We start from the raw sequence: 461373 nt of genomic DNA, 5'->3' as shown, positions 1-461373 counted from the left end.
ACCTGCGCGGCGCCACCTGGTTTGCGCCGCGCTTTGTGGTGGAGGTGTTCTATCGCGGCATTGGTGGGCAACAGTTGTTGCGCCAGGCATCGTTCAAGGCGCTGCGCCCGGATAAGCGCATTGCCGATCTGGCCGACAGCGATGCCGGAAATGGCCCGGCTACACCGTCCTCTGCCAGGCGTTCGGCAACAACGCGTGCTGCCAAAGACTCAGCAACGCAGGCGCCCAAACGTGCAGCGACGCGGGCAACAGCGCCTGCGCGCAAATCTGCGGTTGCCACACCTTCCTCGGCTGCGCTGCCGACGCTGTCCAGCCCGACCAAGCTGATCTACCCGGATATCCGCGCGACCAAGGGCGATGTCTGGGACTATTACCAGGCGGTGATGGATCACCTATTGCCGCAGATCGTGGGACGGCCGCTGTCCATCATCCGCTGCCCCAGCGGCGCCGAAAAACCATGTTTTTTCCAGAAGCACCATACTGCCGGCTTCGAGCGTGTGAGCTCGGTCAAGCTGACCGAAGAGACCGGAACCAACGCGTATTACCTGGTGGTTGAAGACGCGCCTGGCCTGCTGGAACTGGTGCAATTCAATGCGTTGGAATTCCACCCCTGGGGCTCGCATGCGGACCGCCCGGATGTGGCCGACCGGGTGGTCTTCGATCTCGATCCCGGCCCGGACGTGCCGTTTGCCGAGGTCAAACGCGCGGCCAACGATATTCGCAAGCTGCTGGCGCAGCTGGAGCTGGAATCGTTCCTGCGTGTGTCTGGCGGCAAGGGGCTGCACGTGGTGGTGCCCCTGAACCCCGGCTGCGATTGGGAGGTGACCAAGCGTTTCGCCAAGGGATTTGCCGATGCCCTGGCGCAGGCGCAGCCGCAGCGGTTCATCGCCACTGCCACCAAGCGGCTGCGCAACAAGCGCATCTTCGTGGACTACCTGCGCAACGGCCGTGGCGCCACTGCGGTTGCGTCCTATTCGTTACGCGGCCGCCCCGGGGCGCCAGTCGCGTTGCCGCTGGCGTGGTCGGACCTGTCCAAGCTGCAGCGCGCCGATGCATTCACCTTGCGCGATGTCCCGGAGAAGCTGCGCCGTCGGCGCAAGGACCCCTGGGCAGACATGGACGGCATCCGGCAAAACCTGGCGCGCTGGGCAGAACAGGACCAGGACTGATGTGATGCGACGCAGAGAATTCCGGCGTGCCGCCGCGCGGCGCGGCCGGTAGCGAAATCGCCGTGCGACGCAGGCGCTTCGCAAGGTCCTCACGCATTCCAATACTGCTTGCGAGGCGGTCTTCGCCGGTTCGGCGCTGCTCGCCTGTACCTGACGAAGAGCCCGCATCGCTGCGGGCTCTGCGCCATCACCGCGGCAATCCTACGCCGCAGTGTCGTCCAGCAGCGGCATCAGCTGTGATTCCAGCAGGGCACGACGCCATTGGCCCAGCGCCGCAGGCCAGCTGCGTTGTTCCATCAGGGTTTCCAGGTGGCGGCGCGAGGCCAGCAGGCCGTCCGGCAGGCCGAGTTCGCGGCTACGCTGCGCCACGGCGTCCTGCAGCCGTTTGAGTACGGCCTTGTTGCCGTCGGTGGCAGCCTGCGCCAGCGGCGCGTGCTCTTCATCCGGCAGCGGGATGTTGAGCGCATCCCACACCGCGTTGGCAAGCTTGCGCGGCGCCTTGGGGAATTTATCGAACTGGCGCAGCAAGGCTTCCAGGTCGGCGGGCGGAAACCGCGCCAGCTGGCTGGCCAGTTCGTTGTCCAGGATCCAGCTGCGCGGTCGATCGCTCTGCCGCGCCTGCAGGTCGCGCCAACGCAGCAGGCGCAGCAGGCGTCGTTGCGCGGCCGGTTCCAGGAACTGTGCGGCACGCAGGCTCACATGCGGCCAGCGCTCGCCATCGTCGTGCTCCACCGTGGCGAGCAGGCGCTCGGCATCTTCGGCCAGCCACTCCAGACGGCCCTGCTCGGCGAGGCGGCGGGTGAGCGCGTCGTGGATCGCAAACAGATAGCGCACGTCGTCGGCGGCATATTCCAGTTGCGCCGGCGACAGCGGGCGACGCATCCAGTCCGAGCGTGTCTCGCCCTTGGTCAGCAAGGTGCCGGTGACTTCCTGCACCAGTTTCTGGTAGCCCATGCCGCCGCCGACACCGGCCAGGGCCGCGGCGATCTGGGTGTCGAACAACGGCCGCGGCAAGGCGCCACACGCGCATTTGAACGTGACCAGGTCTTCGCTGGCGCTATGCATCACCTTGACGATGTCGGTGGCGGTCAACCACTCCTTGAGCGCCGCGTTCATGCCGGGGATCAGCGGGTCGATCAGCAGGATCTCATCGCCGATGGCCATCTGCACCAGGGCCAGCTGCGGCCAGTAGGTGCGCTCGCGAATGAATTCTGTATCCAGGCCGATGCGCGACGGTCGCGCTGCCTGCAGGCGGTCAGTCAGCTCGGAGGGGTGGATGATCCAATGGGGCACGTGATTTCCGGCGGCGGCAAGGGTTTGCGCAGAGCGCGCAGAATAGCCTAACGTCGCGATCGCCTGTCGTGCGGCAGAGCACTGGAAGGAGCAGGTGGTGGGTGAGTGCGGTGACCGGATGGCAGCGTGGGCAATGGTCGCGCTGAGGGCGACTGGCAAAATTCCTGCGCAGCCAGCAGGCGGGCGCGGCCGCGGTGCGGAATCGGCATCTGGCACGCCTACGCTCCGGTTCCTGCGCGCCCGCCTTGCCCGCCCGAGCGCTGCTCGCTGCGTTTTGTTGGCCGCTCTTAGCCTGTGCGCCTGTTCGCGCACGCCGACGCCCGCGCCTGCGGCTGCGCCGCAACCGGCACCTGCCGCCGTGCCGAGCAAGCCGAACGTTTCCATCGGTGGCGAAGAATCCGCCGAAACCGTGGCGCAATGGCAACCGCCGGTGGTGGAGTTGGGCGACGAGCCCCTGGCGCAGGTGCGCAAGCGTGCCGACCAGGCATTGCGGGAAGACCGCCTGTATCGCGACGCCGGCGATGCGATCCCGTTGTATCTGGCGATCCAGCAGCGCGCCGGTGGCAAGGATGCAGCCAGCCGGCGTGGCCTGGAGCAGGCGCGTGGCCGGTTGCTCGAACGCGGCGCGGCGCTGATCGCACAAACCGAGCGCCAGGACGACGCGTTGGAGCAGGCGCGTGAGGTGGCCTTCGTCGCGCTTGCCCTTGCGCCACAGGACCCGAAGGTGCGCGCACTGCAGCGCGAGGTGGAAACCGCGCAGCGCGTGCTGGCGTTCAACCGCGCCGGCGAAGAAGACCTGCGCGGCGGGCGGCTGGGCGAAGACGGCAATGGCGCGCTGGTGAATTTTCGCGATGCCGCGCAATTGGATCCCGACAACCCGCGCACCCGGCAGGGCCTGGCCGCCGTGGAAAGCGGCCTGCTGGAGCGCGCCGAACAGGCGGCGCAGGCGAGCGACTTCATCGGTGCCCGTTACTGGCTGCAGATGGCGGGGCAGGTACGCGATCGCGCGCCTACCATCGCCGATGCGCGCGCGCGGGTGGAACGCGTGCGCCGGGCGCAGATCGCGGCGTTGCACGACGCCGGTCTGCACGATCTGACCTCGCCGCGCGGGCTCAAGGCGGCCGGCGAGAAGCTTGCCGAAGTGTTGCGCATCGCCGACCCCGGAGACCCAGTGGCCGGCGATCTGCGCCGCCGGCTGGAACTGGCCACGCATTACGGCAGCTTCCGTCCCGGGCAGGTGTTCACCGACGGGCTCAAGGTCGGCGGGCGCGGGCCGCAGATGATCGTGGTGCCGCATGGCGCATTCCAGATGGGAGCCGGCGATGCGGAGCCGGGCGCTTCCGACAACGAGCGCCCCGCCCATTACGTGCGCTTCGCACGCGGCTTTGCGTTGTCGATCACCGAGGTCACGGTTGCCGAGTTCCGCCAGTTCGTCGATGCCACCGGCGCACGCCCGCGTGCCACCCGGCGTGGGCATTCGGTGGTTTACGACGAGCGCAGCGGCAACTTCATCCGCCGCAGCGGCGTGGATTGGCAGTCCGACTACAACGGCGCCCAGGCCGCGCCCAACAGCCCGGTGATGCACGTCAGCATTCGCGACGCCGAAGCGTATGCGAGCTGGCTGTCGGAACAGACCGGCCGCCATTACCACGTGCCCAGCGAGGCCGAGTTCGAGTATGCGGTCCGTGCCGGCACCACCGGACGTTACCCGTGGGGCAACGCGGGCTCGCCGCCGGCCGACGCCGGTAATTTCACCGGCGGCAACGACGTTTCGCGCAGCGGCCGGCACTGGAACAACGGCTTCGTCGGCTACGGCGATGGCTTCTGGGGTCCGGCGCCGGTCGGCAGTTTTCGCGCCAACGCCTGGGGTCTGCACGATATGGGCGGCAACCTGAGCGAATGGGTGGCCGACTGCTGGCACGCCAGCTACCGGCGTGCACCGGCCGATGGCGCTGCCTGGTACAACCCGGGCTGCCGGCAACGCATGATCCGTGGCGGCAGCTGGGCCAATTCGCCGCAACAGACGCGCGCGGCTTGGCGGCAGTCGCAGGATTCGGACACCACCAGTGCCCGTATCGGCTTTCGCGTGGCACGCGGAATCTAGCGACGACCTACGGCGGATGGGCGCGTCGATCGTGCGGTTCGTGACTGCAGGCTTCGGCTTGCCGTCGCTGTCGCCGCGAGCGCTTTCGGCTCGGCCCTAAAATCTGGGGACGCCTTGGCGGGGGCGTGTTCGCTCCGACAGAGTCGGCTCGGGGCGCGGCTAGGCGAGAAAGGCATCTGTCGTGCACGACGAGAAACTCGGCCAAAAGAGCGCTGCAGTCGCGCGAGCGCCTCTGGGGATCGAGGACCCGCGGACGGCGGGCGCTTCCATCCAGCAACGTTCCGAGGACGACGAACGCAAGCGAAATTTCCGAGGCGGCAATCCCCGGCCGTTAGCGGTGCAGTGGGCGCTTGCAGGCGATGCGCCGCGCTGACCAAGCGTTGTGCGCAAGGTGGGGTTCAGTTGGCTTAACAGCGATGAACACCGCGTGCATGCGCAGTGAAACCGGCCGTGTCTGCTGTGGTCAAATCGCAACCGCTATCAAGGGACTGCCGTCATGGGCATGGGGATCAAAATGTTTCGTTGGGTGATTGCGATCTTGCTGATCGGCGGCAGCGGCTATGCCGTGGCGCGGCATCTGCAGGACAGTAATACGGCTGGGCATTACGGCTCGGTCGAAGTTCTCCGCCCGGAAGGGACGCCCAAGGCGATGGTGATCCTGCTGCCCGACAGCGCTCATCCGCAAGACAGCCAGAAGCTGGCCGACCTGCTGAGCGACGATGGCGCGCTGGTGGCAGTGGTCGACACCGCCAACTATCGTGAACACGTGCGCTCGCACCAAGCCGCCTGCAGCTCGCTGGCCGACGATGCCGAGCGACTGGGCAAGAAATTGTTGCGCGCCGAACACGTCGATGCGTTCCTGCCGCCGGTGCTGGTGGGGCAGGGCGATGGCGCGGTGCTGGCGCGTCAGGCGGTGGCCTCGGCCGCGCCCGACGTGCTGGGCGGCGCGGTGGTTGCCGACGCCGGCACCAAGGATCCAGGCCTGGCGTGCTCGCGCGATCTGCCCAATGCCAGTCAGGGCTTCCTGGACGATCTGGCCGATGCATCCAGCCCGATGCAGATCGCAGCGGCCACACGCGGGCACTTCCTGGCTGCGCAGTCGCAGGGCCTGGGCGACCTGCCGCTAGTGGAACTCCACGCACCTGGCAGCGACCGTCTGGTGGTGATGTTGTCCGGCGATGGCGGCTGGCGCGAGCTGGATAAAGGCATTGCCGCGCAGTTGCAGCAGCAGGGCGTGTCGGTGGTGGGCTGGAATAGCCTGCGCTACTTCTGGGGCAGCCGCACGCCGCAGCAGGTCGGGGCGGATCTGGATCGGGTGATCGCCAGCTATCGCCAGCGCTGGCATATCCAGCACGTTGCCCTTGTTGGGTACTCGTTCGGTGCCGATGTGTTGCCGTTCGCCTATCCGGAACTGTCGCCCCAGCAACGCGCTTCGGTGCAGTTCGTCAGCCTGCTCGGCCTGGGCCACGAGGCCGACTTCAAGGTGCGCGTCGGTGGCTGGCTGGGCTGGCATAACGACGCCGAGCGCGATGTGGAGCCGGCCATCCAGGCGCTGGACGCGCACCGCCTGCAATGCATCTACGGCAACGAAGAAAAGGACACGCTGTGCCCGGAGCTGCGCGCACGTGGCGTGCAGGTGCTGGCGCGTCCGGGTGGGCATCACTTCGACCACGATCCGGTGGTGCTGGCCAATCTGCTGATGGAGGGCTGGCAGCATGCAGCGCAGACGCCGATCGCGGAAACAGCAAGCCGCTCCTGAAGCCGCTTGCAACCGGCGAAGCGTTGCATAACGTTTTCTGGATCGGTTGATCGACAAGCGGTGATCGCCAATGAGCACCTTCCTGCGAAGGTGCTCAACATTGAAGTGCTGCTGGCGGCCCTGCTCCAGCGAAATCGCGGACTCGCCCGACCCTGTGGCGTGTTTCGAAGGCGCTCTCTCTGGCACCGCGCCTATCCTTGTGGCACTCCGTGCAATGGGCACCTTCGAAGAGTTCATGTCAGCGCTTAGCGCCGACATTGCTGCAGGAGCGACGGCGCTGCGCATGGCTTGCGGTCAGCTTTCGCCAGACTCCACACGCACCTGGATGCTGCCATCGGCCAGCTGCGCGCGCAGGCGTTCGCCCGTGACCACCTCGGCGGCGCTGCGCACCACGCTGCCGTCGGCAGGGCGGGTCACGATGGCGTAGCCGCGCGCGACTGTGGCCAGCGGGCTGACCGCTTCCAGCGAGCGTGCAATGCTGCGCAGTTGCAGCTGATCATGCTGCAGGCGGCGTTGCATCGCCGCCTGCGGGTGCAGTGCCCGCAGGCGTTGCTGCAAGCCGGCCAGCTGGCGTTGCGGGTTGTGTGCTTGCAGCTGCGCTTGCCCACGCTGTACACGCGCCTGCAAGCGTTCGAGCACCTGCGTCATGCGCGCACGCAGCTGGCGACCGGCGTCTTGCTGGCGGCGATGGAGCAGTTGCAGGCGCGCCTGCGGGCTCTGCGCACGCAGCCGCAGTGCCAGTCTGTCTGCGCGTTGCATGGCATTGCCCAAGGCGTGTTGCTGCAGTTGGGTCATGCGTGCCTGCGCGCGCCGCACGCGCGCGACCAGCTCGCGTTGATCGGGCACCAGCAATTCGGCCGCGACCGAGGGCGTGGGCGCACGCACGTCGGCCACGAAATCGCTGAGGCTGAAGTCGGTCTCGTGGCCGACTGCAGACACCACCGGCGTCTGCGCGGCGGCGATCGCGCGCGCCAGGCGTTCGTCGTTGAAGGCCCACAGATCTTCCAGCGAGCCGCCACCGCGGGTGATCAGGATGACGTCGTAGCGCCCGGAAGCATCGGCGCGTTGCAGCAGTGAGGTGATCTGTGCGGCAGCGCTGTCGCCTTGCACCAGCGAGGGCAGTAGATCCACTTCGAGCAGCGGAAAACGCCGCGCCAGCACGCTGAGCACATCGCGCACCGCCGCGCCGCTGGGCGAAGTGATCACCGCCAGCCGCTGCACATGCGCAGGCAGTGCCTGCTTGCGCTCGGCATCGAACAGGCCTTCGGCGGCAAGACGCGCGCGCAGTTCGTCGAAGGCGCGACGCAGGGCGCCTTCGCCGGCTTCTTCCATATGGTCGAGCACCAGCTGATAGTCGCCGCGCGCTTCGTACAGGGTCAGGCGCCCGCGCGCGAGCACGCGCAGGCCTTCGCGCGGCTGAAATTTCAGCCAGGTGCTCTTGGGCTTGAACATCGCGCAGCGGATCTGCGCGCGCGCATCCTTGAGTGTGAAATACAGATGTCCCGACGCGGGACGGGTGACGCTGCTCAGTTCGGCTTCCACCCACACCAGCGGGAAGCTGCCTTCCAGCAGGTCGCGCGCTAGTGAATTGAGCTGGCTGGGAGTGAGGATCTGATCGTTGCGGTCGGCCATCGCTGCATTATCCCGTAGCGACGACGGTCATGGGTGATCGGCTGCGAATGCCGATGCCGCCGGTGGCTGCGCCGATCGCGTGCACGTGCAGGCCGCAGCTGCTGCATGCGCGACGCGTGCGGGTCAGAGGTCGTGTTGCGCCAGCGCCCAGCCAACGTGTTCGCGCACCAGCGCCGAGTCGTCGTGGCGACGCGCTTGCAGTGCGGCCAGGACCTCTGGCGTGCCAGGCGCATTGCCCAGGCCCACGGCAATATTGCGCAACCAGCGCTCGTGTCCGCTGCGGCGGATCGGGCTACCCTCGGTGCGGCGCAGGAATTCGTCCTCGTTCCAGGCGAACAACTGCGGCAGCGTGGCCACGTCCAGGTCGTTGCGGGCGCGGAAATCGGCTTCGTCGGTGCGCTTGGCGAACTTGTTCCAGGGGCAGATCAGCTGGCAGTCGTCGCAGCCGAAGATGCGGTTGCCGATCGGCTTGCGCATGTCTTCGGGAATTGCGCCGTCGTGTTCGATGGTGAGGTATGCGATGCAGCGGCGCGCATCCAGCCGGTAGGGCGCGATGATGGCTTGCGTCGGGCAGATATCGATGCAGCGCGTGCAGGTGCCGCAATGCGCGGTGGCGGGCGTGTCGATCGGCAGTGGCAGGTCGAGGTAGATCTCGCCGAGAAAGAACCACGAGCCGCCATGACGATCGATCAGGCAGGTGTGTTTGCCGATCCAGCCCAGGCCGGCATTGCGTGCCAATGCGCGCTCCAGCACCGGCGCCGAATCGACGAACACGCGGAACCCGAATGGGCCGATTTCGCCCTGGATGCGCTCGGCGAGCTTCTGCAGCCGGTTGCGCATCAGCTTGTGATAGTCGCGCCCCAGCGCATAGCGCGCCACATAGGCGCGGTTGCCGTCGTGCAAGGTGTTCCAGGCTTCGGTGTCGTCCTTGCGGCCGTAATCCATGCCAACCGACAACACGCGCAGGGTGCCGGGAACCAGTTCCTGCGGGCGCGAGCGTTTGTCGCCGTGCTGGGCCATCCAGTGCATGGTCCCGTACAGTCCTTCCTCCAGCCAGCTACGCAGATGCACCTCATCCTCGCCCAGCTCAATGCCGGTGATGCCGCACCGTTGAAAGCCGGCTTCGCGCGCAAGCACGCGAATGCGCGCAGCGGCATCGGCAGGGTCGGGGTGGGCAAGGGCGGCAGACATGGCGACAAGTATAGAATTCCCGGCATGTACGCACCGCTCGATCTTTACGACACCACCGCCGCGCGCACGCTCGATGCGCAGGCCACCACGCTGCTCGGCGGCGACGGCTACACCCTGATGCAACGCGCCGGGCAGGCGGCCTGGCAGTGGTTGCTGGAGCGCTGGCCGCAGGCGCGCCGCATCGTGGTGGTCTGCGGCACCGGCAACAATGGGGGCGACGGCTATGTGCTGGCGCGCCTGGCACACCGCGCAGGGCGTCAGGTGCGCGTGGTGCACCTGCCCGAACACGGCCCCGGCTCGGATCTGGCGCAGCGCGCCTGTACCGACTACCTCGCCGTCGGTGGGGCAATCGAATTGTTTCCGTATCCGCTGGCGCAGGCCGATGTGATCGTCGATGCGCTGTTCGGCATCGGCCTGAATCGCGCACCCGATGATGCAACCGCCGCCCTGATCGACGCCATCAACGCGGCGGGCGTGCCGGTGTTTGCGCTGGATGTGCCCAGCGGCATCGATGCCGACCATGGGGTGGCCTTCGGTGCGGCGGTACGCGCAGCACTGACCTTGCAGTTCATCGTGCCGCATCTGGGGCTCTACACCGGCGATGCGCTGGAACATGCCGGCGAGCGTCAGATCGCCGCGCTGGAGGTGCCGCTTTCAGCGTTCGACGGGCTCACGCCAGCCGCACACAGTTGGAATGGCGAGGCCCTTGCGGCGCAATTGCGCCCGCGTCGCCGCAACACGCACAAGGGCGAATCGGGGCGGGTGCTGTGCGTGGGCGGCAATCTCGGCAGCGGTGGCGCGATCATGCTGACCGCCGAAGCGGCGTTGCGCAGTGGCGCCGGGTTGGTGCAGGTCGCAACGCGCGCCGAGCATGTCACGCCGCTGCTGGCGCGCTGCCCCGAAGCGATGGCGCGTGCCGTGCAGGCCGATGACGACATCGCCACATTGGCCGAGACGGCAGATGCAGTCGCGCTCGGGCCCGGGCTAGGGCAGGACGCCTGGGCGCAGGCGTTGTGGCGTGCGGCGCTGGGCGCCGCTAAGGCAGTGGTGATCGATGCCGATGGGCTGAATCTGCTGGCCTCCACCAACGTTGCAGCGCATGGTCCGCGCATCTTGACGCCACATCCGGGCGAAGCCGGTCGTCTGCTTGGCCTTTCGACCCGACAGATTCAGCGCGATCGTCCGGCTGCTGCCGCTGCACTCGCAAAACGCTACGACGCCGTGGTGGTGCTCAAGGGCGCCGGCACCGTGGTCGCGTCGCCAGGTCACTTGCCGCGCATCATCGATGCGGGCAATCCCGGCATGGCGGTTGGCGGGATGGGCGATCTGTTGACCGGCGTCATCGCGGCATTGCTGGCGCAGGGCTTCTCGCCGTTCGATGCCGCCAGCCTTGGCGCCTTGTTGCACGCCTGTGCCGGCGATGCGGCCGCGCACGCAGGCGAGCGCGGCCTGCTACCCACCGACCTGCTTGCCGAGCTGCGCCGCCTCGCCAACGCTGGAGCCATCGCATGATCGACCTCAACGGACAGCTGCACGACGTGCAGGCCACCGAAACCCTGGGCCAGGCGCTGGCCGCCGTTCGACCGGCCAGCGCGGTGGTGCAGCTGCATGGCGACCTGGGCGCGGGCAAGTCCACGCTCGCGCGCGCGCTGCTGCGTGCGCTCGGTGTCACCGGACCGATTCGCAGCCCCACCTACGCCTTGGTCGAACGCTATCCGCTGGCAACCGGCGATGAAGCCTGGCACCTGGACCTGTACCGCATTGGCCATGCCGGCGAGCTGGATTTTCTCGGGCTCGACGAGGGCAGTGCGAGCTTGTGGCTGGTCGAATGGCCGGAGCGCGGTGCTGGCGTGCTGCCGCCAGTCGATCTGGACGTTGAACTGGCCGTGGCTGGCGAAGGCCGCAGCGTTCGTTTGCTGGGCCGCAGTGCGATCGGGCATGCCTGGATGGAAAGGCTGTCACGGCAGCCCCAGTTGCAGGCCTTTTTTGCCGCCGCACGAGAAGAATGAACGCCAGGTTATGGATTATTAAGGGAAATTGCCTTGCAATTCACACAGTTGGATGCTTGAATCCAGCGCCATGACACCGGGGATCCGCCAGTTCTGTCTTTCCGCCCTGACCGCCAGCTTGAGCCTGGCGGTTTTTGCTGCATGGGGCGGCGAAATCAAGGGGGTTGGCGTCAGTACCGGGGCCACCGGGACCCGTGCAGAAATTCAACTGGCCGGCAGCGGCGGCTTCAAAACGCTCTCGCTGGCGAACCCGACGCGCCTGGTTGTCGATTTTCCCGAATCCTCGGGCATGCGCGGTCTCAAGCTGCCGTCCGCTGCCGGATTGGTGACCTCGGTACGCACCGGTCAGCCGGTGCCTGGCACATTCCGTGTGGTGTTCGAACTGGCAACGCCGGTGACGCCGCTCAAGCCGCAGATGCAGACGCTGGGTAGCGTGTCGACATTGGTGATCGAATGGCCTGGCGATCCGGCGCCGGCGGCGGCCTCCGCCGTTGCTGCGGCTGCACTGACGGCAGCCCCGGCGCCGCGTCCGCTCAATGCGCAGGCCGAAGCTGCACGCGCAACGGCCGCCCTGGCCGCATCTGCGCAACGTGCCTCCTCGGTGCCGCCGTCCCAGCCGTCGACTCCGCCGCCTGCACCGTCTGTGCCGGCATCGGCGCTGCCCACTGTCACTCAGGCCCCGGTACCGACCACTGTCGCTACCGGTGTGCCGACGCCTCGGCCTGCCACCTCCGGTGCACCAGCGCCGACCGGCGTTGCCGGCAACACGCCGAACCGTGCCGCCGGGGCCGCTGCCAACGTTACGTCCGGCGCGGTGGTGGCGGGCAGCAGCGCATCTGCAGCTGCCATCTTGAATGGCGGCAGCGCACCGATGGGCGCAACCTCCGGTAATGCCGCGGCAAATGCCCCCAATAGCGCCTCGAGCGCGGTGGCTGCTGCAGGCGACGACGACCTGCCGCCGCGCCCCGTGCTGCCAAGCGAAGCGTCGCGGGTCAAGATGGCGCCGGGCATGCGGCCGTTGATCGTGGCGATCGACCCGGGCCACGGCGGCCAGGACCCGGGCGCCATGGGTCCCACCGGCAAGCGCGAGAAGGACGTCACCCTGGCGGTCGGCCGTGAACTGGCACGCCAGGTCAACGCCACGCCAGGCATGAAGGCCTACCTGACCCGCGATACCGACGTGTTCATTCCGTTGCCGATGCGTGCGCAAAAAGCCCGCGCCGCCAAGGCCGACATCTTCATTTCCATCCACGCCGACGCCGCCGAAAACCGCAGCGCCACCGGCTCCTCGGTGTACGTACTGTCGACCAAGGGAGCCTCGTCGCAACGTGCGCGCTGGCTGGCCGACAAGGAAAACGCGGCAGATCTAGTTGGCGGCGTGCGCCTGCAGCAGACCGAAAGCACCCTGGCCAACGTGTTGCTGGACCTGGCTCAGAGCGGCCATATGAAGGCCTCCGAAGATGCCGCCGGCCATGTGCTTGGAGGATTGAAGCGCATCGGCAACAACCACAAGCCGCAACTGGAACGCGCCAACTTCGCGGTGCTGCGCACCTCCGACATGCCGGCAATGCTGGTGGAAACCGCCTTCATTTCCAATCCGGACGAGGAACGCCGCCTGATCGATCCGGCTTATCAGCGCAAGATCGCTGGCGCCGTGCTGGACGGCATCGATACCTTCTTTACCCGCCAACCGCCGCCAGGCACGTTGTTCGCAGCACGTGCGCAAGCCGAAGCCGATGCAGTCGGCACCGTGGCCGGCGGCAGCCGCTGACCCGCTCGGCTATCATTCCGCACTGATTCCTTAGATGACGGCGACTGTGCGCCGCCGGATTGCCGTGCCGAGGTCTGTCTTGCCTGTCACACCGCCGATCTACCGCGTTTCGCGCGTGCTGCAATGGAGCGTGCGCTGATGGCGATCCGCCAGCTGCCCGAGATTCTGATCAACCAGATCGCTGCCGGCGAAGTCGTCGAGCGGCCCGCATCGGTGGTCAAGGAACTGGTCGAAAACGCACTCGACGCCGGCGCCACGCGCGTGGATATCGAGCTCGAGGAGGGCGGCGTCCGGCTGATCCGCATCCGCGACAACGGGGGCGGCATCGCCCCGGACGAACTACCGCTGGCCGTGTCGCGGCATGCCACCAGCAAGATCGCTTCGCTGGACGACCTGGAAACCGTCGCCACGCTGGGCTTTCGCGGCGAAGCCTTGCCGTCGATCGCCTCGGTCAGCCGCTTTACCCTGACCTCGCGTCGCCACGACGCCGAGCACGGCTCCGCATTGGAAATCGACGGCGGTCGCCTGGGCGAGGTGGTGCCGCGCGCGCATGCGCCGGGCACCACGGTCGAAGTGCGCGAACTGTTCTTCAACGTGCCGGCGCGGCGCAAATTTTTGCGTGCCGAACGCACCGAACTCGGCCACATCGAAGAGTGGTTGCGTTCGTTGGCACTGGCGCGGCCGGATGTGGAATTGCGCGTCTCGCACAACGGCAAGCCGTCGCGTCGCTACAAGCCGGGCGATCTGTATTCGGACGCGCGGCTGGGCGAAACCCTCGGCGACGATTTTGCGCGCCAGGCCTTGCGCGTGGACCAAAGCGGTGCCGGTCTGCGCCTGCACGGCTGGGTTGCGCAACCGCATTACTCGCGTGCCAGCACCGACCAGCAATACCTCTACGTCAACGGCCGCTCGGTCAGGGACCGCAGCGTGGCGCATGCGGTGAAGATGGCCTACGGCGATGTGCTGTTTCATGGCCGTCAGCCGGCCTATGTGCTGTTTCTGGAGCTGGACCCGGCACGCGTGGACGTCAATGTGCACCCGGCCAAACACGAGGTGCGTTTCCGCGAAGCGCGGCTGATCCACGATTTCGTCTATCGCACCCTGCAGGATGCCTTGGCGCATACCCGTGCCGGCGTCACGCCAAACAGTATCGGCAGCGATGGTGCCGGCGACCCAGGGGCGACCGCTGGCGGGCTGGGCAACATTGCTGGCAGCGGTGTTCCGAACCACGGCAACGCACCTGGCAGCAGCGGTAGCGGCTACAACTACCCGAGCTGGACGCCTTCGCAAACGCCGCTGGGACTGCGTGTGGACGAGGCGCGCGCCGCCTACAGCGCGCTGTACGCGCCGCCGCCCAGCAGTGCGCAGCAATCGGCAGGCATGCCGAGCATGGCCGGCACCGGGTTGCCGGCAACTGCGCAAGACAGCGGTGTTCCGCCGCTCGGTTATGCCGTCGCGCAGTTGCACGGCATCTACATCCTGGCCGAAAACGCCGAAGGCTTGATCGTGGTCGACATGCACGCGGCGCATGAGCGCATCGGCTATGAGCGGCTCAAAAATGCGCACGACAGCATCGGCCTGCACGCGCAGCCCTTGCTGGTGCCGATGACGCTGGCAGTGGGCGAGCGCGAAGCCGACACCGCCGAGCGCGAAGCGGAGACCTTGGCCACGCTCGGCTTCGAGATCACCCGGGCCGGCCCGCAGTCGCTGCACGTGCGCAGCATTCCCGCGCTGCTGGCCAATGCCGAGCCGGAGGCGCTGCTGCGCGATGTGCTGGGCGATCTGCGCGAGCATGGTCAAAGCCGCCGCATCGCCAGCGCACGCGACGAACTGCTCTCCACCATGGCGTGCCACGGTGCAGTGCGCGCCAACCGCCGCCTCACCGTGCCTGAAATGAACGCGTTGCTGCGCGATATGGAAGCCACCGAACGCTCGGGCCAGTGCAACCATGGCCGACCGACCTGGGCGCGGTTTACGCTGAGCGATATCGATCGTTGGTTTCTGAGGGGGCGTTGATGGCAGTGCACGGGGGGAAGGGCTGGCTGCTCGGCATGCTGGTCGCAGCGGCGTTAGTCGGTTGCGGGCGCGATGCGCCACCGCCGGCTGCGCCGGTCGCACTCGACAAGACATTTCTGGCCGACACCGCCGCCTGGCGCGAAGCGCGGCTGAAGGAACTGCGCGCGCCCGATGGCTGGACCAGCCTGGTTGGCCTGCATTGGCTGTCGCTGAAGGCGCATTACATCGGCAGCAGCGCCGGCAGCGGTATCAGACTCGCGGTAGGCCCACCGAAGATGGGCATGGTGTCCACCGAGAACAACGCGGTCTGGTTCGTGCCCGAGCGTGGTGCCGCGCTGACCCTCGATGGCAAGCCGCTGACCAGCCGGATCCGCTTCCAGTCCGATCGCGATCCGCAGCCCACCCTGATCCATTTCGACCAGGGCAAGGGCGTGTTGAGCCTAATCCATCGCGGCGACCGGTATGCGCTACGGGTCAAGCATGCCGACGCGAGCTCGCGCACGCACTTCGCGGGTCTGGACTATTGGCCCTTGGATCCATCCTGGCGCATCAACGCGCGCTATGTGCCCAACTCCGTCGGCAAGACCATCCCGATCGTCGACATCGTCGGGATCAGCAGCGAGCAGCCGAACGCGGGCGCGATCGAGTTCGAGCGCGACGGCAAGACCTACCGATTGGAAACCATCGGCGAGCCAGGGCGGCCGATGTTCGTGGTATTCGCCGACCGCACCATCGGTCACGGCAGCTATCCGGCTGGACGTTTTCTGGATCTGGACGTGCCCGATGCCTCGGGGCATGTCATCGTCGATTTCAACCGCGCCTACAACCCACCATGCGCGTTCACCCCATTCGCCACCTGCCCACTGCCGCCGCCGGAAAACCGCATCGATCTGGCGGTGTCGGCAGGCGAGAAGGCCTACAAGGTGCCGCACTGACATGCGCGCCATTCACATGTGCGGAGAAGCCTGGTGACCGGGCGACGGACCACGTTGACGCGCCAGCGGATTGCCACCTGGTGCAGCAGCGCGCTGCTTGGCCTGGCCTTGTGGAGCGGCGCGCTCGTACCGGTGTGGGCGCGCGGTGCCGGCCACGCGCCGGCAGGCCCGCCGGTGCCGCTGCTGTGGAAGGTCGATGGCAAGGGCGGCACGCTGTATCTGCTGGGCTCGTTTCATGTGCTCAAGCCCAGCGACTACCCGTTATCGCCGGATGTGATGCAGGCCTTCGCCAAGGCCGACCGTCTGCTGTTCGAATTGCCGCCTGACGATGCGCAATCGCCCGAGCTGGCCAGTCGCATGCTGCAGGCGGCGCGGCGCACCGACGGGCGTACGCTGCAGGACACGCTGGATGCGAAGACCTGGCAGGCGCTGAGCGCCTACGCGCGCAAGTACGGCATGTCGCTGGCGAGCCTGCAGCCGCTCGAGCCCTGGTTCGTAGCGCTGACGATCAGCCTGGCGGAGATGACCCGGCAAGGCATGGACCCGAACGCGGGGCTGGACCATTACCTGATGGAACAGGCGCAGGCGCGCGGCAAACCGGCCGACGGCCTGGAGCGCGCCGCCGAGCAAATCGCCTTGCTCGACGGCATGTCGCCGACCGAGCAGCATCAGTTGCTGGAAGAGTCGCTGGACGAGGCCGATGCCACCGACCAGCTACGCCAGCTGCATGCAGCCTGGCGCAATGGCGATGTGCATACGCTGTCCACGCAGATGGCCGAAGACATGCGCCGCCAGTATCCGGCGCTGTATCAGGACATCAATGTCGAGCGCAATGCGCGCTGGGTGCCGCGGCTGGAGCAGCGGCTCGGCAAGGGCGGCGGAACCACGCTGGTGGTGGTCGGTGCGCTGCATTTGCTGGGCAATGACGGGGTAGTAGAGCGTCTGCGTGCGCGCGGCTACCACGTGGAGCGGATCTGCTCTGCCTGCACAACGCAGGCCGGCCACTGATTGGCTGCGCCTGGGAGCCTGAGGCTCCTGGCGCAGCGTTCGGTATCTGAAACGGTCGACATCACACCGCGACCAGCCGTCAGCTGGCATGGCCGGCGCAGCGGAGCCGGGGTGTCCGAGCAGCGCCTGAGGATTCCGGCACCGGCCGCACCTGCCTGGCGGCTGCGCAATGGCGTGTTGTCTATTAGCCGCGGTTGCGGGCCTTGCCGGTCGTGCCGTGATTGCCGCCAGCCGAGCCATGCGTGCCGGTTCCCATCGGGCCGCTGCCCAGGCCGCTCGCCCCAGGCGGGCTCGGCGGTGTGCCCGGGCCACCCGGGCGGCCGAAGCCGGCGCCGAAGTTGCGCTGGAACTCCTGCCACAACTCCAGGTTGCGCTCGGTCAACTGGTTCATCATCGCCCACGGGGTTTGCCCGAGCAGGTTGCCCATCTGCTGACGGAACTGCTGCTGCTGATCCAGGAACACCTGCATGCTGCGCTCCAGGTAATTGCCCATGAAGCCCTGCAGCGAGTCGCCATAAAACCGGATGATCTGGCTCAGCAACTGGGTGGAGAGCATCGGCTCGCCGTCCTGCTCGCGGTCGGCGATGATTTGCAGCAGCACTGCGCGGCTGAGGTCCTCGCCGCTCTTGGCATCGCGTACTTCGAATTCTTCGCCATCGATGATCAATTGGCGCACATCTTCGATGGTGATGTAGCTGGAGATTTCCGTGTCGTAGAGACGGCGATTGGGATACTTCTTGATGATGCGAAGTCCGGCCATGGAACGTTCACCCACACTGATAGTGCGCGCAGGATGGCGCACCGCAGCAGCGCTTGCAACAGCCAAAAGGCCTTATTTGCTTAAGCGGACACATTAAAAATGTTGCGCAGCATGGTTTTTGAGCAAAATCCATGCTGCACCGCAAAGTTGCAGCAAACGTTACCAGCCCATGTGGTGGCCGCCGTTGATGTCCAGATTCGAGCCAGTGATCCAGGCAGCCTCTTCCGCAACCAGAAACGCCACCGCGTAGGCGATCTCTTCCGGACGGCCCAGGCGTCCGGTGGGGATATCGGCCACGATCTTGGCGCGCACTTCTTCCGGAACGGCCATCACCATGTCGGTGGCCACATAACCGGGCGAGACCGTGTTGACGGTGACCCCGAATGCCGCGTTCTCGCGCGCCAGCGAGATGGTGAAGCCGTGCATGCCAGCCTTGGCGGCGGCGTAGTTGGCCTGGCCATACTGGCCCTTGAGCCCGTTGATCGAGCTGATCTGGATCACCCGGCCCCAGCCGCGTTTACGCATGCCCTCGATCACCGGGCGGGTCACGTTGAAGACCGAATTGAGGTTGGTGTTGATGACCTCGTGCCACTGCTCGGCACTCATGCGGTGGAAGGTGGTGTCGCGGGTGATGCCGGCGTTGTTGACCAACACCTCGACCGGCCCCAGCGATGATTCGACGTCTTCCACCAGCGCGCGCGCATGCTCGGACGAGGCGACATCGCCGCGAAACAGCGCGACCTCGTACCCTTGCGCCTGCATGCGCTGCTGCCAGTCGCGTGCCTTTTCTTCGTTGCGGAAGTTGCTGGCGACCCGGTGGCCCTGGTCGGCCAGGCGCTTGCAGATGGCAGTACCGATACCGCCGGTGCCGCCGGTGACCAATGCGACGCGAGATGTCATGACGACTCCAATCAACAAGTGAGGCTGAGGGCGATTCGGGTGCGGGACTGCTGCGCCCGGACGCCGGTGCTGGGCCGCAATTCTAGTCACGCTGGAGGCCGGATGCGCGCGCATCGAGGCCCAGCTGGCGTTGGCGTGGAAGCAGCCGTGGCGAAAAATGCTGCACGGCGTGCTGCAGCAGGGTTTCCACGGCTGCACGCCGCGGCAGCGCGTCGGCCTGTTGGCCCAAGGCGACCCAGGCGGCGTGCAGGGCCGGCAGTGGATCGGCGTCGTCCAGTGCGGGTGCATCGTGTGACTTGGACAGCTTGCGGCCGTCGCGATCCAGCATCAGCGGCAGGTGCAGGTAGCGCGGCTGCGGCAGGCCCAGTGCGCGCTGCAGCACCATCTGGCGCGGGGTGGAGTCGAGCAGGTCGGCGCCGCGCACCACATCGGTGATGCCCTGCGCCGCATCGTCCACCACCACTGCCAGTTGGTACGCCCAATACCCGTCGGCGCGGCGCAGCACCACATCGCCCACCTCGGCGTAGACATCCTGCAGCACCGGTCCTTGCAAGGCGTCCTCGAAGCCGACCGGCGATTGCGGCGGCACCCGCAGGCGCACCGCACGGCGCTCGCCCAATGGCGCGAGGCAGGCGTGGTGGATGCCGCCCATGCCGGCCAGATCGGCCCGGCTGCAGCTGCATTCGAATGCCTGGCCGGTTTCCAGCAGCTGAGTGATAGCGTCGGTGTAGGCCGCATCGCGCTCGGACTGCCGCATCACCGGCAGGTCCGAGTGCAGCCCGAATGCGGCCAGCGTGCGCAGCTGACGTTCGCTGGCGCCGGGTTCGGCACGCGGCGGGTCGATGTCTTCGATGCGTACGCACCACTGCCCACCGGCATGCCGGGCCAGCAGCCAGCTGCCGAATGCAGCCAGCAGGGAGCCGAAGTGCAGGGGGCCGGTGGGCGAGGGCGCGAAGCGGCCGAGATAAGGGGGCGATGGCATGGGCAGCTGAATCGTCGGTCAGGTGCTTGCTTGATTTCAAGCCGCAACACCCGCAGATCCGCACCAGTTCACCCCGCATCCGTGGAGCCATCGCGCCATGTTCAACCGCATTTTCCTGTTCCTGCTGACCAATCTTGCGGTGCTGATGCTCGCCGGCATCGTCATGTCGTTGCTGGGCGTCAATCCCGCGCAGATGAGTGGCCTGTTGGTGATGGCCGCCATCTTCGGTTTCGGCGGCTCGTTCATTTCCTTGCTGCTGTCCAAGTTCATGGCCAAGCGCAGCACCGGTGCGCAGGTCATCACCGAGCCGCGCACGCCGACCGAGCGCTGGTTGCTGGAGACCGTGCGCCGCCAGGCCCAGGCTGCCGGCATCGGCATGCCGGAAGTAGCGGTCTACGACGGCCCGGAAATCAACGCGTTCGCCACCGGCGCCAACCGCAACAACGCCCTGGTGGCGGTGTCCACCGGCCTGCTGCAGAACATGGACCAGGATGAAGCCGAGGCGGTGCTTGGCCACGAGATCGCCCACGTGGCCAACGGCGATATGGTCACCATGGCGCTGCTGCAGGGCGTCCTCAATACCTTCGTGATCGTGCTCGCCCGCGTGGTCGGCGGCATTATCGACAGCGCCTTGTCGGGCAACCGCGATGGCGGTCGTGGCTTTGCGTACTACATCATCGTGTTCGCGCTGGAGATGGTGTTCGGCCTGTTCGCGACCATGATTGCGATGTGGTTCTCGCGGCGCCGCGAATTCCGCGCCGATGCCGGTGGCGCGCAGTTGGCCGGCCGCAGCAAGATGATCGCTGCACTGGAGCGGCTGTCGCTCAACCATGGCCAGAACACCTTGCCCTCGCAAGTGCAGGCGTTCGGCATCTCCGGTGGGGTGGGCGAGGGCTTGCGCCGGCTGTTCCTGAGCCATCCGCCGCTCACCGAACGCATCGCTGCGCTGCGCGCCGGCAGTGGTAGCGCCATGTAAGGGGGCGGATCTCCGGCTGCCTGGCAGGCAACAAAAAACCCGCGCAGTGCGGGTTTTTTGTTGCTTAGCGAGGTTGCGAACGAGCGGGCGCGCCGGCTTTCAGCCGAACTCGTAATTCATCAATGGCCCGGTCGGTGCCACGAAATCGCCCTGGACGTAGTCCACTCCGGCACTGAAGAAGCTGCTCATCGACTGCGCATCGGCGACGAACTCGGCCATTGTCAGAATGCCGGCCGGCTGCGCCCGCGAGGTGATTTCGCGAATCTTTTCCTGGCTCTCCCGCGCCGAGGCGATGTCGCCGGTGATGCCGCGATCCAGTTTGAGGAAGGCCGGGTGGAAATGCGCCAGCAACTGGAACGAATCCAGACCCGAGCCGAACTGCTCCAGCCCGACCTTGCAATCCATCGCCGACACCGCCGCCAGGAACTGCTGCGCGTTGCGCAGGTGCGTAAACACCTTCGACTCCGGCGTCTGCAGCCACAGCCGTTCGCCGGGGACACCGTAAACCGCCAATTGCTCGCGGATGGTGTCGATCATCTGCGGGTCCGAGAACGAGTTTGGCCCGATGCGTACCAGCAGATGGGTCTTGTGCCCGGCACGTTGGCGTTCGCCCAGTTGCCGGATGGCCCGCGCCACCACCCAGCGGTCGATTTCGGTGACCAGGTCGTGCTCTTCGGCGATGGCCATGAACGCGTTCGGCGACATCATTTCGCCATTGCGTTCCAGGCGCAGGAAGGCCTGGTACAGCTCCAGCGGCTCGCCTTGCAGGTTGAGCACCGGCTGGTAATGCAGCAGGAAACCGTCGCCGACCAGCGCTTCGCGCAGCTGCTCGACCCAACGTTCGATGCGTTCTTCTTCGGCCCGATCCGCCGCAGCCGGGTCGTAGATGCTGACCGCGTTGCCACCGAGCTCGGCAGTGGTGCGCACCGCCTCGGTGCCGCGATTGAGTACCTGGCCGATGCTGGCGATCTTTTCGCCGATCTGCACGCCGCCGATGCTGACCGTCACCGTGGCCGAGCGCGTCCCCACGCTGACCACGTGCTGCGCGAACGCATTGCGCACGGTTTCGGCCAGCGCATGCGTGCGCGCGTAATTTCCGTTCAACAGCAGGGCGAAACTGTGTTCGCCGAAGCGCGCGGCCAACACGCTGTCGTCCAGCACGCTCGCCACATGCGCGGCAAGCGCAGCAATCAGCGCATCTGCCGAATCCAGCCCGAACTCCGGAAGGATGCGTGCGTAGTGATCCGGCTCGATCAGCAGGAAGCCGGATTGGCCCTCGCTGCGGCCGGCCTGTGCCACGGCCTGTTCCAGCGCCACCATGAAGGTGGGGCGATTGAGCAGGCCGGTGACCTGGTCGCGCTGGCGCAAGTCTTCGACCTCGCGCGCCAGTTCCGGGTCGAACTCCTCGCGGCGCCGGAACACCACCTGGATGCACGGCTCGCCTTCATAGGTGGCGGTGGCGAACTCCATCGTGGCCGGGAAGGTGTCGCCTTCCACGCGGCGTGCATCGAGCTTGTACTGTGCCGGCGGCGGTTCGCCCTTGGACATCGCCTTGAGCAGCTGTTTGAAATCGTCGACGTACTGCGCGGCGATCATGTCCAGCAGCGAGATGCCTTCGACATCGTCGAACGACTCGAAGCCGAACATTTCCAGATAGGCATCGTTGGCACGGATATGCATGCCTTCATGCACGTAGGCGATCGGGTCGCGCGAGGATGCGATGAGTGCGTCGCAGCGGCGCTCGGTCTCGCGCATCTGCGCTTCGATGCGGCGCAGTCCGCGGCGGGCCTGCAGGTCGTCCCATTCCGAGCGCACCAGTGCAAGCAAATGCGCGGGGCGGTGGCGCAATGCGATGGCGCGCACCCCGTGCGAAGCGGCCTCGACCAGGGCGTTCTCTTCGATCCGCTCGGCCAGCAAGATGATCGGGATGTCCTTGCCGCTGCCCGCAATCTGGGTCTGCAAGGCGCTCATGGGGATCTGCTGCGCCTGACCCAAGATGGCCAGATCGATCTGGCCCGACAGCATGCTGGCCAGTTCCTCCTGGCTTTGCGGTCGCGATGGACGCACCGCAATGCCGCCATTGCGCAGCGCGGTGACGATGGTCTCCGCACTCTCCACGCTGTCGTCGACGATCATCAGGCGGAGGGTGAGATCTTTGCCTTTTTGCATGCGCGGCTCCCTAGAGACGGGCTTTAATACACGAAGGGGTTTGACACGTCCATGTGTGTGGAGCATGCCGCATCAAGTGTGAGACGTAGAACAATATTTGCGCGTGGAAGATGCCTTCTGGCGCGCATCGACCGTTTTCACTGCGTGCTGTCCATGCCGCGACGGCGCGTTCAAGGCGCCTGACCTGATCGGTGGGCGAGCCCCCCGCCATCGCCGTTACGCCACGCTCCCCGCCGCATGGCCGGACGCCCACGCCCACTGAAAGTTGTAACCGCCAAGCCAGCCGGTGACATCCAGCACCTTGCCGATAAAGTACAGGCCTGCCACCAGGCGCGACTCCATGGTCGCACTGGAGACCTGTTGGGTATCGACCCCGCCCAGGGTGACTTCAGCTGTCCGATAGCCTTCGGTGCCGCTGGCGATCAGCGGAAAGCTGCCGAGCAGCTCGGCGGCGGCTGTCAGCTGCGGCGGATCCAGCTGACGCACCGGCTTGTCTGGCAGCCAGAGCTCGCACAAGCGTTGCGCAAACCGTTTCGGTAGCACGTCGGCCAGCACGTTGCGCAGCTCGGTGGCGCCGCGTTGCTGCTTTTGTTCGCGCAGCCACGTCGCTGCATCGCGACCGGGCAGCAGATCCAGCCGCAAATCGTCACCCGGCTGCCAATACGAGGAAATCTGCAGGATCGCCGGGCCGCTGACCCCACGATGGGTGAGCAGCATGGAATTGCGAAAGCTGACTCCGTTGCACTGCGCCTGGACCGGCAACGCCAGCCCGGACAACGCTTGCAGACGCTCCTGATGCTTGCCGCTCAATGTGAGTGGCACCAGCCCGGCGCGGGTGGGCAGCAGCGCATGGCCGAACTGCTTGGCCAGGGTATAGCCGAAGCCGCTGGCCCCCATGCTGGGAATCGACAGCCCGCCGGTCGCCACGATCAACGAGTGCGTCTGCACGCACCCCTGGCTGGTCTGGACCTGGAAGCCGTCGCTGCCGCGCTGGACCGACAGCACGTCGCACTGGGTGCGGATCTGCACGCCGGCCGCATCGCATTCGTCCAGCAGCATGCGCACGATCTGCTTGGAGGAGATGTCGCAGAACAACTGGCCCAGCTCTTTCTCGTGATAGGCGATGGCATGCCGTTCGACCATCTCCACAAAATCCGCCGGGCTGTAGCGCGCCAGGGCGGATTTGCAGAAATGCCGATTGGCCGAAATGAAGTTGCCAGGCGTGGTGCCGGTGTTGGTGAAATTGCAGCGCCCGCCACCGGACATCAGGATCTTCTTGCCGACCTTGTTGGCATGATCGATCACCACCACCTTGCGGCCACGCTGGCCGGCAGTGAAGGCGCTCATCAGCCCGGCAGCGCCGGCGCCGATGACCAGCACGTCGCAACGCATGCTCATTCGGCCGGGGCTTGCCGCACCATCGGGGTCAGGGTGACGCTGCCGTGGTCGGCCAGCATCTGCACTTCGCCGTCCTGGATGATCACGTCGAACCGCATGCCGCGCTGGATCAGTGCGCCCAGCGCTTCGGTGGCCTGCGAGTCGAGCTCGATCACGCGCAGATTGCGGTACCGGCCCATGGCGTTGGCGTGCTTTTTCCACCAGGTTTCGGTGGCCTGGCCGCCGTAGCCGATGACCACCGCCTCGCGCGAGCGGTTGCAGGCCTTGCGCACGCGGCTTTCGTCCGGCTGGCCGAGGTCGATCCACAGATCCGGGTCGCCGGTGTAGTCGCGCCGCCATAGGTCCGGCTCGTCGTCGTTGCTGAGGCCACGGCCGAATTCCAGACGATCGTCGGCAAATAGCGCGAACGCCAGCAGCCGCACCATCAGGCGCTCGTCGGTCTCGGAAGGGTGCTGGGCCAGGGTCAGCGAATGGTTGGCGTAATAGCCGCGGTCCATGTCGCTGATCTGAAGTTCCGCCCTGCGGACGGTGGCGGTGAGGGCCATCAGGATGCCGGTTGCAAAGGGCGCCTATGATACGCGGCCGGTTCATGCGCCGGGTGTTGCCCGCATCTGGCAGAGGTGCGTCGTCGGCCGGGCCTGGGCTGGCTGACAGCTGGATGGTGCGAGCAAGGGCAGGGTGGGCTTGGCTCAGAGGCCGGTTGGCTGCAAGGGCCACGGCGGGGCGACAGGCGCTGAGGCGCGGTCCAGGACGTCGCGGACCATGGCCGGGCAGGTGTCGTTAACGGCCCCCATGATCTGCGCAGCTGTGGGGGCGTCAGGCAGTGGCATCCGGTCAATTGGGATGGGGACAGTCCCGACAGGCCGTCGGATTGGACCCGACTGCAAAAGATTTGACGCAGGGTGTCGCTTTTTGCAGAAAACACGAGTACTGTGCACGCACTGTGTTTGCAAGGGTCACCGTGAATCGTGGCCTGGTGCAGCCGGATCGTTACAGATCTCGCTTCATCGTTCCGCTTTACCAACGCCTGCAACTCAGTCTCAGCTCCGGCTTTTCGGACGCTGCGATTTATCCATCAATAGTTCAGGAGTTAGTAAATGTCAGAGCGTCAGAGCGGTACCGTGAAGTGGTTCAACGATGCCAAGGGCTTCGGCTTCATCACCCCGGAAAGCGGCCCGGACCTGTTCGTGCACTTCCGCGCCATCCAGGGCACCGGCTTCAAGTCGCTGCAGGAAGGCCAGAAGGTCACCTTCGTCGCCGTGCAGGGCCAGAAGGGCATGCAGGCTGACCAGGTGCAGGCGGTCTAATCCGCCTGCAACCTTAGGGTTGCCAAAAACGCCGGCCGTGCAAGCGGCTGGCGTTTTTTATTGTCTGCACGACAGGCGGTCAGCCTCGCTGGCGCGTCCACCAGGCGCTGCTTGCGCACAGCGACGACGCCTGGATCGGTAGGATGTGCGCTTTCCGCGCGCAGCTATCTCATGATCACTGTCCACCATCTCAATAATTCCCGTTCCCAGCGCGTGCTGTGGCTGCTGGAAGAACTGGCGCTGCCTTACCAGATCGTGCGCCATGAACGCGACCCCAAGACCATGCTGGCGCCGCCGGCGCTGCGCGCGATCCATCCGCTGGGCAAATCGCCGGTGCTGGTCGACGGCGATCTGGTGGTGGCCGAATCTGGGGCGATCCTGGAGTACCTGACCGAGCGCTACGACACCGAGTGCGCGCTGTCGCCATCGCCGCGGCCGCTGGATTCGCCCGAGCGCCTGCAGTTTCGCTATTGGATGCATTACGCCGAAGGCTCGGCGATGCCGCCGTTGCTGATGACGCTGATCTTCGGTCGCATCCGCAGCGCGCCGATGCCGTTCTTCGCCAAACCCATCGCACGTGCGATCGTGGACAAGGCGATGTCGGGTTTCGTCGGGCCGCAGCTCACCTTGCATCTGGATTGGATGGAGCAGTCGTTGCAGGCCGGCAACTGGTTCGCTGGCGAACGCTTCACCGCCGCCGACATCCAGATGAGCTTCCCGGTACAGGCGGCGGCCGCACGCGGCGGCGGTCTGGAGAAATACCCGCGTTTGCACGCGTTTCTGCAGCGGATCCAAGCGCGTCCGGCGTATCAGGCTGCGTTGAAGAAAGGCGGCCCGTTCGAGCTGATGGGAAGCAAGCCGGCCAATTGAGGCATCGGGGAGTAGGGAGAGCGGGGTGCGAGTAGGTGGGCGGGACTGTGCTTCGCCCGCTGTCTGCTGCTACGACATGGCGTCTCTCATCGCCATGTATTCCCTCATTCCGGATCCGAATGGCTACCCAGCGACACCGTCGTCGGTATCGCTGCCCATCAGCCGTTCGCAGCAGTCACTCAATCCCCAGCGACGTCAGGGCGGATTGCGCTTCAGGGCACCCGGCACTGGCGCACAAACTGCAGCGTATCGTTCAGCACCTGCGAGCGCTCGGGCGATTTGCGCAGCGCCAGCAGGATGCCGAGATGGCCCATGCCGGGGTAGACCTTCAGTTCGGCACTGCCGCCTTCGCGCTTGAGCGCCTGCTGCAGCGAGACGCTGTTCTGTAGTTCGACCACGCGGTCGGCATCGCCATGCAGCAGCAACATGGGCGGTTCGTCGCCGCCGACGTAACGCACCGGTTGCGATTGCCGTTGCGCTGCCGGCGCATCGCCGAAGATTTCGACCAATTCGGGATCGGTCATCGGCATGAAGTCGTACGGCCCGGCCAGGCCCACCACGCCGCACAACTGGTGAGGTTTGAGACCTTGCGCCTGCAGCCAGCGGGCATCGGTGCCAAGCAACGCGGCCATATGCGCGCCTGCCGAATGACCCATCACCGCGAGGCGATTCGGGTTGCCGCCGTACTCGTGCGCGTGGCGGTAGCTCCATGCGGTGGCGCCTGCCGCGTCGGACATGAAACCGTGTAATCCGACCTGCGGATACTTGCGGTAGTCGGCCACCATCGCTACCACGCCCTGGCGCGCAAGTGCGCGGCCCACCCAGCGATAGTTGGCGCGTGAACCGCGCTTCCAGGTGCCGCCGTAGAAAAACACCACCACTGGCGCGTCGCTTGCGCCGCGCGGCTGGTAGACATCCCGCGCCAGGCCGTGCGCGGAATCGAACACCTGGTCGCGATGCTCGACAATGCCCGATCGGCTGGATGCGGCATTGATGCCACCAAAAAAGACGCTGCTGCAGGCCGTCATGGTCAACGAACCGAGCAACAGGAGGGCAGGACGGAACCAGCGGGAAGCGCGCGAGGGCATGGGCAATATCGGTACGGGGGCAGGAAGGGTGGTGGGGACCAGGGACGAACGCAACAGGCCGGCAAGTGCAGACCAGAGAGTGGCGTCCCGGCAACGTTCGCCTCTGTCTGGTTCGCATCTGATCGGCAGCCGGCGGCCATTAGCCGCTATCGCACGTCGCAAGCATGTGCAGGACGAGCCCGCTCGGCACGCGCCAAGCGAGTGAAGATACGGTACGCACGCAGCGCCGGATGCGGCTTCGCCCATGTCAGGTTCACTGCCGGTGGCCTAGGCTTGCCGGCATGACACATTTGCACTTCGATAATCGTCTGCGTCAGCAGCTGCCCGCCGACCCGGAAGAGGGGGCACGCCGGCGCGAGGTGGGTGCGGCCTGGTCGTCAGTCTTGCCGACGCCGGTCGCCGCTCCGTACCTGATCGCGCATTCGGCGGAGATGGCGCAGGTGCTGGGCCTGGAGGCGGCCGAGATCGCCAGTGCGCAGTTCGCCCAGGTGTTCGGCGGCAACGCGCTGTACCCGGGAATGCAGCCTTGGGCGGTCAACTACGGTGGGCATCAATTCGGGCATTGGGCCGGACAGCTTGGCGACGGGCGGGCGACTTCGCTGGGCGAGGCGATCGGAACCGACGGTGGGCGCTACGAATTGCAGCTCAAGGGTGCCGGCCCGACGCCGTATTCCCGCGGTGCCGATGGGCGCGCCGTGTTGCGCTCGTCGATCCGCGAATTCCTGTGCAGCGAGGCCATGCATCATCTGGGCGTGCCGACCACGCGTGCGTTGAGCCTGGTCGGCACTGGTGAGGCGGTGGTGCGCGACATGTTCTACGACGGCCACCCGCAGCGCGAGCCGGGCGCGATCGTGTGCCGGGTGGCGCCTTCGTTCATCCGTTTCGGCAACTTCGAATTGCCCAGCGCACGCGGCGATATCGCATTGCTGAAGCAGTGGGTGGATTTCACCATCGCCCGCGATTTCCCGGCGTTGGCCGGTGCCGGCGACGCGCTCTACGCCGACTGGTTTGCGCAGGTCTGCGAGCGTACCGCGGTGATGGTGGCGCACTGGATGCGGGTCGGGTTCGTGCATGGGGTGATGAATACCGACAACATGTCGATCCTCGGTCTGACCATCGACTACGGCCCGTATGGCTGGGTCGACGACTATGACCCGGACTGGACGCCCAACACCACCGACGCGCAGGGGCGGCGCTATCGCTTCGGCACCCAGCCACAAGTGGCCTACTGGAACCTGGGCCGGCTTGCCCAGGCGCTGGCGCCGCTGTTTGCCGACCAGGCCCTGCTGCAATATGGGCTGGATCGTTTTCGCGATACCTACCTGGCGTGCGACCGGCGCGACACCGCCGCCAAGCTGGGCTTGGCAGAGTGTCGCGACGAGGATCTGCAGCTGATCGACGCGCTGCGCGCCCTGATGCGCGAATCCGAGATGGACATGACGCTGACCTTCCGTGGGCTCATCGACCTGTCGCCCGAACATCCGGACCCCGCGCAGCTGCGCGACGCCTTTTACGACGAAGACAAACGCCTGGCGGATGCGCCGCAGCTGCAGCAATGGCTGCAGCGCTATGCCGCGCGCCTGCAGCAGGATCCGCTGTTGCCGGAAGAGCGGCGCGCGCGCATGCGCCTGGCCAACCCGCGCTATGTGTTGCGCAATTATCTGGCGCAGCAGGCGATCGACCGTGCCGAGCAGGGTGACCCGTCCGGGGTGCAGGAGTTGCTGGAAGTCATGCGCCGCCCTTACGACGATCAGCCCGGGCGCGACGCATTTGCGGCGCGGCGGCCGGACTGGGCACGCGATCGCGCCGGGTGTTCGATGCTGTCGTGCAGTTCCTGACGCGCTCAGATGCAGGTATGCCGTAAATCCGGCGTGGATGGCGTGCGCAGCCTAGAATAGGCGCAACTCCACCGGCCACCACGCCACCGCCCTCATGACTGACTGCAGCCGCTGCGCCGGCACCACGACTTCCGGACCCAACCATTGGTCAGAGCGGATTCGCGACATCGCCGATTTCCCTAAGCCGGGCATCGTCTTCAAGGACATTACCCCGTTGCTGTCGGACGGCCCGGATTTCGCCTCTGCGCTGGACGAAATGGCGCAGCCGTGGCGCACCACGCCGCTGGATGCGGTGCTGGGTATCGAGGCGCGCGGTTTCATTCTGGGCGCTGCCCTGGCGCGCGAACTGCGGACCGGCTTCGTGCCGGTGCGCAAGCCGGGCAAGCTGCCGGGGCGCACGCTGATCCAGGAATACGCGCTGGAGTACGGCACCGATCGCATCGAAATGCATGAGGATGCGCTGCCACGCGGGGCGCGCGTACTGATTGTCGACGACGTGCTGGCCACCGGCGGCACGCTGCGTGCGGCCTTGGGGCTTGCTGCCCAACTCGAACTGGAAGTCGTTGGCGCAGCCGTGCTGGTGGAATTGCAGGTGCTGCAGGGTCGCCAGAAATGGGCGAACGATGTGCCGCTGTTGGCGACACTTTCTTACTGAGTCCAAGCGCTGGAAGCGACCCTGGATGCGTGGACGTGCGCGCATCCAGGATTGCTGCTGCTGAAACATAGGCGGCCGGCGCGACGCCGGCCGCGCTGCGTTCAGAGCTTGCTGACCCGAAACCGGCGTCCCTTGATCTTGCCTGCGTGCAGATGTGCCAGCGCCTTGGCGACCTGCGCGCGGGCAATGGCCACGTAGGAGCGGGTAGGGTAGATGGCGATCTTGCCGATTGCCGCGCCCGAGAGCCCGGCTTCGCCAGTTAGGGCGCCCAGGATGTCGCCGGCACGCAGCTTGTCGGTCTTGCCGCCATCGATGCGCAAGGTGGTCATTGCCGCCTGCGGCAGTTGCGCCGGGCGCGCGGTGGCCAGCGGCGCACGCGACCACTTCAAGGGTTGGCCCTGTTCGGCTTCCAGTGCCTGCGCGCGGGCAGTTTCGCGCGGGGTGACCAGGCTCAGCGCCAGTCCATGCTTGCCGGCACGTGCGGTACGGCCAATGCGATGGCGGTAGGTTTCGGTATCGGTGGGCAGCTCGTAGTTGACCACCGCCGAGAGGTCTTCCACGTCCAGCCCGCGAGCGGCCACGTCGCTGGCCACCAGCACGTTGCAGCTGCGGTTGACGAAGCGCACCAGCACTTCGTCACGGTCGCGCTGTTCCATGTCGCCGTGCAGCGCGAGTGCGGAGAAGCCGAACTCCTGCAGCGAGCCAGCCACCTCGTCCACTTCCTTGCGGGTATTGCAGAACACCACGCTGGACTCGGGATTGAAACGCAGCAGCAGGCCGGCAACGGCCTTTTGCCGATAGGTCGGGTCGACCTCGAAGAACTGCTGATCGATCTCCGGTGCGCTATCGGCGCCTTCCACCGTGACCTCAACCGGCTCCTTCAACAGCTCGCGTGCGAGCGTGCGGATACTGTCCGGGAACGTGGCCGAAAACAGCAGGCTTTGGCGGTGTTTGTCGCAACGGCCGGCAATCTCGCGGATGGGTTCTTCGAAGCCCATGTCGAGCATGCGGTCGGCCTCGTCCAGCACCAGCGTGCGCACGCCGCCCAGATGCAGGGCGCGTTTGCGGGCCAGTTCCTGGATGCGACCGGGCGTGCCCACCACCACTTGCGGGTCGTGCGCTTCCAGCGAGGCCAATTGCGGGCCCAGCGGCATGCCGCCGGTGAGCACCACCAGCTTCATGTTGGGAATGCCGGTGGCGAGCTTGCGCAGCTGCTTGCCGACCTGGTCGGCCAATTCGCGGGTGGGGCAGAGCACCAGCGCCTGTGCGCGGGTCACTGCAGGGTCGAGCTTTTGCAGCAGGCCAAGCCCGAACGCGGCGGTCTTGCCGCTGCCGGTCGGCGCCTGGGCGATGACATCGAGCCCCTGCAGGATCGGCGGCAGGCTTTGCGCCTGGATGGGAGTCAGGACGGTGTAGCCAAGGGCGTCGATGCCGGGGGCCAGGGCCGGCGACAGCGGCAGCGCGGAGAATTCGTTCATGGCGCATTTTAGCCCGGGATTGGGGAGTAGGGATTCGGGATTCGTCACCGTGACAGCGTGCGCTTTTGCCAATCCCGAATCCCCAATCACCAATCCCGTACAATTGCGCCATGCCTTTAATCACTCTGCAAAGCGTCGACTACAGCGTCGGCGGCCCCTTGTTGCTGGAAAAAACCGACCTCACGATCGAGCCGGGCGAGCGTATCGCCTTGATCGGCCGCAACGGCGCCGGCAAATCGACCTTGATGAAACTGATCGCCGGCGAGCTCAAGCCCGACGACGGCGAAGTGCGCGTGCAACAGGGCGTGCGCATCGCGCGGCTGGAGCAGGAGGTACCGCAAGGGACCGGCGGCAGCGTGTTCGACGTGGTGGCCGATGGTCTGGGCGAGTTGGGTCATTGGCTGGCCGAATTCCATCAGCTCAGCCATGCCGAGGTGTTCGACGCCGATGCGTTCGGCAAGGTGCAGGCCAAGATCGATGCGGCCGACGGGTGGGCGCTGGATCAACGCGTCACCGAGACGCTGACCAAGCTGGAACTGGACGGCGATGCGGAGTTCGCGCGGCTGTCCGGCGGTATGAAGCGACGCGTGCTGTTGGCGCGTTCGCTGGTGTCCTCGCCGGATGTGCTGCTGCTGGACGAACCGACCAACCATCTGGATATCGAAGCCATCGATTGGCTGGAAACCTTCCTGAAGGGCTGGAGCGGCAGCGTGCTGTTCGTCACCCACGACCGGCGCTTCCTGCGTGCGTTGGCCACCCGCATCGTCGAGATCGATCGCGGCCAGGTCACCAGCTGGCCGGGCGACTGGGCCAACTACGAGCGCCGCCGCGAGGAACGGCTCAATGCGCAGGCGCAGGAGAATGCGCGCTTCGACAAGTTGCTGGCGCAGGAAGAGATCTGGATCCGTCAGGGCATCAAGGCGCGGCGCACCCGCGACGAGGGCCGCGTGCGGCGCCTGGAATCGATGCGCAACGAGCGCGTGCAGCGGCGCGAGCTCACCGGCAACGTGCGCATGGAAGTCTCGCAGGGCGAGTCGTCCGGCAAGAAGGTGATCGAGGCCAAGGAGGTTGGCTTCGCGTTCGGTGCGCGCACGATGGTCAAGGATTTTTCCACCATCATCCAGCGTGGCGACCGCATCGGCCTGATCGGCCCCAACGGCAGCGGCAAGACCACCTTGCTCAAGCTGTTGCTGGGCGATCTGCAGCCGCAGCAGGGCGAAATCCGCATCGGTACCAATCTGCAGATTGCGTATTTCGACCAATACCGTTCCACCCTGCGCGAAGACTGGAGCGCGATCGAAAACGTAGCCGAAGGCCGCGATTTCCTGGAAATCAACGGCAAGCGCAAGCACGTGCATGCCTATCTGCAGGATTTCCTGTTCACGCCCGAGCGCGCGCGGGCGCCGATCACGCGCCTGTCCGGTGGCGAGCGCAATCGCCTGCTGCTGGCACGCCTGTTCGCGCAGCCGTCCAACCTGCTGGTGATGGACGAACCGACCAACGACCTGGACGTGGAAACGCTGGAGCTTCTGGAAGAATTGCTGGGCGAATACAGCGGAACCTTGTTGCTGGTCAGCCATGACCGCGACTTCCTCGACAACGTGGTGACCTCCACGCTGGTGATGGAGGGCGATGGCCTGATCGGCGATTACGTCGGCGGCTACAGCGATTCGCTGCGCCAGCGCCGTACGCCGGTCGGCAATGCGATGGCGATGGCCAAGGCATCGGCCACTGCGGTGGCGACCGCGCCCGTGGCTGCAGTGCCGGCGGACACCGCTCCCAAGCGCAAGCTCAGCTACAAGGATGCACGCGAGCTGGAGCAACTGCCGGCCCTGATCGAGACGCTGGAGCAGCAAGTGGCCACGCTCACCGAGGCGATGAACGAGCCGGCCTTCTATCAGCGCGACAGTGCGGCGATGGCGGCCCACACCGCAGCATTGGCCGATGCGCAAAAGCACCTGGATGCGGCGTACGCGCGCTGGAGCGAGCTGGATAGTTGATCGTCGGTCGGCACGCGCAATGCGTGCCGTTCGCGCGTCTGGCGCGACGAAGGGCGATGGTGGTCTGCCATCGCGCCTGGATGCAGGCCGATGCGGGTGCGTGGCGATCCGTGTTCGCCGGAAATACCAGCGCTGATCGACCGCGCCGCGCGGTGCCTACATCGCGAGCGCTCATCAGGTCGGTGCGGGCGGCATGCAGGCAGCCATCGCTTCTGCACGGGGCATGTGGTGCCGGCGCCAGGCGTGTCCGCTCGGCCGGCTGCGCAGGCGTGCTGTTGGCTGCTCTCAGTCGCAGGCGCTTGCGGGCGCAACGAACGCCGCAAAGGTCAGCCCGCGTGCTGCCCAGGCGTTGGCGACTTCATCGAGGATGTCCAGCAAGGTGTCGCGGTCGTTGGGTGCCGTGCTGGCCAGCGCCTGGGCGCCGTCGATGAGCAGCGCATAGCCATGTGGCGAAGGCAGCCACGCCAGGTCGCGCAGGGCATCGCTGAGCGCGTCCCAATTGCGGCCGAAGCTGGCCGGGAAATCCAGTTGCGTGGCCAGGCGCATCAGCAGCATGCGTTTGTCGCTGCAGGCGGCCAGATCCACGCGCACGATGCGTAGGCCGGCATCGCGCGCAAGCGCTGCCATGGTGTCCAGATCGTCGGTCTCGGCCTGATACACCCCCGACTGCTGCGGATCGGACAGATCCAGCGCGAAGTCGCCAGCGTTCATGGTGCCTGGTCCGGGGTCGGGCCATCGAAGGCCTTGAAGCTCTGGTAATGATCGTCGCTGTAGTACCACGCCTCGGGCGGAGTGCCGCCGGTGACGATGCGGCGCGCGCCGCGATCCGGGCTGCCGGGGGTATCGACAGTGTATTCGCGGTAATAGCCACGCGGGCGTTCGGGCAGGCGATGCTCGCGGTTGCCGAACACGCCGCCATCCTGCGGATGCGGAAACGGGCCGCCGCGCTGGATCAGCACGATGGTGGCCATCGCCTCGGTCGGCAGAAAGGCGGGCAGACGCGGCACCTCGCGCGTCGGCGTGTCCGCGGCGATCGGGGCGTTGAGTTGCGGCGCGAACTGCGGCTTGGGCGTCTGCATCGCACGCATGCCCCACAGGCCGGCGACGAGCAGCGCGATGGCGACAACGAGCAAAGCGGGCTTGCGCATGAAGACGGTCCGAAATGGGTACGGCAGAGCAAGTATGCCGATGCGCGACTGTGTCGACTTTGAACGTGGCCGGCGCCGGGACGGTTCACGCCCAAGTAACCGGGACCTGGTGCAAGGTGTGCGGCGAACATCGTGCGGCATGCGATGGGATGAAGTTTCCCTGCCAGCACCCTTGGTAACCGCTGCCGCCGTCCTTACCATTCACCCCGCAACGCCCGGTCTTCGCCGGGCGGCAAGTCCAGGAGATACGCATGGCTTACACCCTTCCGCAGTTGCCCTACGCCTACGACGCGCTGGAACCGAACATCGATGCGCAAACGATGGAAATCCATCACACCAAGCATCACCAGACCTACATCAACAACGTCAACGCGGCGCTGGAAGGGACCGAGTACGCCGATCTGCCGATCGAAGAACTGGTCTCCAAGCTGAAGAGCCTGCCGGAAAACCTGCAGGGCCCGGTGCGCAACAACGGCGGCGGCCACGCCAACCATTCCCTGTTCTGGACCGTGCTGTCGCCCAACGGTGGCGGCGAGCCCAAGGGCGAGGTCGCCAAGGCGATCGACAAGGATCTTGGTGGTTTCGAGAAATTCAAGGAAGCCTTCACCAAGGCCGCCGTCAGCCGCTTTGGCTCGGGTTGGGCGTGGTTGAGCGTGACCCCCGACAAAAAGCTGGTTGTGGAAAGCACCGCCAACCAGGACAGCCCGCTGTTCGAGGGCAACACCCCGATCCTGGGTCTGGACGTGTGGGAACACGCGTACTACCTGAAGTACCAGAACCGTCGCCCGGAATACATCGGCGCGTTCTACAACGCCGTCAATTGGGAAGAAGTCGAGCGCCGCTACCACGCCGCGATCGCCTGAGGTCCTGCACCGGCGCCAGGCACTGCCTAGCGCTGTGACAGCGGCACCCAACGTACAAGGCCGGGAGCGATCCCGGCCTTGTACGTTTACTGCGCTGTGGATAGGTGCGCTGTGGGTAGGAGCGACCCCGGTCGCGAGAGGCTTTGCAGGGAACGCTCCTCGCGCTCAGGCGCGCGCCTACAGTTGCGGCGCGGATTGGCTTGGTACCGAACCGAAACGCACAAGGCCGGGAGCGATCCCGGCCTTGTACGTTTACTGCGCTGTGAGTAGGTGCGCTGTGGATAGACCCCGGTCGCGAGAGGCTTTGCAGGGAAGCCTCCGTGCTCGGGCGTGCTCCGATGTCTGCCGGGCAGCGGTAGTGCGAACGGGTCGATCAGAACTTGGCGTCGAACTCGCGGGCGTAGCCGGTGTTGACGATGACCTTCTGCAACGCGTCGCTGATCTTGATGTTGCCGGCCACGATTTGCTGCGTCTCAGGGCCCATGTTGTCCATGCGCGGCGGGGTGGCGCCCTTGTAGTCGCAAACGCGGCCACCGGCCTCGCGTACCAGCAGCACACCAGCGGCGATGTCCCAGGCTTTGACGCCCGCTTCGAAATAGGCGTCGGCGCGGCCGCAGGCCACATAGGCCAGGTCCAGCGCTGCCGAGCCGGTGCGGCGCACGTCTTCGGCCTGCACCAGCAGCGCATCCACGCACTTGAGCTGCGCACTGGCGCGCGCACGCTCGCGCGGCGGGAAGCCGGTGTGGACCATTGCGCCTTCCAGATCCTTGCGCTCTGCGATACGGATGCGGCGGTCATTGAGCACCGCGCCTGCGCCGCGGCTGGCAGTGAACAGCTCGTTGCGCAGCGGGTCGAAGATCACCGCATCGGTCGGTTCGCCATTTTCCACCAGTGCGATGGACACGCAGTAGTGCGGGAAGCCGCGCAGATAATTGCTGGTGCCGTCCAGTGGATCGATGACCCAGGTGTAGCGGCCACTCTTGCCGCCCTGCACGCCGCCTTCTTCGCCGAACACGGCGTACTCGGGGTAGCCGCGCTTGAGTTCCTTGATGATGACCTTCTCGGCATCGGCATCGACTTCGCTGGCGTAGTCCATGCGGCCTTTCTGCACCACATTGAGCGCATCGAGCTTGTTGATGCCGCGCAACAGCACATTGCCGGCGAGGCGGGCGGCTTTGACCATGACGGTGACGGCGGGTTTCTGCATGGTGAAAGCTCCCGTGAAGGCAGAATCGGACAATGGCGAAGGTAAAAGAGCGGTCCGGCGCGAAAGCCGGCCGCGCAGTTTACCATCTACGGCCGAACAGCTTCCCGATCTCCGTTCATGTCCGTCAGCCAGCGCATCCGATTTGTTCTTGTGGGTACCCAGCATCCAGGCAACATCGGCGCTGCAGCGCGTGCGATGAAGACCATGGGGGTTTCGCGCCTGGTGCTGGTGGCACCGGAGCGCGCACTCGACGAAGACGCCTATCGGCGCTCGGCCGGCGCAGAAGACGTGCTGAGCCAGGCGCCGATCTTCGCGACACTGGGCGAGGCGGTGGCCGACTGCACGCTGGTGATTGGCTGCACTGCGCGCGCGCGCCGGGTGGCGCTGGAAGAACTGCTGCCGGACGAGGGCGCGCAGCGTGCCCTGGCCAAGGCGGGCGAGCCGGCCGAGGTGGCCTTCGTATTCGGCCGCGAGCGTACCGGTCTGACCAACGACGAGCTGCAGCTGTGCCACGCCGCGGTCCACATTCCCTCCGATCCGCAGTTCAGTTCGCTCAATCTGGCCGCGGCCGTGCAGGTGCTGGCGTACGAGGTGCGACTGGCGCAGCTGGCGGCAGGCGAGGCCGAACGCGCGCCGGCAGCGGCTCCGGGCTTGCGCGACGGGCCGGCCAGCCACGCACAGCTGGAAGGGATGTTCGGCCAGCTGGGCGACACGCTGGACGAGATCGACTTCCACAAGGGCCGTGCGCCGGAGTCGGCGATGCGCAAGTTGCGCCGGTTGTTGCTGCGCGCAGAGATGACCGAGCAGGAGGTGCGGCTGATTCGCGGCATCCTGTCCGATGCGCAGCGCATGGCCATGCTTGCCAAGCAGGCCGGAAACTGACGTCTGTCACATCTTCGAAGATTCGGCTAGGCTGTCCGCGGCTCTAGGGGAGTGTCCGTTTTGCGCGGTCTACGATGGTGTCTGATTGCCTGCTGGCTGATTGCCGGGGCAGGCTTGGCCGTGACGGCTGCGGCAGCGCCTTCCTCGGTCCTGGTGCTTGGACGGATCAGCGATGATCCCGCCAGCCATTACGAGCAGCTCAAGCCCTTGCTGGATTACGTGGTGCCGCGCATGCGCGAGGTCGGGATCCGCCGCGGCGAAATCCTGATGGCGCCCGATGCGCGCCAGATGTCCAGCTATCTGCGGCGCGGCCGGGTCGATTGGGTCAGCGAAACGACCGGTGCGGCGATGCTGCTGGAGCAGCGCGGCAGCGCGCACCCCTTGCTCATGACCGAGCGTGGCGGACTGCGCGACTTCCACACGGTGTTCTTCGTGCGCCGCGACAGCCCGATCCAGTCGCTGTCGCAGTTGCGCGGCCATACCCTGGCATTGCAGAACGCCTCGTCCACCAGCGGCTACCTGCTACCGGTGCTCGAACTGCTGCGCAACGGCATCGCATGCGATGTGCTGCTGTCGGCCGACGACACCCCGGCACGCGGATCGGCCGGCTATCTGATGGTGGGGTCGAAATTGAACGTTGCCGCGTTCGTGCACAAACATCTGATCGACGTGGGCGCGCTCAGCAACGTCGATTGGGACGACGAACGCCACATGCCACCGGTGTTCAAGCGCGATTTCCGCATCGTGCACCGCACTGCGCCGGTGCCGCGCGCGGTGGAAATGGTGCGCGCAGGGATGGACCCGGCCGTGGAGCAGCGTCTGCGGGTGGTGTTGCTGCAGGCCGCCTCCGACCCCAAGGCGGGCCCGGCGCTGAAGCGCTTTTTCGACACTACCGGGTTCCATCCGCTGGATCCCGCTAGCCGCCGACGTCTGCAAGAGTTGAGCGCGGGCGTGCAACGCGTCAGGGATCACGTGGAATGACTCAGGTGCGCTTCGGCTTGCAGGCACGCTTTCTCTTGGTGATGGCGCTGACGCTGCTGCTGGTCGGTGCGATCCTGGCTTCGCTGCTGCAGCGACAAAGCGCGATGCAGCGCGAGGTGCGCGGCTTGAGTGCGCAGATCCTGCACGAGCTGTTCGATCGCAGCCTGCGCACGCGCGGCGAAACGCTGGCGACCGAGCTGGCTTCCGGCTTGGCCAACCCCTTGTATTACTCGGACCTGGGCGCGGTGGGTGCGCTGGTGCGCAATGCCTCGCGCCAGCAGGTGGTGAGCTATGTGCTGGTGTTCGACCGCCATGGCCGGCTGGTGCACGACGGCACGCCGACCTTGCAGCGTTACGGGCAGGCCATGACCGATCCGCTCGCCGCCAAAGCGCTGGCGGCGCAGGCGATGGTGTTGCAGTCCTCGCCGGAGGTGCTGGATGTGACGGTGCCGATCAAGATCGGCGACCAGCGCATCGGTGGCGTGCGCGTGGGCATGTCGCGCGAGCGGGTGCGCAAGATCGAATCCGGCGCCAATCTCACCCTGGTGCAGAACCTCAACGCCATCGGCAAGCGTGATCTGGGCTGGTTGCTGGTCCTGCTGGCTGCGCTGGTCGGGCTGGGCGTGTTGCTGGCCATCTACGTGCAGCGCACGCTGGTGGCGCCGATTCGGTTGCTGGCGGCAGCGGCAAGGCAGATCGAACGGGGCGACTATGCGGTGCAGCTGCCGCCGCACCCCCGCAACGACGAGATCGGCGAGTTGATTTCCGCGTTCGGGCGCATGAGCGAAAGCATCGCCCGGCACGACCGCGAAGTGCGGCACATGGCCTACACCGACGCGTTGACCGGGCTGACCAACCGGCTGGGCTTTCGCGAGGGTCTGGATCATCTGCTCCACACCGCGCGCAGCACCGACAGCAAGCTGGCCTTGCTGTTTGCCGATATCGACGACTTCAAGCGCGTCAACGACACGCTTGGCCATGAGGCCGGCGACGAGGCCTTGCTGCAGTTCGCCAGCCGCATCAGCCGCGCAGTTGCCGCGCTGGGCGGCGACGATGCGATTCTGGCGCGCTTTGGCGGCGATGAGTTCGTGATCCTGCTGCAGAGCGGCGATGTCAGCCTGCTGGCGGCGCAACTGGCCGACCGGCTGGTGCACGAACTGAGCCGGCCGTTGAACGTGCAGGGCCGCGAGGTGTTCCTGGGGACCTCGATCGGCATCACGCTGTTCCCCGATGATGCGCGCGATGCCACCGCGCTGCTGAAGAACGGCGACATCGCCATGTACCAGGCCAAGGTCGCCGGCAAGAACTGCCATCGCTTCTACAGCCGCGCCGCCGATCACGCGGTGGAGCGCCGTGTGCACATGGAGCACGAGTTGCGCGGGGCCTGGGAACGCGACGAGCTGCGCCTGGTCTACCAGCCGATCTACCGCACCAGCGACCGTGTGCTGGTGGGCGTGGAGGTGCTGCTGCGCTGGCAGCATCCGGCGCTGGGAACGATCGCGCCGTCCACCTTTATCGATATTGCCGAGCAGAGCGGCCTGATCGAAGTGATCGGCCCCAAGGTGCTGCGCGCGGCCTGCCTGGAGGCGGCGCAGTGGCCAGTGGTGGGCGAGGGTTTGTTCGTGTCGGTCAATGTTTCGCCGCGGCAACTGCGCAGCGGTGCGCTGATCGACACCGTGGCCGGGTGCCTGGCCGAGTCGGGGCTGCCGGCCGCGCGCCTGCATCTGGAGCTGACCGAGACCGCGGTGATCGGCGACGAGATGATGGCGGCCAGCCTGCTCGACCAACTGCACCGCACCGGCGTGAAGGTATGGCTGGACGATTTCGGCACCGGCTTCTCCGGCTTGAGCCATCTGCGTCAGGTGCCGGTGGACGGGGTCAAGATCGACAAGAGTTTCGTTGCCGACCTGCAGCGCGACCCGGACGATCTGGCGCTGACCACCGCGATCATCAACATGGCGCACTCGCTGGGAATCACTGTGGTTGCCGAAGGCATCGAGCAGGAAGCGCAATTCAATCTGTTGCGCGAGCGCGGTTGCGACCTGGGGCAGGGCTATTGGTTCAGCAGGCCGTTGAGCCCGGCCGATATGGTCAAGCTGATCGCGGCGGGGTGAGTGCCCTCGGAGCGCGCCTGAGCGCGACCGGGCGTTACCGGTAAAGCGCCATCGCGCCCGGGTGCGCTCCTACGACCGGTTGCGCTGAGGTCCGGGCGGTTACAGCGGCCGCTTGCCGGTATCGCCGGGGATTTCACGCACCAGCCGCGGGACCAGGTAGCCGGACAGGCGGGCAGCCAGCTCGGCATGCAGCGCGCGCGCGCGCGCATCGTCCACCTCGAAATGCGCCACCCCGGCGACCCGGTCGAGCTGATGCAGGTAGTAGGGCAGCACGCCGGCGGCAAGGCTGCGCTCGCTCAGCGCCGCCAGCGCATCCACGCTGTCGTTGACGCCACGCAACAGCACGGCCTGGTTGAGCACGTGTGCGCCGGTATCGCGCAGCCCCTGCACGGCGGCGTCTACCGCGGGGTCGAATTCGTTGGCATGGTTGGCATGCAGTACGAACGCCACCGGCCACGGCAGGCTGCGCAGCCAGGCTTGCAGTGGCGCATCCACGCGCTCCGGCAGCACGATCGGCAGGCGGCTGTGGATGCGCAGGCGCTTGAGATGCGGGATGGCCGCCAGGGCGTCGGTGAGTTCGACCAGCTTGGGTGTGGCCAACGAGAGCGGGTCGCCGCCGGAAAGCAGCACTTCCTCGATGCCGGGGTCGGCGGCGATCGCGGCCACCGCTTCACGCCAGCTATCGCGCGCAGCGGTCTCTTCGGCATACGGAAAGTGGCGGCGGAAGCAGTAGCGGCAGTGCACCGCGCAGCTGCCGGTGGCGATCAGCAGGGCACGGCCGCGGTATTTCTGGATCACCCCGGCAGCGGTCCGGGCGGCGGCATCGCCCACCGCATCCAGGCCGAAGCCCGGCACCGGCTGCATTTCCGCATCCAGCGGCAGCACCTGGCGCAGCAGCGGGTCGTGCAGGTCGCCATGGCGCATGCGCGCCACGAAGGCGCGCGGCACCCGCAGTGGAAACTGGGCGGCGGCGGCAGCGCTGATTGCCGCCGCTTGCGCATCCAGGCCCAGCAGCTGCAGCAGCACGCGCGGGTCGCGCACGGCGTCGCGCCACTGCTGTTGCCAGCGCGCTGGCTGCAGGGCGGGGGGCGGGGATGGCTGTAAGGCGAGGGGGGCTGCGGTTATCATGTGCGGTCACAAAACCAAATGCCCGCCGGTTGCGGCGGGCGCCCCATTCTAATCCGACCTGCTACCGCGTGGCGGGTCGTGGTCTTATCGAGGAGCTGCACCATGGCCACTGTTGGCATGAACGACGTCAAGAACGGCATGAAGATCCTGGTCAACAACGAGCCGGCGGTCATCACCGAGACCGAATACGTCAAGCCGGGCAAGGGCCAGGCCTTCACCCGCATGAAGTACCGCTTCATCAAGTCCGGTCGCGTGGTCGAAATGACCATGAAGGCGACCGACGATGTGGAAGTGGCCGACGTGGTCGATACCGACATGCGCTACCTCTACAGCGATGGCGAGTACTGGCACTTCATGGACCCGGAAACCTTCGAGCAGGTGCAGACCGACAAGGCCGGCATGGGCGGCGCCGACAAGTGGCTCAAGGGCGAGGAAGACTGCATCGTGACCTTGTGGAACGGCACCCCGATCTGGGTGCAGCCGCCGAACTTCGTCGAGCTGAAGATCACCGAGACCGATCCGGGCGTGCGCGGCGACACCTCCGGCGGCGGCGGCAAGCCGGCCACGCTGGAAACCGGCGCGGTGGTGCGCGTGCCGCTGTTCGTCAACCAGGACGAGATCATCAAGGTCGATACCCGTTCGGGCGAATACTCGGCGCGCGTCAAGTAATCCAGATGCGCCTGGGACGCCGGTCCGGTCGAGCAGTACGCAGCGCCAGTGTCCTGACGACGCCAGGAGCAGCCGAAGAAACGACTGCGCCGTTGCCAGGCTTGGGCGGCCGGTGTCTGGAATCTGCATGGGCCACGCGTGCACTGCCGGTCCCGTGCGCCATTGGCTCGCACCTGACGGCCGCGTGCGTCGCGTTGCTGGCCGGGCTGAGCGGCCTGCTGGCGGCGTGTCCGGTGCTTGCGCAAACCGCCGCCGCCACTGCCTGCGACGCGCAAAGCGTGGCGGCGGTGGCAGCTGGTGCGGTGTCCGGCGCCGCAGGGGCGGTGCCGGTCGACCATGCCGTGGCACAGACCTGCAAGCCGTGGCCGTACGACCCATCGATACGACTGGCGGCCATTGCGTTCGCCAGCGATGCCACCACCGAGGCAGGCGAACGCAACCTTGAGTTGCGCGTTGCCATGCTCGATGCCCGCACTGCCCAGGTCGTCGCCTTGTACATGCAGGACATGGGCGAAGATGCCGGCTTCGAACTTGCTGCCGACAGTCTGCGCCTGGATACCGCACGCTATGACCTGGCGCAGGGCGTGCGTGCGGTTGGCGTGGTGGTGCACAGCGTTGCGCGCGGGCCCAGTTGTCCGGATTTCGACAGCAACGATGCATTGACCTTGCTGGTGCGCGAACAGCGCCGGTTGCGCCCGGTGCTGCAGCGGGATCTCACTGTCTGGCGGCGGGTAAAAGGCGAACCGTGCAACTGGGGCGCGACGGGTGTGGTGACCGAACGCGGCACGCTCACCCTGTCGATGGACGCGCCGGTCCACGCGGGCTATACCGACATCGCAGTCACTGCCAACCTGGTGACTTCCACCACCGTCGAGGATGCAGACGACATCGAGCGCACGCACCGCCAGCGCCAGGTGCTGCGCTACGACGGCACGCGGTATGCGCCTGTGTCACGCTCCGACGACTCCTGGCCGTTCGGCAACTAACTTCAATGGATCCACTCATGACCAACGCTCCGCCCGAACCCTGCGACCTGCTGATCGAGGCCGGCTACGTCGTGCCGATCGAACCGCATGCGGTGGTGCTGGAAGACCACGCGGTCGCGGTCAATCACGGCGTCATCGTTGCCGTGCTGCCGGCTGCCGAAGCACGCACGCGTTTTGCGCCCAAGCAGACCGTGTCGCGGCCCGATGCGGCGTTGATCCCGGGCCTGGTCAATGCGCATACGCACAATCCGATGACGCTGCTGCGCGGCGTCGCCGACGACCTGCCGCTGATGGTGTGGTTGCAGCAGCACATCTGGCCAGTGGAAGCGGCGGTGATCGGGCCGGAATTCGTGGCTGATGGCACCACGCTGGCAATCGCCGAAATGCTGCGCGGTGGTACGACCTGCGTTAACGAAAACTACTTCTTCGCCGATGTGCAGGCGGCCGTCTACAAGCAGCACGGCTTCCGTGCGCTGGTGGGCGCGGTGATCATCGATTTCCCGACCGCATGGGCATCTTCGGACGACGAATACTTCGCGCGTGCCGGCGAACTGCACGACCAATGGCGCGACGATCCGTTGATCAGCACCGCGTTCGCGCCGCATGCGCCGTATACCGTGAACGATGCCAACTTCGAACGCGTACGCATGCTGGCCGACCAGCTCGACATCCCGGTGCATCTGCATACGCACGAAACCGCGCAGGAAGTGGCCGATTCGATCAAGCAGTACGGCCAGCGCCCGCTGGCGCGGCTGGATCGCCTGGGCCTGGTCAACGACCGCCTGATCGCGGTGCACATGACCCAGCTCACCGATGCGGAAATCCATCTGTGCGCCGAGCGCGGCGTCAGCGTGGTGCATTGCCCCGAATCCAATCTCAAGCTCGCTTCGGGCTTTTGCCCGGCATGCGCGCTGCAGCGTGCGGGCGTGAATCTGGCCATCGGCACCGACGGCTGTGCCAGCAACAACGACCTGGACATGTTCAGCGAAAACCGTACCGCCGCCATTCTGGCCAAGGCCGTGGCCAACGATGCGACCGCGCTGGACGCGGCGACCACGTTGCGCGCAGCCACGCTGGGCGGCGCGCGCGCACTGGGCTTCGGCGACAGGATCGGTTCGATCGAGATCGGCAAGCAGGCCGACCTGATCTGCGTGGATCTGGCCGCACTGGAAACCCAGCCGCTGCATCATGTGCTGTCGCAGCTGATCTACGCGGCTGGCCGCCATCAGGTCACCGATGTGTGGATTGCCGGAAAGCCCAAACTGGTGCAGCGCGAGCTCATCGACATGGATACCGCCGCCCTTCTCGCCAATGCGCGGCAGTGGCGCGAACGCATCCGCACCGTCCGCGCCTGAGCGCGCGTCACCGCATCACGGAGCCCCCGCATGAATTTGAATACGCACGCCAAATCCAGCAATTTCCATCAGAGCGAGCTGGATAAATTCGCCGCACTGGCCAACCGCTGGTGGGATGCCGACGGCCCGCAGAAGCCGCTGCATGCGCTCAATCCTGTGCGTCTGGAGTATGTGTCCGCGCGGCTGGAACTTGCCGGTGCGCGCGTGCTCGATGTCGGCTGCGGTGGCGGGTTGCTCAGCGAATCGATGGCACGTCTGGGCGCGCAGGTGACTGCGATCGACCTGGCGCCGGAACTGGTGAAGGTGGCGCGTCTGCACAGCCTGGAATCGGGCGTGCAGGTCGACTATCGCGTGCAATCGGTGGAAGACCTGGCCGCCGAACAGCCGGGCAGCTTCGATACGGTGACCTGCATGGAAATGCTCGAACACGTGCCGGATCCGACCGCGATCATCCGTGCCTGCGCCAGCCTGCTCAAGCCGGGCGGCAAGCTGTTCCTGTCCACGCTCAATCGCACCCCTGCCGCGTTCGCGCTGGCGGTGGTGGGCGCCGAATACATCGCGCGCCTGCTGCCCAAGGGCACGCACCACTACAAGGATTTCATCAAGCCGGCCGAGCTTGCGGCGTGGCTGCGCAACGCCGGGCTGCAGCTCGAAGACGTCAGCGGCATGCTGTACGAGCCGTGGCGCAATCGCGCCCGCCTGTCCTCGCGTACCGAGGTGAATTACCTGGCGTATGCGGTGAAGCCGTGATGGGCGGGGATTCGGGAATCGGGAATCGGGAATCGCAAAGGCGGTTGGCTGAGGGTTTGAGATTTTCTCGTTTCGGGTGGAGTGCATGCAGTTGCATGCCCGTGGCGCTGTGGTGAGTTTCCCGCGTGCGGCGTTGTTCGATCTGGATGGCACCTTGCTGGACAGCGCGCCGGACATGCTCGCGACAGTCAACGCCATGCTGGATGCGCGTGGGCGTGCACCACTTGCGTTGGCGTCGCTGCGCCCGGTGGTTTCCAAAGGTGCGCGTGCGATGCTCGGCGTGGCCTTTGCCGAGCTCGATGCCGCGGCGTGCGCGGCGCTGGTGCCGGAATTCCTGCAGCGCTACGAAGGCCTGATCGGCACGCAATCGCAGCTGTTCGATGGCATCGAACAGATGCTGGTGCGGCTGGAGGATGCCGGCTGCGTGTGGGGCATCGTCACCAACAAGCCCGAATATCTGGCACGCCTGATCCTGCCGCAGTTGGGCTGGGAGCAGCGCTGCGCGGTGCTGATTGGTGGCGACACGCTGGCCGAGCGCAAACCGCATCCGTTGCCGCTGGTGATAGCCGCAGAACGCATCGGCGTTGCACCTGCGCAATGCGTGTATGTGGGCGACGATGAGCGCGACATCGTGGCTGCGCGCGCGGCGGCGATGGCGTCGGTCGCGGCGTTGTGGGGCTATCGTCTGGACGACGACGACCCGACGCACTGGCAGGCCGATGTGCTGGTCGAGCAGCCGCAGGCACTTTGGAATGCGGCAACGTGGCCGCAGATCTGATCTTTCTTCGTATTTTTCCGGACCCGCCATGAGCCAATCCAGCGCGCTCGACAGTTTTCTCGACAAGTGGGCCACCCGCTGGCCGGAATGGTCGGTTGCCGAACCGTTCGTGCCCGAGCCGCAACGCCGTCTGGCAGTTGCCTGGTTCGCGTTGCTGCAGGAATGGGAAGACATCATGAATATCGCCGGCGACCCGTTGCCGGCCGATGCCAAGCTGGCGTGGTGGCAGCAGGAGCTGCGTGACTGGTCCAGCCAGCGCTCGCGCCATCCGTTGGGGCGCGTGCTTGAACCGGTGCGTGCGCCGTGGTCACAGCTGGCCGACACCTTGCCGGCCATGCAGGCCGCGCGCGTCCAGCCACAATCGCTGCAGCACGCGCTAGGGGCACTGCGCACGTTCGCCGAGGCGGTGATTGCGGTGGAAGCGGTGCTGTTCGCACGGGCACGGCCTGGCGATGCCACTGCGGTGGCGGTGCAATGGCTGGATGCACGCCAACGCGTGGCCGGCGACGGCGCAGCGCCCGGTGGCGTTGCCACGTCCGCCTGGCGCACGCAGCTGTTGCAGGCCTGGCCGCGCAAGGTCGCGTTGGCGCGGCCGCACCGGGTGTGGTCGCGTCTGGCACGGCTGCGCTTGCAGCGCGAGCTGGCGGGCAAACCTGCGTACCCGCCGCCGATGCAACAGCTCTGGCATAGCTGGCGTGCCGCCAGCGGCACCGATTAAGCGGCGCCGGTACGTCAGCTGCGTGCGCAGCATGCGCGTGTGTGGCGTGACGGGCGCGGCGGCCCAGTCTGTCGTGTTCGGAGCGGGCCGATTGGCAGCACAGCGCTAAGGTAATGACAGCGCCAATCGTGCGTAGGCCTTGCGACGCAGTCAGGCCGTTCGCACGCCCTCTTATCGGCAGCCGGTGCGCTGCCGTTGTCGCGGCCGAGACGATCGAGTGCCGCGCGACGCCACGCACACGCAGGGATCCCGGCAGGAATTCCAGCTCGTCGCGCGAGGCCGCAAGCACGGGCAATGCCCGGCTTGCGGCGCAGTTGCGGCGAAGCATCGACTCAATTGGCCGCGCCGGGACCGCTATTGTTGTATTCGTAGAAACGGTTGGCCGAATTGGTGCAGTTGCTGCTGCAATACGGGCGGCCGACCGTTGATGCATTCCATGGCGCGGTCTTGCGGATATGGCTGCCCAGGGTCGAGTCACGTACCGTCACCTGGCCGTTGGGCGAAGTGCCGTTGACGTAAGAGCTCAGGCTGCCGACGCTCTCGTCCCACGCACGTCCAAGATAGGTGTTGTTGTCCGGGGAGCTGGAGACACCGGTAAAGCTGCTGTTGATCGCCAGAAATCCGTAGCTGCTGCCAGGACGCGTGCTGGGCGCAAAAATATAGCCGCCGCGGCTGCTGCCCAGGCGTGCGCCGGTGGAACGGATGGTGGCGCCATCGAAAACACCGACGCCGGAGCCGAAGATGAAATCGACATCGCCTTCGATGGTGCTGCTCTTGAAATACGCCCGGATCACATTGGACGCGCTGGTCGCGCTGATCAACAAGGTGTCCTGGTTGCCGGTCACCAGGACATCCTGGAAGTTGGCCTTGTCGCCACGCACAGCCAGCGCCACCGCCGATTGATTGTTGTCGGTGTAGGTGCCTTCCACATAGTTGTTGTCCACGCGCAGGTGGCGCGCCTCGAAATTCGCCGCGCGCACCGTGAACGTCGCGCTGTTGGAGGTGCCAACCGTGGTCGCCGACGCATTGCTCGCACACGGGTGGCTTGCGGTGCCGGCTGGCTTGGGAGTGGGGTTGGCATTGTTGAAGCGGATGACGGTGTCGCCGGTATTTGTGCCCAGCCCGAACAGCGTCAGCGGTGGCGCATTGTTCGGCACGCAGACCAGCTCGGTGTAAGTGCCCGCCTTGATGCTGATATAGCGACGTGTGGTGCCGCCGGCAGCCACGGCAGCGTCGATGGCAGATTGCACGGTGCGGTAGCGTGTTGAGCCGTCGGCCGCCACTGCGTAATCGGCACTGAGTAGGGCGACACCTGCGGTGGGGTTCCAGTTATCGGTCACCAATGCGCTGATCGGCCCGGCTTTGGCCAAGGCTTTGGCGATCGTATAACTGCTCGCTTCGCTGCTGGTGAGTTGCGGCCGTGTGGCAGTGCCGGTCAATGCCAGCGCAGTGGCGCTAACAAGGCTCAGCACTGCGGCAGCGAGACAGGTCGAACGGATGTGCGTTGCAGACATGTGGTGGCGCTCTCTCAGAAGGGGACGTATGCGCAATACGCTGCAGATGCCGGCAAGCCAGGAGCGACGACGACGCCGGTGCGCGCTCGCCTGATAAACGATCGCAACAGGTGTCCGGCCGCTTCAGGATTCGGAAGCAATGCAGCGCAGGTGCAACGACGGTCGTTGCCATGCGCGGTTCTCGTTCGTGCCGCACCAGCGGCCGGCCGATCCTACTGCCGTGTTCGTTTTTCGGCTGATGACGTATCGGCCAATGTGCCGGAACTGCGAATCGGTCACGCTTTGCGGGCCGGTACTGGCGCTACAGGCCATGTCGCACGCCGACCATATTGCGGTTGCACAATGACGGCGATTCGAGATGCGTCCTCACATGCCGTGGGCGCAGGGCCTTTCAGACTGACTCACCCGCGTACGCGCGCATGTCAGGAATCGAAATGGCAGACACCAAAGAGTTGCAGGAAAAATTCTGGAAGGCGCTCAAATCCGATCGCACCGTGATGCTGGGCCTGGACGGTGTCGAAGACGGTCATGCGCGTCCGATGACCGCACAGATCGAAGGCGATAGCGGTGGACCGATCTGGTTCTTCACATCCAAGGACAACGCGCTGATCGCCATGCTGGGGCAGGGCCGCCGCGTCATCGGCGCCTTCAGCAGCAAGGGCCACGATTTGTTCGCCAGCATCAGCGGCTCGCTGCGCGAAGACACCGATCCGGCCATGGTCGACCGGTTGTGGAATCCATATGTCGCTGCGTGGTACGAAGGCGGCAAGACCGATCCGAACTTGGCGCTGCTGCGCCTGGACGCCGACCATGCGCAGATCTGGCTCAACGAGTCGAGCCTGCTGGCAGGGATCAAGGTGTTGTTGGGCGTCGACCCGAAGAAGGATTATCAGGACAAGGTGGTGGACGTTCCGCTGCGCTGAAATCTGGGGCGCACGCGCCACCGTCAAGGTGGCGTGTGCGCGCTGGTTGCGCGATTTGCTCCGCTCACCGCTGTGCGACGGCCGCATTGCCACGCTGGCCCGCCAAGCGGAGCGTGCCGATGCGCGTGCATCACTTCAACTGCATCTCCACCTGTCCGCTGGGCGGCCATCTCATGGACGGACGTACGCCAGGCGTCCTGGATCGCGGCCATCTGTGTTGCCATTGCTTGTTGGTGGAAACCAGCGCCGGGTTGGTACTGATCGATACCGGTTTCGGCCTGCGCGATGTGGCCGAGCCACGTGCGCGCCTGAGTCGGTTTTTTCTGGCCCTGGTCAAGCCGGATTTGCGCGAGGAGATGACCGCAATCCGGCAGATACAACGGCTGGGGCTGGACCCGCGCGATGTGCGGCACATCGTGCTGACCCATCTGGATTTCGACCACGCCGGCGGGCTGGACGACTTTCCGCATGCGCGCGTGCACCTGATGACGAGCGAACGCGATGCCGCACTGGCACAGCGCACCTGGATGGATCGCCAACGCTTTCGTCCGCAACAGTGGTCTACGCGCGGGCAGTGGCGCACCTACGACGGTGCAGCAGGCGAGCGCTGGATGGGGCTGGAGTGCGTGCGCGACCTGCATGGATTACCGCCAGAGCTGCTGATGGTGCCGCTTCCCGGGCACACGCTGGGTCATGCCGCGGTTGCGGTGCACACGCCGGCACGATGGCTGCTGCTGGCAGGCGATGCATATTTCTTCCATCGCGAAATGGATCCGGACGCGCCTTACTGCACGCCAGGGCTGCGCGCGTATCAATGGATGCTGGAGAAGGACCGCGCCGCGCGCTTGAGCAACCAGCAGCGCCTGCGCGTTCTACGGCAACAGCATGCAGGTGAGGTGGAGGTGTTCTGTTCGCACGATGTGAGCGAGTTCGAGCGTATTGCCGGGCAGCCGGCCCGCCTGCCGAGCAGCGCCTTGCTGCACGCACCCACACCGCAGTGATCCGCGCTTCACCACGCGCCGACGCACCGCAGCGCGATGATCTGCCACCGGCACAGCTCGCTTGCGTGATGACGCCATTCCAGGAGATTGAACATGCAGCAGATCGAAATTGGCCAGATGGTATTTCTACGCGATGGCGAAGTCGGCGTCGGTGCCGTCCGCGACATCCGCAACGATGGGGACGAACTGGTCATCAATATCGAAAATGGCGGCGACTTCGTGCTGCCTGCCTCGGTGGTGCGTGATGTGCACTCGGGAAAGGTGATGCTGGATGTCGACAAGCTTCCCGATGATGTACGCAACGCCTTACGTCATCCGCATGACAACGAACTGCAGACCAGCACCTATGCCGCCAGCAACACGCAGGATGGGGCATTGAAGTGATGGATTGATTGCGATTTGCGCGGTGTGACTCCTGGTCAGCACACGCCGCGCAGTTCAGTCCGGCAGCAAGAACGTGCGCGGCGCGATGTCGGCAGGCCCTGCCAGCGACGCAGGTTGTTCGGCTTCGTCTTTCAACTGCACGCCAGAGAGTCTGCGGCGAAATGCCTCGCGCAGCAGATACGCTAATTTGTGGGTCGCCTCGGCGTAACTCAGTCCTTCGGCGCGAATGTTGGAAATGCAGTTGCGCGCTGCATCGGTGAGCCCGACGCGGGGCGTGTAGGTGAGATACAGGCCCAGGCTGTCGGGCGAGCTCAGGCCCGGCCTTTCGCCGATCAGCACGATCACGGCGCGCGCGTTGAGCAGTTCGCCGACCTCATCGCCGATCGCCACGCGCCCTTGCGCCACCAGCACCGCCGGCGCGAGCGACCAGCCTTCCCGAGATGCCAGTGCATCGATCTGGTCTAGCATGCGCGCGGCATGCCGATGCACGGCCAGCGCAGACAGTCCATCGGCGATGACCACCGCAACATCCTGTCCGCCGCCATGCACGGCCGTGAGGCCGCGTAGCTGGGCGGCGGCATCTTCGGCCAGGCGCCTTCCCAGATCGGGACGTTGCAGATACTGATGACGATCGGTGGCAGCGCTCTGCAGCAGGATGCTGCTGCGCCCGCGTTGCTCCAGCGCGGCCTGCAGCGGTGCCGGGTCGAAGGCCAAATGCACCGCGTCGCGTGCCTGCGCATGCGCCAGCTGGAACTCCAGGTGCGCGTCCGTAGGCAGGCTGGTCCCCACCCGGCCCAGCGCAATGCGCGCGGGCGTCAGTTGGCGCAGGTGCGCCCAGGCATCGCGGGGCGGTGTGGAGGGTGCGCTCATGGCGCCGCTCTACCCCTGGCCTGTGCCAATGCAAGCCGAAATGGCGCCGGTACCTCGCTGCCAAGCTCGAAGCGGCCATCGCGCAGCCGCAGGATGTCGTGCTGCTCCAGCCACCGTTCGAACTCGGGTGCGGCGCGCAGGCCGAGTGCCTGGCGCGCATACAGCGCATCGTGAAACGAGGTGGTCTGGTAGTTCAACATCACATCGTCCGAGCCGGGGATGCCCATGATGAAGTTGATGCCGGCAGTGCCGAGCAGGGTGAGCAACACGTCCATGTCGTCCTGATCGGCTTCGGCATGGTTGGTGTAGCAGATGTCGCAGCCCATCGGCACGCCGAGCAACTTGCCGCAGAAGTGGTCCTCCAGCCCGGCGCGGACGATCTGCTTGCCGTCGTAGAGATATTCCGGCCCGATGAAGCCCACCACGGTGTTTACCAGCAGCGGTTTGTAGTGGCGCGCTACCGCATAGGCGCGCACCTCGCAGGTCTGTTGATCCACGCCGTGGTGCGCATTGGCCGACAACGCGCTGCCCTGGCCGGTTTCGAAGTACATCACGTTGTCGCCGACGTTGCCGCGACGCAACGACAGGCCCGCTTCATACCCTTCCTGCAGCAAGGCCAGGTTGATGCCGAAGCTGGCATTGGCCGCCTCGGTGCCGGCGATGGACTGAAACACCAGATCCACCGGCACGCCGCGGCCGATCGCTTCGATGGTGGTGGTGATGTGCGCAAGCACGCACGATTGCGTGGGAATCTGATACCCACTGATCACCGCATCGAGCATGCGCAACAGGGCCGTGGTTGCGGCCAGGCTGTCGCTGGCCGGGTTGATGCCGATCACCGCATCGCCGTTGCCGTACAACAAGCCGTCGAGCACGCTGGCGGCGATGCCGGTGGCATCATCGGTGGGGTGGTTGGGCTGCAGGCGTGTCGACAGGCGTCCGCGCAACCCCAGCGTGTTGCGAAAGCGGGTGACGACCCGCGTTTTCTGCGCCACCAGGATCAGGTCCTGCACCCGCATCAATTTGGACACCGCGGCCACCATTTCCGGCGTCAGGCCGGGTGCCAACGCGGTCAATGCAGCTTCGTCGGCCTGCGCACTCAGCAGCCAATCGCGAAAGCCGCCCACTGTGAGATGCGCCACGGCGGCAAATGCAGCGGCATCGTGCTGGTCGATGATCAGCCGGGTGACTTCGTCTGCTTCATACGGCACCACTGCTTCGTCGAGGAAGTGCCGTAGCGGCAGATCGGCCAGCGCCATCTGTGCGGCCACGCGCTGCAGACCGGAGTCGGCGGCAAGACCGGCCAGCTGGTCGCCGGAGCGCGCAGGCGTGGCCTTGGCCAGCAGCTGCTTCAGATCGGCAAACTGAAAGCGTTCGCCGCCTGCGGTGAAGGCAAACCCGCTCATCCGGCGCTGGCCACAGGCGTGTGTTGCGTGCGCAGGCTCAGGACGCAACACGCCGCGCCGAACAGCAGCAGGCCCAGGAAGATCAATGCCACGATCGGGTTGAACCACACCATCGCCACCAGGCACACCAGTGCCAGCAGCAGCGCAATGGCCGGCACCACCGGGTACCACGGTGCGCGGAAACTACGCTCCAATCCCGGTTCGGCGCGACGCAGCCTGAACAGGCTGAGCATGCTCATCACATACATCACGATCGCGCCGAACACCGACATGGTGATCATCGCTGCGGTCAACGACATGCCCTGGATCTTGACCACGCTGTCGCTGCAGATAGCAGCAATGCCGATGACGCCGCCAGCCAGGATGGCGCGATGCGGCGTGCGAAAACGCGAGAGCCTGGCCAGCCCATGTGGCAGGAAGCCGGCACGCGCCAGCGCAAAGAACTGACGCGAATAGCCCAGGATGATGCCGTGGAAACTCGCCACCAACCCGAACAAGCCGATCCACACCAACATGTGCAACCAGGTGGAACTGTTGCCGACCACGGCCTTCATCGCCTGCGGCAGCGGATCGTTGATGTTGGACAGCTGGCGCCAGTCGCCGACGCCGCCGGCAAACACCATCACGCCCAGCGCCAACACCACCAGGGTGAGAATGCCGGCGATGTAGGCGCGCGGAATCGTGCGCCTGGGGTCTTTGGCTTCTTCGGCCGCCATCGCCGCGCCTTCGATCGCCAGAAAGAACCAGATCGCAAACGGGATCGCAGCGAAGATGCCGGAAATGGCGGCCGGCCCGAACACGTCGCTGCCGGCCCAGCCATTGGCCGCGAAGCGCGCCACGCTGAAACCCGGTGCCACCACGCCCATGAACACCAGTAGTTCGATCACCGCCAGCAAGGTCACGATCAGCTCGAAGGTGGCTGCAATCGCCACGCCGACAATGTTCAAGCTCATGAAGACCAGGTAGGCGCCAACCGCTGCAAGACGCGGATCGAGCGTGGGGTACTGCACATTCAGATACGCGCCGATCGCCATCGCGATAGCCGGCGGCGCGAAGACGAATTCGATCAACGTGGCCAGGCCGGCCAGCATGCCGCCATAGGTCCCGAACGCGCGCAGGCTGTAGGCGAAGGGCCCGCCCGCATTGGGAATGGCGGTGGTCAATTCGGTGAAGCTGAAGATGAAACAGGTGTACATCACTGCGACCAGCAGCGTGGTCACCAGAAAGCCGAGCGTACCGGCGGTGCCCCAGCCGTAACTCCAGCCGAAATACTCGCCTGAAATCACCAGCCCCACCGCGATGCCCCACAACTGCCAGGTACCCAGGGTCGGTTTGAGGTGCTCGTTGCGCATGTCGCACATCTCCTGCAGTCGGGGGAGGGGAGATGAAGCACGCCCGACGCCGAAGCGACGGACCGACCGTCGGCAGCCCAAGCGTCCACCTGCAGCGACGCACGACGGTCGTTTCGGTTATACCGCAAAGCCCGCTGGCGGACACAAGCACGACGGGTAGGTCGCCGCCGACCGGGTGTGTAGCGTTCCGGCGCAATGGTCGTGGGTTGCGTTTTTTCTTCTGTCGTCGCAGGGTGTGGCCCGTTGTTAAATCGAGGGGGCCTGATCCAGTGGTCGCGATGCATCAAATAGTGGGGTCATCGCAGAATGACTCTGCAGCCGCACGCTAAGGCGGATCGGGATCATGGTCCATCAACGGGGCGGGGATGCGACCATTCGGTGTCATCCCGCTGACGACTGCGCCGGTAGTCGGGGCGCGCCGGTTCTGTCACGGTCCAGCGGGCTGCATGAACTCGATGGAAATATGGTCGGGACCGGACACGTAGGCGGTGAGCGTTCCTGTTCTCGGACCTCCCGGAATCGGCAGCGGCTTGCCCTTCGCCTTCCATCCGGCCGCCTCGACACGGCAGATGGCCGCATGGATGTCCCGGACGGTCAGCGCCAGATGGGCGGCCCCGATCGCACCCGCGCTGTCCGGCGACTGCCCATTCCGACGACCTTTGGAATATTGCAGCAACTCGACGATGAATCCGTCCGGAGCCTTCACGATTGCCGTTCGCACGCTCGGATCATCCACGCCGGTGACCTGATGCAGGAAATCGCCGCCCATCTGTGCCTGTCGTTCGAGCGTAAACCCCAGGGCCTCGGTCCAGAACCGGATCGCCTCGTCAAGAGATGAAACGGCAAACCCGATGTGATCAACGTTGGCCACGCCTGCATTGCTATCCACTGTTGCGGCTCCGTTCCAGTACGTCCGGGACGCGATAATTTGTGTGAGGGAAACTCGAGTCAGCAGAAGACCGGGCTGGCCAAGCAGGCTCTTCTAGGAAGCGTAGAACAGCGTCTTCAATGCCACCGCACGTCAAAGAGGCGATCTTTCGAACGCTCTACTTCGTCCGCTCAAGCACCAGCAACGGATCGATGCGGGTGTCGAACCAGTTCATCCCCCAATGCAGATGCGGCCCGGTGGCACGCCCGGTGGCACCAACCGCGGCAATCACCTGGCCTTGCTCGACCCGGTCGCCCACCTTCACGTCGATACGCGACAAGTGCAGGAAATTCGAGCTCACCCCGAAGCCGTGATCCAGCAGCACCGTGCCGCCGGTGAGATACAGGTCCGGCGCCGCGAACGTCACCACGCCGGCAGCCGGTGCCTTCACCGGGGTGCCGGTGGGCACGGCGATGTCCATGCCCGAATGGCCGGCGCCCGGCTGGCCGTTGTACACGCGTGCATTGCCGAAGCGGCCGCTGATACGTCCCTGCACCGGCCAGATGAAGGGTTGGGCGAAATCGGTGCGTGCGTCATCGCGGTCGCGCGCCGCCGTGACCTGCGCCTGTTCGCGTTTGATGCGCGCGGCAATTTCGGCCGGCGGGTTGACCGTCTTCGGCGGCACGCCATTGACGCGTTCCACCGGCCAGTCGCGCGGCGTTACTGCGATGCTCACGGTGCGCGTGCTGCCATCGGGTTGGGTGATCTGCACCTGCAAGGGCCCGGTCGCATCGCGGCCGATCCCGAACACGACGCTTCCATAACCGCTCACACGCAAGCTGCGGCCGGCATATTGCACCTTGCTGCCTGCTGGCACCTTGCCGATCACCAGCGCGCCTTGCGACGCGCTTTGCGGAAATACGACATCGGTTGCGGCGGCCGCACCCTGCGCTTGGGCGCGACCTGCAACCAGCGCGGCCGGCGCCAGGATCAACCAGGCGCCAAACAGGGCTGCGCGCATCAGCGGTCGAAGGTCAGGCGCTGGCCGGCAGCGCTGCCCACCAGCTGTTCGCCATCCCACACCTGCTGGCCGTTGACCCACGTCGCAGCGATGCGCGAACGGAAGGTGGTGCCCTCGAATGGCGACCAGCCGCACTTGGACAGCACCTGCTCGCGCTTCACGGTAAACGGGGTGTTGTCGATCATCACCAGGTCGGCGAAATAGCCTTCGCGCAGGAAGCCGCGCTCCTGCACATCGAACAACTGGGCCGGCGCATGCGCGAACTTCTGCACGATACGGGTGATCGGCAACTTGCCTTCGTGCACCAGCTCCAGTGCCGCGACCAGCGCGTACTGCACCAGCGGCAGGCCCGAGGGCGCCTGCGCATAGGGCTTTTGCTTTTCTTCCCAGGTGTGCGGGGCGTGGTCGGTGGCGAGCACGTCGATGACATCTTCGGCCAGCGCATCGATGAGCGCCAGACGATCTTCGGCGTCCTTGATCGCGGGGTTGCACTTGATCAGGTTGCCCAGTCGTGCGTAATCGCTGCGATCGAAGCGCAGAAAGTGGATGCAGGTCTCGGCGGTAATGCGCTTGCGCAGCTTGCCATCGGCATCGACCAGCGGGCCGGCTTCGAACAGCGACAGCTCGTCGGCGGTGGAAATGTGCAGCACGTGCAGGCGGGTGTTGTGCTTGCGCGCCAGCGAGACCGCCAGCTGCGAGGACTTCAGGCAGGCCTGACGCGAACGGATGTCCGGGTGCATCTCCGGTGTCAGCGCATCGCCATACTTTTCCTTGTACTGCGCCATCGTCGCGTCGATGGTCGGGGTGTCTTCGCAGTGGGTGATGATCGGCGTGGGTGCGTCGCGGAAGATGGCGTCCAGCGTTTCCGGGTTATCGACCAGCATGTTGCCGGTGGAGGCGCCCATGAACACCTTGATGCCCGGTGCAGTCTTGGGGTCCAGCGACTGGATGTGGGCCAGGTTGTCGTTGCTGGCACCCATGTAGAAGCCGTAGTTGGCCCAGGCGCGCCCGGCAGCGGCGTCGTACTTGGCCTGCAGTGCGGCGGCATCCAGGGTCGGCGGATTGGTGTTGGGCATGTCCATGAAGCTGGTCAGGCCACCAGCCACCGCGGCGCCGGATTCGGTCGCGATGTCGCCCTTGTGGGTCAGGCCAGGTTCGCGGAAGTGCACCTGGTCGTCGATCATGCCTGGCAGCACCCAGCGTCCGGCGGCATCCACGACGGTATCACCAGGGGCAGGGGCGATCTTGCTGTCGATCTTGGCGATGCGGCCGCCCTCGATCAGGAGATCGGCGTCGAACTCCTTGCCTTCGTTGACCAGGCGGGCATTGACGATGACGGTTCGGCTCATGGATGGGGTCCTTTGCAGCTGCAGGAAGAAGACGGGGAGGGCGAGGCGGGTGCATCGGGCACCGGATCGAATCCGCCCGGATGGAAGGGATGACAGCGGCCGAGCCTGCGCGCGGCAAGCCAACTGCCGCGCAGCGGGCCGAAGCGGCCGATGGCGGTCATCGCGTAGTCCGAGCAGCTTGGTGCAAAACGGCAACGCGGCCCGAGCAGGGGGCTGATGACGAGCTTGTAGACGCGCAGCAGCGCGATGAGCAGGCGTGAGATCACTTGCCAATGATATGCCACTTGCATTAATAGGTGGTTGCCGGGGGTCCGCGGGGTACGTTATAAAGGCCCGCTTTCCCGGGCCCCGGGGGAACCAAGGATGAGCGTTTCGTGGCTGCTAAAAAACCTGCAAAAAAGGCCGTAGAGGCCGCCAAGAAGTCCGCCAAACCCGTTGCGAAAAAGGCAGCGACGTCCGCTGCTGCGAAACCGGCCGCAAAACCGCCGACCAAGCAGCCGGCTGCCAAGAAGGCACCCGCGAAGAAGGCACCTGCGAAGAAGGCCGCTGCCAAGCCGGCGCCGGCTTCCAAGACCACCGCGTCCGCAGCCCCCAAGTCAGTGAAACCCGTCGCCAAGAGTGCTGCCAAGCCGGCGGCGAAAAAGGCAGCTCCGGCTGCCGCCAAACCGGCTGCCAAGCCGGTGGCGTCCAAGTCCGTACCGAAGCCGGCCACCAAGCCGGCTCCGGCCAAGTCAGTCCCGGTCAAGGCTGAAAAGCCCGCGCCCGCACCGGTCCCCAAGGCCGTCCCTGCGAAGCCGGCAAAGCCTGCGACCCCGTCATCTAAGAATCCCGTGCCCGTTTCGAAATCTTCCGCAAAAACGCCAACCAAAACCGAAGCCCCCGCCAAGCCTGCTGCGACCCGTCCGGTCGGCAAGGTGGCCGTGGCCGTGACGTCCAAGCCGTCCAGCGCGGCTCCCAAGACCAAGTACAAGGTCGTCGAGTACAAGACCGACGAAGCAACCGGTCGCCCGATCCTGCCGCAGGGCTACAAGCCTTCCGCGGACGAGGAGTACATGAACAAGTTGCAGCAGGAATATTTCCGCCAGCGTCTGCAGAGCTGGCGCAACGAGATGGTGGAGGAATCCAAGCAGACCATCGAAAACCTGCGCGAAGAAGTGCGCGACATCGGCGACGAAGCCGAACGTGCCACCCGCGAGACCGAAAACTCGCTGGAACTGCGTGCCCGTGATCGCGCCCGCAAGCTGATTTCCAAGATCGACAGCACGCTCAAGCGTCTGGAAGACGGTGACTACGGCTACTGCGTGGACACCGGTGAAGAGATTGGCCTGGACCGCCTGGAAGCGCGTCTGACTGCCGAGCGCACCATCGATGCCCAGGAGCGTTGGGAGCACTTGCAGAAGCAGCAGGGCGACTGATCGTCCGCCTGGCTCACCGAAAGACCCCGCCATGTGCGGGGTTTTTTATGGTCGCCTGATTCGTTGTATTGGCGCCTGGCCGAGAGTCAGGCAGCGCCCATTGGCGAGACGCCGCCGCACGCAGCTGCATGCGGCACGTGAGCGCGGTCCGCAACACGAGCCCCTTGCCACCACAGCGGCGCAGTGGGCACCGGCAATCACGCGATCGCGCCGCTCACTGCAGATCGCGCAGGTCCAGCTTGCGCAGGCGCGGCGCCTTCCAGGCGGTGGTGGCCACCACGCCCAGGGTGACGCAGCCGCCGATGACCACCGCCGGCACCAGGCCGACCAGGCGCGCCATGACGCCGTCGTAGAACGCGCCCAACTCGTTGGACGAGCCGATGAAGATGCCGTTGATCGAAGACACCCGGCCACGCATGGCATCGGGGGTGGCCAACTGCAGGATGGTCTGGCGCACCACCACCGAGACGCCATCGCACATGCCGTACACCAGCAGGATCGCCGCTGACAGCCAGAAATGGCGCGACAGTCCGAAGGCGATGGTGCAGAGCCCGAAGCCGGCCACCGACAGCAGCAGCACGCGTCCGGCATTGCGCTGCAGCGGGTGCCGCGCCAGCCACACGCCAACCACGATCGAACCCAGCGCCGGCGCACCGCGCAGGATGCCCAGGCCTTCCGGGCCGTAGTGCAGGATGTCGTGGATGAAGGCCGGCAACATCGACACCGCGCCGCCAAGCAGGACCGAGAACATGTCCAGCGCCATGGCGCCCAGCATGATCTGGTTGGACAGTACGAACTGCGCGCCTTCGGCGATGCTGCGGAAGATCGGCGCACGCGGGCCGGCGCTGACCGGCTCGCTGACACGTAACAAAGCCAACGCCAGGATCGCCAGCATCGCCACGCTGGCGGCGACCCCGTAGGCCAGGCCCTTGCCGCCCCAGCCGACCAGCACGCCGCCCAGCGCCGGGCCGATCACCATGCCGGCCTGGAAGGTGACGCTGCCGATGCTGGCGCCGCGTGCGAATGCGTCGCGCGGCAGCGCCCGTGCGAACAATGCGTTGTAGACCGGCGACAAGAAAGAGCGCGCCGCGCCGGTGAGCGAGATGGCGGCATAGATGGGCCACACGCCTTTGACCGGCAGCCAGCCTTGCGTGATCGCCAACAGCAACAGCGCGGTTGCGACCAAGCCCAGCACGGCGACCATGCCCAGCCGGCGGCGCGGCAGGTGATCGACCAGGTAGCCGGCAAAGGGGGCGATGCAGAAGAACGGCAGGATTTCCGCCAGGCCGATCAGCCCCAACGAGAGCGGGTTGCCGGTCATTTCGTAAATATGCCAACCGACCGTCACCGCGACGATCTGGTAGGACAGCATCGCCGCCACGCGGTACAGCAGCACCAGGCCGAAGCCTGGATGGGCGAGCAGCGTCCGCAGCGAATCGGCGGGCGATGGGGCGGGCGTGCTCACTGCTGCGCGCGCGCGGTATCGCGGATGAAGGCCAGCATCGCTGCCACGCCGTTGCTGCGGGTCGGCGACAGATGCTTGGCCAGGCCGATCCCGGCGATGTAGTCAGGCTCGGTAGCCAGGATCTCTTGCGCGCTACGCCCGGAATACACGCGCAGCGCAAGGTAGATCAGCCCGGAGACAATGGCCGAATCGCTGACGGCATGGAAATCCAGCCGCTCGGCGTTGCCCTCCGGCACGATCCAGACCATCGATTGGCAGCCGTGCAGGCGGTGCTCTTCGGTTTTCCACTGTTCCGGGAAGGCGGGCAACTTGCGGCCAAGGTCGATCAGGTACTGGTAGCGCTCGGACCAGTCGCCAAAGAAGGAAAATTCCTCGGCAATGGCGGCCTGCGCCTCGGTAGCAGTCGGTTCAAGCGGGAAGGGGGAGGTGGTCATCTAAAAATCCAGAATCAATTCGATCAAGTCCCTCTCCCGCGGGGCGAGAAGGCACGGTGTGCGCCACTGGCACCTGGCCTTGGAGCGCTGTGGCCACTGCATCTTTCACCAGGTGCCAGGGCGGGGCAGCCTGCGAGGGCCGTCGGTCATTCTTTCTGGCTGGCGCGTGGCGACGCGTTTGCCATGACCGACGGTTGATTGTCGCCGCAGCGCACCCTCATCCGCCTGCGGGGGCACTTTCTCCCGCAGGAAGACGAGAGAAGGATCAAGCACGCTTCCAACGCACGCCCTGCGGCGTGTCTTCCAGCACGATACCCTCTTCGGCAAGTTGCTTGCGGATGGCGTCGGCGCGGGCGAAATCCTTGGCTTTCTTCGCCGCGCTGCGTTCTTCCACCAATGCGGTGATGCGTGCATCGTCGCCGGCGTCGGTGCCGCGCGAGAACCATGCAGCCGGGTCTTGTTGCAGCAACCCCAGTGCCATTCCGGCACCGAGCAACTTGGCGCGCGCCGCATGCAGCTCGATCATGCGCGCCGATGCTTGGCCGCTTTGCATCAGGTCGCTGCGCAATGCACGCGCATCGGAGGCGATGCTTGCCATGACGGACAAGGCCAGCGGCGTGTTGAGATCGTCATCCAGAGCGGACTCCACCTCGGCGGGAATCGTCATGGATACCGCCAGATCGCTGCCGCTTTCGGCTTCCAGCGCAGCCAGATCCCGCAACGTTCCATACAGGCGGTCCAGCGTGTTCTTGGCCTGCTCGATCAACCCATCCGACCAGTCCAGCGGCTGACGGTAGTGCGCGCTCAACAGCGCATAGCGCAGCGCTTCGGGCGGATGCCTGGCGATGAGCTCGTGCACGGTTTCGATATTGCCCAGCGACTTGCTCATCTTCGCGCCGCTGAAATTGAGCATGCCGTTGTGCAGCCAGAAGCGCGCAAAGGTGGCACCGCCATGCGCGCACTCGCTCTGCGCAATCTCGTTTTCGTGATGCGGGAACTGCAGGTCCACACCGCCGGCGTGGATGTCGATGGTCGGCCCCAGATGGGCGGCGGCCATCGCCGAGCATTCGATATGCCAACCCGGCCGGCCGCGGCCCCAGGGCGATGGCCAGCCGGGCAGGTCGTCGCTGGAGGGTTTCCACAGCACGAAGTCGCCGGGGTCGCGCTTGTATGGCGCCACGTCCACGCGCGCGCCGGCCAACATTTCGTCCGGGTCGCGCCGCGAGAGCTTGCCGTAGTCCTCGAAGCTGGAGACCAAAAACAGCACGTGGCCTTCCGCGGCATAGGCATGCCCAGTGGCGATCAGCTGCTCGATCATCGCCACGATCTGCGGGATGTGCGTGGTGGCCTCCGGTTCGATGTCCGGTGGAGCCACGCCGAGCGCTGCCATGTCCTGCCGGTAGATCGCCGCGAAGCGGTCGGTGATCGTCGAAATCGGCACGCCCTGCGCCTGCGCGGCGGCGTTGATCTTGTCGTCCACGTCGGTGATGTTGCGCGCGTAGCGCAGCGCGCCGTAGCGTCGGCGCAGCAACGCGGCAAGCACATCGAAGACCACCGGGCCGCGAGCGTTGCCGATATGCGCGTAGTTGTAGACGGTGGGACCGCAGACGTACAGGGTGGGGCTGGACGGATCGAGCGGCGCAAACGGCTCGACCCGCCGCGTCAGGTTGTTGTGCAGGCGCAGGCTCATCGGCATCCGAAAAAGGGCAATCGCGCGATTCTAGCCCGTTGTGGCGGGATGGCGAATCGCCAGCCCGACGATGGCCACCGGATGGGTTGCGTTCAGCCCAGGCGGCCGCAAGCTCCATACACTTACGTACTGCCTGGCTGCGCGTTCCCGGTACTGATGCGACCTTCTCCGTTCTTCATGCTGCTGTGTACGTTTGCCGGGCAAGTGATTCCGGCGTATGCGGCAGAGCCCGACCCCAAGAACCGGGTCGTGGTGATCGAGAACGTGAAACTGGATTATGCGCAGGTGCTCAATGTCGAGCCGGTCTACCAGACGCTTCGCGCCACGCGTATCGAAGAGCAATGCGAAGCCGAGCAGGCGGCACAGGCTGCGGCAGCGCCGGCCGAGGACGAGGGCCGCATCAACCGCATGGTCGATTCGGTCAAGGAAATGTTCTCACGTCGCCCCGAACCGGCCGCGCCCGCTGCGGTGCCGCCGACCAGCACGCGGCGCAACTGCAAGGTGGTGGAAGTGCCGCGCGAGTTCCGCCGGCCGATCGCCTTCGACGTGGACTATGTCTACAAGGGCACCAAATACCGTTCGCGCCTGCCCGAAGATCCGGGCAATCGGCTGCGCATCCGGGTCTCGGTGACGCCGTACATTCCCGACGCCATCGTCGCGCCGCCGCGATGAGATGCGCAGCGGTTGCGCCGTGCCCACATGCGTGCGAGGATTCGCGCCCTATGCAAGCAAACGCCTTTCAGCACGACACCAGCGCCGCCCGGATGGCCTCCGGCATGACCTCGCGTGCCCGCCGACCGGAATCCCACATTTCCGCTGGGTAAGCCGGGGCGTCTGCTGTTCCGACGTTGAAGACCCAGCCCCCAGGCTGGGTTTTTTCGTTTTGGCGTCACAAAAGTTTCAACGGCAAGAAACGCGCATGTCGCGCACCCCGTCGCTCCTGGCGGACCAACGCAGCAGTAGCACGCAGCAAAGGATCGATCGATGTCACTGAAGCACTTCTTGAACACCCAGGACTGGAGCCGCGCCGAGCTGGACGCGCTGTTGACCCAGGCCGCGTTGTTCAAACGCAACAAGCTGGGAAGCGAGCTGAAGGGCAAGTCGATTGCGCTGGTGTTCTTCAACCCGTCCATGCGCACCCGTACCAGCTTCGAGCTGGGCGCATTTCAGTTGGGCGGGCATGCGGTGGTCTTGCAGCCGGGCAAGGATGCGTGGCCGATCGAGTTCAATCTGGGCACGGTCATGGACGGCGACACCGAAGAGCACATCGCCGAAGTGGCGCGCGTGCTGGGGCGTTATGTCGACCTGATCGGCGTGCGCGCGTTTCCGAAATTCGTGGACTGGTCCAAGGACCGCGAAGACCAGGTGCTCAAGAGCTTTGCCAAGTATTCGCCGGTGCCGGTGATCAACATGGAAACGATCACCCACCCATGCCAGGAGCTGGCGCATGCGCTGGCGCTGCAGGAACACTTCGGTACCCAGGATCTGCGTGGCAAGAAGTACGTGCTGACCTGGACCTACCACCCCAAGCCGCTGAACACAGCGGTGGCCAACTCGGCGCTGACCATCGCCACGCGCATGGGCATGGACGTGACCCTGCTGTGCCCGACGCCGGACTACATCCTGGATCAGCGCTACATGGACTGGGCCGCGCAAAACGTGGCCGAAAGCGGTGGCTCGCTGCAGGTGAGCCACGATATCGACAGCGCCTACGCCGGCGCCGATGTCGTCTACGCCAAGAGCTGGGGTGCGTTGCCATTCTTCGGCAACTGGGAGCCTGAAAAGCCGATCCGCGACCAGTACCAGCATTTCATCGTCGACGAACGCAAGATGGCGCTGACCAACAACGGCGTGTTCTCGCACTGCCTGCCGCTGCGCCGCAACGTCAAGGCGACCGATGCGGTGATGGATTCGCCCAACTGCATCGCCATCGATGAAGCCGAAAATCGCCTGCATGTGCAAAAGGCGATCATGGCGGCGCTTGCTTCGCAAGCGGGAATCGGGAATCGGGATTAGAGAATCGCAACAGCAACACACTTGGCCCCCACATTTACGTACTAAGGAACAATGATGAGCGCTGCTTCCACCAATCCCGAATCCCGAATCCCGACTCCCGGCACCAAAGACATCGTTCTCGCGTTTTCCGGTGGTCTGGACACCAGCTTCTGCATTCCGTATCTGCAGGAGCGCGGCTATGCGGTGCACACCGTGTTTGCCGACACCGGTGGTGTGGATGCCGAAGAGCGTGAGTTCATCGAGAAGCGCGCCGCCGAATTGGGCGCGGCCAGCCACGTCACCGTGGACGGTGGCCCGGCGATCTGGGAAGGCTTCGTCAAGCCGTTCGTGTGGGCGGGCGAGGGGTACCAGGGCCAGTACCCGTTGCTGGTGTCCGACCGTTACCTGATCGTGGATGCTGCGCTCAAGCGTGCCGAAGAATTGGGCACGCGCATCATTGCGCATGGTTGCACCGGCATGGGCAACGATCAGGTGCGTTTCGACCTGGCAGTGAAGGCGCTGGGCGACTACCAGATCGTGGCGCCGATCCGCGAGATCCAGAAAGAGCACACCCAGACCCGCGCCTATGAGCAGAAGTATCTGGAAGCGCGTGGTTTCGGCGTGCGTGCCAAACAGCAGGCCTACACCATCAACGAGAACCTGCTGGGCCTGACCATGTCCGGCGGCGAGATCGATCGTTGGGAAGCGCCGGGCGAGGGCGCGCGCGGCTGGTGCGCGCCGCGCAGTGCTTGGCCGAGCGAGGCGTTGACGGTGACGCTGAAGTTCGTCGAAGGCGAAGCGGTGGAACTGGACGGCAAGCCGCTGCCGGGTGCCAAGATCCTGGCCAAGCTCAACACCTTGTTTGCGCAATACGGCGTGGGCCGCGGCGTCTATACCGGCGACACCGTGATCGGTTTGAAGGGCCGCATCGTGTTCGAAGCGCCGGGCCTGATTTCGCTGCTCACCGCGCACCGTGCACTGGAAGATGCGGTGCTGACCAAGCAGCAGAACCGCTTCAAGCCGGACGTGGCGCGCAAGTGGGTGGAGCTGGTGTACGAAGGCTTCTATCACGACCCGCTCAAGAGCGATATCGAGGCGTTCCTGAAGTCCTCGCAGTCCAAGGTCAATGGCGAGGTGACGCTGGAAACTCGCGGCGGCCGCGTCGATGCGGTGGCGGTACGCTCGCCGCACCTGCTCAACACCAAGGGTGCGACCTACGCGCAATCGGCCGACTGGGGCGTGGAAGAAGCGGAAGGCTTCATCAAGCTGTTCGGGATGAGCTCGACGCTGTACGCGCAGGTCAACCGCTGAGCAAAAGCCCCTCTCCCCCGGGGAGAGGGGCTTGGGGTGCCGCAGAAACCTCCAAGATCGATCATGACGAACGCGTCGCCACGCGCCAGTCATGGGGAACTACTGCAGCATTGCGTCCATCGTTCTCCATCTGGGCACGTGGCGACGCGTTCGACCTGGTTGCTTCGCGAAGTTTCGTGAGGCGCCCCTCATCCGCCCCTTCGGGCCACCTTCTCCCGGTGGGAGAAGAGGGTCACTGCGATGGAACCCATGCCCGCATTACGCATCAGTACCGACAAGCAGGAACTCGATCTGCCGTTGATCCATCGCTTCCTCAGCGAGCAGGCCTATTGGTGCCTGGGCATCCCGCTGGACACGGTGCAGCGGGCGATCGCCGGCTCGCTGTGTTTCGGCGGTTATTGCGCGGGCGTAGGGCAGGTGGCGTTCGCGCGCGTGATCACCGACGGTGCCACCTTCGGCTATCTCGCCGATGTGTTCGTGCTCGATGCACACCGTGGGCGCGGCTATGGCAAGCAACTGGTGGCAGCAGTGATGGCCCATCCGCATCTGCAAGGTCTTCGTCGCTTCATGCTCGCCACCTCCGATGCGCATGCGCTGTACGCACAGCACGGCTTCGCCGCGCCGGCACGGCCGCAGGCGTTGATGGAAATCGCCTATCCCGATCTCTACCGCACCACCACCACGGCTGCCTGACCCACATGACTGACCTGCTCACCTCCACGCTCGACCACCTGCAGGCGCTGGTGGCATTCGACACCCGCAATCCGCCGCGTGCGATTGCCGCGCAAGGCGGCATCTTCGATTATCTGCGCGCGCAGCTGCCGGGGTTCCAGGTCGAGGTGGTCGATCACGGTGCAGGGGCGGTGAGCTTGTACGCGGTGCGCGGCACGCCGAAGTACCTGTTCAACGTGCATCTGGATACCGTGCCGGATTCGCCGCATTGGAGCGCCGACCCGCACGCGATGCGGCGCCTGGACGACCGCGTGGTGGGCCTGGGCGTGTGCGACATCAAGGGCGCGGCGGCGGCGCTGGTTGCCGCGGCCAATGCCGGTGACGGCGATGCCGCGTTCCTGTTTTCTTCGGACGAAGAGGCCAATGATCCGCGCTGCATCGCCGCGTTCCTGGCGCGCGGCGTGCCGTACGAAGCTGTCCTGGTGGCCGAGCCGACCATGGGCGAAGCGGTGCTGGCGCATCGTGGCATCAGTTCGGTGCTGATGCGGTTTGCCGGGCGCGCAGGGCATGCATCGGGCAAGCAGGACCCCTCGGCCAGCGCGCTCCATCAGGCAATGCGCTGGGGCGCAAATGCCTTGGACCATGTGCAATCGCTGGCGCATGCGCGCTTCGGCGGGTTGACCGGATTGCGCTTCAACATCGGCCGCGTCGAGGGGGGCATCAAGGCCAACATGATCGCGCCGGCAGCCGAAGTGCGCTTCGGCTTTCGTCCGTTGCCGTCGATGGACGTGGATGGACTGCTGGCAAGCTTTGCCGGCTTCGCCGAACCGGCGGCAGCGCATTTCGAAGAAACCTTCCGCGGGCCGAGCCTGCCGTCGGGCGACATCGCACGCGCGGAAGAACGCCGCCTGGCCGCACGCGATGTGGCCGATGCGCTGGACCTGCCGATCGGCAACGCAGTGGACTTCTGGACCGAGGCCTCGCTGTTTTCGGCCGGCGGCTATACCGCGCTGGTGTATGGTCCGGGCGACATCGCCCAGGCGCACACCGCCGACGAATTCGTGACGCTGGCGCAGTTGCAGGGTTACGCCGAATCGGTCCATCGCATCATCAACGGTTCGCATTGAACCGACACGCGCCTGGCGCTCCCTTTCCTCTTTCGAACACGGCAATGTCCCCTTCCGCACAACCCCACAAACAAACCCGCCAGACCATCGTGCGCCTGCTCTCCAGCATGGCCAGCGCGAAGGAAATCAGCCAATACCTCAAGCGGTTTTCGCAGCTCGATGCCAAGCGCTTTGCGGTGGTCAAGGTGGGGGGCGCAGTATTGCGCGACGATCTGGACGCGCTGACCTCGTCGTTGTCGTTCCTGCAGGAAGTGGGGCTGACCCCGATCGTGCTGCATGGCGCCGGCCCGCAGCTGGATGCAGAGCTGGCCGCCGCCGGCATCGAAAAGCACACCGTCAACGGACTGCGCGTGACCTCGCCCGAAGCCTTGGCGATCGTGCGCAAGGTGTTCCAGGCCTCCAACCTGAAACTGGTGGAAGCGCTGCAGCAAAACGGCGCGCGTGCGACCTCGATCACCGGTGGCGTGTTCGAGGCCGAGTATCTGGATCGCGACACCTACGGCCTGGTCGGTGAGGTCAAGGCGGTGAATCTGGCGCCGATCGAAGCCAGTCTGCATGCCGGCTCCATCCCGGTGATCACCAGCCTGGGCGAAACGCCCAGCGGGCAGATCCTCAACGTCAATGCGGATTTTGCCGCCAACGAGTTGGTGCAGGAGCTGCAGCCGTACAAGATCATCTTTCTCACCGGCACCGGCGGCCTGCTGGATGCCGATGGCAAGTTGATCGATTCGATCAACCTGTCTACCGAGTTCGACCACCTGATGCAGCAGCCGTGGATCAACGGCGGCATGCGGGTGAAGATCGAGCAGATCAAGGACTTGCTCGATCGCCTGCCGCTGGAATCGTCGGTGTCGATCACCCGGCCGTCGGACCTGGCCAAGGAACTGTTCACCCACAAGGGCTCGGGCACGCTGGTGCGGCGCGGCGAGCGCGTGCTGCGCGCCACCTCCTGGGACGAACTGGATCTGCCTCGCCTGAAGTCGCTGATCGAATCCAGCTTCGGCCGCACGCTGGTGCCGGAGTATTTCGAGACCACCACGTTGCTGCGCGCGTATGTCAGCGAAAACTACCGCGCGGCGGTGATCCTGACCGACGAAGGCCAGTTCGGTGCGGGCAGGCTGACCTATCTGGACAAGTTCGCCGTGCTCGACGATGCGCAGGGCGAAGGTCTTGGCCGGGCAGTATGGAATGTGATGCGCGAAGAGACCCCGCAGCTGTTCTGGCGCTCGCGCCATAACAACCAGGTCAATATCTTTTACTACGCCGAATCCGACGGTTGCATCAAGCAGGAGAAGTGGAAGGTGTTCTGGTACGGGCTGGAAAACTTCGAGCAGATCCAGCATTGCGTTGCGCACTGCGCAACGCGTCAGCCGACCTTGCTGGGCTGACTGCGATGAGCGTCGTCACCTTGCCAGCACGTTGGCGCGAACAGCCGTACATGCGTGGACGGCATGCGAGCCTGGAGCCGCTGCAGACAGCGCATGCCGATGGGTTGCGTGAGGTGGTGGGCGACGGCGCGCTATCGCGGCTGTGGTACACCAGCGTGCCCGCACCGGAGCAGGTCGAGGCGTATATCGCTGCGGCCCTGGCCGCCTGCGCCGTTGGCGCAGCGTTGCCATATGCGGTGCGCGATGCGGCCGGCGACATCGTCGGTTGCACGCGCTACTACGCGCTGGATGCCGCAGTGCCCAGGCTGTCGATCGGCTACACCTGGTACGCACCACGCGTGCAGCGCAGCGGCGTCAACACCGAAACCAAGCTGATGCTGCTGCAATACGCCTTCGAAACATTGGGGTGCCTGAGCGTGGTGTTCGAGACCAGCTGGTTCAACCATACCTCGGCGCGGCTGGGCGCAAAACAGGACGGCGTGCTGCGCAACCACGCCCGCCACGCCGACGGTACGCCGCGCGATACCGTGGTGTTTTCCATCATCGATACGGAATGGGCCGGGGTCAAACGCCACCTGCAGTTCCGCCTGGAAGCAAACGCATGACTGTTGAACAAAAGACCATCGGCATTGTCGGCGCCCGCGGGCATACCGGCTCGGAATTGATCAAACTGGTGGCGGCGCATCCGCAGCTGCACTTGAGCTTCGTGTCCTCGCGCGAGCTGGCCGGGCAGCCCGTGGCCGAGCATAACGATGCCTACCAGGGCCAGCTGCGCTACGAGAACCTGGATGCGGACGCGGTGGCCGCCAAGGCGGCCGACGTGGTGATCCTGGCGCTGCCCAATGGCAAGGCAGAGCCCTTTGTCGCCGCGATCGACGCGGCAGCGCCACAGACGCTGGTGATCGATCTGTCGGCCGACTATCGCTTCGATCCGGCCTGGTACTACGGCTTGCCTGAGTTGACGCGCGGCAGTTACGCCGGGCAAAAACGTATCAGCAACCCGGGCTGTTATGCCACCGCGATGCAGCTGACCATCGCGCCACTGCTCGACCAGCTGGCCGGGCCACCGCAGTGTTTCGGTGTCTCCGGGTATTCGGGCGCGGGTACCACGCCTTCGGACAAGAACAATCCTGCGTTGCTCTCCAATAACGTGATGCCGTATGCGCTGACCAACCACATGCACGAGCGCGAGGTGTCTGCGCAGCTTGGCGTGCCGGTGGAGTTCATGCCGCACGTGGCGCCGCATTTCCGCGGCATCACCATGACCGTCAACCTGTGGCTGCAGCAGCCGCTGACGCGCGAGCAGATCCAGGCGCGTTATACGCAGCGTTATGCCGACGAGCCGTTGATCGAAATCGTCGACGAGGCGCCCTGGGTGAGCCGCATCGCCGGCAAGCACGATGTGCAGATTGGCGGAGTAACGCTGGCGCCCGGCAACAAGCGCGTGGTGGTGGTGGCGACGCTGGACAATCTGCTCAAGGGTGCGGCAACGCAGGCGATGCAAAACCTCAACCTTGCGCTGGGCTGGGACGAGTTGATGGCAATTCGGTGATGCGAGTCCCTCGCAACAGCCTGCACATCCATGTGCGGGGATTTAACGAAGCGAGTCCCTCGCAACAGCCCGCGCATCCATGTGCGGGGATCGAAACTGGACGACTTACTCGAGACGCTTTCCGATGACCAATCTGTTGTGGCAAAAACCTGGCGTTGCCGTTGACGCCAAGATCCAGAGTTTCCTGGCCGGCGACGATGTGATCCTGGATCGCGAATTCTTCCTGTACGACATCGCTGCCAGCAAGGCGCATGCGCAGGGGCTGCAGCACATCGGCATCTTGTCGTTGCAGGAGCTGGGCGGCTTGAGCGAACAGCTCGACCTGCTGGCCGCCGATTTTCGCAGCGGCGCCTTCGTGCTCGATGCGCAATACGAAGATTGCCACTCCGCCATCGAAGCGCGATTGACCGAGCGTCTGGGCGATGCAGGCCGCAAGATCCACACCGGGCGCAGCCGCAACGACCAGATCCTGGTCGCCACGCGGCTGTGGCTGAAGGACAAGCTGCAGCGCGTTGCCACGCTCAGCGCGGAGATCGCCAAGGTGGCGTTGGACCGCGCACAGGCCGAGGCCGGGCTGCCGGTGCCCGGTTATACGCACATCCAACGGGCGGTGGTGTCATCGGCCGGGATGTGGTGGGCGGGCTGGGCGGAAGCCTTCATCGACAACGCCGTGCGCGCCGACGACACCGTCCGCTTGGTCGACAGCAACCCGCTCGGCACCGCTGCAGGCTATGGCGTGAATCTGCCGCTGGATCGTGCGCATACCACCGCCGAACTGGGGTTTGCACGCCTGTTGGTCTCGCCGATCTACGCCCAGCTTTCGCGCGGCAAGTACGAACTGGCCGCGCTCGAAGCGCTCGGCAGCGCCACGCTGGATCTGCGCCGCATCGCCTGGGATCTGTCGCTGTTCACCAGTGGCGAATTCGCGTTTGTCGCCTTGCCGGCCCAATACACCACCGGCAGTTCGATCATGCCGAACAAGCGCAACCCGGACGTGATCGAGCTGATGCGCGCAACGCATGCCAGCGTGGCGGCAGCGCGCACCGAGATCGAACAGCTGCTGTCGCTGCCGTCGGGTTATCACCGCGATCTGCAGAGCAGCAAGGGCGCGATCGTGCACGGCTTTGGCCGCGGACTTGCAGCGCTGGAACTGCTGCCGGCCTTGCTGGCCAATCTGGAATGGCGCCCGGACAAACTGCGCGCAGCCATCGATTCGGGCATGTATGCCACCGATGTGGCAGTGGAAGCCGCGGTAGCCGGCGTGCCGTTCCGCGAGGCCTACAAGGCCGCAGCGCAGGCCGCCGAGACCGCAGGGCAGGGACGCACGCCGGAAGGCAGCCTGGCTGCGCGCGTGTCGCCCGGTGCGGCAGCCGACCTGCAACTGGATGTGCTGCAGGCGCGCTGGCAGGCGCTGCGCGCATGACGACCCGCTATCTGGTGCTTGCGCTGCGCAAGCCGGGGTTTCCCGCCGATGTGGTGCAGCCGCATCTGGACTTTCTCGATGCATTGCGCGCCGCCGGGCAACTCGAGCTGACCGGCGGCTTCAGCGATCGCAGCGGTGGCGCGTATGTGCTGGTCAACGTGGCCACGCTTCAACAGGCGCAGCAGATCGTTGCGCGCGACCCGCTGGTGCTGCGCGATGCCTCTGCATTGACCGTGTATGAGTGGAACACGCACTGAGGACGCCATTGCCATGAGCACGCCTGCCAGCACGTTGTCGCCGTTTACCGAGCAGGCGCTGCCGCCGTGGCGCCGTGCGGTGCTCAAAGTCGGCAGCAGCCTGCTCGCCGCCGATGGCGGTGGCCTGTCCCCGCGCTTCGCGCTGGGTCTGGCGCAGTTCGTTTCCGCCAATCTGGCAGCCGGGCGCGAGCTGGTGATCGTCTCGTCGGGCGCGGTGGCCGCTGGTCGCGCCATCCTGCCCAAAGCGGCGGATGTCGGCGCGCCGATCGCGGCGCGGCAGGCACTGGCCGCCTTGGGCCAAGCGCAGCTGATTGCGTTATGGCAGCGCTTTTTCGAGCTGCCGGTGGCGCAGGTACTGCTCACGCATGACGACCTGCGCAACCGTCGCCGCTATCTCAACGCGCGTGCCACCTTGGGCGAGTTGCTGCGGCTGGGTGCGCTGCCGGTGATCAACGAAAACGACACCGTCTCGGTGGATGAGTTGAAGCTGGGCGATAACGACAACCTGGCCGCGATCGTGGCTGCGCTGGTCGATGCCGACGCGTTGTTCATCGCCACCGACATCGATGGGTTGTATAGCGCCGACCCACGCAGCAATCCGCTGGCGCGCCCGCTCGACGATGTGCCCGAGCTCACCCCTGAAGTGCTGGCGATGGCCGGCGGCAGCGGCAGCAACGTGGGGACCGGCGGCATGCGCACCAAACTGGAAGCCGCTGCAAAGGCCGGTGCGGCCGGCATCGAAACCTATCTATTCAACGGCCGAAGTGGCGAGGTGGTGCGCGCCCTGGCGCAGGACCGCCTGCGTGGCACACGCATCCACGCCGCGCGCACGCGCATCGCTGCGCGAAAATACTGGCTGCGGCACGCACCGGTGGAAGCGGGTGCGATCCTCATCGACGACGGCGCCGCAGCGGCCCTGACCGGCAAGGGCGCCTCGCTGTTGCCAGGCGGCGTGGCCGGCGCGCAGGGCGATTTCCGTCGCGGCGACATGGTGGAGATTCGTCTGCGCGACACCGCGGGCGACCAGTGTCTGGCACGCGGCGTCAGCCAGTATTCGGCCCTGGATATCCGTCGTATCGCAGGCCGCCACTCGCGCGAGATCGAGAACGTGCTCGGCTACAGTTACGGCGAAAACGTGGTGCATCGCGATGATCTGGTGGTGTTGTAGCAGAGATTCGACATTTGGGATTGGGGATTCGCAACAGCGTGTGCACTGCGTCCCTAGACCTCTGCCTCTTCGTCCCAGTGACTGACCCCTGGTAGTGATAAAATCGTGTCGCCCGCTTTTGCCAATCCCTAATCCCGACTCCCCAATCCCGGCTCCCAAATGACCATCAAAACGCTCGCTCTGCAATGCCGTGATGCCGCGCAGGTGGTGTCGCAATTGTCTGCACCGGCCAAGCATGCCTTGCTGGACGCGATGGCGGCCGCGCTGGAAGCCGATGCCGCGGCGATTTTGGCCGCCAATGCGCGCGATCTGGAGGCCGCGCGTGCCAAGGGCACCGGCAGTGCCATGCTCGATCGGCTGGCGCTGGACGACAAGCGCCTGGCCGGAATCGCGGCCGCACTGCGCGAGGTGGCGCAGCTGCCCGACCCGGTGGGTCGGATCACCCGCGAAGATGTGCGCCCCAACGGGATTCGCGTGCAGAAGGTGCGTGTGCCGCTGGGCGTGATCGCGATGATCTACGAGGCGCGGCCCAACGTCACGGCTGACGCTGCGGCGCTGTGCATCAAGGCTGGCAATGGCGTGATCCTGCGCGGTGGCTCGGAGGCGATCCATTCCAATACCGCCATTGCGCGCGCACTGCAGCGGGCCTTGCGCGAGGCCAATGTGCCGGACGCGGCGCTGACCCTGGTCGAGGATCTGCGCCGCGAGACCATGCTGGAACTGCTGCAGCTCAGCGACATCGTCGATCTGGCGATTCCGCGCGGTGGCGAAGGCCTGATCCGGTTTGTCGCCGAGCACGCGCGCGTGCCGGTGATCAAGCACTACAAGGGGGTGTGCCACCTGTTTGTGGATGCATCCGCCGATATGGAGCTTGCGCTGCGCCTGCTGATCGATGGCAAGGCGACGCGGCCGTCGGCCTGTAATTCGCTGGAGACCTTGCTGGTGCATGCAGGCATCGCCGAGCGCTTCTTGCCGCTTGCCGCGCAGGCATTGCGCGAACGCAAGGTGGAACTGCGTGGCGATGCGGCGACGCAGGCGGTGCTGCCAGACATCGCTGTTGCCAGCGACGACGACTATGCCGCGGAATTCCTGGATCTGATTCTGGCCATCCGCGTGGTGCCGGATCTGGACACGGCGCTGGCGCACATCCGCCAGTACGGCTCGGACCACACCGAAGTCATCGCCACGCAGGATGCCGACAACGCCGAGCGATTCGTGCAGTCGCTACGCTCTGCGGTGGTGATGGTGAACGCCTCCTCGCGCTTTTCCGATGGCGGTGAACTGGGCCTGGGCGCGGAGATCGGCATCTCCACCACACGCCTGCATTCCTATGGCCCCATGGGCCTGGAAGCGCTCACCGTGGAGCGCTTCGTGGTGCGTGGTCAGGGGCAGATACGACATTAACGACACGGAACGAATCTGACGCAGCTGTAGCACTGGGAGATGGATGCCCAGAATTACGCCGTTGTCTTTTCGCCTCCTAGTACAGTGCGGACCCATCGGTCGTCCATAGGGGACACGAAGCCCGTTCCCGATAGCCACACCTTTTTTCCTTCCCGATCCCACTTTTCCATTTTTTCTCTGAACTTTTCGGGGTAGTGGTTCGCTCTACAGGCAATGTTGCACCAAGGGTCGCAAACGTATATATCAGCGTTCCATTCCGTCATGTCCGATGGCAACGGGCCTGCACCCGGTACCGGCCCGATAATCGCGGTGGTGTGAGTCCTTCCACCCAGGAACGCAAGGCGCGCAATCAAATTATGGTCTTGCTGTAGTTGATGAACGGCCAGTACAGCCAATTCGCCGCAGTTATGGGCGTTGCCGTACATTGCCGATGACACTATATCTTCCTCTAGACTATCTACTTCATTTCGCATGCGCTCGATTTCGCGGGTCGCGTTGTAAACCCGTAGAGCTTCTTCGTACCCTTCATTTTTGCGCTTGTTGCTTGATTTTAAGCGCGGCTTTTTATAATACCCGGATCTGACGGATCGCATGACCTGCGTTACCGCGCTGAGGTTGGATGTTTGACTAGCGCTTCTACTACTATTCAAGCTTCGCAGCCCTTCTAGTCGGCTGTCTGCCCGGTCCGGGTTGCTGGTGTAACGCGAACTATTGCCCGTAGCCTGCGGGTGAGGCGGAGAGCTTTCGTTATAAGTGATTCTTCCTGAATTGCCACGCTCGATTGAGCCGCAGAGACCCATATCTAAGTACCTCGATTGCTTGACGGAATTCTATGATCTATAAAAATGTGGTCTGCGGCGGATGAAATGCGAATAAATTGCCAAGTGTGCGAATCGAGAATTTTATTTTAATCTTGATGCTGGGATTCGATATCCTACTATTTAATTCCCAGCCAAGTATATGCGCCGATCATTTTCAATCATTGAGCCTCGTTGCTGGGGGTTTTGGGCGAATTACTGTTCTAAGCGAGTGTCAGGCTGCTTGGCTTATCAAGCAAAGATAGGTGCTGTTTTCCGGCAACGCGAGCAAGGCAGCGTCGGTGTACCACTGATGCTTACCATCAACGAAGGGGGCATTTGCCGCATCGCTTGCTTAAGTGCGATCTAGAACACGCCACGAACCAGTCGCCGCATCGCCCGCTTGCGCGCATAGCTTGCCGCACGCATCCATCTGAAAGGGGATTGCGCGCTCGAGTCATCTGTCAGGCAATCGATGACTCGACTATTTCCGTATGGAAGTTGCTTAATTTCGGCCCGCCAGACCCGGGTAAGGCCACCCACGACCTTTGACACTCCCCTGGGCCGCCGACGCCTGCCTACAGTAGATGACTGCCCGCACTTTCGGAGTCGTCCATGCGCCGCCTTGCCGCCTGCCTGCTAGCCACCGCCATTGCCACCGCCACCGGCACCGCGATGACGCAAACCTCGCCGATGACGCCGGACATCACCGGCAAGCCGTTCGTGGCTGCCGATGCGAACAACGACTACATCAAGCGCGAGGTGATGATTCCGATGCGCGATGGGGTCAAGCTGCACACGGTGATCGTGCTGCCGAAGGGCGCCAGGAACGCACCGATCATGCTGACACGCACGCCTTACGACGCCAGTGGCCGCACCGAACGGCTGTCCTCGCCGCATATGAAGGACCTGCTGTCTGCCGGCGACGACGTCTTCGTGGAAGGCGGCTACATCCGTGTGTTTCAGGACGTGCGCGGCAAATACGGTTCCGAAGGCGATTACGTGATGACGCGCCCGCTGCGTGGGCCGCTTAATCCCAGCGAGGTCGACCATGCCACCGATGCCTGGGACACCATCGACTGGCTGGTGAAGAACGTCAAGGAATCCAATGGCAAGGTCGGCATGATCGGCTCGTCCTACGAAGGCTTCACCGTGGTGATGGCACTGACCAACCCGCATCCGGCGTTGAAGGTGGCGGTGCCGGAAAGCCCGATGATCGACGGCTGGATGGGCGACGACTGGTTCAATTACGGCGCGTTCCGCCAGGTGAATTTCGATTACTTCACCGGCCAGCTCAGCAAGCGCGGCAAGGGCGCCGGCATCGCGCGTCAGGGGCACGACGATTACAGCAACTTCCTGCAGGCCGGCTCGGCCGGCGACTTCGCCAAGGCCGCAGGTCTGGAGCAATTGCCGTGGTGGCACAAGCTCACCGAACACGCCGCCTATGACGCGTTCTGGCAGGAGCAGGCGCTCGACAAGGTAATGGCGCGCACGCCGCTGAAGGTGCCCACGATGTGGCTGCAAGGCCTGTGGGATCAGGAAGACATGTGGGGGGCGATCCACAGCTACGCGGCGATGGAGCCGCGCGACAAGCGCAATACGCTCAACTACCTGGTGATGGGCCCGTGGCGCCACAGTCAGGTGAACTACGACGGCAGTGCGTTGGGCGCGCTGAATTTCGAAGGCGATACCGCGCGCCAGTTCCGTTCCGAGGTGCTGCGCCCGTTCCTGGACCAGTACCTGGTCGATGGCGCGCCCAAGGCAGACACGCCGCCGGTGTTCATCTACAACACCGGCGAAAACCATTGGGACCGCCTCAAGGCATGGCCGCGCAGTTGCGACAAGGGCTGCGCCTCGTCCAGCAGGCCGCTGTATCTGCAGGCCGGCGGCAAGTTGTCGTTCCAGCAACCGGTGGCCGGGCAGGCGGGCTTTGAAGAGTACGTGTCCGACCCCGCCAAGCCGGTGCCGTTCGTGCCGCGCCCGGTGGATTTTGCCGACCGCGCGATGTGGACCACCTGGTTGGTGCACGACCAGCGCTTTGTCGATGGCCGCCCTGACGTGCTGACCTTCGTCACCGAGCCGCTGACCGAGCCGCTGCAGATCGCCGGTGCCCCCGAAGTGCATCTGCAGGCCTCCACCAGCGGCAGCGACAGCGATTGGGTGGTGAAGCTGATCGATGTGTATCCGGAGGAGATGGCGTCGAACCCGAAGATGGGCGGCTATGAGCTGCCGGTGTCGCTGGCGATCTTCCGCGGCCGCTACCGCGAGAGCTTCAGCACGCCCAAACCCCTGGCTTCCAATCAGCCGCTGGCATTCCAGTTCGGCCTGCCAACCGCCAACCACACCTTCCAGCCGGGCCACCGGGTGATGGTGCAGGTGCAGTCCAGCCTGTTCCCGCTGTACGACCGCAACCCGCAGACCTACGTGCCCAATATCTTCTTCGCCAAGCCCGGCGATTATCAGAAGGCCACGCAGCGGGTGTACGTGTCCCCCGAGCAGCCCAGCTACATCAGTCTGCCGGTACGTTGAGCGCGCGGGCGCCGCGTGCCGGCGGCGTCCACGCATCTTCCAGAAACTGCGGGCGGCAGGCTACCCAGGCGGCGGCCAGCTGCACCAGCAGGCAGATGACCAGGAACACGAACGGGGAGGTCCAGCCGCCGCTGTGCGCGTGCAGCCAGCCGAACAGGAACGGCCCCAGGCAGCTCACCGCATAGCCCACGCCCTGCGAGAAACCGGACAGCGCGGCCGAACCGGCCGCCGTGCGGCTGCGCTGATTCACCAACACCAACGCCAGCGGAAAGGTGCTCGGCCCCAGGCCGAGCAGGGTCACCCACAGGACCGGTGCGGCCAGCGGCGCCCACACAGCCCGGCGAACGCGACCAGGTGGCAGGCTGCGCATAGCAGCACGATCGGAAACGGATTGCGCATGCGCACCGCCAGCGCCGGCATGGTCAGCGCGCCGACCATGCCCAATGCCGCGAACAACGCCACCATGGTGCCGCCGAACGCAGGCGATGCACCGGCTTCGCGCAGCAGCGTCGGCAGCCAGGTGAACATGGAATAGGTCACCAGCGAGGTCATGCCGAAGGTCACCGCCATGCTCCAACCCAGCGCCGTACGCGCGACGCGGCCTTCGGCTTCGGGCGTGGGTGTGACCGGTGCCGGGCCGGTGGCGCGGATGCGCCGATGGTTGGCGTGCACCAGGGCCCACGCCGCCGTTGCCAGCAGGGCCGGCAGCACCCACGCCACCATCGAACTACGCCAACCCAGCGCATCGGCCACCGGCACTGCCAGCAGGGCCGGCAGCAGCGTGCCGACCTGCAGCACGGTGATATACAGCGTGCTCACCCGGCCCACGCGGTCGCCGAAGTAACGCTTCACCAGCGGCGGCAGCACCACGTTACCCATGCCCATACCGGCCAATGCCACCAGCGAGCCGACCAGCAACCCGGCGGTGCCCGGCAGCAGCGGGCGCAGCACCAACCCCAGCGTGGCCAGCGCCATCGACAACAGCGCCACGCGCAGCAAGCCGAAACGGCGCAGCAATGCGGGCGTTGCCACGCCGGTGAGTGCGAACGCTGCGGTCGGCAACATGCCGAGCGCACCCATGGTGGGCGCGCCGAAGGCGTACTCGTCGGCAATGCGTTCCAGCAGCGGCGTCAGCGACGTCACCGCGGTGCGCAAGTTGAATGCGGACAGCAGGATCGCGGCCAGCACCAGGCCGCGACCACGCAACTGGGCGGACGAAGAAGACGCGGCAGTGACAACAGACATGACAGACCATCCGCGTCGCGCACGTGCAACGACGCCTGAAAACACAAAACCGGCGCAAGGCCGGTTTGTGTTTTGAAACTGGTCGGGGAGACAGGATTCGAACCTGCGACCTCTACGTCCCGAACGTAGCGCTCTACCAGACTGAGCTACACCCCGAAGGAGCCGCGTATGTTACATAGGGAATGGGGAATCGGCAAGCATCTGATGAAATTATTTTACTGAGGCGGCTCGCCACGCTCGGGCTCGCGTGCTTCGAACCACATGCCGTTGAGCACCGCGGCCAATGCCGCCAGGCCGGTGCCAAGTATCCATGCGAAATACCACATTGGTGTGCTCCTCGAATCGTTGAACAGGATGATGGCGGTGCGCGGTGCGCGGTGCGGCAACGGCAGCGCAGGCACTGCGATCGCTGCCGCGGCGCTCAGTACGCGTTGGGATTGGCCGTGACCGCATCGTCGGTGACCTTGCCCTTGAGCACGCGATACACCCAGCTGGTGTACGCCAGCACGATCGGCATGAACACGGCAGTGGCCAGCAACATGATCCACAACGTCAGACGGCTGCTGGATGCATCCCACACCGTCAGGCTTGCGCTTGGCGCGCTGGAAGAGGGCAGCAGGAACGGGAACAACGCAAAGCCCACCGTGAACACGATGCCGACGATGGCGCTGCCGGAGGCGATGAAGGCCAGGCCGCCGCGCCGCAGGCGTAAGCACACCGCGCTCATCGCAAGCCCGGCCAGGCCCACCAGCGGCGCCATCAATGTGGCCGGCATGCTGCTGTAGTTGTGCAACCAGCCGCCCGCGGCGGTGAGCGCAGCGGTCTTGCCGAGCGGGTTGGTGGCCGCATCGGTGGCCAGCACCGAGGTCACCGCATAGCCGGGCAGACCCAGCGCCACCCATGCGCCGCCTGCTGCAAACAGTGCCAGCGCACACAGCGCGGCGATGCCGCCGAAACGTGCCGCGCGCTCGGCCACCGGTCCATCGGTCTTGAGCACCAGCATCGCGGCGCCATGCGCGAGCAGCATCGCCACGCTGAGCAAGCCGGCGAGCAATGCGAACGGCGTCAGCAACCCGAACAGGTTGCCGGTGTAGAACGTGCGCATGCTGTCGTCGAAGTGGAACGGCACACCCAGCAGCACGTTGCCGACCGCCACGCCCATGATCAGCGCCGGAATGAAGCCGCCGACGAACAACGCCCAGTCCCAAGTGCTGCGCCAGCGCGGACTCACCAGTTTGCCGCGGAACTTGAAACCGACCGGGCGCAGGATCAGCGCGAACAGGATCAGGAACATCGCCAGATAGAACCCGGAGAAGCTCACTGCATACAACGGCGGAAACGCGGCAAAGATCGCGCCGCCGCCCAGGATCAACCACACCTGGTTGCCTTCCCAGACCGGGCCGACGGTGTTGATCACCAGTCGGCGTTCGGCATCGTTGCTGGCGACGAACGGCAGCAGCGCGCCCACGCCCAGATCGAAGCCGCCCATCACCGCGTAGCCGGACAGCAGCACGCCGAGCAGCAGCCACCAGATCACGCGCAGGGTCGTGTAATCGAGCAATACGAAATCCATGATGTCTCTCCTTTGCTTACGGTGCGCTGCCGGCCACGGCACCGGAACTCAGCGGTGCGTGACGCGACGGGGCATGGTCCTGCAGGGCGGCGGGCAATGCGTTGGGCGGCATCGGTGGGAACAACACCTCCGGTCCCTTGTTGATGGTCTTCAGCGACAACTTGATCGCAATCACCAGCAACGTCGTGTACAGCGCGGTGAAGCCCACCAGCGTCATCACGATCTCGTAAAGGTCCAGCCCCGAGGCGGCGTAGAACGTGGGCAGCACACCTTCCACCGCCCACGGCTGGCGGCCGTATTCGGCAACGAACCAACCGCATTCGATCGCGATCCACGGCAGCGGCAACGTCCACAGGGCCAAGCTCAGGAACCAGCGTTTTTCCTGGAAGTTGTGCTTGCAGGCAAACCAGAAGGCGATAGCGAAAAACGCGATGAGATACATGCCGATGGCGGCCATGATGCGGAAGGTCCAGAACAGCGGCAGCACGCGCGGTACGGTGTCCATCGCGGCCTGGGCAATTTGCTCCGGCGTGGCGTTGCCGATATCGTCGCGATAGCGCTTGAGCAGCAGGCCGTGGCCCAGGTCCTGCCAGTGTGCATCGAAAACCTTGCGTGCTTGGGCGTCGTTCTTGTCGGCGCGGATGCGTTGCAGTGCGCCGTAGGCGATCTGACCGCCGCGGATGCGGTGTTCGGCACGGCCGACCAGTTCGAGAATGCCTGGAATTGGCTCATCCAGCGAACGCGTGGCGATCAAGCCCATCAGGTACGGAATCTTGATGGCGTAATCGTTGCGATGGGTGGTCTGGTTCGGAATGCCGAATGCAGTGAAGTCGGCCGGTGCGGCTTCGGTTTCCCACATCGCTTCGATGGCGGCCAGTTTCATCTTCTGGTGTTCGCTGGCGGCATAGCCGCTCTCGTCGCCCAGCACCACCACCGACAGCGACGACAGCAGGCCGAACGCTGCCGCCACCGCAAACGAACGCCGTGCCATTTCAATATGCTTGCCTCGCAAGAGATAAAACGCACTGATCGACATCACGAACACCGCGCCCAGCACGTAGCCGGCACTTACCGTATGCACGAACTTGGCCTGCGCCACCGGGTTGAACAGCACTGCCACGAAATCCACCACTTCCATGCGCATGGTGTCGGGGTTGAACACCGCGCCGGCCGGATTCTGCATCCAGCCGTTGGCGATCAGGATCCATAACGCAGAGAAGTTGCTGCCCAGCGCCACCAGCCAGGTGGTGATCAGGTGCTGTATCTTGCTCAGGCGATTCCAGCCAAGAAAGAACAGGCCCAAGAAGGTGGCTTCCAGAAAGAACGCCATCAGTCCCTCGATCGCCAGCGGCGCACCGAAGATGTCGCCCACGTAATGGCTGTAGTACGACCAGTTCATGCCGAACTCGAATTCCATCACGATGCCGGTGCCGACACCCATGGCGAAGTTGATGCCGAACAGCACACCCCAGAACATGGTCATGCGCCGCCAGATCTGCTTGCCGGTCATGACGTAGACACTTTCCATGATGCCCAGCAGGAACGACAGACCCATGGTGAGCGGTGGAAAGATGAAGTGGTACATCGCGGTGACTGCGAACTGCAGCCGCGACAGTTCGACAACTGTCGAGTCGATCATGGCGGGTGGGCCTGGTTGAGGGTCGGTAAGGAATGTGGCGATCATCTGCCGCCATCGCGCCGGCCGCGTTGATCCAAATCAATGCGGTCCTGAACAGGTGCGTCACACTGTCCATCCCCGACCGGGAGGCGGCGACTTACAATCGCGTGCAATGCGCAGTCTTCAGAAGAGCGACGTGAGCCAGCCCAGCGTGCAAGCCAGCGAAACGCCCGCCCAGCGCCGTCAACGCGGCCACTGGCTGGATGCGCTGGCCGCATCTGCCAGGCGCGCGCAGCGGCTCGCCGGCGTGGCGGTAGCGTTGTCGGGTGCGTTGCTGCTTGTGCAATCGGCTGCGATCGCCTGGCTGGTAAAGGCGGTACTGGTGCAGCACCTGGCAATGGCGCAATTGCGCAACGTGGGCGCGGGGTTGCTGGTTGCGCTGATCGGGCGCGCGCTACTCAATGCCTGGGCGCAATCGTTGACCGGCGATGTGGCCGACGTGGCCAAGCGCGAACTGCGCGCGCGCATTGCGCAACGCCTGGTGCAGCACGGGCCGCTCTGGTTGCGCCGGCAACGCAGTGGCGAACTGGGCGAGTTGAGCCTGGCGCATACCGTTGCGCTGGAGGGCTATTTCGTCGGCTACCAGCTCGCTCGCATCGAAATGGTGCTGGTGCCGCCGCTGATTCTGATCGCGGTGTTTTCGGTCGATTGGGTGGTCGGGTTGGTGTTGCTGCTCACCGCGCCGCTGATTCCGTTCTTCATGATGCTGGTGGGGTGGGGCGCCGAGGCCGCAGGGCGCGAACAACTCGGCGAACTGGCGCGCATGGGCGGGCATTTTGCCGATCGCCTCAAGGGCCTGGGATTGCTGCGCGTGTATGGCCGCGGCCAGGCTGAATTGCAGGGCATTGCCGCCGCTGCCGAGGGCGTGCGCGAGCGCTCGCTGAAGGTGTTGCGCATCGCATTCCTGTCCTCCACCGTGCTGGAGTTTTTTGCCTCCGTCAGCGTTGCGATCGTGGCGCTGTACTTCGGCTTGAGCTATCTGGGCATGCTTCATCTGCACGGTATGCCGTCGCTGGGTGCCGGCATGTTCTGCCTCTTGCTGGCGCCGGAATTCTTCGCACCGCTGCGGCGCTTGGCCGCGCATTACCATGACCGCGCGAACGCCTTGGCTGCCGTGGCCGAAGCCGAGCGCTTGCTGCAGGGTTTCCAGCCGGATGCCGCCGCGCACACCGCCGTGCTGCCCGCACGTGCCCTGGAGCCGGCGCAAGCGCATGCGCCCTTGTTGCAGGCGCGTGGATTGGCGCTGCGTCCTGCCGGCGCGCCGCAGGTGGTGGTCCAGGAGTTCGCACTGACGCTGGAGCCCGGCCAGCGCGTTGCGGTGATCGGTGCCAGCGGCAGCGGCAAGAGCACGCTGCTGGAAGGGCTCGCCGGTTGGCTTGCACCCGAGGCGGGCAGCGTGGCCGTGCGCCCGGGGGCGCGCATTGGATATGCCACGCAGCGGCCCTACCTGTTTCACGCCAGCATTGCCGACAACCTGCGCCTGGCCGACCCGCAGGCCAGCGATGCGCGCCTGCACGCGGTGGCCGAGGCGGCGCAGGTGCTGCGCTTTACCGCGCACTTGCCGGCCGGCCTGGACACCGTGATCGGCGAGCGTGGCTTTGGTTTGTCCGGTGGCGAAGCCCGCCGCGTGGCGTTGGCGCGATTGTTGTTGCGCGAGCCGGAGGTGTTGCTGCTGGACGAACCCACCGCCTTTCTGGACCCGGACACCGAAGCGGAATTGCTGCGGACGCTGGGCATCTTTGCGCGCGGCCGTGCGGTCGTTCTGGCGACGCATAGCGCTGCGGCGATGCGTTGGGCCGACACGGTGATCGATCTGCGCGGCGTGCCGGTCACGCTGGAGGCACCATGAGCCGCCCCCAGCCTGATCGTTTGCGCGATGTGTTTCGTCTGCATGCCTGGCGCCTGCTGTTGTCGGCAGTGCTGGTGCTGGTCACCATGCTTGCCGGTGTCGGCCTGCTGGGCTTGTCCGGCAGCTTCCTGACCGCCGCTGCGCTGGCAGGCGTTGCCGGCATGGGGACCGGTTTCAACTTCTTCTCGCCGTCGGCCGGCATTCGCGCCTTGACCTTCGCGCGTATCGTGTCGCGTTACGGCGAAAAGTTGATCGGGCACGATGCCACCTTGCGCATCGCCCGCGATCTGCGGGTGTGGTTCTTTCGCCGCGCCTTGCCGCTGGCGCCCGGGCGATTGTCGGCCACCCGGACCGGCGATCTGCTGGCGCGGTTGATGTCCGACATCGGCGAGGTCGACGGCCTGAGCGTGCGCGCGTTGGCACCGCTGGCCGCATTGCTCGGCATCTGGTTAGGTGGTGTCGCCGCCGCTGCGCTGATCTATCTCCCCGCTGCGTGCTTGTTGCTGGTGCTTGGCATGTTGATCGGCGGGCTGGTGCCGTGGCAGGTGGCACGTGGCGGCGCGCAGCGCGAGCAGTTGCGTGCACAGCAGCGAACGGCCTTGCGCACGCAGGCCTTCGAAGGCCTGGAGGGCGCGGCCGACCTTGCTGCGGTCGACGCGCAGGGCGCCTGGCTGCAGCGCAGTGACGCCGCCGCCGCCGCCGTCACCGGCGGCGATCGCATCCAGCGCAGACGGCTGATCACAGGCAACCTGCTGCATGCGCTCTGCGGCGGGCTGGGGCTGGCCAGCATGCTGTGGCTGGCACTTGGCGCGGCCGAACGCGGGCTGATCGCCGCCGAGCTCGCTGCGGGGTTGGTGTTTTTGACCATGGCGTTGCTGGAAGTCTGGGCCGGTGCAGGGCTGGCATTGCAGGCGCTGCAAAGCGCACGCGTTGCCGCCAGGCGCCTGCAGGCCATCGTCGATCAAGCGCCATCGGTGAGCGATCCGGCGCACGCGATCGACGTGCCGCGCACCGGCACGTTGCAATTGCAGCAGGTGTCGTTTGCCTGGCCCGGTAGCGTGCGCCCGGTGCTGCACGCGCTCGATCTGACCCTGGCGCCGGGCGAGCGCATTGCCATCAGTGGCGATAGCGGCAGCGGTAAAAGCACAGTGTTGGCGTTGTTGCTGCGCCTGTGGGATCCGCAGGCCGGGCAGCTGCGCTACGCGGGCATCGACCTGCGCCACCTCGCACAGGCGCAATGGCACCAGCGTATCGCCTGGCTGCCACAGAACGCGCCGGTGTTTGCCGGCAGCGTGCGCGACAACCTGCTCATCGGCGACGCCGCTGCCGATGATGCCGCACTGTGGCAGGTGCTCCAACAGGTGCGCCTGGGCGCGTGGGCCAGCGCGAACGACGGTCTGGACACCTGGGTTGGCGAAAACGGCGCCACGCTGTCTGCCGGCCAGGCGCGCCGGCTCGCCCTCGCGCGGGCACTGCTGCGCGATGCCCCGATCCTGTTGCTCGACGAACCCACCGATGGTCTGGACGTGGATACCGCCCACGCGCTGTTGGTCGACCTGGCCGCCGCACTCGGCGAACGCTCGCTGGTGATGATCACCCACGACGCGCTGCCGCCCGGTGTCGTGCAACGGCATTACCGGATGCGTGAGGGAACGCTGGAGTTGCTCGACCAGAACGCATAGCCGATCACCGAGGTCCTCGAACGTGGTCACAGGGTGGGCGTTGATCGCCGGGCCGCGCGTTGTTGATCGCGTTCAATCAAACAGCACCGCAAGCGCGGCCATCAGATCGGTCTCGGTCACTGCCAGTACCAGTGCACTGACATTCAACGCTACCGTGAGCCAGAACCTCAGCTGAAACGCCGCCTTGCTGCACTTGTGCCGGTAGATTTCCTGCGCCAGCAATGCACCTGGCCAGCCACCGATCAGCGCCAGCAGGTGCAAGCTGGATTCGGGTATGCGCCATTGATTGCGTTGCGCGGCCGACTTGTCCATCGCATAGATCAGCAGGGTGACCAGGCTGGCCGCCGCGTACCAGAGCGGGACGATCACCGGTACCACGTGCATCAGCGTGGCCGCCGCCAACGCGAGCATCGACACCGCAGCCAGCGTCTTGCGTGGCAAGCCGCTGCGACGCTGTTCGGTCCTGGCGGCGGTGGTACGGTCTGCCCACCGCACTTGCGTGGCATTCAGGCGTTTGTGCGCATCGCGTTCGATTGCATACGTGATGATCTCCCCATCGCGCGGGCGACGCGTCTGCCGTGCAAATGCGCTGATATGGACGAATGCGCGGTCGCCACCACCATGGGGCGTGACGAAGCCAAAGCCCTTGTGATCATTCCAGTCGCTGAGACGTCCCTGATAGCGCATTCGCGTTGCTCTGTTGGATGGTGTGGCTTGCCGGTGCGATCTGCGCGCATATCACGCATCAACTGCCCAGCCGGAAAAAACAGCGGTGACGGTCGTCATCTTCCAGCAGCATCGGCCGAGATCCGGCGGCGCAGAGCGACGTTCAAGGAACTCAACAGTCCTGCAAAAAATCGCGGACCGCTGGGCCGAAGCGGGCGAAATCGACCAGGAACGCGTCATGGCCTTGCGGCGAATCCAGGCCGATGAAGTGCGCATCGGCGCCGCCGGCACGCAGGCCGTCGGCAATCTGCTCCTGCTGCTGCACCGGGAACAGGATGTCGGTGTTGGCACCGATCGCCAGCGCACGCGCGATGCGGATACGCGCCAGGCCGGCAAGCACCGTGTCGGCGGTCGAGACGCCGGTCTGCGGCTTGGCGGAGGCGGGCAGGGCATCTGCATGGGCGTGGTCGATGGCAGAGTCGGTAGCCGGTTGCTCGTCGACATGCTCGGCCAGGTCGAACCAGTCCATCGAGCGGCTCAGGTACAGATAGCAGTTGGGGTCGAAGAAGCGCACGAAGCGGCGCGCGTGGCCTTCCAGATAGCTTTCCACCTGAAATTCTAATCCGAACGGATCATCGGCCGCCTGCTCGGAATCCAGTCGCACGCGGCCGAAACGGCCGTCCCATTCCAGCGCCGAGCGATAGGTGATCACGCCGAGCTTGCGCGCCATGCGCATGCCCGACTCCGGGTAGCGGGCATCGTCGTAGTGGCCGCCATTCCAATGCGGGTCCAGCCGGATCGCCTCGCGTTGCAACGAGCGGATCGCGATCGAAAACGGCAATGCCTGCGCGCTGCCGGAAATATTGATGTGGCTGCGCGCGATGCCGGGATGACGCAGCAATAGCGCCAGCGCGGTCATGCCGCCCATCGAGTTGCCGATCAGGCAGGCCAGTTGCGCGATACCCAGTGCGCGCACCACATCGGCTGCGGCATCGGCCACGTCTTCGATCGACAAATCCGGAAAGCTGAGGCGATACGGCGCGCCGGTTGCAGGGTTCACCGAGGCCGGCCCGGTCGAGCCCTTGCAACTGCCCAAGGAATTGACGCAGACCACGAACCAGCGTGCGGTATCGATCGGCTTGCCCGGGCCCAGCATTGCTTCCCACCAGCCCGGCTCTGGGTTGGCCTGGTGTGCCGCCGCGTGCGCATTGGGCGACAGGCCGGTGACGATCAGGATCGCGTTGCTGCGATCTGCGGCCAGCGTGCCCCAGGTCTCGTACGCCACGCGTGCCTGATGCAGCACGCCACCGCGCTTCATCGGAAACGGCGAGGGCAGGGCGTGGTACAGCGTGCCGGCAGGGATGAATTCAGTCATGGGCCAATTCTAGCTGGCACTGCGCGAGGGTGCTGGGGCATGTGAGATGGGAAATACACGAAGCGAGGGGCGCTCATTTGATACGCGATTAGGCTGCTGGCCGGCGGTGCGTACATTCGTCTGCATGCGCATGTAGACAACGGAACATCCGGCTCAGCAGGCAATCGCAAACGCCGCTCGATCTGTGTCGATGCAGGCGTGATGTACCTTCAGTACAGCGGCATGGCTGCACGAAGATCGAGTGTTTGCCCGCATCAGTTAGGTCGATGACCTCGCCCATCACACGCAATGCGTCAGCCATCAGCGGCCGATCACCAGTTCCACCGGCGCGGCCGCAGGCAGTGCGACCGTCACCGGAGCGCTCTCCACGTCATCGGCCTGGCGCATGGCGTTGCCGCTGCGCGAGAGCCGTGCCAGCAGTTGTACGTTGTCCAGCGACGACAGCGTGCGCGTCGGCATCGGGCTGTCGCCATCGTCCAGCGTGATGGTCAATGGAAGCTCGCGCAGCGCGTGTTTTTCCACCGCCACCGGCATCGGCGTGTCGGCCGCGCGCGCGATCACGAACACGCTGGTATCGCCGGGCAGTCCGGCGCGCTTGGCGAATTCGGCATCCAGCGTCACGCGCACCTGGATGGGTTTGCCATTGGCTGCAGCGGCGGTAGGCGCAGCCGGTGCCTGGATCGGCTCGAGCCTGGCGTCGTGTCGGGCGGCATTGATCTGTTCGAGCAGGCCGGGGCGGGTAGAGGCATCGACCACACGCAATAGCGGCTCCCATGTCGCACTGGCCTTGGCCGGCTCACCGGCTTGGCGCTGCACCACCCCCAGGAACCAGCGCGCGCGTTGGTGGTCCGGTTGCACCGCCAGCGCGTGTTCGAGCAGGCGCATGGCTTCCGGGTCCGGGCGGCCGCTGTCGTCGGCAAGCATGCGCGCCTGCGCCGCGGCGACCAGCACGTCCGCTTCGTCCGGACGGAGTGCGACCGCGCGTGCGAAGGCATCGCGCGCTTCGGCAAATTTCTGCTGGCTGGACAGTGAGCGCCCCAGCAACACCCAGCCCTCGGCCTGTTCGGGGTGACTGGCCAGCGCCGCGCGCAGCTGCACGATGGCTTCATCCAGCGAACGTGGCGTGGCCGGGCGATTGGTCGGCTGCGTAATGGCGCCAGGCGTTCCGACCAGCCAGTACAACGCCGTGCTCGCGGCCAGCAGCAACACTGCCACGCTTGCGGCCAGGCCGCGCGCTTCGCGCCACAGCGGGCGCAACACCACGCCGAAGGCCAGTAGCGCAATCACGATCCCCGCGACGATAAAGCCGGCCATCACCACTCCTGCTCATCGGCAGGCACGACAGGCGCGGCCACGCTGCGTTTGCGTACCACCCGCACCACGGCGCCCGCGCCCAGCAGCAACACCAGCAGCGGACCGAACCATAGCAGCCAGGTGCGCGACTCCACCCGCGGGCGATACAGCACGAACTCGCCATAGCGCGCGACCAGGAACTGGCGGATCTGCGCATCGCTGCGGCCCTCGTGCATCAGTGCCAGCACCTCGCGGCGCAGGTCCTGCGCAATCTGCGCGTTGGAATCGGCCAGCGACTGGTTCTGGCACTGCACGCAGCGCAACTCGGCGGTGAGTGCGTGAAAACGCGCCTCCTCTTCGGCCGAGGCATAGCGCAGCGGCGCCGGGTCGCCGACCGGCTGGGCGAATGCCAGCCATGGAAGTAACACTAGCGTCAGTAGCCAGCGGATCATTGTTTGGCGTGCAGGTCCGGTGCGGCGGTGGGCGAACGTTCGATCTTGCTCAGCGCCGGAATCAACTGGGTGTCGATGATGGATTGGGTCAGCATGCCGCTGTACTTCCAGCGCACCACGCCACGCCCGTCGACCAAGAAGGTTTCCGGCGCGGCAGCAATGCCGAAATCGATGGCGGTGCGGCCATCCTGATCGGCGACCACCAGCAGATACGGGTTGCCGAGTTGTTCGAGCCAGCGCAGCGCATCGTTGCGCTCGTCCTTCCAGTTGTAGCCGATCACGCGTACGCGCTTGGTCAGTGCGAAGCGGCTCAATACCGGGTGTTCTTCGCGGCAGGCCGGGCACCAGCTGCCCCACACGTTGATGATGTACGGCGCGCCGCGCAATTCGCGCGCATGCACCACGATGGCCGGGTCGTGCAGCAGCGGCAGCGCGAATTCCGGCGCCGGTTTGCCGATCAACGCAGAGGGCAGGGCATCGCGATCGTCCTGACCGGAGCGCACCACCGCGTAGACCAGCAGCGCTGCCAGGGCGAGCAGCAGCACGATGGCGCCCACGAGAACCGCAGTGGGCAGGCGGGGCGAACGTGACTCAACCATCTTGGATCTCCGGAGAACGACGAAAACGCCGGTCGGCCGCGGTCACCAGGCCGCCAAGTGCCATCAGCAGCGCTCCCAGCCAGATCCAGCGGACGAACGGTTTGAGGTGGACACGCACCGCCCAGGCCTGGTTGCCCAGCGGTTCGCCAAGGGCGACATACAGGTCGCCAAACGGGCCAGGACGAATCGCCGCCTCGGTCAATGTCTGGCCACCGCTGGCGTAGCGGCGCTTTTCGGCCTGCAGCGCGCCCACCGGCGCATCGTCCTTGAGCACCTGCAGGTTGGCACGGTCGGCCACGTAATTGGGCCCGCGCAGTTCTTCCAGCCCGTCGAAATGCAGGGCATAGCGGCCGATCTGCACCTGTTGCCCGGGCGCCAGCGCCACTTCGCGCTGCAGGCTCAATCCCTCCACCAGCAGGGCACCGGACAGGAACACCGCAACGCCCAGGTGCGCCAGTACCATGCCCAGCATCTCGGCGGTGAATCTGCGCCCCTTGGCCGCCCGCCGCGTCCACAGGAACCGCGCGGTGCCCAGCAGCACCCAGGCTGCACCGGCGACACCGAAGGCGGCTTTCAACTGTCCCTGCGGCGCGACCAACCAGGCCAGCACGCCGGCCGCCAGCGCCAGGCCTGCCCACGGCGCCAGCATCGCCAGCGGCCGCGAGGCCTGTTCGCGCTGCCAGCGGGTGAGCGGGCCGAACGGCAGCAGCGCCACCAGCGGCGCCATCAGCACCACGAACAAGGTGCCGAAGTAGGGCGGGCCGACCGACAACTTGCCCAGTCCCAACGCATCGGCGAGCAGCGGGTACAAGGTGCCCAGCAACACCATGGCGCAGGCGCAGGTGAGCAGCAGGTTGTTCAACAGCAGCAAGGTTTCGCGCGAGCTGCCGGCGAATGCGCGACGCGGATCGTCCGCCACCGACAGAAGCGGCGCGCGCAGGGCATACAGCAGCAACGAACCACCGACCACGGCCAGCAGGAATACCAGAATGAACAGCCCGCGCGACGGGTCGGCGGCGAACGAATGCACGCTGGTCAACACGCCCGAGCGCACCAGGAAGGTGCCCAGCAGCGACAGCGCGAAGGCGGCGATTGCCAGCAACAAGGTCCAGCTGGCGAAGCTGCCGCGCTTTTCGGTCACCGCCTGCGAATGCAGCAGTGCGGTGCCCACCAGCCACGGCATGAAACTGGCGTTCTCCACCGGGTCCCAGAACCACCAGCCCCCCCAGCCCAGCTCGTAATACGCCCACCAGCTACCGAGCGCGATGCCCACGGTGAGCATCGACCAGGCGACATTGGTCCACGGCCGCGTCCAGCGCAGCCAGCGCGCATCCATACGGCCTTCCAGCAGCGCGGCGATGGCGAACGCGAACGGCACCGCAAAGCCGACGTAGCCGCAATACAGCATCGGCGGATGGACGATCAGCCCCGGATCCTGCAGCAGCGGATTGAGGTCGCCACCTTCCGGCGGCACCGGAAACAACCGCGCAAACGGGTTGGAGGTGAACAGCAGGAACGCCAGAAACCCAATACTCACCAGCGCCATGACGCCGAGCACGCGCGCGATCACATGCGCCGGCAGCTGCCGCGACCAGATCGCCACCGCGCCGGTCCACAACGCCAGCACCAGCGTCCACAGCAGTAGCGAGCCTTCGTGCGCGCCCCACACCGCCGAATAGCGGTACATCACCGGCAGCAGGCTGTTGGAATTCTCGGCGACGTAGCGCACCGAAAAATCCTGCACCAAGAAGGCGTGCGTCAACACGGCAAAGGCCGATGCGATCAGTGCCAGCTGCACCAGCGCTGCCGGCCGCGCCACGGCCATCCAGCTGCTGCGTCCGCGTTGTGCGCCTGCCAGCGGCACCACGGCCTGCACCAGCGCCACCAGCAGGGCCAGCACCAGCAGGAACGTCCCGAGTTCAGGAAGCATCGGGTCGGCGCGTTGTCGAGCGTGGGTCCGTGCCACGACGGCAGGTGCATTGCAGGGTCCGCATTACTGCAGCCGTTGCACCTGCTTGCCAACGCACGGCGACATCGTTAGCCACGCACCCGCCGCGCAAGCCACCTGTCTGCAGGAATGCCGATCTCCTGACACACGCCATCAATGCAGCTCCCCAGCCTGGCCCGCAGCGGCCGGCACATCGTGCTTGCGATGCGCGCTGCCCATCTTGTCGGCGACTTCCTTCGGCATATAGGTTTCGTCGTGCTTGGCCAGCACATCTTCGGCGACGAAGATGCCGTTCTGCATGCGGCCGGTGGCCACCACTGCCTGCCCCTCGCGAAACAGGTCCGGCAGGATGCGGTCGTAACTGACGGGCAATTGCGCATCGCCATCGGTGACGCGGAATTGCGCTTCCAATGCGCCGGAGGCGCGTTTGAACGAGCCTTTTTCGACCATGCCGCCAAGCCGGAAGCGCGAATGCGCGCCGGCATCGCCACGCAGCACTTCCGAAGGCGTGTACAGGTAGGCCACGTTGCGCTGCAAGGCCATGGCCACCAGCGTGGTTGCCAGCCCGCCGGCCAGCACCAAGGCCAGCACCAGCCACAGGCGGCGGCGACGTTGCGGGTTCACCGGATCAACTCCGCAGCGCTGGGCACCGCGCGCTTGCGCTCGCGCAGACGGCGCGCCTGGGCGGTCTTCAGGGCGCGACGTACCTGCCAACGGCCGGCGATCAGATCCCACAGCAGCACCAGCACGAACACCGCATAGGCGGCGATGACGTAAGGCAGGTAGCTCATGCCGCACTCTCCTGCGCATCGCGCACGATCCAGGCCTTGCCCGCCTCGCGGCGCAGGTTGTCGGCGCGCGCGCGCGTCAACAGCGACCCGACAAACCAGAACTTGGTGCCGATCACCATCAACCACAGCGGCAGCAGCATGCTTGCGTCGATCGTGGACGGCCCAAGCAGGCGGATGCTCTGGCCCTGATGCAGCGAATTCCACCACACCACCGAATAGCGGATCACCGGCAGCAGCGCCACCCCGACGATGGCCAGCAACGCCGCCGCGCGCGCCGCCTGACGGCGGTCGTCGATGGCGTGATACAGGCCGATCACGCCCAGATACAGAAACAGCAGGATCAATTCGGTGGTCAGGCGCGGGTCCCAGTCCCACCAGGCACCCCACATCGGTTTGCCCCAGATGCTGCCGGTCAGCAAGGTGATCACGGTAAACGCAGCGCCGATCGGCGCGCACGCCATCGCCAGGATCTCGCAGATTTTGATGCGCCAGATCAACGCGATGGCCGCATACAGCGCCATCAGCCCGAACACGAACAGGCTCATCCACGCGCTCGGCACATGGATGTAGAGAATACGAAAGCTGTCGCCTTGCTGGTAATCCGCCGGCACCGCGAACAAGGCCTGCCAGATGCCCACACCCAGCAGCAACGCGGCCAGCGCGTAGCACCAGGGCGCCCAGCGCGCAGTAAAACGGTCGAAGATCGGGGGCGATGCGAGTTGGTGGAACCAGCGGACGACGACGTTCATGCGATGGCAGTAGCCTTTGGAATGGCATTGGCTCTCGAAACAGCAACAACGCGTTGTGCGGGGCGTGCTATCGACAATGCATCGAGTGCAGCGCTCAACTCAACGAAATGCGGATCGCGGCCGCCGCAGCCAGCGGTGCCAGGACCACGCCGATCACCAGTCCGGCGCCCAACAACAACAACGCACCCACCGCATCCTGCCCTTGTCCGCTGGCCGCCACGCTGCCGGCACCAAACACCAGCACCGGCACGTACAGCGGCAACGCCAGCAATGCCACGAGAATACCAGAGCGCTTCATCGTCACCGTCAGTGCTGCAACGACAGCGCCGAGCAGGCTCAGGAGCGGCGTTCCCAGCGCCAACGATGCCAGCAGCACCGGTAATTGGTCATGCGGCAGGTGCAGCAATTCGCCCAGCAGCGGCGTCACGGCAATCAGCGGCAGCGCACTGGTCGCCCAATGCAGCAGCACGCGCACTGCGATCAACCAGGCCAGCGGCACCGGTGCCAGCAGCCACTGCTCCATCGAGCCGTCTTCCACATCGCTGCGGAACAAGGCGTCCAGCGACAGCAGGCCAGCCAGCAACACCGACAGCCACAGCACCGCCGGCGCGGCCTGCGCAAGCAGGTCCGGGCGTCCGCCCAGTCCCAACGCGAACAACACCACGATCAGCAATGCGAACAGTGCCGGCTGCAATGCATCGCTACGGCGTCGCCACAGCAGGTGCAGGTCGCGGGCAAGCAGGGCGCGGGCCGCCTGCCAGAGCGAGGGTTGCGGCGAATGCGTGCTCATGCCGCTGCCTCCAGCGTGAGCATGCGGGTGCGCACCGGTGGCGCTGCATACGCACCGTGCGTGGTGACCAGCGCCGCGCCACCGCCGCGCAGATGCGCGGAGATCATTCGGTTAACCAGGGTGATGCCATCCAGATCCAGATTGGCGTACGGCTCATCCAGCAACCAGAGCGGCGCCGGCGACAGCCATAGCCGTGCCAGCGCCAGCCGCTTGCGCTGGCCAGCCGACAATTGCCGCACCAGTGCATCTTCGTAACCGGCCAGGCCGACGATCGCCAGCGCGCTGCCGGGCATCTGCTTGGCGCGACGGCCGTGCAGGCCGCACAGGAAGTGCAGGTTCTCCAGCGTGCTGAGGTCGGCCTTCAGGCCGGGCAGGTGGCCGAGGTAGGCCATGAAGCGGCTGCGGTCGCCGCGCTTGGCGGTCTTGCCATCGATCTGGATCTGCCCGCGCTCCACATGCAGTAGGCCAGCCAGCACGCGCAGCAACGTGGTCTTGCCGGCGCCGTTGTCGCCTTGCACCAGCAACGCTTCGCCGGCATCGACATGGAAATCCAGCGGGCCAAACACCGGCTCCTCGTTGCGGCTGAAGGCCAGGGCGTGCGCGGCCAGCAGCGGCGGTGCGGTGTGCAGCGGTTCGATCATCGGTGCAGCAGGCTCGGGTCGCAGGACGGCATGGGGGAAGGGCCGGGGCAGGCACGCGCCGGACCGGGCGCGCATTGTAGCGACGATGGTGGCATGCCGGGGACGCCTGCGGCAGCGCCGCAGGCGCCGCGATGTGTCAGGGAACGCTGTTTTGCAGCGTCCGGGCGCAACCGGCTGGCGGCTTTGCGTACACTCGCGGTCCCCCGTTTCTTGTCCGGACAGGCACCATGCCCCTCACGACCAAGCTGCCCAAGGTGGGCACCACCATCTTCACCGTCATGTCGCAGCTGGCGGCCGAGCACGGCGCGGTCAATCTGGGTCAGGGCTTTCCCGATTTCGCGGTTCCGCAGCGGCTGGTCGACGAACTGAGCAAGGCCATGGCGGCCGGCCACAACCAGTATCCACCGATGACCGGCGTGGCCGCGTTGCGCCAGGCCATCGCCGGCAAGGCACAGCGCTGCTATGGCGCGCAGGTCGATGCCGACACCGAGATCACCGTCACCAGCGGTGCTACCGAGGCGATCTTCAACGCCATCCACGCGGTGGTGCGCGCCGGCGAAGAGGTCATCGTGCTGGACCCGGCCTACGACTGCTACGAGCCGGCGATCGATCTGGCCGGCGCACGCGCCGTGCATGTGGCGCTGCACCCGCAGACCTTTGCGGTCGACTGGGCTGCGCTACGCGCCGCGATCACCCCCAAGACGCGCCTGTTGATGATCAACTCGCCGCACAACCCGTCCGGCGCGATGCTGTCGGCCGCCGACATGCAGACGCTGACTGAGCTGTTGCGCGGCACCGACATCTTTTTGCTGTCCGATGAGGTCTACGAACACATCGTGTTCGACGGCCGCCGCCACGAATCGGTGCTGCGCTGGCCGGAACTGCGCGAGCGCGCATTGGTGATTTCCAGCTTCGGCAAGACCTACCACTGCACCGGCTGGAAGATCGGCTACGCCATCGCACCGCCGGCGCTCACGGCCGAATTCCGCAAGGTGCACCAGTACAACACCTTCACCAGCTTCGGTCCGGCCCAGCACGCCTTCGCTGCGATGATCCGCGACGAGCCCGAACACGACGAGCAACTGGGCGCGTTCTACCAGGCCAAGCGCGACCGCTTCCGCGAACGGCTGCTGACCACGCGCTTGAAGCCGTTGCCTGTGCCCGGCGGCTACTTCCAGCTGGTGGACTACTCAGCCATCAGCGATCTGCCCGATACCGAATTCGTGAAGTGGCTGACGATCGAGAAGGGCGTGGCCGCGATCCCATTGTCGCCGTTCTACCAGAACGCGCCTGCAGGGCAGCGCCTGGCGCGGCTGTGCTTTGCCAAGAACGATGCGACGCTGGATGCGGCGATCGAGCGCCTGCAGAAGCTCTGACGGGCGGGGATTCGGGATTCGGGATTGGCAACGGCGGCGCGCTGTTCGTTGCTTTGAATCCACACGAAACCGATAGCACCAAGCCGCCCGACATCCGCTGTTTCGAATCCCGAATCCCGCCTCCCAAATCCCGCCTCTCTATGAACGACCTGCGCATCTCCCTGATCCAAGGCGACACCCGCTGGCATGACCCGGCCGGTAACCGCGACTATTACGCTGCGCTGCTGGAGCCGCTGGCCGGGCAGACCGATCTGGTGATCCTGCCGGAAACCTTCACCAGCGGGTTCTCCAACGACGCCATCGACAAGGCCGAAGGGATGGACGGGCCGACCGTGGCGTGGGTGCGTGCTCAAGCCGCACGCCTGGGTGCAGCGGTGACCGGCAGCGTGCAGTTGCGTACCGACGCCGGTGTGTTCAACCGGCTGCTCTGGGCCACGCCCGTTGGATCGCTGCAGTACTACGACAAGCGCCACCTGTTTCGCTTCGGCAACGAGCATCTGCGTTATGCGGCCGGGCGCGAGCGGCTGACGGTGGAATGGAAGGGTTGGCGGATCAATCCGCAGGTCTGCTACGACTTGCGGTTTCCGGTGTTCTGCCGCAACCGCTTCGATGTCGAACGCCCCGGGCAGCTGGATTTCGATCTGCAAGTGTTCGTCGCCAACTGGCCGTCCGCCCGTGCCTATGCCTGGAAGACGCTGCTGCGCGCACGCGCGATCGAAAACCTGTGCTTCGTGGCGGCGGTCAACCGGATTGGCATCGATGGCAACCAACTGCATTACGCCGGCGACAGCGCGGTGATCGATTTCCTTGGTCAGCCGCAGGTGGAAATCCACGAACGCGAGCAGGTGGTCACCACCACCATCAGCGCAACTGCGCTGGCCGAGCACCGCGCCCGTTTTCCCGCGATGTTGGATGCAGATCGGTTCGAGATTGGGGATTAGCGATCCGGGATCGGCACAAGCTGCTGCCGGGCAGTTGCAAGCCCGGCCGCTGTCGCCAATCCCCAATCCCCAATCCCGGCTACTGAGCCAGCTTGATCTCGTAGATCTTCGGCCAGCGCTTTCCGGTGACGAACAAGCGATCGTGCTCGGCGTCGTAGGCGATGCCGTTGAGGACATCGTTGGTGGGGTCGGTCAAGGTGTTGGGGTCTGGCACCAGTGCCTTGAGGTCGATCCAGGCGATGACCTTGCCGTTGGCCGGGTCGATGCGTGCGATGCGGGTGGTCAGCCACACGTTGGCCAGCAACTGGCCCTTGACCCATTCCAGCTCGTTGAGGTTGTCCAGCGGCTTGCCGCGGGCGGTGACCTTGATGCTGCCGATCTGTTTCAGGCTCTGCGGATCCAGCCGGCGGATGTTGGCGGTTCCGTCGCTCATATAGAGCTGGCGATCATCGCTGGTCAGCGCCCAGCCCTCGCCGGAATAGGTGAATTGGGTACGCGGTGCCAGCGTGGCCAGGTCGTAGACGAAGCCGCGCTGATTGCGCCAGGTCAGCTGGATCAGGCGATCCTTCCAGGCCACGATGCCTTCGCCATAGAAAGGCGGCGGCGTATTGACCTGCTGCAGAACGTTGCCGCTGTCCAGATCGACCTTGCGCACGCTGGACCGGCCCAGCTCGCCGGTACTCTCGTAGAGATGCCCGTCCAGATAGAACAGGCCTTCGGTAAAGGCAGCGGTATCGTGCGGATAGGCCTTGACGACGGTGTAACCCTGGGTGGGAATCGCCTCGCCGCAGTGGGCGAGGGCGGGCAGCAGCAGTGCGCTGGCGAGCAGGCTGTAGACGATGCGTGGCATGCGGCAATCATCCCATGTCGCGGCCGCAGGCGGCAGCTCTGTTGCCCTGTCGGACTTGGCTAAGACCCCGCTGAACAAACGCCTGCGCCGCGCTGGAATCTTGTCGCGGCTGCCACATCGGCGCTGCTAGTCTCGCGCCACGTCCACCACTGGCACTGCTCACATGATCAAGTCACTTTCGCTCATCGCGCTGCTTGGCGCCGCCACGCTGGCTCCGCAGGCGCAGGCCGCCGGCAACATCGATTGCCAGCTGTCGTTCAACTTGTCCGGCTGGTCGGTGTTCTACAAAACCGCCAGCGGTACCGGCACCATCAAGTGCGATAACGGTGCGGTCATTCCGGTCAAGATCTCCAGCAAAGGCGGTGGCCTGACGGTCGGTAAATCCAAGATCGTCGGCGGCCGCGGCACCTTCAGCGGTGCCTATAGCCTCAACGACCTGTTCGGCACGTATGCCGCCGCCGAAGCGCACGCGGGCGTCGTGAAGTCCAGCACCGCACAGGTCGTCACCAAGGGCGATATCTCGCTTGCGCTGGCAGGCACAGGCGAGGGCGTGGACCTGGGTGTCAACGTGGGTAACTTCGTGATCGAGCGTCGCAAGTAAGAGCGGTAACAAGCTGAGCGAGCTGTCCCCGGATGGGCGTGCACTGCGCGCCCAACACCGGAGTGCACAGGTGGCAGGTGTCGATGTCGAGCAACGGTCGTGCCCACCCGAAGGCCGCGCAGTCGTGGGGCCGAGCCAGGTCGCAGCATCGGATCGCGCTCATTCAAGCGGTGCGTGCAGTGTCTGCATCGCGATGGCGCTGCAAGGGGGGTGGCTTTCGTTAAACGACTGCACGACCGGATACGCGGCAGCTTCTCTGCTTCAGTCGATGTCCTATACCGTCCTCCACATAAAAACGGCCCTTTGCAGGGCCGTTTTTTATACGCGGATCGGTTGACGCTCAACGACCGCGATTACCGCCGCCGGGAGGACGACGATTGCCGCCGCCCGGCGGACGGCCGCCGGGGCCACGCGGTGCGCCACCCGGGCCGCGAGCGCCGCCACCGGGACCGCCGGGGCCACGGTTGGCAGACGCGGGGCCGCGATTACCACCCGGACCCGGTCGCCCACCGCTCGGGCGACCAGCAGGGCGTGCGGCACCGTACGGGCTGAAGCCCGGGTTGGCGTGATCGGAGGGGAAGCTCGGTGCGTTGCCCGGGTGGCCATACGGGTGCTTGCGTTGCCCCTGGCCCTGCGACTGACCCTGTCCGCCGCCAGCGCCGCGTCCCGGACCACCCGGGCGGGCGCCGCCTGGACCGCCAGCGCCCGGTCGCGCACCACCCGGTCCTTTCTTGGCATACGGGCGTGCCTGACCGGTGCCCGGGCCGCTCGGGCCGGCATTGCGGTGGCCGCTCGGGCCGGTGCTCACGCCATCGGGCACATACCAGCTGCGGAACGCGGCCGGGTTGCCGTCTGGCAACGCGCCGCGGTCGCCCTTGGCCGGGCCGCGCTGCTTGAACGGGCGCTGCTGCGATTGCTTGGCGGCCGCTTCGCCGCTCACTGTCAGGCCGCCCCTGAAACCGCCGGGCTTGCCGCGACTGCCACGGCCGCGATCTTCGCGCAAGTTGTCGAAACGCCGCAGTTCGCGGCCTTCATCTGCGCCTGAGGTCTGGCCGTTGACGTAGGCATTGCTGCGGCCATCGCGTGAGACGTGCACGGTCGACTTGGCGGCGCGGCGCTGACCGATCACAGGCTGCAGGGTCAGTGCCGACGGCGCGCCTTCTTCCAGTTTCAGTTCGGCGCGCAACGCGTCGACCTTGTCCTGCGCCACTTCCACCGAGTGCCCGCGCAGCAGCTCGCGCGGCAGCGAAATCTTGCCGTAACGGCTGCGCTTGAGGCGGCTGACCTGGCAACCCTGCGATTCCCACAGGCGGCGCACTTCGCGGTTGCGGCCTTCCTTGACCACCACGCGGAACCAGTCGTGCGAGTCGGTACCGCCGATGCGTTCGATCTCGTCGAATTTGGCGCCACCGTCTTCCAGCAGCACGCCGCGCGACAGGCGCTCGATGATGGCATCGGAGACTTTTTCTTCGCCTTCCGGCGCACGCACGCGCACCACGTATTCGCGCTCGACCTCGTAGGAGGGGTGCATCATCGCGTTGGCCAGCTCACCGTCGGTGGTGAGCAGCAGCAGGCCGGTGGTGTTGATGTCCAGGCGGCCAATGGCGATCCAGCGCGAGCCCTTCAAAACCGGAAGCGACTCGAACACGGTCGGGCGGCCTTCGGGATCTTCGCGCGTGGTCACTTCGCCTTCGGGCTTGTTGTAGATCAGCACGCGCGAGGGCTCGGTCAGCGCGCTGGCCACGAAGCTGCGGCCGTCCAACTCGATCTTGTCGCCGCTGCGCACCGACATGCCGGTCTGCGCGACGGCGCCATTGACCTTGATCAGGCCGTCGGCGATGCGCTGTTCCAGCGCGCGGCGCGAACCCAGGCCGGCCTGGGCCAGCACCTTGTGCAGGCGCTCTTCCAGCTTGGGCGCTTCGGGCGCGCTGTCGCGCTTGAGAGAAAGCTTGTTCAACGACAGCTTGCGGGGGGTGTCACTCATGTGTCTGGCTCCGGCCGCCGCGTTGCGGGTCGGCCTCTGGGTCGGAATCGGCTTCGTCAACAGCCACGGTCGTCGTCGCGACGGCGTTGTCTTCGTCTTCGTTCACTGCATCCGCGCGCGTTCCCGGCGCGGTGTCGGGGTCGCCCTCACGGGCGTCGTCTGGGTCCTGCGTGTTCTTCTCGTGCGCCGAGCCATGCTCGGGGTGTTGCGGTGTCTGGTCGTTTACTGCGTCGACCGCTTCGGTGTCGATCGCCTCATCGAGACCGTGGTGTTGCTGGTCGACTGCGGCATCGTCAGGCGATTGCTGTGCATGCTGGTCGGCGTCGGCGTCACTTTCAATTTCGGTATCGCGCTCGGCGTCGGCCTCGTCCATTTCCAAACTATCTTGCAAAGCGCCGGTGCCGCTGTCGTCAGCCGCAGCGCCAGCTTCCACATCCGCGTCGGTACCGCCAGCATCCGCATCGTCAGCACCCGTATCGCCGCCCTCGGCGTCAGCCTGATCTGCATCGGCCTGATCCCGCGCCGCGTCCATCGCTGCCGCCGCGGGCACGGCGCCATCCAGTTGCCCGTCGCGGTCCAGCGGCAGCTGCGGTTCCAGCTCGGCGATGTCCTTCAACTCAGACAATGGCGGCAGCTCGTCCAATCGCTTGAGCCCGAAGTAATCCAGAAAGCCCTTGGTGGTGCCGAACAGGGCCGGCTTGCCGGGCACGTCGCGGTGGCCCACCACGCGGATCCATTCGCGCTCTTCCAGCGCCTGGATGATGTTGCTGCTGACGGCCACGCCGCGCACCTGCTCGATCTCGCCGCGGGTAATCGGCTGGCGGTAGGCGATCAGCGCCAGGGTCTCCAGCGTGGCGCGGGTGTACTTGGTGCGGCGCTCGGTCCACAGCCGGGCGACCCAGCCATGCACATCGGCCTTGACCTGGAAGCGGAAGCCGGAGGCCACTTCGACCAGTTCCACGCCGCGCTCGGCGCAGGCCTCGCGCAGCAGTTCCAGCGCGTGCTCCACGCTGCCGGGCGGTGCCGGCTCTTCTTCCGGAAACAGGCCCTGCAGTTGCGCCAGCGTCAGCGGCTGGCTGCTCGCCAACAGGGCGGCTTCGATAATGCGGGTGATCAGCGCTTGATCCATTCGGTGATCGGCTTCAGATAGGTTCGTTGGCGGCATCGCTATCGTCGAATTCGCTGGAGAATTGCAACGGCGCATTGGTATTGCCCAACGCCAGCGACTTCACGTAGATCGGCGCCAGCGGCGCTTCCTGCACGATGTCCAGCAACTGCTCCTTGGCCAGTTCGAGCAGCGCCAGGAAGGTGACCAGCACGCCGAGCTTGCCTTCTTCGGCAGTGAACAGCGATTCGAAACGGTAGAACTTGCCATCGTCCAGGCGGCTGAGCACATCGCCCATGCGCTGGCGCACACTCAGCGCCTCGCGCTTGATCGCATGGCCGGTGAACAGCTCGGCGCGTTTGAGCACGTCGTACAGCGCCATCAGCATTTCTTTCAGCTCCACCGGCGGCGGCAGCTTCACCGCTGCGCGCTCGGGCAGATGCGCCTGCACCGGCGCGCTGTCGCGGCCCATGCGGGGCAGGGTGTCCAGATCCTCGGCGGCCTGCTTGAAGCGTTCGTATTCCTGCAGGCGGCGTACCAGCTCGGCGCGCGGATCTTCTTCTTCGCCATCCTGGCTGGGAGGGCGCGGCAACAGCATGCGCGATTTGATCTCGGCCAGGATTGCCGCCATTACCAGATATTCGGCTGCCAGTTCGAAGCGCAGCTCCTGCATCACATTGATGTAGTCCACATATTGCCGGGTGATCTCGGCGACGGGGATGTCCAGGATGTCCAGGTTCTGGCGGCGGATCAGATACAGCAGCAGGTCCAGCGGGCCTTCGAAGGCATCCAGGATGACTTCCAGCGCATCCGGCGGGATATACAGATCCTGCGGAATCTGCAGCACCGGTTGCCCATGCACCACCGCCAGCGGCATTTCCTGCTGCTGTGGCGGCGCGCTCGTGGCTGGCGGAGTCGCGACGTGCGCGAGTTCGGAATTCATCAGGTCGACATCGGTCTTGCGGTCGCCGGCGGCGGTCTTAAGCCGCGCCTGCAGGGCTTTGCCTTGAGTTATTGCGATCAATGTCGTGCCTGTGCCGGCACGATCCCACAAATCCACATACAACGTCCGCCGCGTGGCATGCGGCGACGGAACAGCGAGGAGGTCGTCTACGCGGACCGGCGGTGGGCAGCGAATCGGTCGTCGGGAAGAGCGCTGCGCCTGGGCCGACGGGCCGCTGCGTCCGGTTGCGTGTGCAGTGGTGCCAAGGGTAATGCGTGCGCGGGGGCGGTGTCCAGCGCCGACGCGGCTAGAATCGGTGCGGTGATCTTCCAGTCTTGGGCGAGGTGGCGTGTGTGGTACGTAATCGAGGGATATGACCGGGCCGACGCAGTGGCGGCACGGCAGCAGGCGCGGCCGGCGCATCTGGCGCGTCTGCAGGCGCTTGCGGCTGCTGGGCGGTTGCTGGTGGCGGGCCCGTGTCCGGCCATCGACGCCGAAGATCCAGGTCCGGCCGGTTTCACCGGCAGCGTCGTGATTGCCGAGTTCGACGCCCTGGAGGATGCGCGCGCCTGGGCCGATGCCGACCCCTATGTGGAAGCGGGCGTGTACACGCGCACCGAGGTCCGCCCATTCCGCCGGGTATTGCCATGAGCCGGGTCGAGCAGATCCGCGCAGCGTTGCAGGCGGCACTGGCGCCCACCGAACTGGACGTCGTCGACGACAGCGCGCGGCATGCCGGCCATGCCGGTGCGCGCGACGGGCGCGGGCACTTCAATGTGCGCGTGGTCAGCGCCGCATTCGTCGGCAAGCCGCCACTGGCACGGCATCGCGCGGTGTACGCCGCGGTGGGCGAGATGATGCAGACCGATATTCATGCCTTGTCGATCGAGGCCTTCGCGCCGGGCGAGGTTGGCTGAACGTCGCGGGGAACGCCGGCGGTCGTACCGGGCCATCTGCTGTGATCAGAACTGCCGGGCTCAGCGGTGATTGCCTTCTCGGCAGCGAGCGTCAGGGTGCAGCCGGCAAGGCCGCGGGAGTGCCGGTGCAGGCGCCGGTCCGTGCGGTCCTGGCAAGACTGGATTGACCAGCAAATCGTGACCTGCATCCTGCTTCGCATGTGGACGCATGGGTGCATATTTGTTGCGACGCAGCACGTTGCTTCACGTGCTCCTCACCCGCAGCTGATTGATCTGTAAGCGTTTTCACGCATGTGAAGATAGGGGTTTACGCCTCTGTATGAAAACGCTTACAGTCCGCGCCAGTTTTGGGAAGTCGGTCGCGGAGGGCGACACGAATGGCCAAGGGTGCGGTCACCATCAAAGATGTCGCTCGGGAAGCGCAGGTCTCCGTCGCAACGGTGTCGCGTGCGCTCAACGGGCACGACAACGTTGCCGGACCGGTGCGCCAGCAGGTGCTGGAGGTGGCCGAGCGGCTGCGCTACAGCCCGCATGCGGCCGCGCGCAGCCTGAGCAGCCGGCGCTCGCAGACCCTGGGCGTGGTGCTGCCGGACTTGTATGGCGAATTCTTTTCCGAATTGATCCGTGGCATCGACGGCGCAGCGCGCGCGGCCGGCCAGCACCTGTTGGTGTCCAGCTACCACGGCGATCCGGAAGCCCAGGGCAGGGCGCTGCGCTCGATGCGCGGGCGCGTCGATGGCCTGCTGGTGCTCTCGCCCTACGCCGAGCAGCCGGGGTTCCTCACCGACAACCTGCCGCAGTCGTTGCCGACGGTGTTGATCAATGCGCACCTGCCCGGTGCCGACTATCCGGTGCTGAGCATCGACGACCACGCCGGTGCCATGGCCATGACCGAGCACCTGTTGCGGGCCGGGCACCGCCGCATCGCCTTCATCGGTGGCCCGGCGCTGAATTTCGATGCGCGCGAACGCCTGCGCGGCTTCCGCGATGCGCTTGCTGCGTTCGGTGCGCAGGCGCAGGGCGTGGAATACCCGGGCGACTTCGACGAAGCCTCCGGCCACCGCGCCGGGCTGGCGATGCTGGCGGCCGGCGCGTTGCCGGATGCGGTGTTCGCCGCCAACGACATGACCGCGCTGGGCTGCCTGTACGCGTTTGCCCAGGCCGATGTGTCGGTGCCTGGCGACGTGGCGCTGGCGGGTTTTGACGACATTCCGCTGGCCCGCTTTGTCCATCCCGCGCTGACCACCATGCGGGTGAGCATCGCCCGGCTGGGCGAGCAGGCGATGACCCGGCTGATGCGCCTGGTCGAAACGCCTGACCGCGATGACGGCATCCGCCAGTTGCTGACGCCCGAGCTGGTGATCCGTGCCTCCTGCGGTGCCGGCCAATCGGCTCACTGACCTTTCCGGCCACGCGTTTCCGGGCCGACCTTTTCGCGGACGTCCTGTCCGCTCCCGCTGTCCCCGCAGCGGCTGTTCCTGCACCACTGCACTGCCACAACAACAATCTGTACCGATCCCTGGAGGGACGACCATGCGCCACCACCACCCCCATTCCGCCCGTCCGGCGCGCAAGCTGCTCAGCTGCGCGCTTGCCAGCTGCCTGCTGCTCGGCGCCGCTCCGGCCTTCGCACAGAGCACCGCTGCGACCATCCGCGGGCAGGTCACCGTCGATGCCGCACCTGCCGCCCAGGCGCAGGTCACCGCCACCAATCTGGCCACCGGCCTGACCCGCACCGTGCAGGTCAGCAATGGCGGCTATTCGGTGGGCGGCCTGCCGCCGGGTTCGTACCGCATCGATGTCACCGCCAATGGCCAGACCAGCTCGCAGAACGTCACCGTGCAGGTCGGCCAGACCGCGACCTTGAACCTGGGCGTCGGTGGCGAACCGGCCACGGCCGCCGGTGGTAACGCCACCACGCTGGATGCGGTGCAGGTGAAGGCGCCGCCGGTGCTGGTGGAGACGCGCACCTCCGAGAACGCCACCTACATTTCCAACGTGCAGATCCAGAACCTGCCGCGCGCCACGCGCAACTTCCTGGAGCTGGCCGACACCGTGCCCAACGTGCAGTTCACCCGCGATGCCAACGGCACCACCAAGGTGCGCACCGGCGCCACCTCGGCCGAAGGCACCAATGTCTACATCGACGGTGTGAGCCAGAAGAACTACGTGCTCACCGGCGGCGTGAGCGGCCAGGATTCCAGCCGCGGCAACCCGTTCCCGCAGTCGGCGATCGGCGAATACAAGGTCATCACCTCCAATTACAAGGCCGAGTTCGACCAGGTCAGCGGCGCGGCCATCGTGGCCTCGTCCAAGTCCGGCACCAACGATTTCCACGGCAGCTTCTTCTGGGACACCAGCAACGACAGCTGGCGCGAGGAAAGCCCGCTGGAGAAGAAGGCCGGCGTGCGCGACGACTTCGAAGAAACCCAGTACGGCGCCACCTTCAGCGGCCCGATCCTCAAGGACAAGGCGCACTTCTTCATCGCCTATGAAGCCAAGGAATACACCACCCCGAACGTGGTGATCCCCGGCTCGATCTATTCGGACCGCGTCGACCAGTTGCCGGCCCAGCTGCAGCCGCTGGTGGTGACCTCCAGCACGCCGTTCAAGGAAGACCTGTACTTCGGCAAGATCGACTGGACCATCGGCGAAAACAACCTGTTCGAGCTGACCGGCAAGTACCGCAAGGAAGACGAGCTCAACGACGTCGGCCGCACCTCGACCTACGAGCACGGCAGCATCAACGGCCAGGAAGAAAAGCGCGCCAACCTGCGCTGGCAGTACAGCGGGGCCAACTTCCTCAACGAAGCCAACCTGAGCTACGAAAGCGCGTTCTGGAACCAGGCGCCGATCAACAACGGCAATGGCTACATCCTCAGCTACGCGCCGGCGCGCGGCAACGAGACCGACATCCTGGCGGCGGGCGCCGGCAGCAGCTTCCAGCGCAAGGGGCAGAAGGGCTGGACCTTCCAGGACGACCTGACCTTGAACAGCCTGGAATGGCACGGCGCGCACACCGTCAAGATGGGCGTGAAGTTCAAGAGCATCGACCTGGATTCGACCCAGTTCAATCCGGCCAACCCGCAGTACTACTACAACATCCTCACCGACGTGCAAACACCGTACCGCGTGCGCTTCGGTGCGCCGCTGGTGGAAGGTGGCGGTTCGGTGGTGTCCAAGAACAAGCAGTACGGCATCTACCTGCAGGACGACTGGGAGGTCAACGAGCACTGGACCTTGAACCTGGGCGTGCGCTACGACTACGAGCAAACCCCGGCATTCCTGGATTTCGTGACCCCCTCGGATGTCGCCAGCGCGCTGCAGAACTGGCCGAACCTGCGCAACGCCAACTACAACATCAACGACTTCATCAGCACCGGCAACAACCGCAAGGCGTTCAAGAATGCCTGGCAGCCGCGTCTGGGCGCCTCCTACGACCTGTTCGGCGATCAGGCCCACGTGATCTATGGCGGCGCCGGTCGTGCCTATGACCGCAACATCTTCGATTACCTGGCACTGGAGCAGCTCAACAACTCTTTCAAGTCGTATAGCTACTACTTCACCAGCGCCAACAACCCCGCTTGCCTGGGCGACCCGTGCACGGCCTGGAATCCGGCGTACAACAGTCAGGATGGCTTGAACACACTCACGGCCAACAGCACCGGCGGTGGCGGACGTGAGGTCTACCTGATCGACAACAACCTCAAGACCCCGTACTCCGATCAATTCAGCATCGGCATGCGCAACATGGTGCCGTTGTGGGGCCAGGACTGGTTCACCGATGTCACCCTGAGCCGCATCGAAAGCCATGACGGTTTCGCCTTCGTGCGCGGCAACCGCCTGCCGGACGGTTCGTTCTTCCAGCCGGGCACCACCTCCGGCGTGCCGACCGACGGCCCGAATGGCTATAGCGCCATCGTGCTGGGCACCAATGGCGTGGAAACCCGCAACAACCAGCTGGCCTTGCAGGTGGAAAAGCCCTTCGACGAAGAGTCCGGCTGGGGCTTGACCGTGGCCTACACCTATTCCGATGCGAAGGAGAACCGGCAGTTCGGCGAGCACTATGCGCTGGACCGCGAACGCATCCAGGACTATGGCTGGCGCGAGGCCGGCGGCATCCCCAAGAACCGCCTGGTGGTCACCGGCATCTACGAGCTGCCGTATGAGGTCAAGCTGTCCGGCAAGCTGTCGCTGGCCAGCCAGACCGCGCGCTATGGACAGAATTGCCTGGCCGGCAACGACCAGTGCGAGATCATCCAGTTCAAGCCGGATGGCACGCTGGGCTACAAGGAATTCAGCATTGCCGCCAATAAAGAGTGGGACACCGGCGGTGGTGTCAAATTCAATGTGCGTGCGGATATCCTCAACGTGTTCAACTGGGTTAATTACGCCACCTTCAACGGCGATACCGGAACATTGCAGGACTTGAACACGGCTTACGGCACACCGACCGGTGTGCTGGCGTCGCCGATGCGTACCTTCCGTCTGGCCTTCGGCCTGAACTGGTGAGGTGCTCGACCGCCCTGGCCGCAACGCCAGGGCGGTCGAACTCGGCGCCTGGATAGGGTAGGTTGGCGTGTCAGATGTAATCGATTACACACGTGGGGGGCGGATGGACAGGGGCAACACGTCGCGATGGTTGACGATTCCACTCTTGCTGGGCGCGCTGGTCTTGGCGTCGTGCAAGCAAGCCGAGGAACCCAAGGTGGCCGAAAAGAAGGCACCGGTCAAAGTCATCCTGGTTGAGGCGCAACTGCCGCCCAAACCGGTCAAGCCGCCGCTGCCGCCGCTGTTTTCGGACATCGAACGCCGCACATTCCAGTTCTTCTGGGACACCACCAACGAGGTCAACGGCCTGTCGCCGGATCGGTTTCCGTCGCGCCCGTTTGCCAGCATTGCGTCGGTCGGATTCGCGTTGACCGCCTATCCGATCGGCATCGAGAACGGGTGGGTCAGTCGCAATCAGGCAATCGACCGCACCCTGACCACGCTGAAATTCTTCCGCGACGCGCCGATGGGTCCGCAGAAGACCGGCCGGGCCGGCTACAAGGGCTTCTACTACCATTTTCTGGACATGCAGCAGGGCAACCGCTATGACAGCTGGGTTGAACTGTCGAGCGTGGACACCGCACTGCTGATGATGGGCGTGTTGTTCACCCAGTCGTACTACGACGGCGACGACCCGCGCGAAAAGGAGATCCGCCAGATCGCCGACACGCTGTACAAGCGCGTGGACTGGCGCTGGTTGCAACAGCGCGCGCCGCTGATCTCGATGGGCTGGTTCCCCGAGAGCGGCTTCATCAACCACGACTGGATGGGCTACAACGAGGCGATGATGCTGTACATCCTCGCGCTGGGCTCGCCAACGCATGGCGTCGACCCGGACGCCTGGACCAGCTGGACCCGCACCTACAACAACGACTGGGGCGTGTATCAGGGCCAGGAATACCTGTCGTTCGGCCCGCTGTTCGGCCACCAATACAGCCATGTCTGGATCGACTTCCGCGATATCCAGGACCAGTACATGCGCGAACGCGGCATCGACTACTTCCTCAACAGCCGCCGCGCCACGTTGGCGCAGCGCGACTACGCCATCGACAACCCGATGAAGTGGAAGGACTACGGCGAAAACGTCTGGGGCCTGACCGCCAGCGACGGTCCGCAGAACACCAGCCAGGAATACCGCGGCGAGCAGCGCCAGTTCCGCCATTACTCTTCGCGCGGCGCCGGTCTGCGCGAGAATTTCGACGACGGCACCATCGCCCCGACTGCGGCGATCTCCTCGATCGTGTTCGCCCCGGAAGTGGTGATTCCTGCCACCCAAGAGATGCACAAGCGCTATGGCGACTTCCTGTATTCGAGCTACGGGTTCCTGGATTCGTTCAACCCCAGTTTCAACTACGACATCCCGATCAAGACCGGGCGCATGGTGCCGGACCGTGGCTGGGTGGCCAGCGACTACATCGCCATCGACCAGGGCCCGATCCTGACGATGATCGCCAACTACCAGAACGAATTCGTCTGGAACGTGATGAAGAAGAACCCCTACATCCGTGCCGGTCTGGAACGCGCCGGCTTCACCGGCGGCTGGCTCACTCCGGAGGGCGAGCCGCAGCCGGCGCCGCAGAAGGACGAGCAGAAGGCCGCCGCGCGCGCGCTGGGCATGGCCGAATCGCGTGCCGCCGCCGCCCAGGCCCAGCAAGACCCCTCGCAACGCCAGAAACCCGAGTAATCCGTGCGCCTTTTGAAACTGTTGATGTTGGCCGTCGCCCTGTGTGCAGGTGCGACGGGATGCGAACGCTCCGATCCGGGCAAGACCACGGTGCGCTTCTGGGCGATGGGCAAGGAGGCCGAAGTGGTCGCCGAGCTGGTGGCCGATTTCGAAAAGCAGAACCCCACTATCCACGTGGATGTGCAGAACATCCCGATGACGGCGGCACACGAAAAACTGCTGACCGCCTTTGCCGCCGATGGCCTGCCGGATGTGTGCCAGCTCGGCAACACCTGGCTGCCGGAGTTCGCGCTGCTGGACACGTTGGAGCCGATGCAGCCGTACGTGGCGCGCTCCAGCGTTGTCGACCCGGCCGATTATTTCCCCGGCGTGTGGGACACCAATCTGGTCGATGGCACGCTGTACGGCGTGCCGTGGTACGTGGACACGCGGCTGCTGTTCTACCGCAAGGACTTGCTGCGCGAGGCCGGCTATAGCGAAATGCCCAAGACCTGGGCCGAGATGGAACAGGTGATGGCCGCGATCAAGCGCAAGGTCGGCCCCGACCGCTACGCCATCCTGATGCCGCTCAACGAATTCGAGCAGCAATTGTCGTTCGCGCTGCAGCAGGACGACCGCCTGCTGCGCGACCACGACAATTACGGCAACTTCCGTGGCGCCGGTTTCCGCAAGGCACTGGGCTTCTACGACAACATGTATCAGCAGGGCTGGGCGCCCAAGGTCTCAGAGACCCAGGTCTCCAATGTCTGGTACGAATTCTTCAACGGCTATTACGCCTTCTATCTGTCCGGCCCGTGGAACGTGCGCGAGTTCAAGCTGCGCCAGCCGCCGGGCATGGAAGGCAAGTGGGGCACCGCGCCGTTGCCGGGGCCCACTGGCTTGGGTGCCGGCATCGCCGGCGGTTCCAGCCTGGTGATCTTCAAGTCCTCGCAACACAAGGACGCCAGCTGGAAGCTGATCGAATACCTGTCCCAGCCGCAGGTGCAGGCGCGTTTCCACGCCATCATCGGCGACCTGCCGCCGCGTCGCAGTACCTGGAAGCTGCCTTCGCTGGCCAACGACGAACTGGCGCATGCCTTCGGCGATCAGCTGGAGCGGGTCAAGGCCACGCCCAAGGTGCTGGAGTGGGAGCGCATCGTGCAGGAAATGCGTCTGGTCACCGAGCGTGTGGTGCGCGGCGGGCAATCGCACGAAGCCGCCGTGCAGGAACTGGATCAACGCGTGGACGAAATCTTGGCCAAGCGCCGCTGGATCTTCGAGCAGGAGGGCGGGCATGTCGGCCCGGCCGGTGACACCGCTCCGCCGGCAGTGAAGCCAGCGGCAGCAGGCACCACCGCGCCAGCTGCCGCAGCGGATCAGGGAGCCGCACGATGATGAAGCGCAATTCCGTCGCCGGCTGGGTCTTTGCCGCGCCGTCGATCATGGTGCTGGGCATGTTCTTCGGCGTGCCGGTGTTCGCCGCGCTGGTGCTCAGCGTGACCGACTTCGACCTGTACGCACTGGCCGACAGCAGCCATCTGCGCTTCGTCGGCCTGGGCAACTACATCGACCTGCTGCAGACGCCGCTGTTCTGGAAGTCGTTGTGGAACACCACCTACTTCGTGCTGCTGGGCGTGCCGATGTCGATCGGTGTGTCGCTGGGCGCGGCCCTGCTGCTCAACGCCAAGGCCTCGCGCTTCAAGGCGCTGTTCCGCACCGCCTTGTTCGCGCCAGTGGTGACCACGCTGGTAGCGGTGGCGGTCATCTGGCGCTACCTGTTCCATATCAAGTACGGCCTGGTGAACTTCGGCCTGAGCCATCTGGGCATCGCCCCGATCGACTGGCTGGGCGACCCGCGCTGGGCGATGCCCACCATCATGCTGTTCGCGGTGTGGAAGAACTTCGGCTACAACATGGTGATCTTCCTGGCCGGGCTGCAGGCGATCCCGCAGGACTTGTACGAGGCCGCGCGCATCGATGGCGCTTCGCGCTGGAAGCAGTTCCTGCACATCACCTTGCCGATGCTCGGCCCGGTGCTGATGGTCGTGGGCGTGATCACCATTTCCGGCTACTTCCAGCTGTTCGCCGAACCCTACGTGATGACCCGCGGCGACCCGCTGCAAAGCACCGTCAGTGTGCTGTATTTCATGTTCGAAGAAGGCTTCAAGTGGTGGAACCTCGGCCGCGCGTCGGCGGTGGCGTTCCTGTTGTTCCTGATCATCCTGGCGGTGACCACCGTGATGCTGCGCTTTGGCCGCAAGAAGGACCTGATATGAGTCGTGATGTCGGCGAGTCGCGCTGGAATGCCGTGCTGATCAACGGCGGCCTGCTGGCGCTGGCGGTGATCAGCCTGGCACCGCTGCTATGGATGCTGTCGGTGTCGTTCATGCCCACTGGCGAGGCCAGCCGGTTTCCGCCACCGATGCTGCCGTCGGCGTTCACCACCGCCAACTACCACGAGCTGTTCGCGCGCACCGGCATGGCGCGCAACTTCGCCAACAGCTTGCTGGTGTCCGGGCTGATCACGCTCGGCTCGCTACTGGTCAACACCATGGCCGGTTATGCGTTCGCCAAGCTGCAGTTCGTCGGCCGCGAGCGCATCTTCAAGATCCTGATGGCCGCGCTGGTGATCCCGGCGCAGGTGGCGATGCTGCCGCTGTTCCTGCTGATGAAGCAGTTGCACCTGGTCAACAACATCGGCGGGGTGGTGGTGCCGGCGCTGGCCACGGTGTTCGGCATCTTCCTGGTGCGTCAGTACGCGCGCAGCATTCCGGATGAATTGATCGAGGCCGCGCGCATCGACGGTGCCAGCGAGATGCGCATCTTCTTCCAGATCGTGTTGCCGATGCTCAAGCCGGTGCTGGTCACCTTGACCATCTTCACTTTCATGGGTTCGTGGAACGACTTCATGTGGCCGTTGATCGTGCTGACCGACCAGGAGCAGTACACCTTGCCGGTGGCGCTGGCGGCGCTGTCGCGCGAGCACATCATGGATGTGGAATTGATGATGGCTGGCGCAGTGGTGACGGTGATTCCGGTGCTGCTATTGTTCCTGGCGCTGCAGCGTTACTACATCCAAGGTCTTCTGCTGGGGAGTGTGAAGGGGTGAAACCAGTGTTCCTGCGACTGTGTGCCATGGCCGCTTTCGTCACGTCTGCGGGCGCGGCGCAGGCGCAGGAGCGCGTGCTCGACGGCTTCAACGACATCGGTGCCTGGCGCCTGGTGGTGTCCAACCAGGTTAGCGGTTCGCTGCGCCCGGTGGCCACGCCCTCGGGCGGGCATGCGCTGTGCCTGGACTACAACTTCAACGGCGTGTCCGGCTATGTCGGCATCCGTCGCAATTTGCCGATCACCTATCCGGACAATTACCGGATGTCGTTCGCGGTGCGCGGCGAGTCGCCATCCAACGACCTGCAGCTCAAGCTGATCGACGCAAGCGGCGACAATGTCTGGTGGGTCAACCGGCCGGGCTTCAACTTCCCGAAGAACTGGACAACGTTCAACTACCGCAAGCGCAACATCGAGAAGGCCTGGGGCCCAGGTCAGGACAAGCAACTGCGCAGCAGCGCCGATGTGGAGTTCACCATCTACAACAAGGTCGGCGGCAAGGGCACGGTGTGCTTCGACCGGCTCACGCTCACGCCGCTGCCGCCCGAAGACACCTCGCCGTTGCAGGCCAAGGCCATCACCGACACCGCGCCCGCGTTGGAACAGCGCCTGGCCGATGGCAAGCCGGACACGTTCTGGCTCAGCGGCGCGGTCAAGCAACAGACGGTCACGCTGGATCTGGGCAAGGTGCGCGAATTCGGCGGCGCCGTGGTGCAGTGGGTGCCGGGTCTGCAGGCCTCGCAATACGTGGTGCGCTCCTCCAGCGACGGACGGAGCTGGCGCGACCTGCGCACGGTCACTGCCGGCGCGGGCGGCACTGATTGGTTGGCGCTTCCCGATACCGAAGCGCGCTACCTGCGTTTCGATCTCAAGGACGGCCCCAATTGGCGCTACGGTATCAAGGAAGTGCAGCTGCAGCCGCTGGCATTCGCCGCAACGCCCAATGACTTCATCAAGTCGCTGGCCGCGCAACTGCCGCGCGGCAGCTATCCGCGCGGCTTCTCCGGCGAGCAGCCGTACTGGACCATCCTGGGCCTGGATGGCGGCACCGAACAGGGCCTGATCGGCGAGGACGGTGCGGTGGAAGTGGGCAAGGGCGGTTTCAGCATCGAGCCGTTCGTGGTTACCGGCGGCAAGGTGCTGCACTGGTCCGATGTCAGCAGCGAGCAAAGCCTGCAGGACGATTACCTGCCTATTCCCAGCGTGGATTGGCACCACGACCTGATGAATCTGCGCGTCACCGCCTTCGTGCAGGGCACCCCCGATCAGGCGCAACTGGTCGCGCGTTACCAACTGCACAACACCGGCAAGGATGCGCGCGAGTTCACCCTGGCGCTGGCAGTCCGGCCATTCCAGGTCAACCCGCCGGCGCAGTTTCTCAACACCTTGGGTGGCGTCAGCCGCATCGACCAACTCGCAGTGGATGGTGGCCAGGTCAGCGTCAACGGCAAGCCGCGGGTGTTCGCTGCACAGCGGCCGGATGCCGGCTTTGCAAGCGCCTTCGACAGCGGCATGGACGTCAGCCATCTCACCGCGGCCACGCCGCCGACGGTGACCCAGGTCAAGGACGAAACTGGCCTGGCATCGGGTGTACTGCTGTATCGCTGGAAGCTGGAGCCCGGCCAACGCCGCGAAGTGGCCCTGGTCATTCCGCAAACCGGCGCCGCGCAGCTGCCGGCTGGCTTCGATGCCGACAAGGCGCAGCAGCAGGTGGCGCAGCAATGGCGCAGCAAGCTCGATCGGGTGCGCATCAGCGTGCCGGCCGAAGGCAAGCCGGTGGTCGATACCTTGCGCACCGCGCTGGCGCATATGCTGATCTCACGCATCGGTCCACGCCTGCAGCCGGGCACACGCTCGTATTCGCGCAGCTGGATCCGCGACGGCGCAATGATTTCCGAAGGACTGTTGCGGCTGGGTCGCGAAGACGTGGTGCGCGACTACGTGGATTGGTTCGCGCCATACCAGTTTGCCGATGGCATGGTGCCGTGCTGCGTGGACGACCGCGGCAGCGACCCGGTGCCGGAGAACGACAGCCACGGCGAGCTGATCTACAACATCGCCGAGTACTACCGCTATACCGGCGACAAGGCCTTCCTGGAAAAGATGTGGCCGCATGTCACCGGCGCCTACGACTACATGGAAAGGCTGCGCGCCAGCGAGCGTACCGAAGAAAACTTCATGCGCAACCCGGCTTTCTACGGAATGATGCCGGTGTCGATCAGCCACGAAGGCTATTCGGCCAAGCCGGTGCATTCGTACTGGGATAATTTCTGGGCACTGCGCGGTTACAAGGACGCGGCGATGCTGGCCGGGGCGCTGGACAAGCCAGAGGAAGCGGCACGCTTCAGCGCCGCACGCGATGAATTCAGTGGCGATCTGGTGGCATCGCTGGGCGCGGCCGTGCGTCAGCACAACCTGGATTTTCTGCCGGGCTCGGCGGAGCTGGGCGACTTCGATGCGACCTCGACCACCATTGCGTTGACGCCAGGCGGCGAGCAGCAACGCCTGCCGCAGGATCTGCTGACCAAGACCTTCGAGCGTTACTGGAAGGAATTCTCCGACCGTCGCGACGGCAAGCGCGAATGGAAGGACTACACGCCCTACGAGTGGCGCAACGTGGCCGCATTCGTGCGCCTGGGCTGGCGCGATCGCGCCTGGGACGCGACCGCGTTCTTCTTCAAGGACCGCGCTCCACAACCCTGGAACCAGTGGGCCGAAGTGGTCTCGCGCACGCCACGCACGCCGTTCTTCGTCGGCGACCTGCCGCATGCCTGGGTCGCCTCGGACTTCGTACGCTCGGTGCTGGACATGTTCGCCTACGGCCGCGAATCCGATGCCAGCCTGGTTATCGCGGCCGGCACGCCGACGCGCTGGTTCGAAGGCAAGGGAATCGGTATCGCCGAACTGCGTACACCGTACGGGCGCCTCAACTACACCTTGCAACGCACCGACAAGCAATTGGTGCTGCAGCTGCAGCCCGGGCTGATCCTGCCGCCGGGCGGTGTGGTGCTGCCGTGGCCGTATCAGGGTACCCCGGGCAAGGCCACGATCAACGGCGAATCGGCTGAATGGCAAAACGGCGAGCTGCGCATCCAGCAACTGCCGGCCAACGTGCAAATCGATGTGCCCAGCGCGGTGCGGCGGGCCGAGCGCGCCACGCAATGAGGCAGGCGTGGCGGCCGTCCCGGGCAGCGCCAGCACGGCGAGGTTCCGACGGGCTGCTCATGTGGGTTGCACTGCTGCTGTTCTCCACTGGCGTGCAGGCCGGGCAGGGCGTTCCCTCCGTGCAGCGCGGCAATCGTGAGCAAGTAGCGAACACCGTGCAGTCATCCGCCACAGCGTCGCGTGAAATGACCCTTGTCACGCTCAACCTGCACCACGATCGCGATGACTGGCCGGCACGACGCGCTTATATCGCCAGGGAACTCAAGCGACTGGCGCCGGACGTGATTGCGTTGCAGGAAGTGATCGAGCGCCGCGGCAGCGTGGAAAACCAGGCCGCCTGGCTCGCGCGCAAGCTCGGTTACGACTACACCTTCGCCTCGGTCGATCCGGTCGGCGCACCCAAACGCTACGGCAATGCGTTGCTGAGTCGCCGCAAAGTGCTGGCCACCCACCAGCGCCTGCTGCAGCCGCTGGACGATTACCGTGTCGCCGCGCATCTGCAGGTGGATGTCGATGGCCAGCCGGTCAACATCTACGTCACCCATCTCAACGAACGCGCCGACGCACGCGGTGCCGGCATACGCACGCGCCAGGTGGCCGATCTGCTGGACTTCATCGCCTCCAACAGCGCGCAGGCGCCGGTGGTGATCGCCGGCGATTTCAATACCGCCGCCGATACGCTCGATCTGCAAGCGCTACGCAAGGGCTACGGCGACAGCTACGGCAGCGTGCATCGCAATAGCGACGCCACGGTCAGCACCTTGAACATGCACATCTTCGACAGGCCTGCACGCATCGACCATGTGTTTTTCCAGCAGAACCGACTGCTGGCCCGCGAAGCCCGCATCCTGTTCGAGGCGCCTTATGCCGAAGGCCGCTGGGCATCGGATCACTATGGTGTGTGGGTACGCCTGCAGCTTGCGCCGGAGCATCCGGCAAGCAACCGGATGCCGTAGGAGCGCACCCGGGCGCGATGGGATTTACCGTAAGGCCTATTGGCCCGGGTGCACTCCGACGAACGGTCTGGAGCTGGCGGCTTCAGTGCCGCAGTACTCACCCGTGCAGACGATTGAAGATTTGCACCCCGGCCAGCCACACACCGGCCATGCTGCCGAAATTGGTCAGCAGAAATGTCAGCACCACCCGCGAGACGCGGTTGCGGTACCAGCCGCGCAGCGTCTGCGCGTCGTCGCGCAATGACAGAAAGTCGCCGTAGGCCGGCTTTCGCATATGCACTTCGACCAACGCGGCGAATGCACCGGTCGGCACGCTCAGGCGAAATGGCTTGAACGGCGCGACGACCGCGGCGGTGAGAATGCTCAACGGGTGGCTACCGGCCAGCAAGCAGCCGAGCGCGGCCATGCCGCCGGTATACATGGCCCACTGCATCAACAGGTCCGCGCCCATGCTCAGGCCGCCACGCCAGAACCCGATGCCGATGCCGGTGATGATGACCGCCAGGATGCTCAGCGTGATCCACGGAATACGCTTGCGCTGCTGCACGTATTCCAGCGATTCGCGCAGCGGGCCGGGCGCGGCGGTGTCCTGTTCCAGATGGCGCGCAAGTCCGGCCAGATGTCCGGCGCCAACCACCGCCAAGATCTCGCGCTGCTCTGCGCCGACTTCTTCGCGCAGACGCGTGGCCATGTATTGGTCGCGCTCGGCAATCACCGTCTCGTACAGCTCCGGACTTTCGCTGGCGAAGTCGCCGAAGCTTGCCTCGAGCATGTCGCCTTGCTTGAGCTTTTCGATTTCCTCCTCGCCCACCTCATCGGCAGCGAACAGGCCGCCGAGCAATCCCCCGGCCAGTTTCATCTTGCCGAAAAACCCCAGCCGCCCGGACGCACGTTTGAAGGTCAGGCCAACCTCGCGATCGATCAGATGCACCGGCAAGCCCTGCGCGCGTGCCAGGTTCACCGCCTCCTTCAATTCCGCGCCCGGTTCGATGCCCAGTTGTTTGGCCAGGCGGCGCTGGTACGCGGCAAGCGCCAGATTCGCGGCGAACAAGGCCACACGGCCCTTGCGGATCACCTGCACCAGATCCAGGCGGGCGAGGGCGTCGGGATCGCTGAGCGCCTGCAGGCGCTGCGCGTCCAGTTCCACCGCTACCGCGTCGTAACGCCCGCTGCCAATCGCCCGTTGCACGGCGGCAACGCTCGCCAGCGACACGTGCGCGGTGCCGAGCAAGGTATAGCGCACGCCGTCGCGTTCGACGATGCGATGCGGCTGGCCGGACAGCGCATCGTCCAGAACGTGGGGGGGCTGCTCAGTCATGGGGCTTTTCATCAGAAGGAGGGGCGGTGTCGCCGGAGCTGAGCGCGCGTTGCATCTGCACGCCGTCCAGCCAGCGACCGTGTTTGCGGCCAATTCCGTTGAAGACTCCGACCGTGCGAAATCCAAAACGTTCATGCAAGTGTCGCGATGCCAGATTGCCGGCATCGCCAATCACCGCGATCATCTGGCGGAAGCCGCGCTGCTCGCACACCGCGATCAGCTCGCCCAGCAGGGCTTTGCCGATGCCGCGGCCCTGCATCGCGCTGGCCAGGTAGATCGAGTTCTCCACCGTCCAGCGATATCCGGCGCGCGCGCGAAATGCGCTGGCATAGGCATAGCCCGCGACCACGCCATCGAGCTCTGCCACCAGATAGGGGTAGCCTGCATCCACGATCGCGCTTACCCGCGCGCGCATTTCATCGAGCGATGGCGCGTTGTATTCGTAGGTATTGACCCCGGCGATCTGCTCGGCATAAATCGCAGTGATCGCCGGGATGTCCGCATCGCGGACTGCACGCAGCTCCAATGGCATGCGTCAGTCGATGTAGCGCTTGAGCAGATCGCCGTACGCATCGATGCGACGGTCGCGCAAAAACGGCCAGATGCGGCGCACATGTTCGCTGCGTTGCAGGTCGACATCGCAGATCAGCACGGTCGGATCCTGGCCGGCTTCGGCAATGAACTCGCCCTGCGGCCCCAGCACATGGCTGTTGCCCCAGAACTGGATGCCCGAGGCGCCCAGCGGCGAGGGCTCATGGCCGACCCGGTTGCACGACAGCACCGGCACGCCGTTGGCGACCGCATGGCCGCGATGGCTGAGGATCCAGGCATCGCGCTGGCGCTCCTGCTCGGCCTGCTGGTCGTCCGGATCCCAGCCAATCGCCGTGGGGTAGAGCAGCAGTTCCGCACCGGCCAGCGCCATCAGGCGCGCCGCTTCCGGATACCACTGGTCCCAGCACACCAGCACGCCCAGGCGGCCCACCGAGGTATCGATCGGCGTGAAGCCCAGATCGCCCGGAGTGAAATAGAACTTCTCGTAGAAGCCCGGATCGTCGGGGATGTGCATCTTGCGGTACTTGCCGAGCAGCCGGCCGTCCTTTTCGAACACCACCGCGGTGTTGTGATACAGGCCGGCCGCGCGGCGCTCGAACAGCGAGGCGACCAGCACCACGCCGTGCTGCTTGGCCAGCGCGCTCAAGCGCTCGGTGCTGGGGCCGGGAATCGGCTCGGCCAGGTTGAACTCGTCCACCGACTCGTGCTGGCAAAAATACGCACCGTTGTGCAGTTCCTGCAACAGCACCAGCTTGGCGCCCTGCGCGGCGGCTTCGGCCACGCGCGATGCGATGACGGCCAGGTTGGCCTCGGCGTCGCCGTGGTTGCGCTCCTGGATCAGCGCGACGGGAAGGAGATGACGGGTCATGGCAGCATCCAACGTAAGTGGCGCACTAAGGTAGCGCGCCATGGCGTAACACCGGCCTGCCGGCCGGAACAGGAAGCCGCGCGCGGTCTGTGCGGCCGCGACGCAGGCGAGGTTCGCAACTGCGCTTAGGCCGCGAGCAGGCCGGCCGGCAATTGCATGGTCAGGCAATGCAGGCTGCCGTTCTGCCAGATCAGCGCACGGCACGGCACCGGCACGATCTCGTGCTGCGGGAATGCCTGCGCCAGCACCGCCTGCGCGGTTGCATCGGCCGCATCGCCATAGGCCGGCATCAGCACTGCGCCGTTGACGATCAGGAAATTGGCATACGACGCAGCCAACCGGCGGCCTTCATCGAGGATGGGCTGTGCCCACGGCAGCACAAACAGCCGATATGGCTGCCCGTCGGCCCTGCGCAGCGCGGCCAGTTCGGCCCCCATCGCCTGCAGTTCGACGTAATGCGAATCGCCGGGCACGTCGCAGCCCTGATAAACGATCGCATCCGGGCCGGCAAAGCGCGCCAGCGTGTCGATATGCGCGTCGGTATCGTCGCCTTCCAGGTAGCCGTGATCCAGCCACAGCACGCGCTCTTGCGCCAGCCACGTGGCCAGATCGCTGCTGAGCGATTCGCGCGTGCGCTGCGGATGCCGCTCATGCAGGCACTTCCAGGTGGTCAGCAGGGTGCCGGCACCATCGGTCTCGATGGCGCCACCTTCCAGCGCGAAGTCGATGGTCTCCACCTGCGCCGGCACGAACACTTGCGCGGCATCCAGCGAACTCACCAACTGATCGTCCAGGCTGGCTTCGAACTTGCCGCCCCAACCGGTGAAACGGAAATCCATCAACCGGAAGCCGGCTTCCTGGCGCAGCGTGATCGGGCCCGAATCGCGCAGCCAGGTGTCGTTGTACGCGGCGATCACGAAGCGCACGCGCGTCATCTCCACCCGCGCCGAACGCAGCCGCGCCTCGGCATAGATCTGCAGGTCGTCGTCGGCCACGCAGATGACCACCGGCTCGAAGCGGGAGATCGCCGTGACCAGCGCAATATAGGTCTCTTCCACGTCGGCCAGGCGCTCGGCCCAATCGGTGCCGGCATGCGGCCACGCGAGCAACACGGCGGATTGGGGTTCCCACTCGGCGGGAAAGCGAAGACGGTCGGTCATGCCAGGCAAATACTCATCTTGGTGTGCAGGCCATCGCCCGCTCGTTCATCGATATCCCGCACGTGGATGCGGGCTCTTGCAATCCAGTCGCCGATCGCCGCGCCGGCCTTGTAACAGCATCGCAGCAACGCATGTCCGGCTGCTGACGGACCCGGTGCACCTTGCGATGCGAATCGTGACGGCCGGCGTGCGAAGACCGGATGCCGAAACCTCCGGTCGAGCCGTCACCGACGCCTCAGCGGATCGGCGGCTTGGGCCCAATCTCGTTGGCATCGGCCTTGTTGGCCACCACGTCGATCACCTTGCTCTTTTCGAAGTACACGGTGAAGGCCGGATACACCCAGCGATGGATGGTCGGCCACTGGCGCTTCTGGCCGCCACGTGGGTCGAGCTTTTCCTGTGGCGCGCCGTAGCGGCCTTCGACCTGGCTCATGCTCTCGCCGCGCAAGGGCAGGGCAGCGGCAGGCTTCTGCTGTGCGCGGTCGACCAGCAATGTATCGGCCGAAGCGACGGCACTGATCCCCATCAGCGCGATTGTCAGTACGACCGGCGGCATCACAAACAAACGGTTACGCATGTCATCTACTCCCCAGTGGACAAGATTTCAGATGGTGATTACAGCAAAAAACGACGACAGGCGCTGTTGCGACACGGCTGACCTGACGGGCCGCGATTGCCCGGGCGCCCCGGCCCAGGGACGGCGATGTCCTGCGTGGGCAGGCCGGCGTAGATCCGTATGCAACCACGATGAAGCAGCGGCCAAGAAAAAACCGCCCGGAGGCGGCTTTCTCGGGTCTTGCACGCGCCGCGAAGGCTTAGCGCTGACGCGCCTTGAAACGCGGGTTCGACTTGCAGATCACGAAGACCTTACCGCGGCGGCGGACCACCTTGCAGTCGCGGTGACGGGTCTTCGCAGACTTCAGGGAGGACAGGACTTTCATGGCACACCTCGGCGTAAACGGTTGGATTCGATGGAAGAGTGCCCACGGTCGAGGGTGCACCCGGAATTAAGCCGGCGATTCTAACCGGCTTTTCGTCGTGCTTTCAAGTGGTTGCAGCGCGATCGCTGCGAGCGGCGCTACACTACGCGCTGATGACCTTCCGGAAACCTGAATGACCGACCTGTCGCCCGTTCTCACCATCGATGGCCCTTCCGGTGCCGGTAAGGGCACCGTGAGCCGGATCGTGGCCGCCCGGCTGGGCTGGCATTACCTCGATTCGGGTGCACTGTATCGCGCGGTGGGTGTGGCGGCGAGCTGGGCCGACCTGGATGTCTCCGACCCGGCAGCGCTGGTGCGTTGCACCTTCGACACCAGGGTGGAATTCGACGATGCGGGCGAGGCAGGGCTGCGCGTGCTGGTCAATGGCGCAGATGCGACCAGTGAGCTGCGCCTGGAAACTACGGGCGCGCTGGCCTCGGCCATTGCCGCCATTCCCGAGGTGCGCAGCGCCCTGAAAGAGCGCCAACGCGCATTCAGGCGCGCCCCCGGCCTGGTTGCCGACGGGCGCGACATGGGCACGGTGATCTTCCCCGATGCGGCCTACAAAGTGTTTCTGACCGCCAGTGCCGAAGAACGTGCGGGCCGTCGCCATAAACAGTTGATGGAAAAGGGTGTTTCGGTTATCTTTGACGACCTGCTGCGCGAGATCATGGCCCGTGATGCCCGTGATGCGCAGCGGGTGGTGGCGCCATTGCGGCCGGCCGAAGACGCCGTGCTGATCGATACCAGCGGAATGGGAATCGAAGATGTCGTCCAGCGTGTGGTCGGGTTGCTCGCAGACCGTGCGCCGTCGTAAGCGTTTGGCAAGCGGGTTTGTCCCGCCGACCGTAAGGCGTTCCAAAGCTCCGTCGCGCATCCTGCGTGGCGGTTCTATGACTTCCAACCGACTCGCTTTCCGGAGTCGACCAACAGGCTGGGCGGTTCGCATCTGTCGCACCCCGACAATCGGCGCCCGTGTGTTCAACTGAGTAAATTCAAATGACAGAATCTTTTGCAGAACTGTTCGAAGCCAGCCAAGCCAATCTGGCGAAGCTGAAGCCGGGCTCCATCGTCACCGGTACCGTCGTGGAAGTCCGCGGCGACGTGGTGGTGATCAACGCTGGCCTGAAGTCCGAAGGCATCGTGCCGATCGAGCAGTTCCGTAACGACGCTGGCGAGATCGATGTCGGCGTAGGCGACCAGGTCAAGGTCGCCCTCGATTCCATCGAGAACGGCTTCGGCGAAACCGTGTTGTCGCGCGAGAAGGCCAAGCGCGCGATGGTGTGGGACGAGCTCGAAGAAGCGTTGGAAAAGAACGAAACCATCACCGGCCGCATCAGCGGCAAGGTCAAGGGTGGTTTCACCGTGGACATCAAGGATGTCCGCGCGTTCCTGCCCGGTTCGCTGGTGGATGTGCGCCCGGTGCGCGACCCGGCCTACCTGGAAGGCAAGGAACTCGAGTTCAAGCTGATCAAGCTTGACCGCAAGCGCAACAACGTCGTTGTCTCGCGTCGTGCAGTGGTCGAAAGCGAGCACTCGGAAGAGCGCGAGCAGCTGATGGACAAGCTGCAGGAAGGCGCGATCCTGAAGGGTGTCGTCAAGAACCTGACCGACTACGGCGCGTTCGTGGACCTGGGCGGTATCGACGGCCTGCTGCACATCACCGACATGGCCTGGAAGCGCGTGCGCCATCCGTCCGAAGTGGTCAACGTCGGCGACGAGCTGGACGTGCGCGTGCTGAAGTTCGATCGCGAGCGTAACCGCGTCAGCCTCGGCCTGAAGCAGCTGGGCGAAGATCCGTGGGACAACATCGCGCGTCGTTACCCGGCCAACAGCCGCGTGTTCGGCAAGGTCTCCAACGTCACCGATTACGGCGCGTTCGTCGAGATCGAGCCGGGCGTCGAAGGCCTGGTGCACGTGTCGGAAATGGATTGGACCAACAAGAACGTCAACCCGTCCAAGGTCGTGCAGGTCGGTGACGAAGTCGAAGTCATGGTCCTGGACGTGGACGAGGAGCGTCGCCGTATCTCGCTGGGCATGAAGCAGGTTGCCGCCAATCCGTGGGAAACCTTCGCTGCCACCCACAAGAAGAACGACAAGGTGTCCGGTCAGATCAAGTCGATCACCGACTTCGGCATCTTCATCGGTCTGGACGGCGGCATCGACGGTCTGGTGCATCTGTCCGACATCAGCTGGAACACCACCGGCGAAGATGTCGTGCGCAACTACAAGAAGGGCGACACGCTGGAAGCCGTGGTGCTGGCAGTCGATCCGGAGCGCGAGCGCATCAGCCTGGGCGTCAAGCAGCTGGAGCAGGACCCGTTCGGTCAGTACATGGCGTCCAACCCGAAGGGCTCGAAGGTCGAAGGCGTGGTGCGTGAAGTGGATGCCAAGGGCGCCACGATCGACCTGGCCGATGGCATCGAAGGCTACGTCGCTGCACGCGACATCGCCAACGAGCGCGTCGACGACGCCACTCAGCACCTGAAGGTCGGCGACAAGATCGAAGCCAAGTTCGTGGGCATGGACCGTAAGGGCCGCACCCTGCAGCTGTCGATCAAGGCCAAGGACGATGCCGAAATGCGCGAAACGTTGGAGGACTACCAGTCCGCCTCCGCGTCGGGCGGCATGACTCAGCTGGGCGCGCTGCTGCGTGCACAGTTGAACAACAACAAGTCCGAGTAAGCGCGTAGCGCTCGCAAGAGCGTAATGGATCGGCCCGGGCTTGCCCGGGCCGATTCCGATGTGTCAGTCGAAAAAAGCAAGTCTTCCCATGACCAAGTCCGAATTGATTGAAATCCTGGCGCGACGCCAAGCGCATCTGAAGTCGGACGACGTGGATCTGGCAGTGAAGTCGCTGCTGGAAATGATGGGGCAGGCGCTCTCCGATGGCGATCGGATCGAAATTCGCGGGTTCGGCAGTTTTTCGCTGCATTACCGTCCGCCACGTCTGGGACGTAATCCCAAGACCGGCGAGTCGGTCGCGCTGCCGGGCAAGCATGTTCCTCACTTCAAGCCGGGCAAGGAATTGCGTGAGCGGGTCAGCTCCGTGGTGCCCGTGGATGTGGTCGATACGGCTGACTGAAGCCCGTCTGGCGCTGCGTTTATGTCGTCTCGGTTAAGCTAGTCTGCTTCCCGACGGAGTCTCGCCATGAAGGTGCTTCGCTTGCTGGTGATGTTGGCCTTCCTGTTGGTCGGTCTGATCATCGGTGCGGTCAATTCCCAAGACGTCACGCTCGACTTCCTGTTCTCCAGCGTGCATACCAGTTCAGGCGTCGCGATCATCGTCGCGCTGCTGGTCGGTGTGTTGATCGGTGCCGGCATGGTGCTGGTCAGTGTGGTCATTCCCCTCTATTCCAAACTGCGCCAGGCCAACAAGGCTGTTGCGGTCAGTCGCGCCGACGCCAGGCCTGTCACGCCTGCGACCGTCGAGCCGCGCCCCATCGATGGACTGTAACGACGTATGGACTTTCTGACCGAGTGGATCTGGTTCTTCCTGTTCGTGCCGCTGGCTGCGCTAGGTGGCTGGATCGTGGGCCGTCGTGGCGGCCAACGCCATGGCGACACGCAGGTCAGTCGTCTTTCCAGTACTTATTTCCGTGGGTTGAACTATCTGCTCAACGAGCAGCCGGACAAGGCGATCGAGCTGTTCTTGCATATCGCCGAACTGGATAAGGAAACCTTCGAGACCCAGGTCGCGTTGGGGCATCTGTTCCGTCGCCGTGGTGAAGTGGACCGTGCGATCCGCCTGCACCAGGGCCTGGTGCAGCGTGGCGACCTGACCGATCAGCAGCGCGTCCAGGCTCTGCTGGCGCTCGGCGAGGACTACATGAAGTCGGGTCTGCTGGATCGTGCCGAAACGGTCTTTACCGAGTTGGCGCAACTGGACCAGCGTGCGCCGCAGGCGCTGCGCCATCTGATCGGCATCTATCAGGCCGAGCGCGATTGGGAAAAGGCGATCGACAACGCCACCCGCTATGAAGAAGTGACCGGCGAGCCGATGGGCAAACTGATCTCGCAATTCGAATGCGAACTGGCTGATCGCTATCGCGGCCTGGGCAAGACCGACGATGCGCTACAAGCCATCGCACGTGCCTACCAGGCCGATGGCACCTCCGTGCGCGCCGGCATTCTGGAAGGGCGCATCGAAGCCGAGCGCGGTCACGACGAAGCGGCAGTGCGCGCTTTCGAACGGGCGGCCCGGCATGATCCGGAATACCTGCCCGAGATCATTCCTGCATTGATGGCCGCGTATCGACGGGTCGGCGATATCGCTGGGGCGCGCAACTTCCTGTCGGAGATGACCGAGCACTATCGCGGCATCGCTCCGGTGCTGGCGCTGACCCAGTTGATGGAAGCCCAGGATGGCGTCGCGCCTGCGCTGGCCTATCTTGGCCGCCAGCTCAAGGATCGGCCGTCGGTGCGTGGTGAGTCGGCGTTGATCGATCTCACCCTGGCCGAGGGAAGCGACCCGGTCGGCACCTTGCAGGACCTCAAGCACATCACCGACCAATTGCTAGTGCGCAATCCGAGCTACCGATGCACGCGCTGCGGCTTCGGTGCCAAGACGCATCATTGGCAATGCCCGAGCTGCAAGGAATGGGGTACGGTCAAACCGCTGTTGAACTACGCGGTGGTCTGATGGCGTGGCTGTGGTGCGCGCTGCACCTGCTGGTCGCGGCACTGGGGACCTGGGGGCTGCGGCGCTATGCCTTGCACCGCCGCCTGCTCGATCATCCCGGTGAACGGCGTAGCCACGTGGTCGCTACCCCGCGCGGCGGCGGTATGGCAATTGTGGCGGCGATCTTGCTGGGCTGCGTTGCAGCTTGCGCGCTGTGGCCGACGTCGCGGCTGACGGTCTGCTGGTTCGCAGCGGGCCTGATCGCCGTGGCCGGCGTAGGGTGGTGGGACGATCATCGTCCGCTTTCGGCAAGGCTGCGGTTTTCGATTCACCTGGCCGCTTCGGCGGCATTGGGCGCCTTGGTTTGGCATGACACGGGCAGCGTGTGGGATGGATTGCTGACTGCCGCTGCGTCCGTGGTATTGATCAATGTCTGGAATTTCATGGATGGCATCAATGGGCTGGCCAGCACCCAGGCGGCGTTGGCCGCGCTCGGATTCTCGCTGGTGGCGCCTGCCGGTTGGTCGTGGGCAGGTCTGGCGGTTGCAGCGGCGTGCCTTGGGTTTGTGCCGTTCAATTTCCCACGTGCACGCATCTTCATGGGCGATGGCGGCAGCGGTGCGCTCGGCTATGTACTGGCGGCGCTATTGGCGCTGAACGTAGCGGGTGGTCAGGTGAGCTGGTGGATCAGCTGGTTCCCGTTGACGGTCTTTCTTGTAGACGCCGGCTTCACACTGCTTGCTCGCATGCTTTCCGGGCAACGCTGGTGGGAGCCGCATGCCCAGCACGTCTATCAACGTCTGGCGCGCCATCTTGAGACGCACGTCCCGGTAACGTGCGTTTATTTCGCTTTCAGCCTCATTGCCGTCTGCTTGTACCTGTTAATCCGTCATGATCCGTTCTGGCTGCAGGTGTCCGGCGCGCTGGCATGGGGCATGGGCACCACTGCAATCTGGCATTTTCTGCGCGATGGATTGCGCAATTCCTGACTAATGGACTTTTATGATTTCCTGGCGTGACCGTTTGACCAAGGCCCTGCCGCAGATAGCGGTCGTGGTACATGATCTGCTGATGGTGTGGGTATGCTGGCAGCTCCTGCATGCCGGCCGCTACTCGATGCTACGCGACGCGCCGGATCTGCCGCTGTGGGACTGGCGCACCGCGGTGGTGCTGGTGGCGCAGGGCCTGGTGTTCTGGAAGATGGGGTTGTATCGCGGGTTGTGGCGCTTCGCCTCGGTGCCGGACCTGTGGAACATCTTCAAGTCGAGTTTTCTCGGATTGGTCGCGATCGTGCTGGCGTTGGCGTACGACCGTCTGGATGGCGTGCCGCTGTCGGTGCTGGTGGTCTATCCCTTTGCGTTGTCGGCCATGCTGGGTACGCCGCGTCTGCTGTATCGCGCTTGGAAGGACTACCAGATCGCGCATTCCGGTGATGCGGGGCAGCGCGTGCTGATCCTCGGCGCCGGGCGCGCCGCCGAAGGGTTGGTGCGCGATCTTCGCCGTACCGGCGCGTTTGTGCCGATTGGCTATCTGGACGATGCCAGTAACCTGCATGGCGCCAAGATCCAGGGCCTCAATGTGCTGGGCAATCTGGACCAGGCCGCCGCGATCGCCAAAGAGACCGCTGCCAAATTGCTGGTGATCGCGATCCCATCGCTGGATGCCTCCGGCATGCAGCGCGTGGTGGCGATTTGCGAAAGCACCGGCCTGCCGTTCCGCATGGTGCCCAAGTTGATCAACGTGCTGGAGGGGCGCTCCTTGCCGGGCGAGTTGAAGGAGGTCGCGATCGAGGACCTGCTCAACCGCAAGCCGGTCACGCCCGATTGGCGCCTGATCCGCGACTGGCTGACCAACAAGACCGTGATGGTGACCGGCGCCGGCGGTTCGATCGGTTCGGAAGTCTGCCGCCAGTGCGCACGCCATGGCGCGCGCCGGATCGTGCTGCTGGAAATCGACGAGCTGGCGCTACTGACCATCGACTCGGATCTGCGCCGGCTGTTTCCGGATATCGAAGTGGTGCGCGTGTTAGGCGATTGCGGCGACCCGGCGGTCGTGGCGCATGCGTTGAATACTGCCACGCCGGACGCGGTCTTCCATGCGGCTGCGTACAAGCAGGTGCCGTTGCTGGAAGAGCAGTTGCGCGAGGCGGTGCGCAACAACGTGCTGGCGACCGAGAACGTGGCGCGCGCCTGCCAGCGGGCACGTATCGAGACGTTCGTCTTCATTTCCACCGACAAGGCGGTCGAGCCGGTCAATGTGCTGGGCGCAAGCAAGCGCTATGCAGAAATGATCTGCCAGAGCCTTGACGCGCGCGATGCGCCGACGCGCTTCATCACGGTGCGCTTCGGCAACGTGCTGGATTCGGCCGGCAGCGTGGTGCCGTTGTTCCGCGAACAGATCCGCCAGGGCGGGCCGGTGACCGTGACGCATCCGGATGTCACGCGTTACTTCATGACCATCCCCGAAGCCTGCCAGTTGGTCATCCAGGCGGCTGCATCTGCATCGCATGGTGCGATCTATACGCTGGACATGGGCGAGCCGGTGCCGATTCGCTTGCTTGCCGAGCAGATGATCCGTCTGGCCGGCAAGCAGCCGGGCAAGGACGTGGCGATTCTCTATACCGGCCTGCGGCCGGGCGAGAAGCTGCATGAGACGCTGTTCTATTCCGACGAAGACTATCGTCCCACCGCGCACCCTAAGATTCTGGAAGCCGGTGTGCGCGAGTTCTCGCATGAGCAGGTGCTGCAACTGGTGACGCGCTTGCGTGAGGCCGTTAACCGCTATGACATCAACGCGATGGAGACTGTATTGGGTAGCCTGATGCCGGATTTCGCGGCTGCTCGACGGAAAGTCGACGCGCGATCTGATACGGTCGTTCCATTCCCCGCACGTGAGGTCAGAAGACTGTAATGAGCCAGCGTATTCGCAAGGCCGTATTCCCCGTCGCAGGTCTTGGGACCCGCTTTCTTCCGGCAACCAAGACAGTGCCGAAAGAAATGCTGCCAATCATCGACAAGCCATTGATCCAGTACGCCGTCGACGAAGCCATCCAGGCTGGTTGCGATACGCTGATCTTCGTTACCAACCGCTACAAGCACTCCATTGCCGACTACTTCGACAAAGCCTATGAGCTCGAGCAGAAGCTGGAGCGCGCAGGCAAGCTGGAGCAGCTGGAGCTGGTGCGCCATGCATTGCCCGAGGGCGTTCGCGCCATTTTTGTCACGCAGGCAGAGGCGCTCGGCCTGGGCCATGCGGTGTTGTGTGCCAAGGCCGTTGTCGGTGACGAGCCGTTCGCGGTGTTGCTGCCGGACGATTTGATGTGGAACCGCGGCGATGCCGCGCTGACCCAGATGGCCAATGTGGCCGAAGCCTCGGGCGGCAGCGTGATCGCCGTGGAAGACGTGCCGCACGACAAGACCGCCAGCTACGGCATCGTTTCCACCGACGCGTTCGACGGCCGCAAGGGCCGCATCAACGCGATCGTCGAAAAGCCCAAGCCGGAAGTCGCGCCGAGCAATCTGGCCGTGGTCGGTCGTTACGTGCTGAGCCACAAGATCTTCGACCTGCTCGAAGCCACCGGTGCAGGCGCGGGCGGCGAAATCCAGCTCACCGATGCGATTGCCGAGTTGCTGAAGGAAGAGCAGGTCGATGCCTTCCGTTTCGAAGGTCGCCGTTTCGATTGCGGCGCGCACATCGGCCTGATCGAAGCCACCGTGCATTTCGCGCTTGAGCACGAAAAGCATGGCGGCCCAGCGAAGGAAATCCTGCGCAATGCACTGGCCCAGGCCGACGCGCGCGGCTGAGTGTTGCCTGATCGCTGTTTCCACGAACGACGCCAGCTGGCGTCGTTCGTCGTTTAGGGGCTTGTCGTATGCCTTGCCGCGCCGGCAGAGCTCGGCTTGGCAAGCCCAAGCGGGGGCAGAGATGCGCACCCTGATGCAGGCTGGGGCCGCGCAAGTGCCGCTAGAATCCGGGCATGAGCCAACCTGCCGAATCCAGTGAACTGATCAACGTGGTAGTGCTGCTCGGCGCTGCCGTGGTGGCAATTCCGTTGTTCCGTCGTCTGGGCCTGGGCTCGGTGTTGGGTTATCTGGCAGCGGGACTGGCAATTGGTCCGTTCGGGTTGGGCCTGTTCAACGAGCCGCAAGCCATCCTGCATGTGGCCGAGTTGGGCGTGGTGATGTTTCTGTTCGTGATCGGGCTGGAAATGCGCCCCTCGCACCTGTGGAGTTTGCGCAAGGAAATCTTCGGACTCGGCACGCTGCAGATCGCGGTCTGCGCGCTGGTGTTGACCGGCGTCGGCATCTTGCTCGGCTTTGCGCTACCGGTGGCCTTCGTGGCGGCGTCCGGTTTCGTGCTGACATCCACTGCCGTGGTGATGCAGCTCTTGGCAGAGCGTGGCGACGTCGCCTTGCCGCCGGGGCAGAAGATCGTGGCGATCCTGCTGTTCGAAGACCTGTTGATCGTGCCGCTGCTGGCGATCGTGGCCTGGATGGGGGCCAGCGGCGACCCGCAGGCGGCATCGCAGCGTTGGCAGGGAATCGGCATCGGTCTGGCCTGCATCGCCGGCTTGCTGGCGGCCGGGCGTTGGCTGCTCAATCCCTTGTTCCGCATCCTGGCCGCATCCAAGGCGCGCGAGGTGATGACGGCAGCAGCATTGCTGGTAGTGCTGGGCGCCGCGCTGTTGATGCAGGTGGGCGGTCTGTCGATGGCGATGGGGGCGTTCCTGGCCGGCGTGCTGTTGTCCGAGTCCACGTTCCGGCATCAGATCGAAGCGGATATCGAACCTTTTCGCGGCATCCTGCTGGGGCTGTTTTTTCTCGGTGTCGGCATGAGCCTGGACTTGCGCGTGGTGGCGGCGGACTGGCGCCTGATCGTGGTGGGCGTGCTGGCCCTGATGGTGGGTAAGGGCGTGTGCATCTATGCGGTGGCGCGGCTGATGCGCAGCGACCATCGCCAGGCGCTGGACCGTGGTGTGCTGATGGCGCAAGGCGGCGAATTCGCATTCGTGCTGTTTGCCGCCGCGTCGGCATCCGGCGTCATCGATGCCCAGGTCAATGCCAGCCTGACCGCGATCGTGGTGTTGTCGATGGCACTGACGCCGTTGTTCGTGCTGCTGCAACGGCGGCTGACGCCGGCGGCGGCGGTCTCGCTGGATGGCGTGGAAGCAGCCAGTGGCCAGACCGGCAGCGTGCTGATCATCGGCTTCGGGCGCTTTGGACAGGTGGCCAGTCAGTCGCTGCTGGCGCGCGACGTGGATGTGACCATCATCGATAACGACATCGAGATGATCCAGAGCGCGGAAGAATTTGGTTTCAAGATCTACTACGGCGACGGCACCCGGCTCGATGTGTTGCACGCCTCCGGCGCGCACAGCGCACGTGCGATTGCGGTGTGCGTCGACAACCAAGAGGCGGCCAATCGCATCGTCGAGCTGGCAACGCGCGAGTTCCCGCATGCCAAGCTGCTGGTGCGTTCGTACGACCGCCAGCATTCGCTGCAGTTGGTCGCTGCGGGAGTGGATTACCAGATCCGCGAGACCTTCGAGTCGGCGGTGCTCTTCGGCAAAGTGGCGCTGGTGGAGCTGGGGGTGGACGAGGACGAAGCCGGCATGATTTCGCGTCAGATCCGCCGCCGCGATGCCGAGCGTTTCGAACTGGAGATTGCTGCCGGCGATGCACGCGCCGGAGCCAAGCTGATGTATGGCAACACCGTGCCGACCGCGCCCCGGCCCACGCCGTTCACGCGGCCGCGTCGCGGCAGCCGCACGTTGAATCCCGATGCGGTGCCGCAGGCTGAGCCAGCAGAGACACAGACGCGCGACTAAGGGCGGCCCACAAACCCGCTGCGCAGGCGCTCCGCGGCATGGCCAGTGCGCGATGCGGAGCGCCAGTCGTCCGGTGCGATAGCCGCGATTGGACGACTGCTCGCTAGGTCTTGTTGGCCGCCAGGAGCGGGCACACACGCCTGCGCAGGCGTCGGGTGCGCCACCCCTGCTCTACGCGGTACGGATCGCTCGTGCGCTCCGGCTCCTCAGTGCGCCCACATCCCGCCAAAGATTGACGGGACGTTCTGGCAGGCGCGCTCACCGATGCCTACTAGCCATGCTTGCGCTGGGCGGCGGCGAAGGCTTCCAACTGCTCGGGCGTGGCGTCTTTCTGATGCTGCTGTTTCCACTGGGCAAATGGCATGCCGTAAACGGCTTCGCGCGCCTGTTCCTTGGTCATGGCCTGGCCTTGCGCTTCGGCCGCTTCGCGGTACCAATCGCCCAGGCAGTTGCGGCAGAAGCCGGCGAGAATCATCAGGTCGATGTTCTGCACATCGGTACGGTCCTGGTTGAGATGCTGCAAGAGCCGGCGAAATGCTGCCGCTTCGATCGAAGTGGTGCTTGAATCGGTGCGTGAGGTGGTGTCGGTCATGGCGGAATCGGGGACAATAGACGGCCTTCGACTCTACACCTGACGCCCCATGACCGCTTCTGCGCCAGCCGCCTCCGCTTCGGCCCGCCTTCTCGATGGTCGCCGCATTGCCGAGGAATTGCTCGACGGATTGAAGCTGCGGGTGGATGCGCGGCTGGCCGCCGGCAAGGCGCGACCCGGGCTGGCGGTGGTGCTGGTCGGTGGCGATCCGGCATCGTCGGTGTATGTGCGCAACAAGCGGCGCGCGGCCGAGAAGGTCGGCATCGAAGCCTTCGATTACGACCTGCCGCAGGGCACCAGCGAAGCCCAGCTGGCGTCGCTGATCGATGAGCTCAATGCCGACCCCAAGATCCACGGCATTCTGATCCAGCTGCCGCTGCCGGGCATCCCCGATGCCAACCGGCTGATACAGCGCATCGACCCGCGCAAGGACGTGGACGGATTCCATCCGCAGAATGTCGGGCATCTGGCCTTGCGCGAATTCGGGCTACGCCCGTGCACGCCGCGCGGCATCGTGACCTTGCTCGGGCATACCGACCAACCGGTGCGCGGCCGCAATGCCACCATCGTGGGGGTGAGCAACCACGTGGGCCGGCCGATGGGGTTGGAGCTATTGATCGCCGGCTGCACGGTCACCAGTTGCCACAAATTCACCCCGCCCGATGTGCTGGAAGCGAGCGTGCGCAATGCCGACATCCTGGTGGTGGCGGTGGGCCGCCCGGGCCTGATTCCGGGCGAATGGGTCAAGCCGGGCGCGGTGGTGATCGATGTCGGCATCAACCGGCTCGATGATGGCCGCCTGGTGGGCGACGTCGGCTTCGACGCCGCCGCGCAGCGCGCGGCCTGGATCACCCCGGTGCCGGGCGGGGTAGGGCCAATGACCGTGGCAACGCTGATGCAGAACACCATCGAGGCCGCCGATGCCGCCGGGAGTGGGGATTCGGGATTGGGGATTGGTTAACCGCAGCGGCCACGCGCACGCGTCGGCCCATCCGGATTGCATCCGAGATCGGCCGGCCATCGGCATCCTGACAAACAAGCGAACGGCGAACGGTGCAGGGCCCGCCGTTGCGAATCCCGACTCCCCAATCCCGGCTCCAATGCGTTAAAATGCCGCGCTTCCCCAAAACTCGGGTCCGCCGATGCTACGCATCCAGGCTGAAGCTCTCACCTACGACGACGTTTCGCTCGTCCCCGCTCATTCGATCGTCCTGCCCAAGGACGTCAGCCTGGAAACCCGGCTGACGCGCGACCTGCGCCTGAAACTGCCGATTCTGTCGGCGGCAATGGACACAGTGACCGAACACCGTCTTGCGGTGGCCATGGCCCAGCTGGGCGGCATCGGCATCATCCACAAGAACCTGACCCCGCAGCAGCAAGCCGGCGAAGTGGCTCGGGTCAAGAAGTTCGAGTCCGGCGTGATCACCGAGCCGTTCACCGTCAGCCCGGACACGACCATCGGCGAAGTGCTGGCACTGACGCGCGCGCGCAACATCTCCGGCGTGCCGGTGGTGGATGGCAGCGAACTGGTCGGTATCGTCACCAGCCGCGACATGCGCTTCGAAAAGAAGCTCGACGATCCGGTCCGCCACATCATGACCAAGAAGGACCGCCTGATTACCGTGCGCGAAGGCGCCAGCGATGAGGAAGTGCTCGAGCTGCTGCATCGCAACCGGATCGAAAAGGTCCTGGTGGTCAACGACAGCTTCGAGCTGCGCGGCCTGATCACGGTCAAGGACATCCAGAAGAAGACCGACAACCCCAATGCCGCCAAGGACAGCGCCAAGCGTTTGCTGGTGGGCGCGGCGGTGGGCGTGGGCGGCGATACCGAGCAGCGCATCGAGCTGCTTGCCGCAGCCGGCGTGGACGTGGTGATTGTCGATACCGCGCATGGCCATTCGCAGGGCGTGATCGATCGCGTGGCGTGGGTCAAGAAGACCTATCCGCAGTTGCAGGTGATCGGCGGCAACATCGTCACCGGCGATGCGGCATTAGCGTTGATGGATGCCGGTGCGGACGCGGTCAAGGTCGGCGTGGGCCCGGGTTCGATCTGCACCACGCGAGTGGTTGCCGGCGTGGGCGTGCCGCAGATCACTGCGGTGGACATGGTGGCCGAAGCGCTGCAGGACCGCATCCCCTTGATTGCCGATGGCGGCATCCGCTATTCCGGCGACATCGGCAAGGCGCTGGTGGCCGGTGCCTCGACGGTGATGGTCGGCGGCCTGTTGGCCGGTACCGAAGAAGCGCCGGGTGAGGTCGAACTGTTCCAGGGCCGCAGCTACAAGAGCTACCGCGGCATGGGCAGCCTGGGTGCGATGGAGAAGGGGTCCAAGGACCGCTACTTCCAGGATGCCTCCGATGCCGACAAGCTGGTTCCCGAAGGCATCGAGGGCCGCGTGCCGTATCGCGGGCCGGTCGGCGGCATCATCCATCAGCTCATCGGTGGCCTGCGCGCGACCATGGGCTATGTGGGCTGCGCCACCATCGAAGACATGCGGACCAAGCCCAAGTTCGTCAAGATCACCGGCGCCGGCCAGCGCGAAAGCCACGTGCACGACGTGCAGATCACCAAAGAGCCGCCGAACTATCGCGCCGGGTAACCGGGAATGGGGAATCGCGAATCGGGAATCGTAAGAGCCCGCCGCCTCCTCATCCGATAGCGGTCGGCGCTGCGTTTGCTGTTGCGATTCCCTCATCCCGATTCTCGATTCCCGGCTCTCAATGACCAACATCCATACCGACAAGATCCTCATCCTCGATTTCGGTGCGCAGTACACCCAGCTGATTGCGCGGCGTATTCGCGAGATCGGGGTCTACTGCGAGATCTGGGCGTGGGATCACGATCCGTCGGAGATTGCCGGTTTCGGTGCCAAGGGCATCATCCTGTCCGGCGGCCCGGAGTCGACCACGTTGCCGGGCGCACCGGTGGCGCCGCAGGAAGTGTTCGATAGCGGCCTGCCGGTGTTCGGTATCTGCTACGGCATGCAGACCCTCGCCGCGCAATTGGGTGGTGCGACCGAGGCAGCGGATCAACGCGAATTCGGCCATGCCGAAGTGGACGTGGTGGCGGCAGATGCCTTGTTCTCCGGCCTCACCGACCACGCCGGCGCCTCGCGCCTGAATGTATGGATGAGCCACGGCGACCACGTGTCGCAGGTGCCACCGGGCTTCACCATCACCGCCACGACCGACCGCATTCCGGTGGCGGCCATGTCCAACGAAGCCAAGCGTTGGTACGGCGTGCAGTTCCATCCTGAGGTGACGCATACCTTGCAGGGCCAGACCTTGCTGCGCCGCTTCGTGGTGGATGTCTGCGGCTGCCAGACGCTGTGGACCGCGGCCAACATCATCGAGGACCAGATCGCGCGCGTGCGCGAACAGGTGGGCGACGATGAAGTGATTCTTGGGTTGTCCGGCGGCGTCGATTCGTCGGTGGTGGCCGCGCTGCTGCACAAGGCGATCGGCGACAAGCTGACCTGCGTGTTCGTCGATACCGGCTTGCTGCGTTGGCAGGAAGGCGACCAGGTGATGGCGATGTTCGCCGAGCACATGGGCGTCAAGGTGATTCGCGTCAACGCCGCCGACCGTTATTTCGCCAAGCTGGAAGGCGTCAGCGACCCGGAAGCCAAGCGCAAGATCATCGGCAACCTGTTCGTGGAGATCTTCGACGAAGAATCCAACAAGCTGGCCAATGCCAAGTGGCTGGCGCAGGGCACGATCTATCCGGACGTGATCGAGTCGGCCGGCAGCAAGACCGGCAAGGCGCACGTGATCAAGAGCCACCATAACGTCGGTGGCTTGCCCGAGCACATGAAGCTGGGCCTGGTCGAGCCGTTGCGCGAATTGTTCAAGGACGAGGTGCGTCGCCTTGGCGTGGAACTCGGCCTGCCGCGCACCATGGTGTATCGCCACCCGTTCCCGGGCCCCGGCCTGGGCGTACGCATTCTGGGCGAGGTGAAGCGCGAGTACGCCGAGTTGCTGGCCAAGGCCGACGCGATCTTCATAGACGAACTGCGCAAGGCCGACCTGTACGACAAGACCAGCCAGGCCTTCGCCGTGTTCCTGCCGGTGAAGTCGGTCGGCGTGGTCGGCGACGCCCGCGCCTACGAATGGGTGATCGCGCTGCGCGCGGTGGAGACCATCGACTTCATGACCGCGCATTGGGCGCACCTGCCGTACGACTTCCTCGGCACCGTGAGCAACCGCATCATCAACGAACTGCGTGGTGTGTCGCGCGTGGTCTACGACATCTCCGGCAAGCCGCCGGCGACGATCGAGTGGGAGTGATCCCGCGTGCGGCACTGCCCGGCACGGTCTAGCAAAATGTCCTGAGACCCGCGTAACTGCGGGCTTTGGGTTTTTGGGTCTGGCAAGTTCGGGTAGTGTTTTAGCCAGCGAAAGCTCCGTTGGGCGGGCTTTTGCTTCTGTGCTTTACGCTGCTCTACCAATTATCTCGTGAACACGGTCTTGCCCTGGGTGCGACCGTCGATCATGTTGCGGATCGCGTCGCGGGCTTCGGTCATCGGCACCACCGCTCCGACTTCGGGGGCGATGTTGTTGCGGATGACGAATTGCATCATGGCCTTCATTTCCTCAAGCGTGCCCATGATGGTGCCGCGGATGTCGATCTGTTCGACGAGGATGCGCAGCACGTCGGTTTCGGCGATGTTCCCGGTGGTGATGCCGTTGATCACCAGGACGCCACCGCGCTTGACCGCCTTCAGGCTGTCTGCCCATGTCGCCGCGCCGATGTTGTCGACGACTGCGTCAACGCGGCGTGGCAAGGCCTCGCCATGTCGCAATACCCGGTTGGCGCCAAGGCGTTCGGCAATGGCGGCCCCTTCATCATTGCGGTGGTGACCCACACTTCGAAGCCGGCAGCACGGCCCATCGGTATGAGCGCCGTCGACATACCGCCCGAAGCGCCCTGTACGAGAAGCGTCTGCCCCGGAATCAACCGTGATTTGGTAAAGAGCGAGCGATAGGCCGTGAGCCACGCGGTGCCGAGCAGCGAGGCGTGAAGCGGTGACAAACCGTCAGGAATAGGGACCGCGTTGCGTTTCGGGACGGCGACATAATCGGCCATCGTCCCGGGCACGAGTTCGCTGATAACGTGCCAGTGCGGGTCGAGGGTCTCGTCGCCTTTCCAGTCGTCGCTGCCCAGTACCGGATAGAGCACGACGGGCGTGCCGTCTTCGAGCACGCCTGCGGCATCGTTGCCCAGGATCATCGGGAAGGGGATCGGCTGCTCCTGGGAGGTCATGCCGCGCAGGGTGAAAATGTCGTGCCGGTTAAGGCTGGCATGGGTCACCTTCACGCGTACCCAGCCCTCTTGCACGATGGGCTCGGGGCGCTCTCCGACGACGACGGAGGCAAGCGGGTCGTCGACGTTGGCTTCTTTGGCGTAGACGGCAAACATGGTCGTTCTCCTTCAGTCGGTTGGACGTTTTGTGCCGCGCGCACGTGAAGTCGAAGTGAGCGCTGGCGCAAGGTTTGCCCTGCGGTACCGCAGTTGAAATCTGGCTTCCATGGGTCCAGCTGATGAGCCCTGCGCCCTAGCGGGTTCCTTGGTGCTCGAGATGGCGTCGGAAGCAGCCAAGCGAATGGTCGTTGACGATGCCGACCGCCTGCATCCAGGCGTGGATGATGGTCGGTCCGACGAACTTGAAGCCGCGTCGCTTCAGTTCCCTGGAGATGTTCTCGGACAGTGGCGTACTGGCCACCAGGCTTACACCGTCACCCAGGATGGGAACGCCAGCCGTGAAGGACCAGCAGAAGGCCGAGAAGTCTTCGCCGCGATCCTGCATGTCGCAGTAGATTTGCGCGCCCTTGATGGTGGCTTCGATCTTGGCCCGCGCACGCACGATGCCGGGGTTCGCCATCAGCCGCTCGATATCCTGCTCGTCGAAAGCGGCGACCTTGACCGGATCGAAACCCGCGAAGGCAGCGCGAAAGGCTTCGCGCTTGCGCAGGATGGTGATCCAGGCCAGACCTGCCTGGAACCCTTCCAGCATGAGCATCTCCCAGAGCATCCTTGGGTCGCGCTGGGGCACGCCCCATTCGGCATCGTGGTAGTCGCGCATCAGCGGGTCGTTCTGGGCCCAGCTGCAGCGTTCGCAAGATGGGTTCTCAGGCATGGTGTTGGCCTCTCTTCAATCAATCCGCGGGCTGGCATTGGGCAACCACTTCATCCACCGGCAAGGGGAGGTGAGCGGCGCGCTTGCGGGAATACCGCAAAGCCATGCCTACACCGTCCTGATCGTGCCGCCATCGATGACGAACTCGGCGCCGTGGATCGCCGCCGCACGATCGGCAGCGAGGTAGGCGATAAGATCGGCCACCTCTTCAGGTTCGGCTGCGCGCCCGATCGGGATACCGCCCAGGGCATCGAGCACAGACTGACGCGCTTGCTCGATCGTGCCGCCAGATTTGCTGAGCGTTTCCAGAAAGTCCTGCGTGGCCTCGGTCATGATCCAGCCCGGTGAGACGGCATTGACCCGCACGCCCTTGGGGCCGAGCTCTTTGGAAATCGACTTGCTGTAGGTCCGCAGCGCGGCCTTGGCGGCGGCATAGCCTGTCGTCGACTCGGGCAACGGCAGAACCGACTGAATCGAGGTGATGTGCACCACAACGCCGCTGCCACGCTCCAGCATCTGCGGAATCAACAGCCGATCGAGTCGCACGGTCGCCAGCAGGTTGAGGTTCAGTTCGGCAAGCCAGTGCTCGTCCGTCAGCGCGGCGAAACCTCCGGCTGGCGAAGAGGAGCCACCGACGACATGAGCCAGGATGTCGACGCCGCCAAGCCGCTCAAGCGCCGCCGTGGCAAACGCCTGGCCGCCTTCCGCGGTCGTCAGGTCGGTCTGCACGTATTCGACGCCTCCGATAGGGGTGTTGATCGTGCGAGCCGCGGTGATGACACGGGCGCCGCCAGCGAGGAAGCGCTCGACCGTGGCACGGCCCAGCCCCTTGGTGCCACCGCTGACGAGCACGCGCTTGCCGGCGAATTCGGTCGGATCTGCCTTCATGCCCATACCCTTGTCTCCAGGGTCTTGATGGCATCGTTGACCATCGTGAAACGATAGGTGAAGCGCAGCGGGCTACCGGGGAAGTCGCCATGGGTGGGGCCTTCGAGGACCACGACGCCGTCCTCTTCACGCACGGTATCGGGCTCGAAGATCGCCTTCACCGCGATCCCTTCTTCCTCGAGCAGTTGGCGGATTCTGGCCTGCCCCACGTATTGCTTGCCGTTGTCGATGAAAACGGCGTCCTCGTGGAAGTGTTTCATCATGCCGTCGAGATCGAGACGGATGTTTGCCTCGATGTAGTCGGCGATCGGGTTGGGTAGCTTGATTGACATGGTCATCTCCTCGGCGGTGATGGCGTCAATTTAGCGGTGGACTTTTCGCCTGATAAGCCAGATAAAGGCGCATGGAGTATCACGGAAAGCGGGATAATGACGCGTTATTCGCTGATCGAGCTTGAAGCGGTTCTCGCCATCGTGCGCTGCGGCTCGTTTCGTGCGGCGGCACTGGAACTGGACATGTCAACCACGGCTATCAGCAGCGCGGTAGGCAAGCTCGAGCGAGACCTTGGCGTGCGGTTGTTCAACCGCACCACGCGCAGCGTCTCGCTTACCGATGCGGGGCGGATGTTCGTCGACCGCATCAAGCCTGCCTTCGAGGGCATCCAGAATGCGCTGAACGCGGTGCGCTCCCATCAGGAGACGCCATCCGGTACCTTGCGCATCAATGCTTTTGCCACCGCCGCGCGGGAGATCATGGCGCCGCTGGTGTTGAGCTACCTGCAGCGCTATCCGCTGGTGCATGTCGACATCGTCACCGAGGGGCGACTGGTTGACGTGGTGGCGGCGGGCTTCGATCTGGCCGTGCGCAGCGCCGATCTGGTGCCCAGCGACGCGATCGCCATACCGCTGGGGCAGAGGCGGCGCATGTCGGTGGCTGCCTCTCCCGCCTTCTTCGAAAACCGGGCTATCCCGAAAGTCCCGCAGGATCTGCTCGCTTACCCCTGCGTTCGCGGTCGGCTTCCCGACGGTACATTGCTCAGGTGGCGGTTCGAGAAGGGCGGTGAAGAGCTGCAGCTGGAGGTCCAGGGACCGATCACGCTCGACGAGGCGTCGCTGGCGCGGATCGCGGTGGCCAATGGTGTGGGCATCGGCTATTTCATGGAGGCCGATATCCGCGAAGACATCGCCGCAGGGCGGCTCGTGCGCATCCTCGAAGACTGGACGCCGCCGCTCGCGCCGCTGTGCCTGTATTACTACAACCGGCGCAATTCTTCTGCGGCCTTCCAGGCCTTCATCGCGCTGGCACGTGACTACACGGCCGGACGGCTTGCGTAGCCCGCTTCGGCATCACGTGCGTCTAGTCCTGGAACTTGTGGATGGTGCGCCGACCTCTCCGTGTTGGAGCTGCATCCCGGACTTGCCATCCTTCTCACTGCTCCGTGGCGTTCTCGCCGTCTAGGCCCGGACCACGTCCGCTCCAGACGCAGGCAGGTCGGGCTAGAGCGGACGCTCGCCAAGGCTCCAACTCGGTCCCTCGAATGCATGACCGGCTGGAACCCGGCTTCTGGCGTTATAGCGTTGGATCCAACCCGGGTACGCGGCAGCGGGTCGGCTGACTTGGTCGAGTTCGGCCAGGTCCTCGCTCGAAAGCGTCAGTTCCAGCGCTCCGAGGTTCTCGGTCAGTTGCTCGGGGCGTTTGAGGCCGACGATGACGCTGGTGACCGCCGGACGAGAGAGCAGCCATGCGAGCGCGATCTGGGCAGCGGTCGCGTCATGCCGCGCGGCCACGGTCTTCAAGGTGTCGATGATGTCGTGCACCCGTGTTTCGTCAACCGGCGGAAAGGCGATCGACGCGCGGCGCGCGGTGTTGTCTGTGTGACCATGGCGATCGAACTTGCCGGAGAGCAGTCCGCCGGCCAGCGGACTCCAACATAGCAGGCCGATCTGTGCATCCATGACCGCAGGCACCAGCTCATGTTCGATGTCCCGCCCCGCGATGGAGTAGTAGGCCTGAAGGGAGGCGCACCGCGTCAATCGCCGCCGCCGTAGACGTCCGCTGTATCGATGAAGTTGATGCCGGCATCGAGGGCCTGGTCGACGATGGCGTTCGTCTCCTGCTGCGACAGGCGCCCAATGGCTGCACCCGCAGGCGTCGTGGCACCACCGAAGGTCATGCCGCCGAGGCAGAACTTCGACACGAAAAGACCGGTGCGACCAAACTGGGCGTAGTGCATGAGAGGTCCTCGCTGCCGTAGGGAAGAGGATCGCAGGACACGGGGAGATCACATTATCGAGCGGCAGCCCTCTCCAATCCATTATCGAAGCGACGCATTTCATCATCCACCGGCCAGGCATGGACCCTGTTCGACGCCTTCTCGCTGCTCCGCTTCGGCAGCCTGCTGACCACGCAGGGATGCGCAGGGGCGCCGGACACGGCGTTCCCATCCTGTCGGTAGACGGAGATGCTGGTGAGTGCACCCGCAACAATCTCACGCGTGCCGTCTGCCAAGCGAATATTGAAAGCTGCCGTGGTACGAGACACTGACGTTAGCCTGTCGCTGCCCGGCCGGCTCGCTGTATCTCCCACGAATGCAAGACCTGTGCTGCTGACGGCAGAGGCCTATGCCCATCACGGCCACTTCTTCAAGGATGTGGATTCGGAGCTCTGCCGAGGATGGGGTTGAACGAACTCAGCTGCTTTCGGCCATTGCCGGCGGACAACCCATCATTCCAAGGTGTTGATCCGATCCGGCGGGGTTTTCGTTGGCTTGGAGAAAATCCACTTCCTGCCCTCCCGCCTCCGGTCCGGTGGCGGGGTAGGCGAGTGTGTGTCATGCAAGCATCGGCACGGAGTGATCGCAGCTGCGTGCGCCGCTGGCGTTCTGCTCCCAACGCAGGTCGCCTGCATAGCGCTGCGCCATGCGGCCTTCGTCGTCCAGGGCGAACAGGTGCAGCCAGCGATTGTCGAACAGGGCGCGGACCTGCGGGTGGCGTTCGAGGATGGTGGCGATCGCTTCGGGCGGTGCTTCGATCAGCACGGAGAGCCGCAGCGGCTCGTGGGTCAGGCGTTGGCCGTCATGCACCGATTGCCACGGCAACCCGGTGCGCAGGATCCCGCCGTTGCCCTCGACCACACCGATGCCGCCGGTGACGTTGTGCAGCAGCTTGTTGCCGGCACCAAGACTCTCGGGCGCGACGGTGGATCCGTAGTACTGCAGGCTGATCCAGCTGGCGACGACGACCGGTGCGGTCAGGATCAACTCCAGCACGCCGAAGCCGTCGTCGTAGCGCCAGTCGTAGTCGTGGAGGAAGGCGCGTCCGGCCAGATCGCGCCCGGCAGTGCGCGAGCGCGTTGCGGCGATGAAGGCCTGGCAGCCGGCAAGTGCCCATTCGGGGCGAATCTCGGCCCAGTCGCGGGCACGATGTGCGATGTCCTGGCTGCGATGCGCGCGGGGCAGGCGCACGGCACGTTCCCCGCGCGCCAGCGCCCCGGCTGCGGCCAGCCACTGCCTCGCTTGGGCGAGATCGTCGGCATGCCCGGGCGAAGGGTGATCGGCGGTGTAGAGGGTGACCGCATCGGTCGTGGTGTCGTGCAGTGCAGCCAGGAATAACGTGTCGGCGGGAATGACGATGCCGCGTGCGGCAAGACCGGCGCGCACCTGGCTATCGTTGAGCAGCGAGGCGAGCAACCGCGCGTTCACTTCGCCCGAATAGCCGCCGCATGCGCCGCAGTGCAGCGCGCTCGCATGAGGGTTGTTGACCACTTTCGCACCATGGCCGGCGAGTACCACCAGCCGGGCGAAGCCGCCGGTGAACGACATCGCCTTGAGGATGCGCGTGGCCATGGTCAGCCGGGTCTCCAGGTCCAGCCCGTCGGCAGGGCGTGGCGCTGGCTCGTCCGGTGCATGCGGGCGGGCCAGCGCCAGCCCGTCGCGCAGCAGCTTGGCAACGTAGATCGGGCCGGTGGCCTCGACGAAGGCGAACGAGGAAATGGCCGCCAGCTTGAAGCGGCCCCAGGCGCGCTTGGCACGTGCCGCGATCCGTGCGCTGAGGTCGGAGGCGGCTGCCGACGACGTTGCATCTCCCGCGCAGGTGGTCACACCTGGCGTGAGCAATACGGGCAGGCGCGCTTCGACCACGTCCGAGGCAAACCGGCGATGCCCGATGCCCAAGCCGAAAAACCCTGCAAACCCGAGGGTCTGGATGCCCGAATCGAGGCTTTCCAGCGCCCGGCGGAAGACTTCCGAGCGCACATCGATGCAGAACGCCATTTGCAGCTTCACACGCCCAGATGCGACCTGGGCCGGCGATGGCGCGGCCAGCACGGCGTTGAGCTTGCGCTGCGCGGCACGTTCGGCCGCTTCCTGCAGGATGCTGTCGATGACATCGTCCGACGTTGCAGCGACCGGCTCGGCGTAGGCGGCAACGGCCCTCTGCCAGCCAGGCACCAGCGTGCAGGCGCCGTTGCCCAGCAGCGCGGCTTCCCAGAGCAGGCGGATGGCGAGCAGATCGGTGACGCATGCATCGGTTGCGCCGCTCAACTCTGCCTGCCAGAGCCGATACCGGGCGAGCTGGCCCCAGCCGCCCAACGTGGTCAGCAAGCGGTGGAAATAACCGTCCAGTGCGTCCTGCGAAAGTCCCAGGCGAGCGACGCAGTCGCCGATGGCGTCTTCGGCATTGGCTGGCGCCTCCGCCACATACCGTGCGAAACCTGCCAGGCCGGCGATTTCCGGAGTCAGATCGTGGGTCGCGATGATCCGCCAGGTGCTGTAGGCGCCACCGGACTGGCCGACCGCCCAGAGCGCCTGGCCCTGGTCGAAATAGCCGGCTGCCCAGTGACCGATGCGCTCGTTGACGATGCCGGGCCAGTCGACCGCATCCGCGTCGCGGGCCAGCTCGGCGACCGTGGGGAGCGCCTGCGGGGCAGGGCGTGCGGCTTGGACCGTCTGTTTCAGTGCGGGCAAGTTCGGCGGCCGCAGGGCTGCCGGCGCGTTCTGCAAGGCGGCTTGCAGATCCTGCTCGGCGATCTGGCCGGACTGTAGCCGCTCTGCATACCAGGACCGCGGCATGGTGATCGCGATACCGGACGCGCGCCGCAGTCGCGCCCCCGCCATTTCCAACGGCTCGCTGGCCTGGCCGAGGAAGGGGTTGACCGCAACGCTGGAGGCGAGCGGCCACAGCGGCGGGATGGCGCGTGCCGCACGTTGGGCGGCGGCGATGATCACATCGTGGGACAGGGACACAGGCATGGCGGTGGGCGTGGTGGTCATCAGCGTGGGGGCCTGGGGTGAAGGGGTTCAGGAGGTCTTGCGAATGGACCAGCCGCCGAGCAGGCGATCGATCGTGGCGTTGGCATACAGCCCATTGGAGAGGTGGACGCGGAGCCCGGCAGCCGCGGGGTGCGAGGCCCAGAGCGGGAACAGCGCCTGCGCCACCGCCACCAGCCCGAAGCTCAGTACCGCAAGCGTCATCAGCGTCCATTCCAGCCGCCCCGGTGCGGGCGTGCCTGGCAGCACGCCGGCCGTCAGCCATTCGGCAGCGGTCTGCAGCGCGAAGTAGCCGATCGCTGCGGCACTGGCGTAGATCGCCGTCCTGCGGGTAAGAGGGCGTGGCGCGGCATCGGCAAGGCCCTGGGCCAGCAGGTAGGCGACACCAAAGATCAGGATCGCGCCCAGTGCCAGCGCCTGTGGCGACTTGTGCTCGAAGCCGAAGGTGAACCCGAAGGCAGTGCCGATGCCGATATAGATCGCCAGTGCGATCAAAAATGCGCGGCCGACCGCCGACCCGTTCGGAACGGCGACCGGCCCGGGCCGGCGGATGGCCGCCACCTGCTCGACCGCTCGGCCGGAGGCCAGGAACGCGTGCGCCTTGTAGAGCGAGTGCGCCACGATGTGCAGCAGGGCCAGCGGGAACAGCGCCAGACCGCACTGGAGCATCATGAATCCCATCTGCGCGACCGTCGACCAGGCCAGCGAGGTCTTGACCGCCGGCTGGGTCAGCATCACCAGTGCACCGAACAAGGCGGTGAACCCGCCCAGCATGGCCAGCACGGCGAGCACGCCGGGGGCGGCGAGCATCAGGTCGGCAAAGCGGATCAGCAAAAAGCCGCCGCCGTTGACCACGCCGGCGTGCAGCAAGGCCGATACCGGCGTGGGCGCTTCCATCATCTCGGTGAGCCAGCCGTGGGTCGGGAATTGCGCCGATTTCAGCACCGCCGCGAGTGCGATCAGGGCGGCCGCCGCGACCAGCGCCCAGGAGTGCTGCCCGCGCGCGGCCAGCGCATTGATCGCGGCGATATCGGTCGTGCCCATGCTTTTCCAGATCAGCACCGCGCCGCAGGTCAGGGCGATACCGCCGGTGGTGGAGAACACGCGCTTCTTGCGTGCGGCGCGCTGCGCCTCGACGCGCTCGGGGTAGAACAGCAGCAGGCGATGCATCGCGATGCTGGTGGCGATCCAGGCGATGACGACCTGGACCAGGTTGCCGGCCTGCACCAGCAGCAGCACCGCTGCCAGCGCCATGCACAGCCAGCCGGTGAAATAGCCCTGGCGTGCCTCGCCGTCGAGATAGGTGCGCGCGTACCGCACCACGATCCAGCCAACGAAGGCCACCAGCAGGAGCATCGTCACGCTGACCGCGTCCAGCCGCGCGGACAGGCCGATATCGCCCCATCCGATCAGCGGGCTGGCGCCGGTGCCTCGCAAGAGCACCAGCGCCAGCGATGCGATCGCGATGCAGAGCGCGCCGAGCGCGGCGCCTTCGGCGAGGAGGGGAATCTTCAGTGGAGGCCGACCGCCGCGCCCCAAGGCGACGACAGCGGCGGTCAGCAACAGGAGTGGTGCGAACAGTGGGAGTAGATAGAGCGACAAGGCAATCCCCTAAGAACGAACGTGGTGGCGGGCCGCGCCACGATAGCGATCGGTGGGGTTGGATAAAAATTCATTGTTCTTGCGGATTCGTTCGTTATTATCGAACGATATGGCCGCCTTGAACTACAACCATCTGCGCTACTTCTGGGCGGTCGCGCACGACGGCAATCTCACCCGTACTGCCGAGCGTCTCAACCTCACCCAGTCGGCGCTTTCGGTGCAAATCCGCAAGCTGGAGGAGCGCCTGGGCCATGCGCTGTTCGAACGCCGCGGGCGACAACTGCATCTGACCGAGGCCGGGCAGATCGCGCTCGACCATGCCGATGCGATTTTTGCCACCGGCGATGAGCTGCTCGGCACGCTGCGGCAGACAGGTGCGGCGCGGCAGGCGCTGCGGGTCGGCTCGCTTGCCACGCTGTCGCGCAACTTCCAGATGGAATTCCTGCGGCCGCTGCTGGGCCGCACCGACATCGACCTCATCCTGCGTTCGGGCAGCGCGGGTGAACTGCTGCGCGCACTGGAGGCGCTCAATCTCGACGTGGTGCTGCTGAATCGGGCACCTGCCGGCGACGCGCTGTCCCCCTTCGTCACTCACCGGCTCGCGGAGTACCCGGTCAGCCTGGTGGGGACGCCGGATCGCCTGGGCCATGCGGCCAGCTTCGCCGACCGCCTTCGCAGCCACCCCATCATCCTGCCGACGGTGGATAGCAGCGTGCGCATCGGCTTCGACGCATTGGCCGACCGGCTGGGCGTGCGGCCGCAGATCGTGGCGGAAGTGGAGGACATGGCGATGATGCGACTGCTTGCCCGCGAGGACATCGGCCTGGCGGTTCTTCCGCCGATCGTGGTCAAGGACGAGATCGCCGCTGGCGCGTTGATGGAAGGCGATCAATTGCCGGACATCGTGGAGACCTTCCATGCGGTGACCATGTCGCGACGTTTCCCGAATCCTCTGCTCCGGCTTCTGCTGCAGCCCTCGACCAGGCCAGACAGCCCGTAATACTGCTCGGTTGCCATCTGCGGGCAGGCATGCAGACCCATGCATTGACAGGGGGCGCCAAGCCGCTGCAGTGCGGTCTTGAACGCAAGGCGCGCGTGCAGCCGCACCGCCGAAGCGCAGGCGCGCGGGCTCGAGCCGGATCGACCAGCCGCATTGCTAGGCGGGGATGAGGCTGGTCAACGCGAAGTTGGGGTCGGCGGCTTGCTGCGGCGTCGGCGAGCGTCCCAGTTCGAGCAGCTTGCGGGCCGCCAGATGATCCTGTGGCCGATTGATCGAGTCCACGGCGCAGAGTTCGCCATCGACGTAGTAGAAGAGGGAGAACGTGCTGGTCGCCAGGTCGCCGCGCACCACCGCCTGCGTGTGGCCTGCGGCAAAGCCGGCCATTTGCAGCCTGACCTCGTACTGCTCCGACCAGAACCAGGGCAACGCAGGGTAGGGGCGATGCTCGCCCAGCAGTGAGGCGGCAGCGGATTTGGCTTGTTCGATTGCATTCTGGACCGACTCCAGCCGCAGCAAACCGCTGCCTGCACGCTGCCGCACCGTGCAGTCGCCGGCACCGACGATGCCGGGGCTGCTACTGCGTGCGCACGCGTCCACGATCAATGCCCCGCGATCGCAAGCCAATCCGGCCTGCTGGGCCAGTTCGCCGTTGGGGATGACGCCGATCCCGACGACGACCAGGTCTGCCGGGAACACGCGCCCGTCCGCGGTGTGGACGGCAGTCACCACGCCGCGATTGCCGCTCAATGCGCTGACGTTGCTGCCCAGTTCGATGGTCGCGCCGTTGTCTCGATGCAGGCGAAGGAAGAAGTCCGCCAGTTGCGGGCTGACGACGCGCGCCATCAGCCGATCGGCCGCCTCCAGCACAACGACCTGCTTGCCGAGCCGCCTGGCGATGGAGGCGAATTCCAGCCCGATGAAGCCGCCACCGATCACCACCACCTGCGAGGTGTGCGGCAGGATCGCGGCAAGCGCGCGAGTGTCGGCCATGTCGCGCAACATGCAGACATGGCCGAGCCCGGCGCCTGGGACCTCCAGCCGGCGGGCGCGTGCGCCGGTGGCAAGACACAGCCCTGTGTAGCCCAGGGTGCTGCCGTCATCCAGGTGCAGCGTGCGGGTGGCGTGTTCGATGCGCATCACCCGGGCGCTGGCATGCCACTGGATGCCCTTGCGGTTCAAGGCCTCGGGTGCGCGAATGTACAGCTGGGTGTCGCTCACCTCGCCCAGCAGAAACCCCTTGGAAAGCGGTGGACGGTGATAGGGCGCGCAGGGCTCGTCCCCCAATAAGACGATGGAGCCCGTATAGCCGCCGCTGCGCAGGGATTCGGCGGTCTGCAGGCCCGCCTGACCCGCACCGACGATGACCATGCCGCTCATCGCGCACCTGCCGTGCGCAGGCTCATGTCTGCCGATCCGGAAAGCGTACGGTCATGTCCGATGTCGGTACGAGCTGGCACGCCAGGCGGCTGTTGCTGCGCCGTTCGGCCGCCACGCTGTCGAGCATGCCGGCCTCCATGTCTAGCAGTGGCAGGTCCTGGCCGCCGGCCTCCACGTAGCAATGGCAGGTGGCGCACGCACAGGAGCCGCCGCACTGCGCTTCGATGCCATCGATGCCGTGATGCATGGCCCCTTGCATCAGGGTCCATCCCGGCGCGAGGTCGACCGCCACGGTCTCGCCGCTCGGTTCGATATAGGTGATGGTGGGCATGGTCGCTTCCTAGTACGCGCGCATGGGCAGATGCGACAGCCCACGGGTGATGCTGTTGGGAATGCGTTGCACCGGCCCGGTCAGCGTGAAGTGGTCGATGTAGCGGGCCAACGCTGCGAATGTGGCCATCCCTTCCAGCTTGGCGAGCGCCTGGCCTGCGCAATTGTGCGTCGCCAGCCCAAATCCCAGGTGATCGACGGGATTGCGCTCGATGTCGAAGCGGTCCGGTTCCGGATAATGGCGTTCGTCGCGATTGGCCGAGGCATAGCTCACGATCACCCGCGCGCCTGCGGGAAGCACGACACCTTCGCCCAGATCGACCTGGCGGGTAGTCACGCGCGAGAGGTGCTGCAGCGGGCCGTCGATGCGGACGATTTCCTGGAAGGCGGCAGATGCCTTGCCCGGATCCTGGCGCAACCTTTCCCACTGCTCGGGATGTTGCGCGAACTGCCATAGCCCATTGCTGATGGCATTGATCGTGGTGTCGAAGGCGGCGATGACATAGCCCTCCATCAGGCCGATGGCCGCTTCGCGCGGGATCTCGCCGCGCTTGCCGGCGGCGGCGACCGTGGAACCGAAGCCACCGGGCGTAAGCCGATCGCGGTCGTAGGTGTCGGCGACGAACGCCCGCATCGCTTCAAGGCGTGGCAGGGCCGCGCGCATGCGTAAGGAGTCCGGGCCACAGGCATCGAAGCAGCCGGCGGCCAGCGCCGCCAGTTCGCCGCGCGCTTCTTCCGGCCATCCGATCAGATCGAAAATGACATTGACCGGCAGATCGTGGGCGACGTCGCGTACGCCATCGAACTGCTCGCGCTGCTGCAGGCTTCTTGCCAGTTCGTCGGCGCGTTGATGGATGGTGTCTTGGACGTGCTGCAGATGGCGTGGACCGAGACGTTCGGTGAACAGCTTGCGGGTGCCACCGTGCATGGGCGGATCGACGCAGATCAGCGCGTGTTCCCACTGCTTGTTGATGACCGGATTGAGCCCGGCGCCCTGCGCGGACGAAAATGTCTGCCAATCCATCAGCGCCTTGCGCACCTGCTCGTAGCGGCCCAGGTAGTAGAGGTCATAGGTGCGCAGGTAGGCGGCAGGCCCGAGATTGCGCAGTTCGGCATAGAGCGGGTAGGGGTCGTGCAACGCGTCGTCGGTAAACAGATCGATATCGCTGCTGATGCGACTCAAGGCATTCATGCGGTGCCGCCTCCGGCTGGTGGTTCGTACCCGACATGGGCACGCGCAGCTTAGAGAGCGCGACGGCGGCAGCGCTTGGCGAGCGACGAAGCAAACTTGACCAGGAGCGAAATCGGCATCCAGCGCTGCACGCTAACCGGCGTTTGCGCCGTTGCGGTAGGCACGTGCGCTGCTGCCGAAGCGTTTGCGGAAGCAGCGGCAGAAATGCGAGACGTCGCTGAAGCCTGCCTCCAGCGCGATCTCGCCGATGGGCGCGGCGACCGGATCGCGCAGGCGCTCGGCCACCCACTGCAGGCGCTGTTCGAGCACATACGCACCGAGGGAGGTGTGCGCGGCAGCGAACAGCAGTTGCACATAGCGGGGCGTGATGCCGAAATGCTGGGCGATGCTCTGCGCACCAAGCCCCGGATCGGCGAGATGCTGATGCACATGCTGGCGCAGGCGCGCCTGCCAGGTGAGCGCGGTGCTCCTTCCCGAATGCGTGCCGGCAGCCGCAGGCCAGGTCAGCGCCAATAGGGCACAGGCGGTGGTCAGCAGCGTCGAAACGTGCTGCCCGGCGCCGAGGTGATCGAGATGCGCGATGAAATTGCCGAGCAACTGGAACTGTTCGCCGCGATAAGCGGTGGCGCTCTGCGCAGCCAACTGATCGGCCAGATCGGTGCCGGGCAGGTAGAGCACGCGTGTGCGGTGATCGCGGCTGCATTCGATGCGATACGGATCGCGCGCGCGCAACACGACCAGTTCGCCGGCTTGCAAACGCGCCTGCCGGCCATGCTGATAGACGTCGCAGCTGCCATGCTCGTTGCGCATCAGGTAGACGCCATCGTAGTTGCTGCTGCGCCTGGAATCGATCGCCACGGGAGTCGACTCGACGGTGGTCAGGTGCATCGAACCGAAGCCTCGCCTCTGCATGCGCGCGCAGAAGCGTTGCGATGCCGGCTCGATCTCCATGTTGTCGAAGGCCGTTCTTACCAGGTCTTTCCAATAGCGCAGGCGCGCGCCGGCTTGGATCGCCGTGGTGTCGAACAGCTCGGTGGTTGGCATGGCGACGTCCTCCGGAACGGAAGCAACGGCTGGCTGACCCGGGGCGGGTCGCAAGATGATGCACGCGATTGCGCCCCTGTCGTTTTGCGGCGCATCAATCTGCAGGTTGGCGAGCGGCTGGCTGATTCCGCGGGGGTGAGATCCACATGCCGTGATGGGATGCACCCATCACGAATTCCACGTCAGTGGAACATTGCGGTGATGCCCACATTGAGGGCAAAGCCGCCGCAAACCAGCCATGCAAACAGAATGGCTGCAAGCGCCAGCGGCCTGATGCCGGCCTTGCGGATGGCCGAGACGTGCGTCGTCAATCCCAGGCCGGCCATGGCCATCGCCAGCAGGACGGTATCGATGTCGATCGCCTGGTGCACCAGCGTCGGTGGCAGCAACGCCAGCGAGTTGAGTCCAGCAACCGCGATGAACCCAAGCGCGAACCAGGGCATCACGACGCTGCCGGGCTGCGTGCGCGCGTTCTGGTCGGTACCGCCATCGCACTTTGAGGGATCTGCGTGCTGTCCCCTGGTTCGAGAAAGATAGGCCGACAGGGCGATAAGAAACGGCGCCAGCAGCATCACCCGCACCATCTTGGCGATCACTGCGGTATTTGCGGCCTGCTCGCCAATGGCGCGACCCGCAGCGACCACCTGTGCCACTTCATGGATGGTGGAACCGGCAAAGACGCCGTATGCCGCCGGCGACAGGGCGAACCCGCGGGAGTGCGCGACCAGGTGATACAGCACCGGGTACAGGAACATCGCCAGCGTGCCGAACACCACCACCGTGGCCACCGCGACCATCACCTGTTCGGCGCGGCCGCGGACGACGGGTTCGGCGGCCATCACGGCGGCTGCACCGCAGATCGAGCTACCCGCACCGATCAGCATCGCCGTGGTGCGGTCCAGGCCGAACACGCGCATGCCAACGAAACAGGCAAGGCCGAAGGTACTGCACAGCACCGCCGCGTCGATGGCAACACCAGTCCAGCCGACGTTGCCGATGTCCTGGAAGGTCAGGCGCAGGCCGTACAGGACGATGCCCAGCCGCAGCAGGGTAGCCTTGGAAAAACGCACGCCCGGGTCGGCGTTCGCAGCCAGGCGCGGATAGAACGTGTTGCCGGCCAGCATGCCGAGCAGGATGGCCAGGGTCAGCGCGCTGACGCCGTTGGCCTGCAGCCCGCCGATCTTGCCCAGCTGCATCGACGCGCCAGCCAGCAGGCCCGTCAATGCAAGACCGGGCACCAACTGGCGCAGGCGCCGGGTGGCCCCAGCGGCATGGCCTTGCAAAAGGTTGGGTGGGGCAGGTGTGCTGTACATGGTGGTTTCATCGCAACGCGCGGCAGGCAGGAGCGCACTGTGGACTGCCCGGAACTATCCAACAAACGGATAATTTCGTTATAACCTAGCGATAAAACAGGTAATCGATAGCTCCATGCGCCTGACCCTGCGGCAGCTCCTGATCTTCACGGCCGTGGCCGATACCGGCAGCACTACTGCGGCCGCAGAGCGTGTGGCGCTGTCGCAGTCGGCTACCAGCGGTGCGCTCAATGAACTGGAGAGCCTGCTCGGCGCGCAGCTGTTCGACCGCATCGGCAAGCGTTTAATGCTCAACGACAATGGCCGTGCATTGCTGCCGCAGGCCAGGGCAGTGCTCGATGGCGTGCAGCAGATCGAAGGCCAGTTCGGCCTTGGGAGTGCCGCTGCCGCGGCTGCGCCGTTGCTCACGCGCCTTCGCGTGGGGGCCAGCACCACCATCGGCAACTATGTGTTGCCGTCGCTGATTGCCAGCTATCGAAGCGCGTGGCCGGGCGCGGCGGTGGACGTGGTCATCGGCAACACACGCGAGGTGGCCGCCGCGGTGAGCCGGTTGGAGGTGGATATCGGCTTGATCGAAGGCCCGTGCCATGAGGCAGACCTCCAGGTCGTGCCTTGGCGACAGGACGAGCTGGTGATCGTGGCGGCACCGACGCATGCATTGGCGCAGGCCGCCATGCAGGCACGGGTTCCGTTGAAGGCCTTGCGACAGGCGCACTGGCTGCTTCGCGAGCCCGGCTCCGGCACGCGCGAGGCGGTAGAACGGGTCTTACTGCCGCACCTGCATCATCTGCACAGCGATCTGCAGCCGGGCAGCACCGAGGCGATCAAGCAGGCGGCGGCAGAAGGACTGGGACTGGCCTGCCTATCGCTGTGCGCGGTGCAGGACCTGGTGACGCTGGGCAGGCTGGTGATTCTGCAGACCACCTTGCCGCGGCTGACCCGGCGCTTTTACCGGATCCAGCACCGGCAAAAACGTCTGTCGGGCAATCTGCAGCGCTTCGTGGCGCATTGCGATCTGCATGAGCTGCGCGCTTGCTGATGGATGGCCGACATGCCGAGCCTGGGTCGGATGCCATGATCTATCGTCACGCTGGCCACTGCGCACGCTTCGCAGACCAGCAACGCATAGCCGATGTTCGGCCTGCCTCGACGTGGCTTGATGTTGCAACGCATGGCCGGCGCCCTTGCCGCGCCCAAAAAAAAGCCGCGCAGTGCGCGGCCTTGATGCAGGAGCCGAACTGAGATGCTCCTCAGCGAACCTTAGCCAATGCCACGCGGGCGTCGGCCATGAACTTCTGTGCTTCCTGGGGTGTCGCCAGGTTGGCGGCGAGCTGGCTGAGCACCTGCTCGATGTCGCTGGAGGCGTCCCAGGCTTCATCGCACAGCATGCCGGCGATCGGGCCGAGGTAGTTCAATGCGACCGATTCCAGTGCACTGCGAACGCGCTCGTCGGGCCCGGCGTTGTCGCCACCGGCGACCGGCGCCGCACTCGCGCTTGCGACAGCTGCGGCAGGTGCCGGTGTCGGGGCAACCGGCGCACGCACCGGCGACGGTGCGCCGCCGAGATCCTGTTCAAAACCGCCCATCAACCACTGCCGCGAGTCGTCGCTCAACAGCGAGGGTTTGCCCAGGCCCGCCCCGGGGTCGGCCTGGAAGCGCGCCTTGGCCGCGTTGACCATGGTGAGGCGTTGCACCGCCTCGTCATTGCGCAGCATGCGGAACACCACTTCTTCGATCTGCCCGCTGTTGATGCGGACGATGCAGGAGTGGTTTTCCTCGGTGACGATGAACAGAAAGCCGGACGCCTTCTTCAATGCCAGCGCTTTGAGCTCGCGCAGGATCTCGATCAGCGGACGGAATTCAGTGGACATGGCGTCTTCCTTGCAGCATCAGGTACGGAATGGGTGACAGCGACTCAGCGTTTGCTGAGGCGCTCCATGGCCAACCGGACGCTGTTGGACAAGCGGGAGATGGCGCGCGCCAGCGTACCGATTTCATCTTTGAGGTTGACCTCTGCGATGGTGTGGTTCCACTTGCCCAGGCTCAGCTCTTCGGCCACGGTGGTCAAGTGCTGGATCGGGCGCAACACGCGGCTCCAGATCAAGGCCCACTGCAGGCCGAGCAACAAGGCGCAGACCAGCAGACCGATGCCGGCGATCCACAGCGACTGGCGCACAATCACGCCATTGACGTCGCTTTTGGGATAGGCCGAGACCAGGGTGAAGCCCCAATCGGGTACCTGTTCCTTGGTGACGACCCAATCATCCGGGGTGTCCTTGACGATACGCTCGATGGTGGCGGTATCGGTGGTGGCGCCGGTGGTGGACTGGAAGCGCAGCTTGTTCTTGCTGTCGAACACGGCAATGAAGCCGGAGTCGAGCACGCGACGGCTGCTGACCACGTTTTCCAGCGCCTGGGTGTCTGCCTTGTAACCGACGTACCACGCACCGATCACGCGCTTGTCGTTGCCGGCAAAGATCGGCTCGTAGCCGGTGACGTACGGGTTGCCGAGAATATCGACCACGCCGTAGAAGCTTTCCCCGTTACGCAGCTTGGCAGCGGCCTGGCCGTTCGGATCGAGCACGGTGCCGATGGCGCGGCTGCCGTCGTCCTTCTTGACGTTGGTGGAGATACGCACGAAGTCGTCGCCGGTACGCGAGAACAGCGTTGCGGTACCTTCGTGGATGGCGGTGACCTCGTCCACCAAGGTGAAGGCATTTGCCTGCGAGCGCTGGCCCAGCAGCAGGTCATTGGCGCTACGATCGGCAACGCGGACGTCGCCGCCAACGCTGGGAGCGCCTTCCTTGTTGGCTTCCCTGCGCAGCTGGCGCATGGAGGAATTGACGCGGTCGAGCATCATCGCGCGGGTGACCGCGAACAAGGTCTGCAAGGACACCGACTGGCGTTCGATCGCGTCGCCGGCTTCGAACTTGACCCGGTTCGCTTCGGTAATGGCCAGAATGACCGTCAGTGCCACCACCACAACCAGCACCAAGGCCAGCACCGGCAACAGCAGGCGCACCCGCAAAGAGTGACGAAGCATCGCAATTCCCCTGAACGCGTTTAAATGAGTGAGTCGAGTGCCGCCGCAGCGCAGTGCGGCGGTTGGACGTAGCCGTTATCGGCTGCCGAACCAGATGCTGAAGCGGCCCCCATGCCGCTTGGCGGTGCATACGATAGCGTAAGCCGATCGGTTTGAGCGTGCGGAGCTATCGCGCGTGTCGCCTCGCGTTCAAGAATGGTCGACCGCGTAGCAAAAGCCGCCGCTGGCTGGGCCCAGGATGGGCGAGCCGCCGCTCAGGTCTCCAGCGACAGGATCCCCCGCCGCAGCGCGACGGTGACCGCATGGGTGCGATCGCGCACGCCGAGCTTGCCCAGGATGTTCTTCATATGGGCCTTGACGGTTTCTTCGGAGATGCTCAAGGCACTGCCGATCTGCTTGTTGGAGCAGCCGGTGGCGACCAGGTTCAGCACTTCGGTCTCGCGCGCGGACAGGGCATCGTCGAGCACATGGGCGGCGATGTTTTCGGCAACCGAGGCCGGCACGTGCCGGCGCTGGCCGCGGCGCACGTCGCGGATGGTGTCGACCAGCTCGCGGCGCAGCGCGCTCTTGAGCAGGTAGCCGCAGGCGCCTGCCTGCAGGGCGCGCACCGCGCGCACGTCGCCGGTATAGGTGGTCAGCACGATGACCTTGGCGGCGGAGTCGACCTGGCGGATGCGCTGGATGGCCTCGACCCCGTCCACGCGTGGCATCTGCAGATCCATCAACACCACGTCCGGGCGCAGGCGGATGTAGCAGGCTACTGCCTGCTCGCCGTCTTCCGCTTCGCCGACCACGCGCATGTCGTGCTCGGCGGCGAGCATGGCACTGAGCCCATCGCGCAGCAGCGGATGGTCGTCTACCACCAGCACCCCGGTTGGTCGGGCCATCTCAGCCATTGGAACTCTCCGTGGGTCGTGCGGTGTGAAATGGCCACCACCACCGCTTGGCGCGCAGGTAGGCGGCACGGGCGGCCAGGGTGATCTGGATTTCGGTGCCGCTGCCGGGACGCGACCACAGCTGCATCTTGGCGCCGATGCGCTGCGCGCGTTCCTGCATGCCGGTCAGGCCCCAGTGCCCGGTGCGGGCGTGGCCGTGCAGCACGTCCGGGTCCAGGCCGCGGCCATCGTCGCGGATGCGCAGCGTGAAGTCACGAGAACCGTAACGCAGTTCCAGCGCGATGGCGGTGGCGTTGGCGTGCCGGTCGGCATTGGCGAGCGCTTCGCGCCCGAGTTGGAACAGCTCGTCGGCCACCAAGGGACGCAGGCGCATGGGCCGGCCTTCGACGCAGACCTGCAGTGCGGCCGTTGGCGGCGGCATGGTGGCGTTGCGCGCCCGTTGCAGGGCGGCGGCCAGGTCTTCGTGCAGGGACTGGCTGTCGCGCAAGCCGTTGACGCGGTCGCGGCCTTCGGCAAGCGCGTTTTCGGCCAGATCCACCGCCTGTTCCAGCTCCAGCCGGCGCGGATCGTTCCAGGGAAGCGAGCGGCTGGCAGTATGCAGCCGCAGGATCAGCCCCTGGGTGCCCTGCAGCAAGGTGTCGTGCAATTCGCGGGCGATGCGTTCGCGTTCGCGGTAGCGCTCTTCCAGACGCGCGCGCAGGCGCCCGGCCACCTGCCGGGTCCGCATGCGCCAGGCAACGCCCAGCGCCAGTAGCGACGCCAGCGCGCAGCAGGCCTTGAACTGCCAGGTCTGGATGAAGGCCGGTTCGATGACGAAGGCCAGGGTGTCGCCGCGTGCATTCCACAGGCCGTCGTTGTTGGCGGCCGCAATACGGAAGCGGTAACGCCCCGGTGCAAGGTTGGTATAGAAGGCCTCGTTGCGGTTGCCGGCGTCCTGCCAGCGTGCATCCACCCCCTCCAGCCGGTAGCGGAACCGCACGCGCTCCGGGCGGGTGAGGCTGATGGCGTCGTAGCCGATGCGCAGACGGTCGGTCCACTTGGGCAGGTGCAGGCCGTCCTGACGCGGGTAAGGCCGGTCGTTGGCAACCACCTCGGTGATGAAGACCTTCGGCGCGGTCGGGTTGCGATAGGTTCGCTCGGGGTCGAGCCAGGCCAGGCCCTGGTTGGTGGTGAACCAGAGCAGGCCATCGGCCGCGGCGATCGCGGTCGGCACCGGGGTGGCCTGCTGGGCGACGCCGGGCAGGCCATCCATGATGTCGTACAGGCGCAGCGTGGGGCTGACCAGGCCGTTGCGCAGGCTGCGCAGCAATGCCTGCCGGCCGATTTGCACGACGCCACGATTGCCGTTCAACCAGAAGGTGTCGTGACGGTCGCGCGCGATGCCGGTGATGCCCTGCAACACCGGATTGGCCTGATCGGCCACCTGCTGGAAGCGGCCATCGCTGCCGAGCACTGCCAGCCCGCTTTCGCCGGCCACCAGGGTGAGGGCTGCGCTGCGCCAAATGGCGGTGATCGGGCCGACCGACAAGCCGTTGTTGGCGGTGTAGTGCTGCACCTGCCCGCCACGCAGCACGCTGAGCTCGCCTGTGACGCTGCCTACCCACAGCGCGCCATCGGGCGCGGCCACCAGGACCGAACAGGGTTGGTCCTGCAAGCTCGCAATCGGCTGCCAGCGATGGCCGTCCCAGCGCTGCGGGCCGCTGGCATCGGGACACGCCCAGGGCGAGCCCTGGGCATCGACGGCAAACGCGCGGATCGATCCGGTGCGCGCATCCTGCGGCAGGGGCAGGGAGTGAGTGCGGCCTGCGTGCAGGCGCAGCAGGCGGTTGTCGCCGAGCAACCAGCCGTTGGCGTTGGACGGCACCTGGAGCACGCCGACAGGCGCGCCGCGTTGCAGGGCCTGGATGCCGGTCCGCGTCAATGCCAGCTGGCGCTCGTCGCGCAGGACCGCCAGCAACACCGGTGCACTTGGCGTGGCGACGGTTGCAAAGACCGCCACCGCCGTGGTCTGGCCGGGCAGCAATGCCGCCAGCGGCAGCAGGGCCCGATGGCGGAAGCGGTTGAGCCCCAGATTGGTGCCGGCCCAGAGGTTGCCTTCGTGGTCTTCCAGCAGCGGGCCGGCAGTGGAGGAGGTCAGACCCTGCAGCGGGCCATAGCGTTCGAGCACCGGCGCCGGCGATGTGGGTTGGGCGACACGGAACACCCCGCCTGCGATGTAGTCGCTGCCCCACAGCGCGCCATCGCGCATGAAACGGATGCGGTGCGCGAACAAGCCGGGAAACTGCAGCCGGTTGCGTGCCACGGCGGGTAACACCACGCCATGCGCATCGGTGAGCGCGAACACGCCGCGGTGCGGATCGGCGACCCAGATCGCGCCGCCCGGGTGCTCGGCCATGGTGGTGAAGTGCCCGACCTGCTGGCCACTGGATTCGAAGCGTCGTGCACCCGGTTGCAGCGACAGGATGCGGCTGCCATCGCTCACCCACAAGATGCCGCGGCGATCGCGCAGCAGCCATTGCGCGCTGGATTCCGGGTAGCCCCAGTCGGCACCGGCGCGATGCCAGCGTTGTCCGTCAAACCAGCACAGCCCGCCATCGATGGCGGCCCACAGACGGCCGCTGCCATCGCGCTCGATGCGGAAGACCATCCCATCCGGCACATCCTTGCCGGGGACGAAATGGGTGAGATGGCCGTCGGCCAGGCGATCGATGCCGGCATTGAAATAGCCGATCCACGCGCCGTCGTCGGTGGTCAGCGACAGTGCGGTCATGTTGTGCGATGCATAGGCTTCGCCCTCCGGCGCTGCCTGCCGGGTGAAGTGTTCGCCGTCGAACTTGAACAGCCCGAAGCCAGTCGCCAGCCACAGCGCGCCGCCATCGGCTTGCTGGATGTCCCAGATGTCGGCCGGCGCACCGCGCTCGATGCTCCAGGCCGTGTGGTGGAACTGCAGCAGCCCGTCGCGAGTCGCGGCGATGCTGGCTGCGCAGGCAGGACGACAGAGCAGGAGTAGCCACCACAGCGCCACCACCGCTGCCGCGCGCAAGCGCGACAAGCAAAGCGAATGGATGACGGACGCATGCGGCATCGCATCATTGTCGGGCGGGATCGGGGGAAGCACCACCACCTCTTTCGGGGGAGGGACGTGCGGGAAGAATTCGTTTAGCGACTGACTCAGGCCGCGCGCGTGATGCGCGAACCGTAGGGCGGCGCGCAACGCCTCGGCATGCTGCAGCCTCACTGCACCGCGTTGCGGTTGCGGTTGCTTGGCGGTCGCCGCGACGCGCTGTTGCATGTTGATCGCGATATTGAACAACCGCGCGCCGTCTGATCAGCGCGATGTGTGGCGATGCGTCTGCGCTCTCTGGATCGCACTGGCACTGCACCGGGGCATGACGCCGCGCTCGATCGAACGCGCATTGCATCCAGGCCGCTGCCCGTGGCGAAGACGTGCAAGCGCTCCCCCGAAAGAGGGAAAGATTCGCCTCACCATCAGGGGTAGGGCAACGAGGCTGTCCCCGGCACCATGCGGTCATTCCCCCCGGAGACGCCCCGTGGCACCTCTGACTGCCATCGCTTGCCCCGAGACGCGTGCTGCAGGACGCATGCAAACGCAGGCGCCGCGTGTGCGCGCTGTTGCGCGCGCAATGCAGTACATCGACACGCATCTGTACGAACCTGTCAGCGTGGCGCATCTCGCGCAAGCTGCCTGTCTGAGCCGCTTCCATTTCGCCCGCGTATTTCGCGATGCGGTCGGCGCCAGTCCAATGGAATACCTGCGTCATCGTCGGCTCGAACGTGCCCAGGCGATGTTGCGCGAAGGCCGCCACACCATCAGCCAGATCGCCACCGATCTGTGCTTCTTCGATCAAAGCCACTTCGTTCGCAGCTTTCGCAACGCCACCGGGTGCACGCCGGCGCGTTTCGCCGCGCAGACGGCGATGGAGACATGCGGGGCTGCACACATGCCCTCATCGCAGCGGCGCGGCGATGAATCGGTGTCACTTTCCATGGAGCAACCCGCATGACCACTGCAATTGCCGTGCCCGGCACATCCTTGCTATCGCCTGGCGATCACACCCTGATTCTGATCGACCATCAATCGCAGATGGCGTTCGCCACGCACACCATCGACATTTCGGCGCTGCGCAACAATGTGTCCTTGATTGCAAAGGGCGCCAAAGGCTTCAAGGTGCCGGTGATCCTGACCACCGTCGCAGAAAAATCGTTCTCCGGCCCGTTGTTCCCGGAGTTGCCGGACATCTTTCCGGATGAGCCGGTATTGGATCGCACCAGCATGAACGCCTGGGAAGACCAGGGCGTGATCGATCGCATCAACGCACTCGGCAAGCAGCGTCTGGTGATCGCCGGTCTGTGGACCAGCGTGTGCATCGTGGGCCCGACACTGTCGGCGATCGACCAAGGGTTCGAGGTGTACGTCATCACCGATGCTTGCGGCGACGTGAGCGACGAGGCGCACGAACGTGCCGTTATGCGCATGGTGCAGGCCGGCGCTGCGCCCATGACCAGTGTGCAGTACCTGCTGGAATTGCAGCGCGACTGGGCACGTAGCGACACCTATGCGCTGACCACCGGCATTGCACGCGCGCATGCTGGCGGCTACGGGATCGGCATCCAGTACGCCAAGAGCATGTTCGGTGCGCAGGAAGGCGGGCATTGAACCTATCGGCACCACGTGGCACCGCCGGACTTTCGTCAGCGTTGCTGATGCTGCGCATCGCCGGCGGCGGCTTCCTGCTGCCGCATGGGCTGGGCAAGTTGCTGGGCTGGTTCGGTGGACCGGGCCTGACCGGGTTCGCCGCCGAGTTGCAGCAGTTCGGCCTTCCATCCGCTGCACCGTTACCGCTGCTGCTGGCCCTGATGCAGACCCTCTCCGGGCTGGCGGTCTTGCTGGGAATGTGGACGCGTGCCAGCGCCGCATTGGCAGCGCTGTTCATCGCAACCACCGTGCTGGTTGCCATTCCCAACGGATGGTTCTGGATGCACGGCGGCATGGAGTATCCGCTGATGTGGATGGTCGTCTTGCTGTCACTGGCTGCAGTCGGTGGTGGCGACTGGTCGCTGGATCGTCTGCGTAGGCGCGCGGCATGAGCCCCACTGCGGGCAATCACGATGCCGGTCGACGCTTGTGGATGCAGGGCGCCGCAGCCGGTCTTGCGTTGGGTGCATTGCCGGCTGCCTCGTCTGCGTCAGGGAAGTCTCCCATGGTCGATCTCGTCGTTCGCAATGCGCGCATTACCACGCTCGATCCGCGCCAGCCCAGTGCCACTGCCATCGCCGTTGCCGATGGACGCATCGTGGCAGTCGGCGACGATGCGCAGATCATGGCCTTGGCGCAGGGCATGCGCACCATCGATGCGCAGCGGCGGCGGTTGCTGCCCGGCCTCAACGACAGCCACACCCATCTGATCCGTGGTGGTCTGAACTACAACCTGGAGCTGCGCTGGGATGGCGTGCGCTCGCTGGCCGACGCCATGGCCATGCTGAAGGTGCAGGTCGATCGCACGCCAGCGCCGCAGTGGGTGCGCGTGGTTGGCGGTTTCACTGCGCATCAGTTCGCTGAAAAGCGCCTGCCCACGCTCGAGGAGATCAACGCCATCGCGCCGGACACGCCGGTGTTTCTGTTGCATCTGTACGACCGTGCCTTGCTCAATCGTGCCGCGCTGCGAGCCTGCGGCTACGACAAGACCACGCCGGATCCGCCGGGCGGGCGCATCGAGCGCGACAAGTTGGGCAACCCCACGGGGTTGCTGCTGGCCAAGCCCAACGCGTTGATCCTTTACGCAAGTCTGGCCAAAGGCCCGCGTCTGCCGCTGGAATACCAGGCCAATTCCACTCGCCATTTCATGCGCGAGCTCAACCGGCTCGGGATCACCTCGGTGATCGACGCCGGTGGTGGTTTCCAGAATTATCCGGAGGATTACCAGGTCATCGAACAGCTGCACGCAGCCGGCCAACTGAGCGTGCGCATTGCCTATAACCTGTTCACCCAGAACAAGGGCAGGGAGGTCGAGGACTTCCGCGGCTGGACCGACTTACTGCCGGTGCGCAAGGGCGATGACCTGCTGCGTCACAACGGCGCCGGCGAGATGCTGGTGTTTTCCGCGGCAGACTTCGAACAATTCAGCGAGCCGCGCCCAGAGCTGCCGGCGGCGCTGGAGCCCGAGCTGGAGCAGGTGGTGCGGCTATTGGTGGAAAAGCGCTGGCCATTTCGTATCCATGCGACATACGACCAAAGCATCGCGCGCATTCTCGATGTCTATGAAAAGGTCAACGCCGACATCCCGTTCGACGGCCTGCATTGGTTCATCGACCATGCCGAAACGATTACCCCGCGCAATATCGACCGCATCCGCGCCTTGAACGGCGGCATCGCCGTGCAGCATCGTATGGCCTACCAGGGCGAGGCGTTCGTGCAGCGCTACGGTGTGCAGGCTGCAAAACAGACGCCGCCAGTGCGACGCATGCTCGCAGCGGGAATTCCGGTCGGCGCAGGCACCGATGCCACGCGCGTGGCCAGCTACAACCCGTGGGTGGCGCTGTCGTGGCTGGTCACCGGCCGCACGGTGGGCGGTCTGGCCCTGTATGGCGAGGACAATCTGCTCGATCGCGAACAGGCGTTGCGCTTGTGGACGCAGGGCAGCGCCTGGTTTTCCGGCGACGAGACCCGCAAGGGCACCTTGGCGGTAGGGCAGTTGGCCGACTTCATCGTGTTGTCTGACGATTACTTCCGCATCGACGATGCGGCCATCGCCGACATCACCAGCGTGCTGACCGTGCTGGGCGGGCGTGTTGTGCATGGCGATGGCGACTTTGCCGCGCTCGCTCCCACGCTGCCGCCTGCCATGCCGGACTGGTCGCCGGTGAATCGGTTCGGCGGCTATCAGGTTGGAGGCGCGGTAAGCGGGCTGTCCGCTGCAACGCACACGCATGCACACGGCCACGCGTGTCGTGCCCACGGCGCGCACGCGCACGCCGGGCAACATGCGGTCCCCACCGATGATCTACGTAGTTTCTGGGGCGCCTTGGGATGCGCGTGCTTCGCGTTCTGATGGCGGTATCGCCAGCACATCTGCGTGCCTGTGCGTTGCGCGCGGCACACCTGTGCGTTGTCTGTTTCGTCCCATTGCCTGGAGCCTTGCCGCGATGACTGTTTCTGCCGCACCTGCCGAAGGTGGTGCCTGGGCGCCGCTGCGTGAGCCGGTCTTCCGTGCCTTGTGGCTGGCGATCCTGGGCAGCAACGTCGGTACCTGGATCAATGATGTCGCCGCGTCCTGGGTGATGGCCGAACAGACCGGCTCGCCATTGATGGTGGCGGCGGTGCAGTCGGCCACCACCTTGCCGGTGGTGCTATTGGCACTGGTCGCCGGCACGCTGGCCGACATCGTCGACCGTCGTCGCTACCTGCTGTTGACCCAGGCCTGGATGCTGCTGGTGGCCGGTATGCTCGCGTTATTGGCGCATCTGCAGTTGCTGACGCCGTGGGTCTTGGTGGCGCTCACCTTTGCAATGGGCGTGGGCGCAGCAATGGCGATGCCGGCGCAGGCAGCGATCGTGTCGGAACTGGTGCCGCGCCCGATGCTGGCTTCGGCGGTGGCGCTCAATTCGATCGGCATGAACATCGCGCGATCGATCGGCCCGGCCGTGGGTGGGCTGATCGTGGCGCAATTCGGCCCGCCGTGGGCCTTCCTGCTCAACGGGCTGACCTTTGGGATGATGCTGTACGTGCTGTGGCGGTGGCGCCGCGATGTGCGTGCCTCGGCGCTGCCGCCGGAGAGCTTTGGCGCAGGCCTGCGCGCAGGGTTGCGCTACGCCGCGCGCGCCGGTCGCCTGCAGGCGGTGCTGATCAAGGCTGCCGGTTTTTTCGTGTTCGCCAGCGCGTTGACGGCGCTGCTGCCGCTGGTGGTCCGCCGCGATATGCAGCTGGGCGCTGGCAGCTACGGCATTTTGCTGGGCTGCATTGGCATGGGCGCAATCAGCGGCGCCTTGCTGTTGCCGCGCCTGCGTGCGCGCTACGACCGCGATCTGCTGGTGTTCGTTGCCACCCTGGTGTGCGCCGCATCGCTGCTGGGGTTGGCGTTGGCGCGGCTGATTGGCGTGTTGTGCGTGGTGATGGTGGTGAACGGTCTGGCCTGGATCACGGTGCTGTCGTCGTTGCAGATCGCCGCACAGACCGCCGTCCCTGCGTGGGTGCGTGCGCGTGCATTGTCGCTGTACATCGTGGTGTTTTCCGCAGGCATGGCCAGCGGCTCGCTGTTATGGGGTGCGTTGGCGCAACGCACGTCGATTGCGACAGCACTGCAGATCGCCGCTGCCGGTGCAGTGATCGCCGCGCTATTGGTCAAACGCGCGCGGATTGCCGGAACCGAACAGCTGGACCTCGCCCCCGGCGGACATTGGCCTGCACCTGCGCAAACCGATCGCGTCGAGCACGACCGCGGCCCGGTGCTGGTCACGGTGGAATACCGTATCGCTGCCGAGGCACGCGTCGCGTTCTTGCAGTTGATGACGCAACTGGGCAACGCGCGCCGCCGCGACGGCGCCGTGGTCTGGGGCATTGCCGAAGACGCTGCAACGCCGGGTGTGCAATTGGAATACTTCATCGTCGCCTCATGGCTGGAGCATCTGCGGCAGCACGAACGCGTCACCGGCGACGACCGCCAATTGCAGGAACAGATCCGCGCCCTGCATCACGGCGAGCGCGCGCCGGTGGTGCGCCACTTCGTCGGTGGCGGCGGTGCTGCGCTGCCGCCGCACGCGCACTCGGATATCTGATGCCATGAATTGGAAGTTCATCAGCGGTGTCGCGCTGGGTGTGGCAATCGGCTTCGGCTGCCGTGTGGCTGGCATTCCATCGCCTGCACCGACGGCCTTCGTCGGTGCGCTGCTGGTGCTGGCAATGACGTGCGGCTATGCACTGGCCGACCGCTTTCTGGCCCGGCGCGCGGCGAAGAATCTAGAGCATTGTGGCGGACCCAGCGGCCGCGTTGGCCGGCAGGGCGATGCATGAGCCTGGCAGTGCTCGGGGTCCTGCTCGCATTGGCGATCGGCATCGGCTGCCGGTTGCTCGACTTGCCGTTGCCCGCTCCGCCACGTCTGACCGGTGCATTGCTCGTCGTGGCGATGAGCGTGGGGTTCCTGCTGGCCGACTGGTTGCTGCGCTGAAGCGCCACGGTGTCGGGAGCATGCGGCGTGCCCTAGAGCGGCGAGCGCATGATGCCCTCAGCCAACCAAGATCTCGATTGAGCCTGAGAAGCGCAGCGAACAGCAACGACTCTCACCGTCAGGCAGACCTGGCCGGTGTGCGAATCGGGAACACTGGCAAGGTGTAGGTCCTAGCGCAGCGCCTGTCCGGGCGTGAGCTGTGCTTGCGCGATCACTAGCGCCAGATCAAAAAAGGCCGGCTCTGTCGAGCCGGCCTTTCGCCGATCCATCCAACTTCGATCAGGCTTTTGCGAACGCCAGCAGATCCTTGTTGAACTGGTCCGCATGGGTCACGGTCAGGCCGTGCGGCGCGCCGGCATAGATCTTCAATTCTGCATTCTTGATGATCTTGGCCGACATCTTGCCGGACGCATCGATCGGCACGATCTGATCGTCGTCGCCATGGACCACCAGCGCCGGCACATCGATCTTCTTCAGGTCGGGCGTGTAATCGACTTCGGAAAATTCCCTGATGCAGTCGTACTGACCCTTATGCCCACCCAACATGCCCTGCAGCCAGAACGCATCGCGCATGCCCTGGGTGACCTTGTGGCCATCGCGGTTGGCGCCGAAGAACGGCGTGGTCAGGTCCTGATAAAACTGCGAACGATCCTTGGCCACACCGTCACGAATGCCGTCGAACACGCTCATCGGCAGGCCGCCCGGATTGGTCGGGCTCTTGACCATCTGCGGCGGCACGGCGCCCACCAGTACCACCTTGGCCACGCGCTTGCTGCTATGGCGGCCAACGTAATGCGCCACTTCGCCGCCGCCGGTGGAATGGCCTACCAGGATCGCGTCCTTCAGATCCAGCGCCTCGATCACCGCGGCCAGATCGTCGGCGTAGGTGTCCATATCGTTGCCGTCCCAGGTCTGCGACGAACGGCCGTGGCTGCGGCGGTCATGCGCAATCACGCGGAAGCCGTGCTGGCCCATGAACAACATCTGCGCATCCCAGGCATCGGCGCTGAGCGGCCAGCCGTGCGAAAACACGACCGGTTGGCCCTTGCCCCAGTCCTTGTAGAAAATGTTGGCGCCGTCGGGACGTTTGACGAAATTGGACATCTGCTTGACTCCGTGAGTGGACGAGTGGGGCGAGGAGGTGGATGGCATGCGCGTGGCCGCGGCAGCGCTGGCGAGATGTGGCAGCGATAACGCTGCCACGGCTGCCGTGCCGGAAATGAGAAATTGGCGGCGCCCGGCATCGGCCGGATACGTCTCGAACGGATCCATAAGAACTCCTGCAGGCGAGGGCATGCAGCCCGGCGGTCGCATGCGCGCGTTGGCGCGTCATGCAAGGCATGCCTACGCAGCGCAAGGCCACTGCAGGCAAAAGACACACCGGTGCATGCGCCAAGTAGAGCGCGTGGGGCACGAGGCAGATTGCACATGCGTGCGCAGTGCGCGAACTGGCGCGGAATGTGGTCGATTCGAGCGATGCGCAGGCCGTAATGGAAGAAACGTATACATGCGCACAGCGCTGGCGACGGGCTCAAGCGGTAGCGTGATGTTTCGCTCTTCAATCACCTCACCGAGCACCTGTCTGGTGCGGTGTGCTCACCGTTGGCAGCATGGATCCCGACATCGAGCCTACATGGGAGGTACTTGCGGCGTGTCCTGCGAGCGGCGAGGGCACCGCCACCTCGAGTCAGTCGAGTCTGCTGCAGAGAGCGTGTCCAGCCATCATCGCAGGACACGCTGGGTAAGCTCTCAAGCATCACCAACAGCGATGGTGCGCATTGAAGGGAAGAAAGCGCGACGTCGTCTTCCAGCTGTCCGGGCGATGCGAAACAATTGATCGAACGCCGGTGCAACACCCGAGCCGATGCCGCATCTCAATGCAGCGCGGTATCCCACAGCAGCTTCAGATTGAGGCATACGATCACCGCCGCGATCACCCACGCGATGCGTACCAGCCACGCTGGCGCTACCAGCGCGCCCATCAATTGCCGGTCGGACACGAAGCGCACCAGCGGAATCACCGCAAACGGCAGCTGCATCGACAACACCACCTGGCTGAGTACCAACAACCGTGCGGTACCGGCTTCGCCATACAGCCAGGTCACGATGACCACCGGCACGATGGCGATACCGCGGGTGAGCAAGCGCCGTATCCACGGCGGCAGGCGTAATTGCAGGAAACCTTCCATCACGATCTGCCCGGCCAACGTTGCGGTCACGGTGGAGTTGATGCCCGAGGCAAGCAGCGCCACCGCAAACAGCGTCGAGGCCAGGCCGACGCCCAGCATCGGCGCCAGCAACGCATGCGCCTGTTCGATCTCCTGCACGTCGGTGCGGCCCTGCGCATGGAACACCGCCGCAGCCAGGATCAGGATCGAGGCATTGATGAACAACGCGAACATCAACGCCACGGTGCTGTCGGTGACCGCCCAACGCAGCGCCGATTTCCGGCCGACATCGGTCCGCGGATACGCGCGCGTCTGCACGATCGAGGAATGCAGATACAGGTTGTGTGGCATCACCGTCGCCCCGATGATGCCGATCGCCAGATACAGCGCCTGCGAGTCGGTGACCACCTGCGCACGCGGAATGAAACCGCCCAGGATCGCCGCAACCGGCGGTGCGGCCAGCGCGATCTGGATGCCGAAACACACGAAGATGATCAGCAGCAGCGCGATCACGAAGGCTTCCAGCGCGCGGAAGCCGCGGTTCATCAGTAGCAACACCAGCACCACATCCACCGCGGTGATGATCGCGCCCATGGTGAGCGGGATCCCGAACAACAGCTTCAGCGCAATCGCGGTACCGATGACCTCGGCCAGATCGCAGGCGATGATGGCCAGCTCGCAAATGCCCCACAGCGCCAGATTGACGCCACGCGGATAGCGCACGCGACAGGCCTGCGCCAGATCCAGCCCGGTCGCGATGCCCATCCGCGCCGACAAACCTTGCAGCACGATCGCCATCAGGTTCGACAACAGGATCACCGACAGCAGCAGGTAGCCGAACTGCGAGCCGCCGGCCAGATCGGTGGCCCAGTTGCCCGGGTCCATATAGCCCACCGACACCATGTAGCCCGGTCCCAGGAAGGCCAGCAGGCGGAACCACCAATGGCCGCCCTTGGGCACGGAGACGCTGGCCTGGTGGTCGCCCAGGCCGCCGGTGGCGGTGGCTGGCGATGGCGCTGAGGCGGCGGTGTTGGCGGACATGCACTCGGGTCGAAACGGGTTAAACGCATGATATAGCAGTTGCTATGCTGTTGAGCATTGGCAATTTGAATCGTATTGATCTGCCGTGTGCTTCAAACTATGCGCCCGGCATCGACGCCGGCGACGATGACGAGGACGAGGGTGGGCAAGAGCGAAAAGGTGGAAGCGGCCGCGCCGGTCCTGATCGATGCGCAGGTGCACATGGAGAGCTTCCGTCAGGTACGCGAAGCGCGCCGCGCCGAGCTGGTCGAAGACTACGTGGAGCTCATCTCCGATCTGCTGGTGGATGGCGGCGAGGCACGTCAGGTCGATATCGCGGCGCGCCTGGGTGTGGCGCAGCCCACCGTGGCCAAGATGCTCAAGCGGCTGGTGCGCGATGGGTGGGTCGTGCAGCGTCCCTACCGTGGGGTGTTCCTGACCCCGGCCGGCGAGGCCCTGGCCGCCTCCAGCCGGCAGCGCCACCAGATCGTGGAGCGCTTCCTGCTTGCGCTTGGCATCGACGAAGCCACCGCGCGCCGCGACGCGGAGGGCATCGAACACCACGTCAGCGAAGCCACGGTTGCCGCGTTCGCCGCGTTCCTGGACCGCCAGGGCGGTGCGGCCACGTGAGTGTGCCCATTGATGCGCCGACCGAAACGCCGCACGCGGCGATCGATGAGCACTGGATGCGGCATGCCTTGCAGTTGGCCGAGCGTGCCGAGCGCGACTATGACGAAATCCCGGTCGGCGCGCTGCTGGTCGATGCGCAAGGCAACGTGCTTGGCGAAGGCTGGAATTTCAATATCGCCAGCCACGATCCCAGCGCGCATGCCGAAATCGTGGCAATGCGCGAAGCCGGGCGCCGCCTGGCCAATCACCGCCTGATCGGCTGCACGCTGTACGTCACCCTGGAGCCGTGCGCGATGTGCGCGATGGCGATGATTCATGCGCGGATCGCGCGCGTGGTGTTCGCCGCCAGCGATCCCAAGACCGGCGCCTGCGGCAGCGTCTTCGACCTGCTTGCCGACCCGCGCCACAATCATCGCGTGCAGGTGTGCGGTGGCGTGCTTGCGGCCGAGGCGAGCCTGCGGCTGACCAATTACTTCAGGGCCAAGCGCGGCAAGCCACCACTTGCGCCCTGAGCGACGTGGCCGCGGTATGATGCGCGCCCTCTTCAGCATCCGGCCGGCGACGGCCTCCACAGGACGGCGACATGGCAGAGAACCTTGCAGGCAACGACCGACTGATCTGGATCGATCTGGAAATGACCGGCCTGGATACCGATCGCGATTCCATCATCGAGATCGCCACCATCGTGACCGATGCGCAGTTGAACGTGCTTGCCGAGGGGCCGGAACTGGCCATTGCGCATCCGCTGGAAACCCTGGAAGCGATGGACGAATGGAACCGCAATCAGCACCGCCGTTCGGGTCTGTGGCAGCGCGTGCTCGACAGCCAGGTGACCCACGCGCAGGCTGAAGCGCAGACGGTGGCATTCCTGAGCGAGTGGATCCGTGCCGGCGCCTCGCCGATGTGCGGCAACTCGATCTGCCAGGATCGCCGCTTCCTGCACCGTCAGATGTCGCGCCTGGAACGCTATTTCCATTACCGCAATCTGGACGTGTCCACCATCAAGGAACTCGCGCGACGTTGGGCGCCCTCGGTGGCGAACGGGTTTGCCAAGAGTTCGGCGCATACCGCCCTGAGCGATGTGCGCGATTCGATCGACGAGTTGCGCCACTACCGTCAGTTCATGGGTGCGCTCGGTGGCGATGCTGCGGCGGGTGTGGAGGGCTGAGCGTTGGCCACGGCGTTGTTGCAGGGTGTTGGCGTGTCGCCGGTGTCCCATTCCAATGGCACGCAAGCGTGCGCCAGTCGACTCCTCAGCCGACTGCGCGGGGTGCAGGCCACTCGATGGCGACCCATCCAACAAAAGCATCCGACAAGAAAGGCATCAACAAAAAGGCCGCATCGTTCGATGCGGCCTTTTCTGCCTTTCCATCACGCCATTGTGTACGTCAGCGCGCCAACGAAGGCCCCTTGCTCAGGTCGCCATCGTCTGCGATGCCTTTCAGCAACAGGTCGGAGATCGGCTTGCCATCGGCATCGTGGTGATACACGTGCAGGTCGCGCTGCGGGTAGGGGATGTTGAGTCCGTTTTCCAGCAACTGGTTGCGGATCTGCTCCAGTGTGGTGCTCTTGGCAGCGCCGAAATTGCCGTTGGTCGCATACGCGAACAACATCAGGTCCACCGTACTCTCGCCCAGGTTGGTCACCTGCACGAATGGTGCAGGCGACTCCAGGATGTTCGGGTTGTCCTTGGCGATCTGCAGCAACAGCTGCTGCGCCTTCTTCAGATCGTCTTGGTAGCCCACGCCGACCGTCACTTCCAGGCGGCGGTTGGGCAGGGTGCTGTAGTTGACGATGGGGGCGGTGGTAATCGTGCTGTTTGGCAGGGTGATCATGCGTTCGTCGAACGAACGGATCCGGGTCTGGAAGATCCGGATCTCGTCGACGATGCCTTCCTGCCCGGCGATCAACACGTGGTCGCCATCGCGCATCGGCCGCAGCACGATCAGCATCACGCCTGCGGCGATGTTGGACAGCGAATCCTTCAGGGCAAGGCCGACCGCCAGGCCTGCTGCGCCGAGCACTGCGATCAGTGAGGTCGGTGGCACACCGATCTGACTCAATGCGCTGACGAAGACCAGCACCAGCAACAACGCGTACATCACGTTGCGCAGGAAATTGGTCAGCGTGATCTCGACGCGTGCGCGGGTGAGCGCGCGGTGCAACCACTGGCTGAGTTGCCGGGCCAGCCACATGCCGACCACGACGATCAGCAGTGCCACTCCCCAGTTGACCGCGTACTGCGCCCACGGAATGGCGGCCCAGTTGAATGCCGGCTCGCTGGTCGCGGCGGGCTTCGCGGCTGCCGCTCCTGCTGCAGCAACCGGTTTTGCAGCAGCTGCTCCCGCAGCTGCTGCCCACATCGCACCCATCAGTCTCATCAGCCCTCGCTCTTGAGCTTGGCCAGACGCAGCCAGGTGTCGACCACGGTGTCGGGATTCAACGACACCGATTCGATTCCTTCCTGCATCAGCCACTCGGCCAGTTCCGGGTGGTCGGACGGCCCCTGGCCGCAGATCCCCACGTATTTGCCCTTGGCGCGCGCCGACTTGATCGCCATCGACAGCAGCTTCTTGACCGCCGGGTTCCGCTCATCGAACAGGTGCGCCACGATCGAAGAATCGCGGTCCAGGCCCAGGGTGAGCTGGGTCAGGTCGTTGGAGCCGATCGAGAAGCCGTCGAAGATCTCCAGGAACTCGTCGGCCAGCAGCGCATTGGACGGCAGCTCGCACATCATGATGATCTTCAAACCGTTCTCGCCTTGCTTGAGCCCGTTCTGCTCCAGCACTTCGATCACCTTGCGGCCTTCTTCCAGCGTACGCACGAACGGGATCATCACCCAGAGGTTGTCCAGGCCCATCTCGTTGCGCACCTTCAACACCGCCTTGCACTCCAGCGCGAAGGCCTTGGTGAAGGACGGGTCGACGTAGCGGCTGGCGCCGCGGAAGCCGATCATCGGGTTCTCTTCATGCGGCTCGTAACGCGAACCGCCGATCAGGTTGGCGTACTCGTTGGACTTGAAGTCCGACAAACGCACGATCACGGTATTCGGCGCGACCGATGCGGTCAGCGTAGCGATGCCTTCGGCCAGGCGGTTGACATAGAAGCTGACCGGATCGCCATAGCCGGCGATCTTGGCGTCGATCTTCTTGCGGACATCGGCATCCTGCTTGTCGTATTCCAGCAGAGCGTTGGGATGCACGCCGATGTGCGAGGCGATGATCATTTCCAGGCGCGCCAGGCCGATGCCGGCATTGGGCAGCTGGCCGAAGTCGAACGCGCGTTCCGGGTTGGCGACGTTCATCATGATCTTCAGCGGGGCAGGCGGCATGTTGCCCAGATCGGTCGTGGTGCGCTCGAACGCCAGCTTGCCTTCGTAGATAAAGCCGGTGTCGCCCTCGGCGCAGCTGACGGTAACTTCCTGGCCGTCCTTGATCACGGCGGTGGCATTGCCCGATCCGACCACGGCCGGCACGCCGAGCTCACGCGCGATGATCGCTGCATGGCAGGTACGGCCGCCGCGGTTGGTGACGATGGCCGAGGCGCGCTTCATCACCGGCTCCCAATCGGGATCGGTCATGTCGGCGATCAACACATCGCCAGCCTGGACACGATTCATGTCGTCCAACGAACGCACCACGCGTGCCACGCCGCTACCGATCTTGGCACCGACCGCGCGGCCTTCGGCCAGGATCTTGGCGTCCTTGGCTTCCAGCGCAAAACGTTCGATCTGGGTCGCATGGCTGCGCGACTTCACCGTCTCCGGACGCGCCTGCACAATGAACAACTTGCCGCTGACGCCATCCTTGGCCCACTCGATATCCATCGGGCGGCCGTAATGCTTTTCGATCACCAACGCCTGCTTGGACAGCTCCTTCACGTCTTCGTCGCTGATGGAGAAGGTGTTGCGCAGTTCCACCGGGGTGTCTTCGGTGCGCACACGCTCGCCGGGCACGTCCGAATAGACCATGCGGATGGCCTTGCTGCCGAGCGAGCGGCGCAGGATTGCCGGCTTGCCCGCGGTCAGCGTGGGTTTGTAGACGTAGAACTCGTCCGGGTTGACTGCGCCCTGCACGACCATTTCGCCCAGGCCGAAGCTGGAGGTGACGAACACCACGTCGCGGAAACCGGATTCGGTGTCAAGCGTAAACAAGACGCCTGCCGCGCCCACGCCCGAGCGCACCATCAACTGCACGCCGGCCGACAGGAACACGTCTTCATGCTTGAAGCCGTGGTGCACGCGATAGGCGATCGCACGGTCGTTGTAGAGGCTGGCGAACACTTCCTTGACCTTGTGCACCACATCGTCGGCGCCGGTCACATTGAGGAAGGTCTCCTGCTGGCCTGCGAACGACGCGTCCGGCAGGTCTTCGGCGGTTGCCGAGGAGCGCACGGCCACGGCAACTTCACCGCCGCCGTTCTCGGCGCACAACTGGGCGTAGGCGGTGCGGATGTCGCGGTCCAGTTCCGGCTGCAGCGGGGCATCGATCACCCAGCCGCGGATTTCCTTGCCGGCCAGCGTGAGTGCATTGACGTCTTCGACATCCAGCGTCGCCAGCTTGTCAAAGATGCGCTTGGACAGATCGTTGTGTGCGATGAAGTCCTTGAAAGCTTCCGCGGTCGTCGCATATCCACCGGGAACCGAGACGCCCAACCCAGCCAGGTTGCCGATCATCTCGCCAAGTGAGGAATTTTTACCGCCTACGCGGGCCAGGTCGGCCAGGCGTAGCTCATGCAACCACAGGATATTCTCGTTCAAGCGCGATGCTCCGTAAGGCCATCGCCCGAGCGGGCTGAATGGCCGCGACCGTAGGAAGAAGCCGCTATGATGCAGTGCACAGCGGAGCCTGCACAAGCATGAATCCGTAAGTTTTGGACACCAGTTCAAAGAGGTGGTCTTGATGTCAACAATTCGGCCGGTGTTTTACGTCTCCGATGGAACCGGTATCACCGCTGAAACGATTGGGCATAGCCTGCTCACGCAGTTCAGCGGTTTCAACTTCGTCACCGACCGCATGTCGTTCATCGATGATGCAGATAAAGCGCGCGACGCCGCCATGCGGGTGCGCGCCGCAGGCGAGCGGTACCAGGTGCGCCCGGTCGTGGTCAATTCGTGCGTCGATCCACAATTGAGCATGATCCTGGCCGAAAGTGGCGCGCTGATGCTGGATGTGTTCGCGCCCTTCATCGAGCCGCTGGAGCGCGAGCTCAATGCGCCGCGTCATTCGCGTGTGGGCCGCGCGCATGGCATGGTCGACTTCGAAACCTATCACCGCCGCATCAACGCGATGAACTTCGCGCTCAGTCACGACGATGGCATTGCACTCAATTACGACGAGGCCGATGTGATCCTGGTGGCAGTGTCGCGCGCTGGCAAGACCCCGACCTGCATCTATCTGGCCTTGCATTACGGCATCCGCGCCGCCAACTATCCGCTGACCGACGAAGATCTGGAAAACGAGCAGTTGCCGCCGCGGTTGCGTAACTACCGCAGCAAGTTGTTCGGTTTGACCATTGACCCTGAGCGGTTGCAGCAAATTCGTCAGGAGCGGCGCGCCAATTCGCGCTACAGCGCGGCAGAGACCTGCCGGCGCGAAGTCGCGATCGCCGAGCGCATGTTCCAGATGGAGCGCATTCCCTCGCTCAGCACCACCAATACCTCGATCGAAGAAATCTCCAGCAAGGTGTTGTCCACCCTGGGCCTGCAACGCGAGATGTTTTGATCGGGGATCAGGCGTGGTCGCCGGCACGCCGGTCTTGCGAGCGTGCGCATCGGACGGAGAGCGACCGGTGCGCTTGCGGCGGCGGCTGTGGGAGCAAAGCGGGCGGGGCAGTGCTCCGCCAAGGTAGGCCTGCCGTTGGGCCCTCGTCAATGCTGCCCGTGCGGCGGCGCAGCGTGTAGGATCGGTCCATGGCGCAAGCACTGAGCAAACTCGAACGCATTCCCAAACTGAGCCGCTTCGGCTGGCTGATGGGCTTGTATGCAGAAAACTTCCAACATCTGACCCGGCTGTTCGCCCCGGCCGATCTTGCGCCGGGCTCGTACGTGTCCTCGATTGGCGATGGCCTGAACCTGCGGCTGGACGTGATCGAATGCCACCGCTACACGGTGGAGCTGCGCCTGACCTACGACCTGTGCGACCCGGTCACCGGCGAGCCGGACCCATCGGCGTATGTGCGGCTGTACCGCGATGCGCGCCAGGCCGAGACCACGCATTGCTATGTCGGTCGGCGCTGGCAGGACGTGATGGGCATGTTCCCGCCGCCGGCCGAGCTGATCAGCCACCGCATGCGCATGAATACGTTCCTGGGCAAGTGGCTGGAGTACCTGGCCGAACGCGGCCACGGCGTTGCGACCCTGCGCCTGGATACCGATCACGTGGCACCGCCGCGCCCGAATCCGCAGGCCGCCGTCGGCTGAGCCGGCGTTACCGCCGCGTGCGGCGTGCCGCTTCGGTCATACTGATGCGCTTCGTGTCAGATCGCATGCCATGCCCTATACCCCGATTGTCGCCACGCTCGGCTACCTGTTGTCGCCGGACGGCACCCAGGTGCTGATGATCCATCGCAATGCCCGTCCCGGCGACCAGCATCTGGGCAAATACAACGGCCTGGGCGGCAAGATGGAGCCGGACGAAGACGTGCTGGCCTGCATGCGCCGCGAGATACGTGAGGAAGCCGGCGTCGACTGCGGGCAGATGCAGCTGCGCGGCACCATCAGCTGGCCCGGCTTCGGCAAGCAGGGCGAAGATTGGCTGGGCTTCGTGTTCCTGATCCACAGCTTCGACGGCACGCCCCACACCTCCAATCCGGAAGGGACGCTGGAGTGGATCGCGATCGAGCGGATGGACCAGGTGCCAATGTGGGAAGGCGACCGCCATTTCCTGCCGCTGGTGTTCGATGGCGACCCGCGCCCGTTCCACGGCGTCATGCCGTATCGCGACGGGCGCATGCAGTCGTGGACGTATTCGCGGATCTGATCGCTGCGCGTGCACAACGCGATGGGGACGTGACGCCGACACCGTTCCGGCAGCTGCCCAACCGAGCCCGACTGTTGTAGGGCGATGTCCTCGACGTGCGACGGGGCAGCGGAGCAGCGCTTCCCATCCGATCGGCGAGCCGTGCCGGCTCGCGGCGCAGCACCAATTCCAGCCAGGCTCAACCGTCCGGAGTTGAACATGGAACGTTGAAGAGCCTTTCGGCTCTCTAAGGAACGGAAGGCCTCACCCAGTTCTCCACACCCCCTGTGGATGGACGCTGCGCAAGTCTGTGGACAAGTGCGCGCACCCCTTGCGCCATCTGGCATGCGCGACGCCTGGTCAAAATTTCGCCAGCGTGATCATTGGGCCGTCCAGCCGCCGTCGATGGCGATGGCTTGCCCGGTGATGTTGCGCGCGGCATGCGACATCAGAAACGCCACCGTGCCGGCCAGCTCGTCGTACTCGATGAAGGCGCCCTTGGGCATCGGCTTGAGCATCACATCGCGCACCACCGCGTCCTCGGCGATGCCGCGGGTGCGCGCCTGATCGGCAATCTGCCGCTCCACCAGCGGTGTGCGCATATAGCTGGGGCAGAGCGTGTTGACGGTGATGTCGCAATCGGCGGTTTCCAGCGCGATGACCTTGGCCAGGCCGACCAGGCCATGCTTGGCGGCGACATACGCACTTTTGTATGGGCTGGCCACCAGCGAGTGGATGCTGCCGATATTGAGGATGCGGCCATAGCCGGCTGCACGCATGCTGGGCAGCACGGCGCGACTGAGGCGTGCGGCGCCGGTGAGCATGACATCCACCAGCAGCGCCCACTGCTGCATCGGGAACTCCTCCAGTGTGGCCACATGCTGCAGGCCGGCATTGTTCACCAGTACCTGCGGGGCGCGTGATGCGTTGGCCAGTGCCTGCGCAATGCTGTCTGCATCGGTCACGTCCAACGCCAGCGCCTCGGCCGAGCCGCCTGCTTTGCGCAACGCCTCGGCCGTGCGCTCGGCGTCCGCCAGCTGCACATCGCTGACGAGCAGATGATGACCATCGGCCGCCAGTTGGCTGGCGATACCGGCGCCAATGCCGCTGCCCGCGCCGGTGATCAGGATGCTGCGCATCGGATGTCCTCGTGAAGTGGTGCGCGGCCGGGAGCGGTCACGCGGATCGCCAGCCTAGCCGAGTGCAGCGAAACGGTCGCCTGCATGGCGCGCGCGCGTTACCCTTTGCGCCTTGCTCACCTCAGGCTCCGCATGAAACGCCATTTTTCGATGCTGCGCGATTTCCAACTCGCGGACTGGTTCACGCTTGCCAACGCGTTCTGCGGCACCGGCGCGGTGTTTGCGGCCATGCGGTTCCTGCAAGAGGGGCATCGCGGCGATTTGCTGCTTGGCATGGCCTTGATCCCGCTGGCGTTCGTGTTCGATGCGCTGGACGGGCATGTGGCGCGCTGGCGCAAAGCGTCTTCCACGCTGGGCCGCGAACTGGATTCGCTGGCAGACGTGATCTCCTTCGGCGTGGCGCCGGCGGCGCTGGGCTACGCCTGCGGCATGCGCGGCGGTTGGGACTGGCTGGTGCTGAGCTACTTCGTCTGCTGCGGGGTCAGCCGGCTGGCGCGCTACAACGTCACCGCCGAAGAGATCGCTGGCGAGGCCGACAAGGTGCCGTATTTCGAAGGCACGCCCATTCCGACCAGCCTGGTATTGGTGATCCTGCTCGCCGTTGCCGCCAGCAGCGGGCATATCGGCGACACCTTGTGGTGGGGGCAATGGCAGCTGGGGCCGTGGCAGTTCCATCCGCTGGTGCTGCTGTTCGCGGTGTCCGGCTCGCTGATGATCAGCAAGACGCTGCGTATCCCCAAGCCCTGAGCGGCACACCGCCACGCACGCGGTAGGATGGCTGGGTAAAGGTCACTGGACGGGATGATGGCAAGCAGCGGTTCGGACAACGGCAACTTCGACGACAAGGCGCGCCAGTATTGGGCTGCCTGGGGAGATGCCATGCGCCACGGCCAGGCCGGCGCCGCCGCGCAACAACCACCGCCCGCGTCCGGTAGCGATGCTCCGCAGGATTGGCGCAAGGCCGTGGATTGGTGGTCGCAGTTGCTGCCCACCCAGGCCGCCCCGCAGGCGCAGGAGGCCATCGACCGCTTTCGCACCCAGGCCGGCGACTGGTTCGGGACCATGCAGCAGGTGGCCGCGCAGTTTGCCGGGCGCGACACCTCGGCCAATGAAGTGGCCGAGGCCTGGCGCCAGGCCGTACAAGGGCAGGGCGAACAGCTGATGCAGTGGACCTTGGGTTCGCTGCGCGGCGGCAGCCCGGGCGGGTTCGACCCGTGGCTGCAGGACGCGGCGCAGGCGCTGCAGAAGTGGCGCGAGGAAAATGCGCCCTGGCTGGACATGCCGGCGTTCGGATTGAACCGCAATCACCAGTCGCGCCTGCAGAAACTGGCACGCGCACAGCAGGAGTTCCAGGCCCAGTCGGAGGCCTATGGCGAGCAACTCAAGGCGGCGATCGAGCAGGCGTTCGCGCGCTTCGCGTCCAAGCTGAGCGAGCACGAGAGCAGCGGTAGCCAGCTGACCAGCGCCCGCGCCCTGTTCGATTTGTGGATCGAGGCGGCCGAAGAGTCCTATGCCGATGTCGCCTTGTCGGAGCAGTTCCGCAAGGTGTACGGCGGTTTTGCCAATGCGCACATGCGTCTGCGCGCTGCGCTGCAGGAAGAGGTCGAGCAACTCAGCGAACGCTTCGGCATGCCCACACGTTCGGAGATGGACGCCGCGCATCGGCGCATTGCCGAACTGGAACGCCTGGTCAGGCGGATGCTGCGTAACGCAGCTTCACCGGCAAGCAAGCCCGCTGCGGCGCCGCAGCCTGAAACGGTGACATCGGCGGCGGGCAAGCGCGCGTCGTCCGCCAGCGCCAGTGCGGCGGCAGCGCGGCCGGCGGAGGCAGCACGGGCAGTCAAGCCGGGTGCATCCAAGAAGGCGTCCGTCGACAGGACCGCGACGAAAAAGGCGGCTCCGAAACAGGCGCCAGCGGTCTCCAAGTCGACGAAAACGACCTCGGTCAAGAAGCGCGGTGGGGCGAAATCCCCGCCCAAGCCTGCAGACCGTAAACCCGCTGCAGGTAAAAAACGTGGAGCGCAGGCATGAAAGGTCCGTTGGGATTCAGTGCCGAAGACCTGATGCAGGAAACCTTGTCGATGCAACGCAAGTTGCGCGAAGGGCTCAAGTTGCTGCCGGGCGTGGACGATGTGGATTATGGCGTCACCGAGCGCGAAGAAATCTGGCGCGATGGCAAGGTGGTGCTATACCGCTTCATCGGCGAGCAGGCACCGGTGGCAAAGACACCGCTGCTGATTGTCTATGCATTGGTCAATCGCCCCTACATGGTCGATCTGCAGGCCGATCGCTCGCTGGTGAAGGGGCTATTGAGTCACGGCCAGGATGTCTACGTGCTGGATTGGGGCTACCCGGACCGCTCCGAGCGCTACCTCACGCTGGAAGATTATCTGCTGCGCTATATCGATGGCGCGGTGGATCACCTGCGCGCGCAATCCGGGCTGGAGGCGGTCGATGTGCTCGGCATCTGTCAGGGCGGCACGTTTTCGTTGTGCTACGCCGCGCTGCAACGCGACAAGGTGCGCAACCTGATCACCATGGTGACACCGGTGGATTTCCATACTCCCGACAACATGCTGTCCAACTGGGCGCGCATGGTCGATGTGGATCTGTTCGTGGACACGATGGGCAACGTGCCGGCGGACCTGATGAACGCCAGTTACCTGATGCTCAAGCCGTTCCGGCTGAATCTGCAGAAATACGTGGGCCTGCTCGACATCCTCGACGACAAGCAGGCGCTGGAGGATTTCCTGCGCATGGAAAAGTGGATCTTCGATTCGCCCGACCTGGCCGGTGAGGCCTTCCGCGAATTCGTCACGTTGTTCTATCAGCGCAACGGGTTGGTCACCGGGCAGGTGAGCATCGGGGGACAGGCAGTCGATCTGCAGGTGCTCGACATGCCGGTGCTGAATATCTACGCCGAACACGACCACCTGGTGCCGCCGGATGCCTCACGGGCGCTAGGAGGGCTGGTCGGCAGCGACGACTACAGCGAACTAAGCTTCCGTGGCGGGCACATCGGAATCTACGTCTCCGGGCGTGCGCAGCGCGAGGTGCCGGTGGCAATCCATCGCTGGCTGCAGGAACGCGGCGGCAATGCCTGAGATGGCTGCCTGCACGCCGCGCAGGTGACGCTGCGCCAAGCAGGCCGGGCGGCCATCACGATGTGCAGCGGCCGCGTTTTCTAGACTGTTGGCTACGTCTTGCAGGAGTTCTGCCAATGTCTACCACCACGTTGTCCCGCTCCCTCAACGACCGCATGATCGCCGGTGTCGTTGGCGGCATTGCGCGTCGTTTTGGCTGGAGCTCGACGCTGCTGCGTGTGTTGTTCGTCATCGTGTCGATTGCCTCGGCCGCGTTTCCCGGCATCCTGGTGTATCTGATTCTGTGGCTGCTGATCCCCAACCAGGCCGATTGAAGCCGGTAATGCGCGGCCTGCCTGCATTGCAGGTGCTGGGCGCGTTGTGGACGCTGCCCAATACCTTGATCGGGCTCGCGATCGGCGCGGCCGGCTGGTGTTTCGGTGCGCGTCCCGTCTGGTCGCCGCGGGAACATGCCGTGGTCTTCCACGCCTGGCCGTGGGGTCCGGGGGGCGCAATGACGTTGGGCAACGTGATCTTGCTGAAAGGTGCATCGCTGGACCTGCAGTGCAGCACCTACGCGCACGCCGCAGGCCGTTGCCAGCATCCGCCGGTGCGCCTGGGCGACCACGAGCGCGCGCATGTCTATCAGTACATGCTGCTTGGGCCGCTGTTCCTGCCCATGTATGTTCTGTGCGGCGGCATCCACGTGCGCAATCCGCTGGAGCGGGCTGCCGATACCTATGCGATGCACGGCCACGGTTGGTGGCCGTGGGGGATTCAACCCAGGCGCGCGAAGCCGAACAATTCGGACAGCGGATGAGGCGTGCCCTCTAGTTGTGCACGCAACAAGCCTGCGCCAATGGCGCTATAGGTAATGCCGTTGCCGCCATAGGCCATCGCAAACGATACACGTGGCCCCAGTTCGGCATGCGGCCCGAAGAACGGCAATCCATCGGCAGTTTCTGCGAAGGTGCCAGCCCATGCGAACGCCGGGCGCAGGCGCATATCGGGCATGGTCTTGCCAATTTTCTTCAGCAACGTCCTGAGCTTGCCCCGCACGCGTGCGTCGCGGCGAGGGGGAATGTCGATGTTGTCGTCTTCGCCACCCGCGACCACGCGCCCGTCTGGTGTGCTGCGCAGGTACAGATACGGGCGCGCGGTCTCCCACATCATGGTGTGCTTAAGCGCGCCCATTTCGCTGTCGTGCAGGGTGTCGGTCACGAAGGCGTAGCTGCTGCGATTGCGCGCCACCGGCTGCGAGAGCCAGCGCTGGTTGCCATAGCCGGCTGCCAGGATCACGTGACGGGCGCGCACGCTCACACCGTCTTCGGTGCGCAGGTCGACATGCGCGTCGTGCGGATCGATCGAGGCAATGGAGGTGCGGTCATAGATGCGTGCGCCGTATTGCTCGCACTCGGAAAACAGGCGGTAGCACAGGCGATACGGGTCCACGCTGGCGGCCAGGCGGCTCAGAATCGCGCCATCCGAATGCACGCCGTAGTTGTGCCAGAGCGGCTCGCGTTCGATCCACTCCACCGGCAATCTGTGCGCCTGGCGGGTCTCCAGCTCGCTGCGCAGGTCTTTGATATCGCGCGAGCGGCTGGCGTAGTACAGGCTATCCTGGCGCGTGAAGTCGGTGCCGCCGAAGGTATTGCACAGGCCCTGCAGGTCGAGGATGGCCTGCGCGCACGCCCCATAGGCCAGCGCCGCTGCCTGCATGCCGTGCTGTCTGGCCAGTTCGATCATCGGCGTGTCGATTTCGTACTGGAGCAATGCGGTACTTGCCGAGGTGCTGCCCCAGCCGATGTCGCGCTGTTCGATCACCGCGACTTCGTGCCCATGGCGCACCAATTCGTGGGCAATCAGCGCGGCGGTCACCCCACCACCGACGATGGCCACTTCGCAGACGGTGTCTTGCTCCAGACGCGGGTACGCGCGCATCAACCCGTTGCGGATCGACCAGAACGGGTAGCCACTTTTGAGGTCCATGCGGTGTCGAGCAGCGAGCGGATGGACGGCGATTGACCGCCAAGCGGGGTGAAGCGGCCGTGAGGCGAGCCCGGCCTTGCCGCCGTCACCAAACGGCAAACAGCCAGCGTTAACGTGCGTGGAAAGCTCCTCACGGCGTGCTGGTTATCCTGCCGCCACAACGCAGCAACAGCAGCAGAAGAGGGTGTGGGTATGTCGATTGTCCTGTACGTCGGTGGCAGCAAAGATGGCGACAAGGGCGTGGTGCCTTACGGTTTCAGCAAGTCGCGTGCGATGACCGATGCTGGCCCTGAGGTGTATGTCGAACGCATGGTGCCGCTGAAGGATGTCGGCAAGATCCGCGTGATGGCGCTGGAGTCGCTGCACGAAAGCATTCTGGTCGAACGTGCCGCCACCCATTACGCTCGTCAGGTCAGCTGAGCGCGGCAGCATAGGTTTACGGCGGCGTTGTCAACGGGTTTCCGTGGCGGGCCGGCACTGCGAAAATGCGTTTTTCAGTGAAGCGGGTCACCCCGCGCCGTCATGCACGATAGCCAGCTCGCCCAGCAGATTGCTCGCACCATCGCCGATGAGATCGGTGCCCAGCCCGCCCAGGCGCACGCCGCCATCGCCTTGCTCGACGAAGGCGCCAGCGTCCCCTTCATCGCCCGCTACCGCAAGGAAGTCACCGGCGGGCTGGACGACACGCAGCTACGCAACCTGGAAACGCGACTGACCTATCTGCGCGAGCTGGAAGAGCGCCGCGCGGCGATCCTGTCCAGCATCGGCGAGCAGGGCAAGCTCAGCGACGAATTGCGCAACGAGATCGTGGCGGCCGACACCAAGTCGCGGCTGGAAGACCTGTACCTGCCCTACAAGCCCAAGCGCCGCACCCGCGCGCAGATCGCGCGCGAAGCCGGGCTGGAGCCACTGGCCGATGGCCTGTTGGCGGACCCGACGCAATCTCCGGAAGTAGCCGCGGAAGCCTTCGTCGATGCCGAGAAAGGCGTTGCCGACAGCAAGGCGGCGCTGGAAGGCGCGCGCGCCATCCTGATGGAGCGCTGGGGTGAAGATGCGGCGCTGGTCGGTGAGCTGCGCAGTTGGCTGAGCGACAATGGCGTGATCCGCGCACGGGTCGCCGAGGGCAAGGAAGAGGCCGGTGCCAAGTACCGCGACTACTTCGATCACGCCGAAACATTGGCGAAGATTCCTTCGCACCGCTTGCTGGCGCTGTTTCGCGCACGCCGCGAAGAAATCCTGTATCTGGATCTGGATCCGGGCAGCGATGCCGAGGCTGGCCACCAGTACGCCGAAGGCCGTGTGGCGCGCAATGCCGGTATCTCCAACGAAGGCCGTCCAGCCGATCGCTGGTTGCTGGACGCGTGCCGGCTGACATGGCGCGCCAAGCTGCATATGCACTTACTGTTGGACCTGTTCAACCAGGCGCGCGAAAAGGCCGAGGCCGAAGCGATCGCGGTATTCGGCGACAACCTCAAGGACCTGATGCTGGCAGCGCCGGCCGGTCCGCGGGTGGTGCTTGGGCTGGATCCGGGCATCCGTACCGGTTGCAAGATCGCCGTGGTCGATGCCACCGGCAAGCTGGTGGCTACCGAAACGATTTATCCGCACGAACCCAAGCGGCAGTGGGATCAGTCGCTGCAGACCATCAAAAAGTTGTGCATGCAGCACAACGTGGAGCTGATCGCGATCGGCAACGGCACTGCCAGCCGCGAGACCGACAAGCTGGCCGGTGAGGCGATTGCGCTGTGCGGCGCTGCCAAGGTACAGAAGGTGGTGGTGAGCGAGGCGGGCGCATCGGTGTATTCGGCCTCGGAGTTCGCGGCCAAGGAATTCCCGAATCTGGATGTGTCGCTGCGTGGTGCCGTGTCGATCGCGCGCCGTCTGCAGGATCCATTGGCCGAACTGGTGAAGATCGAGCCCAAGGCGATCGGCGTGGGCCAGTACCAGCACGATGTGGATCAATACCGTCTGGCCAAGGCATTGGAAGCGCGGGTGGAAGACTGCGTCAACGCGGTCGGTGTCTACGTCAATACGGCCTCGGCGGCGTTGTTGTCGCGCGTGTCCGGGCTGTCGGGCACGGTGGCGGAAAATATCGTGCGTCACCGCGACGACAATGGCCCGTTCAAGCGACGCAAGGACCTGCTCAAGGTGCCGCGGCTGGGCGAGAAGACCTTCGAGCAATGCGCCGGTTTCCTGCGCATTGCCGATGGCGAGGAGCCGTTGGATGTGTCGGCGGTGCATCCGGAAGCGTATCCGGTGGTGGAACGCATCGTGAGCAGCACCGGCAAGCCGATCAAGGCATTGCTGGGCGACGGCAGTTTTCTGCGTGGCCTGAAGCCGGAGATGTTCACCGACGACCAATTCGGTGTGCCGACCGTGCGCGACATCCTGAAAGAGCTGGAAAAACCCGGCCGCGATCCGCGCCCGGAGTTCAAGGCAGCGCAGTTCGCCGAAGGCATCGAGGACATCAAGCACCTCAAGCCGGGCATGGTGCTCGAAGGTGTGGTCAGCAATGTGGCCGCGTTCGGTGCGTTCGTCGATATCGGCGTGCATCAGGATGGATTGGTGCACATCTCGGCGTTGTCGGAGACCTTCGTCAAGGATCCGCGCGATGTGGTCAAGGCCGGCGACATCGTCAAGGTCAAGGTGCTGGAGGTGGATGTGGCGCGCAAGCGCATCGCGCTGACCTGTCGTCTGTCCGACACGCCGCCAGCGGCGGATGGCGCAGCGCAACCGCGCGAAGCCCGTGGCAGCGGCGGTCCGGGGCAGGGCAGGCGCGACGTTGGTGGACGCGGTCAGGCGCAGGCCAATAGCAAACCGCGGATCACCGCGCCGCCGGCGGACAACGCCCTGGCTGCCGCATTCGCGCGTGCCAAACGTAGCTAAGTCGCGCTTTTGATCTGTCGGTTGATCGGCGTGGTTGAATGGCTTGGCGCGGATCTAATGTGGCGATGGATTGGTCTGCGGTTTGGCTTATAAGTAAAAGCCTTCGGCGCAGGCAAGCATCCTCAGTGTGCCGATCGGTGACGAAGTCATCGACCAAGCACGCTCCGGTGCTACTCCACTGCAGCCCGCACCGCGCGCGTGGGCAAGATCAAGCGTTCGATCAGGTCGACCAGGCCGGGTGGTTCCACCGGCTTGCCCATGTGCGCATCGAAGCCGGCTACTACCGCGCGGTCGCGGTCTTCTTCGCGGACATAGGCGGTCAGGGCGATGGCCGGAATATGCCGCGGCAGATCGGCGCGGCCCGAACGCACGGTGCGGATCAAGTCGTAGCCATCGCGCAAGGGCATCGCGATATCGCTGACCAATACATCGAAGTGCGCGTTCGCCAAGCAGTGCTCGGCCGCGTCCACCGACCCGGCAGCCTGCACCTGCGCCCCGGCCAGCATCAGGAACTGCATCACCGCTTCGCGCGAATCCTGATCGTCGTCGACCAGCAGGACGCGCACGCCAGCCAGGCGGTCGCGGCACTCGTCCGGCAGCGCGCCCACGTGGGTGGTGTCTGCCGAGGCAGGCCGCAGATCGCTGACCCCGTGCTGGAACGGCAACACGATGGTAAATAGCGCGCCCTGGCCTTCGCCCGCGCTGGAGGCGCCAAGACTGCCGCCATGCAGGTCCACCAACTGACGCGAGATCGACAGGCCCAGCCCCAGGCCGCCCACGCGCCGTGTAGTGCCTGCATCGGCCTGACGAAAACGGTCGAACACATGCGGCAGGAAATCCGCCGCAATGCCGATCCCGGTGTCCTGCACGCACAGGCGCAGCCGCTCGTCTTCGACATCCATCGCCACTCGCACCGTACCGCCGGCAGGGGTGAACTTCAGCGCATTGCTGAGCAGGTTGGTCAGCACCTGCTGCAGCCGCCCGGCATCGCCGAAGAACCACAGCTCGCCATCGCAAGGCGCATCCAGCTCCAGTGCGATCTTGCGCGCCAACGCGGTCGGCTGCATGAGTTCCAGCACGCTGCGCACCAACCCGGCGATATCGAAATGCTCGGCCTGCAGGCGGATCTTGCCGGACAGGATCGCGCTCATATCCAGCAGGTCGTCGATGATCTGCGTCTGCGCGCGCGCACTGCGTTCGATGATCACCAGGCCCCGGCCCAGATTGGCCGGATCGGCGATGTCCGATTGCATCAACCGCGACCAACCCAGGATCGCGTTGAGGGGTGTGCGCAACTCATGGCTGAGCGTGGCCAGGAATTCGTCCTTGACCCGGTTGGCATGCTCGGCCTGCGCGCGCGCGGCGGTTTCCGCCTGCAACGACAGCTTGAGCTTGGCATCCACCCGGGTGCGTTCGATCACGATGCCGGCCAGGTGCGAGGCCGAGCGCGCCATCGCCTGCTCGCGCAAGGACGGTAGGTGAGGGCGGTCGTAGTAGATATTGAGCGTGCCCAATACCTGCCCGTTGCTGGCCAGGATCGGGGTAACGCAACACGCTGCGATGCCCATCGTTGCCGAGATCGCATGGTGGCTGCTGAAGCTTGCATCGGCCTGGAGATCGCTGCAGATCACCTGACGACCCAGGTGCGCCGACAGGGCGCACGGCGGACCCTCCGGCCCGATCGGCGATGGCTCGAAGTGCCCGCGGTACTCGATCGGAAAATGCGGTGCCGAGCCGAAACTCAAGGTGTGGCGGATCTCATCGCGCACCATCACCGAGCAGTACAACGGGATTTCACCGCGTGCCTCCACACTCAATGCGATCGCATCCAGCACCACCGGCAATGGTGCGCCGGTGGTGATCAAACTCAGGATCGCGCGGTCCGAAGCGGTGGCATCTTCGATGTGCTTGCGTTCGGAGATGTCGGTGAGCGAGCCGATGTGCCCAAGAAACCGTCCGTCGCTGGCGAAGTGCGGGGATGCGGTGTCGATGCACCAGCGGTATTGCCCGTCGTGGCGGCGCACGCGGTATTCGGCGAGGAATTCGCCGCGTTGCTCGAGTGCCTGTTCAAAGGCATGCCGCACGCGTGCTGCATCGTCCGGATGCATCACATCCCACCAGCCCTGATCCAGTGCCTGGTCTTCCCCCTGTCCGGTGAAGTTGTACCAGCGCGGATTCCAGTACACGCAATCGCCTTGCGCGTCGGCCATCCAGATCATCGCTGGCACCGTCTCGCAGAGCGCACGGAAGCGCACTTCGCTTTCGCGCAATTGCTGCTCGAATGCGCGCCGGTCATGAATGTCGGTATAGGTACCGATCCACTCGCTGATGCTGCCATCGTCGCCGCGCACCGGGAGCGCGCGCACCAGGTGCCAGCGTGATTGCCCGTCGTGACGCAGCAGTTCGCACTCCACCTCGAGAGCGCGCTGGCCTTTCAATGCCAGGCTCCACGCCTGCTCGGACAGGCGCAGACCATCGGCAGTGTGCGCGCGGTGCCAGGCGGCATCTTCGTTGCTGGAAGGATCCAGGCCGGTGTACTCGTACCAGCGCTGGTTGAAGTAGTGCGGTCGTCCGTCCGGATCGGCAATGAAGATGATCTGCGGCAGCGTATTGGCGAGGCGGCGCAGGCGCGCTTCGTTGGCCGCGAGTTGCTGCTGCGCCTTGGCCCGTTGCATCGATTCCCAGCAGCGTGCCACGACCAATCGCACCAGTTCGATCTCCGCCGACAGCCAGCGCCGCGGTGCACGCTGATGGACGCCGATCGCGGCCACCAATCGGTCGTGCTTGTGCAGCGGAATGGCCAGCGAGGCGCGCAAGCCGGAGCGGCGGTACTGCTCGGCCACATAGTCCGGCGCACCCGGCGCCATCGCATCGGTCGTGAACCAGGGACGGTTCGCCAGCAGCGCATCGCGCAGGCCCTGTGCGGCTTCCAGTGGGAAGTCGCCTTGCAGGCTCGGCATGTCCTGCACGTGGTCGCTGATGACATGCATGGTGCTGCCATCGGCAGCGACCAGACCGAATGCGCAACGGTTCGCCTGCAGATGCTCGCCAAGCAGGCGCACGCTGGTGTCGATGATCTGCCGCGGATCGGACACGTGCTGCAGTGCGTCTTCCAGCATCAATAGAAAACTGTCGCGACTATCGCTGCGACGTTGTTCGCTGACGTCAGCGGTCGAATCCGCAACGCCGATGTAGAGCGCGCCTACCTGCTCGCCCGTTTGCAGCACTGGGCTGCATGACCAGCGCTCCAGCTCCAGTGCCATTGCCGCGGCTGGCTCGTCATCGCCATCGCGATTGGATGCGTATGTCAGCGCCGCACGCGGCTGCCCGAATGCCGCCGGGTGGTGCGGTCCCAGTCGTGCAATGCAGGCATCGTTGTAGATACAGCGCTCGTCGCGGCCCCATACGAGCAGCATCGGAACTTGCGCATGCAGGCAGATCGAGAGTGCTGTGCGCAGCGCGGGGCTGTCGCCCAACAGCGCGTCCGCAGCGTGCACGGACGCGGCCAGTAATGCTGCAGTTTCGCTCGTCTCCGGCAGCAAGCCGGCAAACGGCGACACGGCGATATCCATCCAGCGACCCGCCCGTCATTCTTCGATGGCAAATTCTAGTAGCAACCGGCCTGCACCGGCAGCGCCGCGGAACCGGCGATTCAGCTAATCGCTGCCGGCACATGGCAACACAATGCGTCTGTGGCAGAAGGATAAGGTGTTAGAGAGAGGGCAGGCGTGCCGCACCTGGCAGTGGCACCGGCAGGGCGCCCGGTACTGCTGCTCAGCCCTCAGCGCCGCGCAACTCGCGCGCTTTGGACAATGCACCGATCAGTTCTTCGGACAGATAGGGCTTGATCAGGATGACACCACGTTCGAATCCACTCGGGATGCTGCCGATGGCCACGCCGGTCGCCAGCACGAACGGGATACCGCGCTCCGACAACAGGCGTGCGACCGGTTCGCTGGTTTCGCCGTTACCCAGGCGATAGTCCAGCACTGCGATATCCGGTGGCTCGGCGCTGATCAGCTGCAGGGCATCGCGCACTTCGCCGACCGGGCCGATGACGACGGCACCCGCCTGAACAAGCTGCAGGTCGAGCAGCATGGCATTCATGTCATCGTTTTCGACCACGAGTACCCGAACTCCACGCAACACCGACATTGCTTACTCCTTCACTGAATCGGCCAGTATATCGGGACTGCCTGGACACAGCGCTGCAGACCCCGCTTGCACCTGAATTCGTCAGGCGCAAACTGACACTGTTCGTTTCAACAACAAGTCGCTATACTGCGCGGCCACGCCGAAGTGGCGGAATCGGTAGACGCAGCGGACTCAAAATCCGCCGCCCTTAAAAGCGTGTGGGTTCGAGTCCCACCTTCGGCACCAGGTTGTTGCAGTACCAGCGAAAGCCCTTCTGGAGAAGTCCGGTGGGGCTTTTTGCTGTGTGCCGTTCGGCAAGGCGTGGGGCTTCGTTGATGCGGCGCGACCAGCGAGGCTGGCGACCGTCAGTCCGGTCGAACGGAGCGCGAAGCGACGGCGTGGTTGGCGCGCGATGCACGACTGGCGTCAGGAGCAATTTGTTTGCAGTGCATCTGCGTGGCGCAGATGCTGATCGCCCGAGTTCGTCCATCGGCACGCCACGCATCAGGCACGCAACTGCCGCGCGCCGTGCAGTGCGCAGGTAATGGATGACGTTGCAGGCACGCGACCATCACGCTGCTTGCGTACCGTGGGAGTCTCTTTTGAGCGGGTGACCCCATGGACTTCGATGCTTCGCAACAGCTGCGCATCCTGCGCGACATCCACGACACCAAGCCGGTGGCCGACGAAGAAGGAAACTGGGCGGTACGCGCCGGCTATGCCACGCAAGCCGAAGATGGCGACATCGACCTGACGCACGAGGGCCGCAAGGCGCTGGATAGCGGGCAGACCTGAGATGTTCCGCATCGTGCACTGCGTGGCTGGCCTTGAGATCGGACGGAGGTTTTACTCATCGCATTAGCGTGCGATGGGGCCTGCGACGCGCCCCGAACGCATTGCGAGGTGGCGAGACGATTGGTCAGCGATGTAATGGCTTGCGAGTGCGTAGCGGGGAGTTGAATACAAGGCTCGCCAGTGAAATGCATTTGCGCGCCACTGGTCCCAGCCCGCAATGGCCTCGAAATACGTCTGAGACGAAGGTTAGGGACAGACAAGAAAAAGCCCCGGCAGTGCCGGGGCTTTGGATGATTGGCGTCCCCACGGGGATTCGAACCCCGGTGTCCACCGTGAAAGGGTGGTGTCCTAGGCCTCTAGACGATGGGGACGCGTATCAAAACCTCGTTGTCCACTTGAGACGGCCTAATGTCTGAAGTGGTGGAGCCAGGCGGGATCGAACCGCCGACCTCCTGCATGCCATGCAGGCGCTCTCCCAGCTGAGCTATGGCCCCGCGTTGCTGCGAGCCGGAAATCATAGCGACATCGCCGCGCGATGGGAAGTGGTCTGGGCAAAAAAGTTGTAGCAAGGGCGCAGCCGCCGGGCGAACTGCCGGGCCGCATGCGTCGAGCGCGGCGATTGAACAGCAACGGCGCAGCTGGAGTGCATGAAGCGCCATAAGTCCACGGTGTTCGGGGCGTGCAGTGGATTGCAGCGACGACGATATCGGCGCGCTGGATGCGCCGATGTGAGTTTGCACTCACTTCGACAGCGATCGATTCGCGAGCAACTGCCGCGCCGGGTCGCGCGTCAAGTCCGCTGCATCTCGTCTACAAGCAACACCGGATTCGCGTCCCGTGCTCGCCGTCATCACGGCATGCGTGAGCGCGACCATCGCGCACATTGCGTTTTTGGCGCGGCAATCTGTAGCGACGCTTCTGGCAACGTGCCAACTGCGAGGCGGGCAGGGACATCGAGAGCAAAATTATGTGCGCGCGCGAATGCGCATACGCTTGAGTCATGCAGCAACTCGTCAAGCGCTTGGATCGAGCGGGTGTTGGCAGCAGTAGTGGCCTGCCGAACAGCAGTGCGTGCGTATCGATGTGCACACCAAGCGCTGTGCCATCCGCGGCAGAGATTCAACTCTTTCTGTCCGCTGCATCATGGCGATGAACCGAGGCATCATGCCCAACGTCGCTCAGAACCGGATTCGGCCTGTGACAGACAAAAAAAAGCCCCGGCAGTGCCGGGGCTTTTGGATGATTGGCGTCCCCACGGGGATTCGAACCCCGGTGTCCACCGTGAAAGGGTGGTGTCCTAGGCCTCTAGACGATGGGGACGCATATCAAAACCTCGTTGTCCACTTGAGACGGCCTAATGTCTGAAGTGGTGGAGCCAGGCGGGATCGAACCGCCGACCTCCTGCATGCCATGCAGGCGCTCTCCCAGCTGAGCTATGGCCCCACGAAACTGATAACGAAATGATAGCGGCCTGTTAACGTTCGCGCAAGCGCTTTTTCATTCCGAATGAGACGGTGCGACGTTCGCATCGCACTCAGTTGACGCCGTGCAGATCGCGCAACTGCGTCTGACGCGCGCCGAAGTACGCCGCCAGGTCGGCGATGTCCTGATCGCTCAGCGCCGTGGCCTGGGCGGTCATCAACGGATGCTGACGGTCGCCGCTACGGTAGGCCTGCAGCGCATGCGCAAGATAGTCGCCGTATTGGCCGCCCAGTTTGGGATAGCTGGGATCGATCGGCGCATTGCCATCGGCACCGTGGCAGTCCACGCAGCTCTGGCCGGTCGCCTTGCCCTTGGCATGGGCGAGTTTGTCGCCGGCGTCGGCGCGGCCGGTGGGCAGACCTGCCGACGAGCCGGAGCCGTGCTCGCCGCTGGCGTGGCCGGGGTCGCCAGCGGAATCGTCGGTGGACTCAACCTGGGATTGGGAACAGGCCGCCATCATCAGGGCAGCGACCAGGACGATGGCTAGACGCGGAGCGTGCAGGGCGTTCGGCATGTGGGCGCTTATTTGAGAGTGGACAGAAAGGCGGAGATGTCGGCGATGTCCTGCTCGGAAAAGCTCTGCGCCTGCGCCTGCATGGTTGGATGCTTGCGCTTGCCCTGGCGATATTCGGTCAACGCCTGGGTCAGATACTGGCTGGTCTGGCCGCCAATCTTGGGCACGCGATAACTGGGGTAGGCGTTCTTATAGCCGGTGACGCCGTGGCAACCCTGGCAGGTATAGGCGAGCAAGCGCCCATTCGACGGGTTGCCGGTCGGCGCGGCAGGGGTTGCCACCGCGGCAGCAGGCGCCGGAGGGGGCGGAGCTGCGGGTGTGGCTTGCGGTGTTGCTGATGCGCCCCCAAACGGCAGGAAGACGACCAGAGCGAGACAAGCGGCGAGCGGCTGCGGGCGCATGGTTTCGTATCCGGAAGACTGATTGAGCGTCCGCACGTGGGGGCGTGACGGAACCGGACCGAGTATGCCTGCGATTTGGCGCGGCGCAAACCGGGTGAATAGGCCAAGTTGAATAGACCATGACCTTTGGCGCATTGGCGGCATGTGCATCTGGGTGGTCTACTTGCCTACAACACCTGTTCACGCATCCACTAGGACACGACGATGTCGCCACTCTCTTTCTTGCCGGGTCGCAGCGGAACCTGCGCCGCTGCATTGTTGATCACCACGAGCCTGCTGCTGGGCGGTTGCAAGGCAGGAGAGGGCCAGGCCAAGACCGCCGAGGAAAAGAAGGCCGTCGATGCGGTGCCGGTGGAAATCGCCAAGGCCGCGCGCCGTGCGGTGGCCGCCAGTTACACCGGCACCGCCGCGCTTGAGCCGCGCGCCGAAGCGCAGGTGGTGGCCAAGACCTCAGGCGTTGCACTGTCCGTGATGGTGGAAGAGGGGCAGAAGGTCTCGGCAGGTCAGGCGCTGGTGCGGCTGGATCCGGATCGCGCGCATCTGGCGGTGGCGCAGAGCGAAGCGCAGCTGCGCAAGCTGGAAAACAGCTATCGCCGCGCCACCCAGTTGGTAGGGCAGCAGTTGGTCAGCGCCGCGGATGTGGACCAGCTCAAATTCGATGTCGAAAACAGCCGTGCGCAGCACCGGCTTGCATCGTTGGAGCTGTCGTACACCACGGTGCAGGCGCCGATCTCCGGCGTGATCGCATCGCGCTCGATCAAGACCGGCAACTTCGTGCAGATCAATACGCCGATCTTCCGCATCGTCGACGATTCGCAGCTGGAGGCCACGCTCAACGTGCCCGAACGCGAATTGGCCACGCTCAAGTCGGGCCAGCCGGTGACCTTGCTGGCCGATGCGCTGCCGGGCCAACAATTCGTCGGCAAGGTGGATCGCATCGCGCCGGTGGTGGACTCGGGCAGCGGCACGTTTCGCGTGGTCTGCGCATTCGGCCAGGGGGCCGAAGCGTTGCAGCCGGGCATGTTCGGGCGCATCCGCATCGATTACGACCAGCGCAAGGACGCCTTGGTGATCCCGCGCCTGGCGTTATTGGACGATGGCGAACCGGCAGTTTTCGTAGTGCGCAACGGCAAGGCCAGCCGGGTGCCGGTGAAACTGGGCTATGCCGAGGGGCCGTGGCTGGAAGTGCGGCAGGGCCTGAAGGAAGGCGACCAGGTGGTGACTGCCGGCAAGGTGGCGCTGCGCGACGGCACTGCGGTGCAGGTGATCGGCCAACCCGATCGCAAGCCGGTCGCGACCAAGGCCGCTGCGCCCGCACATGATGAGACGCACGCATGAGCGAGAACGGCAACCCGCACGGACCCGTGCATGATCCGCACGCACCACTGCCTGGCGGCGGTGGCCTGGTGGCCTTCGCCACGCGGCGGCGTGTGACCATCGCCATGATCACCGTAACGATGCTGCTGTTCGGGCTGATCGCGTTACGCAGCCTCAAGGTCAATCTGCTGCCCGATCTGAGCTATCCCACGCTCACCGTACGCACCGAATACACCGGCGCGGCGCCGGCGGAAATCGAAACGCTGGTGACCGAGCCGGTGGAAGAAGCGGTCGGCGTGGTCAAGAACCTGCGCAAGCTCAAGTCGATCTCGCGCACAGGGCAGAGTGATGTGGTGCTGGAGTTTGCCTGGGGCACCAATATGGACCAGGCCAGCCTGGAGGTGCGCGACAAGATGGAGGCCTTGTCGCTGCCGCTGGAAACCAAGCCGCCGGTACTGCTGCGCTTCAATCCTTCCACCGAGCCGATCATGCGGCTGGCGTTGTCGCCCAAGCAGGCGCCGGCCTCCGATACCGATGCGATCCGCCAGCTCACCGGCTTGCGTCGCTATGCCGACGAAGACCTGAAAAAGAAGCTCGAACCGGTGGCCGGCGTGGCAGCGGTGAAGGTCGGCGGCGGGCTGGAAGACGAGATCCAGGTCGACATCGATCAGCAGAAGTTGGCGCAGCTCAATCTGCCGATCGACAACGTGATCACCCGGCTCAAGGAGGAGAACGTCAACATCTCCGGCGGTCGGCTGGAAGAAGGCTCGCAGCGCTACCTGGTGCGTACGGTCAACCAGTTCGTGGATCTGGACGAGATCCGCAACATGCTGGTGACCACCCAAAGCAGCAGCGGCAGCGCGGCCGAAGCGGCGATGCAGCAGATGTACGCCATTGCGGCGTCCACCGGTTCGCAGGCGGCGCTGGCGGCAGCGGCCGAAGTGCAGAGCACCTCCTCCTCGTCCAGCAGCAGCATCGCCGGCGGCATGCCGGTGCGGCTGAAGGATGTGGCGCAGGTGCGCCGGGGCTACAAGGAACGCGAGGCGATCATCCGCCTGGGCGGCAAGGAAGCGGTGGAGCTGGCGATCTACAAGGAAGGCGATGCCAACACCGTGTCCACCGCCGCGGCGCTGCGCAAGCGCCTGGAGCAACTCAAGGCGACGGTGCCGGGCGATGTGGAAATCACCACGATCGAGGACCAATCGCACTTCATCGAGCATGCGATCAGCGATGTCAAAAAAGATGCGGTGATTGGCGGCGTGCTGGCGATCCTGATCATCTTCCTGTTCCTGCGCGATGGCTGGAGCACGTTCGTGATCAGCCTGTCGTTGCCGGTGTCGATCATCACCACGTTCTTCTTCATGGGTCAGCTGGGGTTGAGCCTCAACGTGATGTCGCTGGGCGGGCTGGCGTTGGCCACCGGCCTGGTGGTGGACGATTCGATCGTGGTGCTGGAGAGCATCGCCAAGGCACGCGAGCGTGGCCTGAGCGTACTGGACGCGGCCATCGCCGGCACCCGCGAAGTGAGCATGGCGGTGATGGCGTCCACGTTGACCACCATTGCGGTATTCCTGCCGTTGGTGTTCGTCGAAGGCATCGCCGGGCAGTTGTTCCGCGATCAGGCATTGACGGTGGCGATCGCGATTGCGATTTCGCTGGTGGTGTCGATGACGCTGATTCCGATGCTGAGCTCGCTCAAGGGCGCGCCGCCGATGGCGTTCCCGGACGAGCCGAGCCATCCGGATTGGCAGCCCGAGCAGCGCTGGCTCAAGCCGGTGGCGGCCGGGCGGCGCGGCGCCGGTGCGAGCGTGCGTTATGCATTCTTCGGTGCGGCGTGGGCGGTGGTGAAGGTGTGGCGCGGGTTGAGCCGCGTGGTGGGGCCGGTGATGCGCAAGGCCAGCGACCTAGCGATGGCGCCGTATGCCCGTGCCGAGCGCGGCTATCTGGGGATGTTGCCGGCGGCGCTGCGGCGTCCCTGGTTGGTGCTGGGGCTGGCCGCGGCGGCGTTCATCGGGACGGTGTTTCTGGTGCCGATGCTGGGCGCGGATCTGATTCCGCAGCTGGCGCAGGATCGCTTCGAAATGACCGTCAAACTGCCTTCCGGCACGCCGCTGGCGCAGACCGATGCAGTGGTGCGCGAGTTGCAGCTGGCGCACGACAAGGACCCGGGCGTCGCCTCCCTCTACGGCGTCAGCGGTAGCGGCACGCGATTGGACGCCAACCCCACCGAGAGCGGCGAGAACATCGGCAAGCTCACCGTGGTGATGGCCGGTGGCGGTAGCCCGGCGGTGGAAGCGGCGGCGACCGAGCGGCTGCGCAGCAGCATGGTCGGGCACCCGGGCGCACAGGTGGATTTCGCGCGGCCGGCGTTGTTCAGTTTTTCGACACCGCTGGAAGTGGAACTGCGCGGCCAGGATCTGGGCGAGCTGGAACGCGCCGGGCAGAAGTTGGCCGCGATGCTGCGCGCCAACGGCCACTACGCCGACGTCAAATCGACGGTGGAAGAGGGCTTTCCGGAGATCCAGATCCGTTTCGACCAGGAGCGCGCTGGTGCCTTGGGGCTGACCACGCGGCAGATCGCCGATGTCATCGTCAAGAAGGTACGTGGCGATGTGGCCACGCGCTACAGCTTCCGTGACCGCAAGATTGATGTGCTGGTGCGTGCCCAACAAGCCGATCGCGCCAGTGTCGATGCGATCCGTCAGCTGATCGTCAACCCGGGCAGCAGCCGGCCGGTGCGCCTGGCGGCCGTTGCCGAGGTGTTGGCGACGACGGGGCCGAGCGAGATCCATCGTGCCGACCAGACCCGCGTGGCGATCGTGTCGGCCAGCCTGAAGGACATCGACCTGGGCGGTGCGGTGCGCGAGGTGGAAACGATGGTGCGCAAGGACCCGCTTGCTGCCGGCGTGGGCATGCACATCGGCGGGCAGGGCGAGGAGCTGGCGCAATCGGTGAAGTCGCTGTTGTTCGCATTCGGCCTGGCGATCTTCCTGGTCTATTTGGTGATGGCTTCGCAGTTCGAGTCGCTGCTGCATCCATTCGTCATTCTGTTCACCATTCCGTTGGCAATGGTCGGTGCGGTGCTGGCCCTGCTGATGACCGGCAAGCCGATCTCGGTGGTGGTGTTCATCGGCCTGATCCTGCTGGTGGGCCTGGTGACCAAGAACGCGATCATCCTGATCGACAAGGTCAACCAGCTGCGCGAAGACGGCGTGCCCAAGCGCGAGGCGCTGATCGAAGGTGCGCGCTCGCGCCTGCGGCCGATCATCATGACCACCTTGTGCACCTTGTTCGGCTTCCTGCCGCTGGCGGTGGCGATGGGCGAGGGCGCTGAAGTGCGTGCACCGATGGCGATCACCGTGATCGGCGGGTTGCTGGTGTCGACCTTGCTGACCCTGCTGGTCATCCCGGTGGTGTACGACCTGCTGGATCGCCGTGCCGATGCGTACTACCTGGAGCGCGGCCGGCGCATGGCCGGGCAACGTGCACAGGCGGCGAGCAATGCCGACGGACTGGGGGCGCTATGAGCGTTGCCGCCTTCAGCATCCGTCGCCCGGTCACCACCATCATGTGCTTCGTGTCGCTGGTGGTGGTGGGCTTGATCGCGGCGTTCCGGCTGCCCTTGGAGGCGCTGCCGGATATTTCCGCGCCATTCCTGTTCGTGCAATTGCCCTACACCGGCTCCACGCCGGACGAGGTGGAGCGCAACCTGGTGCGGCCGGCCGAGGAAGCGCTGGCAACGATGACCGGCATCAAGCGCATGCGCTCGACCGCCACCGCAGACGGCGCGAACATCTTCATCGAATTCTCCGACTGGGACCGCGATATCGCCATCGCCGCATCCGATGCGCGCGAGCGACTGGATGCGGTGCGCGACGATTTCCCGGAGGATCTGCAGCGCTTCCACGTCTTCAAGTGGTCCAGCAGCGACGAGCCGGTGCTCAAGGTGCGCCTGGCCAGCCAGACCGATCTGACCGGCGCGTACGACATGCTCGACCGCGAGTTCAAGCGGCGCATCGAGCGCATCCCCGGCGTGGCCAAGGTGGAGATTTCCGGTGCGCCGCCGAACGAGGTCGAGATCGCGATCGCACCGGATCGGCTCACCGCGCACGACCTCAGCCTCAACGATCTGAGCGAGCGCTTGGGCAAGCTGAATTTCTCGGTGTCTGCAGGCCAGATCGACGACAACGGCCAGCGTATCCGGGTGCAGCCAATCGGCGAGCTGCGCGACCTGCAGGAATTGCGCGAGCTGGTGCTCAATGCCAAAGGTGTGCGGCTGGGCGACATCGCCGAGGTGCGGCTCAAGCCGACGCGCATGAATTATGGCCGGCGCCTGGATGGGCGCCCGGCCATCGGCCTGGATGTCTACAAGGAACGCAGCGCCAATCTGGTGGAGGTGTCGAAGGCGGCGTTGAAAGAGGTCGAAGACATCCGCGCCCAACCGGCGCTGCGCGATGTGCAGGTCAAGGTGATCGACAACCAGGGCAAGGCGGTGACCTCGTCGCTGGCCGAACTGGCCGAAGCCGGCGCGGTGGGTCTGCTGTTATCGATCACCGTGTTGTTCTTCTTCCTGCGGCACTGGCCATCGACGCTGATGGTGACATTGGCGATCCCGATCTGCTTCGCCATCACCTTGGGCTTCATGTATTTCGTCGGGGTCACGCTCAACATCCTGACCATGATGGGGTTGCTGCTGGCAGTGGGCATGCTGGTGGACAACGCGGTGGTGGTGGTGGAAAGCATCTACCAGGAACGCGAGCGCATGCCCGATCAACCGCAGCTTGCCGCGCTGCTGGGAACGCGCAGCGTGGCCATTGCGCTCAGCGCCGGCACCTTGTGCCATTGCATCGTGTTCGTGCCGAATTTGTTCGGCGAAACCAACAACATCAGCATTTTCATGGCGCAGATCGCCATCACCATCTCGGTGTCGTTGCTGGCGTCGTGGCTGGTGGCAATCAGCTTGATTCCGATGTTGTCTGCACGCATGAAAACGCCGCCGATGGTGACCTCCGAGCACGGCGTGATTGCGCGGCTGCAGCGCCGTTACGCCAAGGTGCTGGCGTGGACGTTGGCGCACCGCGGCTGGAGCGTGACCGGCATCATCCTGGTCAGCGCGATCAGCCTGGTGCCCATGAAGTTGACCAAGGTCGACATGTTCGGTGGCGACGGGGGCAACGAAGCCTTTATCCAGTATCAGTGGAAAGGTTCGTACACACGTGAGCAGTTGGGCGAAGAGATCGGCCGTGTCGAAAACTATCTCCAAGCCAATCGCGCCAGGTACCACATCACGCAGATCTATTCGTGGTTCAGCGAAGTGGAAGGCAGCAATACGGTGGTGACCTTCGATGCGAGCAAGGTCAAGGACCTGCCGCCGCTGCTGGAAAAAATCCGCAAGGAGCTGCCGCGCTCTGCGCGTGCCGATTACAGCATCGGCAATCAGGGCGATGGCGGCAATGGCAACCAGGGCGTGCAGGTGCAGTTGGTCGGCGATTCGACTGATGCACTGAAAGCGCTGGCCGACGATGTGATTCCACTGCTGGCGCAGCGCAAGGAGCTGCGTGATGTGCATGTGGATACGGGCGACCGCACCAGCGAGCTGGCGATTCGTGTCGATCGCGAGCGCGCGGCTGCCTTCGGATTCAGTGCCGAGCAAGTGGCCAGTTTTGTCGGGTTGGCGTTGCGCGGCACACCGCTGCGCGAGTTCCGCCGGGGCGACAACGAGGTGCCGGTGTGGGTGCGGTTTGCCGGCGCCGAGCAGAGCAAGCCGGAAGATCTGGCCAGCTTCACCGTGCGCACCAAGGACGGCCGCAGCGTACCGTTGCTGAGTCTGGTGGAGGTGCAGATCCGTCCGGCCGCCACCCAGATCGGGCGCACCAATCGGCAGACGACGCTGACGATCAAGGCCAATCTCGCCGAAAAGGTCACCATGCCCGAGGCGCGCGCAGCGATGGAAGTGCCGCTCAAGGCGATGAGTTTCCCGGTCGGTTACAGCTACACCTTCGACGGCGGCGATTACCAGAACGACGGCGAGGCGATGAACCAGATGGTGTTCAATCTGGTGATCGCGCTGGTGATGATCTATGTGGTGATGGCCGCGGTGTTCGAGTCGCTGCTGTTCCCGGCGGCGATCATGAGCGGGGTGCTGTTCTCGATCTTCGGGGTGTTCTGGCTGTTCTGGATCACCGGTACCTCGTTCGGCATCATGTCCTTCATCGGCATTCTGGTGCTGATGGGCGTGGTGGTGAACAACGGCATCGTGATGATCGAGCACATCAACAATCTGCGCCGCCGCGGCATGGGGCGGACGCAGGCGCTGGTCGAAGGCTCACGCGAGCGTTTGCGGCCCATCATGATGACCATGGGCACCGCGATCCTGGCGATGGTGCCGATCTCGCTGACCAGCACCACGATGTTCAGCGACGGCCCACCGTACTTCCCGATGGCGCGCGCCATCGCCGGCGGCCTGGCGTTTTCGACGGTGGTGAGCCTGCTGTTCCTGCCGACGATCTACGCGATCCTCGACGACATGAGCAGCGGTGCGGCTGCGCTGGTACAGCGTGCGCGTGGTGTGCCGAAGGCGAGGCGGTCGAGCGCAGCGTTGGAATCGTGAACGAGGTAAGGCGTTAAGCCCCTCTCCCCCCCCGGGAGAGGGGTTGGGGTACGGTTGCTTCCTTCGGCTCGTACGACAACCAAAGCACCTGACCGCCAATCAGCGGCTCCGGTAAGGGGCGACAGCGCAGCCGGGGATCGGCTCTTCGGAGCGACAGACATCCTGTCTGACGCGCCGTCGCGACACCTCCGTGCGCCGCTCTCCGCCGATCCCCGGCCGCGCTGCCGCTTCGGTGTTTCATTACCGTGGCTTCGAGCAGATCGGTGTGCCATCGCCATGACCTCGAGCAGAAAAGCCGCGCTCAAGGATGCTTCGAAAGATTTTTTTCGGCCTACGGGCGAACACTGCAGTGATCGCCGTCATGCAGGATCACTCGATCTCCAATGCCGTCCTTAGCGAATCCGTACATCTGTACCGGCGTACAGATTCGAAGTCATCCAACGATCAACCCGCTGGAGATGGCGTCAGCGCGTCAGCCTGCACGCACCTGCCGCACGATCGCCGCCGCCTTGGCCGAACTTTCCTTGACCTTGTCCCACTGGCCCTGCGCCAGCCAGTCCTTGGGCACCATCCACGAGCCGCCGATGCACAGCACGTTCGGCTGCGCCAGGAACTCGGCGGCGTTGGACTCGCTGATGCCGCCGGTGGGGCAGAGCTTGAGCTCGGACAACGGGCCAGCCAGGCCCTTGAGCATCTGCAGACCGCCCACGGCGGTGGCCGGGAACAACTTGCAGACGCGAAAGCCCAGGCCCATCAACGTCAGCAGCTCGGTCGGGGTGGCCGCGCCTGGAACCGCCGGGATCGGTGCATCCGCCAGCAGGCGCGCCAGCGGCGCCGGCGTGCCGGGGGTCACCAGAAAGTCTGCACCGGCATCCACCGACTGGCGCAGTTGCAGCTCGCTGAGCACCGTGCCGGCGCCGATCACGATGTTGGGCAGCTCGCGCTTGAGCATCGCCAGCGCATCGATGGCAACCAGCGTGCGCAGGGTCAGCTCGATCGCGGGCAGACCGCCTTCGAGCAGCGCATCGGCGACGCGGCGCGCCTGGTCCAGCGTGTCCACGGTGACCACCGGCAGGATGCCGGCATCGCGCAGCAAACGTTCGGCGGTGTTCTGGGTCTGGGCAATCGTCATTGCAACTCCGGGTGACGGCGACCGCCGGAGCGGCCGCACAGAGGGAAGGGGATCAGGCGTCCTTGGACTCGTGGGGTGCTGCCGCAGCGGCAGCATCGGCACCGAGTTCGTACTCGGCGTCGTAGCTCCACAGCGCACCGTCCGGATGGGTCGGGCCGCAGGAAATCGAAATCGCGCCCTGGTCGGCGGGGCCGACGACCTGGCGGTTGATGGCGAACAGATTGCGGCCCAGGTCATTGCCGGCAACGGACGTATTGGGTGCAACCTCGCGCGATGCCCATTCTTCGGCCGAGACCAGCACTTCCAGGGTGCCGGCTTCGCCGTCCAGGCGCACGATGTCGCCTTCGCGTACGCGCCCGATCGGGCCGCCGCGTGCCGCTTCGGGCGTCAGGTGGATTGCGGCCGGGAACTTGCCCGAGGCACCGGACAGGCGGCCGTCGGTGACCAATGCCACGCGCCGGCCCTGGTTCTGCAGCAAGCCCAGCAGCGGCGCCATCGAATGCAGCTCCGGCATGCCGTTTGCGCGCGGGCCCTGGTAGCGCAACACCACCACGAAATCGTGCGGCAACACGCCGGCAGCATGCAGTTTGTTGAGCACCTGCGGCGTATCGATCACCACGGCCGGCGCCTGGATGCTGCGATGCTGCGGCTTGACTGCCGACAGCTTGATCAACGAGCGACCGAGATTGCCGCGCAGCAGGCGCAGCCCGCCTTGCGATTCGAAGGCATCGCCGACCGGACGCGCCACGCTGTCGTCGGCGGTGGTGGGAGTGCCCGGCACGTAGGTCACCTTGCCGTCCTGCAGGCGCGGCTCATTGATGTAGGCGCGCATGCCGCCTTCCACCACGGTGGGTAGGTCGTCGTGCATGTAGCCGGCGTCCATCAGCTCGCGGAACACGAATGCCGTGCCGCCCGCGGCCTGGAAGCGATTCACGTCGGCTTCGCCGTTCGGGTAGATGCGCGTCAGCAGCGGCACCGTCTGCGAGATCAGGTCCATGTCGTCCCAGGTCAGCACGATACCGGCCGCACGCGCCACTGCGATCCAGTGGATGGTGTGGTTGGTCGAGCCACCGGTCGCCATCAGCGCGACCACGGCGTTGACGATGGCGCGCTCGTCGATCAGGCGACCGAATGGGCGGAAATCTTCGCCCAACGCCGAGATCGCCAATGCGCGCGCGGTGCCTTCGCGGGTCAACGCATCACGCAACGGCAGCTCCGGATTGACGAACGAGGCGCCGGGCAGCTGCACGCCCATCGCTTCGAGCAAGACCTGGTTGGAGTTGGCCGTGCCGTAGAAGGTGCAGGTGCCCGGCGAGTGGTAGGACGAGGCCTCGGCTTCCAGCAGCTCGGCGCGCGTGGCTTCGCCAGCGGCGTAGCGTTCGCGCACTTCGGCCTTCTGCTTGTTCGGAATGCCCGGCGTCATCGGCCCGGCCGGCATGAAAATCGCCGGCAAATGGCCGAACGCCAGCGCACCGATCAGCAGGCCCGGCACGATCTTGTCGCAGACGCCCAGGTACACCACGCTGTCGAACATGTCGTGGCTCAGGCCGATGGCTGTCGCCTGGGCGATGTTGTCGCGCGAAAACAGCGACAGCTCCATACCGGCGCGGCCCTGGGTGACGCCGTCGCACATCGCCGGCACGCCACCGGCCACCTGTGCGGTGGCACCGAGCGCGCGGGCAGTCTCGCGGATCAGCTGCGGGTAGTGTTCGAACGGCTGATGTGCCGACAACATGTCGTTATAGGCGGTGATGATGCCCAGGTTCGGCGTGGCCGCACCACGCAGGCGCGATTTGTCGCCCGGCTCGGACGCAGCGAAGCCATGCGCAAGATTGCCGCAGCTCAAGCGGCTACGGAACGGACCCTCACGCAGGGCAGCATCGAGACCGGCCAGATACGCCGCGCGCGAGGGAGCGCTGCGCTTGCGGATACGGTCGGTGACGGCTTGGATATTCGGATGCAGGCTCATTGGCTACCGGCTATGAGAAACAGGGGGGAAGGAAATGCTCTTTTAATTCCCCGCACATGGATGTGCGGGTTTTTTCGAGGGACTCGCATCGCATCGGCTGTTGCGAAGGACTCGCATCAAACCACTCGCATTCAAGCACACCAATGCACCCGCAACCGCGGACCAGGCTGCTGCAGCGCCACGCGGATGGGATATTCGTTGACATCGTCGCCTGCCAGCGCAGCCTGCAGCACGTCCAGCTTCTGCTTGCCGCGCAACAACAGCAGGCGCGTCGGAATGCTGGCAAGCCCTGCAGGTGTGAGGGTGATGCGTAACGGCCATTGGTTCGAGCCCGGGCAGCCGGTGGCATCCAGCGAGGCATACGGCTGCGGGCTGGCGAGCGCCTTGGGCAGGTCGGTGGCCCCCGGGAACAACGACGCGGTGTGCCCGTCGCCGCCCATGCCCAGCACCGCCAGGCAGGCCGGTTCGGCATGCTTGGCCTGCAGGTTGGCGGTGTGCACGCATTCGGGCAATTGCTTGCCTGGGCGAACCAGCGGGATGAAGGTCGCGGCCGGTGCGTGGGTCAGGAAGCTGTGATTCACCAGCCAGGCATTGCTGTCCTGATCCTGCGGCGACAACCAGCGCTCATCGACCAGGCCCACTTCCACCCGCGACCAGTCCAGCGGCCGGTGGGCGAGGGACTCGTACACCGGCGCAGGCGTGGTACCGCCCGACAACAGCATGCGTGCCTGGCCGCGCCGGGAGATTTCCTGTTCCAGCAGGTCGGCCATTTCGCTGGCCACCGCCTCGGTCCACTCGGCCGGGTCGTCGTAGCGCACCAGGGCGATGCGCGGGTTGTCCTGCAGGTTCATCGCTGCTCCCCGGGGTGCTGACGTTGTGCATCCACCGCGTATGCGGCGGCGCCCAGCAGGCCGGCATGCGGGTGCATGACCGCCAGCGATGGCACCTTCGACATGATCGCGGAGAAACGGCCCTTGTGCTCGAAGCGCTGGCGAAAGCCGGAATGCTGCAGCGAATCCAGCACCTTGGGCACCAGCCCGCCGGTGAGGAACACGCCGTCCCAAGCGCCCTGCATCAGCACCATGTCGCCGGCGATCGCACCGAAGATGGCGCAGAACAGGTCGATGGTGCGCGAGGACCGCGGGTCGCCCGCGGCCGCGCGCGCGGTGATGTCCTTGGGTTGCAGCGGGCCGGGATCGACGCCGGCGATCTCGCTGAGCGCGCGATGGATGTTGACCAGGCCAGGGCCGCAGATCAGCCGCTCGTTGGAGACCCGGCCGAACTGCTCGGACAGGATTTCCAGGATGCGGATTTCTTCCGGCGTGCCGGGCGGGAAGCTGACATGGCCGCCTTCGGTTTCCAGCGGAAAGCAGCGCCCGTTGCGGATGATCAGGCCACCCACGCCCAGGCCGGTGCCCGGGCCGATCACGCCATAGTTGCGCGCTTGATCGATCGGCGCCGGCCGCCAGCTGGCGCCGCCCACCTGCACCACGTCCTGCGGGCGCAGCAGGCTGATGGCCATGGCCTGCGCGGCAAAGTCGTTGATCAGATGCAAGGTACTGAAACCCAGCATGGTGGCGGTGCGCGAGCGCGAGATCACCCAGGGATGGTTGGTGATGCGCGCCTCGTCGCCATCCACGCGGCCTGCCACGGCGAACACGCCCTGGGTGGCCTGCACGCCGATCTGGTCGAGGTAATAGCGCGCGGCTTCGCCCAGCGAACCGAAGTCCACCACGGCAAATTCGCGCGAGGTGTCATCCAGCAACGGCACCGAAGCGTCGACATCGGCCAGCGCGAAGCGCGCATTGGTTCCGCCGATATCGGCAACCAGCACCGGCTTGGAAGGAGCGGTCATGCGTTGTTTCCCTGTGCGTCGGTGGCCGGGGGCAGGAAGTGGGCGGCGGATTCGGGCCCCCAGCTGCCGGCCGGGTAGGGCTGCAGCGGCAGCGCGGCGTCTTTCCAGGCGTCGCTGACGCTGTCTATCCACGACCACGCCGCCTTGACCTCGTCGTCGCGCACGAACAGCGCGGGGTTGCCGTTGAAGGCGTCCACAAACAGACGTTCGTAGGCGATACGACGGTGCAGGCCCGTCGGCACTGACAGTTCCAGTTCCAGCGGCTGCAGTTCGATCGCGCCCCATTCCGGGCCAGCCAGGCTGCTCATCAGGCCGAGTTCGATGTTTTCCTGCGGCTGCAACTGGAAGGTCAGGCGGTTCGGCACCGCATTCTGGCGGTCGGGGCGTTCGAACAGCCAATGCGTCACCGGCTTGAGCGTCACCACGATGCGGGTGGAGCGCTCGGCCAGCCGCTTGCCGGTGCACAGGTGGAACGGCACGCCGGCCCAACGCCAATTGTCGATATGCGCGGTGACGGCGACAAAGGTTTCCACGTCGCTGCCTTCCGGCGGGTGGTAGGCCTGCGCCGGCTGTCCGTTGATGCTGCCGGCGGTGTAGCGGCCGCGCACGCAGTCATGCGCGGCGTGCTCGGCGGTCATCGGACGCAGGGCGCGCAGCACCTTGACCTTCTCATCGCGGATGCGGTCGGCTTCCAGCGAGGCCGGCGGCTCCATTGCCACCAGGCACAACAGCTGCAGGATATGGCTCTGCACCATGTCGCGCAGTGCGCCGGAGCGGGCGTAGTAGGCGTCGCGCCCGTCGACGCCTTCGCTTTCGGCGACCAGGATCTGCACCGACTCGATGTAGGCGCGGTTCCAGACCGCCTCCAGCAGCGTGTTGCCGAAGCGCAGTGCGATCAGGTTCTGCACCGCCGCCTTGCCCAGGTAGTGGTCCAGGCGGAACACGCGGTCCTCGTCGATCAGCGCGCCGATCGACTGCAGGATGTCGCGGGCGCTGTCGGAGTCGTGGCCGATCGGTTTTTCCAGCATCAAGCGATGCGGTGCCTCCAGCGCGCCACCCAGCGCCAGGCCCTGGCAGGTGCTGATGTACAGGCCCGGCGGGATCGCCAGGTAGCTCACACAGCGGCGGCTGGCCAGCTCGCGGACCGCATTGGCCACCGACTCGGCATCGCGCAGATCCACCGAGCGGTAATCGATTCGCTGCAGCAGCGTGTCGATCTGTTCGGCGGTCGCGATCGGCAGTGCTTCGGTCAGGCGCGGCCGCAGCACTTCGCGAAATGCATCGGTGTCGTGGGGCGACAGCGCCAGCGCACGGATGCGGAAGTCCTCCGGCAGCAGGCCGTCGATGAACAGGCGCAGAAGGGAAGGAAAGAGATAGCGCTGGGCAAGATCGCCGGTGGCGCCAAACAGGATCAGGGTGTTGTGCATGGACCGCGTTTCAGATTCTGGAGACATCGTTATCAGCAGCTTGTCGGAAAGGCGCCGGTCGTCCGGCGGTCGGTACGTCTGTTCCTGAGCGACACTTGCGTGCGCGCAGCGGGGGATGGACGCTGACACCCAGTCCCGGATTGTTGCAGCAACTGGCGATCAGCGGTTAGCGGCATGGCGGCATAGCTGCACCTGCGTGATGGCATGCCATGCGTCGTGCGGCGAGCTGCACTGCAGGCAATGCGTCATACCTGCGTGGCGGCATGGTCCTCCAGAGATCGATGTTGCCATGTGAAAACGATTACATGTCAGAATAAACCAATGCATTCGTTTGCAGGGAATTCCTCGCAAGCGCATGCGGCGTCACCGCCATCGGGAGGGCCGAGGGCAGGGCGCACAACTTACGTTGAGGCCGAACGATGGCGAAAGTGCAGTTGGAAGGTGTCCGCAAGGTCTACGACAATGGCCAGGTGGCGGTGCAGGGCGCAAGTTTCGAAGTGGCCGACGGCGAGCTGATGGTGCTGGTGGGGCCGTCCGGCTGCGGCAAGTCGACCCTGTTGCGCATGATTGCCGGGCTTGAAGACATCAGCGCCGGCACGCTGAAGATCGGCGAGCGCGTGGTCAACGACGTGGCGCCGAAGGATCGCGACATCGCCATGGTGTTCCAGAGCTACGCGCTGTATCCGCACATGACCGTGGCCGAAAACCTGGCGTTCGGGCTCAAGCTGCGCGGGCATCCGAAGCAGGTCATCGCCGAACGCGTCAACAACGCCGCAGAGCTGTTGGGCCTGACGCCGATGTTGGACAAGCTGCCCAAGGCGATGTCCGGCGGTCAGCGTCAGCGCGTGGCGCTGGGCCGGGCGATGGTGCGCGAATCCTCGGTGTTCCTGCTCGACGAGCCGCTGTCCAACCTGGACGCCAAGTTGCGCCACAGCGTGCGCACCGAGATCGCGCAGCTGCACCGCAAGCTTGGCACCACCATGATCTACGTCACCCACGATCAGGTCGAAGCGATGACGCTTGGCCAGCGTATCGTGGTGCTCAAGGATGGCGTGATCCAGCAGATCGACAGTCCGATGGCGCTGTACGACCGTCCGGCCAATCTGTTCGTGGCCGGGTTCCTCGGCAGCCCGGCGATGAACGTGCTGCAGGGGCGTCTGGACGCGCAGGACGGCCTGCACCTGGTCATGGCCGATGGCTGGCGCGTGCCGCTGGGTGCGGCGCGGGTCGATGCGGCTTGGTTCGGCCAGGACGTGATCGTCGGTGTGCGCCCGGAGCACTTGCAGCCGTCCGACGAAGCGGTCCTGGGCTTCGATGCGCGGGTCGATGTGATCGAGCCGGTCGGCAACGAGATCTTCCTCAATCTCGACCGTGGCGGTCAGCCGCTGGTGATCCGTGTCCCGCCGCAGAGCTTGCCGGCGGTGGGCCAGCCATTGCGCCTGGCATTGCGCAGCGAGGCCTTGCACTTTTTCGATCCAGCTACCGGCCAGCGGCTGGAGGCGGCTTAGGCAAACTGGTCAACAGCGACGCAGCCGCCAGACGGGCACGGCCGGCGCTCGGAATTGGCGGGTGTCGTTGGGCCACTGCGTGCTGCGCGATGCCCACGCCCGCCTGGCACGGCTCGCTGCGTTTTTTTGCCGCTAACGCTCCAGCCCCGTCGTGAGTGCGCGTGGGCGGGCGCCATGCGTGCCTGCCTGCAACGCGGTACCGGGGTCCAGGGTCAGCTCCAACGGCAATACCGCCAGCGCGAGGTTGCCGGCCACGCTCACCACCGTGCCGATCGCGCTACCGTCCAATGCGACGGCATCGCCTGCATCCACGGCCGCATCCGTTTCAAGCAGCTGCAAGACGCGCTTGGCCTTGCCCAGGAAGTGCGTCCGCGCCACGATTTCCTGGCCCGGGTAGCAGCCTTTCTTGACGCTGTACGCCTGCAGGCGGTCCAGTGCCAACTGCTGCGGCGTCCACTGTTCGCGCTGGCTCTCGACCAGGCGGGCGAGCCCCAGTTGCAGATCGGTCGTCCGCCACTGCGCCTGTGCGCTCGGCAGTTCGATAGGCATCGCCAATGCATCCGGGCTGTAGAGCAATAGCGTGCGCGGCAGCGCTGCGCTACCCAGATCCAGCTCGATACGCTGGGTTCCGATATGGGCTTGCGCGGCATGCGCGTGTTCCGGCGCTACGAAGCCGCCGTAGGCGAGCAGCGCGGCAGCGCTGATTTTCAGCTTGCGGCGGAACACGAAACGGCTGAGTTGCGCGGCGATCTCGGCCGCGTTGCCGTCCGGCAACAGCATCAGCAGGTGTGCGTCGTCCTCACGCAGGAGTGCGAAGATGGCAATCACGCGCCCCTTCGCCGTCAGCCACGCGTTCCACTTCCATTGCCCAACCGCCAGCGCCTGTACGTCATTGGCAAATTGGGCATGCGCAAACGCCACTGCATCCGTACCGGCCAATCGGACGTATTGCATGTCGTGCAGGGAGCCAAAACCCTGCGGAATAAGATTCAGGTTGTCAGCCACGGAAGGGGAGGACTAAAATCGCCAAGTTGTGAGAGCACTATGATAGGCCATCCAACCCCCACCCCAGCGCAGGATTCCGAGACGCAGCCTTCTTCTCAGGAGCATATTCCCGAGAAAAAGCCACTGCCGAAGGAGATTGGTGGGCGCGACGGCCCCGAGCCAACGCGCTACGGCGACTGGGAAAAAAATGGACGCTGCATCGATTTTTGAGCAGCTTTTAGCCACAGCGGCCTAGTGCCGCCCAGCCGAGAAAACGAGCCCAGCGAATGGCGATCCGCGAACGTCCTCTCTCCCCGCATCTCCAGGTATACCGTTGGCAGATACAGATGGTGACCTCGATTCTCAATCGAGCCACCGGCATCGTACTGTCCGTCGGCGCACTGGGAATTGCCGCTGCCTTGCTCACCTTGATGCTTGGCCCCGACCATTGGAATTGTTTCCGCGATCAGGCTGCCACCTGGTATGGGCAGGTATTCCTGTTCGGCTGGACCTGGTCTTTCGCCTTCCACCTGTTCGGTGGCTTGCGCCACATGCTGCAGGACTTCGGGCAAGGCTACGCCGTGCGCTCGTTCATCAGCATGGGTTGGTTGTCGGTGGTTCTGAGCCTTGTGCTGACTATCGCCATCTGGGCTTACGTACTGCTGTCCGGAGGTGCCCTATGAGCCGCTACCGTACCCCGCTGAAGAATGTGCGCGGCCTGGGCGCCGCCAAGACCGGTACCGAACATTTCGTGATCCAGCGCCTGACCGCGGCCGCACTGGTGCCGCTGTCGATCTGGTTCCTGATCTTCGTGCTGAGCTTGATCGGTGCCGATCACGCCGCCGCCACCGCCGCAGTGGCCAAGCCGTGGAATGCGATTTTGCTTGTCGCTTTCCTCATTGCCTCGTTCTGGCATGCCCAGCTTGGCATGCAGGTGGTACTGGAAGACTACGTGCACGACTCGCTGCTCGCACTGATTGCGCAGACCCTCGTGCGTTTTGTTGCCGTGCTGGGCGCCATCGTCAGCGTATTTGCCGTGGCGCGTATCGCGCTGGGCATGAGCTGAGTCGTCAGCGACCAAACAGGAACCCATAATTCGATGTCCGCTTACAAGATCACAGAACACAAGTACGACATGGTCGTGGTAGGAGCCGGTGGCGCCGGCCTGCGCGCCACGTTCGGCCTGGCCCAGAAGGGCCTGCAGACGGTCTGCCTGACCAAGGTCTTCCCGACCCGTTCGCACACCGTGGCAGCGCAGGGCGGTATTTCCGCGGCGCTGGGCAACATGGGCGAGGACGACTGGCGTTATCACTTTTACGACACCATCAAGGGCTCCGATTGGCTGGGTGACCAGGACGCGATCGAGTACATGTGTCGTGAAGCGATTCCGGCCATCATCGAGCTCGAACACTACGGCGTGCCGTTCTCGCGTACCGAAGAGGGCAAGATCTACCAGCGCCCGTTCGGCGGCATGACCACCAAGTATGGCGAAGGCCCGTCAGCGCAGCGTACCTGCGCCGCAGCCGACCGGACCGGCCACGCCATGCTGCATACGCTGTATCAGCAGTCGCTGGCGCACAACGCACGCTTCATGATCGAGTACTTCGCGCTCGATCTGATCTTCGACGAAGAAGGCGTCTGCCGTGGCGTGCTCGCACTGGACATGGCAGAAGGCTCGCTACATCTGTTCCGCGCCCACGGCGTGGTGCTGGCGACCGGCGGTTACGGCCGTGCCTACTTCAGCGCCACCTCCGCACACACCTGTACCGGTGACGGCGGCGGCCTGGTGATGCGTGCCGGCCTGCCGGTGCAGGACATGGAATTCGTGCAGTTCCACCCCACCGGCATCTACGGTGCGGGCTGCCTGATCACCGAGGGCGTGCGCGGCGAAGGCGGCATCCTGCGCAACAGCAATGGCGAGCGCTTCATGGAGCGCTACGCACCGCATTACAAGGATCTGGCGTCGCGCGACGTGGTGTCGCGTTCGATGACGGTGGAAATTCGCGAAGGCCGTGGCGTGGGCGAGCACAAGGATCACATCCTGCTCGACCTGACCCACCTTGGTCCGGAAGTGATCAACGAAAAGCTGCCCGGCATCGCCGAAAGCGCGCACATCTTCGCCGGCGTGGACGTGACCAAGCAGCCGATCCCGGTGCTGCCGACCGTGCACTACAACATGGGTGGCATTCCGACCAACTTCTACGGCGAGGTCGTGCGCAAGCAGGGCGACGATGCGGATGCCGTGGTGCCGGGCCTGTATGCCATCGGCGAGGCGGCGTGCGTCTCGGTCCATGGTGCAAACCGTCTGGGTTCGAACTCGCTGCTGGACCTGGTGGTGTTCGGCCGCGCGGTTGCCAATCGCTGTGCCGAGACGGTCAAGCCCAATCAGCCGCACAAGACGCTGCCGTCCGATGCCTGCGACAAGGCCTTGGGCCTGCTGGACAAGCTGCGTCACGCCAACGGCTCCACGCCGACGGCCGTGATCCGCGACAACATGCAGCGCACCATGCAGTCGGACGCCGCCGTGTTCCGCACCAGCAAGACGCTGAAAGAGGGCGTGGACAAGATGGCCGAGATCTTCGCCACCTTCGAAGACGTCAAGGTGTCTGACCGTTCGCTGGTGTGGAATTCGGACCTGATCGAGACCTATGAATTGAACAACCTGCTGCTCAACGCGGTGGCGACGATCAATTCGGCCGAACAGCGCAAGGAAAGCCGCGGCGCGCATTCGCACGAAGACTTCCCGGACCGCGACGACGTCAACTGGCAAAAGCACACGCTGGTGACCGTCGACGACAAGGGCAAGTGCGAATTCGATTACCGCCCTGTGCACATGTACACGCTGAGCAAGGACGTGGACGTGGTCCCGCCGAAGCCGCGCGTTTACTGATCGATGCGCATGCAGCGACCCACCGTTGCCTTGTCATCGCTTGCCATCGCCTCGGCGCGTGGCAGCGAGTCGGTGCAGCAGTGTGGTCGTGGCATGACGCTGGAGCAGCGCCGGCACATGGCCGGCCGCTGCGCGACTGCTTCGGCAGTGGCATCCGTCATCTTTACCTTCATGCGCACGGTGCGGTTGTCGTCCGCACCGCGCATCGCCTGAGCCAACGAGAGCAGCTATGGCAGAGTTCACCCTCCCCAAGAATTCAAAGATCGGCAAGGGCAAGCATTACCCTGCAAAGGGCGCCAAGAACACGCGCACCTTCAAGGTCTACCGCTGGGATCCGGACGTCGACGCCAACCCGCGCACCGACAGTTACGAGATCGATCTGGATAAATGCGGCCCGATGGTCCTGGACGCGCTGATCAAGATCAAGAACGAGATCGACCCGACGCTGGCGTTCCGTCGCTCCTGCCGCGAGGGCATTTGCGGCTCGTGCGCGATGAACATCGATGGCACCAACACGCTGGCCTGCACCAAGGCGATTGCCGCATGCGGCAAGTCCGAGGTGCCGATCTATCCGCTGCCGCACATGAGCGTGATCAAGGACCTGGTGCCGGATCTGACGCATTTCTATGCGCAGTACGCGTCGATCAAGCCGTGGATCCGTACCCAGACCCCGCCGCCGCCGGACCGCGAGCGCCTGCAGTCGCCGGAAGACCGTCGCAAGCTCGACGGATTGTACGAGTGCATCCTGTGCGCATGCTGCTCGACCAGTTGCCCAAGCTACTGGTGGAATGGCGAGCGGTATCTGGGCCCGGCGATCCTGCTGCAGGCCTACCGTTGGATCATCGATTCGCGCGACGAAGACACCGGTGCGCGTCTGGACGATCTGGAAGACCCGTTCAAGCTGTATCGCTGCCACACCATCATGAACTGCGCACGGACCTGCCCGAAGGGCTTGAACCCGGCGCTGGCGATCGCCGAAATCAAGAAGCTGATGATGGCGCGTCGCGCCTGATTACACGGCATTGATTCCCCACCACGGGGATGTGGTTCGCAGCGGCACCGGCCCTTGGGTCAGGTGCCGCTGTCGTTTTTGGCCCGCCATGCGGTGCGGTGGAGAGTGAGAATGGACGAACAAACCCTGCTGAAAAAACTGCGCTGGCGTTGCCGACGCGGCATGCGCGAACTCGACCAATTATTCGGGCGCTACCTTGATCAACGCTGGGCGCAGGCTCCCGACGCCGAGCGCGCGGTTTTCCTACAGCTACTGGATTGCGAAGACGATAAGTTGTGGCGCTGGTTCATGGGATACGAGGCTTGCCCCGATGCCGCCAACGCCGCACTCATCGCCGATATTCGCGCCTTGCCGGCTTGAGTGGCGCCCCTCGCGCTGGTTGATTTGCGCATTGAGCGTGTTGGTAGCGCTGGCCGTGTGGGCGGTGTGGCGCAGTGGCGTACCACCGTGGCTGGCCGTGTTGTTGTCGGCGTACGCGGTGTTTGCAGGCGGGCGAGCAGTGCGCCAGCTGTTGCGTTCGCCAGTGAGGCAGTTGCTGGTGCCATGGACGCAAACGCCCGCCAGCATTGACGGTATGCAGGTAGAAGGGCTGCAGGTCCGTTGGCGCGGACCGCTTGCGGTGGTGTCGTGGAGGCGAGCGGATGGCCGGCGCGAGCGCCTGCATCTCTGGCCGGACACCTTGCCGGCGCCGCAACGACGTGAACTGCGTCTGGCCGCTCAGGCCCACGCCATTTCGTCGGGGCGGCCGCTAGTGGCACCATAGCGTCCCTTTCCCGGTTGAACCGCATGTTCAAACCTATCCCGGTTGCCATCGGCTTGCGCTATCTGCGTGCCAAGCGGCGCAATGGCTTCATATCGTTTATTTCGATGGCGTCGATCCTGGGCATCGCCCTGGGCGTGACCGTGCTGATCACCACGCTTGCAGTGATGAGCGGTTTCCAGAAGGAAATCCGCGACCGCCTGCTGCAGATGGCTGCCCACGCGACCGTCAGTGCAGAAGGCGCGCCGATGCGCGACTGGCAGCATGCGGTCGAGGTCGCCATGTCCGATCCGCGCGTGGCCGGTGCCGCGCCCTACATCGAAACCGAATCCTTATTGCAGGGCCCGCGCAAGCAGCCGGCCATCGTGCGCGGCGTGATTCCTGCCGAGGAAGGCAAGGTGTCGGTGCTGGCCAAGAAGATGCAGCAGGGCTCGGTCGACAGCCTGACCCCTGGCTCGTACAACATCGTCATCGGCAAGGAGCTGGCGTTGTGGCTTGGCGTGGATGTCGGCGACAGCATCGTCGTGTTGCTCAGCGACACCCAGGCAACGCCGCTGGGCGCGATGCCGCGGCTCAAGCGCTTTACCGTGAGCGGTATTTTCGAGGCCGGATACAACGAGATCGACCGCGGCCTGGCCGTGGTGAACATGCAGGACCTGGCGCGCGTGCTGCGCATGGATGGCGTCACCGGCGTGCGCCTGCGCCTGCATGACATGGATCAGGCCTGGCCGGTGGCGCGCGATCTGGCGGTGAAGTTGCACGGCCCGTATCGGGTCAGCGACTGGACCCAGGAAAACGCCAACCTGTACCACTCCTTGAAGATGGAAAAGACGGTGATGGGCATCCTGCTGTCGCTGATCGTGGCGATGGGGGCGTTCAACCTGGTGTCCTCGCAAGTGATGCTGGTGACCGACAAACAGGCCGATATCGCCATCTTGCGCACGCTCGGGCTGTCGCCGGGCGGGGTGATGCAGGTATTCATGGTGCAGGGCTCGTTGATCGGCTTCATGGGTACCTTCATGGGCGTGATCGGCGGCATCGTGCTGACGTTCAACCTCGAACGCATCCTGGGCGTGATCGAAACGATTTTCAGCGTTAAGTTGCTACCCGAAGACGTGTACTACATCACCGGCCTGCCGACCGATATGCAAACCCAGGACGTGGTAGTGATCACCGTGGTGGCTTTGGTGATGAGTTTCCTGGCGACCTTGTACCCGGCGTGGCGCGCTTCGCGCACCCAGCCGGCGGAGGCGCTGCGCTATGAATGAGATCCGGGAAGCGGCCGTGCAAACACCAGAACAGGCAACTGCGGTGATCCGCGCCGAAGCGCTGGCCAAGACCTACGCCGAAGGCAAGATGCGCACGCCGGTATTCGATGGCCTGGATCTCTCGGTGGCCACCGGCGAAACCGTGGCGATCGTCGGTGCCTCCGGCGCCGGCAAGAGCACCTTGCTGCATCTGCTCGGCGGGCTGGATATTCCGACCTCCGGCGAGGTGTATGTGGCCGGCGAGCGCATGTCGGCGCTGTCCGACGCGCAGCGCGGCAAGCTGCGTAACCAGGCGCTTGGCTTCGTCTACCAGTTCCATCACTTGTTGCCCGAATTCACCGCGTTGGAGAACGTGATGATGCCGGTACTGTTGTCCGGCAAGGATGTGGCCGTCGCCAAGGGTCAGGCACTGCAACTGCTGGAATCGGTTGGGCTTGGGCATCGCGTCGAACACAAGCCCAGCGAACTCTCCGGGGGCGAACGTCAGCGCTGTGCGGTGGCGCGTGCATTGGTCAACAAGCCGGGCTGCGTATTGGGCGACGAGCCCACCGGCAATCTGGACGACAAGACCGCGGGCACCGTGTTCGAGCTGATGCTGGAGCTCAACCGCGCCCAGCGCACCAGCCTGGTGTTGGTGACGCACGACCGCGGCTTGGCACGGCGCCTGGACCGCGTGCTGGAGCTACACCAGGGCAAGCTGCGCGAATTGGCGCCGTCTGCGGTGTAAGCGCATGGCGAAGCGGTCGGTTGGCAGACCGATCGCGTCGTGTATGAGCGTGGAATCTTCAGCGGTCACCGGTGCTGTGCCCGTTAGCCGAAATGGTGGCGAATTGAAGTGCAGTGGCAGCGCACGATCGCATGCACCCCAACCGCCAGGGCATTAGCTGCCTGGTCGCCGCAGGCCAATGCAGCCTGCGGCGATGCCATGGCATCGGTCAAGGAATGATGCGCAGTGCCCGCAGGCGGGTAAATAGTTCGAAGAACGAGGCGCGGCTGTCGTAGAAGTCGAGGAAACCCAGTTCGCGGCTCTTGGTCATGTCGTTGACGCACTCGATCTCGCGGCCTAGGTCGGCATCGGTATGCCACCACGATGCAAGCCGATTGACGTCGGACTCTACCAGCTGGTGTTGCGCGGCCACCTCAGCCCACAGGGCAGGTGCGGTCTGGCTCATGCGTGGTTCCAGCGGTTCAGGCACAGCGGGGCAGGGCGCAGCATCGAGTTGGAAGAACTTCGCAATCTCGCCCCACATCCAGCGCCAGCGGAACACATCGCCATTGACGGTGTTGAAGGCCTGATTGCGCGCTGCGGGGCTAAGCCCGGCCCAGGCCAGTTGGCGGCCGAGCAGCCCGGCATCGGTGAGGTCGGTGAGGCTGTTCCACTGCGCTTGCGACCCTGGGAACACGAACGGTTGCCCGGTGTGCTTGCACAGCGATGCATACACCGCCAGCGTCACGCCCATGTTCATGGCGTTGCTGCCGTTGGCCATGCCGATCATGGTGTGCGAGCGATGTGCGCTCCAGCCGAAACCGTGCTGCTGCGCATGCGCAAACAGCAGGTCTTCCAGCGTGTAGTAGAAGTTTTCGCCCGGCTGGCGCGGCTCGCTTTCGCGAAACGGCGTCTCGGCCTTGCCGCTGCCGTAATTCTCGAAGGCGCCCAGGTAGTGCTTGGTGCCGGTGACCAGCGCCATGTGCTGCAGCGGCGCATCGCTGAGTGCATCGCACAGGTGCCGCATCATCGCGCCGTTGGCCTGGACGTTCTCGCGTTCGGTATCGCGGCGGGTCCAGGTGCAGAAGAACACGTGGGTAATCGGTAGGCCACGTAACGCGCTGTTGGTGCTGTCGGCGTCCAGTAGATCTGCCGCGACCGGAATGACACCGTCGTGGGGCAGTGGCCGGCGTGCAAGGCCGTACACGGTCCAGCCGTCGGCGAGCAGCACGTTGGCAAGGTTGTAACCGGAGATGCCGGTCACACCGACGATCAATGCAATGCCTTTACGCATGGGGGGAGGCTCCTGGAAAACGGATTTCACCTTAGCGGCGACACCATGAAATCGGGGCGAATACTGGGCCAGAGCGCGTGCTGCGCCGTTGATCGCTCCATTTGCTGCGGCATGCATCGTCAGGTGTGCACTGTCCTACGCACTGCATCTAGCGGTTGCGGGCTGCAGTACTTCTTCCGTATTCGCGATCAGCGAGCGCCGCTCAGTGTTCTTCCTACCCAGCCTCGGGCAGATCTCCGCTGTGCGTGGAAGGTGCCGCGATCTAAGGTGAAGACGTTGATCGATAGGGTGCGGGATGGCGACCGACAGCATGGAGGTGTCAGCGCAGGCAGCGCCGCCACAGATGGGATCGGCGGTGGCCATTGCGGCCGCGTTATTGCTGGGCGTGGTGGCCTGCGCCTGGTCGCCCACACTGCTTGCGCGCATGGTTTACGTCGGCTGCGCGTGTGTTGCATTGCTGGGCAGCGGCGCGACGGTGTGGCTGCGCCCGCGCCGGAGTGCGCTATTGCTGGCAGGGGCGGCGGCACTCTTTGGATTCGGGACGATGGGGTGGCAGGTGACCGATGCCCTGCAGTCGCAACTGCTTCCCCGGAATGAAACACGCGATGTCACCGTGCGCGGACAGATTGTCGGCCTGCCGACCGCCGAGCAACGCCGTACCCGCTTTCAGCTGCGCGTGGACCAAGCGCCGGCGCAGCCGGCGGCACTGCGCGGGAAGCTCCTGCAACTGGCCTGGTACGACGACTTTGGCGCCGAGCGCATCGGCCCGCGCGCAGCGCTGCATGCAGGTGCGCGTTGGCAGCTGCGGCTCAAGCTGCGTGCGCCAAGCGGCTTGCGCAATCCCGGAGGCTTCGATGCCGAGCGCCAGGCACTGGCGCAGCGCATCGCTGCGACGGGCTATGTGCGCATGCCTGCAACCGCACGCCAGATCGCGCCGCCGCAAGGCGTGGATGCGTGGCGCGAACGGATGTCGCAACGCATCGCCGAGCGTGTCGGCGGCCCTTCTGCGCCGTACCTGCGGGCGCTCGCGCTCGGAGATACCCGCGGGCTGGACGATATGGCATGGGCAACGTTGCGCGCGACCGGGCTCAGCCATCTGATCGCCATCTCTGGATTTCATGTCGGGCTGGTCGGGGCATTCTTCGCGCTGCTGGTCGCTGGCATATGGCGCTGGCAGCCGCGACTGGGCACCTTCATGCCGCGTCTGCATGCGGCATCGATTGCCGCGCTACTCGGCGCCGCCGCCTACGCGCTATTGGCTGGCCTGGCGCTGCCGACGGTACGCACCGTGTTGATGATTGCGGTGGTGGCCCTCGCCAGGGTACTGCGGCGACGCGCCTCGACCGCGCACGTCCTCTCGCTCGCCTTGTTGGCGGTGTTGCTGTGGGATCCGCTCAGCGTGCTGGTGGCTGGCTTCTGGCTCAGCTTCGCCGGCGTGGCATGGCTGGTCTGGTGCCTGCCGTCTGACGATCGCGCCATCGTGCGCGGCTTCCTGTCTGCGCAGACCGTGGCCACCGTTGGCCTGCTGCCGTTGACGGTCAGCCTGTTCGGGCAGGCGTCGCTGGTCGGGCCATTCGCCAATTTGGTCGCCATTCCCTGGTGGACTTTCGTGGTGGTGCCGCTGTGCCTGTTGGGGACCGCGCTCGAAGCGATCTATCCAGGGACCGGCGTATGGGCATGGCAGCTTGCGGGCTGGTGCTTTGAGCTGACCTGGCCGGGGTTCGTCTGGCTCGGGCACACCGCGGTGGCGTTGTGGTGGGTGCCCGAGTCCGATGGGGTTGCCCTGATCGCCGCCTTGCTCGGTGCGTTCTGGCTGTTGCTGCCGCGCGCGACGCCGGGTAAATCGTTGGCGGCGCTGCTGTGGTTGCCGCTGCTCTGGCCGGATCGCGAGCTACCCGCCGCAGGCGAGGCGGAAGTGCAGGTGCTGGATGTGGGCCAGGGCTTGGCGGTGCTGGTGCGCACGCAACGCCATGCGTTGTTGTTCGATACCGGTCCGGCGGTGCGCGACGGGTTCGATGCCGGCGAGCGCGTCGTGCTGCCGGCGTTGCGCGCGCTTGGCGTACGCCGGCTGGATGCCATCGTGCTCAGCCACGCCGACGCCGATCATGCCGGTGGCTATGCCGCGGTGCGCACGGGGCTGCCGGTGGCACGCACGGCTGCGCCACCGGGTGCGCCGTTGGACGTCACCGCACGTTGCCGCGCCGGGCAGCAGTGGGAGTGGGACGGTGTGCGCTTCCGCTTCCTGCATCCCGGCGTTGGGTTTCCTTATCTACGCAATCAATCCAGCTGCGTGCTGCGGGTCGAGACCGCGTCTGCGAGCGCACTGTTGCCGGGCGATATTGGCGAAATCGTCGAGCGCCGCCTGCTGCGCGGGCGCGCCGCGGATCTGCGTGCGGACCTGGTGATCGTGCCGCACCACGGCAGCGCCGACGGCTCGCAGGCCGGCTTCATCGCCGCGACCGGCGCACGCCTGGCGCTGGTGTCGTCCGGTCATGGCAACAGATTCGGGCATCCGCGCGCCGAGGTCGTGCAACGCTGGAAGTCGGGCGGAGCAGAAGTGCTGGACACTGCCCAGGCGGGAGCGATACGGGTTTGGCTCGGTGCCGCGGGCATGCAACTGCGCGAGCGGCGGCGCTGGCAGCCGCGGCTATGGGATGCTGCGGAACGGCGGCGGTCGGCTGCTATCCTATCGGTCAGCGAACAGGCGGCCGTGTTGCCGGAGGAATCGAATCGTGTTGGAGCTGGTCAAGGCAGGCGGTTGGCCGATGGTGCCGTTGCTGTTGCTGGGCGTGATCGCCCTGGCGATCGTGCTGGAGCGTCTGTGGAGCCTGCGCCGCAATGAGGTGACGCCGCCGGGCCTGGGTGAAGAAGTGCGCAATTGGGCCGCGCGCGGCAATCTGGATCCCACCCACATCGAATCGCTGCGCCGCAATTCGCCGTTGGGCGCCTTGCTGGCCGCTGCGCTGGATGTGCGCGGCCGCCCGCGCGACATGATTCGCGAACGTATCGAAGACACCGGCCGGCATGTGGTGCATCGCATGGAGCGCTACCTGAATGCGTTGGGCACGATCGCTTCGGCCGGGCCGTTGTTGGGTCTGCTTGGTACCGTGGTCGGCATGATCCAGATGTTCCTGGGCATCCTCGATCACGGCGTCGGCGATGTGAATCAGCTCGCCGGCGGCATCGGCAAAGCGCTGGTGTGCACTGCCACCGGCATGATCATCGCTGTTCCGGCATTGATGGCACATCGCTTCTTCAAGGGGCGCATCGCCGGTTACATCATCGAGATGGAGCAGGAAGCCACCTTGTTGCTGGACACCATCGATGGCCGAGTCGTGCCGGCAGCCGTCGCGCCGGCCGCAGCGGGCGCCAAGCCCGTCACGGCGAAGGGTTGACGGATGCGCATCGGCAGCGACCGAAGCCAGGACGAGCCGCATATCGACCTGGTGCCATTGATTGACGTCATCTTCGTCCTCATCATCTTTTTCGTGGTGACCACGACCTTCGACGCACGCTCCACGCTGCAGCTGCAGTTGCCGACCGCCAGCGACCAGCACACCAGTGCGCCGCCGCGTTCGTTGAGCGTGCTGGTCAACGCCGATGGGCGTTATTTCATCAACGATCAGGAAGTACTGCGCTCGGATGTGGATTCGCTCAAGCAGACCATCGCCCAGATCGCCGGCGATGACCGCGAACAGACCGTGCTGATGCGCGCCGATGCGCGGACCCCGTATCAGGCCGTGGTGACCGCGCAGGATGCGCTGGGCCAGCTCGGCTTCCGGCGCATTGCCATCGCCACCGCGCCTCCGGCCAGCGCCACCGGTACGACCGGCAAGACAAGCACCAACGGAACCCGCCAGTGACCATCTCCACCGACCGCCCGGCGCCAGTGTCTTCCTGGCGCACGTACCGTCGCCTGCTGGCGTTTGCCAAGCCGTATCGCTTGTTGCTGGTGGCCGCGTTGATCGCCGCGTTGATCGAAGCGGCCGGCACCACCGGGTTTCTGGCGTTGATGAAGCCGATCACCAACGAGACCTTCATCTACAAGAACGCCGAGGTCAGTCGCTGGCTGCCGGTGCAGATCATCCTGCTGTTCGTGGTGCGCGGCGTCGCCGGCTACATCACCGACATGGCCATGGGCAAGTCCGCACGCAGCATCGCGCGCGACCTGCGTATCAAGGTGATGGCCAAGTATCTGCGCCTGCCGGGGTCACGCTTCGATTCGGAGCCGGTGCCCTCGATGCTGATACGCCTGGGCTCGGATTCGGACCAGGTTGCGCAGGCCGCAGTGGATGCGGTCAAGGTCATGATCCAGCAATCGCTGCAGGTGATCGGTGCGCTGGCACTGATGCTGTGGCATAGCTGGCAGGTGACGTTGACCATCCTGGTGCTCGCCCCGGTGCTGGCCTGGGTGATGGACAAGGTGGCGCGGCGCTACCGCCGTATCAGCCACAGCATCCAGGAAAGCGGTGCGCAGCTGCTGCAGGCTGCCGACCAGACCTTGTCCAGCCATCAGGAGGTCAAGATCTACGGGGCCCAGCAGACCGAAATGGAGCGCTATGGCGCGCTGGCCAATCGCAACCTGCGCCTGGCGATGAAGGTCGAATCCACCCGCGGCATTTCCACTGCCACCGTGCAGATGATCGGCGCGATCGGCCTGTCGGCCCTGCTGTTCGTGGCCGGTGCGCAGGCCTTGGCCGGGCGCCTGACGGCCGGCGATTTCGTCGTGCTGATGACTTCGATGCTGACCATCATTCCGGGCCTCAAGCAGCTCACCAATGTGCAGAACATGGTGCAGCGCGGCCTGGCATCGGCCGAGCGCTTGTTTTCAGTGCTCGACAGCCCGGACGAGCCGGATCAAGGTACCGTGCCGCTGACGCGTGCCAAGGGCTTGATCGAATTTCGCGATGTCACGGCGCGCTACCCCGGCCAGGTCAATCCGGCGCTGGCCGATGTCAGTTTCGTTGCGCAACCGGGCACCGTCACTGCCATCGTCGGGCGTTCCGGAAGCGGCAAGTCCAGTCTGATCAAGTTGATCCCGCGTTTTTACGAAGCCGAGGCCGGGCAGATCTTGCTCGACGGTCATCCGATGCAGGCGTATGCGCTGGCGGATCTGCGCAGGCAGATTGCGCTGGTGGGCCAGCAGGTGATGTTGTTCGACGGCAGCATCGCCGACAACGTGGCGTTCGGTGAAATGCGCAACGCCGATGCCGGCCAGTTGGAGCGGGCGATTCTGGGCGCAAACGCAATGGAATTTGTCGCGCAACTGCCCGAGGGGCTGCAGTCGCATGTCGGCACCAAGGGCGGGCGCCTGTCCGGTGGCCAGCGCCAGCGTCTGGCGATCGCACGCGCCATGCTCAAGGACGCGCCGGTCCTGATCCTGGACGAGGCCACCGCAGCGCTGGACAACGAATCCGAGCGCTTGGTACAGGACGCCCTGCACAAGCTGATGCCGGACCGCACCACGCTGGTCATCGCGCATCGCCTGTCCACCATCGAGCATGCCGATCAGGTGCTGGTGATGGACCAGGGGCGGATCGTCGAGCGCGGTACGCATCACCAATTGCTGGCGCAGGGCGGCTTGTATTCGCATCTGCACGGCATGCAATTCCGCGAACGCCAGGCATGAGCAAGCGCGGCACCCGCACCCCGGGTTACTGGTACGACAACACGCCGATCCCCTTGCCGGCGCGCATCCTGGCGCCGGTCTACGGCGCTGCCATTGCATTGCGGCGGGCGCTGTATCGCCGCGGTTGGCGCCGGCGCCACCGGGTACCAGTGCCGGTGATCGTGGTTGGCAATGTCACCGCCGGCGGCACCGGCAAGACGCCGCTGACGATCGCCTTGGTCGCAAAGCTGCAGGAAGCCGGCTGGACGCCTGGCGTCGCCAGCCGTGGCTACGGCCGCGATGACGCAGGTACCGCGCGGTGGGTCGAAGCGGACACGCCGGTGGCGCTCGGCGGCGATGAGCCGGTGTTGATCGCCTGGAAAACCGGTGCACGCGTGCGTGTCGACAGCGACCGGCTCGCCGCTGCACGGGCGCTGGTCGAAGCGGGCTGCGACATCGTGATCTGCGACGACGGGCTGCAGCATTACCGTCTGGCGCGCGATGTCGAGATCGAAGTGGTCGATGGCCAGCGGCGCTACGGCAACGGACGCCTGTTGCCCGCTGGGCCGCTGCGCGAACCGGCCGCGCGGGCACGCGATTGCGATTTCCGCGTGGTCAATCTCGGCCAGGCCAGTGCGACTGCCGCACCGCAGGTGCCCGATGATGCCGGTTTCGGCGAGTGGCAGATGCGTTTGAGCATCGACAGCGTGCAGCCGATGGATGGCAAGCGTGCGCAGCCCTTGAGCATGCTTGCCGGGCAGCGCGTGCATGCGGTGGCGGGCATCGCGCATCCGGAACGTTTCTTCGCCATGCTGCGCGCGCGCGGCATTGGCGTGGTGCCGCACGCGTTTCCGGATCATCACGTCTACCGCGCCGCGGATTTCAGCTTCGGAAGCCGCCTGCCGGTGCTGATGACCGAAAAGGATGCGGTGAAATGCCGTCCGTTCGCCGACGAGTGGTTGTACAGCGTGCCACTGAAGGCGGAGCTGCCGGCCGCGTTCTGGGTGAGTCTGCTGGACCGCCTGAACAAATTGGCCAGCCGGCAGGGCGTGTGAGTGCATCACGGGCCATGGTGAGCATGCAGCTGGACGTTGCTGGCCAACCATCGCGAGCCAGGCGTCGAGGACGCGCTTGCTGCTGTGATGTGGCATCCAGGCTGCATGACGTTTCGCAACACTCGGGCAGAGGTCTGCCCTGAAATATCGGTGCGCATGGCTGCGAGCAGGGCATGCAGCGCGTTTTTGAGTGCTGATGCCGTGCAGCGCAGCTCCCACTGAATATAGCCACTTCGCTCAATCACACATCGGCATCAAGCGATTCGGTTTTCTCGTTTCCCCACTGCATCCAGAGCGCGCACGTATGACACCCACCACGCCTGCCGATTTCGTCGTCGCCATTCCCGCCCGTTACGCCTCTACGCGGCTGCCGGGTAAACCGCTGCAACGGATCGGCGATCGCCCGATGATCCAGCATGTGGCCGAGCGTGCGTTGCTGGCGGGTGCGCGCGAGGTATGGGTGGCCACCGACGACGCGCGCATCGCTGCGGCGATCGAACATCTGCCAGGAGTGCATGTGGCAATGACCGGCGCCGCGCATCTGTCCGGCACCGACCGCCTTGCCGAATGCGCACGCATTGCCGGATGGGACGACCAGACCTGCGTGGTCAATCTGCAGGGCGACGAACCGTTCGCGCCGGCTGCAGGCATCCGCGCCGTTGCCGATCTGCTGCAGCACTCCGGTGCCCAAATGGCCACGCTGGCCGCGCCGGTGGACAACGCGCACGACCTGTTCGATCCCAACGTGGTGAAGCTGGTGCGCACAGCCGGCGGCGATGCGCTGTATTTCAGCCGCGCGCCGATTCCCTGGCACCGCGACAGCTTCGCCAGCCAGCGCGATAGCGTGCCTGCAGAAGGTCAGTGGCTGCGCCACATCGGCATCTACGCCTATCGCGCAGGCTTCCTGCAACGCTTCGCGGCCATGCCGCCTGGCATGCTGGAGCGCATCGAATCGCTGGAACAACTGCGCGTGATGGAAGCCGGTTATCGCATCGCCGTGGCGGTGACGCCTGAGCCGTTTCCGCCGGGCATCGATACCCCGGACGATCTCGTCCGCGCACAGGTGCGGGTGGCATCGCCATGAAGGTGCTGGTCGTCTGCCTGGGCAATATCTGCCGCTCACCGATGGGCGAGGGTGCGTTGCGTGCGCGGCTGGATGAAGCCCGTTTGTCGCGGCGCATCCAGGTCGATTCGGCCGGTACCGGCGACTGGCATGCCGGCGAGGCGCCGGACCCGCGCGCCATCCGCTGCGCGCGCGGTCACGGCGTGGATATTTCCGGCCTCCGCGCGCGCCAGGTGAAGCACTCGGATTTCGAGCATTTCGATTGGCTGTTGTGCGCAGACGCCAGCAATCTGCGCGATCTGCAGCGGCTCGCCCCGGCGGCGCAGCGCGACAAGCTCGCCTTGTGGCTGCCCTGGGCCGGCATCGACGCGCGCGATGAAATCCCCGACCCGTATACCGGCAGCATGCATGACTTCGAGCAGGTATGGCAGCTGGTCGACACTGCCGCGCGCCTCACCGTGGCCAGACTCACCCGCGGCTAATCGCGCTTGGGCATAATCACCGCATGAACGCCCAGCTCACCCAGGAACTGCCGGAATTTCCCACCTGGCTCAATGCCAGGCCCTCCACCTTGCAGGAGCATCGCGGCCGTGCGCTGGTGCTGGCGTTCGTCAACGCCAGTTCGGTGTGGTGCGCCGAACGCCTGGCCGAGCTTGCCCACTGGCAGGCGCGCAGCCCTGGCCGGCTCCAGGTGATCGTGGTGCAGGTGCCGCGTTTCGACAGCGAGCGCCTGCCGCAACGCTCGCTTAAACAACTGCGCGGACACGGCGTGAGTGCGCCGATCCTGCTCGACAAGGACTGGGAAACCTGGCGTCGCTTCGGTATCGAATCCTGGCCCACGCTGGTGCTGCTGGATGCCTACGGCCGCGAGCGGCAGCGCCTGGTGGGCGTCACTGGCGATCTGGACAAGGCGCTGACTGCCCTGTGCGAGGGCCAGCAGCCGCCATCGGACGCCGACCTGCACGGCGTGGCCGAGCGCGAGCCCGAGCCGCACCTGGCATTGCGTTTTCCTACCGGCCTGGCCGCGACCGAAGACCGGTTGTATGTCGCCGATACCGGCCATCACCGCGTGCTCGAGTGCACGCACAGCGGGCGCGTACTGCGCCAGTTCGGGCATGGCAATGCTGATCTCATCGACGGCGGTGTCGGCGAAGCGGCATTCCGGCGCCCGCAAGGTTTGGCGTTGGAACGCGATCAGCTGTATGTCGCCGATACAGGCAACCATGCGCTACGTCGTATCAACCTGCGCAGCGGGCAGGTGGATACCTTGTGCGGCACCGGCCGTTCCGGCGAGCCGGTCGAAGGCCCGCTGGCGTCGCCCGGTGCCTCTGCGCTGAACTACCCGCAAGGTCTGGCCATCGCCGACAACCAGGTGTTGATCGCCATGGCCGGCGATAACCGGATCTGGAGTTATCACCTGGGCCGCGCCGCGCTGACCGCGCGCGCAGGCACCGGTGCCCTTGAAATTCGCGACGGCAGCGGCCATCTCGCTGCTTTCGCACAGCCGGCCGGCTTGGCGTCCGTGCAGCAGGTGGCCTATGTCTGCGACGGGCTGGGCTCGTCAATCCGCACCATGCAACTACGCGGCGATCTGGTACAGACCTTGGTCGGCGGGCAGGGCACCTGGCAGTTTGGAGATCAGGACGGCCCACGCAGCACGGCACGCCTGCAGTTCCCACAGGCCATTGCACTGGCGGCCGATTCGCCGTTGCTGTGGATCGCCGACACCGGCAATGGCCGCCTGCGCTGCCTGCGCCTGGGCGGCGGTGAATTGACCACGGTCGCGCTGCCGCGTCGTCTGCATGGCCCGGCCGGTCTGGCGGTCACCGCCGGTGCGGTCTGGATCGCAGAAACCGATGCACATGCCATCTTGCGGTACGACCTTGCAAGCGGCGAACTGAGTGATGTTTCGATAGACGAATGAGCGTCAGGCCCCACAACGATTTCGATGGAAAAGCGTTTGCTGCGCAACTGAGCACCGCGCCTGGCGTCTATCGCATGTATGCGGGCGACGATACCTTGCTGTACGTCGGCAAGGCCGGCGCGTTGCGCAAGCGTGTGGGCAGCTATTTCAACGGGACACCGAAGAACGCCCGGTTGACCTCGATGCTGTCGCAGGTCGCGCGCATGGACGTCACCGTCACCCGCAGCGAAGCCGAAGCGCTACTGCTGGAAAACCAGCTGATCAAATCGCTGTCGCCGCGCTACAACGTCTCGTTGCGTGACGACAAGAGCTACCCATACGTGTTGCTGACCCGCGAACAATGGCCCCGGATTGCCTTGCACCGCGGTCCGCGTGCGGTGCAAGGCCGTTATTTCGGCCCTTACACGGGCGTCACCGGTGTCCGCGAAACGCTCAGCCTGATGCACAAGCTCTTCAAGCTGCGCAGTTGCGAGGACAGCGTATTCCGCAACCGTTCGCGGCCATGCCTGCAATACCAGATCGGGCGTTGCAGCGGCCCGTGCGTGGACTTGGTGGCGGCTCCGGATTACGCCGAATCGGTACGCCGCGCCACCATGTTTCTCGAAGGCAAGAGCGATCAGCTCGGCGAAGAGATCATGCACTCGATGCAGCAGGCCAGCGAGGCGCTGGAATTCGAGCGTGCTGCGCGTTTGCGCGATTTGCTCTCGTCGCTGCGCAGCATGCAGAACCGTCAATACGTCGACGGGCGTGCAGCGGATCTGGACGTGCTGGCCTGCGCCACGCAATCCAGCCAGGCTTGCGTCTTGTTGCTGAGTTTTCGCGACGGCCGCAATCTCGGCACGCGCTCGTTCTTTCCCAAGACCAACGGGGAAGACAGTGCCGACGAAATTCTTGGCGCGTTCGTATCGCAGTACTACGCCGAGCACTCTCCGCCGCGCGAAATCCTGCTCGACCGCGAGATCCCGGAAGCCGAGCTGATCGAAGCGGCGCTCAGTACGGCGGCCGAGCACAAGGTGGCGCTGAAGTGGAACGTGCGCGGCGAGCGTGCCGGCTATCTGCTGCTGGCCACGCGCAATGCGCAGCTGACGCTTGTCACCGAGCTCACCAGCCAGAGCGCTCAGCACGCACGCAGCGAAGCCTTGCGCGAGATGCTTGGACTTGCCGAGCCGGTCAAGCGCGTGGAGTGTTTCGACATCAGTCACACCATGGGCGAGGCGACCGTCGCTTCGTGCGTGGTATTCGACGCCAGTGGCCCGGTGCGTGGCCAGTACCGGCGCTTCAATATTTCCGGCATCACGCCGGGCGACGACTACGCAGCCATGCGGCAGGCGATCGAGCGCCGCTTCCGTCGCGCCGTGGAAGAGAACGGCGTGCTCCCCGACGTACTGTTGATCGACGGTGGCGCAGGCCAGCTGGCACAGGCGCAGGCCGCGCTGGCCGATCTCGGGGTCGAGAACGTGTTGCTGGTCGGCGTGGCCAAGGGCGAAGAGCGCCGGGCCGGGCACGAAGCGTTGATCATGGCCGACGGCCGCGAGCTGCGGCCGGGCGCGGCGTCGCCTGCGCTGCAATTCATCCAGCAGGTGCGTGACGAAGCGCACCGCTTTGCGATCACCGGCCACCGCGGTCGCCGCCAGAAGGCGCGCATGACCAGCAAGCTCGAGGATATCCCCGGCATCGGCCCTCGGCGCCGCGCGAGTCTGCTCAAGCACTTCGGCGGGCTGGTCGGGCTCAAGGCCGCCGGCGAGGCTGAGATTGCACGAGTGGAGGGGGTCAATGCCGCACTTGCCGCGCGAATCTACGCTAACCTGCACGGGCTGGCGCTTCCCGATGCGGCAGGCGAGGCAAGTCCGCAATGAAGTTGACCATCCCCACGTGGCTGACACTGCTGAGGATCGTGATGATCCCGGTGTTGGTCGTGGTGTTCTACCTGCCGTACACGTGGACGAATTTCGCGTCCGCCGGCGTGTTTGCGCTGGCCGCCATCACCGACTGGCTGGATGGCTGGGTCGCGCGGCGTTATCACCAATATTCCGCGTTCGGCGCATTTCTGGACCCGGTCGCCGACAAGTTGATGGTCGCCGTGGCGCTGTTCCTGATTGTGCAGGGCCATCCCAAGCCGTGGATGGCGTTCTGGGCTGCAGTCATCGTCGGACGCGAGATTGCCGTCTCTGCACTCCGCGAGTGGATGGCCGAGATCGGCCAGCGCGCCAAGGTACGCGTGGCGGCCATCGGCAAGATCAAGACCACCGCACAAATGGTGGCCTTGCTGTGCCTGTTGTATTCGGTCACGCCTGGGCAAATGCCCACGCATGAAATCTGGCTGGGCAACCTGATATTTCGTGCAGGCTACTGGACACTCGCCATTGCGGCCTTGCTGACGCTGTGGTCGGGGTTTCAGTATCTGCAGGCTGCATGGCCAAGCCTGCGCGCCGACGAAAAAGCAGCGATCAGCAACAAGCCGAAAAAAATCGAAAGCAACAGTTGACAGCTATCCTGTTCGCTGTAGAATTTCGCCTCCCAAGCGGGAATAGCTCAGTTGGTAGAGCGCAACCTTGCCAAGGTTGAGGTCGCGAGTTCGAGTCTCGTTTCCCGCTCCAGATGTAGACAGGACCCCGCGTCAGGGGTCTCGTCGTTTCAAGGCAGGATGCCTTGGGTTTGATGTTTCGGCCTGGTGGTAGAGTGGTTATGCAGCGGACTGCAAATCCGCGTACGCCGGTTCAATTCCGGCCCAGGCCTCCACATCGCATGCGGTCTTCCTGCCATCGATAACGACGACAGGGCTGGCGCAACGAAGTAACACGCTGTACAATTTTGCTCCACGCGGGAATAGCTCAGTTGGTAGAGCGCAACCTTGCCAAGGTTGAGGTCGCGAGTTCGAGTCTCGTTTCCCGCTCCAAATTCGAACCCTGGATATCGATCGATATCCAGGGTTTTTTTATTGGTCGCGTGTTATTGCCGGGGGCGTCCACGCACTACGCGGCGGCTGCGAAATATGAGCGGTGGTGCTGCGGTGTCCGGTAATGAGCGCATGTGCCAGTGCGCACACCTGTGCTTGGACACTTGGACACGTGGGTTTGACTGATTGCGTTGGAGGAATGGCGCAACGCGATGTCGCGGGCACGCGTAATCGAAACGCATCCGGGCCAGGTGACCAGCGCGTTGGCTGCATGATGCGGATGGTCGTGCATGGACATCAGCCGGTAAGCGGCGCGCAGACGATTGCGTGTGCGCCGACTCGATTACCTTATACATCGTGTGCCCGGGGCGGGGGTCGAACCCGCATAGCCTTGCGGCTGAGGGATTTTAAGTCCCTTGCGTCTACCAATTTCGCCACCCGGGCATTGCGATAGCGTGCCTGATTGCGCGGCGATTGTGAATCTTTGCTGCGTCCTTCCTGCACTGCCTGGCGCCTGCGGCCTGCGTTATGCTGCCGCCGCATAGCGGGCCGCCACGGGCTGCGCACCATTTTAAGGAACCGCATGTCCGGCATCACGCTTCTCGCCCCCCCACAGGGGCGCATCGCCGTCATCGGCTTGGGTTATGTCGGCCTGCCGTTGGCGGTTGCATTCGGGGAGCAGCGCGACACCCTGGGCTTTGACATCGATGCGCAGCGCGTTGCGCAATTGCGCGAGGGCCACGATGCCACGCTGGAACTGGACGATGCCGAATTGGCTGCCGCAACACAGTTGCGCTATAGCGCAAACGCTGCGGATCTGGCCGCCTGTCGCATTTTCATCGTGACCGTGCCAACGCCGATCGACAGCTTCGAGCAACCGGATCTGGAGCCGTTGCGTAGCGCCACGGCTTTGATCGCCGCCGCCCTCAAGCCCGGCGACCTGGTGATCTACGAATCCACGGTCTATCCAGGAACCACCGAAGAAGTTTGCGTGCCCTTGCTCGAAGCAGGCTCCGGGTTGCGTTTCAACCACGACTTCTTTTGCGGTTACAGCCCCGAGCGTGTCAATCCCGGCGATCGCCAGCGGCGTCTGCGCGACATTCCCAAGATCACCTCGGGCTCGACGGCGGACGCCGCTGATGCAGTCGACGCGCTGTACACCAGCATCATCACTGCCGGCACCTGGCGCGCTCGGTCGATGCGCGTGGCCGAAGCGGCAAAGGTGGTCGAAAACATCCAGCGCGACGTCAATATCGCACTGGTCAATGAGTTGGCGTTGATTTTCGACAAGTTGGGAATCGACACCTTGGATGTGCTCGAGGCCGCAGGAACCAAGTGGAATTTCCTGCCGTTTCGCCCTGGCCTGGTCGGTGGGCATTGCATCGGCGTGGATCCGTACTACCTGATGCACAAGTCCGAAAGCGTGGGCTATCACCCGGACCTGATCCACACCGCGCGGCAGGTCAACAATCGGGTCGGCCGACATGTGGCCGAGCGCGTGTGCGGCATGCTGGCCATGCGTGGCGTCGCGCTCGCGCAGGCGAGGGTGCTGGTACTGGGCGCCACATTCAAGGAAAACTGCCCGGATCTGCGCAACAGCCGCGCCCTGGAATTGGTGCAGTTGCTGCAGGCCGGGGGTGTGCAGGTGGACACTTGCGACCCGTGGGCAGACCCGGCTGAAGCGCTGCAGCACGGCGGTGTGCATTTAAGCCAGACGCCGGAAGAGGGCGCCTACGATGCCGTGGTGCTGGCAGTGGCGCACGCGCAGTATCGCGACTACGACGTCGCGCAGATCGCCGCGCTCGGCAAGCCGGGCGCGGTGGTGTACGACGTCAAATCGGTGTGGCCGCGTGCGGCAGTCAGCGATCGTCTGTAGCGTCTGCGTTGTGCTGCGCTAGCCACTGCACAGCGCCGCGTGCGGCGCGTCGGCCGCTGGCGAAGCAGGCGGTGAGCAGGTAGCCGCCGGTTGGCGCTTCCCAATCGAGCATTTCGCCAGCGCAAAACACCCCTGGTTGCGACTGCGCCATCAGCTGATCGTCCAGCGCCTCCAGCCGCACGCCGCCTGCAGAACTGATTGCTTCGGCAAGCGGACGTGGCCGCAACAGTCGCAGCGGCAACTGCTTGAGCGTGCGTGCGACCAACGCCACGTCGTCGCCCGCCTGCTTGCCGAGTTCTTCGTAGAGCAGGGCCGCCTTGACACCATCGATGCCGACCTGGCGGCGCAGATGCTCGCTGAAACTGCGCCCCTTGCGCGGTTGGGCCAGTTCGGCATGCACGCGTTCGAGCGAGCGGCCGGGAATCAGATCCAGCACGAGTTCGGCGACGCCATGGGCGTCGATCTGCTCGCGCAGGTCCGCGGCCAAGGCATAGATCAAGCTGCCCTCGATGCCGTTCGCTGTGGCCACGCATTCGCCCTGCAATGCATGCTGCATGCCGTTGCCATCCTGCCAATGCGCAACGACCGGTTTCAGCGGTGCACCTGCATGGCGCTGCACGAAGTGCGCACTCCAATCGATATCGAAGCCGCAGTTGGCCGGCACCAGGGGCGCTACCGCGATACCGCGTTGCTGCAGTGTTGCTTGCCACTGGCCGTCGGAACCAAGCTGCGGCCAGCTGCCGCCACCAAGCGCCAGCACGACTGCCTCTGCACTGCACTCCACAGCACCGGTGGGTGTGTCGAAACGGAGTGCGCCGTTTTCAGTCCAGCCCAGCCAGCGGTGCTGCACATGAAACGTGACACCCTGCTCCTTGAGCCGGCGCACCCAGCCGCGCAGCAAGGGTGCGGCCTTGCGGTCCATTGGAAAGACACGGCCGGAACTGCCGACGTAGGTCTCGACACCGAGCTCTCGCGCCCAATCGCGCAGCGCATCAGCATCGAAGTCCTGCAACCATGCGGAAACCGGTTGCTGACGTTGGCGATAGCGTTGCGCAAACAGCGGCATCGAATCGGAATGCGTGAGGTTCAAGCCGCCTTTGCCAGCGATCAGGAACTTGCGTCCCACCGAGCCCTTGGCTTCGTACAGATCCACCGCCAAGCCTGCCGCGCAGGCCACTTCCGCCGCCATCAAACCGGCCGGCCCACCGCCGATCACGGCCAGCCGCTGCCTGCTCAGATCAGTCATCGTCAGGCACTCAGCGCGGCTGCACGCCCAGCAATTCCACATCGAACACCAGCGATGCACCGGGCGGTATCACGCCACCGGCGCCGTTGTCGCCATAGCCGTAATCGGGCGGAATCATCAAGGTGCGCTTGCCGCCGACACGCATGCCGGCCACGCCATCGTCCCAGCCGCGGATGACCTGGTGGCCGCCTAGTACGAATTGGAACGGCTCAGCGCGATCCAGCGAGCTGTCGAACTTCTTGCCGTGCTTGTCGGCGGCTTTTTCGTCGTACAGCCAGCCGGTGTAGTGCACGGTGACCATGGCGCCTGGTGTGGCCTCTGCACCGGTCCCCACGGTGCGGTCGATCCGCTCGAAACTGGCGATGGTGCCGCCGGAGGGCGGCAGGGCGGGCGCGCAGCTTGCGAGCAACAGGGCGACAACGAGCGTCAACAAAAGGCGCATGGCAGGGTCCATGGAGAAAGGCCGCCATTATCGCACCTGGCTCCCGGTATCATCGCGGCATGGCCAAGCTGCTGCTCAATCTGCGCAATGTTCCCGACGACGAAGCCGATGAGGTGCGGGCGCTGATGCGCGAGCAGCGCGTGCAGATCTATGAAACGCGCCCCAGCAACTGGGGGATTTCCGCTGGCGGTATCTGGCTCAGCGACGATGCCGACTATCCACGCGCCAAGGCGGCGATGGATGCCTACCAGGCGCAGCGCGGCGCGATTGCGCGTGCCCAGCGCCAGGAGGAACTTGCAGCCGGCACTGCGGAGACCTTTGGCGCGTTGCTGCGCAGGCGACCGGTCTTCGTGCTCGTGACGCTGATCGGCATGCTGGTCGTCGCCTCGCTGGTGTTGCTGCCGTTTGTGCTGTTGCGCGGCTGAGTGCGCGGCATGACGCGCTTGCAGGCACGCTGCTGCACCGTGCTGGACGTCCCGTTCACGGCGCTCGCTAGGGGCTGCCCGCGGCCCTAAAATAGCCGCATGATGATCAATACCGCCGCCTACCAGTTCGTCACCATCCAGGATCCGCAGACACTTGCCGACGGCGTGCGCGCGCAAGCCGAGCAGCATGCGCTGAAAGGATCGGTACTGGTAGCCGAAGAGGGCATCAACCTGTTCCTGGCAGGGGCTGCCGAGCAGATCGGCGCGTTCTATGCCTGGCTGCAGGCCGACGCGCGGTTTGCGCAGATGCGCATCAAGTACAGCGAAAGCGCGCATCAGCCGTTTGCGCGGCTCAAGGTCAAGATCAAGCCGGAGATCATCAGTTTTCGGCGCGACGATGCATCGCCGCTGCAAGGTCGTGCACCGTCGGTGACGCCTGCCGTGCTGCGCGAGTGGCTGCGTAATGGGCAGGATGATCGCGGCCGTCCGCTGGTGTTGCTGGACACGCGCAATGCGCAGGAAGTGGCATACGGGACCTTCCAGGGTGCATTGACGCTGCCGATCGACAAGTTCACCGACTTGCCTGGCGCGCTGGAACCGCATCGTGGCGCGTTGGCCGATGCCACGGTGGTCAGCTTCTGCACCGGTGGCATCCGTTGCGAAAAGGCCGCGCTGTGGATGCAGGCCGATGGCATGGACAACGTGCTGCAACTGGAGGGCGGAATCCTCGGCTACTTCGAAGAGGTCGGTGGCGAAGGCTACGAGGGCCGCTGCTTCGTCTTCGACGAACGCGTTGCGCTGGATCCCGAATTAAAACCCTTGGTGGACGCCGACCGTACCGCCTAGCCAGTGAAAATCTGACCGAGCGCGACTGCATTGCCCGATGTCACCGGTCGGCCTGGCGCCCGCATCATCGGCACACGTTGCAACATCTTGCCTAGAGACATCGCGCCATGCGCACGTCATGCATGCTCTAGTGACGTGTCATAACGCTCTAACTTGGGCGTAATACGTCGCATCGAGCTTGCCCTGAATTATTCACGGAGATAGGCTGCACCAGCCAGCCGCTAGCGAGGACAACAAGGATGACCATCAGAGTTTTTCTGATCGACGATCATGCACTCGTGCGTACAGGCATGAAGATGATTCTGTCCAAGGAAGTGGACGTCGATGTGGTGGGTGAAGCAGAGAGCGGCGAAGCCGCATTGCCGCAGATTCGTCAACTCAAACCGGACATCGTGCTGTGCGATCTGCATTTGCCCGGCGTCAGCGGCCTGGAAATTACCGAGCGCATCGTCAAGGGCGACTACGGTACGCGGGTCATCATCGTCTCCGTGCTCGAAGACGGCCCATTGCCCAAGCGTTTGCTCGAGGCAGGCGCCTCCGGCTATGTGGGCAAGGGTGGTGACGCGCACGAGTTGCTGCGCGCGGTGCGTGAAGTCGCATTGGGACGGCGTTATCTCGGCAATACGATCGCGCAGAACCTGGCTCTGTCTAATCTGGAAGGTGGCGGTTCACCGTTTGATGCATTGTCGCCCCGTGAGCTGGAAGTGGCCTTGCTGCTGACCCAGGGCCTGCGCCAGGAAGACATCGCCAAGCGCCTGAACCTCAGCGCCAAGACCATCAACACGCACAAGGCACGCCTGTTCGAGAAGGTCGGCATCCAGGACAACATTGCGCTGGCGCGGCTAGCCAATCAATACGGTCTGACCGATCCCTCCAGGGTGCTGTGAACCGTTGCCTTGAGTGCAGTGCAGTGGCTGCGCTGCATCGCAAGGCCAGGGCGCACAACATCGCGTAGAGAAAGCTCATCACGTGCCTAGAAATGACGTGTCTCGCCCTCAGAAGCGGTTGCTGGATTGCGTCAACGCGTGAGTGGGGGAACTAGCCCGACCTTCTAGAGGCGCGCGGTATGTCGAACAAGACCCGGGCGTCAGGGCGCCCGGGGGGTGAGCGTAACGACACGCCGGGTACTATGAGCTTTCCGCGCTGATTGTCGTCATGTGCCAGCAAGGCCTGGCCTCGCCGCACTTGCCGATCGAAGGGTCTTTGCACCCACTGACCACGAGTGACGACAAACGTCGCCGCTCATGTGGAAGAACGTGGAGCGTCGATGTCTCGCCGGGATCACAACCGGCGGATGCGGTTTGGCGTTAGTGCAGGCGTTGCACAAAAAAACAGCGGCCCGAAGGCCGCTGTTTCGATGTTGACGTGGCCTGTTATCCCAACAGGCCACCCAATCAAGTCACCTGGCCATCAGTGATCGCCACGCGGCTTGTTGCTGTCGTCATCCTGCACCTGGTCGGCGTCGGTCGATGGAGCAGCCGGCTTGACTGGTTCGGACACGACCACCGTCGGCTTGGGCTTGCCTGCCTGCAACTCCTGCGCTGCTGCAGGGTCTGCCGGAGGCTTGCTGGCCGAGGAGGCTGCTGGCGCAGCATCGTTCGGGCTCAGCGCATCGAGCATGGTGGTCTGCACCGGAGCATACGGCTTGCGTGCGGGCGCGGTGTCCGCACTTGGGCTTGCCTGCACAACCGTCGAGGTCGAGGTCATTGCCACCTCGGCCGATGGCGCCTGCGAAGCAGACTGCTCGGCGTGCGGCGACGTCACCGTGACTACTGCGGCCTGCGATGCCGGCGTAGCCGCCGCAGGTGCCGGTAGGTCGTCAGCAGGCGTTGCCCGTGCCGGCTGCACCGGCGCTGCCTGTACCGAAGGCGCTGCCACGTCCGCCGACACAGCGCGCTGCTGGTGGTCGGCCTTCGCGGCCTCGGCGTCGGCGGCAGGTACAGCCGCACTTGCCGGCGCCGAGGGCGCAGGTTGGTGCTGGCTGCTTGTCGCCGCATCGTTGGTCACAGGCGATGCAATAGCCGGTGCCGAAGCCGCGGCAGCCGCCACCGCTGCCGTCGGTGCAGTCCCGGCAGCGGGAGCCACTGCAGGTGCCGGCGTGGATGCCACTGGCGCAGGGGCGGCAAGCGGAGCCGGGGTAGCGGACGCCTGCTGTGCGACCGGCGCGGGGCGCTGTTCTGCAGCCTGCGCTGCAGCACCCTCGGTGCTGGCAGCCGTCGACGCTGTGACAGCCGGCGCGGGTTTGGCTGGTGCGTCGGTAGCAGCGACGGGCGCAGCAGGGCGCTCGCGGGCGGCTTCGGCAACGGGTGCTGCCGAAGGCTGCGATGCCGGCACGGTATTGGAAATCGGCGCGGTGGTCGAAGCTGTATCACTGCCGCCCTGTGGCTCTGCGCGCTCCTTGGGAACCGGACGCGGCTTGGCGGTTGCCTGGGCAGCGGATTCCGACTTGGCGCGCACCGCCGGTGCCGGTGCCTCATCGTCGAAATCGAACTCCGGCTGGCCGGCGCGCGGTGCGCCCGATACATGCGCATGAGCACCGGCGTCGTCGCCTTCGCTGTCGCCATCGAGATCGTTGTCGGCATCGCTGTCCAGATCGTCGCCTTCCAGGCCATCGACGCTGGTACCACCTTCTCCGTTGGCACCGGCGCCACGACGACGACGACGGCCACCACGACGGCCGCGGCGGCGACGGCTTCCACCTTCGCCATTGGCTGCATCGTCGCCTGCGGCATCCTGGGCCGGTGCAGTTGCATTTGAGTCGGCGCCACGATCAGCGGTGGATTCGCTCACCATGACATCGACAGGATGCGCCTGCGCCGCTTCATTGGCGTTGGTCTGCGCATTGGTGGGTGCAGCGGCGTCGGCAATGGCGGCCACCACGCTCGACGTGGTGGCCGTTGCGGCAGTGGAGGTCACGGTTTGCGCCGCTGCCGTACCCTCATCCTGGCGTGCCGGACGCGGCTGCCGCTCGGCAGGCGCGCCGTCCTGCTGTGCCGGCGCACGTGGCGGGCGTGGGCTCTGGTTCTGCGGCTTGGACTTCTGCTGCTGCGGTTGCTGCTGCTTTGACGCCTGCGTTTCATTGCGCGGCGGCTTAGGCGCCTGCACCTGCTGTGCCTGTGCGCCATTCTGCGCGCCCTGGGCGCTGGCAGGCTGGCGACGCTCGTCACGGCGTTCCTTATTGGCGCCGTTGCCATTGCCGCCATTGCCACGTTGCTGGTTGCCACCATTGCCGCCATTACGGGCATCGCGACCATCGCGGCGCTGACCGCCACGCTCGCCGCGTTCGCCACGGTTATTGCGGCCGGCATCGTTCTGGCGCGGACGCGGGGTCGACTCCGGGGTCGGGGCGACGGGCTCGACCCCGCCGAAGATCCGCTTCAGCCAGCCCACAACACCGGTGACCGGTGCCGGAATGGGCACGGTCACCACTGGCGCCGGCGCAGCGATGGGCGCGACCGGGGCAGGGGCTTCTTCGCGAACCGGTGCCGGTTGGCTCGGCTTGATCGACGTGACCGCCGGGGCTGCGGGAATATTCAACTGCGCCTTGGTCAGTGCATGCACCGGCAGTTTGCGCGGGGTGCCGCGCTGGTAGCTCGGCTTGCCGCTCTCTTCGCCCAGCTCGTTCTCGCGCAGGCGCGTGACTTCGTAGTGCGGGGTGTGCAGTTGCTCGTCGGCGACGATGATGATCGGCGACTCATGGCGCTGCTCGATTTCACGCAGTGCGCTGCGCTTTTCGTTGAGCAGGTAGTTGGCGATTTCCACCGGCGCCTGGACCAGCACCTGCCCGGTGTTTTCCTTCATGGCGTGCTCTTCTGCCACGCGGATGATTGACAGCGACAGCGACTCGACGCTGCGCATGCGGCCATGGCCATCGCAACGCGGACAGACGATCTGGCTGGATTCGCCCAGGCTCGGTCGCAGCCGTTGACGGCTCATTTCCATCAGGCCGAAACGCGAGATACGGCCCAGCTGCACGCGTGCGCGGTCGTACTTGAGTGCGTTCTGCAGCCTGTTTTCGACTTCGCGCTGGTGCTTGGACGAGGCCATGTCGATGAAGTCGATGACCACCAGGCCACCCAGGTCACGCAGGCGCAGCTGGCGTGCGACTTCTTCGGCCGCTTCCAGATTGGTCTGGAACGCGGTTTCTTCGATATCGCTGCCCTTGGTAGCGCGCGAGGAGTTCACGTCGACGGCGGTCAGCGCTTCGGTCTGGTCCACCACGATCGAGCCGCCCGAGGGCAGGCGCACGTTGCGCTCATAGGCGCCTTCGATCTGCGATTCGATCTGGAAGCGATTGAACAGCGGGATATCGTCGGTGTAGTGCTTGAGCTTGCGCAGGCTCTGCGGCATCACCTGCTTCATGAATTCCTGGGCGTCGGCGTAGAGCTCCGGCGTATCGACCAGGATCTCGCCGATATCGGCGCGCAGGTAGTCGCGCAGGGCGCGGATGATCAGGCGCGATTCCTGGTAGATCAGGAACGCGGCCGGCTTGCTTAGCGCAGCTTCGGCAATCGCCTTCCAGGTCTGCAGCAGGTAGTCCAGATCCCACTGCAGTTCTTCGGCATCGCGGCCCACGCCGGCAGTGCGGATGATCACGCCCATGTCGTCAGGAATGTCGAGCTTGTCCAGCGCTTCCTTCAACGCGGCACGGTCTTCGCCCTCGATGCGGCGCGAAACGCCACCGGCGCTCGGCGAATTGGGCATCAGCACCATGTAGCGGCCGGCCAGCGAGATGAACGTGGTCAGGGCGGCGCCCTTGTTGCCACGCTCTTCCTTGTCCACCTGCACGACGATTTCCTGGCCTTCGCGCAGCAGCTCACGAATGGTCGACTTGTTATGGTCGACGCCGGCCTGGAAATAATCGCGGGAAATTTCCTTCAGCGGCAGGAAGCCATGACGCTCGGCGCCATAGTCCACGAACGCCGCTTCCAGGGAAGGCTCTAGCCGGGTGATACGGCCCTTGTAGATGTTGGACTTCTTTTGTTCCTTGGACGGCTGTTCGATGTCGATGTCGTACAGGGTCTGGCCGTCCACAATCGCCACGCGCAGCTCTTCGGCCTGCGTTGCGTTGATCAGCATTCGCTTCATTGTTGCGTTCCTCACGCGCTCTACCGCGCGGAACGCCGTGACGTTTCGCCTCTGGAACAGCTTGTCGGCCCTTCGCGCAACGCGCGGACAGGCCTGACCAGAGTTTCCAGCGCTGCAACACCACGGCAGGCCGCGGGAGCGCTTGTTTAAGTTTTATAGGTGTTTCAGGGCCGGCAGCCGCGTCCGGACAAACCGGGGCAGCGCACGGGACATGTTCAGCGCAGCGGTCAAAAACCGCTGGCGATGGCCGGGTAGGCCGGTGAGCCGCTAACATGGCCGCCCCGGGGGCGGTGGTCGCGCACTGTGCCGGAATCATCGGAAGTCAGGCTTCTGGCCAATCAACTTCCAACAAAATCAAACCCTTATCTCGCTCGCCGAGTGTAACAGAATAAAGAGCCGGATGACCGACCCCCAGCCCCCCAAGCCGCCGGCCGACCGCGTCGGCGTGCGCATTCTCAAAGTTCCGGAAGACCGTGCTGGGCAGCGGCTGGACAATTTCCTGCTTGGCCAGCTCAAGGGCGCTCCGCGTAGCCTGATCTACAAGCTGGTGCGCAGCGGTCAGGTGCGCGTGAATGGCGGGCGTGCCAAGGCCGAACGCAAGCTCGAGGGCGGCGAAGAAGTGCGGATTCCGCCGGTGCGCATCAACGAAGAGGGCGACAAGGCCGCGCCGCCGTCATCATTCATGGCGCGGCTGGAAGCGGCAATCGTGTTCGAGGATGCGCGCCTGCTTGCCCTGAACAAGCCGTCCGGGGTTGCCAGCCATGGCGGCAGCGGGATCAGCTTTGGCGCCATTGAAACGCTGCGGGCGCTGCGCCCGAACCAGAGCCTGGAACTGGTGCACCGGCTTGATCGCGATACGTCCGGCCTATTGATCGTGGCCAAGAAGCGCTCGGCGCTGACCGAGCTGCAGGCCCTCATGCGTGAAGACGACCGCGTCGAAGGGCGTGGCATCACCAAGCGCTACCTGACCCTGCTGGTGGGCCGCATGCCCGACGGCGTGATGACCGTGGACGCGCCGCTGCACATCGGCCTGCGCCAGGGAGGGGAGCGGCATGTGCAGGTGAATGCGATCGGCAAGCCGTCGCTGAGCCATTTCAAGTTGCTGGAACGGCGCGGCGGCCATTCCTATTGCGAAGTGCGCATCGAGACCGGTCGCACCCACCAGATTCGCGTGCATGCCCAGCACCTGGGGCACCCGGTGGCCGGCGACGAGAAATACGGTGAGGCAGACGTCAACAAGCGCCTACGCGACCAGCTTGGTTTGAAGCGGCTGTTCCTGCATGCCGCATCGCTGGAATTCGCACTGGATGCCGGCAAGACGCCGTACGTGTTGAGCGCGCCATTGGCGCCAGAGCTCGCCGAGGCCCTAGACCAGCTCGGTCGCTGACGCAGCCATGGCGGCTGCGCCAGCGCGGCTGGCTCAGCCTTCGTGGCGATGGTCGTGATGTTGCGGCTGCGCCGACGGATGCGGGCGTTGCTGGTGCATATCGGCTTGATGGGTCGGAGCGGCACGCGGCGGGGCGAAGGACGCCATCCGCTGCATGCGCTGCTGCGGCTCTGCCTTCATGACCGGGCGCGGTTCGTCACGCGGCTGCGACGGCTGCGCATGTTCGACACGCGGCACTGCCGCGGATGCAAACTGCTGATGAGGCGCCAGCTGCCGCTGCTCTTGCACGGGCGGCTTCCATTGCGCAGGTTGGGCTTGGGCTCGGAACTGGCTGTCGCGGGCGTCGCGGCTCGCAAATGCATCGCGCGGCGGCATGCCGGCATGTGCGCGGTTGGCTGCAGCTGCCTGTTCCTGCGCTGCCCGCGACTGTGCGTGCATCTGCGCCATGTGCTGTTGTGCGGCCTGCAAGTCATTTACCCGTGCAGGCGTTGCAGCCGAGGCGAATGCCGGTACTTGCACGCGCGGCGAACGCATCCCGGAGGGCAATGGCTGCATCGGATGGCTCGCAGCTGTCAGGGGCGCAACATGCGCCAACGGCGATGGCGATGGCGATGCGTTCAGCGTTACCGGACGGCCTGGTTGCAGCATCTGTGCATTGAAATGCGGTGTGGTCAGATGCGCATAGTCGGGCGGGCGATGCAGTTGGGCGGGCGAAGGCGCTGGCGTGGCCGCTCCTGCAAACGCACCAAGCCCACGTGCGCTGGCGACTGCTGCCGGTAGAGCGGCCGCCTGCGCCGCATGGAAGTTGGCTGGGGACATCCCGGCCACAGGCGCGGATGTCGAATTGGACCAATGGCGCTGATCCTGATTCACGTACGAGCGTGAATCGACATACGTATTTCGGTTGTTGATGATGGTGGTGCGCGGCGCATAGACATGGTTCTGGTAGACCACATAATGCGGTGCGGCCGGCGGCGCGTTCCAATCCACACCCCAGCTGTTCCAGCCCCAGCGGTGCCAGACAGGCGCCGGCTCGGCCCAGCCGAACCAACCGTGATGGTGCTCGAGTGCGCCGCCCACCAATACGCCGACGCCGAAGGACACCAGGCCGGTGGTGACGACGTCGCCTTCGTCGTACCAGCGGACCGGGCGGTAGCGATACTCCCTGTAGACATCGACCGGCGCGCCGTAGACCACGCCGGGATCGTAGCGCGGCACGTACACCACATCCGGTTGCGCTGGTTCGATGGTGATCACCTGCGAGGGCGGCGGGATGCGGCCCTCATCCAGAATGGGCGTCACCACCACGTGGCGCGCCACCTGCACTTGCTGTTGCGGCGTACTGTGCAGATGGCCGCTGGCCTGGGCGCGTTGGCGCATGATCTGCACCGCGTTGAGCACATCGTTGGGATCGTGGGCGTAGGCATCGCCGAGCGCACGCGTCCAATCCAGATTGCCAGCCAGTTGGGCCACCACGTCGGGAAAGGCGGTCAGTGCCTTGATGCTCGGGTCCCACGATTGCGACACCGTGGCCTGCGCGCGATCTGCAGCGCTCAAACCGCTATTGCTGCGTAGCCATTCCTGTGCGGTGACCACTTGATCGGGATACACCGACGCCGCCAAGGTTTGCGCCAGCAACTTGTCTGGAAACAGGGCAATCGGCGCGACCAGTTGGTAAAGCTGGTCCGCCGTGGGCGGCGTGTAAGCCGGCGCTGCCATCGCGCTGGGAGGCGGCGGAGGCTCGGCGGCGGCCGGCGCCGGTGCGTCGGTGCGTTGGCAGCCGCCGAGTGCAATCAGGCCAGTGGATGCGATCGACAGCGCCAAGGCAAGGCGCCCTTGTGACCATGTGCGTTGCATACGGCACCTCGCTGTGTGTGCGTTGATGACGCGCGTACCATGCGCCGGCTTGAATGTCTGGAACCTTTCTAGAACTTGGCTTCAGTCGACCAGGCGCGACGGTGTTCAGCAGACATGCGGGAAACAGCACCTCACGCAGGTGCGCTGCGTGGCATGCGGTTGATTTCAGGCGGGCGGGCGCGTCGGCTCGTCACGGGCAACACAGCGATCGGGCTGCTGTAGCGGCATTGTCTGCACTTGCTGCAACAGACTTCGCGCCAGGCCATCTCGAGTGGTGATGCCCGCGCATGACGCGCTTCACGGGGTTGCGAAACGGAACAACACCAGGCTGATCGCCAGCGTTCCCATGCCCGAGACCAGGCCATACACGGTCTCGTGACCTTGTGCGTAGCGCTTGGCAGCCGGCAGTAATTCGTCCAGCGCCAGAAACACCATGACCCCGGAGATCAGCCCGAACACGGTGCCGAAGACCGCATCCGAGAGCACGCTGGACAAGGCCAGATATCCGATGCCTGCACCGACCGGTTCGGCCAACCCGCTGAGCAGGCTGGCGCCCACCGCATACAACTTGTTGCGCGTGGCGAAATACACCGGCACCGCGATCGCGATGCCTTCGGGAATATTGTGGATGGCGATCGCGAACGCCAGCGGCATGCCGACCGCCGGGCTTTCAAGCGTGGCGAAGAAAGTCGCCAATCCTTCCGGGAAATTGTGCGCAGTGATCGCGACGGCGGTCATCAGGCCAACCCGGCGGATATAGGCCCGGTTGTCTTCGCGAAACTGCGGATCGTCGCTGGACAAACTCTGGTGCGGATTCGGCACCAGGCGGTCGATCAGCATGATCAGCAGCATGCCGCCCAGAAAGGTCAGGGTACCGAAGGTAAAGCCGAGCTTGTCGTTGTAGGCATGGGAAAACGCGGCGATCGATTTGTTGAGGATTTCGGTGAGCGACACGTACACCATGGCGCCGCCGGCGAAGGCCAGGCCGAATGCCAACAGGCGCGGATTGGGCTTTTTGGCGAACACCACCATGAGGCTTCCGAGCCCGGTTGCCAGCCCGGCCGCCAGCGTGACCGCAAGCGCGATCCAGAGATTGTGTGATGACACTGCAAGCATGTGGCGCGACGTCCTCGTGGAATGAAGAACTTCCTGCGGAGAGCGTGGCAACTGCAGCTCGCCAGATACGCACACCCCTCCGCGGAAGCAGGATGGCCATGCCGCGATGACGAAGACGTGGTGTCGAAGACGAAAAGCAGCGCCTCTGCGCCAGCGTCAGGCAGGGGCGACACTCAAGCGCGCGAACAAGGCGCTGTTGCTCATGCGCTGGTGTCGATGCGCTTGTGCCGTGCGGAAATAAGGCGTCACCGACCTGCGCGGTCCTCAGCCGCCGCGGCGTGCGCGTTCCTCGATGGCGAAACATTCGTTCGGACGCGGCACCGGCGGCTTGAACGAGACCGGCACCTGGATGGTCTGCGGCACGGCCTGGCCATTGCGGGTGGCGGCCTTGAACTGCCACTCGCGCACGCGCGTCAGGGCCGCTTCGTCGAGCACGGGCTGACCGCTGCTCTGTGCCACCGAGACATCGGTCGGGGTGCCCTGGGTGCCGACCACGACCCGTAGCACGGTCGTGCCGCCCACACCGGCGCAGGCCAGCTGCGGCGAATATTCCGGCGGCGGCGTCTTCAGGGCGGCCAGCTCGGTGGGCGCGACAGTGGGCGCGGCGGCCTGCTGTGGCGACTTGCCGCAGCCAGCAAGGCCGGTGGCGACGACGAGGCCGGCGAACGCGGCGCAATACATGTTCATGCAGTGATTCCCTGATCGTAGAGCTGCGCGGTCTTGGCCGCGCAGATGAAGTCGTTTTCGCTCAGTCCGCCCACGTCATGGGTGGAATAGCGCACCACGACGCGGTCGTAATGCACGCCCAGGTCGGGGTGGTGGTCTTCGCGATGGGCGATCCAGGCCAGCGCATTCACAAAGGCCAGGGTGCGGTAATAGTCGGCGAAGCGGAACGTGCGCGTGAGCGCCATGCCGGCCTCGGCCAGCTCCCAGCCGGGCACCTGTGGCAGCAGCTCGGTCAGGCGCGCCTCGCCCAGCTTGTGGTCGCTGCCTTTGCGCGGGAGGCAGTGGGCCTGCTCCAGGGGAATCAGATCGGTCATGACGGTCTCGCAGGGGTGGCGGACGGCGCGCCCACCAGGATCACGGTGTTCCATGAGCGAGGGCGCTTTGGGCGCTAGAATAACCCGCATGATCCAGATATCCGACAAAGCCCAGACCTATTTCCGCAAGCTCATCGAACGTGAGGGCGTGCCCGGCATGGGCGTGCGCCTGAGCGCGGTGGATGCGGGTACCCCACGTGCCGATGCCCGGCTTGAGTTCGCCGAACCGGCGGACCTGAGCGGCGACGAATGGGCGATCGACTGCGATGGTTTCACCTTGTATGTCGTCGCTGCCAGCGTGCCGTGGATGGACGGGGCCGAAATCGACTACGTCACCCAGTCTACCGGCAACCAGCAGCTCACCATCAAGGCGCCCAAGATCAAGGGCGAAGCGCCCGCAGAGTCGGCTTCGATGGTGGAGCGTGTGCGCTGGGTGGTGGAAAACGAAATCAACCCGCAGTTGGCATCGCATGGCGGGCGCGTGGCCGTGCAGGAAGTCTCCGCCGACGGCGTGGTATTGCTGCGCTTCGGCGGCGGTTGCCACGGCTGCGGCATGGCCGACGTGACCTTGAAGCAGGGCATCGAAAAGACCTTGATGGGGCGCGTGCCCGGCGTGACTGCGGTGCGCGATGCGACCGACCACGCCACCGGCGACGCTCCCTACATTCCGCGCGACAGCGCGGCCTGATTCCGCGCCACCGGTGACAACGGCTGCCGATCTGCTGCAGGCACTGCGCGCGCGCATGCCCGGCAAGCTCATTCTGGATCGGCGCACCGGCCTTCCGTATGGCTGGGGCATCTGGATGGGCAACCGCAAGGACGCGGCTGCGCCATTCAACGATGACCACGTCATGGATGTGCTGTTGGCGCGTGGGCAGCCGACACGGAGTGCGGTGACCGGCGTCTCCCTGCTGTCGCCATTCCAGGCGTTCCGCAGCCTGTGGTGGCAACACTGGGACCCGCGGCCGAAGGATCAGCGTCGGCAGCACTGGCTGGCGGTGCTTGGCAGTTTCCTCATCCACCTCGGTTTTGGTGCGCTGCTCATCTGGGTGGTCACCGTGCGCTGGGCGCCGGAAGAAACCAAGCCCGGCGACGAATTGCGGGTGCGCATGACCTTGATCGGTGAAGGGGCTGAAGCGCAGGGCGGCGGGGAAGGTCAACCTGCGGCCGAGGCATCGACGCAGGCGGCTGCAACTGCGGCGTCTTCGCCAGCGCACGCGGGTGCATCGGCGGCGAACAGCGAACCAGCTCCATCGCCGACACCGACACCGACGCCAGTGCCGCCAGCTGCCGACCCTGTGGAGCGCCCCGACACGGCCCAGGTACCGGAACATGCGCCGGAACCGGTGCAAGCGGCCAGCGAACCCGTCACCGCGGATATTCCGCAGGTGACGGTGCAGGTGCCGCCGGTGACGATCGAATCGCCGCTGCAGGTCACCGAAACCCCGGTCGCCACCAACGACTTTGTCGTCCCACCGCCGCCAACGATCACGCTGACGCCGCGTGCGATCGAGCGGGCGGCGCCGCAGATTGAAGTGCGTCAACGCGACATCCAGACGGTGACCGAACGCCCGCAGATGCGCGAACTGCAGCGTCCGACCACGGATGTTGCGGTGCGCTCTGCCACTGCGCCAACAGTGCGCGAGCGCGACATCGTCATCCCCGAGCGCCCGCAAATCCCCGCGCCGGCTGCGCGCCTGCGTGAGATCTCGCCGACCGTGCGCATGCCTGACGTTGCGGTGCGTCCCGCAGAGCTGCCGAACGTGCCGGATCCGGCGCCTGCGCCGGTGGCGGCGACGCCTGTCGTGCCAGCGACGCCTGCGACTCCCGACCCACGGCCGGCCACCGTGGCGGCGCCATCCGCGCAAGCAGCCGCGCAACCTGCACAGTCGCAGGCCAGTCCTGCCCGGTCCGAACGTTCCAGCAGCGCGCCAGCCGCTGCATCGTCGCCCGCCAAGCCAGCCGCCAGCGGTCATGCCGGCCCGGCGCCTGCCGATCGCAGCGGCGGGTGGGACGTGGCCGCCAACGCCGACGACTGGAGCAAGTCCGACCGCAATCGGCAAGGCGACACGACGGGTGGCAACACCCAGCGCAACGGCATGTTCAATGCCGATGGCAGCATCAAGGTGGCCACCGGAGCCGGTGATGCCGGCCAGGGTGCAGGTGACCGCGGACCACCAGGCAGCGAGACCGATACCTGGACCCGCGACCAGATTGCCCAGGGCGGCACCTGGCTTAAACGTCCGCCGTACGGCTACACGCCGACATCGCTGGACAAGTACTGGATGCCGAACCAGACGCTGCTGCAGGAATGGGTGCGGCGCGGCCTGAAGAAGATCGAGATTCCGATTCCTGGCACGACCACCAAGATCAGTTGCGTGGTGTCCCTGCTGCAATTCGGCGGCGGTTGCGGCTTGAGCGACCCCAATCTCAACGATCAACCGGCTATCGCACGCCCACCGCCGGACGTGCCGTTCAAGCGTGAGTTGCAGGAAGACAAGGGCGCGCTGCCCCATAACGGCGGGTGAGCGTGACGCGCGATGGCGTGCGGCGATGTCTGCCTGAGTGCACAGATCGGCCCTGCGCCCCTTCGCTTCACGGTGCGCTTGCGCGCCTCCGGGCGCGTGGACATGCATTGTCTGCATCAGCCGCCGAGAGCGCAGGATGCGGGGACGCTCGTCCATCGGCTGCAGACCGTGCCGGCCACCGGCGAACCGGTTTGCCGCCTCGATAAAAACCGATCGCTCAAACTGCGGAAACGCGATACATCGCGTGGTGTTCCGGCTGGTGGCGACGGTGACGGTGGCGCCAGCGGCTCGCGGCTAGGGAGATTGCACTCTCGAACCGGAACGTGCGCCTTCCAGGAACGAGGTCAGGACCGCACGCACGACCGATGCCTGTGCCAGACGGCCGGTGGCCACTGCCCAACCGGCTCCGAACAGGCACGAGAGGTAGAAGTCGCTCCACCAGGACGCCGGCATTTCGATACCGAACACGCCGCGCTGCTGGCCGTGCAAGAAGAAAGCATCCAGATGCGCCTGGAACGACTCCCACTCCGGCGCGGCGTAATAGGTGTTGCCGCGTTCGGCGCCCTCCATGCCCATCTCGTTGACGATGTAGATGACCAGATCCAGGTCTTCCACCAAGGCGTGCGTCATGCGTCGCAGGCTTGCCATGGGATCGGGCAGGGCATCGTTGGGCAGGGCCGCCTGCAGACGCAGCCACGCTTCGGCGGTGACCTTCTCCACGATTGCCGCGCGGGTCGGGGCAAAGCGGTACAGCGTCGCGCGGCTGATCCCCGCGCCACCGGCCAGCTCGGTGAGATTGCTGCGTGGGCGGCGGGTCAGCGTTGCGGCCAGCAGGCGGATAAGGCGTTGGTCGTCCTGGCTCATACGCTTGAAAAACGAGTGAAGCAGGGATGATACAGGTTCTTTTGAAATGATCCTTATGAATCATATTTGATTCATAAGGATCTATGGCGCATCATTGCCGCGTCATCCATTGGACCCCGCGCTGTGACAGCCCAACGCGCTTACCGTTTCTTTTCGCTGTGCGCCTTCCTTCCGTTCGCACTGGCCGCCTGCGGCAAAGCCGCTCCATCCGCTGAGTCTTCGGTTGCACCTGCGGTGGAAATCGCCACCGCGCAGGCGCGCAAGGTGTTGCAGACCACCGATCTGCCCGGCCGTGTTTCGCCGATGCGCGTAGCGCAGGTTCGTGCGCGCGTGGCCGGCGTGGTGCTGGCACGCCGGTTCGAAGAAGGTTCGGACGTCAGGGCCGGGCAGGTGTTGTTTCAGATCGACCCCGCGCCGTTCGAGGCCGCGGTGGCGCGCGCACGCGGGGAGCTGAGGCGTAGCGACGCCGAGCTGGAAAATGCCGCCGCCCAGTTCGAACGCAGCCAGCAACTGGTGCAGCGGCAGGTGATCAGCCGGCAGGACTTCGACACCGCCCGCAGCAATTTCAAAAGCACCCAGGCAGCCGTGGCGTCGGCGCGTGCGGCGCTGAAAACCGCGCAACTGGAGCTGGGCTTCGCCACGGTGCGTGCGCCGATCGACGGCCGCATCGGGCGGGCGCTGGTCACCGAGGGCGCGCTGGTCGGGCAGGGGGGCGAGGCGACAGAAATGGCGCTGATACAACAGCTCGATCCGATCTTCGCCGACTTCAATCGTCCGGTCGCCGAAGCGCTGAAGTTGCGCGGTCGCGCCCGCAAAGGCGAGGCGCCGCTCAAGGTCGTCATCGACATTCCTGAGCTCGGCGAGACACGCGAGGGCGACCTGCTGTTCGCGGACATGCGGGTGGACGAAACAACCGATACGGTGTCGCTGCGCGCGCAATTCGACAACCGCGACAACCTGTTGCTGCCGGGGATGTTCGTGCGCGTGCGCACGCCGAACGGTACCGCCAGCGACGCGGTCTACGTGCCACAGCGGGCGATTCAGCGGCGACCGGGCGGCAGCGCTGCGGTGATGGTCGTGGGCGCCGACGGCAGGGCCGAACTGCGCGATGTCCGAACCGGCGCGATGGTCGGCACCGACTGGCAGATACTCGAAGGGCTGAAGGCCGGTGAGCGCTACATCGCCTCAGGCGCGACGCGGATCCAGCCTGGTGCCGTGTTGAACGCCGCGCACTGAACCACTCCTTCATTCCGCCTGTGCGGGCGCGTGGCGCCCCGGTGACCGTCCATGTCCCGATTCTTTATCGACCGCCCCAACTTCGCGTGGGTGGTTGCGATTTTCATCTCGCTCGCCGGCCTGCTGGCATTGCGCACCTTGCCTGTCGAAAAATATCCGGAAGTGGCGCCGCCGCAGATCAGCATTTCTGCCACCTATCCCGGCGCGTCGGCCCAGGTCGTCAACGACGCGGTGACCAGTGTCATCGAGCAGGAGCTCAACGGCGCGCGCGACATGCTGTATTACGACTCCAGCAGCTCCAACGGCAGTGCGCAGATCACCATCACGTTCCAGCCCGGCACCGATCCCAACATCGCCCAGGTGGACGTGCAGAACCGCATTCGTCAATCCGAATCGCGACTGCCGGCAGCGGTGACGCAACTTGGCTTGCAGGTCGAACAGACCACTGCCGGCTTCCTGATGCTGTATTCGCTGGTCTACAAGGATGCGACCGCCGCGCAGGACGTGGTGCGCCTGAACGACTACGCGGCCAGAGTGGTCAACGACGAGATCCGCCGTGTTCCCGGCGTGGGACGCGTGCAGTTCTTCGGCGCCGAAGCGGCGATGCGGGTGTGGGTGGACACCCAGGCATTGCGCGGCTATGGGCTGAGCATTGTCGACGTCAATAACGCGATCCGTGCGCAAAACCTGCAAGTGGCAGCCGGTAGCCTGGGCGAACGCCCAGGCGCGCATGATCAGGAATTGACCACCACGCTGGTGGTGCGCGGCCTGATGGAATCGCCGCAGGAATTTGGCCAGATCATCCTGCGTGCCCAGACCAATGGCGCGGTGGTGCATCTGTCGGACGTGGCGAAGCTGGAACTTGGATTGGAGAACTACCAGTTCGATGTGCAGGAAAACGGTGGCCCGGCCGCCGGCGCGGCAGTGCAGCTGGCGCCAGGCGGCAATGCCGTCGCCACCGTGGCGGCGGTGCGCCAGCGCCTGCAAGAACTCTCGCAGCGTTTTCCGGCAGACATCACCTACTCGGTGCCCTTCGATAGTTCGACCTTCGTCAATGTGGCAATCAGGAAGGTGCTTCACACCTTGCTCGAAGCGATGGCGTTGGTGTTCCTGGTGATGTTCGTGTTCCTGCAGAACATCCGCTACACCTTGATCCCGGCGATCGTGGTGCCGGTGTGCCTGTTGGGCACGTTCGCGATGATGAAGCTGCTGGGTTTCTCGGTGAACATGATGAGCATGTTCGCGATGGTGCTGGCGATCGGCATCCTGGTGGACGATGCGATTGTGGTGGTAGAGAACGTCGAGCGCCTGATGGCCGGCGAAGGCCTGTCGCCGCGCGATGCCTCGATCAAGGCGATGACGCAGGTGGGCGGTGCGATCGTCGGCATCACCCTGGTGCTCACCGCGGTGTTTTTGCCGCTCGCCTTCATGAGCGGTTCGGTCGGCGTGATCTACCGACAGTTCTCCGCAGTGCTCGCCGTCTCGATCCTGTTTTCCGGTTTCCTGGCGCTGACCATGACACCGGCGCTGTGCGCGACCTTCCTGGTACCCATCGACGGCCGCCATGAAAAGCAGGGATTCTTCGCTTGGTTCGACCGCAACTTCAGCGCGCTGACGTCGCGTTTCGATCGTTTGAACCATCGCTTGGTGCGCCGTGCCGGGCGCTACATGCTGGTGTACGCCGTGCTGCTTTGCGCGCTTGGGCTGGCATACGTGCGGCTGCCGGAGGCCTTCGTACCGCAGGAAGACGAGGGCTACATGATCGTGGACATGCAGTTGCCGCCCGGCGCCAGCTACAGCCGTACGCGCGCGGCCGGGCAACAGGTCAACGATTACCTCGCCGCGCGGCCGAGCATGCAGGACGTGACGCTGGTGTACGGTTTCAGTTTCTCCGGAAGCGGCGCCAATGCGGCCATGGCCTTTCCGTCACTGAAAGACTGGAGCGAACGCGGCGACAGCGAATCGGTGGCCAGCGAAGTGGCGGCCGCCAACGCGGCGCTGGGACGCATCAGCGACGCGACCATCATGGCCGTGATGCCGCCACCGATCGAAGGCCTGGGCAATTCCGGCGGTTTCTCGCTGCGCGTGCAGGACCGCGGCAATCTTGGGCGCGACGCGCTGATGCAGTCGGTGAACCAGTTGCTGCATGCGGCCAATCAGTCGCCCAAGCTGGCATACGCGATGGTGGAAGGTCTTGCCGATGCGCCGCAGCTGCGCCTGGAAGTGGATCGCGGCAAGGCCGAAGCGCTGGGCGTGAGCTTTCAGAGTGCGATGGAGGTGCTGTCCAGCGCGTTCGGCTCGACGATCGTCAACGATTTCGTCAACCGCGGTCGTCTGCAACGGGTGGTGGTACAGGGCAATGCAAGCGATCGCGCCACGCCCCAATCACTGGACACGCTGTCTGTCACCAGCAGCACCGGCAAGCAGGTGCCGTTGACGGCGTTGACCACGCAACGGTGGGAGCAGGGGCCGGTGCAGATTGCCCGCTACAACGGCTATGCATCGGTCAATCTCACCGGCGTGGCTGCGCCAGGCATCAGCTCGGGCGACGCGCTGGCGGAAATGGAGCGCCTGGCGACTGCACTTCCCCAGGGCATTGGCTACGAATGGTCTGCACTGTCGTATCAAGAAAAAGCTGCCGGCACACAGGCGCCACTGCTGCTCGGCCTGGCCTTGCTGGTGGTGTTTCTGCTGCTGGTCGCGCTGTATGAGAGTTGGGCGATTCCGTTTTCGGTGATGCTGATCGTGCCGATCGGCGCGATTGGCGCAACCGCCGCGGTGTGGGTGGCCGGCCTTTCCAACGATGTGTACTTCAAGGTCGGCCTGATCACCATCATCGGCCTGGCCGCCAAGAATGCGATTTTGATCGTGGAGTTCGCCAAGGAACTGCATGCGCAGGGCGCGCGCGTGCCGGACGCTGCAATGCAGGCGGCCAGGCTGCGCTTTCGCCCGATCGTGATGACGTCGCTGGCCTTCATTCTCGGCGTGATTCCGCTGGTGATCGCACGCGGTGCGGGTGCAGCGAGCCAGAATGCGTTGGGCACCGGCGTGATCGGCGGCATGCTGGCGGCCAGTACGCTTGGTGTCGTGTTCACCCCGATCTTTTTTACCTGGGTGATGGCGTATGTGGCTGCCCGCAGGAGTGCAGCCGCAAACCCGGCGGAGCCCTCCACATGATCATGCCGGGCGACTGCATGCGGCATCGGTCGATCGTGAGAAGAGGGCGGCAGTAATCGCGATAGCTTTCGTGCCGACCTGACGGCGCCAGCAATCGATCGGCAGGCGCTTCAAAGACCCGAGCCAGTTTGCGGGCGCTGAGCGCGTCTCAGCGCGGACGTTTCGTCTTTAGCTGGCCTGCAGCGCTGAGCAGTCCCAGCGCCCACTCCACGCGCTCTGCTGCGGAGTCGATCAGGCGTGCCGGGTGTTCTCCCAGCAGCGCACGAAGTTGATGCGGCGCAAACACCAGATCGACGAAGTGGCCTGCTAACGCAGAGGGATCGGCGGGTTGATCTTGGCCATCGAGGATCGCCATGCGCACACGTTGCAGCCCGCCTTCCCAGCCGATGCGGTTGACCTCCGCAGCAAGCTCCGGTGCCCGGATGGAGGTGCCGACGACCAAGCGCATCATCGCCACGGTCTGCGGCTGCAGCGCGTGCGCAAGTATTCCTCGACCTGCGAGCCTTAGCCGCCCCTCAAGATCCAGCGGGGCGCTGGGGGCGGCTGGCAGGGGCTGTGTCTGCACATCACGGCGAATCACTGCCTCGAAAATGGCGTCCTTGTTGGCATAGCGCGCGTACAGGCTGGCCTTGCCGGCACCTGCCAGTCGCGCGATGTCGTCGCATGAAGTGTGCTCGAAGCCGCGTTCCAGGAAGAGCTGTAGTGCCGCATCCAGAAGCCGCCGATCGACATCGCCGGCTTTATCGGGTGGCGGCCTGCCGCCTTTGGATTTTTGCTTGACCGCCTTCATCGACGAAACGTTACACGCCACTTGTGCTTTCAACAACTGAACGATATCGTTCAGTTGTTCGCTGCATGGTCTTTCCCGCCAGCACGATGCATGAGAGCCGATGTAACAGGGCGCTGCTGCCCCCTGGTGCGTTGGCTGCCCGCCGCTTTCGGCACCCGAAGACTCAAGCGAGAAGCACGTGGTGAACACACAGACGAGTTCGCAGGTCGTTGTTGCTGGAGCCACCGGCGATCTCGGTTACCGGATCGCGGTGGCCCTGAAAGATCAGGGCGCGGCCGTGGTTGCACTGGTGCGGCACGGGGCAGGGAAGAGCCGCGTCGCGTCGTTGGAGGGGCAGGGCATCCAGGTTCGACATGTTGAGCTCGACGACGCCGAGCGGTTACGCGAGGCGCTCATGGGCGCGGACTGTGTGGTTTGCGCACTGAACGGCTTGGAAGAGGTCATGTTGGGTCAACAGGGAAACCTGTTGCATGCAGCGGTTTCTGCGGGCGTCCCGCGTTTTGTTCCGTCCGATTTCTCGCTGGACTACACGAAGACGCGGCCAGGCGACAATCGCAATCTGGACCTGCGGCGCCGCTTCAGAGAGCAACTGAACGCCACGCCCATTTCGGCCACATCGATTCTGTGTGGCGGCTTTCTGGAATTGCTTGAGGGCAGTGCGCGCCTGGTTGTACCGGGCCGCCGGGTCCTGCATTTTGGCGACGCAGACCAGAAACTCGATTTCACTGCCAAAGACGATGTCGCCCGCTACACGGCAGCGGCGGCGCTGGATCCCAATGCTCCACGCGATCTGCGGATTGCCGGCAACAGCATTTCGCCCAACGACATCGCACACCTGCTCACCGAGCTCACGGGCGAGCGATATCGCACCCTCAGGCCAGGCGGAATCGGCACGATGTCGGCCATCATCCGCGTCGTGCGCGCATTGACGCCGACCAGCGATGACCCGTTCCCACCCTGGCAAGGCATGCAATACCTGCGCGACATGATGAGTGGACGCGGCAAGTTGATCCATCTGGATAATGATCGCTACGGCGCGCGCGCGTGGCAGTCAGCTCGCCAGACCTTGGCGAACACCTACGCACCGGAGGCTTGAGATGACTGACGGCATGACACCGTTTCGGATCAACATCGCGCAGGCTGAGCTGGATGATCTCAACCAACGTCTTGGGCACACGCGTTGGCCCAGTCAGGAAACCGTGCGTGATCACAGCCAGGGCCCAAAATCGGCGCGCATTCGACGCCTGGTCGAGCGCTGGCGGACGGGCTACGACTGGCGCGCCACCGAGCGATTGCTTAATGGCTGGAATAGCAGTCGCACGGCTATTGACGGGCTGGATATCCATTTCCTGCATGTGCGTTCACCAGAGCCGGGCGCGCTTCCATTGCTGTTGACGCATGGATGGCCGGGATCAATTCTGGAATTTCGCGACGTGATCGGCCCACTGACTGACCCGGTGGCCTACGGCGGGAAGGCGTCGGATGCGTTTCATCTGGTGATCCCATCGTTGCCGGGCTTTGGTTTCTCTGGGAAACCCACCTTCCGCGGCTGGGGAGTGGGGCGAACGGCTGCCGCATGGGTCGAACTGATGCGCCGCCTGGGTTATGGCGAACGCTGGACCGCCCAGGGCGGCGATTGGGGCAGCGCGATCACGACCGCGCTTGGGTTCATGCAGCCGCCCGGCTTGGTGGGCATCCATCTGAACATGGTGATGTTCGACCCGAGCGCCGAAGAAATTGCCAACGCCACGCCAGCAGAGCAGCGGATGCTCGACGATGCCAAGCGCTATCAGAGAGAATTTTCAGGCTACATGCACCTGCAAAGCACGCGACCGCAGTCGGTGGGGTTTAGCCTGGCTGATTCTCCAGCCGGCATTGCCGCATGGATCTATGCGCTCTTCCAGGATGTTTCCCAAAGCGGCGGCGAACCGGAAAACGTGATCGCGCTGGACCATCTCATCGACGACATCATGCTGTACTGGCTCCCCAATGCCGGGCCCAGCTCGGTGCGTTTTTACTGGGAAGCTGCGCAGGAAGCTGGGACAGCGATGCCCATGCACCCGATGCCCACGCCAACCGGGATCAGCATGTTTCCCGGAGAACAAGTACGCATTTCGCGGCGCTGGGCAGAACGACGCTTCGCAGATCTGCGCTTTTTTGCAGAGGCAGAGCGGGGCGGGCATTTTGCTGCGATGGAAAATCCGCTGGCATTTGTCGACCACCTCCGAGACACCTTTCAATCGCTGCGGTAATGGTTGCGGGATCTTATCGAGTCCGACTAGCTGATTGGGCTTTGCAGCGGCAATCCAGTGCATTCGGCTGCGATGAGCTATTTAGCGAAGGGAGGGCGGACAACTTCGAGCCAGCGGGACGTGGCGGCTGATGCAAGAGGCGGATCGTTAGCCTGAGGACATGCTTGGCTAGCGACCGCCTTGAAATGTAAAGGTGAAGCGCGCCGCAGAGCGGTCGGCGGTTTGCGGGGCGATGGGCACGGGCGTGGCCTCCACCAGCGTCAACATGCCATCGGCAATAGGCACCGGAATGCCTAACGTAAGGTCAACCTGTCTGGACCAGCCACCACCCAGCACCGTCGCACGTACGATCAGTCGGCCTTCCACGATGCATTGAACATCAGTAGGGCAACGGCTGTCTTCGACGACTCGGTCGGGCCGTACCCTGGGACCATCGACCGCTGCCATCTCGCCGAGGCGCACAGGGCCTTCAATGAGATGACCCGTCGCCGGGGGCGTGGTGGCGCATCCTCCAAGCGACATGACGGCGAGCACTGCCAGAGACAGTAAAGGGGCGCGATGAAGGTCATGCTTGCCGGCAGTCCTCGCCTGGCACGATTGAGGTTGCGGGTGGCTTTGGAGCGATGCGCGCATTGATCGACGTCCTTTAGATGAGATCCCGAACCACGTCTTCGGCCAGCCACTGCGACGCGTCAGCGTCTTCGCTCACCGGGCAGCGGATCGACTGACCTGCCAGCATGGCACCGCCGCGCCGAGGCGGCTTGAGCGTGCTGACCATGAACGCGCGTTGCCGCTCTGTATAAGTAAATTGTAATGCCTGCATTGCCAATTGGTGCATCACACCCTGATACTGCGCTCGCAGCGATCTCAGGAGGAGCCGGCGCTGACGACTCTGCAGAAATGGACGTTGGAGCAGATCACCTATCGGGATGAGTTCTTGGCAAATCCACCGTTGCAGGCCATCGCTTACGTGAGCGAGGTGCGTCGTCCCATGTCGATGGGGGAGGTCGACCGGCTGCTTGTCTCTTCCAGTGCACACAACGCGCTGGCCGCCATCACCGGCGTACTGCTCTACGACGGCGCTCGATTTTTTCAGTATTTCGAGGGCCCACCTGCCGGGGTGCAGCATACCTACGATCGCATCAAGCAGTCTGCGCGCCATCACGTGATCGCAGAGGTCTACAACGGCTCCATCGTCGAGCGTTACTTTCCCGACTGGCAGATGGCGTGCCGCAAGGTGCTTCCCGGGTCGATCGTCGAGCTCAGCGCACAACGCTGGTCGCGCACACGCCTTGCGTTGTGGTCTGCGGGAAATAAGCCGGAGCCTGTGTCCCGGTTGCTGGAGTTCTGGGAGGGGGCCATGCCGCCGACAGCTGATGTATGACCAGGCGAGCGTGAACGTCTACTGCATCGCTAGGGCGCCAGCCTGGGAGGCCCCCGCGACCGATTTGTGTCCGCCATGCCTTCAGTCCTCTTGATGCAAGCGATATCGAAAGCGACGTAGAGCGTTCTTTTTGGCGAATGGCGAATGGCGAATGGCAAATAGCGAGCACGCTGTATCAGGCAGGCGCATCGAGCATCCGATTCGCTCGCATCACGGCGCAGCACACCAGGCACTGAAGGGCGATGCCAGGGTCATTGCCCACATTGCAGCAATCAACAGGCACTCAAGGCATGAGCACGTTGCAGGATCTGAAAGAGGAGCTGTCGCGCTTTGGGGCCAACAACGATGCGGTAGAAACCGCACGTGGCAAACGCATGCTGAATATCACCCCCGAAACCGGCGAACTGCTCGCCCTGCTGGTACACGCGACGCGGGCACGGCAGGTGCTAGAGGTGGGTACTTCCAATGGCTACTCCACGCTGTGGCTGGCCGAAGCTGTCATCGCCGTCGGTGGACACGTCATCACGCTGGAACATGCCGAAGACAAGGCCGCCCTGGCGGCGGCGAACTTCGTGCGTGCCGGACTACAGGCGCACATCACGCAGGTGCTGGGCGATGCAGGCACGTGGTTGGAGACCGCCGACGATGGCAGCGTCGATCTGCTGTTTTTGGACTCGGACCGCAGCGCCTATGCACGGTGGTGGCCGCAGCTGCGCCGCGTGCTCAAGCGCGGCACCGGCCTGATGGTGGTGGACAACGCCACCTCACACGCGACGGAGATGGCAGATTTCATGCAGGCTGTCCGAGCCGACATGTCCTTCCGATGCAGCGAGGTGCCGGTTGGCAACGGACAGTTCATGGCAGTGCGCGTTGCAGACTGAATCGCGAGCGACGTTGCGCAGCGGCTAGCGCCCGACGATTCCAACTGAGGCTGATGCACGCCTGTTCTGCTGAGCGGTCGAGCCGTCGATTCTTTCCGGCTTGAAGTGACATTCGGTAGCACGACTGATTCTTCGCATCGGCTGAGTCCGGTTACAACGCTTGACCAAAACTCTGTTCGCTCCCCTTGCACGAACGCACGCACGGCGTGACGTTTCTTACGCGTGGCATTGCGATCGGTGTTGATTGGCGAAGCCAGGCTTGCATCGACGACTTGCGTCCATCGTCAAGCGGCAAAGCATTGTTCTTTATCCAGCTGCCGTCACGGTGAGGCACTTGGCCGTTGGCTCACTTGAGTTTGACGAGCCATCGCCTAGATTGGCGTATGTATCAATCAGCACTCGCCCGCGACGATCTGCCGGGTACACCTTCGCTATCGCCAAATCCAGCGCTCGCGCAACGCGTGCGTGAGTACCTGCGCATGACGCCGCAACTTCCCAATCCTGGCGCAGGACGCACGTACGCGCGATGGCAGGCGCTGAGCAAGCTGGGGGCTGCGAGCTTGCCGCTTGCCAAGGTGCTGGAAGCGCATTACGACGCGGTGTCGATTTTTTCCGAGGCCGGCCAGCCATTAGCTTCCAATGGAGCGGTGTGGGCTGTGTGGGCAGCGGGCGGGCCGCATGACACCGTGGCGTACGAAGCGAGCTCAAGCACGGTGTCCGGTATCAAGCCGTGGTGCAGCGCGGAGCTGGACGTTGTGACGCACGCCTTGGTGACCGTCCGAAACGGCGATCGGCAGCCGCTTGCCGCGGTGACGCTGAGGCAAGGATGCTTCGAGCTTGATGCAAGTCAATGGCACGGACCAGGCATGCTCGGCATTCCAACTGGCAACGTCCATTTCGCGAATGCGCCGGCACGTTTGCTGGGTGCGCCGGAATTCTATTTGCAGCGGCCGGGTTTTTGGCATGGCGGGGCGGGCATCGCGGCCTGCTGGTATGGCGCCGCCGCAGCCATTGCCGAGCATGTCCGCCGCTCGCCACGAGTGGCAAACAATCCTTTTGCCGCAGCACACCTGGGCGCCATCGACGAACGGCTGACGGGTGCACGGCTGATGCTGCAGGACCTGGCCAAAACGATCGACGACGCTCCAACCCAAAGCCATCAACTGCCTGTCATTCGGTTACGTAGCGTGATGGACCGCGTCAGCCGGGACGTGATCGAACGCGCCGCCTTGGCCCTGGGGCCTGCCTCGCTGTGCTGCGATGCCGCGCACGCGCAACGGTGCGCCGACCTGGCTGCCTTCATCCGCCAATCCCACGGGGAAAAAGACGAGCAGTGGCTGGGGGAACAACTGCATGCACGCGAGGTCAACCCATGGCGGCTGTGAGGGGCGAGCAGATCGCAGGGCAAGGCATCAGCGAACAGCGCTGGCGTGCATCGAGCCAGTTGAATGCGCTGCTCACCAGCAGCCTCGACCAGCTACTGGGCACCGCCACACGTGTCGTGGTGGTTTCCCCGCATCCGGATGACGAGGTGCTGGGGTGTGGCGGGCTGCTTGCGATGGCGATCGCATCGGGAAGGCAGGTCCTGATCATCTCCGTGACCGATGGCGAAGCCGCCTATCCGCAGGACGACGCATGGCCGCCCGCGCGGCTGGCAGCTGCGCGTCGTGAGGAGTTGCGTGACGCGCTGGCGTGCCTGGGTATCGATCCATCCAGCATCGTCAGGCTGGATGCGGGAGATGGCCAGGTACGTGCCGGAATTGACGCACTTGGTACACGGCTGGCCGACCTGCTGCAACCACGCGACGTGGTGCTGGTGACGTATGCGCGCGATGGCCACCCCGATCACGAAGCCTGCGCAGATGCAGCGAGTGCCGCAGTTGCACGATGCGGAGCGCGGTTGATCCAGTTTCCGATATGGGCATGGCATTGGGACGACCCCGACCACAGTCAGATGCTGGCATCGGCCACGCGTCTGGTGCTTTCTGCCGATGCTCACGTTGCAAAGCTGCAGGCGATGTCCGCGTTCAAGACGCAGACCGGTCACGTCACGCCTGCGCTGCGCAACCCCATCCTTCCCGACTGGGCGCTGGCGAGGTTTCGGCGCGACTTCGAGGTCTATCTCCCATGAACGCCCAGGCCAACGCCGATTATTTCGACAGCATCTACCAGCAGCAAGATCCCTTCGGCTATGGGACACGTTGGTACGAAAAACGCAAACGCGACATCCTGCTGGCAACCTTGCCTCGGCAGGGATTTGCACGGGGATGGGAGCTGGGGTGTTCCAACGGCGAAGCAACCTGTGGGCTCGCTGCCCGCTGCGAGCGCTTGCTGGCAACCGATATCTCCGCCGCCGCGGTACACCACGCCAAGCAACGCGTGGGGGAGCGCAGCAATGTCGAAATCGTGCAGGCTTGCCATCCGCAGCACTGGCCGGTGGGAAGTTTCGATCTGATCGTGCTGAGCGAGATCGGCTACTACCTCGCCGCCTCCGAACTCGACGAGCTGATCGAGCGTCTGCAGCAGGCGCTTACGCCGGAGGGACTGCTGGTGGCCTGCCACTGGAAGCATCCTTTCGAACAGGCACAGCAAGATGGCATCGCGGTCCATGCCTGTATTGCCCGACGGCTCACCTTGCCGCTAAGTTATCGCTATGAAGACAGCGATTTTCTGCTGGAAGCGTGGACCGCGCAGCCATTGTCGGTGGCACAGCACGAAGGCTTGCGATGATCGCCGTCATCATTCCGGCACATAACGAGGCCGAGTGCATGGCCGCCTGCCTTGCATCGGTGTTTCTCGCCGCATCGCACCCCGAACTGCACGAGGCTGTGGAGGTGATCGTCGCGGTGGACCGTTGCACGGATGCAACAGCAGAGCTGGCACTGGCGTTGGGCGCGCACGTGATCGACGTACCCGTGCCCGGCGGCGTCGGCATCGCACGGGCCGCCGCGGCCTCAAAGGCCATTGCACTGGGCGCCGATTGGCTGGCCGTGACCGACGCTGATTCGCGCGTCCCGGCCGATTGGCTGGTGGAACAGCGCAGGGCCGACGCGGACGTGTTCTGCGGTGTCGTGCAGGTGGAGGACTGGCTGGACTATTCCGATGAAGTGCGTTGCAGGTTCGAACAGACCCAGGCAACTGGGCAAGGTCATGGCCGCATTCACGGCGCCAACCTCGGTGTGAGCACCGCCCTCTATCAACAATGCGGTGGGTTCTCTGCGTTGACCTGCAGCGAAGACGTTGCGCTGGTCCACGCGCTGCAGGCGATCAACGCGTCAATCGCCTGGTCGCCACGCTCGGTGGTGTGGACCAGTGCCCGCAGGCAGGCACGGGCAATTGGCGGATTCTCGGATTTTTTGAAGCAGCTGGAAGCCTCGACCTGCGTGCCTGCGTAGTCGGTAACGCAACGCTTTGGGCCGTCTTTGCAAGATGTCATGGCCATGCCGCATGTCTTCGATTCGCCAAGCAGATGCGCTTTAGCTAAAACGTGTCTTCGCTTCAACGACTGCAGGGCTACGGCCTGGCAAGACCAGCGACTTGAAGCGCATCCGCGGCATCGCCGCAGTCGAACCACGGCATGTCGCGGCCCAGCGCCTGACACCTGCTGACCGGCTGTCGACCTCATCTGCACGGGGCGTGGACGAAGCGTACGCCACCATGCCGAACCGACTCACAAGGTGCGACATGGCCAAGCCAACGCTGTTCTTCCTGCATGCGCTCGGCGCCAGCCGACAGGAGTGGAGCCATGTCATCGCGCAGTTGGGTAGCCGCTTCGACTGTATTGCCCTGGACATCCCAGGATTCGGCGATGCACCTGCGCTGGACCACTTCGACACGAACGCGCTTGTTGACTGGTTTAGCGCTGAAGTCATCAGGCGGCAACCAGCATGCTGGTTTGCAGTGGGGCATAGCATGGGCGGAAAGATCGCTACCTTGACGGCGGCCCGGGCACGCGACGGTGTGGCGGGCCTTGCCGGGCTGGCTGGCGTGGTGCTGGCTGCCGCGTCACCGCCAGCCCCCGAACCGATGCAGGAACCGCGACGGCGCACCATGCTTGCCTGGTTCGAAACAGGGCAGCCTGCGCGCGTGGAGGCAGCGCAGTTCGTGGATGCCAACTGCGCCTGCCCGCTGCCTGATGAAATCAGGGACGCTGCGATCAACGACGTTCTGCGCACCGCACCCAGTGCATGGATGGCATGGCTCACACACGGCAGTCGCGAAGACTGCACGGCGCAGACCGGATGCATCGGCGTGCCGGCACTGATTGTCGCGGGCAGCCAGGATGGTGATCTAGGTGAGGCTGCGCAGCGGCGCCTGAATGCGCCGCACTATGCGCATGCGCAGTTCGCCATCGTGGCCGACGCCGCGCATCTGATTCCCTATGAACAGCCGCAGGAACTGGCGCGGTTGATCGCAACGCATGTAGACCGCTGCATTGAGAACTGCTTGCCTGAGGACTTCATTGCCTTGCTGAATTCCGAGCGCGTTGCGCCGCGCATGCGCAAGACCTTGCTCGCGCGGCACGCGGGGCCGCCGGCCTCGGACGAGGGCGTGTTGAACCCGCGGCAGTTGAACGTGCTCGCCGCCGTGGCTGCACGCGTGCTGGATGGCGCGGGCGATGCGGCGCAGATTGCGCGGCGTATCGACCTGCAGCTTGCAGAAGGCACGGGAGATGGCTGGCGGTACGCAGACTTGCCAAACGATCGCCTGGCGATGCCGCTTGGCCTGGATGCACTCGATGCATTGGCCGGCGGCTTTGCCGAACAGTCGGCCAGGGACCAGGACCGCTGGCTGCAGGAGATCACGCAATCGGTGGTGGGCAATACCTCTGCGCACGGCCTGGATGCTGGGCAATTTGCGCATTGGTTCGAGGATGTACGTGCGGATGTGGCGCGCACCTGGACCAGCCTTCCCGCCACCATGGCCGCGCTGGGCTACGACGGTTTTGCGGTCGGCAACGACACGGGCGGTGGCCCCGTCGGCTATGTAGAGACGGCAGCGGGCCGCGATGAGCACTGGCAATTGCGTGTGCCCGAGACTGCCCAATGAGCAACGCGGGTGGCCAGGACAGTGTCGATGTGGTGGTGGTCGGCAGCGGAGCGGGGGGCGGCCCGCTTGCGGCGCGGCTTGCGCGAGCCGGCGTCTCGGTTGTCGTGCTGGAAGCCGGCGCGGCATTTACGCCGGATTCGCATATTCCCGATGAGTTGACCACCGGCATCTATTGGATGGAGGAGCGTCTGAGCGGTGGGCAAACGCCCACTGCGTTCGGGCCGAACAATTCGGGCTGCGGACTGGGCGGTTCGACGTTGCATTGGGGCGCGTTCTGCCCGCGGCCGGACAAGCGCGATTTCAGCCTTCTGACCCAGACCGGGCAGGGCGCCGATTGGCCGATCCCGCACCATGAGTTGGTCGCTTACGTTCGTCGCGTGGAGACCTTCATCGGGGTCTCCGGTCCCGTGCACTACCCGTGGGACCCCGAGCGCAGCTATGTGTATCGGCCACCACAACGCAATGCGTCGGCCACGGCCATGGCGCACGGTTGCGGCGCGCTTGGCATCCGGACCACCGATGCACCCGCCGCGTTGGTCACCAGGCCGCATCAGCAGGCGCATTGGGGCCAACGTGCGGCGTGCAACAACTGTGGTGCCTGTCACCAGGGCTGCAGCAACGCCGCCAAGGTGAGCGTGGACACCACATGGCTCCCGCTGGCCAGGGCGCATGGTGCGCAATTGCGCACTGACAGCCGGGTGGTCGATCTTGAATGCGACGGCCGCAGCGCGGTGACCGCGGTGATCTACCGCCAGCATGGGCAGGAGTATCGCCAGCGCTGCAGCACCGTCTTCCTGTGCGCAGGGGGTGTGGAGACACCGCGCTTGTTGCTCAACCTGGCGCTGGCCAACTCCAGCGGGCAGGTGGGCCGCAATTTCATGGCGCATGTGGCAACCCAGGTGTGGGGCGAGTTCGACACAGACATGCGCATGAATCGCGGCTACCCGTCTTCGCTCATTAGCGAAGACATGCTGCGCCCGGCCGACGCCAACTTCATTGGCGGCTATCTGGTGCAGAGCCTGGGCGTGCAGCCGATCACGCTGGCGAACACGCTGGCGCGTGGTGCCGGCCTGTGGGGCAGGGACCTGGTCGCCACGCTGCGGCGCTACAACCGCCTGGCCGGTATCGGCATCAATGGCGAATGCCTGCCGCAGGACGCCAATCGCCTGACCTTGTCCGACGAACGGGACGCCTTCGGGCAGCGCAAGGCGCGCATCGATTTCAGTTACGGCCCCAATGAGCAGGCCATCGACGCCCATGCGCGCGCAGTGCTTGGATCGATCTGGCAAGCCGCTGGCGCCCGCAACATCTTTGCGGCTGCGCGCTCGGCCCACACGCTCGGGACCTGCCGCATGGGGACTGATCCTGCACAGGCCGTGGTCGATCCCGATGGCCGCACCTTCGACGTGCCGAACCTCTACATCTGCGACAACTCGGTGTTTCCCAGCGCACTGGCAGCCAATCCGGCACTGACCCAGATGGCACTCGCGCTGCGCACCGCAGAACGTTTCCTTGCGCGCTAGCGGTAGCTGCGCCAGCACTGCGCCATCACGTATTCAACGACCAGGAGCTCAACATGGATCTCGGAATCAAACAGCGGATCGCCCTCATCAGCGGCGGCGACTCCGGCATGGGCAAGGAGACTGCGCGCCAGCTGCTCGAAGCCGGCGTGCGCGTGGCGATCACCGATCTTCCCAACGGCACGCTCGACCAGGCAGTGGCCGAGCTGTCCGGCCTGGGCGAGATCATCGCCGTCGAAGGCGATGTGACGCAGGAACAGGATGTCGCCCACATCTGGACCCAGGTGCGCGCGCAACTGGGGGAACCGGATATCTACGTCAACGCCGCCGGCGTGACCGGCGCCACCGGCGATTTCCTGGAGGTCAGCGATGCCGGCTGGCTCGAAACGCTGGACATCAACCTGATGGGCGCGGTGCGCATGTGCCGCCAGGCCATTCCTGCCATGCGTCGCAAGCAGTGGGGGCGAATTGTGTTGTTCGCGTCCGAAGATGCAGTGCAGCCGTACGTGGATGAGTTGGCCTACTGCGCGTCCAAGGCCGGCATCCTGAGCCTGGCCAAGGGGCTGTCAAAGGCCTATGGCGCCGACAATGTGCTGGTCAACACGGTGTCGCCTGCCTTCATCGCAACACCGATGACCGACAAGATGATGCAAAAGCGCGCGCAAGAAAACGGAACCAGTGTCGAAGAAGCCATCGCCTCGTTCCTGGATGAAGAACGCCCGGGCATGGTGCTGAAGCGGCGCGGCCGGCCGGAGGAAGTGGCGTCCGTCGTCGCATTCCTGTGCTCGGAGCGCGCCAGTTTCATCAACGGCGCCGGCGTGCGCGTGGACTCGGGCTCGGTATTCACCATCGCCGGCTGAGGCGGGCGGCGCTGTGCAGCGGCAAGCACGTGCATTGCCCAACCGTCCTGCTGCATGTCTTATCCAAGCAAATCCCCGTGCAATTGGCGAGGGCGGGGCAGATCGTCGGTGGCCGCTCTCGAACCGATGGTGGAGCTGCGTGGGGCTGTCAGATGAGACGACAACCGGTCAGATCACCCGCCACAACATGTAGCCCGCAGTGAGGAAGATCAGGCATGCAAATGCGCTATTGAGCAATCCCCGATGCCCGGCTAGCGCCGCTGCAGCATGTGCTCCCGCCATGCCACCTACGCTGCCGGCAACGATGAACGCGGCAGCCAGTGGCCAGTTCACCAACCCGGAGTACGCGTAGTTCACCGCGGTGGTCAGACCGAAGGCAGACACCGCCACCAGCGAGCCGCCTACCGCGGCCAACATTGGCATCCCGGTGGCGGTCATCAAGCCCGGCACGATCAGGAAACCGCCGCCGATGCCGAAGAAGCCGGAAAATCCGCCAGCGAGCGTTCCCAGCCCGACCAACGCGGGTGCATTTTCCTTGCTGATGCGCGCAGCCGCATTCTCTTGCGCGTTGCGCTTGCGCAGCATCAGCAGGCCAATCACCACCATCAATCCCGCAAACAGCGCCAGCAACCGTTGTCCGTCGACGGCCTTACCCAGACTCGAACCAAGGTAGGCGCCGGCAACGCCGGCCAGGGCGAAGACCGAGGCGCACGGCCACCTGACATTGCCACGGCGGGCATGCACGAACAGGTTGGACAGCGCATTGGCAGCGACGGCCAATGCACTGGTCCCGATGGCAACATGCGGATTATCCACACCGACCAGATACAGCATCAGCGGGACAGCGAGAATGGAGCCGCCGCCACCGACCAGTCCCAGCACGAAGCCGACCAACACGCCGGAAAGCCCGCCCAGCACGAGCTGCAGCAATAAAGGGTTTGCATGACCGGTATTTACTCAGGACTGGATGGCGCGTCGCGAATGAGACGCGGAGCGAGTGAGGAAAGGTCGTAACCTGCGCCGGCGGCGATCGACAGAACCTGGTCTGTGGTGAGCCCGAGGGTGCGGACTTGTGCCAGCGCCCACAACGACGTCGAGCGCGTTCCCGTCCTGCAATACGCGACGACGGGCGCGGGCAGTTGCTCCAGCATTTCGCAAAATTGCTGCACGTCGTCCTCCGAAATGGCGCCGGCGACAACGGGCAGATAAGCGAAACGCATGCCCGCCTGCGCGCAGGCCGATTGCATGGTCAGATGATCGGGTTGATCCGGCTGCTCGTTGTCTGGCCTGTTGCAGACAACGCTGGCGACACCCAGGCTGGCAAGGGCAGGAAGATCGGCAGGCAACAATTGGCCGGCCACCAGCAGGGCAGGCGAAAGCGATCGCAGTTTCATGCGACGTGTTTTCCCGCGCCGGCGCGATGGAGAAAGCTGTGGAGGAAGACGCCTGCCACCAGCGAGGCAGCGAACACCAAGGCGAACGCCTGGCCGGTCGCCAACAGCGCGATGGCGGGACCAGGGCAGACCCCGGCCAGACCCCAGCCAATGCCAAACAGCGCCGCACCGATTACCAGCTTGCGGTCGATTCGCCGCTGCTGCGGCAGCTGCAATGTCGGGGCGAGCAAGGGAGTGCGGCGTGCGCGCGCCCATCGGTAGGCGATGGCCGAAGGGATCAGCGCGCCTGCCATCACCAGGGCCAACGAATCATCCCAGGCACCGGTGACATCGAGGAAGGCAAGCACGCGTGCAGGATTGGCCATGTCCGAAATCACCAGGCCCAACCCGAACAAGGCGCCGCAGAGAAAAGCCGCCACGCGGATCATGTGCCCGCTCCAGCGACAGCCCGCACGGCCGTCACTGTTGCCATGCCCAGCAGCATGAACACGGCGGTGGCGACGATCGAGCGCGGCGACAGTCTTGCCAGCCCGCTCACTCCGTGCCCGCTGGTGCAGCCGGCACCCAGACGGGTTCCATAGCCCACCAGCACGCCGGCCACGATCAGCACCGGCATGCTGGAGCCGCTCAGCGGCGCGAGCGTGATGGGCTTGAGCGCCAATGCCACACCTGCGCTTGTCAGAAGCCCGGCCAGAAACAGGATGGACAGCGAGCGTGCGCCGCCCGCGTGCAGACCAAGCGCATCGGCGAGCAGGCCGGAGATGCCGGCGATACGGCCGACCAGCAGTAAATACGCGCCAGAGGCGGTGCCGATCATCAGCCCACCAATCAGCGGCCAATACCAGGCGAGGTGCGGGAGCGTCATAGCACGTCCAATGGCAGTTTCAGATAACGCACGCCGTTGTCTTCCGGCGTGGGCAGATGACCGGCGCGCATGTTGACTTGCACCGATGGAAGCAGCAGGCGCGGCATGGGAAGCGTGGCGTCGCGTGTCTCGCGCATCTTCACGAAGTCCGCTTCGGAAACGCCTGCATGCAGATGCACATTCGCGCTGCGTTGCGCGCCAATCGTGGTTTCCCATGCGAAATGGTCCCGGCCTGCGGCCTTGTAGTCGTGGCAGACGAAGACACGCGTGGCATCGGGCAGTTTCAGCAGCCGGTGGATGGAGCGATAGAGCTGGCGTGCCGAGCCGCCCGGAAAATCGCAGCGCGCCGTGCCGTAGTCCGGCATGAACAACGTATCGCCTGAAAAAACAGCGCATCGCCGATGAGGTAAGCCATGCATGCGGGCGTATGTCCGGGAACATGCAGCGCCACTGCGTGCAGATGCCCGATCGTGAATGCTGCGCCGTCGGCGAACAGATGATCGAACTGGCTGCCGTCCCGGCTGAATTCCTTGCCGACGTTGAAAAGGCTGCCAAAGGTCTGCTGCACGGCCGTGATGCGCTCGCCGATGGCGAGCTGTCCGCCCACCTGCTGCTGCAGCCACGGCGCAGCCGACAGGTGGTCGGCATGGGCGTGTGTTTCGAGGTGCCATTGCACCTGTAACGCCTCGTCACGCACGTAGTGCGCAAGCGCTTCAGCCGAACCGGTCGCAGTTCGGCCTGACGCCATGTCCAAGTCGAGCACGCTGTCGATGATGGCGCAGGCCGACGAGCCAGGGTCTCGGACCACGTGGCTGGCGGTAAAGGTCACCGGGTCGAAGAATGTCGCCACGTGCGGCGCGCTCATGCGACCGGAGCGGGTGTCTTCCACGACAGCGCAGGCCGCTGCCAGGCAGGTGTCGCGTGTTGGATGACTCACGATGGCAGCGTCGAGAAGGAGTAAGGAAACAATCTCATAGTTACTTATACTGTGCAACTATCAGATTGGCGCTGGCCGTTTTCGTTCAGCCGCAGTGCCTAGCCGTTACCCTCTACATTCCTGATCCGCAGTCCCCACGCCTCGTGACCGAATCCGCTTTCTCCACCGATGCTCTTGCCGCCATGAAGGAGCGCGTCCCAGACGTGGCCGAGCTGCTCCGTTTCATGGCCACACCGTCACGCCTGCTGTTGCTGTGCCAGTTATCGCAAGGCGAATCCACCGTCAGTGGCCTGGAAGCGACGACAGGCATTCGGCAGCCCGCCTTGTCCCAGCAACTGGCCGACCTGCGTCAGCGGCAGTTGGTCCTGACTCGCCGCGAATCTCGATCCATCATTTATCGTTTGGCCGACCCAAAAGTGGCAGCCTTGCTGAGCGCCATGCATGCGATCTTTTGTGCGGAGGATGACCATGGCGATCGCGTCCCTGAGTAATGCGCTATGGATGCAGCTGCTCCGATCTGCGCAGCATTGCCGTCCGCGCCGCGCCGCGCGACGCTGGCTAGCTCATCGCCGTAATCCAGGCGCATCTGACGGACGACCCCGGACACGGATTTGACCTGCCGATGGAGTCGGCGTGGCGGTCGCGGGGTCGGGGCAAAAACCGTGCCTGGCGGGTCCAGACCGCGCTGAACCTCACTCTTCCATGTCGCGGCAAGCGTCGGCGACCTGATCGCATCCGCGCCGCTGGAGATCCCGCAAGCGGCGAACCACACCTGGCAGGCAGACTTCATGTCCGACGCCGCCTCATGGCCTGGCCGCCGCTTCCGCACCTTCAACATCAACGATGACTGCAATCGCGGATCGATGAAGTTGAATCCACACCAGCTTGCACTCGGCACGGGTCATCCGCGCCCTGGACGAGTTGGCACGTTGAAACGTGGCACGGCTCAGTCACGGTTTCCTTCCTGACAGTTCACAGGTTCCTTGCCATCGTCTACCGGCCGGGCCAACTGCGGATGCGGCGGCCACAGAGCCATTCCGCTATCGCGCTTACTTCAGGTGTTCGCGTAATCCATCGCCGGCTTGGCGAATCGCATCACGGACTGCCGGTACGTCCCGAAGCGCATTGAGCAGGCCGTAATCGTGGATCAGCCCGTTGTAGCGCGTCACGGTCACCTCGACACCTGCTTGATCTAGCGTGCGACCGAAGGCTTCGCCCTCATCGCGCAATACGTCCAGCTCCGCCGTCTGAATCTGGGTCGGCGGCAAGCCTTCCAGCTGGGCGGCGGTAGCACGCAGTGGCGAAGCAGTGATCTCGGCGCGGGCCTTGGGGTCGGTGGTGTAGTTGTCCCAGAACCAGGTCATCATGTTGCGGCTGAGGAAGTAGCCGCTCTGGTAGCGCTGGTACGAGTCATTGTCGAACGCGGCGTCGGTGACCGGCCACAGCATCAGGTTGTAGCGCAGTGCCGGCGTGCCTGCTGCCTTGGCCTGCAGCGCCACTGCCGCCACCATGTTGCCACCGACGCTGTTGCCGGCCAGTGCCAGGCGTTGGCCATCCACGCCGATCTCCGTGCCGTGTTCGGCAACCCAACGCGTGGCGGCATAGGCCTGATGGATCGCCACCGGGTAGCGCGCCTCCGGCGAGGGCGTGTAATCGACGTAGACCGCCGCTGCGCCGGAGGCATTGACCAGGTCGCGGATCAGGCGTTCGTGGGTCGGGAAGTCGCCCAGCACCCAGCCGCCGCCATGGAAGAACATGAAAGCCGGCAGCACCTGGCCAGTGCTATGCGGCGGCCGTACGACCACCAGGTTCAGCGGCTTGCCGTTGGCCTGGATGGTCTTGCGGCTGACATCGGCCGCCGGCAGGGGTGTATTGGCCTGGGCGTTGGTCAGCACCTGACGCGCCTGCGCGGGGCTCAGCTGCTCGATCGGCGTGCCGCCACCGCTGTTGAGCGCCTTGAGGAAGTCTGCGACCGGGCGCAATGGCGCCGGCTGGTCGCTGGGTGCGGCCGCGACAGCAGTGCCAACCGATGCCGCCAGCAGCGTGGTGGCGATAAGGGCGAGGGGAGTCTTCATGATGCGGTTCCTGGACAAGCCGGGCAGGGCGCCGGCGACAGGAGTGACTTTGCGCGTCAAGGCGATACGATAGGCCGCAAATCGTCCATGAAACTTTACCTGGAGTCCAATTGGTCGACCGTCTAGCCGCCTTGCTGAGCCATTTCTCGGTGACCGCCGAGGTCTTCCATGCCGGCGCGCTGTGCGGCATCAACCAGCTCGACAGTGGCGACCGGGGCCAGCTGCACCTGATCCGTCAGGGCGCGGTGGTGGTCCACAACGGCGACGGCAGCCACCTGCAGATCGACCGGCCCAGTTTGCTGCTGTATCCGCGCGCACTTGCGCACCGCTTCGACACCGACCCGGTGCACGGAGCCGACTTTGCCTGCGCGCACCTGAGTTTCAGCGGAGGCGCGGCCAATCCATTGGTGCGCGCACTGCCTGCGTGCATTTGCCTGCCGCTGGAAGCGCTGCGCCAAGGTGCTGTGCTGGTGCATGCCTTGTTCGAAGAAGCCTTCGCACAGCACTGCGGGCGGCAGGCAGTGCTCAACCGGCTCTTCGAAGTGGTGCTGGTGCACGTGATCCGCGAACTGATAGAGCAAGGCCACGCCAAGGGCGGCATGTTGGCCGGCATGGCCGACGCGCGGCTGCGCCTGGCCCTGGTCGGCATCCACGAACATCCCGCCAAGCCCTGGTCGCTGGAGTCGCTGGCCGCCCGTGCCGGCATGTCGCGCAGCGCCTTTGCCCGCAGCTTTCACGACACGGTAGGCTGCACTCCAGGTCAGTACCTGCAGAATTGGCGCATCGCGCTGGTGCAACGCGGCCTGCGCCAGGGCCGGCCGCTCAAGCAACTGGCCGACGAGGTGGGCTACGCCAGCGAGGCAGCGCTTTCGCGTGCATTCAAGGCGCAAGTGGGGCACTCGCCGCGGATGTGGCTGAAATCTAGCTTGTGACGGCTCCAGACCAGTCATGGGATTTTACATAATATACAGAGCGCAGCAAAGGGTTCCCGCAAAGGGTCGTTATACAAATCTGCGCATCGTTCTATAATCAGCAACACACAGTTCCGCGACGCTAGAATCTTCAGCGGATTCACTCGGGAAGACGCAGCTCGCTTCCTCAACGTTAGCGTTCGGACCATTGGTCACTGGGAGACGGGCAGGGTTCGGCCGAGCTACGCCGCGTTTAAGCTTCTTCGTGTGTATCGACACGGCTCCTTGATTCACCCGGCCTGGTCGAAGTGCTTCATCAACCATCGTGGCGCTCTTGTTACCGCTGAGGGCCGCGAGATTAGGGCTACAGATCTCGATTGGCTTTCTCTGCTCTTCCGGCGTGCGGAATGCATGACGCCTTTGATGCGTGAGCGCGATGCTCTTAAGGAACACATCAAAAGCCTTTCGGTTGCGCACTCTGCGCCAAAGTGGTGCCAAAACGGCACCGTTATGACACTTGGGGCGGCGCAGTACGACCCTGCGAAGCGGGGGTTGTCCTGCGTCGAAACCCTTGCGCTGCAATGGTTTCCGTGTGATTCTCGTGTTGCCTGGGCTGCTTCGGGAAGACTCCCCTCGTCTAACAGGGGAGTCAGTGGATTCAGAGACCTCAGTTTTGCTTCCTTTGGCCCAGAAGTGGTGCCAAACTGGCACCATGAGCGAATCAACCAAAACTCCTCGGGAACGGCTGAATCTTCGCCTCCCTCCCGACCTCAAAGCCCAGCTGCAGCAGTATTCCGATTCTCTGGGTGTGCCCCTCAACACTGCTGCGATCCTGGTTCTTCGGACTTACCTTCCGGTGGCCCTCAGCAATGGCATGCAGTCGGTAAAGCCACCGCCCAAGCCTGCAAGGCCAATCAAACAGGCCTTGCCGTCGGAAGCTCAGCCGCCCGTTCCTTCGAGTGTTGCTCGCTTGATGTCTACGCCACCTGGCAGGCCCAGGGTGGGGCGCAACGAGCCATGCCCGTGCGGCAGTGGCAAGAAGGCCAAGCAATGCCATCCGGAGTGGACCTAAATCGTGACGCGTCACGAAATTCCGGGGGTGCTCTGTGAAACTCCAATCGCATCCGGACTACCTACGGTCGGCTCTGGCGCGCGCTTATGAGATGCGTGACGTTATCGAGCAAATGCGCTCGGAGCGAGCTACCAGCGTCGCTGAGAAGGTGCAGTTTGCTTCGATGCTTGAGACCGCTGACACCTTCATCGGCTACTACCGCCGTGAGCTATCGCTGATCGCGCGGCTTGGCGGCCATGGTCATCGTGTGCAGGGTGCGGCGCTTGGGCATGCGGGTGCGCGCCTGCGGCGCGCAGAGCAAGCCTGAGCGTGGCACCCGTGTCTGTTGATCAGTTCCGAATTGCAGCCGGCTCGGCGATAGTCGCGGTGTGGCTGCTTGTCGGGTGCAGGGGCTGCGCCCCTGCGGGTATGGCGCATGGATGCGCCGCTCTGCACTTAGCGGCTGGAGCCGCGCAAGAGTGCGGGTCAGGGCCGGGCGGTACCCCGACTGCTGACCCGTTTTTTACTGCCTATCAGGGCAATTCTTGCCGGTGGCAGCAACCACCGGCAACACTCAGGGCCGCGTTGGAGGCGGCACGCGTATGAAGCCACAGAACCGAGTCGGACATAATATACAGAGCGCAGCAAAGGCTTCCCGCAAAGGGTCGTTATACAAATCTGCGCATCGTTCTATAATCAGCAACACACAGTTCCGCGACGCCAGAATCTTTAGTGGATTCACTCGGGAAGACGCAGCGCGGTTCCTCAACGTCAGCGTTCGAACCATTGGTCATTGGGAGACGGGCAGGGCTCGGCCGAGCTATGCCGCTTTCAAGCTCCTACGCGTGTACCGCCATGGCTCTCTGATCCACCCGGAGTGGTCCAGGTGCTTTATCAACCATCGTGGGGCTCTGGTGACTGCTGAGGGGCGTGAGATTCGCGCCACCGATCTTGACTGGCTTTCGCTGCTATTCCGTCGCGCTGAATGCATGGGACCGCTCATGCGTGAGCGTGATGCTCTCCGCGATCAACTTGCCGCCATCCAGGCGCGTTCCGGCGAAGCCGGGGCGCGCCTTGGGCTTGTCCATTATAAAACAAGTGACACGCGCCCCAGCGAAACCCAGCTGTATCAAGGGTTTCGCGTTGCTTATCCTTATGCTTGCCATGGGGCCATAATGGGGCCAAAATGGCCCCATGACAGACGCCATTCACAAGATCAATTTGAGGCTCCCGATGCACGTAGTGGAGGAAGCCAAGGCGCAGGCTGCGTTGTTGGGGGTGTCCCTCAACGCCTACATCCTGTTCGCTGTCTCGGAACAGGTGAAGCGGACCCGGAAGGAACTTTCCGGCCCTGTGACACCGCCCAAGCCCAAGCCGCGCCCAGCATCGGCGGCGGTTTCCGAATGGGACGCTCCTGTCGTCACTCCGGTGAAGCGTCCTCAGGCCAAGGTTGGGCGGAACGAGGATTGCCCATGTGGCAGTGGTCGCAAGGCCAAGCACTGCCATCCGGAGTGGACCTAAATTGTGACGCGTCACGAAATGCCGGGGGTGTGCTGTGAAACGCCAATCCGATCCGGAATACCTGCGGTCGGCGTTGGCTCGGGCTTATGAGATGCGCGACGTTATTGAGCAAATGCGCTCCGAACGTCCTACAACTGTTGAGGAAAAGATCCATTTCGCCTCAATGCTTGAGACCGCTGACACCTTCATCGGCTACTACCGCCGTGAGCTATCGCTGATCGCGCGGCGTGGCGGTCATGGTCATAGTGTGCAGGGTGCGGCGCTTGGGCATGCGGGTGCGCGCCTGCGGCGCGCAGAGCAAGCCTGAGCGTGGCACCCGTGTCCGTTGACCAGTTCCGAATTGCAGCGGCCTCGGCGATATTCGCGGTGTGGCTGCTTGTGGGGTGCAGGGGCTGCGCCCCTGCGGATATGGCGCATGGATGCGCCGCTCTGCACTTAGCGGCTGGAGCCGCGCAAGAGTGCGGGTCAGGGCCGGGCGGTAACCCGACTGCTGACCCGTTTTTTACTGCCTATCAGGGCAATTCTTGCCGGTGGCAGCAACCACCGGCAGCACTCAGGGCCGCGTTGGAGGCGGCACGCGTATGAAGCCACAGAACCGAGTCGGACATAATATACATTATGCGAAATCGGCTTGAGGCCGCATTGAGGTTGCGCGGCCGTCTTCTCTGGCTGTGGATCACCTCGCTGCTACCGTCGCGAGGTCCATCGGATAAGGAGATCGCAGCATGAGCGACACCTACAACCTCGATCGCCGCCCACCGTGCTGGCCAGTCGGAACGCAATGCCCGAACAGCTGCGCGGCCGATCTGCATCGGCGCGTGGTCACCAACCATGTAGAACTGACAGGCCCTTGGGCTGGCTGGCGCCTGGCTGGCCGCGACCTGGTTGCACCGAATGGCGAGCGAATCCCTGAGCGCCGGCTACGTGGATTGCTCTGGCATGCCAATGCCAGCGACATCCGGGACTCGGTCCGCAGGAGGAACGCCAAGCGCAAGGCGGTTCAGCAGTCGATGGTCAAGGTCGTCGTCGTGGATCTTGGCGAATGGCGAGACCGCCACTTCGGACGCATCGCGGGGTAAGGCGTTATCCGTAGGGGCTATGCCCCTACACCCCGGTCACTTGCAAGCGTCATGTACCGCGTTATCCCAGTGACTCGACAGAGCAAAATCTCGATGCACACCTGCGGCCTCATAGACAGCAGCACGGCCACGCTTGGCCGATTCACATGCATTACCAGACTGGGAACTAGGCACGTAGGCAGCAGAAGCGGCAGAACGATCGGCGGCATATCGGCGGTCAAGTTGCTTGCGGATGCGATAGAGCCGCCATTGCTCGGCATTACTCTGCTCAGGAACTGGTGCTGCTTCCCAAACCTTTTCAGGGGTGACGGCAACACACGGCTCAGATTGATAGACGACCTGGCCGCGTTGACGGCACTTGTAGACGTACTGAGCTTGGGCGGGAATAGACACCGCGACCAAGAAAAGCACAAGAAATCTAGCGTCCATGCCCTACTCCCCAAGTTAGATGGGAATCATAGCGAGACCAGATAGAAGGGCAAGATGCCCGACGTAATAGCCATAGAAGGCCCAACGTGTGCGTGGCAGCTTCCAATGGCGATAACCGAGCTCAACGAGCGGGATGGCCAGGAGTGCCCAGGCGTTGCCGTTGTAGAGGCAAAGAAGGCCAATAGCAAGCGAAATCCACAGCGGCAATCTGACATGCAGCAAGGTGCTGTATGGGTCATACCAGTAGAAGATATTTACCAGACGGCCGCGGTCCTTGAACCACCACCAAAACGCCCATACCAGCCATACGCCAACCCACTGGTAATCGACAAGGACAGGCGCGACAAGAGCTAGAACGGACACCAGCGGCCACTGGCGACGATCTGCGGCCCAGACAAGGCAGGCAGCAAGGCAGAACGTCAAAAGGACGTTGAGCGGCAACCAGGCGCCAAACGCACAGGCGTGGATCGGTTGAGCGATCAAACCCCAGATTGCCAGGCGCCGGACTGACTTCGCATAGTCCACACGATCCTGCGCCAGGTTGTAGGCCATGACCATTGCAAACAATGGAAATGCGATGCGGCCAAGCTGGGAGAGAATAGGCACGTGGCCACCATAGAAGATGGTGGCGACGTGATCGCAGGTCATGCAAATGACAGCAATCCACTTGAGCAACTCCCGGCCGCTGCTGGTCATAGCTGAATGCCTGTCGCCGGCACGCTAGTGGATGTGGTGTAGCCAGGAGACTCAGGGAACGTGCCCTGATGACGGTTACCACGATCAATGGTTGTGCCGCCCTGACCTCGCTCGGCGATGCTCTCTAAACCACGATCAATCTGTGTTGGGCCATCAACATAGCGATCATCGCGACGTGCTCGATATGGCTCGTACTGGCCGCGTCGAGCGATATAGCGACAGGTTTGTTGATCCAGCACGTATTGCGTGCCCTGCTCGGTCAAACAGGTGCACGTTGGTCCCATTCGATTTCCACTCGCGTTGTTACCAGTGAGCGAAGACATGCAAAACAAGCGAGGCGGCTCACTCGGCAGCGACAACTTGTCATCATATGCAGGTGCGCTCCACGGCTCGGACGGGATACGCGGCAAAAAGCGCTTGGCGTATTCGGCAGAAGTCATCGCCTTCGCGGCGGGCGCTGTCCCGTGCGCCGTCGCTGACGCTCCGTCGCGTGGGACAGCTTGCGCCTGCGCGGCGTTTGAGTCTGGCTTAATCGCCTCGCCGCCTAGCCTGTTTCCCATCCTGCCGAACGCGACATACATCATGACCACAGCCGCTACCAAGAGGATGGGCAGCGCGATGTAGTACCACGGAATCTTTCGCTCAGTGGTGTCTAGCTCGGTGGACTTGTATGTGCCCATGGGACGCGTGGGCAACTTCTTGCGCCTAACAATCAGAGCATTAGCTTTTTCCGGCCTTGCCTCAAATCGATCGAACTCGCGCAAGTGAACAAACTTCGTGCCGAAGCGACGACGCACGTGCACATGGCGCTCAATCAGATCATGCACGAACTGATCGCATTGCTTGTCGGGTGACTGACTAACAAAGATGAAATCTAAACCGCGATGACGATGCTTTGCGAGCTGCTCGACGTGATGCGGCACCTTAGAGCCAGGAGGGCGCTTAGGCAGCATGCCGTGTTCATAAGCCTCATCGACAAGGGCGACGGAACCGTCTGGCATGAAGTTGGGCCAGTCGCGGAATTGCTCCGGGGTCATCTCCAGCACGCCGGTCTTTGAATAATCGAATTCGCGAATGTTGCATGCGAAGACCATGCGCCCCTGATCCTTGTATTCCAGCAATTTTTCAATGGCGTGCAGGGTCTTTCCATGACCAGGCTGCCCGGTAAACCAATAGATCATTGGTTTGCTCCCAAGGTATCCGCCACGCTTTTGGGTACTAGGAAAACCTTCCAAGTCATGCGAACGGTGAGCGCAGAAAGCACCATCGAAATAGCAGTGCCGATACCGAGATAGCCGAGCATCTGCCCTGCAGGGCCGTCAAGGCCGGAGATATTTGTGGTGATGAGCTCTTTCAACCTCGGCAGAACAGCCTCAAATGACACCAGCGTCAAGCCAAACGTGCCTAGAATTTTTCCCACGATGCCGGCGGCAACATCCTTGAGCTTGCCCAGCAAAAAAAGAACACCCTTAGTGATCCACTCCCACACCATACCCATGTCAGAACCCCCAGCCCATTAAAATTCGGATTGCCAGATAAGCGCCATACATCAGAATAAGGGCGCGCAAGATCGCAGCCGCCTGACAGAAATATGGGAAATCAGCGCCATTAATCGTGGTGCCTCTGATGGTGAAGCTAGGCGGTTGCGGGCACGACGAATTGCCGAAGATATTTTCCGTATCCAACTTCGATGTTGAGACACCGAGACCAAAGCGCTTTGCGCCATCAACATCGGATTTTCCATCACCGGGATCGGTGACATTGCCACTACCCTCAAGCGCGTCGGCAACACCGTTGCCATTTTTGTCAGTTGAATTACCACTTGGGTTGGAACCCTTGGCGAGCTTTTCGAGTGCACACGTTGAGCGCCACTGCTGCATCAACTGCGCGTATTCCATTGCATCGCAGGCCTTGCCAGTGCATACCGGCACAGCGTCGCAACTGCCCCCGCTGATGTTCTGTGCTCGACGCGTGTTGCAATCGATGCGCCACTGAATTTTCACCTGTATGCATTGGATAGCGTTACCGCTACAGGTAGGCGGGGTCTCACAGCTTTCGCCACCCGATGCCTCATCCTTCTCGCCTTCACCACCCTCGCCATCGCCCTCGCCTTCCTCGTCACCTTCACCGTCGCCATCCGCATCTTTCTTGCAAGTACCGTCTTTGCCAGGTGCTTCCCCGGACGCACACTGGCCCTCGCCTGGCAAGCACTTGCCGGACGGACTCATAATGGTGCCAGGGGGGCATTCCTCCTTTTCGGGCGCGCAGTACAACGCGCCAGAAGCGACGGCACCGGGTGTCGACGGTGAAACAGCAACCATGCCCTGAGGGCATTTATTCTCGGGCTTGCAAACGCCATCTTGCTTGACCTGCCCTGCTGGACAAGGCGGATCGATAGGCTGACAAACGCCCATGTAGCCGTTCCAAAACGAGCCGGCAGGGCACTTGCCTTTGTAGTCGTCCCCACACGTAGCGCCTGTGGGCGAACGAGTACTAGTTTCATCGTCGCCGTTCTGGCGATACTTCACCTCACAACCGTTCCAGCATTGCGTAGATCCAGTAGGCGGAAGAAATTGCGTGACGGAGGACGGAACGCTTTCACACCCCTGCAGCCAGCTATGGCGATCCACCTCAACCTCATATGGCTGACATGTGTCGCAAGGCTTGTAGTCGAACAGGCCCTGATAAAATTTGTTGCCAGGCACCAAGATGACGCAACGAGGGTTGCTATCACTTTTCGGTGTATTTCGAGCGTCAAGATAAGCGCGCGTGGCGGCCATGCATCCTGTATAAGCGGCGCCTTGAGTTTCATACTCCTTAGCCTCAGCACGGCCGACACCGCACCATGCAAGCACGAGTGCGGCGAGGACATAGGCAATGCGCCGAACAAATGCGCGCGCAAAGATGCTAGCGATCCACCGCATCACAACCCCTCGAACGCGAGCCACGCGCAACCGAGAAATCCAATCAGCACGAAGTAGCCCATAACTCCCCCTTTCACCTAGATAAAAGGGGCGAACGTTTCCGCGCGCCCCTGGCGATACAACCCGACGCGAGGCTTACTTCACACGCTTGATGTAACACCACACGATGACCACACCAATGAGAATTGCGCAGGCGGTGATGACCAAACCCATATCGGTCTTACCCCCAGCAAGTTCACCGGCGATGGCAGCACCAGGCGAACCAGAGCCGCTTGCGAAGGCTGCACCCGATGCAACCAGGGTGGATGCACCGGCAGTGACCTTGCCGGCGGTGGACGAAGCGAAACGACGGGCTGCATTGACAACGTTCTTCATAACTCTCTCCATTTCAGTAGACCCCTACACGCGCCGCGCGGAATACGAGACGCGCTTTAACCCCTATCGCCCACATCGAAATGATGGCAAACGCGACAATGGTTCCATCGGCCAGATCTAGGGGCGGAAGAACTGGCTGGTGGTACGGCATCCACACCGGAACCGAACATGTGCCGTCCTGCTGCATATTTGCGGCAGCACAACCAACAACGTAGAGCGGCTCCGGCGTGGCCATGAATTACGCCGCCTGGCGCTGGGCAGGCTTGCTAGCCTGAGGATCGATGAGCGTCATGCGGCGGGCGAGTTCGACGCCGAAACGGCCGGGAACAAGGTCGGTAACCAGATCCCACTCTTTGACAGCACCAACGGGGTAACCCTTATCAAGACCATCGCATTCGACTTCGATCTGGATGCGCATCTGTTCGGTTTCGAGCGTGGCGCGTTGGCTATAAATCGGCTTCTGCATTCCCTTGGACGTGGTGACAGTGCGGGTCTCGACAGCGCTGGTGATCGTGACTTTGGGTGCGTTCGACATGGCTTCGTTCTCTTCGTTTGATTGGTGGTTTCGGATGGGCTACTGCAAATTTCGGGCGGTACTGTGGGGTCAAGCTATGTCCCCCCCCTACCCCCCCGTGGGAGAGCGTGAGAGAAGCGCTTGTTGTCCCGTTGCGCGGGGCTCGCCACCTGCCGCCCGGTGATCCTCTGTGCTGCTGGTCTAGGCCGGGATCAGGCCGTCTTGCGCGGGTCGTGCGGTGTAGTCGATTGGCGGTGGCAACCACGCGCCAAAGTTCTTGCTGAAATCGACCTCACCGCCCTTTGTTACGTACTTCGACACATAGCCGGTGATATCTGCCTGGCTGCGTGGTGCTTCGATCTGATTGCGTCCAAATTCGCGGTACCAGAACTCGTGCCACTGATACCGATTCATCAAGCGGTTTAAATCGTCATCAGCCGCAGCTGCAACGGCGTGGAAGTGCAATCGGCCGTCGCGGTGAAACTCTTGGCCGCGTGCCCACTGGATGCCCCTGTGCGGCCGCTTGGCCCATGCCCTGCCGTAGATTTCGCGATTGATGTTGCTGACGAAGAAGCGGAACGCTTTGTCTGCTGCTTCGGCATGGACGCCACCGTTTCGACCGGTTTTATTGAGCCGAAATGTGAGCGTCCAAAACTGTTGCCACGGGATGCGTTGGAGCAGCTCTGCATAGCCTTGCGCTTGGTAATCAACAGCCCGCAGCTGGTGCAGCACATCAAGGTTGCATCCATCGCGTTGAGCGTCTGGAAGCTGCCCCCGCAGTGATAGCAAGGGCTGTTCGGGTAATGGGCTAGCCTGGTCGGCTGCGTCTTCATGGCTCATCGCCCTGCCCCGAGCCAACCCACCTGATGCGTTCCTCTATCAGTCGGTCTAGCTCGGCGCGTTCGTCGTCGGTCTTTGATTGCTTCTTCTTTTCGATCAACTGCCAAAATTTGAGGTCGCGATCGCTCATGCGCGGGCCTCGCGCATTGCTTTGCATTCGGCCAGGTGATCGGCAGCGACCTGCTTTATTTCGCGCCAGAACTTCAATGGCGGCGTGCGCCTAGTCGGAAATAGATCGCGCTGGATTAGCTTGGATTCGACGAATTCAAGGGCAATGCGAGCCCCGCGTTCGGTGTCGGTTGGCCGGCTCATCTGCGGAACTCCATGACACGACACGCGCCGTCATTGCCGTCGATGCAAAGTTGCTGGACCGCTTCATCGCGTTGGATCTGATGCTCAACACTACTTGCAGCACCCATTCCAGCGGCATAGCCAACGAGTCCGCCAACGCCAAAGCCAGTTACGCAACACATGCAAACGATAGGACCGAGCTCGCGGCAGAACGCGATGAAGTTACGCATCACCCACCTCGCGACGAGCTTGCATAGCGGCGAGTGCAACAAAGGCCTCTTGCTCAATCTGACGAATCAATGCAGCGTCTTTGCGATTCAAATACCAACAAATGAATTTGTAGGCAGAAAGCGCAACGAAAGGAATTGCGACTAACACGGTCAGACAGCCGGCGAAGATCAGCTCACGCTGCTCGGGCGTGAAAACGCAGTACGGATTGCAGTCCATGTTTATCCCCTGCCCGGTGCCCGGTAGAACCCGCCCCGCCGGCACCGGGCGGGGCCGGCGGGTGGGCGATGTCAAGACTCTGCTGACATCTAGGGTCAAATGTATGCTGGGTCATGACATGGTGTCAACAGGGTAATTACATGAGCCAGAGCTACGACCTGTTTTGCAGGTGGAAACACGTGCAAAAGATCCAAAGTGACAACGCAGGCGCGATAGCCCTCGGCGTGACGCGAGCAGCTGTTTCTAGCTGGAAAAAAGGGAAAAACGCCGAAATTCAGTTCATCGAACGAATGGCGGAAGACATAGGCGACAACCCGGAGACGTGGAGCGCCCTGGTCATGGCGGAACGCAGCAACTCAGAGGACGAGAGAGCCGCATGGAAGCGCATTGCGCAACGGCTAGCAGGAGTGACCTTGGGCCTGTTTATGGTGATGGGCGCTGCCCTGCCAGGCCGGGCGGAGGCTTCGGTAAACCGCGATTCAGTTCACAATTCGCAGTCTGATAAGCCGCACCCTCTATACATTATGCGAAATCATCTCGTCGTGCGGCGCGGGCTCGGCTGCGCTGGATCTGGCTTTGGATCAAGACCTGCCGCCGAACCGTTCCCCTAGCGAAACGGAACTTGCCGCATGACTGACACCTACAATCTAGACCGTCGCCACCGTGCTGGCTGTTGGCGAGCAATGCCCAAACAGCTGCGCGGCAGATCTACATCGGCGCGGGTCACGAACCATGTAGAACTGACCGGCCCCTGCGCGGGCTGGCGATTGGCTGGCCGTGATCTGGTTGCACCGAGCGGCGAACGGATCCCAGAACGCCGGCTGCGCGGATTGCTCTGGCATGCGAATGCCACCGACATCCGGGCTTCGGTGCGTAGGCGGAACGCCAAACGAAAAGCGGTTCAGCAGTCATTGGTCAAGGTCGTCGTCATGGATCTTGGCGAGCAGCGAGAGCAGCACTTCGTCAAGATCGCAGGACAAGACGTTGGCGCTTTGAGATACAGATTCATTCGCACTGCTCACCAGCCGACGCTAGAGCCATCCCTTGCTGGGGACTGACCTTGAGCCCCCAATCGGCCGAGCAGCGGCGCGGCGATCGTGCTGACCCGCGCCGGTCATGCGCAGCTCGCGAGCTTGCCCGGAGCCACTTGCACTGACGTTTTGGCGCGCCGGATAAGCAGGCCTGTGAGCGTCGGCAGGAACGCACCGCTCAAGCGTCACGAAGGCATGGGTCCGACACGGCCACGGCCACGACCAAATAACGTCGTCTTCAGATCAACTTGCCTGATAGATTCTGATTGGGGTCGGAAGCTACCCTTCCCTACCCCAAATAAACATCCCTAATCCCCTTCGTCGTCAGTATCCGCTGTTCGCGAGGCCGCCACCGTCGAGGCGGAGCGCGGCGCCAAGCAAGATATTCGTCGCGTCGCCCCTCCACTCTTGGCTGATTGCCTGGAAATAGGGTCCGTCATGCGCTTCCGGTCGAAAAGGCTTATCACCCTAGTTTTTCTCGCAATTCAACGACGTCCCCCCAATTTTGAGTAGCACCTCAGTTTGGAGTCCAATTCCCTACCCCAAGGAGATTGGACGTGAAGAAGCGTTTTTCTGAAGAACAGATCATCGGCTTCCTGCGCGAAGCTGATGCCGGTGTGGCGATCAAGGATCTGTGCCGGCGGCATGGCTTCAGCGAGGCCTCGTATTACCTGTGGCGCAGCAAGTTCGGCGGAATGAGCGTGCCCGACGCCAAGCGGCTCAAGGATCTTGAGGCCGAGAACGCGCGGCTAAAGAAGTTGCTGGCCGAGCAGTTGTTCGAGAACGACCTGATCAAGGATGCGTTGCGAAAAAAGTGGTGAGCGCACCGGCGCGTCGTGCGCTGGTGCGCGAGTGGATCGGGCGTGGTGCCAGCGAGCGTCGCGCCTTGGCGGCGATCGGCATGAGCGCCAGCGCGCTGCGCTATTGCCCACGCCAAGACCGCAATGGCGAACTGCGCGAGCGCATTCTTGCGTTGGCGCATCGCCATCGCCGCTACGGCGTGGGGATGATCTATCTCAAGCTGCGACAGGAAGGACGCCTGGTGAACTACAAGCGCGTGGAGCGGTTGTATCGCGAGCAGCAGCTACAAGTGCGGCGCCGCAAGCGCAAGAAGGTGCCGGTTGGCGAGCGTCAGCCGCTGCTGCGGCCAGCGCAGGCCAACCAGGTGTGGTCGATGGACTTCGTGTTCGACCGCTCCGCCGACGGCCGAGTGATCAAGTGTCTGGTGATCGTGGACGACGCAACGCACGAAGCGGTCGCCATCGAGGTGGAACGCGCGATCTCCGGGCACGGCGTTGCGCGCGTGCTGGATCGGTTGGCACACAGTCGCGGTTTACCGAAGGTGATCCGCACCGACAACGGCAAGGAGTTTTGCGGCAAAGCGATGGTCGTCTGGGCACATGCCCGTGGTGTGCAACTACGGCTAATCCAACCCGGCAAGCCAAATCAAAACGCCTATGTTGAATCGTTCAACGGCCGACTACGCGACGAATGCCTCAACGAGCACTGGTTCCCGACGTTGCTGCACGCGCGCACCGAGATCGAACGCTGGCGACGCGAATACAACGAGGACCGACCGAAGAAAGCAATTGGCGGCATGACGCCGTCCGCTTATGCCCAACATCTGGCAAACACCGATATCATCAACCCCGGACTCTAAACCCGACCGCTACTCAGGGCGGGGGGACGTCGTCAACAGCGCAAAGCCTCATTGCGGCCCTTGCGAGAGGGGCTGGATTTTTTCTTGAGCAGGATGTTTATCCTGTCTCCAAAATGGAATTATTGGTCTTTACCCATGTGGCCAAACCAACCTGGCCAGCCGGCCACCGCAGGCCGATACGCAATTTTTGCAGGAACCTGCAGTTCCACTTCGGTACCGGTGGCAACGCCATTTCGAAATGCGAGCGTGGCACCGATGCGTGCAGCGCGCTCGCGCATGCCGGCCAATCCCCAGTGACCGGGCCGCACGCCCGCGGCAAGCACTTCGGTCGCGATGCCGCGGCCATCATCACTGATACACAGGCGCAACGCCTTGGCGCCGTAATGCAGTTCGAGCGTTACGGTGCCCGCCTGTGCATGGTTGAACGCATTGATGAGGGCCTCGCGTCCGATGCCGAACATCTCGTCATGTACCAGTGGATCGAGCGGTCTCTGCGTACCTTCGACGCGCATCTGGAAGTTCGGTGCAGCGTCGTGCATCAGGTCAGCGCCCACGCTGGCCAACGCCTGCGGAAAGTCGCTGACCGGCGCGGCAGCGGCGCGCAATCCTTGCACGCGATCACGCCCTTCGCTCAGCACATCATCGGCACGCTCGAGCGCGCCCTCCATCGCAATGCGTGCCGGCTCCTTCACGGGGAGTTTTTCGATCGCCGCCTGGAAGCGCAGGATCAGGCTTTGGATACCCTGCAACAAGGTGTCGTGCAGTTCGCGCGCGATCCGTTCGCGTTCGAGATGGCGCTCGGCCAGCCGCGCCTGCAAGCGTGCCTCCATAACCCGCAGTCGGCGCAGGTAAATGAGCCAAAGCAGCCCGGCTCCAACGAGCACGCATAACGTCAAGAACCAGCTCGTCAGATAGAAGGGCGGTGGAATCTGGATCTCCATCGCTGCACCCTGCGTGTTCCAGACCCCGTCCTCGTTGGCGGCAAGAACGCGAAATCGATAGTGGCCAGGACGCAGATTGGTATAGATCGCCTCGCGCCGCGTGCCGGCGTCTTGCCAACCCTGATCGACGCCTTCGAGCCGATAGCGAAACCGCACCCGTTCTGGAATCGAAAGGCTCAGCGCGGCGTAGGCGATGCGTAGTTGTTGTGCACCGACGGGCAATTGCAGCAACGCTCCGGGCAAAAACGGACGACCATCCACCTCCACAGCATGCAGATACACCGGCGGTGGCAACGGATTGTGGTGCAAGCGGTTGGGATCGATCCAGGCCAAACCGTTGTCGGTGGCGAACCACACCCGCCCATCGCTGGCTTCGGCTACGGTGAAGTTGGTCGGCGCCATCTGCGGGGCGCCAGGCAAGCCATCGAGATAGTCGAACCTTCGGTAACGCACCGGATGTGTCGGATTAGCGAGCACCTGCGAGACTTCTGCAGCCGGTATGCGAATCGCCCCTTGCACATCGCTGAGCCATAGGTCGCCAGAGGCAGTTTCGACCAGGCCAGAAATGCTGCCCAACGTGTCATTTTTTGCGGAAACAATCTTGGAAAAGCGCCCTTGGTGGTACAGCGCCAGTCCGAGTTCGCCGGCAACCCAAAGATGAGGTCCGCGGCCACCGATCGCCATCACCCGGCCCACCTGAGGCCCCTGTTCGCTCGTATAGGTATGGGTTTTGCCACCTTCGATGCGGTGCAAGCGATCGGGCAGCGTGCTCAGCCAGACGCGCCCCTGGGTATCTTCGAATACCGCACTTGTGGCGCCTGCAGGATATCCGCCCGGTGTGGTGTCTTCCCATTTGCCGTCGCGGAAGTGCTTGAACCCATGGCCTCCGATGTCGGCCCACAGTCCTCCACTGCCATCGCCGTGAAGCGTGTGCAAGAACCAATCGCCTCCACGCACACCAGCGGGCCAGGGCATCAGCACGAAACGGTCTTGATAGTAGCGCCAGAGACCAACATATCCTGGCCACCAAATGGCACCGACGGGATCACGATAGGCACTGTCGATATTGACGACCTGCGCATGCGGAATCACTGCGTTGCCGCGGATTTGCAGCAGAGGTCTGGCCGAGAAGCTGGCAGCCCAGATATCACCGCCCTCTCCCGCCATCAGGGTGAACCCGGCGTGTCCGCCAGGTATGCTCACCGGTACAACATCGCCATGGCGGAAACGATCGACTCCCTTATCGCTGCCAAACCAAAGATTGCCTTCGCGATCCTCCAGGGCGGCAATCAGCAAATCCGAACTGAGTCCGTTTGCTTGCGTAAACACCTCGACCCTGGAAGCCGGTTTGGGTTGTTCGGGGTGGCTGATCCTGCGCAGGCCGTCACCCACGGTGGCGATCCACAGCCCGCCATCTCGGTCGAACGTGATGGCCTGCGACCCCACCCAGATTTCTTCGTCCTTGCCGACACGGCCGCTGCTTGCCAACGCGAGCGGCCGCACCGCGCGCGCTGTCTCGGCAATCCAGTGGCGTCCCGCTGCGTCCTGAGCGATTTGAGCGGCATCATTCAATCGCTGGCCCGTATCCCGGAAGACCTGCTCGCCGCGCGGCAGGAACAGCAGCTTCTCGATGCCGGCGGCCCACAGCGTGCCCGTCCGATCGACGCCCAGCACCCGCGCGCGCTCGCCTTCCGGAAAGCCCTGCACTACGCCGACCGTCTTCCAGCGTTTGCCCTCGCGGACAGCCAAACCACGCGCGGTGCCGGCCCAGATAGCCCCGTCATGATCTTGTGCGAATCCGAACACGATGTCGGGTGGGAGCTCATCTTTGCCCGAATACACCTGCAAGGTCTTGTCTCGGAGACAGGCCACTGCGCCATTGCGAAAGCCGATCCAGAGATCGCCCTCTCGGGTCGCCAGCAGCGCGGTGACATTGGGCGACGGCAGCTGCGAGCCGCCAATGCTGTCGTAGCGTTCGAAGGTCACGCCATCGAAGCGGAACAAGCCGGTTGCTCCACCGATCCACAGGTAGCCGTCACTGGTCTGGGCAAGCGCACGTACCTGACTCGGCGCGCCATCGCGCGCAGTCCAGGCGGTGTGATGCAGCTGCGCGAGGTTGCGCTCGCGGTCGAGCGCATGCGCATTTAGCGCAAACAGCAATCCTGCACCCGCGATGCAGCAGTGCAGGATGAAGCGCATCCATAAGGGTGTCAGACGACGCAACGCCGCCATCTCCTATCTCAGGGTGGATAGACCAGGCCCACTCCGAATCGGAGAGCGTTCTGCAGCCCTGGCCTCTCACGTCGATCGCGGTGATGGCCAAAGCGCTTCTGTGCGTCACGGGCTGCGTGACTGTATCTCATGCCGCCGGATTACGTGATATCACCCAAAGCCCTTGACTTGATAGCAAGCTCAAGCGCATTGCAAGATTGCAAGAGTTACCCGTGTAAAGCCAGCGAGTCGGGCATGGTCGACCATCTCCAGCTCGATCGTTTATCACCTGGCATGTGCGTTGTTCACCGCCTCAACGTTGGCGAGGCAGTGTCAGATGCGTTGTAATTCAAAGCAGAGCATGCGACGTGACCGGACTCTCCGTAGGTAGGCATGTCCACCTCGCCCTGGTCGACATGGGGGCGCATTGAATGGCCCTGATCAGCCTGGCGTTCGATGCGCGACACGGCGCCGCTGGTGATGGACAAGCACGGTAAACAGTCCAAGCAGTCCGCCAAGGCAGGTCGCCAGCAGAGGCAGATGCGTCGGCATATAGGCCCCCCGATCGCGGTAGCTTTCTGGATAAAACGAGGGTTCCAGCAACCACCAGGCGACGCCGCCGCCGAGCAGCAGCGCGCAGAGCGCGGTCTGCAGCTTGACTGCAGGCGCAGCGACATAGGCAAGAATGACAACCGCCAGCGCGGCGCTGAAGCCTGCGCCAGGAAGATGCCAGACGCCAACCACTGCGGTCGACAGACTGCCGAGGACGCCGGCAATGAGAAAGCCGCCCAAGAGGATCGGCAGTAGCAATAACCAACGCAGCGCCATGATCTTTCCTTATGCCTTTGACCGTCAGGCGCCGCCCTCACGCCTAGGTGGAGTCGTCTTGCAGAGCAAGGCCCCTTCGCCTTGCCTCCATCTTGTTCTGGTGACCGATGGGTTGCAGGCGACGCAAGATCACCCCGATTCACACCTCGAGAATGCCGCGTTTGAGGGCGAGTAACACCGCGTGCGTACGGTCCTTGGCACCAAGCTTGGACAGGATGCGCTTCATATGCGCTTTCACCGTGCCCTCGGTGACGCTGAGGCTTTCGGCGATTTCCCGATTCGCGTTGCCACGCGCCAGCTCTCGCAAGACTTCCATCTCGCGTGGTGACAGGTCGTCCTCGCCGGCATGCTGTGCCAGTTCCATAGCGATTTCCGCAGGCACCACACGCCGCCCTGCGTGGACTGCGCGGATCGTATCGCGCAATTCCTTGCGCATCATTCCCTTGAGCATGAAGCCCCTGGCTCCACTCTTGAGCGCGCTCATCGCCTGCGCGTCGCCGCGGTAGGTGGTCAGAACCACGATGCGCGCTTCCGGCCATTCGCTGAGGATGCCGCGCAGCGCTTCCAGCCCGCCCATGCCAGGCATCTGCAGATCCATCAGCGTGACGTCCGGCCCATGCACGCGAAACTGTTCGATCGCCTCGCGGCCGTTTGTGGCCTCGGCGATCAAGGCGATGTCCGGCTGCTCGCTCAACGCGGCCTTGATGCCGTCGAGCAGCAGCGGATGGTCGTCAACGGCCATGACGGTAATCAACGCTGGCGAGGTGTCTCTAGCCCGATTCACGTCGGGTCCTCCTGATGCATGCCAAGGAGCTTGCGCCAGTTCCAGCGCCGTCTTCGGGCGTCTTTATACGCCCAGCTGCCAGGCAGCTGCAATTGCACGGTGCTCCCAACACCCGGTTTGCTCGAAATGCTGAGATTGCCGCGCACCCTGGCGGCACGCTCGCGCAAGCCTTTCAGGCCCCAGTGCCCATCCTTGACTCCCGATAGATCGAAGCCAGATCCATCGTCGCTGACGCGTATCTCAAGTTGCCGGCGCCCGAAGACGGTGACGACCTGCACGCGGGTGGCACGCGCATGGCGAAAGGCATTGGCCATCGCTTCGCTGCCGATATGGAAGGCTTCATCCAGAACCAGCGGATCCAGTGCGCGTCGGCTGCCCTCTACCGAGGCCTGGAAGGCCACGCCATAATCACGCGCCAGTTCGCTCCCGGACATCGCCAATGCATCCGGCAGGTCCATGCAGACCGAAGTGCGCAATTCGGCCACCTTGTCGCGACCATCGGCCAGAATTCTGTCCGCGCGATCCAGCGCATCTTCCATCAGTTCGCGTGCGCGCTCTCCGTCCGGTATCCGTTCGGCGGCCGATTGGAATCTCAGCATCAGCCCTTGCACGCCCTGCAGAAACGTATCGTGCAAATCGCGTGCGATGCGCTCGCGTTCCAACAATCGCGCCTCACTTCGCCATTGTAGCTTTGCCTTGACCTGGCGCATGCGCAGGAAGAACAGCACCCATAGGGCGCAGGCGATCGCTGCAACGCACAGGGCCAGGAAGGTGCGCGACTGCACGAAGGTGGGCGGGACGACAAAGTCCACGCTTGCGCCAGCGTTGTTCCAAACCCCCGATTCGTTTGCTGCAACAACCTCGAAACGATAGTTCCCGGGGCGCAGACCGGTGAAAAAGGCCTCGCGCCTGGTGCCTACGTCTTCCCAGCCCATGGCCGATCCTTTTAGGCGATAGCGGAACTGCACGCGTTCGGGCATGGTGAAACTGGGTGCGGTATAGGCGAGCTGAATCACCCGCGGCTTGGTAGGCAGCGCTATTACTGAGCGCCTATGTCCTTCGATACTGGTGCGCTGGCCATCCACCGTGATGGATTTTAGGTAGACGTTGGGCGTCACCATATTGCGTGGCAGTGGCCGCGGCGCAAGCGTAACCACGCCGCTGGAGGTCGTGAACCACAACCGTCCATCAGTACTTTCGATGGCAGTTGGCCATGTGCTCAGGAGTTGTACGGCACCTGGAAAGCCATCGTTGTGGTCGAACAGCCTGGACCTTGCCAGATGTGCCGGGTTCGCCACGATATTGCGAACTTCATTTGCATCGATGAAGACCGCGCCATCGCTGGTGTTCAACCACAGTTCCCCCCCTGCCCGCTGGATGAGCCCGGCGATGCTGCCGAACCGAAGTCCTTCGCTGTTGAGTACCGAGTGAAACCGCTTGCCATCGAAACGAGCGAGGCCTTTTTCGCCGCCGATCCAGACATCGCGACCCGACACGGCCATGACCTGCACCGGGCCTGTCGCCAACCCATCCGCAGCGCTGTATACCCTAACTTGGTCGCCATCGACGACCGCCAGGCGATTGTGCACATAGCCAAGCCAGAGCCGCCCAGCTGCATCCACGGTCATCGATGTCGCCGGCTCGCGCGGCAACGCGGCCAACCCGCCCCACAACATCCAGCGATTGTCGACGACCCGGTACACGCCTCCCCGGATCACCGACACCCAGAGCGTGCCATCCTTCTGGCTGGCAATCGCCTGGATGCCGCTGGCTTTGTGTGTGTGCTGGGGACGCCATTCGACAAGTCCCTTGCTGCTGCTGCGATAAATGGAACTGTGGCGTCCACCCAGCCATAAGGTGCCGTTGTGATCCCGGTGCAGGGCTGAAAAGTTCTCATGGGACGACGGCAGCGATTCTTGTCTTAATCCGTTCCGTAATCGGTGCAGTCCATGGTCCGAATCACTGACCCAGATCGAGCCATCTCCCGCTGCAGTCAATGCCGCACCGCGTGAAGCGCGCTCAAGCCCAACTCGCAAGAAGGCAGAGCTACGAAATCGCGACAACCCACCATCAGAGATTACCCAGGCGTTGCCTTCGCGGTCCTGCATGAGCGCGATCGGCGTCTCGCCCAACAGACGGATGGGGGCAGTGACATCTTTGCTCGCCGGGGTGCTCTGTGTTGCCGTGCGGTCTTGCCGGAGCAGTGGAATCCGCTTGAGGCCATTGGAGGACGCATGCCAAAGCATGCGATCGCGGTCGATCATCAATACCAGCAGCTCAGCGGCAGACTCTGGAAAGTTCTGCCAGGTCATTGCCAATGCGTTTCCGACCTGTGGGGCTTTCAGTTCACTGAGCCCTAATCGATGCTGCGCCAACCAGACCTGCCCATCCGGCGATTTCAGCAAGTAACTCCATTTGGTATGGTTCGCCTGCCTCAGGCCAAGTTCGAAGTGACGCTCTCCACGCCGGCGAAAGTACAGCGAATCGTCCGTATAAGCCCACAGCGTGCCCGCGCCGTCGAGTTCCAGCTGGTTGACTTGCACCGGCGGAAACTGCCAGGCCGTTTCCGCCTGCGTCCACCGCCCGCCTTCTAACCGGAACAAGCCGCGTGAGGTCCCGATCCACATGCGGCCGCCATCCTCGGCAAAGCTCATCGCCGTGTTAGGTGGCAAGCCATCCTGAGTGGAATAGTGCTGCGATGTTCCATCCTCACCGATGAAGCTGGCGCCGCCGAACAGATAGCCGACCCACAAGCCCCCCGCTGGCCTTGCCCACAGTGCATAGATTTGCGATGTCGGCAAAGGAACGCCGGCAACCTGCTGGACGCGTTCGAACTTGACCCCATCGAATCGGAACAAGCCTCCACTGGCGACAACCCAGATATAGCCATCGCGCGTCTGGGTCATGGCGATCATGCCGCTTGGCGCGCCGGTCTGGACCGTCCAGTGCATCTGGTGCAACTGGAAAAGCGGGACCTCCGCCAGCTGTGCGAATGCCGGCAGACATGCGCACAGCGTCAGGGCCCACCCCAGCACAAGCCGAAATGCCAACGCTGGTGCACGAGACACGCTCACGCCGCGCGTGCGCCAAGCCGGCGTGGACGAGGTGGAACCCGTGCGTTGTGACGGTCGGGAGGCACGGGAGGGTGGCAAGCATCGCCTGATAGGCCCAGCAGATCGGCAATGCGCACCAGCTCGGCAAACGAACGCGCACCCATTTTATCCATGACACGCTTGCGATGGATCTGCAGTGTCGCCTCGCTGATGCCCATGGCTGCGGCAGCCTGCTTATTGAGCAGGCCATCGGTGACCAGCTGTAATGCTTGCCGCTCGCGCGGCGTCAATGCTGCGTAGCGCGCCATTGCGTCCGCGAACCTGGTCGCCGTCGCCACGATCCACTCGTCGAGCTGCGCATCGATGCCATCGAGATCGTCCGATCGCAACAACACACAGGGCGCGTGTGCGCCATCCCCCATCACCAGCATGGCCGGCTTGACTGCCGCATCGCGCCGGGCGGCCACCTCACCGCACGATAGCGGAAGTCCTGGTGTTTGCCAGCGGCTGGCATCGACCAGGACGAACATGATCGGAGGAGGCTGTTGCATGCGGATGGGTCCCGTTGGAACGCCTACTACCGTAACTGCGCGTCCCCGCCCCCACAATGCTCTCAAGTCCAGCAACTGCATTGCACCTTAGGGTAATAGCCGAGCATCGGATCGGCAGTGAGTGCTTCGCTACGCGATGCGTCAACCCGTCCGGGCACTGCCCCAGCTGACGCGGAAGTCTTGCGCGGTCCGAATGCCGAACCCACCCTGGACCACGACCGGATTGCCGTCGAATCGCATGTCCGGTAGCCGTTGCGCCATTGCAGCCAGGCCTTCCTCAAGCTCGATCATGGCCAATGCCTCACCGAGACAGCGATGGACACCACCGCCGAATACGAGTTGGCGCTTGGGAGCGTCAGTGCGATGAATGTCAAAGTGCTCCGGTTCCGCATACAGCGCCGGGTCACGTAGTGCAGATAGCGTGGACAAAGACAGGATCTTCCCTGCAGGCACCAAGGTGTCATCCAGCACGATGTCCTCTAACGTGATACGCGGCACCGATGCCACCGCCGGCTGATAACGCAGGCATTCGCGTACTGCCGCCGGAATCAATGCTGAGTCGCTGCAGACCGCTTGCCACTGCTCCGGATGCTGCAGTAAGAGCGAGGTCTGGATTGCAAGTGCACTGCGCGTGGTGTCGCTCCCGGCGAGCAGGATGGACATCAATTGCGCCACGACTTCGGTCTGGGAGAGCTGCCCGGATGCATCGCTGGCAGCAATGTAGCTGGTGATGAAGTCCTCGCGCGGGTGACGCCGACGGTGGGCGATCAAGCCCCGCTCATAGGCATCGAGCTCGCCTGAAGCTTGCTGTAGCTCGGGGACTTCGCCAGGGGTAAAGGTGGAATTGAACGCGCGTGACACGCTGTAAACGCAACGGGTGAAGTCCGGGATATCCGTCTCGGGCAATCCCAGGATGTGGCAAATGACACGCGCAGGAAGCCAGCTTGCGAAGTCGCCGATGACGTCCATTGCGCCCGCGTCGTAGCGCGCATCGATCAGTTGTTCGGCAACGCGACGCGCGTAGGGGCGTACGTCCTGGACGAAGCGCGACGCAAATGCCTGAACGAGCGGTAGGCGCCGGTTCCGATGTGCCGTTCCATTGCTCAGCACCATGGTGTGCTTCAGGAACTCGAGCAAGGGACCATCGGTCACACCGCGCGCGGTGGCGATAGCGATGAGGTTCCGGAGGTGATGACCCCGACCCAATGGCCGCTCAATCTTGGCTCCGAGCGCGATTGGCAATTCGTTGCCGAGCCCAATCCGCATCTGAACGATCGCGCGATTCCGCTCAACATGGGCAAGGTGGCGGGCGGTGGTTCGGCCATCAACGTGATGGTGTGGGCACGCGGCCACCAGGCGGATTGGGACAGCTTTGCGCAGGAGGCCGGCGACGAGGGCTGGAGCTATCGCTCGGTGCTGGATGTCTACCGCCGCATCGAAGACTGGCAGGGCATTGCCGATCCGCTGCGACGCGGGAGCGGTGGCCCGGTCCATGTCGAAACCGCACGCGATCCGCATCCGGTTGCCAGCGCCATGGTCGAGGCCGCCGCATCCACAGGCCTGCCGACGTTCGATAGTCCCAATGGCGAGATGATGGAAGGCCGCGGCGGCGTCGCCTTGACCGAACTGATCGTCAAGGACGGCAGCCGCGCGTCGATCTTTCGCGCTTACGTGTGGCCCAAGCGCCACCAGCCGAACCTGACCGTGCTGCTGCAGACGCAGGTGAGCCGACTGCTGTTCGACGGCCACTCGGTGGTGGGCGTGGAAGCGATCGTTGGCGATCGTCGCCAACGGTTCATGGCCGACCGCGAGGTGGTGGTGTCGCTGGGCGCGATCAATACACCCAAGCTGCTGATGCAGTCCGGGCTCGGCCCCGAATCGGAACTGCGTCCCCATGGCATCCACGTCGTCCAGCATTTGCCGGGCGTCGGCCGCAACCATCAGGACCATGTGGCCTTCGGCTGCATCTTCGAATCCAGGGCGCCGATCGCTGCGCAGTATGGCGGCTCGGAAGCCACGCTCTATTGGAAGACCGACCCGGCGTTGCAGCTACCGGACGTGTTCCACTGCCAGCTGGAATTTCCGGTGGCTACGCCCGAAACCGCGCACATGGGCGTGCCGGACCACGGCTGGATGGTGTTCGCCGGACTGTCGCATCCCAAGAGCCGCGGCAGCTTGCACCTGACCGGTAGCGATCCGGGCGCGCCGCTGCGCATCCACGCCAACACGCTCTCCCACCCCGACGATCTACGGGCGGCGCGTGCCAGCGTTGCCATTGCCCGGGAGCTTGCCCATGCACCGGCGTTCGACGCATTACTGAAGCGCGAAGCGATGCCCGGGCCGCTCTCGGGTGCCGAGATGGACCAATACCTGCGCAACTCCGCCATCACCTTCTGGCACCAGGGGTGCACGGCGCGAATGGGCCGCGATGCCCTCTCCGTCGTCGATGGCCAACTGCGCGTACACGGCATCGACCGCCTGCGCATCGCCGATGCCTCGATCCTGCCCAATGTCACCAGCGGCAACACGATGGCCCCGTGCGTGGTCATCGGTGAACGCGCCGCCGACATCATCAAAGCGGCCCATCGCCTCTGAGCCGCTTCACTCGTTCAACCACGCTCGTTCACCGAAGGAGATCCACCATGCGCTTTCCGTTCCCGTTACTGCTGACAGCCGCCATGGCTGCCGCCACCATGAGTGCTGCCCAGGGCGCTGCCCCCACTGAAGCGCTGCCGGCCGATGCTGCACGCAATGTCGTGTTGGTGCACGGCGCCTTCGCCGATGGCTCCGGTTGGCGCAACGTCTACGAGCGCCTGGTCAAGCGCGGCTATCGCGTGACCATCGTGCAGAACCCGCTCACCTCGCTGGCCGACGACGTCGCGGCCACCCGACGCGCGCTCGATCAGCAAGACGGCCCAACGGTCCTGGTGGGACACTCCTGGGGCGGCACGGTGATCAGCGAAGCCGGCGTGCACGACAAGGTCGTCGGCCTGGTCTACGTCTCTGCACTCGCGCCCGATGCCGGCGAGACCACCGCGCAGCTGTACCAGGGCTTCGCACCAACGCCGGAGTTCGTGATCGACACCCGGCCCGACGGCTTCGGCTTCGTGCGCCCGGCCAACTTCAAGGCCGGCTTCGCCAATGATGTGAGCGATGCCGACGCTGCATTCATGGCCGCGTCGCAGGTGCCGATCAAGATGTCCGCATTCGGCGAGCGGCTGCACCATGCGGCCTGGAAGAGCAAACCGAGCTGGGCCGTGATCGCCACCGAGGACAAGGCGTTCGACCAGGCGATGCTGCTGCACATGGCCAAGCGCATCGGCGCGGACATCACCACCGTGCCGGGAAGCCACGCGCTGTTCATCACGCAGGCGCAGACCGTGTCCGAAGTGATCGACCGCGCAGCACGTGATGCTGCGACAAAAGCCAAGTCCACCTCCAAAGCCAAGAGCAGCGCCAAGACAGGCTGACGCCAAGGTCGATAGCGAACGGGACCGTCGCCGACCATCGGCGACGGCCACCCACGACAGAAGCAGACTCGACAATGCGGTTCATTCGAAAACCTCGTGGTCGGATCGGGCTGGCGATGGGATCGGCCCCTCGCCCATGTCGTCGCAGAGCGAGTGGCTGGTCACAAGATCGAAGAAAAGTCGTCATCGACCACGGCACGGAGCGTGACCACCCGCTTGTCGACGTGGCAAGCCGACACAAAAACACCCTAGCATCGTGCGTGAAGATGCTGTCCCCGCGACGGCGTATCGTGGCACGCCGCGCATGGACGCACTTCCCCAACGCGGTCGATTCGGTCACCCCAGCCGGTCGACACTCGGAATCTGTCCGCGAACGCGGTCATGCCGGGATAGAGAGTCGATGATCAAGCTGCATTCCAACTCCCCCTCCTCCTCTGACGTATCCGTTGCGCGTCCCGCACCCGCCGCCAAGGTGCTGGTGGTGGACGACGACCAGGCGATGGCACAAGTCGTCATGGGCCACATCCGCTCCCACGGCATGGAAGCCTTTGTCGCCACCAGCAGCAGCGAGGTTGCCGAGGCCTTGCGTCGGCGCGAACCGGATATCCTGCTGCTGGACCTGATGCTCAAGCACGAAGACGGTCTGGACTTGTTGCGCGCCTTGCGCAAGGAATCGGACATTCCGGTGATCATCATGACCGGGCATCGCCGCGACGAAATCGATCGCGTGGTAGGGCTTGAGCTGGGCGCCGACGACTACCTGCCCAAGCCGTTCGGGCTGCATGAACTGACCGCACGGATCCGCGCCGTGCTGCGTCGCCATATCGCCTCCAAGGTGGCGGTGGCGCGTGATGCGGGCGAAGGCCGGGTGCGCTTCGCTGCCTGGGAATTCGATTTGCAGGCCCGCACGGTGGGGCGCGCGGGTACGCCCGCCATTCCGCTGACCAAGGGCGAGTACGCGCTGCTGCGCGCCTTTGTCGATGCCCCCGGCCGACCGCTGAGCCGAGAGCACCTGATGCGTGCCACGCGTTTGCATGAGGACGTGTTCGATCGCAGTATCGACGTGCAGATCCTGCGCCTGCGACGCAAGCTGGAACAGGATCCGCGCGAGCCGACGCTGATCGTGACCCAGCGCGGCGCCGGTTATGTCTTCACGCCGCCGGTCGAGCACGCTCGATGACACAGCCGCCGGCGCGAGCCAGGCCAGACCATCGCAAATGGCGTTGGTCGCCGGCGCCGATCCTTAAAGTCGCGCTCGCTTCTGCAGCGTTACTCGTCATGCCGCTCGTGCCGGCAGCTGAAATTGCAGCCCCGTCGGTGCGCACAGGCGAGCCCATCCACGCCATCCAGCCAGCGACCGGCCTGGATAGCCGCAAGGTCGCACTCGGCGCGCTGCTGTTCAATGATCGCCGGCTGTCGGGCGACAATCGCGTTGCCTGCACCTCATGTCATCACCTGGCCAGCAACGGTGCTGCCGCCGATGCGATGACCCGAATGCCCGGGCGCGCGACGCCAGCGTTCAACACACCGACCGTCTTCAATGCCACCGCAAATTTTCGCCTGGGCTGGCGCGGCAATTTCCGCAGCCCGGAAGCGCAAACGGCGTCGTTGCTGGAAAACCCCAGCGTCATGCGCGCCGATATCGCGACGGTGGTAGGACGACTGCAACAAGACACGGTGCTCAATCAGCGCTTTCGCGCGGCCTATGGCAGGCCACCGGATCGGGCCGCGCTGTTCGATGCCATCGCCGCCTACGAACGCTCGCTGGTCACGCCGGGCAGTCGCTTCGATCTCTGGCTGCAAGGCAGCGACGCTGCGCTCAACGCGCAGGAGTTGCGCGGCTACACCACCTTCAAGTCGATCGGCTGCATCTCCTGCCACCAGGGCGTCAACGTGGGCGGCAACCTGTTCCAGCGCAGCGGCATCTTCGCTCCCGCCGCACGGCATGGCACCCCGATCCTGCGGGTTCCCAGCCTGCGCAATGTCGCGACCACCGCGCCCTACTTCCACGACGGCAGCGCGACCACCCTGCCCCAGGCAATCAAGGCCATGGGTACGGCGCAACTGGGCGTCACACTGAGCCCGGCGGATGTGGCCGACATTGCCGCATTTCTGCAGACATTGACCGGCAAGCACCAAGGCCGGCAGTTGACGGCGCCGGCGCCGTGAGGTGGGCGACGATCTTCAGCGCCGTGCTGCTGGCGGGGCTGATCTTCTTCAGCCTGTGCATGGCGGCGCTGGATCGCGACACGCAGCGTTACGGTCATGCGTTGGACGCATTGGACGCGCTGGACATGGTCGATACCAATCTGGACAACGACGTGCTGAAGGCACGCATTGGCCTGTTGCGCGACTACGATTCGCTGGTGAGCGGCGATGCCCGCGCACGCGACATCTTGCAGCACTTGCGCCACCTGGCCGATCACGACCCTGCGTTGTTCCGGGCGATCGCGGCGCTGGACGCCGACTACAACGAGAAATCGCTGCAGCGGGAACTGTTCAAATCGCAGAACTCGCTGCTGTCCAATTCGCTGGCCTACTTCTGGAGCGAGAGCAGCGCGCAGATCCGGCAAGGCGAAGATCCCGCTGAGGCGCGCGCAGCGGGCATGCTGGCGAGCGCGGTACAACGCCTGAGCCTGGACACGACCGGTGATGCAGTGGCACTGGCACGCCGACGCCTGGACGAAGCGGCACAACGCACAACCAGCGCGCCACTGCTCCCGCATGGACGCATGCTGCTGAAGCTGCTGCCGGAGACAGACACCACCATCCGCCGCATGCGTCCGATCGCTTCGCTGGCCTCGTATGGACAGCTCAAGACGTATCTGCAACAGCAGCATGCCAGCCAGCAGGCCACTGCACGCCAGGTTCGCTTCCTGTTGCTGGCATTGGCCGTGGTCATGTTGGGCGCCTTGCTGTACCTGGGCAAGCTGCTGCGGCAACGCGCGCGGGTGTTGCGTCGACGCGCGGAATTCGATCGCTTGATGGTCGCGGTGTCGCGCCGCCTGGTGGCCAACGATCGCCATCAGCTGGACGCCGGCATCGAGGCCGGACTGGTGCGGTTGGCGAAGTGGGCCAAGCTGCCAAGCGCTCGCCTGGGCCTGGTCCCCGTCGGCAGCGACGCGCGGATCTGGCCCGATCCGCAGGACGACACCTTCCGCGCGATGCTTGCCGCGCTGGCATCCACCCAACCGATCGCCGCCAGCGATGTGCTGGTCGTCGACGCCAACGGCACCGTCGCCGTGTTGGGCACGCCCGAACGCGTGCGCGACGCGCAGTGGCTGTGCCTGCGGCAACACGCAGACGCCGGGACGGTCGCGCTGCTGTGCTTGCGGCTGCCGCCACGCGCCCCGCGCCGCGATCGCGGCCTGGCGGCATTGGCCGAACTGTTGCCGCAGCTGCATATCGCGCTCGACACACTGTTCGATGCGCTGGAGCGGCGACGACTCGAAGACGAAGCACTGGCGCTGGAACATCGCCTGGAACTGGCCCGACGGATGGAAACGCTGGGGACCATGGCCAGCGGTATCTCGCACAACTTCAACAACATCGTCGGCGCGATCCGCGGTAATGCCGAGATCGCACTGTCCAAACTGGACCCGCACTCGCCGGCTTCGGAGCACCTGCTCGAGATCAGCCAGACCACCGCCCACGCCTACGATCTGATCGAATCCATCCTCAGCTTCGGCCGCGTGCAGAACTACAACGTGCAGCCGGTCGAATTGAACGCCTTGCTGCAGGGCGCGGTCTCGCTGCTGTCGGTCTCGCTGCCCTCGACGGTGGCCATCGACCTGCAGCAGGAGCAGGAGCCGCTGCACGCGCTGGGCAATCCGGCACAACTGCAGCAGATCATTCTGAATCTGGCCAGCAACGCTGCGCAGGCGATGGATATGCGCGGCACGGTCACGATCCAACTGTCCGCCGGAAAAGGCACTGCAACCGACGGCGCGCCCCGGCGCATCGCGCAGTTGCGTGTGAGCGATCACGGCATCGGCATCCCGCCCGACCAACTGGATCGCATCTTCGATCTGTTCTTCACTACCCGCAGCGGCGGCACTGGGTTGGGGTTGGCAACGGTTCGCAAGATCATCGATAACCACGACGGGCGGATCGACGTGGACAGCGCACTCGGTGTCGGCACGACCTTCGTGGTCGAGCTGCCGCTGCGCACGGGCATCACAGCCGCGCCCCAGGCCGCTCCCCTGCCGAAGACGCGCTCGCGCCATGCGAGCTTGCTGTTGTTGTGCGACGACGCGGCCGAGCTCTACCGTCTGGAAGAAATGCTGGCCGCACTCGGGCACGAACCGGTCGGCATGTTGGAGCTGCCGGCCGCCGTCGCGATGGCGGCTGCCAATCCGGCGCGCTTCGATGGCGTGTTGCTCAAGCGCGATCGCGCCGGCGATGCCGAACAGGCCATCGGCGCGCTGCACGCCGCGGCACCCACGCTGCCGCTGATCCTGGCCACACGTGCGACGAGCCTGGCGACACGCAAGGGTTTGGGCGGCGCCATCGCCGAGATCATTGCGCAGCCGTTCGATCTTGGCGCGCTGGCCATGGCGCTGGAACGTGCACTAGGTCGCACGCTAGAAGTTACAACGCAGGATGAAGGCACCCCTGCTCTGTGACAAATGAAACACAGTCGCTGCGGATCGACACCGGAACGTAGCGCGGGCTGCCTAGCGTAGCGGATGCCCAGGCGCAGCAGACCGCCTGCATTCCACTACGAGCGATCCACGACATGAATATCCGACCAAGCGACTTACCTCTTCTGGTGTCCCTCGACGCATTGCTCGAGCTGAAGAACGTCACCCACGCAGCGCAGCGATTGCACATGAGCCAACCGGCACTGTCTTCGCAACTGGCACGGTTGCGCGTGCTGTTCAAGGATCCCTTGCTGATGCCCTCGGACACCGGGCGCGGCATGGTGGCCACGCCGCGTGCGGATCAACTGGCATCGCCACTGCGCGAAGCCATCGGCAAACTGAGTCTGCTCGGCAAGGACAGTGCGTTCGATCCGTCGACGTCTTCGGCGAGTTTCCGCATTGCCGCCGCCGCCGATGCGATCGGCACGCTGGGTGCGGGGTTGGCGGGATCGATCCAGGCCCAGGGCAATCCGAAGATGCGCCTGGAGTTCGTGCAGATCGGTGCCGACACCAGCCTGGACGCCTTCGAAAGCGGCGAGCTGGATCTGCTGATCGATCATGCGCAGGCAGTTCCTTCCGCGCTGCGTCTGCGCCGCCTGCGCGACGAACGTTACGTGCTGGTGCAGCGCCGTGGCCATCCGCGCGGTACCGCAGCGCTGAGCGCGGCAAGTTACAGCCGGCTGGCGCATGTGCAGGTGGCACACGCACAGGCCTGCAACCTCGCCATCGATGCGCAACTGCAGCAGTTGGGCCACACCCGCCAGATCGCGGTGACCGTGTCGCAGTGCGCGACCGCGCGCGACATCGTGCTCGGCACCGACATGGTCGCCACGGTGCCGGCCACGCTGGCGGCGGAGAGCGGGCATGCACCGCTGGACTGTTTCGACCTGCCCTTCCCGCTGCCGGACATGGCGCTGGCAATGGCCTGGCACCGCCGCAACGATGGCCATGCCGCGCATCGCTGGTTGCGCGAGCGCGTGCTGGAACTGCTGGTTCCAGAAACGCCCGCCGCGCCGGTAGCGCCGCCGGCAGCGCGACGCACCGCCGGCCGTGGCGACCTCATGCTGTCCGTCTCGTGAGCGGCGCCATGCAGATCGACAGCGAACAGCTACTGCAGCCGGTGGACGCACAGGCGCCGTCCGGTCCGAACCTGGAATACACCCCGGAGTTCCAGAGCCTGGAAGAACTGGCGCGCCCGCGTCAGGAACGCGCACTGGGCGCGGGCGTGCTGGTGCCCGAGGCGCCGGAATGGCGTCAGGTCGCCGACAGCGCCGAGCACTTGTTGCTGCGCTCCAAGGACTTGCGGCTGGGCATCTTGCTGAGCATTGCCCGCCTGCACCAGGACGGGCTGGTGGGCTGGTCCAGCGGCGTCAGCCTGCTCCGGCAACTGCTGGAGCGGTTCTGGGACGACGTCCATCCTGGTCTGGATGCCGATGAGGACAACGACCCGACCGAACGCGTCAACGCCATCGCGGCGCTGGCCGACAGCGAGCGCACGCTGACGCAGCTGCGCAACGTCCGCCTGTTCAAGGGACTGCATCCTGGGCATTTTTCGCTGCGCGATCTGCGCATCGTGCAGGGCACGCTCAAGCGCGCTGCGGACGACCCCAGCGAAGCGCCAGAGCCGGCCGCCATCGATGCCTGCCTGCGCGACTGTCCGCTGGAGGTGCTGCTGGAGCTGGATGCGGCCCTGGCCGCTGCGCAGGACGATATCGCCGCCATTGCCGGCGTATTCGCCGAGCGCACCCCCGGATACGGCCCGGAGCTGGCGCCGTTGACGCACGACCTGGGCGAGTTGCGCGCGTTCCTGCGGCCTTATGTCGCCGAGCGTTCCGGCTCCACGGCCGACCCGACCGAGCATGCAGCATCCGGCACCGATGATGCCAATGCATCTGCACCGCGGGCGCAGGTCCTGGAGCATCCGGACGACGTTCGCCGCATGCTCGATCAGCTGTGCGATTACTACGCGCGGCGCGAGCCTTCCAGCCCGGTGCCGTTGTTGTTGCGGCGCGCGCAACGGCTGGTCGGCCTGGATTTTGCCGCGCTGATGCGCGACCTGGCGCCACGCGGGATCGACGAGCTGCAGGTGGTGTCGGGCCAGGACCATTCCGATTAGCGGCTGACAGAACCACCGCACCGCCGCCGGGCGGGCGTGGACGACGCTGTGGATCCTGATGCAGTACGTCTGCACTGTGGTTTTTGTGTGCCATCCACGCTCACCTGGCGGCTGCTCGCGACTGTCGGTCAAACGCGCTAGCCGCGTTGCCGGCCTGCATGGCGGGCGTCACAACGTAGAAAGGCCATGCCAGTACACCCAGGCCGCGCCCAGCAGCATCACCGCCGCCCATAAGCGCAGTTTCCACGAGCGCAACGCCGCCTGCAGGGCGTTCGGCGGCTGGCGATCGCGCCGTACCGTCACGATTGGGGTCGGCAAGTTGCGCGGCGCTGCGACACGCCGGCGGCGCTCGGTCGGTTGGCCTGCCGAGCGCACGATCGATTGCAACAATTGCAGGCGCCGCCGCCGATACTCGGACGGGTCCAGGCGCCGCTCCGCCTGCGCCGCGTTCAAGTCCTGCAGGACCAGGTTGGCCCGGGTTTCCCAGTCGTTCATTCCAGTTCTCTCACCAGGCGTGCACCGATCCCGCGCGCGGCCTCGCCATCGGAGCTCACCGGACCGGGGCCGATACAGGCAGCCGCACCGCGCTGGCTGCCGCGCACGGCCACGCCGTCTCCATCCTGGACCCACTCGGCGATGCCGCCGGCCATGTCGAGCAGCCCCCAGCTGTTGGAGACGGTCGCCGTGCAGGCGCGCTCGCCGGCGCGTGCCGCACGCAACCACTCGGCATCGCGCGGCAGTCGGTATTTGCGGCCGCTGACACTGCTCAGCCAGGCGGCGTAATCGCCGATCAGCGCAAGGCGTACGTCGTCCACCGGCGCCGACCTGCGTGTCCAGCGCGAGACGCTGCAACGTTTGGTGTCGGCGCAGAACAACGCGAAGTCGGCCACGCTGATTTCCCGCCGCATCATCGCCAGCGCCCGCCCGGGCTTGGGCAGCACCACCAGTTCAGGGCCACGACCATGCTTGCCCAGGTCGTCGCTGCAGATGGCCGCACCGCCAGGCGGTGCCGAGACCCGACAGGGATCTTCCGGCTTCGTCGGCGTTGCAGGCGAAGCCGCCACCGGCTCGAGCTTCGGCAGCAGTGTTGCGGTGTAGGACGCACGTTGTCGGCCGGCCTTGGCGACATCGCTCTGGAAGGCCCGGAAGCCGTCGGCGTCCTGCGCTTGCAGCGCCGTCCTGCGCTCGCGCAGACGCTGCAGCACTGCCGGCGCAGGCAGTGCGGTGCCGAGCTGTTCCAGCTCCAGCGCAAACTGGTAACGCGCCAACGCCTGACGCAGGCGCGGCGCGTCCTGTGCGTCCAGTCCCTGCCCAATAACGGCACTGGCGTCTTTCCAGCGTCCTTCGCGGCACAGGCCGCGGGCCAGTCCCAGATAGGCATCGGTCAGCCGCTGCGCGCCTTCGCTGCGCAGGAAGGGATGGCCCGGGCTGCTGGCCGCGATCTGCGCCAGTTGATTCTTCACCTTGACGACATCGTTGGCGGCCGCCGCGGTGCGCACCGACTCGATGCGCGTGGCGATCTGCGCGGCAAGCTGGGTCTGCGCATCGTCCACCAGCGGCGCCGGCGGGACCGACGGCGCGGCGGATGCGGTGACGGTTGCCGCGTCGAGCTCGTGGGCGCATTCCTGCAGCTGCGCGGAGTGCGGGAAGACGCGGCGCCCGGTCGCGAGCCAGCGGCGTGCTGCATCGATGCGACCTGCGCTGAGCGCATCGGCGCATCCGCGCCGGTAACGCAACTCGAGTTCGGCATGCCGCAGCAGGCCGCTGTCCGGTGCCAGGCGGCGCACGCGGTCGAGCAGCGCGACCACGTTGCCGGGTTGATCTTCGAACAGGGCGCCGGCGTCGATTGCGCCGGTCAATGCGGTGTCCAGACCATTGAGCAGGCGATCGCGCTCCTGCTCCATGGCGCTGCGGCGTGCGTCCAGGCGTGGCGAAAACAGCTTCCACTGGTCGCGCAGGATCAAAATGCGCTGCGCGCCCACATAGTCTTCGCGGCCGCGTGCCGGCTGCCAATAGTAATCCAGCCGCCGCAGCAGGAAGGCTTCGATGGTGCTGCTGCGGTCCAGGATCAAGCGCCGGCGGTCGTCCTCTCCCAGCGCCCACAACGCCGCCCGTGCGTGCGCCTCGTGCACGAACCGGTTCGGCGCTTGTGGCGAGAAGCGCTCGAGCACCCCGGCCACCTTCTCCCGCTGCGCATGCACCTGCAGCCACACCGCCGTACCGGCGCCGCCGGCCAGCAACAGCACGCCGGCCAGCAGGTACGGCAACACACGCTCGCTGCGGCTGCGTGGGCGCAGTTGCTCCAGCAAGACCGTCATCGTCGGCCGCGCCGCGGCCGCGAACGCCAGGCTGCTGCGCAGTGCGCGATTCTGCCGGCGGCTCAGCGTCGACAACGGCGCCACGCGCAGCTGCTGCGCCTGCGCCTGCGTCGCCGATTGCTTGCCGAACGGGTGGCGGCCGGACAGCAGTTCATACACCACGCAGCCGAACGCGTAGACGTCGTCGGCGAACGCCGGCTCGTCGCCGCGCAACATTTCCAGGCTGGCGTAGGCGGGTGTCAGTGCGCCCAGCGTCGCGGCGTCGAACAGCGTGTGGTCATCGCCGGATTCGGCGCCGGCCAATTTCGCGGCACGGGCGATACCGAAGTCGAACACCTTGGCCACGTTTCCTGCGCCGACCATGACGTTGCCCGGCTTGAAATCCGAATGCACGATGCCGGCCGCATGCGCGCGTTGCAGGGCGCGCCCCATGCCTTCGATCAGCGGCCATGCCTCGGCCAGCGGCATGCCCTCGCCCAGCCGGCTGCGGATCAGCCCGCGCAGGTCGTCGCCCTCGATGTACTCCATCGTCATGAACACGATGGCGCCGTCCTTGTCGAAGTCGTACACGCGCACGATATGGTCGTGGGCCAGGCTCTGCGCGCGACGCGATTCGCGCTGCAGTGCGATCAGCGAATCCGGATGACGGCGAAAATCGTCGTTGAGCACTTTCACCGCGATATAGGGATGGCGGTCACGTGCCTCCACCTTGCGTTCGTCGCGCGCCAGGTAAACCACGCCCATGCCGCCACGGCCGATTTCGCGCACCAGCAGAAAGCGTGCCTTCAGCAGCATGCCCACGCCCACCTGGGCCTCGCCCTGCAATTGCGCGACCCGCCGCCAGCTCGATGCGCCGGCACTGTCATCGCTGTGCGTTGGCGGGTTGACCCGGGTCGCCGCGTCCGCCGACGCCTGCGCGGCGCGCTGCTGGGTCAGCGGTGCGATGCGGGTGACATCGTCATCCACAGCCGGCGGCTGTGGTGGCGTATCGGCAAGTTCGCGGGCCGGTCGTACGCGGGTACGGTCGTCGTCCGGCGGCGAGGTGCGGCCGGTCGTGTCGTGATCGCGGGTGGTCATGGCAGAGCATTCCGTGGGGCCAGGCGCAGGGCCACGGCCGAGACGTTGTCGCGCCCGGCACGGCCGAGCGCGGTATCGAACAGGCGCGCCACCAGCGCAGCGGGCTGCTGCTCGCGCCGGCAGTGGGCGGCGATCTCATCGTCGCTGAGTTCCTTGTTGATGCCATCCGAGCACAGCAGGTAGTGCTGCCCCGGCCGGCGCGCGCGCACCATCCAGTCCACGTACAGCGCATCGTCGGCGCCGATCGCGCGGGTGAGCGCACCGCCGGCCGGCTGCGTTCGTCCCACCTGCGTCAACTCGTCCTTGTCGCCGGCCACGTGGTCGCGGGTCAGCAACTGCAGCCGGCCTTCTTCGAACGCATAAGCACGGCTGTCGCCCACCCAGCCGCACATCAGCAGGTCGTGGTCGTGCACCAGCACCACCACGGTGCTGGCGATCACGTCCACCCGCCGCGCGCGCGCCAAGGCACGCAGTTGCTGGTTGACCTGGCTCAGCCGCGCATCGATGGCGTCGACGAAGCTGGCCAGGTCACCGTCGCGCCGCAACGCGCCCAGTGCATCGACGACCATGCGACTGGCGAGATCGCCGGCACTGTGGCCACCCAGCCCATCGGCCACTGCCCACAGACCGAGATCGTCGCGCAGCAGGATCGCATCCTCGTTCTGGCGCCTGACATTGCCTTGCTCGGTACGCCCGGCGGACACGTAACAGGCGCTCATTGCATGTGCTCTGCAACGCATGCGTTCGCTGTTTGCAATGCGCCAAGCAGGACGTGTGCATGGCAGGCCGCAGGCCAGCCGGCGAACTGCATCCAGGCACCCGGCGCAGATCCTGTCATGGCCGTCCACCACAGGCTGCTGCCAGCGGTGATTGCGCCAGCAGGCGACGGCGGCGACGGCGGCGACGCCGACATGGTTGTCTCGTCGTGCGCCTGCTGTGCGAGTGTCACGCAGACGCGGTCCAACCAGGCACCGTCCTGCTGTCGCTCTGCCCCGATGTTGCACAACACTGTGTCGGCAGCATCCAGCCACGTTGGCAAATGCAGATAGGTCGGCATGACCGCAGCCGTCGTGCCATCGGCATCGCCTGCAGGCAGCGGTGCGGCGATGACCAGGGGAAAGGCGCGGCCGACCCGATCGACGCTGGCACGCATCGCCCCGGCCCATGCGGCCGTCCCAGCCAGGCCCGGCAGCAGCACGAAGCGCCACACCGGTGCCTGGCCCTCAGGCGCCCTGCTCACTGCCCCGGCGGCAGACAGCACGCCTTGCATCGCCGCGTGCCATGGGTCGACAAAGCTCTCCGGCAAGCGCCGATGCACGAAATCGCCAACCGCGGGCAGCTTGCCGTAGAAGCCCGGCGGGCATTGCACGGCGCTCATGGGCAACTGAACCGCTGCACGGCCGACGCCGCAAAGGGATGCCGCAGGCTCGCCGGCTGGACGTCCAGCCGCACCGTGGCGCTGCCCAGGGCGAGGCTGGCGGTGTAATCCAGATCGCCGCTGCGTCGCAGCCGCCCGGCCTGCAGCGCCCGAAACCAGGCCCAGGGACCGCGGTATTCGAGCATCGGCAAGGCCTGCCCGCTGGCGTCCCACGCCGCGACACGCACCAGGCCCGGATTGGGTCCGGGCCAGGTCATCGACTGGCTGGCACGCGCGCCTTCGCGCACCTCCAGGGTTTGCCCATCCACTTCCAGTTGCAGTCGGCTGATTGCCGCTTGCAGTGGGATGGAGACAGTGAAGGCGACCTGCGGCTGCGCGCCGCCGCCCGCGAAGAACGCTTGCTTGATCTCGTCGGCCAGTTGCGCGCGCTCCAGCACGTCGTCGGCACCGACCGCCACCATGCCCGGATTCCATTGCCAGCGGCGCCCGCTGGTATCGACCTTGCCGAGCAGGGACTGCTGCGCAAAGCGGTCCATGCGCCCGCCGGGTCCGAACAGTTCGGCGAAGTCGCGCAACGGGATGTCGTTGCGGCTGCCCGGCACGAACGGGAAGCGCCCGCTCACCAGCAGCGCGCACTCGCGTCCGGTCGCCTGCCGCTGCGCGTTGCGTAGCGCCTCGCCGGCGCTGCTGGCAGTCAATGCGCGGCCGCGGCCGGATAGGGTCGCCATCCAGTTTCCCAGCGGCGGCGGCAATTGTTCGGCCTGTTGCGCGGCGATCAGCAACGCCGGATCGTTCTGGTCGGCGGCAACGCCGGCAGCAGCGCCCAACAGCGTACGGCTCATCTGGGTCAGCGCGGCCAGGGTTTCGTCCAGCGCGCTGGCGCCCGGGCCGCCATCGAGCAAGCGGTTGAGCGGCTCGAAATGGCGTTCGATCGGGTCGGCCGCCACATCGGGCTCGGCCGCGGCGGTGGCCTCTCCACCCGCTGCAGCACTCGCACCGCCCTTGGCCGGTGGCGTGCGCCCCAGTGCGTGGGTGTGTTCGCGCAGCAGCACCAGCAAGGCCTTCAACGGCGATGCCGGCCCGCCCAGCTTGGCGGCCACCGCACTCGCCTGCCCGGTCTGGGCGACCGGCCGCAGCACCAGGTCGGCCAGCAGGCTGTCCCAGGCAGCGATGTAATCGCGCTGATACAGCGCCAATACCTGGCGCTCCAGCTGCGAACGCGCCAGCGGGTCCAGCGGTGCCGTGCCCAGTACCCAATCGTCGGCGAGGAACTGCTGCACACCACGCGCGATGCCGCCACCGGTCTGTGCCTGGAACGCCTGGCGGGTAAACAGCGGCGGCAATGGCGCAGACAACGGCAGGCCACTGCGGCGTTCGAAGACATCGCCCAACAGGCCCAGGCGGCGATCCAGACGTGGCGCCTGGCCGGCATCGACGCCGGGTTGCGTCAGCTTGAGGCCACCGTAGACCAATGCCGGCAGTTCGGCGGTTCGCAGGCTCGCCCGTGTCTGTTCGATCTGCTGCCGATCCAGCGCGAGCGCGCGGGCACCGTCCACCGGACCCAGCAGGGCGCGCAGATGCCGGTTCAATCCCGCACGCACCGACGCATCGTCGGGAAATATCTGCCGCCAGACCGTGCCTGCCAGCGTGGCCAGATGCAGGACGTCGCGGCGCGCCGGGTCGCCCAGCATCAGGTAGCCCTTCAGCAGCGGATACAAGCGTTGCGGATCGTTGCTGGCCTGCTCCAGCTTGCGTCGCAGCGATTGCGCCAATGCCGGCAGCAACGCGCCATTGAGGTCGCGCAGATAGGCGTCCTGCACATCGCGCGCCAAAGCGCTGCCCTGGTGCAGACCGAAGCGTCGCGACCACGGGATCGACTGACCCGGCGGCAGTGCCACATCGCGCGCGCGCGCCAGCGCGTCGAAACGCTGCAAGGCCTTGGCATAGAACGCGGCCTCGCCGGCATCGGCAGGCAGCGGGCCGGCAGGATAGGCGTCGAGCGCATCGCGCACCTGCCCGATCAGTTGCACGTTGCGGGCGTAACTGCCGGCCATGCCCGACAGCACGCCCAGGGTGGTGGCGGTCAACACGGCCCAGCAAGCCAGCTGCAGCAACCGACGGCGCTGCGCGCTGCCGGGTTGGCTGCCGGCCAGGCCCGCCTCGGCGAAGACGACGTCGTTTAGCAAGCGTGGCAGGAAGTAACTGCGTGGCGCGCTGATGGCCGGCGGCAGGCCGGCAGCGGCGACGCCGAAGTGTCGCGCCACTGCCGAGATGACGCGGTCGATCGGATGGCCTTGCTGCGTCCCCGAGCTCAGATAGACACCACGCAGCCACGGCTGGCCGGCATAGCCATGGCGGCCGAACGCGGTCTGCACGAACTCCATCAGCGTCGGCTGCAGCAACCGCAACTGCTGCGGGAAGGACAGCACCGCGGCACGCTCGCGTGCATCGCGCGCCCGATGCACGCGCTCCAGCACGCGCTGATCGATCCGCTCCAGCAGGCGTTCGAGCTCGGTGGGGAATCGCGTCAACGGATCGGTGTCATCGGCGGCCTGCGCCTGTGGGAACGACACTCCCCACACCTGCGCGCGGCCGGCGGCATCCAGATCGGCGAAAAATTCGGCAAAGCCCGACACCAGGTCGCATTTGGTCACGACCAGGTAGACCGGCACGCGGGCGCGCAGTTTGTCGACCAGTTCGTCCAGCCGATGACGCACCGCGCGCGCATGCGACAGACCGGCATCGCCATCGAGCTCCAGCAACTCGGTCACGCTCACGGTCACGATGACGCCATTCAACGGCTGCCGGCGGTGCCGCCGCAGCAGGTCCAGAAAGCCGTGCCAGGCACCGGCATCGGCGATGGCGTCCGAATCCTGGGTGGTATAGCGCCCGGCGCTGTCGAGGAACACTGCCTGGTCGGCGAACCACCAATCGCAGTTGCGCGTACCGCCAACCCCTTCCAGCGCGGCGTGGTTGCCATGTTCCTTGAGTGGAAACTCCAGGCCCGAAGACTGCAGCAAGGTGCTCTTACCGGAACCGGGCGCGCCGATCAGCAGATACCAGGGCAGCACATGCAGGCCGGGACCGTTGCGACGGCGCCGCCGCAGCACCGCCATCGCCTCGGCAAAACGCGCACGCAGGCGGACCTGTTCCTGCGCTGCACGTGCGCGGCTGTCGTTGCCGCTGGCGTCCTCGGCGCTGGCGCCCTGCCCGACCAGTTCGCCGGCCATGCGCTGCTGCTTGGCGTTGTCGTGGCGCCAGCGCAGGTAGCGCCACCCCGCCCACACCAGCAGCAGCACGGCCACGGCCAGCAGGCGGCCGCTCACGCTGGCCAGCGGCTGCATGCGGCCCACGCTGAGATAGGGGCCGCCGACCCAGACGAGCATGGCCAACAGCGCGAGGACGGCAGCACTGGCGACGTGGCGGGTGCGCAGGAAATCGAGCACAAATCGCATGGGTCAGGTCTCGGGAATCAACAGGATTTCGACGCGTCGATTGCGCGCACGGTTGCCGGGCAGCTGCGGCGGTAACGCAATGGGCTGGGAATCGCCCGCGCCGCTGGTCTGGACGCGGCGCGGGTCGCGCAAGCCGGCCGCCAACACGGCGCCCACGCTCTGGGCGCGACGCGCCGACAAGGCGAAGTTGTCCTTGAAGCGCAGCGAGCGCACCGGTTGGTCGTCGGTATGTCCCACCACCACCACCCGCCCCGGCACCTGTTCCAGCGCCGCAGCAACGCGTTCGAGCAGGCGGGTCTGATCGGCATCCAACTCCGCGCTCCCGCTGGGGAACATGGACGCACTGGCCAGGCGCACGGTGCTGCGACCATCGCCCTCGGTCTGGACGGTCAGCCACCCTGCGCGTTGCTCGGCGGCCAGCAGCGGTGCAAGCGCTGCGCTGGTTGCGGGTGTGGCCGCCGCCGGGATCGGCAACGTCACCCGCTCCAGGCCGATGCGCGCCAGCTGCGCGCTGATCGGCGCGGTCAGCGCATTGAGGCGCGCATGCAACCACACGAACGCCAGCAGCACGATGCACAGCGAGGCCAGCGTCGCGATCCACAGCGGCGTGGCCGCCGTATTGCGCAGCAACGGTGCCTGCGCGCCTTGCCAGTTGGGCGACAGCTCGGCAGGCGCCGGCAGGCGCTGGCGCTGGATGAGTTGGTACAGCTCGGCCTGGCGATCGGCCAGCCGCGCGCGCCCGCCCTGTTCCACCCGATAGCGACCGCCAAAGCCGAGCGCCAAGGCCAGATACAGCAGCTCCAGCAGGTCCAGGTGCCGCGCCGGATCGCGCGCCAGCCGATCGAGCAGGTCGAAGACCTTGGCGCCGCCATAGGTCTCGCCGTGGAAGGTCACCAGCAAGGTGCGCTGCGACCAGCCGCTGCCCTCGCCCCACGGCGCGGCCAGCACGGCTTCGTCCAGCAGCGTGCACAGCACATAGCGCGCGGCGATGCCGGTCTTGTCGTCGATGCCCTGTTGCCGCAGCTCCTGCTCGAAGCGCTGCAGGCGCGTGCTGCAGTGTTCGCGCAAGGTGGCGATGTCCGGCGTCTGCGTGGAGTGTCGCAACTGCACCGCCAGCAACAGCAGCGGCGTGGCGGCGCGCACCACCGCATTGCCCTGCATCGCGCCCGGCGCCGCACGCATGACGGCATCCAGGTCGGGCGGTGGCACGGTGCGCGTCGTCGCCTGGCGAGCCGGCGTGGCGGCAGCGGCCCGCGGCGCCGGCGTCGCGCTGCGGACCACGGTGGCATCGTCGTCGTGTTGGTCGACCGTATTGCTCATCTCAATTCCTCACCGCCCACAGCTCCAGTTCCAGGCCGGGAAAACCACTGCCGAAATGCAGCGCCACGCCACCGGAGGTGCGCAGCGTCTTCCACAGCGACGATTGCCGATCGAGTTCGAAGTAAGCGCAACCGGCGTGATACGGCACCTGCCGCGGCGCCATCGCCAGCGCGCTCACGGCCACCCCTGGCAATTGCAGGTTCACCAGGTCGCGAATCTTCTCCACCGGGCCGATCTTCGATTCGGTGGGCAGCCGCTTGCGCAAGTCTTCGGCGCGCAGATCGGCCTTGACCGCCAGCACGAACGCCGCCGAGTCCAGCAAGGCCGGATCGGGCACCATGCCCACCCATACGCCGTACTTGCGTTGCTGCAAGGGCACGGTAATCGCCGACTGTTCGAGCACCGCGCTCAGGCTTTCGCGCAAGGACACCACCACCGGCTCGAAGCTCGCCTGCAACGCATCGTGTGCATACGGCGGGAATGGCCCGCTGCGTTTGCTGGCACGGGTGAAGGTCGCCAGTTCGCCAGCCATCCCCAGCAGCACGCAGTACAGTGCTTCGGGATGCTCCAACGGCGCGCTCGCCCAATGCGCCACCAGCGGTTGGTAGCGGTTGATCACCTGCAGCATCAGCACGTCGGCGATTTCCGCCACGCCACCCCTGTCGCTGCCGGCCACGCGTTCGGCCAGCGCCTGGCCGCGCTGGTGCAATAGCCCCAGCAACTCGGCCAGCAGCGTAGATAGGCGCGCTGCGCCTTCGATCCGGCTGGCGGTCGGGATGAAGGCGTCATCGAGAATCACCCGTCGATCGGCGCGGCATTCGACGATGCGCGCCATCGGCACCTCCACCAGCCCTTCGCCCGGTTCGGACTGCAGGCGCAGGCGACTGGCCAACACGCCCACTTCCAGCAGCACGGTACCGGCGATGCTGCCGGAGGCATCGCCGACTTCCGCTTCGCCCACGCGATAGCGCGCCAGCCGGCTGCCATCGCCATCAGGCCAGGCGCTATCGGGTTGGGCGGTTGCGCGCAGCGGCAGCGCCAGGCTCACCACCTGGTCGCGGCAGTTGGCCGGCACGTCCAAGGCTGGCGGCGCCGGATCGCGATCGGGAATGGAAAACGGCGTGCCGTCAGGAAAGCAACCGCGGGCGCGACGGATGCCGAGCTTGCCGATGGCCAGCAGTTCCGGCTCCAGCTCCAATTGGCTGAATCCCCACGCATGCGGGCGCAGCGCGCCGGCCTGCAGTTCCATGTAGCGCTCGAGATAGCGCTCCTGTTGTTGCATGTGCTGCGGGCGCAGGAACAGGCCCTCGCTCCAGATCACCTTGTTGTAGGGGGTCATGCTCGGTCGCCGTCTGCGGGTTGGGCCTGCGTCTTGGCGCGGGCCAGCTGTTGTTCGTAGGCGCGGGCGAACTCTTCGCCGAACAGGCGGCGGAAGCGCTCGTCAGGATCGCCGAGCAGCTCGCGGTAGTGCTGCGCGTAGCGTCGCCAGGGCCGATTGCCCCAGGACGCGAGCGCGGAATGGCCGGCGGCGTCTGCCTCGAAGCGTGCCGGATCGAACTGGGTGAACACATGCTCGAAGGCCGCACGCATGCCGGCCAGCAAGGCCACCTGGTGACGCCCGATGTCCTCCATCGCTTCGTCGATCGCAGCCGCACCGGTCAGATAGCCGGGGCCTGCTGGCGCCAACAGGCGGGCGACCGCTTCGTCCACGGTGGCGGCGAATTTGAGCGGGTTGTTCTCCGTGCGCTGGATCAGCGTGACCGGCAGGCGCAGGCTGTTCTTCAGCTCGGCGCGTGCGTGCAATACATCCATCAGGCCTGCGGTCATGGCGGCGAACAGCGCAGGCAGTTCGGGTGCATCCGGCGACTGTGCGACGACCGGCTGCGCTGCGGTGGGGACCGCAGCGGACGTCGATGCCGGCGCGACTTCGCTTGCCGAGGCCGGCATTGGCATTGGCGCCGGTGTCGGTGCTGGCGCCGCGGCGACGATGGAAACTGGCGCGGGCTGCAACGGCGTTGGCACGGCCGCGATTGCATCGGCAGCCGGCGGCAACGCAAATTCGCTGCGTGTCAGATCCCAATGCTCGGGCAACACGACGCCAGCGGCAGCCGGCACGGCCACGGGGGCACGATAGGCGTCAGCCGTTGCCGGCGCATGCCCCAGCCCGAACGCCGCCGCATCGCCCTGGCTGCCGGCCAGCGTGAACGAAGTGGCGAACAAGGCCAGCGGGTCGGTGTCGGCCGGTTGCGTCGACGCTGCCCCAAGTTCGGCAAACACATCGCGCTCGCGCTCCAGCGGCGGTTGCTGGGATGGCTGCGGTGGTGGCGTCGGCGACAGTGTCCACGGCTCGGCGTGATTCCAGGTCTGCGTGGCCGCCGGAACAGCGGTGACGCCTGCGCCTTCCACCGCCACCTCGATCTCGAAGGCATCGATGCGCAAGGCGTCGCCGGCATGCAGCGGCACCGGGAAGCCGGCACGCAGCGGCACGCCGTTATGCAGGACACCGTTGGTGCTGTGATCCTCGATGAAATACACGCCATCGAGATGGCGCACGCTGGCATGCAGGCGCGATACGCCTTCGCCTTCCAGCACCCAGTCGCAGGAGGCGTCGCGGCCGATGCGCCCGCCTTCTGCCGCGAAGCTGACCTGCGCTTGCTTGCTGCCCGACACTGCCTGCGCATCGCGCACCGTCAGCGTCAGTCGGGGCGACGCCGCGCTCATGGCGTACGCTCGCGCACGCGCAATCCGGACAGCAGCCGTGCGGCATCTTCGCTCCAGCGCACCAATTGCGCTTCGAAGGTTGCAGGCTCGCGCCCAGCCAGATGCAGCAACGCCGCCACGGCCGCCGCCGCGGTCAGGTGGTCGGCCACCGGCGGGCCGTCCTCCTCGCTCAGGCTGCCATCGCTCCAGGCCGCGGCCGCCGCCAGCCAGGCGCCGACCGATTGATAGTCGTCGTCGGCGGCGAATGCACGTGCGCTCTCGCGCTGGCTTGGGCCCGGCTGCTGCACCCACGCCTGCGCCAACCGCAGACCTTCGCTGTCGTGGCCGCTGAGCGTTTGCGCGCGCATGCACTGGCACAACCACGCCACCGCATACGGCCTGGGCAACAAGCGCAACGCCAACGGCAACGCGTCCTGGGCAAGCCCGCGCGCCAGCAATTCGCGCACGGCAGTCTCCGGCGCCATGTCCGGCGCCAGGGCGGCATGCGCGCAGGGAGAGAGCCGCATCTGCCGCGCGGCGGGAAGAATCTGCAACATGGCGGTCCTCAGGCGATGATGGGCGGAGTGCCCTTGAGCACGGCCGGACCGGACGACTGCAACAGCAGCGCCGCGTTGGCGCGCGCGGTGGTCACGGCGTTGGATTGCAATAGCACCGACGCATTCGAGCGCAGGGTCAGGTTGGCCATCGCGCTGACATCGACACTGACGCCGCCCTGGATGCCGACGCTGACGCGTCCATCGAGCGTGAGCCGGGTGCCGCTGAGCACGATCTCGCCGCTGGCCTTCAGCTGCAGGCGGGCCATGCCGGTCACCAGCTCGATCTCGCTGCCGGCCTGGATGCGCAGCGCCTTGCCCACGTCCAGACGGTCGTTGCCGCCCACGGTGTGGCTGCGTTCGCGTTTGACCTCCGCGGTCTCGTTGCGGTCGACAGTGACGAAATGGTCGTTCTCCACTTCGTGGCGCAGATCGCGCTGCGCATGCAGCAGCAGCTCCTCGTTGCCCTTCTTGTCGTCGAAACGGATCTCGTTGTAGTCCTCGGCGCCGCCCAACAAGCTGCGGCTCTTCACTCCGCTGCGGGTGCGGTGCTCGGGCAGTGCATACGGCGGCATCTGGTCGGCGTTGTAGACGCTGCCGATGATCAGCGGACGATCCGGATTGCCTTCCAGAAAGCTCACCACCACCTCCTGGCCAACACGCGGAATGTGCTGCGCGCCCCAGCGTTTGCCCGCCCACGCCTGCGCCACACGTACCGGGCACGAACAGTCGGCGTTCGGCGTTCCCGGCGGGCTCCAGAAGAAATTCACCTGGACGCGGCCGTGCTGGTCGACCGCGATGTCCTCGGGCGTCTTGCCGTCGACCACCGCGGTCTGCAATCCGGCGATGCTGGGACGCGGTGTGGTCTGCGGGCTGCGGTACGGCTGCCGGCTGCGCAGCGCTCGGAAGGTGGACGCAAACGGCTCGGCAACCGTCTCGCCACCGGACACATAATCCACTTCGACCAATTCGGTGTTCGCGCTCGTCACCAGGTATTCCTGGTTGTGCTCGGCCAGCGGGAAGTCGCGTAGCTTGAACAACGCGCCCACCTGCAAACCGCAGGCATCGGTCCAGCCCTGGTACTGCGCCTGCGCCACGTTGAGTGCTTCGGCACGCACCTGTGCGTGGCGGCGGCCGGCGGCGACATCGAGATGCTCGCCGGGATAGTCGAACACCTCCAGCTCACCCAACGCCGGTCCGGAGGACTCGGCAGGAGTCTCGTTCACCCGCAGCGACGCCTTGGGCTTGAGATAGTCGTAGTCGTCCAACCGCACGCGCGTGCTGTGCGCGCTGCGCGCCAGCGACCAGTCGGTGATTGCGTCCTTCATCCGGCTGCCCTTCTGTCCGGGCGGGCAGTACGGAATCTGCGCGAACGGCGCCACCGCCTCGTGGCCGCCAAGGCTATCGGCCAGCACCAGCGTATGGGTGCTGGCGCTGTGTTCGAAGTAGTAGTAGATGCCCTCCTGCTCCATCAGCCGGCTGACGAAGTCCAGCCCGCTCTCGCGGTACTGCACGCAATATTCGCGCGGCCGGTAGCTCGCGCTCAGGCGCAACTTGACGTCGGTGCAGCCAACGTCGGCCAGCAATGCGCGCACCAGCTCCGGCACGCTCTTGTTCTTGTAGATCCGGCAATCGCGGCGCTGCCCGAGCAACCACAGCTTGGGCACCAGCGAGAAGGCATAGGTGGCGTAGCGCAGCCCCTCGATCTGCTCGAAACCGGTCTGCTCGGCTTCGGCGACAATGCCGTGATAGTGCCGCACATAGCCCTGAGGCGAAGTGACCTTGACCGCCATCGGCTTGCCCAGCAGAGCGCGCAGGTCGATCGCCACATCGCGGCTGATGCCATGCAAGGCGAACGCATACGGGCGCCCCAGCGCCTCGTGCGCACTCATCCGCACAAAGCGCAGCGTCTTGCCCAGCGGCGACTGCAGGGTGATGGCGTGGGCCATGATCAGGCTCCCGGAGTGGTCTTGCGGTACATCGGCGCGGAGGTCGATGGCATGCGATGACTTTGCCGGCCGCGCTGGCTCGCAAGAAATCGAAAATCGCGATGCCACACATACCGGCGACGAGTAGGTCTTCCCGCTCACGCCATGGCATCGCCTCGATGCCCGGCATGCCCTCTTAACGGATCAGCTGCTGGATCTGGGCGAGCACCCGTGCATAATCCGTGCTCGACAGGATGTAGTCCCCTTTGTCCCAGGCCAGCCCGCAGCGCCCGCCATCGGTCTTGGCGACCGGTATCCGGGTCACGCCATCACCACGACTCCCAGGCAGCGTGCATGCATCGGTGGTGAATTCCAGTATCAGCCCGCGTAGCGGTCGATCTGCAGGACGCCCCGCCTTCTGACCGATGAACTGGTCCCATTCCTGCCGGCACCACTGGCTGTCCCTGAACTCGTCCGTGTAGCAAAACAGCATCAACTGCGCCTGGCGCATCGCCGCCTGGTACAGCGCATTCCAGTCCTCGCGCATCGCACCGATGGGCATTGCGCCCGTTGGCGAACGCATGTGCGCGCGGGTATCGGGAGCGACCGTGGCACGATCGTCGATGGACCGCGACACGATCGAATCGACATACACCGCATCGATGTCGTAGAGCCCAAGGCTCTTCATCAACTCGCTACGCAGCCAGTGCATGAAGGTCGAGCCATGGTTGGCCATGGCGAAGCTGGTGAGGATTCTGCAGCTCATGCGCTTAATCGCCTTGCAGGATCCTGCACGCGCGATCGCAGCATTGCTCCACAGTGCTCCCGGAATCCAACTCGTCCGTGGCCTACATGGCCTACCCAATGCAAGCCGGCTTGACCGTGCGCCCCTGTCACTGCGTTGTCCATGTCGTTCTCCGTAATAGTCGTTGAATCGTGCAGCGCATCAACCGAGGAATGCCCCGATCGGATTAGCACGTGCCGCCGCCAGACGCTGCCTTCGGCGCGCAGGCCGGGTTTGATCCACTCCTCAACAAGGCCGTCCTCGCTGCTCGGCGCATAGCCGGACTCCTCGACGTAGCGCGAGCTGAAGTCCTTCGGCAGTCCCATCTGCGCCATGCCCGCGTCGTACTGGCGCCGCGTGATCAGATCCTTGTGTCTGTGTCGCCATCTTGAACAGTGCCGTGTTCAGCGCCACGAACGGCAGCATCTTCTTGTCGTTGTGCGAACTGTCGATCCACGCATCGCCCTCGCCCTGCGCATCACGCCAGGGGCGGAACGCATTAATCCCGCCAGAACCTCATCTTTTTAATCGCTGAGATGAACCTTGAGTTCGGCTCTTTACCTGAAACCACGGTAATTGCAGAGATGAACCTTGAGCTCGGGTCTTTACCTGAAACCACGGTAATGGCCAGACTCCGATCATCGTTTGTGATCAGTCCGTAGCACCCGGCTAAGGAACGTCCCTTGGTGTCGATGTAATCGGATGGACGAAACTCAAGGACGTTCGTCGAAGTACTCCTAATTTGGTCCCAGGCGCTCTTGCAATCATTTCCTTCACCCGTCGACACGTGGCAAAAAATTCTCCGCCCGTCCTGAGCAGTGTAGGCAGCCATCAAGCAGCCGCTAAAGTTGTAACTGATCACATCCAGTCCTCCCGAATGGACTGCACTGATGGCATTCGGGATGAAAGGAAGGTACTTCGTGGCGTACCCCTCCAGTACCGTGCCGGGCACCTCTATCAAGCCACCGCTGCCTGTTAGCTCCCCTTCTTTTCTAGGACGACGTCCCCCCGCCCTGAGTAGCGGTCGGGTTTAGAGTCCGGGGTTGATGATATCGGTGTTTGCCAGATGTTGGGCATAAGCGGACGGCGTCATGCCGCCAATTGCTTTCTTCGGTCGGTCCTCGTTGTATTCGCGTCGCCAGCGTTCGATCTCGGTGCGCGCGTGCAGCAACGTCGGGAACCAGTGCTCGTTGAGGCATTCGTCGCGTAGTCGGCCGTTGAACGATTCAACATAGGCGTTTTGATTTGGCTTGCCGGGTTGGATTAGCCGTAGTTGCACACCACGGGCATGTGCCCAGACGACCATCGCTTTGCCGCAAAACTCCTTGCCGTTGTCGGTGCGGATCACCTTCGGTAAACCGCGACTGTGTGCCAACCGATCCAGCACGCGCGCAACGCCGTGCCCGGAGATCGCGCGTTCCACCTCGATGGCGACCGCTTCGTGCGTTGCGTCGTCCACGATCACCAGACACTTGATCACTCGGCCGTCGGCGGAGCGGTCGAACACGAAGTCCATCGACCACACCTGGTTGGCCTGCGCTGGCCGCAGCAGCGGCTGACGCTCGCCAACCGGCACCTTCTTGCGCTTGCGGCGCCGCACTTGTAGCTGCTGCTCGCGATACAACCGCTCCACGCGCTTGTAGTTCACCAGGCGTCCTTCCTGTCGCAGCTTGAGATAGATCATCCCCACGCCGTAGCGGCGATGGCGATGCGCCAACGCAAGAATGCGCTCGCGCAGTTCGCCATTGCGGTCTTGGCGTGGGCAATAGCGCAGCGCGCTGGCGCTCATGCCGATCGCCGCCAAGGCGCGACGCTCGCTGGCACCACGCCCGATCCACTCGCGCACCAGCGCACGACGCGCCGGTGCGCTCACCACTTTTTTCGCAACGCATCCTTGATCAGGTCGTTCTCGAACAACTGCTCGGCCAGCAACTTCTTTAGCCGCGCGTTCTCGGCCTCAAGATCCTTGAGCCGCTTGGCGTCGGGCACGCTCATTCCGCCGAACTTGCTGCGCCACAGGTAATACGAGGCCTCGCTGAAGCCATGCCGCCGGCACAGATCCTTGATCGCCACACCGGCATCAGCTTCGCGCAGGAAGCCGATGATCTGTTCTTCAGAAAAACGCTTCTTCACGTCCAATCTCCTTGGGGTAGGGAATTGGACTCCAAACTGAGGTGCTACTCAAAATTGGGGGGACGTCGAGGAAGCCAGCTGGCGTCATCGCCAACCTTGATCTTCTTTTCCAACATGTAAGCCTCCTCTCATGTGCACATGTGTTCTTTGTCGCGGGGTATCGCCCTGCCTGGCAGCTATCAATGAATGTCGTCCACCGAGCTAAAGGAAGTTCACTCTGACCCAAGTTTTCCGGAGGGCGCTTTGCGGTATCGCTCTCTCTGCGGCGGGAAGATGCGATGCATGTCCGCTGGCGCGTTCTTTGTCTTGCTAGCTCCGGAGGTCATACGTCGACGAAATGGCGCCGCAGCGTGTGCCAGCGACTGACCGTGAAGTCCGCACTGCGGTTGTGAACGGGCAGCCCTCCATTCGGCACTCCGCTCTCGCCATTGGTGACGTTGCTTACTCCCACCTTCGTCGAATTCTTGAAGGTGATCTGCGGAATGTCGTGGCCGTTATGCTCAAAGAAGAGGTGGTACGCGACATTCGTCTCTGCCTTGCGGTGCCTGGTGATATCGAAAGACTGCGTGGGCAGGTCGACAGCCAGCTGAGCCCGCACCCAATCGCGCAGCGCCGTGGGGTCATGGTGGGTGACGTGACCCACGATGAGCAGCCTGCGGGGTGTCCCGCTTCTGGCATAGTCAAGAAACTTTGCGGCCCCCTGCGCGGCCATGCCCTTGTCGATCGAGTCGAGCGTCTTCACCGTGACGTGCCAACCGACGAGTTCATCCGGCAACACGACGACTACCGCCACGCATGAACTGACGTTCGGAAAGGCCAGCACGCGACCATGGGCTGCGGTTTCTTCTGTGATGTACTTTGCATTGACCATTTCGGATCCCGTTCTTGTTGATGCAGCGATGGAGAAGCGTCGAAGCACACCTTCTGCAGCCAACTCTCACTAGATGCAAACCGACGTTTCGCGTCAGATGCGCGCTGCGCGATTGGGTCTGGCAGCGGACGTCCTCGGATCGCAGCTTTTCTGCAATTGCATGCACGGCCGGCGATCAAATGAGTACGCATCTATCCTCGCGTCTTTTCATAGATCACCTCGTCTCTTCGTACACGACCCATCTGCAGATCGCTTCGATCAGCCTTCCAAAGTCGGCATTGACCGACCTTCGCGTTCCACACCGTGTCACGCGCAACGACAACCGGCTTTTCCTTTCCCACCGTGGCATGAAAGGTAAAAACTCGACCCAACTGGCCGAGATGGCGACGAACTTCAACAATCATCCATTTCTGGCAGTCCGCGCAGATCGTCATGTTGACTTCGATGGTGATCTCGAATGGCGTTCCGTCCGCGGTCGCCCGTACTTCACGACAGATCCTTGGCCATGCTTCTCGCCAGGCTTTGCGTTCGGCGTGATCGGCGAGATCGTTGACCGGCCCTCCCCGCCTCCCGCCACCCATGGCGGCATCGCTGCTGCCGCGCTCGATACCATTCAGATACACCGTCGCCTTGGCCACCATGTTTTCTGCCCTCAGAATTCGTAGAAAAAGCCATCCGCCACGGCCGATACGCGCGAATGATTGATTTTTTTGCCCTCAATCACCCGAGTGAGAAACTGCCGACTGATCTCCGGCAACATCGAGTTAGTCAAAATCGCATCAATCATTCGTCCGCCCGATTCGCTTTCGGTGCACCGCGATACCACTAGCTCCACCACCGCATCGTCGTACTCGAACGGAATCTTGTAGCGCTCCTCGATGCGCTTCTTGATGCGATTCAACTGCAACCGCACGATCTGGCCGAGCATGTCGTTGCTCAGCGGGTAATACGGAATCGCCACCAGCCGCCCGAGCAATGCCGGCGGAAACACCTTCAACAACGGCTCGCGGATGGCCTTGGCCATGGCTTCCGGGTCGGGTATCAGCTCCGGGTCCTTGCACAGGCTGGCGATCAGGTCGGTGCCCGCGTTGCTGGTGAGGATGATCAAGGTATTGCGGAAGTCGATGCGGCGGCCTTCGCCGTCTTCCATCCAGCCCTTGTCGAAGACCTGGAAGAACAGTTCGTGCACGTCCGGGTGGGCTTTTTCCACTTCGTCCAGCAGCACCACCGAGTACGGCTTGCGGCGCACCGCTTCGGTGAGCACACCGCCTTCGCCGTAGCCCACATAGCCCGGCGGTGCGCCCTTGAGCGAGGAGACGGTGTGCGCTTCCTGGTACTCGCTCATGTTGATGGTGATCAGGTTTTGTTCGCCGCCGTACAAGGTTTCGGCCAGGGCGAGTGCGGTTTCGGTCTTGCCCACGCCGGAGGTGCCGGCCAGCAGGAACACGCCGATCGGTTTGTCCGGGTTGTCCAGACCGGCGCGGCTGGTCTGGATGCGCTTGGCGATCATTTCCATGGCGTGGTCCTGGCCGATCACGCGCTTGGCCAGCAGGTCGGGCAGGCGCAGCACGGTGTCGATCTCGTTGCGCGCCATGCGCCCGACCGGAATGCCGGTCCAGTCGGCGACCACGGCGGCCACAGCCTGGTAATCGACGGTTGGCAGGATCAAAGGCGATTCGCCCTGGAGTGCGGCCAGTTCGGCCTGTACCAGTTGCAGGCGTGCTAACAGCGTGTCGCGATCCACCTGCACCGGTGCATCGAGCACGGCGATATCGCCAGGCGCGCTCTGTTCGGCCTCCGCTTCCAACCCACTGCCAGTTCCTTCCACCGGCGCATTGCCGGCCCGCAGTTGGGCGCGCAGCGACAACAGCTCATCGACCAACGCCTTTTCGGCAACCCAACGCTGTTCCAGCTCGCGCAGGCGGGTATGTTCGCTTTCCAGCAGGTTGGCGCAAGCGGCAGCACGCTCCTCCACCACGATACCAATTGCACGCTCGCGTTCGATGATGGCGTGTTCGGTCTCCAGCGATTCGATGCGGCGGCGACTGTCGTCCACTTCCGCAGGCGTAGCGTGCAGGCTCACCGCCACGCGCGCGCAGGCGGTGTCGAGTAGGCTCACCGATTTGTCCGGCAGCTGCCGCGCGGGGATATAGCGGTGACTGAGCTTGACTGCCGCTTCCAGCGCTTCGTCCAGGATCTGCACACGGTGGTGCTGTTCCATCATCGAAGCGACGCCGCGCATCATGCGCACGGCCTTGGCCTCGTCCGGCTCGTCTACCTGCACGGCCTGGAAGCGCCGCGTCAATGCGGGGTCTTTTTCGATGTACTTCTTGTACTCGGCAAACGTGGTCGCGCCTACGGTGCGCAAGGTACCGCGTGCCAGTGCCGGCTTGAGCAGGTTGGCCGCATCGCCGGTACCGGCCGCGCCACCGGCGCCGACCAGGGTGTGGGTTTCATCCACAAACAGAATGATCGGCTTGGGGCTGGCCTGCACTTCGTCGATGACTGCGCGCAGACGCTGCTCGAATTCGCCCTTCATGCTGGCGCCGGCCTGCAGCAGGCCCACATCCAGCGTGCGCAGCTGCACGTCCTTCAACGCGGGCGGCACATCGCCGCGCGCGATGCGTTGTGCGAAGCCTTCCACCACCGCGGTCTTACCGACACCGGCCTCGCCAACCAGGATCGGGTTGTTCTGGCGGCGGCGCATCAGGATATCGACGACCTGGCGGATCTCGTCGTCGCGGCCGATGATCAGGTCCAGCTTGCCCTCGCGTGCCTGTGCGGTGAGATCGACCGTATACAGCGCGAGCGCAGCAGTCCCACCAGCGGCGGCTGGTCCGGCGGGAGCGCTGGCCGCCGCAATATCGGTGGCATCGTCCTCCGGCGAGCCGGCGACGATGGCGTCCAGATCGTCGGCCAGCGCCTCTGCGCGCAGCTTGCCGAACTCGCTGGACATGGCCAGCAAGCCGTTGCGCAGGCTGCGCGTATGCAGGATCGCCACCAGCAGATCGCCGCCGCGGATGCGTTGCCGGCCGTAGCGCAGCGTGCAGTGCACCCAGGCGCGTTCCACTGCCTCCTCCACGCTGGCCGACAGATCGAAATGCCCGCCACCGCCGCGCGGCAGCCGATCGAGCGCTGCGGTCAGGTCCTGCGCAAGTCGCGCCGCATCGAGCGAAAAATGACGCACGATGCGATGCAGGTCGCCGTCTTGCGCCTGCAGCAACTGATGCAGCCAATGCAGCAGATCCACCTCGCGGTCGCCACGCAGCCTGCAGAAGGCGGTGGCCGATTCGATGCCGCGATACGTGGTCTTGTTGAGCTTGCCGAACAAGGCGGCGCGACTGATGTCTGCCATGGGAACTCCAGAAAAGTGGATACAGAGGTCGATCAGGACGGTGCGAGTACAAGCTGGTCGGCATCGCGCGGGCGGCGATAGTGGCCGAGCCAGAGCGACAGGCCGATGCGCTGGCCCTGCCCCATCAGCGGCAGCGGGACGTCTTCGCGCGCCAGCACCAATTGCAGGTCCCAGGCCTGCTCGTCGCCGACGTAGCCGCGTACTGCGGCGGTCAGTACTTCCAGGGCCTGGCCGCCCGGCAGGAACTCGCGGTAACGGGCGATCTCCAAGGGACCGATCCGCAGGCGAAAGCGGTGTTGGGCGTTGCGCGCCGATGCGCCGAGCGTGGCGTCACGCCCCATGCGCGCAGCAGCACGTCCCATCCGCAGCCGTCCTTCTTCGGGTAACGGCAACCAGTTGGCAACGAATTCCTGCACCTGCACGGCGACATCGAACAGGCCGATCAGCACCGCACGCAGGCCTTCGGCATTGCGTGCCTGGGCGACGAAGCGGCCAGCGAAGTGCCGGCGTGCGGCCAACGGCATCGCATCGCGGCCGCGCAGCGCGGGTTGGTCCACGCCGGTCAGCGCATCCAGCCGCGCGCCAAAGCGGTCCTCGCCCGGACGATCCATCTGCACGGTCGGGCGCGCATCGGCCCAGGCGCGGTACCACAGCGCGATCATGCGGTGGTGGAAGATGTCGGCGAAGGCGGCGAAGGTCGGGTCACCAGCCCCTTCGCGTTCGATCGCGTGTTCGGTCAGATGCAGCGGCAGCGCGCCATGCGGGCCGAACAAACCCAAGGCCAGCGTCCGCAGCGTCGGCGGAAGACCGTCCGGGCCCGGTTGCAGGCTGTCGATATCGCGCGGCGGGAACTCCAGCGAGGCGCGCTGCCCCAAGCGCACCGGCTCCTCCAACGGCCGTGCTGCCTGGCCCAGACGCGGTTGCGCCGGATGCGCGCACTCCAGCCGCCGCAACGCTTCGAACAACTCGAAGTCCTGCGGCTGCGCCTCCAGGTGCGCCAGCAACGCTAGAGGATCGGCCGATTGCCGAGATGGGCTGGCCATCGGACGACCTCGTTACGTTCGAGCGTGCACAGCACGGTTTCGGTAAAGGAATTCAGCGATGCCTGGCGGGCGAAGACATGCCGCAGCACCGAGGCGAGCAGGTAGACGCCCTGCCCTTCGAACGCGGCGTCGTCGCAGGTCAAGGTGATCTCCAGCCCGCGGCCATAGGTGGCCGGGCCCGGCACCGGAATGCGGCGCACGATCGGGCGTGAGGCAATGCGGCGCACGCCCTCGACCTGGCGCCGCGCCGCGGCATCGTGCGGGTCGTGGTAGAGCGTGAGCATCTCGCGCACTGCGGTGGCGCCGTCGTCGCCGGCCTCCAGCAGCGAGAGATAGTTCAACTGCAGATGGCTGATCAGGCGCCAGCGGGTATCGCCGGCGGTCACGCCCGAGCGCGGTCGCGTTGGACCGGCCACGCAGCGGATCGCCGCCACCGGGCCGCCATCGTCCAGCACGAAGTCGGTGCTGGATTTGCCCACCGGCATATGCAGCGGCAGATCGCGGTTGCTGCACCACAGCTGCATGCCCAATTGCCGCAGCTGATGCGGATACGGCGCCTGATCGCCATCGACCAGCGACAGGAACACTTCGCTGCCGACGTAGCTCGAGCGCGGCCCGGTGCGGCGTTGCCCGGTCGACAGCCGCCGCGGCTGACGCCGCAGCGCATAAAACGCCGAGCGCCGCTCATGCCAGCTACGCGGCTGCGCGCCATAGAACGGCTCGAAACGCTGCATCGGCGTATTGCCATCGCCGAAGCCCTCGACCTGCTCCACGCCATGGATCTCGAAGTCCATCGGCCGCGTGCGGTCGGCCAGCACATGATGCTCGCAGATGCCGGGCTGCAGATGGATGCGATCGCCGCGCCTGGGGAACAGGTTGATGGCCGGGGTGCAATGCAGGCGGAAATTGCTCGCATCCACGGCATTGTCGAGCCGTTCGACGGCACGATCGAACCACACCACAATCTCGAACTCGGTGCAGGCCGCGCGCGGCAGCACCTGTGCCAGGCCATCGAAGGCGGCGAACAGGAAGCGCTCTGGGCAAACGAAGTATTCCTGCAACAGACGATAGCCGCTGAAGGAGCGCTCACTGCGCGGCAGCAATGCCTGCTCATCGTCGAAGCCCTGTGGCTGCAGATGCTCGGGGCCGAAGTTGCGACTGAGCACCTGCCCATCCGCGGCGCGGGCACGCACCACGAATCCCAACGCATTGGCATGCAGTTGCTCATAGAGGCTGCCGGCCAGTCCGTCGGCGCCGGTGATGAAGATCGGCAGTGTGTCCAGCGCCAGCATGTCCAGACGCAGCCCGGCATTCACAGTGAAAACCAACCGCAGGCCGGCGCGCGCGCGCGACTCGACCGGCACGCCAAGCGTGGCCAGCGCCGCCGGCGAGGCCAGGTAGCTGGCGGCGGTCAGACGCAGCGGCCACAGCGTCACCGCATGCGCCGTACGATACTCGCAGGCCGTGCGGTCGCCGTGCCCGATCAACGAGCGCAGCGCGCTGCCACGCGGCACAAGATGCCCCGCCGGACCGATGCCCTCGCCCTGCTCCGGTTGCAGCTCCACCACGGCCATCGACGGCACCGGCGACAGGAAGTGCGGATACAGCATGTCCATCAGGTGCTGGGCGAATACCGGTTGCTGTGCCTCCAATTCGAGTTGCACGCGCGCGGACAGGAACGCGAACCCTTCCAGCAGGCGTTCGACATACGGGTCGGCGCACTCGATGCCGCTCATGCCGAGCCGGCCGGCCACCTTCGGATACGCCTGCGCGAACTCCGCGCCCATCTCGCGCACATGCTGCAACTCGCGGTTGTAGTGGTGGAGCAGGCGCGGATCCATGCTCAGTGCGCTCCGGACGACAGACTGAAGCGACCGGTTTCCAGGTCGAGATCGGTGCGCAGATACAGCGCCAATGGCAATGGCTGCGCCCAGAGTTCGGAGTCGATGACGAAGGACAGCGACATGCGGTCCATGCGCCCGGTATCGACCTTGGCGGTGACCTGCAGGCTGGCCGCAGCGAGCCGCGGCTCGAACGCCACGATGGCGGCGTGGATGCGGTTCTGCAGCTCGACCACGTCCAGTCCGGCCAGGCGCGCGCCGGCCAGATCGGGAATGCCGTAATTGAGCACCGAGGTGGCGACATGCGGATACGCTTGCAGCGCGTCCTCATGCCAATGGCGGGTGCAGTTGAGCAACCAGGTCAGGTCGCGCATGACGCAGTCGCGCAGCTTGGCCGGACCGATCGCGCGCGCGTCGCGGCTCTCGGCCAGCTCATGCCGACGGTCGTCGATCAAACGGTCCAGCAGCGAGGGCTGCAGCCGCTCTTGTTGGGTCAGTTCGGCCATGGCGCTGCCACCGCGGCGGTGTCGAATGCAATATGGCGAATATCGAGCAAGGGGTAGTCGTCTTCGCTGCCGGCCAGCAGGCGTTGCCCCAGACCGCAGGCAGACAGGTCTTCGCCCTGCCAGGTGGTGCGCTTGCCGAGACGGATCGCGCCGTCGTCGCTGTGGTGGCTGCCGGGGTAACGACAAGGCACCACGCCACGGCTGTGCGTGCCGTCGCGCCATTGAATTTCCACCGATTGCCACAGCATGTCGCGCAGACTGCCAGGCACCTCGAAACGCAGGCTGCGCAGTTGGGCGAACGGCAGCCAGGCGTAGCCCGCTTCGAGGATGACCTCCAGGCAAGGCCCAAACCGTGGATCGGCGTCCGCCAACCAGTCGAAACGTTCGCCATCGACGTGCCCCGCGATGGCATCGGCTTGAGTCAGCGCCAGCGCACGCCGTCGTGCGGCCTGCGCTGGCTCGCCGTCGCGATCGTGTTGCAATGCCTGCAGCAGATCGTGTTGCCACTGCGGTACCTGACCAGGCATCAGTGGCATCATCCGACCGGCCAGCACCTGCTCGCGCTCAAGTTCGGCGTCGAGGATGCGCGCATACGCGCCAGCCACGCCGATCCAGGCCTGATCCAGGTCTGCCGCCAGCAGCAACTGCTGCCGCGCCCGCTCCCAGTCGCCCGCCACGGCCAGCAGCTGGAAAAAGCCGATGCGCGCTTGGGCATCGGCCGGGCATTGCCGCACCCACTCCTTGGCGGTCGCCAACGAGGCCTCGGGATTGTCTGCCTTGATCAGGCGGGCGCAGGCATGTTCGGGATGGATGATGGACATCGACATTGGCGCTCCGGTCGGACTGCGTTGGCTCAGGACTTCTTCACTTCCTGCATGTTGAAGGTGAAGTCCTTGGTGCCGCCCTGCTTCTTGCCCTTGTCGTCCTGCGGCTGGAACGAGTACTTGAACTTGCCGAAATGCAGCGTCACGTTTTCGGTCAGACGATCTTCGCCACCGCTGCCGCCGGTGGACACCGAGGTGATCATCACGCCCTCGCTCAGCTCGATGGTGACGTAGTCGGTCTGCTCGCCGGTGGCGTTGGTCACGTACAGCGTGGCCGAATCCACACGCGCACCCGTGCAGCAGGCATTGAGCAAGGCGTTGGAGCAGCTGTCGACGTACTTGGTGACGGAAATATCCTGCACGTTGGCCTTGCCGCCGGCCGCATAGCCAGCGCCGGTGTGCAGGTTGCCGGTGTTGCTGGTACCCCACGACCAGGCAATGATCGGCACTTCGTCCTTGTGCTTGGAATGGTTGGACGCGCCCTTGATCTCGACGTCGCCCGAGCCGAATTTGAGATGCATATCGAAAGCCATGGAACTTCTCCAGTGGTGGGTGGTGCAGGAAAGGGAGAGCCGATCCGGCGGCTATGCCAGCCGCAGGTCGTTAGTGTTGAAAGCCAAGCCTGAAACCGGTCAGGCGGCTTGCGCCGATGGCAAGCGCGAGACCAGGCGTAGCGATACCGTCAGGCCTTCGAGCTGGTAATGCGGGCGCAGGTAAAACTTGGAGGTGTAGTAACCGGGGTTACCTTCGACCTCTTCGACCACCACTTCGGCGGCGGCCAAGGGCTTGCGTGCCTTGGTTTCTTCGCTGGAATTGGCCGGGTCGCCGTCGACGTAGTTCATCACCCAATCGGTCAACCAGCTCTGCATTTGCTGGCGCGTGCTGAACGAGCCGATCTTGTCGCGCACGATGCACTTGAGGTAATGCGCGAAACGGCAGCAGGCGAACATATACGGCAGCCGTGCGCTCAGCGCTGCGTTGGCGGTGGCATCCGGGTCGTCGTACTCCTCGGGCTTGCCCAGCGACTGTGCACCGATGAAGGCGGCCATGTCGGTGTTCTTGCGATGCACCAGCGGCATCAGGCCCATCTTGTCCAGTTCCGCCGAACGGCGGTCGGTGATGGCGACCTCGGTCGGGCACTTCATGTCCACACCGCCATCGTCGGCCGGGAAGGTGTGCGTCGGCAGGCCTTCCACCGCCCCACCCGACTCCACGCCGCGAATGCGCGTGCACCAACCGTACTGCTTGAACGAGCGGTTGATGTTGACCGCCATCGCATAGGCCGCGTTCTGCCAGGTGTAGCGCGACGAATCGGCGCCCTGGGTGTCTTCTTCGAAGTCGAACGCTTCCACCGGATCGGTCTTGGCGCCGTACGGCAGCCGTGCCAGCGTGCGTGGCATGGCCAGCGCCAAGTATTTGGCATCCTCGCTCTGGCGCAACGACCGCCATGCCGCGTAATCGGGGGTGGAAAAAATCTTGGCCAGATCGCGCGGGTTGGAGAGCTCGCTCCAGCTTTCCATCCCCATCAGTCCGGGACCCGCAGCGGCGATGAAGGGCGCATGCGAGGCGGCCGCAATCTGGCTGATGCCGCGTAACGTGTCGACATCCTGCGGGCTGTGGTCGAAGTGGTAATCGCCGATCAGGCAGCCATACGGTTCGCCACCCAGCTGACCATACTCGGCTTCGTAGATCTTTTTGAACACCGGGCTTTGGTCCCAGGCGGTGCCCTTGAAGCGCTTGAGGTTCTTGGCGAGCTCCTTCTTGGACACGTTGAGCACGCGGATCTTCAACTGCGTGTCCGATTCGGTATTGCTCACCAGATAATGCAGGCCGCGCCATGCACCCTCCAGCGCCTGGAACTGCGGTGCGTGCAGGATGAGGTTGAGTTGCTCGGTGATCTTGCGGTCGATCTCGGCAACATACGCATTGATGGTCTGCGCGAGATCGTCGCTGATGATGTCGCTGCGTTCCAGCACCTGTTCGGCCAGGGTGCGCACAGCCAACCGCACTTCTTCGCCGGCGCGTTCGCTGCGTGGACGGAATTCGCGAGTCAGCAGCGCCGCAAAGTCGTCGGATTGGCTGGTTAGCTGCGGCTGGGCATCGGCAAGGTCTTGGGCAGCGGAAGAATTCTGGGTCGCCATGGGGTTACTCATCCGTCGACTTGGGGGCCGCGACCAGCGAGCGCAGCAAGGTGGGATCCTTGATCGCATCGGCGATCAAGCGCTCGGCGCCGGCCTTTCCGTCGAGATACGTGCCCAGATTGGCCAGTTGGGTACGCGCTTCCAGCAGCTCGGCCAGCGGTGCCACCTTTTTCACCACGGCGGTGGGCGAAAAATCGTCCAGGCTGTCGAAGGTGATATCGACAGGTAATTCGCCGCTGCCGGTGAGGGTGTTGGAAACGCTCATTGCCACCCGCGGTTGCATGGCACGCAGCCGGCTGTCGAAATTGTCGATATCGATTTCCACTGCCTCGCGTGCTTCCAGCGCCGGCAGGTTTTCTGTATTGGCGCCGGACAGGTCCGACAACACACCCATGACGAACGGAACCTGCACCTTCTTCTGCGAGCCGTAGATCTCGACGTCGTATTCGATCTGCACGCGAGGCGCGCGATTCCTGGCAATGAACTTCTGACTGCTGCTGCGAACGGACATGCGGCCTCCGATGATCTGCGTGGTTGCTGGACGCTGCGGTTGCAGCGGCCGTGTGGCAAAGGCGTATCCCTTGCACCGGATGTGCATCGTGTGCGTTGCCGTCGGCGGAATGAAATCGAACGCCGGGATGGCAGGTATGGGTGTGCGTGATGGGCTTTCCCGCAGGATCCAATGACAACCACAGCGCACGCCGGCGGAGCACTCGAATGCGCTGGCTTCTTCCGTGCGGCATCCAATCGCTGGCTAGCCGCTGCCCATTGCGTCAAGCGGCGAGGCAATCCCCACGGCCACGCATTCGTTCAGGTAATCGCAGTCCGCGCAGCCTTCGATGGGAGTCGGATCTTGCGCACAGCGAATCGCTGGCATATTTCCGAGATGGACACGCGTGGCACGCGCCGTGGTTAGACCGTGCGAGCAGGCGGCACGATGCGAGCATGCGTCATGGCATGGCGGCGAAGACGCTGATCACGCTGCGCAATGTCCGCTTGCCTGCATGCAGGCACGCGGACATGGAACTGGGCATCAAGATGATCAGTGCACTATTGCGGGGCAGATAGCTTCAATCGGATGCGTGCATAGGTGCCATACGACCTCACCTCGTGCCGCCTAGGCTACGATCCACGGGCACTACATCACTTGTCCGCTACATACGGATGCAACACCGTCTCTGTCGGGTGCCTCTCATGTCTGATTTGCCGAACTACACGTCTGGCCCATTGGCAGGTTGCCTGTTGGCGTCTTTATTGATGTGTGCGAATGTCGGTTGGGCTGGCGCACCCGCGCCGGTCTCGGGTACGCCACCGAAGGCGGACGTCGATCTGTCCAGCACGTCCTTGCGCGCGCGGGTCCAGCCTGCACACGAAGACAGCCTGAGCGCCTTCTCTGGTACCGATCAGCGTGCACAGGTGCATCAGCTAAGCGACCGCGAGTGGGCCTTGGTCGAACGCGCGATTGACGCATTGCCTGCGTTGCACCGTCAGATCCTGCAACAGCGTCTGGCGCGACTGAGCTTCGTTGATGCGCCCTGGAGCCCGGGTACGGCATTGACACGCGAGTACGACGGCGCCGATGGCAAACCGCTCTTCGAGATTACCTTGCGTGGAGATGTCCTCGACACCTCGCTCAGCGACTTTCTCACCGGCAAGGATGCCCGCCTGTTCACTACAGACGCGTCGGGATATCGCATTCAACTGGATGCAGGTGCGGTTCCTGCTCTGGAGTATCTGCTGCTGCACGAAGCAACTCACGTCGTCGACAGCACCTTGAAGATCACCGCCGACGGCGGCCCTTTCCGCGAGATATGGACCGACTACCGCAGCTTGGCCGCTCCACTCGATCGCGGCCCGCTTGCGTCCTCCGTCTACCGGCGCAAACCAGCTCAGCCCCTGTCACAGGCACCAATGCTTTATCGGGCTCTGGCCGAATCTCCATTTGTGTCGTTGTACTCCACCGCTTCGGCAGGCGAAGACTTTGCGGAGCTTATCGCCTGGCGCGAGCTATCGAAGAGTTTCGGTGTCGGATTAACGATCTGGATACGCGACAGCTCCGGCAATGTCGTTGCGCGGTTCGACCCACTCGCCTCGACATCGGTCCAAGCGCGCATGGCCAAGGCAAATGCGCTCCTCATGAAGCTAGAGCGGCCGTGAGGCTTTGACCCATCTAACTTAGGAGATGGCAAATGGACGCTGCTGCTGAGCTGGATGCCGGTCATCGGCGACCCGTTAACGCTCGCCGCTGGGGTCATGCGCGAGTCGCTGCGTGCGGTGGTGCCTCTGCTGGTCGTTGCCAAGACCGCACGCTATGCCGTGGTTGCATGGGCGACGCTTGCGGTTGCACGATGACTGCCTGCCGTTGCTGATGCTGATGACCCGAAAGCGCCAGATTCCAGTGCCCACGAGCGCTTAACGCGAACCGCCTATGCTGTCGGCGCTGCAGGGTAGCTGCAGCGCATGAGCGACACGACAAAGGAGATTGTATGAAGCAGCTACAGACGATGATCCTGGCTGGTTGCCTGATGGGGCTAAGCTCGATGGCCTACGCCGAAGTTGCCAACCTGACCAACAGCGCCGAAGGCGCCAATCGCGATGCAGGCATCGCGGCGGTGAAGAAGAAATTGCAGGAAGCCTGCACATCGCGCAACGGCACGCCGGATCTCGGCTCGTTTGAAGTGGTGTTCGAGAAGACGAGCAAGAATCCGGATGTTCCCAAGCCGTATTATGTCGACGGCAAACTCAAGTGCGATCTGCCGCAGTAAGTCTGGTTTCGATTGCTTGCACCGCAATATTGACTCACTGCAACGCGCAACTGGACTGGCGCCCCTGCTGTAGTGGGGGCGCCTTTTTCATGATCTTGAAATGCGGGACATGCGCCAGACGCTTTCTCGTTGCCACCAGGACAATAACAGGCCGTTCTACAATGTTCTTGGCTGAAATGGCCAATGCATGCGTGCAGAGAATGCGCGGCCATTGACCAGAGGTACGTGCTGCGATCCTCTGCCTGCAGTCCTCCAAGAGCAGATTCTTCCTGGATGGATGGCCGCCCTGCCCGCGCGTCGTCTCGGGTGGTTGCGGTCCTACACCATCCCTAGCTGCGAGCGCGCCACGTCCAAAGTCGTCATGATCTGAATGACCTCGTCGAGCGGATGCAGCGGCGATTCCATCAATCCCTGGCCGATGTAGCGAGCAGCTGCAGTGGCTTGCCAGGAGAGCGCGCGATAGCCGTCAACACCGGTGGGGTCGGTCCAGAGCAACGGTTCGATGGCGTCGCCGTTGCCGACCAGACGCAGCGTGGTCGGGTTATGGAAATCGCCTGCCAGATCGATACGGCCGGCGCTACCGGTGACATAGGCGGTGGAGCTGCTACGGGCCACGATGGAACTGACCAGGGTGGATTGCGCGTGCCCGCCATGCGACAGCACCACGGTCGAATAGGCATCGACGCCGGTCTGGGTGAGCGCGCCCACGGCCGTGATTGCGCTGGGCGCGCCCAACACCATCGAGGAGAACTGCACGGTATAGACGCCCAGGTCGAGCAACGCCCCTCCCCCGAGTGAAGCATTGCGTTGCCGATGCAACGGATCGCGAGGCCCCGCTTGACTCAGGTCTGCGAACACGTGGCGGACATCGCCCAACGCTCCATCTGCCAGTAGCTTGCGCACTACCGAGGTGTGTGGAAGATAACGGCTCCACATGGCCTCCATCAGGAACAGTCCGCGCGCACGCGCTTCCTGCACCAGGATGCGGGCGTCCTGCGCGCAGGTGGTCATGGGCTTTTCGATCAGGACATGCTTGCCCGCACGAAGTGCGAGCAGGCCATGTTCCAGATGTTCGCTGTGCGGGGTCGCAATGTAGACGATGTCAACGTCCGGGTGATGGACGAGCGCCTCATAGCTGTCACAGGCGTGTTCCATCGCCCAGGTATCGGCGAACGTCTGGGCACGTTCGCGGCTGCGCGAGGCCACTGCGAATGGACATTGGCGGGTATTGCGACGCAAGGCATCGACGAATGCGGATGCGATCTTGCCGGGACCCAGCACGCCCCAGCGCAATGCCGGTTCGCCCTGGCCTGGCAAGAACAGGTCCGGCGTCGGGAATGTGGTCGGCAGCATGAGGATGTGCTCTGCATCGGGGGTGTGGTGATGCTAGCAAAGCGCCGACGATGTCAACGACGATGCTCCCCAGGATGCGTCACTTGCAGGGCATCGACACCTGAGTGAGCGCGAAGTCTTCATGGCATGACAGTGCACGCAATCGACATCGCGCCCCATTGGAAGCAGCAATCAGCATCGCCGACTGCAGCGACGATACCGGAGCTGCAACACCGGGATCGTCACTGCGCGGCTGGTCCTGCCTACTGGGGCGCAGCGGCCGCGGCGTCTGGTGTGACGCGCCAGACGATGTTGGCCAGATCATCGGCAACGATCAATGCACCACGCGGGTCGACCGTGACACCCACCGGCCGGCCGCGGGTCTTGCCATCTTCGCCATGGAAGCCGGACACGAAGTCGATTGGGTCGCCTGCCGGGCGACCGTCGCGGAACGGCACGAACACGACCTTGTAGCCAACCGGCGGATTTCGGTTCCAGCTACCGTGCTCGCCGACGAAGACGCCATCGGCGAACTTGGCGCCCATTGCGCTGGAAGAAAACGCAACGCCAAGTGCGGCGACATGCGAACCCAGGGCATAGTCCGGCACGATCGCCGATGCCACCTTCTGCGGATCTTGCGGCATGACGCGCGCGTCTACGTTCTTGCCCCAATAGCTGTAGGGCCAACCGTAGAAACCGCCTTCGCGTACCGAGGTGAGGTAGTCCGGCACCAGGTTGGGGCCGATTTCATCGCGCTCGTTGACCACTGCCCACAACGCACCGCTACCCGGCTGGATGGCCAGCGCCGTGGGATTGCGGATACCGGTCGCGTACGGCTTGTGCGCGCCGGTTGCGGCATCCACCTGCCAGATCTGCGCGCGGTCGAGCTCGACGGCCATGCCACGTTCGGTGATGTTGCTGTTGGAGCCGATGGCCACATACAGATAGCGGCCATCCGCGCTGGCTGTGAGCGCCTTGGTCCAATGATGATTGATGGCCGACGGCAGGTCGGTCACCTTGGTGGGCGCCCCGCTCGCCTGGGTCTGGCCCTGCCGATACTCGAAGCGTACCAACGCATCCTGGTTCGCTACGTACAGCGCCTCGCCAATCAGCGCCAGCCCGTAGGGCGCGTTGAGTTTGTCGGCAAACACCGTTTTCAGTTCGTAGGTGCCATCGCCATCAGCATCGCGCAACAAGGTCAGGCGATTGCCGCTCTTGGCCTTGGAGGTGCCCTTGGCCTTGATCGCGCCGGCAATGACATCCTTTGGCTTGAGGTTTGGCGCGCTGCCACCACGGCCTTCTGCCACCAGGATGTCGCCATTGGGCAGCACCAGTGTCTGGCGCGGAATGCCAAGATCCTTGGCGATCGCGGTGATGCGATAGCCTGCCGGCACGGTGGGCTTGCGCTCGTTCCAGGCGGTTGGCTCGGCAATCTTCATGTCGGGCAGCAAGCCGCGATCCGGCTCCGGCAGTTCCGGGGTTGCGCCGCGCTGACTGACCTCCGGCGCCTTGCCGCATGCGGCCAGCGCTGCAGCAAGAATGGAGACGGTGATGAGACTGGTGGTCTGACGCTTCATCGTGCACCTCCTACGCGCAGACCGGACAATCCTGCCCAGGTCGCAACCAATGCGAACAACGTCGCAATCGCGGACAGCGCCAGGGCTGCCGGCATGACGGCCCATGCGTCGCGGGCATGATGCAAGGCATCGAAAAAGCCCACGATCCACGTAGCAATGAGCGCAATGATGTAGATCAGGTTACGGCTTCCGCGCACCAGCGCGACGATGGCGCACACCAGCGCAATCGTGGTCAACACCATCGCGCCTACCAGCAGCCAGGATGCGAAGTTGCTCCACTGGATCTGGTAGCTGCTCCAGTAGGCGTAATCGCTGAGCAAGGCGCCGAGAAACAGCGGCCACACACCGCCGAGCACGGCTGCGTGGAACGGGTGGACGGCCCATGGACGGGCCGGAACGGTCGTTGAATTCATAGCGGACTCATTGGGGCAATGGCGAAACGTGCCCCCGATGCTGACAGCTTGCATGTGATGAGCAGCGTGATATTGGCGCAATTCGTGCCCGTGCAGATAACCGAAGCTGGCGCTGCCTGGTGCCTTTCGAACGCACGCAGGCTGCATCTATTGTCGCGTTCGATCCCTGGGCAGCCTGCTGCCGGGCTGCCTGGGAGGTGCCACCGCATCCATAGCGCCCACGCCCTGACCCCACACGATGCCGGGCCACGTGCAGCGCAGATCGTCACTTACGGCTCCCGCTCATCCGCTCCGTCGACCGTTCGATGCCTGTCTCGACCGCACGTCATGCATCGCTGGGCGCTGCACGGCTCCGCTTCCAAGCTGCGCTCCATCCACTGAAGGAGCAGGTGTATGAAGACAATTGCGATGATGCTGCTGGCTACCGCGCTGAGCATGGCCGGCACGACCCGCGCGACGGGAACCACACCGCCGGCGTCAGCCACGGCCGAATTGGCGCGCGAGGCCGCTGCGTTTTTCAAGGACAGCCAGCCGGGCGGCGTGGTGCTGGTGACGCGTGGCGATCAGGTGCTGCTGCGCCGGGCCTACGGCATGGCGGACATCGAAAATGGCGTGGCCATGCAACCGGACGCGGCAATGCGGCTGGCTTCGGTCAGCAAGCAGTTCACCGCCATGGCGGTACTGCAACTGGTGCAGGCGGGCAAGCTGCAACTGGATACCTGCCTGGAGTCAGTGGACCCGGCGCTGAGCGGCCCGCTCGCCAAGGTCACTGTGCAGCAACTGCTCACGCATACCTCCGGCATCAAGAATGTCAGCAGCATCGCTGCCTCGCGCGCCGCGCGACGGGAAGACACCGATGCGCGGAGCCTGATGAACTATTTCAAGGACCTGCCGCTGGAGTTTGCTGCGGGCACGCGCTTTCGCTACAGCAACTCCAACTACATCGTGCTGACCTATCTGATCGAACGTATCACTGCTCAGCCCTACCCGGTCTATATGCAGCAGTCGCTGTTCCAGCCGCTGGGCATGCTGCATACCCGCTACGATGACCATCTCACCGTGATCGCCAAACGCGCGCATGGCTATCGCCGCGCGCAGGGCCAGTTGCAGAACGCCGACTTCATCAGCATGTCGCAGCCGCAAGGCGCGGGCGGTCTGATCAGCACGGTGGACGATCTGGCGATCTGGCACCGCGCATTGCGCGACGGCTTGCCGGTGTCGGCATCGCTGCTGGCGCAGGCGATGCGCACGACCACGTTGGCCGATGGCAGCGCCTCGCCCTACGGCTTCGGCTGGATCATCGGCCAGGTAAACGGCATGGCCGACGTGGAGCATGGCGGCTTCATCAACGGCTTCAACAGCTATGTGGTGCGGGTGACGCAGCCGGACGTCTTCGTGACCGTGTTGACCAATGCCGAGTTCCTGGATCCGACCAACCTGAGCGTGCGTTTGGCCGCCATCGCCGCCGGGCATGCCTATGCGGCGACGGTCGCGCTGCGCAGCCAGGACCGCGCATGGCTGGGCCGTTATCGCTTTGCTGCAGATGATGTACGCGTGCTTGCGGAAGTGGACGGCGCGCTGCAACTGCAGCGCGAGGGAGAAGACCCGGTTGCCGTGCTGCCGCATGCCGACGGCCGTTACTACCTGGACGAGAGCCTGGATGCGTTGAGCTTCAACAAAGACGGCAATGGCAACGCAGTCATGACCATGCACGACCGCTTGATGGGTGACAGCAGCGGCACTCGCGAACCGACCGGGGACAACTGACAAGCGGCTGCGCGGCTGCCCTCCGGCGGAATCGGTGCACAGAGTGGGCATATGCCACACGCATGCCCCGTGGCTCGCGTGCGCCATCGGCACTGATCTGGCAAATTGCCCCCACGTTGCCAGCCACCCAGAAACCGCCGAAAGCTAAAGGCTAAGCAGCTCTCTGAAGCGTGCGCTCTGGCGGCGGGACACTTCCACTTCCAGCCCACCGCGCAGGGTCAGCATCAGGCCGCCGTTGCTCCACGGTGCAACCTGCTCCACGAAGTCCAGATTGACGATGTACTTGCGGCTGGCGCGAAAGAATTTGTCCGGCGCCAGCTGCGTTTCAATCGCCCCGAGCGGCCGATACAGCAGTGGCGCGTGGTTCTGGAAGTACACCCGGCTGTAGTTGCCGACCGCCTCGATCAACCGCACATCGCGCGGCTTGACCAGGAAGCAGCGCTCGCCGTCCTTGATGAAGATGGCGCTGTCCATCGCACGCCGCACCGGCGGGGCGGCAACCGCGTCGCCTAGTTTCTCGATTGCCTGGGCAAGCCGCTGCGGTTCGATTGGCTTGAGCAGGTAGTCCACCGTGTTGTAGCCGAACGCCTTGAGCGCATGCGCGTCGAAGGCGGTGGTGAAGATGATGCGCGGAACCCGACTCAGGCGCTCCAGCACATCGAACGCGTTGCCGCCGGCAAGGTCGATATCCAGAAAGACCACGTCCGGCGTAGCCGATTCGATCAACTGCACCGCACTGTCCACATCATCGGCATGGCCCAGCACACGCAGCTGCGGGTAACCCTTGAGCTGATGCTCCAGTTCGAAGCGGGCCAGCTCCGAATCTTCCACGATCACCGCTTCAATCACGCGCCCTCTCCAATCCATACATGTGCCACCACACACGTGCCTTCTTCATGTAATTGCAGGCCGGCATGTGATCCGAACGAGAGTTGCAGGCGTTGCCGCAGGTTCGCCAGTCCCGTGCCGCCGCTGCCGCCGGCTTGCAATTGCCCGCTGTTACGCACATGGATATGCAGCGCATCATCCTGCACGGCAATGCCTACCTGCAGATCGCCGACGCTGCTGCTGAGCCCCAGACCGTGCTTGATCGCGTTTTCCACCAGCAGCTGCACGCAGAATCGTGGTACCCGTCGCAGCAATGCGGCTGCATCCACGTGTTCGGCATAGCGCAGGCGCTTGCCGAGTTGCATGCCGACCAAGCCCAGATAGTCGCGCACGACCGCCATTTCTTCGTCCACGGTCACCAGGGCTTCTTCGCCGCCGGTGAACTGGTAGCGCAGCGTGCTGGCGAAGCGGGTGATCTGTTCGCGTGCCAGCTCTGGATCGATGAGGATGAGCGCTCGAATATTGTTGAGCGTGTTGAAGGTGAAATGCGGGCTGATATGGCCGGGCAGACGTTGCAACTGTGCCTCCTTGAGCGCCAGCCGCAGATCGTTCTGGTGGCGAGTCGCTTCGGCTAGCCGCGTCTGTCTGCTGATCGACAGGTAGAGCAGGCTCCAGGCAATGTAGGCCGGCCATAGCAGGGCCGTGCCCGCGATCATCGGCTGCGCCTCGGACAGCGCCATCAACCCCGGCGAGAATCCGCGCAAGCCCAGCAGTACGCCGTGGACCGCCACATCCACACCCAGCGCCGCCAGCAGGCTGGCAACCAGCAACAGGCCCAGCCAACGCACTTCGCCGTAGCCATCGGCTTGCAGTGTTCGATAGAGCCGGCGCAGCAGCAGGCTACCCAGCAACCCGCCCACGCTGAAGCCAGCCACTGCGGCCAGCTGCAGCCCATCGGGCACCGCTTCCTCGCTAGGCCGAGCCACGTAGGCAATCGCCAGGAACAGCGACCAGCCCAATGCCTGCATCAGCCAGAACATGCGCCCTACTCCGCGCATGCCGGGTCTTTCCTTGCCTCTGTCACGCAGCCTCATCTCCGTCCGGCATGCCAGCGACGCGTTGCCACCGATGCCCGGGCAGAGAATAGGGCCGAGTGAAGGCGATTGCACGATGTGGATGACCGCCGATGCTTTCTCGCTGCATCGCTGATCGCACCGGGCGACAACGCAGTGGCCGTGTGCTGGCGTCTGCGCGCTAGCCCTGTGCGTTGCCGGGCGGGGTCGAGCGCGGGCGCGTTTGCTTCTTCAGCAGTTCGCCGATGTATTGCCGGGCCAGTTTGCTGCCGATGTCCACTGCAGCCTGCAGCGAACCGAAGGTGGGAGAGCCCGTCAACGGAACCGACTGCCCGCCTACCTGCAAGGTGTCCAGTACCACGCGCTGGCGCTCTAGCTGACGGGCCACCACGGCATAGGCAATGCCATGCAGCGTGCCTTCCATCGTCAGCAGATCCTCGGGCGATGTGGTGCTCATCCCCAGCGAGCATAGCGACGATCGGTCAGCGCGGCAGCAGCACACCTTGAACCGTTTACGCGATCGCAGTCTGCGCTGCAGCGAGCATCGCCAAACCTGTCGCCGGCACAGGTGGCGTTGCGCGGCGATCTGCCTTGTGTGATGTGGAACCGCGATGGGGCGTGGCAGAACCTGGCCGCCAGCGTGCGCCGAACGGCGACACCGGACGCAGCCGCGCAGCGGCAGGCGATGCGCTTCCCGCCCATGACGGTAAGCGTCATCGCTGGCGTTTGACCCGGCCTGCCGTCGGGGAATGCAGCTGCGCGTGTCGGAATTTAAATCCACACACAGGAAAAAAACACGCGCCATTCAGCTGCGCCCCCGTCTGAAAGATCAACGACCTGAGGCTGCGAGATTTATTCGAAATTGCTGCCCGGTGTTTAAGCAAGGTGGCGAACTGGTGAATTTGACCCACCTGAAGTGCTGGATTACGCACAATGGGGGTTTGCGCCTGACCTTGCTTATTATATTCCCGTAAATATATTCGACGAATCGGCAAGAGGGAATGAGCAAATTAGTATAATTTTGCCGTATCAGTCCGGCCACGAACGTCCTGTGCTAGAGCCCGTTAGATCCGCTAACTCGCGCTTGAATTCGCTACCCAGCGTAGTGATTTCACCGACAAGGCGGATGCGATTCCCTGATTCACGAAGACCGCAGTCGCATTTAGGATTGTCGCCCCGCGAGATTTGTGACGCATTATTGTTGAGTACGCTCCGACAATAATCTGCAGGCTCACCTGCTAATGCGCCTCTAATTCGTTCTGGCTATGGATTAAATCGGCAGATCCTATTTGGGCGATTTCTCTCTGAATAGCAACTGTCCATTCAGATTTCAGAGATCTCAGATAGCGCCGTTAAACAATCTCGCAAGCACTGAGTAATACCAAACGTATTTTTCAGATGCTCCGCGGGCGCACTCGTGGGGAAAAAGCGCAGCGGTCGAGAAATGAATAACGCGTGAAATTAATGCCTTCGCTGGCGATCGCCGGCGCGGGGTCCTTCTGCGCCAAATTGAATCACCAGCAGCAGCGGCGCACTCAATAACTGGAACCGACCAACCAATGAATCGCTCGCTACTGGCAACCACCATCGCCTCCTGCCTCGTCCTGACCGCCTGTGGCGGCGGTGGTGGTGGAGGCAACGTGCGTAGCGACGCACCGCAGACCACGGTGATCGCGCCGACCCCGCCGACCCCGCCGCCGGCAGCGGACCCGCTGCCCAAGACCACGCCCGCGCCGACGCCGGCCCCGCCACGCTATCAGGGCGTGGGCAGCAATCTGCTGGTGCCGACCAACGCGGATCTGGCGCAGCAGGCGGGCGCGCGGGGCCAGGGCGTGAAGCTGGCCGTGCTGGACGACAACCTGGTGCCCAGCTACGCACCGATCAGCGGCAAGGTCGACAGCTTCAACGATTACACTGCCAGCCCAGGCACGCCCGAGTCGTCGGCCAATGCCTTGCGCGGTCATGGCACGATTGTGTCTGCGCTGGTGCTGGGCTCCGCGCAGGACGGCTTCGCCGGTGGTGTCGCGTCGGATGCAGACCTGTTCTATGCGCGCATCTGCGCCGAAAATTCCTGCGGCACGCAGCAGACCCGTCGTGCGGCGGTGGACCTGGCCGCGGCTGGCGTGCGGATCGCCAATCTCTCCATCGGTGCCTCCTACCCCGATGCCGCCTCCAGTGCCAACGCTGCGCTGGCCTGGAAATACGCACTGACCCCGTTGGTGCAGGCCGATGCGCTGATCGTGGCATCCACCGGCAATGAAGGCGCGGCAGAAGCTTCCTACCCGGCGGCAACGCCGGTGCAGGAAGCCAGCGTGCGCAACAACTGGCTGGCCGTCGGTGCGATCAACATCGATAGCGCCGGCAATGCCGCCGGCCTGACCAGCTATTCCAATCACTGCGGCGCCGCCGCGCAGTGGTGCCTGGTCGCGCCGGGCAGCTACACCGCCCCGGCCCTGGCCGGCACCGAATTGCAGGGCCAGATTGCCGGCACCTCGTTCTCCACCGCCGCCGTCAGCGGTGTCGCCGCGCAGGTGCTGGGCGTGTATCCGTGGATGAGCGCTTCCAACCTGCAGCAAACCCTGCTGACCACCGCCACCGACCTGGGCGACCCGGGCGTGGACGCGCTGTACGGCTGGGGCCTGGTCAATGCGGCCAAGGCGATCAAGGGCCCGGGCCAGTTCGCAAGCAACTGGGCGGCCAATGTGACCGCTGGCTACGACAGCACCTTCAGCAACGACATCTCCGGCGCGGGCAGCCTGACCAAGAACGGGGCCGGCAAGCTCACCCTGAGCGGCAATAACAGCTATACCGGCGGCACCAGCATTAGCGACGGCGTGCTCACACTGTCCGGCAGCCTGCGTTCGGATGTGATCGTGTTGAACTCGGCCACGTTCGAATCGCGCGGCGGTGTGATCAACGGCAACTACAGCCTGGTCAACAACACCGGCACCACCGCGCTCGAGTTGGGCAGGGGCCTCACCGTCACCGGCCGGGCCAGCTTGAAGGGCAATCTGCTGTTGCTACCGGAAGCGGCCGGTTACACCGTCGGCAGCACCGAGAAGATCGTCAAGGCCGGCGTCCTGCAAGGCACGTTCGACCGCGTGCAGTACGCCAACAATTTCTTCTGGACCGCGGCACTGTCCTACGACCCGACCACCGTCACCGCAACCCTGACCCGCAATGCCTCCGCGGCCAGCGCACAGGCGGCCGGTGCACCGCAGTCGGTGGTCAACGGTGCCAACCAGGCCGACGCGCTGGTCAAGGTGCTCGATACCCGGGTCGCCTCGGGCGACACCGACAACCTGGGTGGCCTGATCAGCGCCACCGGTTCGCTGATTGCAGCATCCGATGCGCAGGTTGCCGCGTCGCTGCCGACCCTGACCGGCCAGGTACACGGCATCGAGCGCACGCTGGGCTTCCAGTCCGCGCTCAACGACGCACGTGTGGCCGCCGACCGCCTGCCCTACCTGGCCGACACCACCACGTTGACCACCTGGATGCAGGGCAGCTACCTGGACGGCAATCTGGGCCGTAGCGGTTTCGCTTCGGCCGATTACACCCAGCAGGCCACCACCTTCGGCGTGGATCTGCCGATGGGCAGCGGCGGCACCATCGTCGGTGCGGCCGTGACCTCCGGTCAGGACCGTGCGCACATCGCCGCGTCTTCGAGCCGTCTGCGCTCGGACCGGTATGCGATGACCGCGTACCTGTACCAGCCGATCGGCCAGGCGTATCTGTCGGCGATCGGTTCGTACGGCATGAGCAACGTCCAGACCGAACGCAACGTGCAGGCCGGCAGCATCGGCGAGCGCTTGCAGGACCGTCGCCACGACACCAACTGGTCGGCGCGCGCGGAAATCGGCCTGATGCCGCATGCCGGGTTGTCGCCGTTCGTGGCCGCCGGTGTGGTGAGCCAGACCCAGGATGCCTTCAGCGAAGCCTCGGTGACGGGCCTGGGCCTGAGCGCGAACAGCGACACCCTGCGCGCAGGGTACGGCGAGGTGGGTGTGCGTGGCCATCTGGCGCGCGGCAACTGGGGCTTCGATGGTCTGGTGGCGTATCGCTCGCTGCTGGGCAACCCGAATGCCGACTTCTCTGCGTGGTTCACCGGCCTGCCGGAAGCGCGTTTCACTGTCGCCGGCGAGCCGGTGTCCAAGCAGTCGCTGCGCGCCTCGGTTGGCCTGCGTTACCAGCTCAACGATGCGTTCTCCATCTACGGCAACGTGGGTGCCGAGCGCGCTCGTTCGGACACCAACAGCATCAACGCCAACATCGGTCTGCGCTGGCAGTTCTGATCGCAGCCGATGCAGAAGTGCTGCAGGCGATGCACGTGACGATGTCACGCACACTGCTGCGTGACAGTTAAAAGAAGGCCCCGGCATGTCCGGGGCCTTTTCGTTGACGGCCGCGTGCCAATGGCGGAACTGCCAAGCGCTTGGCTGACACGGCATCTTGCGTACCGGCCCCGCGCAGACGATACGAAAGTATATCGATGCGATGTCCATGGACTGGCGAAAACGCCCGAAAACCCCTGGTTTCGCGCGCTGACGGCTGGCACCATGCACGCCATCGACGCGGCTGCAGCACGCGTTGCAACTGCGCCGGCCCGGATGGCTGGCGCGCAACCTCACACCTGTGGCGATGCGCCATGGGTGCCAGGCGATGCCGATGTACGCCGCTGCCGGCAGCGCGCGTAGATCCATCGCCGATGCAACCGCGGCCTGCGTTCGCGCATCGCCGACCGCGGGTGCAACGCCTTCCCTCTCCCCGTACGAGTCATCGCATGTCGTCCCCCTTCCTGCGTTCTACGCTGGCAGCTGCCTGTGTGTGCAGCTTGCTGGCCGGCTGCGGAGCCACGCCGCCGCCGGCTGCTCCCTCGCCGCTGCTGATCCACACCAACACGCAGGTGATGGTGCCGGCGCACTCGCCCCTGCGTGCCAGCCTGCGCGTGCAGGCGGTGCGCAGCCAACCCATCGCCCCGCTGCTGCAGATGCCGGCGGTGATCGACGTGCTGCCCGAGCGCCTGGTGCGCGTCGTGCCGCCGTTGGCCGGGCGCGTGGTCGCACTGCCCAAGACCCTGGGCGACACCGTGCATGCGGGCGATGTGCTGTGCGTGCTGGATTCTGCCGAACTCGCCAGTGCCTACAGCGATGCCGGCAAGGCGCGCGCCACGCTGGAACAGGCGCGCCTGGAACTGGCCCGGCAGAAGGCGCTGGCAGCGGACAGCATTTCCGCTGCACGCGATCTGCAGGCGGCGCAGCAGGCCTTCGACAGCGCGCAGAACGATACACGGGCGGCCAGCGATCGCCTGGCCCAGCTGGGTGTGGCTGCGCAGGCGAGCTCGCACCGGCGCTATGTCGTGCGTGCGCCCATTGCCGGCCGCGTGGCGGAGCTGAGCGCTGCGCTGGGCGGCTTCTGGAACGACACGTCGGCGTCACTGATGACGGTGGCCGATATCTCGCAGGTGTGGCTCACCGCCAGCGTGCCGGAACACGAGATTGGCCAGGTCTTCGAAGGTCAGCCGGTCACTGCCAGCCTGGATGCCTATCCTGGCCAACGCTTCGTCGGCCACGTGCAACACCTGGACGATTTGCTCGACCCCGCCACCCGCACGTTGAAAGTCAGGGTGGCCTTGAATAACCGCGACGGCCTGCTCAAGCCGGGCATGTTTGCGCGCGCCCACTTCCAGTCGCGCCCGCAGCAGGCATTGGTGGTGCCCGATAGCGCGCTCTTGCAGATGGGACTGTACACGCGGGTGTTTGTCGAAACCGCGCCGTTCGCTTATCGCTCGCGCATCGTGGCCACCGGCCGCGCAATGGAGGGCTATACCGAAATCCTGTCCGGCTTGAAGGCCGGCGAGCGTGTGGTGATCAAGGACGGAGCCTTGCTCAATGATTGAGGCGATCATCACCACCTGCTTCCAGCGTCGCGGCATCGTCTGGCTGGTCTTCGTACTCATTGCGTTATACGGCACATGGAGCTGGACGCAGCTGCCGGTGGAGGCTTACCCGGACATCGCCGATGTCACCTCGCAGGTGGTCACGCAGGTCCCGGGCCTGGGTGCAGAAGAAGTGGAACAGCAGATCACCGTGCCGCTGGAACGTGCGTTGATGGGCACGCCCGGCCTGCATGTGTTGCGCTCGCGCAGCCTGTTCGCCCTTTCCTTGATCACGCTGGTCTTCGACGATGGGACGGAAGGCTACTTCGCGCGCCAGCGTGTGCTGGAACGCATCCAGGCGGTCACCCTGCCCTATGGCGCGATTCCCGGGCTCGACCCATACACCTCGCCCACCGGCGAGATTTATCGCTATACGCTGGAATCGAAAACACGCAGCCTGCGCGAGCTGTCGGACCTGCAATTCTGGACGGTGATTCCACGCCTGCAGAAAGTGCCAGGCGTGGCCGATGTGACCAATTTCGGCGGCCTTACCACGCAGTTTTCGCTGGCGCTGGAGCCGGACCGCCTGACCCGGTACGGGGTGTCGTTGCAGCAGGTCAAGAGCGCCATCACCAGCAACAACGCCGATGGCGGCGGCAGCGTGATGGATCGTGGCGAACAAAGTTACGTGATCCGCGGCATCGGCCTGCTGCATTCGTTGCAGGACATCGGCAATGTGGTGGTGAGCAGCAGCAATGGCGTACCGGTCCTGGTCAAGGACCTGGGCCAGGTGCGCTACGACAATGTCGAGCGACGCGGCATTCTGGGCAAGGACGGCAACCCGGACACGATCGAAGGCATCGCGTTGCTGCTCAAGGACAGCAACCCGTCGGTGGCCTTGCAAGGCATCCACAGTGCCGTGGAGGAGCTCAACAACGGCGTGCTGCCCAGGGACGTCAAGGTGGTGCCGTACCTGGATCGGACCGCGTTGATCGACGCCACGCTGCATACGGTGAGCGCCACGCTGACCGAAGGCATGCTGCTGGTGTGCGTGGTGCTGTTGATCTTCCTGGGTAGCCCGCGTGCGGCGGCGATCGTGTCGCTGACCATCCCGCTGTCGTTGCTGATCGCCTTCATCTTCATGCACCACCTCAAGATTCCGGCCAATCTGCTGTCGTTGGGCGCGATCGACTTCGGCATCCTGGTCGATGGCGCGGTGGTGCTGGTGGAAAACGTCTTGCGCCTGCGCGAAGAAAACAGCCAGCGTGCATTGACGGCGCGCGATGCGATCGACGCCACCCTGCAGGTGGCGCGGCCGATCTTTTTCGGCATGGCCGTGATCGGCTGTGCGTACCTGCCGCTGCTGGCGTTCGAACGCATCGAATACAAGCTGTTTTCGCCGATGGCCTACGCGGTGGGCGCGGCCTTGATCGGTGCGCTGCTGGTGGCGCTGACATTGGTTCCTGGCCTGGCGTGGCTGGCGTTTCGCAAGCCGCGCAAGATGATGCACAACCGCGTGCTGGAAACACTGGGGCAGCGCTACCGCGCATTGCTGGAACGCAGCGTGGGCCGACGCGGCTGGCTGCTGGCTTGCGCGGCGCTGGCCCTGTGCGTGCTGGCGGTGTTGGGGGGCAGCATCGGCCGCGACTTCCTGCCGTATATCGACGAAGGATCGCTGTGGCTGCAGGTGCAGATGCCGCCAGGCATCACTCTGGACAAGGCCGCCACCATGGCCAATGCCTTGCGCAAGGCCACGCTGGAATTTCCCGAGGTTTCGTACGTGGTGACCCAGACCGGGCGCAACGACGATGGCACCGACTACTGGACGCCTTCGCATATCGAAGCGAGCGTTGGCCTGCGTCCCTACAAAGACTGGCCGGCCGGCATGGACAAGCAGGCATTGATCGCTGCGCTCGGCGCACGTTATGCACGGATGCCCGGTTACACGGTGAGCATGATGCAGCCGATGATCGACGGCGTGCAGGACAAGCTCTCCGGCGCGCACAGCGATCTGACCGTGAAGGTGTTCGGCGACGATCTGCAGCAGGTTCGCGGCGTTGCCGACCAGGTGGCTGCAACCTTGCACAAGGTGCCGGGCGCTGCGGACATCGCCGTGGATGTAGAGCCGCCCCTGCCCAACCTGCAGGTACGTTTCGACCGCGCGGCGGCAGCACGCTATGGCATCAATGCGGCCGATGTGTCGGATCTGATTTCCACCGGCATCGGCGGCAACCCGATCGGGCAGATGTACATCGGCGAGAAGAGCTACGACCTCACCGTGCGCTTTCCGCAACGGTATCGCAACGATCCGCAGGCCATCGGCGCGTTGCGCCTGCGCACCGCTGCCGGCGCCGAGATACCGCTCTCGGCGGTGGCCAGCATCACCACCACCAGTGGCCAGAGCGTGATCGTGCGCGAGATGGGCCGGCGCAACATCATCGTGCGGCTCAACGTGCGCGGCCGCGACCTGTCCAGTTTCCTGAGCGATGCGCAGGCCACGCTCGCGCGGCAAGTGCACCTCGACCCGCAGCACATGCAGCTGGTGTGGGGTGGCCAGTTCGAGAACCTGCAGCGTGCCCAGGCGCGCTTGCTGGTGGTGCTGCCAACCACGTTGTGCATCATGTTCGTGTTGCTGTTTGGCGCATTCGGCAACCTGCGCCAGCCGACATTGGTGCTTGCCGCCGTGCCGCTGGCCATGATCGGCGGGTTGGCTGCATTGCACCTGCGCGGGATGACGCTCAATGTCTCCAGCGCGGTAGGTTTCATCGCCCTGTTCGGGGTGGCGGTCCTGAACGCGGTGCTGATGCTCGCGCAAATCAACCGGCTGCGCCAGGACGTGGGCATGTCCTTGCGCGAGGCGGTGGTGGCCGGTGCGGTGAGCCGCATGCGGCCGGTACTGATGACCGCGACGGTGGCAGCGCTTGGCCTGGCACCGGCAATGCTCGCCACTGGCCTGGGCAGCGATGTGCAGCGCCCGTTGGCCACCGTGGTGGTTGGCGGCTTGGTCACCGCCACGGTGCTCACCTTGGTGTTGTTGCCATCGCTTTACTACCTGATGGAAGCCTTCGTCGCAACGCGCCAGGGCCGCCCGGAGACGACCGCATGACCGACGTTCGCAACGCATTGCTCGCCAGTGCCGTGGCGGTATCGCTCGCCGCCTGCGCAGTGGGACCGGACTTTCAGCGCCCCGCTCCACCTGATGCCGATCGCTATACCGCCAATGCGTTACCGGCAACGACCGTGGCCGCCGACGCAGCACATGGTGGTGCGCAGCAGTTCGAGCCCGGGCAGGACGTGCCGGCCGCCTGGTGGCGCGCCTTCGGCTCGCCGCAACTCAATGCTGTGGTGGAGCGGGCCTTACGTGCCAATCCGGACCTGCAGGCCGCCGACGCAGCGCTCCGGCAGGCGCAGCAGACGCTGGCTGCACAACGCGGTGCCTGGCTACCGCAAGCGGATCTGCATGTGGATGCCAGCCGGCAACGCGATTCGGTGGTGCCGGCGCCAGATGCCGGCATCGACACACCGTATGCGCTACGCACCGCCCAACTCAGCGTCAGCTACACGCTGGACGTCTTTGGCGGTACGCGGCGGCAAGTGGAAGCGGCCGGTGCGCAAGCACAGGCCCAGCGCGATCAGCGCGATGCGGCGTACCTGAGCCTCACCGCCAACGTCGTGAACGCGGCCATTGGCGAGGCGGCCGTGCGCGCGCAACTGGAGGCTGCGCGCGCGCAGGTCGCCATCGCCGAGCAGCTCTGCACGATCACCGAACGCCAGCAGGCGCTTGGCGCGCTCGGTGCAGCGCAGGTGCTGGCCCAACGCACTGCGCTGGCACAGGCACAGGCCGCGGTGCCGGGGCTGGAAAAACAGCTGGAACAGCAACGGACCCTGCTCGCGATTCTGGGCGGGCAGTTGCCTGGCGACGCTGCGGGTGCGCCGTTTACGCTGGACACGCTGCAATTACCGGCGCAATTGCCGTTATCGCTGCCCTCGCGGTTGGTCGATCGCCGCCCGGACATCCGCGCCGCCGAAGCGCAGGCGCAGGCTGCCAGCGCATTGATCGGCGTGGCGGCCGCTGCGCGCTTGCCATCCATTACCTTGAGTGCGGCCGGCGGCGGCTCTGCTTCCAGTGTCGGGCGCATGTTCGCGGCCGGCAATACACAATGGTCGGTGGCCGGCAGCCTGCTGCAACCGCTGTTCCATGGCGGCGCGCTTGCGCATCAGCAACGGGCGGCCGAAGCTGGCTACGCGCAGGCCATGGCGCAATACCGCAGCGTGGTGCTGAACGCATTTGGCGAGGTTTCCAACGCGCTCACCGCGCTGCAGAGCGACGCGCAGAACCTGCGCGCCTGTGCCGATGCGCAGGCCCTTGCGGAGCGCACGCTGGCGCTGGTGCAACGTCAACAGGCGGTCGGTGCGGTGGGCATGGCGGATCTGCTGCAGGCGCAGCAGGCCTACCAAAGCACGCAGGCCGCCACGGTCCAGGCACAAGCCGCCCGCTACACCGACACCGTGGCGCTGTATCAGGCCCTGGGTGGCGGGCCGTGGTGGTCGCCAGCGGCCCAGACGCCCAAGCCCGCGGCTCCATGAATCACGCACCGCAGCCAGCGCCGGTTGTGTAACGGCGGCGCTGCCAGCTGAGACAATCGCCGCCATGCGCATGACCTCTCTCTTCCGCTCGCCACCCACGCGTACCGACCTGCTCGGCATGGTCGGGCTGGTGGCGGGCATGGCGGCGATCTTCGTGGCCGATACCTTCACCGACTATGCGGTGGCTGCAGCCTTGTTCTATACGTTGGTGGTGCTGCTGTCGGTACGCCTGCTGACGCGCACGGGCGTGGTGCTGTTGGCGGCCACCTGCCTGGCGCTGATCGTGCTCAGCTTCCATCTCACCCCGGCCGGCAGCTACCGCGTGGGCGTGATCAACTCCTGCATCAGTGCGGTGGTGGTGGCGGTCACCACCTATCTGGCGGTGCAGATGGAAGCGGCCAAGGCGAGCGCACATGCCGCACAGGCACGGCTGTTGCGGCTCACCCGCAGCGGCAGCATGGGCGGGCTGGCCGCATCGATCGCCCACGAAGTCAATCAACCCTTGGCCGCCATCGTGACCAGTGGCAATGCCTGCCAGCGCTGGCTGGCGCAGCAACCGCCCAACCTGGCCAAGGCCGATGCCGCACTGGAACGCATGCTCGCCGACGCCGGCCGCGCCAGCGCCATCATCGCGCGCATGCGTGCATTGGCGCGTGGCGAAGCCAGCCAACGCCAGCCGCTGGATTTGAACCGCACCGTGCTCGACATGATTGCCCTCACCCGTGGCGAAACCGAGCGCCATGGCATCGCGCTGTCGCTGGAGCTGGACCCTGCCCTGCCCGCGGTGCTGGCCGATGGCGTACAGATCCAGCAGGTCATCGGCAATCTGTTGCTCAACGCCGTGGAGGCACTGGCGACCTTGCCGGACGAGGCGCGCAGCATCCATGTACGCTCGCACACCGATGGTGGGTGGGCATGCCTGTGCATCGACGACACCGGCCCAGGCTTGTCCGATGACGCACTGGCGCATGTATTCGAAGCATTCTGGAGCACCAAGGACGATGGCATGGGCATTGGCTTGAGCATCAGCCGCACCATCATGGAAGCCAACGGCGGGCAGATCTGGGCCGAGCCGGCCGGTGTACGCGGCGCGCGCTTCGGCCTGCGTCTGCCCCTGGTCGCGACGGAGCGCAGGCCATGAGCGAGCCGGCCCCGGTGGTGTATCTCATCGACGACGATGCCTCGATGCGCGCTGCACTGGAGGATCTGTTCGCCTCGGTCGGCTTGCAGGTCTACGCGTTCGGTTCCACCGATCAATTCCTCGCGCACCGGTTGCACGAGGCACCCGCCTGCCTGGTGCTGGACATTCGCATGCCGGGCCAGAGCGGGATGGAGTTCCATCGGCGCATGGTCGAATCCGGCGTTGCCCTGCCCACCATCTTCATTACCGGCCATGGCGATATCGCGATGAGCGTGGAGGCGATGAAGAACGGCGCGATCGAATTCCTGACCAAACCGTTCCGCGATCAGGCCCTGCTGGATGCCATTCAGGACGGCATCCGGCGTGACCGTGCGCGCCGCCAGAGCGAGGCGGTGGCCGCGCAATTGCGTGCACGTTGGGAGTCGCTGAGTAGCGGCGAGCAGGATGTCACGCGATTGGTGGTGCAAGGTCTGTTGAACAAGCAGATCGCCGCGCGCCTGCACCTGAGCGAGATCACCGTGAAAGTGCGGCGTGGCCAGGCCATGCGCAAGATGCAGGCTGGCTCGCTGGCCGAACTGGTGCGCCTGGCCGAACGCATCGGGCTGTGATGCGCGCTGTGTGACCGGTGCGCAGGCGTGCTGTGCTAGCTGCCCGCGCACGCGCCATCGGCGGGCATCCAGCCGCCATGACGGCCTGCGTGCTCCAGGATGACAGCGCCATGACGCAGCACCCACTCAGCGCTTTTTCGGCTCTGTCACCGCAACGCACCTGACGCTCCGGTGCGTATCTTGCGGCGCGCGCGACAGACACGGGAATGCGGGCAAAAAGAACACCCCGGCATCCGGGGCGTTTTCGTTTCCGGTGTCAGGCATGCCGCAAGACAAGGCTTCAGAAGCTCACTCCCCAGGTCACCTGACCACCGTACGCCGTCTGCCCGTCGCCGCTGAGCCCTTGCAGCGACAGTGCCAGCCGGCTGCGTGGCGAGGTGACCAGGCTCACGCCCAGCTCGCCGATGGCCGCATTCTTGGCCAGGGTGACGCTTTGCACCGAGAACTCCGAGGCGGTGCCGACGAAGCCGGCCGAGCGCTGCACGGAACGGTCGCCGAAGGCATGCCGCCAGCCTGCCGACGCATACAACGCCGCCTTCTGGCCGAGGTCCCAATCACCACGTACGCCCAGCGTGGCGGTACTGAAGGTGTCGCTGGCACTGTCCACCGACAGCGCGGAGATGCCGCCGCGTTCGGTGAACCCATCGGTCTTCAGGCGGGTGTAATCGGCCGCAATGAACGGGCTGTACACCGCACCTTCGGTGCGCAGATTCCAGGCCGCTTCCAGCGACACCGTTACGGCGGTGGCGTCGTAGCGGCTGTCCATGCGCTCTTCGAGCACGCCGGGCAACATCACCCGGCGCGTGCTGTCGACGCGATAGCTGGCGTAGTCCACCGCACCCTGCAGCGAGAACGCAGACCAATCGGCCCGGCCATACACGCCGGCATGCGTGCCATCCACATCGGCACGGTCGCCCCATTCGCGCGACCAGCTCTCGATATCCTGGTTGCCGACCGCAATGCCCACCACGCTGCGTTCGCCGAAGCGGCGTTCCGCACCGGCCATCACGCCGTTGTCCTCGCGACGTACCGACACCGCATTGGCATCGCCATCGACACGGGTGGGCAGGCTGCGCCCGGTGATCCAGACCATGGTGTCGCCGACCAGCGTGTCCTGGCTGTCGCCACGCAGATGGTTGGCGATGCCGCTGTAGAGAAAGCGGCTGTCCAGCAGGGCCGTTGCAGTGCTGGCATGACTTTCGCCCGACAGCGAGGCAAACGCGGTGCGCACCGCCTCCGGGTCGTCGGGCAAACGCACCACGGCCTGATAGATCGGGCTGGTGTTCGGCAAGCCGTCCACGGCCGCCGCCGTGGACTGCTGGTTCGGCGTGGTGACCGCGTCCACCATGCCCACCGTATTGCGCCCGAACGTCACCGACAATCCGGTCGCGGTGGTGCTGACATCCGGCTCGATAAACGCGTAGTCGGAAATGACGTTGGTGAACTGCCCGGTGAGGCCGCCGCCGGCGCTGATCACCGGAATTTCCGTAAACAGCGGCAAGTCGGTCGCCCGCACCAGCGCCAGCGTGGTGCCGGTTGCCACGCTGGCTGCGCCGCCCACCGCCACCGGCGTGACGACACCGCCGTCGCCGGGCGTCACCTGCAACGTGGAGCCTGGTGCAAACGTGGCATTGCCGCCGACGCTGATGGTGCCACCGGCACCGCCGATGGCGACCGTGCCCGATGACACCAGGCTGCCGACACTGCCGCTGCCGGCGAGCGTGCCGCCCGGACCCACTGTGACCGGCCCGCCCAGCGCCGCGCCCGGGTTGGCCAGGTTGCCGACACTCAGGGTGCCGGCGTTGACCTCGGTCGGGCCGGTGAAGGTGCTGCTGTTGGCGGTGAGCAACAGCGTGCCGGTCCCCAGCTTGATGAAGCGACCGCCCCCGAACAACCTGCCTGCATAGCTGCCGGCACTGTTTTGCAGGAAGGTCAGCGTGCTGTTGTTGGTGATGTCGCCCTGCAGGCTGGCGGTGTTGCCAACCAGCGTGCCCGCGTTGACGGTCGTACCGCCCAGGTAACCGTTGACGCCGTCCAGGGTGAGCGTACCGGTGCCGTTCTTCACCAGCACGCCGCTGCCGGTGACGTTGCCGGCGTAGGTCCCATCGGTCGCCTGGTCGAACACCAGCACTGCATTGTCGACGATGTTGCCCTGCAGACTGTCGGTGGTGCCGATCAGGCTGCCACTGGCGACGGTGGTGCCGCCGCTGTAGGTGTTGGGCGCCACCAAGGTCAACGCGCCGGCACCTTGCTTGATCACGCTACCGGTGCCGCTGACCGCGCCGGCGAACACGCCGTCGCTGGCCTGATCGAAGATCAACGTCGCGTTGTCGACCACATCGCCCTGCAAGCTGGTGGTATTGCCGACCAAGCTGCCGGCGCTGATGACGGTGCCGCCGGTATACGTATTGGCACCAAGCAATTGCAGCACGCCGCTGCCGGTCTTTTCCAGCGAGCCAGTCCCGCTGACCGCGCCGGCATACACGCCACCGGTGGTCTGGTTGAACACCAACGCTGCATTGTTGGTGATATCGCCCTGCAAGCTGGCGGTGTCGCCGATCAGGGTGCCGGCCACAATGCTGGTGCCGCCCGTGTAGCCATTGGCACCGTTGAGCAACAACGCGCCGGCACCATCCTTGACCACGGTGCCGGTGCCGGTGATCGAGCCGTTGAACACACCATCGGCTACTTGGTTGAACGCCAATGTTGCGTTATCGACGATGGCGCCTTGCAGGCTTGCGCTGTCGCCCACCAGCGTACCCGCAGTGAGCGTCGTGCCACCGCTGTAGGTATTGCTGCCGTCCAGCGTGAGGGTGCCGGTGTTTGTCTTGATCAACGCACCGCTGCCGCTGATGTTGCCGGCAAGGGTGAGGTCGGCCGGGTTGTCGACGGTCAGCGCCGCACCCAGCGTGACCGCGTTGCCCAATGCCGCGGCAATGGCATTGCTCAGCACCGCATCGCCGGTGACCGACAAGGTGCCGCTCCCCAGGGCGGTGTTGCTGGCCACCGCCAGCGTGCCATCGCTGAGCGTCGTGCCGCCGGCATAGCTGTTGTTGCCGCTGAGCGTGAGCGTGGAGGTGCCGTTCTTGATCAAACTGCCTGCACCGCTGATTGCACCGGTCAATGCCAGGTCGTTGCTGCCCGGCAGCGTCAGCGCGCCGTCGAGCACCACCGCATTGGCCAGCGCCAATGCTTGATCGGTATCGAGCGTGGTGCCCGCTGCGGCAGTCAGCGTGCCGGTGCCCAGCGCTTGCGCATTGCCCAGCACCAGGCTGCCGCCGCCGAGCGCGGTGCCGCCGGTATAGGTGTTGGCACCAGTCAGGACCAGCGTGCCGGTGTCGAGCTTTTGCAGCGTGCCGCTGCCGCCGATGGCGACGTCGATGGTGCCGGTCACGCCGGGGTCGACGCGGATGATGGTGTTCGCTGCGTTGGCGCTCAATGCGCCACCGCCTGCATCGCTCAGCACATAGCCATCGGTGATGAATTGCATGCCGGTGATGCCCTGGGTGCCCTGCACGCCCACGTTGCCCGCTGTGCCTGCGAAGACCGCAAAGCTGTTCTGCCAATCGCTGTTGATCAGCCCATCGACCGACGTCCAATTGGTGGTGCCGGCGGTCCATGTGCCGGTACCGCCCTCGGCGCTGCCGTTGGCGACGGTCTGCGCACCATCCCAGAACTGCACGTTGCTGCCAGAAGCCAACAACACCACGTTGACCTGCTGCGCCAGCGAGGTCTGCAGCGTGAGCTGGGCGGGGTCGACCGTGCCCGGCAAGGTGCCGAAACCCATGCCATTGTTGGTCAAGGTGCCGGTGTAATCGATCAGGCGATACACGCCGGTGCCGAAGCCGCCGATGTCGGTGATGTTGAGCGTGCCATCCAGCGTGAGGTCGCCGTTGACCGCAAGCACACCGGTCTGGCTGGGTATCCCCAAAAACGCATCGAGCGTGGCATTGGGCGCCATGTTCAGGCTGCCGGTGGTCAGCAGCGCACCGCTGGTCACTACCAGGCGGCCACCGTCATTCACCGTGACCGCGGCATTGACCACGCCGCTGCCGCTCAACGTGCCGCCGGTGCCCACGGTGACGCCACCGGCACTGCCCAGCGTGCCATCCACATCCAGCGTGCCCGCGGTGATCTGCGTGGTGCCGCCGATCGCGCTGGTGCCGGTGAGTTGCACGGTGCCGGTGCCGACTTTTTCGAGATTGCCGGCATCGTTCAACGCACCTGCGAAGGTGCTGCCGACGTTGCCAACGCCCAGTTGCAAGGTGCTGCCCCCCTGGATCGCGACATTGCCCAGGCCGGTCACGCTGCTCAATGCGGTATTGCTGCCGAGCGAGAGCCCCGCCCCTGCCGCAACGTCCACGCTGGCACTGGTCCCCAACGTGCCGGTGGCGGAGGTGGCCAGCACGCCGCCCTGCACCGACACCGGGCCACTGAACAGGTTGCTGCCGGACAGGGTCAAGGTCCCCAGGCCCGTCTTGGTCAGCGCGCCCGCGCCACTGAGCACGCCGGTCAACGCCAGATCGTCCGCACTGGCGATGGTCAGGTTGGCGCCCAGGTTGACGTTGTTGCCCAGGGCCAAGGCAATGGCATTGCTCAACGTCGCATCGCCCAGCACCGACAGGCTGCCCGTGCCGAGTGCGGTATTGCTGCCCACCGCCAGGGTGCCGGCATTCAACACGCTGCCGCCGAGGTAGCTGTTGCTGCCTCCCAGCGTGAGCGTGGAGGTGCCGTTCTTGATCAAGCTGCCTGCACCGCTGATGGCGCCGGCCAATGTCAGGTCGTTGCTGCCGGGCAGCGTCAACGCGCCATCGAGCACCACCGCGTTGCCGAGGGCCAATGCTTGGTTGGTATCGAGCGTGGTGCCCGCTGCGGCGGTCAGCGTGCCGCTGCCCAACGCTAGCGCATTGCCTAGCACCAGGCTGCCGCCGCCCAGCGCCGTGCCACCGGTGTAGGTGTTGGGACCACTCAGCACCAGCGTGCCGGTATCAAGCTTCTGCACGCCGCCGGTGCCGGTGATGGCCACATCGATGCTTGCCGTGGCACCCGGATCGACGCGGATGGCGGTCAACGGGTCGCTCACCGCCAGTGCGCCCGCGCCGGCATCGGTCAACTGATATCCATCGGTCACGAACTGCAGGCCGCCGGTGTTCTGCGTACCCTGCACGCCCACCGTGCCGGCCGTACCGGAAAACACTGCGAAGTCGCCTTGCCACGTGCTGTTGGCGCTACCGTCCTGGCCGGTCCAGTTGGTGGCTGCACCCCAGGTGCCGGCGCCGCCATCGACAGTGCCATTGGCCGTGGTCTGTACCCCATCCCAGAACTGCACGATGCTGCCCGGCGCGGTCACCACCAGATTGAGTTGCTGGCCGATGGCGGTCTGCAGGGCGAGCTGGCTGATGTCCACGCTGCCCGGAAACAGGCCGATCAGCATGCCGTTGTTGGTGAGCGCGCCGGTGTAGTCGATCAACCGGTACACGCCGGTCCCGAAGCCACCGAGATCGGTGATGTTGAGCGTACCGTCCAGGGTGAGATCGCCATTGACGGCCAGCAAGCGGGTTGCGCTTGGCGCGCCCAATGCCACATCGACGAACGCGCCTGGCGCGAGCGTCAACGCGCCCACGCTCAACGACGAACCGCTGGTCAGTGCGAGCCTGCCGCCATCGCTGACGGTGACCGCCGCACCCACATTACCGGCGGCGCCGGTGCCGGTCAGCGTGCCGCCCGATGCGACGTTCAAGGCGCCGGTGCCGAGGCTGCCGACCACATCGAGCGTGCCCGCACTGACCTGCGTGCTGCCACCGATCGCGCTGGTACCGAGCAAACGCACGGTACCGGCCCCCACCTTGTCCAGGTTGCCGCCACCGCCCAGGCTGCCGGCGAAATCGCCGCCGCCTAGTTGCAGCGTGGCGCCGGTATCGGTGTCTACACCGCCCGCACCAGTGAGTGTGTTGATCAAGCCACCGTTGGTCAGGTTCAACAGCGCACCTGCCGCGATATCGACATTGCTGGCGTTGCCCAATGAGGCCGCGGTACTGGCCACCACGGTGCCGGCCTGAATCGCCAGCGGGCCGGTGTAGCTGTTGTTACCGCTCAAGGTCAACGTGCCCAGGCCGGTCTTGACCAGGCTTCCGCTTCCGCTGATGGCACCGCTTGCCAACATGTCTGCGGCGTTATCTACGGTGAGCGCGGCGCCCAGCGCGATGTCGTTGCCTAGCGCCACGGCGACCGCATTGCTCAATACCGAATTGCCGAGCACCGACAGGCTGCCGGTGCCGAGCGCATTGTCGGCTCCCACCGCGATGGTGCCTGCGGTCAGGCTGGTACCGCCGCTGTAGCTGTTGCTGGCCGTGAGCGACAGGGTGGTGGCGCCATTCTTGACCAGGCTGCCGGTGCCGCTGACGCTGCCGTTCAAGACCAGATCGTTGCTGCCCACCAACGTCAGTTGATCGTTCAACGCGAGGTTGTTGCCTACCGTCAACGCGGCAGTGGCATCCAGTTCGGCAGGGCCGTTGACTCGCATATCACCCACGCCAAGCGCGGCATTGTTCCCAAGCACCAGCCTGCCCGCATCCAGCGCAACGCCACCGGTGAAGGTATTGGCGTTGCTCAACGTCAGGGTGGCGCTGCCCTGCTTGTCGAGGCCACCGATGCCGCTGACGACGCCGTTGAGCGCAATATTCTGCGTGCCAGGCAGGGTCAGCGTGCCATCCAAGGCGACTGCATTGCCCAGCGCCACGGCGGTGCTTGCATCCAGCGTGCTACCGCCTGCGGCAGTCAAGGTACCTGCGCCCAATGCCGTGTCGCTGCCAACCAGCAACGAACCACCCTGCAGTTGCAGCCCACCGCTCCAGGTGTTGTTGCCATTGAGGGTGAGCGTCTGCGCGCCGGTCTTGATCAGGCTGCCCGTGCCATCGATCGCGCCATCGAGCGTGAGGTTTTGTCCATCGATCGTCAGCGCACCGTTGGTGGTGAGCGCGTTCTGCAAGGTCACCGCAGAGGCAGCGGTGAGCAGCGTGCCGTTGGCAGCAGTAAGTGCGCCGCTACCGAGTGCGGTATTGCTGCCCACGACCAGGGCACCGTCGTTCAACGCGGTGCCGCCGGTGTAACTGTTGTTTCCGTTGAGCGTGAGCGCTCCGGTGCCTTGCTTGACCACGCTGCCGGCACCGCTCACGGTACCGCTCAAGCCCAGGTTGTTGTTGCCGGTCAATGACAACGCACCATTGAGCACCACATCGTTGCCAAGCGTGGTGGCGGTGGTGGCCTGCAGTTGCGTTCCGCCGGCTGCGGTCAACACACCGCTGCCCAGCGCCGCGCCGCTGCCGACCGACAAGCTCCCCGCGTTGAGATCCACGCCGCCACCGAAAGTGTTTGCGCCGGTCAGTATTAGCGCTGCTGCACCGTCTTTGACCAGGCCACCGATGCCGCTGATGCCACCGGTGAGGGTCAGGTCCTGGCTGCCGCCAAGTTGCAGATCCGCATCCAGCACCACGTTGTTGGCCAGCACGCGTGCAGCGGTGCTATCGAGCAGGCCGCCACTCACGCTCAGGCTGCCCGTCCCGAGTGCGCCATCGCTGCCCAGAATCAGGCTGCCTGCCGTCAGGCGGGTGCCGCCCAGATAGGTGTTGTTGCCGCTGAGGGTCAAGCTGGCCGGGCCGAGTTTGTCCAGGCTGCCGGCGCCACTGATGCCCCTGGTCAGCGTGAGCGCGTTGCTCCCAGCCACAGTGAACTGCCCTGCCAGTGCAATGGCATTGGCGAGCGTGCTCACTGCTGCGTTGTCCAGCGTCGTGCCGGCCGCTGCGGTCAAGGTCCCGCTCCCCAGCGCGGTATTGCTGCCCACCGTAAGCTTGCCGGTGTTGAGCGCGGTGCCACCGGTATAGGTGTTGTTGCCGCTGAGCGTGAGATCGCCGCCGGCCTTGACCAGGCTGCCTGCACCGCTGATGGCTCCACCCAAGGTCAACGCCTGCGCGCCATTAAGGGTCAGCGCGCCGGTGCTCAGCGTCACTGCATTGCTCAGCGTGGCAGCGGCGGTGTTTTGCAAGCTCGCAGAGCCAGTGACATTCAACGTACCGGTGCCCAGTGCGGTGCCGCTGGCCACCTGCAAGGTGCCGGCATTGAGGCTGGTGCCGCCGGTATAGGTGTTCAGACCAGCCAGCGTCAGCGTCCCGCCACCGAGTTTGTTCAATGCACCGGCGCCACTGATGGTGCCGGTGAGATTCAACGCGTTGCCGCTACTGCCGACGCCCAGGTTTCCGGTCAGCGCAATCGCGTTGCCCAGCGTGGACGCGGCCGTGGCATCGAGCTCGCCTCCGCTGGCGGTGAGCGTGCCGGTGCCCAGGGCCGCATTCGAACCGACCACCAGTCGCCCGGTGCTGAGCGTAGTGCCGCCGGTGTAGGTGTTGGCGTTGGTCAGGGTGAGATCGCCAGTACCGCTCTTGATCAAACTGCCGGCACCATTGATGGCGCCGCTGAGCGTGAGCGCTTGTGCGCCGGTCCAGTTCAACGGTGCGGCAAGGCTGATGCCATTGGTCACCGTCAACGGCGCAGTGGTGCTCAGGCTGGATGCGCCGGTGACATTCAATGCGCCCGTGCCCAGCGCGGACGCGGTACCCAGTTGCAGCGTGCCCGCTGCCAGCGTGGTGCCGCCGCTATAGGTATTGGTGCCGCTGAGTGACAGCGTTCCGGTGCCGGTTTTATTGACACCGCCAGCGCCGGCCAGCGTGCCGCTCAAGGTCAACGCGTTGCCGCTGGCTCCCAGGCCCAGCGTATTGGCGAGCGCAAAGTTGTTGGTCAGGGTCAGTGGTGCAGTGTTATCCAGCAAACCGCCTGCCGCAGTGACCGTGCCAGTGCCGAGCGCACCGGAAGTCTCCAGCAGCACGCTGCCTGCACCCAGGGTGGTGCCACCGCTGTAGGTATTGCTGCCGCCCAAGGTCAGCGTGCCGGCGCCAACCTTGTTGAGCGCCCCGGTGCCACTGACCGTCCCTCCGATTCGCAGCGCGTTTGCGCCGCCAATACCCACCGTGTTGCTTAGCGAAAACGCATTGGCCAAGTTCACTGCGGCACCTGCCAACAGGCTGCCGCCGGATGCGGTGACCGTGCCGGTGCCCAAGGCACTGTTGGTGCCCACCGTCAACGCGCCATCGACCAGATTGACGCCACCGCTGAACGTGCTGGTACCGGTCAGCGCCAGTCCGCCGGTGCCGGTCTTGGTCAATCCGCCGGTGCCGGTAATTGCGCTGCCAACGGTCAGGTTATTGGTGCCCTGCACAGTCAGGCCGCCCGCGCCAAGCGCAATGCCATTGGTCGGTGCAAGGGTCAGGCCAGCAGCCGTGGCTTGGAGCGTGCCGCCGTTGGCGGTGATGGTGGTGCCCAACTGCGCAGGATTGGCAAACTGCAACACGCCACCATTGAGCGCGCTGTTGGCGAAGTTGCTCGCCCCGCCCACCGACCAGGTGCCGCTATTGACGCGCAAATTTCCGAAATTGATGTATTGCGCGGTACTCAACGTTCCGGTGCCGGTGCTGCCGCTGCCGGTACCCACCGCAGAATTTTGCAGGATCAACGTGTTGTTTCCGCCCAGGCCTCCATCCACCACACCGGTTTGCGCGAAGCTCAGCAAACCGCCCGGGCCGAGCAATTCCAGTGCAAGGCCTCCCCCGCTGTTGACGCTGCCACCGGTGACCGCAGTGAAGCTGTTGGTGCTGCCCGCCCCCATCGAAACACTGCCGTTGATGGTGCCTGAGTTGACGAACGTGTTGCCGGTGGCCGAACTTTGAAAGCCCACCCGTCCGTTGATGGTGCCGGTATTGACCGCGTTGACGGTGCCTCCACCGGTCACCGCGATCACCGGGGTGTCCGACCCCAGAATTGACAATCCCAGCAACGGGCGACTGTCGATCACGCCAGCGTTGTTGATCTGCACCGTTCCGTTGCTGGCCGACGTCAGCCCCAGCGCCATGCCGTCGAGATTGAGCAGATTGGCGCCCAGCAAGCCGCCGGTGCCGTAGAGCGTTCCGCTGGCAAGATTGTTGACGGTGACTGCAGTGGAGCTGGCATTGCCCATGGTCACGCCGCTGCTCAGTACCGAGAGCAGCCCAAGCACGGAAGGGTCGATGGTGCCGGCGTTGTTGAGTGTGGAATTGGTACCGCTCAGGGCGATGGCGGTGCCGCCCAACAGGCCTGCGGTCATCTGGCTGCCGGAGGCGACATTCACGGTCAGGTTGTTGGCGCTACTGGAAAAACTGTTGCTGGTGACCGGCGTACCCGAGCAGGTGACGGTTGCGCCCGCCGCGGGGATGGCCGGCGTGCATGCGCCCCAGGCCAGCATCGGTGCGGCGGCCCCCACCGCAAGGACCACCAGGGCCGGCAATTGACGACGGGTTGAGCCAGGCTTGCGACGCCGACGCACTAATTCATGCGTCACCACCCAATTGCCAATGGCTGCGTTCCAGACCAGCGCAAATGCACGATTCATTTGAATTCCCCCTGATTGCCGGGCAGAGACCAGCGCGCACCCATGCGCGCGCCTCCAAAGACGGGATTGGAATAACGGTAGAGCTGGTTTAAAGCAGCCAGGCCGCCTCGACGAATAATGGCGAGTAGCCGGGAACATCGCTTGCAGGGAGAAGTTGAGTTAATACCACTCTCTATTCGCCGCGCCATTAAATTAATAGGCGATTCAATACGATTGAAACTGTGCTGAATATCACTAACTCTCACCTCATCCATGACACAGGCCAGATCTGTGGACTGGTTTGCTCGTGCCCGCTAAATGCAGGTTTTGCAGCCTCATCTGTACTGACCCACACCATCTATGCCGGATTCATCACTTGCAAAGCGGCATTTTGGATTTTTTGAAGTGATTTGAACGGATGAGCCCGAGCTTGATAAAGCAGACTGATGCGCAATTGAGCTGGGCCGGCAACTGTGACTTATAACAATCGCGTTCAACGAAACTTGCTGCGTTGCAAAGCCCGACACACCCTCCAGCAGGGTGCTAATCAGTTTCGGAGTTTGCTTTAGAGATTAAGACCATTTTGTAGTCGACAGCGGACAGTGGAGTGCGGTATTTGTATATCGCGAGCGCAACAGCATGGTTTATTGTCGGGACTGCCAGGCTGCTCGACGTTTGCAGAAAAAATCGAAAGTGATTGGCTCGACACGTAGTTCGTGGAGTTTCCGTCACCTATCGATGACCTCGGTTTGTTTCTAGTAGCGGTGCAGTGTGTGATCTTCGACACGGAACCCGATGCCATGACGCTTGCCCCGGACGACAAACCGCAGGATCGCCACTTCGACTGGTCAGGCGTGCCGATCGACTTGGGCGGCATGGAGCCCCTGGAGCAAATCGCACGATTGCTCTGCCATGCCCTGGTGGCGCCGGCTGCTGCGCTGACCATCACGGAGGGCGGGCGCCTGCGTGTGCTGGCAGCGCGTGGCATCAGCAGCAGTCATGTCAAACAGGCCATGGAGCTGTGCCAGCAGGTTCCGCCAGCGCCAAATGGCGTGACCGAGTTGATCGAGCATGCAACGCTTGCGCAAATTCAACTCGGCGATGCCGCGTTCCCCGGCTTGCCCGCGCGCTTCATCGCCTGCGTGCCCGTGGGTGCGCCGCAGACAGGAATTTCCGGAACTCTGTGCGTGATCGACACGCGCGAGCGACGGCTGGCAAGCCAGGAGCATCAGCAACTGCTGATGTTCGCCAACGTGGCTGCCGCACAGCTGGAACTGCAGTTCGGTGCGGGCCGACGCGAGCCGCACAGCGGCTTGCTCAATACGCGTCAGCTGCAATCGGATCTGGACGCCCTCGCCTTCGGCAGCCATAGCGTGCCTACCATTGCCGCGTTCATTGAGGTCTACGACACCCAGGCCGCCAACGAGGCGCGCCAGGCGCTGGGCATGCAGCCGCTGGAAGAGCTGGTTCGCCACGCCAGCTACGTGTTGACTCGCGCCTTGCGCGGCAAGGCCACCGTCTACCACGTGGCCTCGATGCGCTTTGCGTTCTTTCTGCTCAACTCCGCGCCGGACGAGATGGAAGACCTGCTGCTGGATCTGCGCGACATGCTGCACAAGCCGGTGGATGCCGCCGGCGTACCGATGTCGCTGACCTTTCATGCCGGTGTGGTGCGCTTCGCCCCGCAGCAGCCGGACACCAACGATGTGATGCGCAAGGGCCTGGTGGCGCTGGGCGATGCCATCAACAACCATGCCATCGTGTGCTGGTACAGCGCTTCGCACGACGATGCGATTCAACGCTCGTACCGCCTGGCGCTGGATGCCGAACAGGCCCTGAAAGCCGGCGATTTCCGGCTGGTGTTCCAGCCACGCATCAACCTTGAAGACTTATCGGTGACCGGCTTCGAGGCGTTGCTGCGCTGGCATCACGCCAGCCTCGGCCCGATCGGCCCCGACGAGTTCATCCCGCTCTTCGAAAAAACCGCACTGATGTGCACGGTCACCAATTGGGTGATCGAAAGCGCCTTGGTGCAGCTGGCGGAATGGCGTACCCAGGGCTTGGATTTTTCCATCTCCATCAACCTGTCGTCGCGCGATTTCGGCAACATCAACCTGGCAGCGGATGTGATCAATCGCTGCAAGGACCTGGCGATTCCCACCACATGCATCGAGCTGGAAATCACCGAAGGACGCTGGCTGCGCAGCAATGTCGAAGCGGTGCCGCGGCTGCGCGCGCTGCGCGATGCAGGCGTGAGCGTGGCCATCGACGATTTCGGCACCGGCTATAGCAACTTCGGCTATCTCACCGAGTTGCCGGTCAATGTGCTCAAGCTGGACCGGTCGCTGGTGACTGGCATCGCCACCAAAACCGGCATGCAGATGCGCGCCGAGGCGGTGGTGCGCCTGGCCAACGCGTTGGGTTATCGCACCGTGGCCGAGGGCATCGAGCACGCCGATGAGATTGCGTTGCTGCGGAGCTGGGGATGCGATGAGGCGCAGGGGTATCTGCTCGCCAAACCCATGGAGGCGCATCTGGTGGCCGACTACGTCAAACAAACCGGGGCGCTGCAGCGTCTGCCGTAGAGCCGCGGCGGTGCGCGGATGCGCCGGATTAGGCAACCGCACCACGCCGCGCCGTGCGGATGCATGCACGATGCCTTGCGATGCGATGCACGTCCAACTTGCTGCCTGCAATGCAGCAATGCTCCTAGCGCTCAACTGAGATCGTGCAGGTCCTTGCCCAGCGGCGCACTCAGTGCCCAATCGGAGAACCGCACCTTCAGACCTGAGCGCTCGGGCGTGCAGCACATCGGTCCGACCAGATAGGCGCTTGCCGGCGGAAACGGACACAGCCGCACCAGCGGCCAGTGACGGCCATCCGCAGAGACCTGCAGGCGCAGCACACCATCGGCAACCGTGGCACGGATCCAGAAATCCTTGGGGTCGGCTTCGTAAGGGCCAGTTGCCCAATCCGAAACCGGGTTGGTCAACACGCTGCTGAGCATGGCGCGCCCGTCGCTGAGTTCGATCCCGGCCTTGACCCAGTGCTGCTCGTCCACCCGCACCATGATGCCGGCCTGGTCGTACAAGGCTTCGTATTGCGCGCGCACACGCAACTGCGCGGTGAAGCCTGCGCCCGCCTTGATGCCCAGAAAGTGCCCGCTGTCGCGGGTGAATCCGTAATGCGTCTTGCGCCAGAAGTCGGTCGCCTGGTCGGTCACCACATCCAACGTGTCGCCGTTGATATCGAGTGTCTTCGGCCGGTTGAGCCAGGTTCCGGCGTGCCAGCTGCTGTCCTGCGCCATGGTTTTCCTCGGATTGTTCTGTTGTGCAAACGCGCCACCACTGAGCGTCATCCCGACCATGCCAGCCAACACCCGCCTGCGTGCGCCATTGAATGCATCGTGTTGCATGGATCTGCGCTCCTGCGACTTATGAACGCGTAGTTTACGTGCTGTACGCGCAAGGCCGCATGGGTGCGGCCCCTCCTCTGTTCGCCATGCAGGCAAGGCGCCGGTTCGTGCTTCGACGATGCGCAGCCGTGCAGATGGGCCGCATACATGCGACGTCGCCGCAAAACCCAGGCCCGAATCCGCGCGGGCAATTGCGGGCGCGCGACGTAAAGCGATTTGCCGGCCAACCCTGCCGCGTGGCGCCGAAGAGCGGCCAACAAACGTAGCGAACAGTCGTCAGGTGGGCCTGGCGGCTGTGCAGTCGTTTTGTTAGCTGCTCCAGGTGCCCTGCCCTCAGTGCTGCGCCAGTGCGTAATCGATTGCCGCGCAGATTGCCGCCACCTGCGCAGCATTGCATTGGTCGGGTGTGGCGCGTGGGCTATCCGGATAGACCTCGGTGGTCGTGCGATACCGCGCATCGGTGACGCCGGCGCACAAGCCCAGTCGCCGCACCGGATAATTGATGACCCCATGCCCCACCACCGGTGCACCGATGAGCTGCCCATCCGCATCGGCAGGCGCGATATGCGTTACCTCGGCCACCGCTGCGATCACCGCTTGCTGGAAGGCGGGCTGCGGATCTTCACTGTCGCCGACCAGGTAAAACCCGTCCGGAATGCTCCCCGGCACAAACACCGCGCCGTCGCGCGCCGCCAACGCCGGGCGAAACTCGCTCTCGTCGCTATCGGTGGTTTCGTGCAGATCGATATGCACCAGCATTCGGCCGGAAATCGAGGCCACCAGCCGCATCAGCGCAGCCGACTCTTCGGCCGGGCTGTCGCGGCGAAACGCGCGATTCGGATCGACTGCATCGGCATTCCAACGCTGGATGCGTTCATAGCCCCAGGGATTGATGCACGGCGCCACCAGTAGATTGCATTTGCCTGCGTAGTCGGCAGCACGCTGTTGCAGGAATTGCAGCGCACCTTGCACGCCGCTGGTTTCGTAGCCGTGCACGCCGCCGGTGACCAACACGCACGGCAGGCTGTCGTCCCACTGCGCGCTGCGCAGTGCCAGCAACGGATACTCCCCTTGCGCATGGGTAATGGTGCCGTACTGCACGCGCTCGTACTGTTCGGCCAGTGCGGCGACCTGCTGCACGACATCCTCCGCATAGCTGCGTTGCTGCAGCTGGCGTGCGCGCCATAGGGCGCGTTCCGGCTCACCCCACGGTTGCCCGGGCGTGCCGATCGGATACGTTGGGTTTGTCGTCATTGCAGACACCGGTGCGAAGGAGCCGCCAAGGGTAAGCGCTCTGCGCACAGAAGCAAAAAGGCCCCGCGCTGCGGGGCCGATGAAACCTGCGTCGCTGATGTTTACTTCTTCGCCGTGACCCCTGGGGTGGCGTCGCGGACCAGGAACTCTTCGGTCAACTCCGGCAGATGCGCCAACAGCCAATCGGCCATGGCCTGTTCCTGGGGCAGGATCTGCTCGCACACGCGCTGCGTTTCGGTATCGCCCACCGTCTTGGCGGCACCCAGCAAGGCGGTGTAGGTCGCGATCTCCAGGTTCTCGAACACATAGCTGGCCATCGCACCCTTGACGATTTCGTCGGAGGTGGTCATGCCGCCCATTGCCTGCCCGAACGCGGCCATCTTGCCCATGGCGTCCTTGATGATCGACGGCGAACCGCCCAGGCGCTCGATACACGATTCGACCAGGCGCTGTTGCCCCAGCGTCTCTTCCAGATGCTGCTCGATGCGGGCTTTGAGCTGGGGGTAGTGCTCGATGCGTGCGGCCTGGGCCTTGAGCATCTGCTCGGCCTGCTGCTCCATCGCATGCGCATCGCGCAGCCAGTCCATCAGGTTTTCTTGGGGTTCGGCCATGGGGTTCTCCTGTGTGTTTGCGATATGTCCAGCCTGCAGCGGCGCGGATGAAAGATGTGACTGTTCCAAGTGAACGCTGCGTGCGACGTCTACGTGGCATTGACAAGACGCAGAGGGACTGGCGGCTCCGCCTTCCACAGCCTGTTTGCATGTGGTCGCAACGGAACCGAGGATCTGCGTGGCGATCGCTGAGGGATCTGCATGCAATGCGTGGGTCACTGACCGCGCTGACCATCTAAGGCACTGGGCCCTGCGACCAATAGTGGGGACGCTTCATGCCGCCGTGGCGCAGGTGAGCCCCAAACCGGGTGGGCTGCAAATCCTGCCGATGTTGGAAACGGCATCGTGGCTGGAGTGAAATTTTTCCATGCAATCGATGTCGGACATCAGTGCACGACTGCAAAAATTTCTCGCTTGCGCTTGATGCGTTGCACAGCAGGCGCTCATGAATCTTTCCAGGTGCACAGGCCATCACGCACGATGACGGCGTGCAAAAATCTGCAATCGATTGCGCCTTACCGCGTGCAGCAATCGGCTTGCTTCAAACCGAAAACAGCACAGGCGCTAGCCGCATGGGCGTAGCGCCTGTGTCCAGCCTTCCGCAAGATTCGCTCCCAAACCGGCGCGCCATGGCGCGCCGATGGCTGGATTAAGCGGATTCTTCCTGCGGCTTGGCCTGCTTGGAACGCCCGCCCTTGCTGCCGATCCGCGACATGTGATCGCGATCGCGGCTCACGGCCTGGCCACCCTTACGGCCAGCTTCGCGCGCTTCGTCGCTGGTAAATTCGTGCGCATTGCCGCTGGCATGCGCGGCTTTGCCGCCGCTACTCGCCAGCAGGCGGCGCTTCTCCGGATCCAATGCGGCAAAGCCGCGCCGGCTACGGGTCGTGTTTTGTCCGTCTTCCACTGTGCCTCCTCTCGATGCTTCGGTTACGCCTGGGTATTGGGCTAACCGCAACATTCGTGCCAACCCTGAAAGGCAGGCTCCGCGGTGCATTGCGGATGGATGCAGGAAAAAACGGCTGCGCTCGCTGCGCAAATCTTGCACACCTTCGCATCGCCGGACGATTCGGCCTACCTCTTAGGTGGATAGCGCTATCACGGGGCGCAATCCGTTTGCAGCCGCTGGACGGGTTGCGCTGGCGTCGCAGGGATCAGCCGCTATGCCTGGACCAAGCGCCCGCCCCTGATGCAGGTGTGTTGCAATCTCGCGTAGTCCGGTTGCGACGCACGGTGCGGGAACAGCCGTCTGCGTACAGCTCACTCATCGTCTGCGCGCGCCAGTCGCCTCGGTGCCGGCGTGCGCAGCGCCTCGCAAGACGTGTGCTGCCGATACCGCAGATCGCTCGGCCAATTCGCCACTGGACTGCCAGACAGCGGCGCAGCCACAGGTTGAAACAGGCAGGGCCCGCACACAGACTGCGCGTGGATCTGGGCGCACACTGATGCGCCATCAACGCCTCAGGCGTTGCTACCCGCCTTGCGAAAGACTTAGCGGTTGTGTGCAAGTGGGTACCACTGGCCGATGTTGACGCCGGGCCGGAACCATTAGCCGTGCCGTCCACGCCCGGATGCGGCTGCCCCAGAGGCTGGACAAGCAGTCTCCGGACGCGCACGCACCACGTCGGGCGGCAACCGTGAGCCCGAATCGCCCTGCCCCGCAGCCGCCCAGCGGTGGTGCGCCGCCCTCACCCCACGGCCTGCACCACCATCGGCCCATCGCGATCGTCGCACGCTGCCGCAGCTTCGGACAGAGCACCGCCCACCAGCAACAAGGTCGGCAGGCCCGGTGGCAGCGCGGCGGCTGTCATCCCCAGCTCGCCCAAGGTGGTGAGGCGACGTTGCTGCTCCGGCCGTGTGGCGGCCTGCACGATGGCGGCGGGCGTGCTGGCCGGCAAATGCGCCAGCAATGCAGCGGCCAGCGCATCCGCGCGGCGCAGGCCCATGTAGATACCCAGCGTCGTGCCGCTGGCCGCCAGCGCACCCCAATTCGGTTCGCCGTGGTCGTGCGTGTGCGCAGTGACGAAGGTGATGCCATGGCAATGGCTGCGATGGGTCAGCGAGACCTCCAGTGCGGCCGCCGCAGCGAAGGCCGCACTCACGCCGTTGATCACCTGCACGCCGACGCCGGCACGCCGCAGAAAGGCGATCTCTTCGCCGGCGCGGCCGAACAGCAGCGCATCGCCCCCTTTCACGCGCACCACGCGCAGGCCCTGCAACGCGTAGCGACGCATCAGCCGGCAGATGAACTCCTGCGGTGTCGAACGGCATCCGCCCCGTTTGCCCACCCGGATCACGCGCGCCTGCGGTGCAAGTTCGACGATCTCCGGGTTGGCCAGATCGTCGAGCAGCAGCACCTGCGCCGACGCCAGGGCCTTCACCGCCTTGATGGTGAGCAATTCCAGGTCCCCCGGGCCGGCGGACAACAACACCACATCACGTGCGCAGGAAGGTGTGACTGACATGGGAGTTCTCGTTGGGTGTGGAGGGACGGTGCATTCAGAGGACAGGTGCACTCACGCAAGCCGCGTTTGCCGGCACAGCCGAGTGAGTTGCGGCACGCAGGAGCCGCACACGGTGCCGCAGCCCAGGCGTTGCTTGAGCTGCGCAACATCGGCGCCGTCGTCGATGGCCGCGTGAATCGCGGCGGCCGAGACATGCATGCAGGTGCACACAATCGGGTCGCTCGGTGCGCTGTGGGTATGGGCGAAGACCGACAGCCGCGCACCCCGCCACGGTTCACCGGCCAGTGCGGTGGCAAGCAACGAGCGATCGGCGTCGCCGGGTTGCGCGGCAGTGAGCAGCACGCCGTCGATATGGTGATACCCGTCCTGCATGCGCCAGCCAACGCGGCGCATCAGCCCGCGGCGCAGGTCGCGGTACTCCAGCACATCCGCGCCGGCCGGCAGCTGCAAGGCGACGACCAGGCGATCCATCCAGCTGGCATCGGGTGCGCGTTCGCAGGCGGCATGCAACACGACCCAATCCCCGGCTGCACGGCGCTTGTTGCCGCTCGAGGGCTCGGCATGCAGGCGCAGGGAGGCATAGCCGCAGTCGCGCAACAGCGGTTGCAACGCCTGCTGCAAGGCGAGTGCATCCCCACGCCGCGCCGCCAGCAGATGCCAGCCGAACGCGGTCTTTTCCACCCGCACGGCCGTGTGTTTGAGTTCGGGCTGTTGCGAACGCGCATCCACTGCCGGCGTGCTGACTTCGTTGATGCCGCCGCTGGACAGGCTCTGCCCGCTCCAGTGCATGGGGGCAAACACCGTGCCCGAGCGCAGTTCGTCCGACAGTTCCAGCGGCAGCACCAGCGCACCGCGTTTGCTTGCGATCTGCACCAGTTCGCCGGCCACCAGCCCACGCCGCTGTGCATCGCCTGGATGCATGCGCAGCGCCGGCTCGGGACTATGCGCGAATGCCGCCGCGACCCGCCCGGTGCGCGACATGCCATGCCACTGGTCGCGCAGGCGTCCGGTGAGCAGCCGCATCGGGAACCGTGCCGAAGTGGCTTCGGCCACCTTGCGATACGGCGTGGCGTGGAAGCGTGCACGCCCGTTGGCGTGCGCGAATACGCCGTCGGTGTAACGCCGGGCCTGCCCTTGCGTGCTGCCTTCCGGAAACGGCCATTGCTGCGGGCCATGATCCAGCAGCGCGTAATCCAGGCCGCCGATATCCAGGTCGCGGCCAATCGTGAGGGCGCGATGCTCGTCGAAAATCTGCGCAGGGTGATTGAATGCGAACAGGCCCGGCCCGCGCGCTGGTGCCAGGCGCGTTTCCAGCCGGCGCGCCACCTCGTTGGCAATCCACCAATCCGCACGTGCCTGCCCGGGTGCTTCCACCGCCTTGCGCACGCGGGTGATTCGGCGTTCGGAGTTGGTCACCGTGCCGTCCTTCTCGCCCCAGCTGGCGGCCGGCAGCAACACGTCGGCATACGGCACGGTGTCGGTACCGGAAAAGGCCTCCTGCACGACCACCAATTCGGCGTTTTCCAGCGCGGCGCGAATGCCGGCAACCTCCGGCATCGAATGCACGGGGTTGGTGCACACGATCCACACCGCCTTGAGCGTGCCCGCGCGCAGCCGCTCGAACAATTGCACGGCCGGTGCGCCTGCCGTTGGCGAGATTCGCCCGGCTGGCACGCCCCACAGCCGTTCCAGTTCGGCGCGGTCGTCGGCATTTGCAATCTCGCGATGCGCCGCCAGCATGGTCGCCATGCCGCCGACCTCGCGTCCGCCCATCGCATTGGGTTGACCGGTCAACGAAAACGGCCCCGCGCCCGGCTTGCCGATCTGCCCGGTGGCCAGATGCAGGTTGATCAGGGCCAGGTTCTTGTCGGTGCCGTGCACGGACTGGTTCAAGCCCATGCAATACAGCGACAACGCTGCACGGCTGCGCCCGAACCACTCGGCCGCCTGCACCAGATCCTCGTGCGCAATGCCGCAGATCTCGGCGCTCATGCGCGGCGTGTACTCGCGCAGCATCCGCTTGAGGGCATCGAACTCCTCGGTGTGTGCCGCGACGAAACGCGCGTCTACCAGGCCCTCCCAGATCAGGTGATGCAGCATGCCGTTGAACAAGGCGACGTCGGTGCCGGGCTCGATCGCCAGGTGCAGATCGGCCATGGCCGCCGTGTCGGTACGCCGCGGATCGATCACGATCCAGCGAATGTCGGGGTTGCGCGCGCGTGCCTCTTCCAGCCGGCGAAACAGCACCGGATGCGCATAGGCCATGTTGCTGCCGGCAAACAGCACGGTGTGCGCCAGCTCCAGATCGTCGTAACAGGTGGGCGGGCCATCGGCACCCAGCGCAAGCTTGTAGCCGGTCACCGCGCTGGACATGCACAGCCGCGAATTGGTGTCGATGTTGTTGGTACCGAGCAGGCCTTTGGCCAGCTTATTGAAGACGTAATAGTCTTCGGTCAACAGCTGCCCGGAGAGATAGAACCCCACCGCGTCCGGGCCGTGCTCCTGGATGATGGCGGCCAGCTTGTGGGCCACATGGTCGAGTGCCTGCTCCCAACCCACTGCGGTACGCGGCGCCTGGCGATGACGGCGTAGCTGCGGTTGGAGCACACGCCCCTGCGTGCTGGCCACCGTCTGCGGCAGTGCCAGCCCCTTGCTGCACAGGCGCCCGAAATTGGCCGGGTGCAGCGGGTCGCCTTCGATGCCGACGATGCGTTCGCTATCGGCGTCATGCTCGCTGTGGATCAGCACACCGCAGCCCACCCCGCAATAGCAGCAGGACGAACGCGTGATGCGGTGCATCGGTAACGCGGCCTGCGGCTGCGCGGCTTCGTCGCTTGACAGATGCTGCAGGCCTTCGCTCATACGGCGGGCTCGGCGACAGCATCCGGCGCGGTCGCCGGCTGCAACACGATCCATACCGCATCGGCTTCCACCTTCACCGGATAGCGCGGCGCGCAACCCACATCCGGCGCACATGCCTGCCCGCTCTGCAGCGCGATGGCCCAACCATGCAACGGGCAGGTCACGGTGTCGCCGGCAACAATCCCTTGCGACAGCGGTCCACCCTTATGCGGGCACCGGTCGCGTAGCGCGAATACCTGGTCGCTGGCAGTGCGGAACAACGCGATCGGTTCGATGCCCTCGATCTCCAGCACGCGTGCGCCCAATGCGGGCAATTCCTGCAAAGCGCAGATGCGGATCCAGGCAGGCGGCTTATGCATGCTCATTGCTCCACCGTGGCGGCCGGCGCCGCAACGCGCAGCGGTTGGTATTCCTGTCGGCGCTCGCCGGCGATACGCGCCTTCCACGGGTCGACCAGACCCTCCAGCGAATACAGCAGGCGCTCGTATAGCGCACGCCGGTTGGCGGCGGCGTCCACCACTTGCGCACGGATGTAATCCAGCCCTACCCGCGCGATGTAGTGCACCGTACGGTCCAGGTAATACGCCTGCTCGCGGTAGAGCTGCAGGAACGCGCCGGCGTATTCGCGCACTTCGTCGGCGGTGGCCACCTTGACCAGGAAGCGTGCCACCTCGGTCTTGATGCCGCCATTGCCGCCGATATGGATCTCCCAGCCGGAATCCACCGCGATGATGCCCACGTCCTTGATGCCGGATTCGGCGCAATTGCGCGGGCATCCAGACACCGCCAGCTTCACCTTGTGCGGGCTCCACATGTTGGCGAGCATGGTTTCCAGATCGATCCCCATCTGCGTGCTGTTTTGGGTACCGAAGCGGCAGAATTCGCTGCCCACGCAGGTTTTCACCGTGCGGATGGACTTGCCGTACGCATGGCCGGAGGGCATGCCCAGATCGCGCCACACGTCGACCAGGTCTTCCTTCTTGACCCCAAGCAGATCGATGCGTTGGCCGCCGGTCACCTTGACCATGGGCACCGCATACTTGTCGGCGACATCGGCAATCCGGCGCAGCTCGCTGGCATTGGTCACCCCGCCCTTCATCTGCGGAATCACCGAAAACGTGCCGTCTTTCTGGATATTGGCGTGCGCACGCTCGTTGATGAAACGCGACTGCGGGTCGTCGATGGCCTCATGCGGCCAGGTCGACAGCATGTAGTAGTTGATTGCCGGCCGGCAGGTAGCGCAACCGTTGGGTGTGCGCCATTCCATGAAGGCATAGGCCTGTGCATGCGTGAGCAGTTTGTGCTCGCGGATGGCGCGGCGCACCTCGCCGTGGCTGAGGTCGGTGCAGCTGCATACCGCCTTGGTTTTCGGGGTTTCCTGAAAGTTGGAGCCCAGGCAATTCATCAGGATCTGCTCGACCAGGCCGGTGCACGAGCCGCACGAACTGGCCGCCTTGGTGTGCTTTTTCACCTCGTCCACGGTGAACAGGCCTTGCTCGCTGATCGCCTTGACGATCGTGCCCTTGCAGACGCCGTTGCAGCCGCACACTTCATCGCTGTCGGCCATCGCACTGGCGCGGTCCTGGCCACCGGTGCCGGCATCGCCCAGCGCGCTTTCGCCGAAGATCAGTTGATCGCGCTGCGCCTGGATCGGCGTGCCGTCCTTGAGCAACTTGAAGTACCACCCGCCGTCGCTGGTGTCGCCGTACAGGCACGCGCCCACCAGGACATCGTCGCGGATGACCAGCTTCTTGTAGACGCCACCGGCCGGGTCGGAAAGCACGATTTCTTCGCAGCCGTCGCCGCCCATGAAATCACCGGCAGAAAACAGATCGATGCCGGTGACCTTGAGCTTGGTCGATGCCACTGAACCGCGGTAAATGCCGATACCGAACTGCGCCAGGTGGTTTGCGCAGACCTTGGCTTGCTCGAACAGCGGCGCGACCAGGCCGTAGGCAATGCCGCGATGGTTTGCACACTCGCCCACCGCGTACACGCGTGGGTCGAAGCTTTGCAGGCTGTCGTTGACCACGATGCCGCGCGAGCAATGAATCCCTGCTTCTTCGGCAAGACGTGTGTTCGGGCGAATGCCGGCCGCCATGACCACCAGATCGGCGGGAATCTCGCTGCCATCGGCGAACTTCACCCCGATCACCTCGCCCTGCGCATTGCCCAGCAGCGCACTGGTGGCGGTGCTCAGCTTGAAGTGCAGGCCACGCGCGCGCAGGGCCTGTTGCAGCAGGTTGCCGGCCACCGGGTCGAGCTGGCGCTCCAGCAACCAGCCGGCCAGATGCACCACCGTCACCTCCATGCCACGCAGCTTGAGCCCATTGGCCGCTTCCAGCCCGAGCAGCCCACCACCGATCACCACCGCGTGCTGCTTGGTACGCGCGGTATCGATCATGGTGCGCGTGTCCTGGATATCGCGATACCCAATCACCCCTTTCAGGTCGTTACCGGGAATCGGCAGCACGAACGGCACCGAGCCGGTGGCGATCAGCAGCCGGTCGTACTCGGCTTGCGTACCATCGGCCGCAATCACGCGGCGGCGCACGCGGTCGATGCGCGTGACTTCCTTGTTCAAATGCAGGTGGATGCCGTTGTCCTGATACCACTGCAACGGATTGAGCACGATGTCGTCGAATTCCTGCTCGCCGGCCAGCACCGGCGAGAGCAGGATGCGGTTGTAGTTGGGATGCGGCTCGGCGCCGAATACGGTGATGTGGTACATGCCCGGCATCAGCTTGAGCAGTTCTTCCACGGTGCGGATACCGGCCATGCCATTGCCGATGACGACGAGTCTGGGTTGCTTCATTGCCTGGGCTCCTGTCGACATATCAGACGCGCGCCGCGCCTGCGGTTGACCATTCGCTGCGCCACTGCGCCTTCACGCCGGCCAGCAACGCCCAGCCGCCGAGCGCGAAGGCAGCGAACAACCACATGCCGATCGCGTAGCTGCCGGTGTGCTGCTTGAGCACGCCCAGCCCCGCGGCAAGCGCAAATCCACCGATGCCGCCTGCCATGCCGATCAGGCCGGTCATCACGCCGATGTCCTGGCCGAAGCGCTGCGGCACCAGTTGAAACACCGCGCCATTGCCGGCGCCCAGGCACAACAAGGTCAGCACGAACAGCGCCAGCGTGATCGTGGCGCCGCCGGCACCAAATCCGGCGATTGCCACCAGCCCGGCGACCAGCAGATACACCGCCAACAGGGCGCGCGTGCCGCCGAGGCGGTCGGCAATCACGCCGCCGAGCGGGCGCATCACCGAGCCGGCCAGTACGCACTCTGCGGTGGCCCACCCCGCGGTACGCGCATCGAAATCGAACTGGTCGTGGAAGTAACCAGGCAGTGCGCTGGCAAAGCCGGAGAAGCCACCGAAGGTGATCGCGTAGAAACACATGAAGCGCCATGCATCGCGGTTGCCCACCAGCACGCGGCCATAGTCGGACCACTGCTTGCGCGCGACCGGCGTGGGTGCTTCCTTGGCGATGGTTGCGAACACGACCAGCGTCAGCACCAACGGAATGCACGCCAGGCCGAACACGTTCTGATAGCCGAAAGCGGCCGCCAGCATCGGGGCGAACAACGCCGCCAGCACCGTGCCGGAATTGCCGGCTCCGGCAATCCCCATCGCGGTGCCCTGATGCTCGGGCGGATACCAGCGCGAAGCCAGCGGCAATGCCACCGCGAAAGATGCACCGGCAATCCCCAATAGCACGCCCAGCAACAGCACCTGCCCCATGCTGTGCACGCCCAGTTGCCATGCACCGAACAGTGCTGCGATCACCGCCAGCTGCGCGACCATGCCGGCACGCTTGGCGCCGATCCGGTCGGCGAACATGCCCAGTACCAGGCGCAACACGGCGCCGCACAGGATCGGCACTGCCACCATCAAGGCACGCTGCTGCGTATCCAGCCCCAGCGATTGCGCGATCGGCACCTGCAGCGGACCGAGCAGATACCACACCATGAAGCTCAGGTCGAAATACAGGAAAGATGCGAACAACGTGGGCGTATGCCCTGATCGCCAGAACGAGCGCTGCATAGAGACCTCTTCGAGTGCGATGGCCAAAAAAAAACGGCGCCCTCCGGTAAACCGGAAGGACGCCGTTGTCCTAGATGCGTGCGGCTCGCCGTTGAGCCGCTGGCATCGTCTGCATGTTGTTGCAGGCACGCCGTTGTACCTGCACGTGCGTACTACGCAATCAACGTGCCAACTTTCTCACCACGACCTCACTGCGCTGCAAGCGCTTGATAAATTAAGGGTTGGCGGCTGATTGCCGGTCTCGCGCGAGGTAACGGGTAGCCGCTGGCGCGGCTCACCATTCCCGGCTTTCGTGCAGCAATGCACCAACACCGTGCGTTGCTGGCGGGCGCGATCGATCGATATTCCTGCGACACGCCGTCCCTCCACGCATGATCGTGACGCCAGGCTGGCGCATTGCGCGTCAGGGAAGCTAGACGGCGTGACTGGGTGCAGTCGAACGCATTGGCGCGACTGCCGAGATCAAACGCCTGGCCGATGGAGCGCGCGGTGCCCTCACCGCTCGCAGACACGCTGCAAGTACGTCTGTACAGGCTCGGTGGCGGCATCCATGCCTTCAACGGTCTCGCAAGCGGCGAGGACACCGCACCTGGGAGTTGGCCGGCGGTTTGTCGAAGAGCGAGGAAACCGCCTCGTGCGGCTTGCTGTTTGCTCTGTTTGAAACCTGGCGCACCGACCATCTCCACTGGCCCTTGCCCGCCCACCGTCGCGGGAGCTTACGCAGCATGGATGCCGCGTAGGAGCCTACATGGACGTACTTGCAGCGTGTCCCGCGCTGGTGGGCCGGCAAGGGGCCCTGCAGCCAAACTGCAGACCAGCCGCTCTCCCTGCGATCCCTCTACGCTCTGCAGCCATCACCGCAGACTCCAGCACGCCTGTTCCATCGCGTTACGGCGTATCGAACAACCGATTGCTGCGATGATCGCTGTCCGGAGCGACGACACCCACACGTGCGGCGGCACGCCGATAGTTGTCGAGTCGGTGGATATCGCCGAGCCGGGCGATGTCGTCGTCTTGAACGTCATGCCATCCCCAGCGCTGGAACTGGCCCAGGAACCACTCGCCGTCCGACAGCCACGGCATATTCACCACCCCGCCGCGGTGAAAGGCCAACGCAGTCGCATCATCGGCGGCAGCGCCGCAACCAACATGCGACTCAACCTCGGGATGCGCCCCCAGACACACCGCCAGGTGCGTCGCCGGCACCCCGATATGCTGCGGCTCGGCCAGCCACTGCGCACAGTGCGCGCGATTGGCTGGCGCCGCGTCCAGCCAACGGCAGGCCTCCAGCACGCAAGCGGTCAAGCGCTCGCTCAACTCCGGCTGCAGTGCTGCAAATTCGCGGCGGCAGGCGAGCACCTTCTCCGGATGGCCAGGCCACAACTCGCCGCTGCGGATCACACGCCGCCCCGTGCCCTGCGCTTCGGCCACCGCCGCCCACGGCTCGCCGGAGCAATAGCCGTCGACCAATCCGCTGGCCAACGCCTCGGGCATTTGCGGTGGCGGAATGCTGAGCACATCCACATCGCCGATCGGGTCCACCCCGCCTGCAGCCAGCCAGTAGTACAGCCACAGCGCATGCGTTCCGGTAGGAAAGGTCTGCGCAAACACCGCACGCCGCCCCAATCCTGCCAATGCCTGTGGCAGCGTGCGGCCGGCCGCCAACGCCTGCGCGAGTGCAGGCGCCAGCGTGATCGCCTGGCCGTTGTGATTGAGCGTCATCAGCAATGCCATCGGGCATTGCGGGCCGGCGATGCCCAGGTCGATCGCATACACCAAACTGGCCAGGGTGTGGGCTGCCTCCACTTCACCGGCCAGCAAACGGTCGCGCACGCCGGCCCAGGATGCCTGTCGTTGCAGCTCCAGCTGCAGACCATGTCGATGGTCCAGACCCAGGTGTTGCGCAGCGACCAGCGGCGCGCAGTCGATCAATGGCAGATAGGCCACGCGCAGGACGGGATATTCGGCTTGACTCATAGATTCATCCCAACAACTCGGCCATGGCCACGATGCGGCGCGCCACTTCGGCCAGTTTGACGCCCTGCTTCATCGCCTGCTGGCGTAATGCGGCATAGGCATCGGCCTCGCTCAGGCCACGTTTTTCCATCAGCAAGCCCTTCGCACGGTCGATCTGCTTGCGGTCCTGCAGCGCCTGCTGGACCTCGTCCAGGCGCTTGCGCATGCTGCTTTCCTGCGCAAAACGGGCCAGCGCCACCTGCACGATCGGCGCCAACCGCGCAGGCGCCAAGCCATCCACCACGTACGCCGTCACGCCCGCGCCGACCGCTGCATGGATCAACGCATCGTCGCCATCGCCGGAGAACATCACCACCGGCCGCGGCGCGTGCGCATGCAACATCGACAGCTGCTCCAAGGTATCGCGGGAAGGCGAATCCACGTCGATCACCACCACATCCGGCTGCTGGCGTTGCACGGCATGCAGCAGCGCGCTGACCGAGGCCACGTCATCGAGCACCGTGTAGCCGGCGCGCGTCAGTGCCTGGCGCAGTTCGCCGATCGGCTTTTCGGTATCGTTGACCAGCAAAACACGCATTGACAGCAGCGAGGCATGGACGTGGCCTGATGGTGCCATGCAACATGCCGCTCGTGCGAGCCATCTTTTCGGAGTGTCCGATGCCGTTGTTCCCGTTGTTCGCCAACCTGCAGGGGCGCGCTGTGCTGGTGATCGGTGGCGGCGAAGTCGCCACACGCAAGGTGCTGGCGCTGCTGAAGGCGCAGGCGCACATCCGGCTGTATGCGCATGCGCTTTCGCCCGAACTTGCCCAGCTGCTGCAGGCCGGGCGCTTCGAGCAAATGACAGGCGAGTTCGATCCTGCCTGGATCGACACCGTGTGGCTGGTCGTCGCCGCCACCGATGATGTGGATCTGAATCAACGTGTGGCCGCAGCGGCCGGCGCACGCCAGCGTCTGGTCAATGTCGTGGACGATGCCGAGCTCTCCACCTACCAGGTACCGGCCATTGTCGACCGCGATCCGCTGGTGATTGCGATTTCGTCGGCGGGCGCGGCGCCGATGCTGGCGCGCCGACTGCGCGAGCGACTGGAGCGCGAACTGCATGCGTCGGTGGGTACGCTGGCGGCCTTGTTCGCCCGGCACCGCGAGCGCATTCGTCAGCAGTTGCCGGACATGAACCGGCGGCGCCGCTGGTTCGACCAGGTGATCGACGGGAAGGTGCCGCAATTGCTGCAGGCCGGCGATACCGTCGCCGCCGAAGCCGCCTTTGCCGCTGCGTTGGACGCGGTGGACAGCGTTCCGGCGCGCGGCAGCGTGCAATGGGTCGGTGCCGGCCCGGGCGATCCCGGCCTGCTCACGCTCAATGCCTTGCGTGCCCTGAACCTGGCCGACGTGCTGCTGCTGGCGTCGGACGTGCCCGCCGCGGTGGTGGAACTGGCGCGCCGGGACGCGCAACGGCGCGCCTGGCCGGAGACGCCGGGCGCGCAGCAGGCCGCCGTAGTGGAGTTGGTCGGCGCCGGGCTGCAGGTCGTGGTCCTGCGCATGGGCAGCGGCGATGCCATCCCGGCGGAGCTGGACGCCGCGCTGCACGCGCAGGGCATCCTGTCGGTGCGGGTTCCGGGCTTGCCGCTCCGCTAGATTTTTCCAAGCGCGTTGCCGGATTCGACGCGCTTGAACGCGACTGCCTACCGCGCCAGCAACGCTCGGCGCGCCGTGTCCTGCTGCCAACCCGTGCGTTCGACACACCGATCGCCGGAGCACCCGCCGATACCATCCCAGGGAAATGACGGCCCGCGGCCGCGCAATGGCGCTCGACTGCTACCCGCCGGCGCATGCCATCGGCACCGCGTCACGGCGTGCAGCAAGCCAGGCAACGGCACCCAGCGTGACCGATTTCACCCCCTGCCTGGCCGAAAAAGTCCCCAGCACGGCGCGCGCATCCGCCTACAGTCGAGCACGTCATCCCGGTTCGGACATCGCCACACCATGCAGACGCCTTCGCCGTCCCAGACGTTCCCGCTCGACCGCAGCGATGCGGTCTGCATCATCGGTGCTGGCCCGGGTGGGCTCAGTGCGGCACGCGCGCTCAAGGCGCAGGGGCTGGACTACGACCAGTTCGAACGCCACGGCGACCTGGGCGGGATTTGGGACGTCAGCAACCCCGGCTCGCCGATCTACGACTCCACCCATTTCATTTCCTCGCGCGATCTGTCGGCCTTCATCGGCCATCCCATGCCGCGCCAGTACCCCGACTACCCGTCGCATCGGCAGATCCTGGCCTACCTGCGCAGCTTTGCCGAGACGTTCGGTCTGCGCGAGAAGATCCAGTTCGACACCGCCGTCCTGCGTATCGACAAACAGGCGGACGGGCGCTGGCAGGTGACGTTGGCCGATGGCTCGCAGCGCCTCTACGCCGCGGTGATCTGCGCGTCGGGCGTCAACTGGGACCCCAGCATGCCGCAATTGCCGGGCCACTTCGATAGCGAGATCCGCCACTCGGTGAGTTTCCGGCATGGCGACGAATTTCGTGGCAAGCGCGTGCTGGTGCTGGGGGCCGGCAACTCCGGCGCGGACATCGCCTGCGAGGCGGCCATGCATGCGCAACGCGCCTTTCTGAGCGTGCGCCGCGGATATCACTTCATCCCCAAGCACCTGATGGGGATTCCGGTCGACCAGATCGCCGAAACCGGTCCGCACCTGCCCCTGTGGCTGGCACGCCCGATCTTTTCGGCCCTGCTGCGGCTGGTCAACGGAGACCTGGCCCGGCTGGGGTTGCCCAAGCCGGACCATCGCCTGTTCGAAAGTCACCCGCTGCTCAACGCCCAGCTGCTGCACCATCTCCAGCACGGCAACATCGCCGTCAAACCCGATATCGACCGACTGGACGGCAGGCACGTGGTGTTCAAGGACGGCAGCCGCGAGCAGATCGACCTGCTGCTGTGCGCCACCGGCTACCGCTGGAGCTGCCCGTATGCCAGCGAGTATTTCCTCTGGAACGGCGGACGCCCGCAGATGTACCTGTCGATGTTCAACCGCACGCATCGCAATCTGTTCGGGATCGGCTACCTGGAAACCAATTCCAGCGCGTACAAGCTGTTCGACACCCAGGCCCACATGATCGCGTCCTACCTGACCGCGCAGCGCCGCGATCCTGCCAGCGCACGCCGCTTCGATGCATTGATCGAAAACGATACACCGGACCTGTCCGGCGGCATCCGTTTCGTGGCATCGCAGCGCCACGCCGTCTACATCGAGGCGCATGCATTCAAACGCTATCTGCATCAGCTGCGCAGGCGATTGGGCTGGGGCGAACTGGGCGAACACATGTACGACGCGCTCAAGCTCGACGCCGGTGGCGATCCACGCATGCGCACTACCGCCACCGCACGGCTGGCCGACAGCGAGGTTGCCCATGGCTAAGCCGCAGGATCTGCGCGGCTGGAATGCGGTGATCACCGGCGGCGCCGGCGGGCTGGGACGCGCGATCGCCGCGCGCCTGATCCAGCGCGGCGTGCGCTGCCTGCTGGTGGATATCGATGCCGATGCACTGGCACGTGCGGTGCAGGCGCTGGGGCCGTTGGCGTGCGCGCAGGTGGCCGACCTGACCGATCCGGCCGCGCGCGACCGTCTCGCCGAGCGGCTCGACACGGATTGGGGCCAGTTGCAGCTGTTGGTCAACAATGCCGGCATCGTCGGCACCACGCCGTTCGAGCAGCGCACGCCGGCGTCGATCCGCGGCGAACTGGAGTTGAACCTGATGGCGCCGTTGTTGCTCACGCACCGGTTGCTGCCGCTGCTGCAGCGCAGTGGCGACGGGCGCGTGGTGAACATCGTCTCGCTGGGCGGCATGTTCCCGTTGCCGGAATCGACGGTCTACTCGGCCAGCAAGTTCGGGCTGCGCGGTGCCATGCTCTGCCTGGGACTGGACGGCGCACGCCTGGGTATTCGCGTCTCCATCGTCAACCCGTCGGCCACCGACACCCCGATGCTGATGCGCGAGGCCCTCAACGGCGGCAACAAGTTGCAGTTCATGGATCGGCCGCAACAACCGGACGAAGTCGCATTGCAGGTGTTGCGGTGCCTGGACGCACCGTGCCTGGAGCGCTTCGTGCGCCCCAGCGAATCGTGGACGGTGCGGCTGGCCATGCTGCTGCCCAACCTGCTGACGCGCGCCCTGCCGCTGTTCGCACGCAGCGCCGAGCGTGGGCATCGCAACTATCTTGCGTCGCTGCAGCAGCGCGGCCTGATTCGCCCGCGCCAGGACGGATGGGAAGTGGTGCCGCCCGCTCACCGCGAAGACCCGCACACCCTCGCCGCAACGCGAGCAACTACGCAGCGGACCTGAGCCGCTGCTGGCACCCGCACACGCAGCGCATGCGGCGGCAGCGCTGTTGGAGGGCAAACCGGCGCGCAGTGCGGCCAAATACCGTGTCTGGTCGAACCCTCAGCGCGGATCGCGCGCCTGTCCGGGCGAACGACCGGACCACCGTTGAAAGGCGCGCCGAAACGCCCGTGCATCGGCGTATCCCACCGCTTGCGCCACCTCGGCCACGGTCATCTGCGAATTGCGCAGCAGATCCTGCGCACGTTCGTAGCGGGCGGCATCGCGCAGTGCCCGGTAGCCGACCTGTTGCGCACCGAGCCGACGCCGTAACGTGCGCTCGCTGCAATTGGCCTGGCGCGCCAGCTCCGGTTGCCGCGGCGCACGCTCGGCATCGCTGCGCAGCCGCAGTGCGATCGATTCGACCAACTCGTTGCGCGACGACGGCCGCTGAATCAGGGTCTCCAATTGTTGCCGCAACAGTCCGCAGGTGGTGCGGTCGTAGCCCGGCAACCGCGCGGCCAGCCACTTTGCCTCCAGCGTCATCCGGTTGCGACCAGCGCCAAACCGCACCGGGCAGCGAAAAAAACGCGTGTAGATCTCCAGCGGGGCCGATCGCGCGAAGGCCAGTTCCACCGCGCGCGGTCGGATGTCCGGCCCCAGCATGCAGCGACTGACATTGAGGGCACCGGCAAAGGCTTCCTCGATGAGGTAAGGCTCGATCTCCAGGTCGAATACATGCGGCACCAGTTCGATGCAGGCTTCGGGGCCTTGCTGTGCGAACAGGTGCTGCATCATCGCCCCGGCTTCGTGCTGATGCCCCAGGCCATAGGCGATGGCTTCGCCGAAGGTTTCGCAGGTGAGCATGGCCAGCCCGGTCAGTCCCCATGACACCGGCCGTTGCCGCATGCCGGCCGCCAGGCCCATCGCCGGCTCGTCCAGCAGACGGCGTGCGCGCAGGATCAGCGCACGCACCTGCTGGTAGGACAGCAGCAGGTCGCGGTCGTGCAGGTCGCGGTCGGTGAATCCCAACCCCTTGCACAGCCGCTCCGGCGCGTGTCCTCGATCTTCGACCAGGCCCAGCAGCGAGCGCACGGTGTTGGGAACGATGTTGGCGGTGCGGCGGTTATCGGCCGGCGCAGGACGCGCGTTGCCGACCTCGGAGATGGGCTGGCTGCGGGTGACGGCCGCGCGCGCACGCGGCATGCTCAGCAGTGCTCCGCGGAGCGTTCGCGTTCGCCGCGGTGCCAGCGTGCCGTGCAGCCAATAACGCCACAATGCAGCGCGTGCCATGTGGCGGTACAAGCCGGCCGGAGCCGAACGTCTTGCATGCGTTGCGTCCTCGCGACAATGCGGCCTCAACCGCTCGGCCGCACTTTAGCGCAAGTGATGACGTGCAGGTCCAGCCAACAGCTGCCGGCGCGTCAAACCATCAATCCCGCAACAGACGCTTGCGCGTGCTGTCGCGCACATCCACGTCGAAGGTGACCTGCAAGGTCATCGCCTCGGCATGCCCAGCGCCCGCATCGAAACTGAACTGAAGCCCGTCACGGCGCGGTAGCTGGCGTGCGTGTTCCTCCAGCGCGTCGCGCGGGATCGCCAGTTGCCAATGATCGGTGGCGCAATTACATGCGGCGTGACCGCCGGTGAGGCTCACGCTGTGTCTCACCAACCGCGCGCCCTGCCCGCTCGGCAATCGGCTGAGATTGTCGACGCTACGCCCGGCCAGCAGGCTGGCCAGCTCGTCCTCGTCGATACGAAAGCGCAGATGTTGGCCTTCAATCTGGATTTTCATGGATCAGCCGGCTCCATTGCTCGGGCGTATTGCAATTGACGAACTCGGCGCGTTCGCTGGCAGTGACAGTCACGCGATGGCACTGCAGTGAATGCTGCAAGGCGCGCAGCGAGCGTGACGATGCAGCGCCCGCCATCAGCACCGTCAACGCCTCGCGCACGCTGGCATCCAGCCGCAGGCACATCGGCAGCATCTGGTCCTCGAAGGCCACACAGCAATGTTGCGACGGCGCAAGCAGCTTGCCCAGCAACGCGGCCGACAACAGCGGCATATCCACCGGCACCACCAACAGCGTGGTCGCGTCGGCCGCGTTCGCGATCACACTTGCCAGCCCGCCGAGCGGGCCCAGATCGGGATGGACGTCGGCAATGCCGGCATATTCGGGCCGGTTGCCGCTGACCACCACGTGCTGCGCACCGGCCTGGCGCAGCAGCGCCTGCATCTGTTCCAGCAACGGACGTCCATGCCAGGGCAGCAAGGCCTTGTCCTGCCCCATGCGCGACGAACGTCCACCGGCCAGCACCACGCCCGTCCACGGCTGCTGCAGCGTCATGCGACAGCCCCGGGATGGGCGGCACCCACCGGCGTGTTCATGGCTCGATGGCCGGCGCGGCCGGGTGCAGGTGGCCCAGTCCGAAGACCTGGGCATGCGTGCTCGCTGCGGCGCCTTCGTCCTGTGGCTCCAGTACCGCCCAGACGTTGGCCTGCAGCAACGGGGCCACACGAAAGGATTCCTGCTGCGGCAGGATCTGCACCGACAACGCGCCGGCCGCACTGCACAGCAGGCGTGCCCGCAGATGCTGCCGCCAGATCGGCCTGGCCTGCATCGGTGCCTCTAATGCGACGCGCACGCCATGCTCAACCGGCATGCCCAACAAACCGCGCAATGCCGGCTCGACGAAAAAGCGCAGACCGGCCGCGCTGGCCATCGGGTTGCCGGGCAACCCCATATACAGCGCGCCATCGCTAAAGCGCGCAAGCAGCACCGGTTTGCCCGGTCGCACTGCGACCTTATGAAACAGCACTTCGGCAGCGTGGCGTGCCAATGCCTCCGGGATGAAATCGTACCGACCACGCGAAACGGCGCCGGTGCTCAGGATGAGATCGGCACCGGCATGGCGGGCCTGTGCCAGTGACGCATCGAACGCAGCATCGTCGTCGCCTAACTGCCCACGCCACACGACATCGGCGCCGGCGGCACGCAACTGAGCCAGCAGATAACTGCTGGTGCCATCGCGGATCTGGCCCGGCTGCAGGGGTTGTGCAGGGTCGCCGATCAACTCGCGTCCAGTGGCGATCAAGGCCACGCGCGGCCGCCGCACCACCTGCACATGCGCGCAGCCCAGGCCGGCGAGCAGCATCAGATGCGCACCGCGCAGCATGGTGCCGGCGTCGATCACGCGATCGTGCAAGCGCACGTCTTCGCCGCGACGACGGATGTGCTGGCCCGCACGCACCGGCTGACACAGGCGGATGCGGCTGGGGCGCTCGCCGTCGTGCGCGAGGATCTGCACTTGCTCGATCGGCACTACCGCATCGGCACCCGGCGGCACGCCGGCGCCGGTCATGATTTCCCAGGCCGCACCGATCGCAGCCGCACCGGCGTCCTGCCCTGCCGCAACGGTACCGCTCACCACGTACTCGCGGTCTGCCAACGCACCCCTCCCCGCGGTCGCCAATGCAAACCCATCCATTGCGCTGTTGTCGAAGGGCGGCAACTCGGCCTGGCTCGACAAGGCGTCGGCAAGCACGCGACCTTCGGCATCGACGCTTGCCACCCACTCGCTGGCAAGGGGTGCGACGTGCGCGTGGACCAGCGCGAGTGCTTCGGCATAGCTGATCATGTGCAGGACAGTGCCGACCAATGGATGACCCGGCTAGGATACCGGCCCCTGGCGCAGCAGGTACAGGCGTGGCCGTGCGGGGCCGTCGTGTGTCCATCCGCCACATGATGGGCATCACCGTAGACACCACGCTTGAAGCTGCTCGAACGGTATGCAGACAGTGTGCGCTGCAAGGTTGCAGGCCTTCCTTGATCAACTGCACGCATGCAATTCGTCGACGTCGTGGGCTGGCTCGCCAGCATCATCCTGATCGCCACCTTGATCCGGCAGATCTACAAACAATGGCGCTCCGACGCCGCGCAGGGCGTCTCGCGCTGGTTGTTCCTCGGCCAGATCAGTGCTTCGGTGTTGTTCATCCTCTACAGCTATCTGGTTGGCAACGCGGTGTTTATCGTCAGCAATGTGCTGATCCTGCTGACGGCCCTGACCGGCTATGCATTGCAGCGGGTCAAGCGCCGCAGGCTGGAACGCGCAGCGTAGACAGGCTGCGTGGACTCCTGCCGGCCGGTCGAGCTTAGTCAGCCGTTCTTTTCGCCGACTTGTGTGGTCTTGCCGATGCGGCTGTGGCCCTCTTCGCAGCGATCTTCTTGGCCGCTTTTTTCGCGATGACACTGGGCGTCTTCTTGGCGGCCGCCTTGGGCACGGCCGCCTTTTTCGCTACGCCCGGCTTGCGCACCTTCGCGGCCGGCATGGCATCCGCCGCTGCTTCGGCGGGCGCATCCGGTACGCGCACGCTGATCCAGGTGGGTGCATGGTCGCTGGCCTTTTCCAGCGCACGTACCCACTTGTCGACGCCGGCGTCTTGCAGGCCGTGCGCCAGCGTGCGATTGAGTAGCAGATGATCGATGCGCAACCCACGGTCGCGCGCAAAGTGCTGACGGAAGTAATCCCAGAACGTATAGATCGGCGTGTGGCCATGGATGGCCAGCAGGCTGTCGGTCCAGCCCTGTGCCAGCAGGGTCTGGTAGGCCTCGCGGCTCTCCGGCTGCAGCAGGGCGTCCTTGCGCCAGCCCTTGGGGTCGTAGATATCCGCATCGGTCGGCACCACATTGAAGTCGCCGATCAGCGCCACCGGATGCGGCAGGTCCACCAGCGTTTTCGCATGCCGGATCAAGCGTTCGAACCATGCAAGCTTGTAGTCGAACTTCGGCCCGGGCTGCGGGTTGCCGTTGGGCAAATACAGGCAGGCCACCACCACGCCATGGATCGCCGCCTCCAGATAGCGGCTTTGCGTATCGCGTGGATCCCAGGGCAACCAGCGACGAATCTCCACTGGCTCGGTCCCCCGCGCGAGCAGCGCCACGCCATTCCAGGACTTTTCGCCCTGCCAGATCACACCGTACCCGGCATCGCGGATTGCCTGCTCCGGAAACGCAGCTTGCGTCGATTTCAATTCCTGCAGGCCCACGATGTCCGGTTGCTCGCGCTGCAGCCATTCCAGCAAGTGCGGCAGACGGCTGGCAATACCGTTGACGTTGAACGTCGCGATCTTACGTAAGGTACCTGACATGGGTGCAAGTGGCCGCTTCCGTGGTGCAACAGCATGACCGCCGCTTGATTAAGCCGATGCTCAAGCGAGGTGAAGCTGCACTGCGTGCCCCGGCCCATGCTCACGCGTGGCACACCACCGGCGCTCTTAGCTTGAAGCACATTCATTGATGGGAATTGCCATGCGACATTCCGCACTGTTGATCGGCCTTGCGCTCTGCGCCAGTTGCTCGCGCAGCCCGCCGTCGGTCACCCCGCCCGGCGCACCGGAAACGCCCAAAACCAATGTGCTGGAAGCCGGCGCGAAAGTGCTGCAGCCCAGCGGCCCGGTCGGCAAGCTGGACATCTATCTGGTCGGCTTCCATCCGATGAAGGATGCGCCAGATGAGCAAATGGAGGCGCATCACTATTGCCAGCAGGTCAATGAAGATCTTGCCCAATGCGCGCTCTACGACGGCAACACCGACCGTGCCAACCTCACCGGTATCGAGTACATCATCTCGGAGACGTTATTTGCGCAGTTGCCGGCACACGAGCGCAACTTCTGGCATCCGCATAACGGTGAAATTCTTTCCGGCCAGCTCTCTGCTCCCAACCTGCCGCAGGTCGCAGAGAAGGAACTGATGCGCAGCAAGATCAACAGCTACGGCAAGACCTGGCACACCTGGCATTCGCGCAAGGGCACCGCGCCTGGCGACACCTTGCCGCTGGGCGAGCCGATGCTGGCGTGGTCGTTCAATCGCGATGGTGAGTTGCAGCAACCGTTGATTGCGCAACGCGATCAGGCCGTTTCGGTGTCCACCGCAGAGCGCCGCGCCAACCGTCAAGAGCTTGTGCCGCTGGCAAAGCCGCAAGAAGGCGTGGATGCATTACGTGCCCATTTTCCCAACGCCCAACCCATACCCGGGGTGACCGACGCAAGGGGCAAGCATCTCTGAGCCCAGGAGACACCCTGCTGCACCAACGTGCAGCAGGGTCAGGCGTGGCGCGCGTACTTGGCAATGCGTTAGAGCCTGGAAAAACGCGCGATGCAGCTAGCGGTACGCACGTACCCTGCCCTGTTGCACACGCCAGATGCCAAGCGATTCCCGGCAGCGCCTGCAGCGCAACTCAGTGCGACCAAGGTTCTCCGACGCTAGGGCACAAACCCCGCACGCACGCACCCATCGTGTTTGTGCTTGAACATGTCGTAGCCCCGCACGGCGTCTTCCAGCGGCATCTTGTGGGTCAGCAAAAATCCGGATTTCAAACGTCCCGCCTGCGCCAGGTCCAGCAACCTGGGCACGTATCGCTGCCCATGTTGCTGCGCGGTTCGCACCGTCAGACCTTTGTTCATCACGGCACCCAGCGGAAACTTGTCCATCACTCCGTACACGCCCAAGACCGACAGGATGCCGCCCTTGCGGCAGGCGAGGATGGCTTCGCGCAACGCCTGGCCGCGATCGGTGTGCAGGTGCAAAGCCTGCTTGACCCGATCGTAGGTATGGCCGATCCCGGTGCCATGCGCCTCCATTCCGACCGCATCGATACAGGCATCCGGGCCACGCCCACCGGTCATTTCGCGCAGGACATCCACCACGCTGTCGACCGCCGAATAATCGATCACCTCCACACCTAACACATCGCGCGCCATTGCCAGACGCTCCGGCAAGCGGTCGATGCCGATCACGCGTTCCGCGCCCAGGATGCGAGCGCTTTGCTGGGCCATCAGCCCCACGCCACCGCAACCCCATACCGCCACCGTGTCGCCGGGCTGGATATTGCAAAAGTCTGCACCCATGAAGCCAGTCGGCCCCGCGTCCGAGAGAAACAGCGCATCTTCGTCGGAGACCCCATCGGGCACCTCGAAACACCCCACATCCGCATGCGGCACGCGGATGTAGGTTGCGTGCGAACCTGCGTAACCGCCAAAGGCGTGCGTGTAGCCGTAAATCCCGGCGGTTGCATGCCCAAGCAAGGGTTCCTGCATTTCCCAGTTGGGGTTGGTGTTGTCGCACAGCGAAAATTCCTTGCGCTCGCAATGCCAGCAACCGCCACAGGAAACAAACGACGGCACCACCACGCGCTGACCCACGCGCACGTTTTTCACTGCGTTGCCTACCTCCACCACCGTACCCATGAACTCGTGGCCGATGACATCGCCTTCGCGCATGGTTGGCAGGTAGCCGTCGATGAAATGCAGATCAGAGCCGCAGGTGGTGGTGAGCCCGACCTTCAGGATCACATCGCGGGGATTGACCAGCACCGGATCGGGCACGGTTTCCACCCGCAAATCGTTGATGCCATTCCAGCACAGTGCTCGCACAGAAAAGCCCTCCTCAAGAATGCGCGTGCGTCGACGCGCGCGCCGCTGGGGTATGCAACAAGGTCGGCACCTCCCCGGCCTCCAGCCATGCGCGCAATCGCCGTAGTCCCTTGCCGACCAGCACGTACGGCGCGGGATTCACCAGCTTGGTGAACACCTGCGCCAGCAGGCCTTCGACCGCATAGTGCAGGCTTAGCGTCGCTTCGCTGGCTTCACGCCCACGTGCAGGGCGCACCTGCAATACGATAGCGAGCTGCAGCCCATGTTCGCCCTCGGCCTCGTAACGCACCGACTCGCCCAGCCGCGCATCTGCGCGGCGCAAGCTCGCCTCCACATCCTGACGCAGCGGCGCGTGCAGCTTCCAGCGGGACGCATGGCCGTCGCCGGAGACCAGCTCGGCAGCACCTTCCAACACGCGTTGCTGCACATTCGCATCGCACCAGGCATCCAGTATCTGATGAGGTTCGGCACGGATGGTCATGCTGCGTACGATGTGCGTACCGTCATCGTCTGTACGTACCGGATCGGTCGGTAATGCAGCCATGGCTCAGCGGGCTCCGGCGTTCTTGTCGTCGGCCTGCAATGCCTTGGCGCTGCTCAGATGATCGGCGACGTGATGGCGCGTAGTCTGCAGGTGTTCGCGCACCGGCGGTGTCTTTGCCTGCGGGATCAGCTTGCTGTCGAGCGCGGTTAATGCGTCGGTGTGGTTTTTCACCATCGCAGTGATATAGGCCGTTTCGAATGCATGACCGTCCAGCTTCTGCAGCTTTGCCAACTCCGCCTTGCCCTTCGTCATCTGCAGCTTTGCACCCGCGGCGGACGTGTCCGGTTGCCATTTGGCGATCTTTTGGTTGTTGTCGGTGTGTTCCTTGATCATGCGCGTGGCGTAGTCGCGTGCGCCGCCTTGCACCTGCTTCTGCAATGCCAGATTTGCCGCGTTGATTTCGCTGATGTTGATGGCACTCAGCATACCGAGCGCCTCGCGCTCGTCCTCGCTGGGTGTCGCTGCACCCGCGGTTTGCTGCCCGGCGGGCATTGCAGACTGTGTCCGGTCCTGTGCTTGCGCAGATACGCTGGCGCCAACGCACAGGGCCAGGACAAGGACAAGGATGATCGGGCGACGTGTGTTCATGGAAGTCTCCAGCTGGATGAAGTCGCTCGATGCTGGGCCTGGCTGCGTGACTCGATCGTCGCGCCAGCGTCGAGAACTGGCGAGGCTGCGTGCTGCAGCGCAACGCATCGTCACACTGTGTGAAGGTCACGCAGTCGACGTTTTCCTCCAACTTTGAATTCGCTGACGACCATGACGCTGGGCGGCAGCGCGGGATACCGCATCATCGGCTATCGAAAACGCTGTTTTGGAAGAACGCAATCGCTCGCCGCCAGCGCCTGGCGCTGCCATCATCAAGGCAATGGTCGGCTTCCCCGGGACATCGAGGATCGGCTCTACGTGCATTCTGTGCTGCAGTCGTCCCACTGGCAGTACTGTGGCGATGCACGCGCACCGCGAGCCCCTTTGCCCCGCAGCAAGGGCGCAATCACGGGCAAGCTCGCGCTGCAGCGCTGGGCGCTGCAACGTCGATTCACGGCATAGGGTCAAGCCTACAGCGTCCCGTCGGCGTCCCGTGTCATGCACCAGGATCCGCCGGCCCCAGCTGATTGGCGGCCAATATCTCGTCGATACGTTTGACGATCTGCGCTGCCTGCTCCTGCGATTGCGCCGCACCGGTGATCTTTTCGGAACGGGCCCGGAACACATCCCAAAAATCGTCCGGGTGCTGACTGCGCATCTCCGGTAATGCTTCGGCAAGCTGCTTCAATTGTGCATCGATGTCAGGTGTCATCACGGTCTCCTCTGCTGTGCTCACGCTACCGCTGCGCCGGTGAGCCCGATGCCAACGTGGTGCGCAGACCGCGTTATCCGCATCACAACGTTATCCGCATCACAAGCGGAAGCGAAAACCCAGCGTGTAAGTCCGTTCGGGCGATGCGATCTCGCGCGGGAAATCGCCATGCCGCTGACCGAAATAATTGTTGGTCGTGGTGCCGAGCAGATTTGTGGCCTCGGCAAACAAGGTCACATGCCTGTTGAGCTCGTAATTGAAGGCGGCATCCAGCCATTGCTCCCGCCCCTGATTGATTTGCTCGGGCTGATCGCCTGAGCTGTTGAAGCTCACCACATAGTCGCCACGCCAGTTGTAGGCGACCCGCGCCGAGAACCGAGCGTATTCGTACATCAGGATCGCGTTATAGGAATTTTTGGAGACGTTGGTCAACGGCTGGCTGATCCCTTCGGGCGATTGAGCCTTCGCCGAGATGTAGGTGTAGTTGAGCTGGCTGCCGAAGCCGGACCACCCACCCGGCAGAAAGTCGTAGAACTGCGTGTATCCCACCTCTACGCCCTTCAAGCTGCCCTCGCCGGTATTGCGCGGCCTGCTGATCGAATAGACGATGCCACCGATGGATTCATCGGCTGCGTAATTCTGGATATAGCCATCGATCTTGCGATGAAAGCCGGCAACCGACAGCAATGAGCCGGGACGGAAATACCATTCCAGCGACACATCGGCATTGCGCGATTCCACCGGACGCAGCTGCGGGTTGCCGCCATTGCCGCGCGCCGGCAACGATTCGGTGGACTGATACAAGGCCAGCTGCGGATTGAGATCGGCAAATTCCGGGCGCGTGATCGTGGTGCTGCCTGCCAGCCGCAGCATCAGGTTGTCATGCAAGGTGAGGTTGGCGCTGTAGTTGGGTAACACCTTGTCGATACGCCGATCGATGCTGACCGGGCTCAGCACGCCATCCACCGACTGGCTGCCCTGCAGTTGCGAATCCAATCGCGTCGCGCGCGCCCCCACACGCCCATCGACAGGAATGGACCCAAGCGAGAACCCGTAATTCACCTGCGCATAGATCGCATAGCTGTCTTCGCGATCGTCGAAGAACAAGGCAGGGTTTTCATCGGGCCGGCCCGGCGGCTGCCCCATCACGGTACGTAACCGGGTGCTTTGCTGCAGCAGGACGTCCTGGTTGGCCGATGCCCAGCGATCGCTGGTGAATGCACGCGCCCCGTCGAGCATGTTGCCGGGCGTTACCGATGCCAGGCCGGACACCTCGCTCAAGTAGATCGGTGCGCCGGTCAGATTGTTGCGCGCGCCGGTATCGCCGGAGTGATTGGTCGCCGTCCGCCGGCTTGCGCGCGCACCCACGTCCACCGATCGCAACGGCCCCAGCTCCAGGTCGAAGGTGGCATCGGCCCGCCATGCCCACTCTTCGCCTCTCTGCGTGTTCCAGCTGTCGTAGTACTGACTCAGTTCCCAATTTCCTGGCGCGGTGACGTCATAAGCGCTGCCATCGGCCTGGGTGATCCAGACATCTGCAGCGCCGCCTGACGAACGCATGTTCAATCGCGGCGCCTGCGTGGTCATGTCCAGGGTGAACGAGCGGTTCCTGGCAGTGCTATGGGTATAGGCGAGCTCGCTGCTCGCACGCATGCGCTCGCCGGCCCAACGCCCGCCCAGCGCAGCTTGGTAGGTATCGGATGCGTTCTTGTGCGCTTGCGTGCTGGAGAGCGTGCGCACCTCGCGCGCCACCAGGCCAGCCAGCACATCACTGCCCGGCCGCAGGCTGACCGCTTCGGTGTTCTCTGGCGTGGCCAGCCCCGGGAATGGCAACCAGTAATTCACTTGGGGCCGGTTGTCGTACCCGATGTACAGCGTGTCGAAATACACCTCGCTGTTCTCGCTTGGCGCCCATTGAAACGAAAAATTCGCCGATTTGCGCTTGCGATCGCCGCGCGCCATCAATCCGCCTGCGCTGTAAGGCACGTAGATCTGCTGGGCCGGATCGAGCGGGTTCGCCTTCCGGTTGTAAGTGCCGTACAACGTGTTGGATTCCTGATACGGGCGGCGTTGATAGGACACGCTTCCCATCCAGCCCATGCGGCCCAACCCGGTGTCGCGGCGCTGGCTGAGGGTGAGGCTGCCATTGGGAACGGTCTTGCCTGATTGGTCGCCCCGCAAGGCGCTGATGCTGCCGGCAATGGTGCTGTCCTGATCGAAATCGAATGGCCGCCGCAGATGCACATCGACCACCCCGGCGATGCCACCTTCCTGAAATTGCGCGCCAGTGGTCTTATACACATCCACGCTGCGCAGCAATTCGGCCGGAACATCGGCCAACTCCATGTCGCGACCCACCGTTGTGAAGACGTTGCGCCCATCCAGGGTGGTGACGACGTTCGGCAAGCCGCGCACCAGCACCTGCCCCACTTCGCCACCGGCGCGCGCCACCTGCACGCCGGTCACGCGTTGCAGGGCCGCAGCCACGCTGTTGTCGGGCAGCTTTCCGATGTCTTCGGCGACAATGGAATCGCTGATTTCCGCATTCGATTGCTTGATCGCGATGGCGCTTTCCACGCTGCTGCGCACGCCTTTGACCTGCACCGCTTCCAACGTGGATGTGGCCGGCGCCGCGGGATCGGGGTTGGGCGCGGCCTGTTGCGCCGCCGCGTTGCAACTCAGGACCAAACCGATGCACACACCCAGCGGGCGATACGTGATGGCACGCCGCGCGACAGACGCATGCTGCGACGGAACAAGCATGATGGCCTCCTGGGGCAGCAGTGCGATGACGCGCGGCTGGGCGCGCCCGTGCAAGTCAGGCAAACCGGGCCGGACGAGCCGCGAGGTGTTGAACAAGGCCGAATTACAGCGGTGCCGCTCGCAGTGCAGCGTGATCGCGTCCGCCATCGCGCCGCAATCATGACGCGCCTTTCATCAACGGCGAGGTGCGTGCGTGTCATGGGCAAGACTGCACATCGCAACTGCTGCGTTTGCGCGACAATGGCCGCATGAGCAGCCACGACATCTCTCCCGCCGACGCCCGTGCCCGCGCCCTGCAAGGCGCCCTGCTGGTCGACATCCGGCAACTGCATGAGCGTGCCGGCGGCCAGGCCGAAGGCGCGTTGGCGATCGCACAGAACTCCCTGGAAACCGAGCCTGCAGCCCATCTGCCGGAGCAAACCCGCGCAATCGTGTTGATCTGCCAGAGCGGCAAACGCTCGGCGCACACGGCCGCCATCTTGCGCGCGCACGGCTATGCGCACGTGGCGTCGGTGGCCGGTGGCACCAGCGCATGGGCCAGCGCCGGCCTGCCGTTGGTACGCCCGACGTTGCCGGCGGACGAGCAGGACTTTCTTGAGCGTTATTCACGCCATCTGCGTCTGTCCCAGGTCGGCCTAGAAGGTCAGCGGCGCCTGGCGCGCGCGCGGGTGTTGCTGATCGGCGCAGGCGGACTAGGCTCGCCGGCCGCGTTCTACCTCGCCGCAGCCGGTGTGGGGCATCTGCGCATTGCCGACGACGACGTGGTGGACCGCAGCAACCTGCAACGCCAGATTCTGCACACCGAAGACAGCGTCGGCACTGCAAAGGTCGACTCCGCCGCACAGCGCATTGCCGCGCTCAACCCACGCGTGGACATCGAGGCGGTGCAAACCCGCGTGACGGCCGACAATGTCGAAGCGCTGCTGCAGGATGTGGATGTGGTGGTGGATGGCGCAGATAATTTTCCTGCGCGGTATTTGCTCAACGATGCGTGCGTCAAATTCGGTAAACCACTGGTTTACGGCGCCGTGCAGCAGTTCGAAGGACAGGTCAGCGTGTTCGATGCCGGCCGCCACCGCGGTCATGCGCCCTGCTACCGCTGCCTGTTTCCCGAACCACCGCCGCCGGAATTTGCGCCCAGTTGTGCCGAGGCTGGTGTGCTCGGCGTACTGCCCGGAGTGATCGGACTCTTGCAAGCCACCGAAGCGATCAAGTTGCTGCTCGGCATTGGTGACGGCCTCACTGGCCGCCTACTCAGTTTCGATGCATTGGCGATGCGCTTTCGCGACATCCGCTTGCCGCCGGACCCGCACTGCCCGGTGTGCGCGCCCGGCGCGGCATTTCGCGGCTATGCGGATTACGCGGCGTTCTGCGGTAGTGCGGTTGGTTGAGCGAGCCCACAGCGGCGTGTGGTGTCGGTCGCTGACTGATTGGCTTGCCACCGATGCAATGCGAGGTATATCGATACGTCAAGCACTTCGGCGACGTTTGCGTGGATGGCTGTCTTGCGCCCCACCTCACCACTCTCCCACCGGGAGAGCGGCTATCGAGCGATTGGCTCCCATTGTCGAGGCGTTCGCTTCCAGGCCACGCCCAAGACGCTTGAGCAGTTTGACGATCGCCCTACATGTTGAAACGCCGCGACACGCACGTCGCATGCGCTGCCCATGACGTAAACACTCCAACAGGGCGCGCATCATTCTGCCGGGCACCAACGATCGAGCAAACACTCACAACGCGTAAGGAATCACCCGCACGATCTCGCCAGCCTCAAAGCGCCGCGCCTGCTCGGGCAGCACGATCAATGCGTTGCTGTCGGCCGCGCCACGCAGTAGATGCGATGCATCGCCACGGTGCGGCAGCGCGGTCAGCCGCCCATCTTCGCCGCATTCCAATCGCCCACGCAGGAATTCCAGCCGTTCGTGGCGCTTGTCCCATGGGCTTGCCAACGCCGCATGCCAGACCGGGCGCGGCTCGCTGCGTCCCTGCAATCCATCCAGCAACGGGACGCCGTAGGCGATCAGCGTTGCCAGCACAGAGACCGGGTTGCCCGGCAAGCCTAGGACCAGGCAGCGGCCAATCTGCCCCAACACCGCCGGCATGCCCGGGCGCATCCGCACACGCCAGAAATGGATGCGCCCCAATTCGCCGATCAGACGCGGCAGATAATCCTTTTCGCCCGCAGAAACGCCGCCGCAGGTGATGACCACATCGAACGCTGCGGCCGCATCTTCCAGCATGGTGCGAATGCGTTGCGGGTCGTCCGGCAAGGTCGGCCACGCGGTCGGCGCATAGCCCAGTGCACGCAGTTGCGCCATCAGCATGTCGCGGTTGCTGTTGTAGATCTGACCCGGGCCGAGCGGCATGCCCGGCTCGATCAGCTCATCGCCGGTGGCCAGCACCGCAATGGTCGGGCGCGGCGCGACCGCAAGCCGCGACACGCCCAGCGCAGCGGCCAGGCCGATACGTGCAGGCGTCAACACCTGCCCGGCCTGGATCACCAGGTCGCCGGCACGCACGTCGCTGCCGGCCAGGCGTACGGCTGCGCCCGATGCAGGCGCGGTCTGAAACCGCACCATGCCATCGCGTTCGTCGGCATCTTCCTTGGGAATCACGGTATCGGCGCCATCGGGCAGTGGCGCGCCCGTGGTGATACGCAGGCATTGCCCGGCGCCCAGTGTGCCGGCCCAGCGCTCGCCGGCAAACTGTTCGCCAACCAGCTGCAGCGACGCATCGCCGCCAGCGACATCGGCGTGCCGCAGCGCAAAGCCATCCATCGCGCTATTGGCAAACGGCGGCAGCGCCAGCGGTGCGATCAGGTCGCCAGCAGAGATCCGCCCATCGGCACGCGAGGTGGCGATGTTTTCATCGGGCGAACGGTTGGTGGCAGCGACACTGCGCAGAATCTGCAGCGCCTGCGCGTACGGAATGCGGGAAGGATAATCGGTCATGCCGCGCAGGATACCAGCGCATCGCCAACGCGAAGGGTGGCCGCGCCACGCGTCGGCCAAAGGAGATGGGCTTTAACGACACGCCGCGCTGCGAGCGAATTCGATTGCACCTGCACGCGCCGCCACCCGCGCCAAAGAACGAACGCCTGCACGCGGCAGGAACTGCCTCACGTATCGATCGAGCGATCAGGAGGATGCGCGGAACGTTTAGAACCCTGCCTGCAAGCGGCGAACGCGCAGCCTGACCGATCTGCGCGCCTGCCGAACCGCCTGAACATCACACCTCAGGCAGCCTGGGGCCCTTACTTCCCTTTGACATGCCGCATCAGGCGCCGCTTGCGGGCCACCTGGCGATCGGAGAGCGGATTCTTCTTGCCCTCGTACGGGTTGGCGCCCTCGCGAAAGATGAAACGCACCGGCGTACCAACCAGCTTGAAACGCTTGCGGAAGAAGTTTTCCAGATAGCGCTTGTACGACTCCGGCAACACCTTCAGGCGCGTGCCATGCACGATGAAGGTCGGCGGATTCGCGCCGCCCGGGTGCACATAGCGCAGCTTGGAGACATGCCCGCGAATGCTCGGCGGCGGGTTGGTCTCGTAAGCGATTTCCAGTGCCTGGTTCACTTCGCTGGTGCTGAATTCGTGCGTCGCCGAGGCGTGCGCACGATGGATGGCCTGGAACAGCTCGCGCATGCCCGAGCCGTGCAATGCAGAGATCCGCACCGCCTCTGCCCAATTGACGAAGCCCAGCTTGCGCGACAGCAGGTCTTCGGCCTGCGCACGCTGGTAATCGCTTTGCCCGTCCCACTTGTTGATCGCCACCACCAGCGCCCGGCCGGCATCCAGGATCGCGCCGAGAATCGTCGCATCCTGGTCGGTCACGCCTTCGGTAGCGTCCAGCATCAGCACCGCCACCTGGCATTGCTCGATCGCCTGCAGCGTCTTGAACGCGCTGAACTTCTCGACCGCCTCTTCCACCTTGCCGCGCCGGCGCAGGCCGGCGGTATCGATCAGGCGGTACTGACGGCCATCGCGCTCCAGGTCCACCGCGATCGAATCGCGCGTGGTGCCCGGCACTTCCGAGGCGATCATGCGTTCTTCGCCCAGCAGGCGATTGACCAGGGTCGATTTGCCGACATTCGGCCGGCCCACGAAGGCGATCCGCACGCGTGCCGGATCGTTGTCCAGCAGCTCGCCGGCACCTTCCTCGGGCAGCCGCGCCCCCACCTCGTCAAGCAATTCGTCGATGCCCTGCCGATGCGCCGCAGACAACGCCACCACGTCGGAGAAGCCGTAGCGCGCGAATTCCGAGCGCACGGTTTCTTCGTCGGTGCCGTCGATCTTGTTGATCACCAGCACGGTCGGCCGCGCCAATTTGCGCAACCAGGCCAGAATCTCGTCATCGAGCGAGGACGCGCCTTCGCGGCCATCGACCACGAACAGCACCAGATCGGCTTCGCCGGCGGCGGCCCGTGCCTGGCGGGCCGTGGCTCCAGCAAGACCTTCCTCATCGCCGGCGATACCACCGGTATCGACGACGATGAAGGGCTGCTGCTCGTCGAGACGGCAGACCCCGTAGTTACGGTCGCGGGTGACGCCAGGCTGGTCGTGGACCAGCGCGTCACGGGTGCGCGTCAGCGCATTGAAGATGGTGGACTTGCCGACATTGGGCCGTCCAACCAGGGCGACCAGGGGCAGCATCGCAAGGTCCTTATTGTGCCAACCGGAAGGCGGTGAGATCGCCGTCGGTGTTTTGTACCAGCAAAATGCCGTCGACCACCTGCGGCTGCGCCAGCAGCGTATCGCGTCCGGCACGTGCGCGCGCAGCCAGTGCGCCGTCGCTGAGTTTCAGCCAGTGCAGATAGCCCTTGTAGTCGCCGACCACGGCGTAATCGCCCTGGATGGCCACACCGGTCAGCGAACGGCGTGCCAACGCAGCCTGCGACCACATCGCCGCACCGCTGCTCTTGTCCAGCCCCCACACCGATCCAGCATTGTCGGACACCACCACGACGGCCGACGACACACCAACGCCACCGGCGCCGCCGTGATCGCGCGTCCACAGCGGACGGCCGCTCGGGCCTTCCAGTGCGAGGGTTTCATTCTTGAAGCTGGTCGCGTACAGCGTGGTGCCATCCAGCACCGGCGCACCATCCACATCGGACATGCGCTCCAGCTCGGTACGGCCTTCCGGCACGCCGATGGCCTGCTCCCACAACGGGCGACCGTCCTGCAGCGCCAGCGCACTCAAGGTGCCGCTGTCGTTACCGACGAACACCACGCCCGGGCCGGTCACGATCGGCGCATTGCCACGGACGGACAAGGTCGGGCCTTCTTCGGCATGGAACCAGCGACGCTCGCCGGTTGCCGCATCAAACGCAGTCACGCGACCGTCGTTGCTACGCACCAGCACCAGGTTCTGTGCAATGGCCGGCGCAGCAATCACTTCGTTCGGCACCTTGGCCCGCCATTTTTCAGTGCCGTCGGCCTGGTTCAAGGCGATCACATCGCCGGACAGGCTACCGATCACCACCAGGCCCTCGCCCACACCGGGACCACCGGACAGGCGCTGCTTGAACTTGCGGTCGTTACGCTCTTCTTTCTTGGGCTTGTATTCCCAGACCCGCTTGCCGGTCTGCAGGTCGAGTGCCTCCACGCCACCGGTGATCGCCGCTGCATACACCTTGCCATCGGCCACGGCCGGGCGCTGACGGACACCGATATGCCCTTCACCCTTGCCCACACCGGCAGACCAGATCTTCTCGACCTTGACCGACGGCTCGAACTTCACCAGCTCGGCAGGTTCCTGCGCCTTCTTGGCAGCAGCGTCCTTCCCGGCGAACCAGCCCTTCACGGTGCTGCAGCCAGCCAGCGACAGGCCCATCACGGCAATCAACGCAACGCGCTTATACATATCAACCTGCTTCATCAAATCTGCTCCGCCGGATCGGGCACCTTGCCGCCCACATCCATCAGCTTGGTTTCCAGCAACCGGCGCTGCGGCGAAGCCACATCCACCGTGGTCAGGGCGCGGGTGTACAGCGCACGCGCCTCATCCGGCTTGCCCTGCGCGACCAATGCGTCGGCACGAATCTCCAGGCTGGCGTGGTCCTGCGCGTCGGCCAGCAGCTTGATCGCTTCGTCGGGCTTGCCGCTTTCGGTCAGTACGCGCGCCAGGCGCTGCTGCACGATCTGCTTGAGCTCGCCTTCGGCGGGCACGTCGCGCAAGGTCTTGATCGCTTCGGCATTCTTGCCGGCATCGACCTGGGCCTTGGCCAGCCGCAGCGCCGCCAGCTCGGCATAAATACCGCCCTTGCCGTCGTCCAGTGCCACGATGTCCTTGGCGGCCTTGTCCAGGTCCTTGGCCTGAATCGACTTCACCACCGCCTCGTAGCGGCCATTGGCCTCGACCAATGCGGTATTGGTGCGCGTCTGCCACCACTGCCAGCCCAGGATCAGTGCCAGACCAAGCAGGACACCGCCCACCAGACCTGCGCCATTCTTTCTCAACCAGGAACGAACGCGTTCGCCTTGTTCGTGTTCGTCCAGCAGATCGTCGATCGCCATGCGTACTCTCGCTCCGTCATCCCGGAGGCACGGAACATCAAAAGGGATAAATGAAAAACCGCAGTCCGCTTCACTCGGAAGCAGGTACCACGGAGCCGTCGGAGGATACCGCAAAACGGGCCACGTTAGCGCGCTGGAACGGTTTCACGTCGACGATACTGCCGCCTTGCTGAACCTGTACCGCCGAGGCATTACCGAGCACGATGCGCCCCACCTGACCGGGCGAATACGTGCGTTGTTCACCGGCACGTATCAGGGCTTTTTCCACCGCACTGCCATCCGGTGCCAAAATCTGCACCCAGCTGTCGCCGCTGAAACTCAGCGACAAACTGCCGCCGGGAGCAGCTGCTGCCGCAGGCGCCTTGGCGTCGGCGGTCGCACGCGGCACCGGGGTCATCGACGCGATATACGGCGCCGGCTGCTCGCGCGGCGCGGCGGCCGGCTGCGTTACCGGAGTACCTGGCGCAGCGGACTTTGCAGCCTCAGGCATGCTGTCCAAGGACACCGTGCTAGGCGCTTTGCCATCCAGATGCGAGCGCGTCGCGTACCAGACCGGCACCGCAAACACGCCGGTGATGACCACGTACATGGCCTTGCGCGCGGTGCTTTCGAGAATGCGCCGCGCACGCGGCGTATGCGTGTGACTGACCAGCTTGACCGGCTCGATCGGCGCAATGGTGGCCTGCTGCAACAGCGGCTCCAGATCGACCTGCAACAAGCGCGCATAGCTGCGCAGCTGCCCGCGTACGAACACCGGCGCGCCCAGCCGCTGCCAGTCTTCCTGCTCCAACGCGTGCACCACGTGGGCCGGCATGCGCAGCTTGCCGGCCACCTCGTCCACGCTCAGACCTGCTGCCTCGCGCGCTTCGCGCAAATGCTGTCCGCAGCCCTTTTCCTGCTCGAAAAGGTTCGGATTGGAATCACTGATCACAATGCATTGGCCCCGGGAGTAGCGGTCGCTGCGTCAGGGAATTCCTTGACCAACCGCTGTTGGTAACGGCCGGCAGCTACCTTGTCGCCTAGCCCTTGCTCAATCTGAATGGCGAGTTGTAACACGGAAGCAGTTGCCGGTGCAGCCGCAAGGCGGCGTTCGATAAAAGCGCGGGCTTCGAAATAATTGCGGCGCCCGGCTTCCAGACGTGCCATCGATTCGAGCGCATACGGATTATTCGGGTCGAGATCGAGCGCTTTGCGCAGATCGCCCGCTGCTCGCTCAGGCTGTCCTGCCTTGAGCGCGCAACCGCCGGCATTGCCCAAGGCAGACGCAGGCGAGGCATACGTCCGGTCGGCCAGCGCACGATCGAACCATGTCAACGCTTCGGCGGGCGAGCCATTCGCGCACAACCAGGCGCCATAGTTATTCAGCACGTCGCCGCGTTGCGGTGCGAGTTCTGCGGCCTGCCGGTACGACGCCCCGGCCGCCGCCGTATCGCCCCTGGCGCCCTGAATCAGCGCCAGCAGGCCGATGGCATCCACCGACTGCGCGTCCTTTTTCAAGGCGGCGCGCACCTGCTCTTCGGCACTGGCGTAATCGCCGGTCTGCAGCCGATTGCGTGCCAAGCCTAATTTTTCCTGGACAGCCAAGCGATTCTTGGTGGCTTTGTCGTCGCGGAACGAGTACACCGGCGCGACTTCCTCCACACTCTTGGCCGAGCCGGCCTTGGCATTGCGACCACCGCAGCCGACCGCGCTCAGCGCGATCGCCACGGCCGCCATTAACGCGAGTTCACGCTGCCGCATCTCGATCGGCCTGCCCTTCCAATGTGCGGCGGAACTCCGCCTGGCGACGGGTACGGTCCATGACCTGCCCCTTGAGCTGCCCGCATGCGGCGTCGATGTCGTCGCCACGAGTGCGGCGAACCATCGTCAGCACCTGCGCATCGAGCAGGATCTTCTGGAACGCGCGAATCTCGGTCTCGCCCGAGCGCTCATAGCGCGTTCCAGGAAATGGATTGAACGGAATCAGATTGACCTTGCCGGCGTCCTTGGACTGCACGGCGTTGTCGAACTGCCGCATCAACCTGGCCAACTGGCGCGCATGCTCCGGCTGGTCGTTGATGCCTTTCATCAAGGTGTATTCGAAGGTCACCGAATCGCGTTTCTTGCTGCCGCGCAGGTAACGCGCGCACGACTCCATCAGCTCGGCGATCGGGTATTTCTTGTTCAACGGCACCAGGCTCTCGCGCAGCGTGTCGTTGGCGGCATGCAGCGAGACCGCCAGCGACACGTCGCTTTCGGTGGAGAGCCGGTCGATCATCGGCACCAGGCCGGAGGTCGACAGCGTGACCCGCTTGCTGGCCAGCCCGTAGCCAAGATCGTCGCGCATCACGCTCATCGCGCGCACGACGTTATCGAAATTCATCAGCGGCTCGCCCATGCCCATCATCACCACATTGGTGAGACGGCGCTGCTGGTGCGGCACATTGCCCAGATGGCGCGCCGCCACCCACACCTGGCCGATGATTTCGGCGGTGGTGAGGTTGCGGTTGAAGCCCTGGGTCGCGGTCGAACAAAAGGTGCAGTTCAAGCCGCAGCCGACCTGGGAGGACACGCACAGCGTGCCGCGACCCTTGTCGGGGATATACACGGTTTCGATGGCGTTCTTGCCGTCGGCGCCCATGGCCAACAGCCATTTGTGGGTGCCGTCGGCCGAAGGCTTGTCGAACACCACGTTCGGGACAAGGACCTCGGCATGCTGGTGCAACTTCGCACGCAGCGCCTTGCCGAGGTCCGTCATCTGGTCGAAATCGGTGACGTAGCGATGGTGGATCCACTTCATCACCTGATGGGCACGGTAACGCGCCTCGCCGAGCGTGTCGGCGAAGAAGCGCTCCAGACCCTCGCGATCGAGGTCGAGCAGGTTCTGCTTGCGCGGCTCCGGGGGACGGACGGAGCCGTCCTGCAGCACGGAAGGGATCACGACCTCATTCACGATTCGACTCACTCGGCCTCAGCGCGAGACCACTTCGGTGGCAGCAAAGAAATACGCGACTTCGTTGGCGGCGTTCTCGACCGAATCCGAGCCATGGGCGGCATTGGCATCGATCGAATCGGCGAAGTCGGCGCGGATGGTGCCCGGCGCAGCGTCCTTGGGATTGGTCGCGCCCAGCAGGTCACGATGTGCGGCAACGGCGTTCTCGCCTTCCAGCGCCTGGATCATCACCGGGCCGGAGATCATGAACTCGACCAGCGCGTTGAAGAACGGACGCTCGCGGTGAACGGCGTAAAAGCCTTCGGCTTCACGGCGCGACAGCTGCTTGTACTTGGCGGCCACGACCTTCAGGCCAGCCTTTTCGAAGCGGCTGTAGATTTCGCCGATGACGTTCTTGGCAACGGCGTCGGGCTTGATGATGGACAGGGTGCGCTCCAGCGCCATGGGAAGTTCTCCGTTGGGCGGGCCACTGAAGGCCCGAGGTTATCATGAAAAAAACCCGCGACAAAACGCGGGCTTAGGCTTCTTTGCGATGGTCAATTCTATCTCGTCAACGCTGCGTTTGCACACCGCCCCCTGAATCGTGCTGCGTTGCGACATGACCCGCTCGCAGGCGAGCCCGTAGACTCAAACAATCGTTTGATTGAGTCCTGTCTTCGCGCATGCCCAAGCCCGCCCACTTCTCCACCAAGGACCGCATTCTCGGTGCGGCCGAGGAGCTGTTCGCCCAGCACGGGTTCGCCGGCACGTCGCTGCGCCAGCTCACCACGCAGGCCGACGTCAATATCGCCGCGGTCAACTATCACTTCGGCTCCAAGGAAAACCTGGTCAACGAGGTGTTCCGCCGGCGCATGGACGAGATGACCGCCGCGCGCCTGCAGCAGCTGGAAACGGCAAAGAAGTCCCAGCCCGGCGAGCTCACGGCCGTGCTCGCTGCCTTCGTCGAGCCGGCGTTGGCCATGGCGCAGGACCGCCAGAACGGCGGCGCGTTCGTACGCGTGATTGCGCGCGCTTACGCGGAAAAGAACGACAACCTGCGCAAGTTCCTGTCCGACCACTACGGACATGTGCTGCGCGAATTCGGCAAGGCCATCGCCGGCTGCGTGCCGGGCCTGAGCAAGGAAGAGCTGTATTGGCGGCTGGACTTCCTGGCCGGCGCACTGACCTATGCCATGGCCGATTTCGGGCTCATCAAGCGGCCTGCGGGCGTCAGCGAGGCCGACCATCGTGCGCGCGCGGCGCGCGAACTCATCCGTTTCGCGGAACCCGGGTTCCGCGCTCATTCCACACCGTAAACGTTCCACAAGAGGCCTATCGCTATGTCCAACCCGTTGCTAGTCCGTCGTGCCGCCGTGCTCGGTGCCGGCGTCATGGGTGCGCAGATCGCCGCGCACCTCACCAATGCCGGTGTCGACACCGTGTTGTTCGACCTGCCCGCCAAGGAAGGCCCGGCAGACGGCATCGTACTCAAGGCGATCGCCAATCTCGGCAAGCTGAGCCCCGCCCCGCTCGCCAGCAAGGCGCTGGCCGAGGCGATCACGCCCGCCAATTACGAGAGCGGCCTGGAACAGCTGCGCGACTGCGATCTGATCATCGAAGCGATCGCCGAGCGCATGGACTGGAAGCAGGACCTGTACAAGAAGATCGCCCCGTTCGTGGCCGATCATGCCGTGCTGGCCTCCAACACCTCCGGCCTGGGCATCAACAAGCTCTCCGACGTGCTGCCCGAGCAGTTGCGTCACCGTTTCTGCGGCGTGCATTTCTTCAATCCGCCGCGCTACATGCACCTGGCCGAGCTGATCCCGGCCAAGGGCACCGACAAGGCGGTACTGGAAGGCCTGGAAGCCTTCCTGGTGACCACGCTCGGCAAGGGCGTGGTGTATGCGAAGGACACCCCGAACTTCATCGGCAACCGCATCGGCGTGTTCTCGATCCTGTCCACCATCCACCACACGCAGGAATTCGGCCTGGGCTTCGACGAAGTCGATGCGCTGACCGGCCCGCTGGTGGGTCGCCCGAAGTCGGCCACCTATCGCACCTCCGATGTGGTCGGCCTGGACACCATGGCGCACGTCATCAAGACCATGGGCGACACCCTGCCCGACGACCCGTGGCATCAGTATTTCAAGTCGCCGAAGTGGCTGGATGCGCTGATCGGCAAGGGCGCGCTGGGCCAGAAGGTCGGTGCCGGCATCTTCCGCAAGGTCGGCAAGGACATCGTGGTGGTCGACCTGGAGAAGCAGGACTATCGCCCGGCCGATCGTAGCGCCGCGCCGGAAGTGGTCGAGATCCTCAAGATCAAGAACCCGGCCGAAAAATTCGCCAAGCTGCGCGAAAGCCAGCACCCGCAGGCGCAGTTCCTGTGGGCCAGCTTCCGCGACCTGTTCCACTACAGCGCCTACCACCTGGCCGATATCGCCGAGACCGCACGTGACGTGGATCTGGCGATCCGCTGGGGCTACGGCTGGTCGCTGGGTCCGTTCGAGACCTGGCAGGCCGCTGGCTGGAAGCAGGTGGCGCAGTGGATTGCCGAAGACATCTCCAACGGCAAGAGCATGAGCAGCGCGCCACTACCGAACTGGGTGTTCGACGGTCGCGATGGCGTGCATGGCGCCGAAGGCTCGTACAGCCCGGCGCGCGACGCCAAGCTGCCACGCTCGTCGCTGACGGTGTACAAGCGCCAGCGCTTCCCCGATCCGTTGCTGGGCGAGCAGTTCTCGCCGGGCGAAACCGTGTTCGAAAATGACGGCGTGCGCATGTGGCACGACGGCGATGACATCGCCGTGGTCAGTTTCAAGACCAAGATGAACACCGTTTCCGACCACGTGCTCAATGGCCTGCAGGAAGTGGTTGGCCGCGCCGAGAAAGACTTCGCCGGTCTGGTGATCTGGCAGCAGAAGGAGCCCTTCTCCGCCGGTGCCGATCTGGCCGGCGCGCTTGGCCTGCTGCAGGCCGGCAAGGTCGATGCGTTCGAAGCATTGGTCGCCAATTTCCAGGCCACCAGCCAGCGCATCAAGTACGCGCAGGTGCCGGTGATCTCGGCCGTGCGTGGCCTGGCGCTGGGCGGCGGCTGCGAATTCCAGATGCATAGCGCCAAGACCGTGGCTTCGCTGGAGAGCTACATCGGCCTGGTCGAAGCCGGCGTCGGCCTGCTGCCGGCCGGTGGTGGCCTGAAGGAAATTGCGGTGCGTGCCTCGATCGCCGCAGGTCCGGGCGGCGACGTGTTCGCCGAGCTGAAGAAGACCTTCGAGACCGTGGCAATGGCCAAGGTTTCCAACTCGGCCGTCAATGCCAAGGAACTGGGCCTGCTGCGTGCCACCGACAAGGTGGTGTTCAACAGCTATGAGAGCCTACACATCGCCAAGGCCGAAGCGCGCGCGCTGGCCGAGGGCGGCTACCGCGCCCCGCTGCCGGCACGCCGCATCCAGGTCGCCGGCGACGTCGGCATCGCCACCTTCAAGATGCTGCTGGTCAACATGCTGGAAGGTCGCTTCATCAGCGAATACGACTACGAAATCGCCAGCCGCATTGCCACGGTGGTCTGCGGTGGCGAAGTGGATCGCGGCGCGCTGGTCGATGAAGAATGGCTGCTCAAGCTGGAGCGCAAGCACTTCGTCGAACTGGCCCAGCAGGAAAAGACCCAGGCGCGGATTGGGCACATGCTCAAGACGGGTAAGCCACTCAGGAACTGAGAATCGGGAGTGGGGATTGGGGATTCGCAACAGCGGGTCCCCGCCCTCCAACTTTCTCGCTTCCACCAAATTCATCCGCCGGGCAGGAACATTCGGGCACGCGGATTCGCTTTGACGAATCCCAAATCCCGAATCCCGAATCCCGGCTATCGGAGATAGCCATGAGCAAGCAGATTCAAGAAGCCTACATCGTTGCCGCCACGCGTACGCCGGTGGGCAAGGCGCCGAAGGGCGTGTTCCGCAATACCCGTCCCGACGACATGCTGGCGCATGTGCTGCGCGCCGTGGTCGCGCAGGCGCCGGGCATCGATACCTCGCGCATCGACGACGCCATCATCGGCTGCGCCATGCCCGAAGGCGAGCAAGGCATGAACGTGGCGCGCATCGGCGTGTTGCTGGCGGGCCTGCCCAATTCGGTGGCCGGTCAGACCATCAACCGCTTCTGTTCGTCCGGCATCCAGGCCATCGCCATGGCCGCCGACCAGATCCGGCTGGGCAATGCCGACCTGATGCTGGCCGGCGGTACCGAGTCGATGTCGATGGTGCCGATGATGGGCAACAAGGTGGCGATGTCGCCAAGCGTGTTCGCCGACGACCATGTGGCCATTGCCTATGGCATGGGCATCACTGCCGAGAAGGTCGCAGAAGAGTGGAAGGTGTCGCGCGAAGACCAGGACGCTTTTGCGCTGGCCTCCCATCAAAAGGCGATCGCCGCAATTGCCGCCGGCGAGTTCCGCGACGAAATCAGCCCGTACGAAATCCATTCGCACCAGCCCGATCTGGCAGGCAACGTCATCGCGCTGCGCAAGCGCCTGGTCGACACCGACGAAGGCCCGCGTCCGGATAGCTCGCTCGAGGGCCTGGCCAAGTTGCGCCCGGTGTTCCGCAACGGCCAGTTCGGCGGCAGCGTCACCGCCGGTAATTCTTCGCAGATGAGCGATGGCGCCGGTGCCGTGCTGCTGGCCTCCGAGCAGGCGATCAAGGATTACGGCCTCACACCGCTTGCGCGTTTTGTCAGCTTCTCGGTAGCCGGCGTGCGCCCGGAAGTCATGGGCATTGGACCGATCGCCGCCATTCCCAAGGCGCTCAAGCAGGCCGGGCTGACCAAAGATCAACTCGACTGGATCGAGCTCAACGAAGCCTTCGCCGCACAGGCGTTGGCCGTGATCCGCGACAGCGAACTGGATCCATCCAAGGTCAATCCGCTGGGTGGCGCAATCGCCCTTGGCCACCCGCTGGGCGCCACCGGCGCGATCCGTGCCGCCACGCTGGTGCATGGCCTGCGCCGTCGTCAGCAGAAGTACGGCATGGTCACCATGTGCATCGGTACCGGCATGGGCGCTGCGGGCATCATCGAAGCGCTGTGAAGCGCGTTGGAGCGCCGGGTCGGCCTTCCGGGTCGATCTGGTGTTTCCATCTGTGTCATCCATCCGCGGAGATCAGGTGTTAAGGATCACATCGCCATGCTGTGCCCAAAAGGGCGTGCGCAAGCACGCCCTTTCCTTTCTCGGTCAATGCGGTCTTGCCAAAGTCGCGGCGCTCCAACGCACATCCCCCGCGTGCCCAGTGAAACGCTGAGCGTTGCGTTCTGATGCATCGGTCATGTCGTTGCGGCCTGAAGCCGTCGATCCAGCTGTCGCAATAGGGACGCCGCAGATACCGCTAGCAAACGGCGACGCTCAGCGCGCCACCAACCATTGACCGGTCCGCGCCCCTGCAACGACCAGCGCCAGTCCAGCCAGCAAGGTCACCGCCAGATAGATGCCGATCATCGTCGAGCGGTCGGTGCGCGCAAACACCAGGCACTCCATCATCAGCGACGAAAACGTGGTCAGCCCACCGATCACGCCGACGATCAACAGGGCCCGCAGCGGCCAGCTCGAGGGCCCGCGTGCATCCAGCCAGACCAGCAACACGCCGGCCACAAACGACCCGAGCAGGTTCACCGTCAGCGTTCCCCAAGGGAAGCCGGTACCGAAGCGCTGGATCAACGAGGCACCGATCGCAAAACGCAAGCCCGATCCCAGTGCACCACCGGTCATTGCCAACAACAGCTGTTGCCACCACACCGGTGCGTTCATACGCGCACCCCGCGACCAGAGCGTGTGTTCGAAAAAAAAGTGTGCGACATCGGCGTCATCCTTTGTGAGTCAAAAGCGATGCCGGGGCACAGGCCTGCCGCCCCGGCGGGGTGGGCAGGCATCATCAGCGCGCAGGGTGCGTGCGGTTCGAGGAGGAATGCCATCTCCTGTGCGGCCGATTATGCCGTGGGCTTGCCGGCCTTGTCAGCCCGTGCCAGCGCGCGCGCCTCGCGCAGCCGATCGAGCTTTTCCTTCAGCTTGATCTCCATCCCGCGCGGCACCGGGTTGTAGTACACGCGCTCGCCCATCGCATCCGGGAACCCGGTCTGATCCAGCGCGATGCCGCCCTCGGCATCATGGTCGTACTGGTAATCCTGGCCGTAGCCCAGCGTCTTCATCAGCTTGGTCGGCGCGTTGCGCAGATGCAGCGGCACCTCCTGCGTGCCGGTGGCGCGCACGTCGGCCTTGGCCTGGTTGAAGGCCGCGTAGCCGGCGTTGGATTTGGCAGTGCTGGCCAGGTACAGCACCAGCTGTGCGAATGCCAACTCGCCTTCCGGGCTGCCGAGGCGCTCGTAGATGTCCCAGGCTTCCAGCGCCATGCTCTGCGCGCGCGGATCGGCCAGGCCAATATCCTCGATCGCCATGCGGGTCAACCGACGCGCCAGATACGCAGGGTCGCACCCGCCATCGAGCATGCGCGTCAGCCAGTACAGCGCTGCATCCGGGTTGGAACTGCGTACGGACTTATGCAACGCCGAAATCTGGTCGTAGAACTGCTCGCCGTTCTTGTCGAAGCGGCGCGTACGGTCGGCCAGCACCTGCAGCAACGTCTGTGGCGTGATCTCGCCACCCTCGCCTGCCGCCAGTTCCGCGGCAATTTCCAACAGCGTCAGTGCCCGACGCACATCGCCGTCGGCGGCGCTGGCGATTTCCAGCAGCGACGCTTCGCTGACCTGGATCGTCTCTGCCCCCAAGCCGCGCTCGGCATCGCGCAAGGCACGCTGCAAGGCTTCGACAATATCCTGCGGCGACACGCCTTCCAGCACATGCACGCGGCAGCGCGACAACAGCGCTGAATTCAACTCGAAGGACGGGTTTTCAGTGGTCGCACCGACGAACAGAATCGTGCCGCGTTCGATATGCGGCAAGAACGCATCCTGCTGGGCCTTGTTGAAGCGATGCACCTCATCGACGAACAACACGGTGCGGCAGCCACCGGCAAAACGCTGCGCCGCCTCTGCCAGCACCTGCCGCACTTCCGGCAAGCCGGAGAGTACGGCCGAGATCGCCTTGAATTCGGCGTCTGCGTAATGTGCGAGCAACAAGGCCAATGTGGTCTTGCCGCATCCCGGCGGGCCCCACAGGATCATGGAGTGCACGCGGCCGGATTCCACCGCGCGCCGCAGGGCGCTGTCGGGAGCCAGCAATCGCTTCTGGCCCACCATCTCGTCAAGCGTGCGCGGCCGCATCCGCTCTGCCAAGGGCCCCATGGCGCTGCGATCGACGTGCAGCAGATCGGGTGTGATCGAGTCGGGACGTTTGGCTTTGCTCACCCCTTCATTCTACCGCCTGCGCCTGATGGACGTTCCACAACGCAGTGTTCGGCCATCGCTGGGACGCCGACGTTCTCTTTCCAAGCGACCACTTCGCGCAGGTGCAACGCATCGACTGCGTAGCGCAATACTGTTACTGAGTAACGAGTGACCGCAATCGCCTGCCGGCATTCCGCATCGGCCACGAGCTGCGCAAGCGCAAGCGGCAGGTTCAGCGCACGGATTCCACCATGCCTCGCATTCCGCTTCGCCCCTCCGTCATCGCCGCTTGCCTTCCAGGCATGGCCGAGACCATCGCGCATCCATCCAAGCCTTCTGCGCGGCGGCAGACGCACAACAAATTGGCGACTCCGGACCCATGCGCGTTCGAGGCGGAACTGATCCAGGCACAGGAAGATCCGCTGGGTTGGTCCGCGACGCTACTTGAGCAAGCAAGACAGCCAAGCGTCGTCGATCCCGGACTGAAGGCCGCTCCCAAACGCAAACACGCCCTCCCGCGTCCCTGCAGGAAGGCCGCAGAACGCTTGGGGCTCAGTAGCGGTTCGCCAGAACCACATACGAGCCTGCTGCGCTATTCCTCGGTGCAGTACGCGCGGGACACACCAGCCGGCCCATCGGATCGCAACGCCGATGCCGCCCGTGATCTGCGAGCAGCCCCGCTGCTGTCCAATGCCACCCAGCATCTCAATGAGGCCCTGATCGCCCGCCTGGAACAATCCAACAACGATCTGGCCGCACGCATCTGGCGGCGTCGCCAGGACGAGCTGAGCTACGCGCATGCACAAACGCTACAGGCTGCACGCGAGCAGTTGGCCCTGAGAGCCCGGCGCGCCGCCAACCTCAGCGACAGCATCAACGCGCTGACGCGCGAACGTGCCGAACTGCTGCAACAGCTGCATGGATGCAATGCGCAGACTGATGCAGTGGCGGCCGCGATCCACGATCTCGAGTCGGACATCCTCTCCGCACGCGCCGCATTGAACGCGCTACCGCACGATCAGCCTTCGCGCGGTTTCGCAGCGCACGCGGGCCCATCCTCGGCCGACGCGCAGCAGGGCGTCGATCGCTTACAGCTGCAACGCGCCTGCACTCGGCTCGAGCACGCAGTGCAGCAGGCGCGCGCACGCGGCGATGCGCTGGCCAAAGCGGTCTTTTTCGGCCGCGGCTCGGCACAGGCAGCACAAGCAGAGCAAGCACTTGCGGAAGCTAACGCGGAAATCGATCGATTGCGAAGCGCGTATGCGCAAGCACGCGATGCGTTGCAGTCGGATCAAGCAGGCAACTCTGCCAACAGGCCGGGCCGCACGCTCGGCTCGCACCTTGCTGCAGAGCGAAACCGAAAAGTCGAGGCACTGCGCACACGGCTGGGACGCAACGAGAACATGCTGACCCTGCAACGCACGCATGCCGAGCGCTGTCGGCGGCATGCGCGACGCCTACAGCAGCGCCTCGACCAGGTCGAGGCGAAACTGCAGCAGGCGCGGCATTCGTCGCGGATCAACACCGAGGAGGTGTGGCAGCACGAACAGACGGTCAACGCGCTGGAAGCTGCGAACGGCGACATGCAGCGCGTGGCGGAACATGCAGCCGCGCAGCCGCCGGCCGATGAGGCCCGGCCCGTCGCTGCCGAGATCGTCGCCGACACCATGGACGCACTGCTTGGCGCCCTGCCCGGCTTTCGCGAGGAAACCATCGACCCCGTGAGTCGACAGGTTCTGCGCGCCTGGGCTGACGGTCTGCATGGCCGCAGCGCTGCGTTCGGGGGCGACGCCTTGCAGCCGGTCGACGCCTTGCGCATCGCCCTGCAGGCCTTGGCGATCGCCAGCGAAGGCGATGCTGCCGCAGCGGCCGACGTGCTGCGACGCCTGGGCGTGGTGCGATTGCGTGAGCTGATTCCGCCGCCACAGGTCTCCATCGCTGCCGAGGCGGCCCAGCCAATAGAGACCGTCACCGCCTGCGTCGGCCTGTTGGCCAGCGTTCCGCGTGGCATGCAGGTTCTTTCGCACATGCTGCGCGAAGAAGCCACGCCCCCCTCCAGGGAATGGTTGGAGGCGGCGCAGGTCCATCTGCGTGCCAGCCACCGGCTTGCACTGACGCCGGACGCAGAACAGGCTGAACGCAGCTGGCTGGGCGATGCGCAGATGGGAGCGCGCCATGCCGTGCATGGAGACTCGCCGCTGCAGGGCCTGCAGTCTGCAACCGATGCCCAGCGCAGCGCATTTCACGCATTCCGCAATGGCTACGAAACCACCCGGGCAGGTTCACCCTATGCGCGCGTCAACGCATGCCTGCAGATGTTTGCGCAATGGGCGGTCGCAGGCAGTGGGCGGCGCGGCAGGCGCGCCCTCAATCCCTTCAACGCACTTGAGCTGGGAATGAAGGTCAGCGCCTCCGAAGCGCTTCCCACCGCCGTGCGGCGTGCCAACGACGCTTTTCGCGAAGCGGCCGGCCACCTGACCAGCTGGCTCGTCGCGCGCCGCCAGATCCAACTGGCGGGCGGGCGAATGCCGTCGCAGGACGAGCTGGCAATGCAGGCACTGTTGGAATACGTGCAATGGCTCCCACACGAGCAGAACGCAACCGACCTGACCTTCACCGCCAAGGTGCTGGGCACGATCGAACGGCGTGCCCAGGAGCTTCAGCGCTCGGTGGCTGCCTCCGTGAACGAGACCGACGACCTGCAGCCGGCGGCGTGCCATCCGGCCATCGCATCCGCCTGGGGTGCATTACGCGCCGGCCGCATGCGTCTGCCCGAAACGCTGCGTCTGATCCAGCGTGGCCTGCTCGACCACGCCGGACAGCCGAGCGACCTGCCGGTCGGTGCAGCGACCCTGGATGAAGAACTGGCGTCGGACGCGCGCACCCACTTTCATCAGGCCATCGGTCATGCAAGTCGCCTTCTGCACGAGGGCGACACCTCCCGCGTCAGATCGCCACGTGCGCTGTTCGAATGCCTGCGCAACCTGATGGAACGGCTGGAATGGCGCGACAAGCTGCGTCTTACCGAGCAACGGGTGATCGGACTCAATACGACGCCGCTGTCGGCCGCACTTGCGATCATCCCCAGCGGCCTGGGACTGAAACTCTCCGCGGGCGGCCAGACCAGTTCCGATCGCTCGGTGGAGATTTACATGGGGCGGACCGGGTTGTCGCTGCAGATCGGGCGGCAGAAGGCGCGGCAGTTCAACGCCAGTACCGGCATTAGCGCGGGCGTGCTGCTGCCGGGCACCGAACGTGCACCGGTGGGTATCACGGGCGCAGCCGAATGGCGCATGAAAAAGGAATCGGGCATCGAGCATGGCGTGCAAATCCGCGTACCGCGACGGGGCAAGGGCCAGGAGCTGGAGCAGCGCGCGCAATTCCTGGCCATGTTCGAACACTTGCTGCAACTGGCCGAGCAATCCGGCGGCGATGCAGGCCAGTTGAGCGAGCGCGACTTCCTGGGGGAGCTGCTGGCGCACCACCCCAGCATCACCGTTGGCTTGATCGGCCATGCCGAACGCAATACTTCGGCCACCGAATCCAGCCTCAGCGTCGCTGCCGGCGTGCGCGTGGGAAACATGGATGGCCAACCGCGTCGCGCCACCCTGGGCGCGTCGCTCGGCGTGAAAGCGCGGCGCGAAACCTCCCGGTCGCAGACGCCGATCGAAGGCTACATGACCATGGTGCTGAAGGATTCGAGCGCACAATCCAGGGTAGAGATCGCAGGGCGCGCATCGGCCAGTGTCGTCGCCCGGCAGTGGACGCACCCAGGCACCGGCAATGCGCCGCCCACACCAGTGGCGCGGCTGTCCATGGCCACGCTTGATCTCGGCTACAGCAGGGAACTGCGCTCGGCCGGCAGCACGACGTTCTCCACCTTGTGGATGTTCAACAACGAAATCGATCCCGTGCGCACCGATCGTGGCTTCGAATTTTTCAACTTCGCCTCATTCGAACGCGAAGTGAAGCGTAACTGGCAGTTATGGACCCACTACGGAATCTCCAAACTGCAGGGCAAGGTCGATGACCAGCGGCTCTATATGGTGGCCGAGCGCCAGTTGCAGGACTTCATCGACCGGGTCCGCCTCCACATGCAAGACAACAAGTTCGCCTCGCTGATCGTGGACTGGGTGTTGCAGGCAGAGGCTGCACCACGCCTGGACGCGCTGCGCGCGCAGGCCCAGCTATTGCGGGTCGCCGGATGCGAAGCGCAAGCGGCGGAAGCCGATCGCGCATTCGATGAGCTCATCAGCCACCCAAGCATTTGGGAACCGACCATCCTGATCCTGCGCGAAAAGGGCAAACGCCAGCGCGAACGTGGCCTCGATTTCTTCATCAAACGCCAGACCAACCAGGCAGCGGAGGCGAGTCGGACGGTTGGTCAGTGGATCCCGTACGAGCCAGTCCCGTAGCGTGGTGGCATCGCTCCTGTGCGGGTGCATCTGTCAGGTCACGACAACTGCTGCGCGCCCGCAGGCACAGCCGCTCGCTGCGCCATGCGTTCATCCCGAGAGCCCCGCAGACGCTTTACTGCGCGTCGCCCACCACATCCACGCCCTTGGCCGGCGTATAGCGGAAGGTGTCTGCAGCAAACGCCGGGTTGCGCTTCCAGCCGCTAAAGCTGATCGCGGTGCGTTGGCCGACTGCGTCCACCACTTCCATCCTGGCCAGGCCCTCCTTGCCGAACCCCAGCGAGGCGATCTGGAAGCTGGCGTCGGTGTCCACCTTGGGCGTCAGCGACAACCATTGCAGGCCGTCGCGTGGCGCGGCTTCTTCGCTGACATCGTACTTCTTGTCCAGAAGCGCCGGGTCGATCAATGCAACCAGCGGGCTGTTCTGTTCTTCGCTGCCCTGTGCGCGCACGGTGACCTGCTCCAGATCCGGATCCAATACCCAGACCTTCTTGCCGTCGGCCACGATCAGCTGCTTATAGGGCTTGGCGTATTCCCAACGGAACTGACGCGGTGTCGCCAGTGCGACCCGCCCGCTCGAAGTTTCCTTGACCCGGCCGTTCGCGTCGGTCACCCGCTGACTGAACTGCCCATCCAGTCCCTTCAACCCTCGCGTGAAGGTGTCCAGCTCCTGCCGCGCACCGGCAAACGCGGTACTGGCGAACAGAGCAGTGGCAAGGACGGCATAACGGAGCTGGCGATGCATCGCGGTCTTCCAGAAGGACATGCGTAGATTCTGATACTTCATAGATGAATGGGCGAGCGCTATCGCACGGCATGTTCAGATGGCGGCGTGTGCGCGGCAATCCGCCTCATCGTGCCGTCTGCACCCTGGACAGATCGCCATAGACGATCTGCCCGCGAAACCCGCGCCGAACCTGTTGGTAGAGCTCGCGAAACGCACGGTAATCCTGCGGCTGGCACAACGCCTGTGGCCCGCGCACGGCGGCACGCTGCAGGCGATGCACGGCGGTGACCGTCTGCCCCTGCCGTGTCCACTCAACCACGTATTCGCCGGCGGCATTGCGAAAGGTGCTGCTGCGCGGAATGGCGATGATCGGCACCGTCTCGGGAAAGCTCACCACGTAGGTTTCTTCGCGCACGCTGTCGTTGCAGTAAAACGGGGTCAGATTGTTTTCGGCCGAGGTGGTGGTGTAGATGGCGCGCGTTGACTCGGCACCTGGCATATCCGGCAAGGTCATGCCGCCGACCACCGAGAAATCCACCGCGTCCTTGGCCTGGAAGGTGTAGCGGTAGTTGAACGGTGCATCCAGATCCAGCGGGTCGCCCTGAATCAGCAGATCGCCGGTGCCGTCGAAACCGGACTGGGCAAGGATCGACTCTTCGATCCGGTTGCGATTCTGCGCATTGAGCTGCACGAACATCGCGCGCACGCCCACTTCGCCGGTCTGCCCGCTGTCGAGCGTGGTGGTGCCCTGCAGATCGCCTTGCGGCGTGAACCGGTATTCGGTGCGGGCGACATAGCGATTGACCTTGCGGTCGTTCGGCGGCGTCTGCGTGACCTTGCCATCGCGCGTATGCACCACCGGCGCGCCGAGATCGCCGGCCGGCAACTGGCCGAAGCGTGCGTAGGGGTTGGTCGAGTCCACGTACAGATCGAATGCGGGAATGTAGGTGATGGCGTGGTTGAAGCGGCCCAGCACCGGGATCTGCGGCAAGGTCGGGCCGCCCTCTGCCCCAATCAGCACCGGTGTGCTGGCAATCCCCTTGGCGGCAAGCAGGGCCTCCAGAATCACGGTGTGGTCTTTGCAATCGCCGTAATGGTTGGCCAGGATGCTCTCGGCGCTGTTGGGTTCCAGCCCACCATTGCCCAGATACACCGCCACATAGCGGATGTTGCGCGCCACCCATGCATACAGCGCGGCAGCCTGCGCGCGCGGGGAATCGATACCGCGGGTGACCTCATCGGCCAGCGCCTGGATCGCCGGCGTCACCGCCGCAGCGCGCCCGCCTTTGACGTGGTACGCCAGGCCCATCTGCGACCAGCTGTCGAAGGTGCTGGCCATCAAGGTGGGGCTGAACTCCCAGGTCGCAGCGCTCCAGTTCTGGTTTTTCATCGGCGCGGTGCGCTGGTAGCGCCACTCCCAGCGTGCCTGGTCGCCGCGCACCACCGGCTTGGTGCTGCCCTGCAGCCCGCGTGCAGAAAGATGCATCGGCAGCCCCTTCGGCGCGACCAACGTAATCACCGCATCGTCGTACTGCGCGAAGACGCTGAAGGTCTCCCACAGGCTGAAGTAACCGGGGAAATACGGCGTGTTCTGTGCCCGCCGCACGCGGTACACAATGCGCGCGCCCGGCGCCAGATTCGGGAACACCACCACTTTCACCTTGCGGTCGGCATACATCGCTGCCGAGGCGCTGGAATAGCTTTCCTGGGTATAGATCTTGTCGGCCGCCACGTCCTGGCGCAGCCCTTCGGCCGTGACGGTATACGCCTGCAGCACATCGAGCGTTTCCATATTCTCGCTATAGCTCAGCCGGACCTGGCTGAACTGCTCCACGGCCGACTTGGTCTTGAGCAGGATCTCGTATTCGTCGGTTTCGACGCTGCTGGCGTCGGCGCGCACCTCGTAGTCGGCGCGGTAGCGCACGAAACTGTAATTGGTGTCGGCCTGCGTGCGTGTTGCAGCACTGGCAGTGGGCGCGGGCCGTTGCTGTGCCTGGGCAAGCAGCGGGAGACAGAGGAGCAGCACGAGCACTAACGAGGGACGATGCAACATGGGTCTCGATCACGGCGGGCCGGAGCGGCCCTCACCCACAGGGTAGCCGTTGTGCCAGGCAATGACAGGCACGGGCTTCCAACAATGCGGCATTGCTGCAGGCGCCCGATCGGAAGCTGCACATAAAACGCGCCACGACATCGCCGGCGCCTACTTCGGCGGCGGCGGTGCCAGCACGGTACGGTCGCCATTGTGCTCGGGCGGGCTGACGACGCCGGCCGCCTCCATCGCTTCGATCAGACGCGCGGCACGGTTGTAGCCGATCTTCAAACGCCGCTGCACGCCGGAAATCGACGCACGCCGGGTCTCGGTGACGATGCGCAAGGCTTCGTCGTACAAGGGATCCGATTCGTCGCCGCCACCGCCGCTGCTTTCCGGCAAGCCGGTGGCACCGACCACGGTGCCATCGCCCATGGTCTGCACTTCGTCCAGCACGCCTTCGACGTAGGACACCGGCCCGCTGGCCTTGAGATGCTCGACCACGCGATGCACTTCCTCGTCGCTGACGAAAGCCCCGTGCACGCGATCCGGCAGCGCGGTGCCGGGCGGCAGGTACAGCATGTCGCCGTTGCCCAGCAGCGCCTCGGCGCCGGACTGGTCCAGGATGGTGCGCGAGTCGATCTTGGAGCTGACCTGGAACGCCACGCGGGTGGGGATATTGGCCTTGATCAGGCCGGTGATCACGTCCACCGATGGCCGCTGCGTGGCCAGGATCAAGTGGATGCCGGCCGCACGCGCCTTCTGCGCCAGGCGCGCGATGAGCTCTTCGACCTTCTTGCCGACGATCATCATCATGTCGGCGAATTCGTCGATGAAGATGACGATGAACGGCAGCGTTTCCAGCGGCCGGGGCGCTTCGCCCAGTTCCGGGTTCGGCTTGAACAGCGGGTCCATCATCGGCTGGCCGGCGTCGATGGCGTCCTTGACCTTCTTGTTGAAGCCGGCCAGGTTGCGCACGCCCACCGCGCTCATCAGCTTGTAGCGGCGCTCCATCTCGGCCACGCACCAGCGCAGGCCGTTGGCGGCCTCCTTCATGTCGGTGACCACCGGCGCCAGCAGGTGCGGGATGCCCTGATAGACGCTCAACTCGAGCATCTTCGGGTCGATCATCAGCATCCGCAGTTCCTTGTGCGAGGCCTTGAACAGCAGGCTGAGCACCATCGCATTGACCGCCACCGACTTGCCCGAGCCGGTCGTACCGGCGACCAGCAAGTGCGGCATGCGCGCCAGGTCGGCCACGGTCGGGCGCCCGGCAATATCCTTGCCCAGGGCCAGCGTCAGCGGGCTGGCCGACTTGTCATACTCCTTGGAGCGCAGCAATTCGGAGAGGAAGATCATCTCCCGGCTGACATTGGGAATTTCCAGGCCGATCACCGACTTGCCCGGGATTACGTCCACCACGCGCACCGATTTCACCGACAACCCGCGCGCGATGTCCTTGTCCAGCGAGCTGATCTGGCTGACCTTGATGCCCGGCGCCGGCTCGATCTCGAAGCGGGTGATCACCGGGCCCGGATAGGCCCCGACCACCTGCGCCTCGATGCGGAAGTCCTTGAGCTTGAACTCGATCTGGCGCGACAGCGTTTCCAGCGTCTCTTCCGAATAGCCCTTGGTCTGCGGCTTGGGGTCGTCCAGCAGCGCCAGCGGCGGCAGGTCCGAGCCGTCGGTGCTGACGCCCTGGAACATCGGAATCTGGGTGTCGCGCTTGGCGCGCTCGCTCTTTTCCACCACCGGCGCCGGCGGCGGCTCGATCTTGACCGGCTCGCGCTTGGCCTGCTTGACCGCATCGACCTTGCGCACTTCCTCGCGTTCTTCGCGCATCACCCGGGTCTGCTGCCACTCGGTGGCCTGATGGGTCTTGCGCTGCATCAGCGGCCCCAGCGCCAGCACCCACTTGCCGATGCGCTCCATCACCGCAAACCACGACAAGCCAGTCGCCAGGGTGATCGACACCAGCAGCAGCACCAACACGAACAAGTTCGCGCCCAAGGCACCGAAGCCGGAACTGAGCGAGCCGGCGACCAACTTGCCCAGGATGCCGCCGGCCTCGGCCACCTCGCCCTGGAACAGGCGCAGGTGCAGGAAGCCGGTCGAGGAAATCAGGAACCCCACCATCCCAACCAGTCGCAGCGCCGGCCCCAGGTCGCTTTGGCTCTGCTCCTCGCGCTCGCCGATCAAGGCGATCCAGGCGACCGCTCCCAACAGCACCGGCAGCAGGAAGGCCACATACCCGAACAGCTGCAGCAGCACGTCGGCCGCCAGGGCGCCGAATCGGCCGCCCATGTTATGGATCGGCGCAACCAGATTGCCGGTGCGCGACCAACCCGGATCGGTCGCCGAGTAAGTGAACAGGCTGGCCAGCAGATACAGCAGCAACGGCGCCACCGCGATCAAGGCCAGATCGCGCCAGAGCTTCTGCCGCCGCGGATTGTCCGCCACCGCCGTCTTGCGCGACGACGGTTTGCCCTCTGCGGGCTTGCTGCTGCGTTCGGGAACCTGCTTTGCCACCTGTAGCCAGACCTTAGAAAAATGCTGTTAGTGTTTGATAATAAACGACTGAAGCCACGGTTTCAGCAGTTGCATGCGCCCTGGCCATCCAACCAGGCGCCGCTCAACGAAAAACGCCGCACAAGGCGGCGTCGAGCACGTGGTTGGAGCAGAGCATGCCATCTGCGGTTCAAGCAGTTCCATCGCGCCGCCTTGATTCACCGGGTGGGGACCGCCACTCTATGCCGCCACGGGGGCGCGAATTACTTCGCCTGCCCCACCAATTCCTAGATCGCGAGTATACATGAGTGCCTCTTCTGCCAGCCCCGCCAAGCATTCCCGCCTGTTGATCCTGGGCTCCGGCCCGGCCGGCTGGACCGCCGCGGTCTACGCCGCCCGCGCCAATCTCAAGCCGGTGGTCATCACCGGGCTGCAGCAAGGCGGCCAGCTGATGACCACCACCGAGGTGGACAACTGGCCGGGCGACCCCCACGGCCTGATGGGTCCTGACCTGATGAGCCGCATGCAGGCGCATGCCGAGCGCTTCGAGACCGAGGTCATCTTCGACCATATCCACACGGCAGATCTGTCGCAGCGTCCGTTCCGGCTGATCGGCGACGGGGCCGAGTACACCTGCGACGCACTCATCATCGCCACCGGCGCTACCGCCAAGTACCTGGGCATCCCCACCGAAGAAGCCTTCAAGGGGCGTGGCGTCTCCGCCTGCGCCACCTGCGACGGCTTCTTCTACAAGGACCAGGACGTGGTGGTGGTCGGCGGCGGCAACACCGCGGTCGAAGAGGCGCTGTACCTGTCCAACATTGCCCGCAAGGTCTACCTGGTGCATCGCCGCGATACGCTGCGCGCAGAAAAAATCATGCAGGACAAGCTGTTCGCCAAAGTGGCCGCCGGCAAGATCGAGACCGTCTGGCACCATGCCATCGACGAGGTACTGGGCAACGATGCCGGGGTTACCGGCGTCCGAGTGAAGTCCACCATCGACGGCAGCACCCGCGACATCGATGCGCATGGCTTCTTCGTGGCCATCGGCCATCACCCGAACACGCAGTTGTTCGATGGCCAGTTGGCAATGAACAACGGCTACCTGGAAATCCGCTCCGGCCTGAACGGCGCCGCGACCGAGACCTCGGTGGCCGGCGTGTTCGCCGCCGGCGACGTGGCCGACCAGCATTACCGCCAGGCCATCACCTCGGCCGGCTTCGGCTGCATGGCCGCGCTGGATGCCGAGCGTTTCCTCGACAAGAGCGCCTGAGATGGCGCCTGATTGCCGGCCGCGCCACGCGGCCAGCATCGCCGAGGGGCTGCCCGCATGGGCATAACCGCACGCTGGTGTCGCCAGCTGGACGAGTTGCCGGCCGGCGCCTGGGATGCGCTGCACGATGGCACGCATCCCTTCATCGGCTACGCGTTTCTGCAAGGCCTTGAACGTGAGGGTTGCCTGCGCCCGGATTGGGGGTGGAACCCGCTGCACCTGACCTTGTGGGAGGGTGACACTCTGGTCGCCGCGGCTCCCGGCTACCTCAAGAACAACTCGCACGGCGAGTTCGTCTTCGACCATGCCTGGGCGCATGCGTACGCGCGCTATGGCCAGGACTACTTCCCCAAATGGCTGTGTGGGGTGCCCTACTCGCCCGTCACCGGCCCGCGCCTGCTCGGTGCGCCCACGTGGCGCGGCCACCTGCTGAAGGCGATGCGCGAGCTGGTGGAGCGCAGCGGACTGTCGTCGGCGCATGTGAACTTTTACCCCGCTGGTGAAGACGCCGCCTTCGATGCCGACTGGCTGGAACGCAACGACCTGCAGTACCACTGGCACAACGCCAGCGGCTGGGGCGACTTCGAGACGTTCCTGTCGGCGATGGATCACAAGCACCGCAAGAACATTCGCCAGGAACGCGCCAAGGTGCAGCGCGCCGGCGTGCAACTGCGCGTGGTGCACGGTGATGAGGCCAGCGATGCGGAGCTGGCCGCGATGTACGGCTTTTATCTCAAGACCTTCAACGAGTACGGCAACTCGCCCGCGCTGACGCCGCAGTTCCTGCAGCACTTGGCCACGGCCATGCCGCGCCAACTGGTGATGTTCCTGGCCGACCTCGATGGGCAACCCATCGCCGGTGCACTCTGCCTGCGCGGGAAGGACACCTTGTATGGCCGCTACTGGGGCGGTGAAGCCCTGCCCGGCCTGCATTTCGAGACCTGCTATTACCAGGGCATCGAATATTGCCTGCGCGAAGGCCTGACCCGCTTCGAACCTGGCGCACAAGGCCAGCACAAGATCGCGCGCGGCTTTCTGCCGACGCTGGTGCGCAGCCGCCACTGGATTGCCGATCCGGGCTTTCGCGAGCCGCTGGCGGACTGGTGCGCGCAAGAGCGGGCCGAGGTCGAGCAGCACGCCGCCGCCCTGCTGCGCCATTCGCCGTTCCGCCAAGGGTGATCGCCCTGCGGCGGCTTCTCCACCCATCCCGGGCCGATACATCGCACCGCCGCCGCACAAATCCAGGCACCGCCTGACGTGGCAGGCCTCTGCGCCGTTGCGCGAGACCCGTTCATCAGTCCTCATCGTAGCCCTCGCAGGCCGCGCATTTGCCGTGCCTGGTACCCGATCATTCCGCACTTGCGGACGCTACCGCAGAATATGCTAGCGTTGACTATTGATTCGGGCATGTCGCCCGCACCGGAATCGGCCCATGAAGCAAACGGTGTTGGTCACCGGCGGTAGTGGCTATGTCGCCTGCCGGCTGGTGAAGCAGTTGCTGGAAGCGGGCGACACCGTGCACGCCACCGTGCGCAGCCTGCACGATTCGCCCAAGCTGCGGCCTTTACGGCAGCTGCAGGCGGACCACCCGGACCGATTGCGGTTGTTCGAAGCAGACCTGCTGGTACCCGGCTCCTTCGCCGACGCGATGCAGGGCTGCTCTGTGGTGCATCACGTCGCCTCGCCGTTCCTGATGCCGGAAAAGATCAAGAACGGCCGCACCCAACTGCTGGAACCCGCGCTGCAAGGCGTCAGGAACGTGCTGACCAAGGTGAACGCGACTTCCAGCGTCGAGCGGGTGGTGCTCACGTCCACCATCGGCGCGATCTTCGGCGACTACCGCGACGTGCTGACATGCCCGGGCAAACGCTGTCGGAAGCCTTCTTCAACACCACCAGCAGCCTCGATCACAATCCCTACCACTACTCCAAGGTGGTCGCCGAGCAGGAGGCGTGGGCCATGTCCCGTGCGCAGCAGCGCTGGGACCTGGCCTGCATCAACCCTGGCCTGGTGCTCGGTCCGTCCCCGGCCGCAGGCTCGGATTCGGGCAGCCTGTTCCTGCTCGACGAACTGATGCGCGGCCTGTTCTTCTATGGCGTGCCGGACCTGAGCTTTGCCACGGTGGACGTGCGTGAAGTTGCCAACGCACACATCGCCGCGGCCAAGCGACCCAGCGCGCACGGCCGCTACATCGTCGCCTCGGCACAGATGATCTCGTTCCTGGAAATCGCGCGGTTCCTGCGCAAGGTCCACCGCCGCCCTTACCTGTTGCCGCGTCTGCAGATTCCCGGTTTGGCGTTGCGGCTGCTCGGCCCCTTCTTCGGGCTGAGCCCGAAGTACATTCGCAACCATCTCGGCATCCGCTTCGGCCTGGACAACCGGCGCTCGCGCCAGGAGTTGGGCGTGGACTACCGTCCGGTCGAGCAGACCTTGCACGCGCACTACGCCAGCTGGGAACGGCAGCGACGGGCCTGAGCCGGCTGGGTGCTCCGCAAGCGCACCTGTACCATCGCCGGAACCGAACCAGGCACCTGCCCATGCCCTTTGCCGCTCCATTTCCATGCATGCGTGGCGCGCCGTGGCGATCCGGCCGGTGGCCGGCGTGATGACGCCCTTTCGTCGTCCCACCGTGTTGGGCACTTCCGCCTCGGCCCCATTCCCGCCTGCCGAGGCCGCCCTGACCGATCCCGACGGACTGCTTGCCGTTGGCGGAGATCTGTCGCCCCAGCGCCTGCTCAACGCGTACGCGCACGGCATTTTCCCGTGGTATTCGGAGGGCCAACCGATCCTGTGGTGGAGCCCGGATCCGCGCATGGTCTTTCGCACTGACGGCGTGCGCCTGTCCTCTCGCTTCAAGCGCCAGCTTCGCGCAAGCACCTGGACGGTTCGCGCCGATACCGCCTTCGCACAGGTGATCGACGCCTGTGCTGCGAGTCCGCGCCCTGGCCAGCACGGCACCTGGATCACCGCGAAAATGCAGCAGGCCTATATCGCCTTGCACCGTCTCGGCCACGCGCATTCGATCGAGGTGTTCGACGGCGCGCGCCTGGTTGGCGGGATCTACGGCGTCGCGATCGGCCGGATGTTTTTTGGCGAAAGCATGTTCAGCGGGGAAAGCGGTGGCTCCAAGGTGGCACTAGCGGCCTTGGCCGCCAACCTGCATGGCCGAGGGTGGCCACTGATCGATGCGCAGGTGGAAAATACGCACCTGCTGTGCCTGGGCGCCGAACGCTTGCCGCGCGCTGACTTCTTGCACCAGGTGCAACGCCAGGTTGCCTTGACGGAACTGCCGGGTAGTTGGTCTGCGCGTTACGGCGAATACGCCGCCAGCGACCTGTGTGAGACCCGCTTAACATAAAATTTGCACCGCAGGGAGATGGCGCGTAAAATGCAGTCCCTTACGGCCCTGCCGGGCCAGCCGTGACTGCACAGGATTACATGTCGAAAGACGACTCCATTGAATTCGAAGGCAGCGTCAGCGAGACGCTTCCCAACACCACGTTCCGGGTCAAGCTGGAGAACGGGCATGAAATCATCGCCCACATCTCCGGACGTATGCGCAAGAACTACATCCGCATCCTGACCGGCGACCGGGTCAAAGTTGAGATGACTCCCTACGACCTGACCAAGGGTCGTATTACCTACCGCATGAAGTAAGCGGTTCTGGTACCGAGACGCGAGGCGGCCATTGGCCGCTTTTTGTCGTGCCCGCAATTCGAGCGCGCAGTGCAAGGCACCCACCGAAATGCACTGCCCTGCTCCGCACCGGCAGCTCGGCAAGACTTGCCGACAGCGTAGAAACGCATCACCCAGCGGCCATCCCCGCCAAGCGTGCTATCGTCAGGGTGCCTGATCGCGATGCGCGCTGAAGACGTAAAAAAGCCGCTCTTTCGAGCGGCTTTTCCTCAACTGCGAAAACAACCTTACGATGAATCAACCGTCGCGGGCAGCAGGCGTTCGGGTTCCGGATGCGCCTCGACCACCAGTTCGCCATCCTTGACATCGATGCTGACCCGGCCACCGTCCACCAATTTGCCGAACAGCAGTTCGTCGGCGAGCGGGCGCTTGATCTTCTCCTGGATCACCCGCGACATCGGCCGCGCACCCATCAGCGGATCGAAGCCATGCTGGGCCAGCCAGTCGCGCGCGGTCGGGGTGGCCGACAGGGAGACGTGCTTTTCCTGCAACAGCATTTCCAGTTCGATAATGAACTTGTCCACCACCCGCAGGATGTGGTCGAACGCCAGGGGCTGGAACTGCACGATCGCATCCAGACGGTTGCGGAATTCGGGCGTGAAACCGCGACGGATCGACTCCATCGCATCGGTGGAATGATCCTGCTTGGTAAAACCGATCGACCGACGCGATGCCTGCGTGGCGCCGGCATTGGTCGTCATCACCAAAATCACGTTCTTGAAGTTGGCCTCGCGCCCGTTGGTGTCGGTCAGAATGCCGCGGTCCATGACCTGCAACAGGATGTTGAAGATGTCCGGATGCGCCTTCTCCACTTCGTCCAGCAGCAGCACGCAGTGCGGTGTCTTGACGATCTTTTCGGTCAACAAGCCACCCTGATCGAAACCGACGTAGCCCGGGGGCGCACCGATGAGACGGCTGATCGAGTGCGCTTCCATGTACTCGGACATGTCAAAACGCACCAGCTCGATCCCCAGCTGCAGCGCGAGCTGCTTGGTGACCTCGGTCTTGCCGACACCGGTGGGGCCGGCGAACAGGAAGTTGCCGATCGGCTTTTCCGGATTGGCCAGGCCCGAGCGCGCCAGCTTGATCGAGCCGGCCAGCGTCTCGATCGCCGGGTTCTGCCCGAAGATCACCATCTTCAGGTTGCGCTCCAGGTGCTGCAGCACGTCCTTGTCGGTCGCGCTGACCTGCTTGGCCGGAATGCGTGCCATCTTGGCGACGATGGTCTCGATCTCTTCGATATCGATCAGTTCCTTGCGCTTGCCTTCCGGCAGCAGACGCTGACGCGCACCAGCCTCGTCGATCACGTCGATCGCCTTGTCTGGCAGCAAACGGTCGCCGATATGCTTCACCGACAGGTCGACGGCGGCCTGTAGCGCGTCATCGGCGTAGGTCACGCCGTGATGCGCCTCGTACTTGGGCTTGAGGCCCTGCAGGATTTCGAAGGTCTCGCCCACGGTCGGCTCGACGATATCGATCTTCTGGAACCGACGCGCCAGCGCACGGTCCTTCTCGAAAATGCCGCGATATTCCTGGAACGTGGTCGAGCCGATGCAGCGCAGCTCGCCCGACGACAGCGCCGGCTTGATCAGATTGGAGGCATCCATGGTGCCGCCCGACGCCGATCCGGCACCGATGATCGTGTGGATCTCGTCGATGAACAGCACCGCATTCGGCACCTTCTTCAACGCAGCCAGCACGCCCTTGAGACGCTTTTCGAAATCGCCGCGGTACTTGGTGCCGGCCACCAGGGCGCCCAGATCCAGCGAGTAGATCACCGCATCGGCGAGCACTTCCGGCACGTCGTTGTCGACGATGCGCTTGGCCAAGCCCTCGGCGATCGCGGTCTTGCCAACGCCGGCCTCGCCCACGTACAGCGGGTTGTTCTTGCGCCGACGGCACAGGACCTGGATGGTGCGCTCGATCTCATCGCTACGGCCGACCAGCGGGTCGATCTTGCCGTTGCGTGCCTGATCGTTGAGATTGGTGGCGAACTCGGCCAGGGCGTCGCCCTTGGCTTCGCCCTCGCCGCCTTCGCTCTTGGACTCACCATCCGGCGCGGACGGCTGCTCGCCGTCCTCACCCAGCTTGGCGATGCCGTGCGAGAGATAATTGACGATATCGAGGCGGGTGATGTCCTGTTGGTTCAGGAAGTACACCGCATGCGAGTCCTTCTCGCCGAAGATTGCGACCAGCACGTTGGCGCCGGTAACTTCCTTCTTGCCCGAGGACTGCACGTGGTAGACCGCGCGCTGCAACACCCGCTGGAATCCCAGGGTTGGCTGCGTGTCGCGCCCGTCGTCCTCGGCCAGGCGCGAGACCGAGGCATCGATCGCCTGTTCCAGGTCATTGTGCAGGCGCACCTGGTCTGCCCCACAGGCCTTGAGCACGGCCTGGGCGGAAGGGTTGTCCAGCAGCGAGAGCAGCAGGTGCTCGACGGTCATGAACTCATGACGCGCCTCGCGTGCTCGCTTGTAGCACTGGCCGATGGTTTGCTCTAGGTCTTTGCTGAACATTGGTAACTCCGAACGGCTGTTGCCAACAATATGCGGCTTTTGTTGGGATTTTCCACAACCCTATCGGATAGGCATGTTCAGACAGCGTTAGCACGTGATCGCAGCCACACTGTTGCGCTGCTGGAATGACCTGCCGGGCGCCTCAGGCCTGTTCCATCGTGCACAGCAGCGGGTGCTGGTTCATGCGCGAAAACTCGTTGACCTGGGCCACTTTCGACTCCGCAACCTCTCGGCTGTAGACCCCGCACACGCCGCGTCCGCGGGTGTGGACGTGCAACATGATCTGGGTGGCCTGCTCCAGATTCAGGTTGAAAAACTGCTCCAGGACGGTCACCACGAAGTCCATCGGGGTGTAGTCGTCGTTCAGCAACAGCACCTGGTAGCGCGGCGGTGGCGCCACTTCGGGCTTGCTGGCTTCGACCATCAGGCCGTGGTCGTGTTCGTGTGAGGTATTCCGAGGCATCCGGCCATTATACGGTTCAACCTTGCACGCATTGGACGATTTACGCTGCGCCCCGCACAATTTGTCTCCAATTCCCTGGCTGGCCCTTGATGACCGATCCCATGACCGCGCAGCTGCTGGCGCCGTCGTCGACCGCAGATGCCCCGATGCGCACCGCACACGACGGCGCAGCCGTGCCGCGGTGGCACCGCAATGCCGTCCCCGCCGCGCAAGCAGCGCACAGGTGGTCGACCGCGTTGGAGCAGATTCGATGAGTACGCCAGAGCAACGCTGGCATCCCGATGTGACCGTGGCTACCGTCGTGGTGCGCGATGGACGCTTTTTGCAGGTGGAAGAAGCCATCGGCGGCCGCCTGCTGTTGAACCAGCCTGCCGGGCATCTGGAGCCGAACGAAAGCCTGCTGGATGCGGCCGTGCGCGAAACCCTCGAGGAGACTGGCTGGGACGTGCGCCTGACCCAGTTCATCGGTACCTACCAATGGGTTGCCCCCAACGGACAGTGCTTTTTGCGCTTTGCATTCGTTGCCGATGCGCTAGCCCATCACTCCGAACGCAGCCTCGACACCGGCGTGGTGCGCGCGCTGTGGATGACCCCGGACGAACTGCGCGCCTCCACCGAGCGCCTGCGCAGCCCACTGGTGTGGGAGGTGGTTGCCGACTACCTGGCAGGGCAGCGCTATCCGCTCTCCCTGGTGCGGCACGTCGCATGAGTACGCCACGGATTGTGGTGGGTGTGTCCGGCGGCGTGGATTCGTCGGTGGCGGCGTGGAAGCTGGCGCAGCAAGGCGAGCCGATCGCGGGGCTGTTCATGCAGAACTGGGCCGACGACGGCAGCGGCGATTGCCGCGCCGAAGACGACCGCCGCGATGCCGTGGCGGTGTGCGGCGTGCTGGGCATCCCGTTTCATTTTCGCGATTTCTCCGGCGAATACTGGAGCGGCGTGTTCGCGCATTTCCTGGCCGAATATGCGGCCGGACGCACGCCCAACCCAGACGTGTTGTGCAACCGCGAAGTGAAGTTCAAGCATTTTCTGGATGCAGCACAGGCGCTGGGTGCCGAGCGCATCGCCACCGGCCATTACGCGCAGGTGGCGCATCGCGGCGGGCGGTGGCGGCTGCTGCGTGGCGCCGACCGCGGCAAGGACCAGAGTTATTTCCTGCATCAGCTGGGGCAGGCGCAGTTGGCCGCCACCCTGTTCCCGATCGGCGATCTGGAAAAAAGCACGTTGCGCCGGATTGCCCAGGATGCCGGCTTGCCGACCCATGCCAAGAAGGATTCCACCGGCATCTGCTTCATCGGCGAACGCGATTTCCGCGAGTTTCTGGGCCGCTACCTGCCCGCGCGCGCCGGCGAGATCCGCGACCCGCAGGGGCAGCGCATCGCCGAGCATCCGGGGGTGTTCTATTTCACCCTGGGCCAGCGCGAAGGGCTGAACATCGGCGGCGTGCGCGGGCGGGCGGCCGCGCCGTGGTATGTGGTCGGCAAGGATGTGGCGAACAATGTGCTGTATGTGGACCAGGACCGCGAAAGCCCGCTGCTGCAATCGCGCTGGCTGCAGTCCGAACAAGCCCACTGGGTGACCGGGGCGCCGCCAGCACGCCGGTTCACCTGCACTGCGCAGACGCGCTACCGTCAGCCCGACGAGCCCTGCACGGTGGATGTGCAGGACGATGGCAGCGTGCAGGTGCGCTTCGAACGGCCGCAACGGGCGGTGACGCCGGGGCAGTCGCTGGTGCTGTACGACGGGCAGGAGTGCCTGGGCGGCGCGGTCATCGCCGCCACCGACGCACCGCTGGAACGCCAGTTGGCGGGATCTTCTTTTTCCTCTGAGGTAGTGGCTTGATGAGTGTTTCCATGGATCACCGTGTGCTGGCGCTTGCCGGCGTCGCTCAGGCCCTGCAACAGGTGCGGCGGATCGCCGAGACCGGGCATTCGGAAGCGGCGACGGTGCGTACCGCCATGGACAGCGTGTTCCGGGTGGACGCCGCCTCGCCAGAGGCCGTTTACGGCTCGGCAGCGGCGCTGGCGCCTGGCCTGCGCCTGCTGCACAACTACTTCCGCAACCAGGGCCAGGACGAAGTGCTGCCGCGTCTGGCGCTGGCCGTGCTGCAGCTGGAGCGCCGGTTCGTGCGCGATACCAGCACCGTCGCCACTGTCGCCAGCGGAATCGACGCGGCAGCGCGCCAGGCCCAGCAGCTGGGCGACAGCAGCCACCCCGATGTATTGAGCTCGCTCGGCGGGCTGTACGCACAGACCATCAGCCACTTGCGGCCCAAGGTCATGGTCCAAGGCAACCCGCACTACCTGGGCCAGGCCGGCGTGGTCGCGGAGATCCGCGCGCTGTTGCTGGCAGCAGTGCGCTCGGCGGTGCTGTGGCGGCAGATGGGCGGCAGCCTGTGGGATTTTTTGTTCGCCAAGCGCGCGATGATCGAAGCGGTGGACCGCGCGTTGCGCTAAATGGCGCGAAAAAGCCGCCTGCATCTGCACGCTAGCGGCCGCTGACGCGCGCCAACGGCGGTTGAATGGGCCAGGCGATGTGGCGATCGTCGCTAAAGACAACGGGGGCAGTGCCGATACAGCAACCGTGACTCTGCCGAGAACGCCCATGTATTCACGTCCACTCATCCGTCTAGCCGCTCCTTTGGCTCTGACCTTGCTGTTCCCCTTCGCTGTCGGATTCGACTGGCCCGCTTCGGTGCGCTGGGCGATCCTGGCGACCATGACCCTCAGTTGGTTGGGTTTCGCTGCCTGGGTGACGTATTCCCAGTTCCGGCCTAATCCGGACCAGGCCCGCATCCTGCGCGAGCAGGACCAACTGCTCAACGAACTGCGCACGTTCGTCAGCAACGAAGTCGACGGTTCGCGCTCGGAAGTCGAGCGTGCCCGCGAACTGATCCGCCAGGCCGTGTCCGGCCTGGGTGGCAGCTTCGAAGCGATGAATCGCAAATCGCGTCAGCAAAGCCAGGCACTGGCCCGCATCGTCGACCGCGCCGGTGACGATGGCAGCGCCGGCGTCGACGTCGCCCGCTTCGCCCAGCACGCCAGCTCCCGTATGGAGCAGTTGGTGGAAGCGCTGGAACAGGTGAGCGGCCAAAGCACCAATACCGTCCATCACATCGACGAGATGGCGCAGCATCTGGATGGCATCTTCGCGCTGCTGGAAGACGTCAAGTCGATTGCCGACCAGACCAACCTGCTGGCCTTGAACGCCGCCATCGAAGCAGCGCGTGCCGGTGAAGCCGGTCGCGGCTTCGCCGTGGTTGCCGACGAGGTGCGCAACCTGTCCGAGCGTTCCACCACCTTCAACGAGCAGATCCGCAAGCTGGCACACAGCTCCAAGGAATCGATCGCCAAGGTGCGTGAAACGGTCTCGCAGCTGGCCTCGCGCCACATGGACCGCTCCCGCGAGGCGCGCCATGAATCGGCCGCCATGCTGGAGAACGTCGCCCAGATCAACGCCTCGTTGGGCGATGGCATGCGCGAGATCTCCGAATGCGCACGCTCGATCGATGGCAGCGTGGCCGAAGCGGTGCGTGCCCTGCAGTTCGAGGACATCGCCACGCAGACGCTGAGCGGTATCCACACCCACCTGGATCGCCTGACCGCGATCAACCGCGAAGCGGTGGCGCTGCAGGAACTGCTGCATCGCAATGGCGGCGTGTACGACAGCGACCTGGTCGCCGCGCTGGCCAAGGTGTCCAACCGCCTTCGCGACATGCGCGTGGAGTGGGAGCGCCCGCCGCACAAGCCGGTGGCGCAGCAAGGCATGGGTGCCGGCACGGTCGAGTTGTTCTAAGACCGATGCCGCCACGCAGCTGCTGATTCCGACATTCCCCGGCCTTCCGGGGATTTGTCGTTCCGTTACGACCTGGTGTTCCGCCCATGACGCTTGTTGCCCCGACCATCGATGCCCCTACCGCCGCACTGCAGGCCGCTGCATTGGCAGCCGCACAGGCCGAGCGCATCGCGCAAAGCGATGCGGCCAGGCCTGCATTGCGGCGCGTCCGCATGCCGGCCGCGCTGGAACGGCTGGAACACAGCGCACGCGCGGAGCTGCTGGCCCTGATCAACCCGCGCCGTGCATGCAGCGAAGAAGAACTGCTGTTTGCAACCGTGGCCTGGGATCTCGGTCTGGATGGTGCCGCGGTCAGCGGATCGGCGCGGTAAGCCCAGCGCCGCACAGCGGGGCATGCCTCGGCAGGCGCCCTGCTGGTTGTTTCCACTGCCCGAGATTGAGGCCTTTGCGCCCCGCCTTGCCGCCAAGGCGCTTCTGCCGACAAGCAGTGCCCACGCACGCGACACCGCTCACCTGCAGCGTCAGGTGAGCTCTGCCCGCCCGTCTGCGGCGATTCTTATGACTGAACGTGCGCCTTTGATCGCTACCGCGCGATCGGAACGAGCCTGCGCGAGGGAATTGCGCGTCTGCTACGCGGCGTCGCAACTCTCTCACGCCCCTGTTGCGGCACACACTCGAAGTGCGTCTTTGCCGGCTGAGCAACCCAAACCACTTCAGCAGTGGAAGTGGACCCGCCAGTTGCACCGATGCTGATGTGTAGCGTGGCTGCGGGTCCTTGCGCGCGCCTCATCGCAGGACAGATGCATTGCAGCCTGTAAGAGCTACGCGGCAGCCATGCCGTTCGAGGTCCTGCGATGGCGGGCGCGCAGCGACCGTGGAGATGGTCGCTGCGCGATGTGCGCAGTGCATCGCCCCCTGCTTTTCACTTATCGACCTGCCAACGCTCGGGTGCGATGTCCTCGCCGAGTGCGGGAGCGTTGGCGCGGCATGGAGGTCGCCATCGAACTTCACTAGATGGACCAGCAGCGTGTCCCGCGAGCGGCAAGGCATCGCGCCTCCTTCGACGCAAGGACGTGGTTGTGGCCCTGTCGCTTACGTCAGCTTGAGCGTCGTTGATGCCGCCGCGAAGTATGTGTGGGAGGCCCTCATGGCCTGCCCTGTGACTGGTGATGCCCTGCGTACCCGACCTGACAGGTGATCAGCGGCGTGAGAACGCCGATGGCTCGCCATTTCTGATGTCTTCGACCCGTTGGGCAATGTACACCGACACCTGTAGGGCGGATGCGCCGCGGCTTCAACCCACGCAACACACTGGGTCAGTTGGCAATCACCAGCCGTGCGCCCAACCGCATGCCGGCGTCGGCTTCGCGCAACCACTGCGCCATGTCGCGCGGCGACAGTGGGCGTGAGTAGAAGTAACCCTGGATTTCGTCGCAGCCCTGCTGGCGCAGCAGTGCATCTTCCTGCACGGTTTCCACGCCTTCTGCGACCACCTGCATGCCCAGGGCATGCCCCAGATGGACGATGGCCTGGGTGACTTCGGCCGTATTGGCGTCGTCGAGCATGCCTTGCACGAAGCTGCGGTCGATCTTCAGACGCTGTACCGGGAACCGGTTGAGGTAATGCAGGTTGGAGAAGCCGGTGCCGAAGTCGTCCACCGCCAGCAGCACGCCGTTCTGTTCGAACAATTCGAAGCAGCGGCGCAGCGAGTCCGAATCGCGAATCAAGGCAGATTCGGTCAGCTCCAGCTCCAGGCGTGAAGGCGGCCAGCCATTGTCGCGGCAGATTTCCAGCACGCGCTCGGCAAAGCCGCGTTCGCGCAATTGCACCGCAGACACATTCACCGCAACGCGGCTGAAATGCAGCCCGGCCCGATCCCAGACCCCGGCCTGACGACACGCTTCGCCGATGACCCACTCGCCCAGACGCACGATCTCGCCGCATTCTTCGGCAATCGGGATGAATTCGACCGGGCTGCAGGGTCCATGGCCAGGGCGATTCCAGCGCATCAGCGCTTCGATCGCCGGCGATGCATCGTCCACGGTGTTGACCAGCGGCTGGTAGACCAGCGTGAATTCTTCGCGCTCGAGCGCGCCTTGCAGCGCATGCTCCAGCTCCAGGCGGCGCTGCGCGCGCAGCAGCACGTCCTGGCTGTAGTAATGGTAGGTATTGCGCCCGGACTCCTTGGCTGCGTACATCGCCGCGTCGGCGGCGCGCAGGAGGCTGTCGAAATCCGACAGCCCTTCGCCCTGCAGCGCGATGCCGATGCTGGCGCCGAGCTTGAGGGTGACGTGCTCCTTGCGCAGCGGCTCGCCGAGCGCAGCAATCAATTTACGCGCCACGTGGCCGGCATCTTCGGGCTCGGACATATCGCGCAGCAGCACGATGAATTCGTCGTCGCTGAAGCGGCCGAACAGGTCGCTATTACGCAGATGTTGATGCAGGCGCGACGAGGCCAGCTTGAGCAGGTTGTCGCCGGTGGCGTGGCCGAACGAATCGTTGATGCTTTTGAAGCCATCCAGATCGATCAACAGCATTGCCAACGTCTGGCCGCGCTCGCTCGCTTCGCGAATGGCGTTTTCTGCCTGCTCGCGCAACAAGAAGCGGTTCGGCAAACCGGTCAGACGGTCGTAATGGGCAAGCAGCTCGATGCGCTCGTTGGCTTCGCGCTCGCGGGTGATATCGCGGAACAAGGCGACAAACCGCGGCGGCAAGCCCTCACGACGATCCAGTTCGATCAGCACCTGCACCCAGACACGCTGGCCGGAGTTGCGATAGAAACACAGCTCCAGCTGCTCGGGCAGGCCGCCATCGGAGATACGCAGCAGCGCCGCCTCGAAAGCGTCGCGCGAATCCTGCGTATACAGCGACAGCGCCTGCTCCAGGGTGATGTTTTCCTTGCGCAGGCCGTGAATGCGATAGCACTCCTCGGTCCATTGCATGCGCCGGGTGTCGACCTCGATCTCGCAGCCGCCGATCTTGCCCAACGCGGACACGCGATTGAGCAGCTCGGTGCGCCAACGGATCAGCGCGTCGGTCTGGCGTTGTTCGGTGACGTTCTGCAGCTGGCCAAGCACGCGCACCATGCTGCCGTCGCCATCGAACACCGGCTGTGCCCACACGCGCAGATGATGCGGGTTGGCACCGAGCAGGCCGTTGATTTCCATCTCGAAGTGCACCGGCATGCCTTCGTGCTTGATCTTGCGCCAGGCGCTGCGCAGTTGCGCAACCGAAGGCCCAGCCAGCAGGCGCAGGATGTCGCGGATGCCTTGCAGACGAACCTGGGTCATGCCGAGTTGTTGCAGGAAATCCTGCGACACCCACAGCGCATCGTGATGCGAATCCCAGCTCCAGCTTCCCATGCTGGCAATGCGCTGGGCTTCTTCGAGCTGCGCCTGCTGATCGCGCAGCTGCTGCTCGAGCAATTTGTGATGGTGCACGTCGGTATGCGTGCCGACCATGCGCAACGGACGTCCGTCGGCGGTGCGCGATACCACGCGGCCGCGATCCAGGATCCAGCGCCACTGGCCGTCGTGCTGGCGTAGCCGAAATTCGGCCACGTAGGTATCGGTGCGGCCTTCCAGATGCGCCTGCACCGCCGCGCTGACATGCGCATGGTCTTCCGGATGAATCAGCCCGGACAAGGCAGTGAGATTGTTCGGCAGCGGCTGCTCGGAATAGCCGAGCATGCGCGTCCAGCGCTCGGAGCGATACACCACATCGGCCGGAATATCCCAATCCCACAAGCCATGATCGGCGCTGTCCAGGCCTATCTCCCAGCGACTGGTGCCATCGGCACCCTTGGGCTCGGGAATGCTCAGGGTGAATGCCATGATCTGGCCGTGCTCGTCGCAGACCGCACGCAGCCAGCCCTCCAGCCGCCCGCCGCCGGTGCCTGGCAATACGCAGGGCGCCATGCCCCCGCTTTCGGCCAATTGGGCACGGCTGCTTTCCAACACATCGGCGTATGCGCCGAGGGTTGCCGGCAATCCGAGGGATTGCGCAACGCGGTTGGCCGCCAGAGGCTGGCCATGCGCATCCAACAACACCACCGCCGAGGTCAGCGGGTGCTGCAGCATGCTTGCAATGACGCCTGAGTCCACTCTGGAACACTCCGAAGAATCGACCCCGGCCTTCGGAGTCGCAATGGATAACGGCCGTGCCGGCCAATAGTTGAGCCACCTGTTGCGAGCTGGACCGAACCGGCCCGAGTTACGGCTAAGATGGCCGCATCGCCAGCACTCAAGGTCGTCCGCGGATCCATGCAACAGCCCGTCGCCGCGCCCGCATTTTCGTCTGCCCCCGTCTCCTGCCTCCGTCTGGCCGAGCGCCTGCAGCAAGGCTTGTGGACACTGACCGGCCTGTACCTGCTGGTTGGCGTGATCTGGCTGCTGCTGGGCAACCGGCTGCTCAACCTGGCCGGCGCCGCCATGCCGGAGCGCTGGTCGGACGCGAGCTTTCTGGTGCTGTCCAGCATCGTCATCCACCTGGTGCTGCGCCGCTTTACCGGCTTGATCGTGGACGAGTACGCCCAGCTGGCGCAGTCCGAGGCGTTGCTGCAAGCCAAGTTCCTGGCATTGCCCAGCCCGGCCTTCATTTACGACATGGCCACCATGCGCATCCTCGACGCCAATCCGGCGGCGCTGGAATTCTTCGGCTGGGAGCGCGACGAGTTCCTGCAGCAGACGCTGCAGGCGATCTGGCCCAATGCCGATGGCGAGCGGCTGGAAGAAATCATTGCGCAGATCCGTGGCAAGGGGGATGCCACCTGCGTGTTGAACGAAGACCTGATGACGCGCAGCGGCCCGCGGCATGTCGAGGTGCGCAGCAACCAGCTGCATCTGGCCAGCGGCCCTGCCCGTCTGGTCGTCACCGTAGACCGCAGCGAAGAGCGCCGGGCGCAGGATCTGCGCGACGAGGCGCTCGAACGCTTGGAAGAGGCGCAAAGCATCGCGCGGCTGGGCTCCTGGCAACTGGATCGCACCACCGGCCTGGGGCGCTATTCGCCGGCGGTCTACCGCCTGCTGGGGCGCAGCGTGCCGATGCACCGTCGTGAGCATCGGCTGGAAGAATTGCTGACCGCCTCTGACAGCGCGACCCAGGTGCGCATCGAACGCATGATCGAAGACATGTGTACCGGTGGCGAGGTGCAGATCGATGTGCTGCTGCCGCTGACCGGTGGCGATTCGCAACCGCGCACGGTGCATCTGCGCGCCGAAAGCGTGACCAGCCCCAGCGGCGTGCGCCATGTGCACGGCACCTTGCAGGACGTGAGCGAACGCGAGCAATCGCGCCGGCTGCTGCGCGAACGCGAGGAGCAGTTTCGCGAGTTGGTGCGCGTGCTGCCCGACGGTGTGCTGATTCTCGCCGACGAGCATGTGATGTATGCCAACGCGGCCGGCTCGGCCCAGTTCGGCTTCCAGGGCGAAACCATCCTGGGCGAACCACTGCAGACCCTGGTGGGCGACAACGACCTGCCGGTGGTGCGCGAATACCTGCGCGCAGGCAGCGATCGCAATGAGCCGGTCTCCAGCGCACGCGCGATGCGTCGTCGCGACGGCAGCACCTTCTACGCAGGTCTGTCGGCCGGCGACATCCGCTACGGCGGACGCAGCTGCAAGTTGCTGGTGGTGCGCGATCTGAGCGAACCCGAGCGCATGCGCGATGCCCTGGCCGAGAGCAATGCCGAACTGCAGGCGATGGCCAAACGTCTGTTTTCGTTGCAGGAAGATGAGCGGCGTGCCATCTCGCGCGACCTGCATGACGACATCGGGCAAGCGATCACTGCGATGAAGTTGTCTGCGCACGCAGCCCTGGATGAGCCGGACGCGGACGCGCGCCGCGAGGACTTGCTGGAAGTCGTGTCGCTGGCCGACACCACGGTGACCAAGCTGCGCAATCTGTCGATGCTGTTGCGCCCGCCACAACTCGATGCCCTGGGCCTGGAGGCAGCGCTGCGTTGGCAGGCATCGATGCTGTTCCGCGCCTCGCAGGTTCGGCTGGAGCTCGATATTCAGGCACTCGAGGAACGGCCGGGCAACGAGATCGAACAGGCCTGCTTCCGGATCGCGCAGGAAAGCCTGACCAATGCGTTGCGGCACGCCTGCGCCGGCGAAGTGCACCTGCGTCTGCATTCGATCGATGGCGACAGTTTCCGCCTGGAAGTCAGCGACGACGGCGATGGGTTCGAGCCGGAGGGTCCGCGTGGGCTGGGACTGATCGTGATGCGTGAGCGTGCGCAAACCGTCGGCGGCACGCTCGCGATAGAATCAGCCCCCGGAGCAGGCACGCGCGTGACGTTGCGCCTGCCCTATCACCCGGTCGGCGAGTCCGTCCACGACGATGGTGGACGTTGAGTCATGTGGAGTCCCGTAATCCCGCCCGGACTGGAAATCGTCAAGCCCACCCGGCTTGGCGCGGGCAACCCCGAATTGCTGCACCTGGTGGATGCGGCCGCGTCCGGCGGCCCGCCGCTGATGATCTTCCACGTCGATATCGATCACTTCGCCTCGATCAACGAGAACATGAGTGGCGAGGTCGGCGACCAGGCGCTGACGCTGGCAGCGCGCAGGCTGCAGGAATTTCTCGGCACGCGCGGCAAGCTGTGGCGCCACGGCAGCGATGAAATGGTGGTTGTGGCGGTGCGCCGCGACGACACGCCCCTGCCGGAAGATTTTGCCGAGGAAATCCGCCAGCAACTGGAACTGCCGCTGTCGGTGCTGCCATATACCTTGTTCATGACCGGCAAGGTCGGCATCAGCCTGTGTCCGGAACATTCCACCTCATTGTCCACGCTGCTGGATTACGCCGAAGAAGCCAGCTACCAGGCCGCGCGCGAAGGCGGCAACACGGTGCGGCTGTACACGCGCAACTCGGCCACCAACGCGCATAGCGAAAGCATCATTGCGCGGCAGATCGTCGATGCGATTCCGCACGGCGAATTGCGCCTGCGCTATCAGCCGCTGGTGAGTGCGCGCGACGGCCGCATCGTGGGCATGGAAGCGCTGCTGCGCTGGCAATCGCCCACCCTGGGCATGCTGGTGCCGGAACGCTTCATGCGTACCGCCGAGCGCCTGGGCGTGATCGTGCAGATCGGCGAATGGGTATTGCAGAACGCAGTACGCCAGGCGCGGCTGTGGCGCGACCAGGGTTTCGACGATTTCAGCATTGCAGTGAATGTTTCCACACTGCAGCTGCTGCGCCCGGGCTTCTTCAACGAAGTCATGGCGATGCTGCAGACCGCCGGTGTGCCGGCGCAGTTCGTCACGCTGGAGATCAACGAAAGCGCGCTGACCAACAACGTCAATTTCGTCCACGAGACGATGGCCAATCTGCGCAACGAAGGCATCAGCCTGAGCCTGGACAACTTCGGCACCGGCGATTCCAGCCTGAGCGCGTTGGTGCGCTACCCGGTGGACCGGCTCAAGATCGACCGCAGCTTCATCAAGAGCGCACCGGCCGGCAGCCGCGAGGCGGCGATTGCGCGTGCCATCATCGCCATGGGCCACCAGCTCGGCATGACGGTGATTGCCAACGGCGTCGAATCGCAGGCGCAGCTGGGCTTTTTGCGCCGCAACGATTGCGACATCTTCCAGGGCTACCTGTTCGGCGAGCCGATGTCGGCCGAGTCGGCCGGCATGGCACTGCGTCGCCGCTACCTGCGCCCGGAATCATTTGCCGAAAGCCGCCCCGACCGCACGCTCTTGCTGCTGGACGACGAAGAAAACGTGCTGCGTTCGCTGGTGCGGCTGTTCCGCCGCGACGGTTACCGCATCCTGGCAGCCGGCAACGTGCGCGACGCCTTCGACCTGCTCGCCACCAACGATGTGCAGGTGATCCTGTCGGACCAGCGCATGAGCGACATGAGCGGCACCGAGTTCCTGGGCCGGGTCAAGATGCTCTACCCGGACACGGTGCGTCTGGTGCTCTCCGGCTACACCGACCTGGCCACCGTCACCGAGGCCATCAACCGCGGCGCGATCTACCGTTTCCTGACCAAGCCCTGGAACGACGACGAGCTGCGCGAGCACATTCGCCAGGCATTCCGCACGCATGATGAGTTGCGTAATGGCCGGGAATAGGGAATTGGGATTGGGGAATCGGTAGAGCAGACCTCTGCGTCTTGTTGCTGCTCAGACACGCAACCAGATCAAGCGAGCGAAAAGCTGCCTTACCGATTCCCGATTCCCGATTCCCCACTCCCAGCGCGTCAGCGCTACCGCGGCTGCCGGATCGGTAGCGTGATCCTGAAACTGGCACCCTGCCCTGGCGTGCTTTCCACGTCGATGCGGCCGTGGTGCTTGTTGATGATGCCGTAGGAAATCGACAGGCCCAGGCCGGTGCCGCTGCCGACCGGCTTGGTGGTGAAGAATGGGTCGAAGATGCGCTGCAACAGATCCGGGGCGATGCCGGCACCGCTGTCCTGGAACTGGATCCAGACGTTTTCTGCTTCGTCGCGACCGGTGGTCACGGTGATCGTGCCGCGCTCGACGATGGCCTGGCCGGCGTTGAGCAGCATGTTCATGTAGACCTGGTTGAGCTCGGATGGCAGGCACTCCACCAGCGGCAACTCGGCGTAGTTGCGCTCCAGCGTGACCTTGTACTTGAGCTCGTTCCAGATGATGTTGATGGTGGATTCCAGACCCGCATGCAGGTCGACCATCTTCCACGACTCGGACCGGTCCGAGTACGAGAAGTCCTTGAGGTCGCGCACGATGCGGGTCACCCGCTCGATGCCTTCGCGCGATTCGGCCATCAATTGCGGCAGATCGCGGCTGATGAAGTCGATGTCGGCGCGGTTGCGGATTTCGTCGATTTCCGGAATCAGCGCCTTGGGATCCGGCGCCTGCAGCGCGCGCTCGTAGGCTTCGATCAGGGTGAACAAGCTGCGCAGATATTCCTGCAGGCTGCCCAGATTGGAGTGCACATAACCGATCGGATTGTTGATTTCGTGCGCCACGCCTGCGGCCAGCTGGCCGATGGAGGCCATCTTTTCCGATTGCAGCAATTTGTCCTGCGCACCGTTCAGGCGCAGATAGGCCTGGCGTAATTCGGCATGGCGCTGTTGCAGCTCGCGCTCGTAATCCTGCTGGCCTTCGATGTTGTGGAACAGCGCCAGAAAATGCCCGGGCCCGGACTCTTCGTTGTAATACAGATGCGCGATGACCACCCGGTCGGCGACCGGCAGGCTACCGGTCCAGCTGCCCTTGCTACGCGCCTGATTGAGTGCGTCCGATGGCAATACCTGCGAAATGCGCTCGCCCAGATTGCGATCGTCGGTGGGGTCTTCCTTGCACAGGCTCTGGCGTGCGATGGCATTGGCCAGAATCAGCTTTCCGTCTGCGCGGAACAGCAGCAGCCCCTCCATCATCTGGTCGCCGAAGGCGCGCAGGATATCCGGGGAAGGCAGTAAGGCTTGATTGAGAAAAAACTTGGCGGTCACGGGAGCAGGCGGCGTAGAGGATGCCTCAATATACGCCGAACCATTGACGCTCCGTATTGTCGTCTTGCATTACCCGGCGATGGGACGCAGAGCCAACGGCACCTGCCTGCTCGCCCAGGCTTGCCGCACCATCTGCAGCCCGGCGTGCTGCAGAACAGCCTGCAACTCAGGCCACTGCCAACGAACGCCCGCCGCGCAACACGCTCGATTGCCCCTTGGCATCGTAGGACGGCGCACTTTCGGTGCGGCCCAGGTGACGCAGCGCCCAGTTCACTTCGCGGCGCCGGCGTGCCAGCAGCGCGCCATTGGCGCGGTTGGCTTCGGCCAGCTCACGCAGCCGCTCTTCTTCGCCTGCAGGCATCGCCGCTTCCAGCGCTTGCAGCGCCGACAGCTTGTCCTGCGTGTGTCGCATCAGCCCATCGATGTCGTTCTCGAGTAATGCCTGGCGTTCGCCGGCCAGCGCATCGCTGAGACGTTGCAGGAACTCGTTCACGTTCATCCTTTCCGTCGGGGATCAACCCGCCAGTTGCTGATTCAGATCCATCATGCGGCTGGCGATGGCGTCCGGGTTGATGGAATAGCTGCCGTTCTGCAATGCATCCTTCACCGCCTGGACGCGACCGGTGTCGATCGCCGAGGACTGCGAAAGCTCGCGCTGCAGGTTCTGCAGGTTGGTGGCTTCGCCGGTCAACTTGACGCTGTCGGTCGGCGGGGTTGCGGCAACCGGGGACGCGCGGTCTTCGCCGGCCGAAGCGATCTTGCTGCTGGTGGCCGTGGTGCGAAGGGTGGCAGCGGTCGGTAGATTGCCTTCGATTTTCTGGGTCATGTCAGGAACTCCTCTACAGGTCGTAGGGGATAACGGCACCCAGAAAAAAAACTTTATAGAAATTTTTTACCTGGAGACCACAACGGTTCCGCTCGCTTCAACGATGCCCTGCACCACCCGGCGCGAGGACGAATTTTCCACCGACACGCGCTCGTTTTCGCCGGCGTCCGACAGGGCGCGACCACTCATGCGCACCTCCAGCCCGCCATTGCGCGAGACCAGCGGCACGGTGTCGCCGCGCCGGACCAGCCGCTGTGTCACCAGATCGTTGGCCGAGAGCAGCGAGCCGGCCGGCAGGACGCGGCGGGCGGTCTTGCCCACCGCAGCGACCGGGTCGGCAAGCACCGCGCCGACGATGCGGGCGGCGTCACGCTTCTCGATACTGATATCGGCCAGCGAGATGGTTTCTCCAGCGCTGATGCCGCGGCGCAAGACCAGCACGTCCTGGTTGCGACGCACCTTCAACGGCACGAACAGGCGCCAGCCGGCCGGCTGCGGGCACGCCACTTCCACCGTATTGGTGCCGGTGGGCTGCGCCTGCAGCGCGATCGGGCAAGCCGGCATGCGCAGGCCCGGATCGAGCGTGGCCTCGGCCTCGGCGTCCGGGCCGACGGTGGCCAGCGCCGCAGCACGAATGGAATCGACGGACTGATAGCTCTGGGCCCAGGCCGGAGCGGCAGCCAACAAGATGACAAGCAGGAGCAGGCGCATGGGACCAGATCCGGAGGAAGACGGGACAGGCGCTGCAAGCGGCGTGCCTGTTTTTTGCCGGGATTGGGGAATAGGGATTGGGGATTCGTAAAAGCGGCCTTGCGGGTGATTCATTTATCCACTGCCGAAGCCCCTTCACCGACCGGATCTCTTCGACAACCATACCGAGCTCTCAAGGATGCAGAAGCAGCAGCGGCAGACAAACTCGCTAATGCACGCTTTAAGCGAATCCCTAATCCCAAATCACCTCATCCCGGCGCTTGAGCGAATCCCCAATCCCCAATCCCCAATCCCAACAGCGCCCCGACCAACCATAAAGCCCTCAAGTTTCCCGAGGGCGCTGTCGATATCTGCCCCATGACCCACGATCTGCTCAACCGCATCGACCAGCGCACGCGACTGGCTGGCCACAACCGACTGGCCCTGCTGCTGTTCCGGCTGGGCGGACGCCAGCTTTTTGGCGTCAACGTCTTCAAGGTGCAGGAAGTGCTGCGCCGGCCGGAACTGTTCCAGGTGCCTGGCCTGCCGACCGAGTTCGCCGGCGTGGCCGACGTGCGCGGGCGCTCGGTGCCGGTGCTGGATCTGGGCCTGGCCATCGGCCACCCGGAACGCGATTCGCATTCGGAAAACGGTCCAGGGTATTTGGTCGTTGCCGAGTTCAACCGCTCGGTCCAGGGTTTCCTGGTCAGCGGAGTGGAGCGCATCGTCAATATCGCGGTGGAAGATATCCACCCGCCGCCGGAACTGGGTGCCGAAGCCACTTATTTGACGGCGGTGACGCGTTTCCAGGGCGAGCTGATCCAGGTCATCGACGTGGAGAGCGTGCTGGCCGATATCGCCAAGGTGAGCAAGGACGTGCAGCTGGATCCCTCGCTGCAGCTGGTGGCCTACGACCGCCAGTTCCAGGTACTGGTGGTGGACGATTCGCGCGTGGCGCGGCAGCAGATCCGCAGCGTGCTCGACCAGTTGGGTGTTTCGGCAACCCTGCTGTCCGATGGCCGCCAGGCGCTGGATCACCTGCTACAGGTGGCCGCCTCGGGCGAAAACCCGGCCGACCGCTACGCCATGGTGATCTCCGACATCGAAATGCCGGCAATGGACGGCTATACGCTGACGACGGAAATCCGGCGCACGCCGGGCCTGCAAGGCCTATATGTGCTGTTGCACACCTCCCTGTCGGGCGTGTTCAACAACGCCATGGTCGAGCAGGTGGGCGCCAACGCCTTCGTGGCCAAGTACAGCGCCCATGAACTGGCCGACTATGTGCTGGCCCGCCTGAAAGTGGTCGCAGAAGCGGCCTGAGCAAGACCAAGCGGCTGCCGGGTCGGAGCCGATGGCAACCAAAAGGTGCTGCCTAGCTGCAAAAGCACTGCAGCGCAGAAAGGTGAGGCAAGCGCGTCCACGCGATCCGACGTCACATCTGCTGACGCCAGACTGCGCCTCGGGACTGTCGAACCTTCCGGCATGTCGAGTTTGACCGCGCCAATTCCGCGACGGATGGCGTGGCCATCGCGTTTCCGGACAACAAGCTGCCGTGCGCCGGCAGCGTCGATCATTCTCCGCGTTCCATAGCCCGTACCACCTCGATTGGCACAAACATTGCTTCCTCCCTGGCAACACTTCGCGGGAGAGCACCGTGTCCAGCCCCTTCTCTTCGTTCCTCGGCGTCCATGGCGACGCGTTGACGCTGCGCGAGCAGCGCATGAAGCTCATTGCCAGCAATCTGAGCAATGTGGACACGCCCGGATACAAGGCCAAGGACCTGAACTTCGAAGCGGCGCTGAAGTCGGCGCAGGGCGAGCAGGATGGCGGTCTGCTGCAGACCACCGACGCCAAGCATTACGAAGTGGGCGGCGGCGCCGGGCTCAACCCCTTCCAGTTCGCCCGCGAAGCCGATCAGCCCAGCCTTGACGGCAATACCGTCGATCCCGATGCCGAACGCGCCGCCTACGGCCGCGCCGCGCTGGAATACCGCGCGTCGCTGAGCTTCCTCGAATCCAAGGTGCGCTCGATGCTCACCGCGATCACGGGCCAATAAGTCATGAGCAATCTTCCCATCTTCGATGTGGCCGGCTCGGCGCTGCACGCGCAGTCGGTGCGCCTGAGCACCATTGCCTCCAACCTGGCCAACGCCGATTCGGTCGCAGGCTCGGCCGAGGCGACCTACAAGCCGATCGAGCCGATCTTCCAGGCCCAGCAAAGCCGCCAGGACCCCAGCCTGACCTCGGTGAACGTCAAAGAGATCACCACCACCAATGCGCCGCCGATCCGCCGCTACGAACCCGGCCACCCGCTGGCTGACGCCGACGGCTACGTGTTCTCGCCCGACGTGGATCCGGTCTCGCAGATGGTCAACATGATTTCCGCCTCGCGCAATTACCAGGCAGGCGTGGAAATGCTCAATACCGCCAAGGAACTGGCGCTCGCGACCCTCACCATGGGTCGCTGACCCTTCCTAGCTGACCCTTACCAACGGAATACTCCACATGAGCACGATCGGCAGCGATCTCTACAAAAGCCTTGGCCTGAGTACCAGCAGCACCGTCGCCAAGAAGGAGGAGGCACTCGGCCAGGCCGACTTCCTCAAACTGATGACCGAACAGCTGCAGCATCAAGACCCGCTCAAGCCGATGGAAAACAGCGCGTTTCTCGGGCAATTGGCGCAGTTTTCCACCGTGCAGGGCATTGGCGACCTCAATACCAAGGTCAGCAACTTTTCCGATTCGATGAACAGCGACCAGGTGCTCAAGGGCGCGGCGCTGGTTGGCCACAACGTGCTGGTGCCCTCGGCGCAGGTAGCGATCGATGCCACCGGCTCGGCCAAGGGCGTGGTGGCCGCGACTTCGGCCGGTTTCGTCAATTTCGAAATCACCGACGCCAACGGCACCTTCGTCAAACAGATCAGCGTGCCGGCCAGCGCCGCCGGTGAGGTGTCCTTCGACTGGGATGGCACCGACGCAAACGGCAATCGCATGGCGGCCGGCAAATACGGCGTGACTGCCACCCAGACCGACACCGCCGGCTCCAAAAGCAAGTTGTCTACCTATGTCCAGGCACCGGTGGACAGCGTCACGATCGGCTCGGACGGGTTGTATCTCAACCTGACCGGGCTAGGCACTTCCCCGCTCGCCAACGTGCTCCGCGTCAGCTGAGCCGGCAACCAACACCTAAAGGAACTCATCCATGGGCTTCAATACCTCGTTGTCCGGCATCAACGCAGCCAATGCCGATCTGAACGTCACCTCCAACAACATCGCCAACGTCAACACGACCGGGTTCAAGGAATCGCGCGCCGAATTTGCCGACATGTTCCAGAGCACCAGCTATGGCCTGTCGCGCAATGCGGTCGGTTCGGGCGTGCGCGTCAGCAACGTGGCGCAGCAGTTCTCGCAGGGCAATATCGACCCGACCGGGCGCAGCCTGGACCTGGCGGTCTCCGGCGAAGGCTTCTTCACCGTCTCGTCCAACGGCGCCAAGATGTACACCCGCGCCGGCAATTTCCAGACCGATGCCAACGGCTATGTGGTCAACCCGCAGGGCGCACGCCTGCAGGTGTTCGCGCCCAATCCCAGCGGCAACGGGTTTGACGTAGGCCGCCTGTCGGACCTGCAGTTGCTGACCACCGACAGCCCGCCAAAATCCACCTCCACGGTCAACCTGGCCTTCACCCTGCCCGGCAATGCCACCGCGCCGACGGTGACCCCGTTCAACCCGGCCGACGACAAGACCTATAGCCATTCCACCGGCGGCATCAATGTCTACGATTCGCTGGGCGTCAGCCATGTGCAGACCTCCTACTTCGTCAAGACCGCCAACCCCAACGAGTGGCAGGTCTACAACTACGTGGACGGGGCTGCGGTCGGTGCCCCGACCACCCTGCAGTTCTCCGATACCGGCGCGCTGACCACCCCGGCCAACGGCATCATCGCGATGGACCCGTTCACCCCGAGCACCGGCGCGGGCGTGCTGAACATGCAGCTCAACGTCACTGGCTCCACCCAGTACGGCGAAGCCTTCGCCCTGCGCGATACGCGCCAGGACGGCTACGCCAGCGGCAAGCTCAACGAAATCAGCATCGACACCAGCGGCGTGGTGTTCGCGCGCTATTCCAACGGTGCCGACAAGCCGCTGGGCCAGGTGGCGCTGAGCAGCTTCGTCAACCCGCAGGGCCTGCAGTCGCAGGGCAACAACATGTGGGCCGAGAGCTACACCTCCGGTGCCGCCCGCACCGGCGCGCCGGACACCTCGGACCTGGGCCAGATCGAATCCGGCTCGCTGGAAGCCTCCACGGTGGACCTGACCGAGCAGCTGGTGAACATGATCGTGGCCCAGCGCAACTTCCAGGCCAACTCACAGATGATCTCGACCCAGGATCAGGTCACCCAGACGATCATCAATATTCGTTAAAAGCCGGGATTGGTGATTCGGGATTAGGGATTCGCAAACGCTGGTATCACGTCCATCGGATGCCAGCCCGCGGCCCCAACCTCACCGCCAGTCACAGCCCGCTTTTACGAATCCCAAATCCCGAATCTCAAGTCTCGGTGTCCCATGGATAAAGCTCTCTACGTCGCGATGACCGGTGCCCGCGCCTCACTGCAGGCGCAAAGCACCGTCTCGCACAATCTCGCCAATGTCGATACGGTGGGATTCAAGGCCGCGTTGGCCAACACCGAGGCGTTCAAGATCCAGGGCAAGGGCTATCCGTCGCGGATCGATGCGCTGCATGTGGACCAAGGGTTCGATCGTAGCCAGGGCCATCAGAAGGTCACCGGCAACCCGCTGGACGTGTCGCTGCAGCAGGACCGCTGGTTGGCGGTGCAGTCGCCCGACGGCAGCGAGGCCTACACCCGCAACGGCGAATTGGCGCTCACCGCCAATGGCCAACTGGACACCGCCAACGGACACGCGGTGCTGGACGAAGGCGGCAACCCGATGACGATCCCGCCGCACCAGGCGATGGAGATCGGCAGCGACGGCAGTATTTCCATCATTCCGCAGGGCGAAGGCCCGCAGACCATGGCCATCGTCGGCAAGATGAAGGTGGTGGATGCGCCCGCCGACCGTTTGACGCGGCGCCCCGACGGGCTGATGCGCAACACCAGCACCGACCCGGCACAGGCGTTTGCGGTGGCCACCGGCAAGACCGTCAACAGCGGGATGTTGGAAGGCAGCAACGTGGACGCAGCCGGCGCGCTGGTGGAAATGATCCAGTTGCAGCGGCAGTTCGAAATGCAGGTCAAGATCATCAAGAACGGCGACGACAACGCGCAATCGGCCAATTCGCTGTTGCGGGTGAGCGGCTAAGCGCCACTGGCGCCCACGGCCGCACCGTCGGTTGGCTCGCCGCTCTGCCGAGCACCTTGATGGCCGCCGCCCGGGTTCGCTGCAGAGCGGCTGGTTTGTGACTTGGCTGCAGGGTCCTTGCCCGCCCACCATCGCGGGACACGCCGCAAGTACGTCCTTGTAGGCTCTTACGCGGCATCCATGCCGCGTAAGGTCCCGCGACAGTGGGCGGGCAAGGACCTGTCGAGATGGTCGGTGCGCATGGTGCACACAATGCCTGACGTGGCTGCTGGGATCACGGCCCATCCAGTCATCTTCTCCATGCAGGCCTCAGGCCTGGCAATGGACAAGTTTTAAGGGAGGAACCGACAAACTCTCTGGTGCGGTGTCCTCGCCGCTTGCGGGACCGTTGGCGGCATGGATGCCGCCATCGAGCCCCCAGGGATGGGTTCACGGCGTGTCCCGCGAGCGGTGAGGGCACCGCACACTCGACCGACTCAGAGTTTGCCCTGATCCAGGACCACGCTAACAAGAAGCGGCTAACAAACTCCACCGCTCTCCGCCAAGCGAGCAAGACGCTACAACCGGCAACCTGCAACAGACCTCCAAGCGGATCTATCACGCAGCCCCACCGCTGCCGACGTCCCCCCGCCCTGAGTAGCGGTCGGGTTTAGAGTCCGGGGTTGATGATATCGGTGTTTGCCAGATGTTGGGCATAAGCGGACGGCGTCATGCCGCCAATTGCTTTCTTCGGTCGGTCCTCGTTGTATTCGCGTCGCCAGCGTTCGATCTCGGTGCGCGCGTGCAGCAACGTCGGGAACCAGTGCTCGTTGAGGCATTCGTCGCGTAGTCGGCCGTTGAACGATTCAACATAGGCGTTTTGATTTGGCTTGCCGGGTTGGATTAGCCGTAGTTGCACACCACGGGCATGTGCCCAGACGACCATCGCTTTGCCGCAAAACTCCTTGCCGTTGTCGGTGCGGATCACCTTCGGTAAACCGCGACTGTGTGCCAACCGATCCAGCACGCGCGCAACGCCGTGCCCGGAGATCGCGCGTTCCACCTCGATGGCGACCGCTTCGTGCGTTGCGTCGTCCACGATCACCAGACACTTGATCACTCGGCCGTCGGCGGAGCGGTCGAACACGAAGTCCATCGACCACACCTGGTTGGCCTGCGCTGGCCGCAGCAGCGGCTGACGCTCGCCAACCGGCACCTTCTTGCGCTTGCGGCGCCGCACTTGTAGCTGCTGCTCGCGATACAACCGCTCCACGCGCTTGTAGTTCACCAGGCGTCCTTCCTGTCGCAGCTTGAGATAGATCATCCCCACGCCGTAGCGGCGATGGCGATGCGCCAACGCAAGAATGCGCTCGCGCAGTTCGCCATTGCGGTCTTGGCGTGGGCAATAGCGCAGCGCGCTGGCGCTCATGCCGATCGCCGCCAAGGCGCGACGCTCGCTGGCACCACGCCCGATCCACTCGCGCACCAGCGCACGACGCGCCGGTGCGCTCACCACTTTTTTCGCAACGCATCCTTGATCAGGTCGTTCTCGAACAACTGCTCGGCCAGCAACTTCTTTAGCCGCGCGTTCTCGGCCTCAAGATCCTTGAGCCGCTTGGCGTCGGGCACGCTCATTCCGCCGAACTTGCTGCGCCACAGGTAATACGAGGCCTCGCTGAAGCCATGCCGCCGGCACAGATCCTTGATCGCCACACCGGCATCAGCTTCGCGCAGGAAGCCGATGATCTGTTCTTCAGAAAAACGCTTCTTCACGTCCAATCTCCTTGGGGTAGGGAATTGGACTCCAAACTGAGGTGCTACTCAAAATTGGGGGGACGTCGCTGCCGCTAGCTGCCGCCCCTGCCCCACGCAGCTCGCCCCCCCCACCCCACGTGACCCACTGCACACCCGGCAGAAATCCGACGCGGGTTTGGCACGGCACGTGCATATACCCACCCGTACCCGGAACACATCCCCGGGTCTAACGAGGAATCGGGTCATGAATCAGGCTTTGTGGGTCGCCAAAACCGGACTGGATGCGCAGCAGACGCGCATGTCGGTCATTTCCAACAACCTGGCCAATACCAATACCACCGGCTTCAAGCGCGACCGTGCCGCGTTCGAAGACCTGTTGTACCAACAGGTGCGTGCGCCCGGCGGCTCGACCTCCGCGCAGACGCAGCTGCCGACCGGCCTGCAATTGGGTACCGGCGTGCGCGTGGTGTCCACCTTCAAGGGGTTCGACCAGGGCAGCCAGCAGCAGACCGGCCGCGCGCTGGACGTGATGGTCAACGGTCGCGGTTTCTTCGAAGTGCAGATGCCTGATGGCACCTCGGCCTACACCCGCGACGGCACCTTCCAGATCAACGCGCAGGGCGAACTGGTCACCAACAGCGGCTACCCGCTGCAGCCGGGCATCCAGGTGCCGGAAGGCGCGCAGTCGCTGACCATCGGCAACGACGGCACCATCAGCGTGACGCTGGCCGGCCAGGCCGCCGCGCAGGAAATCGGCGCATTGACGCTGACCGACTTCATCAATCCCTCGGGCCTGCAGGCCAAGGGCGAAAACCTGTTCGTCGAAACCACCGCCTCGGGCCCCGCGCAGAACGGCACGCCTGGCCTCAACGGCCTGGGCACCACCGTGCAGGGAGCGCTGGAAGGCAGCAACGTCAATACCGTGGAAGAGCTGGTGAGCATGATCGAGACGCAGCGTGCCTACGAAATGAATGCCAAGGCCATCTCCACCACCGACTCGATGCTCGGTTACTTGAACAACAACGTCTGATCGGCTCGCCGCTCCTCGCCCTCTCAGGAATCAACGCCATGTCACGCCTGCCTTCTCTCTCCCGCCTGTGCCTCGCCATTGCCTGCAGCGCGCTGCTGGGTGGCTGCGTGGCCGCCGGCGATGTACGTCCGTTCGCCGAACTGGCGCCGATCGTGCCGGTGGTGGCACCGGTGGCGCAGCCGACGGCCGGTGCGATCTACGCCGCCGGCCCCAGCCTGAACCTGTATGGCGATCGCCGTGCCCGCGATGTCGGCGATCTGCTGACGGTGAACCTGGTCGAAAGCACTACCGCCTCGTCCACCGCCAACACCAGCATCAGCAAGAAGGACGCCACTACCATGGGCGCGCCGACGCTGCTGGGCGCACCGCTCACCGTGGGTGGCTTGAATGTGCTGGAAAACAGCACCAGCGGCGACCGCAGCTTTGCCGGCAAGGGCAACACCGCACAGAGCAACCGCATGCAGGGCAGCGTCACCGTCACCGTGATGCAACGCCTGCCCAACGGCAACCTGGTGATCCAGGGGCAGAAGAACCTGCGCCTGACCCAGGGCGACGAACTGGTGCAGGTGCAAGGCATCGTGCGCGCCGCCGACATCGCCCCGGACAACACCGTGCCCTCCAGCAAGGTCGCCGACGCCCGCATCGCTTACGGCGGCCGCGGCGCGATCGCGCAGTCCAATGCAATGGGCTGGCTGAGCCGCTTCTTCAATTCCCGTCTGTCGCCCTACTGAGCCTGCGACCATGAACCTGTCTTCCCTGCCCTTCCGTCTGCTGGCTGCCGCCGTCGCGCTGTGCGCGATTGCCGCGCCGGCCAGCGCCGAGCGCATCAAGGATCTTGCCCAGGTCGGCGGCGTGCGCGGCAACGCGCTGGTCGGCTACGGCCTGGTGGTTGGCCTGGACGGCAGCGGCGACCGTACCAGCCAGGCACCCTTCACCGTGCAGAGCCTGAAGAACCTGCTCGGCGAGCTGGGCGTCAATGTTCCGGCGAACGTCAACCCGCAGCTGAAAAACGTCGCGGCCGTGGCCATCCATGCCGAATTGCCGCCGTTCGCCAAGCCCGGCCAGCCCATCGACATCACCGTTTCCTCGATCGCCAACGCAGTGTCGCTGCGTGGCGGCTCGCTGCTGATGGCACCGCTGAAAGGCGCCGATGGCCAGGTCTATGCGATGGCGCAGGGCAACCTGGTCGTTGGCGGCTTCGGTGCGCAAGGCAAGGACGGTTCGCGCGTTTCGGTCAATGTGCCCAGCGTCGGGCGCATTCCCAACGGCGCCACCGTCGAACGTGCATTGCCGGACGTGTTCGCCGGTACCGGCGAGATCACCCTCAACCTGCACCAGAACGACTTCACCACCGTCTCGCGCATGGTCGCGGCGATCGACAGCAGCTTCGGCGCCGGCACCGCGCGTGCGGTCGACGGCGTGACCGTGGCGGTGCGCTCGCCGACCGACCCGGGTGCGCGGATCGGCCTGTTGTCGCGGCTGGAAAACGTCGAGCTCTCCCCGGGCGATGCACCGGCCAAGGTGGTGGTCAATGCGCGTACCGGCACCGTGGTCATCGGCCAGCTGGTGCGGGTGATGCCGGCCGCCATCGCGCATGGCTCGCTCACCGTCACCATCAGCGAAAACACCAACGTCAGCCAGCCGGGCGCCTTCAGTGGCGGCCGCACTGCGGTGACCCAGCAATCGACGATCACGGCCACCTCCGAAGGCAGCCGCATGTTCAAGTTCGAAGGCGGCACCACGCTCGATCAGATCGTACGCGCAGTCAACGAAGTGGGCGCCGCGCCCGGCGACCTGGTGGCCATCCTGGAAGCGCTCAAGCAAGCCGGTGCGCTGACGGCGGAGCTAGAGGTGATCTGACATGCGTATCGCAGCCTCGCCCATTGATCTCAACCCGAGCACCAAGGCCGATCCGGCAAAGATCGACAAGGTCTCCCGTCAGCTCGAAGGTCAGTTCGCGCAGATGCTGGTCAAGAGCATGCGCGATGCGAGCTCCGGCGACCCGATGTTTCCGGGCCAAAACCAGATGTTCCGCGAAATGTACGACCAGCAGATGGCCAAGGCGTTGACCGACGGCAAGGGGCTGGGACTGTCGGCGATGATCTCCAAGCAGCTCAGTGGCGACACTGGCGGCCCGGCCTTGAACACCTCGTTGAACACTGCCGAAGCGGCCAAGGCGTACGCCCTGGTTGCCGGCAAGCGCGACGCCTCGTTGCCGCTGCCCGCCCGCGACGGCGCGGCCACCGGCATCACGACCAGCAGCGTGGCGAAGGCGGCCCTGGGCGCAGGCAACTTGAGCGGCATCGGCATGAGCCAGGTGCTGGATCTGATTGCCGGGCGTACCGGCGCTGGCGAAGCCGGCAGCGACGATGCTGCAGCACTGAGCTGGCCGTCGGCCAACGATCGCTGGGCCGATGTGGCCGCCAGCGATGCAGCCGATGCCAATGCCGCGGTCAATGCGAGCGCCGCCAGCAGCGCCGCTGCCAGCCTGGGCGAGCGCACCCCGGAAGGCTTTGTCGCCAAGATCTGGACGCATGCGCAAAAGGCTGCGCGCGAACTGGGTGTGGACCCGCGCGCGCTGGTGGCCCAGGCCGCATTGGAAACCGGTTGGGGCCGTCGCGGCATCGGCAACGGTGGCGACTCTAACAACCTGTTCGGCATCAAGGCTACCGGCTGGAGCGGCGACAAGGTCACCACCGGCACCCACGAATACGTCAACGGCGTCAAAACCACCGAAACCGCCGATTTCCGCGCCTATGGCTCGGCCGAGGAGAGCTTTGCCGACTACGTGCGGCTGCTGAAGAACAACAGCCGTTACCAGCCCGCGCTGCAGGCCGGCACCGATATCAAGGGTTTTGCACGCGGCTTGCAACAAGCCGGATACGCCACCGATCCGGGCTATGCGGCCAAGATCGCGGCGATCGCCAACGGCCCGACCATCGACCGTGCGGTGGCCGCCATCGGCAACGCGGCGGCCGATCTGTCCAACCGCTATGCCAGTACCGCCGAGCCGGTCGGGCTCGGCACCATCCGTCGCTGAGGTAAACGCTCATGTCCATCATGTCCACCGGGACCAGCGCGCTCATCGCCTTCCAACGGGCGTTGTCGACCGTTAGCCATAACGTCGCCAACATCAATACCGAAGGCTATAGCCGCCAACGTGTGGAATTTGCAACGCGCACGCCCACCGACATGGGCTACGCGTTCGTGGGCAATGGCGCCAAGATCACCGATGTGGGCCGGGTCGCCGACCAGCTGGCCATCTCGCGCCTGCTCGACAGCGGCGGCGAACTCTCGCGCCTGCAGCAGCTGTCCTCGCTGTCCAACCGCGTCGACGCGCTGTACTCCAACACCGCCACCAACGTGGCCGGGCTGTGGTCGAATTTCTTCGATTCCACCAGCGCGGTGTCGTCCAACGCCTCCTCCACCGCCGAGCGCCAGAGCATGCTCGACAGCGGCAATTCGCTGGCGACGCGCTTCAAGCAGCTCAACGGGCAGATGGACAGCCTGAGCAACGAAGTCAACAGCGGGTTGACCTCCTCGGTGGACGAAGTCAACCGCTTGACGCAGCAGATCGCCAAGCTCAACGGCACCATCGGCAGCAGTGCCCAGGCGGCAGCGCCGGACATGCTGGATCAGCGCGACGCGCTGGTGAGCAAGCTGGTCGGTTTTACCGGCGGCACGGCGGTGATCCAGGACGGCGGCTTCATGAATGTTTTCACCGCCGGCGGTCAGCCGCTGGTGGTCGGTACCACCTCTTCCAAACTCGTCACCGTTGCCGACCCGTATCAGCCGACCAAGCTGCAGGTGGCGATGCAGACCCAAGGCCAGAACGTCAGCCTCAGCGCCAGTTCGCTGGGCGGCCAGATCGGCGGTCTGCTGGAATTTCGCAGCAGCGTGCTCGAGCCGACCCAGGCCGAACTCGGCCGCCTGGCCGTGGGCATGGCCAGCACCTTCAATGCCGGCCACAGCCAGGGGATGGACTTGTATGGCGCGATGGGCGGCAACTTCTTCAATATCGGTTCGCCTACCGTTGCCGCCAATCCGAGCAATACCGGCAGCGCATCGCTGAGCGCCAGTTTCAGCAACGTGAGTGCCGTTGACGGCCAGAACGTCACGCTCAGCTTCGACGGCACCACCTGGAAAGCCATCAACGCCAGTACCGGCTCTGCCGTGCCGATGACCGGTACCGGCACCGCCGCCGACCCGCTGGTGCTCAATGGCGTCAGCATGGTGGTGGGCGGCACGCCGGCCAGCGGCGACAAGTTCCTGCTGCAGCCCACCGCCGGGCTGGCCGGCAGCCTGTCGGTGGCCATTACCGATCCCTCGCGGATTGCCGCCGCCACCCCGGTCAAGGCCACCGCCACGGTCGCCAACCTGGGCACTGGCAAGATCAGCGACGTCAAGGTCACCAATGCGCAGAATCCCGCGCTGCTGACCCCCTCGTCGATCGAGTTCATCGACGCCAACCAGTACACCATCGATGGCGCCGGCCCGTTCGCCTACACCGCCGGCCAGACCATCAGCGCCAACGGCTGGAGCTTCGCGCTGGACGGCGCGCCCAAGGCCGGCGACACCTTCGGCGTCGGCCCGATGGGCGCAGGCTCCAGCGACAACGGCAATGCCAAATTGCTGGCCAACATCGACGATGCCAAGGCGCTCAGCGGCGGCACGGTCACCCTCAATGGCGCGCTCTCCGGCCTGACCACCTCGGTGGGTTCGGCCGCGCGTGCGGCCAGCTATTCGGCGGATGCGCAGAAGGTCATCAACGACCAGGCGCAGGCCAGCCGCGATTCGATTTCCGGCGTCAACCTCGACGAGGAAGCCGCCAACATGCTGAAGCTGCAGCAGGCCTACCAGGCCGCCGCACAGATGATCTCTACCGCCGACACCGTCTTCCAAGCCATCCTGGGTGCCGTACGCTGATGACCGACCGTATCTCCACCAGCATGATGTACAGCCAGTCGGTCGCCTCGATGGGCGCCAAGCAGTCGCGGCTGAACCAGCTCGAATCGCAGCTCTCCAGTGGGCAGCGCCTGGTCACCGCCAAGGACGACCCGGTGGCTGCGGGCACGGCGGTCGGCCTGGACCGTGCCCTGGCGGCGATCACGCGCTTCGGCGAAAACGCCAACAACGTGCAGAACCGGCTCGGGCTGCAGGAAAACGCGCTGTCGCAAGCCGGCGACAAAATGGCGCGCGTCACCGAATTGGCGGTGCAGGCCAGCAATTCTTCGCTCAGCCCCGATGACCGCAAGGCGATCGCCTCGGAACTGACAGCGCTGCGCGAGAGCATGGTGAGCCTGGCCAACAGCACCGACGGCACCGGACGCTACCTGTTCGGCGGCACCGCCGATGGCAGTGCGCCTTTCATCAAGAGCAATGGCAGCGTCACCTACAACGGCGACCAGACCCAGAAGCAGGTCGAAGTGGCGCCGGACACCTTCGTCAGCGACACCCTGCCCGGCAGCGAAATCTTCATGCGCATCCGCACCGGCGACGGCACCGTGGATGCGCACGCCAACGCCGCCAACACGGGGACCGGCTTGCTGCTGGATTTCAGCCGCGACGCGAGCACCGGCAGCTGGAACGGTGGAAGTTACAGCGTGCAGTTCACCGCCGCCGACACCTATGAAGTGCGCGACAGCA

General features: G+C 64.8%; 393 protein-coding genes, 10 tRNA genes, 3 other RNA genes, 8 pseudogenes and 1 riboswitch (2 of these 415 running past the window's edge). Of the genes and pseudogenes, 210 read left to right on the top strand and 204 right to left on the bottom strand.

Annotated elements, in window-relative coordinates:
- Nucleotides 1-1169, top strand: the end of a protein-coding gene (gene ligD, locus ACCQ15_RS12170) for a DNA ligase D (RefSeq protein ID WP_372380618.1). Its footprint begins 1450 nt before the window's first position; only the last 1169 of its 2619 coding nucleotides appear in the window; the start codon falls outside the window, past its left edge; it ends in the stop codon at nt 1167-1169.
- Between the two features lie 201 nt (nt 1170-1370).
- Here the strand turns inward: ligD and rnd are convergent, their stop codons facing one another.
- Nucleotides 1371-2462, bottom strand: a complete 1092-nt coding sequence (gene rnd / locus ACCQ15_RS12165; protein WP_046935119.1) for a ribonuclease D — start codon at nt 2460-2462, stop codon at nt 1371-1373.
- A 207-nt stretch (nt 2463-2669) separates the two neighbouring features.
- Between rnd and ACCQ15_RS12160 the strand changes: the two genes are divergently transcribed.
- The 3 genes from ACCQ15_RS12160 to ACCQ15_RS12150 all read left to right on the top strand — a co-directional run bounded on the left by ACCQ15_RS12160 (nt 2670) and on the right by ACCQ15_RS12150 (nt 6325).
- A non-coding RNA gene (locus tag ACCQ15_RS12160) (sX9 sRNA) lies at nt 2670-2745 on the top strand.
- Nucleotides 2737-4566, top strand: a complete 1830-nt coding sequence (locus ACCQ15_RS12155) for a formylglycine-generating enzyme family protein (protein WP_071117208.1) — start codon at nt 2737-2739, stop codon at nt 4564-4566. The genes ACCQ15_RS12160 and ACCQ15_RS12155 overlap by 9 nt, the downstream gene beginning before the upstream one ends.
- Before the next feature lie 496 nt (nt 4567-5062).
- The gene (locus ACCQ15_RS12150; protein WP_014090381.1) at nt 5063-6325 is read left to right on the top strand and encodes a virulence factor; all 1263 of its coding nucleotides are present in this window, start codon (nt 5063-5065) and stop codon (nt 6323-6325) included.
- 294 nt (nt 6326-6619) lie between these two features.
- Here the strand turns inward: ACCQ15_RS12150 and xseA are convergent, their stop codons facing one another.
- Nucleotides 6620-7957: an exodeoxyribonuclease VII large subunit gene (xseA, locus tag ACCQ15_RS12145; RefSeq protein ID WP_122273002.1), complete on the bottom strand. Its 1338-nt coding sequence runs from the start codon at nt 7955-7957 to the stop codon at nt 6620-6622.
- A 123-nt stretch (nt 7958-8080) separates the two neighbouring features.
- Nucleotides 8081-9148 carry a tRNA epoxyqueuosine(34) reductase QueG gene (gene queG, locus ACCQ15_RS12140; RefSeq protein WP_011347753.1) on the bottom strand — a complete coding sequence of 356 codons (1068 nt, stop codon included), beginning with the start codon at nt 9146-9148 and terminating at the stop codon, nt 8081-8083.
- Nucleotides 9149-9172: 24 nt separating this feature from the next.
- Here queG and ACCQ15_RS12135 point away from each other — a divergent pair, with 24 nt between their 5' ends.
- The 6 genes from ACCQ15_RS12135 to ACCQ15_RS12110 all read left to right on the top strand — a co-directional run bounded on the left by ACCQ15_RS12135 (nt 9173) and on the right by ACCQ15_RS12110 (nt 16887).
- Nucleotides 9173-10660 (top strand): bifunctional ADP-dependent NAD(P)H-hydrate dehydratase/NAD(P)H-hydrate epimerase, encoded by a 1488-nt coding sequence (locus tag ACCQ15_RS12135; RefSeq protein ID WP_014090378.1) that lies wholly within the window; start codon nt 9173-9175, stop codon nt 10658-10660.
- Nucleotides 10657-11157, top strand: a complete 501-nt coding sequence (gene tsaE, locus ACCQ15_RS12130; protein ID WP_372380617.1) for a tRNA (adenosine(37)-N6)-threonylcarbamoyltransferase complex ATPase subunit type 1 TsaE — start codon at nt 10657-10659, stop codon at nt 11155-11157. Before ACCQ15_RS12135 ends, tsaE begins: the two co-directional genes overlap by 4 nt.
- A 70-nt stretch (nt 11158-11227) precedes the next feature.
- Complete coding sequence (locus ACCQ15_RS12125; RefSeq protein WP_372380616.1) at nt 11228-12928, top strand: N-acetylmuramoyl-L-alanine amidase; 1701 nt, start codon at nt 11228-11230, stop codon at nt 12926-12928.
- A 138-nt stretch (nt 12929-13066) separates the two neighbouring features.
- Entirely contained in the window at nt 13067-14944 is a 1878-nt protein-coding gene (gene mutL / locus ACCQ15_RS12120; protein WP_031423060.1) for a DNA mismatch repair endonuclease MutL, read from the top strand.
- Nucleotides 14944-15879 (top strand): DUF1684 domain-containing protein, encoded by a 936-nt coding sequence (locus ACCQ15_RS12115; protein ID WP_372380615.1) that lies wholly within the window; start codon nt 14944-14946, stop codon nt 15877-15879. Before mutL ends, ACCQ15_RS12115 begins: the two co-directional genes overlap by 1 nt.
- Nucleotides 15880-15912: 33 nt before the next feature.
- On the top strand, nt 15913-16887 hold the full coding sequence (locus tag ACCQ15_RS12110; RefSeq protein WP_011347747.1) for a TraB/GumN family protein: 975 nt from the start codon (nt 15913-15915) through the stop codon (nt 16885-16887).
- A 53-nt stretch (nt 16888-16940) separates the two neighbouring features.
- Here the strand turns inward: ACCQ15_RS12110 and ACCQ15_RS12105 are convergent.
- The 4 genes from ACCQ15_RS12105 to gluQRS form a co-directional block, all read right to left on the bottom strand.
- A non-coding RNA gene (locus ACCQ15_RS12105) (sX9 sRNA) lies at nt 16941-17015 on the bottom strand.
- A gap of 56 nt (nt 17016-17071) precedes the next feature.
- Nucleotides 17072-17647 carry a polyhydroxyalkanoate synthesis repressor PhaR gene (gene phaR, locus ACCQ15_RS12100; protein ID WP_007965709.1) on the bottom strand — a complete coding sequence of 192 codons (576 nt, stop codon included), beginning with the start codon at nt 17645-17647 and terminating at the stop codon, nt 17072-17074.
- Nucleotides 17648-17806: 159 nt separating this feature from the next.
- On the bottom strand, nt 17807-18547 hold the full coding sequence (locus ACCQ15_RS12095) for a beta-ketoacyl-ACP reductase (protein ID WP_014090372.1): 741 nt from the start codon (nt 18545-18547) through the stop codon (nt 17807-17809).
- 82 nt (nt 18548-18629) lie between these two features.
- On the bottom strand, nt 18630-19529 hold the full coding sequence (gene gluQRS, locus ACCQ15_RS12090; protein ID WP_057681919.1) for a tRNA glutamyl-Q(34) synthetase GluQRS: 900 nt from the start codon (nt 19527-19529) through the stop codon (nt 18630-18632).
- A 97-nt stretch (nt 19530-19626) separates the two neighbouring features.
- Here gluQRS and htpX point away from each other — a divergent pair, with 97 nt between their 5' ends.
- On the top strand, nt 19627-20505 hold the full coding sequence (gene htpX / locus ACCQ15_RS12085; RefSeq protein ID WP_372380614.1) for a protease HtpX: 879 nt from the start codon (nt 19627-19629) through the stop codon (nt 20503-20505).
- A gap of 99 nt (nt 20506-20604) precedes the next feature.
- On the opposite strand, the gene ACCQ15_RS12080 is transcribed toward htpX, so the two are convergent.
- From ACCQ15_RS12080 to ACCQ15_RS12070, 3 genes are all read right to left on the bottom strand, one after another.
- Nucleotides 20605-22674, bottom strand: coding sequence for a GGDEF/EAL domain-containing response regulator (locus tag ACCQ15_RS12080; RefSeq protein ID WP_008576147.1), 2070 nt, complete (start codon nt 22672-22674; stop codon nt 20605-20607).
- A gap of 216 nt (nt 22675-22890) precedes the next feature.
- On the bottom strand, nt 22891-24072 hold the full coding sequence (locus tag ACCQ15_RS12075) for a BaiN/RdsA family NAD(P)/FAD-dependent oxidoreductase (protein ID WP_372380613.1): 1182 nt from the start codon (nt 24070-24072) through the stop codon (nt 22891-22893).
- Nucleotides 24069-24617: a YaeQ family protein gene (locus ACCQ15_RS12070; protein ID WP_005923173.1), complete on the bottom strand. Its 549-nt coding sequence runs from the start codon at nt 24615-24617 to the stop codon at nt 24069-24071. The genes ACCQ15_RS12075 and ACCQ15_RS12070 overlap by 4 nt, the downstream gene beginning before the upstream one ends.
- Nucleotides 24618-25169: 552 nt before the next feature.
- Between ACCQ15_RS12070 and ACCQ15_RS12065 the strand changes: the two genes are divergently transcribed.
- Nucleotides 25170-25379 (top strand): cold-shock protein, encoded by a 210-nt coding sequence (locus ACCQ15_RS12065; RefSeq protein ID WP_008576153.1) that lies wholly within the window; start codon nt 25170-25172, stop codon nt 25377-25379.
- Between the two features lie 171 nt (nt 25380-25550).
- Complete coding sequence (locus ACCQ15_RS12060; protein WP_011347740.1) at nt 25551-26249, top strand: glutathione S-transferase; 699 nt, start codon at nt 25551-25553, stop codon at nt 26247-26249.
- Between the two features lie 212 nt (nt 26250-26461).
- Here the strand turns inward: ACCQ15_RS12060 and ACCQ15_RS12055 are convergent, their stop codons facing one another.
- Complete coding sequence (locus ACCQ15_RS12055; protein WP_372380612.1) at nt 26462-27337, bottom strand: alpha/beta hydrolase; 876 nt, start codon at nt 27335-27337, stop codon at nt 26462-26464.
- Nucleotides 27338-27618: 281 nt separating this feature from the next.
- Between ACCQ15_RS12055 and ACCQ15_RS12050 the strand changes: the two genes are divergently transcribed.
- Complete coding sequence (locus ACCQ15_RS12050) at nt 27619-29175, top strand: protein adenylyltransferase SelO (RefSeq protein WP_372380611.1); 1557 nt, start codon at nt 27619-27621, stop codon at nt 29173-29175.
- 94 nt (nt 29176-29269) lie between these two features.
- Nucleotides 29270-29830 carry an adenine phosphoribosyltransferase gene (locus tag ACCQ15_RS12045; RefSeq protein WP_014090366.1) on the top strand — a complete coding sequence of 187 codons (561 nt, stop codon included), beginning with the start codon at nt 29270-29272 and terminating at the stop codon, nt 29828-29830.
- Nucleotides 29831-29931: 101 nt separating this feature from the next.
- Here the strand turns inward: ACCQ15_RS12045 and dbpA are convergent, their stop codons facing one another.
- A complete protein-coding gene (gene dbpA / locus ACCQ15_RS12040) occupies nt 29932-31308 on the bottom strand; it encodes an ATP-dependent RNA helicase DbpA (RefSeq protein ID WP_122272991.1) in 1377 nt (458 codons plus the stop codon).
- A gap of 110 nt (nt 31309-31418) precedes the next feature.
- Between dbpA and ACCQ15_RS12035 the strand changes: the two genes are divergently transcribed.
- The gene (locus tag ACCQ15_RS12035; RefSeq protein WP_057681915.1) at nt 31419-33308 is read left to right on the top strand and encodes an ATP-binding cassette domain-containing protein; all 1890 of its coding nucleotides are present in this window, start codon (nt 31419-31421) and stop codon (nt 33306-33308) included.
- 285 nt (nt 33309-33593) lie between these two features.
- On the opposite strand, the gene ACCQ15_RS12030 is transcribed toward ACCQ15_RS12035, so the two are convergent.
- Together ACCQ15_RS12030 and ACCQ15_RS12025 are read right to left on the bottom strand one after the other, a co-directional pair.
- Complete coding sequence (locus ACCQ15_RS12030; protein WP_008576164.1) at nt 33594-34019, bottom strand: barstar family protein; 426 nt, start codon at nt 34017-34019, stop codon at nt 33594-33596.
- Nucleotides 34016-34456, bottom strand: coding sequence for a guanyl-specific ribonuclease (locus ACCQ15_RS12025; protein WP_008576167.1), 441 nt, complete (start codon nt 34454-34456; stop codon nt 34016-34018). The genes ACCQ15_RS12030 and ACCQ15_RS12025 overlap by 4 nt, the downstream gene beginning before the upstream one ends.
- A gap of 251 nt (nt 34457-34707) precedes the next feature.
- Here ACCQ15_RS12025 and ACCQ15_RS12020 point away from each other — a divergent pair, with 251 nt between their 5' ends.
- Nucleotides 34708-35319 (top strand): superoxide dismutase, encoded by a 612-nt coding sequence (locus ACCQ15_RS12020; protein ID WP_003486056.1) that lies wholly within the window; start codon nt 34708-34710, stop codon nt 35317-35319.
- Between the two features lie 373 nt (nt 35320-35692).
- Here the strand turns inward: ACCQ15_RS12020 and ACCQ15_RS12015 are convergent, their stop codons facing one another.
- On the bottom strand, nt 35693-36526 hold the full coding sequence (locus ACCQ15_RS12015; protein WP_005913068.1) for an inositol monophosphatase family protein: 834 nt from the start codon (nt 36524-36526) through the stop codon (nt 35693-35695).
- A gap of 117 nt (nt 36527-36643) precedes the next feature.
- On the opposite strand from ACCQ15_RS12015, the gene ACCQ15_RS12010 reads away from it, so the two are divergent.
- From ACCQ15_RS12010 to ACCQ15_RS12000, 3 genes are read left to right on the top strand one after another with little or no spacing between them, the layout of a single operon-like run.
- Nucleotides 36644-37408, top strand: coding sequence for an RNA methyltransferase (locus ACCQ15_RS12010; RefSeq protein ID WP_033479051.1), 765 nt, complete (start codon nt 36644-36646; stop codon nt 37406-37408).
- Between the two features lie 51 nt (nt 37409-37459).
- Complete coding sequence (locus tag ACCQ15_RS12005; RefSeq protein WP_033478490.1) at nt 37460-38389, top strand: phosphate/phosphite/phosphonate ABC transporter substrate-binding protein; 930 nt, start codon at nt 37460-37462, stop codon at nt 38387-38389.
- Nucleotides 38386-40503, top strand: coding sequence for a putative bifunctional diguanylate cyclase/phosphodiesterase (locus tag ACCQ15_RS12000; protein WP_008573449.1), 2118 nt, complete (start codon nt 38386-38388; stop codon nt 40501-40503). Before ACCQ15_RS12005 ends, ACCQ15_RS12000 begins: the two co-directional genes overlap by 4 nt.
- A 99-nt stretch (nt 40504-40602) precedes the next feature.
- On the opposite strand, the gene epmB is transcribed toward ACCQ15_RS12000, so the two are convergent.
- Nucleotides 40603-41631, bottom strand: a complete 1029-nt coding sequence (gene epmB, locus ACCQ15_RS11995) for an EF-P beta-lysylation protein EpmB (protein WP_218558194.1) — start codon at nt 41629-41631, stop codon at nt 40603-40605.
- Nucleotides 41632-41733: 102 nt separating this feature from the next.
- On the opposite strand from epmB, the gene efp reads away from it, so the two are divergent.
- From efp to ACCQ15_RS11965, 6 genes are all read left to right on the top strand, one after another.
- Nucleotides 41734-42300, top strand: a complete 567-nt coding sequence (gene efp, locus ACCQ15_RS11990; protein WP_007962665.1) for an elongation factor P — start codon at nt 41734-41736, stop codon at nt 42298-42300.
- Between the two features lie 5 nt (nt 42301-42305).
- Nucleotides 42306-43286 carry a PA3715 family protein gene (locus ACCQ15_RS11985; RefSeq protein ID WP_463671628.1) on the top strand — a complete coding sequence of 327 codons (981 nt, stop codon included), beginning with the start codon at nt 42306-42308 and terminating at the stop codon, nt 43284-43286.
- Between the two features lie 17 nt (nt 43287-43303).
- Nucleotides 43304-44641, top strand: coding sequence for a TRZ/ATZ family hydrolase (locus tag ACCQ15_RS11980; protein WP_372163872.1), 1338 nt, complete (start codon nt 43304-43306; stop codon nt 44639-44641).
- Nucleotides 44642-44671: 30 nt separating this feature from the next.
- Nucleotides 44672-45391: a bifunctional 2-polyprenyl-6-hydroxyphenol methylase/3-demethylubiquinol 3-O-methyltransferase UbiG gene (gene ubiG, locus ACCQ15_RS11975; RefSeq protein WP_372380610.1), complete on the top strand. Its 720-nt coding sequence runs from the start codon at nt 44672-44674 to the stop codon at nt 45389-45391.
- 85 nt (nt 45392-45476) lie between these two features.
- Nucleotides 45477-46169 carry a phosphoglycolate phosphatase gene (locus tag ACCQ15_RS11970; RefSeq protein ID WP_014090356.1) on the top strand — a complete coding sequence of 231 codons (693 nt, stop codon included), beginning with the start codon at nt 45477-45479 and terminating at the stop codon, nt 46167-46169.
- A gap of 28 nt (nt 46170-46197) precedes the next feature.
- Nucleotides 46198-46887, top strand: a complete 690-nt coding sequence (locus tag ACCQ15_RS11965) for an isoprenoid biosynthesis enzyme family protein (protein WP_014090355.1) — start codon at nt 46198-46200, stop codon at nt 46885-46887.
- A 332-nt stretch (nt 46888-47219) separates the two neighbouring features.
- Here ACCQ15_RS11965 and ACCQ15_RS11960 read toward each other — a convergent pair whose 3' ends face one another.
- Complete coding sequence (locus ACCQ15_RS11960) at nt 47220-48359, bottom strand: putative acyl-CoA thioester hydrolase (protein ID WP_343231462.1); 1140 nt, start codon at nt 48357-48359, stop codon at nt 47220-47222.
- Nucleotides 48360-48820: 461 nt separating this feature from the next.
- Between ACCQ15_RS11960 and ACCQ15_RS11955 the strand changes: the two genes are divergently transcribed.
- From ACCQ15_RS11955 to ACCQ15_RS11945, 3 genes are all read left to right on the top strand, one after another.
- Nucleotides 48821-49324, top strand: coding sequence for a pyridoxamine 5'-phosphate oxidase family protein (locus ACCQ15_RS11955; protein ID WP_372380608.1), 504 nt, complete (start codon nt 48821-48823; stop codon nt 49322-49324).
- Nucleotides 49325-49443: 119 nt separating this feature from the next.
- The gene (locus ACCQ15_RS11950; protein WP_372380607.1) at nt 49444-50325 is read left to right on the top strand and encodes an MBL fold metallo-hydrolase; all 882 of its coding nucleotides are present in this window, start codon (nt 49444-49446) and stop codon (nt 50323-50325) included.
- Nucleotides 50326-50418: 93 nt separating this feature from the next.
- Nucleotides 50419-50709: a hypothetical protein gene (locus ACCQ15_RS11945; protein WP_008573429.1), complete on the top strand. Its 291-nt coding sequence runs from the start codon at nt 50419-50421 to the stop codon at nt 50707-50709.
- A gap of 54 nt (nt 50710-50763) precedes the next feature.
- Here ACCQ15_RS11945 and eutC read toward each other — a convergent pair whose 3' ends face one another.
- From eutC to ACCQ15_RS11905, 8 genes are all read right to left on the bottom strand, one after another.
- A complete protein-coding gene (gene eutC, locus ACCQ15_RS11940; RefSeq protein WP_008573427.1) occupies nt 50764-51579 on the bottom strand; it encodes an ethanolamine ammonia-lyase subunit EutC in 816 nt (271 codons plus the stop codon).
- The gene (locus tag ACCQ15_RS11935; protein WP_218533675.1) at nt 51576-52985 is read right to left on the bottom strand and encodes an ethanolamine ammonia-lyase subunit EutB; all 1410 of its coding nucleotides are present in this window, start codon (nt 52983-52985) and stop codon (nt 51576-51578) included. The genes eutC and ACCQ15_RS11935 overlap by 4 nt, the downstream gene beginning before the upstream one ends.
- Nucleotides 52982-54346 (bottom strand): ethanolamine permease, encoded by a 1365-nt coding sequence (gene eat / locus ACCQ15_RS11930; RefSeq protein WP_014090351.1) that lies wholly within the window; start codon nt 54344-54346, stop codon nt 52982-52984. Before eat ends, ACCQ15_RS11935 begins: the two co-directional genes overlap by 4 nt.
- A gap of 418 nt (nt 54347-54764) precedes the next feature.
- The gene (locus ACCQ15_RS11925) at nt 54765-55265 is read right to left on the bottom strand and encodes a VOC family protein (protein ID WP_046934839.1); all 501 of its coding nucleotides are present in this window, start codon (nt 55263-55265) and stop codon (nt 54765-54767) included.
- A gap of 118 nt (nt 55266-55383) precedes the next feature.
- Nucleotides 55384-56226, bottom strand: coding sequence for a M23 family metallopeptidase (locus tag ACCQ15_RS11920; protein WP_218505627.1), 843 nt, complete (start codon nt 56224-56226; stop codon nt 55384-55386).
- Entirely contained in the window at nt 56226-57575 is a 1350-nt protein-coding gene (locus ACCQ15_RS11915; protein WP_071117797.1) for a dihydroorotase, read from the bottom strand. Before ACCQ15_RS11915 ends, ACCQ15_RS11920 begins: the two co-directional genes overlap by 1 nt.
- Nucleotides 57572-57865, bottom strand: a complete 294-nt coding sequence (gene yidD, locus ACCQ15_RS11910; RefSeq protein ID WP_011347711.1) for a membrane protein insertion efficiency factor YidD — start codon at nt 57863-57865, stop codon at nt 57572-57574. The genes ACCQ15_RS11915 and yidD overlap by 4 nt, the downstream gene beginning before the upstream one ends.
- Nucleotides 57865-58443 carry a hypothetical protein gene (locus ACCQ15_RS11905; protein ID WP_029819583.1) on the bottom strand — a complete coding sequence of 193 codons (579 nt, stop codon included), beginning with the start codon at nt 58441-58443 and terminating at the stop codon, nt 57865-57867. Before ACCQ15_RS11905 ends, yidD begins: the two co-directional genes overlap by 1 nt.
- Here ACCQ15_RS11905 and dksA point away from each other — a divergent pair.
- A complete protein-coding gene (dksA, locus tag ACCQ15_RS11900; protein ID WP_228956689.1) occupies nt 58406-58990 on the top strand; it encodes an RNA polymerase-binding protein DksA in 585 nt (194 codons plus the stop codon). The genes ACCQ15_RS11905 and dksA overlap by 38 nt on opposite strands.
- A 214-nt stretch (nt 58991-59204) precedes the next feature.
- Here dksA and ACCQ15_RS11895 read toward each other — a convergent pair whose 3' ends face one another.
- From ACCQ15_RS11895 to cysS, 3 genes are all read right to left on the bottom strand, one after another.
- Nucleotides 59205-60455, bottom strand: coding sequence for an MFS transporter (locus ACCQ15_RS11895; RefSeq protein ID WP_008573410.1), 1251 nt, complete (start codon nt 60453-60455; stop codon nt 59205-59207).
- Complete coding sequence (locus ACCQ15_RS11890; RefSeq protein WP_008573408.1) at nt 60452-60889, bottom strand: SufE family protein; 438 nt, start codon at nt 60887-60889, stop codon at nt 60452-60454. The genes ACCQ15_RS11895 and ACCQ15_RS11890 overlap by 4 nt, the downstream gene beginning before the upstream one ends.
- Nucleotides 60890-61154: 265 nt before the next feature.
- On the bottom strand, nt 61155-62579 hold the full coding sequence (gene cysS, locus ACCQ15_RS11885) for a cysteine--tRNA ligase (protein WP_372380606.1): 1425 nt from the start codon (nt 62577-62579) through the stop codon (nt 61155-61157).
- Nucleotides 62580-62756: 177 nt separating this feature from the next.
- On the opposite strand from cysS, the gene ACCQ15_RS11880 reads away from it, so the two are divergent.
- From ACCQ15_RS11880 to ACCQ15_RS11825, 12 genes are all read left to right on the top strand, one after another.
- Nucleotides 62757-63251: a hypothetical protein gene (locus ACCQ15_RS11880; protein ID WP_029819580.1), complete on the top strand. Its 495-nt coding sequence runs from the start codon at nt 62757-62759 to the stop codon at nt 63249-63251.
- A 312-nt stretch (nt 63252-63563) separates the two neighbouring features.
- Nucleotides 63564-64595: an N-acetylornithine carbamoyltransferase gene (locus tag ACCQ15_RS11875; protein ID WP_008573404.1), complete on the top strand. Its 1032-nt coding sequence runs from the start codon at nt 63564-63566 to the stop codon at nt 64593-64595.
- Nucleotides 64596-64646: 51 nt separating this feature from the next.
- Complete coding sequence (locus tag ACCQ15_RS11870; RefSeq protein WP_031423013.1) at nt 64647-65885, top strand: argininosuccinate synthase; 1239 nt, start codon at nt 64647-64649, stop codon at nt 65883-65885.
- A gap of 240 nt (nt 65886-66125) precedes the next feature.
- Nucleotides 66126-66578 carry a GNAT family N-acetyltransferase gene (locus ACCQ15_RS11865; protein WP_011347704.1) on the top strand — a complete coding sequence of 151 codons (453 nt, stop codon included), beginning with the start codon at nt 66126-66128 and terminating at the stop codon, nt 66576-66578.
- A 5-nt stretch (nt 66579-66583) separates the two neighbouring features.
- On the top strand, nt 66584-67684 hold the full coding sequence (locus ACCQ15_RS11860) for an acetylornithine deacetylase (protein ID WP_014090342.1): 1101 nt from the start codon (nt 66584-66586) through the stop codon (nt 67682-67684).
- Nucleotides 67685-67728: 44 nt separating this feature from the next.
- Entirely contained in the window at nt 67729-69072 is a 1344-nt protein-coding gene (locus ACCQ15_RS11855) for an acetylglutamate kinase (RefSeq protein WP_372380605.1), read from the top strand.
- Nucleotides 69073-69077: 5 nt separating this feature from the next.
- Nucleotides 69078-69677, top strand: a complete 600-nt coding sequence (locus ACCQ15_RS11850; RefSeq protein WP_372380604.1) for a GNAT family N-acetyltransferase — start codon at nt 69078-69080, stop codon at nt 69675-69677.
- Nucleotides 69674-70624: an N-acetyl-gamma-glutamyl-phosphate reductase gene (gene argC / locus ACCQ15_RS11845; protein WP_014090340.1), complete on the top strand. Its 951-nt coding sequence runs from the start codon at nt 69674-69676 to the stop codon at nt 70622-70624. Before ACCQ15_RS11850 ends, argC begins: the two co-directional genes overlap by 4 nt.
- Nucleotides 70625-70748: 124 nt before the next feature.
- Nucleotides 70749-72047, top strand: a complete 1299-nt coding sequence (locus ACCQ15_RS11840; protein WP_011347702.1) for an argininosuccinate lyase — start codon at nt 70749-70751, stop codon at nt 72045-72047.
- A complete protein-coding gene (locus ACCQ15_RS11835; protein WP_008573390.1) occupies nt 72044-72304 on the top strand; it encodes a YciI family protein in 261 nt (86 codons plus the stop codon). Before ACCQ15_RS11840 ends, ACCQ15_RS11835 begins: the two co-directional genes overlap by 4 nt.
- Nucleotides 72305-72317: 13 nt before the next feature.
- Nucleotides 72318-73472 (top strand): glutamate 5-kinase, encoded by a 1155-nt coding sequence (proB, locus tag ACCQ15_RS11830; RefSeq protein WP_372380603.1) that lies wholly within the window; start codon nt 72318-72320, stop codon nt 73470-73472.
- Nucleotides 73473-73631: 159 nt separating this feature from the next.
- Complete coding sequence (locus tag ACCQ15_RS11825; RefSeq protein ID WP_209261589.1) at nt 73632-74876, top strand: glutamate-5-semialdehyde dehydrogenase; 1245 nt, start codon at nt 73632-73634, stop codon at nt 74874-74876.
- A 53-nt stretch (nt 74877-74929) separates the two neighbouring features.
- Here ACCQ15_RS11825 and ACCQ15_RS11820 read toward each other — a convergent pair whose 3' ends face one another.
- Nucleotides 74930-75469, bottom strand: a complete 540-nt coding sequence (locus ACCQ15_RS11820; RefSeq protein WP_506187839.1) for a hypothetical protein — start codon at nt 75467-75469, stop codon at nt 74930-74932.
- An 819-nt stretch (nt 75470-76288) separates the two neighbouring features.
- Between ACCQ15_RS11820 and ACCQ15_RS11815 the strand changes: the two genes are divergently transcribed.
- Nucleotides 76289-78202 carry a CocE/NonD family hydrolase gene (locus tag ACCQ15_RS11815; protein ID WP_372380601.1) on the top strand — a complete coding sequence of 638 codons (1914 nt, stop codon included), beginning with the start codon at nt 76289-76291 and terminating at the stop codon, nt 78200-78202.
- On the opposite strand, the pseudogene ACCQ15_RS11810 reads toward ACCQ15_RS11815, so the two are convergent.
- The 5 genes and pseudogenes from ACCQ15_RS11810 to ACCQ15_RS11790 all read right to left on the bottom strand — a co-directional run bounded on the left by ACCQ15_RS11810 (nt 78183) and on the right by ACCQ15_RS11790 (nt 82659).
- Nucleotides 78183-79408: pseudogene (locus tag ACCQ15_RS11810) on the bottom strand (CynX/NimT family MFS transporter). The gene ACCQ15_RS11815 and the pseudogene ACCQ15_RS11810 sit on opposite strands and share 20 nt — an antisense overlap.
- Before the next feature lie 118 nt (nt 79409-79526).
- Nucleotides 79527-79603 (bottom strand) — tRNA-Pro (locus tag ACCQ15_RS11805).
- A 59-nt stretch (nt 79604-79662) separates the two neighbouring features.
- Nucleotides 79663-79773, bottom strand: a complete 111-nt coding sequence (cydX, locus tag ACCQ15_RS11800; protein ID WP_008573380.1) for a cytochrome bd-I oxidase subunit CydX — start codon at nt 79771-79773, stop codon at nt 79663-79665.
- Nucleotides 79774-79868: 95 nt separating this feature from the next.
- Nucleotides 79869-81020 carry a cytochrome d ubiquinol oxidase subunit II gene (cydB, locus tag ACCQ15_RS11795; RefSeq protein ID WP_372380600.1) on the bottom strand — a complete coding sequence of 384 codons (1152 nt, stop codon included), beginning with the start codon at nt 81018-81020 and terminating at the stop codon, nt 79869-79871.
- Nucleotides 81021-81036: 16 nt separating this feature from the next.
- Nucleotides 81037-82659, bottom strand: coding sequence for a cytochrome ubiquinol oxidase subunit I (locus tag ACCQ15_RS11790; RefSeq protein WP_372174568.1), 1623 nt, complete (start codon nt 82657-82659; stop codon nt 81037-81039).
- Nucleotides 82660-82810: 151 nt separating this feature from the next.
- Between ACCQ15_RS11790 and cydD the strand changes: the two genes are divergently transcribed.
- Nucleotides 82811-84547 (top strand): thiol reductant ABC exporter subunit CydD, encoded by a 1737-nt coding sequence (gene cydD, locus ACCQ15_RS11785; protein ID WP_372380599.1) that lies wholly within the window; start codon nt 82811-82813, stop codon nt 84545-84547.
- A complete protein-coding gene (cydC, locus tag ACCQ15_RS11780; RefSeq protein WP_122272975.1) occupies nt 84544-86229 on the top strand; it encodes a thiol reductant ABC exporter subunit CydC in 1686 nt (561 codons plus the stop codon). The genes cydD and cydC overlap by 4 nt, the downstream gene beginning before the upstream one ends.
- Before the next feature lie 72 nt (nt 86230-86301).
- Here cydC and ACCQ15_RS11775 read toward each other — a convergent pair whose 3' ends face one another.
- The 11 genes from ACCQ15_RS11775 to ccmA all read right to left on the bottom strand — a co-directional run bounded on the left by ACCQ15_RS11775 (nt 86302) and on the right by ccmA (nt 95533).
- Nucleotides 86302-86916 carry a DUF1294 domain-containing protein gene (locus ACCQ15_RS11775; RefSeq protein WP_122272974.1) on the bottom strand — a complete coding sequence of 205 codons (615 nt, stop codon included), beginning with the start codon at nt 86914-86916 and terminating at the stop codon, nt 86302-86304.
- A 151-nt stretch (nt 86917-87067) separates the two neighbouring features.
- Entirely contained in the window at nt 87068-88270 is a 1203-nt protein-coding gene (metX, locus tag ACCQ15_RS11770; protein WP_372380598.1) for a homoserine O-acetyltransferase MetX, read from the bottom strand.
- 300 nt (nt 88271-88570) lie between these two features.
- Nucleotides 88571-89584, bottom strand: a complete 1014-nt coding sequence (locus ACCQ15_RS11765) for a tetratricopeptide repeat protein (RefSeq protein ID WP_162998432.1) — start codon at nt 89582-89584, stop codon at nt 88571-88573.
- Nucleotides 89584-90015 (bottom strand): cytochrome c-type biogenesis protein, encoded by a 432-nt coding sequence (locus tag ACCQ15_RS11760; RefSeq protein ID WP_011347687.1) that lies wholly within the window; start codon nt 90013-90015, stop codon nt 89584-89586. Before ACCQ15_RS11760 ends, ACCQ15_RS11765 begins: the two co-directional genes overlap by 1 nt.
- Nucleotides 90012-90614 (bottom strand): DsbE family thiol:disulfide interchange protein, encoded by a 603-nt coding sequence (locus tag ACCQ15_RS11755; protein ID WP_008573806.1) that lies wholly within the window; start codon nt 90612-90614, stop codon nt 90012-90014. Before ACCQ15_RS11755 ends, ACCQ15_RS11760 begins: the two co-directional genes overlap by 4 nt.
- Nucleotides 90607-92544: a heme lyase CcmF/NrfE family subunit gene (locus ACCQ15_RS11750; RefSeq protein ID WP_011347686.1), complete on the bottom strand. Its 1938-nt coding sequence runs from the start codon at nt 92542-92544 to the stop codon at nt 90607-90609. The genes ACCQ15_RS11755 and ACCQ15_RS11750 overlap by 8 nt, the downstream gene beginning before the upstream one ends.
- A 171-nt stretch (nt 92545-92715) precedes the next feature.
- Nucleotides 92716-93186 (bottom strand): cytochrome c maturation protein CcmE, encoded by a 471-nt coding sequence (ccmE, locus tag ACCQ15_RS11745; protein ID WP_029819560.1) that lies wholly within the window; start codon nt 93184-93186, stop codon nt 92716-92718.
- A complete protein-coding gene (locus tag ACCQ15_RS11740; protein ID WP_280298203.1) occupies nt 93183-93353 on the bottom strand; it encodes a heme exporter protein CcmD in 171 nt (56 codons plus the stop codon). Before ACCQ15_RS11740 ends, ccmE begins: the two co-directional genes overlap by 4 nt.
- Nucleotides 93350-94102 carry a heme ABC transporter permease CcmC gene (gene ccmC / locus ACCQ15_RS11735; RefSeq protein ID WP_008573810.1) on the bottom strand — a complete coding sequence of 251 codons (753 nt, stop codon included), beginning with the start codon at nt 94100-94102 and terminating at the stop codon, nt 93350-93352. Before ccmC ends, ACCQ15_RS11740 begins: the two co-directional genes overlap by 4 nt.
- 94 nt (nt 94103-94196) lie before the next feature.
- Complete coding sequence (gene ccmB, locus ACCQ15_RS11730) at nt 94197-94892, bottom strand: heme exporter protein CcmB (RefSeq protein ID WP_008573811.1); 696 nt, start codon at nt 94890-94892, stop codon at nt 94197-94199.
- Nucleotides 94889-95533, bottom strand: coding sequence for a heme ABC exporter ATP-binding protein CcmA (gene ccmA / locus ACCQ15_RS11725; protein ID WP_008573812.1), 645 nt, complete (start codon nt 95531-95533; stop codon nt 94889-94891). Before ccmA ends, ccmB begins: the two co-directional genes overlap by 4 nt.
- Before the next feature lie 227 nt (nt 95534-95760).
- Between ccmA and ACCQ15_RS11720 the strand changes: the two genes are divergently transcribed.
- Nucleotides 95761-96909 carry a pyridoxal phosphate-dependent aminotransferase gene (locus ACCQ15_RS11720; protein ID WP_372380597.1) on the top strand — a complete coding sequence of 383 codons (1149 nt, stop codon included), beginning with the start codon at nt 95761-95763 and terminating at the stop codon, nt 96907-96909.
- A gap of 140 nt (nt 96910-97049) precedes the next feature.
- The gene (locus ACCQ15_RS11715; RefSeq protein WP_280298192.1) at nt 97050-97850 is read left to right on the top strand and encodes an amidohydrolase; all 801 of its coding nucleotides are present in this window, start codon (nt 97050-97052) and stop codon (nt 97848-97850) included.
- A gap of 79 nt (nt 97851-97929) precedes the next feature.
- Here the strand turns inward: ACCQ15_RS11715 and ACCQ15_RS11710 are convergent, their stop codons facing one another.
- Nucleotides 97930-98700 (bottom strand): glutaminyl-peptide cyclotransferase, encoded by a 771-nt coding sequence (locus ACCQ15_RS11710; RefSeq protein WP_372380596.1) that lies wholly within the window; start codon nt 98698-98700, stop codon nt 97930-97932.
- Between the two features lie 163 nt (nt 98701-98863).
- On the opposite strand from ACCQ15_RS11710, the gene ACCQ15_RS11705 reads away from it, so the two are divergent.
- Nucleotides 98864-99301, top strand: coding sequence for a hypothetical protein (locus tag ACCQ15_RS11705; RefSeq protein WP_003487019.1), 438 nt, complete (start codon nt 98864-98866; stop codon nt 99299-99301).
- A gap of 340 nt (nt 99302-99641) precedes the next feature.
- Here ACCQ15_RS11705 and ACCQ15_RS11700 read toward each other — a convergent pair whose 3' ends face one another.
- From ACCQ15_RS11700 to ACCQ15_RS11690, 3 genes are read right to left on the bottom strand one after another with little or no spacing between them, the layout of a single operon-like run.
- Complete coding sequence (locus tag ACCQ15_RS11700; protein WP_372380595.1) at nt 99642-101285, bottom strand: pseudouridine synthase; 1644 nt, start codon at nt 101283-101285, stop codon at nt 99642-99644.
- Nucleotides 101278-102414 (bottom strand): SMC-Scp complex subunit ScpB, encoded by a 1137-nt coding sequence (gene scpB / locus ACCQ15_RS11695; protein ID WP_372380594.1) that lies wholly within the window; start codon nt 102412-102414, stop codon nt 101278-101280. The genes ACCQ15_RS11700 and scpB overlap by 8 nt, the downstream gene beginning before the upstream one ends.
- Nucleotides 102415-102427: 13 nt before the next feature.
- Nucleotides 102428-103456 carry a segregation and condensation protein A gene (locus ACCQ15_RS11690; protein ID WP_184420162.1) on the bottom strand — a complete coding sequence of 343 codons (1029 nt, stop codon included), beginning with the start codon at nt 103454-103456 and terminating at the stop codon, nt 102428-102430.
- 228 nt (nt 103457-103684) lie between these two features.
- Between ACCQ15_RS11690 and ACCQ15_RS11685 the strand changes: the two genes are divergently transcribed.
- The 10 genes from ACCQ15_RS11685 (at nt 103685) to ACCQ15_RS11640 (ending at nt 117693) form a co-directional block, all read left to right on the top strand.
- Entirely contained in the window at nt 103685-103984 is a 300-nt protein-coding gene (locus tag ACCQ15_RS11685; protein WP_014090321.1) for a YciI family protein, read from the top strand.
- Nucleotides 103981-104250 (top strand): BolA family protein, encoded by a 270-nt coding sequence (locus ACCQ15_RS11680; protein WP_008571805.1) that lies wholly within the window; start codon nt 103981-103983, stop codon nt 104248-104250. Before ACCQ15_RS11685 ends, ACCQ15_RS11680 begins: the two co-directional genes overlap by 4 nt.
- Nucleotides 104251-104627: 377 nt before the next feature.
- On the top strand, nt 104628-105650 hold the full coding sequence (locus ACCQ15_RS11675; protein WP_011347676.1) for a LacI family DNA-binding transcriptional regulator: 1023 nt from the start codon (nt 104628-104630) through the stop codon (nt 105648-105650).
- A gap of 133 nt (nt 105651-105783) precedes the next feature.
- Nucleotides 105784-108762 carry a TonB-dependent receptor gene (locus ACCQ15_RS11670; RefSeq protein WP_372380593.1) on the top strand — a complete coding sequence of 993 codons (2979 nt, stop codon included), beginning with the start codon at nt 105784-105786 and terminating at the stop codon, nt 108760-108762.
- Between the two features lie 103 nt (nt 108763-108865).
- Nucleotides 108866-110485 carry a glucoamylase family protein gene (locus ACCQ15_RS11665; protein WP_011347674.1) on the top strand — a complete coding sequence of 540 codons (1620 nt, stop codon included), beginning with the start codon at nt 108866-108868 and terminating at the stop codon, nt 110483-110485.
- A gap of 3 nt (nt 110486-110488) precedes the next feature.
- A complete protein-coding gene (locus ACCQ15_RS11660) occupies nt 110489-111859 on the top strand; it encodes a sugar ABC transporter substrate-binding protein (protein WP_031422949.1) in 1371 nt (456 codons plus the stop codon).
- Entirely contained in the window at nt 111856-112740 is an 885-nt protein-coding gene (locus ACCQ15_RS11655) for a carbohydrate ABC transporter permease (RefSeq protein ID WP_011347672.1), read from the top strand. The genes ACCQ15_RS11660 and ACCQ15_RS11655 overlap by 4 nt, the downstream gene beginning before the upstream one ends.
- Complete coding sequence (locus ACCQ15_RS11650) at nt 112737-113573, top strand: carbohydrate ABC transporter permease (protein WP_011347671.1); 837 nt, start codon at nt 112737-112739, stop codon at nt 113571-113573. The genes ACCQ15_RS11655 and ACCQ15_RS11650 overlap by 4 nt, the downstream gene beginning before the upstream one ends.
- Nucleotides 113574-113599: 26 nt before the next feature.
- Nucleotides 113600-116737, top strand: a complete 3138-nt coding sequence (locus ACCQ15_RS11645; protein WP_014090316.1) for a discoidin domain-containing protein — start codon at nt 113600-113602, stop codon at nt 116735-116737.
- A 59-nt stretch (nt 116738-116796) separates the two neighbouring features.
- The gene (locus ACCQ15_RS11640) at nt 116797-117693 is read left to right on the top strand and encodes an endonuclease/exonuclease/phosphatase family protein (protein ID WP_372380592.1); all 897 of its coding nucleotides are present in this window, start codon (nt 116797-116799) and stop codon (nt 117691-117693) included.
- 97 nt (nt 117694-117790) lie between these two features.
- Here ACCQ15_RS11640 and ACCQ15_RS11635 read toward each other — a convergent pair whose 3' ends face one another.
- From ACCQ15_RS11635 to ykgO, 6 genes are all read right to left on the bottom strand, one after another.
- On the bottom strand, nt 117791-119023 hold the full coding sequence (locus ACCQ15_RS11635; RefSeq protein WP_372380591.1) for a TraB/GumN family protein: 1233 nt from the start codon (nt 119021-119023) through the stop codon (nt 117791-117793).
- On the bottom strand, nt 119004-119543 hold the full coding sequence (locus tag ACCQ15_RS11630; protein WP_011347669.1) for a GNAT family N-acetyltransferase: 540 nt from the start codon (nt 119541-119543) through the stop codon (nt 119004-119006). Before ACCQ15_RS11630 ends, ACCQ15_RS11635 begins: the two co-directional genes overlap by 20 nt.
- Nucleotides 119544-119546: 3 nt before the next feature.
- Entirely contained in the window at nt 119547-120431 is an 885-nt protein-coding gene (locus ACCQ15_RS11625) for a carbon-nitrogen hydrolase (RefSeq protein ID WP_011347668.1), read from the bottom strand.
- Nucleotides 120432-120556: 125 nt separating this feature from the next.
- Nucleotides 120557-121591 carry an agmatine deiminase family protein gene (locus tag ACCQ15_RS11620; RefSeq protein ID WP_218488430.1) on the bottom strand — a complete coding sequence of 345 codons (1035 nt, stop codon included), beginning with the start codon at nt 121589-121591 and terminating at the stop codon, nt 120557-120559.
- Nucleotides 121592-121826: 235 nt separating this feature from the next.
- Complete coding sequence (locus ACCQ15_RS11615) at nt 121827-122168, bottom strand: hypothetical protein (RefSeq protein WP_007970129.1); 342 nt, start codon at nt 122166-122168, stop codon at nt 121827-121829.
- Between the two features lie 238 nt (nt 122169-122406).
- Nucleotides 122407-122532, bottom strand: a complete 126-nt coding sequence (ykgO, locus tag ACCQ15_RS11610; RefSeq protein WP_005913193.1) for a type B 50S ribosomal protein L36 — start codon at nt 122530-122532, stop codon at nt 122407-122409.
- A 172-nt stretch (nt 122533-122704) separates the two neighbouring features.
- Here ykgO and cmk point away from each other — a divergent pair, with 172 nt between their 5' ends.
- From cmk to ACCQ15_RS11565, 9 genes are all read left to right on the top strand, one after another.
- On the top strand, nt 122705-123388 hold the full coding sequence (cmk, locus tag ACCQ15_RS11605) for a (d)CMP kinase (protein ID WP_008572390.1): 684 nt from the start codon (nt 122705-122707) through the stop codon (nt 123386-123388).
- A 182-nt stretch (nt 123389-123570) separates the two neighbouring features.
- Nucleotides 123571-125256 (top strand): 30S ribosomal protein S1, encoded by a 1686-nt coding sequence (gene rpsA / locus ACCQ15_RS11600; protein ID WP_003489652.1) that lies wholly within the window; start codon nt 123571-123573, stop codon nt 125254-125256.
- A gap of 88 nt (nt 125257-125344) precedes the next feature.
- Nucleotides 125345-125656 (top strand): integration host factor subunit beta, encoded by a 312-nt coding sequence (locus ACCQ15_RS11595; protein WP_008572387.1) that lies wholly within the window; start codon nt 125345-125347, stop codon nt 125654-125656.
- 66 nt (nt 125657-125722) lie between these two features.
- Nucleotides 125723-126028, top strand: a complete 306-nt coding sequence (locus tag ACCQ15_RS11590) for a lipopolysaccharide assembly protein LapA domain-containing protein (protein WP_003489650.1) — start codon at nt 125723-125725, stop codon at nt 126026-126028.
- Between the two features lie 6 nt (nt 126029-126034).
- Nucleotides 126035-127213, top strand: a complete 1179-nt coding sequence (gene lapB, locus ACCQ15_RS11585) for a lipopolysaccharide assembly protein LapB (protein ID WP_003489647.1) — start codon at nt 126035-126037, stop codon at nt 127211-127213.
- On the top strand, nt 127213-128181 hold the full coding sequence (locus ACCQ15_RS11580; protein WP_011347662.1) for an MraY family glycosyltransferase: 969 nt from the start codon (nt 127213-127215) through the stop codon (nt 128179-128181). Before lapB ends, ACCQ15_RS11580 begins: the two co-directional genes overlap by 1 nt.
- A gap of 13 nt (nt 128182-128194) precedes the next feature.
- Nucleotides 128195-130102 carry a polysaccharide biosynthesis protein gene (locus ACCQ15_RS11575; RefSeq protein WP_011347661.1) on the top strand — a complete coding sequence of 636 codons (1908 nt, stop codon included), beginning with the start codon at nt 128195-128197 and terminating at the stop codon, nt 130100-130102.
- Nucleotides 130102-130995, top strand: coding sequence for a UTP--glucose-1-phosphate uridylyltransferase GalU (gene galU, locus ACCQ15_RS11570; protein WP_372380590.1), 894 nt, complete (start codon nt 130102-130104; stop codon nt 130993-130995). The genes ACCQ15_RS11575 and galU overlap by 1 nt, the downstream gene beginning before the upstream one ends.
- Nucleotides 130996-131168: 173 nt before the next feature.
- Nucleotides 131169-133019: a monovalent cation:proton antiporter-2 (CPA2) family protein gene (locus ACCQ15_RS11565; RefSeq protein WP_372169028.1), complete on the top strand. Its 1851-nt coding sequence runs from the start codon at nt 131169-131171 to the stop codon at nt 133017-133019.
- 271 nt (nt 133020-133290) lie between these two features.
- Here ACCQ15_RS11565 and ACCQ15_RS11560 read toward each other — a convergent pair whose 3' ends face one another.
- Nucleotides 133291-133611, bottom strand: a complete 321-nt coding sequence (locus tag ACCQ15_RS11560) for a DUF1244 domain-containing protein (protein WP_008572376.1) — start codon at nt 133609-133611, stop codon at nt 133291-133293.
- Between the two features lie 49 nt (nt 133612-133660).
- Between ACCQ15_RS11560 and folD the strand changes: the two genes are divergently transcribed.
- The 3 genes from folD (at nt 133661) to guaA (ending at nt 137898) form a co-directional block, all read left to right on the top strand.
- Nucleotides 133661-134572 (top strand): bifunctional methylenetetrahydrofolate dehydrogenase/methenyltetrahydrofolate cyclohydrolase FolD, encoded by a 912-nt coding sequence (gene folD, locus ACCQ15_RS11555; RefSeq protein WP_008572374.1) that lies wholly within the window; start codon nt 133661-133663, stop codon nt 134570-134572.
- A gap of 181 nt (nt 134573-134753) precedes the next feature.
- Nucleotides 134754-136211, top strand: coding sequence for an IMP dehydrogenase (gene guaB, locus ACCQ15_RS11550; RefSeq protein ID WP_008572372.1), 1458 nt, complete (start codon nt 134754-134756; stop codon nt 136209-136211).
- A gap of 121 nt (nt 136212-136332) precedes the next feature.
- Nucleotides 136333-137898 carry a glutamine-hydrolyzing GMP synthase gene (gene guaA, locus ACCQ15_RS11545; protein WP_014090311.1) on the top strand — a complete coding sequence of 522 codons (1566 nt, stop codon included), beginning with the start codon at nt 136333-136335 and terminating at the stop codon, nt 137896-137898.
- Nucleotides 137899-138059: 161 nt separating this feature from the next.
- Here the strand turns inward: guaA and ACCQ15_RS11540 are convergent, their stop codons facing one another.
- The 5 genes from ACCQ15_RS11540 to ACCQ15_RS11520 all read right to left on the bottom strand — a co-directional run bounded on the left by ACCQ15_RS11540 (nt 138060) and on the right by ACCQ15_RS11520 (nt 140968).
- A complete protein-coding gene (locus tag ACCQ15_RS11540; protein WP_372169030.1) occupies nt 138060-138413 on the bottom strand; it encodes a zinc-binding dehydrogenase in 354 nt (117 codons plus the stop codon).
- Nucleotides 138332-139030: an MDR/zinc-dependent alcohol dehydrogenase-like family protein gene (locus tag ACCQ15_RS11535; protein ID WP_372380588.1), complete on the bottom strand. Its 699-nt coding sequence runs from the start codon at nt 139028-139030 to the stop codon at nt 138332-138334. The genes ACCQ15_RS11540 and ACCQ15_RS11535 overlap by 82 nt, the downstream gene beginning before the upstream one ends.
- A gap of 136 nt (nt 139031-139166) precedes the next feature.
- Nucleotides 139167-139748, bottom strand: coding sequence for a DNA-3-methyladenine glycosylase I (locus ACCQ15_RS11530; RefSeq protein WP_506187838.1), 582 nt, complete (start codon nt 139746-139748; stop codon nt 139167-139169).
- A 108-nt stretch (nt 139749-139856) separates the two neighbouring features.
- A complete protein-coding gene (locus ACCQ15_RS11525; RefSeq protein ID WP_136732567.1) occupies nt 139857-140642 on the bottom strand; it encodes an SDR family oxidoreductase in 786 nt (261 codons plus the stop codon).
- Nucleotides 140633-140968 carry a nuclear transport factor 2 family protein gene (locus ACCQ15_RS11520; protein ID WP_011347397.1) on the bottom strand — a complete coding sequence of 112 codons (336 nt, stop codon included), beginning with the start codon at nt 140966-140968 and terminating at the stop codon, nt 140633-140635. The genes ACCQ15_RS11525 and ACCQ15_RS11520 overlap by 10 nt, the downstream gene beginning before the upstream one ends.
- A gap of 96 nt (nt 140969-141064) precedes the next feature.
- Between ACCQ15_RS11520 and ACCQ15_RS11515 the strand changes: the two genes are divergently transcribed.
- The gene (locus ACCQ15_RS11515) at nt 141065-141970 is read left to right on the top strand and encodes a LysR family transcriptional regulator (protein WP_372380586.1); all 906 of its coding nucleotides are present in this window, start codon (nt 141065-141067) and stop codon (nt 141968-141970) included.
- Nucleotides 141971-142132: 162 nt separating this feature from the next.
- Here the strand turns inward: ACCQ15_RS11515 and ACCQ15_RS11510 are convergent, their stop codons facing one another.
- From ACCQ15_RS11510 to ACCQ15_RS11495, 4 genes are all read right to left on the bottom strand, one after another.
- On the bottom strand, nt 142133-142669 hold the full coding sequence (locus ACCQ15_RS11510; protein ID WP_008571369.1) for an aldo/keto reductase: 537 nt from the start codon (nt 142667-142669) through the stop codon (nt 142133-142135).
- Nucleotides 142666-142869, bottom strand: coding sequence for an aldo/keto reductase (locus tag ACCQ15_RS11505; RefSeq protein ID WP_008571370.1), 204 nt, complete (start codon nt 142867-142869; stop codon nt 142666-142668). Before ACCQ15_RS11505 ends, ACCQ15_RS11510 begins: the two co-directional genes overlap by 4 nt.
- Nucleotides 142870-143466: 597 nt before the next feature.
- Nucleotides 143467-145905 carry a YbcC family protein gene (locus ACCQ15_RS11500; protein WP_506187837.1) on the bottom strand — a complete coding sequence of 813 codons (2439 nt, stop codon included), beginning with the start codon at nt 145903-145905 and terminating at the stop codon, nt 143467-143469.
- A 27-nt stretch (nt 145906-145932) separates the two neighbouring features.
- Nucleotides 145933-147504 carry a proton-conducting transporter transmembrane domain-containing protein gene (locus ACCQ15_RS11495; RefSeq protein ID WP_372380584.1) on the bottom strand — a complete coding sequence of 524 codons (1572 nt, stop codon included), beginning with the start codon at nt 147502-147504 and terminating at the stop codon, nt 145933-145935.
- Between the two features lie 109 nt (nt 147505-147613).
- Here ACCQ15_RS11495 and ACCQ15_RS11490 point away from each other — a divergent pair, with 109 nt between their 5' ends.
- Nucleotides 147614-148504: a LysR family transcriptional regulator gene (locus ACCQ15_RS11490; protein WP_057682188.1), complete on the top strand. Its 891-nt coding sequence runs from the start codon at nt 147614-147616 to the stop codon at nt 148502-148504.
- Nucleotides 148505-148660: 156 nt separating this feature from the next.
- Here ACCQ15_RS11490 and ACCQ15_RS11485 read toward each other — a convergent pair whose 3' ends face one another.
- The 5 genes from ACCQ15_RS11485 to ACCQ15_RS11465 form a co-directional block, all read right to left on the bottom strand.
- Nucleotides 148661-149881: an NAD(P)/FAD-dependent oxidoreductase gene (locus ACCQ15_RS11485; protein WP_065628013.1), complete on the bottom strand. Its 1221-nt coding sequence runs from the start codon at nt 149879-149881 to the stop codon at nt 148661-148663.
- A 22-nt stretch (nt 149882-149903) separates the two neighbouring features.
- The gene (locus ACCQ15_RS11480) at nt 149904-150212 is read right to left on the bottom strand and encodes a 2Fe-2S iron-sulfur cluster-binding protein (RefSeq protein ID WP_008577916.1); all 309 of its coding nucleotides are present in this window, start codon (nt 150210-150212) and stop codon (nt 149904-149906) included.
- Nucleotides 150213-150221: 9 nt separating this feature from the next.
- The gene (locus ACCQ15_RS11475; protein ID WP_104613819.1) at nt 150222-151403 is read right to left on the bottom strand and encodes a cytochrome P450; all 1182 of its coding nucleotides are present in this window, start codon (nt 151401-151403) and stop codon (nt 150222-150224) included.
- Nucleotides 151404-151535: 132 nt separating this feature from the next.
- Nucleotides 151536-152447, bottom strand: coding sequence for a helix-turn-helix domain-containing protein (locus tag ACCQ15_RS11470; protein WP_122272920.1), 912 nt, complete (start codon nt 152445-152447; stop codon nt 151536-151538).
- Between the two features lie 182 nt (nt 152448-152629).
- Entirely contained in the window at nt 152630-153760 is a 1131-nt protein-coding gene (locus tag ACCQ15_RS11465) for a YeiH family protein (RefSeq protein WP_031422916.1), read from the bottom strand.
- A 115-nt stretch (nt 153761-153875) separates the two neighbouring features.
- On the opposite strand from ACCQ15_RS11465, the gene ACCQ15_RS11460 reads away from it, so the two are divergent.
- On the top strand, nt 153876-154799 hold the full coding sequence (locus ACCQ15_RS11460) for a LysR family transcriptional regulator (RefSeq protein WP_209261572.1): 924 nt from the start codon (nt 153876-153878) through the stop codon (nt 154797-154799).
- A gap of 211 nt (nt 154800-155010) precedes the next feature.
- Here the strand turns inward: ACCQ15_RS11460 and ACCQ15_RS11455 are convergent, their stop codons facing one another.
- The 4 genes from ACCQ15_RS11455 to ACCQ15_RS11440 form a co-directional block, all read right to left on the bottom strand.
- Nucleotides 155011-155631 (bottom strand): DUF8082 domain-containing protein, encoded by a 621-nt coding sequence (locus ACCQ15_RS11455; protein ID WP_031422913.1) that lies wholly within the window; start codon nt 155629-155631, stop codon nt 155011-155013.
- 44 nt (nt 155632-155675) lie between these two features.
- Entirely contained in the window at nt 155676-156803 is a 1128-nt protein-coding gene (locus ACCQ15_RS11450; protein WP_029819529.1) for a Cache 3/Cache 2 fusion domain-containing protein, read from the bottom strand.
- A 254-nt stretch (nt 156804-157057) separates the two neighbouring features.
- A complete protein-coding gene (locus ACCQ15_RS11445; RefSeq protein ID WP_008577924.1) occupies nt 157058-157699 on the bottom strand; it encodes a response regulator in 642 nt (213 codons plus the stop codon).
- Nucleotides 157692-160784 carry a sensor histidine kinase gene (locus ACCQ15_RS11440; RefSeq protein WP_372380583.1) on the bottom strand — a complete coding sequence of 1031 codons (3093 nt, stop codon included), beginning with the start codon at nt 160782-160784 and terminating at the stop codon, nt 157692-157694. The genes ACCQ15_RS11445 and ACCQ15_RS11440 overlap by 8 nt, the downstream gene beginning before the upstream one ends.
- Before the next feature lie 517 nt (nt 160785-161301).
- On the opposite strand from ACCQ15_RS11440, the gene ACCQ15_RS11435 reads away from it, so the two are divergent.
- The 7 genes from ACCQ15_RS11435 to ACCQ15_RS11405 all read left to right on the top strand — a co-directional run bounded on the left by ACCQ15_RS11435 (nt 161302) and on the right by ACCQ15_RS11405 (nt 166882).
- Complete coding sequence (locus tag ACCQ15_RS11435; RefSeq protein WP_029819527.1) at nt 161302-161724, top strand: helix-turn-helix domain-containing protein; 423 nt, start codon at nt 161302-161304, stop codon at nt 161722-161724.
- Nucleotides 161721-162377, top strand: coding sequence for a hydrolase (locus ACCQ15_RS11430; protein ID WP_011347411.1), 657 nt, complete (start codon nt 161721-161723; stop codon nt 162375-162377). Before ACCQ15_RS11435 ends, ACCQ15_RS11430 begins: the two co-directional genes overlap by 4 nt.
- Complete coding sequence (locus ACCQ15_RS11425; protein WP_011347412.1) at nt 162374-162808, top strand: DoxX family protein; 435 nt, start codon at nt 162374-162376, stop codon at nt 162806-162808. Before ACCQ15_RS11430 ends, ACCQ15_RS11425 begins: the two co-directional genes overlap by 4 nt.
- Nucleotides 162809-162921: 113 nt before the next feature.
- Complete coding sequence (locus ACCQ15_RS11420) at nt 162922-164769, top strand: amidohydrolase (RefSeq protein WP_071118154.1); 1848 nt, start codon at nt 162922-162924, stop codon at nt 164767-164769.
- 94 nt (nt 164770-164863) lie between these two features.
- Entirely contained in the window at nt 164864-166492 is a 1629-nt protein-coding gene (locus ACCQ15_RS11415) for an MFS transporter (RefSeq protein WP_031422902.1), read from the top strand.
- Nucleotides 166493-166496: 4 nt separating this feature from the next.
- Complete coding sequence (locus tag ACCQ15_RS11410) at nt 166497-166727, top strand: DUF1427 family protein (protein WP_057682197.1); 231 nt, start codon at nt 166497-166499, stop codon at nt 166725-166727.
- Nucleotides 166724-166882, top strand: coding sequence for a XapX domain-containing protein (locus ACCQ15_RS11405; RefSeq protein ID WP_008577142.1), 159 nt, complete (start codon nt 166724-166726; stop codon nt 166880-166882). Before ACCQ15_RS11410 ends, ACCQ15_RS11405 begins: the two co-directional genes overlap by 4 nt.
- Before the next feature lie 279 nt (nt 166883-167161).
- On the opposite strand, the gene ACCQ15_RS11400 is transcribed toward ACCQ15_RS11405, so the two are convergent.
- Complete coding sequence (locus ACCQ15_RS11400) at nt 167162-167986, bottom strand: alpha/beta fold hydrolase (RefSeq protein ID WP_029820848.1); 825 nt, start codon at nt 167984-167986, stop codon at nt 167162-167164.
- Between the two features lie 770 nt (nt 167987-168756).
- Nucleotides 168757-170091, bottom strand: a complete 1335-nt coding sequence (locus tag ACCQ15_RS11395; RefSeq protein WP_372380582.1) for an Nramp family divalent metal transporter — start codon at nt 170089-170091, stop codon at nt 168757-168759.
- Between the two features lie 141 nt (nt 170092-170232).
- Between ACCQ15_RS11395 and mntR the strand changes: the two genes are divergently transcribed.
- The 3 genes from mntR (at nt 170233) to orn (ending at nt 171868) form a co-directional block, all read left to right on the top strand.
- The gene (gene mntR / locus ACCQ15_RS11390; protein ID WP_011347418.1) at nt 170233-170700 is read left to right on the top strand and encodes a manganese-binding transcriptional regulator MntR; all 468 of its coding nucleotides are present in this window, start codon (nt 170233-170235) and stop codon (nt 170698-170700) included.
- Entirely contained in the window at nt 170697-171212 is a 516-nt protein-coding gene (tadA, locus tag ACCQ15_RS11385) for a tRNA adenosine(34) deaminase TadA (protein ID WP_039416737.1), read from the top strand. Before mntR ends, tadA begins: the two co-directional genes overlap by 4 nt.
- Before the next feature lie 71 nt (nt 171213-171283).
- Complete coding sequence (gene orn, locus ACCQ15_RS11380) at nt 171284-171868, top strand: oligoribonuclease (RefSeq protein WP_008577153.1); 585 nt, start codon at nt 171284-171286, stop codon at nt 171866-171868.
- A 220-nt stretch (nt 171869-172088) separates the two neighbouring features.
- Here the strand turns inward: orn and ACCQ15_RS11375 are convergent, their stop codons facing one another.
- Nucleotides 172089-173081, bottom strand: a complete 993-nt coding sequence (locus ACCQ15_RS11375; protein ID WP_122272906.1) for a mechanosensitive ion channel family protein — start codon at nt 173079-173081, stop codon at nt 172089-172091.
- Complete coding sequence (gene ppsA, locus ACCQ15_RS11370) at nt 173081-175459, bottom strand: phosphoenolpyruvate synthase (protein ID WP_372380581.1); 2379 nt, start codon at nt 175457-175459, stop codon at nt 173081-173083. The genes ACCQ15_RS11375 and ppsA overlap by 1 nt, the downstream gene beginning before the upstream one ends.
- Nucleotides 175460-175601: 142 nt before the next feature.
- Between ppsA and ppsR the strand changes: the two genes are divergently transcribed.
- From ppsR to ACCQ15_RS11355, 3 genes are all read left to right on the top strand, one after another.
- On the top strand, nt 175602-176423 hold the full coding sequence (ppsR, locus tag ACCQ15_RS11365) for a posphoenolpyruvate synthetase regulatory kinase/phosphorylase PpsR (protein ID WP_003482830.1): 822 nt from the start codon (nt 175602-175604) through the stop codon (nt 176421-176423).
- Nucleotides 176424-176611: 188 nt separating this feature from the next.
- Nucleotides 176612-177121, top strand: coding sequence for a DUF1249 domain-containing protein (locus tag ACCQ15_RS11360; protein WP_008573198.1), 510 nt, complete (start codon nt 176612-176614; stop codon nt 177119-177121).
- A gap of 70 nt (nt 177122-177191) precedes the next feature.
- Nucleotides 177192-177680 carry an NUDIX hydrolase gene (locus ACCQ15_RS11355; RefSeq protein ID WP_008573201.1) on the top strand — a complete coding sequence of 163 codons (489 nt, stop codon included), beginning with the start codon at nt 177192-177194 and terminating at the stop codon, nt 177678-177680.
- A gap of 359 nt (nt 177681-178039) precedes the next feature.
- On the opposite strand, the gene ACCQ15_RS11350 is transcribed toward ACCQ15_RS11355, so the two are convergent.
- Nucleotides 178040-178798 (bottom strand): 3-hydroxybutyrate dehydrogenase, encoded by a 759-nt coding sequence (locus tag ACCQ15_RS11350; protein ID WP_372380580.1) that lies wholly within the window; start codon nt 178796-178798, stop codon nt 178040-178042.
- Between the two features lie 84 nt (nt 178799-178882).
- On the opposite strand from ACCQ15_RS11350, the gene ACCQ15_RS11345 reads away from it, so the two are divergent.
- From ACCQ15_RS11345 to ACCQ15_RS11325, 5 genes are all read left to right on the top strand, one after another.
- Complete coding sequence (locus ACCQ15_RS11345) at nt 178883-179545, top strand: CDP-alcohol phosphatidyltransferase family protein (RefSeq protein ID WP_011347422.1); 663 nt, start codon at nt 178883-178885, stop codon at nt 179543-179545.
- Nucleotides 179546-179599: 54 nt separating this feature from the next.
- Entirely contained in the window at nt 179600-180829 is a 1230-nt protein-coding gene (gene phaE, locus ACCQ15_RS11340) for a class III poly(R)-hydroxyalkanoic acid synthase subunit PhaE (protein ID WP_014090227.1), read from the top strand.
- Nucleotides 180826-181902: a class III poly(R)-hydroxyalkanoic acid synthase subunit PhaC gene (locus tag ACCQ15_RS11335; protein ID WP_011347424.1), complete on the top strand. Its 1077-nt coding sequence runs from the start codon at nt 180826-180828 to the stop codon at nt 181900-181902. The genes phaE and ACCQ15_RS11335 overlap by 4 nt, the downstream gene beginning before the upstream one ends.
- A gap of 116 nt (nt 181903-182018) precedes the next feature.
- Complete coding sequence (locus ACCQ15_RS11330) at nt 182019-182216, top strand: PspC domain-containing protein (protein ID WP_011347425.1); 198 nt, start codon at nt 182019-182021, stop codon at nt 182214-182216.
- A gap of 8 nt (nt 182217-182224) precedes the next feature.
- A complete protein-coding gene (locus tag ACCQ15_RS11325) occupies nt 182225-182701 on the top strand; it encodes a hypothetical protein (protein WP_033478715.1) in 477 nt (158 codons plus the stop codon).
- Here ACCQ15_RS11325 and ACCQ15_RS11320 read toward each other — a convergent pair.
- A complete protein-coding gene (locus tag ACCQ15_RS11320; protein ID WP_372380579.1) occupies nt 182659-183870 on the bottom strand; it encodes an NAD(P)/FAD-dependent oxidoreductase in 1212 nt (403 codons plus the stop codon). The two genes, ACCQ15_RS11325 and ACCQ15_RS11320, sit on opposite strands and share 43 nt — an antisense overlap.
- 192 nt (nt 183871-184062) lie before the next feature.
- On the opposite strand from ACCQ15_RS11320, the gene ACCQ15_RS11315 reads away from it, so the two are divergent.
- Both ACCQ15_RS11315 and ACCQ15_RS11310 read left to right on the top strand, forming a co-directional pair.
- On the top strand, nt 184063-184290 hold the full coding sequence (locus ACCQ15_RS11315; RefSeq protein ID WP_008573245.1) for a hypothetical protein: 228 nt from the start codon (nt 184063-184065) through the stop codon (nt 184288-184290).
- 102 nt (nt 184291-184392) lie between these two features.
- The gene (locus tag ACCQ15_RS11310; RefSeq protein ID WP_372380578.1) at nt 184393-186756 is read left to right on the top strand and encodes a Tex family protein; all 2364 of its coding nucleotides are present in this window, start codon (nt 184393-184395) and stop codon (nt 186754-186756) included.
- A 170-nt stretch (nt 186757-186926) separates the two neighbouring features.
- Here ACCQ15_RS11310 and ACCQ15_RS11305 read toward each other — a convergent pair whose 3' ends face one another.
- Complete coding sequence (locus ACCQ15_RS11305) at nt 186927-190328, bottom strand: PAS domain S-box protein (RefSeq protein ID WP_372380577.1); 3402 nt, start codon at nt 190326-190328, stop codon at nt 186927-186929.
- Between the two features lie 202 nt (nt 190329-190530).
- Entirely contained in the window at nt 190531-190911 is a 381-nt protein-coding gene (locus ACCQ15_RS11300; protein WP_011347430.1) for a response regulator, read from the bottom strand.
- A 138-nt stretch (nt 190912-191049) separates the two neighbouring features.
- On the opposite strand from ACCQ15_RS11300, the gene ACCQ15_RS11295 reads away from it, so the two are divergent.
- Together ACCQ15_RS11295 and ACCQ15_RS11290 are read left to right on the top strand one after the other, a co-directional pair.
- Nucleotides 191050-191136 (top strand) — tRNA-Leu (locus ACCQ15_RS11295).
- A gap of 372 nt (nt 191137-191508) precedes the next feature.
- On the top strand, nt 191509-191685 hold the full coding sequence (locus ACCQ15_RS11290) for a hypothetical protein (protein ID WP_003482805.1): 177 nt from the start codon (nt 191509-191511) through the stop codon (nt 191683-191685).
- Between the two features lie 295 nt (nt 191686-191980).
- Here ACCQ15_RS11290 and ACCQ15_RS11285 read toward each other — a convergent pair.
- The 6 genes from ACCQ15_RS11285 to ACCQ15_RS11260 all read right to left on the bottom strand — a co-directional run bounded on the left by ACCQ15_RS11285 (nt 191981) and on the right by ACCQ15_RS11260 (nt 194082).
- Nucleotides 191981-192056 (bottom strand) — tRNA-Glu (locus ACCQ15_RS11285).
- A gap of 47 nt (nt 192057-192103) precedes the next feature.
- Nucleotides 192104-192179: transfer RNA gene (locus ACCQ15_RS11280), tRNA-Ala, on the bottom strand.
- Nucleotides 192180-192929: 750 nt separating this feature from the next.
- Nucleotides 192930-193005: transfer RNA gene (locus ACCQ15_RS11275), tRNA-Glu, on the bottom strand.
- 47 nt (nt 193006-193052) lie between these two features.
- A tRNA-Ala gene (locus tag ACCQ15_RS11270) sits at nt 193053-193128 on the bottom strand.
- A gap of 91 nt (nt 193129-193219) precedes the next feature.
- Entirely contained in the window at nt 193220-193681 is a 462-nt protein-coding gene (locus ACCQ15_RS11265; RefSeq protein WP_029819508.1) for a c-type cytochrome, read from the bottom strand.
- An 8-nt stretch (nt 193682-193689) separates the two neighbouring features.
- The gene (locus ACCQ15_RS11260; RefSeq protein ID WP_218502920.1) at nt 193690-194082 is read right to left on the bottom strand and encodes a c-type cytochrome; all 393 of its coding nucleotides are present in this window, start codon (nt 194080-194082) and stop codon (nt 193690-193692) included.
- Nucleotides 194083-194286: 204 nt separating this feature from the next.
- Between ACCQ15_RS11260 and ACCQ15_RS11255 the strand changes: the two genes are divergently transcribed.
- From ACCQ15_RS11255 to ACCQ15_RS11245, 3 genes are read left to right on the top strand one after another with little or no spacing between them, the layout of a single operon-like run.
- The gene (locus tag ACCQ15_RS11255; RefSeq protein ID WP_008576683.1) at nt 194287-195420 is read left to right on the top strand and encodes an efflux RND transporter periplasmic adaptor subunit; all 1134 of its coding nucleotides are present in this window, start codon (nt 194287-194289) and stop codon (nt 195418-195420) included.
- On the top strand, nt 195417-198926 hold the full coding sequence (locus ACCQ15_RS11250) for an efflux RND transporter permease subunit (RefSeq protein WP_372380576.1): 3510 nt from the start codon (nt 195417-195419) through the stop codon (nt 198924-198926). The genes ACCQ15_RS11255 and ACCQ15_RS11250 overlap by 4 nt, the downstream gene beginning before the upstream one ends.
- Nucleotides 198923-202009: an efflux RND transporter permease subunit gene (locus tag ACCQ15_RS11245; protein WP_372380575.1), complete on the top strand. Its 3087-nt coding sequence runs from the start codon at nt 198923-198925 to the stop codon at nt 202007-202009. Before ACCQ15_RS11250 ends, ACCQ15_RS11245 begins: the two co-directional genes overlap by 4 nt.
- A 472-nt stretch (nt 202010-202481) precedes the next feature.
- Here the strand turns inward: ACCQ15_RS11245 and ACCQ15_RS11240 are convergent, their stop codons facing one another.
- The 5 genes from ACCQ15_RS11240 to zwf all read right to left on the bottom strand — a co-directional run bounded on the left by ACCQ15_RS11240 (nt 202482) and on the right by zwf (nt 208392).
- Nucleotides 202482-203141 carry a bifunctional 4-hydroxy-2-oxoglutarate aldolase/2-dehydro-3-deoxy-phosphogluconate aldolase gene (locus tag ACCQ15_RS11240; protein WP_372380574.1) on the bottom strand — a complete coding sequence of 220 codons (660 nt, stop codon included), beginning with the start codon at nt 203139-203141 and terminating at the stop codon, nt 202482-202484.
- Nucleotides 203142-203193: 52 nt separating this feature from the next.
- On the bottom strand, nt 203194-205110 hold the full coding sequence (gene edd / locus ACCQ15_RS11235) for a phosphogluconate dehydratase (protein WP_008576679.1): 1917 nt from the start codon (nt 205108-205110) through the stop codon (nt 203194-203196).
- Between the two features lie 131 nt (nt 205111-205241).
- Nucleotides 205242-205961 carry a 6-phosphogluconolactonase gene (gene pgl, locus ACCQ15_RS11230; protein ID WP_008576678.1) on the bottom strand — a complete coding sequence of 240 codons (720 nt, stop codon included), beginning with the start codon at nt 205959-205961 and terminating at the stop codon, nt 205242-205244.
- Nucleotides 205958-206965: a glucokinase gene (gene glk, locus ACCQ15_RS11225; protein WP_005929801.1), complete on the bottom strand. Its 1008-nt coding sequence runs from the start codon at nt 206963-206965 to the stop codon at nt 205958-205960. Before glk ends, pgl begins: the two co-directional genes overlap by 4 nt.
- The gene (gene zwf, locus ACCQ15_RS11220) at nt 206962-208392 is read right to left on the bottom strand and encodes a glucose-6-phosphate dehydrogenase (protein ID WP_008576676.1); all 1431 of its coding nucleotides are present in this window, start codon (nt 208390-208392) and stop codon (nt 206962-206964) included. Before zwf ends, glk begins: the two co-directional genes overlap by 4 nt.
- Nucleotides 208393-208811: 419 nt before the next feature.
- Here zwf and ACCQ15_RS11215 point away from each other — a divergent pair, with 419 nt between their 5' ends.
- Nucleotides 208812-209900 carry an ABC transporter ATP-binding protein gene (locus ACCQ15_RS11215; protein ID WP_372359683.1) on the top strand — a complete coding sequence of 363 codons (1089 nt, stop codon included), beginning with the start codon at nt 208812-208814 and terminating at the stop codon, nt 209898-209900.
- Between the two features lie 132 nt (nt 209901-210032).
- Here the strand turns inward: ACCQ15_RS11215 and ygfZ are convergent, their stop codons facing one another.
- Entirely contained in the window at nt 210033-210905 is an 873-nt protein-coding gene (ygfZ, locus tag ACCQ15_RS11210; RefSeq protein WP_372380573.1) for a CAF17-like 4Fe-4S cluster assembly/insertion protein YgfZ, read from the bottom strand.
- Between ygfZ and ACCQ15_RS11205 the strand changes: the two genes are divergently transcribed.
- The 10 genes from ACCQ15_RS11205 (at nt 210807) to lolD (ending at nt 217541) form a co-directional block, all read left to right on the top strand.
- The gene (locus ACCQ15_RS11205) at nt 210807-211115 is read left to right on the top strand and encodes a DUF1674 domain-containing protein (protein ID WP_014090240.1); all 309 of its coding nucleotides are present in this window, start codon (nt 210807-210809) and stop codon (nt 211113-211115) included. The genes ygfZ and ACCQ15_RS11205 overlap by 99 nt on opposite strands.
- A 56-nt stretch (nt 211116-211171) precedes the next feature.
- Nucleotides 211172-211567, top strand: coding sequence for a succinate dehydrogenase, cytochrome b556 subunit (gene sdhC, locus ACCQ15_RS11200; protein ID WP_008576670.1), 396 nt, complete (start codon nt 211172-211174; stop codon nt 211565-211567).
- Nucleotides 211564-211950, top strand: coding sequence for a succinate dehydrogenase, hydrophobic membrane anchor protein (sdhD, locus tag ACCQ15_RS11195; protein ID WP_008576669.1), 387 nt, complete (start codon nt 211564-211566; stop codon nt 211948-211950). The genes sdhC and sdhD overlap by 4 nt, the downstream gene beginning before the upstream one ends.
- A gap of 33 nt (nt 211951-211983) precedes the next feature.
- Complete coding sequence (sdhA, locus tag ACCQ15_RS11190; protein ID WP_005916748.1) at nt 211984-213774, top strand: succinate dehydrogenase flavoprotein subunit; 1791 nt, start codon at nt 211984-211986, stop codon at nt 213772-213774.
- Nucleotides 213775-213783: 9 nt separating this feature from the next.
- On the top strand, nt 213784-213987 hold the full coding sequence (locus ACCQ15_RS11185; protein ID WP_014090243.1) for a hypothetical protein: 204 nt from the start codon (nt 213784-213786) through the stop codon (nt 213985-213987).
- 16 nt (nt 213988-214003) lie between these two features.
- Nucleotides 214004-214786, top strand: coding sequence for a succinate dehydrogenase iron-sulfur subunit (locus ACCQ15_RS11180; protein ID WP_003482787.1), 783 nt, complete (start codon nt 214004-214006; stop codon nt 214784-214786).
- Nucleotides 214787-214897: 111 nt separating this feature from the next.
- Entirely contained in the window at nt 214898-215146 is a 249-nt protein-coding gene (locus ACCQ15_RS11175) for an FAD assembly factor SdhE (protein WP_003482785.1), read from the top strand.
- Nucleotides 215097-215549: a protein YgfX gene (locus ACCQ15_RS11170; RefSeq protein ID WP_372380572.1), complete on the top strand. Its 453-nt coding sequence runs from the start codon at nt 215097-215099 to the stop codon at nt 215547-215549. Before ACCQ15_RS11175 ends, ACCQ15_RS11170 begins: the two co-directional genes overlap by 50 nt.
- A gap of 23 nt (nt 215550-215572) precedes the next feature.
- Complete coding sequence (locus tag ACCQ15_RS11165) at nt 215573-216814, top strand: lipoprotein-releasing ABC transporter permease subunit (protein WP_008576657.1); 1242 nt, start codon at nt 215573-215575, stop codon at nt 216812-216814.
- Nucleotides 216807-217541, top strand: a complete 735-nt coding sequence (gene lolD, locus ACCQ15_RS11160; protein ID WP_057682212.1) for a lipoprotein-releasing ABC transporter ATP-binding protein LolD — start codon at nt 216807-216809, stop codon at nt 217539-217541. The genes ACCQ15_RS11165 and lolD overlap by 8 nt, the downstream gene beginning before the upstream one ends.
- A 208-nt stretch (nt 217542-217749) precedes the next feature.
- Here the strand turns inward: lolD and ACCQ15_RS11155 are convergent, their stop codons facing one another.
- Nucleotides 217750-218814, bottom strand: a complete 1065-nt coding sequence (locus tag ACCQ15_RS11155; RefSeq protein ID WP_372380571.1) for an SDR family oxidoreductase — start codon at nt 218812-218814, stop codon at nt 217750-217752.
- 295 nt (nt 218815-219109) lie between these two features.
- Here ACCQ15_RS11155 and ACCQ15_RS11150 point away from each other — a divergent pair, with 295 nt between their 5' ends.
- The 13 genes from ACCQ15_RS11150 (at nt 219110) to ACCQ15_RS11090 (ending at nt 231360) form a co-directional block, all read left to right on the top strand.
- Nucleotides 219110-221656 (top strand): DNA internalization-related competence protein ComEC/Rec2, encoded by a 2547-nt coding sequence (locus tag ACCQ15_RS11150; RefSeq protein WP_372380570.1) that lies wholly within the window; start codon nt 219110-219112, stop codon nt 221654-221656.
- Nucleotides 221547-222209 (top strand): MotA/TolQ/ExbB proton channel family protein, encoded by a 663-nt coding sequence (locus tag ACCQ15_RS11145; protein ID WP_033479147.1) that lies wholly within the window; start codon nt 221547-221549, stop codon nt 222207-222209. The genes ACCQ15_RS11150 and ACCQ15_RS11145 overlap by 110 nt, the downstream gene beginning before the upstream one ends.
- Before the next feature lie 3 nt (nt 222210-222212).
- Nucleotides 222213-222677: an ExbD/TolR family protein gene (locus ACCQ15_RS11140; protein WP_372380569.1), complete on the top strand. Its 465-nt coding sequence runs from the start codon at nt 222213-222215 to the stop codon at nt 222675-222677.
- A complete protein-coding gene (gene msbA, locus ACCQ15_RS11135) occupies nt 222674-224443 on the top strand; it encodes a lipid A export permease/ATP-binding protein MsbA (protein ID WP_372380568.1) in 1770 nt (589 codons plus the stop codon). The genes ACCQ15_RS11140 and msbA overlap by 4 nt, the downstream gene beginning before the upstream one ends.
- Nucleotides 224440-225477, top strand: coding sequence for a tetraacyldisaccharide 4'-kinase (gene lpxK / locus ACCQ15_RS11130; RefSeq protein WP_008576646.1), 1038 nt, complete (start codon nt 224440-224442; stop codon nt 225475-225477). The genes msbA and lpxK overlap by 4 nt, the downstream gene beginning before the upstream one ends.
- A 304-nt stretch (nt 225478-225781) precedes the next feature.
- Entirely contained in the window at nt 225782-226561 is a 780-nt protein-coding gene (kdsB, locus tag ACCQ15_RS11125) for a 3-deoxy-manno-octulosonate cytidylyltransferase (RefSeq protein WP_014090250.1), read from the top strand.
- Complete coding sequence (locus ACCQ15_RS11120; RefSeq protein ID WP_011347459.1) at nt 226558-227022, top strand: low molecular weight protein-tyrosine-phosphatase; 465 nt, start codon at nt 226558-226560, stop codon at nt 227020-227022. The genes kdsB and ACCQ15_RS11120 overlap by 4 nt, the downstream gene beginning before the upstream one ends.
- A 23-nt stretch (nt 227023-227045) precedes the next feature.
- Entirely contained in the window at nt 227046-228464 is a 1419-nt protein-coding gene (locus tag ACCQ15_RS11115; protein WP_029819492.1) for an NHL repeat-containing thioredoxin family protein, read from the top strand.
- Nucleotides 228461-230320: an excinuclease ABC subunit UvrC gene (uvrC, locus tag ACCQ15_RS11110; protein ID WP_008574530.1), complete on the top strand. Its 1860-nt coding sequence runs from the start codon at nt 228461-228463 to the stop codon at nt 230318-230320. The genes ACCQ15_RS11115 and uvrC overlap by 4 nt, the downstream gene beginning before the upstream one ends.
- Complete coding sequence (gene pgsA, locus ACCQ15_RS11105; protein ID WP_372380567.1) at nt 230317-230949, top strand: CDP-diacylglycerol--glycerol-3-phosphate 3-phosphatidyltransferase; 633 nt, start codon at nt 230317-230319, stop codon at nt 230947-230949. The genes uvrC and pgsA overlap by 4 nt, the downstream gene beginning before the upstream one ends.
- A gap of 36 nt (nt 230950-230985) precedes the next feature.
- Nucleotides 230986-231061 (top strand) — tRNA-Gly (locus ACCQ15_RS11100).
- Between the two features lie 68 nt (nt 231062-231129).
- Nucleotides 231130-231203: transfer RNA gene (locus ACCQ15_RS11095), tRNA-Cys, on the top strand.
- A gap of 81 nt (nt 231204-231284) precedes the next feature.
- Nucleotides 231285-231360: transfer RNA gene (locus ACCQ15_RS11090), tRNA-Gly, on the top strand.
- A gap of 360 nt (nt 231361-231720) precedes the next feature.
- Here the strand turns inward: ACCQ15_RS11090 and ACCQ15_RS11085 are convergent.
- Nucleotides 231721-231804, bottom strand: a tRNA-Leu gene (locus ACCQ15_RS11085).
- A 139-nt stretch (nt 231805-231943) separates the two neighbouring features.
- Here ACCQ15_RS11085 and ACCQ15_RS11080 point away from each other — a divergent pair.
- Nucleotides 231944-233236 (top strand): nucleotide sugar dehydrogenase, encoded by a 1293-nt coding sequence (locus ACCQ15_RS11080; protein ID WP_046932256.1) that lies wholly within the window; start codon nt 231944-231946, stop codon nt 233234-233236.
- On the opposite strand, the gene ACCQ15_RS11075 is transcribed toward ACCQ15_RS11080, so the two are convergent.
- Nucleotides 233220-234482 carry a TIGR03862 family flavoprotein gene (locus tag ACCQ15_RS11075; RefSeq protein ID WP_218488421.1) on the bottom strand — a complete coding sequence of 421 codons (1263 nt, stop codon included), beginning with the start codon at nt 234480-234482 and terminating at the stop codon, nt 233220-233222. The two genes, ACCQ15_RS11080 and ACCQ15_RS11075, sit on opposite strands and share 17 nt — an antisense overlap.
- A 10-nt stretch (nt 234483-234492) precedes the next feature.
- Nucleotides 234493-234924 (bottom strand): FKBP-type peptidyl-prolyl cis-trans isomerase, encoded by a 432-nt coding sequence (locus ACCQ15_RS11070; RefSeq protein ID WP_014090254.1) that lies wholly within the window; start codon nt 234922-234924, stop codon nt 234493-234495.
- Nucleotides 234925-234983: 59 nt separating this feature from the next.
- On the opposite strand from ACCQ15_RS11070, the gene ACCQ15_RS11065 reads away from it, so the two are divergent.
- From ACCQ15_RS11065 to ACCQ15_RS11055, 3 genes are all read left to right on the top strand, one after another.
- Entirely contained in the window at nt 234984-235349 is a 366-nt protein-coding gene (locus ACCQ15_RS11065; RefSeq protein ID WP_008575660.1) for a DUF6164 family protein, read from the top strand.
- 99 nt (nt 235350-235448) lie between these two features.
- Nucleotides 235449-236195 carry a sulfurtransferase gene (locus ACCQ15_RS11060; protein ID WP_136732588.1) on the top strand — a complete coding sequence of 249 codons (747 nt, stop codon included), beginning with the start codon at nt 235449-235451 and terminating at the stop codon, nt 236193-236195.
- A 239-nt stretch (nt 236196-236434) separates the two neighbouring features.
- Entirely contained in the window at nt 236435-237082 is a 648-nt protein-coding gene (locus tag ACCQ15_RS11055) for a response regulator (RefSeq protein ID WP_003489223.1), read from the top strand.
- Between the two features lie 523 nt (nt 237083-237605).
- On the opposite strand, the gene ACCQ15_RS11050 is transcribed toward ACCQ15_RS11055, so the two are convergent.
- Complete coding sequence (locus tag ACCQ15_RS11050) at nt 237606-241274, bottom strand: Rne/Rng family ribonuclease (protein WP_372381561.1); 3669 nt, start codon at nt 241272-241274, stop codon at nt 237606-237608.
- A gap of 409 nt (nt 241275-241683) precedes the next feature.
- Between ACCQ15_RS11050 and ACCQ15_RS11045 the strand changes: the two genes are divergently transcribed.
- The gene (locus tag ACCQ15_RS11045; RefSeq protein WP_008575665.1) at nt 241684-242670 is read left to right on the top strand and encodes an RluA family pseudouridine synthase; all 987 of its coding nucleotides are present in this window, start codon (nt 241684-241686) and stop codon (nt 242668-242670) included.
- A 33-nt stretch (nt 242671-242703) separates the two neighbouring features.
- On the opposite strand, the gene ACCQ15_RS11040 is transcribed toward ACCQ15_RS11045, so the two are convergent.
- From ACCQ15_RS11040 to ACCQ15_RS11025, 4 genes are all read right to left on the bottom strand, one after another.
- Nucleotides 242704-244527, bottom strand: coding sequence for a DUF3300 domain-containing protein (locus ACCQ15_RS11040; protein WP_372356205.1), 1824 nt, complete (start codon nt 244525-244527; stop codon nt 242704-242706).
- 297 nt (nt 244528-244824) lie between these two features.
- The gene (zupT, locus tag ACCQ15_RS11035; protein ID WP_372380566.1) at nt 244825-245643 is read right to left on the bottom strand and encodes a zinc transporter ZupT; all 819 of its coding nucleotides are present in this window, start codon (nt 245641-245643) and stop codon (nt 244825-244827) included.
- A 264-nt stretch (nt 245644-245907) separates the two neighbouring features.
- On the bottom strand, nt 245908-246330 hold the full coding sequence (locus ACCQ15_RS11030; protein WP_372380565.1) for an energy transducer TonB: 423 nt from the start codon (nt 246328-246330) through the stop codon (nt 245908-245910).
- On the bottom strand, nt 246327-246683 hold the full coding sequence (locus tag ACCQ15_RS11025; RefSeq protein ID WP_011347610.1) for a 4a-hydroxytetrahydrobiopterin dehydratase: 357 nt from the start codon (nt 246681-246683) through the stop codon (nt 246327-246329). Before ACCQ15_RS11025 ends, ACCQ15_RS11030 begins: the two co-directional genes overlap by 4 nt.
- Nucleotides 246684-246771: 88 nt before the next feature.
- Between ACCQ15_RS11025 and ACCQ15_RS11020 the strand changes: the two genes are divergently transcribed.
- Together ACCQ15_RS11020 and ACCQ15_RS11015 are read left to right on the top strand one after the other, a co-directional pair.
- The gene (locus tag ACCQ15_RS11020; RefSeq protein ID WP_008575672.1) at nt 246772-247371 is read left to right on the top strand and encodes an NfuA family Fe-S biogenesis protein; all 600 of its coding nucleotides are present in this window, start codon (nt 246772-246774) and stop codon (nt 247369-247371) included.
- A 13-nt stretch (nt 247372-247384) separates the two neighbouring features.
- Nucleotides 247385-249211 carry a transmembrane repetitive protein gene (locus ACCQ15_RS11015; protein WP_372380564.1) on the top strand — a complete coding sequence of 609 codons (1827 nt, stop codon included), beginning with the start codon at nt 247385-247387 and terminating at the stop codon, nt 249209-249211.
- A gap of 294 nt (nt 249212-249505) precedes the next feature.
- Here ACCQ15_RS11015 and ACCQ15_RS11010 read toward each other — a convergent pair whose 3' ends face one another.
- Nucleotides 249506-250075, bottom strand: coding sequence for a TetR/AcrR family transcriptional regulator (locus tag ACCQ15_RS11010; RefSeq protein WP_011347612.1), 570 nt, complete (start codon nt 250073-250075; stop codon nt 249506-249508).
- Between the two features lie 123 nt (nt 250076-250198).
- Between ACCQ15_RS11010 and ACCQ15_RS11005 the strand changes: the two genes are divergently transcribed.
- The gene (locus tag ACCQ15_RS11005) at nt 250199-251311 is read left to right on the top strand and encodes an efflux RND transporter periplasmic adaptor subunit (protein WP_071117840.1); all 1113 of its coding nucleotides are present in this window, start codon (nt 250199-250201) and stop codon (nt 251309-251311) included.
- Nucleotides 251312-251362: 51 nt separating this feature from the next.
- Complete coding sequence (locus tag ACCQ15_RS11000; RefSeq protein ID WP_372380563.1) at nt 251363-254488, top strand: multidrug efflux RND transporter permease subunit; 3126 nt, start codon at nt 251363-251365, stop codon at nt 254486-254488.
- 148 nt (nt 254489-254636) lie between these two features.
- On the opposite strand, the gene ACCQ15_RS10995 is transcribed toward ACCQ15_RS11000, so the two are convergent.
- Nucleotides 254637-255278: a TetR/AcrR family transcriptional regulator gene (locus tag ACCQ15_RS10995; RefSeq protein WP_008575681.1), complete on the bottom strand. Its 642-nt coding sequence runs from the start codon at nt 255276-255278 to the stop codon at nt 254637-254639.
- Between the two features lie 181 nt (nt 255279-255459).
- Here ACCQ15_RS10995 and ACCQ15_RS10990 point away from each other — a divergent pair, with 181 nt between their 5' ends.
- Both ACCQ15_RS10990 and ACCQ15_RS10985 read left to right on the top strand, forming a co-directional pair.
- Entirely contained in the window at nt 255460-256374 is a 915-nt protein-coding gene (locus ACCQ15_RS10990; protein ID WP_031422808.1) for an NmrA family NAD(P)-binding protein, read from the top strand.
- A gap of 1 nt (nt 256375) precedes the next feature.
- The gene (locus ACCQ15_RS10985; protein WP_372357389.1) at nt 256376-257530 is read left to right on the top strand and encodes an epoxide hydrolase family protein; all 1155 of its coding nucleotides are present in this window, start codon (nt 256376-256378) and stop codon (nt 257528-257530) included.
- A 168-nt stretch (nt 257531-257698) separates the two neighbouring features.
- On the opposite strand, the gene ACCQ15_RS10980 is transcribed toward ACCQ15_RS10985, so the two are convergent.
- Both ACCQ15_RS10980 and ACCQ15_RS10975 read right to left on the bottom strand, forming a co-directional pair.
- Nucleotides 257699-258163, bottom strand: coding sequence for a hypothetical protein (locus tag ACCQ15_RS10980; RefSeq protein WP_031422804.1), 465 nt, complete (start codon nt 258161-258163; stop codon nt 257699-257701).
- A 13-nt stretch (nt 258164-258176) separates the two neighbouring features.
- Nucleotides 258177-258368, bottom strand: coding sequence for a hypothetical protein (locus ACCQ15_RS10975; protein ID WP_046934669.1), 192 nt, complete (start codon nt 258366-258368; stop codon nt 258177-258179).
- A 69-nt stretch (nt 258369-258437) separates the two neighbouring features.
- On the opposite strand from ACCQ15_RS10975, the gene ACCQ15_RS10970 reads away from it, so the two are divergent.
- The 9 genes from ACCQ15_RS10970 (at nt 258438) to ACCQ15_RS10930 (ending at nt 267224) form a co-directional block, all read left to right on the top strand.
- Complete coding sequence (locus ACCQ15_RS10970; protein WP_031422802.1) at nt 258438-258914, top strand: BLUF domain-containing protein; 477 nt, start codon at nt 258438-258440, stop codon at nt 258912-258914.
- Nucleotides 258915-259204: 290 nt separating this feature from the next.
- The gene (locus tag ACCQ15_RS10965) at nt 259205-259795 is read left to right on the top strand and encodes an O-methyltransferase (RefSeq protein WP_008575693.1); all 591 of its coding nucleotides are present in this window, start codon (nt 259205-259207) and stop codon (nt 259793-259795) included.
- Between the two features lie 866 nt (nt 259796-260661).
- A complete protein-coding gene (locus ACCQ15_RS10960) occupies nt 260662-261180 on the top strand; it encodes an acyl-CoA dehydrogenase family protein (RefSeq protein WP_218488472.1) in 519 nt (172 codons plus the stop codon).
- Complete coding sequence (locus tag ACCQ15_RS10955) at nt 261168-261926, top strand: PIG-L deacetylase family protein (RefSeq protein ID WP_029819476.1); 759 nt, start codon at nt 261168-261170, stop codon at nt 261924-261926. Before ACCQ15_RS10960 ends, ACCQ15_RS10955 begins: the two co-directional genes overlap by 13 nt.
- Nucleotides 261923-262525 carry a class I SAM-dependent DNA methyltransferase gene (locus tag ACCQ15_RS10950; protein ID WP_031422798.1) on the top strand — a complete coding sequence of 201 codons (603 nt, stop codon included), beginning with the start codon at nt 261923-261925 and terminating at the stop codon, nt 262523-262525. The genes ACCQ15_RS10955 and ACCQ15_RS10950 overlap by 4 nt, the downstream gene beginning before the upstream one ends.
- Nucleotides 262522-263190 carry a glycosyltransferase family 2 protein gene (locus ACCQ15_RS10945; RefSeq protein WP_031422796.1) on the top strand — a complete coding sequence of 223 codons (669 nt, stop codon included), beginning with the start codon at nt 262522-262524 and terminating at the stop codon, nt 263188-263190. The genes ACCQ15_RS10950 and ACCQ15_RS10945 overlap by 4 nt, the downstream gene beginning before the upstream one ends.
- Before the next feature lie 289 nt (nt 263191-263479).
- Nucleotides 263480-264844, top strand: coding sequence for an alpha/beta hydrolase (locus ACCQ15_RS10940; RefSeq protein ID WP_372381520.1), 1365 nt, complete (start codon nt 263480-263482; stop codon nt 264842-264844).
- Nucleotides 264841-266367, top strand: a complete 1527-nt coding sequence (locus ACCQ15_RS10935; RefSeq protein ID WP_122272876.1) for a GMC family oxidoreductase — start codon at nt 264841-264843, stop codon at nt 266365-266367. The genes ACCQ15_RS10940 and ACCQ15_RS10935 overlap by 4 nt, the downstream gene beginning before the upstream one ends.
- A gap of 53 nt (nt 266368-266420) precedes the next feature.
- A complete protein-coding gene (locus ACCQ15_RS10930) occupies nt 266421-267224 on the top strand; it encodes an SDR family NAD(P)-dependent oxidoreductase (RefSeq protein WP_057681763.1) in 804 nt (267 codons plus the stop codon).
- A 168-nt stretch (nt 267225-267392) separates the two neighbouring features.
- On the opposite strand, the gene ACCQ15_RS10925 is transcribed toward ACCQ15_RS10930, so the two are convergent.
- The 5 genes and pseudogenes from ACCQ15_RS10925 to ACCQ15_RS10905 form a co-directional block, all read right to left on the bottom strand.
- A complete protein-coding gene (locus ACCQ15_RS10925) occupies nt 267393-268154 on the bottom strand; it encodes a sulfite exporter TauE/SafE family protein (protein ID WP_081029754.1) in 762 nt (253 codons plus the stop codon).
- Between the two features lie 23 nt (nt 268155-268177).
- Entirely contained in the window at nt 268178-268618 is a 441-nt protein-coding gene (locus ACCQ15_RS10920) for a protein tyrosine phosphatase family protein (protein ID WP_109291476.1), read from the bottom strand.
- Entirely contained in the window at nt 268615-269046 is a 432-nt protein-coding gene (locus ACCQ15_RS10915; RefSeq protein ID WP_109291479.1) for a DUF6691 family protein, read from the bottom strand. The genes ACCQ15_RS10920 and ACCQ15_RS10915 overlap by 4 nt, the downstream gene beginning before the upstream one ends.
- Nucleotides 269043-269483 (bottom strand): YeeE/YedE family protein, encoded by a 441-nt coding sequence (locus ACCQ15_RS10910; protein ID WP_109291481.1) that lies wholly within the window; start codon nt 269481-269483, stop codon nt 269043-269045. The genes ACCQ15_RS10915 and ACCQ15_RS10910 overlap by 4 nt, the downstream gene beginning before the upstream one ends.
- Nucleotides 269480-270348 (bottom strand): annotated as a pseudogene (locus tag ACCQ15_RS10905) (MBL fold metallo-hydrolase). The gene ACCQ15_RS10910 and the pseudogene ACCQ15_RS10905 overlap by 4 nt, the downstream one beginning before the upstream one ends.
- Nucleotides 270349-270602: 254 nt before the next feature.
- On the opposite strand from ACCQ15_RS10905, the gene ACCQ15_RS10900 reads away from it, so the two are divergent.
- Nucleotides 270603-270911: an ArsR/SmtB family transcription factor gene (locus ACCQ15_RS10900; protein ID WP_033479010.1), complete on the top strand. Its 309-nt coding sequence runs from the start codon at nt 270603-270605 to the stop codon at nt 270909-270911.
- Between the two features lie 558 nt (nt 270912-271469).
- Here ACCQ15_RS10900 and ACCQ15_RS10895 read toward each other — a convergent pair.
- Nucleotides 271470-272495, bottom strand: coding sequence for an alpha/beta hydrolase (locus ACCQ15_RS10895; protein ID WP_109291482.1), 1026 nt, complete (start codon nt 272493-272495; stop codon nt 271470-271472).
- A 110-nt stretch (nt 272496-272605) separates the two neighbouring features.
- Here ACCQ15_RS10895 and ACCQ15_RS10890 point away from each other — a divergent pair, with 110 nt between their 5' ends.
- The 8 genes and pseudogenes from ACCQ15_RS10890 to ACCQ15_RS10855 all read left to right on the top strand — a co-directional run bounded on the left by ACCQ15_RS10890 (nt 272606) and on the right by ACCQ15_RS10855 (nt 277057).
- Complete coding sequence (locus ACCQ15_RS10890; RefSeq protein ID WP_372381519.1) at nt 272606-273427, top strand: AraC family transcriptional regulator; 822 nt, start codon at nt 272606-272608, stop codon at nt 273425-273427.
- A 21-nt stretch (nt 273428-273448) separates the two neighbouring features.
- Nucleotides 273449-273775 (top strand): annotated as a pseudogene (locus ACCQ15_RS10885) (helix-turn-helix domain-containing protein); the annotation flags it as partial.
- 577 nt (nt 273776-274352) lie between these two features.
- Nucleotides 274353-274478: pseudogene (locus ACCQ15_RS10880) on the top strand (SEC-C metal-binding domain-containing protein); the annotation flags it as partial.
- A 163-nt stretch (nt 274479-274641) separates the two neighbouring features.
- Nucleotides 274642-274785 (top strand): hypothetical protein, encoded by a 144-nt coding sequence (locus ACCQ15_RS10875; protein WP_506187860.1) that lies wholly within the window; start codon nt 274642-274644, stop codon nt 274783-274785.
- Nucleotides 274786-275059: 274 nt separating this feature from the next.
- A pseudogene (locus ACCQ15_RS10870) lies at nt 275060-275392 on the top strand (helix-turn-helix domain-containing protein); the annotation flags it as partial.
- A 259-nt stretch (nt 275393-275651) separates the two neighbouring features.
- A complete protein-coding gene (locus ACCQ15_RS10865) occupies nt 275652-275978 on the top strand; it encodes an SEC-C metal-binding domain-containing protein (protein WP_139370648.1) in 327 nt (108 codons plus the stop codon).
- A gap of 34 nt (nt 275979-276012) precedes the next feature.
- Nucleotides 276013-276285 (top strand): hypothetical protein, encoded by a 273-nt coding sequence (locus tag ACCQ15_RS10860; RefSeq protein WP_078517211.1) that lies wholly within the window; start codon nt 276013-276015, stop codon nt 276283-276285.
- Nucleotides 276286-276703: 418 nt separating this feature from the next.
- Complete coding sequence (locus ACCQ15_RS10855; RefSeq protein ID WP_372381517.1) at nt 276704-277057, top strand: hypothetical protein; 354 nt, start codon at nt 276704-276706, stop codon at nt 277055-277057.
- Nucleotides 277058-277093: 36 nt separating this feature from the next.
- Here the strand turns inward: ACCQ15_RS10855 and ACCQ15_RS10850 are convergent, their stop codons facing one another.
- The 11 genes from ACCQ15_RS10850 to ACCQ15_RS10800 all read right to left on the bottom strand — a co-directional run bounded on the left by ACCQ15_RS10850 (nt 277094) and on the right by ACCQ15_RS10800 (nt 283573).
- The gene (locus tag ACCQ15_RS10850; protein ID WP_372381516.1) at nt 277094-277486 is read right to left on the bottom strand and encodes a DUF4124 domain-containing protein; all 393 of its coding nucleotides are present in this window, start codon (nt 277484-277486) and stop codon (nt 277094-277096) included.
- A gap of 15 nt (nt 277487-277501) precedes the next feature.
- Nucleotides 277502-278182, bottom strand: a complete 681-nt coding sequence (locus tag ACCQ15_RS10845; protein ID WP_372381514.1) for a TraX family protein — start codon at nt 278180-278182, stop codon at nt 277502-277504.
- On the bottom strand, nt 278179-279363 hold the full coding sequence (locus ACCQ15_RS10840; RefSeq protein WP_372381513.1) for a zonular occludens toxin domain-containing protein: 1185 nt from the start codon (nt 279361-279363) through the stop codon (nt 278179-278181). The genes ACCQ15_RS10845 and ACCQ15_RS10840 overlap by 4 nt, the downstream gene beginning before the upstream one ends.
- Entirely contained in the window at nt 279360-279680 is a 321-nt protein-coding gene (locus ACCQ15_RS10835) for a DUF2523 family protein (RefSeq protein WP_372381512.1), read from the bottom strand. The genes ACCQ15_RS10840 and ACCQ15_RS10835 overlap by 4 nt, the downstream gene beginning before the upstream one ends.
- 1 nt (nt 279681) lies before the next feature.
- Nucleotides 279682-281106, bottom strand: a complete 1425-nt coding sequence (locus tag ACCQ15_RS10830; RefSeq protein ID WP_372381511.1) for a hypothetical protein — start codon at nt 281104-281106, stop codon at nt 279682-279684.
- Between the two features lie 135 nt (nt 281107-281241).
- On the bottom strand, nt 281242-281481 hold the full coding sequence (locus ACCQ15_RS10825) for a hypothetical protein (RefSeq protein WP_372381510.1): 240 nt from the start codon (nt 281479-281481) through the stop codon (nt 281242-281244).
- Between the two features lie 238 nt (nt 281482-281719).
- Complete coding sequence (locus ACCQ15_RS10820) at nt 281720-282016, bottom strand: hypothetical protein (protein ID WP_074052432.1); 297 nt, start codon at nt 282014-282016, stop codon at nt 281720-281722.
- A gap of 180 nt (nt 282017-282196) precedes the next feature.
- Nucleotides 282197-282835 carry a rolling circle replication-associated protein gene (locus ACCQ15_RS10815; RefSeq protein ID WP_372381509.1) on the bottom strand — a complete coding sequence of 213 codons (639 nt, stop codon included), beginning with the start codon at nt 282833-282835 and terminating at the stop codon, nt 282197-282199.
- Nucleotides 282825-282965: a hypothetical protein gene (locus tag ACCQ15_RS10810; RefSeq protein WP_372381508.1), complete on the bottom strand. Its 141-nt coding sequence runs from the start codon at nt 282963-282965 to the stop codon at nt 282825-282827. The genes ACCQ15_RS10815 and ACCQ15_RS10810 overlap by 11 nt, the downstream gene beginning before the upstream one ends.
- Nucleotides 282962-283147, bottom strand: a complete 186-nt coding sequence (locus ACCQ15_RS10805; protein WP_372381507.1) for a hypothetical protein — start codon at nt 283145-283147, stop codon at nt 282962-282964. Before ACCQ15_RS10805 ends, ACCQ15_RS10810 begins: the two co-directional genes overlap by 4 nt.
- A gap of 201 nt (nt 283148-283348) precedes the next feature.
- A complete protein-coding gene (locus ACCQ15_RS10800) occupies nt 283349-283573 on the bottom strand; it encodes a hypothetical protein (protein ID WP_372381506.1) in 225 nt (74 codons plus the stop codon).
- A gap of 140 nt (nt 283574-283713) precedes the next feature.
- Between ACCQ15_RS10800 and ACCQ15_RS10795 the strand changes: the two genes are divergently transcribed.
- The 3 genes from ACCQ15_RS10795 to ACCQ15_RS10785 all read left to right on the top strand — a co-directional run bounded on the left by ACCQ15_RS10795 (nt 283714) and on the right by ACCQ15_RS10785 (nt 286264).
- Nucleotides 283714-284184 (top strand): DUF3693 domain-containing protein, encoded by a 471-nt coding sequence (locus ACCQ15_RS10795; protein WP_372381505.1) that lies wholly within the window; start codon nt 283714-283716, stop codon nt 284182-284184.
- An 18-nt stretch (nt 284185-284202) separates the two neighbouring features.
- Nucleotides 284203-284631, top strand: a complete 429-nt coding sequence (locus ACCQ15_RS10790) for a hypothetical protein (protein ID WP_011347649.1) — start codon at nt 284203-284205, stop codon at nt 284629-284631.
- A gap of 530 nt (nt 284632-285161) precedes the next feature.
- A protein-coding gene (locus ACCQ15_RS10785) for an IS3 family transposase (protein WP_372166127.1) occupies nt 285162-286264 on the top strand; the annotation gives its coding sequence in 2 pieces (ribosomal slippage) (nt 285162-285420 and nt 285420-286264; 1104 coding nt in all).
- A 119-nt stretch (nt 286265-286383) separates the two neighbouring features.
- On the opposite strand, the gene ACCQ15_RS10780 is transcribed toward ACCQ15_RS10785, so the two are convergent.
- The 6 genes from ACCQ15_RS10780 to ACCQ15_RS10755 all read right to left on the bottom strand — a co-directional run bounded on the left by ACCQ15_RS10780 (nt 286384) and on the right by ACCQ15_RS10755 (nt 295769).
- Nucleotides 286384-289404: a sensor histidine kinase gene (locus ACCQ15_RS10780; RefSeq protein WP_506187859.1), complete on the bottom strand. Its 3021-nt coding sequence runs from the start codon at nt 289402-289404 to the stop codon at nt 286384-286386.
- 453 nt (nt 289405-289857) lie between these two features.
- Nucleotides 289858-290244 (bottom strand): hypothetical protein, encoded by a 387-nt coding sequence (locus ACCQ15_RS10775; protein WP_008575730.1) that lies wholly within the window; start codon nt 290242-290244, stop codon nt 289858-289860.
- A gap of 139 nt (nt 290245-290383) precedes the next feature.
- The gene (locus tag ACCQ15_RS10770) at nt 290384-290986 is read right to left on the bottom strand and encodes a response regulator (RefSeq protein ID WP_008575732.1); all 603 of its coding nucleotides are present in this window, start codon (nt 290984-290986) and stop codon (nt 290384-290386) included.
- 38 nt (nt 290987-291024) lie between these two features.
- Nucleotides 291025-293979 (bottom strand): sensor histidine kinase, encoded by a 2955-nt coding sequence (locus ACCQ15_RS10765; protein ID WP_506187858.1) that lies wholly within the window; start codon nt 293977-293979, stop codon nt 291025-291027.
- 119 nt (nt 293980-294098) lie between these two features.
- On the bottom strand, nt 294099-294713 hold the full coding sequence (locus ACCQ15_RS10760; protein WP_372381502.1) for a response regulator transcription factor: 615 nt from the start codon (nt 294711-294713) through the stop codon (nt 294099-294101).
- Between the two features lie 60 nt (nt 294714-294773).
- Entirely contained in the window at nt 294774-295769 is a 996-nt protein-coding gene (locus ACCQ15_RS10755; protein ID WP_372381501.1) for a cytochrome P450, read from the bottom strand.
- On the opposite strand from ACCQ15_RS10755, the gene ACCQ15_RS10750 reads away from it, so the two are divergent.
- The 8 genes from ACCQ15_RS10750 (at nt 295749) to ACCQ15_RS10715 (ending at nt 305004) form a co-directional block, all read left to right on the top strand.
- A complete protein-coding gene (locus ACCQ15_RS10750) occupies nt 295749-297227 on the top strand; it encodes a GMC family oxidoreductase (protein ID WP_372381500.1) in 1479 nt (492 codons plus the stop codon). The two genes, ACCQ15_RS10755 and ACCQ15_RS10750, sit on opposite strands and share 21 nt — an antisense overlap.
- A gap of 47 nt (nt 297228-297274) precedes the next feature.
- Entirely contained in the window at nt 297275-298102 is an 828-nt protein-coding gene (locus ACCQ15_RS10745) for an alpha/beta fold hydrolase (protein ID WP_218555140.1), read from the top strand.
- A gap of 400 nt (nt 298103-298502) precedes the next feature.
- Complete coding sequence (locus tag ACCQ15_RS10740) at nt 298503-299282, top strand: response regulator (RefSeq protein WP_372381499.1); 780 nt, start codon at nt 298503-298505, stop codon at nt 299280-299282.
- Nucleotides 299279-300271, top strand: coding sequence for a cytochrome-c peroxidase (locus tag ACCQ15_RS10735; protein WP_033479007.1), 993 nt, complete (start codon nt 299279-299281; stop codon nt 300269-300271). The genes ACCQ15_RS10740 and ACCQ15_RS10735 overlap by 4 nt, the downstream gene beginning before the upstream one ends.
- Nucleotides 300272-300294: 23 nt before the next feature.
- Nucleotides 300295-302727, top strand: a complete 2433-nt coding sequence (locus ACCQ15_RS10730) for a two-component system VirA-like sensor kinase (RefSeq protein WP_372381560.1) — start codon at nt 300295-300297, stop codon at nt 302725-302727.
- A gap of 113 nt (nt 302728-302840) precedes the next feature.
- Nucleotides 302841-303824, top strand: a complete 984-nt coding sequence (locus ACCQ15_RS10725) for a LysR family transcriptional regulator (RefSeq protein WP_122272945.1) — start codon at nt 302841-302843, stop codon at nt 303822-303824.
- 8 nt (nt 303825-303832) lie between these two features.
- On the top strand, nt 303833-304861 hold the full coding sequence (tssA, locus tag ACCQ15_RS10720) for a type VI secretion system protein TssA (protein ID WP_372357363.1): 1029 nt from the start codon (nt 303833-303835) through the stop codon (nt 304859-304861).
- Between the two features lie 58 nt (nt 304862-304919).
- A non-coding RNA gene (locus tag ACCQ15_RS10715) (sX9 sRNA) lies at nt 304920-305004 on the top strand.
- Nucleotides 305005-305029: 25 nt separating this feature from the next.
- Here ACCQ15_RS10715 and ACCQ15_RS10710 read toward each other — a convergent pair.
- From ACCQ15_RS10710 to tssB, 23 genes are all read right to left on the bottom strand, one after another.
- Complete coding sequence (locus ACCQ15_RS10710; protein ID WP_014090206.1) at nt 305030-305356, bottom strand: hypothetical protein; 327 nt, start codon at nt 305354-305356, stop codon at nt 305030-305032.
- Nucleotides 305353-308256 (bottom strand): bifunctional serine/threonine-protein kinase/formylglycine-generating enzyme family protein, encoded by a 2904-nt coding sequence (locus ACCQ15_RS10705; RefSeq protein WP_372381498.1) that lies wholly within the window; start codon nt 308254-308256, stop codon nt 305353-305355. The genes ACCQ15_RS10710 and ACCQ15_RS10705 overlap by 4 nt, the downstream gene beginning before the upstream one ends.
- The gene (locus ACCQ15_RS10700; protein WP_277572767.1) at nt 308253-308975 is read right to left on the bottom strand and encodes a PP2C family protein-serine/threonine phosphatase; all 723 of its coding nucleotides are present in this window, start codon (nt 308973-308975) and stop codon (nt 308253-308255) included. Before ACCQ15_RS10700 ends, ACCQ15_RS10705 begins: the two co-directional genes overlap by 4 nt.
- Nucleotides 308972-309634, bottom strand: coding sequence for a type VI secretion system-associated protein TagF (tagF, locus tag ACCQ15_RS10695; RefSeq protein WP_372381497.1), 663 nt, complete (start codon nt 309632-309634; stop codon nt 308972-308974). The genes ACCQ15_RS10700 and tagF overlap by 4 nt, the downstream gene beginning before the upstream one ends.
- On the bottom strand, nt 309631-313089 hold the full coding sequence (gene tssM / locus ACCQ15_RS10690) for a type VI secretion system membrane subunit TssM (protein ID WP_372381496.1): 3459 nt from the start codon (nt 313087-313089) through the stop codon (nt 309631-309633). Before tssM ends, tagF begins: the two co-directional genes overlap by 4 nt.
- Nucleotides 313090-313092: 3 nt before the next feature.
- Nucleotides 313093-314409, bottom strand: a complete 1317-nt coding sequence (gene icmH / locus ACCQ15_RS10685; RefSeq protein ID WP_031422699.1) for a type IVB secretion system protein IcmH/DotU — start codon at nt 314407-314409, stop codon at nt 313093-313095.
- Nucleotide 314410: 1 nt separating this feature from the next.
- Nucleotides 314411-315748 (bottom strand): type VI secretion system baseplate subunit TssK, encoded by a 1338-nt coding sequence (tssK, locus tag ACCQ15_RS10680; RefSeq protein ID WP_372381495.1) that lies wholly within the window; start codon nt 315746-315748, stop codon nt 314411-314413.
- Entirely contained in the window at nt 315745-317130 is a 1386-nt protein-coding gene (gene tagH, locus ACCQ15_RS10675) for a type VI secretion system-associated FHA domain protein TagH (protein ID WP_372381494.1), read from the bottom strand. The genes tssK and tagH overlap by 4 nt, the downstream gene beginning before the upstream one ends.
- Complete coding sequence (locus tag ACCQ15_RS10670; protein ID WP_008577836.1) at nt 317127-317666, bottom strand: DUF6931 family protein; 540 nt, start codon at nt 317664-317666, stop codon at nt 317127-317129. The genes tagH and ACCQ15_RS10670 overlap by 4 nt, the downstream gene beginning before the upstream one ends.
- A gap of 8 nt (nt 317667-317674) precedes the next feature.
- Entirely contained in the window at nt 317675-319612 is a 1938-nt protein-coding gene (locus ACCQ15_RS10665) for a type VI secretion system Vgr family protein (protein WP_029819435.1), read from the bottom strand.
- A 175-nt stretch (nt 319613-319787) separates the two neighbouring features.
- A complete protein-coding gene (locus ACCQ15_RS10660; RefSeq protein WP_228734070.1) occupies nt 319788-320327 on the bottom strand; it encodes a toll/interleukin-1 receptor domain-containing protein in 540 nt (179 codons plus the stop codon).
- Between the two features lie 26 nt (nt 320328-320353).
- Nucleotides 320354-320710, bottom strand: a complete 357-nt coding sequence (locus tag ACCQ15_RS10655; RefSeq protein WP_372381493.1) for a hypothetical protein — start codon at nt 320708-320710, stop codon at nt 320354-320356.
- A 695-nt stretch (nt 320711-321405) separates the two neighbouring features.
- Nucleotides 321406-322508 (bottom strand): IS3 family transposase gene (locus ACCQ15_RS10650; protein WP_372166127.1). Its coding sequence is split into 2 segments (ribosomal slippage): nt 321406-322250 and nt 322250-322508, totalling 1104 coding nucleotides; the frame shifts between segments, so codons are not numbered across the junction.
- Between the two features lie 322 nt (nt 322509-322830).
- Nucleotides 322831-323379 (bottom strand): hypothetical protein, encoded by a 549-nt coding sequence (locus ACCQ15_RS10645; RefSeq protein WP_218495372.1) that lies wholly within the window; start codon nt 323377-323379, stop codon nt 322831-322833.
- Nucleotides 323380-323570: 191 nt separating this feature from the next.
- Nucleotides 323571-324020 (bottom strand): hypothetical protein, encoded by a 450-nt coding sequence (locus tag ACCQ15_RS10640; RefSeq protein ID WP_071117492.1) that lies wholly within the window; start codon nt 324018-324020, stop codon nt 323571-323573.
- 11 nt (nt 324021-324031) lie between these two features.
- Entirely contained in the window at nt 324032-326734 is a 2703-nt protein-coding gene (tssH, locus tag ACCQ15_RS10635; RefSeq protein ID WP_372381492.1) for a type VI secretion system ATPase TssH, read from the bottom strand.
- A 32-nt stretch (nt 326735-326766) separates the two neighbouring features.
- Nucleotides 326767-327777, bottom strand: coding sequence for a type VI secretion system baseplate subunit TssG (gene tssG / locus ACCQ15_RS10630; RefSeq protein WP_031422684.1), 1011 nt, complete (start codon nt 327775-327777; stop codon nt 326767-326769).
- Nucleotides 327741-329618: a type VI secretion system baseplate subunit TssF gene (tssF, locus tag ACCQ15_RS10625; protein WP_372381491.1), complete on the bottom strand. Its 1878-nt coding sequence runs from the start codon at nt 329616-329618 to the stop codon at nt 327741-327743. Before tssF ends, tssG begins: the two co-directional genes overlap by 37 nt.
- A 2-nt stretch (nt 329619-329620) precedes the next feature.
- Nucleotides 329621-330124, bottom strand: a complete 504-nt coding sequence (gene tssE / locus ACCQ15_RS10620) for a type VI secretion system baseplate subunit TssE (RefSeq protein WP_008571949.1) — start codon at nt 330122-330124, stop codon at nt 329621-329623.
- A complete protein-coding gene (locus ACCQ15_RS10615; protein WP_372381559.1) occupies nt 330112-330945 on the bottom strand; it encodes a type VI secretion system accessory protein TagJ in 834 nt (277 codons plus the stop codon). The genes tssE and ACCQ15_RS10615 overlap by 13 nt, the downstream gene beginning before the upstream one ends.
- Before the next feature lie 32 nt (nt 330946-330977).
- Nucleotides 330978-331481, bottom strand: coding sequence for an Hcp family type VI secretion system effector (locus tag ACCQ15_RS10610; RefSeq protein WP_008571946.1), 504 nt, complete (start codon nt 331479-331481; stop codon nt 330978-330980).
- Nucleotides 331482-331580: 99 nt separating this feature from the next.
- Nucleotides 331581-333101 carry a type VI secretion system contractile sheath large subunit gene (tssC, locus tag ACCQ15_RS10605; protein WP_041469632.1) on the bottom strand — a complete coding sequence of 507 codons (1521 nt, stop codon included), beginning with the start codon at nt 333099-333101 and terminating at the stop codon, nt 331581-331583.
- A complete protein-coding gene (gene tssB / locus ACCQ15_RS10600; RefSeq protein WP_218503211.1) occupies nt 333094-333600 on the bottom strand; it encodes a type VI secretion system contractile sheath small subunit in 507 nt (168 codons plus the stop codon). Before tssB ends, tssC begins: the two co-directional genes overlap by 8 nt.
- Nucleotides 333601-334283: 683 nt before the next feature.
- Here tssB and ACCQ15_RS10595 point away from each other — a divergent pair.
- From ACCQ15_RS10595 to ACCQ15_RS10585, 3 genes and pseudogenes are all read left to right on the top strand, one after another.
- Nucleotides 334284-335246, top strand: a complete 963-nt coding sequence (locus tag ACCQ15_RS10595) for a hypothetical protein (protein ID WP_372381490.1) — start codon at nt 334284-334286, stop codon at nt 335244-335246.
- 27 nt (nt 335247-335273) lie between these two features.
- Nucleotides 335274-335441: pseudogene (locus tag ACCQ15_RS10590) on the top strand (DedA family protein); the annotation flags it as partial.
- A 134-nt stretch (nt 335442-335575) separates the two neighbouring features.
- On the top strand, nt 335576-335854 hold the full coding sequence (locus ACCQ15_RS10585) for a hypothetical protein (protein WP_029819423.1): 279 nt from the start codon (nt 335576-335578) through the stop codon (nt 335852-335854).
- 318 nt (nt 335855-336172) lie between these two features.
- On the opposite strand, the gene ACCQ15_RS10580 is transcribed toward ACCQ15_RS10585, so the two are convergent.
- The 3 genes from ACCQ15_RS10580 to ACCQ15_RS10570 all read right to left on the bottom strand — a co-directional run bounded on the left by ACCQ15_RS10580 (nt 336173) and on the right by ACCQ15_RS10570 (nt 339176).
- Nucleotides 336173-337207, bottom strand: a complete 1035-nt coding sequence (locus tag ACCQ15_RS10580) for a Gfo/Idh/MocA family protein (protein WP_031422667.1) — start codon at nt 337205-337207, stop codon at nt 336173-336175.
- 242 nt (nt 337208-337449) lie between these two features.
- On the bottom strand, nt 337450-338763 hold the full coding sequence (locus tag ACCQ15_RS10575; RefSeq protein ID WP_218560602.1) for a PQQ-dependent sugar dehydrogenase: 1314 nt from the start codon (nt 338761-338763) through the stop codon (nt 337450-337452).
- Entirely contained in the window at nt 338760-339176 is a 417-nt protein-coding gene (locus tag ACCQ15_RS10570; protein WP_011347345.1) for a hypothetical protein, read from the bottom strand. The genes ACCQ15_RS10575 and ACCQ15_RS10570 overlap by 4 nt, the downstream gene beginning before the upstream one ends.
- Nucleotides 339177-339569: 393 nt before the next feature.
- Here ACCQ15_RS10570 and ACCQ15_RS10565 point away from each other — a divergent pair, with 393 nt between their 5' ends.
- Nucleotides 339570-340943, top strand: coding sequence for a serine hydrolase domain-containing protein (locus ACCQ15_RS10565; protein ID WP_372381489.1), 1374 nt, complete (start codon nt 339570-339572; stop codon nt 340941-340943).
- A 144-nt stretch (nt 340944-341087) separates the two neighbouring features.
- Here ACCQ15_RS10565 and ACCQ15_RS10560 read toward each other — a convergent pair whose 3' ends face one another.
- From ACCQ15_RS10560 to ACCQ15_RS10550, 3 genes are all read right to left on the bottom strand, one after another.
- Nucleotides 341088-341792, bottom strand: a complete 705-nt coding sequence (locus ACCQ15_RS10560) for a LytR/AlgR family response regulator transcription factor (RefSeq protein ID WP_372381488.1) — start codon at nt 341790-341792, stop codon at nt 341088-341090.
- Nucleotides 341789-342811, bottom strand: a complete 1023-nt coding sequence (locus ACCQ15_RS10555; RefSeq protein ID WP_372381487.1) for a sensor histidine kinase — start codon at nt 342809-342811, stop codon at nt 341789-341791. Before ACCQ15_RS10555 ends, ACCQ15_RS10560 begins: the two co-directional genes overlap by 4 nt.
- A gap of 214 nt (nt 342812-343025) precedes the next feature.
- Nucleotides 343026-343301: a hypothetical protein gene (locus ACCQ15_RS10550; protein ID WP_008571932.1), complete on the bottom strand. Its 276-nt coding sequence runs from the start codon at nt 343299-343301 to the stop codon at nt 343026-343028.
- Nucleotides 343302-344403: 1102 nt separating this feature from the next.
- On the opposite strand from ACCQ15_RS10550, the gene ACCQ15_RS10545 reads away from it, so the two are divergent.
- The 6 genes from ACCQ15_RS10545 to ACCQ15_RS10520 all read left to right on the top strand — a co-directional run bounded on the left by ACCQ15_RS10545 (nt 344404) and on the right by ACCQ15_RS10520 (nt 355058).
- Nucleotides 344404-347139: a S8 family serine peptidase gene (locus ACCQ15_RS10545; protein ID WP_372381486.1), complete on the top strand. Its 2736-nt coding sequence runs from the start codon at nt 344404-344406 to the stop codon at nt 347137-347139.
- A gap of 488 nt (nt 347140-347627) precedes the next feature.
- A complete protein-coding gene (locus ACCQ15_RS10540) occupies nt 347628-348743 on the top strand; it encodes an efflux RND transporter periplasmic adaptor subunit (RefSeq protein WP_372381485.1) in 1116 nt (371 codons plus the stop codon).
- On the top strand, nt 348736-351828 hold the full coding sequence (locus ACCQ15_RS10535) for an efflux RND transporter permease subunit (protein ID WP_372173541.1): 3093 nt from the start codon (nt 348736-348738) through the stop codon (nt 351826-351828). The genes ACCQ15_RS10540 and ACCQ15_RS10535 overlap by 8 nt, the downstream gene beginning before the upstream one ends.
- Nucleotides 351825-353309 carry an efflux transporter outer membrane subunit gene (locus ACCQ15_RS10530; protein ID WP_372381484.1) on the top strand — a complete coding sequence of 495 codons (1485 nt, stop codon included), beginning with the start codon at nt 351825-351827 and terminating at the stop codon, nt 353307-353309. The genes ACCQ15_RS10535 and ACCQ15_RS10530 overlap by 4 nt, the downstream gene beginning before the upstream one ends.
- A gap of 118 nt (nt 353310-353427) precedes the next feature.
- A complete protein-coding gene (locus ACCQ15_RS10525) occupies nt 353428-354450 on the top strand; it encodes a sensor histidine kinase (protein ID WP_029819413.1) in 1023 nt (340 codons plus the stop codon).
- Nucleotides 354447-355058, top strand: a complete 612-nt coding sequence (locus tag ACCQ15_RS10520; RefSeq protein WP_008571961.1) for a response regulator transcription factor — start codon at nt 354447-354449, stop codon at nt 355056-355058. The genes ACCQ15_RS10525 and ACCQ15_RS10520 overlap by 4 nt, the downstream gene beginning before the upstream one ends.
- A 280-nt stretch (nt 355059-355338) precedes the next feature.
- Here ACCQ15_RS10520 and ACCQ15_RS10515 read toward each other — a convergent pair whose 3' ends face one another.
- On the bottom strand, nt 355339-365532 hold the full coding sequence (locus tag ACCQ15_RS10515) for an autotransporter-associated beta strand repeat-containing protein (RefSeq protein ID WP_372381483.1): 10194 nt from the start codon (nt 365530-365532) through the stop codon (nt 355339-355341).
- Nucleotides 365529-365786 (bottom strand): hypothetical protein, encoded by a 258-nt coding sequence (locus tag ACCQ15_RS10510; protein WP_136733689.1) that lies wholly within the window; start codon nt 365784-365786, stop codon nt 365529-365531. Before ACCQ15_RS10510 ends, ACCQ15_RS10515 begins: the two co-directional genes overlap by 4 nt.
- Nucleotides 365787-366284: 498 nt before the next feature.
- Here ACCQ15_RS10510 and ACCQ15_RS10505 point away from each other — a divergent pair, with 498 nt between their 5' ends.
- Nucleotides 366285-368096: an EAL domain-containing protein gene (locus ACCQ15_RS10505; RefSeq protein WP_008575407.1), complete on the top strand. Its 1812-nt coding sequence runs from the start codon at nt 366285-366287 to the stop codon at nt 368094-368096.
- Between the two features lie 131 nt (nt 368097-368227).
- Here ACCQ15_RS10505 and ACCQ15_RS10500 read toward each other — a convergent pair whose 3' ends face one another.
- The 3 genes from ACCQ15_RS10500 to ACCQ15_RS10490 all read right to left on the bottom strand — a co-directional run bounded on the left by ACCQ15_RS10500 (nt 368228) and on the right by ACCQ15_RS10490 (nt 370791).
- The gene (locus ACCQ15_RS10500; RefSeq protein WP_008575406.1) at nt 368228-368926 is read right to left on the bottom strand and encodes a DUF1349 domain-containing protein; all 699 of its coding nucleotides are present in this window, start codon (nt 368924-368926) and stop codon (nt 368228-368230) included.
- 333 nt (nt 368927-369259) lie between these two features.
- Entirely contained in the window at nt 369260-370180 is a 921-nt protein-coding gene (locus ACCQ15_RS10495) for a M14 family metallopeptidase (RefSeq protein ID WP_029819408.1), read from the bottom strand.
- 101 nt (nt 370181-370281) lie between these two features.
- Nucleotides 370282-370791 (bottom strand): ferritin-like domain-containing protein, encoded by a 510-nt coding sequence (locus tag ACCQ15_RS10490; protein WP_008575404.1) that lies wholly within the window; start codon nt 370789-370791, stop codon nt 370282-370284.
- Nucleotides 370792-371158: 367 nt separating this feature from the next.
- Here ACCQ15_RS10490 and ACCQ15_RS10485 point away from each other — a divergent pair.
- Nucleotides 371159-371359 (top strand): annotated as a pseudogene (locus ACCQ15_RS10485) (hypothetical protein).
- 81 nt (nt 371360-371440) lie between these two features.
- Here ACCQ15_RS10485 and ACCQ15_RS10480 read toward each other — a convergent pair.
- The 8 genes from ACCQ15_RS10480 to ACCQ15_RS10445 all read right to left on the bottom strand — a co-directional run bounded on the left by ACCQ15_RS10480 (nt 371441) and on the right by ACCQ15_RS10445 (nt 382718).
- Nucleotides 371441-371698: a KGG domain-containing protein gene (locus ACCQ15_RS10480; RefSeq protein WP_005916070.1), complete on the bottom strand. Its 258-nt coding sequence runs from the start codon at nt 371696-371698 to the stop codon at nt 371441-371443.
- A 781-nt stretch (nt 371699-372479) separates the two neighbouring features.
- Entirely contained in the window at nt 372480-373226 is a 747-nt protein-coding gene (gene cobA / locus ACCQ15_RS10475) for a uroporphyrinogen-III C-methyltransferase (RefSeq protein ID WP_008575402.1), read from the bottom strand.
- A gap of 81 nt (nt 373227-373307) precedes the next feature.
- A complete protein-coding gene (locus ACCQ15_RS10470; RefSeq protein WP_372381482.1) occupies nt 373308-376118 on the bottom strand; it encodes a nitrate reductase in 2811 nt (936 codons plus the stop codon).
- On the bottom strand, nt 376115-376483 hold the full coding sequence (gene nirD, locus ACCQ15_RS10465; protein ID WP_209261992.1) for a nitrite reductase small subunit NirD: 369 nt from the start codon (nt 376481-376483) through the stop codon (nt 376115-376117). Before nirD ends, ACCQ15_RS10470 begins: the two co-directional genes overlap by 4 nt.
- A complete protein-coding gene (nirB, locus tag ACCQ15_RS10460) occupies nt 376480-378897 on the bottom strand; it encodes a nitrite reductase large subunit NirB (protein WP_372381558.1) in 2418 nt (805 codons plus the stop codon). The genes nirD and nirB overlap by 4 nt, the downstream gene beginning before the upstream one ends.
- A 58-nt stretch (nt 378898-378955) precedes the next feature.
- Complete coding sequence (locus tag ACCQ15_RS10455) at nt 378956-380125, bottom strand: nitrate/nitrite transporter (protein WP_372381481.1); 1170 nt, start codon at nt 380123-380125, stop codon at nt 378956-378958.
- Nucleotides 380126-381052: 927 nt separating this feature from the next.
- Nucleotides 381053-382141, bottom strand: coding sequence for a CmpA/NrtA family ABC transporter substrate-binding protein (locus ACCQ15_RS10450; RefSeq protein WP_372190681.1), 1089 nt, complete (start codon nt 382139-382141; stop codon nt 381053-381055).
- 4 nt (nt 382142-382145) lie between these two features.
- Nucleotides 382146-382718, bottom strand: a complete 573-nt coding sequence (locus ACCQ15_RS10445; RefSeq protein ID WP_008575394.1) for an ANTAR domain-containing response regulator — start codon at nt 382716-382718, stop codon at nt 382146-382148.
- Between the two features lie 80 nt (nt 382719-382798).
- On the opposite strand from ACCQ15_RS10445, the gene ACCQ15_RS10440 reads away from it, so the two are divergent.
- The 3 genes from ACCQ15_RS10440 to ACCQ15_RS10430 all read left to right on the top strand — a co-directional run bounded on the left by ACCQ15_RS10440 (nt 382799) and on the right by ACCQ15_RS10430 (nt 386483).
- Nucleotides 382799-383776, top strand: coding sequence for an NAD(P)-dependent oxidoreductase (locus ACCQ15_RS10440; protein ID WP_372172591.1), 978 nt, complete (start codon nt 382799-382801; stop codon nt 383774-383776).
- Nucleotides 383777-384124: 348 nt separating this feature from the next.
- Nucleotides 384125-385558: a flavin-containing monooxygenase gene (locus tag ACCQ15_RS10435; protein WP_372381480.1), complete on the top strand. Its 1434-nt coding sequence runs from the start codon at nt 384125-384127 to the stop codon at nt 385556-385558.
- On the top strand, nt 385551-386483 hold the full coding sequence (locus ACCQ15_RS10430) for an SDR family NAD(P)-dependent oxidoreductase (RefSeq protein ID WP_011347325.1): 933 nt from the start codon (nt 385551-385553) through the stop codon (nt 386481-386483). The genes ACCQ15_RS10435 and ACCQ15_RS10430 overlap by 8 nt, the downstream gene beginning before the upstream one ends.
- A 99-nt stretch (nt 386484-386582) precedes the next feature.
- Here ACCQ15_RS10430 and ACCQ15_RS10425 read toward each other — a convergent pair whose 3' ends face one another.
- The 4 genes from ACCQ15_RS10425 to ACCQ15_RS10410 all read right to left on the bottom strand — a co-directional run bounded on the left by ACCQ15_RS10425 (nt 386583) and on the right by ACCQ15_RS10410 (nt 390119).
- A complete protein-coding gene (locus ACCQ15_RS10425) occupies nt 386583-387665 on the bottom strand; it encodes an AraC family transcriptional regulator (RefSeq protein WP_029819399.1) in 1083 nt (360 codons plus the stop codon).
- Nucleotides 387666-387891: 226 nt separating this feature from the next.
- Nucleotides 387892-388254: a hypothetical protein gene (locus ACCQ15_RS10420; RefSeq protein ID WP_008575384.1), complete on the bottom strand. Its 363-nt coding sequence runs from the start codon at nt 388252-388254 to the stop codon at nt 387892-387894.
- Nucleotides 388238-388807, bottom strand: coding sequence for a molybdenum cofactor guanylyltransferase (locus tag ACCQ15_RS10415; RefSeq protein WP_014090163.1), 570 nt, complete (start codon nt 388805-388807; stop codon nt 388238-388240). The genes ACCQ15_RS10420 and ACCQ15_RS10415 overlap by 17 nt, the downstream gene beginning before the upstream one ends.
- A gap of 37 nt (nt 388808-388844) precedes the next feature.
- Nucleotides 388845-390119, bottom strand: coding sequence for a molybdopterin molybdotransferase MoeA (locus tag ACCQ15_RS10410; RefSeq protein WP_372381479.1), 1275 nt, complete (start codon nt 390117-390119; stop codon nt 388845-388847).
- A 183-nt stretch (nt 390120-390302) separates the two neighbouring features.
- Between ACCQ15_RS10410 and ACCQ15_RS10405 the strand changes: the two genes are divergently transcribed.
- Nucleotides 390303-390578 (top strand): PQ-loop domain-containing transporter, encoded by a 276-nt coding sequence (locus ACCQ15_RS10405; RefSeq protein ID WP_031422621.1) that lies wholly within the window; start codon nt 390303-390305, stop codon nt 390576-390578.
- A gap of 34 nt (nt 390579-390612) precedes the next feature.
- On the opposite strand, the gene xth is transcribed toward ACCQ15_RS10405, so the two are convergent.
- Nucleotides 390613-391608: an exodeoxyribonuclease III gene (xth, locus tag ACCQ15_RS10400; protein ID WP_277573095.1), complete on the bottom strand. Its 996-nt coding sequence runs from the start codon at nt 391606-391608 to the stop codon at nt 390613-390615.
- 145 nt (nt 391609-391753) lie between these two features.
- Between xth and ACCQ15_RS10395 the strand changes: the two genes are divergently transcribed.
- On the top strand, nt 391754-392524 hold the full coding sequence (locus tag ACCQ15_RS10395) for an OBAP family protein (RefSeq protein ID WP_372381478.1): 771 nt from the start codon (nt 391754-391756) through the stop codon (nt 392522-392524).
- Between the two features lie 197 nt (nt 392525-392721).
- Here ACCQ15_RS10395 and ACCQ15_RS10390 read toward each other — a convergent pair whose 3' ends face one another.
- Genes ACCQ15_RS10390 through ACCQ15_RS10380 form a run of 3 tightly spaced genes read right to left on the bottom strand, consistent with a single transcriptional unit; the run spans nt 392722 to nt 395023 of the window.
- Nucleotides 392722-393891, bottom strand: a complete 1170-nt coding sequence (locus tag ACCQ15_RS10390) for a zinc-dependent alcohol dehydrogenase (protein WP_372358918.1) — start codon at nt 393889-393891, stop codon at nt 392722-392724.
- A 13-nt stretch (nt 393892-393904) separates the two neighbouring features.
- On the bottom strand, nt 393905-394435 hold the full coding sequence (locus ACCQ15_RS10385) for an SRPBCC family protein (RefSeq protein WP_218491894.1): 531 nt from the start codon (nt 394433-394435) through the stop codon (nt 393905-393907).
- A gap of 3 nt (nt 394436-394438) precedes the next feature.
- Complete coding sequence (locus ACCQ15_RS10380; protein WP_218491895.1) at nt 394439-395023, bottom strand: DUF4142 domain-containing protein; 585 nt, start codon at nt 395021-395023, stop codon at nt 394439-394441.
- Between the two features lie 171 nt (nt 395024-395194).
- Between ACCQ15_RS10380 and ACCQ15_RS10375 the strand changes: the two genes are divergently transcribed.
- Nucleotides 395195-395485: a hypothetical protein gene (locus ACCQ15_RS10375; RefSeq protein ID WP_372381477.1), complete on the top strand. Its 291-nt coding sequence runs from the start codon at nt 395195-395197 to the stop codon at nt 395483-395485.
- A 34-nt stretch (nt 395486-395519) separates the two neighbouring features.
- On the opposite strand, the gene ACCQ15_RS10370 is transcribed toward ACCQ15_RS10375, so the two are convergent.
- Together ACCQ15_RS10370 and ACCQ15_RS10365 are read right to left on the bottom strand one after the other, a co-directional pair.
- Complete coding sequence (locus ACCQ15_RS10370) at nt 395520-395735, bottom strand: hypothetical protein (RefSeq protein WP_008575367.1); 216 nt, start codon at nt 395733-395735, stop codon at nt 395520-395522.
- Between the two features lie 99 nt (nt 395736-395834).
- Nucleotides 395835-398498: a TonB-dependent receptor gene (locus ACCQ15_RS10365; protein WP_372381476.1), complete on the bottom strand. Its 2664-nt coding sequence runs from the start codon at nt 398496-398498 to the stop codon at nt 395835-395837.
- Nucleotides 398499-398683: 185 nt separating this feature from the next.
- Between ACCQ15_RS10365 and moeB the strand changes: the two genes are divergently transcribed.
- Nucleotides 398684-399889, top strand: a complete 1206-nt coding sequence (moeB, locus tag ACCQ15_RS10360) for a molybdopterin-synthase adenylyltransferase MoeB (RefSeq protein ID WP_008575364.1) — start codon at nt 398684-398686, stop codon at nt 399887-399889.
- Nucleotides 399890-400228: 339 nt separating this feature from the next.
- Here moeB and ACCQ15_RS10355 read toward each other — a convergent pair whose 3' ends face one another.
- From ACCQ15_RS10355 to ndk, 8 genes are all read right to left on the bottom strand, one after another.
- Nucleotides 400229-401449, bottom strand: coding sequence for a molybdopterin molybdotransferase MoeA (locus ACCQ15_RS10355; protein WP_057681704.1), 1221 nt, complete (start codon nt 401447-401449; stop codon nt 400229-400231).
- Nucleotides 401450-401751: 302 nt separating this feature from the next.
- Nucleotides 401752-403149, bottom strand: a complete 1398-nt coding sequence (der, locus tag ACCQ15_RS10350) for a ribosome biogenesis GTPase Der (RefSeq protein WP_003482878.1) — start codon at nt 403147-403149, stop codon at nt 401752-401754.
- Between the two features lie 10 nt (nt 403150-403159).
- Complete coding sequence (gene bamB / locus ACCQ15_RS10345; RefSeq protein ID WP_008575359.1) at nt 403160-404377, bottom strand: outer membrane protein assembly factor BamB; 1218 nt, start codon at nt 404375-404377, stop codon at nt 403160-403162.
- Nucleotides 404377-405015 (bottom strand): YfgM family protein, encoded by a 639-nt coding sequence (locus tag ACCQ15_RS10340; RefSeq protein ID WP_008575358.1) that lies wholly within the window; start codon nt 405013-405015, stop codon nt 404377-404379. Before ACCQ15_RS10340 ends, bamB begins: the two co-directional genes overlap by 1 nt.
- Before the next feature lie 70 nt (nt 405016-405085).
- Entirely contained in the window at nt 405086-405946 is an 861-nt protein-coding gene (locus ACCQ15_RS10335) for a helix-turn-helix domain-containing protein (RefSeq protein WP_008575356.1), read from the bottom strand.
- The gene (gene pilW, locus ACCQ15_RS10330; RefSeq protein WP_011347312.1) at nt 405943-406731 is read right to left on the bottom strand and encodes a type IV pilus biogenesis/stability protein PilW; all 789 of its coding nucleotides are present in this window, start codon (nt 406729-406731) and stop codon (nt 405943-405945) included. The genes ACCQ15_RS10335 and pilW overlap by 4 nt, the downstream gene beginning before the upstream one ends.
- A 10-nt stretch (nt 406732-406741) precedes the next feature.
- A complete protein-coding gene (gene rlmN / locus ACCQ15_RS10325) occupies nt 406742-407947 on the bottom strand; it encodes a dual-specificity RNA methyltransferase RlmN (RefSeq protein WP_008575352.1) in 1206 nt (401 codons plus the stop codon).
- Nucleotides 407948-407965: 18 nt separating this feature from the next.
- On the bottom strand, nt 407966-408391 hold the full coding sequence (gene ndk, locus ACCQ15_RS10320) for a nucleoside-diphosphate kinase (protein WP_002812972.1): 426 nt from the start codon (nt 408389-408391) through the stop codon (nt 407966-407968).
- Between the two features lie 218 nt (nt 408392-408609).
- Here ndk and ACCQ15_RS10315 point away from each other — a divergent pair, with 218 nt between their 5' ends.
- From ACCQ15_RS10315 to ACCQ15_RS10305, 3 genes are all read left to right on the top strand, one after another.
- A complete protein-coding gene (locus ACCQ15_RS10315) occupies nt 408610-409242 on the top strand; it encodes a TetR/AcrR family transcriptional regulator (protein WP_003482890.1) in 633 nt (210 codons plus the stop codon).
- A 24-nt stretch (nt 409243-409266) separates the two neighbouring features.
- Complete coding sequence (locus tag ACCQ15_RS10310; RefSeq protein ID WP_372358923.1) at nt 409267-411639, top strand: 3-hydroxyacyl-CoA dehydrogenase/enoyl-CoA hydratase family protein; 2373 nt, start codon at nt 409267-409269, stop codon at nt 411637-411639.
- A gap of 161 nt (nt 411640-411800) precedes the next feature.
- Entirely contained in the window at nt 411801-413006 is a 1206-nt protein-coding gene (locus ACCQ15_RS10305; protein WP_003482893.1) for an acetyl-CoA C-acyltransferase, read from the top strand.
- Nucleotides 413007-413318: 312 nt separating this feature from the next.
- On the opposite strand, the gene crcB is transcribed toward ACCQ15_RS10305, so the two are convergent.
- The 3 genes from crcB to ACCQ15_RS10290 all read right to left on the bottom strand — a co-directional run bounded on the left by crcB (nt 413319) and on the right by ACCQ15_RS10290 (nt 415575).
- Nucleotides 413319-413720, bottom strand: a complete 402-nt coding sequence (crcB, locus tag ACCQ15_RS10300; protein ID WP_008575332.1) for a fluoride efflux transporter CrcB — start codon at nt 413718-413720, stop codon at nt 413319-413321.
- Nucleotides 413721-413828: 108 nt separating this feature from the next.
- A riboswitch (Fluoride riboswitch) is annotated at nt 413829-413897 on the bottom strand.
- Between the two features lie 2 nt (nt 413898-413899).
- Nucleotides 413900-415273 carry a replication-associated recombination protein A gene (locus ACCQ15_RS10295; protein ID WP_372381475.1) on the bottom strand — a complete coding sequence of 458 codons (1374 nt, stop codon included), beginning with the start codon at nt 415271-415273 and terminating at the stop codon, nt 413900-413902.
- The gene (locus ACCQ15_RS10290; RefSeq protein ID WP_223648267.1) at nt 415270-415575 is read right to left on the bottom strand and encodes a hypothetical protein; all 306 of its coding nucleotides are present in this window, start codon (nt 415573-415575) and stop codon (nt 415270-415272) included. Before ACCQ15_RS10290 ends, ACCQ15_RS10295 begins: the two co-directional genes overlap by 4 nt.
- On the opposite strand from ACCQ15_RS10290, the gene xopZ reads away from it, so the two are divergent.
- Complete coding sequence (gene xopZ / locus ACCQ15_RS10285) at nt 415504-419667, top strand: XopZ family type III secretion system effector (RefSeq protein WP_372381474.1); 4164 nt, start codon at nt 415504-415506, stop codon at nt 419665-419667. The genes ACCQ15_RS10290 and xopZ overlap by 72 nt on opposite strands.
- A 115-nt stretch (nt 419668-419782) precedes the next feature.
- Here the strand turns inward: xopZ and lolA are convergent, their stop codons facing one another.
- The 3 genes from lolA to ACCQ15_RS10270 form a co-directional block, all read right to left on the bottom strand.
- On the bottom strand, nt 419783-420454 hold the full coding sequence (lolA, locus tag ACCQ15_RS10280; protein ID WP_008575326.1) for an outer membrane lipoprotein periplasmic chaperone LolA: 672 nt from the start codon (nt 420452-420454) through the stop codon (nt 419783-419785).
- Between the two features lie 64 nt (nt 420455-420518).
- The gene (locus tag ACCQ15_RS10275) at nt 420519-422426 is read right to left on the bottom strand and encodes a DUF3857 domain-containing transglutaminase family protein (RefSeq protein ID WP_372381473.1); all 1908 of its coding nucleotides are present in this window, start codon (nt 422424-422426) and stop codon (nt 420519-420521) included.
- Between the two features lie 171 nt (nt 422427-422597).
- Nucleotides 422598-424955, bottom strand: a complete 2358-nt coding sequence (locus ACCQ15_RS10270; RefSeq protein ID WP_008575323.1) for a DNA translocase FtsK — start codon at nt 424953-424955, stop codon at nt 422598-422600.
- Between the two features lie 283 nt (nt 424956-425238).
- On the opposite strand from ACCQ15_RS10270, the gene trxB reads away from it, so the two are divergent.
- The 6 genes and pseudogenes from trxB (at nt 425239) to infA (ending at nt 429864) form a co-directional block, all read left to right on the top strand.
- On the top strand, nt 425239-426207 hold the full coding sequence (gene trxB, locus ACCQ15_RS10265; protein WP_003482910.1) for a thioredoxin-disulfide reductase: 969 nt from the start codon (nt 425239-425241) through the stop codon (nt 426205-426207).
- Between the two features lie 57 nt (nt 426208-426264).
- Nucleotides 426265-427386: a GNAT family N-acetyltransferase gene (locus ACCQ15_RS10260; protein ID WP_372364050.1), complete on the top strand. Its 1122-nt coding sequence runs from the start codon at nt 426265-426267 to the stop codon at nt 427384-427386.
- A gap of 253 nt (nt 427387-427639) precedes the next feature.
- Nucleotides 427640-427993: pseudogene (locus ACCQ15_RS10255) on the top strand (NAD-dependent epimerase/dehydratase family protein); the annotation flags it as partial.
- 68 nt (nt 427994-428061) lie between these two features.
- Nucleotides 428062-428682: an NAD-dependent epimerase/dehydratase family protein gene (locus ACCQ15_RS10250; RefSeq protein WP_372381472.1), complete on the top strand. Its 621-nt coding sequence runs from the start codon at nt 428062-428064 to the stop codon at nt 428680-428682.
- 130 nt (nt 428683-428812) lie between these two features.
- Nucleotides 428813-429565, top strand: a complete 753-nt coding sequence (gene aat / locus ACCQ15_RS10245) for a leucyl/phenylalanyl-tRNA--protein transferase (RefSeq protein WP_372381557.1) — start codon at nt 428813-428815, stop codon at nt 429563-429565.
- An 80-nt stretch (nt 429566-429645) separates the two neighbouring features.
- Nucleotides 429646-429864 carry a translation initiation factor IF-1 gene (infA, locus tag ACCQ15_RS10240; protein WP_002813418.1) on the top strand — a complete coding sequence of 73 codons (219 nt, stop codon included), beginning with the start codon at nt 429646-429648 and terminating at the stop codon, nt 429862-429864.
- Nucleotides 429865-430130: 266 nt separating this feature from the next.
- Here the strand turns inward: infA and clpA are convergent, their stop codons facing one another.
- Together clpA and clpS are read right to left on the bottom strand one after the other, a co-directional pair.
- Nucleotides 430131-432419: an ATP-dependent Clp protease ATP-binding subunit ClpA gene (gene clpA / locus ACCQ15_RS10235; RefSeq protein WP_372381471.1), complete on the bottom strand. Its 2289-nt coding sequence runs from the start codon at nt 432417-432419 to the stop codon at nt 430131-430133.
- A 142-nt stretch (nt 432420-432561) separates the two neighbouring features.
- Nucleotides 432562-432882 (bottom strand): ATP-dependent Clp protease adapter ClpS, encoded by a 321-nt coding sequence (clpS, locus tag ACCQ15_RS10230; RefSeq protein ID WP_005914463.1) that lies wholly within the window; start codon nt 432880-432882, stop codon nt 432562-432564.
- Nucleotides 432883-433132: 250 nt separating this feature from the next.
- On the opposite strand from clpS, the gene ACCQ15_RS10225 reads away from it, so the two are divergent.
- From ACCQ15_RS10225 to ACCQ15_RS10205, 5 genes are all read left to right on the top strand, one after another.
- Complete coding sequence (locus tag ACCQ15_RS10225; RefSeq protein WP_008575782.1) at nt 433133-433591, top strand: NUDIX hydrolase; 459 nt, start codon at nt 433133-433135, stop codon at nt 433589-433591.
- Complete coding sequence (gene mnmA / locus ACCQ15_RS10220) at nt 433588-434724, top strand: tRNA 2-thiouridine(34) synthase MnmA (protein ID WP_372173732.1); 1137 nt, start codon at nt 433588-433590, stop codon at nt 434722-434724. The genes ACCQ15_RS10225 and mnmA overlap by 4 nt, the downstream gene beginning before the upstream one ends.
- Nucleotides 434724-435338 (top strand): high frequency lysogenization protein HflD, encoded by a 615-nt coding sequence (gene hflD / locus ACCQ15_RS10215; RefSeq protein WP_014090133.1) that lies wholly within the window; start codon nt 434724-434726, stop codon nt 435336-435338. Before mnmA ends, hflD begins: the two co-directional genes overlap by 1 nt.
- Before the next feature lie 61 nt (nt 435339-435399).
- Nucleotides 435400-436677 (top strand): methyl-accepting chemotaxis protein, encoded by a 1278-nt coding sequence (locus tag ACCQ15_RS10210; protein WP_014090132.1) that lies wholly within the window; start codon nt 435400-435402, stop codon nt 436675-436677.
- Nucleotides 436678-436763: 86 nt separating this feature from the next.
- Nucleotides 436764-437048: a hypothetical protein gene (locus ACCQ15_RS10205; protein ID WP_011347295.1), complete on the top strand. Its 285-nt coding sequence runs from the start codon at nt 436764-436766 to the stop codon at nt 437046-437048.
- A gap of 945 nt (nt 437049-437993) precedes the next feature.
- On the opposite strand, the gene ACCQ15_RS10200 is transcribed toward ACCQ15_RS10205, so the two are convergent.
- The gene (locus ACCQ15_RS10200) at nt 437994-440780 is read right to left on the bottom strand and encodes a sensor domain-containing protein (RefSeq protein WP_206212819.1); all 2787 of its coding nucleotides are present in this window, start codon (nt 440778-440780) and stop codon (nt 437994-437996) included.
- A gap of 120 nt (nt 440781-440900) precedes the next feature.
- On the opposite strand from ACCQ15_RS10200, the gene ACCQ15_RS10195 reads away from it, so the two are divergent.
- On the top strand, nt 440901-443033 hold the full coding sequence (locus tag ACCQ15_RS10195; protein ID WP_372381470.1) for a sensor histidine kinase: 2133 nt from the start codon (nt 440901-440903) through the stop codon (nt 443031-443033).
- Between the two features lie 3 nt (nt 443034-443036).
- Nucleotides 443037-444758 (top strand): EAL domain-containing protein, encoded by a 1722-nt coding sequence (locus tag ACCQ15_RS10190; protein ID WP_008575790.1) that lies wholly within the window; start codon nt 443037-443039, stop codon nt 444756-444758.
- A 134-nt stretch (nt 444759-444892) separates the two neighbouring features.
- Here the strand turns inward: ACCQ15_RS10190 and ACCQ15_RS10185 are convergent, their stop codons facing one another.
- The 4 genes from ACCQ15_RS10185 to flgA all read right to left on the bottom strand — a co-directional run bounded on the left by ACCQ15_RS10185 (nt 444893) and on the right by flgA (nt 447656).
- The gene (locus tag ACCQ15_RS10185) at nt 444893-446119 is read right to left on the bottom strand and encodes an ATP-binding protein (RefSeq protein WP_008575791.1); all 1227 of its coding nucleotides are present in this window, start codon (nt 446117-446119) and stop codon (nt 444893-444895) included.
- A 166-nt stretch (nt 446120-446285) separates the two neighbouring features.
- A complete protein-coding gene (locus ACCQ15_RS10180) occupies nt 446286-446618 on the bottom strand; it encodes a flagella protein (protein WP_003482942.1) in 333 nt (110 codons plus the stop codon).
- Nucleotides 446619-446633: 15 nt separating this feature from the next.
- On the bottom strand, nt 446634-446945 hold the full coding sequence (gene flgM, locus ACCQ15_RS10175; protein ID WP_003482943.1) for a flagellar biosynthesis anti-sigma factor FlgM: 312 nt from the start codon (nt 446943-446945) through the stop codon (nt 446634-446636).
- Nucleotides 446946-447011: 66 nt separating this feature from the next.
- On the bottom strand, nt 447012-447656 hold the full coding sequence (flgA, locus tag ACCQ15_RS10170; RefSeq protein WP_008575794.1) for a flagellar basal body P-ring formation chaperone FlgA: 645 nt from the start codon (nt 447654-447656) through the stop codon (nt 447012-447014).
- Between the two features lie 357 nt (nt 447657-448013).
- Here flgA and ACCQ15_RS10165 point away from each other — a divergent pair, with 357 nt between their 5' ends.
- From ACCQ15_RS10165 to flgF, 6 genes are all read left to right on the top strand, one after another.
- Nucleotides 448014-448958 (top strand): chemotaxis protein CheV, encoded by a 945-nt coding sequence (locus tag ACCQ15_RS10165; RefSeq protein WP_003482947.1) that lies wholly within the window; start codon nt 448014-448016, stop codon nt 448956-448958.
- 334 nt (nt 448959-449292) lie between these two features.
- The gene (gene flgB / locus ACCQ15_RS10160; RefSeq protein WP_218502557.1) at nt 449293-449694 is read left to right on the top strand and encodes a flagellar basal body rod protein FlgB; all 402 of its coding nucleotides are present in this window, start codon (nt 449293-449295) and stop codon (nt 449692-449694) included.
- A gap of 3 nt (nt 449695-449697) precedes the next feature.
- Complete coding sequence (gene flgC / locus ACCQ15_RS10155) at nt 449698-450105, top strand: flagellar basal body rod protein FlgC (RefSeq protein ID WP_005914451.1); 408 nt, start codon at nt 449698-449700, stop codon at nt 450103-450105.
- A 37-nt stretch (nt 450106-450142) separates the two neighbouring features.
- A complete protein-coding gene (locus ACCQ15_RS10150) occupies nt 450143-450808 on the top strand; it encodes a flagellar hook assembly protein FlgD (protein WP_005914450.1) in 666 nt (221 codons plus the stop codon).
- Between the two features lie 31 nt (nt 450809-450839).
- Nucleotides 450840-452063 carry a flagellar hook protein FlgE gene (flgE, locus tag ACCQ15_RS10145; RefSeq protein ID WP_003482957.1) on the top strand — a complete coding sequence of 408 codons (1224 nt, stop codon included), beginning with the start codon at nt 450840-450842 and terminating at the stop codon, nt 452061-452063.
- A 144-nt stretch (nt 452064-452207) separates the two neighbouring features.
- Complete coding sequence (flgF, locus tag ACCQ15_RS10140) at nt 452208-452963, top strand: flagellar basal-body rod protein FlgF (protein ID WP_372381469.1); 756 nt, start codon at nt 452208-452210, stop codon at nt 452961-452963.
- Between the two features lie 649 nt (nt 452964-453612).
- Here the strand turns inward: flgF and ACCQ15_RS10135 are convergent.
- A protein-coding gene (locus tag ACCQ15_RS10135) for an IS3 family transposase (RefSeq protein WP_372166127.1) occupies nt 453613-454715 on the bottom strand; the annotation gives its coding sequence in 2 pieces (ribosomal slippage) (nt 453613-454457 and nt 454457-454715; 1104 coding nt in all).
- 226 nt (nt 454716-454941) lie between these two features.
- Here ACCQ15_RS10135 and flgG point away from each other — a divergent pair.
- The 6 genes in view from flgG to flgL are tightly spaced (at most 38 nt apart) and all read left to right on the top strand, a layout consistent with a single transcriptional unit that may run on beyond the window.
- Nucleotides 454942-455727: a flagellar basal-body rod protein FlgG gene (flgG, locus tag ACCQ15_RS10130; protein WP_003482961.1), complete on the top strand. Its 786-nt coding sequence runs from the start codon at nt 454942-454944 to the stop codon at nt 455725-455727.
- Nucleotides 455728-455765: 38 nt separating this feature from the next.
- The gene (flgH, locus tag ACCQ15_RS10125) at nt 455766-456458 is read left to right on the top strand and encodes a flagellar basal body L-ring protein FlgH (RefSeq protein WP_005914445.1); all 693 of its coding nucleotides are present in this window, start codon (nt 455766-455768) and stop codon (nt 456456-456458) included.
- A gap of 10 nt (nt 456459-456468) precedes the next feature.
- Entirely contained in the window at nt 456469-457587 is a 1119-nt protein-coding gene (locus ACCQ15_RS10120) for a flagellar basal body P-ring protein FlgI (protein ID WP_007971976.1), read from the top strand.
- 1 nt (nt 457588) lies between these two features.
- Nucleotides 457589-458767, top strand: a complete 1179-nt coding sequence (locus tag ACCQ15_RS10115) for a flagellar assembly peptidoglycan hydrolase FlgJ (protein WP_014090126.1) — start codon at nt 457589-457591, stop codon at nt 458765-458767.
- Between the two features lie 11 nt (nt 458768-458778).
- The gene (flgK, locus tag ACCQ15_RS10110) at nt 458779-460653 is read left to right on the top strand and encodes a flagellar hook-associated protein FlgK (RefSeq protein WP_029819367.1); all 1875 of its coding nucleotides are present in this window, start codon (nt 458779-458781) and stop codon (nt 460651-460653) included.
- Nucleotides 460653-461373 carry the 5' portion of a flagellar hook-associated protein FlgL gene (flgL, locus tag ACCQ15_RS10105; RefSeq protein ID WP_003482970.1) on the top strand. 485 nt of this gene lie beyond the right edge of the window, so only the first 721 of its 1206 coding nucleotides appear in the window; its start codon is at nt 460653-460655; the stop codon falls past the right edge of the window. The genes flgK and flgL overlap by 1 nt, the downstream gene beginning before the upstream one ends.

Origin of the sequence: Xanthomonas sp. NCPPB 1754 (genome assembly GCF_041475725.2) — a bacterium.
Classification (GTDB): domain Bacteria; phylum Pseudomonadota; class Gammaproteobacteria; order Xanthomonadales; family Xanthomonadaceae; genus Xanthomonas; species Xanthomonas euvesicatoria.
The sequence above is the reverse complement of the archived record's forward strand: the minus strand, read 5'-3'. Positions and strand labels throughout refer to the sequence as shown.

Coding starts and splice junctions, on each gene's coding strand:
- ACCQ15_RS10440 (WP_372172591.1), top strand. CDS start 382,799: ATGCCGTTGTTCCCGTTGTTCGCCAACCTGCAGGGGCGCGCTGTGCTG.
- ACCQ15_RS10835 (WP_372381512.1), bottom strand. CDS start 279,680: ATGGGTATGGTGTGGGAGTGGATCACTAAGGGTGTTCTTTTTTTGCTG.
- ACCQ15_RS11815 (WP_372380601.1), top strand. CDS start 76,289: ATGCGCCGCCTTGCCGCCTGCCTGCTAGCCACCGCCATTGCCACCGCC.
- ACCQ15_RS11150 (WP_372380570.1), top strand. CDS start 219,110: ATGGCGACCGACAGCATGGAGGTGTCAGCGCAGGCAGCGCCGCCACAG.
- ACCQ15_RS11840 (WP_011347702.1), top strand. CDS start 70,749: ATGACCAATCTGTTGTGGCAAAAACCTGGCGTTGCCGTTGACGCCAAG.
- nirD (WP_209261992.1), bottom strand. CDS start 376,483: ATGAGCATGCATAAGCCGCCTGCCTGGATCCGCATCTGCGCTTTGCAG.
- lpxK (WP_008576646.1), top strand. CDS start 224,440: ATGAGCAAGCGCGGCACCCGCACCCCGGGTTACTGGTACGACAACACG.
- ACCQ15_RS11565 (WP_372169028.1), top strand. CDS start 131,169: ATGAGCCAACCTGCCGAATCCAGTGAACTGATCAACGTGGTAGTGCTG.
- ACCQ15_RS11430 (WP_011347411.1), top strand. CDS start 161,721: ATGACCACTGCAATTGCCGTGCCCGGCACATCCTTGCTATCGCCTGGC.
- ACCQ15_RS11290 (WP_003482805.1), top strand. CDS start 191,509: ATGGACTTCGATGCTTCGCAACAGCTGCGCATCCTGCGCGACATCCAC.
- guaB (WP_008572372.1), top strand. CDS start 134,754: ATGCTACGCATCCAGGCTGAAGCTCTCACCTACGACGACGTTTCGCTC.
- ACCQ15_RS11950 (WP_372380607.1), top strand. CDS start 49,444: ATGCGCGTGCATCACTTCAACTGCATCTCCACCTGTCCGCTGGGCGGC.
- zupT (WP_372380566.1), bottom strand. CDS start 245,643: ATGCTTGCAGTGTCATCACACAATCTCTGGATCGCGCTTGCGGTCACG.
- ACCQ15_RS10830 (WP_372381511.1), bottom strand. CDS start 281,106: ATGCGGTGGATCGCTAGCATCTTTGCGCGCGCATTTGTTCGGCGCATT.
- ACCQ15_RS11440 (WP_372380583.1), bottom strand. CDS start 160,784: ATGCCGCATGCGTCCGTCATCCATTCGCTTTGCTTGTCGCGCTTGCGC.
- glk (WP_005929801.1), bottom strand. CDS start 206,965: ATGACCGCTCCTTCCAAGCCGGTGCTGGTTGCCGATATCGGCGGAACC.
- ACCQ15_RS10825 (WP_372381510.1), bottom strand. CDS start 281,481: ATGAAGAACGTTGTCAATGCAGCCCGTCGTTTCGCTTCGTCCACCGCC.
- galU (WP_372380590.1), top strand. CDS start 130,102: ATGAGCCAGCGTATTCGCAAGGCCGTATTCCCCGTCGCAGGTCTTGGG.
- proB (WP_372380603.1), top strand. CDS start 72,318: ATGAGCACGCCTGCCAGCACGTTGTCGCCGTTTACCGAGCAGGCGCTG.
- ACCQ15_RS11255 (WP_008576683.1), top strand. CDS start 194,287: ATGTCGCCACTCTCTTTCTTGCCGGGTCGCAGCGGAACCTGCGCCGCT.
- ACCQ15_RS10655 (WP_372381493.1), bottom strand. CDS start 320,710: ATGGCGCAGATGGGACTGCCGAAGGACTTCAGCTCGCGCTACGTCGAG.
- ACCQ15_RS10615 (WP_372381559.1), bottom strand. CDS start 330,945: ATGTCCATCATCCATCCCGAACATGCCTGCGCCCGCCTGATCAAGGCA.
- ACCQ15_RS11860 (WP_014090342.1), top strand. CDS start 66,584: ATGACTGACCTGCTCACCTCCACGCTCGACCACCTGCAGGCGCTGGTG.
- ACCQ15_RS10845 (WP_372381514.1), bottom strand. CDS start 278,182: ATGACCAGCAGCGGCCGGGAGTTGCTCAAGTGGATTGCTGTCATTTGC.
- ykgO (WP_005913193.1), bottom strand. CDS start 122,532: ATGAAAGTCCTGTCCTCCCTGAAGTCTGCGAAGACCCGTCACCGCGAC.
- ACCQ15_RS11140 (WP_372380569.1), top strand. CDS start 222,213: ATGCGCATCGGCAGCGACCGAAGCCAGGACGAGCCGCATATCGACCTG.
- ACCQ15_RS11355 (WP_008573201.1), top strand. CDS start 177,192: ATGCCCTATACCCCGATTGTCGCCACGCTCGGCTACCTGTTGTCGCCG.
- cydB (WP_372380600.1), bottom strand. CDS start 81,020: ATGGATTTCGTATTGCTCGATTACACGACCCTGCGCGTGATCTGGTGG.
- ACCQ15_RS10935 (WP_122272876.1), top strand. CDS start 264,841: ATGAGCAACGCGGGTGGCCAGGACAGTGTCGATGTGGTGGTGGTCGGC.
- ACCQ15_RS10225 (WP_008575782.1), top strand. CDS start 433,133: ATGAGTACGCCAGAGCAACGCTGGCATCCCGATGTGACCGTGGCTACC.
- ACCQ15_RS10150 (WP_005914450.1), top strand. CDS start 450,143: ATGAGCACGATCGGCAGCGATCTCTACAAAAGCCTTGGCCTGAGTACC.
- cydC (WP_122272975.1), top strand. CDS start 84,544: ATGAGCCGCCCCCAGCCTGATCGTTTGCGCGATGTGTTTCGTCTGCAT.
- ACCQ15_RS11240 (WP_372380574.1), bottom strand. CDS start 203,141: ATGACGATTGCCCAGACCCAGAACACCGCCGAACGTTTGCTGCGCGAT.
- lolD (WP_057682212.1), top strand. CDS start 216,807: ATGAATGAGATCCGGGAAGCGGCCGTGCAAACACCAGAACAGGCAACT.
- ACCQ15_RS11650 (WP_011347671.1), top strand. CDS start 112,737: ATGAGTCGTGATGTCGGCGAGTCGCGCTGGAATGCCGTGCTGATCAAC.
- ACCQ15_RS11050 (WP_372381561.1), bottom strand. CDS start 241,274: ATGCTGATCAACGCAACGCAGGCCGAAGAGCTGCGCGTGGCGATTGTG.
- ACCQ15_RS11120 (WP_011347459.1), top strand. CDS start 226,558: ATGAAGGTGCTGGTCGTCTGCCTGGGCAATATCTGCCGCTCACCGATG.
- flgH (WP_005914445.1), top strand. CDS start 455,766: ATGTCACGCCTGCCTTCTCTCTCCCGCCTGTGCCTCGCCATTGCCTGC.
- xth (WP_277573095.1), bottom strand. CDS start 391,608: ATGTCAGGTACCTTACGTAAGATCGCGACGTTCAACGTCAACGGTATT.
- ACCQ15_RS11470 (WP_122272920.1), bottom strand. CDS start 152,447: ATGCCAACCACCGAGCTGTTCGACACCACGGCGATCCAAGCCGGCGCG.
- ACCQ15_RS10980 (WP_031422804.1), bottom strand. CDS start 258,163: ATGCGCGCATCGCTCCAAAGCCACCCGCAACCTCAATCGTGCCAGGCG.
- ACCQ15_RS11400 (WP_029820848.1), bottom strand. CDS start 167,986: ATGTCCAATTTCGTCAAACGTCCCGACGGCGCCAACATTTTCTACAAG.
- phaE (WP_014090227.1), top strand. CDS start 179,600: ATGATGGCAAGCAGCGGTTCGGACAACGGCAACTTCGACGACAAGGCG.
- ACCQ15_RS11935 (WP_218533675.1), bottom strand. CDS start 52,985: ATGAGCGGGTTTGCCTTCACCGCAGGCGGCGAACGCTTTCAGTTTGCC.
- ACCQ15_RS11205 (WP_014090240.1), top strand. CDS start 210,807: ATGCGCAAACGCCACTGCATCCGTACCGGCCAATCGGACGTATTGCAT.
- ACCQ15_RS11560 (WP_008572376.1), bottom strand. CDS start 133,611: ATGACCGACACCACCTCACGCACCGATTCAAGCACCACTTCGATCGAA.
- ACCQ15_RS12015 (WP_005913068.1), bottom strand. CDS start 36,526: ATGCAGAAACCCGCCGTCACCGTCATGGTCAAAGCCGCCCGCCTCGCC.
- ACCQ15_RS11325 (WP_033478715.1), top strand. CDS start 182,225: ATGCGCGGCCTGCCTGCATTGCAGGTGCTGGGCGCGTTGTGGACGCTG.
- ACCQ15_RS11515 (WP_372380586.1), top strand. CDS start 141,065: ATGACGCGTTATTCGCTGATCGAGCTTGAAGCGGTTCTCGCCATCGTG.
- crcB (WP_008575332.1), bottom strand. CDS start 413,720: ATGAACGCACCGGTGTGGTGGCAACAGCTGTTGTTGGCAATGACCGGT.
- ACCQ15_RS10975 (WP_046934669.1), bottom strand. CDS start 258,368: ATGCACCAATTGGCAATGCAGGCATTACAATTTACTTATACAGAGCGG.
- ACCQ15_RS11790 (WP_372174568.1), bottom strand. CDS start 82,659: ATGATCGACTCGACAGTTGTCGAACTGTCGCGGCTGCAGTTCGCAGTC.
- ACCQ15_RS11180 (WP_003482787.1), top strand. CDS start 214,004: ATGGCAGAGTTCACCCTCCCCAAGAATTCAAAGATCGGCAAGGGCAAG.
- ACCQ15_RS10815 (WP_372381509.1), bottom strand. CDS start 282,835: ATGAGCCATGAAGACGCAGCCGACCAGGCTAGCCCATTACCCGAACAG.
- ACCQ15_RS10580 (WP_031422667.1), bottom strand. CDS start 337,207: ATGCTGCCGACCACATTCCCGACGCCGGACCTGTTCTTGCCAGGCCAG.
- kdsB (WP_014090250.1), top strand. CDS start 225,782: ATGACACCCACCACGCCTGCCGATTTCGTCGTCGCCATTCCCGCCCGT.
- lapB (WP_003489647.1), top strand. CDS start 126,035: ATGGACTTTCTGACCGAGTGGATCTGGTTCTTCCTGTTCGTGCCGCTG.
- ACCQ15_RS11025 (WP_011347610.1), bottom strand. CDS start 246,683: ATGACCGATCTGATTCCCCTGGAGCAGGCCCACTGCCTCCCGCGCAAA.
- ACCQ15_RS11920 (WP_218505627.1), bottom strand. CDS start 56,226: ATGCGCGCAGCCCTGTTTGGCGCCTGGTTGATCCTGGCGCCGGCCGCG.
- mnmA (WP_372173732.1), top strand. CDS start 433,588: ATGAGTACGCCACGGATTGTGGTGGGTGTGTCCGGCGGCGTGGATTCG.
- ACCQ15_RS11630 (WP_011347669.1), bottom strand. CDS start 119,543: ATGCCATTGGAGCTGCGTGCAGTCCGCGATGCGGACATCCCGGCGATC.
- ACCQ15_RS10760 (WP_372381502.1), bottom strand. CDS start 294,713: ATGCAGTTGCTGGACTTGAGAGCATTGTGGGGGCGGGGACGCGCAGTT.
- ACCQ15_RS11680 (WP_008571805.1), top strand. CDS start 103,981: ATGAGCCGGGTCGAGCAGATCCGCGCAGCGTTGCAGGCGGCACTGGCG.
- zwf (WP_008576676.1), bottom strand. CDS start 208,392: ATGCACAACACCCTGATCCTGTTTGGCGCCACCGGCGATCTTGCCCAG.
- ACCQ15_RS11710 (WP_372380596.1), bottom strand. CDS start 98,700: ATGCCACGCATCGTCTACAGCCTGCTCGCCAGCGCACTGCTGCTGCCC.
- ACCQ15_RS11250 (WP_372380576.1), top strand. CDS start 195,417: ATGAGCGAGAACGGCAACCCGCACGGACCCGTGCATGATCCGCACGCA.
- ACCQ15_RS10765 (WP_506187858.1), bottom strand. CDS start 293,979: ATGCACTGGACGGTCCAGACCGGCGCGCCAAGCGGCATGATCGCCATG.
- ACCQ15_RS11520 (WP_011347397.1), bottom strand. CDS start 140,968: ATGTCAATCAAGCTACCCAACCCGATCGCCGACTACATCGAGGCAAAC.
- cydX (WP_008573380.1), bottom strand. CDS start 79,773: ATGTGGTATTTCGCATGGATACTTGGCACCGGCCTGGCGGCATTGGCC.
- xopZ (WP_372381474.1), top strand. CDS start 415,504: ATGCCTCGCATTCCGCTTCGCCCCTCCGTCATCGCCGCTTGCCTTCCA.
- ACCQ15_RS10445 (WP_008575394.1), bottom strand. CDS start 382,718: ATGCGTGTTTTGCTGGTCAACGATACCGAAAAGCCGATCGGCGAACTG.
- ACCQ15_RS10260 (WP_372364050.1), top strand. CDS start 426,265: ATGGGCATAACCGCACGCTGGTGTCGCCAGCTGGACGAGTTGCCGGCC.
- ACCQ15_RS12030 (WP_008576164.1), bottom strand. CDS start 34,019: ATGAACGCTGGCGACTTCGCGCTGGATCTGTCCGATCCGCAGCAGTCG.
- ACCQ15_RS12075 (WP_372380613.1), bottom strand. CDS start 24,072: ATGAGCATGCGTTGCGACGTGCTGGTCATCGGCGCCGGCGCTGCCGGG.
- ACCQ15_RS10515 (WP_372381483.1), bottom strand. CDS start 365,532: ATGAATCGTGCATTTGCGCTGGTCTGGAACGCAGCCATTGGCAATTGG.
- ACCQ15_RS10805 (WP_372381507.1), bottom strand. CDS start 283,147: ATGAGCCGGCCAACCGACACCGAACGCGGGGCTCGCATTGCCCTTGAA.
- flgA (WP_008575794.1), bottom strand. CDS start 447,656: ATGCGCCTGCTCCTGCTTGTCATCTTGTTGGCTGCCGCTCCGGCCTGG.
- ACCQ15_RS10960 (WP_218488472.1), top strand. CDS start 260,662: ATGCTCGGCATTCCAACTGGCAACGTCCATTTCGCGAATGCGCCGGCA.
- ACCQ15_RS10745 (WP_218555140.1), top strand. CDS start 297,275: ATGCGCTTTCCGTTCCCGTTACTGCTGACAGCCGCCATGGCTGCCGCC.
- ACCQ15_RS10525 (WP_029819413.1), top strand. CDS start 353,428: ATGGTCGGGCTGGTGGCGGGCATGGCGGCGATCTTCGTGGCCGATACC.
- ACCQ15_RS11245 (WP_372380575.1), top strand. CDS start 198,923: ATGAGCGTTGCCGCCTTCAGCATCCGTCGCCCGGTCACCACCATCATG.
- ACCQ15_RS10795 (WP_372381505.1), top strand. CDS start 283,714: ATGAGCCAGAGCTACGACCTGTTTTGCAGGTGGAAACACGTGCAAAAG.
- ACCQ15_RS10495 (WP_029819408.1), bottom strand. CDS start 370,180: ATGACGACAAACCCAACGTATCCGATCGGCACGCCCGGGCAACCGTGG.
- ACCQ15_RS11505 (WP_008571370.1), bottom strand. CDS start 142,869: ATGCACTACGCCCAGTTTGGTCGCACCGGTCTTTTCGTGTCGAAGTTC.
- ACCQ15_RS11705 (WP_003487019.1), top strand. CDS start 98,864: ATGATCAAGTCACTTTCGCTCATCGCGCTGCTTGGCGCCGCCACGCTG.
- ACCQ15_RS10435 (WP_372381480.1), top strand. CDS start 384,125: ATGCAGACGCCTTCGCCGTCCCAGACGTTCCCGCTCGACCGCAGCGAT.
- ACCQ15_RS11880 (WP_029819580.1), top strand. CDS start 62,757: ATGCTGCTGTGTACGTTTGCCGGGCAAGTGATTCCGGCGTATGCGGCA.
- ACCQ15_RS11170 (WP_372380572.1), top strand. CDS start 215,097: ATGCCGCCAACGCCGCACTCATCGCCGATATTCGCGCCTTGCCGGCTT.
- ACCQ15_RS11060 (WP_136732588.1), top strand. CDS start 235,449: ATGATGATCAATACCGCCGCCTACCAGTTCGTCACCATCCAGGATCCG.
- ACCQ15_RS10115 (WP_014090126.1), top strand. CDS start 457,589: ATGCGTATCGCAGCCTCGCCCATTGATCTCAACCCGAGCACCAAGGCC.
- ACCQ15_RS10955 (WP_029819476.1), top strand. CDS start 261,168: ATGGCGGCTGTGAGGGGCGAGCAGATCGCAGGGCAAGGCATCAGCGAA.
- mutL (WP_031423060.1), top strand. CDS start 13,067: ATGGCGATCCGCCAGCTGCCCGAGATTCTGATCAACCAGATCGCTGCC.
- pgl (WP_008576678.1), bottom strand. CDS start 205,961: ATGAACCTGCAGGACAACCCGCGCATCGCCCTGGTGCGCTACGACGAC.
- ACCQ15_RS10850 (WP_372381516.1), bottom strand. CDS start 277,486: ATGGACGCTAGATTTCTTGTGCTTTTCTTGGTCGCGGTGTCTATTCCC.
- tagF (WP_372381497.1), bottom strand. CDS start 309,634: ATGAGCGCCGTGCAATGCCCGCCGGGCTTCTACGGCAAGCTGCCCGCG.
- tssC (WP_041469632.1), bottom strand. CDS start 333,101: ATGAGTAACCCCATGGCGACCCAGAATTCTTCCGCTGCCCAAGACCTT.
- ACCQ15_RS11485 (WP_065628013.1), bottom strand. CDS start 149,881: ATGAGCGGCATGGTCATCGTCGGTGCGGGTCAGGCGGGCCTGCAGACC.
- ACCQ15_RS10595 (WP_372381490.1), top strand. CDS start 334,284: ATGTCTGATTTGCCGAACTACACGTCTGGCCCATTGGCAGGTTGCCTG.
- der (WP_003482878.1), bottom strand. CDS start 403,149: ATGCTGCCCCTGGTCGCCCTGGTTGGACGGCCCAATGTCGGCAAGTCC.
- ACCQ15_RS11305 (WP_372380577.1), bottom strand. CDS start 190,328: ATGGATATCGCCGTGTCGCCGTTTGCCGGCTTGCTGCCGGAGACGAGC.
- ACCQ15_RS10610 (WP_008571946.1), bottom strand. CDS start 331,481: ATGGCTTTCGATATGCATCTCAAATTCGGCTCGGGCGACGTCGAGATC.
- ACCQ15_RS10340 (WP_008575358.1), bottom strand. CDS start 405,015: ATGGCGATCGACGATCTGCTGGACGAACACGAACAAGGCGAACGCGTT.
- trxB (WP_003482910.1), top strand. CDS start 425,239: ATGAGTGCCTCTTCTGCCAGCCCCGCCAAGCATTCCCGCCTGTTGATC.
- ACCQ15_RS10385 (WP_218491894.1), bottom strand. CDS start 394,435: ATGGCTGCATTACCGACCGATCCGGTACGTACAGACGATGACGGTACG.
- ACCQ15_RS10545 (WP_372381486.1), top strand. CDS start 344,404: ATGAATCGCTCGCTACTGGCAACCACCATCGCCTCCTGCCTCGTCCTG.
- ACCQ15_RS11615 (WP_007970129.1), bottom strand. CDS start 122,168: ATGCGTAACCGTTTGTTTGTGATGCCGCCGGTCGTACTGACAATCGCG.
- ACCQ15_RS11620 (WP_218488430.1), bottom strand. CDS start 121,591: ATGACCGACCGTCTTCGCTTTCCCGCCGAGTGGGAACCCCAATCCGCC.
- ACCQ15_RS10370 (WP_008575367.1), bottom strand. CDS start 395,735: ATGACACCTGACATCGATGCACAATTGAAGCAGCTTGCCGAAGCATTA.
- ACCQ15_RS10930 (WP_057681763.1), top strand. CDS start 266,421: ATGGATCTCGGAATCAAACAGCGGATCGCCCTCATCAGCGGCGGCGAC.
- ACCQ15_RS10470 (WP_372381482.1), bottom strand. CDS start 376,118: ATGAGCGAAGGCCTGCAGCATCTGTCAAGCGACGAAGCCGCGCAGCCG.
- ACCQ15_RS11415 (WP_031422902.1), top strand. CDS start 164,864: ATGACTGTTTCTGCCGCACCTGCCGAAGGTGGTGCCTGGGCGCCGCTG.
- ACCQ15_RS10740 (WP_372381499.1), top strand. CDS start 298,503: ATGATCAAGCTGCATTCCAACTCCCCCTCCTCCTCTGACGTATCCGTT.
- ACCQ15_RS10995 (WP_008575681.1), bottom strand. CDS start 255,278: ATGAAGGCGGTCAAGCAAAAATCCAAAGGCGGCAGGCCGCCACCCGAT.
- ACCQ15_RS11825 (WP_209261589.1), top strand. CDS start 73,632: ATGACCATCAAAACGCTCGCTCTGCAATGCCGTGATGCCGCGCAGGTG.
- ACCQ15_RS10310 (WP_372358923.1), top strand. CDS start 409,267: ATGTCCAACCCGTTGCTAGTCCGTCGTGCCGCCGTGCTCGGTGCCGGC.
- ACCQ15_RS11490 (WP_057682188.1), top strand. CDS start 147,614: ATGGCCGCCTTGAACTACAACCATCTGCGCTACTTCTGGGCGGTCGCG.
- eutC (WP_008573427.1), bottom strand. CDS start 51,579: ATGAGCGCACCCTCCACACCGCCCCGCGATGCCTGGGCGCACCTGCGC.
- ACCQ15_RS12135 (WP_014090378.1), top strand. CDS start 9,173: ATGTACGCACCGCTCGATCTTTACGACACCACCGCCGCGCGCACGCTC.
- queG (WP_011347753.1), bottom strand. CDS start 9,148: ATGTCTGCCGCCCTTGCCCACCCCGACCCTGCCGATGCCGCTGCGCGC.
- ACCQ15_RS10195 (WP_372381470.1), top strand. CDS start 440,901: ATGGCCGCATCGCCAGCACTCAAGGTCGTCCGCGGATCCATGCAACAG.
- ACCQ15_RS11155 (WP_372380571.1), bottom strand. CDS start 218,814: ATGCGTAAAGGCATTGCATTGATCGTCGGTGTGACCGGCATCTCCGGT.
- ACCQ15_RS11965 (WP_014090355.1), top strand. CDS start 46,198: ATGAGCCAATCCAGCGCGCTCGACAGTTTTCTCGACAAGTGGGCCACC.
- ACCQ15_RS11980 (WP_372163872.1), top strand. CDS start 43,304: ATGACCAACGCTCCGCCCGAACCCTGCGACCTGCTGATCGAGGCCGGC.
- ACCQ15_RS12025 (WP_008576167.1), bottom strand. CDS start 34,456: ATGCGCAAGCCCGCTTTGCTCGTTGTCGCCATCGCGCTGCTCGTCGCC.
- xseA (WP_122273002.1), bottom strand. CDS start 7,957: ATGGCCGACCGCAACGATCAGATCCTCACTCCCAGCCAGCTCAATTCA.
- ACCQ15_RS11335 (WP_011347424.1), top strand. CDS start 180,826: ATGAAAGGTCCGTTGGGATTCAGTGCCGAAGACCTGATGCAGGAAACC.
- ACCQ15_RS10250 (WP_372381472.1), top strand. CDS start 428,062: ATGCCCGGGCAAACGCTGTCGGAAGCCTTCTTCAACACCACCAGCAGC.
- ACCQ15_RS11215 (WP_372359683.1), top strand. CDS start 208,812: ATGGCGAAAGTGCAGTTGGAAGGTGTCCGCAAGGTCTACGACAATGGC.
- ACCQ15_RS12080 (WP_008576147.1), bottom strand. CDS start 22,674: ATGCAAAAAGGCAAAGATCTCACCCTCCGCCTGATGATCGTCGACGAC.
- eat (WP_014090351.1), bottom strand. CDS start 54,346: ATGTGCGACATGCGCAACGAGCACCTCAAACCGACCCTGGGTACCTGG.
- ACCQ15_RS12150 (WP_014090381.1), top strand. CDS start 5,063: ATGGGCATGGGGATCAAAATGTTTCGTTGGGTGATTGCGATCTTGCTG.
- tssG (WP_031422684.1), bottom strand. CDS start 327,777: ATGGCCAGCCCATCTCGGCAATCGGCCGATCCTCTAGCGTTGCTGGCG.
- ACCQ15_RS10820 (WP_074052432.1), bottom strand. CDS start 282,016: ATGTCGAACGCACCCAAAGTCACGATCACCAGCGCTGTCGAGACCCGC.
- ACCQ15_RS11070 (WP_014090254.1), bottom strand. CDS start 234,924: ATGCGCCTTTTGTTGACGCTCGTTGTCGCCCTGTTGCTCGCAAGCTGC.
- ACCQ15_RS11455 (WP_031422913.1), bottom strand. CDS start 155,631: ATGTCCACTGAATTCCGTCCGCTGATCGAGATCCTGCGCGAGCTCAAA.
- ACCQ15_RS11375 (WP_122272906.1), bottom strand. CDS start 173,081: ATGAGACTGATGGGTGCGATGTGGGCAGCAGCTGCGGGAGCAGCTGCT.
- ACCQ15_RS10770 (WP_008575732.1), bottom strand. CDS start 290,986: ATGGCCGTTGACGACCATCCGCTGCTGCTCGACGGCATCAAGGCCGCG.
- ACCQ15_RS11665 (WP_011347674.1), top strand. CDS start 108,866: ATGGACAGGGGCAACACGTCGCGATGGTTGACGATTCCACTCTTGCTG.
- clpA (WP_372381471.1), bottom strand. CDS start 432,419: ATGTTCAGCAAAGACCTAGAGCAAACCATCGGCCAGTGCTACAAGCGA.
- clpS (WP_005914463.1), bottom strand. CDS start 432,882: ATGCCTCGGAATACCTCACACGAACACGACCACGGCCTGATGGTCGAA.
- flgF (WP_372381469.1), top strand. CDS start 452,208: ATGGATAAAGCTCTCTACGTCGCGATGACCGGTGCCCGCGCCTCACTG.
- argC (WP_014090340.1), top strand. CDS start 69,674: ATGACTGTTGAACAAAAGACCATCGGCATTGTCGGCGCCCGCGGGCAT.
- ACCQ15_RS10855 (WP_372381517.1), top strand. CDS start 276,704: ATGAGCGACACCTACAACCTCGATCGCCGCCCACCGTGCTGGCCAGTC.
- ACCQ15_RS10950 (WP_031422798.1), top strand. CDS start 261,923: ATGAACGCCCAGGCCAACGCCGATTATTTCGACAGCATCTACCAGCAG.
- ACCQ15_RS11535 (WP_372380588.1), bottom strand. CDS start 139,030: ATGTTTGCCGTCTACGCCAAAGAAGCCAACGTCGACGACCCGCTTGCC.
- ACCQ15_RS11175 (WP_003482785.1), top strand. CDS start 214,898: ATGGACGAACAAACCCTGCTGAAAAAACTGCGCTGGCGTTGCCGACGC.
- tssM (WP_372381496.1), bottom strand. CDS start 313,089: ATGCGATTTGTGCTCGATTTCCTGCGCACCCGCCACGTCGCCAGTGCT.
- ACCQ15_RS11475 (WP_104613819.1), bottom strand. CDS start 151,403: ATGAATGCCTTGAGTCGCATCAGCAGCGATATCGATCTGTTTACCGAC.
- ACCQ15_RS10500 (WP_008575406.1), bottom strand. CDS start 368,926: ATGCAACACGATGCATTCAATGGCGCACGCAGGCGGGTGTTGGCTGGC.
- ACCQ15_RS11450 (WP_029819529.1), bottom strand. CDS start 156,803: ATGCTTCGTCACTCTTTGCGGGTGCGCCTGCTGTTGCCGGTGCTGGCC.
- tagH (WP_372381494.1), bottom strand. CDS start 317,130: ATGAGCGCGGCGTCGCCCCGACTGACGCTGACGGTGCGCGATGCGCAG.
- tssB (WP_218503211.1), bottom strand. CDS start 333,600: ATGTCCGTTCGCAGCAGCAGTCAGAAGTTCATTGCCAGGAATCGCGCG.
- ACCQ15_RS10520 (WP_008571961.1), top strand. CDS start 354,447: ATGAGCGAGCCGGCCCCGGTGGTGTATCTCATCGACGACGATGCCTCG.
- ACCQ15_RS11345 (WP_011347422.1), top strand. CDS start 178,883: ATGGCGCGCGCGCGTTACCCTTTGCGCCTTGCTCACCTCAGGCTCCGC.
- ACCQ15_RS11080 (WP_046932256.1), top strand. CDS start 231,944: ATGTCCGGCATCACGCTTCTCGCCCCCCCACAGGGGCGCATCGCCGTC.
- ACCQ15_RS11870 (WP_031423013.1), top strand. CDS start 64,647: ATGATGAGCGCTGCTTCCACCAATCCCGAATCCCGAATCCCGACTCCC.
- ACCQ15_RS12035 (WP_057681915.1), top strand. CDS start 31,419: ATGCCTTTAATCACTCTGCAAAGCGTCGACTACAGCGTCGGCGGCCCC.
- uvrC (WP_008574530.1), top strand. CDS start 228,461: ATGAGCGTCAGGCCCCACAACGATTTCGATGGAAAAGCGTTTGCTGCG.
- tssH (WP_372381492.1), bottom strand. CDS start 326,734: ATGGCAGACATCAGTCGCGCCGCCTTGTTCGGCAAGCTCAACAAGACC.
- ccmC (WP_008573810.1), bottom strand. CDS start 94,102: ATGAACGTCGTCGTCCGCTGGTTCCACCAACTCGCATCGCCCCCGATC.
- ACCQ15_RS10510 (WP_136733689.1), bottom strand. CDS start 365,786: ATGGATGAGGTGAGAGTTAGTGATATTCAGCACAGTTTCAATCGTATT.
- ACCQ15_RS11075 (WP_218488421.1), bottom strand. CDS start 234,482: ATGACTGATCTGAGCAGGCAGCGGCTGGCCGTGATCGGCGGTGGGCCG.
- ACCQ15_RS10865 (WP_139370648.1), top strand. CDS start 275,652: ATGACAGACGCCATTCACAAGATCAATTTGAGGCTCCCGATGCACGTA.
- ACCQ15_RS11260 (WP_218502920.1), bottom strand. CDS start 194,082: ATGCGCCCGCAGCCGCTCGCCGCTTGTCTCGCTCTGGTCGTCTTCCTG.
- ACCQ15_RS12060 (WP_011347740.1), top strand. CDS start 25,551: ATGATCACTGTCCACCATCTCAATAATTCCCGTTCCCAGCGCGTGCTG.
- ACCQ15_RS10380 (WP_218491895.1), bottom strand. CDS start 395,023: ATGAACACACGTCGCCCGATCATCCTTGTCCTTGTCCTGGCCCTGTGC.
- ppsR (WP_003482830.1), top strand. CDS start 175,602: ATGTCAACAATTCGGCCGGTGTTTTACGTCTCCGATGGAACCGGTATC.
- phaR (WP_007965709.1), bottom strand. CDS start 17,647: ATGGCCGGACTTCGCATCATCAAGAAGTATCCCAATCGCCGTCTCTAC.
- ACCQ15_RS10290 (WP_223648267.1), bottom strand. CDS start 415,575: ATGCGCGATGGTCTCGGCCATGCCTGGAAGGCAAGCGGCGATGACGGA.
- rpsA (WP_003489652.1), top strand. CDS start 123,571: ATGACAGAATCTTTTGCAGAACTGTTCGAAGCCAGCCAAGCCAATCTG.
- ACCQ15_RS12000 (WP_008573449.1), top strand. CDS start 38,386: ATGACTCAGGTGCGCTTCGGCTTGCAGGCACGCTTTCTCTTGGTGATG.
- ACCQ15_RS11865 (WP_011347704.1), top strand. CDS start 66,126: ATGGAACCCATGCCCGCATTACGCATCAGTACCGACAAGCAGGAACTC.
- ACCQ15_RS10945 (WP_031422796.1), top strand. CDS start 262,522: ATGATCGCCGTCATCATTCCGGCACATAACGAGGCCGAGTGCATGGCC.
- ACCQ15_RS10700 (WP_277572767.1), bottom strand. CDS start 308,975: ATGAGCGCCTGTTACGTGTCCGCCGGGCGTACCGAGCAAGGCAATGTC.
- ACCQ15_RS10800 (WP_372381506.1), bottom strand. CDS start 283,573: ATGGACTGCAATCCGTACTGCGTTTTCACGCCCGAGCAGCGTGAGCTG.
- ACCQ15_RS11445 (WP_008577924.1), bottom strand. CDS start 157,699: ATGGCTGAGATGGCCCGACCAACCGGGGTGCTGGTGGTAGACGACCAT.
- ACCQ15_RS12065 (WP_008576153.1), top strand. CDS start 25,170: ATGTCAGAGCGTCAGAGCGGTACCGTGAAGTGGTTCAACGATGCCAAG.
- ACCQ15_RS11055 (WP_003489223.1), top strand. CDS start 236,435: ATGACCATCAGAGTTTTTCTGATCGACGATCATGCACTCGTGCGTACA.
- pilW (WP_011347312.1), bottom strand. CDS start 406,731: ATGGCGGCCGTGGCGATCGCGCTGAGCGCGGTCGGCTGCGGTGGTCGC.
- ACCQ15_RS11775 (WP_122272974.1), bottom strand. CDS start 86,916: ATGCGCTATCAGGGACGTCTCAGCGACTGGAATGATCACAAGGGCTTT.
- ACCQ15_RS11640 (WP_372380592.1), top strand. CDS start 116,797: ATGTGGGTTGCACTGCTGCTGTTCTCCACTGGCGTGCAGGCCGGGCAG.
- ACCQ15_RS11420 (WP_071118154.1), top strand. CDS start 162,922: ATGGTCGATCTCGTCGTTCGCAATGCGCGCATTACCACGCTCGATCCG.
- ACCQ15_RS10405 (WP_031422621.1), top strand. CDS start 390,303: ATGCAATTCGTCGACGTCGTGGGCTGGCTCGCCAGCATCATCCTGATC.
- ACCQ15_RS11985 (WP_463671628.1), top strand. CDS start 42,306: ATGCGCCTGGGACGCCGGTCCGGTCGAGCAGTACGCAGCGCCAGTGTC.
- infA (WP_002813418.1), top strand. CDS start 429,646: ATGTCGAAAGACGACTCCATTGAATTCGAAGGCAGCGTCAGCGAGACG.
- sdhA (WP_005916748.1), top strand. CDS start 211,984: ATGTCCGCTTACAAGATCACAGAACACAAGTACGACATGGTCGTGGTA.
- ACCQ15_RS11265 (WP_029819508.1), bottom strand. CDS start 193,681: ATGCCGAACGCCCTGCACGCTCCGCGTCTAGCCATCGTCCTGGTCGCT.
- ACCQ15_RS11465 (WP_031422916.1), bottom strand. CDS start 153,760: ATGTACAGCACACCTGCCCCACCCAACCTTTTGCAAGGCCATGCCGCT.
- ACCQ15_RS10570 (WP_011347345.1), bottom strand. CDS start 339,176: ATGAATTCAACGACCGTTCCGGCCCGTCCATGGGCCGTCCACCCGTTC.
- ACCQ15_RS11820 (WP_506187839.1), bottom strand. CDS start 75,469: ATGCGATCCGTCAGATCCGGGTATTATAAAAAGCCGCGCTTAAAATCA.
- ACCQ15_RS11395 (WP_372380582.1), bottom strand. CDS start 170,091: ATGTCCGCCAACACCGCCGCCTCAGCGCCATCGCCAGCCACCGCCACC.
- guaA (WP_014090311.1), top strand. CDS start 136,333: ATGACCAACATCCATACCGACAAGATCCTCATCCTCGATTTCGGTGCG.
- dbpA (WP_122272991.1), bottom strand. CDS start 31,308: ATGAACGAATTCTCCGCGCTGCCGCTGTCGCCGGCCCTGGCCCCCGGC.
- ACCQ15_RS10585 (WP_029819423.1), top strand. CDS start 335,576: ATGAAGCAGCTACAGACGATGATCCTGGCTGGTTGCCTGATGGGGCTA.
- ACCQ15_RS10490 (WP_008575404.1), bottom strand. CDS start 370,791: ATGGCCGAACCCCAAGAAAACCTGATGGACTGGCTGCGCGATGCGCAT.
- ACCQ15_RS10670 (WP_008577836.1), bottom strand. CDS start 317,666: ATGTTGCAGATTCTTCCCGCCGCGCGGCAGATGCGGCTCTCTCCCTGC.
- lolA (WP_008575326.1), bottom strand. CDS start 420,454: ATGAAGTATCAGAATCTACGCATGTCCTTCTGGAAGACCGCGATGCAT.
- ACCQ15_RS10415 (WP_014090163.1), bottom strand. CDS start 388,807: ATGACGCTGCAGCAGCCGTGGACGGGCGTGGTGCTGGCCGGTGGACGT.
- ACCQ15_RS11460 (WP_209261572.1), top strand. CDS start 153,876: ATGCGCCTGACCCTGCGGCAGCTCCTGATCTTCACGGCCGTGGCCGAT.
- ACCQ15_RS11915 (WP_071117797.1), bottom strand. CDS start 57,575: ATGAGCCGAACCGTCATCGTCAATGCCCGCCTGGTCAACGAAGGCAAG.
- pgsA (WP_372380567.1), top strand. CDS start 230,317: ATGAAGTTGACCATCCCCACGTGGCTGACACTGCTGAGGATCGTGATG.
- flgC (WP_005914451.1), top strand. CDS start 449,698: ATGAGCAATCTTCCCATCTTCGATGTGGCCGGCTCGGCGCTGCACGCG.
- ACCQ15_RS10665 (WP_029819435.1), bottom strand. CDS start 319,612: ATGGCCCACGCCATCACCCTGCAGTCGCCGCTGGGCAAGACGCTGCGC.
- epmB (WP_218558194.1), bottom strand. CDS start 41,631: ATGATAACCGCAGCCCCCCTCGCCTTACAGCCATCCCCGCCCCCCGCC.
- ACCQ15_RS10790 (WP_011347649.1), top strand. CDS start 284,203: ATGACTGACACCTACAATCTAGACCGTCGCCACCGTGCTGGCTGTTGG.
- flgE (WP_003482957.1), top strand. CDS start 450,840: ATGGGCTTCAATACCTCGTTGTCCGGCATCAACGCAGCCAATGCCGAT.
- ACCQ15_RS11955 (WP_372380608.1), top strand. CDS start 48,821: ATGTCAGGAATCGAAATGGCAGACACCAAAGAGTTGCAGGAAAAATTC.
- cmk (WP_008572390.1), top strand. CDS start 122,705: ATGACCGACCTGTCGCCCGTTCTCACCATCGATGGCCCTTCCGGTGCC.
- ACCQ15_RS11000 (WP_372380563.1), top strand. CDS start 251,363: ATGTCCCGATTCTTTATCGACCGCCCCAACTTCGCGTGGGTGGTTGCG.
- ACCQ15_RS11635 (WP_372380591.1), bottom strand. CDS start 119,023: ATGAAAAGCCCCATGACTGAGCAGCCCCCCCACGTTCTGGACGATGCG.
- ACCQ15_RS11360 (WP_008573198.1), top strand. CDS start 176,612: ATGGCGCAAGCACTGAGCAAACTCGAACGCATTCCCAAACTGAGCCGC.
- ACCQ15_RS11675 (WP_011347676.1), top strand. CDS start 104,628: ATGGCCAAGGGTGCGGTCACCATCAAAGATGTCGCTCGGGAAGCGCAG.
- ACCQ15_RS12020 (WP_003486056.1), top strand. CDS start 34,708: ATGGCTTACACCCTTCCGCAGTTGCCCTACGCCTACGACGCGCTGGAA.
- ACCQ15_RS10535 (WP_372173541.1), top strand. CDS start 348,736: ATGATTGAGGCGATCATCACCACCTGCTTCCAGCGTCGCGGCATCGTC.
- cydD (WP_372380599.1), top strand. CDS start 82,811: ATGCGCAGTCTTCAGAAGAGCGACGTGAGCCAGCCCAGCGTGCAAGCC.
- ACCQ15_RS10645 (WP_218495372.1), bottom strand. CDS start 323,379: ATGGTCAATGCAAAGTACATCACAGAAGAAACCGCAGCCCATGGTCGC.
- ACCQ15_RS11890 (WP_008573408.1), bottom strand. CDS start 60,889: ATGACCACCTCCCCCTTCCCGCTTGAACCGACTGCTACCGAGGCGCAG.
- ACCQ15_RS12095 (WP_014090372.1), bottom strand. CDS start 18,547: ATGACATCTCGCGTCGCATTGGTCACCGGCGGCACCGGCGGTATCGGT.
- ACCQ15_RS11165 (WP_008576657.1), top strand. CDS start 215,573: ATGTTCAAACCTATCCCGGTTGCCATCGGCTTGCGCTATCTGCGTGCC.
- ACCQ15_RS10895 (WP_109291482.1), bottom strand. CDS start 272,495: ATGAAGACTCCCCTCGCCCTTATCGCCACCACGCTGCTGGCGGCATCG.
- ACCQ15_RS10810 (WP_372381508.1), bottom strand. CDS start 282,965: ATGAGCGATCGCGACCTCAAATTTTGGCAGTTGATCGAAAAGAAGAAG.
- ACCQ15_RS10540 (WP_372381485.1), top strand. CDS start 347,628: ATGTCGTCCCCCTTCCTGCGTTCTACGCTGGCAGCTGCCTGTGTGTGC.
- ACCQ15_RS10985 (WP_372357389.1), top strand. CDS start 256,376: ATGACTGACGGCATGACACCGTTTCGGATCAACATCGCGCAGGCTGAG.
- ACCQ15_RS11970 (WP_014090356.1), top strand. CDS start 45,477: ATGCAGTTGCATGCCCGTGGCGCTGTGGTGAGTTTCCCGCGTGCGGCG.
- ACCQ15_RS11700 (WP_372380595.1), bottom strand. CDS start 101,285: ATGAGTGACACCCCCCGCAAGCTGTCGTTGAACAAGCTTTCTCTCAAG.
- ACCQ15_RS10365 (WP_372381476.1), bottom strand. CDS start 398,498: ATGCTTGTTCCGTCGCAGCATGCGTCTGTCGCGCGGCGTGCCATCACG.
- folD (WP_008572374.1), top strand. CDS start 133,661: ATGACCGCTTCTGCGCCAGCCGCCTCCGCTTCGGCCCGCCTTCTCGAT.
- ACCQ15_RS10710 (WP_014090206.1), bottom strand. CDS start 305,356: ATGAACGACTGGGAAACCCGGGCCAACCTGGTCCTGCAGGACTTGAAC.
- ACCQ15_RS11740 (WP_280298203.1), bottom strand. CDS start 93,353: ATGAGCTACCTGCCTTACGTCATCGCCGCCTATGCGGTGTTCGTGCTG.
- ACCQ15_RS11115 (WP_029819492.1), top strand. CDS start 227,046: ATGAACGCCCAGCTCACCCAGGAACTGCCGGAATTTCCCACCTGGCTC.
- ACCQ15_RS11500 (WP_506187837.1), bottom strand. CDS start 145,905: ATGACCACCACGCCCACCGCCATGCCTGTGTCCCTGTCCCACGATGTG.
- ACCQ15_RS11855 (WP_372380605.1), top strand. CDS start 67,729: ATGTCCCCTTCCGCACAACCCCACAAACAAACCCGCCAGACCATCGTG.
- ACCQ15_RS10565 (WP_372381489.1), top strand. CDS start 339,570: ATGAAGACAATTGCGATGATGCTGCTGGCTACCGCGCTGAGCATGGCC.
- ACCQ15_RS11580 (WP_011347662.1), top strand. CDS start 127,213: ATGGCGTGGCTGTGGTGCGCGCTGCACCTGCTGGTCGCGGCACTGGGG.
- ACCQ15_RS11945 (WP_008573429.1), top strand. CDS start 50,419: ATGCAGCAGATCGAAATTGGCCAGATGGTATTTCTACGCGATGGCGAA.
- ACCQ15_RS10530 (WP_372381484.1), top strand. CDS start 351,825: ATGACCGACGTTCGCAACGCATTGCTCGCCAGTGCCGTGGCGGTATCG.
- tssE (WP_008571949.1), bottom strand. CDS start 330,124: ATGGCCGAACTGACCCAACAAGAGCGGCTGCAGCCCTCGCTGCTGGAC.
- efp (WP_007962665.1), top strand. CDS start 41,734: ATGGCCACTGTTGGCATGAACGACGTCAAGAACGGCATGAAGATCCTG.
- ACCQ15_RS10875 (WP_506187860.1), top strand. CDS start 274,642: ATGCTTGAGACCGCTGACACCTTCATCGGCTACTACCGCCGTGAGCTA.
- flgM (WP_003482943.1), bottom strand. CDS start 446,945: ATGACCCAGAAAATCGAAGGCAATCTACCGACCGCTGCCACCCTTCGC.
- ACCQ15_RS12045 (WP_014090366.1), top strand. CDS start 29,270: ATGACTGACTGCAGCCGCTGCGCCGGCACCACGACTTCCGGACCCAAC.
- ACCQ15_RS10910 (WP_109291481.1), bottom strand. CDS start 269,483: ATGACGCTCCCGCACCTCGCCTGGTATTGGCCGCTGATTGGTGGGCTG.
- ACCQ15_RS10940 (WP_372381520.1), top strand. CDS start 263,480: ATGGCCAAGCCAACGCTGTTCTTCCTGCATGCGCTCGGCGCCAGCCGA.
- ACCQ15_RS11525 (WP_136732567.1), bottom strand. CDS start 140,642: ATGGGCATGAAGGCAGATCCGACCGAATTCGCCGGCAAGCGCGTGCTC.
- sdhD (WP_008576669.1), top strand. CDS start 211,564: ATGAGCCGCTACCGTACCCCGCTGAAGAATGTGCGCGGCCTGGGCGCC.
- ACCQ15_RS10965 (WP_008575693.1), top strand. CDS start 259,205: ATGAGCACGTTGCAGGATCTGAAAGAGGAGCTGTCGCGCTTTGGGGCC.
- ACCQ15_RS11765 (WP_162998432.1), bottom strand. CDS start 89,584: ATGGCCGGCTTTATCGTCGCGGGGATCGTGATTGCGCTACTGGCCTTC.
- ACCQ15_RS11020 (WP_008575672.1), top strand. CDS start 246,772: ATGATCCAGATATCCGACAAAGCCCAGACCTATTTCCGCAAGCTCATC.
- ACCQ15_RS11645 (WP_014090316.1), top strand. CDS start 113,600: ATGGCCGCTTTCGTCACGTCTGCGGGCGCGGCGCAGGCGCAGGAGCGC.
- hflD (WP_014090133.1), top strand. CDS start 434,724: ATGAGTGTTTCCATGGATCACCGTGTGCTGGCGCTTGCCGGCGTCGCT.
- ACCQ15_RS11330 (WP_011347425.1), top strand. CDS start 182,019: ATGTCTACCACCACGTTGTCCCGCTCCCTCAACGACCGCATGATCGCC.
- ACCQ15_RS12055 (WP_372380612.1), bottom strand. CDS start 27,337: ATGCCCTCGCGCGCTTCCCGCTGGTTCCGTCCTGCCCTCCTGTTGCTC.
- ACCQ15_RS11410 (WP_057682197.1), top strand. CDS start 166,497: ATGAATTGGAAGTTCATCAGCGGTGTCGCGCTGGGTGTGGCAATCGGC.
- ACCQ15_RS10355 (WP_057681704.1), bottom strand. CDS start 401,449: ATGACCGATTATCCTTCCCGCATTCCGTACGCGCAGGCGCTGCAGATT.
- ACCQ15_RS11595 (WP_008572387.1), top strand. CDS start 125,345: ATGACCAAGTCCGAATTGATTGAAATCCTGGCGCGACGCCAAGCGCAT.
- tssA (WP_372357363.1), top strand. CDS start 303,833: ATGCAGATCGACAGCGAACAGCTACTGCAGCCGGTGGACGCACAGGCG.
- ACCQ15_RS11875 (WP_008573404.1), top strand. CDS start 63,564: ATGTCACTGAAGCACTTCTTGAACACCCAGGACTGGAGCCGCGCCGAG.
- ACCQ15_RS10315 (WP_003482890.1), top strand. CDS start 408,610: ATGCCCAAGCCCGCCCACTTCTCCACCAAGGACCGCATTCTCGGTGCG.
- ACCQ15_RS10120 (WP_007971976.1), top strand. CDS start 456,469: ATGAACCTGTCTTCCCTGCCCTTCCGTCTGCTGGCTGCCGCCGTCGCG.
- scpB (WP_372380594.1), bottom strand. CDS start 102,414: ATGGATCAAGCGCTGATCACCCGCATTATCGAAGCCGCCCTGTTGGCG.
- yidD (WP_011347711.1), bottom strand. CDS start 57,865: ATGCAAGTGGCATATCATTGGCAAGTGATCTCACGCCTGCTCATCGCG.
- ACCQ15_RS10375 (WP_372381477.1), top strand. CDS start 395,195: ATGACGCTGGGCGGCAGCGCGGGATACCGCATCATCGGCTATCGAAAA.
- ACCQ15_RS12125 (WP_372380616.1), top strand. CDS start 11,228: ATGACACCGGGGATCCGCCAGTTCTGTCTTTCCGCCCTGACCGCCAGC.
- ACCQ15_RS11760 (WP_011347687.1), bottom strand. CDS start 90,015: ATGATCCGCTGGCTACTGACGCTAGTGTTACTTCCATGGCTGGCATTC.
- ACCQ15_RS11315 (WP_008573245.1), top strand. CDS start 184,063: ATGTCGATTGTCCTGTACGTCGGTGGCAGCAAAGATGGCGACAAGGGC.
- bamB (WP_008575359.1), bottom strand. CDS start 404,377: ATGAAGCAGGTTGATATGTATAAGCGCGTTGCGTTGATTGCCGTGATG.
- edd (WP_008576679.1), bottom strand. CDS start 205,110: ATGAGCCTGCATCCGAATATCCAAGCCGTCACCGACCGTATCCGCAAG.
- ACCQ15_RS11310 (WP_372380578.1), top strand. CDS start 184,393: ATGCACGATAGCCAGCTCGCCCAGCAGATTGCTCGCACCATCGCCGAT.
- ubiG (WP_372380610.1), top strand. CDS start 44,672: ATGAATTTGAATACGCACGCCAAATCCAGCAATTTCCATCAGAGCGAG.
- ACCQ15_RS11590 (WP_003489650.1), top strand. CDS start 125,723: ATGAAGGTGCTTCGCTTGCTGGTGATGTTGGCCTTCCTGTTGGTCGGT.
- ACCQ15_RS11030 (WP_372380565.1), bottom strand. CDS start 246,330: ATGAACATGTATTGCGCCGCGTTCGCCGGCCTCGTCGTCGCCACCGGC.
- ACCQ15_RS10780 (WP_506187859.1), bottom strand. CDS start 289,404: ATGCGCTTCATCCTGCACTGCTGCATCGCGGGTGCAGGATTGCTGTTT.
- ACCQ15_RS11715 (WP_280298192.1), top strand. CDS start 97,050: ATGAACGACCTGCGCATCTCCCTGATCCAAGGCGACACCCGCTGGCAT.
- ACCQ15_RS10920 (WP_109291476.1), bottom strand. CDS start 268,618: ATGAAACTGCGATCGCTTTCGCCTGCCCTGCTGGTGGCCGGCCAATTG.
- tsaE (WP_372380617.1), top strand. CDS start 10,657: ATGATCGACCTCAACGGACAGCTGCACGACGTGCAGGCCACCGAAACC.
- orn (WP_008577153.1), top strand. CDS start 171,284: ATGGCAGAGAACCTTGCAGGCAACGACCGACTGATCTGGATCGATCTG.
- ACCQ15_RS10640 (WP_071117492.1), bottom strand. CDS start 324,020: ATGGTGGCCAAGGCGACGGTGTATCTGAATGGTATCGAGCGCGGCAGC.
- flgK (WP_029819367.1), top strand. CDS start 458,779: ATGTCCATCATGTCCACCGGGACCAGCGCGCTCATCGCCTTCCAACGG.
- gluQRS (WP_057681919.1), bottom strand. CDS start 19,529: ATGCCATCGCCCCCTTATCTCGGCCGCTTCGCGCCCTCGCCCACCGGC.
- icmH (WP_031422699.1), bottom strand. CDS start 314,409: ATGAGCAATACGGTCGACCAACACGACGACGATGCCACCGTGGTCCGC.
- sdhC (WP_008576670.1), top strand. CDS start 211,172: ATGGCGATCCGCGAACGTCCTCTCTCCCCGCATCTCCAGGTATACCGT.
- ACCQ15_RS11750 (WP_011347686.1), bottom strand. CDS start 92,544: ATGCTTCCTGAACTCGGGACGTTCCTGCTGGTGCTGGCCCTGCTGGTG.
- ACCQ15_RS10425 (WP_029819399.1), bottom strand. CDS start 387,665: ATGCCGCGTGCGCGCGCGGCCGTCACCCGCAGCCAGCCCATCTCCGAG.
- ACCQ15_RS11320 (WP_372380579.1), bottom strand. CDS start 183,870: ATGGACCTCAAAAGTGGCTACCCGTTCTGGTCGATCCGCAACGGGTTG.
- ACCQ15_RS10190 (WP_008575790.1), top strand. CDS start 443,037: ATGTGGAGTCCCGTAATCCCGCCCGGACTGGAAATCGTCAAGCCCACC.
- ndk (WP_002812972.1), bottom strand. CDS start 408,391: ATGGCGCTGGAGCGCACCCTGTCCATCATCAAGCCCGACGCCGTTGCC.
- ACCQ15_RS10725 (WP_122272945.1), top strand. CDS start 302,841: ATGAATATCCGACCAAGCGACTTACCTCTTCTGGTGTCCCTCGACGCA.
- ACCQ15_RS11655 (WP_011347672.1), top strand. CDS start 111,856: ATGATGAAGCGCAATTCCGTCGCCGGCTGGGTCTTTGCCGCGCCGTCG.
- ACCQ15_RS11670 (WP_372380593.1), top strand. CDS start 105,784: ATGCGCCACCACCACCCCCATTCCGCCCGTCCGGCGCGCAAGCTGCTC.
- ACCQ15_RS10555 (WP_372381487.1), bottom strand. CDS start 342,811: ATGTTCTGGCTGATGCAGGCATTGGGCTGGTCGCTGTTCCTGGCGATT.
- ACCQ15_RS11185 (WP_014090243.1), top strand. CDS start 213,784: ATGCAGCGACCCACCGTTGCCTTGTCATCGCTTGCCATCGCCTCGGCG.
- aat (WP_372381557.1), top strand. CDS start 428,813: ATGACGCCCTTTCGTCGTCCCACCGTGTTGGGCACTTCCGCCTCGGCC.
- ACCQ15_RS11480 (WP_008577916.1), bottom strand. CDS start 150,212: ATGCCCACCATCACCTATATCGAACCGAGCGGCGAGACCGTGGCGGTC.
- ACCQ15_RS10660 (WP_228734070.1), bottom strand. CDS start 320,327: ATGGCCAACCATGGCTCGACCTTCATGCACTGGCTGCGTAGCGAGTTG.
- ACCQ15_RS10735 (WP_033479007.1), top strand. CDS start 299,279: ATGACACAGCCGCCGGCGCGAGCCAGGCCAGACCATCGCAAATGGCGT.
- ACCQ15_RS12050 (WP_372380611.1), top strand. CDS start 27,619: ATGACACATTTGCACTTCGATAATCGTCTGCGTCAGCAGCTGCCCGCC.
- nirB (WP_372381558.1), bottom strand. CDS start 378,897: ATGGCCGGTATCCGCACCGTGGAAGAACTGCTCAAGCTGATGCCGGGC.
- ACCQ15_RS11065 (WP_008575660.1), top strand. CDS start 234,984: ATGGCCAAGCTGCTGCTCAATCTGCGCAATGTTCCCGACGACGAAGCC.
- ACCQ15_RS10165 (WP_003482947.1), top strand. CDS start 448,014: ATGACCCACGATCTGCTCAACCGCATCGACCAGCGCACGCGACTGGCT.
- ACCQ15_RS10205 (WP_011347295.1), top strand. CDS start 436,764: ATGACGCTTGTTGCCCCGACCATCGATGCCCCTACCGCCGCACTGCAG.
- ACCQ15_RS11625 (WP_011347668.1), bottom strand. CDS start 120,431: ATGACCCGTCATCTCCTTCCCGTCGCGCTGATCCAGGAGCGCAACCAC.
- ACCQ15_RS10430 (WP_011347325.1), top strand. CDS start 385,551: ATGGCTAAGCCGCAGGATCTGCGCGGCTGGAATGCGGTGATCACCGGC.
- ccmB (WP_008573811.1), bottom strand. CDS start 94,892: ATGAGCACGCATTCGCCGCAACCCTCGCTCTGGCAGGCGGCCCGCGCC.
- ACCQ15_RS10180 (WP_003482942.1), bottom strand. CDS start 446,618: ATGAACGTGAACGAGTTCCTGCAACGTCTCAGCGATGCGCTGGCCGGC.
- ACCQ15_RS11850 (WP_372380604.1), top strand. CDS start 69,078: ATGAGCGTCGTCACCTTGCCAGCACGTTGGCGCGAACAGCCGTACATG.
- ACCQ15_RS11530 (WP_506187838.1), bottom strand. CDS start 139,748: ATGCCTGAGAACCCATCTTGCGAACGCTGCAGCTGGGCCCAGAACGAC.
- ACCQ15_RS11350 (WP_372380580.1), bottom strand. CDS start 178,798: ATGCGCAGCATCCTGATCACCGGCGCGGGCAGCGGCATTGGCGCCGGT.
- ACCQ15_RS11835 (WP_008573390.1), top strand. CDS start 72,044: ATGACGACCCGCTATCTGGTGCTTGCGCTGCGCAAGCCGGGGTTTCCC.
- ACCQ15_RS12010 (WP_033479051.1), top strand. CDS start 36,644: ATGTCCGTCAGCCAGCGCATCCGATTTGTTCTTGTGGGTACCCAGCAT.
- ACCQ15_RS11010 (WP_011347612.1), bottom strand. CDS start 250,075: ATGAGCCAGGACGACCAACGCCTTATCCGCCTGCTGGCCGCAACGCTG.
- ACCQ15_RS10775 (WP_008575730.1), bottom strand. CDS start 290,244: ATGGCGCTGCGTTGGTTATTGCTACTGCCGATCCTCTTGGGCGGCTTT.
- ACCQ15_RS10420 (WP_008575384.1), bottom strand. CDS start 388,254: ATGAAAATCCAGATTGAAGGCCAACATCTGCGCTTTCGTATCGACGAG.
- htpX (WP_372380614.1), top strand. CDS start 19,627: ATGTTCAACCGCATTTTCCTGTTCCTGCTGACCAATCTTGCGGTGCTG.
- metX (WP_372380598.1), bottom strand. CDS start 88,270: ATGACTGAATTCATCCCTGCCGGCACGCTGTACCACGCCCTGCCCTCG.
- ACCQ15_RS10900 (WP_033479010.1), top strand. CDS start 270,603: ATGAAGGAGCGCGTCCCAGACGTGGCCGAGCTGCTCCGTTTCATGGCC.
- ACCQ15_RS12115 (WP_372380615.1), top strand. CDS start 14,944: ATGGCAGTGCACGGGGGGAAGGGCTGGCTGCTCGGCATGCTGGTCGCA.
- ACCQ15_RS11405 (WP_008577142.1), top strand. CDS start 166,724: ATGAGCCTGGCAGTGCTCGGGGTCCTGCTCGCATTGGCGATCGGCATC.
- ACCQ15_RS11435 (WP_029819527.1), top strand. CDS start 161,302: ATGCAAACGCAGGCGCCGCGTGTGCGCGCTGTTGCGCGCGCAATGCAG.
- cysS (WP_372380606.1), bottom strand. CDS start 62,579: ATGAGCCTGCGCCTGCACAACAACCTGACGCGGCGGGTCGAGCCGTTT.
- ACCQ15_RS10575 (WP_218560602.1), bottom strand. CDS start 338,763: ATGAAGCGTCAGACCACCAGTCTCATCACCGTCTCCATTCTTGCTGCA.
- ACCQ15_RS10840 (WP_372381513.1), bottom strand. CDS start 279,363: ATGATCTATTGGTTTACCGGGCAGCCTGGTCATGGAAAGACCCTGCAC.
- ACCQ15_RS10305 (WP_003482893.1), top strand. CDS start 411,801: ATGAGCAAGCAGATTCAAGAAGCCTACATCGTTGCCGCCACGCGTACG.
- ACCQ15_RS11045 (WP_008575665.1), top strand. CDS start 241,684: ATGACCGACCCCCAGCCCCCCAAGCCGCCGGCCGACCGCGTCGGCGTG.
- ACCQ15_RS10705 (WP_372381498.1), bottom strand. CDS start 308,256: ATGACCACCCGCGATCACGACACGACCGGCCGCACCTCGCCGCCGGAC.
- ccmA (WP_008573812.1), bottom strand. CDS start 95,533: ATGATCGAACCGCTGCACACCGCACCGCCGCTGCTGGCCGCGCACGCC.
- ACCQ15_RS11755 (WP_008573806.1), bottom strand. CDS start 90,614: ATGGTTGAGTCACGTTCGCCCCGCCTGCCCACTGCGGTTCTCGTGGGC.
- ACCQ15_RS11300 (WP_011347430.1), bottom strand. CDS start 190,911: ATGTCGGTGTTGCGTGGAGTTCGGGTACTCGTGGTCGAAAACGATGAC.
- ACCQ15_RS11575 (WP_011347661.1), top strand. CDS start 128,195: ATGATTTCCTGGCGTGACCGTTTGACCAAGGCCCTGCCGCAGATAGCG.
- ACCQ15_RS10915 (WP_109291479.1), bottom strand. CDS start 269,046: ATGATCCGCGTGGCGGCTTTTCTCTGCGGCGCCTTGTTCGGGTTGGGC.
- ACCQ15_RS10450 (WP_372190681.1), bottom strand. CDS start 382,141: ATGAGTCAAGCCGAATATCCCGTCCTGCGCGTGGCCTATCTGCCATTG.
- tssK (WP_372381495.1), bottom strand. CDS start 315,748: ATGACCCCCTACAACAAGGTGATCTGGAGCGAGGGCCTGTTCCTGCGC.
- flgG (WP_003482961.1), top strand. CDS start 454,942: ATGAATCAGGCTTTGTGGGTCGCCAAAACCGGACTGGATGCGCAGCAG.
- tssF (WP_372381491.1), bottom strand. CDS start 329,618: ATGGATCCGCGCCTGCTCCACCACTACAACCGCGAGTTGCAGCATGTG.
- ACCQ15_RS12070 (WP_005923173.1), bottom strand. CDS start 24,617: ATGGCCCTCACCGCCACCGTCCGCAGGGCGGAACTTCAGATCAGCGAC.
- ACCQ15_RS11720 (WP_372380597.1), top strand. CDS start 95,761: ATGCCCCTCACGACCAAGCTGCCCAAGGTGGGCACCACCATCTTCACC.
- ACCQ15_RS11040 (WP_372356205.1), bottom strand. CDS start 244,527: ATGCAACGCACATGGTCACAAGGGCGCCTTGCCTTGGCGCTGTCGATC.
- ACCQ15_RS10550 (WP_008571932.1), bottom strand. CDS start 343,301: ATGAGCACCACATCGCCCGAGGATCTGCTGACGATGGAAGGCACGCTG.